We start from the raw sequence: 442,399 nt of genomic DNA, 5'->3' as shown, positions 1-442,399 counted from the left end.
GAGGTCGAGCGCATCCGGGACGGACGGAACTTCACGACACGTCGGGTGAAGGCGATCCAGCACGGGCGGGCGATTTTCGCCACAACCGTCTCCTACCAGGTGGCGGAGGAGGGCCTCGTGCATCAGCCGGCGATGCCCGCTGTGGCGGGCCCGGAGGGGCTTCTCGACGGCAAGGCCCTGGCGGCGGCCGGTGGCACCGGCATGCCGGAGGCCATCGCCGCCTATTTCGGCCGCGAACGGCCGATCGATCTGCGTCCGGTCGACCTGAACCGCTACATCCCCGCCGGGACGGGGGGGCGCCCGCCCGAGCCCGTCTTCAACGTCTGGCTGCGCGCGGCCTCCGCCCTGCCGGACGATCAGGCGCTCCACCGGGCCGTGCTGGCCTATGCCTCCGATATGACCCTGCTCGACGTATCGTTGATCCCGCACGGGCGCTCGGTGTTCGATCCCACCATCCAGGCGGCGAGCCTCGACCACGCGCTCTGGTTCCACCGCCCCGTCAAGATCGACGATTGGCTCCTCTACGCGCAGGATAGCCCCGCTGCCGGCGGTGCGCGTGGCTTCGCGCACGGCCAGATCTTTGATCGAGCCGGCAACCTCGTCGCCTCCGTTGCGCAGGAAGGGCTCATCCGCCGGATCAAGGATTAAATCATGTTGGCAGACCTATGTTGCCGATTTGCCACGGCATTGATTGCTTAATTTCGAGTCGATTGCCCATCCTCCGCGCAGAACATCCCGCAGATGTGCATGGCATCTGAGCGCGCGGGGCTAATCCGTGGGCAAAATGGCCTCCTGACAAAAAGTTCCCGGTCAAGCTTACCTGGCATAGTCCTTGAATGGTGACGCCCAACCGCGGGCCATCCCAAGCCTGCGGGCGACCCGGGCCGGGTCGTCCCGCAGGACGGGTGACGGCAACGGTTCCCAAGTATTTCGAAGGGGGCGTCGCCCATGAAAATCGTGATGGCCATCATCAAGCCATTCAAGCTCGAGGAGGTGCGCGACGCGCTCACCGGAATCGGCGTGCACGGCCTGACGGTGACGGAGGTGAAGGGTTACGGCCGGCAGAAGGGTCACACCGAGATCTACCGCGGCGCGGAATACGCGGTGAGCTTCCTGCCCAAGCTGAAGATCGAAGTCGCCGTCGCCTCCGACCTGACATCGAGCGTGATCGACGCCATCGCGGGGGCTGCCCGCACCGGACAGATCGGCGACGGCAAGATCTTCGTGATGCCGCTGGAGAAGGCGGTGCGCATCCGGACCGGCGAAACCGACGCCGACGCCCTCTGATCGGCGCTCGCTGATCCGCGGCTCGGCGCGCCCGGGTCCGCAGATCCCAGACTTCCTGAAGCAACACGGATGACGACCGGGAGCCACGTGCCCATGAAACTTCGCCATGCCCTCATGCTCGGCTTGGGAGGGGCGGCCATCGCCGCCCTCCTGATCGAGCCATCCCTCGCCCAGACGCCGACTCCGGAGGCTGCCGCCTCCCCGGCGCCGTCCCCGCTCCCCAACAAGGGTGACACGGCCTGGATGCTGGTCTCCTCGGCCCTCGTGCTGATGATGAGCGTCCCGGGCCTTGCCCTGTTCTACGGCGGCCTCGTGCGCACCAAGAACATGCTCTCGGTGCTGACCCAGGTCTTCGCGATCGTGGCAATCGTCGGCCTGCTCTGGGTCTTCTACGGCTACAGCCTCGCCTTCACCAACGGCGGCGGCCTCAACGACTTCGTCGGCGGCTTCTCGAAGGCCTTCCTGAAGGGCGTCGACGCGAACTCCACCGCCGCGACCTTCTCCAACGGCGTCGTGATCCCGGAATACGTGTACATCTGCTTCCAGATGACGTTTGCCATGATCACGCCCGCGCTGATCGTCGGCGCCTTCGCCGAGCGGATGAAGTTCTCGGCGCTCGTGGTGTTCATGATCCTCTGGGTCACGGTCATCTATTTCCCGATGGCCCATATGGTCTGGTACTGGGGCGGCCCGGACGTGGTCGGCAACGCCGCAAAGGCGCTGGCTGCCGCCACCGACGACGCCTCGAAGGCGACCGCACAGGCGGCCCTCGACGCCGTCAACAAGGATGCCGGCTTCCTCTTCCAGAAGGGCGCCCTCGACTTCGCGGGCGGTACCGTGGTCCACATCAACGCGGGCATCGCGGGCTTCGTCGGCTGCCTGATCATGGGCAAGCGCATCGGCTACGGCCGCGACCTGCTCGCCCCGCACTCGCTGACCATGACGATGATCGGCGCCTCGCTGCTGTGGGTCGGCTGGTTCGGCTTCAATGCCGGCTCGAACCTCGAGTCCAACGGCACCACCGCGCTCGCCATGCTCAACACCTTCGTGGCGACCTGCGGCGCCGCGGTGGCGTGGCTGTTCGCCGAGTGGGCGCTCAAGGGCAAGCCGTCGCTGCTCGGCATGGTCTCGGGCGCGATCGCCGGCCTCGTGGCGGTCACCCCGGCCTCGGGCTTCGCCGGCCCGATGGGCTCGATCGTGCTCGGCCTCGTGGCCGGCGTGGTCTGCTTCATCATGTGCTCCACCGTGAAGAACGCCATCGGCTACGACGACTCCCTCGACGTGTTCGGCGTGCACTGCGTCGGCGGCATCCTGGGCGCCCTCGCGACCGGCATCCTGGTCGACCCGAACCTCGGCGGCGTCGGCATCCCGGATTACACCTCGAAGCCGGGCGAGATGGTCGTGGGCGCCTACGACATGGTGAGCCAACTCACTGTACAGGCGGAGGCGGTCGGCCTGACCCTGCTGTGGTCGGGTATCGGCTCGGCAATTCTCTACAAGCTCGTCGACCTGACCATCGGCCTGCGCGTCACGCAGGAGGAGGAGCGCGAGGGCCTCGACATCGCCGATCACGGCGAGCGCGCCTACAACTACTGAGCGCAACCGGCGCGGCCCTGTGGGGCCGCGTCCACGGCACGAAAAACCCCGGCTCTGCGAGGGCCGGGGCTTTTTTGGATCTGGCTTCGCCGGGCTCGCAAAGACGATCAGGGTCGCGGCCGGCCCGGTTACATTCCAAACCGCTCCCCCCATCCTGAGGCGCTGCGTGGCGAGCCTCGAAGGAGAGCTCCAGGGCTCGCGACCCCGTCTGGAGGGGGCCTTCGAAGCTCGGTGCGCTCGCGCCTCAGGATGCGGGCGAGATCGGGAGATCCGTCGATCAGGCGATGTGGGCGCCGCTCACGCCGCCTTGGTCAGCGCCGCCTTTTCTTCCGCGAAGGCCCAGTCGAGCCAGGGCGTCAGCGCCTCCAGATCCGCGGTCTCCACGGTGGCGCCGCACCAGATGCGCAGGCCCGCCGGGGCGTCGCGATAGGCGCCGATGTCGAGGGCGACGCCCTCGCGCTCGAGGCGCTCGACGAGCCCGGCCGCGAAGGTCGCCACCGCCGCATCACCCCGGGCCAGCACGTCCGGGTCGGCTATCACCAGGCAGACGCCGGTGTTCGAGTAGGTGGCGGGATCAACCGCGAGCGGCGCGATCCAGGGCGTTCGGGCGACCCAGTTGTAGATCACCTTGGCGTTGGCGTCGGCCCGCGCGTGCAGCGCCGGCAGGCCGCCGATCCGCTCGGCCCAGCCCAGCGTGTCGAGGTAATCCTCCACGGCCAGCATCGAGGGCGTGTTGATCGTGTCGCCCTTGAAGATGCCCTCGATCAGCTTGCCGTCCTTGGTGAGGCGGAAGACCTTCGGCAACGGCCAGTCCGGCGTGTGGCTCTCGAGCCGTTCCACGGCGCGCGGCGAGAGGATCAGCATGCCGTGCGCCGCCTCGCCGCCCATCACCTTCTGCCAGGAGAAGGTGACGACATCGAGCTTGTCCCACGGCAGCGGCTGCGCGAAGGCCGCCGAAGTGGCGTCGCAGATCGTCAGTCCCTCCCGATCCGACGCGATCCAGTCGCCGTTCGGCACCTTCACCCCGGCTGCGGTGCCGTTCCAGGTGAAGACCACGTCGCTGCGCTTCGTGTCGATCGCCGCGAGATCCGGCAGGACGCCGTAGGGCGTCTGGTGGATGCGCGGGTCGATCTTGAGCTGCTTGAGCGCGTCCGTGACCCACTCCTTGCCGAAGGCCTCCCAGGCGGCGACCTCCACGGGCTTCGGCCCCAGCATCGTCCACATCGCCATCTCGACGGCGCCGGTGTCGGAGGCCGGCACGATCCCGATGCGGTAATCGGCGGGCACCTGCAGCACCGCGCGCGTCAGGTCGATGGCGCGGCCGAGCTTGGCCTTGCCGAGGGGAGAGCGATGCGACCGGCCGAGCGCGGCGTCGGCCAGGGCGGCCGGGGTCCAGCCGGGACGCTTGGCGCAGGGGCCGGACGAGAAATGGGGGACGCGCGGGCGCACCGTGGGGCGGCTGGTCATTCGAATCCATCCTTGCAGATGGGCGCCCCTCGGAGGGGAGGAGTTCCCGAACCCGCGCATGCGCCCAAACCGGGCGTCTGGCAAGCGCCTGTCGGGCAAGCAGTCTTCGCCGCATGCCCCCGCGCGGGACAGCCGGCAGGGAGGTGCGGAACAGTCGATTAATCCCGGACCGTTAGCCTTAATGCTGTGCCGCGTTGCGTTTGAGGTACGCTGATGTCTATCCACGGCGCCGCGATATTGGCGGTCTGGTCCGTGTTGCTTGTGGTTATTGGCGCATTAACGGCCCGCCTCCCGCTGGCGAGCCGGCTCCGGCGTCCAGTCCCGCAACGGCTCAGACTCGATCCGATGTACTACGATCTCGATGGCCCGGTGATCGACCTGGAGGCGGCCTGACCGGGCGCGCCGAGCAGATCCGGGCGCCGCTCGGCGGTGATGCGCTCGGCCTCCGCCCGGCGCCAGCGGGCGATGGCTGCGTGGTTGCCGCCGGAGAGCACGTCGGGGATCGCGCGTCCCTCCCAGTCGCGGGGCCGGGTATAGTGCGGGTATTCGAGGAGCCCGCCCTCGAAGCTCTCCTCGACGCCCGATTCCATCTTGCCCATCACGCCGGGCAGGAGTCGCACGCAGGCGTCGAGGACAACCAGCGCGGCGATCTCGCCGCCGGAGAGCACGTAGTCGCCGATCGACACCTCCTCCAGGCCGCGTCCGGCGATCACGCGTTCGTCCACGCCCTCGAAGCGGCCGCAGACGATCAGGACGCCCGGCCCAGCGGCGAGGTCGCGGACGCGCGCCTGCGTCAGCGGCCGACCCCGGGGCGACATCAGCAGGCGCGGGCGCGTGTCATCCGTTTCGGTCGCGGCGTCGATGGCGGCGGCGAGCACGTCGCAGCGCAGGACCATCCCGGCCCCACCGCCGGCCGGGGTGTCGTCAACCGAGCGGTGGCGGCCGAGACCGTGCTCGCGGATGTTGCGCGCCTCCAGGCTCCAGTCTCCCCGGGCGAGGGCGTCGCCCGAGAGCGAGACGCCGAGGGGGCCCGGGAACATCTCCGGGTACAAGGTGAGGATCGTGGCCCGCCAGGGCGTGTCCGCGCGCGTCATGGCGCTTGATGGCGCGCGGGGTGCGGCACGGTCAACGCCGCCGGCACCGCTGGGGCGCTTCGCGTGTTGTCGGCCATGATCCGCTCCCTGGCCGTCCTGTCTCTCGCCCTGTCCGGACCGGCCCTCGCGGCCGAGCCTCTGGCGCCGGCAGGCGCGCCCGCGAGCGCGTTCCCCAAACCGGACCGGCCCGTGGCCGAGATCGTCGCGCCGCGCTGGTCTTCGGAAGCCGAGCGGGACGAGGCTGGCGAGTTCGATCAGGTCGCCAGAGGAATGGGCATCGCGCCGGGCCAGACGGTGGCGGATATCGGCGCCGGCAGCGGCTATTACGTGGTCCGGCTGAGTCCGCGGGTCGGGCCAGGTGGCCGCGTGCTGGCCGAGGATGTGACCCCGGACTACCTGACGGCCCTGGAAAAGCGTGTGCGGGGCCTCGGCAACATCACCGTGGTTCAGGGCGAGCCGCACGATCCGCGCCTGCCCCCGGCCTCCGTGGACGTGGTGATCCTCGTGCACATGTATCACGAGATCACTCAGCCCTTCGGACTGCTCTACAATCTCGCCCCGGCGATGCGGCCAGGCGGGCGCGTCGGCATCGTCGACGCCGACGCCATCCCCTCCCGGCACGGCACTCCGCCGATGCTCCTGCGCTGCGAACTCTCCGCCGCCGGCTATCGGGAGACCGGGTTCTACACCCTGAAGAGAGGCGCCTACCTCGCCGTGTTCACGGCTCCCGCGCCGGATCAGCGCCCGAAACCGGAGGCGATCCGTCCCTGCCGGGATGCGGCGACCGCGCGGTAGCGCCGTTCCCGAGGACGGACCTCCGGGCCCGCACGCATCTGCGGTTCCTGAGCCCGGGATCGCGGCTCCGTACGTGGCGCTACGCCCGTCAGCTCCCCCGCGGAGGATCGATCTCGGCCAGACGCCAAACGCCGATGATCCGCTGCTGCGCGACCTTGTCGTCCTTGATGGCGCGGATCGGCTCGGGAAACCGGAACGGCGCCTTCTGGAGATTGAGGGGGCGATGATCGCCGCTGGTTATATCTGCGTTGAACCAGGTATTGTTATCGGAAGTTGCTATAAGATATCTGTAATTGTGGCGCTTCAGATTGCGTACGATATTCCAAACGTCTTTAAAGCACAGATGGAAGAGCACCTCGCGACAGAGCGCCGCATCGCCGCCCGGTATGTCGTCGACGGTGGCATCCGCCAGGATGAAGGCCCTGCTCTCTGAACGAAACATGTCATTCAGTCGCGACACGACGCCCTGAACGACATCGACCCCTGTATATTGAAAATCTCCCTGAACGTTTCGCATCCAGCCGAAGTCGCCGCAGCCGATATCGACCAAGTGTCTGACTTTCAGCTCTGCGAGGACAGAACCAAGATCCGCCACCAAATCCTGGGTCGCCCAGGCGTTTGATCCCGGTCCCGACAGTGATCCGCCTTCGCCAATGAAGGCCCAGACTTTTTGGTCGTAGATGGCCGAAAAGCGGTCCGCGTTCGTCCTGCCGACCAGATGGCTATGGGGGATTCCCTTGAGCCTCTTGAAGATCCGGATCAGCTTGTGGCCTCCGGTCTTGTATAATGTATGACGAACAATCTCTTTAGTCGACTGATAGGCTGCTTTCATGAAATGACGCCTCGTCGATTGTAATGAATGCGCCTTTCTGCGATTTTATAGCTGCCTTGAAGCCGGACCGGCAAGCGCTTCGCTCCTAAGGTTATGTGCGAACCCTTCGAAGGGGCTCTACGGTGTGGGCATCTTGGCCCCATCTCCATCATGCCAGGCTGGCAAGCGCCGCGGATCAGCGATCCGCACGTGAAGGGCCGTCGAACAGGATACGGAACAATCGAATCCGGCTTACCGAGAACGGAACGCGCCAGTGATCCTGATCCGATGAGCCAGGCGCTCGGAAGCGCGAGGTGCATCGATCTCGTCGGTGGGTAGGCTCAGCCTGGATCGTCGGCAGGCTTCTCGCCGGGCGGCGCGAACAGGTCCTCCGGCGCCACCACGATGACGCGGCGCTGGGCCAGATCGAGAACCGGGACGAAGGCCTTGGTGAAGGGCAGGAGCGCGGTGGCGCCGCCGCCTGGGGGGCGGATTTCGAGCAGATCGCCGCCGCCGTAATTCGGCACCGCGACGATCGTCCCGATGGTCGTCCCGGCCTCGTCGACCGCAGTCGTGCCGATCAGGTCGGCGGTGTAGACCTCGTCATCATCCTCGGGCGCGGCCAGACGGTCGCGAGGAATGAACAGGGCGACGCGATTGAGCGCCTCGGCGGCACTGCGGCTGGAGACGCCCTTCACCCGGGCGATCAGCATGTCGGGGGACGAGCCCGGTGCGGAGCGCACGTCGGCGAGGGTCAGCGTCCGGCCATCCGCCGTCGACAAGGCGCCGTAGGTGGTGATCGCCTGCGGATCGCCGGTGTAGGATTTGAGCCGGATCTCGCCGTTGAGCCCGTGCGCACGTCCGAACTCGCCCAGGAGGACTAGGTTCGGGTCGGGCGGCACGGGGGGCAGGGCCGGCTTAGGGGCCGGGGCCTTGGGCGAGGTCGCGGCATCGGGCGCGATCGCGCCGATGGCCGTGCTCTTGCGGCCACGGCGGCCGCCGTCGCGGGGGGAGGGACCTGCGGGGCGGCGCGCCATGATGGAAGCGCCTTACGCGGCGGCGTCCTCGGCGGGCGCCGCGGCCTTCTCGGCCCGCTTGGCGGCGCGCTCCCTGGCCTTCTCGCCGGGCTCGGCCTTCTGCGGATTGTTGCGGGCCGGGCGCTTAGCGAGGCCGGCCTGGTCGAGGAAGCGCAGGACGCGGTCGGTCGGCTGCGCGCCCTTGGCCAGCCAGCCCTGGATCTTCTCGTTGTCGAGCACGATGCGGGCCGGATCATCCTTGGCCTTCATCGGATCGTAGGCGCCGACCTTGTCGATGAAGCGGCCGTCGCGCGGTGCGCGGGCGTCGGCGACGACGATGCGGTAGTAGGGGCGCTTCTTGGCGCCACCGCGGGTGAGACGGATCTTCAGGGCCATAACTTACGACTTTCTCTCGATGTCGGTCGCCGACTCGTGCGTCGCCGCGATCGACTGGTGGTGCCGGATGACCTCCTTGACCACGAAGGCCAGGAACTTCTCGGCGAAATCGGGGTCGAGCTTGGCCTCGACCGCGAGCTTGCGGAGCCGGGCGACCTGACGGGCCTCCCGGTCCGGATCGGAAGGGGGAATCCCCTTTCGGGCCTTGAGCTCGCCGACCCGCTGCGTGCAGCGGAATCGTTCGGCGAGCAGATGGATCAGCGCCGCATCAAAATTGTCGATGCTGTCCCGCAGGCGCGCGAGTTCGGGATCGATACCTTGAGCCGCGAGCACGCTCATTTCTTCTTCCCCGGCATGAACCCACCGAGACCGGGCAGCTTCGGACCACCGAGGCCCGGCAGCCCCGGTAGCTTGGGCAGCCCGCCGCCGCCTAGGCCCGGCGGCATCGGCGGCAGCTTGCCGCCGAACTGCTTCTCGAGCTGCGCGATCTGCTCCGGCGTCGGCTCCGGCATGCCAGGCGGAAGGCCGGGCATGCCGCCGCCCATCCCACCACCGCCGAGGCCGAACATCGAGCCGAGGGCCTGCCCGATCCCGCGCTTGCCCTGGCCCATCGCCTTCATCATGTCGGCCATGGTCCGGTGCATCTTCAGGAGCTTGTTGATCTCCGAGACGTCGACCCCCGAGCCCGCCGCGATGCGCTTCTTGCGGCTGTTCTTGAGGAGGTCGGGGTTCTTCCGCTCCTGCGGGGTCATCGACGAGATGATCGCCCGCTGACGCTTGAACATCTTCTCGTCGAGGTTGGCGCCCTCGACCTGCTTCTTGATCGCGCCCATGCCGGGCAGCATGCCCATCAGCCCGCCGATACCGCCCATCTTCTCCATCTGGGCGAGTTGCATGGAGAGATCCTCCAGGTCGAACTTGCCCTTGCGCATCTTCTCCGCGGTGCGGAGCGCCTGCTCGTGGTCGATGGTCTCGGCAGCCTTCTCGACGAGCGAGACGATGTCGCCCATGCCGAGGATGCGGTTGGCGACGCGGGCCGGGTGGAACTCCTCCAGCGCGTCGACCTTCTCGCCGACGCCGACGAGCTTGATCGGCTTGCCGGTGACGGCACGCATCGAGAGCGCCGCGCCGCCGCGGGAATCGCCGTCCATCCGGGTCAGCACGATGCCGGTGACGCCGAGGCGCTGGTCGAAGGCGCGGGCGGTGTTGACCGCGTCCTGGCCGGTGAGCGCGTCGGCGACCAGCAGCACCTCGTGCGGCCGGGTCGCGGCCTTCACCTCGGCGGCCTCGGCCATCAGGCCCTCGTCCACCGTGGTGCGGCCGGCGGTGTCGAGCATCACCACGTCGAAGCCGCCGAGGCGGGCGGCGTCCATGGCGCGCTTGGCTATCTGCACCGCCGACTGGCCGGCGATGATCGGCAGGGATTCGACGCCCACCTGCTTCGCCAGAACCGCGAGCTGCTCCATGGCGGCCGGGCGGCGTGTGTCGAGGGAGGCGAGCAGGACCTTGCGCTTCTCGCGCTCGGCGAGGCGCCGGGCGATCTTGGCGGTGGTGGTGGTCTTGCCCGAGCCCTGGAGGCCGACCATCAGGATCGGCACCGGCGCGGGGGCGTTGAGATCGACGGTCTCGGCGTCGGTGCCGAGCATCGCCACGAGCTCGTCGTTGACGATCTTCACGACCATCTGGCCGGGCGTCACCGACTTGAGCACGACGGCGCCCACGGCCTTCTCGCGCACCCTGTCGGTGAAGCCGCGGACCACTTCCAGGGCGACGTCCGCCTCCAGCAGGGCGCGCCGTACCTCGCGCATGGCGGCGGTGACGTCGGCCTCGGTGAGCGCGCCGCGGCGCGTCAGCCCCGAGAGAATGCCGGAAAGGCGATCGGACAGGCCTTCGAACATGGTCTTGAAGCCCCGCCGCTACTGTTCGAGGCCGGCGCGCTCGACGCGGCGCGCCTGGAGGGCGGCCTCGAAGCTGCGCACGGCGCTCGCGAACTTGTCCCGGCAGTCCGGGTTGCAGAAGCCCACCACGGCGCCGTTGTAGAAGGTGAGCGAATCGGCCGAGATCGGCTTGCCCGACCAGGGGCAGGTCTCGTTGATCGCGTCCTCGATGTTCAACGCTTGCTGATCTCGCGTCATGCGGAAGCCTCGGTCGGCGGGTCCCGGCGCAGCGGATCGGCCCAACGACCATCGCGCCCGAGGGCGCGAACGCGCTGTCGGGCGTTGACCTCCGGCCTCACGGGACCGGTCGGCTTGGCTTCGGGCGATCTGCTTCGGATCGGGAGGGCGGGGCGTAGCCGCGATGGGGCGGAAAGTCAATTTTTTGCCAGAACCCGGCCCCGGCAGGCCGAAAATGGGGCGGTGCGAGCTCATTAACTTTTACCGATCGTTAAGCATGTTCGGATTGTCATCGGCAGGTATTCGCTCAGGACGCCCGCCGATGTCGGAACCCGCCCGCTCCACGCCGCCGCACGACGCCGGCGGTCGCCCCGCGCCCGGTCCGCTTCGGGACTGGCTCGCCGCGATGAAGTCCCACAATCCGGCCGAGCTGCGCGATGACGCGCCGCCGCATGACGCCCGGCCGGAGCCGAAGGCCGCCCGCTCCGGCGAGGCGGCCTGGTCGCCGCGGCTCGTGCCGCCGGCCGAGGCCCCGCGTGCCGTCGCCGAGGATACCGACGTGTCCGAGCTGATGGCCGAAAACCTGATGCTGAAGGCGAAGCTGCGCGTGGAGGCCGAGCGCCAGGACGAGCTGCAGGCGATCCTCGCGGAGGAGATCCGCGCCCTGCGCGAGCATATCCGGGAGGAGATCGGCTCTCTGGAGGATCTGCGTGCCGAGCAGGAGGAGATCCGGGTCGAGCGCGACGAATTCCGGAGCGAGCGGGAGCGGTTCCGGCTCGAGCGGGAGGAGCTGCGCGCGGAGCGCGATCGGGCGACCGCCGAGCGCGATGCACTGCGGGCCGAACGCCTCGCCCTGTCGGCCGAGCGTGATGCCCTGCGCGAGGAGCGGGACCTGTGGCGGGCACGGACCGAGGCGCTGGCCCAGCCGCTGTTCCAGACCCAGAAGCGCTGAGCACGCACGACTTGATTGCCGAAAAGCCGAAGGGCCACCCGAGGGGGTGGCCCTTCCATTGCCGAACCGTGATGTCCGGCGGAACTGTCCCGAGATCGGGTCTCTGACGCGTCTTAGAGCGACGCGCCGGAGGCGACGGTCCAGGTCCGATGAGCCGAGACACACGGCTGATGACAATGAGACACTGGATCACCTCCTTTCGTTGGTTGCGGGTGGAGCGAAGGTAGGGGGCCGCGCCGGGCTTGTGAACCCCCGCGCCTGCGCCCGTTTGTCCTCCCCGCGCCGGCGCTTTCCCACCCCGGCGGCCGGGCGTAAGACGGGCGCACCGCAGTCAGCCCGAACCGCCTTGAACGCGCCCTTCACGAATCCGCCGCGCTCCGCCGACGAGGCCGCGCTCGACCCCGACACGATGCGCCAGCCGCTCGGCAATGCGTGGTACTGCGTCGGGCAATCTCGGTGGCTCGGGAAGACGGGCCTGCGCGCGGTCGAACTGAACGGTGAGCAGATCGTGCTCGGCCGTGCCCCCGCCGGCAGCCCCTTCGCGCTGCGCGACCGCTGCCCGCATCGCGGCATGGCCCTGTCCAAGGGCCGTTTCGACGGCGACACGCTGATGTGCCCGTTCCACGGCTGGCGCTTCGGCACGGACGGGCGCTGCCGCGACGTCCCGACCCTCTCCGAGCACGACGCCGCCGATTTCTCCCGCATTCAGGTGCAGCGTTTCCCCGTCCGCGAGAGCGCCGGCTTCCTTTGGGTGAACCCGCATACCGGACCCGGCGCCGGAGACGTGCCGGCTGTGCCGGAGCTGGATTTCGAGCCGGCGGGCTTCCTCGTCGTCGCGCTTGTGGTCGAGGCCTCCTTCGACCTCACCACGCTGAGTCTCGTGGATCCGGGGCACGTCGCCTTCGTCCACGATTCCTGGTGGTTCCGGCCGTCGAAGCAGCTCCGCGAGAAGGTGAAGACCTTCCAACCGGTCCCCCACGGCTTCGTCATGACGAGCCACGCCACCACGACGAGTTCGCCCGTCTACCGCCTGCTCGGCGGCGTCCCGGAGGTCGAGATCGAGTTCCGGCTGCCCGGCGTCCGCCTGGAGCGGATCCGCGCGGGGACGAAGCGGGTGGCGAACTACACCTTCGCGACGCCGCTGACGCCGGACCGCACGCTGCTCACCAACGCCCTCTACTGGAGCATGCCGGCGCTGAACCTTCTTAAGCCCATCGCCCGGCCGCTGATGCGGCAGTTCCTCACCCAGGACCAGCAGGTGCTCCAGCACGCGCAGGACGGCCTCGATCGCAAGCCGACCATGGTGCTGTTCGGCCAGGGCGATCTGCCCTCGCAATGGTACTTCCGCCTCAAGCGCGAGGCGCTCGAATCCGCCCGCGACGGGCGATCATTCACGAACCCGCTCGAGCGGCGGGAGCTGCGCTGGCGGTCCTGACGGCAGGACATGGCTCACGACGGTGCCCCCTGCCGGGGCGCTCGGGTGGATTCCAACCATTCCCTCAAGCTGGGGTGTGGCGAAGCCGCCTCGAAGGAAGCCTCCAGAAAGCGTTGCGGTCTCTGGAGAGCTCCTTCGAGGCCTGCGCTGCGCTCCGGTACCTCAGGATGAGGATGTGGGTTGGACAGCCGTCGTCCGGCGCGGCAATGACGTCCTCAAGGGTCCATGGACCGGGAGGACAGCGAAACCGGTCGATCCCGAAATTTAAGGCCCTATTAACTATAACAAGAGCAATCATTCCGGCGCATTACCTCTCATTGAGACGCCTCGCGCCGATGCCCCGCTTCTTCATCGACCTTCATGACGGTGCGCAGCCGATCCGCGACGAGGTCGGCTTTGATCTGCCCGACCTGCCGGCAGCCCGCGCCAAGGTTACCCGGATCATGTCGGCCATCGCCCGCGACATGCTGCCGGATGTCGAGCGCCAGGATTACGTGGCCTGCGTGCGGGACGGCGTCGGCAAGGTGGTCTATCGGGCGCGCCTGTCGCTCGCCGCCGAGATGGTGGACTGAGCGACCCTGCGGCAAGCTCGCCCTGAGGCTCGCCGCCGCAAGGCCCGGGAACTTGACCGGAGCGCGCGACTGGCCATCTCCGCGCTATGAAACGGCGCAGCCTGCTTACGGTCGCGAGCGCGGCCACGGTGATGACGCTCGGCGGCGTCGGCTATGCCGCCCACCGGCGCGGCAGGAATCCCTATTATCGCGGGCCGACCTCCGATCATTTCGACGGGCTGCGATTCTTCTCGCCGGATCAGGGCACTGACAAGTCACTGCCCGACGTGCTGCGCTGGCAGGCCAAGCGGCAGCGCGAGACCTGGCCGAAGAGCTTTCCCAGTCCCTATCCGGCGGATCGCCCGCCCGAGCGTGTCAACGCCCTGCGGATCGTGCTGATCGGGCATGCGAGCTACCTGGTGCAGGTCGCCGGGCGCAACATCCTGATCGATCCGGTCTTCTCCAAGCGTGCGAGTCCGGTCCGCTTCGCCGGTCCGAAGCGCGTCAATCCGCCGGGTATCGCCTTCGCCGACCTGCCACCCATCGACGCGGTCCTGATCACGCATAACCACTACGATCATCTCGATGGTCCGAGCCTCGCCCGGATCTGGCAGGCGCACCAGCCGCTGATCGTGGCGCCGCTCGGCAATGACACGATCCTGCGCGGCTACGACGACACGATGCATGTCGAGACCCGCGATTGGGGCGGCACCGTCGATCTCGGCGACGGCCTGCAGGTCCATCTGACACCCGCGAACCATTGGTCGGCCCGGGGCGTCAATGACCGGCGCATGGCACTGTGGTGCGCCTTCGTGATCATCTCGGCCCGGGGCGTGCACTTCCACGTGGGCGACACGGGCTTCGGCGATGGCGCGCTCTTCCGCGAGGTCCGGAGCCGCTTCGGGCCGCCCCGGCTGGCAACGCTGCCGATCGGCGCCTACGAGCCCCGCTGGTTCATGCAGCCCCAGCACGTAAATCCCGCCGAGGCCGTCGAAGCTTTCGCCCTGCTCGGCGCCGAGCAGGCGCTCGGCCATCATTGGGGCACGTTCCAGCTCACCGACGAGGGCATCGAGCGGCCCGCCGAGGCGCTGAATGCGGCCCTCACAGCCGCCGAAATCCCCCACGAGCGGTTTCTCGCCCTCCGGCCCGGGCAGGTCTGGCAGGCCTGAAGGCTGGCTGCCGCCGAGCGCGGCGCCAATGGGCACGATGCGTGCATCACACCGTATGCAGCATGGGACGACGGCGCGCGGAGCGCCGCCGCGCGCCTGAACGGCAGGCGCCGCTCCGTGCGGCGCATCCGCCTTCAGCCGAGAGACACGATGGATCCGTTCAAGCCGACACGCCGCTCACTGATAGCCGGGGGCGCCGCCCTGGCCGCGTTCGGGGCGGCGGGCCGCGCCGGCGCGCAGGGCGCGGCTCACGGCAGCCTGACCTACGGCATCTCGATGACCGACCTGCCGCTCACCACGGGACAACCGGACCGGGGCGCCGGCGGCTATCAGTTCACCGGCCTGACCCTCTACGATCCCCTGGTGGCCTGGGACCTCGACGTCGCCAACCGGCCGGGCAAGATGGTCCCCGGGCTCGCCACTGCCTGGGATAGCGACCCGGCCGACCCCAAGGTCTGGACCTTCCATCTCCGCGAGGGCGTGAAGTTCCATGACGGCTCGGCGTTCGACGCCGACGCGGTGATCTGGAACTTCGACAAGGTCCTAAACAAGGAGGCGCCGCATTTCGATCAGCGCCAGGCCGCCCAGGTCCGCCCGCGCCTGCCCGGTGTGGCGAGCTACCGGAAACTCGACGCCAAGACCGTCCAAGTGACCACGAAGGCTCCCGACAGCCTGTTTCCCTACCAGATGCTGTGGTTCCTGATCTCCTCGCCGGCGCAGTACGAGAAGGTCGGGCGGGATTGGGCAAAATTCGCCTTCGAGCCCTCGGGGACCGGACCGTTCCGGATGGGGCAGCTCGTCCCACGGGTGCGCCTCGAGATGCTGCCGAACGTCGGCTACTGGGATCCGAAGCGCGTCCCGAAGCTCGCGAAGCTGACGCTCGCCTGCGTACCCGAGGATCTCGCCCGGGTGAACGCGCTCCTCTCCGGCAGCGTCGACCTGATCGAGGCCCCCGCGCCCGACGCGGTCCCGCGCCTGAAAGCGGCCGGCATGCGGGTCGTGGGCAACGACACGCCGCATGTCTGGAACTATCACCTTTCCATGCTGGAGGGCTCGCCCTGGAGGGACCTGCGCCTGCGCAAGGCCGCCAACCTCGCCATCGACCGGGCGGGCGTGGTCGAGCTGATGGGCGGGCTCGCTCAGCCGGCCGTGGGGCAGGTGCAGCAATCGAGCCCGTGGTTCGGTAAGCCGAGCTTCCAGATCAAGACCGACGTCGACCAAGCGCGCAAGCTCGTCGAGGCGGCCGGCTTCTCGGTTCAGAACCCTGTGAAGGCGACGATCCTCATTCCCACCGGCGGGACGGGGCAGATGCTGTCGCTGCCGATCAACGAGTTCGTCCAGCAGAGCTGGGCGGAAGTCGGGATCCAGGTGGAATTCAAGACAGTCGAGCTGGAGGTCGCCTACACGGCCTGGCGCCAGGGCGCGGCGGATCCGAGCCTCAAGGGTGTCAGCGCCGGCAACATCGCCTACGTCACTTCGGATCCGTTCTACGCGATCCTGCGCTTCTACGACTCGCGGCAGATCGCCCCCAACGGTGTGAACTGGAGCCACTACGGCAATCCGGAGGTCGATGCCCTCTGCGACAAGGTGAAGGCGAGCCCGGACACGGACGAGCAGAACCGGCTGCTCGCGCGCATTCACGAAATCGTCGTCGACGACGCCGTGCAAGTCTGGGTCGTGCACGACACCAATCCGCACGCGCTGTCACCGCGGGTGAAGGAGTATGTCCAGGCCCAGCACTGGTTCCAGGATCTGGCGACGCTCGCCTGATCCAGCTCGGCTCTGCGCCTGCAGTGCGGATGGCCTGAAGTGCCGTCGGGCGGGAGATAGTCGCCGGTCGTTTGCCGCGGCTGAAGGCATTGATTCGGTTCGTCGGCTTACAACCCGACGACTTGGCGCTCAAAGAGGGGTCGGTTGTCGCCGGCCCCTTTTCTCATGCTCTCTGCTGTCAGGGGCGCGTCGCCGGCCCGGAAACAACGCTTTCGCACTTGCAGCATGCCGCGTCGGGCACTAGGAAGGTCGAGCATCAAATTTCGGGAGCATCTGGCAATGACCCTTCGTTACATCAGTGGTTTCGCGGCTGTGGCCCTTGCGATGTCCGGTCTTTCGGTTCCGGCCGCGCTGGCGAAGCCGGTGAGCGGGGCGAGCGCCGTCAAGATGATCGACACCGACAACGACGGCACGGTCGACATGAAGGAAGTCGAGGCGGTGGCCTCGGCGACCTTCGACCGTCTGGAGAAGGATGCCGATGGCACCCTGGATGCCCGGGAGCTGAAGGGCCGCCTGAGCCAAGCCGGCGTGAAGCAGGCCGATCCGGACAGCGACGGCACTCTCGACAAGAAGGAGTACCTCGCGGCCGTGGGCGAGCGCTTCAAGCTGGCGGATCCGGACGGCGACGGCACCCTCGACGCCAAGGAGCTGAACTCGAAGGCCGGCAAGGCGCTCCTCGCCCTGATCAAGTAACCCCTTCGGACGCTTCGGATCAGACGCCGAAGATCGGGGCCCCTGCGGTGAGATCCCCGGGGGTCTCTCTGCTTTCGGATCTGCTCGGCGAAGAGCCGGGGCCGGTCCCTGCCGGGTGGATGGGCGAGCACGTGCTGCTGCGCCGGGCAACGGCCCTCGTCGGCCCGCCTAGGCAGTTGACCGTTCTCAACCTATGGGTGCACCTTGCCATCGGGTGAGGGACCGGAACGATGGGCAACGACCCGCCAGAGGACGGCCGGAACACGGAACCATGCGCGGACCTGTGGACCGTGGTGGAGTCGCCGGTGGAGGAACTCCCCGATCGGCAGACCGCACGCGAGGACCTCGCGGCCGGCCCGGAGGAGGCCGTCGCGATGCATTCGCAGATGCTGACGAACGGCGTGTCGGACCTGCTCGGCGAGATCAGCGACAACCTGCTGGTGGCCTACGGTCTGGCGCGGCAGGAAGGCGATCCGCTGATCGTGGCGCTCATCGGCAAGGCGCTGCTGCAGACCGGACGGAGACTGGCGCAGGGCATGTCGCCCTCCGAGGCCGGGATTGCCTGTCACTGAGCCGTCAGGCGTCCCTGCAGCGGTCGAGGAAGGCCCGCAGGTAGCTGCCTACGGCCGCTGCGCGCTCGACGGCGAGGAGGTGTGCGGCCCGCGGCAGGACCACGAGTTCAGCCTGGGCGATTTCACTGCAGATCTCCTCGGCCATTGACGGGGGCGTCGAAGGATCATCGCGTCCGGCGATCACCAGGGTCGGCGCGGTGATGGCGGAAAGGACCGGACGCAGGTCCATGCGTCCGATCGCGCCGCAGCAGACCGCATAGCCGGCCGGATCGCAGGCCAGGAAGCGTTCGCGGATCGCCCGGACCGCCTCGGGGGCGCGGCTGGGAAAATCGGGCGTGAACCAGCGTCCCAGCGTCGCCTCGACGAGTGCGCCGGTGCCGCGTGCCCGGACGGTCTCGGCGCGCTCGTTCCAGCTCTGCGCGCTGGGCAGGTGTGCCGCCGTCGCCATCAGGGTCACACTCAGCGGCCGTCCCGGATCGGCGCTCGCCAGGGCCTGCACGGTCATGCCGCCGAGCGACAGTCCGACCAGATGGGCGCGGTCGATGCCGAGGGCGTCGAGCAACCCTGCGAGATCGTTCGCCAGGTCCGCGACCTCGACGGGCTGGTCGCGGGTCTCGGAGCCGCCATGGCCGCGCGTGTCGTAGCGCAGGGTGCGGAAGCCACCGGCGAGCGACGGTAGCAGCGCGTCCCACATCTCCAGGGTGGCGCCCAGCGAGTTCGAGAAGGCGACCACCGGGGCGCCCTCCGGACCTTCGAGGACGTAGCGGAACGTCATCCCTCCGACGGCGATCTGCGGCATGCGATTTCCTCCGATCTCGATCTCCGGGGCGCGGCGCGTCACGCCGGCAGGAAACAGGTGCGGTCGAGGTAGGCCTTGCGCCAGCGCGTGATGGTCACCCGCTCGAACAGGCCCGCCTGGGCGAAGGGATCGGCGGCGATCAGCGCCTCGGCCGCGCCGCGATCCTCTGTGTCCACGATATAGAGGCCGCCGCCCCGATCGCTGCCGTCGTCGTTGAGCTTGGCGCCGCAGGCGAGCAGCCGCCCGGCATTCTCGGCAAGGAACGCGAGATGCTCGGCCCGGACGGCGCGCCGGAGGTCCTGGTGATCCGGCTTGTCGAAGGTCTCGATGATGTAGGGCATCGTGGTCTCCCGGATGACACGGTCCTTCAGGCGCGGCCGAACGATACCCAGCCCCAGCCGCGTTCGTGCAGGTAGTACAGCAGGGTCTTGGTCACGGTCTCGGTCGAGGCGATGGAGCCGGCAACCAGGACGCTGCCGGTGAACAGATAGGACAGGGCGAGGGTGTCGAGGCTCCCGACGATGCGCCAGCTCACCGCCTTGGCGATCGAGCGGACGCGGCTCTCCCCGGACGGTGCGCTCGACCGTGGTCCGCGAGTCGCGAGGGCTCGGTCATGAGCTGGCAAGTGATCGGTCGGCATAGCGTCTCCCCGCTCCCTGTCCGGGAGCAAACGCGCGAAGCCGGGGACCGTTAAGGGGCCGCGCGAGAAACTGCGCGTGGGAGGAGCGCGGCCCTCGATGACGATGCCGCGAGTCCCGCTGGGGATCTTCGGAATCGCGGCGTTGCCTTCAACATGAGTCAATGCGTGCGCCTGCGAAACGCTCGACAACCCTCGCCCGCAAGCAGGAGGGTACGAGCGATGCACGAGCTTTCGATTCGGGAGCCTGCGATCCGCCCGGCGGAGTTCTGGGACACAGTCGCCGGACTGGTGACCGCCAAGGTCGAGCCGGTGATCGGACGGGGCGAGAAGCAGCGCAGCCCGGTGATCGACTACCTGCGCGACCTGGAGGCCCTCGCGCGACGCCAATGCAGCAGCCGCGAGACGGTCCAGATCATCGCCTCGGGCCGCCGCCTTCTCGGCGACCGCAGCGAGATTGGACCGGCGGACGGCCCCTTCACGCGGATCTGAGCCCACAGCACCGGCGCGATCTCACGCGCGGCCGGCGATCCACCCGAATGTAAGCCTAGAACAGCCCGCGTTTCGTCGGCGCAGCCGTCGGGGCGCGGGTTTTTCGTGAGCGGATCAGGACGAGCGCGGCTGCCACGGCCCAGGCCGCGCAGGTCGGGGCTACCCATTGCTGGATGTTCGGCAGCGACCAGCCATACAGGAACTCGGCGCCGAGATGCGCCTGGACGGCGTCCCAGCCGGCGTGCTTGATGTCGTGCTCCCGCTGCCCGGCCTCGCGGCCGTAATAGTAGGTCGAGACCAGAAGCGCGGCGGTGCCTTCCGGGCGGGGGCTGCGCAGCAGGGTCAGGGCCGCCGCCATCCCGGCGGTCTCGAGAGCCGCCGTCATGGCGTGGCTCGTGGCCGGGTTCGCGACCATGAAGGCGACGAGCTTTCCGAACATGGACGGCGCTTACACGAATTCGCCCGGCCCGTCAGGGGCAGGCTGCATCCCGAGCCGGCCACGCACCGTTTGCGCTTCAGAGGTTGTGGCACTGGGGAGCGGGTGATGGAGGACGTGTACGATCTCGACCGCTTCGTCGAGGCGCAGGCGGGGGTCTACCCGCGGGTCCTCGCGGAGCTTCAGGCTGGGGAGAAGCGCAGCCACTGGATGTGGTTCATCTTCCCGCAGATCGCCGGCCTCGGTTCCAGCCCGATGGCGCAGCGCTACGCGATCGGATCCCTCGATGAGGCGCGGGCCTATCTCGGGCATCCCCTGCTCGGCGAGCGCCTGCGCGCTTGCACGAGGGCCGTCAACGCCGTTTCCGGGCGCTCGGCGCACGCGATCTTCGGATCGCCCGACGACATGAAGTTCCGCTCCAGCATGACGCTGTTCGCCCGAGCCGCGCCGGACGAGCCGCTCTTCGCCGAGGCGCTGGCGCGGTATTTCGGCGCCCAACCCGACCCGCGAACCCTGGCCAAGCTCGGCCAGGATTGAGGTCTTACCGGCCCCAGAGGCCGACCCGCTCCGCCCGCGCCTGCTCCTCGGCCCCGAGCAGGTCCGGCGGCGCATCCTCCGTGGCGCGGGCGCCCCCCGCCGCCAGGATCAGCCCGGCGAGATCGTCGCCCTCGATCCGGCACCGCGCCGTGGCCGCGTCCGAGACGTCGCTGCAGATCACCTCGCGGCGGCGCAGGTAGCTCGCGAGCTGGCGGGCGAGATGGCCGCGCTGGCCCTCGACCCCGAGCAGGTGCACGGTGCGCCCGCGCAGGTTCAGGGTCCCGGTGTCGATCACCTCCGGGACGCCCCGGATCTCGCCGCCGGGCGTCAGGTTCGGCGTGAGCGCTGGCGCTGTCCGGGCCGGCTCGGCCCGCTCCGCCGAAGGACGCGGCTTGCCCTTGGCGAGCTTCTCCGAGGCCCGCTGGACGAAGTCGTGGAAGATCCCGGCCGGCATCTCGCCGCCGAACATGCGGTTCATCGAGCTGTTGTCGTCGTTCCCGATCCAGACACCGACCACGAGGTCCGGAGTCATGCCGATGAACCAGGCGTCGCGGAAATCCTGGCTCGTGCCGGTCTTGCCGCCGATGATCTGGCCGGGCACCCGCGCCGCCCGGCCGGTGCCGGATTCCACCACCGCCTGGAGCGAGTCGAGCATCATCGTGCGCGGCTCCTGGGCCAGGGTCGCGGCGGGCGCCGGGTCGGCGTGAACGTAGAGCGGCTGCGGGGCCGCGCCGCGGATCGCATGGATGCCGAAGGCCTGGAGCGGGGCCCGGCCGGATAGAACCGAGCCGTAGGCGCGGGTCATCTCCAGGAGGCTGACGCCGCCCGAACCGAGGACGAGGCTCGGCACGTTGGGCAAGTCCGACTGGATCCCGAGCTTGCGCGCGGTGGCGATCACCGCCGGGATACCGACTTCCTGGCCGAGCTGTGCCGCCACCGTGTTGATCGAGAGCGCGAAGGCGGTCCGCAGCGGCACCGACCCGCGATAGCGCCCGTCATCGTTCTCCGGCTCCCAGTCGCCGATCTGGACCGGACGATCGACCAGCACGGATTCGGGCGTGTAGCCCTGCTCGTAGGCCGTGAGGTAGACGAGGAGCTTGAACAGAGAGCCCGGCTGGCGCTTGGCCTGGACGGCCCGGTTGAACTGGCTGTCCTCGTAGTCGCGGCCGCCCACCATGGCGAGGATCGCGCCCTCCTTCGACAGCACTACCATGGCCGCCTGCCCGACCTTGCGGCGTGCCCCGTCCTTGTCGAGGCGGCGGGCGACGACGCCCTCGGCCAGGCTCTGCAGGTCGAGGTTGAGGGTCGACCGCACCGTGACGTCGCCGTCGCTGCCGGCGAGGCGCTTCACGTCGCCCGCGATCATGTCGAGGAAGTAGTTGGTGCCGGGCGGCGCCTCGGGCGGCGACTTCAGGGTCACGCTCTGGCGGCGCGCCGCATCGGCCTCGGCCGGGGTGATCGCCCCGGTCTCGACCATGGCCTGGAGCACCACGTCGGCCCGTTCCTTGGCGCCGCCAAGATTGCGCGTCGGGGCGAGCTGCGAGGGCGCGCGCACCAGACCGGCGAGCATCGCCGACTCGGGCAGGTTGAGGGCCCTGGCGGGCTTGGCGAAGTAGCGGCGCGCCGCCGCATCCGCCCCGTAGGCGCCGGCGCCGAAATAGGCGGAGTCGAGATAGCCGAGCAGGATCTCGTCCTTGCTCATCATCGACTCGACCCGCAGCGCCAGGAACGCCTCCTGCACCTTGCGCCAGAGCGTCTTCTCCTGATTGAGGGAGGTCAGGCGCACATATTGCTGCGTGATCGTGGAGCCGCCCTCGCGCACGCCGCCGCCGGCGAGGTTGCGCCACGCCGCGCGGGCGAGCCCGCGCAGATCGATGCCCCAGTGGCTGTAGAAGCGCCGATCCTCGATCGCCACGATCGCCTGGGCGAGGTGCGGCGGCAGATCGGCGGCGGTCAGCTTCTGGCCGCGGAAGCTGCCCCGCGTGGCGAAGACCCGCCCGTCATCGGCCTCGACGGTGATCGCGCGCTGGCCGGTCTCGACGATGGCCCCGCCGAGCGGCGGCAGGGTCAGCAGGGCGGCGAGCAGGTAGATCCCGAGCGCCAGGACAGGCAGCAGGAGCGCAAGCCCGGCGACCGTCAGGGCCGGCCGGCGGCGCAGGCGGCCGAGGAACGCGGGATCGAGCCTCCGGCGCGGCCGATGTCCCGCAGCGAGGGCGGTCCGGTCGACCGATCCGGATTCCGTCCGTGTGCGGTCGCGCCGTCGTGCCAGACGAGCGGCGGCCCGCGCGGACGCGGTACGCCCGACGCGCGCGACACCGAGCCCGGCCGCGGCGATCAGGACCCATAGATGCCGGAAGAGGTCGTGAGCCGCGCGCCGTGCCTCGCGGGCCGCCAGGCGCGGGTCCGGGGCATCGGGACCCGGCCTCCGCCCGGCTGTCGGATCTGACGGTTTCGGCTCGCCGGCCGGGGCGCGCTCCGGCGCGTCGGGCGTCATCGCACTGTGGTTTCCGGGACCGGCCGTTCCGGTCGACGGCGTGTTCTAAGCCTCATCCGGCCCTGTGTCCCGCGGCCGGAGCAACGAAGTCGCCCGCGAGGGATGATCGCGCCGCAACCGTGTGGATCGGGTCACGCGACCCGATCCGGATGCCGTGCCGGGTCACCGCCCGGCGGGTGCGATGGGCTGTCCGGCCGCCCCGTGCTGGCTTCGCAACTGGAAGGCGAGGATCAGCAGAAGCACCCCGAAGGCGAGCGTGTAGCCGCCGATCCACCACGTCAGGACCAGAGCGGACATCCCCGGCTCGATGATCAGCACGATCCCGAACAGGATCGAGACGAGGCCCCCGAGCACCAGCCACCAGCGCCCGTAATGGAGGTGCAGGCGGAAGGCGGCCGCGATCATCAGGCCGCCGGTCACCAGCGCCCAGACTGCGAGGAGCAGGACGAACGCCCAGACGGCAGCCCCCGGGACCAGGACGGCGGCGACACTCACGACGATGTCGACGACCCCCTCCAGAAGCAGGAAGCCCCAGCGCTCGTGTCGCTGCGCCGCCCGGACCGCGCCCACAATGGCGAAGATGCCATCGGCGAACGTGTAGGCGGCGAAGAACAGCACCAGCGACAGCACGAAGGCGCCCGGCGCGACGAAGGCGATGGCGCCGAACAGGATCGCGATCACCCCGCGCAGGGCGACGAGCCACCAGTTGCGGGCGAGCGCCGCGCTCATGGCGTCGAGGCGCGCGGCACCGACGAGCGGAACGCCGGAGGGCGAGGTCCCGATCGGACCGGAGCCCGATCCAGATGGTGTCGGTGACGGGCTGCTGGTCATGGAGAAACTCCCGAACCCGATGGCCGTGGGCGGCAAAGGTTCCCGCCGCAGAACGCCGCACTGCGGCAAGCGTTCCTGGCTACGGTCGCGCTCGGCGGGGAACCTTGTGGCGGCGGTCGGCTTCTGTACGTCGAGGCGGGCGATGTGCAGAGCCCGGCCGCCGTGAGGTGGCCGGCCCATCGGGCGACGACTTCCCATGTTTGACGATCAGAGGCAGGCCTCCGAGGCCGAGGCGCGGCTGCGGCCGGCCGACGGCCGGGCCGGTGCGGTCGATCGCGATGTCCTGGATCTCGGTCAGGATGCCTCGGCTGGGGACCGCGAGACCGCCCGCAAGCCCGGCTGGGACGATGCGGATCAGGCCGAAGACCAGGACGCGCCGGGCGACGAGAACGGCGGCGATCCGGAGGACGAAGCGGGCGACGCGCGGCGCCCCAACATCCTGCGGCGGCACCCGTTCGCGTTCCTGCTCGGCGGCCTCGCGGTGGTCGCCCTGTGCGTCGGGGTGTTCTTCTACTGGCTGCTGTACATGCACCCGTACGAGAGCACCGACGACGCGTTCGTCGACGCGCGCAGCATCGCGATCCAGCCCAAGGTCGGCGGCTACTTGGTCGACGTGCCCGTCACAGACAACCAGCACGTCGAGGCCGGGCAGGTCCTGTTCCAGATCTACCAGCGCGACTACGAGATCGGCCTCGATCAGGCGAAGGCGCAGATCGAGGCCGATCAAGCTGCCATCAAGAACATCGACGCCCAGATCCAGGCCCAGTACGCCAACATCGACGTGTCCAAGGCACAGGTCGCCACCGCCGAGGCGGCGCTGAAATTCGCCCAGGAAGACGCGGCCCGCTACAAGGACCTCGCCGAGCGCGGCTCCGGCTCGATCCAGCAGTCGCAATCCGCGACCTCGACGCTGCAGCAGCGGCAGGCCTCCCTGCAGAGCGCCAATGCCAGCGTGGTCGCCGCGCAGAAGCAGATCGGCTCGCTTCAGGCCCAGAAGGCCTCGACGCAGGCGCAGCTCGCCCGCGACAAGGCGCAGGTCGAGCAGGCCGAGCTGAACCTCGGCTACACGACGGTGCGGTCCGTGCAGTCCGGTCGCGTCGTCCGGCTGACCGGCGGCATCGGCCAGCTCGCCCAGGCCGGCCAGAGCCTGTCGATGTTCGTGCCCGACGACATCTGGGTGACCGCCAACTTCAAGGAGACGCAGATCACCGACATGCGCCCGGGCCAGCCGGTCGACATCGAGATCGACGCCTATCCGGATCGCAGGATCCACGGCACGGTCGCGTCGGTGCAGCCGGGCTCCGGCACCGCCTTCAGCCTGCTCCCCGCCCAGAACGCCACCGGCAACTACGTGAAGGTGACGCAGCGCATCCCGGTGAAGATCGTGGTCAAGGACTGGCCAGCGGACGTGGCGATCGGCCCGGGCATGTCGGTCGTCCCGACCGTGACGGTGCGGTGAGCGCGATGGCCGGCAAGGCTGCTGCCGCCGCGCCCGGGCGCAAGCCGAACTCGGATAAGCCCCGGATGGGCCAAGCCTCATCCGGCATGGCGCCGGGCGGACACAATCCGTGGCTGATCGCTGGCGTCGTGGCGCTCGCGACCTTCATGGAGGTGCTCGACACCACCATCGCCAACGTGGCGCTGCGCTACATCTCGGGCGGGCTCGCAGTCGGCCCCGACGAGGCGGCCTGGGTGGTGACGAGCTACCTCGTGGCCAACGCCATCACGCTGACGGCGTCGAGCTTCCTGGCCAAGCGCTACGGCCGCAAGGCGTTTTTCATGTGGTCGGTGGCGCTGTTCACCATCTCGTCGATCCTGTGCGGCTTCGCCTGGAGCCTGGAATCCCTGCTCCTCTTCCGGGTGCTGCAGGGGCTGGGCGGCGGCGGCATGGCGCCGCTGGCCCAGTCGATCCTGGCAGATTCCTTCCCGCCGGCGAAGCGGGGCCAGGCCTTCGCGCTCTACGGCGTCGCCATCGTGGTGGCGCCGGTGATCGGGCCGACGCTCGGCGGATGGCTCTCGGACAACGCCTCCTGGCACTGGTGCTTCTTGATCAACGGCCCCGTGGGCGTGATCGCGCTGGGGCTGATGTACTGGCTCATCGAGGACAGCAAGGCCGCCAAGAAGGAGCGCCGCGCCCTGGTGCGCAAGGGCATCCGCTTCGACATCGTCGGCTTCGTTCTGGTCGCCCTGTTCCTCGGCTCCCTGGAGGTGATCCTCGACGAGGGTCAGCGGAAGGATTGGTTCGGCACCTCGACGCTGATGAACGTGTCCGGCGTGCTGATGGTGGTCTCGTTCGTGGCCATGATTCCGTGGCTCCTGAACAAGAAGAACCCGGCCGTTGATCTGAGTCTCATCGGCAACCGCCAGTTCGGCTCCTGCTTTCTGGTGATGATGTTCACCGGGGCGATCCTGATCGCCACCACGCAGTTCATCCCGCAGATCACACAGGAATATTACGGCTACACCGCCACCCTGTCGGGCCTCGTGCTCGGGCCCGGCGGCATCGTCACGGTGGTGATGATGTTCCTCACAGGCCGGATCTCGTCCTACGTGCAGCCGAAATGGCTGATCGCCACCGGCATGACGATCGTGGCGCTCGGGATGTACGACCTGACGCGGCTCAACGGCACCACGACCTTCGCGTTCTTCGCGTGGTCGCGCGTCTATATCGGTATCGGCCTGCCGATGGTGTTCCTGTCGATCACCTCGGCCTCCTACGAGGGGATCCGCAAGGACCAGACCGATCAGGCCTCCGCGCTGATCAACGTCGCCCGCAATGTCGGCGGCTCGATGGGCGTCTCGCTGGCGCAGAACATGCTGGCCTACCGGAGTCAGTTCCACCAGAGCCGGCTGGTCGAGAGCATCAACCCGGCCGAGCCCGCCTATCAGGAGACGATGCGGCAGGCGACTCAGTACTTCTCCGAGCACGGCTATGCCGGCGTCGAAGCGCAGAACCAGGCCACCGCCTGGCTCGGCAGCGTGCTGAGCACGCAGGTCGCCTACTGGGCCTATATCGACGTGTTCTGGGTCCTCGGCCTCGTCGCCGCCTGCGCGGTGCCGCTGGCGCTGAGCCTGAAGAGCGTCAAGCTCGGCGGCGGGGCGCCGGCAGGGGGGCATTGATGCGGGGCGGACAGATCCGTCCCGCGCCGAATGCGGCGTATCTCGCGGCTTCAGACGCCGTCCGGCGGCAGCGCCTCCGTCACCTCGATGCGGCGGCTGCCTGCATTCCTGCCGGTGTCACCGGAGGCAATCTCGGTCTGGGCGGGGGCCTTGTCGAGCGCCTCCGCCACCGCAGTGACGCCCTGGTAGCGGGTCAGGCGCCGGTCGATCATGTCGTCGATCCGTTCGTGAAGTTCGGCCACGGTCAGGCTGCGGCGCTTGCCGCCCGCCTTCTCGGTGAACAGGCTGCGATTGGCCCGCGCGGCGCTGCGGAACTCACGCCCCGCGACCTCATCGGGCTTCTCGGAGGAGAGCCACAGGAAGCGCCCGGCGCTGGCGGTGCCGAAGAAATGGGCGAGGTACAGTTCGGTCGTCGTGAGGGCCCGGCCGACCCGGGCCTCGATCCGCTCGCGATCGCGCTTGACCAACTCGGCCGCCATCAAGGCCGCCACGCGCGGATCGTTGCGCAGGCCGAGCACCCGGGCGCGCATGCCGTTGGTGACAGTAATTGCTGAGCCCCGGCCCTTCACGGCAGCGGCCTCCTCGGCCAGCCCGTAGCGGGCGCCGTAGTCGCGGATCATCTCCAGCCACGTGCGGGCCACGAACTGGAACAGGCCCTGTGCCGAGGAGGTCGCCGCCTTGGCATCCGTGTCGAAGCTCGATTCCTTGTCGGCGAGCGCCATCATGTAGACGGGATCGACGCCAGCCTCGTCGGAGGCCTTCACGATCGTGTCGACCACCTTGCGCGGCACGGTGCGCTCGCCGAACTTGACCGCGTCCTCGCCCTGCTCCTGCGTCACCTGCGGCAGGGCCGCGAGGTCCTCCTGGATCAGCGCCGTGGTGGCGGGCTCCTGCTCCGGAACGGGCAAGCCGTTCCAGGCGGACGCCGCCTCGGTCGGTGCCTCCGGCGACGGGTCTCCGTCGAGCGTCGATCGGAGGGACATATCCCGAGCGGACGTCCCGGCGGTGAGCGCCTGCGCGGCGCGCGGACTGGTATCGACCCGGTCGTGAGCCTGCGCGGGGGGCGCGAAATAGGCGGGCGCGAAGGCAGCCTGCGGCAGTCCGAATCCGGCGACGAGGCCCAGGGCCAGCGTCCCGGAGAGCCGGCGGATCCCGCTCCGGCGAGCCCCGTTCCGGCTTGTGCGGCGAAGTGACCGGCGCTCCGCTTCGCGGCCGGCCCGCGGCAGCCACGCCACGGCTTCATCCTTAAACTGGCTCGCGATCGGCGCGAGTCGGCTCACGTCGTCGGCGCAACGCGCCGGCTCCGGGAAAACCCCCATCACTGGTCCTCTTCAGATCGTTCCTTGTGTCGGCCCGGCGTCTGGCGGCCGGGTTCCTTGAAGCGGCGGCCGTATCGGCGCCGGCCGTGACCAGAATGGGACGGCCCCGTGATCCAAGCGTGGCACGGTCAAGGAAGGGTTAACCCTGCCTTTTAAGGGCGCGTTAACGCCCTGAACGGGCCGCGCTTCAGGGCGGCGCAGGCGCAAAGTTGTCGCATTCGGCTTGGAACGCCGCACCTTCGAGCCAGTTAGGTACGGCCCCAGGGGGGCGAACTTTCCGTCCCAAGACGCCACCCGCGTCCGCAAAAGGACATCAGTTTCCGATGAGCATGCAGTCCGGTCGCCGCGTCGGTGTCGCGTTCGTTGGTATGGGGGGCGCCGTCGCCACCACCGCCATCGCCGGCATTGAGATGATCAAATCCGGCTCGAACCGGCTCGACGGGCTGCCGCTCGCCGGCCTCTCCGTGGCGGGCATGGCCGACTACAAGGATCTCGTCTTCGGCGGCTGGGACCTCAACGGTGACGACCTCGCCGCGGCCGCGAGCGGCCACGGTGTTCTCTCGAAGGACGACATCGAGAACGGCGTCCAGGCCCTCAAGGGCATCACCCCCTGGCCGGCGGTGGGCAGCGCCAAGTTCTGCAAGAACATCGACGGCCAGAACCGGATCGTCGCCAAGGACCACCGCGAGGCGGTCTCGGTGATCGCCAACGATCTCCGCCGCTTCCAGAAGGAGAGCAACCTCGATGACGTCGTGGTGGTGAACCTCGCCTCGACCGAGCGCTGGCCCGACCTCGACGACCCGACCCTGAACTCCACCGCGGCCTTCGAGAAGGGGCTGGATTCGAGCGACGAGGCGATCTCGCCCGCGATGCTCTACGCCTACGCGGCGATCAAGAGCGGCATCCCCTACGCCAACTTCACGCCGAGCGTGGCCGCCGACGTGCCGGCGCTGCTCGAACTCGCCAAGGAGATGAACGTCCCTGTCGCCGGCAAGGACGGCAAGACCGGCCAGACCATGATGAAGACCGTCCTGGCCCCGGCGCTTAAGGCGCGCGCGCTGCATGTCGACGGCTGGTTCTCGACCAACATCCTCGGCAATCGCGACGGCCTCGCCCTCAATGACCCGAACTCGCTGCAGTCGAAGCTCAACACCAAGGGCACGGTACTCGACTCGATCCTCGGATACCCGGTTGAGGACCACCTCGTGCACATTCACTATTACCGCCCGCGCGGCGACGACAAGGAAGCCTGGGACAACATCGACGTCACCGGCTTCATGGGCCAGCGGATGCAGATCAAGGTCAACTTCCTCTGCAAGGATTCCATCCTGGCCGCACCGCTCGTCATCGAGATCGCCCGCGTGCTCGATCTCGCCCACACGCGCGGCGAGGGTGGGGTTCAGGAGCAGCTCTCGACCTTCTTCAAGGCCCCCATGGTGAAGAACGGCCACGGGCCGGAGCACGCCTTCGGCAAGCAGGAGCAAATGCTCCGCGACTGGCTGGGCGTACACTAGGCGTCGTCGCGATCGAGGGCGGCTTCCGGAAGGACACGATGCCAAGCGAGACCCAACCGCCCCTCTCCGGCGCCGCCGCGCCGGAGGCGCTGCGCGACCTCCTGGTCGAGATGAACGATCTCAAGCGCGTCCGCTCGGCGGGCCGCCAGGGATCGATCGCCGAGCGGCTGTTCGCGCAGGGGTGGGGCCTCCTCACCGGCGGGACCCCGCCCGATGAGGTCGCCCTCGACATCGCCGCGGTCACGCTCGCGGCGACGCGCCTTTGCGATCTCGACGCGGCTTTTCTGACCGCGGCGGGCCTCTCGGAGGAGGCGGCCTCGGCGGTGCTGGTCGCAGGCTTCGATGCGGTGACCGGAATGCTCGATCCGGATCTTCGGGCCCGCTTGCGCGCGCGGCTCGCGCCGCGTCCGGCGGGCCAGCCCGGATCGCTGCCGGGCTTCGTCGCAGCCCTGGCGCAGCAGCCGCGCGCTGGCGTGACCTGTCCCGGCCGTGCCCGGATCCTGCTGGAACCGCCGGAGAACCATGCCGAACATTGCCTGATGGTGGCGGTCTACGGCGTCTGTCTCAGCCCGTTCTACCGGGCGGACCCCGGGACCGTGTTCCTGGCCGCGATGGCGCATCACTTCCACAACGCCGCGATGCCCGATGCCGGCTTCACCGGCGAGATGCTGCTCGGCGGCCATCTCGGCCCGATCATGGCTACGACCACCGCCTGGGCGCTCGCCGAACTCGCCGAGCCGCTGCGGGGCCAGGTCGAGCGCGCCCGCGCGGTGCTGCCGGATGACGCCACCGCGGAGGGCCGTGCCTTCCACGCGGCGGACTGCATCGACCGGGTCCTTCAGATCGCCCAGCACCTGCGCGGGGCCTCGACCACGATGGGTATGGTGCTCGACGAGTGGGAATTGGTTCATGCCGGCCCGGTTAAGGGTTTCCACGATCGTGTCCTCGCCGACATGCGCATCCCTTGATCGCCGGACCCCGCCGCCCATCTGCCCGGGCGGTCCCGAGAGCCATGATCCCGTTCGAACTCATATCGCCGGACACCGGCAACCCGCTGAAGGCCGACGGCCCGCACGCCCTGCGCGATGCGGGGACCGGCGCGCGCTGGCCCGTGATCGACGGCATCCCGTACCTGCGGGTCGGCCGCGAGGCGCTGGTCGAGCGTGTGCTGGCCCATCTCGACGCGGGTGAGCCTGACGAGGCGCTGGCCGCGCTTCTGGTCGACCAAGACGATTGGTGGAACGGGCCGCCCGCCGATCCCGCGGGGATCATCCGCCTCATCAAGGACCGGCGCACGGCGACGCTTCGCGAAGCCGTCCAATGGCTGGGGTGGGGTCGCGTCGGCGACTACTTCCTGCATCGCTGGAGTGACCCGACCTTTCTGGCCGGCCTGTCGCTGCTGGAGGCGCACTGGAACGAGCCGGCTTGCGTCTTCGAGTTCGCCTGCGGCATCGGCCATTACCTGCGCGAGCTTCAGCGCCGCGGCTGCAAGGTTGCGGGTGCCGACGTGGTCTTCGCCAAGCTCTGGGTCGCCCGGCACTGGGTGGTGGGCGAGAAGGCGCAACTCGTCTGCTTCGATGCGGGCTCGCCGCACTGGCCGATCACGGGCGCGCCGGTCGACCTCGTCGCCTGCAACGACGCCTTCTACTTCCTCGACGACAAGGCGATCCTGCTCGACTGCCTCCGCCAGAACGCGGGCGACGATGGCTGGCTGGCGCTGAGCCACATCCACAACCGCGACTGCCCGGGCTTCTCGGCCGGGCGGGGGGTGACCGCCGAGGAGATCGCCGAGCTGTTTCCCGACGCCCTGGTCTACGACGACGCAGAACTGACGCGGGCGCTCGTCGCAGCACGGGCGCCGGGCCCGCAGGAACCGTTGGCTCTGCGGACATGCGAGGCGTTCTCGGTGGTGTGCGGTCCCGGTATGCGCCCGGCGCCCCGTGCGCTGGTCGACGGTCTGACTCTGCCGAAGCCCGGGACCGTGTTGCGGCTCAACCCGCTCTACGTGCCAGCCGCAGCGGACGCGACCCGCTCCCTCTCCCGTGCGGGAGAGGGTCTGGAAGGTTCAGGACCGAGCGCGCCATCGACGCGCGTTCAAGACGCTTCCTCCCCGGAAGCCGCCCACCCCTCACCCTGTCCCTCCCCCGCACGGGAGAGGGGACCCGCGTCACATCCGCAGGAGGGCCGTCAAGCATCCGACCAAGGCGGCTACGTCATCCGCTGGCCCTCGGAACGCTACGAGGCGGAATACGCCCCCCGCGCGACCTATCCGATGCGCTCGCCCGGACCCGAAGAGCTGACCTTCGATGGCGGCGTCGATGCGCCGGAGACGCAGCGTGTCCGCGTGCGCGAATTCGTCGACCTGCCGGAGCGGTGGTGATGGACGGGGTCGGCTGGGGCATCGTCGGCTACGGCTGGGTCGCCCGCGACTACATGGAGCCGGGCATCCGCGCCGCTGGGCACCGGCTGGTCGCAGTCTGCGATCCGGACCCGGACAGCCGCGCCGCGGCCGAGCGCGCCGGCGCACGCGGCCATGCCAACCTCGCCGGCCTCCTCACCGAGCCCGAGGTCGAGGCGGTCTACGTGGCGACGCCGAACCACCTCCACCGCGGCGCCGTTGAGGCTCTGGCCGCCGCCGGAAAGGCGATCCTGTGTGAGAAGCCCATGGCGGCGACGCTCGCCGACGCAGAGGCCATCGCTCACGCGGTCGAATCTCGAAGGATCTTCTACGGGACGGCCTTCGACCAGCGGCATCATCCGGCGCACCGGACGATCCGTGCCCAGGTCGAGGCCGGGCGGCTCGGCACCGTGACGGCCGTGCGGATCGTCTACGCCTGCTGGCTCGGCCGTGACTGGTCGGAGGCCGGCCAGCCCAACTGGCGGATCGATGTCGTCCAGGCCGGCGGCGGCGCGCTGATGGATCTCGCCCCGCACGGGCTTGACCTCGTGGATTTCCTGCTCGGCGAGCCGATCACCACCATCGCGGCCCTGACCCAGACCAGGGCCCAGGATTACGCAGTCGACGACGGCGCCCTGTTGATCGGGCGCACGGAGAGCGGTGCGCTGGCGAGCCTGCACGTCGCCTACAATTGTCCCGACGCGCTGCCCCGCCGACGTCTGGAGGTGGTCGGCACGAAGGGCCTGCTCGTCGCCGAGAATACGATGGGTCAGACGGCCGGCGGATCGCTCGTCTTCATCGACGGCGCGACCGGGCGCTCCGAACCGCTCGCCTTCGACGCCGACAGCTCGCCCTTCACTGAGCAGGTGCGCGCCTTCGGCTCGGCGCTGCGCCGGCCCGAGGAGCAGGCGGCGTACTCGGCGTCCCGCGACCTTCACACGATGCGGCTCGTCGCCCGCGCCTACAGGCAGGGGTAGCGGACAGGATACTCAATCACGCGACCAACCCATGCATCTCCCACCCGCCGCCTCAGGATGAGGGGATGGATGGGATGGGGCGCAGGCGACGGTTCGAGGCAGACGGGAACACGACTTGAGCAACGCAGACGCCTTCCACGAGCAGGATGACCGCGCCCGCCACGAGCGGATCAAGGCGCCGCGCCCCTACCGCTTCGGTGCCAAGCGGCCGATCGAGGGCCTGCCCGGGACCCTTCCCGATCCGGTCAAGGCCTATCTCGATGTCCTGCCGGAGGGGCGCGTCGTCGGCTTCCCCCTGGCGCCGCTCGACCGCACCGGCATCCCAGTCTGGTTCGTGGCTCTCTTCCTCGACGATCCGTTCTTCGTGGGCGCGATGCCGTCGGGCATCGGCTACGGCGCAACCGATGACGAAGCGCTGATCGGCGCCGTGGCGGAGATCGCCGAGAACCTGATGCCCTCGCTGGCGGTGCTGCCGCGGGCCAAGGAGCGGGCGAGCTACACCGATCTCGCGCGCGTTTACGGCGCCAAGTCCGTGGCCGACCCGCTCACCCTCTGCCTGCCGGCCGGCTCGCCGGTCGGGCGCGACACGGTGCTCGAATGGACGCCGACCGTCCGGCATGCCACGGGCGAGATCGTGCTGATGCCCCTGGACGTCGCCGCCACCGACTATTTCGAGCTGTCGGAGGGCTACAAGCCCTTCACCAACCTGATCACCAACGGTCTTGGCGCCGGGCCGGACGTGCCCTTCGCGCTGGGCCACGGGGTTCTGGAACTGCTGCAGCGGGACGGCAACGGCCTGCTGTTCCGGGCGCTCGATCAGGGCGTGATGCTCGATCTCGACGGGATCGGCCCGGAGAACGCCGCGATGCTGGCCCGGCTGAAGGAGCTGGGCATCCGCGCGCTGCCGAAATTCGCCACCGACCAGTTCGGCCTGACCAATCTTTATGTCGTCGGCTACGACGAGGATCCGGCGCGCACCCCGGCGCCGATCGCCCTCTCGGCCTGCGGCGAGGCCTGCGACCCGGACCGGGAGCGGGCGCTCCGCAAGGCACTGCTGGAATTTCAGGCGGCGCGGGTGCGCAAGACCTTCGGACACGGGCCGCTCGGCATGGCCGCCACGGTGACGCCGCCGGGCTATGTCGACGCGTTCATCCAGAAGGCCCTTCCGAGCCTCGATCTTGAGGAGAGCCGCGCCCTGCAGGCGATGCTCGAATGGATTCAGATGCCCGCCGCCGATCTGCGCGGCGTGCTCGCCGATACCGTCTATTCGGAGCGAGGCACCAAGCGCTTCGCGGAACTGCCCTCCACCCCGGCCGCCGACGGACATGCCCGCGGGAAGATCGCCTGCGACCGGCTGCTGGAGGCCGGGTTCGACGTGCTCTACGTCGACTGCACCCCCGCCGGCGGCGGGGTCGGCGTCGTGAAGGCGATCGTGCCGGGGCTCGAGGTCGAGACCATGAGCTACTACCGGATCGGCGAGCGCAACACGCGCAAGCTCCTCGACCGCGACCACCCGCTGATCCGCTTCGGAACCGAGAGCGACGCCTTACGCCCGGTGCGCCTCACCCCGGAGGCGCTGGAACGGTTCGGCGGCCAGCCGCTGTTCGACGTCGCTCTGGCCGAGCAGATCGTCGGGCGGCACTATCCGCTCTACCGCGAGCCGGAATCGCACCATGCGCCGTTCCGGCTCGTCCAGCGGCAGGGGAGGGCAGCATGACGCTTCGCTTCGCCTACAACACCAACGGCGCGGCCAACCACCGCCTCGACGACGCGATCCACCTGATCAAGGCGGCGGGCTACGACGGCGTGGCTCTGACGCTCGACATCCACCACCTCGATCCGTTCGCCGAAAACTGGGCCGCTGAGGCCGGACGGGTGGCGAGCCTGCTCGAGAAGCTGGAGCTGACCTGCGTCATCGAGACGGGGGCGCGCTTCCTGCTCGACCCCAACGCCAAGCACGAGCCGACGCTGGTGACGGCCGACGCCGCGGGTCGGGCCCGGCGGGTCGGCTTCCTCAAGCGGGCCATCGAGATCGGCGCCATGCTGAGCGCGGAGGCGGTCTCGTTCTGGGCGGGCGTGCCGAAGCCCGGCGTCGATCGCGGCGAAGCCCGCCACTGGCTGGTCGAGGGGCTGCATGAGGTCACGGCCTTCGCCACTGCGTCCGGGGTGGTGCCCTGCCTTGAGCCCGAGCCCGGCATGCTCATCGAGACGCTGGACGACTTCGCGGCCCTCGACGTGCCGGGGCTGAAGCTCGCCCTCGACACCGGCCATTGCCTCGTCACCGGCGAGCGCGAGCCGGCCGCAGCCGTGCGGGAATTTGCCGACCGGATCGGCACCGTGGCGGTCGAGGATATGAAGCGCGGCAGCCACATCCACCTGCCCTTCGGCGAGGGCGACATGGACGTGCCGGGCGTACTTGAGGCGCTGGAGGAGGTCGGCTTCGGCAAGCTGATCTGCGTCGAGCTCTCCCGCGAGAGCCACCGGGCGGACGTGATGATCCCGCGGGCGCTTGAATTCCTCCGCGGCTGCCGGCGCCCCGGCCCGGTCCTCGCCGGCGAGCAGGAGACCCGGCGGCAATGGCAGTGAGGGCCGGACCGCGCCGCATAGCGGATCGAGCGCGGGTCCCCTCTCCCTTGCGGGAGAGGGGGCTCTGGGGCGCTCCCCTCTGCCGGACTGCGGGCGCCGCCCAATGAGAATTCTCTTCCTCAGCCGCCGCTACTTTCCGGCGATATCCGGGATGAGCGTCTACGCGCAGAACCTGCTGCGCGAGCTGGTCGGCGCCGGCCACGACGTGACGATGGTCTCGCAGTACCGCGGCGACGCCTTCGGCACCCGGGTCTATGGCGGCGGGCCGCCGCCGCCGGTGCCGGGTGTCCGGGTGATCGGCCTCGAGCAGCTCGGCGAGCAGGCCGCTGGCGATTTCGAGCGCGACATCGCCACGATGGTCGAGGTGATCTGCCGGGAGCACGCTCAGAAGCCCTTCGACGTGCTGCACGCACAGTACGGCTATCCGACCGGCTGGGCGGTGCTGCTCGCCGCGCGGAAGCTCGGGGTGCCGAGCGTCGTCTCGATCCAGGGCGGCGACGGCCACTGGGTCGGGTCCTGCTGCGAGACCCACCGCGTCGCCATGTGCGAGGTTCTGGCCCACGCCAACGCGCTGCTGATCGGCGGCGCTTCTTTCGTGGACGAGGTCTGCGAGCGGCTCGGCTCCGACCCCGCCCGCTTCACGATCGTGCCCGGCGCGGTCGACACCGATCGCTTCGCGCAGGGCACGCCCGATGGCCTGCCGGCTCCCCATGCGGGCCCGGTGCGGCTGTTCTACCACGGCCGCGTCGACCGCCGGAAAGGCGTGCTCGATTTCATCAACGCCCTGGCGATCCTGCGCCAGCACGGCACGCTGTTCGCCGCCACGATCTCCGGCATCGGACCCGACGTGGAGCCCGCGCAGGCGCTGGCGGCTGAACTCGGCTTCTCGGAGCACGCGATCGCCTTCACGGGCTACGCCGAGTACGGCTCCGTCCCGGACCTCTACCGCCGCGCCGACGTGTTCGTCTCGCCGACCTACGCGGAGGGATTCTCGAACACGATCCTGGAGGCGCTCGCGGCCGGGCTCGCCACGGTCTCCTGCCATGCGGTCGGGGTCTCCGACTGCCTGCGCGACGGCGAGAATGGGCTGCTGGTCGATCCGGGCGACGTACCGGCGCTGGCCGCCGCGCTGACCCGGATCATCACCGATGAGGGCTTGCGCCGCCGCATCGCGACCGCCGGCCTGGAGGAGTGCCGGCGGGTCTATTCCTGGCACGCCGTCGGGCGGCAGATCATGGATGTCTACGCTCGCGTACTCCACGAGAGGCCGGCCACCGACTTCTCACCGGACCTCCCCTACGATCCGAGCTGCCGGTTCCGCGCGGAGCCACACCTGCTTTGAGGCTCCGCCGGATTCGGATTTCCCGTACGCCCGCGACGAACATCGTCCTGTGACCTGAAACATGCCCACGGCGCTCGCCCTGTCACCCCATCTCGACGACGCCGCCTTCTCCTGCGGCGGCCTGCTGGCAAGCCTGGCGCGGACCGGTTGGCGCGTGGTCATGGCGACCCTGTTCACCGGCAGCGTCGCCGACCCGAAGGGCTTCGCGCTCGCCTGCCAGCTCGACAAGGGGCTGCCGGCGGAGGTCGACTACATGGCTTTGCGCCGGGACGAGGATGCCCACGCCGCCGCCGCGCTCGGGATCGCGCCGCCCGTCCACCTGTCGTTCCGGGAGGCGCCGCACCGGGGCTACGGCTCAGCGCCGGAACTGTTTTCCGAGACCCGGGCCGACGACGGCATCGCGGCCGATCTCGCCCCGGCCCTCGCGGACCTGATCGCCGGGGAGGGGCCCGATCTCCTCCTCGCCCCCCAGGCGATCGGCGGCCATGTCGACCACGTGCAGGTGGTCCGCGCGCTTCGCGGCCTCGACGGGCTGCCGCCGATCCTGTGGTGGCGCGACTTCCCCTACACCGTGCGCGAGACCGTGCCGCGGGAGCCTCTCGCCGGGCTGTTCACGCGACTCGCCGAGCCGACGATGACGCTCGATACAGACGCGCAAGGCCGGAAGCGGGAGGCGTGCGCGGCCTATGCCAGCCAGATCGGCTTCCAGTTCGGCGGCGCGGCCGGCCTCGACGCGCGCCTCGCCCAGGAGAAGGGAACCGAGCGCTTCCGCCTCTCGGGCCGGCTCGGCACGGCGATCCCCGGACTCCATGCCGGCTGAGCCGCAGGCACCGAAATCGCTGGCCGACCCGGATGCGCTCGCGGCCCGGCGGGCCCTGATCGGGGCGCCCCATATCGCGCCGATCCGGGTGCTCGCGGATCGGATCTCGGCGGAACGCGGCGCGCCGGTCCCCGTGCCCGATCCGCTGGATGGTGGCGTCCACGCGCGGATGCTCCTCCTGTTGGAGACGCCGGGGCCGGCGGTGCTGCGCACGGGCTTCGTCACCCGCGACAGCGCGAACGGCACCGCCGCCAACCTCTTCCGCTTCCTCGCCGAGGCCCGCATCCGTCGGGCCGACACCCTCATCTGGAACGCCGTGCCCTGGCTGATCCACGCGGAGGGCGCCCTCAACCGGGCGCCGTACCGGGGGGAGGTCGCGGCCGCCGCACCTTATCTGGCGCCGCTCCTCGACCTGCTGCCCCGGCTCGCCGTGGCGGTGCTGGCCGGCCGTTTCGCCGCCGGGACCGCGCCGGCACTCGCGGTGCTCCGCCCCGATCTGCCGGTCATCGTGGTCCCGCATCCGAGCCCGACCTATGTCTGCACCTCGCCCGAGGTGCCCGCCCGGATCCGGCGCGGCCTCGCGGAGGCTGCACTGGTCCTGGAACGGGCGCCCAGCTGAGGATAGCAGGCCTGTCCCGCCCGCGCCTTCCCTGGCCTTGTGCGCCTGTTCGGCCTACATGCGGGGCAACGGGCCGCGGTCCGGGAGACTCCGGCACGGGCTGAAGGCCTTCGGCCGGACCGCGCAGCCGGAAGGGCGGACGCCGAACGGCATGAATTTTCAGGGACAGCACCGGAGGTCGGCCGAGCCGGTCGAGCCGGTCCAGCACGACGCCGCGGACGCATCGCGGAAGAGCCGGCGCAGCCGCTATGCCTGGATCGGCACGGCCGCCAGCATCGTGCTGTTCGCGGTCTCCCTCGGCGTCCTGTGGAAGCTTATCCAGAGCGTGAGCTGGGCGGAAGTGCGCACGGCGATCACGGCGGCGACCGCCGAGCAGCTCGGCCTCGCCTTCCTGTTCGTCGGGATCAGCTACCTGTTCCTCACCGGCTACGACGCGCTGGCCCTGCGCCAGCTCCGGATCAAGGTGCCGTACCGCGTCACCGCGCTCGCCTCGTTCACAAGCTACGCGGTGAGCTTCACCCTCGGCTTCCCGCTGCTGACCGCCGGCACGATCCGCTACTGGATCTACGCCCGGCAGGGCCTGTCGGCGGCCAAGATCGCGGCGCTCACCGTCATCGCGGGCTTCACCTTCTGGCTCGGCATGGGCGTGGTGCTGGGCCTGAGCCTGATCATCGAGGCGGGTCAGCTCGCCGGGCTCGCCTTCACGTCGATCCGGATCAACCAGGGTGTCGGCCTCGCGGCGCTCGGCCTCGTGCTCGGCTATCTCGCCTGGGTCTCCGCCAAGAAGCGCAGCATCACCGTCAAGCACTGGCGCTTGGAACTGCCCGGCGCCTCGGTCTCCATCGGCCAGATGATCGTGGGGATCGGCGACGTCTGCGCGGCGGCGGCCGTGCTCTACGTCCTGCTGCCGCAGGAGACGACGCTGGCCTTCACCACCTTCCTGGCGATCTACGTGCTCGCCGCCATGCTGGGCATCGCGTCGAATGCCCCCGGCGGGATCGGCGTGTTCGAGGCGACGGTGCTGCTCGCCCTGTCGAGCCTTCCGCGCAACGAGGTTCTGACCTCGCTGCTCCTGTTCCGGGGCTGCTACTACGTCGTGCCCTTCGTCACCGCCCTGGCGATGCTCGGTCTCTACGAGATCGTCAAGCGCGCGGGAGGTGCGCGCGATCCCGGGCCGCCGGAAGGGACCGCGGGCCCGTCCGGACGGGCGTGGCACGACGAGTCCGGCTCCCGGTAACTCTCCGGGCCACCTGTCATGCCGGTCCGCCCGCGCAGTTCCCAGGCCTGGACGGGCGCCGCGATCGCGGCCGGTCTCCTCGGGTTCGCCACCGCGCTCGCCGGCCATCTCGACCTTCCGTTGATCCTCGCGGGCCTCGGTGCGGTCTGCCTCGGCGGCTGGCTCGGGGGCCGGGGCCAGGACGCCCCGACGCCGCGGCCCGCCGCGACCGCGCAGCGCCACGCCGTCGCCGAAGCGCTGCTGGCCCATGTCCCCGATCCGGTCATCCTGGTGGACCGGCGCACTCTGGTGGTGGAGGCCAACCCGGCCGCCCGCGCCCTCCTGCCGGCCCTGCACCAAGCCCGACCCCTCTCGTTCGCCCTGCGCGACCCGGAGGTCCTCGACGGCGTCGAGGCGGTGCTGAGTTCCGGCCTGCCCCGCCGGGTGGCCCTCGCCACCCGGGTCCCGCTGGAACGGACCTTCGAGGTGCAGATCGGCGCCCTGCCGATGCCCGACGGGTCGGGCGTCAGCGCCCTGCTGTTCCTGCGCGATCTCACCTCCGCCCGGCGCCTGGAAGCGATGCGGGTCGATTTCGTCGCCAATGCCAGCCACGAGCTGCGCACGCCGCTCGCCACCCTGATCGGTTTCATCGAGACCCTCCAGGGGCCGGCCCGGGAAGATGAGCAGGCCCGCGAGCGCTTCCTGGAGATCATGCGCGTCCAGGCCCTGCGCATGACCCGGCTGATCGAGGATCTGCTGTCCCTGTCGCGGATCGAGCTGCGGGAGCACGTGGCGCCGACCACCGTGGTCGATCTCGGGGCGCTCACCCGACAGATGGTCGACGCGCAGGGGCCGCTTGCCGAGGCGAGGGGGGCCACGATCCGCTTCGAGGACGGGGCGGGCCCCTATACGGTCCAGGGCGACGCCGACGAACTCGCCCGCGTGATCGAGAACCTGATCGAGAACGCCGTGAAATACGGCGGCGGGCAGATCAGCGTCGGGCTGGCCCGGGAGGACGATTCCCGGCTCGGCCGCCGGATCGTCCTGTCGGTGGCCGATGACGGGCCGGGCATCGCGCCCGAGCACATCCCCCGCCTGACCGAGCGCTTCTACCGGGTCGACGTGACCTCAAGCCGTGCCCGTGGGGGCACGGGGCTCGGTCTCGCTATCGTCAAGCACAGTCTCAACCGGCACCGCGGCCGGCTGGCCATCGAGAGCACGCTCGGGCAAGGGACAACCGTGCGGGTCAGCCTCCCGGAATACGGAGCCGCCCAGCAGATCCCGCAGGCCGCCGATCAGGCGGGCGCTGGATAGGGTCCGATCCCGAGCCCGGTCTCGACGCGGGCAACCCAGCTGCGGATCGCCGGATAGGCGGCCAGATCGAAGCCGCCCTCATGCGCCATGCGGGTATAGGCGACCAGGGCCACGTCGGCCAGGCTCAGCGCGTCCCCGGCCAGGAAGGCGGCGCGTTCGAGAGTCGACTCCATCAGCCGCAGCGCGTCCGCGCCGCGCTCCGCGAGCTTGGGATCGAGCTCCTCCGGCGACCGCTTGAGGTAGTGGAGCTGGTAGCGGCGGACCGCGATGTAGGGCTCGTGGCTGTACTGCTCCCAGAACATCCATTGCAGCATGCGGGCACGGGCGAACGGTGCCTCCGGGATAAGCGCTGAGCCGTCCGCAAGATGGACGATGATCGCGTTCGATTCCGACAGCACCGCACCGTCGGGAAAGACGACGACCGGCACGCGGCCGGCCGGGTTCAGGGCCAGGAATTCGGGTGTGCGCGTTCCGCCGCCCGGAACATCCACGTCGCGCCAGATCGCCGGGATCCCGAGATGGGCCGCCACCCATTTGACCTTCAGGCAGTTTCCCGAACCCGGATCCCCGTAGATCGTCAGCGGTTCGACCATTCGAATCCTCGTCTGCCCCGTGCGCGAGCGAGCTTGGCGGGCCGCTTGCGATTCGACAACGGCTGGCGTCTCGGCCCCCTTGACCTTCCCATAATGGGAAGCCCCATCTGGGGTGCATGGATGCTTCGAACGGAACCGCTCCCATGCCGGAACCCGTCGCCTTGAGTTTTCCCGTCGAGGGAATGTCCTGTGCGAGCTGTGTCGGCCGGGTCGAGCACACCCTCAAGGGGCTGCCCGGTGCCCGCGACGTGGCGGTGAACCTCGCCACCAACCGCGCCAGCCTCGTCCTCGGAGGCGGCACAAGCCCCGCCGACGCCGCGTCGGCGCTGGCAGAGGCCGGCTATCCGGTCCCGGAGGCGGAGAGCCTGCTCGTGATCGAGGGGATGTCCTGCGCGAGCTGCGTCGGCCGCGTCGAACAAGCGTTGCAGGCGGTGCCGGGCGTGGGCGGCGCCACCGTCAATCTCGCCACCGGTCGCGCCGCGATCCGCCATCCCGAGGGACTGGTGGCGATCCCTGACCTCGTGGCGGCCGTGGAGGCGGCGGGCTACGAGGCCCGGCCGCTCGACGAGGCGCCGGCCATCGATCCCGCGGCCCGGCGGGAAGCGGAAGGCCGCGCCCTGCGCCGGGACCTGATCGCCGCCGCGCTGCTCTCCGCGCCCGTGGTCGTCTTCGACATGGGGGGGCATATCGTGCCTGGCCTGCATGGCGGCCCGATCACGGCCCTGGTCCAAGCGGTCCTGGCCACCCTGGTCCTGGCCTGGCCGGGCCGGCGCTTCTTCCTGCGGGGCGTGCCGGGCCTGGTGCGCGGCCACCCGGACATGAACGCCCTCGTCGCGCTCGGGGCGGGGGCGGCCTACCTCTACTCGCTGGTCTCGACCCTGGCGCCCGGGCTCCTGCCCGCGGGCGCGGCTCATCTCTACTTCGAGGCGAGCGTCCTGATCGTCACCCTGATCCTGCTCGGGCGGACCCTGGAGGCCCGGGCCAAGGGGCGGACGGGGGAGGCCATCGCGCGGCTGATGGATCTCACACCCAAGACCGCGCGCGTTGTCCGCGACGGCGCGGAGGCCGAGGTGCCGCTCGCCGCGCTCCGCGTCGGCGACGTGGTCCGGGTGCGCCCGGGCGAGCGCGTGGCCGCCGACGGCGTCGTGGTCTCCGGCACCAGCCATGTCGACGAGAGCATGGTGACCGGTGAGCCGGTGCCTGTGCGCAAGGCACCCGGCGACCGGATGGTCGGCGGTACCCTCAACGGCCGCGGCAGTCTCGACCTGGAGGTCGCCGCGGTGGGCGGTGCCACCGTGCTCGCCCAGATCACCGCCATGGTGGAGCGGGCGCAGGGCGGCAAGCTGCCGATCCAGGCGCTGGTCGACCGGGTCACCGGGCGCTTCGTGCCGGCGGTGATCGGGATCGCCGCGGTGACGTTCCTCGCCTGGGTGCTCCTCGCGCCGGCGCCGGCCCTCGGCACGGCGCTGGTCAACGCGGTGGCGGTTCTGATCATCGCCTGTCCCTGCGCGATGGGGCTCGCCACGCCGACCGCCATCATGGTCGGCACCGGGCGCGCGGCGGCGCGGGGTGTCCTGTTCCGCGACGGCGCGGCGCTGCAGAGCCTGCGGGACGTGCGGGTCGTGGCCCTCGACAAGACCGGTACGCTGACCGAGGGCCGCCCCCGGGTCACGGATTTCGTCGCCCGCAGCGGTGTCGCGGAGGACGAGGCGCTGGCGCTCGCTGCCGGCCTCGAGAGCCGATCCGAGCACCCGCTGGCCGGCGCCGTCGTGGCGGCGGCGCGGGACCGCGGCCTCGACCTGCCCGATCCGGAGAGCTTCGAGGCCGTGGAGGGGTTCGGCGTTTCCGGCCGGGTCGCGGGCCGGACCGTGGCGCTCGGCGCGCCGCGTTACCTGGACCGGCTCGGCATCGCCCGGGATCCGGATCTCGCCGCCCGCGCCGAGCGTCTGGCCGGGGCCGGCAGGAGCCCCGTCCACCTCGCTCTCGACGGCCGGCACGCCGCCGTGCTGGCGGTGGCCGATCCCGTGAAGGCCGGCGCCCGCGAGGCTGTGGCGGCCTTGAAGGCGAGCGGCCTCGTGGTGGCGATGGTCACCGGTGACGATCCTGGAACCGCCACGGGCGTCGCGAAGAGCCTCGGCATCGACCATGTGGCGGCCGGGATCCTGCCCGGCGGGAAGGTGGAGGCGGTGCAGCGGTTCCGTGCGGCGCACGGGCCCGTGGCCTTCGTGGGCGACGGCATCAACGATGCGCCGGCTCTGGCCGAAGCCGATGTCGGCCTCGCCATCGGCACCGGCACCGACATCGCCGTGGAGAGCGCCGACGTCGTGCTGATGTCGGGTGCGCTCGACGCCCTCGTCGAGGCGCTGACCCTCTCGCGGGCCGTGATGACGAACATCGGCCAGAACCTGTTCTGGGCCTTCGCCTACAACGCCGCGCTGATCCCGGTGGCCGCGGGCGTGCTGGTGCCGTTCGACGGACCGGCGCTGTCGCCGATCCTGGCGGCCGGCGCCATGGCCTTCTCCAGCGTGTTCGTCCTCGGCAACGCCCTGCGATTGCGCCGGGCGGGCGGCCGGCCCGCTCCCGTCGGCGGCACCGCACTCGCTCCGAGGTCGGCATGAGCGCGGCGCCCCTTACCATCGGCGAGGCGGCCCGGCGCACCGGCGTCTCGGCCAAGATGATCCGCTGGTATGAGGCGACGGGCCTGCTGCCGCCTGCCGCCCGGTCCGACGCCGGCTATCGCCACTACGGCGAGGCCGACCTGCACACCCTGCGCTTCATCCGCCGGGCGCGCGACCTCGGTTTCAGCATCGAGGCGATCGCGGACCTGCTGGCCCTCTGGCGCGACCGGGACCGACCGAGCGCCGGCGTGAAGGCGATCGCGCAGGAGCAGATTGCGGATCTGCGCCGCCGCATCGCCGAGCTGGAAGGCATGGCCCGGACCCTGGAGCGCCTCGCCGAGGCCTGCTGCGGGGACGGCCGGCCCGAGTGCCCGATCCTGGACGACCTCGCCGCCGCGGACCATCCGCCGGAGCCGCAGCGTCGCGCGCGCGGGCTGTCCGGGCGCCGATCCGCGCGGGCGGCACCTTGAGCGCGGCAGCCTCGTCAGCGGCTCGATCCTGACGCGCGCGCCCGTCAGCCGGATCGCAGCCTGCGGCCGGTCGGCAAGCGCGGCCGTTGACGGCGCCTCTGGCCCCGGCTTTGCTGGCCCGGCTACGACCTGCAGGCCACGAAAGCCCGAGACCGATGCCCGTGCTCGAACGGATCCGCGACTTCGCCGACACGATGACCGCGTGGCGGCACGATCTCCACGCCCATCCCGAACTCCTCTACGACGTCGAGCGGACGGCGGGTTTCGTGGCCGATCGGCTCCGGGCTTTCGGCTGCGACGAGGTGGTGACCGGCATCGGCCGCACCGGCGTCGTGGGCGTGATCCGGGGCCGGGGCCGGACCTCCAACCGCGCCATCGGCCTGCGCGCCGACATGGATGCCCTGCCGATCCAAGAGGTACGAGACCTGCCCCACCGCTCCACCGTGCCGGGAAAGATGCACGCCTGCGGCCATGACGGGCACACGACGATGCTACTCGGCGCCGCCAAGTACCTCGCCGAGACCCGCGATTTCGACGGCGCCGCCGTGCTGATCTTCCAGCCCGCCGAGGAGGGCGGCGGCGGCGGCGAGGCGATGGTCGAGGACGGCCTGATGGAGCGGTTCGGGGTCGAGTCGGTCTACGGGATGCACAACATTCCCGGCATGCCGGTCGGCACCTTCGCGATCCGGCCGGGGCCGATCATGGCCTCTACCGACCGCTTCACCATCACCATCGAGGGCCGGGGCGGCCACGCGGCGCTGCCGCAGAACGCGGTCGACAGTGTGCTGGTGGGAAGCCACGTGATCATCGCCCTGCAGAGCATCGTGGCGCGCAACCTCGATCCTCTGCAATCGGCGGTGGTCTCTGTCTGCGCGCTGGAGGCCGGCGAGGCCTTCAACGTGTTGCCGCAGACGGTGACCATGCGGGGCACCGTGCGCACGCTCTCCCAGGCGGTGCGCACGCAGATCCGGGCGCGGATCGAGACCCTCGCGGCAGAGATCGCGGGGGGCTTCGGGGCCAGTGGCGTGGTCGAGTTCGAGGGGAGCTATCCGGTCACCGAGAACCACCCGACCGAGACGGCGTTCATGGCCGACGTGGCCGCGTCCCTGGTGGGAGGGGAGAACGTCGACCGGGCGGTGGCGCCGATGATGACGGCCGAGGACTTCTCCTACATGCTCGACCGCCGCCCCGGCGCGTACATGCTCATCGGCAACGGCGACAGTGCCTCGCTCCACCACCCGCATTACGACTTCAATGATGCAGCCGCGCCCTATGGAGCCTCCCTGTGGGTGCGCCTGATCGAGACGGGGCTGCCGCTGACCGCCTGAGCACGACGCCCGCGCCGGTCGTGCTGCCGACGCTCACCCAGGCGCTCCCGGTCTGGCTGCGGATCTGCCGGTTTGGGAAGCCTTGATCCGGCCGCCCTGGTACTCACCCTGGCGGCGATCCTGGCGGTCTTGCGGTTCAGCCCCGGGATGCTGCCGACCCCGGCGCTCCGTGACCGGTCGGGATCGTGCTGCGGCAGGCGGGTCCAGCCCGACCCGGTAGGCTCAGGCCCCGTAGCGCCTCTTCAAGAGCGCGTAGGTCAGCCGCGCGGTCTGCACCTCGCCGCCCTCCGGCCGGCCGGGCTTTGTCGATGGGTTCCAGCCGTAGAGGTCGAAATGGCCGTGCGCCTTTGTCTTCGGAGCGAAGCGGCGCAGGAACAGGGCCGCGGTGATCGCCCCAGCGAACGGCCCGCCCGAGACGTTGTTGAGGTCGGCCACCTTGGAATCGAGCAGGCTGGCATAGGGCGCGTGTAGCGGCATCCGCCAGACGGGATCGATGGCCCGCTGCCCGGCCTCCGCCACGGCTCCCGCCAGGGCCTCGTCCTCGGTGAAGAAGGCCGGCAGGTCCGGCCCGAGCGCCACCCGTGCCGCGCCGGTGAGCGTCGAGAAATCGAGGATCAGCTCAGGAGCTTCCGCATCGGCGAGCGTCAGCGCGTCGGCGAGGATCAGCCGGCCTTCCGCATCGGTATTGCCGATCTCGACGCTGAGCCCGGCCCGGCTGGGCAGTACGTCGCCGGGGCGGAAGGCGTTGCCGGACACCGCGTTCTCTACGGCCGGGATCAGGACCCGCAGGCGCAGCTTCAGGTCCGCGCCCATGGCCATGTCGGCGGCCGCGAGGGCTGCGGCGGCGCCCCCCATGTCCTTCTTCATCAGCAGCATCGCGGCCGACGGCTTGATGTCGAGCCCGCCGGTGTCGAAGGCCACGCCCTTGCCCACCAGCGTCACCCGCGGGGCCTCGGCAGGCCCCCAGGTCAGGTCGATGAGCCGCGGCGCCCGCGGCGACCCGGCACCGACCGCGTGGATCAGCGGGAACTCCTTGGACAGGTCCTCGCCCTGCGTGACGTGCACCGCGGCCCCGTGCCGCTCGGCGAGGGCCCGGGCCGCGGCCTCGATCTCGGCGGGTCCGAGATCGTTGGCGGGCGTGTTGACCAAGTCGCGGCCCATCGCCACCGCGGCGGCGATCCGCTCCACCTCGGCGGCATCGATCCCTGCCGGAGCCGCGAGCCGCGCCTTCGTGCTGCCGCCGGACCGGTAACGGCCGAAGCGGTAGCTCCCCATCAGCCAGGCGAGGGCCGCTTCGGCGGGCTGTGGCGCGTTCTCGAGGCGGAATGTCCCCTCCGGCAGCAATCCCGGGAGCTTCCCGACGAGCAGCCGGTCATAGGCCGCCGCCTCGGGCTCGCCGAGGCCGAAGAGCACCCGCGCGAGGTCGCCGTCCGGGCCGGGCAGCAAGGCCAGGCTGCCCGCCTTCGGCTTGAAGCCGATGGCCTTCGCGAAGCTGCGCTGCCCCGGCTCGAGAGCGGCTTCCGCCTCCGCCCAGGATTCCGTCGTGACCAGGCTGACCGGAACGGCCTGCGTATCGCCGGGCAGGAGCGTGGGGTTCGTGGCTTGGGTTTCGGCCTGCGTCATGGGCCTCTCGTGCAGGGATCGGGCCACCGGCTTAACCGGCGGTTAGGGTTAACGCTCTATCACCGGCCGGCCGGGGGCGTGAAGCGCGAGCCAGAGCCACCCGGCCTTCCTGCCGGCGGAGCGTACCATGATGACGGCCCTGATCCGGGTTGTGAGGACCCAGGTTTCTGCCGGACGGCGCGCCGGCCTCGCCACAGCGCTCGTCGCCCTCGGGCTCGCCGGCTGCAACACCCGCTCTCCCGAAACCACCGGCTCCATCGGTTCCCTGAGCGCGCGCCCGGCGGCGCCGCGCCAGGATCTCGACGGGCTGGCCGAGCGCTTCAACGCCAATCCCGGAGACGGGCGCGCGGCGCTCGCCTACGCCCGTGCCCTCCGGTCGAACGATCAGATCAGCCAAGCCTCAGCGGTGCTGCAACAGGCGGCCTTGCGCAACCCGCGCGACACAATCCTCCTGGGCGCATACGGCAAGTCGCTGGTCGAGACCGGCCATTATCGGGAAGCGATCGACGTCCTCGCCAACGCTCACAGCCCGGCCAACCCCGACTGGCGCATCCTGTCGGCGCAGGGCTCGGCTTCGGCGCAACTCGGCGAACAGACCCGCGCGCAGGGCTTCTACGAGGCCGCCCTCAAGATCCGGCCGAACGAGCCCTCGCTCCTGTCGAACCTCGGCCTGTCCTACGCGCTCTCGCGCAACCTCGACCAAGCCGAGCAGACCCTGCGGCTCGCCGCAGACCAGCCCGGCGCCGACGCCCGGGTGCGGGCGAACCTCGCTATGGTGCTCGGCCTCAAGGGCCGCATCGCCGATGCCGAGGCGGTCCTGCGCCGCGACTTGAGCCCCGCGGAGGCCGCGGCCAACGTCGCCTCCCTGCGCAAGCTCGCCGCCCAGCCGAATCGGTTCAAGGCGCTATCCGGCGCGGGCGGGGGTGTGCCGGACCAGGGGTGACGAAAGTCCCGCGGGCGCGGCGGTTCGGAACCGCCGCGCCCGCTCCCTCTCCCCGTTGCGAGGGAGGGAAAGGCGCGGGATCCGCATCCTCGCGCCCCAGATCAAGGCCCGTCCCGGCATCCACGACACGCAACCGCGGCTGTCAGCGCGACCCGGTAGCGGCCAGATTCGAAAAGTTCTATATCCCCTCACGGCTGCGCCGCGCGGCTCCACGGGCGTCCAAATCGCCCCCGCGCATCGTCCTGCCCGGGCACTCCCGGGGCGGCGCGCGCCCGTCGGGCGCTACACAGGCCGAACACAGATCTCGTAGCGCAGGTCTTGCCTGCGCGTGTTCGACAACCCGCAGCGAGGATAGAACCAGCCGTGCCCTCACTCGACAGCTTCAAAGCCCGCCAGACGCTCGAAGCCGGCGGCAAAACCTACACCTACTATTCCATTCCCGCGGCCGAGAAGAACGGCCTCGCCTCGGCGGCCGCGCTGCCCTTCTCCATGAAGGTGATCCTGGAGAACCTGCTGCGCTACGAGGACGACCGCTCGGTCAAGAAGGCCGACATTGAGGCCGCCGTCGGCTGGCTCGACCAGAAGGGCAAGGCCGAGGTCGAGATCGCGTTCCGCCCGTCGCGCGTGCTGATGCAGGACTTCACCGGCGTGCCGGCGGTGGTCGACCTCGCCGCCATGCGCGACGCCATGGTGGCGCTCGGCGGCGACCCGCAGAAGATCAACCCGCTGGTGCCGGTCGATCTCGTCATCGACCACTCGGTGATCGTCGACGAGTTCGGCACCCCGAAGGCGCTGGCCGACAACGTCGCCCTGGAATACGAGCGCAACGGCGAGCGCTACACCTTCCTGAAGTGGGGCCAGTCGGCGTTCGACAACTTCTCCGTGGTGCCGCCTGGCACCGGCATCTGCCACCAGGTGAACTTGGAATATCTCGCCCAGACCGTCTGGACGAAGTCGGAGAACGGCTCCGACGTGGCCTATCCCGATTCGCTGGTCGGCACCGATTCGCACACCACCATGGTCAACGGCATGGCGGTTCTGGGCTGGGGCGTCGGCGGCATCGAGGCCGAGGCGGCCATGCTCGGCCAGCCGCTGTCGATGCTGATCCCCGAGGTCGTGGGCTTCAAGCTGTCGGGCAAGCTGCCCGAGGGCACCACCGCCACCGACCTCGTGCTCACCGTCACCCAGATGCTGCGCAAGAAGGGCGTGGTCGGCAAGTTCGTGGAGTTCTACGGCCCCGGCCTCGACGACATGGCGGTCGCCGACCGGGCCACGATCTCCAACATGGCCCCCGAATACGGCGCGACCTGCGGCTTCTTCCCGGTCGACCAGAAGACCATCGACTTCCTGAAGGTCACCGGCCGCTCCGACGACCGGATCGCCCTGGTCGAGGCCTACGCGAAGGCGCAGGGCATGTGGCGCGACGCCAATACCCCTGACCCGGTCTTCACCGACACGCTGGAACTCGACATGGGCGAGGTCCGGCCTTCGCTCGCCGGCCCGAAGCGCCCGCAGGACCGGGTGCTGCTCGACGGCGCCAAGGCGGGCTTCGCCGCCTCGATGGAGAGCGAGTTCAAGAAGGCCGCCGACCTCGCGCGCCGCTATCCCGTCGAGGGCACCAACTTCGACATCGGGCACGGTGACGTGGTGATCGCCGCGATCACGAGCTGCACCAACACGTCGAACCCCTCGGTGATGATCGGCGCTGGGCTTCTCGCCCGCAACGCCGTCGCCAAGGGCCTGCGCTCCAAGCCGTGGGTGAAGACCTCGTTGGCCCCGGGCTCGCAGGTGGTCGGCGAGTATCTGGAGAAGTCCGGCCTGCAGGAGCCGCTGGACGCGCTGGGCTTCAACCTGGTTGGCTTCGGCTGCACCACCTGCATCGGCAATTCCGGCCCGCTGCCGGAGGCGATCTCGAAGGCGATCAACGACAACGACGTGGTCGCCGCGGCGGTGCTCTCGGGCAACCGCAACTTCGAGGGCCGCGTGAACCCCGACGTGCGGGCGAACTACCTCGCCTCGCCGCCGCTCGTGGTCGCCTACGCGCTCGCCGGCTCGCTCCAGATCGACATCACCAAGGAGCCGCTGGGGCAGGGGGCGGACGGCAAGCCCGTCTATCTCAAGGACATCTGGCCGTCCTCGGCCGAGGTCCAGCAGTTCATCGAGCAGAACATCACCTCAGCGCTGTTCAAGTCCCGCTACGCGGACGTGTTCGGCGGCGACCAGAACTGGAAGGATGTCGAGGTCACCGAGGCCGAGACCTTCGCGTGGAACCCGGGCTCCACCTACGTGCAGAACCCGCCTTATTTCGTCGGCATGGAGAAGCAGCCGAAGCCCGTCGAGGACATCGAGGGTGCCCGCATCCTCGGCCTGTTCCTCGACTCGATCACCACCGACCACATCTCGCCCGCGGGCAACATCCGCGCGGCCTCGCCGGCCGGCGCGTACCTGCAGTCGCACCAGGTGCGAGTGCAAGACTTCAACCAGTACGGCACGCGGCGCGGCAACCATGAGGTGATGATGCGGGGCACCTTCGCCAACATCCGTATCAAGAACCAGATGGTGAAGGACGAGTCCGGCAACGTGGTCGAGGGCGGGTGGACGCACTTCCAGCCCTCGGGCGAGAAGATGTTCATCTACGACGCAGCGATGAAGTACGCCGAACAGAGCACCCCGCTCGTCATCTTCGCCGGCAAGGAGTACGGCACCGGCTCGTCGCGCGACTGGGCGGCCAAGGGCACGAAGCTGCTCGGCGTCCGCGCCGTGGTGGCTGAGAGCTTCGAGCGCATCCACCGCTCGAACCTCGTCGGCATGGGCGTGGTGCCGTTGGTCTTCCAGGGCGACACGAGCTGGCAGTCGCTGGGCCTGAAGGGTGACGAGACCGTCACCATCAAAGGGCTGGCCGGCGAGCTGAAGCCCCGCCAGACGCTCACCGCGGAGATCAAGTCCGCCGACGGCTCGGTGAAGCAGGTCCCGCTGACCTGCCGGATCGATACGCTCGACGAGCTGGAATACTTCCGCAACGGCGGCATCCTGCCTTACGTGCTGCGCTCGCTCGCGGCCTGAAGCACCACAGGGCGGCAGCTGTGCCGCCCGCCCACGGTTCAGGGGGCGGCGCCCGGCGGGCGCCGCCCCACTTCTATCTCAGATCAGCACATTTCGATTGTGCGCAATCTTGTTACGCGCGTGGCACGCCCCATAACCCGGCTCCCGAAGCCAGGATGGGACCCCGATGAAGCACCTCAGCAAGACCCTCTTCGCCGCCGGCCTGACAGCTCTGCTGTCGAGCGCGGCCTTTGCCGCCTAGGTCGAGCGCGTCCGCGGCACCATCGACAAGGCCCCCTCGGGCGGCGAGCGAACCCTGACGGTGAGCTATGGCAAGGACGGATCCAAAGAGATCGTGGTGCCGCCCTCGGCACCGATCGTTGCCTTCGAGCCGGCCGACAAGGCGATCCTGACGCCCGGGTCCAAGGTCTTCGCCGTGGTCGCCAAGGACAGCGCCAAGGCCGAGGGCAAGCTCGTGGCTGTCGGCAAGGATGGCCTCACCCCGCCGATGTAATGCCGACGGTCCGCCCGACGGGACCCGTCGGGCGGACCGGCATGGTCCACGACACTGGGTCTGTCACAGATCGATCGGGTGATCCCAGCCGCGCCCTCATCCTGAGGCGCCGGAGCGCAGCGGAGGCCTCGAAGGAGGCCTCCAGAAGGCGCCGTGATCCCTGGTGCCCTCCTTCGACGCTACTGCGCAGCACCTCAGGATGAGGGCGAGGATTGGAAGGCCTCAGATCACGATGCCCGGCGAACGGTCTCGCCGGGCATCAGATGTCAGCCCTTCAAGGCGACCGTGAAATCCGCTTCGGTCTTCTTGCGGATCTCGTCCTCGGTGACGCCGTCGGCGAGCTCAATGAGCTTCATGCCGCCGTCACCCTTCTTGTCGATCTCGAACACGCCGAGATCCGTGATCACGAGGTCGACCACCCGCGTGCCGGTGAGCGGCAGGTCGCAGGCCTTGAGCAGCTTCGGGCTCTCGGTGCCGTCCTTGTTCTTGGCGACGTGCTCCATCACCACGACGACGCGCTTCACGCCCGCCACGAGGTCCATGGCGCCGCCCATCCCCTTCACCATCTTGCCGGGGATCATCCAGTTGGCGAGGTCGCCGTTGCCGGCCACCTGCATGGCGCCGAGGATCGACAGGTTGATGTGCCCGCCGCGGATCATCCCGAAGGAATCGGCGGAGGAGAAGTAGCTCGTCGTCGGGAGCGCGGTGATCGTCTGCTTACCGGCGTTGATCAGGTCCGGATCTTCTTCGCCCTCGTAGGGGAACGGACCCATACCGAGCATGCCGTTCTCCGACTGGAGCTGCACCGACATGCCCTCCGGGATGTAGTTCGACACCAGCGTCGGGATACCGATGCCGAGGTTTACGTAGAAGCCGTCCTCCAGCTCCTTGGCGGCGCGCGCCGCCATCTGCTCGCGGGTCCAGGCCATCGTCTTCAGCTCCCTTCCCGTCCGATCAGTGCGTGCCGCCGCCGGCCGCGGCGGCCGGGGTGCTGTCGCCGCGCTTGCGCGTCGTGCGCTGCTCGATGCGCTTGTCACGCACGCCCACGTCGATGATCCGCTTCACGAAGATGCCGGGCGTGTGGATCGTGTCCGGGTCGATCTCGCCCGGCTGCACGAGGTGCTCCACCTGCGCCACCGTCACCTTGGCGGCAGTGGCCATCATCGGGTTGAAGTTCCGCGCGGTCATCCGGTAGCGCAGGTTGCCCTCCGTATCACCCGTGTGCGCGTGAACCAGGGCGAGGTCGGCGAACAGACCGCGCTCCATGACGTATTGCTCGCCGTCGAACTCGCGCACCTCCTTGCCCTCGGCGACCTTGGTGCCGACGCCGGTCTTGGTGAAGAAGGCCGGGATGCCGGCGCCGCCCGCGCGGATCCGCTCGGCGAGCGTGCCCTGCGGGTTGAACTCGATCTCCAGCTCGCCGCCGAGATACTGCCGGGCGAACTCCTTGTTCTCGCCGACATAGGACGAGATCATCTTCCGCACTTGGCGGGTATCCAGGAGCTTGCCGAGGCCGACGCCGTCGATGCCGGCATTGTTGGAGACGACGGTGAGGCCCTTGACCCCCGAGAGGCGCACCGCCTCGATCAGTTCGTCCGGGATGCCGCACAGGCCGAAGCCGCCGCACATCACCATCATGTCGTCGCGCAGGAGCCCGGCCAAAGCCGAGGCGGCGTCCTTGTAGACCTTCTTCATCAAACCGTCCTTTTCCCGCCGGATCCGACCGGCCGAAACTTCGGGAAGCGCGTTTCCTCGCGCCTGCTCTTCCTGATTCCGCGAGCGAAATCCAGTGCTGCGCCGCTCGAGCCCGTGCGGTCCGGCACGATCCGTAACCGGCACTGGCTGGGGAGGGCGCGGCCTTCCTCCGCCGGCCCCGCAGACAAGTCGGTCTGGGGGCGCTAAAAGGCCCTCTCGACGTGCAGACCCAGCCGGGCCGCGACGGCTTGAGGGGCCTGGCGCGAAACCGGCTTCCGGCCGCAGCCGCGGCCAGTCCGGAGTATGATGCCGCTGCGCCGCCCCATCCTCGCCCTCGCTATCGGAAGCCTGGTCGTCGCCGGTCTCGGCCTGCGCGACTGGTCGGTCGATGGCGACCGGGCGGCGGCCTTCGCGGGCCAGGCCTTCGGCGCTTACGGCCTGTCGCTGAGCGTGCAGGGTCCGGTGAGCCTGACGCTGCTGCCGCTGCCCCGTCTGACTCTCGGCCGCGTGCGCGTCACGTCCGGAGGCGCCGGGCCGGCGCTCGCCGAAGGCGGCCGACTCGTCATCGACCTCGATCCCGTCAGCCTCCTCGCCGGGCGCGCGGCGATCGGAGGCCTGCGCCTTGAGGGCGCGCGCCTGTCGGCGGACATGGCCGCCTGGAGCACACCCGTCGCGCGCGTCGCCGAAGAGATCCGGTCCGGGGTGACGGCCCGGCCGCGCCGGATTACCCTGACCGGGGGGCGCCTTGCCGAGGGCGGAGAGGCCGAGGATATTGCCCTGGACATCACCTGGCCGTTCTGGAGCGCGTTCGTCGAGGGGCACGCAAGCCTGAATTGGCGGGGCGTGCCGACGCGGATCGCGCTCACGCATCTGCGGCCGGCCGACATCGCCCAGGGACGGCGCAGCCCCTTCATCGCCGAGGTGACGTGGCCCGGCGGCAGCCTCGCGGCGGACGGCACGATGGAGCCGCGCGCGGACGGAGGCGCCATGCCCACCCTCGCCGGGCGCGCACGATTCGAGACACGCTCGCTTCGGGAGAGCCTGTCCTGGCTTCGGCGGGACGCGCCGCTCTCGCCGCTCGCCAGCTCCTTCTCGATCGACGGCCGGTTCGAGATGGCGGATCGATCCATATCCTGGCCCAGCTTGCGCATCGGTCTCGGCCAGAACGTGCTTGAGGGGGCAGGTGCCGTCGCCCTCGGGGCAGGCGACGCGCCGCGGCTCTCGGTTCAGGCGACTCTGGCAGCCGAGACGCTCGATCTCGCACCCGTGGCGGCCGACCTCGCGCAGTTCCTCGGGCGCGAACCCCTGCCACTGGCGCTGGCGCCGCTCACGCAGGGCGACCTCGACCTGCGCCTTTCAGCCGCCGAGGGCCGGATCGGGCCGGTTCAGGTTCAGGATCTGGCCGCGAGTGTCCTGGTGCGGGACGCTGCCATGGAAGTGGCGGTGAACCGGGCCCGGATCCAGGACGGCACGTTCAAGGCGCGCGTGATGCTCGCAAGCGGCGCGGACCCAGCCGAGACCGAGGTCCGGACGCAGGGAAGCCTCGACCGCGTCGATCCCGGCACCATCCTGGGCGAGATCGGTGCCGGGCACTGGCTGGTCGGACCCACGCAGGGGCATTTCGCCCTGGAGGGCAGCGGCCGCGACAGCGCGAGCCTCCTCAAGCATCTTGGCGGGCGCATGAGCCTCGCCATCGAGGGCGGCGCGATCATGGGGCTCGATCTCGCCGATGTCATCCATCGCAACGGCGCTGTCGCTCCCGGTGCGCTCGCGCGCCGGAATGGCCGGACGGCCTTCGAGCGGGCCACGGTCACGCTGCGCTTCATCGACGGCATCGGCGAGATCGCCGAGGCAGGTCTGCTCGGGCCCAACGTCAGGGCCACCCTGCACGGGCAGGTGTCCCTGCCGGCCCGCCGGCTCGACGCCAAGGGGGATCTTGCCTTGCGGCCCCCGGCCGAGCCCGCCCGCGGACTCCTGTTCGAGGTGTCCGGTCCCTGGAGCGCACTGACCGCGCAGACCATCCCGCCCGGCGAAGTCGCCGATCCGGCCGGCCGATCCGGCGAGGCGATGCTGCCCGATCCCCTGAAGCTGCCCGCGACGCTCGGCCTCTCGGGGAATGCCCGTGCCTACGCACCGTAGTGCCGCGATGGCGCTGCCCTCGGCCAAGCTCTAAGATCCGGCTCCAACCTCCACCGTGACCCCCATGCGCCGCCTGCTCATCGAGGAACCCGTCACCCGCGCGGGGCCGCTGGCCCGGCGGCTCGCGGTGTTCTCCATCGTCGCCACCGGGATCGCGCTGATCCTCGTCCGGGATCCACGTTCGGATACCGATGCCGCGCTCGCGGCCCTCGTGGCGGGGCTCGTCGTCGCGCTGGCGGCGGCGGTGGCGGCCGTCTTCGCCTTCGTGCGGGTCTGGCGGGAGGGCGCACGTGGCCTCGGAGCCGCTCTTGCCGGGCTTGTCCTGGCGCTCGTCGTCCTGGGCTACCCGGCCTATCTCGGCCTGCGCGGCCTGCGCCTGCCGGCCCTGTCGGACATCAGCACCGACATCGACAACCCGCCCGCCTTCTCGCGCTCCCGGGCGGCTTTCGCGGCCCGCGGCGGGCGCTACCCGCCGGATCCGGGGCCGGCCCTCCGCGAGCGCCAGCGCGGCGCCTATCCGCAGATCGCGCCTCTGACGCTCGACATCGGCGCTGACGAGGCTTTCGAACTGGCCCGCCAGGCCGCCCTCAAGCGTCACTGGCAGATCGTCGAGGCAATCAGGCCGGGCGGACGCACCGGCAACGGCCGGATCGAAGCGGTGGCGCGCGGCCTGATCCTGAACCTGCCCGACGACGTCACCGTGCGGATCCGCCCCCGGGCGGACGGAGCGCGGATCGACGTCCGCTCGGCCTCGCGGCTCGGCGGGCGCGACTTCGGCAGCAACGCCGACCGGATCCGCGCCTATCTCGACGACGTGGCCAACCTCGCCCTCGCGGTGAAGTGATCCGGCTCGGCTCAGGCGAGAGCGTAGCGCGCGTCGAGGCTCGGCGCCCCTTCGCAGGCCACGAGTCCGCGCCCCACCAGATCCTCCAGATGGGCGAGGACCGACAGCGCCGCCGCGCCCCGCAGCCGTGGGTCGAGCCCCTGATAGATAGCCGCCACGATCTCCGGGATGCGCGCATCCCCGGCGGCGATTCGACCGCGGATCGCCGCCTCGCGCTGGCGGCGATGACCGGCGAGGCCGCGCAGGAACCGGGCCGGCTCGTATACCGGACCGCCATGGCCCGGCCAGTAGACCGTCTCGGTACGCCCGCGCAATTTTTCGAGCGACGTCATATAGGCGCGCATTTCCCCGTCCGGCGGCGCCACGATTGTCGTCGACCATGCCATGACGTGGTCGCCCGAGAACAGGGCCTGCGCCTCCGGCAGCGCGAAGGCGAGATGGTTCATCGTATGGCCGGGGGTCTCCACCGCCACGAGGGTCCAGCCTGGTCCGGCGACGGTGTCGCCCTCTCTCATGATCCGGTCGGGGGCGTGCGCACGGTCGGCGCTGGCATCGAGCCGCGGCGCCTCCTCCGCCGTGAGCGGTCGGGTAGCCCGGTGCGGACCGCAGCCGACGATGGGCGCCCCGGTGTGGGCGGCCAGCAGCCGGGCTCCCGGCGAATGATCCCGATGGGTGTGGGTGACCACGATGGCCTCAACCCGCTCGACGGCAAGGTCCTGAAGCAGCCCTTCGATATGGGTGGCCTCGTCTGGGCCGGGATCGAGGATCGCGACGCGGCCATGGCCGACTACGTAGGTACAGGTCCCGCTCGCCGTGAAGGGGCCGGCATTCGGCGCGACCCTCCGGCGGATCAGCGGCGCCACGGCTTCCAGGCGTCCGGCCGGGGGCATGGAGGGGTCGAAGGTCAGGCTACACTCGTCCTCGTCCGCCATCGCGACCCCGTGCGGCACCCTCGGCGGTTCTAAAACTCGACCTGGGTCGGGGTAAAGCGCGGCTCGGGCGCCGCGATTGGATCGGTCAGCCGGGTTGGCCGGGACGGCGTGCGCGCACGCGGACCGGTACGGGAGCGGGCGCTGCGACCAAACCGAGAGCCGCAGCGCGCAGGGCGTCGCCCGCTCGGTCCGCGATCTCTGCGACACGGGCCGCCATCGCGGCGGCCTTCGATCGAACGGCTCTCTTAGCAGCTTGCACCATCACGGATCCCGGATTGAACCTGAAGACCTATCTTCGAACGCTATTGCCCCTGTCCCGTTCCGTCGCTCTACGCTGTGGCCGGACCCGCGCTCCGGATCCGCACACAGGACTGAGTGATGTCGGCGGAACCGGAGCGAAACCTTGGCGTTTCTGTGGTCAGAACGACGCGGCCCGCCCGCGTTGAGACTTTCGAAGGATACGAAACAATGCTCGGTTGGGCTGTAACTTTTCTCGTCGTCGCCCTGGTGGCCGCTCTGCTTGGTTTCGGCGGCATTGCCGGTACGGCTATGGAAGCTGCCAAGCTGGTGTTCTTCGTGGCGATCGTCCTGTTCGCGATCGCGGCCGTCGTCGGCCTGATGCGTGGCCGCTCGCCCACCCTCTAGGAAGTATTCGTAGCAGTCGGCGCTGGTGCCAAGCTGACGAATCCGGCCGAAAGCCGCCGCCGATTGCGGCGGCTTTCCCTGCTCTAGGGCTCGGTCGACGGAAGGTCGTTCGGTGCGCCGCGAAGCGGCATCTCAAGCTTTCTTGCTGTCGCCGCTGTCGAGTTTCGCGATGAGCTCGGCGAAGCGGTCCGGCACCGGCTGCTGCGCGATGGTGTCGTACATGGCGCGTAGCTGCGCGGCGATGCGATTGCGGGTGTGGTCACTCAGACTGCCGCGACTCGCCGCGCGGTCGACCCCTGAGGCGGCGGTGTAGCGGGTGGAGTCGTCGGCGTTGCTGTGCTGGGCGTCCGATAAGCGATCCGAAGCAGTTCCGGCGCGCGGATCTCGCGCGCCGAGACCCGCCTCCTTTCCCTGGTCCACCATCAATACGCCCCTTGTTGCCGAAGTCGGCTCGGCCGCATTGTGCTGCGGCTCGACATACGCCATGGCTGCGGCTGCAACGCCTGCCCGAAGGGATCGGTTCCGCCGGGGGGTGGAACGGAGTGCCGGCCTCCGCGTTGGGCGGTAGGCTGCGCAGGATACAAGCCGCCCCCGGCACACCTTCGGTCGAGGACCGAGGCGCTTGTGCCCGGGCAACACGGCGAGGCACAGGGGATCGAATGTCGACATCGCAACTCGTGGTACAGCACCTGCCGTACCTGCGCCGCTATGCGCGCGCGCTCACGGGGAGCCAAGTGGCCGGTGACGCCTACGTCGCCGCCACCCTGGAGACCCTCGTCAACGAGCCGGACACGCTCGGCCGGAGCACCAACATCAAGGCCGACCTGTTCCGGGTCTTCACCCGAATCTGGAACTCGCTCTCGGTGAACGGGCGCAGCGAGCAGGTCCAGCACGATCTGCCGGCCGAGGTCCGCCTCGGGCAGATCACCCCCCTGCCGCGGCAGGCCTTCCTGCTCTCCTGCCTCGAAGGCTTCTCCGAGGAGGACGCCGCCATCATCCTGGGGGTCGATGTCTCCGAGGTCCGCGATCTCGTGGATGAGGCCGGCCGGGAGCTCGCCGCCGACATGGCCACCGAGATCCTCATCATCGAGGACGAGCCGCTCATCGCCATGGATCTCGAGGCGCTGGTGGAGGGGCTCGGCCACAACGTCATCGGCGTGGCCCGCACCCGGACCGAGGCGATCAAGATCGCCGGCGAGGGCAAGCGCCCCGGTCTGATCCTGGCCGACATCCAGCTCGCCGACGGGTCCTCCGGTCTCGACGCAGTCAACGATCTCCTGAAGACCTTCGAGGTGCCGGTGATCTTCATCACCGCCTATCCGGAGCGCTTCCTCACCGGCGAGCGGCCTGAGCCGGCCTTCCTCATCGCCAAGCCGTTCCAGCCTGCCAACGTCTCGGCTGTGATCAGCCAGGCGCTGTTCTTCCAGCAGACGGCTCGTCGGCGGGAGGCCAAGACGGCCTAGCTGGCTTCACTCGGAAGGCCTGGGGCGGTTCGCCGCCACGGGCGCGGGATCAGGGACTGACAGACCCCGGCGCGAGCCGGGGTTTTTTGTTGCCGTTGCGTCGGACGCAAAAAAACGGGCCGGAGATGGCTCCAGCCCGTCGTCAAGGTTCCGGCCGATGCACAAGGGGAATGCGGGGAGGACCAGGTGGCCGGGTGCTGAGGAAACGGCCGCCGCCTCGTGAGGTTCCGGAGCGCGCGCTTTTTCGGCGAAAGTGACTTCAATATCACAGGGGACGGCTGTGGATGGAGCGCGTGCGCCGACGCACCAATGGCCGAGCTGTGATTGAATACTCAGAAGAGACAGAAGCGAGACAGTTCAGGAACTCGCGATTGCAGGACGCGTTATCAAAACATCCTGTCAAGCTCTCGGTGCGAGGTCGGGGCAATGCTGCGGTCTGGTTTCCTTCTCGGGTTGAGTGCTCCTGCCGCTCTTCTCACCCTGCTGGTCCAGCCGGTGGTCCGCGAGACGGCCGATCACTGGACATCGCCTGCAGTCACGGCGCCGGCTCAGCAAGCGGCGCTCCCGGGTATGCGCCCGGTTTCGCTGGCCATCAGCCCGACCCGCGTCGCGGGCCTGCAGCGGGCGGAGACCCGGCCTGCTCCAGTTGCAGGTGAAGCGCAGGAAATGGGCATCAAGCCGATTCTGAAGCAGCCGCCGCGCCGCCTTGTTCGCGAGGGATGCGAGACCGCACTGAGCTCCCTGGTCGGCCCCGAGGCACGGCGTATGACCCCGGGCCGCTGCATTTCCTGATCCCGGTTCGCGCTGGACCGCACAGCAAAAGGCCCCGCCATGACGGCGGGGCCTTTTGCTGTGCGAAGATTGCCTCGAACGAAGACGGCGCCGGTCCGGAGGACGCGGCGCCGCTACGTGGTCAGGTTACGGTGTCGCCTCACTCGGCGCGGCCGGTACCCGTGGACTGGCCACCCTTGCGCCCGGCGGACGAGGCGAGTTCGCGATCCTGAGAGAATGAGCGCTTCTCGGCGGGCACGCTGCGGCCGCCCTTGCTGGCAATCTCGCGCTGCCGCTCCAAGTCCATCGAGGCAAAGCCCCGCTTCGAGGTCGAATTTCCGGATGCCATCAGTTCCTCCTCAGGCTTCGCTTCACCCCGCAACAACCTTCAGCAATAACCAAGGTTCCTCTGTCGAGACCTAGCCAAGCTTCGCGCAACTAAGCTTGGCAGCAACCGCGGTCTAGTTTGTCGCGTTGGTCACGGATCGACCTGGGTAGACACCCGTATCGGCCCGGAACGGGGCGATGGAGGCTTTGCGAGCCGCCCCACCCGATCGAGGGGGCGTTCGGCGAGGCGGCACAGCAGGAGGCTTTTCCAGCATGACGAACCGCAACATGGTGAAGGATGCCGCTGGCGGCGGACCGGAAGTGCGGCCGAACACGCCGCCGCTGCCGCCGATGCCGGCTCCCGAAGATGCCGCCAGGCCGACGACCCGTGAGGAGCCGGTCGATTCCCCGCACCTGAATGCCAGCCTCAAGCGCGACGCTCCCGCGCCCGGCGAGCAGGGGCTGTCGACCGAGCGCTGACCCGGTTCAGCCCTGGCCCGCGCGCGTTCGCGTCAAGCGTGTCAGGCCGAAGATGAGCAGGCCGATCGCCAAGATCGTCACGATGCCGGCGATCGGTAGGATGCGCTGGATGAGAGGCGTGTAGATGCCGCGGGCCACATCGAAGCCGTAGCAGAGCAGGGCGAGGCGATCACCCAGCCCGCCGATGCGGCCTTCGCCGGCTTCGATGAGGGCCAAGCGCAGGTCCCGCCCGTTGAGCGTGAGCGGCGAGAGCACCCGGGCCACCCGGCCGTCGCCGGCCAGCAGCAGGGCGGCGGCCGGATGGGCGAAGCTGTCGGTGGCGACATCGTAGACCATCGTGTAGCCCAGGGCGGCGGTCAGACGGGCGAGGGCGGCGTCCGACGCGATCAGCGCCCGCGGCCGGACGGAGGCCGCGCGTTCGCCCAGCGTCTCCGTGAGCATGCGGCGCGCGGCCGCGGCATCGTCGCGCGGATCGATCCCGACGAGCACCAGCGCGTAGTCCCCGGCGGCGAGGCCGGTCGCCGCCAGGGCATCGGCCGACATCGAGACCATGGGATCGCAGACGTTGCCGCAGGTGTAATCCACCGGGAGCAGGAGGGCGGCCCGGCCCCCGAGTGCCTGCCCGAGGGTGGTGGCTTGCCCGGTGAGCGCGTCGGTGACCCCGAGATCGAGGGGCGCCCTGGCTCCGGGCGGAGGTGCCACCGCCACGCGGGCGAGGTCGGCCTGGGCCAGGCGGGCGCAAGCCGGCCCGGCCGCGAGAAGCGCGCCCAGAAGCAGGAGCGCACCGGGGCTTCGGCGCAGCACGGCGCGGGCTGCGACGGGCGCAGGGCTGGACAAGCGCCTGACGAACCGCATGGATGCACAGGCCCATCCGGACCCGCTGTCCCGGGCCCGAGACCCGTCGCGGAGCCACCCTATGACCCTCGACACCGAGGTTTCCTCCCTGAAGCAGGTGCCGCTGTTCCGCGAGGTGGAACCGGCGCGCCTGAAGCTCCTGGCCTTCACCAGCGAGCGGGTGCATTTCGAGCCCGGGCAGCGCTTCTTCGCCCGCGGCGACGTGGCGGATGCGGCCTACGTAATCCTAAAGGGCACCGCGGAGGTCAGCATCGATGGGCCCGCCGGCCCGGTGCGGCTCGCACTGCTCGGCCAGGACGCCCTCGTCGGCGAGATGGGCATCCTGGCCGAGCAGCCGAGGTCCGCCACCGTGACGGCGGAATCCGCGGTGACCGCCCTGCGCATTGACCGCGGCGTGTTCCTGGAATTGCTGGCACAGTTCCCCCAGATCAGCATCGCCCTCATGCGCGTGCTCGCGCTGCGCCTGGAGCAGACCAATCAGGCGCTCGCCGAAAGCCGCGGCTGAAGCGCGTCAATCCGCCGGATAGGTGATGAACTCCAGGAGCGAGCCGTCCGGATCCCGGAAATAGACGCTGATGCCGGCTCCCGCGGCGCCGTGCCGCTCCACCGGGCCGAGTTCCACCGGGACGCCCGCCGCTTCGAGATGCGCCATGGCGGCCTCGATCGGACCCGACCAGCGGAAGCAGAGATCGCTGTTGCCGGGCATGACGGGCTCCTTCGCCACCGGTTCCGCGTTCACTCCGGGACCATGGCAGTTGAGCTGCACGCCGCCGAACCGGTAGGCGAAGCCTGGGCCGCGCTCGATGATCTCGGCGCCGACCACATCGCGGTAGAAGGCGTTCGAGCGCGCCCAATCGCTGACGTGGATCACGCAATGATCGAGGTGGATGGCCGGGCTGAGCGGCGTCGCGGGCGCGACCGTCGCCTCGGCGGGAAGAGTCTCGGTCTCGGGCATGGCTCACCTCCGCGGTGACCTCGCCGAGGCCCCGCCGCGATTCTGAATTAGGGCGCAACCGTGACCGTGGGAGCGGGCCGCGCGCCGCTGGCTGCGGCGGAAAAGCTACATCGTCGTCGGCGGCGAGACGGTAGGCATGGCCCGAGGACCGTATCCCGAATGACAGATTGCATGACCGCGACGCCCCTCTCGACCTGGAGCCGAATTCGCCGGATCCTTCTCTCGCGAATCCTGCTGGCCGTGATGGCGATCGCGCCGCTGGCCGCCTGCCAAACCCGCCCGATGCAGGTCGCTCAGGACGACGATTCGGCCTGGTACATCGGCACGAAGCCCGACAAGCCCTACGACATTCCCCTCGTCGATACCCAGCGCCTCGACCCGAAGTACCGCCGCCAGCAGGTCAGCTACGACGGCCCGGAGAAGCCCGGCACGATCGTCGTCGACATCGACAAGCGCCAGCTTCTCCTCGTCCAGGCGGACGGCACCGCGATGCAGTATGGGGTCGGCGTCGGCAAGGCCGGCTTCTCCTGGAAAGGCGAGGCGCGGGTCGGCCGCAAGGGTGTCTGGCCGGACTGGAGCCCGACGACCACGATGGTCTCGCTCCACCCCGACCTGCCGCGGACCCGCAAGGGCGGTCTGGACAATCCCCTCGGTGCGCGCGCCCTGTATCTCTACCAGGGCAACCGCGACATCCTGTTCCGGATTCACGGCACCAACGAGCCCTGGAGCATCGGCGAGCAGATGTCGTCGGGCTGCGTCCGAATGCTCAACGAGGATATCGCCGACCTCTACGAGCGCGTGCCGGTCGGAACACGCGTGCTGGTCAAGCGCAACGGCAAGTACCGGGTCTGACGGAAGCCGGCCGCGATCAGCCCGCGGGTTTCGCGGCGCCGGGCGCGTCCGCAGCGGATAGCGCCCTCGTCAGCCGGCCGAGCGCTCCGCGGTCGAGGTCGCCCGGTCTGCCATCGGGCGCCATCCCGTCGCTCGCGAGAACTGCGGCGGCCGTGAGGCCCCGCGGTACGGTTCCCGCGATCGGCGGGCCGGATCCGATGACGTAGCCCGCCCAGATCAGCAGGCCGGCGCAGAGCGCGAGGGCGCCGAGCAGGGTCTTGACGAACCTCATGGACCTTCAACGAAGGCCCGGAAGCGTCGTTCCGCCGTCCGCGTCGGCAACGCTTCCGCAACCGGGCGGTGGCACGCTCCCCGTGCGGACCCGCTCCTCGCATGCTGCAGTGCCGAAAAATTCGCCACATTGGTCGGCGACCCTGCCTGCACCGAGACACCCGCAGCCGCCTATCTTGGACAGGTTCCCGATGCTGAGACCGATGCTCGCCCTGCTTCTCCTGAGCGGTCCCGCCGCCGCGGCCGGGACGATCAGCGGCCCGGCGACAGTGATCGACGGCGACACGATCGAGGTGCATGGCACGCGCATCCACCTCTATGGGATCGATGCCCCCGAGACGGGGCAGAGCTGCGAGACCGCGAAGGGCTTGGAATACCGTTGTGGCCGCGAAGCCGCGCAGGCCCTGCGCGCGCATATCGGCAGCGCCGTCGTCACCTGCGAGCGGCGCGAGGGCGCCGTCGGGGGGCGCATCACCGGGATCTGCCACGCGCACGGCGAGGACCTGTCCGCCTGGATGGCCGCGCAGGGCTACGCGCTGGCCAGCCGGCACCTGACGACGGCCTATGTCCACCAGGAGGGCCGAGCCTGGGCCACCCGCCGCGGCATCTGGGCCGGCACCTTCGAGAAGCCGGCCGATTGGCGCCAGGATCGGCGCCGGGTCGAGGCTTCGGCCGCAACGAGCGCGGCCGACTAGCTGCGACGGAGGCTCACGCCGTCTCGTCGTGCCCTTCGGTGAACTCCCGCCACAGCAGGACCAGGGCGGCCATCACCGCCGGTCCGACGAACAGGCCGAGCAACCCGAAGGTCTCGACGCCGCCGAGGATCCCCAGCAGCACCCACAGGAAGGGTAACTTCGTGGTGCCGCCGATCAGGGCCGGCCGGACGAAGTGGTCGGCCACGAAGGTCACGACGAGACCCGCCACCGCCACAACGATGGCCGCCGTCGCCGAGCCCGCCGCCACCAGGAGAAGCGTCGCGATCGCGATGGCGAGGGCGGCGCCGAACGGGATCATCGCCGCTACGGCCGTGAAGGCGCCGAGCAGCACCGGATGCGGGACGCCCGCGAAGTAGTAGACGACCCCCAGTACGAAGCCCTCACCGATACCGACCAGAACCAAGCCGTCGACTGTGCCGTGGACCGAGGCCACCATCTGGCGGGCGACGCGCTCGCCGCGCGGTCCGAACAGGCGGTGGCAAGCGGTCAGAGACTGGTCCCGCACCGTGCGCCAGTCGCGGAACAGGAAGAACAGCGCCACGAGGCTGAAGCCGAACAGGACGATCCGGTGCACCACCTCGCGCCCGAAATTCCGCGAGGCTCCGAGCACCGAGTGGTTCTCGAACCGGTGCAGCAGGTCCGAGCCCGCCTGGGCGTGACCGAGGTTGTCGTTCCACCACGCGGTTGCCTGCGCGGCGCCGTAGGGCAGGCGTTGGAGGAATTCGGGCGCCGGGATGCCGTTAGCCTCGGCATTGCGCACGAACTCGGCCACGTCGTGAGCCTCCCGGGCGGCCTGCACGCCCAGGATGGCCAGTGGCGCCAGGAAGACGAGCGCCACCGCCGTCGCCATCAGGGAGGGTAGAAGGATGTTGTGCTTGCCCGGCGGAAATCGATGTTCCAGGCGGGTGTAGAGGGGCCACAGGGCGATGGCGAGCACCAGCGCCCAGGCGAGCGCGGGCAGGAATCCGTGCAGGATCCACAGGCCGAGGGCGGAGAGCGCAAGGACCAGGAGGACCCGGGCCGCCCCCTGTGAGCGCGCCCGCTCGGGCTGCGCGGGCGGGGCCTCGATCCGCGCCGGCGGGGCGACGGGCTTGGTGATCGGTGGCATCCGTCTGATCTCCTGGGACGCACTGTCTCACCCGCCGGCTAGGGCCAGCGCGGCCGGAGCGTGCGCGCGTCTTCGCACGCGACATCGCGCGCTTGTGGACAAGCCCAGAAACGCCGAGGAACCGCTGCGGTTGCCGCCCCTGACACCCTCGTGTAGAGGTCGCCGCCATCCGACGGGGCCGCGTATGAGGGCCCGTATACGCGCAGGTTGGCCGTGCGGGGCGCGAGCGCCTGGCGGCGAGGAGGCTCCCGCACAACCGACCCGGAATTCGAACAGCCCGCGAGAAGACATGTCCGACGAGCCCGCCCACGGCAGCGCCACCTTCGAGCGTGTGGCCGATATCATAGCTGAGACTGCCGACATCCCGCGGGAGAAGATCACCCCCGAGAGTCACGCCATCGACGACCTCGGCATCGACAGCCTCGCCTTCCTCGACATCGCCTTTGCGGTCGACAAGGCCTTCGGGATCAAGCTGCCGCTGGAGCGTTGGACCCAGGAGGTCAACGAGGGCAAGGTCCCGGCGGAGGAGTACTTCGTCCTCAAGAACCTGTGCGCCCGCATCGACGGCCTCGTGGCCGAGAAGGCCGCCAAGGTCTGACGCCAGAAGCGCGGCCGGTCCCCTCATGCGCCTCGAATATTTCGAGATGATCGATTCCGTGCGGCTCCTCGACCGGGCCGCCGGCCGGATCGAGGCGCTCGCGCGGGTGCCGCTTGAAAGCCCTGTCTTCGAAGGGCACTTCCCGGGCCATCCCCTGGTGCCTGGGGTTCTCCTCACCGAGACCATGGCGCAGGCGTCGGGCTACCTCGTCCTGGCCCATCTCGACTTCGCCCGGATGCCGTTCCTCACCGGCGTCGACAAGGCCCGGTTCCGGTCCTTCGTCGGGCCTGGGGCGGACCTCATCGTCACGGCGGACCTGGAGCACGACGGCTCGGGCTACGCGGTGACCAAGGCGGCGATCAGCCACGCCGGCAAGGCACTCTGCGACGCGGAGCTGCGCTTCCGCACCATGCCGTTCCCGAACGGGCTCGACGCACCGATGCGGGAGCGGGCGCGGGCGATCGGCCTGTTCCCGGACCCGGTGCAACCATGAACCGCGCGGTCGTCGTCACCGGCCTCGGCCTCGTCTCCTGCGCGGGCGAGGGAATCGCCGCGCATCTGGCGGCTCTCGACGCCGAGGCGGCACCCCGCACCGATACCGAGACCTTCGCGCCTTATCCGGTTCATTCCGCACCCGCCATCGCCTGGGATGGACAGATCCCCAAGCGCAGCGACCAGCGCCAGATGGAGGCGTGGCAGCGGCTCGGCGTCTACGCGGCCGGGCTCGCCCTCGACGCTGCGGGGGTGAGGGAGGATGCCGCCTTCAAGCAGGCGCTCCACCTCGTCGTGGCGGCAGGCGGCGGCGAGCGCGACTATGCGGTCGACGGGGCGATCCTCACGGGCCTTCGCGACGCGGCCGATTTCGGTGCCTACCTGAACGAGCGGCTGCAGAACGACCTGCGCCCGACGCTGTTCCTGGCCCAGCTCTCGAATCTGCTCGCCGGCAACATCGCCATCGTGCACGGGGTAACGGGCGCGTCGCGGACCTTCATGGGTGAGGAATCCGCCGGTGTCGATGCCCTGCGGATCGCCCAGGCGCGGGTCGCCTCCGGCCAGATCGACGCGATCCTGGTCGGTGGTTCCTACAGCGCCGAGCGCCCCGACGTGCTGGTGATCCACGAAATGGGCGGCTTCCTCGCCCGCGGCGCCTATCGGCCGGTGTTCCAGCGCGGCGAGTCCGGCGGTTTCATTCTCGGCAGCTGCGCGGCCTTCCTGATGCTCGAAGCGGAAGCCCATGCGGCCGCCCGCGGCGCCCGCGCGCTGGCCCGACTGGACGCGGTGGCGAGCGACCGCACGCGGCGCACGCCCGGGAGCGTCGCCGCCAGCCTCGATGTCCTCTGGCGGCAGGCCGGGATCTCGGCTCCCAATCGCATCCTGTCCGGCGCGACCGGCGTCGCGCCGATCACCGGGGAGGAGCAGGATACCCTCGCGCGGCTCGCGCCCGGGGCCCAGATCCGCGCCCTCGGCGACGTGATCGGACACGGACTCGAAGTCGTGGCGCCCTTCGGAGCGGCCCTTGCGGCCGGTCTCGTGGCGGCGGGGACCGCCCGCGAGGTCGTGGTGACGACGATCGGCCATCGCCGCGGCGAGGGCGTGCTGCGGCTGGTTCCGGCCTGAGCGACCCCCGCCCGTCGCACGGCACTTCAACCGGAGGCAAAGTTTTCAAGCGTTTTCGATCGGATTGATCCCGCTATCCCTTTGTTAAAACGGTCGTTCCAGAGGCGATGATCGCGATTTTTGGTGCAGATATTCGCGTTCCTTCGGGCGTGCTGCGGGCCGAAATATTTCTTCGCGCTTGCCAACGAGCGGCACACCGTCTATTTCAACGGCATCGGCACGTGTCCGGATATCTTGGGCCGTTACGCCTTCGCAGGGCGGTTCTGACTTTCCTATCGCTATCGGTCGATGCCGGCCCCAGCTCACTCGAGCGGGTGCCATCTCTCACTACGCCTGCGAAGATCAAGGACTTCCATGAGCACCGGAACCGTCAAGTGGTTCAACGAGACCAAGGGCTACGGCTTCATCCAGCCTGACGACGGCAGCAAGGACGTGTTCGTCCACGTTTCGGCCGTTGAGCGCGCTGGCCTGCGCGGCCTGAACGAGGGTCAGAAGGTCTCTTACGAGCTGGAGACCGACCGCCGCAGCGGCAAGCAGTCCGCCGGCCAACTCCAGACGGCCTAATCACTGGTTTGAACGGCTAACGCGAAGCCGCTCCCGAGTGGAGCGGCTTCTTCATTTTCTGCACCCGCCATAGGGGCGACGGCGAGGCGCCGCGCCCGACACAGGAGTGTCTGTGAGCTTTCCGAACAAACAGGGCGTCGTCGACCGGCTGGAAACCGCTGCCAAGGCGCGGTCCGAGATGCTGGCCCGGTTCCGGGCACGCCCGCGTGCCGACGATCCGGCGGTTCTCGCCCGCCAATCCGCCCGCCGCGCCGTGATCGATGCCCGCGAGGCCCGGATGGCCGAACGCGCTGCCCAACGCCAGGCGGAGATCGAGCGCGCCGCTGCCCTCGCCGAAGCCGAGCGTCTGGCCGAGATTGAACGCAAGCTCGCCGAGCAAGCGGCCGCCCAGGAGCGCGCCAAGGCTCTCCAGGCCGAACAGAAGGCCCAGCGCGATGCCCGCTATCTCGCCCGCAAGGCGAAGGCTCAGAAGCGGCGCTGAGGCACTCCCCCATCGGCACAGGAGCCCAGCATGTCCCACAAGTTCAAGATCGGCCAGCGTGTCTGCCGGGTTCATCTCGGGCTTCCCGGCGACAAGGGCGCCGGCGAGGTGTTCGAGATCCTGCGGCTGATGCCGGAGGACCAGACCGGCGAGCCGTCCTACCGGGTCCGGACGGGCGCCGGGGAGCGGGCGGTTCGCGAGAGCGATCTGGTCGCGGCGCCGCGCCACTGATTCGCGTGCGTCTCAGAGCGTCCTGAACATCACCAGGGCGTCGACGTCCCCGAGTCTCGGGTGCCGGAAGGCGCCCGGGAGGCGCCCCACGACGCCGAAGCCGAAGCGCTGCCACAGCCGCACGGCCCGGACGTTCGTGCTGACCACGAAGTTGAACTGCATCGCCGCGAAGCCCCGCTCCCGCGCCCGGTCGAGGGCGTGCGCGCACAGGGCGCGGGCGATGCCGCGTCCCGCGGCGGCCTCGGCAGTCATGAAGCCGCAATTGGCGACATGGGCGCCGCCGCCCGCTTGGTTGGCGCGCAGGTAGTAGGTGCCGACCACCGCTCCGTCCTGCTCGGCCACGAAGGTCTCCCGGTCCGCGCCGGTCCAGTAGGCGAGAGCGTCGGCCTCGCTGAGGTCGCAGTCGAGCGCGTAGGTCTCCCCCGCTCGGATGGTCGGCACGATGATGCGCGTGATGGCCGCGTGGTCGGACTCGCGGACGAGTCTGATGCGCAGGCTCACCCGAACTGCTCCCGCAGGATGCGCTCGTCGAGGCTATGGCCGGGGTCGTGCAGCAGCACGAGTTCGGTGGCGCGGTCGAGGGAGGTCTCGACGGTGCAGACGCGCCGGAACTCCGTGTGGTCGGCCACTGCCGCCACAGGGCGATGGGGCGCGTCGAGCACGTCGATCCGGATCCGGGCATAATCCGGCAGGAGGGCGCCCCGCCAGCGCCGGGGCCGGAAGGCCGAGATCGGCGTGAGGGCCAGCAGCTTCGCGTCCAGCGGCAGGATCGGGCCACCCACCGAGAGGTTGTAGGCGGTGGAACCGGCCGCCGTGGCGACCAGCACGCCGTCGGCGATCAGCAGATCGAGCCGCACGTTCCCGTCCACCGCGATCTTCAGCTTGGCCGTCTGGTGCGTCTGGCGCAGCAGATAGACCTCATTGATCGCCCGCGCCCGGTGGGAGCGGCCCTCCGTGTCGAGCACATCCATCACCAGCGGGTGGATGACGCTGCGATGGGCGGTCTCCAGATGCTCCAAAAGGTCGTCGTCGCGGAACTCGTTCATCAGGAAGCCGACCGTGCCGCGGTTCATCCCGTAGATCGGCTTCGGATTGTCCATGAATCGGTGCAGGACCTGCAGCATCAGCCCGTCGCCCCCGAGGGCAACGACAACATCCGCCTCCTCAGGCGGGACGTGGTCGTAGCGTCGCATCAGGGCGGCGGCGGCCTCGCGGGCGTGGCCGGTGGGGCTCGCCACGAAGGCGATCTTCTTGAAACTCGGCATGGGTCAGGCGCTGCCGGGCGGGCGCATCGGGGTCGCGTCGGGCTTCACGTCACGGCTCCAGTCTGATGAGCGAACCGCCCGGTTGACGTCCATGTCCCGCCGCGTCTCACTTCACGGGCACATGCGCGACCGGAGGCATAGCATGGAGCGTCCGCTCCTCGTCTACACTACCTTTCCCGACGCCGCCTCGGCGCTCAACATCGGCGAGGCCTTGGTTCGCGAACGGCTCATCGCCTGCATCAACGTCCTGCCCGGCATGCTGTCGGTCTACAGCTGGAAGGGCGCGGTGGAGCGGGGCGAGGAGGTGGCTGCAATCCTCAAGAGCCGCGAGGGCCTGGCCGACGCCCTGTCGGCCGCGCTGAAGGCGCGCCATCCCTACGAGACACCGATCATCCTGCATCTGCCGGTTTCCGGCGCGGACGCCAATACCGCGGCCTGGATCCTGGCCGAGACGCAGGGCGACAGCAGCTAACCGTTCCGCCCGGCGCAGGTGAGGTCATCCGGAGGAGCCGGACGTGGCTGCATCGGTGCGCGGGAGCGGCTGATCCTGCCGACGCGGACCGTCGCCGGACAGCTGTGGACAGATCCGGTTCCGTGGGGACAGTTCCGGCGCCACTCAAATTTGTGGACGGGCGTCCTCCAATGGTCGCAGAGGCGAATTTTCTCTCAAATCCCGCATCCGTGATGTAATGCAGGTTTCATGTGCGGAATAATACAACAGATTTATCTATAAAGATACTTTCGCGATAATTGGACAGGGCCGAGGGACCTGGCTATGCGGCCTGCGGTGCTCATACCGGCACCGGAGTTCGGGGGATGTTGAGATCATGAGGCATTTCAACAATGGGAGCCGCATCGCGGTGGTCCTGCTGGCATCCTGCGTCGGTGCTGCGGGCGTCCAGGCGGCGGGCGACGCCAAGAGCGAGCCGTTGATGACCATCGAGCCGGCTCCCTCCGGCCCGGCCGGACTCGCTTCGGCCAATCCGCCCGCGCTGCGCTATGGTGTTCTCTACGCGGACGACAAAGGGCAGAGCCACGTCCAGTACTGCGACCTGAAAAACTTCATCTTCAAAAGTTACGCGCCGCCTGCGGCACCGCAATATGTCGGCTTCCCACCGGGTGAGGTCACGTCGATCAAATACGCGGTGCTGCCCGTCGGCTATGTCGGAACGTGGCACACGGCGCCCGGCCCGCAATGGGTGATCACCCTGTCGGGGCGCTGGTCAGTGGAAGCGACAGACGGCACCGTGCTGGAGCAAGGTCCGGGCGAGGTCGAGTTCAACGCCGACATGGGATCCACGCCGCAGGGACCCGAGAAGCATGTCGGGCACCTGACTCGGCAAGTGGGCGACGTGCCGAACGTGCAGCTCATCGTCTCCCTGAAGCCCCACAAGGAGAAGACCCCCTCCACCGACCCGTGCCAGCCCGCCCAGCACTGATCGACGGGCTGGCCTGACGGGAAGCGGGCGCGTGAAGCAAAGGTCGGCGGACAAGCTCCGCCGACACCCGCGCGGCTCAGGCCCCGCTCACGGGGTAGCTGCGGCCCTTCCAGGTGGCGGCCCCGGCCCGCTCGCGGCGCAGGAGCACGTTCCACTGGATCGCCAGCGCCACCAGCACGGTGGTGGGATGGAGCGGGATCGTGACCAGCGGCGCACGGGTCGCCAGGGTGATGGCCGCTCGGCTGGTGAGGGACAGCAGCCAGGCCGCCGCGGCCGGCAGAAGGGCTGCGGCGGGGATCAGGCCGACCAGGCCAGCCAGGACGAGGAGCGGCGGCAGGATCTGGCCGCAGCCGAGCAGCAGGGTCCAGATCGGCAGGGCGCGGGGCGTGGCCATGCCTTCATGGGCGTTCTTCGAGAAGCCCGCCCAGGCCTGCGCGAACCCGTCGTACATCCGGCAGGTCGCCAGGGAAGCGGCCGCCACGAGATCGGTCCGGTGACCGGCCGCGCGGAGCAGCCGGGGAAGACGGACGCCGTCGTGCAGGGAGGTTCGGATCGCAGCGTGGCCGCCGGTGGAGGCGTAGGCCGCGCGCGCGATCAGGACGAGTTGGCCGCAGGCGGCGCCGAGCGACGGGTCGGGCAGCCGGCGCATCAGCGGCACCGGCAGGTAGCCCAGGAGCAGGAAGTCGATCATCGGCACGGTCAGCATCTCACCGAGCGTTTCCGTGCGTTGGCGGGGCACCCCGCTCACCAGCGCCGCGCCGGAGCGGCGAGCCAGGGCAGACAGGGATGCGGCGGCCTCGGGCTCGAGGCGCACGTCGGCGTCGATGAACAGCAGGTGGCGGCCTTCGGCCAGCCCGGCCATGTGACTGCAGGCGTGGTTCTTGCCGGTCCAGCCCTCAGGCAGCAACGGCACGGCGACGAGACGCAGGCGCGGATCGTCGATGGCGCGCACGATCTCCGCGGTGGCGTCGGTGGAATGGTCGTCGCCGACGATCACCTCCACCGGCACCGCCGTGCTGGCGAGCGCCGCCCGGACGGTGGCCTCGATGTTTCCGGCCTCGTTGCGGGCCGGGATCAGGATCGAGACGAGACCGGGGTCCGCTTCCGGCGCCGGCCTGCGCAGAACCGCGAGGTTCACCGCCGCCAGCACAGCCGGCAGGAGGGCCGCGGTCAGGCAGAGCAGGGCCAGGGCCGTGAGGATCGTATCGGTCATGGTCCGCGCCGAAATGGGAGGCCGCCGTCACCTGGCATCGCATGCGGACCGGAACGGACGGAACGTGTCATGGGGCGCGCTTGTGCCCATCCGGCGCCCGGTGCGCCGGGTCGAAGCGGCGCCCGGAGATCTGAGCCGCCGCGCGCCGCCAGAGATCATAGACTCCGCCGACGCCCTTGCGACCCGACACGAAGGTGCGAAAGCGCTCCGGCTCGCGGCTGATCACATCGGCGCTCAGCCGGTCCAGGGTCGCAGTGAGGTCGGCCTCCAGGCGCGCGAGCCGTTCCGGCCGGGGCAGAGCGGCGAGGTCGGCCCCCGCGATCCCGGTCCCGAAGGCCGCGAAGGCCTCGGCGCCGCGCTCGTTCCAGAAGGTGTATTCGAGGGCGAGCGGCACGAACAGGGCGCCGGGTGCGATCTCGGCCAGCCGCGCCACGCCCGGGCGCAGGGCAAGCGGCCGGGCGCGCGCATCGGCGAAGCGGCCCTGCGCGGTAATCCAGAGCATGCCGTCGGGCGCGGCCAGGATCGCGCGGGCGGCGGCCAGGAACTGCGCGGCCCCGCGGGGCGTATCGAGGTCGACCCCGAAGGCGCCGATCCGCTCGAAGATCCGGTATCGGGCCAGCATCGCGGCATCGAAGGGCGCGCGGCTCGGCCGTTCCGGGTAGAGGCGGCCGGCCAGAACGATGATCACGGCCGCGTCCCACCACGCCGGGTGGTTGCAGTAGACCACGATCGGGCCGGCATGGTCCGCCGCCGGCGGCGTGCTCCAGAGCGGCAAGCGCAGGGCGTCGAGGTGGCGGTGCAGGTAGCGCTCGAACCACGCCACCATGAAGTTCCGAATCGGCAGGGAGACCCGAGGAAGGGGCGCGCCGCGGGCTCCTCCTCCTCGAACCGGGGACCAGACAGGCGGCGCGGGCCTCACGCCGAGGCGCGCAGGGCGCCGCGCGCATCCTGATCGTGCGCGTCGGCGGCGATCCAGCCCGACATCATCACCATCGGCATCCCGGGTCCGGGATGGGCGGCGCCGCCCGCGAGGTAGAGGCCGCGCACCTGCCGCGAGCGGTTGCCGGGCTTGAACGCCCCCATGACCCGCCCGTGCGAGGCGAGCCCGTAGATCGCACCGTTCAGCACCTTGTAGCGCTCGTGGATGTCCTGCGGCGTCAGGTGGCGCTCGACGACGATGCGCTCCTCCAGATCCGGCATGCCGCCGGTGCGCTTGAGCTTGTCGAGGATCGTCTGGCGGTAGTTCCGGAACAGCGGCCCGTCCGGGCGCCAGTCGTGGTGCGGCCGGAGATACGGCGTGTGCACGAGGACGTAGAGCGCCTCGCCGCCTGCCGGCGCCACGCTCGGATCGGTGGAGGAGGGGGCCGCCAGATAGGCGGTTGGGTCCGGGGCCGGCTCGCCCTTGTTGTAGATGTAGTCGAACTCCTCCTCGGGATCCCGGGAGAAGACGAAGTCGTGGTGGTTCAGGTGCTCGTAGCGCTTGTTCAGGCCGAGATAGAGCACCACGCCCGAGCAGGCCGGCTCGGGATTCTTCTTGGCGTAGGTCTTGGCCGCCTCACCGCCGACGAGTTCGCGGTAGGTGCGGATCGAATCCATGTTGGAGATCACCGCGTCGAACGGTGTCACGCCCGCGGCGGTGCGCACGCCCCGGACCGCGCCGTTCGCGGTCTCGATGCCGGTCACCTCGGTGTCGGTCTTGCAGATGGCGCCGAGCTCCTGCGCGAGCTTCGCCAGACCCTCCGCCACCGCTCGGGTCCCACCCATCGGGTACCAGACGCCGTCGGCGGTCTGCATATGCGCGATGGCGCAGAGCACGGCGGGCGCGCCGTAGGGCGAGGAGCCGACATATTGGACGAAGTGGTCGAGCATCTGCGCCAGCCGGGCGTCCTTCACCTTGCCGCGGATCGTCGAGGCGACGGAGGCGTGCATGCGCAGGGAAAGCACGTCGCGCAGCGTGCCCGGGTTCATGTTGGCGCGGATGTTGATCGTGTCGAACAGGTCCTCCACCGGCTTCCAGAAGAAAAATTTTTCTGAAACCCCGTGCAGGTGCTCGGAGATGGAGATGAATTTCTTGTAGCCCTCGCCGGTGCCGGGGGCAAAGCGCTCCATGTCGCCCGCCATCCGCTCGACATCCTGCATCAGGTCGATGTGGGTCCCGTCGTCGAAGAAGCAGCGCCATTGCGGGTCAAGACGGCGCAGGTCCATGTAGTCGTGGACCGAACGACCGGCCTCCGCGAAGATACGCTCCAGCACCCGCGGGACGGTCAGAATGGTCGGGCCCATGTCGAAGCGGAAGCCGCCCTCGTGGAGCACCGCCGCCTTACCGCCGAGCCAGCCGTTCTTGTCGTAGACCGTCACGCGGTGGCCCCGCGCCGCTGCCACACAGGCAGCCGCGAGTCCGCCGAGCCCGCTGCCGATGACGGCGACCGTGGAATCCTGGCTCATCTGGCTGGGTCGCTCCCCGGGCCGAAGAAGGCGTGGCCCGCTGGGGCGAAGCTAGACCTGGGGCCAGCCCGGTCAACGCGCCACCCGGTCGCGGCAGCAGCCCGTCAGACCTCACCTGTGGACAGGCGCGCCAGGAAGTTGCCGATCTCCCGGCGGCGCAGATCCGCCTCGAGCACCTCCGGGCCGATGCCGTGGCGCCAGGCCAAGCAACGCGCCGCTTCCGGGTCGCCCCCCTGCAGGGAAGCGATCTCATCAGCGTAGCCCGCCACGGCTCGCGGATCCTCGGCGAGGCCAGCCTCGACGATCGCCGATTCGCAGAGGCGCAGCATCGCGGCCAGCTCGTCGAGATCGAGTTCCGGATGGTACTGCGTGCCCCAGAACCAGCCGGCCCCGTGCCGGATCTCGATGGCCTGGATGCCCAGCATGCGGTTGCCCGCGAGCACGCGGGCGCCCGGCGGCGGTACCAGCACCGCGTCCGCATGGATGGCGGGGGCGTCCCAGGCCGCCGGGCGCCCAGCGAGGAGCGGATGGGTCCGGCCCTCCTCGGTCGGGGTGATCGCCCGGGCGAAGCCGTATTCCGGCCCGCGCGGGTTCTCGGCGGCCTTGCCGCCGGCCACTGTGGCGGCGACCTGCACGCCCCAGCAGGAGCCGAAGACCGGCAGACCTGCCTCCAGGGCCGCGCGCATCAGGTCGAGCTGCCGGGTCACTTCCGGAGTCCCCTCGGAGACCTTGAGGGTTGAGCCGGTGAAGATCAGCCCGTCAAAATCCGACAGGCCCTGCGGCAGGGTGGTGCCGGCATCGGCCGGATTGATGTGGCGGCAGGCAGCGTCCGGTGCGAGGTCGCGTACCACCGCGGCGTAGGACTCGGCGGAGGTTCGGCCTGTGGCCGCGACGTGCCGTTCGCGGGCCGCACGGTCGTTGCCGTCGGCGATGAGCAGGCGGAGCATGGGGGCTTTCTGTTGAGTGGAACCTCGGCAGATCGGTGCCCGTATGTCCGCGCGTGGCCGGTCGCAGGAACAGCGCGGATCGTCGCGGCGATGAGGTGGCGCGGCTCAGGCCGTCCGCCGCGCCGTCAGCGCGAGCGCGGATCCGAGCCCGCAGAGCGTCAGCGTGCCCAGCACCCCGAGAGCCGGGGCGGCGGCGGCAAAACCTTCGCCCAACGCACTCTGATAGGCCTCGATCGCCCAGGCGTTGGGGGTGAGCCAGCCGGCCTGCTGCAGCCAGGGAGGCATGAGGAAGCGGGGCACCATCGAGCCGCCCACGGCCGAGAGCAGCAGCACCCCGAAGGTCGAGGCGAGGTGTGCCTGCTGGCGCGAGGCGGCGAGCGCGCAGGCGGCGAGCGCCAGCCCCGCGGCCATGGCCGAGACCAGCAGGCAGGCGGCCAGGAAAGCCGGCCAGTGCGGCCCGATCTCGACCCCGTAGAGCAGAGCGGCGGCGAGGAAGATCAGGCCGGCCTGCACGAGTCCTTGGAGCGTCAGGAAACCGAACTTGCCGAGCACCACCACAGGTAGGCCGCCGGGGCCGGCCATCAGCCGCTCGGCGAGCCCAGTCTCGCGCTCCTCGACCAGCGACATCGCCCCCTGCATGGCGGCGAAAAGCAGGAAGACCGCGGTGATCGCCCCCGCATAGTAGCTGATGCGGGCATTGGCGGTGCCGACGGCCGTGCTGCGCCGCTCGACCAGGGACGCGAAGCTGAACGGTTCCTTCTTGGCCCGCTGCTCGGCGAAGGCATCCTCCAGGAAGCGCCGCTCGTCGGGGCCGATCTTGCCGGAGCGCTCCACGTCGGCGACGATCCGGGAGAGCACCACGTCGGGCAGGGCCTCGTTCAGCACCCGCTGGAGTTGGCCGAGGGCGATCGGCGTCGCCAGCGCCTTGGCGGGGTTCTCGACCAGCACAACGGGCTGGTCGGCGGCCGCGGGCGCCTCGGCGGCCGGAGTCGCGATCAGGTCGCCCCGCAGGACGAGCGCCACATCGACCTCGCCGGAGCGAACGGCCTTGGCCACGCCGGCGAGGTCGGTCGCAGGCAGGCGCGTGACCCGCAGGGACGGATCGGCGGTGAGCGCGTCGGTCAGACGGTGCGTGGCCGTCGTCTGTGCGAAGTCGGCCAGCCCGAGATGGATGCGGATCCGGTCGCCGGTCGCTCCCGAGAAGATCGCCGCGAAGATCGAGAAGATTACGGTCGGCAGCACGAAGGCCATCACCAGCGCGGCGCGGTCGCGCAGAAGGCTCAGGGCCATGACCCGGAATGCGGCGCTGATCATCGGGCCGCCCCGGACTGACGCCGGGCCGACGCCTCGCGGTCCGCGACATCGCGTGGCCGGAGCGCGTCGAGATAGAGGGTCTCGAGCCGCGGGGCGCGCACCCGCACCTCGGCGACCGGCACGCCCTGCGCCCGCAAGGCCCCGAGCAGGGCGGCGCCATCGAGGCCGGAGCGCTCCACCGAGCGCCAAGTCAGGCCATCCGCTTCGGCCAGAGCGAAGCCGGCCCGGCGCAGCACGGCCTCGGCGGGGCCGTCCGCCGGGACGGCGAGGCTCAGCTCCCGTTCGGGCGCGCCGGTGCGCAACTGCGCGAGCAGGTCGGCGAGCCGCCCGGCCCGCACGATCCGTCCCTGCGCCAGGAACGCGACTCGGGAAGCCAGGCGCTCCGCTTCGGCGAAATCGTGGGTGGCAATCAGGATCGCGGTGCCGGCTGCCTTGAGCCGGTCGAGCACCGCGTGGATCGCCGCCCGGGCGGCGAGGTCGACGCCGCTCGTCGGCTCGTCGAGGAGCACCAGCCGGGGTCGGTTCATCAGGCTCGCCGCGATGTTGACCCGGCGCCGGTAGCCGCCCGACAGGATTCCCGCCGGACGCCGTGCCACGTCGGCGAGGTCGGCCATCGCCAGCGCGGCTTCCACGGCCGCCTTCCGGTCGCGCCGGGGTACGCCCGCGAGCTGGCCGAAGACCCCGAGATTTTCCGATACGGTCAGCCGCGGGTAAAGGGCGATCTCTTGCGGCACCCAGCCGATGGCGCGGCGCGCGCGGCCTTCCCGGTACGGATCGGCCCCCGCGACGCGCACGGATCCGGCATCCGGACCGAGCCGACCGGCAACCAGGCGCATCAGGGAGGATTTGCCGGCGCCGTTCGGTCCGAGAAGCGCCAGGGTCTCGCCCGCATCGAGGTCGAGATCGATCCGCTCCAGCACGCGCCGTCCACGCAGGTGGAGGTCGACGCCCTCGATCCGGACGAGGGGGCCGTCCATCGTCTCACCGTCCCGGCAGGGCGCGGGCGAGGCGCACCCGCAGGGCGGCGCCCGGTTCCCGCAGAGTAAAGGCCGTCGCGGCGAAGTCCGGGCGCGCCCGGCGTCCCACCGCGCCGGAGAAGCCGTAGGGTTCCAGCGGCAGGCCGAGCGCGGTGCGATCCAGGCGGCTGTTGCCGTTGGAATCCTGGTAGGCCGCCACCGCGTAGGTTCCCGGGGGCACGTCGCGGAAGGTGAAGAGAGCCCGGCTCCCGTTGGCCGACGCATCGTCGCCCCGGGTGCAGAATGCCTCCGAGAGGCCGCCCTGACACAGAGCCACCCGCACCGGACCGCCGCCGGACTCGATCCCGTCGACCTCGACCTGCACGGTCGCGGCCGCCGCGGGCAGGGCAAGGCCCCAGAGACCGCACGCCAGTAAAGCCCGGGCGCGGAATGTCGGGACGCGTCCGAGCGCCCGGCTCGCCAGTCTCCTGATCACGAGGCCTCGCCGGAGGTCGCTAGGGGCGCGGTCTCGGGGATGCCTGCCGCAGCGGCTGCGCGGGCGCCGGCCAGTTCCTCGATCAGCAGCCGCGCCGAGATGCGGGCGCCCTCGTAGATCACCGGCAGGCCGGAGCCCGGATGGGTGCCGCCGCCGACGATGTAGAGCCCCGGCCCGAAGCGGTTGTGCGGCCGGAAGTACAGCATCTGCATGAGGTCGTGAGCGAGGTTGAAGGTGGCGCCCTCGTGGACGGCGAAATCCTCCTCCCACTGGGTCGGGTCGATGATCCGCTCATAGCGGATCCGGGACTCGATATCGCCGAGACCGAGGACCCTCAACCGCTCGAGGATCAGGGCACGGTAGGTCCCCCGCACGGAAGCCCAGTCGATCCCGGCCTTCCGGTTCGGCACCGGCACCAGCACGTAGAGAGCGGTGTGCCCGGGGGGCGCCATGCCGCCGTCGGTGTAGCCGGCATGCTGCACGTAGAGGGACGGCTGCATCGGCAGCGTGCCCTCGGTGATCTCACGGATGTTCTGCTCGTAACCTTCGGCCAGGAGGATCGTGTGGTGCCCGAGGCTGTCGGGCATTTTTCCTTCGATCCCGAGATAGAGCATGAAGGTCGAGCAGGAGAGCCGCGCCTTCCGGATCTTGGCGTCCCGCCAGCGCGGGCGATGACACTCCGGCACCAAAGCCCGCACCACCTTGGCGAAATCGCCGTTGATCAGAACCGCGTCGGCGTTGAAGGTCTCGCCGTTCGCCACAAGCCCGCTGGCGCGCTTGCCATCGAACAGCACCCGCTCGACGCTGGTGTTGAGCCGCAGGTCGACGCCCATCCGCGTGGCCAGGCCCGCCATCGCCTCGGAGACCGCGCCGCAGCCGCCCACTGGGTGGTAGACCCCGTGCTCGTATTCGAGGAACGACAGGATCGTGAACAGGCTCGGGCACCGGAATGGCGACATGCCGAGGTATTTGGTCTGGAACGAGAAGGCGAGGCGCACCCGCGGGTCGGCGAAGTGGCGCTTGAGGTCGCGGTCCACGCTGCGGCCGGGATGCAGATAGGGCAGGGCCGCCAGCATCGCCGGGCTCACCATGCTGCGCAGCGTGTGGAAGGCCTGCTCCAGCACCGGCTTGAAGTGGCGCAGCTTCGTTCGGTTCTCCTCGAAGAAGGCTTTGACGTTCTTCGCGTCGTCCGGGGCGAGGCCAGCGATCTCGTGTTTTAGGCGGTCGACGTCACCCGTGGCGCGGATCGTCCCCGAGATCCCGTCCTTGCCCTCGAAAACCAGATGATATTGCGGGTCGAGACGCTCGAGCTTGACGTGGTCCTCGAGCCGCTCGCCGCAGCTCGCGAAGATGTCGGCGAGGATCTGCGGATAGAGAAAGAAGGTGGGGCCGATATCGAACCGGTAGCCGCCGGGGGCTTCCACAGTCTTGGTGCGGCCGCCGACCTGGGCATCCTTCTCGAAAACGGTGACATGGATTCCGGCGCGAGCCAGGAGCAGTGCGGCGGCAAGCCCGCCCGGACCGGCACCGACCACGGCCACCCGTCGTCCCGTCAGCGCCCGCAACCCATCCCCAGACTGAAGCAACGCTGCCGACTCCTCACAGAATCCCCGCACCCTGCTGCCAAGCTAGCTTGGCATCCTCGCGCGGCAATTGCAGCCGTTTGTCGCGCGCAGAATCACGTCTGCGCGCGTAAGGTCCAAACACAATCGCAAGGATTGTGCGGGTGCACCGAATTCCCATCCGTGACAGGGCCGCGCCCCGTTGTGACTTGTCCGAAGCGAGGGGTGCCGCCCTGCAGCGAAACCCAGCATCTGTTCCACTGCTGAGGGACTGCGCCTAAATTGGGTCAGGTCCGAATCCGACCCAGCGCGATCTCTAGGCCGCAGACTGGGCAATTCAGTGGAGAGCCCGATCGATCCGGCAGGACGGAGGGGAAACACGATGCAGCGCAGTCATGATGATATGCGGTCGTTTGCTGCGGGCTGGATCGAGAACTGGAACCGCCGGGATATCGACGCGGTGTTGAGCCACTTTGCCGATGAAGCGGAGTTCATCAGTCCAATTGCCCGCGATACTGTCGGGGAAGCTGTTCTGAGGGGCAAGGAGAGGATCTCTGCCTATTGGCGGGCCGCGCTCGGCCGCATCGGGTCACTCCGCTTCGACCTCGACCACGTAATTTGGGACGCGCTCCGTCGCGAACTCACGGTCATCTATGTCGCTGATTTGGGCGGTCGCCGCCGTCGCGCTTGTGAGATCATGACCTTCGACACGGATGGACGACAAATCCGCGGAGAAGCGTTCTACGGCGCTGAAACATAGCGGCTGAGCGTCTGCGCTCCACCCGTTGCGGGCTGCACGCGCGGACCGTGTGACAGATCACGACGATACGGTTCGGAATTCATCGCCTCCGACCGACGCGTCCCTGGCTGCGGGCGATGGCGTGCAGGGCGATCCCCGCCGCGGTTGCGACGTTGAGAGAATCGAAGCCGGCGGCCATCGGGATCCGGACCGGGCGGGTCCGGGCGAGCGTCGCCGCGTCGAGCCCCGGCCCCTCCGTCCCCAAAATCAGGAGCGCCCGCGCCGGCGCGGCGAGGTCGTCCAGGGTCTCGGTCGCTCCCGGGCTGAGCGCCAGCGCCTGGAGCCCGAGCGTTCGGGCGACCTGCAGCCAGTCCTGCCCTGCGGGGATCCGTGCGAAGGGCTGGATCAGCGCTGCGCCGGCCGAGACCCGGATGCTCTTGCGGTAGAGCGGATCGCAGCTCCCCGCATCGAGCAGCACCAAGTCGGCCCCGAAGGCGGCAGCGTTGCGGAAGGCGGATCCGACATTGTCGTGGTTGGTCAGGCCTGAGAGGCCGAGCACCAGAGCCGGGGCCGCGGGCGGCGGCACGATCGCGGCCGCGTCGGGCTCCGGTCCGCGCAATCCGACCGCGAGCACCCCGCGATGGATCGGGAAGCCCGTGACGGCGCTCATCACGGCCTTTGCGGCGAGGTAGACCGGCGGCGGCTGTCGGCAGGCGGCCACGTCGCCGGCCAGCCCCGGCCAGCGCTCCGGCGCGAGCAGAACCGACTCGGCGCGGAAGCGGCTGCGGCGGCCCAGGAGCAGACGCAGGGTCACCTCGCCTTCGGCGATGAAGCGCCCGGCGCGGCCGACCAGGTCGCGCTCGCGCATCCTCGTGTAGGCTTCGAGGCGGGGATCGTCCGGATCGGTGATCGTCTCCGGGATCGGGCTCACCCCGTTCGACGCCACCTCAACCCTGCGAGCGCTCGGAGCGGCTCGCGAGGGGGTCGGCCTCAGCCTTGGTCGGCACTTTAACCAGTGCCTCGCCGTCGAGGACGGTCTCGCCCGCCACCGCGCAGCGGCAGGCGAGGCGCGCGCGCCGGCGCTCGGGCATCAGCTCGGCGACTGTGACGGTGACTTCGACGACATCGCCGATGCGCACCGGCGCGCGGAAATTCAGGGTCTGCGAGATGTAGACCGCCCCCGGTCCTGGCAGTCGCGTGCCGAGCACCGCCGAGATCAATCCGGCCGTGTACAGGCCGTGGGCGATGCGGGTGCCGAACGGCGTCCGGGCGGCGAAGTGCTCGGAGAGGTGGATCGGGTTGCGGTCGCCGGTGATCTCGGCAAATCCCACCACGTCCGAGGAGGCGATGGTCTTCGACAGGGTCTCCGACAGCCCGACCTCGAGATCCTCGAAATAGAGCACGCGCAATTCGGGCAGCATGACTCGGCAGACCTCCGGTTCCGGCCGGTCGCCCGTCTCGCGCGTCCGGCTCCGGACATCGCCTCGCACGATCGCGCCGCCGAATCCACCCGGACCAAGGCGCAAGATCGTCGAACTTTCTTGAGGCGCAGGCAGGGTTTTCTCAACGGCCGCTCGACAGGCGCCCCGCTCTCGGCGAAGAGGCGCCCCGTGAACGCCGATGACGCAACCCGGCCCGCGCCGGCCGCCCTCCGCCCGACCGTCGCCCGTGTCGCGGCGCTGAATCTCGCGTATTTCGGCATCGAGATTGCGGTGGCGCTCGCCATCGGGTCGGTCTCGCTCATCGCCGACAGCCTCGACTTCCTGGAAGACGCGGCGATCAACCTCCTGATCTTCGCGGGTCTCGGCTGGAGCGCGCGCAACCGGGCGCGGCTCGGAACCGCCATGGCGTTCATTCTGCTCCTGCCAGCCCTGGCGGGCGCCTATGCGGCCTACGAGAAGGTCTTCGCCTTCGTGGCTCCCGCCGCCCTGCCGCTAACCCTCGCCGGCCTCGGGGCGCTGGCCGTGAACCTCACCTGCGCGCTGATGCTGGCCCGGCACCGATCGGGTTCGGGCAGCCTCACCCAGGCGGCCTATCTCTCAGCCCGCAACGATGCTTTCGCCAATCTCGCGATCATCGCGGCCGGCTTGGTCACCGCCTACCGCCCGTCGCCCTGGCCGGATCTCGTCGCGGCGGCGGGTATCGCCATCCTCAACGCCGATTCAGCCGCCGACATCCTCCGGGCCGCCGCGGCCGAACGCCGGGCCGCCCATTAGGCACCCCCATGCGCATCTTTCCCGTTTCCGACCTGCACCTCGAGCGGCGGCGGCTCGATCTGATCGCGCCCGCCGCGGAACCGTTCGACCTGCTCGCCTGCCCGGGCGACCTCTACGAGGGACATCCCGAGCGCGGGCTCGCGGCCCTGCTGCACCTCGCGCAGTGCAGGCCGATCGTCCTGGTGCCGGGCAATCACGAGCGCTACGCCCCGACCGGCGACCCGCGTACCGCCCCGGAGCTGCTGGCGGATCTGGAGGCGGAGGTGGCCCGGGTGAACGGGCTCGGTGCCCGGATCCACCTGCTTCAGGAGGCGCAGAGTTGCGTCATCGACGGCGTGCGGTTCGTCGGCGCCACCCTCTGGAGCGACTGGGGGCTCGCAGGGCGCTGGCTCGCCATCGATACGCCCGACCGGCCCTACGATCCGGTGGCCTACGCGACCGCGCGGATGACCGACCCGGTCACCGGCTCACGCGAGTATCTCGGGTCGATCCGAAAGGCGGATGGCAGCCCGTGGCAGCCCGCGGACGCCATGGCAGCGCATCGGACCGAGCGGGCGGCGCTGCATGCGGCGCTCCGCACGCCGCATGACGGCCCGACCGTGGTGGTGACCCATCACCCGGCGAGCCCCCTGGCGGCGGATCGCTACCGCGATCAGCCCGGCGTCCCCTGGTGGGTCCCGGCCTTCTACGCCAGCACCGTCCTCGAAGACCTCGGGGATGCCGAGCGGCCGGAGCTGTGGATCTCGGGCCATTTCCATGCGGGCCACGATCTGGCGGTCGGGCGGTGCCGCTGGGTCTCGAACCCGGTGGAGGGGGTGACCTACCGGAGTGATTTCGTCGTGGAAGTCGAGAGCCGCTGATTTAGCCCCGATCCAAAAAACGCGATCCGTCGATCCCGAGCCTTCACACGACCTGACCGTAACGGCGGGATGCTTCGAACTGAACGCCCGTCCAACCCTGATCAGCCCCGTATCGCGGGGCTCCGGTTTGGAGTTCTCATGGCCATCGCGGTGGGTGGTCTCGTCGGAGGACGTGGCCGAGGTCGAGCCGGACCGCAATCTGGTGACGCGGCGGCAGGCCGAGTGGGCGGGCCGCGCGATGCGCCTCCTCTCCCCGAGCGGAAGAGGATTGGGGTGAGGGACGAGACGCTTCAGGACCAAGCGCGCCATGGACGCGCGTTCAGGTCCCGCCTCCTTCCGTGAGATCACACCCCTCACCCTGGCCCTCTCCCTCAGGAGAAGGAACCCGCGCTCGATCCTGGAGGGCGTCGGCACGCATCCGGCAATGTCTCCTCATCCGGAGCGAGATCGGTCACCCTCCCGGGGAGGAGGCCCGTGCCGTCCTGTGATCGTCCTGCCGGATCCGGTCTAAGGTCGAAGGATCCGGCAGCCGTCCTGAACAGGCGCGGCGCGCCTCAGCCGTGCACCAGCACGTTGCGGAACTGCCAGGGATCGCTGGTGTCGATGTCCTCCGGGAACAGGCCGGGGCGGTCGGTGAGCGGCGTCCAGTCCGTGTACACGCCCACGACCGGGCCGAGATACGGGGTCTGGACCTCCAGGCAGCGGCGGAAATCCATCTCGTCGGCTTCGACGATGCCGGCCTCCGGGTTCTCCAGCGCCCAGACCATGCCGGCAAGCACCGCCGAGGTCACCTGCAGACCGGTGGCGTTCTGGTAGGGCGCGATCCGGCGGGTCTCCTCGATGGAGAGCTGCGAGCCGTACCAGTAGGCGTTCTTCGTGTGGCCGTAGACCAGCACGCCGAGCTCGTCGATGCCGTCGACGATCTCGGTCTCGTCGAGGATGTGGTGCTGCGCCTGCACCGTGCCGGCCTTGCCGAACATCTCGTGGAGCGAGAGCACCGCGTCGTCAGCCGGGTGGTAGGCGTAGTGGCAGGTCGGCCGGAAGACCGGCGTCTGGCCCTCGCGCACCGTGTAGTAGTCGGCGATCGAGATCGCCTCGTTGTGGGTCACCAGGAAGCCGAACTGCGCGCCCGCGGTCGGCACCCAGGTGCGCACCCGCGTGTCGGCCCCCGGCTGCAGCAGGTAGATCGCGCAAGCCGAGCCGTTCTCCTGCGCGCGGGCATTGGCCGGCTTCCAGGTCTCGTGCGTGCCCCAGCCGAGCTCGGCCGGCTGGTTGCCCTCGGAGACGAAGCCCTCCACCGACCAGGTGTTGACGAAGACGCCGCGCGGCTTCGGCGTCTTGGCGCGCTGGGTGTCCCGCTCGGCGATGTGGACACCCTTGACGCCCAGATCCTTCATCAGGGCGGCCCACTCGGCCTTGGTCTTCGGCTCCGGCCGCTGCAGGCCGGTATCCTGGGCGATGTTCAGGAGCGCCTGCTTGACGAACCATGAGACCATGCCGGGATTGGCGCCGCAGCAGGAGACCGCGGTGGTGCCGCCGGGCTTCTGGGCGCGGGCATCGAGGATGTCCTGGCGGAGCGCGTAGTTGGTGCGCTCGCCCTGGCTCTTGGTCTTGTCGAAGTAGAAGCCCGGCCAGGGCTCGGCCACGGTGTCGATGTAGAGGGCGCCCAGCTCGCGGCACAGCTCCAGGATGGCGCGCGAGGAGGTGTCGACCGAGAGGTTGACGCAGAAGCCCTGGCCGCCGCCCTCGGTGAGGAGCGGGGTGAGCACGTCGCGGTAGTTCTCCGGCGTCAGCGCCACCTTCTCGAAGCGCAGGCCGTGCGTCTCGGCCAGCGCCCGGTGGGTGTCGACCGGGTCGATCACCGTGAAGCGGGCGCGGTCGTACGCGAAATGGCGCTCGATGAGCGGCAGGGTGCCCCGGCCGATCGAGCCGAAGCCGATCATCACGATGGGGCCGGTGATCCGGCCATGGATCGGGTGATGGGTCGGCTGGTCGGTCATGCGGGAGATCCTCGTCTGGCGGACGCTTCGCGCGTCCGCGGGTCCGGCTCGCGGGCGGGTTATGGCGCGCGTATGACAATGCGGCGACAGGCCTGCACTCGCGTGGGCCATGCCAGCACGGTCCACGGGCAGATCGCCGGAAGCGCGCTCAATGGCGACTCGTCCGCCGCCGGTCAACCGCGCTGCACTCTCAAGCTCTTAAGGCTGGATTGATGGATCGCTGCCGATGCCATGATCCTGTTGCATGCGGGTCGTGCGGAAGCGTTCGTGGCAGACCTTCGGTGCAGGGCGCATATTGCGGTGCAGCAAGGCCGTTGAGCGGCTGTGGGGAAGGGGATCGCGGTCACGACCGGGATCCCGCTATCGGAGGCTGTCGTGCTCGCGCTCATCACTTCTCGGATCCCTGGCCCGGTCGCGGAGACCGCGGATCGCGATCCCGGTATCCTGACCCTCATGTTCGCCGTCGCCCGTGCCGTCCGCACCGGGACCGAAACCGCCTTCGCGCGTCGTTGCGCCCTGGCCCACGCCGTGGGGGGCCCGAACCCGCTCTGACACGCCAGAAGGACTGACCCGGGGGCCCGAGGCGCCCCGGACGATTGCGTCCCCCGGGCTGGGGCATTAGGCGGCTGTGCCGTCCAATGGCCCGGGGGATCGTGATTCCATGCCGACGACTCGCGCGCTCGTGCGCTTCAGCCTGATCGCGACCCTGCTTGCCGTGCCGGCCGCGTCCCCGCGCGCCCAGGACGCCGATCCAGCGGCTGCGGCGCCCGTAGAGGGCCCCGCCAAGGCCAGGCCGAAGCCCCGGCCGAAACCGGCCGCCCCGAAGCCGGCGGCCAAGCCCGCTCCGGCGGAGGTGGCGCCCGCATCGGCGCCGTCTCCTGCCCATGCGGCCTGGCCCACCGGCGCCAGCATGGTCAGCGAGAGCTACGGCGACTGGACCATGACCTGCACGCGCCCGAACGAGAAGGTCACCTGCATCGTCGCCCAGGCGCAGGGCGATTCGCAGACCGGGCGGCGCAAATTCGGTTTCGAGTTGCAGACCCCCGCGAATGGCCGGTCCGAGGGCATTGTGCTGATGCCGTTCGGCCTCGCCATCGAACCGGGAGTGACCTTCAAGCTCGACGAGCAGGCTCTCGGCAAGGGGGCGCCCTACACGACCTGCAGCGCCGAGGGCTGCATCGTATCGATCAGCTTCCCGACGCTGGCCCTCGACGGCATGCGGGCCGCCAAGAAGCTCATCGTGACGGGCCAGAAGGCGGGCAGCAGCGATCCGGCAACCATCACGGTTCCGCTCGAAGGGTTCCCGCAGGCATTCGACCGGGCCGTTGCCCTGAGCGGCTGAGGACTTGCCGGTGCGGCGGATTCCCGCCTTACGGTTAAGCCAGCGTTAGTGGCGCTGCCGCAGGATCCCGCCGACATGTGGCGCCGGGCGCCGCGGCCCCGAAGGTGCCGCACGCCGGGGATCGGATCGGCGGGGCAATGGTATCGGTGGGCGGGCGACCCCGGATCGGGCGAGGGCTCGGCGCGCGGCTGCTGCGCGCGGCGCTGCCCGTGCTCGCTCTCTTGGGGGCGGCCGACCCTGCTCTGGCGGTACGGCTGATCGGGGCCAAGGGTAGCGAAACCGGCAGCGGTGCCGGTGGCTACGGCCGCATCGTGCTCACCTTCGACAAGCCGGTCTCGGTCAAGGCCAAGCTTGCCGGCGGCGTGCTGATCCTCGGCTACGGCGAGCAAATCACCCCCGGGCCCGAGCGTCTCGCCGAGGAGATGCCGGCCTTCGTCTCAAGTGTCCGCCGCGACCCCGACGGAACCGGCCTGCGGGTGGCCCTCCAGAGGCCCTACCGTGTCAATCTGCAATCGGCCGGCGAGCGCGTGTTCGTCGACCTGCTGCCGGAGGGCTGGTCCGGCCTTCCGCCGCCGCTTCCGCCGGAGGTCGTGGCCGAACTCGCCCGCCGGGCCAGGGCCGCCGAGGAGGCACTCAAGGCGCGCATGCCGGAGCCGGTGCGCAAGCCCCTGTCCCTGGAACTCGCCCGGCTGCCGACTCTGACCCGCCTCTCGCTGCGCCTTCCTGAGGAGGTCGTCACGGCCGTGACGGCCGAGGGTCCCACGACCCGCCTGCGCGTGGTCGGCCCATGGCTCATCGATCCGGGCGAGACCCGCGGCCGGCCGCGCCCCGGCATCGCCAAGCTCGCGACCGAGATCGACGCGACCTCGGCAAGCCTCCTCATCACCCCGGAGGAGGGGTTCACGATCGGTACCGAGCGGGAGGACGGAGCCTTCTTCCTCGACGTGGTCCGCCGGAAACCGCCCGAGCCGGCCAAGACCACCGTCGAGGTGCCGGGTCCCCCCGCCGCCGAACCGGCTGCCGCGAAGCCGCCCGCACCCGTACCCGCGCCTCCGCGTCGGGCCGAGGCGCCGGCCGAACCGGATCGTCCGGCCGAGGCCCCGCCGAGGCGATCGGCTGGGGCCGGCCTCGTCTTCCCGTTCCGGACCCTGCCGCCGGCCGTCCTGTTCGAGCGCGGCGGCATCGCCACCCTGGCCTTCGAGGCTGCCGAGCCCGTAACCGTGCCGCCGGCCAGCCAGGGCCTCACACCCTTGGGGGCGCCGGCGCGGACGGGACCGCTCACGGTCCTGCGCTTCTCGGTGCCGCAGGGCCGATTGGTCGATCTCAATGCGGTGTCCACCGGGAGCGGGGTGGGCTGGGAACTGTCGGCCGGTGAAGCCCTGAGCCCCAGCGACACGATCGATCCCGCCCGCAAACCTGATCCTTCGGGCCGCATCGCGGTGTCCCTCGCCCTGCCGCGGCCCGGCTCGACGACGTGGCTCGACCTCGATGGGGAGCGGATCGCGGTGGTCACCTCGTCGGCGCAGCGCCCGGTCGGCAACCCGAAGAATCGCCGCTTCGTCGATTTCGAGATCCTGCCGAGTCGGCACGGCATCGCGGTGCTCGCCGGCGCCGACGACTTGGCGGTGCGGCCCGACCTCGACGGCGTGACGATCGGCCGGGAGGGGGGGCTCGCCGCCTCCGTGGCCGCCCGGAAGGCCGAGGCCGCCCTCGCGGAGGCGGGGACGCTCGCCATCGCGCGGGCGCCCTGGGAAAAGGCGCGCGCCGGGATCGTGCGCGACACGCTGCGCGGTCTCGCCAACGCGGCCGCCGCCGCGACGCCGTCCGAGCGCGGACCGGCGCGCCTCGCGCTTGCCCGCGCGTATCTCGCCAACGGGCTCGACCCCGAGGGCCTCGCGGCCCTGGAGGCGGCCGCCGCCGACGATCCGCTCCTCGCCGCCCAGCGCGATACGGCCATTCTCCGGAGCCTCGCGCTCGTGCGGCTCGGCCGCAGCCCGGAGGCGCTGAAGGCCCTGTCCGTCCCGCAACTCGCCGGCGACCCGGAATCCGCCCTGTGGCGGGCCATGGCGGCGGCCGGCTCGGGCGACTGGAAGGCGGCCGAGACGGGTTTCCTCAAGGTGCTGCCGCTCGCCGGCAGTTACCCCGCGGATGTGGCGCAGCCGATCCGCGCAACGGCGGCGGAATCGGCGATCGAGAACGGCGATGCCGAGACTGCGGCCGCCCGGGCCGAGGACGCGCGCGACCTGCCGCCCTGGATCCGCGACCGGCTCACCCTGGTGCGTGCCCGCGTCTCCGAGGCGACCGGCCAGACCGAGGCGGCGCTGGACGCCTATGCCCGCCTGGAGAAGGCCGCCGTGCGCCCGGTCTCGGTCGAGGCGAGCGTACGGTCCACGCTGCTGGCCCGGGCCGCCGGCAAGCTCACGCCGGATGCCGCGATCGAGCGGCTGGAGCGGCTGGCGATGACATGGCACGGCGGCGCGATCGAGGACGCCATCACGGTCGGTCTCGCACGCCTCTATCTCGGCGCCGGCCGCTGGCGCGAGGCCTTCACGGCGGTGCGCCGCGCAAACGCCTTCGCGCCCAACGCCGCACCCACGCAGGCCCTGGTCCGCGAGGCGCAGGCGGCTTTCGAGAGCCTGTATCTCACCGACAAGGGCGACACACTGCCCGGGATCGAGGCCGTGGCGCTCTTCTTCGACTTCCGGGAGCTGAGCCCGATCGGGCGGCGCGGCGACGAGGTGGTCCGCAAACTCGCCGACCGACTCGTGGGCCTCGACCTGCTCGATTCTGCGGCAGACCTCCTCCAGTACCAGATCGACAACCGGCTCACCGGCCCGGCGCGCGCCGCTGTCGCGGCGCGGCTCGCCACCGTCCGGCTGATGGACGACAAGCCGATGCAGGCGCTGAAGGTCCTCGACGCCTCCGATTTGCCCGAGCTTCCGGGCGAGCTGAAGCGCGCCCGCGGCCTGATCCGTGCCCGGGCGCTTTCGGATCTCACCCGCACCGACCTCGCCCTGGAGACGATCGAGGGCGAGAGCGGTCCGGATATCGAGCGGCTGCGCGCCGACATCTACTGGGGCGCCCGCCGCTGGCGCGAGGCCGGCGAGGCGCACGAGGCCCTGCTCGGCGAGGGGTGGCAGTCCGGCCAGCCGCTGGACGAGCAGGCCCGGGCCGATGCCGTGCGCGCCGCGATCGCCTACGACCTCGCGGGCGAGGCGATCGGCCTGGAGCGGCTCAAGGCAAAGTTCTCGGAGGCGATGGCGGCGAGCCCGGATGCGCGCACCTTCGCGCTCCTCACGGGAGCCAACCCGACCCGCGCCCCGGGTTTCCGCGCCGTCGCGGCGCGCGCCAGCAAGGCCGAGACGCTGTCGGCCTTCCTGGCCGAGTACCGCAAGCGCTACCCGGACGCCGCGGCGCCGAATCGCGGCAGGCCGGATGCCGGGACGGGGGCCCGGGAACAGCCGGGCGCTGAGCAGCAGAGCAGCGCCGCAAACCCCGGCACGCCGCCGGGGTGAGCCCCGGGGGCGTCATCGACCCGGACATCTTCCGGGAGACCGGGGCCGGCTGCGTCCGGACGGCGGCGCGAACCGCCGAGCTGTGCCGTCGGGCCTCCGACCAGCCGAGCCGAACCCTGGCTGCCGGGTCGGTCGCACAGGTCGGCGTCTGCGGAGTGTGGGGGCAGGCAACTCGACCTGGATTGCCCGCCAGCGCGCCGGTCGTTCGAGCCGCCGACGCCCCCGGAAGGCTCCGCGGCAATGCGCGTCGTCGAGGCCCGATCGGCACGCGGCCTCACTGCGTCAGGTGCGCCACCTGGACGGCCTTATCGAACATGGCGTTGAGTGCGGCCGTGATATCGGCCGGGGTGTTGGCCGTGAAAAAGAAACCCGGCGAAGCGCAGCTCTGCAGGGGGGCGACAGGGTCGGACTGAACGCGTTGACCTTGTTGTTCTCGTTGGCGACCACGCCCGCCTTATCCGTGAACGAGATGATGTTGTACGGAATGTAGAGGACCGAGACCGTCGCTCCGGCGTTCTTCAGGGCCGTGCACAGCGACGGATTGATCTACGCGGGCGTCGAGCCGTCGAAGTTGCCGTTGGCGTAGCCTTAAAGCAAACTCTTAGACTCTGAAGATGTATTTAGAAGCCGTTATCCGCCGTAGCTCTGTACCAGCGACCCTGCCACCAGCGTCCATCCATCGACCAGCACGAAGAAGATCAGCTTGAGCGGCAGAGTGACTGTGGCCGGCGGCACCATCATCATGCCGACGGCCATCAGCACGGACGCGACCACGAGGTCGATAATCAGGAACGGGATGAACAGCAGGAACCCGATCTCGAAGGCGCGGCGCAGTTCCGAGATCATGAAGGCCGGGGTCACGATTTCGAGACCCACCTCGTCCGGGCCCTTCGGAACCGGCACCTTCGCGAGGTCGAGGAACAACTTCAGGTCCTTCTCGCGCACGTTCCGCAGCATGAAGGTCTTGAACGGCGCCGAGGCGCGCTCGAAGGCCTGGGCCTGTGTGATCCGTCCGGCGATCAGGGGTTCGATCCCGGCGCTGTAGGCCGTGCGACCCGTGGGCGCCATCACGAAGGCGGTCAGGAAAAGCGCGAGGCTCACGATCACGGCCGTCGGCGGTGCCGTCTGGGTGCCCAGCGCCGAGCGCAGGATCGAGAGCACGACGACGATCCGGGTGAAGGCCGTGGCCATCACCAGAACGGAGGGGGCGACCGCCAGGATGGTGATCAGCGCGACGAGCTGAAGGGCGCGCTCGGTGGTGCCGCCGGCGCCGAGGTCGACGGTGACACTCTGGGCCAGCGCCGGCCCAGCGGCCATCAGCGCGCCGGCCAGCCCGGCGAGGCCGAGAGACAGCGCGCGCCGGGTCGGGCGAACGCGCTTCGTACAAGGCGGCAGATCGGAGGTCGCGGTCACGGGCGGTCGCATGTCGGTGTGGCGGGGCGGACGCCGGCGCGGCGTGCCTCCAGATTCTGCCAGAGGAGGAGCGCGGGCAGACCGAGCACGACGTCGGGGACGCGGCGGGCGAGCGAGAGGGCAATCGCGGTTCCGGCATCGATGCCGAACAGGCCGCAGACCAGGACGAGGCCGCCTTCCTGCACGCCGAGCCCGCTCGGGACGAGGAAGGCGGCGGCCTTGATCGCCTGGCTCAGAGCCTCGATCACCAGGATCTCCGACACGCCGATATGGTCGACCCCGATGCAGGCGAGCACGACCGCCAGCTCGACCGCGCCGAGCAGCCACGCCAGCGCGTGAAGGCCGCAGGATTGGAGGAGATGGCCTCGCCGCTCCGCCGACCAAACCGCATCCAGGGCGCCCTGGATGCGCCGAGTCGGCTCCGGGCGGGCCTCGGTCTCGCGCACGAAGCGCCGGCCGAGGGCGCCAATGCGGTCCTCGAGCACCCGCACGATCCCGGTGCGCTGGAGCGCGAAGAAGGCTGCGACGGCAAGGCCGGCCACCGCGAGCGTCCGCAGCGTCCAGTTCGCGAGTTCGGTGGCCTCCGCCCCCTCCACCCGGCTCAGGAGGCCAGCCCCGAGACCGGCGAACAGGGCGAGGGTGCCGACCTGGAACAGCAGGTCGGCCAGGACCGAGGCGGCGGCCAGGGAGCCCGCCACGCCCCAGAAGGTCAGGAGGCGCGCGCCGAGGACATCGCCGCCCACCGACGCCACAGGCAGCAACACGTTGATGCCCTCGCGCACGAAGCGGAGGATCAGGCAGGCCGAAGCCGGCGCGGGCGACAGGCCGTCGAGGATGCGCGCCCAGGCGATGCCGCACACAACCAACACGAGTGCCCGCACCACAGCGACGCCGGCGAAGCCCGCCAATCCGATCCGGCCGAACGCCGCCGCCACCGCGGCGAGATCGTTGGTCGTCACGAGCCAGAGCGCCAGGCCGAGCCCGATGAAAGTGCCGAACAGGGGAAGGCGGCGCAGCAGCGCGTGGGCGACCCGGCGCTTCCGGGAGGGGCGGGAGCCGGTCACGATCGAGGCATGCGGGTTAGGCGCCGAGTGGCGGGCAAGAGCGGCTGCTCCGGGTTGGGGCGGTCAACGGACCGGCGTCGATTCGTCAGGCGGTACCGCCGCTAGAGCCGTATTGGGGCCGAATTCGGGGATGTCCCGGCGCGGCAGGACGGGATGGAGCACGGCGGAGAGCGCCTCCGCCGGCCCCGTCTTGGGGTCGAGCAGGACGACGCGGCCGGCCGCCAGGCTCGCCCCTGTGGCGACCGCCACCGCGTGTTTCGGGCAGGGGCCGAGGCAGCCCGACTCCACGATGCAGAGCTTTGTCCGGCCAGACGACGTTCCGTCCTTGCCGGCCCGCTTCGCGGCCTTCTTCAGACGCCCGCGCAGGTCGCGCGGGCGCAGACCCTGCCGCTTGGCGCATTTGGAGCACACCACCACGATTTCCGTGAGCTTGGTTTTGGCGGTGATCCTGGACGAACGGCCCGGGAGGCGGCCATCTGCACCGCCGGCTGCGCGTTGTTGTGTCATCATCCGGAGACTCTACGGCCTGATACCGGGACCGGGCTACGACGCCGTCGCCGCAGTGCGGCAGGCGGGGCGGGTGCCTTAAAAAGGGCCGAAAAGAGCGGGATTCCGGAACCGCGCACGGGCCGTCCTCCGGCCGGCGCCGCGGGAGCGGAACCGGCGCAGACCCAGGAACAAAGAGCGGATGAGCTTCGACGACGTCAAGGACGACACGCGCGAAGGCGAGATCGTGACGTTCGCCGCACCGACGATGAGCGAGCTGCGGCGGAGTGCGGAGACGATCCGGCCGGTTCCGGCGAAGCGCAACGCCCGGGCGCTGGTCGCCTCGGTTCGCGAGCGCCTGGACTGGACTCGGCTGCCGGGCCTGCGCCCGCGCGAAGAGGACACGTCGAGCTACGGCGCGCGGATCATCCGTCGCGTCGGTCTGTTCGTGCTGTTGCCGACCCTCGTGGTCGGGCTGTACCTGTTCGGCTTCGCCTCCAACCAGTACATCGCCGAGGCCCAGTTCGCGGTACGCGGCAACGTCGAGCCGATGGAGAACATCTCGCTCGGTCAATATACAAACTTGATCCAGAAGCATAACAGTCAGGACAGCTTCATCGTCCGTGACTACATCAGCAGCCAGACGATGGTCGAGGCGTTGGAGAAGAGCATCGGCATCTCCAAGATGTTCTCCCGGCCGGAAGCGGATTTCTGGGCGCGCTTCGATCCGAGTGACCCGATCGAGGACCTCACCAAGTACTGGCGCAAGCACGTCGAGGCGCATATCGACTCGATCTCGGGGGTAATCCGCCTGTCGGTGCGCGCTTTCACTCCGGAGGACGCCCTGACCATCGCCCGCGAGGTGGTGGCGCGCTCCGAGGCGCTGATCAATGACATATCCAAGCGTGCGCAGGCCGACATGGTCGCTCAGGCGCAGGCCGACGCGACGACCGCCCAGGAGCGCCTGCGCAAGGCCCATCTCGCTCTTCAGACGTTCCGCAACCAGTGGGGCGTGATCGACCCGATCAAGTCAGCCGAGGGGACGCTCACCACCCTCACGCTGTTGCGGAAGGAGAAGCTCAAGGCCGAGAACGACCTGCAGGTCCTGCGCAGCTCCAATCTCGACGAGCGCTCGCGCTCGATACAGACCCTGGTCGCGAACATCGCCGCGATCGACCAGCAGATGAAGGCGCTGCAGGACGAGATGACGAGCGCCGGCGCCGTCGCGGGCGGCCCGAACCTGACCGAGGCGCTGCTTCAATATGAGGGCCTGCTGGTCGAGCGGACCATCGCCGAGAAGCTCGAGGAATCGGCCCACATGCTGCTCGACCGCGCCCGCGTGTCGGCCAGCAAGCAGCACATCTTTCTGGCGACCTTCGTGCCGCCGGTCCTGCCGACCGACAGCCTCTATCCCGAGCGGGGCCATACCCTGCTCGTGGCGCTCTTCTGCTTCCTGGTGATCTGGAGCTCGTCCTCGCTTCTGATCGCGGGTATCCGCGACCAGAGGATGTAGCGACGGCCGTCGTGCCAGGCATCTGGATCCCACGCGCGGCGCTCTGTAGAGGGAGGTGGCCCGGGATCCGGGCGCCCCAATGGAAGAGCGAAGTCTAACGGTCCATGTCGGATTTCTCCGATCTCGTCGCGAAGGCGATCCAGCCCTCGATGACCCGGGAGGAGCGCGAGGCGGTCTACACCGTGGTGCGGCAGGCCGTGCTCCGGCTGCAGGAGCGGGAGGCGCTGCCTCCCGACGACCCGCGCGTGGCGCTCCAGCGCCATCTGGTCGAGGAGACGATTCGCGACGTGGAGGGCGACGTCGCCCGCTACGAGTCGATGCGCAAGCTCGAAGCGGCTTTCGCCGCCCAGACCGAGGCGAACAAGGCCGCCCAGAGCGGACGCCGATAGAGCCGGCCGCCCCGTTCGCGCCCGATCGCTGCACCGTCACGAAGCGGGGATCAGCCGCCCATCCCGGCCCGCGAGGAAATCTCGCTCCAAGCCGCCGATCGTCGGCTCGTGGAAGCCGAGCTTGTGCTGGAACGTGAAGGACCAGCGCGGGTCGGTGCCTGACTGCGCTACGCCGCTCAAGTTCTCCACGAAGGCGTTGAAGCGCTCTCGCTCGCGCTGGACCAGCCGAAGCGTTGTCGCGCGGACCGCCTCGGGCGGGACGGCACGCGCCTTGAGGGCGTCGACTGCCTGACGGATCTCACGCGGGTCATCCCGGGCTATGATCGTCGTGTCGGGATGAAAGAACAGGTCGCGACCGCCGCGGCTTGGTGTCGAGACGACCGGAAGGCCGGCCAACAGGTACTCCATGCTGGCATACATGGCGCCCTCGATCCGGGACAGGCACAGGCCGACATGCGCGCTCGCATAGGCGGCGTTCACGGCGGTATGGGGCAGCGGCACCAGTCGATCGCCCTCCGTCGGGTTGAGGACGCTATGCCCCGGCGGTAGGCGATCCAGGAAGGCGCGCGTGCGGATGCCACGCGTCCGCGCCGGATACTTGCCGGGGAAGAAGGTCACGTAGGCGCAGCGCGGGATGTCTCGTGCGAGGGCATGGCGTTTGTAGGGCGCTAATTGAGCATTGTAGATCGCGTCGAAAGTCCTGATCTGATCATGCAGCGGAAAGAACAGGTTCTCGTCGACGAAAATGTTGTGCGGCGCGAGTTGTACCTCGAGGCCCAGGCGCTGCAGCCGATCCTCTTCCGTTGGGGTATTCGCCAGAATGATCAGGCGGCATGCTGGATGGTCGCGACGGAAGCGGCGATATGCGACCGCGAGCGAGAGGGCCTCAAGCGGATCCTCGTGTGACCACCAGAGGGAGGCTAGCACGATGAACGGCACCGACGGAAAGCGGCGTGCGAAGTAGCGGGCCGGGCCGAACGGCGTGCCGACGATCGGGCAGGTGAAGATCGCCGGCTCGCGATGGAGAAAGGACCCGTTCGCCGCCGTATGCGGTGTCCAGCGCGTCGGCCGGATCGGCGGGAGAACTGAGGACAGCAAGCCGCCGAGACCCGCGAGCAGCGGCAGGTCGGCGTTCCGCGGCCAACGCAATGTATTCACGACATCGGACAGGCGTTGGGCCCAGCCCGCATCGCGCCATCCGATCGTAGGACCGACGGTGATCGATCGGTGCTGCGGGAACTCGGTAGTCGGCCGAGACTGTGGCTCGTTCGTGTGCAAGGAATTTAGAACTCAAATCGACGCCGAACGGCATCAATGGACAATTCGCCCCTAACAATCCGAGAGATACTCGCAATTAAATTGTTTTTCAGGTTTCGTTGGTGAAGTATTGTAGGTTTAATTCGAGTGCCGTGGAAATCGATCGGTGGCGCTTAGGTCGGGTCGACTATCGAAAACGTGATCGACGGCGCGGATCTCCTCTTTCCGCTATGCGCTGTCGGGAAGTCCTCCGAGTCATCCCTAACGCCCCAAGGCCGCCGGCGGATTGCCCCGCGGCGCCTGCCGCCTCCGTTTGGCTCGCTCGGTCGGTCCGGACCCTGCCGTCGCCGCGAGCCGCTCATCCGGAAACCGCTTCAGACCGGAGCCGATCGGCGGCTCGCGGCGCCGGTTGAAACCGGCAGGCCGCCCCGCCTGCTGTGCGTGGCGGGCGATCCACCGGCCCAAACATCTCGCCTCGCGGCAACCATGCCGGCGCGCACCTTCGAGGCGGCGTCCCCGCTCCGCGTCGACGGCCTCAGCTGCGCTTCGAGCGAGGACGCGCACGGCGCGCGTGAGCGAAGGATCGTCGTGGCCTCACGCGCGCCGTGCGGTCACCCGCTCCGGGCGCGGTCGGCAATCGGAGCTACGGCATCGCGGCGGTGTTCCCCGATCCGTACCGCGACGGGCCGGATCTCATCCGGTATCGCGACCCGGCCCAAACTCCGCTGTCGCTTACCCGCAGGCGACACTCGCGCGCACGCTGCCGGGCTCCGCCACTTCCAGGCCCGCCGAGACATACTCGTTGAGCTTGTTGCGCAGGGTCCGGATCGAGATGCCGAGGATCTTGGCCGCGTGGGTGCGGTTGCCGAGGCAATGGTCCAGGGTGTCGAGGATCAGGTCGCACTCCACCTGTGCCACGGTCCGGCCCACCAATCCGCGGGCGGCGGCCTCGGCGGCCTGTGCGGCGCGCGCCGCCGGCCCCTCCGCGGCCATCGCCTGACCGTCGGGCGAGAGGATCGCCTCCGGGCCGATTTCGTCGCCCGAGGCCAGCAGCACGGCCCGGTGCAGGGTGTTCTCCAACTCGCGCACGTTGCCGCGCCACGGGTTCTTCAGCACCAGGGCCCGCGCCTCGGCGGAGAGCGGGCGACCCGGCAGGCCGTTCACGGCGGCATATTTCTTGGCGAAATGGCCGGCGAGCTCGAGGATGTCGGCCGGGCGCTCGCGCAGGGGCGGCAGCCGCAGGGAGACGACATTGAGGCGGTAGAACAGGTCCTCGCGGAACGTGCCCTTGCGGACCTCCTCCACGAGGTTGCGGTTCGATGTGGCCAGCACGCGGATATCTACCCGCACCGGCGCCGTGCCGCCGACCCGGTCGATCACCCGCTCCTGAAGGGCGCGCAGCAGCTTCGACTGCAGGCGCACATCCATCTCGGAGATCTCGTCGAGCAGCAGCGTGCCGCCATTGGCCTCCTCGAACCGGCCGATGCGCCGGGCGACCGCGCCCGTGAAGGCGCCCTTCTCGTGACCGAACAGCTCGGATTCGAGCAGCGCCTCGGGGATCGCCGCGCAGTTCACCGAGACGAAGGGCTTTCCGGCCCGGCTGGACTTCTGGTGGACGTGGCGGGCCAGCACCTCCTTGCCTGTGCCGCTCTCGCCGGTGATCAGCACCGAGGCTTCCGAGCGTGCGACCTGCTCCGCGAGCTTGACCACACGCTCCATGGACGGGTCGCGCCAGACGAAGGCGTTTCGGTCTGAGGCGACGGCCTCCAGCACGGCGGCGATCATCTCGGGATCGGGCGGGAGCGGGATGTACTCCTTGGCGCCGGCGCGGATCGCCGCCACGGCGGCCTGCGCGTCCGCGGAGACGCCGCAGGCGACGACCGGCGTGCGGATGCGCTCCGCCTCCAGGGCGGAAACGAGGTCGCGGATCGGCAGCGAGACGTCGATCATGATCAGGTCGGCACCCCGTGCGCGCAGGACGTTGAGTCCCTGCGGAACGGCATCGGCCTGCGTCACGGACGCGCCGCGCTGCATGGCAATCTTCGAGGCGGTGATCAGCTCGCCGTTGAGCCGCCCGATCATCAGGAGCCGCATGGTTCGTCCCTCTTAAACGTCGTGGCGCAGATGCGCCGCTCAGGCGGGCGGCCGTCGCCGGCGCCCTGCCGGAAGGTCGCTCGCCCCGGTCACTCGCCCTTGACGATCTCGGTCATCGTCACCCCGAGCCGGTCCTCCACAAGGACGACCTCGCCGCGGGCGACGAGCCGGTTGTTGACGAACACGTCGATCGCCTCGCCGACCTTCCGATCGAGTTCGAGCACGGCACCGGGCGCCAGCCGGAGCAGGTCGCCGATCGGCATTCGGGCGGAGCCGAGCACCGCCGAGACCATCACGGGCACGTCGAAGAGCTGCTCCAGATCGGCCGCGGTCTTCGGGGTCGTGGGCGCATCGCGGATCGAGCCGGCCGCGTAGTCGCCGTCGTGCTCGCCGAGCTGAGGGAGGCTGAAATCGTCGGACATCAGAATTCCTTCATGGGCTCGGGGGCGAGGCCGAGGGCGTCCAGCACCGCTGCCTCGATGCGGGCGCGTTCCCGGACGACCCCACCGTCGGCCCACTCGATGCGGGCATCGCCCGCAGGCATGTCGGGATCGCCGATCACCACGAGGCGGCCCTCGTAGCCGCGCTCGCGCGCCAAGCGCTTCACCAGGGTCTCTGCCTCTTCGACGAGGCTGTCGTGGACGCGCACCACGAGGTGCGGCACGCCGCGCAGGTGCTGGAGCGCGGCACGGGCCGCCTCGCCGATGCCGGAGAGCGGGGCGGCATCCAGCGCATCGCCGGCAACCTTCCGGGCGATCAGGATCGCCACCTCGACCGCCTGCGCCTCGCGCTCGGCGTCGCGGGCATCGGCCTGGGCGATGAGGCTTGTCGCCGCGAGCGCGAGGCGGCTCATGGCATCGGCCATCCGGCCCTGGAGCTGCGCCTCGGCCTCGGCCCGCCCCTCCTGCAGGCCGCGGGCATGGGCCTCGGCCTCGGCGCGCGCGGCGGCCGCGGCGGCACGCTGCACCTCGGCGCTCGGGCGCCCGCTTCGGAAGTCAGTCTCGAACAGGAACGGCTTCGCGCTCCGGAAGGCTTGGGCGCTCAATAGACCAGCTCCTCCTCGGCGCTATTCTTGGCAATCATGATCTCGCCCTTCTCGGCGAGGTCCTTGGCGAGTTCGGTCATCTTGGCCTGGGCCTCGTCCACCTCCTTCAGGCGGACCGGCCCGAGCGAGGCCATCTCGTCCGTGAGGTTCTTGGCCGCGCGGGTCGACATCTGCTTCATGAAGAAGGCCCGGGTCGGCTCGTTGGCGCCCTTCAGGGCGCGGCACAGGGTGTCGCTGTCGATCTTGCGCATCAGGGTCTGGACGCTGCCCGGATCGAGCTTCAGCAGATCCTCGAAGGTGAACATCAGCTCACGGATACGCTTGGCCGAGCCGCGATTGGCCTGGTCGAGCGCGGCGAGGAAGCGGCCCTCCGTCTGCCGGTCGAAGGCGTTGAACACGTCGGCCATCATCTCGTGCGCGTCGCGGCGCTGGGTCTGGGCGATGGTGGAGACGAACTCGACCCGCAGGGTCTCCTCGATGTGGCGCAGGGCCTCCTTCTGGACCGTCTCCATGCGCAGCATGCGGTTCAGGACGTCGATGGCGAAGTCCTCCGGCAGGATGGTGAGCACCTTGGCGGCGTAGTCGGCCCGCACCCGCGAGAGCACCACCGCCACCGTCTGCGGGTACTCGTTGCGCAGGAACGAGGCGAGGATCTCAGGGTCGACCTGGGCGATCGAGGCCCAGACGCGCTTACCGGACGCGCCCTTGATCTCCGCCATGATCAGCGAGACCTGGTCGCTCGGGAAGATTTTGAGCAGCAGCGCCTCGGTCCGTTCGAAGTTCGACGAGATGCCGCCACTGTTGCCGAGCTTCGTCACGAACTCGATGATCAGCTTCTCGACGGTACTCGCCTCCAGCGTGCCAAGCTGGACCATCGCGTGACTGACCTTCTTGATCTCTTCCTCTTCCAGCATCTGCCAGATCGGCGCGCCTTCCTCCTCGCCGAGCATCAGGAGGAGCGCGGCGGCGCGCTGCGGGCCGGGCATTGCCGCGAAGGCATCGCCGCCCACCGTCGCGAGGCTGTTCGCCAGACCTGCTGCCGTACCTGCCGCCATCGTTCTGTCCTCGACGCCTTACGCTTCACTCTTCCTGGATCCAGGTGCGCAGCACCTCGACGGTCTCGGACGGGCTCGCCCGGACCATGTCGACCACGCGCTGGACCGTCTCGGCCTGGACTTGGCCGTTGATCTTGGCGAACTCCATCAGCCGGGCGGTCGGGTTGTCGCGGTCGATGACCGTGACCGTCGCGCCCGGGCCCGCGACCACGGACGCGTCGCCGGCGATTCCGATCCCGGGCGCGACGAGCGGCGGCGCTGCGGGCACGGGGGCGAGCACCTGGCGCACCAGCGGCCGCACGACCGTGAGGAGGACGATCAGGGTCAGCAGCGCCAGCACGGCGAGCTCGGCCATGCGCAGCACGTCCTCCTTGGTGGGCGCGAGCAGCGACTGGATCAGGCTGGGCTCGGTGAATTGCGGCACGCTCGGTGCTTCCGCGAAGCGCAGGTTCACCACCTCGATCTGGTCGCCGCGGGCCTTGTCGAAGCCCACCGCGCTGCGCACCAGCGCGGAGATCCGCTCGATCTCGGCCGGGGCCCGGGGGCTGTAGGTCTGCTTGCCGTCGGGCGCGGTCGCGTAGACCCCGTCGACCACCACGGCCACGGACAGGCGCTTGATCCGGCCGCCCTCGGCGACCTCGGTCTTGGTGACTCGGGAGATCTCGTAATTCGTGGTCTCCTCATTCTTGTTGGTCGCGTCCTTCGGGGCAGGCGCCTTCTCGGCGCCGTTGGCGCCCGGCAGCTCGTTGCCGACGCTGACTTGACCGTCGGCGTTGCTGGTGAGTGCCGATTCGGTGCGCGTCTGGGCAGAGCGCACGACACGGCTCTCGGGATCGAAGGTCTCGGAGCGGCTCTCGACCCGGTTGAGGTCGAGTTCGGCATTGACCTGGACCCGGGCCCGGCCCGGCCCGACGATGCCGGCGACCACATCCTCGACTTGGCCGCGCAGGCGCCGCTCCAGGGCGACCTGACGATCCTCGAAGCCGCTGGCGACGTCGGCGTCGGCATCCCGGGCGCCGTCGGCGAGGAGCCGTCCGCGCTCATCGACGATCGAGACCCGCTCGGGCTTCAGGCCCTCGACCGCCGACGCCGCGAGGTGGCGGATCGCCCGCACCTGGCCGGCGTCGAGATCGCCCATGAGCTTGAGCACGATCGCCGCGCTCGGGCTCTCCCGGTCGCGCTCGAACAGACGGCGCTCGGGCAGGACGAGGTGGACGCGCGCCGCCTGGACTCGGCCGATCGCCCGGATCGAGCGGGCCAGCTCACCCTCCAGCGCGCGCAGATGGTTCACGTTCTGCACGAAATTGGTGGACGAGAACGCGTCGCCCTTGTCGAAGATCTCGTAGCCGACGCCGCCCTGCACCGGCAGACCCTTGCCAGCGAGATCCATGCGCAGCCGGGCGAGATCGGCCCTGGGCGCCATGATGGTCTGGCCGGCATCTCCCTTCGCCTCGTAACGGATGCCGCGGCTGTCGAGCTCGCGGATCACGGCGGCCGAATCCTGCATCGAGAGATCGGAGAACAGCACGCCCATATCGGGACGCGAGACCCGCAGGATGATGAAGGCGAAGAAGCCGATGAGCGTCAGCGTCACCGCCGCCATGGCGGCGATTCGGGCCGGTCCGAGCTTCGTGACGAGATCGAGGACCGGCTTCACGGGTCGGTTCGCTGCACTCTGACGCTGGCGGACCCCGGTGGCCCGCTCGGCAGAAATTGCCCGGCTCGTGGTTAGCGGGGCGTTAATGCCCGGCGCCGCACGGTCACGAAGATGGGGCCGGAACGGCAAGAAGCCGCGCCCGGGCTCCGGACACGGCTTCGGCAGGCTTCTGGCTCGGGCGGCGGGGCAGGAAGCGCTCCGTCCCGGTCCCGTAGGGGTTCAGTGCCGGTAGTGCTGGATCCGGGTGGTGCGCAGGCCGGCCAGGCCGTGCTGGTCGATGGAGAACTGCCAGCTCAGGAATTCTTCGGTGGTCAGCGTGTAGCGCTTGCACGCCTCCTCGAGGCTGAGGAGGCCGCCGCGCACGGCCGCCACGACCTCGGCCTTACGCCGGATCACCCAGCGGCGGGTGCTCGGGGGCGGGAGATCCGCGATGGTCAGGGGGCTGCCGTCGGGCCCGATCACGTACTTCACTCTCGGGCGGCTCGGTTCGGTCATGATACGCTCTACACTCGACTGACCTGTCGAGCATTGAACGTACTTGCGCCCGCTTAAGAGATGTTGAAGCGAGTCACTCGGATGTGATTCGTTAAGTGCCACTTGTGGACAACCCGATGGTCTGCACGCTGGTGAGCGGCACTTTCTGGGAGCCGATCATCAGGACCGGCGTCGTTCCGCTGAGATCGACCTCGTCCACCGTGCCGGTCAGGCTGGTGTCCACCGCTACGCTGGCGCCCGTGGCGTCGGTGGCCGAGATCTTGATCGAGTAGTTGCCGTCCGCGGAGGTCATCCCCGCGGAGGTCTTGCCATTCCACGTGTAGGTCTGGCTTCCCGCGGTCAGCGACGTGGTCTGCGTGGCCACGACATTGTTCTTGGAGTCCAGAATGGTGATCACCGCCTTGGAGGCGGCCCGGGCCGGCGTCAGCGTCCAGGAAGCCGCGCCGTTGGAGAGCTGCGAGGTACTACCGTCCGCCGTGACGGTCTTGCCGATATAGCTGGTGGCCGAGGCCGAGCTCGCCGATTGCGACGCGCTCAGGATGCTGTCGAGGCGGTCGTTGGTCTTGAGCTGCTGCTCGACGCCGGCGAACTGGACCAGCTGCTGGGTGAACTGGTTGGTGTCCATCGGGTCGAGGGGATTCTGGTTCTTCAGCTGCGTGGTGAGCAGCGTCAGGAACTGCGTGAAGTTGCTCGCGATCTCGGTGGCGTTGCCGCTCGCGCTGCTGCTGGAAGCCGCGGACGTCGTGTTCGTCACGCTGGATATGCCGGATGTCATGCCGTTCTCTCCCGTGCCGCGCAGGGGCACAGCGCCTCGACGCGTGATGTCTCGCTATCGGTCCGCGATACGGGTTCTGCGCGCATCGCCTAGATTCGGATGTCGAGGCCGCCGTAGCCCCGCAGCACACGAGCCGGTGGGATGTCCTGCGGGGCTTCCGCCGAATCCCGGCTCCAACTGGCCGCGCCGCTCCGGGGGGCATCGCCCTGCTGCCCGCCTCCGCCGCCCTGAGCGCTCCCGTCGCCTCGCAGTGACAGGTTGAGGCCTCCGCCCGACGGATCGAGCCCGGCCTGGGACAGGGCTTGCTGAAGCTGGCTCGCGTCGCGCTGAAGCATGGCCAGGGTCTCGGGCCGGTCCACGACGAGGTGGGTCATGACCGTGCCGCGCGCCTTGTCGATCTCGAGCTTGACGTCGATCCGCCCCAACTCGGCCGGGTCGAGCCGGATCTGGAACTCGTTCGATCCGTTCAGCGAGCGCAGGCCGATGGCCATCGGCACCTGGCCAATGGGCACGGCCGGATCCGTCTGGATGGGCGCGGCGGTCTGCGAAGGCGCCGCAGCCGCGTGCGCGGTCGCCGTCGCGGGAGAAGACAGGGACGCGGGGGCCGTTGCGGACAGACCGCCCGGAACGGGCGTGGCCGTGCTTTGTAGCGGGCCTGCGGTCGTACCCTGACCGTTCCCCTGGCCCGCATCGGCCAGCGCGGCGAGGAAATCTTTGGTCGGCCCGCCCGAAGCCGTCGCGGCGGCGGGGTCGCCGGCGCCGGTCGGGGCAGCCTCGACGGAGGCGCCGTTCTTGCCGGCCTTATCGGGTGCCTTCGCGGCGGCGAGCGGCGTTGCACCGGCAGCCGTCCCGCCTAAGGCCGGGACTGGAGCGGCGGTCGCGGCAGAATTCTCTTGCGAGCCCGTGCCTGGCAGGCCGCGCGTCACAATCCCGGACGTGGCCGCGGTTGCTGCACCGGCCGTGGCCGAGCTCGCGGGGCCCGCGGCGGCATCCTCCTGTCCGAGGGTCGACATATCGGTCGCCGCATCGGTCGCGCGTGCCGGGCCGCCCTCGCTCAGCGCCACGAGGAGGCTGAGCAGCGCACCTGCCGGATCGGGGCTTGCGGGCTGCGTGGCGGCCTCGACCTGCTGCGGCTGCACCGCCGTCTCGGTTCGCGCCGGATCGCTGCTTGTCGTGGCCGTCGTGCCGGGCGCGGGATCCTGGGCGGCCTCTACGTCCGGAGTCTGACGGTCGGCGTGACCCGCCTTTCCGGTTTCGGTTTGGGCCTCGGATCGCGATGCCGTTTTGTGTGTCTCCGGATGGGTGGAGGGCGCGCTGGTCAGATGGGCGCCGGGGGCAGTGTGCGACCGGACCTGTGCAGGCGCGTCCGCCTGCTTGGCAACGCTTGATTGCCGGTCGTCGATCCGCGCTTGGGCCTGTACGGACGCGTCCCGCGCGCGCTCCGAGACCGCCCGTGTCGCGTCGGCCTGAACGCGCTGAACTTCCTGCCGGGCGCGCATCGCTGCGGTCTCGTCGCGCCGGCTGGCGGCGCGGGCGCGCGCCGCCGCCGCATCATCCTGGGCTCGGGCTGCGTTCAGGGCCGCACCGAAGCGATCCTGCGCCGAGTCGCCGGACCGCGCGGCGACGCCGGCCGCCTCCCAGCCTGAGCGCGTGGCCGATGAACGCCCCGCGGACGGAATCCACGTGGTGACATCCAACCGATCCGCCGCACCGCTCGCCATGCCGGACTCCTCTCTGCCGCGACCGGAGCAAGGCACGCGCCACTGAGTTGCCAGGATAAAGCTTTGACAAAAAACGAAGTTTTCTGACAACCCGATGGGCCGGCGCGGCGGAAGCTGCCTATACCCGGCAGGATCTGCCGGGCCGTCATGCACGCTCGGGATCGGCCACCCTGGAAAGGTGCCCGGACTCCCGCTATAGACAGCCCGTGCAGCCGGAAAGCTCCCGAGCAGGCGGCTGCGGACCCGTGCGATGAACGCCCTCGACCTTCCCAAGCCTCCTCACGAGACGCGTGTCGTCGTCGCCATGTCCGGCGGCGTCGATTCTTCCGTGGTCGCGGGTCTCCTGAAACGCGACGGCTTCGACGTGGTCGGCGTCACGCTCCAGCTCTACGATCACGGTGCGGCGAGCCATCGCAAGGGCGCCTGCTGCGCCGGCCAAGACATCCACGACGCCCGGGCGGCGGCCGAGCATCTCGGCATCCCGCACTACGTGCTCGACTACGAGGACCGGTTCCGCGACGAGGTCATCGAGAAGTTCGCCGAGAGCTACCTCGCCGGCGAGACGCCGATTCCCTGCGTCGAGTGCAACAGGACGGTGAAATTTCGCGATCTCCTGGGACTGGCCCGCGACCTGAATGCCGACGCGCTTGCCACCGGCCACTACGTGGCGAGCCGGGCGCTGCCGGGTGGCGGCCGGGCGCTCCATCGCGCCCTCGATCCGGCCCGGGACCAGAGCTACTTCCTCTACGCCACCACGGCGGAGCAGCTGGACTTTCTGCGCTTTCCCCTGGGCGAGATGACTAAGGCCGAGACCCGCGCGCTCGCGAAGGAACTCGGGCTGTCGCTCGCCGAGAAGCCCGACAGCCAGGACATCTGCTTCGTGCCGCAGGGCCGCTACAGCGACGTGATCGCTCGCCTGCGCCCGGACGCCGCCCGTCCGGGCGAGATCGTCGATCTTGCCGGGCACGTCCTCGGGCAGCACGACGGCATCGTGCATTACACGGTCGGCCAGCGCCGGGGCCTCGGCCTCTCGGGGCCGGAGCCGCTCTACGTGGTGCGCCTGGAGCCGGATCTGGCCCGGGTGGTGGTCGGCCCGCGCGCCGCGCTGGCGACGACCCGTATCCGCCTCTCGGACCTGAACTGGCTCGGAGAGGGACCGGCGGAAGCCGTGCGCGACCACTCCGTGGCGGTGCGCGTGCGCTCGACGCGGCCGCCGCGGCCCGCGACTCTCACCATCGGGCAGGATGGCGCGGCCGAGGTGGTGCTCGCCGAGCCTGAGGACGGCGTATCGCCGGGTCAGGCCTGCGCGATCTACGCGGATGACGGGCTCCGGGCCCGGGTGCTCGGCGGCGGCACCATACGACGCGTCGACGCGTTGTCGGCCCGGCCTCGAGAGGCCGCCTGATCTCAACTCTGGAAATGTCCGAACGATGCTGAGCGAGCCGCAGGTGGCCGGGCCGAGCACGGCCCTGATGCGCAAGGCCTATGCCCGCTGGGCGCCCGTCTATGACGTGGTCTACGACAAGCTCACCGAGCCCGCGGCCCGCGCCGCCGTGGAGGCGGCGGCCGAGCACGGCCCGCGGATCCTGGAGGCCGGCGTCGGCACCGGGCTCGCCCTCGGCTACTATCCGAAGAGCAGCTTCGTCTGTGGGGTCGATCTCTCCGAGGACATGCTGAAGCGCGCCCGCGCGAAGGTCCGGCGCCGGAACCTGTCCCATGTCCGGGGCCTCCAGGTGATGGACGTCTGCCACCTTGGGTATGCCGATTCGAGCTTCGACGCCGTGGTGGCGCAGTTCCTGATCACCCTGGTCCCCGATCCCGAGGCCGCACTGTCGGAATTCCTGCGGGTGGTCCGGCCGGGCGGCGGCATCGTGCTCGCCAACCATTTCGGCCAGAGCGACGGTCCCGTTGCCCGGGTGGAGGAGATCGTAGCGCCGCTCTGCACCAAGATCGGCTGGTCGTCGGACTTCAAGGCGACCCGGGTCGAGGCCTGGGCCCGGCGCAACGGCGTCGAAGTCATCGGGCTGAGGCCGACCTTCCCGGGCGGGTTCTTCAAGATCCTGCGGATGCGCAAGCCCGGGTGAGCGACGTCGGGCTCGCAACGGTCGCGGAGGGGCGCTGGCGACGGCTGCGGCGCTGGCTTCCGCTGGTGCTGCTGCTCGCCCTGTCGGCGATCGTGCTTGTCTCGGGCGCGGCGCAACTCCTCAGCCTGGACCGGCTGCTCGCCTCTCGGGCGTGGTTGCGCGGTTTCGTCGATGGCGGTTTCACCCGCGCCCTGGTGGTCGCCTACCTGGTCTATGTGGGGGCCGTGGTGGTGTCGGTGCCGGCCACGCTGATCCTGACCATGATCTGCGGCTTCCTGTTCGGGATCGTGCCGGGGGCGCTCACCGCCGTCAGTGCCGCCACCTCGGGAGCAGCCATCGTCTTCGCCATCGGCCGCGGCCCCGGCGCCGACCTGCTGAAGCGGATGGGCGGGACCCGTCTCGCCGCTCTGGCGGCGGGGTTCCGACGCGATGCCTTCGGGTACATCGCGGTCCTGCGCCTCCTGCCCCTGTTTCCGTTCTGGGTCACCAATCTCGCGCCCGCCGCGTTCGGCGTGAAGATGCGGGTCTTCGTCCTGGCGACCTTCCTGGGGCTCCTGCCCGGCGCCTTCGTGTATGCCACCACGGGGGCGGGGATCGAGGAGGTGGTCGCAGCCCACGAGACCGCCAAGGCGGCCTGTCTGGCAGCCGGCGGCCTCGCCTGCGACGATGCCCTGACGCTGCGCGCCCTGGTCACGCCGAAAATGATGGCGGGGTTCGCGATGCTGGCGGTCTTCGCACTGCTCAGCATAGTCCTGAGCCGGCGTGCCCGCCGCGGCTGAGATCCGTATCTTTCGGTGCCGCATGTCCTTGGGTGTCAAAGAACGCATGCAACCGCTTCTCGGCGGCTGCCGTATAGTGCTCACGATCGAGACCCTGTATTCCCGCCTCCGAATCTGTGGCTTCCAAACATGTTCACCGCGAAGGCCGCGAGCGGCTCGAGCAACCGAGACCCTCGCCCTGCCGGCCAAAATCCGCGATGCCGGCGCGGGGCGTGACCGGCATGGCCGTCGAATCCGAGACGGCTGCGGCGCCGGTCTCCCCGGTCTCCGCCTCCGGGCGTGACGGGCCCGATCGCCGCGCCGCGCGCCTCGGCCTGTCGGGCCGGCTGTTCCTCGTCACCGTCGCCTTCGTGGTGGTCGCCGAGGTGCTGACCTACGTGCCGGCGGTGGCCAATTACCGGATCGAGTGGATGTCCGATCGCCTCGCGGCCGCCCAGGTCGCGGCCCTCGTCCTCGACGGCAGGACCGGCGAGCCGGTCTCGGAGGCGCTGGAGAGCCGGTTGCTCGCGGGCGTCAACGCCCGCGCCATCGCGGTCCGCGGCGGCGGGGCGCAACGCCTGCTCGCCATCGAGCCGATGCCGGAACAGGTCGCCGGCACGGTCGACCTGCGCACGGTCACGGCCCTGTCGGCGATCTCGGGCGCCTGGCGCACCCTGGTGGCTCCGGTGCGCGAGCCGATCCGCGTGGTCGGGGAGGGGGGGATCGGCTTCGAGCGGGTCGAGATCCTGCTCGACGAAGCGCCCTTGCGCACCGCGATGATCGACTACGCCCTGCGGCTCCTGGTCTCCTCGCTGATCATCGCGGCCTCGGCGGCCGGTCTGGTCTTCGTGGTTCTGCAGGTGCTGATCGTGCGCCCGGTTCGGCGGCTCGCCACCAGCATCACGGCCTTCGCCGACAGCCCGGAGGATGCCGGCCGGATCATCGCGCCGTCGCAACGCAGCGATGAGATCGGCCAGGCCGAGCGGGCGCTCGGCCGGATGCAGCGCAGCCTCGCCGAGCAACTCCGCCAGAAGCGGCGGCTGGCCGAGTTGGGGCTCGCCGTGAGCAAGATCAGCCATGAACTGCGCAACCTGCTCACGGGTGCGCAACTGCTTGGCGACCGCCTGGAGAGCACTGCCGACCCGACGGTGCAACGGGTCGCCCCTCGGCTGGTGGGGACGCTCGCCCGGGCAATCCGGTTCTGCGAGGCGACCCTCGCCTACGGGCGCGTCTCAGAGCGGGCTCCGCGCCTGGCGAGCACGCCGCTGGCGCCGATTCTCTCCGAGCTTCCGGATCTCGCCGCCCTCGCGGCGCATCCCGTCTCCGTACAGGTCGCGGCGGGCGACCTCCGCGTGCAGGCGGACCCGGAGCAACTCGCGCGGGCCCTGGCCAACCTCGTGCGCAACGCCGTGCAGGCGCTCGACGGGGCCAAGGTCGAGGGGGCCGAGGTGCGGGTCGCGGCCAGCCGCGATGAGCCGGGCCGGGTGACGATCCTGGTCGCCGATAACGGGCCCGGTCTGCCGGCGCGCGCCCGGGAAAACCTGTTCGCCCCATTCCAGGGGTCCATGCGCTCCGGCGGCACTGGATTGGGCCTGCCCATCGCCGCCGAGCTGATCGGCATCAACGGCGGAACCCTGAGCCTCGATGAGGGGGAGAGTGGAGCGCGCTTCCGGATCGTGCTGCCGGAAGGCCAGCCCTAGTCCACGCGCGTCGCGCAAAGGCCGCCGGACACCGAGGCCCGGACGGCCTCTCCGGCCAAGAATCTCACTCGGCAGCCGCCCGCGGCTCTGCCTCCATGGGAACCCTGATGCCGAGATCGGCCAGCAGCACGGCGTCGTCGTCCTGCCCGTTATTGGCCGTCGTCAGCAGCCGCTCGCCGTAGAAGATCGAGTTGGCGCCGGCCAGGAAGCATAGCACCTGCGCCTCGCGGGTGAGGCCCTTGCGGCCCGCGCTCAATCGGACCCGGGCGCGCGGCATCACGATCCGCGCGGTGGCGCACATACGCACGAGGTCGAACGGATCGACGGCCGGCTGGTCTTCCAGCGGCGTTCCTGGCACGGCCACCAGCGCGTTGATCGGCACGCTCTCGGGATGCGGCGCATGGTTAGCCAGGACCTGGAGCATCGCGGCCCGGTCGGTGACACCCTCGCCCATGCCGACGATGCCGCCGCAGCACACGCCGATCCCGGCCGAGCGGACGTTCTCGAGGGTCCGGAGCCGCTCGTCGTAGGTCCGGGTGGAGATGATGTCGCCGTAGAAATCCGGGCCGGTATCCAGGTTGTGGTTGTAGGCGGTGAGCCCGGCCTCGGCGAGGCGCCCGGCCTGGGAGGGCGTGAGCATGCCGAGCGTGACGCAGGCCTCCATGCCGAGCCCGCGCACCCCGCGAACCATGGCGAGCACCGCGTCGAATTCCGGGCCGTCCTTGGGTTGGCGCCACGCCGCGCCCATACAGAAGCGCTGGGCACCGGCCGCCTTGGCGGCGGCGGCCTCGGCCAGGACCGTCTCCACCGCCATCAGCCGCTCGCGCGCGACGCCGGCACCCTTGTGATGGGCCGATTGGGGACAGTAGGCGCAATCCTCCGGACAGCCGCCGGTCTTGATCGACAAGAGCGAGGCGCGCTGGATATCGGCCGGATCGTTGTAGCGGCGGTGCACCTGCGCGGCCCGGAACACCAGGTCCATCAGCGGCAGGTCGTGGATCGCGCGGATCTCGTCCACGCTCCAGTCGTGGCGGATGTCTGTCGCGTGCGGGTCGGCAGCTTGGCTCATGGTGCCCTTGAGTGGCATCGGCGACGAAAAATCAAGCGTCCTGCGCGCCTCCGCCGGCCGACGGAGGCAGCGCGTCGGTTCAGTGCGTCGGCTCGCCGGCCGAGACCTTGGCGGTCCAGTCGTCGAAGGCGATCACCTTCTGGCGCTGCTCGCCCAGGCGGTCGATGCGCAGGACCATCTCGTCGCCGGGCTTCAGGTAGCGTGGCGGCTTCATGCCGAGGCCGACGCCGGGCGGGGTGCCGGTGGTGATCACGTCGCCGGGCTCCAGCAGCATGAAATGCGACGTGTAGGCGACAAGCTGGGGCACGTCGAAGATCATCGTTGCGGTCGTGCCGGTCTGGCGGCGCTCGCCGTTCACGTCGAGGCTCATGGCGAGATTCTTCAGGTCGGGGATCTCGTCGAGGGTCACCAGCCAGGGGCCGAGCGGCCCGAAGGTCGGCGCGCTCTTGCCCTTGGTCCAGGTCGGCCCCCGATTCATCTGCCACTCGCGCTCGGAGACGTCGTTGCAGATGCAGGCACCCGCCACGTAGTTCAGCGCCTCGTTGGCGTGGACGTAGCTCGCGCGGCTGCCGATCACCACGGCGAGTTCCACCTCCCAATCGGTGCTGGACGAGCTCTTGGGGATGATCACCGTGTCGTTCGGCCCGCACAGGCTGGACGGCGCCTTGTTGAAGATGATGGGCTCCGCGGGAATCGGCGATCCGGTCTCGGCGGCGTGGTCGGCAAAGTTGAGGCCGATCGCCACCACGTTGCGGGTGCCCCCGACGCAGGGCCCCAGCCGCACGTCCGGCGGCAGCTTCGGCAGCGTCTCGGGATCCAGGGCGCGCAGCCGCGCCAGGGACTCGGGCGAGAGCGCGGGCCCGGCGATGTCGCGCACGATGCCCGAAAGGTCGCGCAAGCCCCCGTTCGCATCCACGAGTCCGGGCTTCTCGTCGCCGCTCGGGCCGTGCCGGAAGAGCTTCATCGCCGCGCTCCTAATCCTTCCCTGAATCCGGTCTGCGCCGGATGCCGGGACCATGGCCGGGTGCCGACGCGGGCGCAAGCGCGCTTGCGTCGGCTTCGTGGTCCGCAGGTGTCGCAATCGAGCAACATGCCTGCGGGAAAGTGCATATTCCATTCGATCATGATTTATTATTCATAGAGTAGGGTTGCTGATCCAATGTAGAATTCATGCTGCCAATCCGTCTCTACGTGATGCAGAACCAGTAACATACGCGCAGAATTCAGAAAATCGATTGCTGCTATCCTTTGGGTCAGGGCCGTAGATCGATATTGCGCACGGGCCCGTCGAACCTGCACCATGCGCGCAACGGCGTCGTATCGGCTGACGGATAATTCGCGGCGCCGAAAGCGTGGGTTTGGGGGAAGCAGATGGGTGGGACGGTGCGCGCGGCGATGCTCGCGGCCACGGCGGCAATCCTCGGGGTCGGGGAAGCGCGGGCGGGCGCCTTCGGAATCCGGGAGCAGAGTACCGAGGCGCAAGGCCTCGCCTTCGCGGGTGCGGCGGCCGGCTCTGGCGGCGTCTCGTCGATGTTCTGGAACCCCGCGGTCATCACCATGAACCCGGGCTTCGTGGCGGAGCAGAACTTCACCTATATCGGCCTGTCCTCCGAGATCCGGCCGGATCTCGGCACCAATCCGGGCTTCGCGCGTCTGGGCGGCTCCGGTGATATCGGCCAGGGTGCCGTGGTGCCGGCGGGGGCCACTTCGTACCAGCTCAACGACCGGCTCTGGCTCGGCCTCTCCACGGGGGCTCCCTTCGGCCTCATAACCAAGCCGCATCAGGTCTGGGCCGGTGAAGTCTACGGGCGCTCGTCCCGCATCTTCTCCCTGGCGATCAACCCGGTCCTGGGATTCAAGGTCAACGAGTGGCTCTCGATCGCCGCCGGTCCCAACATCGAGTATTTCCGCCTGACCCTGCGTCAGGCCCTGCCGATCCCCGGGAGCCTGCCGACCTCCTATCCGAGCTCGTTCCTCAAAGGCGAATCGTGGGGGGCTGGCTTCACCGCGGGTGCGACGCTGACGCCCCGTGACGGGACCGTCCTGGGCATCGGCTACCGCTCCTCAGTGCATCACGAGATCGATGGGTCGATCGGGGTGCCGCTGCTCGCCCTGGCCCCGCTGGCCGGCCAAGTCCGCGCGAAGCTCAACACCCCGGACAAGCTGAGCGTGGGCCTGACCCAGGCGATCACGCCGGTGGCGCGGGTCAATCTCAGCTTCGAGTGGGACAACTGGTCGAGGCTCGGCACGATCGGCATCGTGTCGAAGACCCTCGGCGTGCCAGTGAACTCCCTGCCGCTGAACTACAAGGACGGGTTTCTCTACTCGATCGGTGCCGAGTACGACGCGAGTCCGAACCTAACGCTGCGGACCGGCTTCGGCTACGAGACCTCGCCCATCGACTTCCGGAACCGCTCGGTGCGGCTGCCGGACGGCGACCGCTACATCGCCTCGGTGGGCGCCAGCTACCGCTGGAACGAGCGCCTGACCCTGAACTTCGCCTATTCGCACTTGTTCCTCGACCGGTCGCGGATCCTCGCCGGGATCGGGCGCGACTACAACGTCGGCAACATCGCCTTCGCCGGCGTGGTCGATTCGAGCGCCGATATCGTCTCGGTGGGCTTCCGCTACGTGTTCGGTGCCCCGCCGGCCCCGGCTCCGGCGCCGCTGGTCCGGAAGTATTGAGGGCTGGCTCGAACCTGCCGTGCCGAGCGCGCGCCGTTCGGAAGCGACGGACCTCCGATCCACCCCCATCCTGAGGCGGGCGCCTCAGGATGGGGGTGGGACATCCCGCGTCAGACGGATTTAGAGACCGTTCCGAGCAGCGACCGGTTTCCGCGCCCGCCCCGGCGTGCGCGCCGCTTCTCTCAGCCGGACTCGCCCACGCCGATCTCGAAAGCGGAGGCGCGTCAGGCGCGCATCCGTACATATGTCCCGGGCGCGGGGCCGAGCGACGGGAGCGCATCGCCGCCGGGCTTCCGGGCCGGCACCCGGTCGGGCGCCTGCGCCTCGATCCACTGGAACCAGTAGGGCCACCACGATCCCTTGGTTTCGACGGCCGCCGCAATCCACGAGTCCAGCGTCCCCTTCACGGGGCCGCCAGTCCAGTAGCCGTATTTCGGCTTGGAGGGCGGGTTGATGACGCCGGCGATGTGCCCCGAACCCGCGAGCACGAAATCGACCTTGCCGCCGAAGGCCTTGGAACCCTCGAAGACCGAGAGCGCCGGCGCGATGTGATCCTCGCGGGTGGCGAGATTGAAGATCGGCACCTGCACCTTCTTGAGGTCGAGGCGGACGTTGCCGAGCACCATCCGGCCCTGCGCCAGCGTGTTGTTGAGGTAGCAATTGCGCAGGTAGAAGGAGTGATTGGCCGCCGGCATCCGGGTAGCGTCGGAATTCCAGTACAGCAGATCGAAAGCCGAGGGTGCCTTGCCCTTGATGTAGTTGTTCACGACATAGGGCCAGATCAGATCGTTCGGCCGCAGCATGTTGAAGGCGTTGGCCATCCTGGCGCCCTCGAGGTAGCCCTGCGTGGCCATGCGCGTCTCGATCTGGCGAATCTGCTCCTCGTCGGCGAAGACCTTCAGGTCGCCCGCATGGGTGAAGTCGACCTGGGTGGTCAGCAGCGTCGCGCTCTTGATCCTCCGGTTCCCGGTGGCCGCCTGCATGGCGAGCGTCACGGCGAGCAGCGTGCCGCCCACGCAATAGCCGGCCGCCGTCACCTCACTCTCGCCGGTGGCGACGCCGATCGCGTCGATGGCCGCCTCGATTCCCTCGCGCATGTAGGACTCGAAGTCCTTGTCGGCGTGCCGCGCGTCGGGATTCACCCAGGAAATGCAGAAAACCGTCAGTCCCTGATCGACCATCCACTTCAGGAAGCTTTTCTGGGGATTGAGGTCGAGGATGTAGAACTTGTTGATCCAGGGGGGCACCATCAGGAACGGGCGCTTGAGCACGCTCTCGGTGGTGGGCGCGTACTGGATCAGCTCGATCAGGTCGTTGCGGAACACCACCTCGCCGGGGGTGACCGCCATGTTGCGCCCGACCTCGAACCCGCTCGGATCCGTCTGGCGCACGCGCAACTGGCCGCCGCCGGCCTCCAGATCCTCCTCGTACATCTTCAGGCCGCGGACGAGGTTGGCGCCGCTCTCCTCCAGGGTGTGACGGATCAGCTCCGGGTTGGTCGGCAGGAAGTTTGAGGGCGAGAGCATGCTGGTGAGCTGGCGCAGGTAGAACTGCGCCTTGTGGCGCGTATGCGCGTCGAGCCCCTCGGCCTCGTCGACGAGGCTCTCGGCCCAGCGGGTGGCGAGCAGGTAGGCCTGCTTGATGAAGTCGAAATACGGGTTCGTCGACCACTCGGCATGAGCGAAGCGTGCGTCCCGGGCCTCGGGCAGCGCCACCGGATCGGCCGGCTGGCCCTGGAGGCGCAGGTAGGTGGACCCCCAGAGCGACAGGAAGGCCTGCGACAGGCGGGCCTGGGCCTCGGCGCTTCGCTTCGGGTCCGCGAGCCACGTCTCGGCCACCTGTCCGAGAACCTTCACCGCCTCGCTCACCTCATCGGAGGGCCCGGCGGCCGGGGCTTCGGGCTTGAGAAAGCGGGCGACGTTGCGGCCCAGCGCCTCCACGAACTGTCCGGCATTGCGCGACAGCGCCTCGACGTCCGGCAATGGCGGAGTCATGCCGTCCGGCATCGCGCCGTTGGGGACCGGCTTCGAAGGAGCGGTCTGGTCCGGCGCCTGCGGGCTCGTCACGCGTGCCTCCCTCCATTTTTGATCGATAGACCCGATCGTGCGGGCCTCGTTTCCGACAAAATAAGGAGCGAGCCAGAGTTTTCGCCAGCCCGGCCGCGAACCTCATCGAAACATCCGGCCGATCTTCTCATACCCCTGCTCCTGCCCATGTGCTCATGGATCGCGCGGTTTTGAACCCTGTCACGCGGTGGCGTCGCGCCGGACGGCCGCGCGGCCTCGACCGCGCGCTGGTCGTGGCGGTGCTTGCCGGGCCCCTCGCGGCCTGTTCGGGCGACGTCGTCCGCTCGCTGGCTTCCGACGCAGGCTACGGGCCTCGGGTCGTTGCGGCGCCGGATTTCGTCACCGAATCGCGCAGCAAGGAGAAGCCCGACTTCATGCCGGTGGGCGTCGATGCCCCGAAGCGGCCGGTCCGGGCGAAATCCGTCACGGGCCAGAAGGCGTTGGAGGCCGAGTTGGAGAGCGCCCGCGGGCGCAACGAGGCGCGTGGCCGCGCGGCCGCCAGCGCCGGCCAGGGCGCCGCTGCGACGATCAAGCCGGCCCCGCAGCCGCCCCAATAGCCACCGTTTTGTGGGTCGGCGGCGGCGCGCAACTCTGCTACAGCGGGTGGTTCGCGCGACCGGCACAGACGAAAGACGCCAGAATCGGGACGCGCCGATGGACACGCCCATGACCGACTTCCACCGCATCAAGCGACTGCCGCCCTACGTCTTCGAGCAGGTCAACCGGATCAAGGCCGCCGCCCGCGCCCAGGGCGCCGACATCATCGATCTCGGCATGGGCAATCCGGATCTCGACGCCCCGAAGCACGTCATCGCGAAGCTGTGCGAGACCGCCGGGCGCCCGCGCACGGACCGCTACTCGGCCTCCAAGGGGATTGCGGGTCTACGCAAGGCCCAGGCCGGCTACTACCAGCGCCGCTTCGGCGTCACCCTCAACCCCGACACGCAGGTCGTGGCGACTCTGGGCTCGAAGGAGGGCTTCGCCAACATGGCCCAGGCGATCACCGCGCCGGGCGATGTCGTGCTGGTGCCGAACCCGAGCTACCCGATCCACGCCTTCGGCTTCCTGATGGCCGGCGGGGTGATCCGCTCCGTCCCGGCCGAGCCGACCCCGGCGATGTTCCCGGCCCTCGAGCGGGCCATGCGCCACTCGATCCCGAAGCCGGTCGCCCTGGTGGTCTGCTACCCGTCGAACCCCACCGCCTACGTGGCGAGCCTCGACTTCTACCGGGACCTCGTGGCCTTCGCGAAGCAGCACGAGTTGATCCTGCTGTCGGACCTCGCCTACGCGGAGGTCTATTTCGACGGCAATCCGCCGCCGTCGGTCCTGCAGGTGCCGGGTGCCATCGACTGCACGGTGGAGTTCACCTCCCTGTCGAAGACCTACTCGATGGCCGGCTGGCGCATGGGCTTCGCGGTGGGCAACGAGCGTCTGCTCGCGGCGCTGACCCGGGTGAAGTCCTACCTCGATTACGGCGCCTTCACGCCGATCCAGGTCGCCGCCACCGCCGCCCTTAACGGGCCGGACGATTGCATCCACGAGATGCGCGCCATCTACAAGAAGCGGCGCGACGCGCTGGTTGAATCCTTCGGCAAGGCCGGCTGGACCATCCCGTCGCCCGCCTCCTCCATGTTCGCCTGGGTCCCGATCCCGGAACGCTACCGGGAGATGGGTAGCCTCGAATTCTCCAAGCTGCTGCTGGAGAAGTCCGACGTCGCGGTGGCGCCGGGCATCGGCTTCGGCGAGTTCGGCGACGAGTACGTGCGCATCGCGCTCGTCGAGAACGAGCAGCGCATCCGGCAGGCGGCGCGTAACATCCGCCGCTTCTTCGACGGCGCCGACAAGACCCTGCAAAACGTCGTGCCGATGGCGCGGGTCGGGTAGGGGGTAGCCGCCTCCTGATTGTTGCCGCGGGGCGACAGGTTCCGGCAAAGGCACGTTCGTCCCGCGCCGGAGCTTGTCAGGGCGGGTCGTGATGGCCAGGGTCAGGTGCGGGGGTCTTCCCGCGTTCCGAGTGTCGCATGCGCCGCCTGAACCTGATCGCCGCCCTGCTGCTCGCCGCCGCGGCCTCGGCCTGTGCGCCGAACCCGATCATCGCTCGTGATCCGGTGCCGGCGCCCGGTCCGACGGATGTCTATGCCTGCGATTCGAAGCCGTTGCCGGTCAACGCCTTCATGACGGATTGCCGCCCAGCGCCCGTGAGCCGGCAGGTGGTCGTACGCGCCCGCGGCTGATCCTGTCCTGCAGCGGTCGCTAACCGCGCGGGGCACAGGAGCCGGACAGGACGCCGACGATCAGCTAGAGTGTAGGCCAGTCGCCGGCCCGGCCGGTCCCCTGACGGAGCATCGCGTGAGCACAAAGACCTTGATCGCCGCCGGGCTGCTCGCCCTCGTGACGGGGCAGAGCGCTTCGGCGGCCGACTCGGCTTATCCGCCTGCGCCCTACGCGCCGCGCGCCTTCGTCTTCGTCGCGCCCAATGGTCCCACGGTGCTGCCCACCGAGGGGTGCTGCCAGCCGGTCGTGCCGCCGGGGCGCCCCGATCTCGCGGTCCCGCCGGTCCCGGTGGCCGAGGTGATGAACGGCGGCGGCTTCGGGTATACGGGGTTCGACTACTACAACGACCAGATCACGGAGAGCCGGTTCGGTGCGCGCAAGCGCCCGAAAGAATACGTGATCGCCCCATCCTACATCGTGCCGCCGCGGTACTGAGCCGTCTTCGCGGGCCTCAATCCTTATGCGGATCGTGGCCCCAGTTCATCAGCGACATCCGCCAGGGCGAGTCGGGATCCTTCCGGGCTTCGCCGCCCTGCTTCAGATGGCGGTGGACGTAGCCCACGATCTTGCGCATAGCGGCGTAATCGTCGTCGGTCAGGTCGGTCTTCTTCTTGTCCTTAATCGCCAGGATCCGCCGACCCATCGCGTGGCCGGTCGACTCGTCACCGTCCGTCTTCTGGCCGACCTCCTTGCTGGCCTCGCTGTCGAGGTGCTTCTTCAGCGCGGCCGGCGTCATGTTGACGGCCTCGTTGAACTCCTTCCACGTCGCCGCGTGATCGTCGTCCGCCATTCGCGGGCTCCCTTCGCTCCCCTGTCGCTCGTGCGCGACAACGCGCCTGAGGCGGGCCGGCTCCTGCCAGGCCTGCGGTCGGGCGCCGCATGGTCGCGCGCGATGCGGCCAAGCGGCGTTTACAGGCCGGCCCCCGGGCGGTATCACCCCGGGCCGACAAGCCCATATCCTTCCCGCACCTCATTCCCGAAAAACCAGATGCGCGCCGAGATCGAGCAAGCCTCGGATGCCGCCAAGCAGTCTATAGGGCTGCTGAGGAGGCATCTTTGACTGGGATACAGTCGATAAACGCCTCGCGGAGCTGAACGCGGCTTCCGAGGACCCCGGCCTCTGGAACGACGCCGAGGCCGCCCAGAAGGTCATGCGCGAGCGCCAGCAGCTCGACGAGGCCGTCACGGCGATCAAGAAGCTCGAGCGCGACCTCGAGGACGGCGCCACGCTGATCGAACTCGGCGAGATGGAGGGTGACGAATCCTCGATCCGCGAGGGCGAGGCGGCGATCCTGGCCGTCGAGAAGGAGGCCGCGAGCCGGCAGGTCGAGACCCTGCTGTCCGGCGAGGCCGACGCCTTCGACACTTATCTCGAGGTCCATGCCGGCGCCGGCGGCACCGAGAGCCAGGACTGGGCGAACATGCTCCAGCGCATGTATGCCCGCTGGGCCGAGCGCCGGAAATACAAGGTCGAGGTCGTCGAGATGACCGACGGCGAAGAGGCCGGGATCAAGGGCGCCACGCTCCTGATCAAGGGCCACAACGCCTATGGCTGGCTCAAGACCGAGTCCGGCGTGCACCGTCTGGTGCGGATCTCGCCCTATGATTCCAGCGCCCGGCGGCACACGAGCTTCGCCAGCGTCTGGGTCTATCCGGTGATCGACGACCGGATCGAGATCGAGATCAAGGAATCCGACTGCCGGATCGACACCTACCGCTCGTCCGGCGCCGGCGGCCAGCACGTCAACACCACCGACTCGGCGGTGCGCATCACCCACAACCCCACCGGGATCGTGGTGGCCTGCCAGCAGGAGCGCTCGCAGCACAAGAACCGGGCGACCGCCTGGAACATGCTGCGCGCCCGCCTGTACGAGCTGGAGCTGAAGAAGCGCGAGGAGAAGGCCAACGCCGAGGCCGCCGCCAAGACGGATATCGGCTGGGGCCACCAGATCCGATCCTATGTGCTGCAGCCGTATCAGCTGGTGAAGGACCTGCGCACCGGCACCCAGTCCACCGATCCGGACGAGGTGCTCGACGGCGACCTCGACCCGTTCATGGAGGCTTCGCTCGCCCAGCGGGTCTACGGCGGTGGCGAGGCGGTCGAGGACATCGACTGAGCCGGGCTGCCGGCTCGTCCAATCCAATCACCTCATCCTGAGGTGCCGGAGCGCAGCGGAGGCCTCGAAGGAGCCCTCCGGAGACCGCCGCGATCCCTGGAGGCCTCCTTCGAGGCCCGCTGACGCGGTCACCTCAGGATGAGGGGGATGGGTGGGCATACCCGCACATCCCCCCGCAAAGCCCCTCAATACCCCAGTGCCGATCCGTCCTTGCGCGGGTCCGAGCCGGCCGCCAGCGTGCCGGCCTTGCGGTCGATCCAGATGATCTGTCCGCCGCCGAGCGGCAGCGGCGCGCGGATCGCCGGGTGGCCGCGCTCCTTGAGCCCCGCCATCACCGCGTCGGAGACCCCGCCCTCGACCTCCAGGCTGCCGCCGTAGGCGAAGCTGCGCGGGGTATCGAGGGCCTCCTGCACGTCGAGGCCCCGGTCGAGCAGACCGGAGAGCAGCTCGACATGGCCCATGGCCTGGTAGTGGCCGCCCATGACGCCGAACGGCGCGACCGCCTGCCCGTCCTTCATCAGCATGCCGGGGATGATCGTGTGCATCGGCCGCTTGCCCGGACCGACGCTGTTCGGGTGGCCGCCCTCGGTCCGGAAGGACAGGCCGCGATTGTGCAGCAGCACGCCGCTCTCCGGCGCCAGGATGCCCGAACCGAAGCCCTGGAAGATAGAGTTGATCAGCGACAGCGCGTTGCCGTCCCGGTCGACCACGCAGAGATAGACGGTGTCCTTATGGGCGCGGCCCTCGGCGACCTCCCGGGCGATCTCTGGGTAGATCTCCGGCGCCTTCGCCCGGCCCATGTCGATCGCCCCGTGGGCGGCGGCCTTCCAGGCGTCGGAGAGCAGGTGCTCGATCGGCACATTAGCCAGGGCGGCCTCGCCGAACAGGACGTCGCGGTGGTGGTAGCCCTGCTTGCACACCTCGGCGAAGAGATGGAGCCGGTCGAGGTCCGAGAGGGCGCCGACATCGTAGTATGACAGCACGTTGAGCATCATCAGCGCGGCGAGACCCTGGCCGGCGGGCGGGCACTCGTAGACGTCGTAGCCGCGGTAGCGGGTCGAGACCGGTGTGACCACGTCGGGCCGGGCGGCAGCGAAATCCTCGAGGGTGTGCAGGCCGCCGAGTTCGTTGAGCCGGCTCACCATGTCGGCGGCGACGGGGCCCGTGTAGAAGGCGCGCGCACCCTCCGCGGCGATCTTCCGGAGCGTCGCCGCGAGCTTCGGCAGGCGGACGACGCTGCCGATCGCCGGTGACTTCCCACCGTGCAGGTAGGTCTCGGCGGCGTGGGGATCGGCGGCTACGCGCTCGGCGCCGCGCAGCCAGTCCCAGCCCACCCGCTGCTGAACGACGAACCCGTCCTCCGCGTAGCGGATCGCCGGCTGAAGCAGCTCGCCGAGGGATCGGGTGCCGTGCTCCCGCACCAGCAGGTCCCAGGCCGCGACCGCGCCCGGCACCGTCACGGCGTGCGGCGAGGTCGGGGTGATGGTGACGCCGTGCTCGGCGTACCAGTCGGGCGTCGCGGCGGCCGGGGCCCGGCCCGAACCGTCGAGGGCGATGGGCGTGGTGGCGCCCGCGGGGGCGTAGAGGGCGAAGCAGTCGCCGCCGATGCCGGTCATGAGCGGGTCGACCACGCACTGCACGGCCACCGCCGCGATGCCGGCATCGACTGCGTTGCCGCCGGTGCGCAGCACCTCGATGGCGGCGAGCGTCGAGAGCGGGTGCGAGGTCGCGACGGCGGCGCTGGCGGCGTAGACCGGGGAGCGGCCGGGGGCGGAGAAGTCTCTCACGGGATGTCCTGCTGTACGGATCGTCTCGACGAGACGACGCTGCGTGATCCAGAAAACGGCCTCATCCTGAGGTGCCGAAGCGAAGTGAAGGCCTCGAAGGAGGGCTCCAGGAGGCGCGCGGCTGGCTGGAGCCCTCCTTCGAGGCCCGCTGGCGCGGGCGCCTCAGGATGAGGTCGGGGATAGGAAAGGCTGAACGACGCCGTCACGCGGCCTTCCCCTCCGGCAGCGCCACCCAGTGCGCCGGTGCCACCTCGGTGAGCGGCCCGTCGGGCGGCTGGTCGTGACCGGCGAGGTCTCGCGCTGCGAGGCGGGCGCGCTCCTCGGCCGGGTGCGGCACCGGCACCGCCGCCAGCAGGCGGCGCGTGTAGGGATGGCGCGGGTCGTCGTAGAGGGCGTCGGCCTCGGCCAGCTCGACGATCCGCCCTCGCCAGAGCACCGCGACCCGGTGGCAGAGGTAGCGCACCATCCGCAGGTCGTGGGAGATGAACAGGTAGGAGAGGCCCATCTCGTCCTGCAGGTCCTGGAGCAGGTTCACCACCTGCGCCTGGATCGAGACGTCGAGCGCCGCGATCGGCTCGTCGGCGACGATGAAGCTGGGCTTCAGGGCGATCGCCCGGGCAATGCAGATGCGCTGCCGCTGGCCGCCCGAGAACTGGTGCGGATAGCGTCCCATGAAGCGCGGATCGAGCCCGACCCGCTCGAAAAGGCCGGCCACGGCCTCGCGCCGTTCGGACCTGCGCATCTCCCGCCGGTGCAGCTTGAACGCCTCGGCGACGTATTCGCCCGCGCTCATCCGCGGGTTGAGGGCCGCGTAGGGGTCCTGGAACACGGTCTGGATCCGGGCGCGCATCTTCCGCATGGCGCTCGCCGGCAGCTTGGCGAGGTCCGTGCCCTCGAACGCGACCGTGCCGGAGGTCGGCGGGTTGAGCATGGTCACGGCCCGGCCGATCGTCGACTTGCCGGAGCCCGACTCGCCGACGAGCCCCAGCGTCTCGCCGGGACGGATATCGAAGCTGACGTTCTCGACGGCGCGGAACACCGATCCCCTGCCGCCCCACCAGGAGCGCAGAGGATAGTGCTTGGACAGGTCGCGCACCGAGACGACCGGTTGGGGCTGTCCGCTCATCTCGCGGCCTCCGCCTCGAGGAGCTTCGGCAGGTCGTACCAGGCGGCGACGAGGTGGCCGGGCGCGGCGCCGGGCGCCTGCGCCAGGGGCGGCATCTCGGCCCGGCAGCGGGGCGTCGCGTAGGCATTGCGCGGCGCGAACGGATCGCCCGTCAGCGGGTGGCGCATGTCCGGGGGCGCGCCCTCGATCTGGTGCAGGCGGCGACCCGCCCGGCCGCCGCCGAGATCCGGCAGGGAGCGCAGCAGCCCGAGCGTGTAGGCGTTGCGGGGATCGGAGAAGATATCGTCCACGGGGCCGCGCTCCAGGATCCGGCCGGCATACATCACCTGCACGGTGTCGCTGATGCCGGCCACCACGCCGAGGTCGTGGGTGATCCAGACGATCGCCATGCCGAGCTCGCGCTTCAGATCCTGCACCAGGGCGACGATCTCGGCTTGGACGGTGACGTCGAGGGCGGTGGTCGCCTCGTCCGCGATCAGCAGCTTCGGCCGGCAGCTCAGGCCGATCGCGATCATCACCCGCTGGCGCTGGCCGCCGGAGAACTCGTGCGGGTACTGGTCGAGGCGCCCGGCGGCGTTCGGGATCCGGACGAGGTCCAGCAGCTCCTTCGCCCGGGCGCGGGCGGCGCGGGCGTCGAGGCCGAGATGGATGCGCAGGGGCTCGATGATCTGTGCCGCCACGGTCATGCCGGGGTTGAGCGAGCTCATCGGGTCCTGGAACACGAAGCCGATCGCGCCGCCGCGGATCTTGCGCAACTCCCGCTCCTTCAGCGTGAGGAGGTCGCGGCCCTCGAACCGCACCTGCCCGCCGGTGATGCGGCCGGGCGGTCGCGGGATCAGGCCCAGCATGGCGAGGACGTGCACGCTCTTGCCGGAGCCGGACTCGCCGACGATGCCCAGCGTCTCGCCCTCATGCAGGGTGTAGGAGACGCCGTTGACCGCGTGGACCGCGCCGCCGTCGGTGTCGAAGGCGACCGCGAGGTCGCGGACTTCGAGGAGGGGCTTCATCATGTGCGCTGCCTCGGGTCGAGGGCGTCCCGCAGGCCGTCGCCGAACAGGTTGAAGGCGAGCACGGCGAGGAAGATCGACAGGCCGGGCCAGATCGCCATCCAGGGCGCCTCGTCCATAAAGTTCTTGGCGGTGTTGAGCATCGCGCCCCAGGAGGGCTCGGGCGGCTGCTGGCCGAGGCCGAGGAACGACAGGCTCGCCTCCGCGATGATCGCGGCCGCGATGGTCAGCGTCGCCTGGACGAGGATCGCCGGGACGATGTTGGGCAGGATGTGGACCCGGGCGATCCGCCAGGGCGGGTTGCCCATGGCGCAGGCCGCCTCCACGAATTCCTCCGCCGCCACGGCGCGCACCTGCGCCCGGGTCAGCCGGATGAAGGTCGAGGTCGCCGAGAGGCCGATGGCAATCATCGCGTTGACGAGGCTCGGGCCCAGGAAGGCGGCGAGCGCGATCGCGAGGATCAGGAACGGGATCGCCAGCAGCGCGTCGGTGAGCCGGGAGATCACCCCGTCGATCCAGCCGCCCGCGTAGCCGGCGAGCAGTCCGAGCGGCAGGCCGAGGGAGACGGCGAGCGCCACCGACACGAGGCCGGCGCCGAGGGAGGCCCGGGCGCCGAAGATGATCCGCGAGAGCACGTCGCGCCCGACCTCGTCGCCGCCGAAGGGGTGGGCAAGGCTCGGCGCGCCGCGGACATTGGCCCAGTCGGTGGCGGTCGGGTCGTAGGGAGTGATCCAGGGGGCGAACACCGCCATCAGGATCAGCAAGCCGACGATGACGAGGCCCGCCACCGCGCTCCTGCGCGCGCGCAGGCGTCGCCAGAACGCCGCGAGGGTGCTGGGTTCCTGGATGAGGGCCGGGGCGGGAGAGCCGGCCGGTACGGCCTCCAAGCCGACGGCCTCGGCGCGGGCGATCTCGCTGCCGGTGCTCATGCCCGCCTCAGCTTCGGGTTCACGGCCGCCGAGAGCAGGTCGGCGGCGAGGTTCAGGGCGATGTAGGTGGCGGCGGTGCAGATCACGACGCCCTGCACGGTGGCGAAGTCCCGGTTGAACACGGCATCGACCATCAGCTTCCCGAACCCCGGCACGGAGAAGACCTGCTCGGTGAGCACCGCCCCCGACAGCAGCTGGCCGAATTCGAGCGCCCCCAGGGTGATAATCGGGATCGCGGCGTTCGGCAGCGCGTGCCGCAGGGTGACCCGCAGCGGCGAGACGCCCTTGGCGCGCGCGGTGCGGACGTAGTCGGAGCCGAGCACGCCCAGCATCGCCGCGCGGGTGTGGCGCATCATCACCGCCGCGATGGCGTTGCCGAGCACGAAGGCCGGCATCACCATGGCGGCGAGGTTCTCCGACAGGCTCTCGAAGGGCGAGACGTAGCCCGAGGCCGGAAGCCAGCCGAGTTCCACCGAGAACAGCAGGATCAGCAGGATCCCGAGCCAGAAATTCGGCACCGACAGGCCCCAGAGGGCGATGCCGTTGGCGACCGTGTCGGCGGCCTGACCGCGCTTGACCGCCGAGAGCACGCCCATCGGCACGCCGATGGCCAGCGCCACCAGCATGGCGAGGCAAGCGAGTTCGAGCGTCACCGGCAGCTTCTCGACGATCAGTTCGGAGACCGGTTTCTGCAGCCGGATCGACTCGCCGAGATCGCCCCGCAGCACGCCGCCGGCCCAGTAGGCGTAGCGCACCGGCAGGGGCTCATCGAGGTGGTATTTTCCCCGGATGAACGCGATCACCTGCGGATCGCGCTCCTCGCCGGTGAGCGCCGTCGCGACGTCGCCCGGCAGCAATTGCTGCAGGGCGAAGATGATCATCGAGGCGAGGATCAGCGTCGGGACCGCCAGGGCGAGGCGTCGGGCCAGGAACCGCAGCATCAGTTGAGCTTCAGCCCGGTGAAGCGCACGAGCCCATCCGGATAGGGCACGAAGCCCGTGAGCTTCTGGCTGTAAGCCCAGAGCAGCTTACGGTGCAGGATGTAGATCCCCGGCCGGTCCTTCAGGACCTGATCGGCCAGCGCCTTCCAGGCGGCCTTGCGCTTGACCGGGTCGACGGTGCCGCGCTCAGCTTGGAGGGCCGCGTCGGCCTCCGGGTTGCAGTACTTGGGATAGTTCAGCGCCGCCTTGCAGGCGAGGAAGCTGTAGGTGTTGCCGTCCGGGTCCGAGCGGCCGCTCCAGGAATAGAGCTGCGCCTCGTAATTGCCCTTGTCGGCGGCATCGAGCGCCGTGGTGAAGTCCACGGCCTGGATCTTCACGTCGAACCCGGCCTCCTTGGTCATCGCCTGGATCACCTGCCCGACCTGCGGCGCCTCGCTGTTGGCGTAGACGGTCAGCGTGATCTGCGGGTTGGGCTTGCCGGCCTCGGCGAGGAGCGCCTTGGCCTTTGCCACGTCCCGCTTCGGAATCGGATATTCGGCGACGTAGTTCGGGTTCTTCGGGTTGACCCACTGGTTCCCGGCCAGGAACTCGCCGTTGTAGACGACCTGATTGATGGCGTTCCGGTCGAGCGCGGCTTCGAAGGCGGCGCGCACCTTCGGGTCGGCCACCGGCGAGCCGGCCTTGTTGGGGTTGAACAGGATCTCCTGGAAGCCGAGCTCGTAGGTGGAGTCGAGCTTCAGCTTGGCGTCGCGCTTCACCTGAGGCACGTCGGTGGGGGCGAGCCGCTCCAAGAGGTCGAGCTGTCCGGCCCGCAGGTTCGTCAGGCGCACGGTGGCGTCGGGGATCGGCCGGAATTCGATCCGCTGGATGTGGATCGCGTCCTTGTTCCAGTAGTCGGGAAAGCGCTCGACCACGATCCGGTCCTGCGGCACCCGCTCGACGAACTTGTACGGTCCGGCGCAGACCGGGGCGGTGGCGAACTTATCGCCGAGCCGCTCGGCGGCCTTGGGCGAGACCATCATGCCGGCCCGGTCGGTGAACTGCGCCATGAGCGGCGCGAACGGCTGCTTCAGGTTGATGCGGAACGTGAGGTCATCGACCACATCCACCGAGTCGATCGGCGCGATCTCCGAGCGGCGCTGCGAGCCCGGCATCTTCATGTGGCGCTCGATGGAGTACTTGGCCGCGGCGGCATCGAGCTTCTCGCCGTCGTGAAACAGTACGCCCGGCCGCAGGTGCATGGTCAGCGCCTTCTCGTCGGGCGACAGCTCCCACGCGGTCGCGAGCTGCGGCACCGGCTTCAGGTCGGGGCCGATATCCACAAGCTTGTCGCAGAGGGCGGCGAAGACCATCCGGCTCGCGAAGGTGCGCGCCAGCGTCGGATCGAGCGCGTCGGGATCCTCCATCAGGCCGTAGCGCAAGGTCTGCGCGGCGGCGGGCCCGGCGAGGGCGATCCCGGCGAGGAGGCAGGCGGCAAGACGCAACATGAGACCGTCCGAATGCAGGCGCAGATGGCGGGATCGGACCGGCCGCAGCCGATCCGCGAGGCGGGTGACACTGTCGCGTACCGCCGTGGCATGCACAATCCCAGGCAGCATCCGTGCCACCCGGTGAACATGCATTTTGCATCCAATCGCCCGCGGCGGCTCAGTCTTGAGGCGCAGCCGGACCGGCCGAACCTCTCTCCATTGTCGCGAGGCCGCTAGCACGGGCTCGCCTGATGATTGTGTAAACAAGAGCTAGTGCGAATGTGATGCGGGATAAGATCAATTTTAAGCAGTTTTTGAATATCTCGGCAGGTTAATCCGTCCCACAACACGACCATGTACCGGGCGTGGCGATGAAAGGCATGAATGGCCAGCGGCATCACATCATCTTGCCTGCCTTGTGCTGGAGCCAGCGGCGCCGGGATTTCTACGCCATCACCACCGACGTCTCGGCGGAGGGCATCCGCTTCCGCTCCTCGTCCCAACTGGCTCCCGGCGAGGATCTGACCTGCAGCATCCGTCACATCGGCTTGCTGGAGGTGCGGATCGCCCGGGCAGCCGGCCAGGAATTCCTCGTGTCGGTCCGGGGTGGGCGCGCAACTCTTACAGGGCTGGCCCGCCAGTTCGTGACGCTGGCGCGCGCGCAGGACCTGCATCCGGAGCCGCTCCGTGTCCACCAGCGCATCGTGCCGAAACAGAAGATCGTCCAGGTCACGCTGGAATGCGGCCGCGCCCTGCCGGGTCACGTGCTCAACATCTCGGCCTCCGGCGTCGCGTTGCTGGTGGAGCAATCGCTGGAACTCGGCGCGACGATCCGGGTCGGGCGAAAGGCGGCCAAGGTGATCCGCCATTTCACGCACGGCGTCGGGGCCGCCTTCGTGGAACCGTTCGAGCCGAGCGCCGTCCACGAGACGATGACGCTGTAAGTGCCGCGGCAAGCCCTCGCAGAGCCGCGGGATGGGCGCTACATCTTGCCGGGACCAGCGAAGGATCTCCGATGAAGCGCCTGTTCTCCGCCTCCCTTGCCGCTCCTGTGGCCGCGCTCGCGCTGCTGCCGCAGGTGGCCCTCGCCCATTCCGGCCATGGGGCGGCGACGGGTGCGGAGGCGGGGTTCCTGCACCCGCTGATGGGCACCGATCACATCCTGGCCATGGTCGCCGTCGGCCTGCTGGCGGCGCTGCGCGGCGGGCGGGCGCTCTGGGCACTGCCCCTCTCGTTCCTGGCGCTGATGAGCGCGGGGGCGGCGCTCGGCATGGCGGGCGTTGCGCTGCCCTATGCTGAGACCGGGGTCGCGCTCTCCATCGTGGTCTTCGGCCTCGCCGCCATGATCGGGCTTCAAGCTCCGGTGGCCCTGCTCGCCACTCTTGTCGGCACCTTCGCGGTGTTCCACGGCTACGCCCACGGGGCCGAGATGCCGGAGACGGCCTCGGGCCTCTCCTTTGGGCTTGGCTTCCTTGCGGCCACCGCACTCCTCCACGTGGCCGGACTCGGTCTCGGGATCGGTCTCGCGCGGATCGGCGCGAGCCGTGCCGCGCCGGCCCTCGGCGCCGGTGTCACCGCGGCCGGCCTCGCACTCCTGGTGCTGCCGGCCTGAGCGGCGCAACCGATCCTTCGGCCAGACGCGCATCCGTTTCGGTGGAGCCGCCCCGCCTGAGCATCCGCATCGATCTTGGGCCAGATCACCGCCTCGGTCCCGGCAAGGTGCGGCTCTTGGAGTTGATCGCGGAACACGGCTCCATTTCCGGTGCCGGCCGTGCGCTGGGCATGTCATATCGGCGGGCTTGGCTCCTTGTGGAGGCGATGAACAGCGGTTTCGGCCGTCCCGTGGTCGAGGCGCAGACCGGCGGCCGGGCGGGCGGCGGAGCCCGGCTGTCCACCTTCGGGATCGAGGTGGTGGCGCAGTACCGAGCGATCGAGGCGGCCGCGGAGGTGGCGGCCGCCCCCTTCCTGGCGCGGCTCCGGCGCGCCGGCTGAGCGGGTGACCGCGTGTTGGCCGCGGTCGCTATGTCACAGGGCCGCCGGGGCTGACATCGCCGCCGCACGCCCCAGCTCTCGCCCGCCGCGACAGTCCCGCCGGTGAGAGGACCCGATCTCATGATGAACCTTCCGACACTCGCCCTGATGAGCCTTCTGGCCGGGGTCACGGGGGTGCAGGCGGCCCCGAAAATCGAGCGCCTGCGCGGCACAGTCGAGTCTGTCAGGGGCGACGGCTTCACGCTGAAGACCCGCGACGGCAAGACCGAACAGGTGCAGCTCGCGCCCGACGCGAAGGTCTCCTGGGTCGTCCCGGCGCGGCTCGACCAGATCCGGGACGGGGTCTTCATCGGCACCGCCACCAAGGGTGAGCCGCCGGTGGCGCTGGAGGTGGTTCTCTTCCCCGAGGCGATGCGTGGCACCGGCGAGGGCCATTACGACTGGGACATGATCCCGGACCGGACCGGCGGCGGCGCGCCGATGAAGAGTGCCATGACCAACGGCACCGTGAAGGCCGATGCGCTCGCGACTGCGCCGGACGCGCCGCTCGTGAAGAGCGCGATGACCAACGGCACCGTGAAGGCGAGCGGCGGTGGGGCCGAGCGCACGCTGACGGTGGATTACGGCCAGGGCCAGTCCATCCGGATCTTGGTGCCGCCGCAGGCCCCGGTCGTCACCTTCGAACCGGCCGATCCGGCGGCGCTCTCGGCCGGTGCCAAGGCATTCGTGATCGCCGCCCGCGGCGACGATGGCAAGGTCACGGCGCGCCGCGTGGCCGTCGGCAAGGACGGCCTGACGCCGCTCATGTAGGGCTGCACACGCGTAAGCGCCGACACATCAAGCAAGGATTCGGATCGCCCCGCACGAATCGCCCGGCCCTCTGGATTGAGGGCCGGGATGTTCCTGCCCGAAGACGCGGCACATCCGCCGCCATGAAAAGCATTCGGGCCCGTCCCGTAAGCCGTTGCCGGCTAATTCGCTCTGAAATTGTTGCCAGACCGCAACATCACACCGGAACTGCCAAGGCAGACGCGAATCCTCGTTGCCCGCTGCAACCCGTTCGCACATGGTGGCCGTGCACGGGGGCATCGCCAAGCGAGAGCCCGCAGGAGCCCGCCACTTAAGACGCGGGCCAAACCTACAGAACGTGCGGCTAGACCCGGAAAACCGGGCACGTCCGCATCATTGGGTCTCGAAGCTTTGGAGATGTCTATGAAGCTCTTGAAGAGCTCCCTGCTCGGGTCCGCTGCCGCCTTTGCGGCGGTGGGCGCCGCCCATGCCGCCGACCTGCCGGTCAAGAAGGCGGTTCCGATCGAGTACGTCCGCGTCTGCACCGCCTACGGCGCCGGCTTCTTCTACATCCCCGGCACCGACACCTGCCTGCGCATCTCGGGCCGCGCCCGGTTCGAGGGCGGCTACATGACCAGCTACTCGCGCCAGTTCGGCGCGAGCGGCGACACGTCGGGCTACTCGGGCCGGATGCGCATCAACCTCGATGCCCGCACCCAGACCGCCTACGGCACCCTGCGCGCCTTCGTGCGCCTCGATGCCGGCTCGCGCACCGGCTACTCCGGCATCGGCACCTCCGGCACCCAGCAGCGCATCGGCAATGCTTATGTTGGTACCGGTGTCGACAGCTACGGCCGTCTTCAGCAATACATGAACGTCGACAAGGCGTTCATCCAGTTCGCCGGCCTGACCGCCGGTCGCGCCTCCTCGTTCTTCGACTTCTACGCCCACGACTTCGAGATCATGGGCCAGAGCTTGGGCTCGGACGTGTTCTCGACCAACCTGCTCGCCTACACGGCGACCATGGGCAACGGCCTCTCGGCGACGGTCTCGATCGAAGACCCGGTCTTCCGCCGCAGCCCGATCTTCTCGCCGACCATCAACCCGACCGGCGCGGCGAACATCTCGTCGCTGGCGAACAGCGGCCTTCTGCTCGGCAACTCGCCGGTTCCGGTGTTCATCGGCTACACCGGCGCGGTCCCGACCCGCTACAGCTTCATCGACGCCATCGAGCGCACGCGGATGCCCGACTTCGTCGGCGTGCTGCGCCTCGACCAGGCCTGGGGTTCGGCCCAGCTCTCGGCTGCCGTGCACGAGCTGAACGTCGGCAACGTCCAGAACGGCGCCGGCACCGGCACCGGCTCGAACATCAGCATCCCGCACGCGAACAACACCTACGGCTGGGCAGTTCAGGGCGGCCTGAAGGTCAACATGCCGTTCATCGCGCCGGGTGACGCGCTGTACCTGCAGGGCGCCTACGGCAACGGCGCGGAGAGCTACACCGGCTACTGTGCGTTCTCCGGCTGCTACACGCAGAACACGGCCACCATCCAGGGCCAGAAGTTCCAGCAGTACTTCTCGGACGCGACGGTCAACCCGTACACCGGCCAGCTGCAGACCTCGACCAGCTTCACGGCGGTCGCCTCTTACCTGCACTACTGGACGCCGGAGTGGCGCTCGGCCATCTACGGATCCTATGGCGAGCAGAGCTTCTCCCAGAGCGCCCGCCTCGCTCAGGGTCAGATCTTCGGCCTGATCAACCCGGCTGGCACCAACGGTTTCGGCTCCAACGCCGTGGGCGTGCCGGGCACCCGGTTCTTCCAGCTCAGCCAGGCGCTGCGCGACACCTACCAGTTCGTAGGGGGTGCCAGCCTGATCTGGTCGCCGGTCAAGGACCTCGATATCGGTGTGGAAGGCTTATACACGGTGATCGGCCTGAAGAACGGCCGGGCGATCGATCTCGACAAGGACCCGACTGCCTACTCGGCTGCGCGGATCACCGCCATCAACGCCGGCGGTCCCGTCCGTACCGCGACGCAGGACTCCGTTGCGCAGGTCCGCTTCCGCGTCCAGCGCGACTTCTGATCCGACACGCCGGCACCGGGGCTTCGGCTCCGGCGCCGGCCCCCGTGCTGCACGGACCTCAAGGCTCGGCTTCGGCCGGGCCTTTTTCGTTGGAGGCGCCCTTCCCGAGCGGCGCGGCCGCCTCGCTGGCGCACACGACGCGCACTTCGAATACGATCTGCCCTCCGGGCCTCGGAATCCATCCGGGCTTCGGTAGGATTCGGGCGCCGGAAGCGGCCTCGGAACTCTGCCCGATGTTCGGTGCCGGATCGCGCCAGACCTCGCGCGCCGGAGGGCAGGACCGCTGGCGCTCCCTCCAAGACCCGGTTGCAACTGGCCTGTCGTCGCACCGCTCGGTTCCGGAAGCGGCTGAGGCACGCGGGCGCGCCGTGCCGGTGCCGCATCTCCCCTCCTACGGCGCGCTCGCGCCGAACCCACATCCAAAGCGTCGGCGGGAACTCTGACCACCCCGAAGGTCGAGGACGCATGTGCGGCTTCACGCTGGCCGCATGATGTGCGGCCGTGTCTGAAGCGCCCGGGAGGCGGCGCGCGGAGGTTGCCGGCGTCGTGAGGACGGGCCGCCCCGATGGCCGTCCTTCGGCGGGGTCGGGCCGTCGCAATCCCGTTGAAGCTGCTGACCTCAGCCGCCCGCACCAGGCGTGCGGCCGCCGCGTCCGGAGCAGCAGGTGCCTTGGCCGGCACGATTCCCCACCCGGCTCAGACGACGAATCGGCTGCCGTCGCAGCGCGCCGGAGAATGGGGGCGCGTCGCGCCGGGACCGGATTCGCGGCCCGGTTTGCCGGGGCGCCGCGGCCGCGCAATCGCCGGGCCGTCGGGTGCTCTAGTGGTCGACGCCGATCATGCGTTGAGCGGCCCTGAGGCAAGCACACGTGAAGATATAAAATCGATCACTTCCAGTTGTTGTAAGCATCAGAGAATATAACTCAAAATATTTGTTGCCATGTCGCAAAAGAAATCCAGAATTTTCGAGGTAAAATCGATTCACAGTTGTTCAGCGCGTCGAGATTTGAGCAGTCTGATGTCGTGAGTGCGCCCATTGTGCTCAGCGCACCCGGCCAAGCCAATAAATTATTGCGCTTAAAATCAATATAAGCGTCGAAATAGCGATTTAAAAATCGGATTACGGCGCAATCGGGTCTCGAAGCTTTGGAGATGTCTATGAAGCTCTTGAAGAGCTCCCTGCTCGGGTCCGCTGCCGCCTTTGCGGCGGTGGGCGCCGCCCATGCCGCCGACCTGCCGGTCAGGAAGGCGGTTCCGATCGAGTACGTCCGCGTCTGCACCGCCTACGGCGCCGGCTTCTTCTACATCCCCGGCACCGACACCTGCCTGCGCATCTCGGGCCGCGCCCGGTTCGAGGGCGGTTACAGGACCGCCTACACGCGTCAGGCCGGCACGAACGCCGGGGACAGTGCCGGCTACCAGGGGCGCCTCCGCATCAACCTCGATGCCCGCACCCAGACCGCCTACGGCACCCTGCGCGCCTTCGTGCGCCTCGATGCCGGATCGCGCACCGGCTATGACCGCTCGGGCACCCAGGCGCGCATCGGCCAGGCCTATGATGCCATCGGCGTCGACCAAGCCGGCCACGCGCAGCAATACATGAACGTCGACAAGGCGTTCATCCAGTTCGCCGGCCTGACCGCCGGTCGCGCCTCCTCGTTCTTCGACTTCTACGCCCACGACTTCGAGATCGCCGGCGCCACGATGGGCTCGGATGTCTCGTCGACCAACCTGCTCGCCTACACGGTGACGGCCGGTAATGGCCTCTCGGCGACGATCTCGATCGAAGACCCCGTCTTCCGCCGCAGCCCGATCTTCTCGCCGGCGGCCGGCGCCGCCCCGGTGAGCCCCGTCGTCGTGGGCTACGCCAATGGCGCTCCGTCCAGCTACAGCGCCATCGACAGCATCCAGCGCGAGCGCCTGCCCGACCTCGTCGGCGTGCTGCGCGTCGATCAGGCCTGGGGCTCGGCCCAGCTCTCGGCTGCCGTGCACGAGCTGAACACCGGCGACCTGACCACGGCGGCGCCGCTGCCGGCGGCGAACGGCGTGATCACCGGCATCGCCCATACCAGGAGTGTCGAAGGCTGGGCGGTTCAGGGTGGCCTGAAGATCAACACGCCGTTCATCGCGCCGGGCGACGCCCTGTATCTCCAGAGTGCCTATGCGGACGGCGCCCAGATGTACACCGGCTACTGCGCGTTCACTGGCTGCTATCTCCAGGTCAATTCCCTCATCCAGGGCCAGAAGATCGGGCAGACCTTCTCGGACGCGACCATCAACCCGTTCACCGGCCAGTTGCAGACCTCGACCAGCTTCTCGGCGGTCGCCTCCTACCTGCACTACTGGACGCCGGAATGGCGCTCGGCCGTCTTCGGCGGCTACGGCGAGCAGGATTTCGCCCGCAACGCTCGCCTGGCCCAAGGCGCGATCTTCAACTTCATGAATCCGAACGGCGCCAACAGCTTCGGCTCCAACGGCGTCGGCGTGCCGGGCACCCGTTTCTATCAGCTCAGCCAAGCGCTGCGCGACACCTACCAGTTCGTGGCGGGCGGCAGCATCATCTGGTCGCCCGTGCGCGATCTCGATATCGGCGTGGAGGCTCTGTACATGCAGGTCGGCGTGAAGAATGGCCGGGCGATCGACCTCGACAAGAGCCCGACCGCCTACGCCAACGTCGCCGGCATCAACAACGGCACCTTCGTGCTGCGCACCGTGACGCAGGACTCGGTTTCGCAGGTTCGCCTGCGCGTCCAGCGCGACTTCTGATCCGACACGCCGGCACCGGGGCTTCGGCTCCGGCGCCGGCCCCCGTGCAGGACAGCCTCAAGGCCCGGCCCCGCGCCGGGCTCTTTTCGTACGCGTCGTGCTGCGCCGCACGTGGTAACCCTGCGTGCCGGGCCATCATTGCCGCGAGGAGAGCCCGATCATCTGCGTTTCTCGACGCTCGGTGAGACCGCGCGGTGAACGCGTGATGGGACGCTCTTAATCCCCACCCGCGGTACAGGTCGCGCGCTTTGTTCCCTGCATTGCGTTGCCGGCCTTTATTTGCGCTGGTACGCCGAATGTCACTTTATCTCCGCCCTCTGTGCGGAACTCGACGGAATGCGGCTGGCTGCGTGGCCGCTCTGACAGGGCGGAGGCCGGATCGACCCGTCGGCGATAGGATATCCGGGGGACGCCGATGACCAGCACCGCCTCTCCGAGCCCGGTCCCATCACCGGCGGAGACCCGGATGGCCGCGGAACGGTCCGCCCGGTTCTGGCCGGAGGGCTGGTGGCGCCTCGTCGACCTCAAGATCGGCATCATACCGCTACCGGTGTACCTCGTGCTGGCGGTCCTGCTCGCGGTCCTCGTCCAGGAGGGCGAGATCAAGTCCGACGGGCCGACCATGATCGCCGTGCTTGTGATGGGCGGCTTCACCTGCGCGGAAATCGGCAAGCGACTGCCGGTGCTGAAGAACATCGGAGCCGGCGCGATCTTCGCGACCTTCATTCCCTCGGCCCTCGTCTACTACGCACTGATCCCGCCACAGATGGTGAAGGCGATCACCGACTTCACCAAGTTCACCAACTTCCTCTACATTTACATCGCCACCATCATCGTCGGCTCGATCCTGGGCATGGACCGTGAGGTCCTGATCAAGGGCTTCCTCAAGATCTTCGCGCCGCTCGCGACGGGGTCCGTGGCCGCGGCCCTCGTGGGCACGCTGGTCGGCACGTTACTGGGCCTCGGCCCCTACAAGACCTTCTTCTTCATCGTGGTGCCTATCATGGCCGGCGGCGTCGGCGAGGGCGCGATCCCGCTCTCCATCGGCTACGCGGCGATCCTCGGCCAGCAGCAGGGCGTGATCTTCGCCCAGGTCCTGCCGCCGGTGATGCTGGGCTCGCTCACGGCCATCATCTTCTCCGGCACCCTCAACTTCGTCGGCAAGCGCTATCCCCGTCTCACCGGCGAGGGGCGGCTCCAACCCGATTCGGAGGGCATTAAGTCGAGCGATGCGCAGGCCAAGGCCGAGGCGGCGCGCGGGCAGATCGATCCCGCCACGATCGGCGCCGCGGGGCTCACGGCGATAACCCTGTACCTGCTCGGCGTCATGGCCCATCACACGATCGGACTGCCGGCCCCGGTCGCGATGCTGTTCCTGGCCGTCTTCGCCAAGCTCGCCAGCGCCGTGTCGCCCCATCTCCAGGCCGGCGGCTTCGTGGTCTACAAGTTCGTGCAGGTCTCGATGACCTACCCGCTGCTCTTCGCCATCGGCGTGGCGATGACGCCCTGGCACGAGCTGATGGCCGCCTTCACCCTGGTGAACCTGATCACCATCGTGTCAACCGTGGCGACGCTGATGGTGACGGGCTTCTTCGTCGGGCGCTGGCTCGGGATGTACCCGATCGAGACCGCCATCGTGAACGCCTGTCACAGCGGCCAGGGCGGCACCGGCGACGTGGCGATCCTCACGGCGGCTAACCGCATGGCGCTGATGCCCTTCGCGCAGATCGCCACCCGGATCGGCGGCGCACTGACCGTGACGGGCACGATCGTCGCGATGAAGTGGATCGGTGCCTGACAGGCGCCCCGAGGAGCTTAACGTCATGGCCGGTGATCCGAGTGCCGTGGAGGCGAATCTCAGGTCCAGGATCGGAGCGATCCTCCGCTCGACGAGCGGCAACTTCCTAGAGATGTTCGATTTCTTCCTGTTCGGGTTTTACGCGACCTACATCGCGCGGGCGTTCTTCCCGTCGGGGAACGAGACGACCGAGCTGCTCCTGACCTTCGGCACGTTCTGGCTCGGGGCGCTGATGCGCCCCCTCGGGGCGATCGTGCTCGGCGCTTATATCGACCGGATCGGGCGCCGGAAGGGTCTCATCGTCACCCTGGCGATCATGGCAAGCGGCACGGTGCTCATCGCCTTCTGCCCGAGCTACGGGACGATCGGCATCGCGGCGCCGCTGATCGTGCTCGCAGGCCGCCTGCTGCAGGGTTTCTCGGCCGGCGTCGAGATCGGCGGCGTCTCGATCTACCTGTTTGAGATCGCCACGCCCCGGCGGCGCGGCTTCTACACGTCGTTCCAGTCGGCGAGCCAGCAGGTGGCGATCATGTTCGCCGCCCTCATTGGCTATGGGCTCAACGCCTTCCTGACCAAGCAGCAGATCGGCGATTTCGGCTGGCGCATCCCGTTCCTGATCGGCTGCCTGATCGTGCCGTTCATCTTCGTCATCCGGCGCTCGCTCCAGGAGACGCAGGACTTCGCCAAGCGGACCCGCCACCCGAGCACCCGCGAGATCCTGGCCACAGTCGCCGCCAACTGGCGGATCGTGCTGCTCGGCATGATGCTGACCACGATGACCACGGTGACCTTCTACATGATCACCGTCTACACTCCGACCTTCGGCAAGACCGTCCTCAAGCTCACCGAGGCCGACAGCCTGATCGTGACGCTCTGCGTGGCGATCACAAACTTCATCTGGCTGCCCGTCGGCGGCGCGATCTCGGATGCGATCGGCCGCAAGCCGGTGCTGCTCACGATCTCGACGCTGTCGCTGGTGACGACCTACCCGGCGCTGCACTGGCTCGTCGCCGATCCGACTTTCGCCAAGATGCTCGCCGTCGAGCTGTGGTTCTCGTTCTTCTTCGGCGTCTACAACGGCGCCATGGTGGTCTCGCTGTCCGAGGTGGTGCCGGCTCATGTCCGGGCGAGTGGCTTCTCGCTGGCCTACAGCCTCGCCACAGCGTTGTTCGGTACCGCCACCCCGATGGTCTCGACCTACCTGATCGACCTGACCGGCGATCGCGCATCGCCGAGTTACTGGCTCATGGCAGCGGCCGCCTGCGGCATCGTCGCGACGCTCGCTCTGTTCCGGGGCCGCCCGGGAGTGGAGCGCGTTCCCGCGCACGCCGGAAGGCGAGTCGTCAGGTCTCCTGCCAGATCCGGATCCGGGCTTTGAAGGCAGCCCGGATATGCGCCCGGGCGGCGGCCTCTGCGGCATCCCCATCGTGGGCCCGAATCGCTGCCACGATGGCGGCATGCTCGGCGAGGGCTTCCGCGGCGCGGTCCGGGGCGGCCAGGGTCGTGGCGCCCGGCAGCAGCACCAGGGACAGGCGCATCGTCTCCAGTGTGCTCTGCAGGAAGCGGTTGCGCGCCGCCGCGTGGATCTGGCGGTGGAACAGGCGATTGGTCCGCGCGAGCGCGGGCGCGTCGCCCAGCAGCGTCCGGTCCCGGGCGACCATCTCCTCGAGGATCTCGGTCTCGACCGCGCTGGCGTGGATTGCCGCGAGACGCGCTGCCGTCCCCTCCAGCACCTCGCGCAAGTCGTAGAGCTCGCTCACCTGCCCGTAATCGAGCTGCGCGACGCTGGCGCCCCGGTGCGGCTCGTGCGCGACCAGTCCCTGCGCTTCCAGCCGGCCCAGCGCCTCGCGCACCGGCGTACGGCTGATCTGGAAGCGTTCGGCGAGCTCGGCCTCGCGCAGCCGGCTGCCGGGCGCGAGCTCGCCCTCCTCGATCGCCCGCAGCAGCCGCTCGTAGGCGCCGGCCCCGCTGGAGCGTTCCGCTTCGCTGGCCTTCATCCCCGGCTCTCCTCGCCTTGGCCATAGCGTGAAACCGCACGGTCCGGAACGCTTGCGGCAGATTGCATGCAGACGTATACAATGCGGTAGATGGATTCGCGAGGGGAGGCAGGCATGCAGCGTCCGGGCGATGCGCAGTGGGATGTGGTGGTGGTCGGCTCCGGCAACGCCGCCATGAGTGCCGGCCTCGCGGCCCTCGAGCGCGGCGCCGCGGTGCTGATGATCGAGAAGGCCGAGCAGGATTTGGCCGGCGGCAACACCGCCTACACGGCGGGCGCCATGCGCTTCGTCTACGAGGGCAACGACGACCTGATCCCGCTGCTGGTCGACCCCGAGGATCCGCGCCTGCCCCGCACTGATTTCGGCGCCTACACGGCGCGGAAATTCGAGGAGGACCTGCTCGGCTTCAACGACGGTCGGCCGCTGTCGCGCGAGCAGCGGATCCTGATCGACGAGAGCGGCGCGGCCCTGCGCTGGCTCGCGACCCAGGGGGTGAAGTTCGAGCCGATCTACTCCCGTCAATCCTTCGAGAAGGACGGGCGCTTCGTGTTCTGGGGCGGCCTCACGCTCGCCACCCACGACGAGGGCTTCGGCCTGGCCCGGGCCGAGCTGGAGGCGTTCACCCGGGCCGGCGGAGAGATCCGCTACGGCTGCCCGGCGACCGAACTGATCGAGGAGGAGGGGCGCGTCGTCGGCGTGGAGACGCCGCAGGGCGCCTTCCGCGCCAAGTCCGTGGTGCTCGCCTGCGGCGGCTTCGAGTCGAACGCCGCCCTGCGCACGCGCTTCATCGGCGCGGGCTGGGACAAGGCCCGGGTCCGCGGCACGCCGCACAACCAGGGCGACGGGCTCCAGATGGCGCTGGCCCTAGGAGCGAAGGCGCACGGCTTCTACGGCGGCTGCCACGCGACGCCGATGGACCTGCATACCCCCGAATACGGCAACCTCGACCTGCCGCACGGCGAGCGGAAGCACTACCGGAAGATCTGCTACTTCCTGGGGCTGATGCTGAACGCGCACGGCGAGCGGTTCGTCGACGAGGGCAAGAACTTCCGCAACTATACCTACGCCCAGTTCGGCCGCTCGATCATGGAGCAGCCCGGGCACGTGGCGTGGCAGATCTTCGACGCCAAGGTCGATCACCTGCTCTACAGCGAGTACCGGTTCCACGAAGCCCACTTCGTCGAGGCCGACACCCTGGACGGGCTCCTCGACAAGCTGGAGGGCATCGACCGGGCGGCGGCGAAGCGGACCATCGCCGCGTTCAACGCCGCAGTGGACGAGTCCGTGCCGTTCGACCCGACCGTGAAGGACGGCCGCGGCACCAAGGGGCTCGCTCTGCCGAAATCGAACTGGGCGCAGAGGATCGAGACCGGTCCGTTCAAGGCCTACCCGGTCACGGGCGGCATCACCTTCACCTATGGCGGCGTCGAGGTCGGCGACGACGGCGCCGTGAAGCGCGAGGACGGCAGCGCGATCCCCGGCCTCTACGCCTGTGGCGAGATGGTGGGCGGCGTGTTCTTCAACGGCTACCCGGGCGGCTCGGGCCTGACCTCCGGCGTGGTGTTCGGCCGGCGTGCGGGCTACGGCGCCGCCGCGGGGGCGAAGGGCTGAGCCTTCCCGGCGGGAGGCGGATCATCGTGGCCTGAGATCCGCGACGCGCCCCCTCTCCCGCACGGGAGAGGGGGCGCGTGATCCATTCTGCATTCGTGCCGCCAAATCGGCATGGCGCGCGCCGAGCCAATCCGGTCCCTGGTCCTCGGTTTCCCCAGCGGCTCATCGCCCCCTGTCCGGGACCGGACCGTAGGCGTAGAAGCCTGACCATGCCCGCCCGACAGGCCGTCTTCACCATCTCCCGCGGCGTCCCATTCCTGCCGATGCTCGCCGAGGCGCTGCTCTCCGGCCGGCTCGTCGGGCCGGTGGCGGACGATCCGCTGGCGCTCGCCGCGGTCACCATCTACCTGCCGACCCGCCGGGCAGCCCGGGCGCTCGGTGCGATCCTGGCCGACCGCCTCGGCCGGGACGCGCCCGGTCGGGCCACCCTGCTGCCCCGGATGATCCCCCTCGGCGAAGCCGACGAGGCGGAGCTCGACCTCGCCGCCGAGCCGCTGCTGGAGGAGAACGCCGACCCGTTGAGCGTCCCGATGCCGCCGCTGGAGCGCCGGCTGATCCTCGCCCGCCTCGTCCAGGCCTGGGCGAAGACCGTCGACCGGACTCTGCTGCCGCTGGACGCCGAGGTGCCGTTCCTGGTGCCGTCCTCGCCGGCCGACGCGGTCGGCCTCGCCGGCGATCTCGAACGGCTGATGGACGCGCTCACCGTCGAGGGTCTGCCCTGGTCGGAGATCGGTGCTGCCGTGGAAGCCGAGTATTCCCGATACTTCGGCCTGACCCTCGACTTCGTGAAGATCGCCGCCGAGAACTGGCCGAAGCTGCTGGCCGAGCGGGGCCTTGCCGATCCCGTCGCCCGTGCCCGAGGCCTCGTGCTCGCCGAGGAGCGGCGCCTGTCGCGCAGCGCGACGCCGGACCCCGTGATCGTCGCCGGATCGCTGGGATCGGTTCCCGCCACGGCCCGCCTCATCGCCGCCGTGGCGAAGCTGCCCCGGGGCGCCGTGGTGCTGCCCGGGCTCGACCTCGACCTCGACACGGCCGGCTGGGACGGCATCGACACCGGCGAGGGGTTCTCGCGCGTCATCGCCCACGGCCACCCGCAGGCGGTGCTGCACCGCCTGCTCGGGCCGGAGAATCTCAACCTCAGCCGCGCGGAGGTCGTCGCCCTGGGCGAGCCCGGTGCCGGTCAGGCAGCAAGGGCTGCGCTCCTGTCGCAGGCTCTGCGCCCGGCCGATACCACCGACGCCTGGGCCGCCCTCGACCCAGCCGAGCGCGACAGCGTCGCCCGCCTCGGCCTCGACGGGCTGGCATTGGCCGAGGCCGCCGACGAGCGCGAGGAGGCGCTGGTCGCGGCGCTAGCGCTGCGCGAGACCCTCCAGACTCCCGGTGCCACCGCGGCCCTGGTCACGCCCGACCGCGGGCTCGCCGGCCGGGTCGCCGTCGAGCTGCTGCGCTGGGGCATCGTGGCCGAGGATTCCGCCGGACTGGCGCTGGCCGGAAGCCCGGCCGGGCGACTCGCCCGGCTCGCGGCGGAACTCGCCGCCGATCTCGCCCGCAGCCAGGCGGACGCGATCCCGGCCCGGCTGATCGCGCTGCTCTCGCACCCGATGGTCCGTCTCGGCTTGCCGCGCCCGGACGTGGTCCGGGGTGCCGCGGCCCTGGAGATCGGGCTGCTGCGCGGCCCGGTCCCGGCTCCTGGCTTCGACGGCCTGCGCAATGCCCTCGCGACCGAGCGCGCCGGACCGCCCGAGCACCGGCCCCGGGCCAAGCGCCGCCTCAAGGACATCGACTGGGCGCTGGCCGCGGACCTGCTCGACCGGCTGGATCTGGTGTTTCGGGATTTCCCGGGCCCGGACGGGGCGGGGGAATGCGATCTCGTCACCACGGCCACGAGCCACCGGCAGGCCTGCGACCGGCTGATCGCTGGCCCGGAGGACGCAGCCGAGGACGAAACGGACGGATCCCTGTCCTGCCTCGATGCCCTGTTCGACGATCTGGAGATGGCCGAGCCCGGCCTGATGCCGGGGCGGTTCGACGATTACGCCACCTTCTTCACCGCGCTCGCCCGGGAGCGCACCGTCGCCTGCTCGGGCGAGGCGCCGCATCCGCGGCTGCGCATCCTCGGCCTTCTGGAGGCGCGGCTGCTGTCGGTGGACCGGGTGGTGCTCGGCGGGCTGGACGAGGGCGTCTGGCCGGTACGCACGCTCACCGACTCGTTCCTCAATCGGCCGATGCGCGAGCGGGTCGGCCTCAACCCGCCCGAGCGCCGCATCGGACAGATGGCCCACGACTTCGTGCAGGCTCTGGGCTGCCGCGACGCGGTGATCACCCGCGCGTTGAAGCGCGAGGGCGCGCCCACCGTGCCGTCGCGGCTGATCCAGCGCCTGCGCGCGCTCTCGGGCGATGCGCGCTGGGAGTCCGTCTTGGAGGCGGGGCGCCGCTTCACCGGCCTCGCGGCCCGGCTTGATACCGCCCCGCCGGAGCCGCGGCTGAAGCGTCCGTCGCCCAAGCCGGACCCGGCCCTGTTCCCACGCTCGCTCAGCGTCACCGAGATCGAGACGCTGGTGCGCGATCCTTACAGCATCTTCGCCCGCCACGTGCTCGGGCTCGATCCCCTCGACCCGCTCGCGGCGGCGCCGAGCGTCGCGACCCGCGGATCCCTGGTCCATGACGTCTTCGCCGCCTTCGCGAGCCGCCATCCGCAGGATCTGCCCGAGGACTCGGCGGAGCGGCTGCTGAACCTCGCGGTGAACGCCTTCGCCGACATCGAGGCGGAGTACCCGAACCTCTACGCCGAGTGGTGGCCGCGCTACGAGCGCATGGCCTCGGCCTATCTCGACTGGGAGGCGCAGCGCCGCCCCAACCTGACCCGGGTCTACCCGGAAGTCTCCGGGCGCTGGGTGATCCCGATGGGACGCGAGACCTTCACGCTGCGCGCCCGGGCGGACCGGATCGAGCTGCGCCCCGATGGCACCGCCTGCATCGTCGACTACAAGACCGGCGCGCCGCCCTCCGCGAAGATGATCTTTTCCGGCTTCTCGCCGCAGCTCACCCTGGAGGCGGCGATGCTGATGCACGGCGCCTTCGAAAGCCTGCCGGCCGTGAAGGAGACGCCGGACCTGCTCCACGTCCACGCCTCGGGCGGCCGGAAGCCCTTCGTGCCGATTCCGGTAAAGACGCCGAGGGGTGAGGAGCGCAGCGTCGCAGCGATCGTCGCCGAGCACGCCGATCGGCTCCGGGGGCTGATCGCCCGGTTCATGTCCGGCGAGGCGGCCTACACGGCGCGGCCCTACCCGCAATTCGCCAGCAAGTACGGCGCTTACGACCACCTCGCCCGGGTGCTCGAGTGGTCGCTCGCCGGCGACGAGGGCGGGGAGTGATCCGCGCGGTCCGGCGCCGGCTCATTCCACCCTTGCCCTCGTCCTGAGGTGCCGGCGCGCGGTGGAGGGCTCGAGGGAGCCCTCCCGACGGCGCCGCGATCCCTGGAGCCCTCCTTCAAGGCTCGCTGCGCTCGCGCCTCGGGATGAGGGCGCGGATGGGATGATCGTCCGGCGGCGATCTCAGAAGAACGCCTGCAGCCCCGTCTGCGCCCGGCCCAGGATCAGCGCGTGGACGTCGTGGGTGCCCTCGTAGGTGTTCACCGTCTCGAGGTTCTGGGCGTGGCGCATCACGTGGTACTCGCCCATGATGCCGTTGCCGCCGTGCATGTCCCGGGCGGTGCGGGCGATGTCGAGCGCCTTGCCGCAATTGTTGCGCTTGACCAGCGAGATCATCTCGGGCGCCATCTTGCCCTCGTCCATCAGCCGCCCGACCCTGAGCGAGGCCTGGAGACCCAGCGCGATCTCGGTCTGCATGTCGGCGAGCTTCTTCTGGACGAGCTGCGTCTGCGCCAGCGGCCGGCCGAACTGCTTGCGCTCCAGCGTGTAGTTGCGGGCGCGGTGCCAGCAATCCTCGGCGGCACCCATCGCCCCCCAGGAGATCCCGTAGCGCGCCCGGTTGAGGCAGCCGAACGGCCCCTTCAGCCCGGAGACGTTGGGCAGCAGCGCGTCCTCTCCGACCTCGACGCCCTCCATGACGATCTCGCCGGTGGTGGAGGCGCGCAACGACAGCTTGCCCTTGATGGTCGGCGCGGACAGGCCCTTCATGCCCTTCTCAAGGACGAAGCCGCGGATCGCACCCTCGTGCGCCTCGGACTTCGCCCAGACCACGAACACGTCCGCGAAGGGCGCATTCGAGATCCACATCTTGGCGCCCGTGAGCCGGTAGCCGCCCTCGATCTTCTCGGCCTTGGTCTTCATGCCGGCCGGATCCGAGCCGGCATCGGGTTCGGTCAGGCCAAAGCAGCCGATCCACTCGCCCGAGGCGAGCTTCGGCAGGAACTTCTGCCGCTGCTCCTCCGAGCCGTAGGCATGGATCGGGTACATGACGAGGGACGACTGCACGCTCATCATCGAGCGGTAGCCGGAATCGACGGCCTCCACCGCCCGCGCCACGAGCCCGTAGGCCACGTAGGAAGCGCCGGCGCAGCCGTACTCCTCCGGCAGGGTGACGCCGAGGAGGCCAAGCTCGCCCATCTTCCGGAACAGGCTGGGATCGGTCTTCTCGGTGGCGTAGGCCTCGACGATGCCGGGGAGAAGCTGCTCCTGCGCGAAGCTCTGGGCGACGTCGCGGATCGCCCGCTCGTCCTCGGTGAGTTGGTCCTCCAGCAGGAACGGGTCCTCCCAGACGAAGCGGGGCGAGGCCGGGGCCGACGGAGAGGCACTGCCCGGAGGGCGCATCGGAGCGTTCATGAGGATTCCTCGCCTGCAGGGATGCGCCGGGCCTCGCGGGCCCGCGCTTGCGCCTACCCTAGACCCGGAGGACGCCCCGTCCAACGCGCCGGGTGACGCCGGGGCCGCGCCGTCACGCCCGGCCGAGGAGCATGAGCCACGCCACGGTGGTGAGCGGCGCCAGGAGGGTCGAGACCAGCACGGAGGCGGCCACCATCCCGGTCTCGGTCTTGTAGCGCGCCGCCAGCAGATAGGCGTTGATCCCAACCGGCATGGCGGCGAACAAGGTCGCGACGCCCGCGTAGGCGGCCGGCATCGCGAAGACGTGGAAGGCCAGGAGCCAGACCGCCAGTGGATGCAGCAGGTTCTTCAGGAGGGCGATCACCAGGGCGCCCTTGAGGTCGAACAGCACCCGGTAGCGCTTCAGGCCGGCACCGAGCGCAACCAGCGCGCAGGTCGAGGCGGTGCCCGCGAAGGCGTCGATCAGCGACTGGGCGATGCCGACCGGCGCGACGCCCAGACCCTTCATGGTCATGCCGATCAGGAGCGCCACGAAGATCGGATTGCGGAGCAGGACCAGCACGAGCCCCCGGACCCGCGCCAGAACCGGCAGGCCGGCATCGGATTCGATCAGGAAGGTGGCGCTGCCCATCATCAGCGGCAGGTGGACGGCGAGCAGCATGAACAGCGGGAAGGCGCCCTCCTCGCCGTAGGCCTGGAGGATCATCGGCACGCCGACGAACACGGTGTTCGACTGGCTCGCCGCGAAGCCGTGGATGATCGCGCCCCGCCGCTCGATCCCGGCGCGCCGTCGGGCGATCAGGGTGCCGACCATCCAGGAGATGCCGGCGCCCCCGAAATACGCGAGCCAGTAGGACCATGCCACCGTCCCGCTCATGCCGGGCTTGGTCAGCGTGGCGATGATCAGCGCCGGTACGGCGACCGCGAAGACGTATTCCGACAGCCCGTCGCTCACCTTGTCGGAGAGCAGCCCCGCGATGGCCGCCGCCCAGCCGATTAGAACGATCCCGAAGATCGGGGCGATGATGGCGAGGGCGTTCACGGATCCGGACGGCGTGCTGGGGGAGGGATCCCGGCCCATAGCACGCCGACGCCGTCACGCGTCCGCGCCCGGAGAATGGGAGGCCGGACCCCGCCGCGGCGGTGCCGGCCGCCGGCCTACTTGTTCTCCAGCACCTGGATCGGGTTCGTGCGCTGGCTCGCGGGCGGCTCCTTCGTGAGGTCGGCGCCGCTCTCCTGCTGCGCCTTCACGTCCCGCGGCGAGCCGGGACCGCCCACCGCACGGCCGCCCTCGTTGCTCTGCGTCGGCACCGTGCCGGAGGCCAGTTCCAGGCACGTCACCATCTCGACGTAGGACGGATAGCCGCCGGCTTTGAACTGGTCCTGGCACTGGCGCTTGGCGGCGGGGGTGTAGTTGTCCCACTGCCGCTCGGCCTCCTTCTTGGCCTCCCGCTCCGAGCGGAGGCAGCCGTCGTAATTGGCCTGATCGCTGATGGTCGTGTTGGTAACCTGCGCCGAATGGCAGGTCCGCTCGACGTCGAGGTTCGGGACCGCGTCGGCGCGGGCGGGGACCGGCGCGAGCGCCAGGGTGAGCAGCGCGAAGGTGCCGGGGACCATCACGCGGAAGCGGGTCGTCATGACGAAGGCTCACAATCTGTGGCGCGTCGCGCCGTCGGATCTGCCGGCACAACGCGCCACGACCGCCCTCGGTACCATGCCGAGGTGTGGATTAGCCTCCGTGCGCGCGGCGCAGCGCTTGGTCCAAGTCGTCGTACAAGTCGTCCGTGTCTTCGATGCCGGTGGACAGGCGCAGCAGGTCCGGCGGGCAGGGGCTGCCCGGTCCCTCCACCGAGGCCCGATGCTCAACGAGGCTCTCGACGCCGCCGAGAGAGGTCGCCCGCTTCCACAGCCGCACCCGCGCCGCCGTGGCGACGGCGGCGGTCTCGCCGCCTGCGATCCGGATCGACAGCATGAAGCCGAACCCGTCCCGCATCTGCCGGCGGGCGACCGTGTGCCCGGGATCGTCGGCCAGGCCCGGATAAAGGACCCGGGTCACGTGCGGGTGCCCGCACAGGCGCTCGGCGAGGCGCAGGGCGGCCGCCGATTGCGCCGCCGCTCGGAGGTGCAGGGTGCGAAGCGACCGCATCAACAGATAGGCCTCGAACGGGCCGAGGATGCCGCCGCTGCCGGCGCGGATGGCCCGGATCCGCTCCCAGAATGCATCAGCCTTGGCGCCCGCCAGTACGCCCGCCACCACGTCGGAATGGCCGTTGAGGATCTTGGTGGCCGAATGCATCACCACGTCGGCGCCGAGGTCGAGGGGGCGTGTGTGCACCGGTGAGGCGGCGGTGGAATCGACTGCGAGCCGGGCCCCGGCCGCGTGGGCGATCTCGGCGGCCGCCGCGATGTCGGTGACCGTCCAGAGCGGGTTGCCGGGGGTCTCGATCCAGACGAGCTTGGTCCGTTCCGGCTCGACGGCGGCGCGCAGCGCCTCGGCGTCGGTGGTGTCGACGAAGGTCAGGGTCAGACCGCGCCGGGGTGCCTCCTCGCGCAGCCAGCGCTTGAGTGCCCAGTACATGACCGTTCCGGCGACCACGTGGTCGCCGGGCTCCAGCGCGCCGAACACCGCGGTCGCCGCCGCCATCCCGGATCCGAACAGCAGGGCGCCGGCCTCAGCGCCCTCCAGCATCGCCAGCACGGATTCGGTCTCGCGCACCGTGGCGTTGTCGGGCCGCGCGTAGCTGTAGCCCGAGCTGTAGCCGTTGTCGGGATCGCGGATGAAGGTCGTCGAGACATGAAGCGGCATAACCACCGCCCGGGTCTCGGGCTCGATCCGGCCCATCGCCTGCGCGGCGAGGCTCCGGCGCGAGAATTCCGGCGCCGCGTCGCGATGGGTATCCGTCGGCCCTTGCGGCGCGTTAGGCTGTGACATCTGGCGAATCTCGGCGGGTGGAGACGGGCGCGTGCCACGGCGCGCGGGCCCCGGCAAGCCGCGCCTCGTGGAGACGAACGACCATGATTGCCGCGACACAAGTCCCCGAGGGATCAGCCCTGCCGCGCTGGCTTCGGCTGTCCGCGGCGATCCTGCCGGTGGCGGCCACCGCGGCCCTCGGCTCGGTGTCGACCCAGGCCGAAATCCCGGGCTGGTACGCGGGTTTGAACAAGCCGTCGTTCAACCCGCCGAACTGGGTGTTCCCGGTGGCCTGGACGATCCTCTACACGATGATCGCGATCTCGCTCTGGCGGCTACTCGGCGCCCTTCCGCGCACCGGGCCGGGCCGCGAGGGCTGGTGGCTCGCGCTCGCCGCCTTCCTGGTGCAGATCGCGCTCAACGCCGCCTGGACGCCGGTCTTCTTCAGCGCCCACGCCATCGGCGCCGGGCTGATCGTGGTGGCGATCCTGCTCGTGATGGTGCTGTGGACCATCCGGCTGACGTGGCGGTTCGACCGGCTCGCGGCCTGGCTCCTGGTGCCCTACGCGGCCTGGGTCGCCTTCGCGACGCTGCTCAACGCCGCGATCCTGCGGCTGAATTGAGCGGCCATCAGGGCCCGCTGCTCGCGGCTTCATCGCCCGCCGGCCTTCCGTCGTCGCGGGCGCGGTGCAGCAGGAAGATCGCGAAGACCATCGTGACGATCAGGCCCGCCAGCACGCCGAGCTCGATCATCGAGGCCTGGAACAGCGCCTGCTTCTCGGGCGACCAGTCCTTGGCGTGCGTGATCTCCGACGATTGTAGCGTGATCACCAAGACGCGCCGGATCGAGGCGATCAGCCCGACGATCAGGAAAGGCTCGCAGGTCAGCGTGCCCGACCGCATCGAGACCCGCACCGTGTGCAGGATCTCGATCAACATCAGAAGGAAGAGCAGCCGATCGATCACCTCCAGAATCTGCGCGGCGCCCCCGAGCGCCCGGAGGGCCTCCCAGGTCAGCCCTGCGGCGTCGATCAGCGCGACGAGGGCTGTCAGAGCCAGCAGGAGCCCGAGGGCCGCGTAAATCGCGTGCTCGGTGTGAAGGAAGATCGCGCTGGCGATCCGCGTCAGGCGCCCCTGGTCCTCAGACTGTTCCGGCATCATTCCCCCTGGAATAAGCCGACAAGATAAGCTTCCGGGGCGGGCGTCCAGTCCGGCGCCGCGCGGGTCCAGTCGATCGTGATCGCGGGTGGCGTTACGTCGCTGCCTCGGGCGGGCGGTCCTCAGTGGAAGAACGGCAGGGCGTGCGGTGCGAGGTAGCCGAAGCCGAGGAGCGCCGCGCCCGCGAGCCCCAGGAAGCCGCCGGCGAAGACCAGCAGGGTGATGCCGGTGATCACCTCGGCTGAGGCCAGCACGATGCCGATCTGGAAGGCTGCCGAGGCCAGCTCGTAATGGTGGTAGCGCAGCAGCGCGAGGTCCCGCCGCTCCTCGGAGGCCCGGGCCTTCGCGGTCAGCTCCTTGCGGCCCTCGCCGGTGGCGGGCTCGGATTCCCAGCGCGCCAGGGTCTTGGCCCATTCGGCTCGCTTGGCGGCGATCGCGTCCTGGTTCGGCCCGGGTGGGAGGAGCGCCAGCGCCTCGTCGGCGGTCTTGAGCACCGTCGAGCGGATCGTGCGCGCCTGGAAATAGGCCCACTGGTTCGCGGCCTCGACGTTCGACCCGATCGAGTCCGTCTGCGCCGCCTTGCCCAGCGTCTCGCTGAAGGCGAGGAACAAGGCCAGCACCGAGATCAGCAGCGCGACGCGCTTGTTCGAGCCCTCGATCGCCCCGTGACCACCCGACATCGTTTCCCGATTCTCCGTTGACTCGTCCGGGGCGACACACAGCGCATCGCGGCGCGGCACGCAATGCGCGTCGCCGACCCCCGCCTACTCCGCGGCGATGCGCGGCGGCATCGGCCGGCCGTCATTGGCCGGATGCCCCGGGGCGCCGTAATCGGGCGCGTCTGCTGGATCGTCGCGCTCGCCCACAAACCGGCCCAACAGCCGTTTGAGCAGGCGCGACAGGTCATCCATCAGCACGAAGATCGCCGGGACGAAGACCAGCGACAGCACCGTCGAGACGATCAGGCCGCCGATCACCGCCACCGCCATGGGCGCGCGGAACTCACCGCCGATCCCGTAGGCCATCGCGGACGGCACCATGCCGGCCGCCATCGCGATCGTGGTCATCACGATCGGCCGCGCCCGCTTGCGGCCGGCATCGACGATGGCGGTGTTGCGGTCGATTCCGGCGTGGATCTGCTCGACGGCGAAATCCACCAGCATGATGGCGTTCTTGGTCACGACGCCCATCAGCATCAGGATGCCGATCACCACCGGCATCGAGATCGGCATGTGGCAGATCAGCAGCGCCAGGATCGCGCCGCCGATGGAGAGCGGCAGCGAGAACAGGATGGTCAGCGGCTGCAGGAAGTTGCCGAACAGCAGGATCAGCACGCCGAACACCATCATCAGGCCGGCGCCCATGGCGAGCGCGAAGCCCTCGAAGACTTCGCCCATCACCTCGGCGTCGCCGGTCTGGCTGATCGTCACGCCGGGCGGTAGATTCTTGGCGGTGGGCAGGTTCATCACCTGGCTGATCAGCTCGGCCAGCGCATCAGTGCCCTGCATGTCGCCCTCCAGGGCGACGCGCACGGCGCGGTCGTAACGGTCGATGCCCGTGGGACCCTGCCCGAGGCTGATATCGGCGACGGTGGCCAGCGGCACCGCAGCCCCGCCCTTCACCGGCACCTTCAAGGTCTCGAGCTCGGAGAGCCGGCCGCGCAGGCTCTCGGGCAGCTGCACGCGGATCGGCACCTGCCGGTCGGTGGCGTTGAACTTGGCGAGGTTCATGCCGATGTCGCCGATCGTGCCGACCCGCACAGTCTCGGCGATCGTATCGGTGGTGACGCCGAGATCGGCCGCGACTCCGGGCTTAGGCCGGATCCGGACCTCGGTGCGGTCCAGCGGCGCCGTCGACATGACGTTGACGAGGTGCGGAATCTGCTGAGCCTCGCGCTGGAGCTTGGCGGCCACCTCCGCCACCACGGCCTTGTCGGGGCCGGCGATGATCAGCGCGAGGTCGCGCTGGCCGCCCTCGCGCAGGGCCCAGAAGCGCAGGTCCGGCTCCTCCCGCAGGATCGCCGCAACCTCAGCGTCGACCTGCTTCTGGGTCTTGTGGCGGGTGTTCTTCGGGGTGAGGTTGATGGTCAGGCTTGCGAGCCGCACCTCCTTCTTGGCCGGCAACTGGCGGCCGCCGTCCACGAACACGCTCTTCACCTCGGGCAGCGCGCGGATCTTGTCGACGATCCGGTCCGCGACCCGGACGGTGTCCGGCAGCCTGGCCCCCGGCGGCAGCTCGACCACGAACAGGGTACGGGCCTGGTCTTCCGCCGGCAGGAAGCCCGCGGGCAGCAGCCCCGTTGAGGCGATGGAGGCGGCGAAGCACGCGATGCCGAGGACCAGCGTGATGAACTTGTGCCGCACCGACCACGCCACGAGGCGGGTGTAGCCGCGCATCACGAACCCGTCCCGCGTGTGGTCCGGCCCATGGTCGCGCAGGAAGTAGGCGGCGAGCAGCGGCGTGATCAGCCGCGCGACGAGCAGCGACATGAACACGGCCGCGGCGATCGTCAGGCCAAATTGCTTGAAGTACTGGCCGGCGATGCCGCCCATGAAGGAGACCGGCGAGAAGATCGCGATGATCGTCGCCGTGATGGCGATGACCGCGAGCCCGATCTCGTCCGCGGCCTCCAGGGCGGCCCGGTAGGGTGATTTCCCCATCCGCATGTGGCGGACGATGTTCTCGATCTCCACGATCGCGTCGTCCACCAGAATGCCTGTCACGAGCGTGATCGCCAGCAGGCTCACGGCGTTGAGCGAGAAACCCAGCGCGCTCATCACCCAGAAGGTCGGCAGCACCGAGAGCGGCAGCGCCACCGCGGCGATCAGCGTCGCCCGCCAGTCGCGCAGGAACAGCAGCACCACCACGACCGCGAGCACCGCGCCCTCGATCAGGCCCATCATGGCCGAGTGATAGTTGCCGATCGTGTTGTCGACGCTGGTGTCGATCAGGTCGAAGTTGACATTCGGGTTCGCCGCGTGGAGCGCCGCGATCTTCTTGGCGACGCCCACCGACACGTCGGCGTCGCTGGCGCCGTTGGCGCGGGAGATCGCGAAGGCGACCACCGGCTCGCCGTTGAAGCGCGCGAAGGTGCGGGGCTCCTCGGCGGTGTCCGACAGGGTCGCGAGCTCGTCGAGGCGGACCTTGCGGTTGCCCGGCACCACGATGGAGGTCTTGGCCAGCGTGTCGAGGCTCGCCGAGGCGGCGAGCGCCCGGATCGACTGCTCCTGGCCGCCGACCTCGGCCCGGCCGCCGGCCATGTCGGCCGAGGTCAGGCGCAGCTGCCGGTTCACGTCCGCGGCGGTGATGCCGAGGGCGAGCAGGCGGTCGGGCTTCAGGGTGACGCGGATCTCGCGCGCGACGCCGCCGAGGCGCTCGACGCCGCCGACGCCTTTCACGCTCTGGAGCCCGCGGGCGACGACGTCGTCCACGAACCACGACAGGTCCTCGGGCGTCATCGCCGGCGCGGAGGCGCCGTAGACCATGATCGGCAGTCCGGCGATCTCGACCCGCGAGACGATCGGCTCGTCGATGGTGCGGGGCAGGTTCTGGCGGATCTTGGCGATGGCGTCCTTGACGTCGTTGGTCGCCCGATCCTGGTTCACCTCCAGGCGGAACTCGATCGTCGTCGTCGAGATGCCCTCGGTGATGGTCGAGAGGATGTGCTTGACGCCCTTCACGCCGGCGACCGAGTCCTCGACCCATTTGGTGACCTGGGTCTGCAACTCGGCGGGCGCGGCGCCGGACTGGGTGATCGTCACCGAGACGATCGGGATGTCGATGTTCGGGAACCGGGTGATCGGCAGGGAGCGGAAGCTCACCAGCCCGAGGATCATCAGGACCAGGAACAGCACCACCGAGGGCAGCGGCTTCCGGATCGCCCAGGCGGAGACGTTGAGGCGCATGGCGTCGTCCTACCGCGGGGCCGCGTCTGCGAACGGCTTAGTGGTGGTCGCCGGCACGGCGCGCACCCGGTCGCCGTCGCGCAGGAAGCTCCCGGCGCGGGCGACCACGTTCTCGCCGGCGGCCACGCCGGAGCGTATCTCCGTGAAGCCTTCGGCGGAGAGGCCCGTTGTCACGGCCCGCGCCTCGACGCGCCCGTCCTTGGCCACCAGCACGCTGGCGCGACCATCCGCGGCGTAGAGCAGGCTGGAGACCGGGACCGCGACACCCGTGCGGCGGGCCACTTCCACGTTGCCGCGGGCAAAGGCGCCGATGCGCAGGGCCGGATCTTCCCCGAGCCGGATGCGGACCTTGCCCAGCCGGGTGGCCCGATCGACTTCCGGATAGACGCGGCGCACCTTGCCGCGCAATTGACGGCCGTCGTCGAGGTCGAGGCTCGCCGGATTGCCAACCTGGATGCGCGCCAGCGAGGTCTCCGGCACCTCGCCCTCCAGCTCGATCTCGCCCCGGGCGATCAGCCGGAACAGCGGCTCCCCCGCTGCACTGGCAGTGGCGCCGATCCGGGCAGTGCGCCGGTTGACGATCCCCGCCTCGGGCGCCCGGATGTCGGTGCGGGCGCGCCGCAGGGCGATCTCGGCGCCGGCGGCGCGGGCGGTGGCGAGGTCGGCCTGGGCGGATTGCAGGCCGCCCTTGGCGGCGGCGAGCCGGCCCTCGGCGCCCTGCGCTGCCGAGACGCGCTGCTCCAGAACGGCTGCGGTGGCGTTGCCGGTCTTGGCGAGCGCCTGGGCCCGCTCGAGCGCCTGCCTGGCTTCCAGGTTGGCGGCCTCGGCCTGGACGATCTGGCTCCGGGCCTGGACGATGGCCGCCTCGGCCCGGGCGATCGCCGCCGCGTTCGAAGCCTCCTGGGTGGCGATCATCTCCAGCGACAGGCGCGCCAGCACTTGGCCCTTGGTGACGCGGTCCCCCTCCTCGACGAGCAGCTCGGTGATCCGCAGGCCCTCGACCTCGGGAGAGACGAGGATCTCGTCCCGGGGGACCAGCGTGCCGGTGACGACCGCACGCTCGACGATCTCGCGGTCCTCCGCCGGGACGACGGTGACCGCCGGCGCGATGGCGGCGGCATCGGGGACCGCAGCGGTCTCCACGGCGCGAGCGGGCGCCGCGGCGAGGATCGCGAGCCCGAACAGGAGACTGAGTCGGGACATGCGCCCGCGGACGGTCATCAAAACGGAAGTCTCGCTGGCAGCGCTGGACTGGAATCGTCCCTCTGTCGCGATGCAGGCCGGCGTTTTCATGGCGGGCTATCCTCGACTCCACCAAGAATAGCGCCTGCGGACAGCGCCGTCGCTGCGCCTCGCGCCGCAGGTGGATGGCGGATGCTGACCAGCAAATGTTTCGATTTTCCGAGCTGCAACCCGCCGTGAAGAGCAACGTTATCCGATCACAGGTCTTCGGGCGGCCTGATCGCGACCGGGGGAGGATGGGATGAGCATTTTTCAGATTCGACAGAAGAAGAGCGGCGCCGTGCTCTGGACCGGAGCGGCCGACGACGAGAAGACAGCGCTCGACGCCATGGCGCGCGAGGCCGGCTATCGGGACTTCTCGGCCCTGCCGGAGACGATCCGTGCCGACGGAATCGAGGCAGCCAAGCTCGATCTGATTTCCTGAAGCTCCGCGCGACGTCGCGCTGAGTTGCACAGGCGTCAGTCACCGTCGATGGACGCCTTTTTCATGCCCGGTCGAACCGCCGAGCGAGATCCTCAATCACCGCCGCGCAGTCGCGAACCGCGTCCGGCGCGTGCAGGCCGGCAATGATGGCGGGGTCGAGGGCCAGTCCGGCCTGGACGAGGCCGGGCCACGCGGAGGCATCGGGCCAGCCGGGATGCACGACGGCTGCGCCGAGCCGGGCCAGGGCGGCGGCCTTCTCGGTCTGCTCCCCGTAGGCTCGCTCCTCCGGCAGGCAGATGAAGCGCTTGCCCTGGGCTGTGGCGAGCGCCACGAGGCCATCGCCGCCGCCGCCGACCAGCAGGGCTGCTCGCGCCACCCGGGCCTCGACGTCGGTGACCCAGCCGTGCAGATGCAGGTTGTCCGGCCTCTGGCCCGAGCCCGATATCGGCCCCAGAACGTGCCAGGGCCGGTCGGGGACGGCGCGGGCCGCTGCGGCGAGCGCCGCGAAGTCGCCCCCCGCGCCGCCGCGGCCGAACACCACCACGATCTCCCGGCCCGCTTCGGCGACCGGTTGCGACGGCGCGCCGAGGAAGCCGGCGTAAAAGGTCTTGGCCCGGACCCAGTCGGGCACGGTCTCTCCGTCGAGCGCCTTGGGGAAGGGCGCGAGTAGCCGCGTCGCGCTGCGGAAGGCTTCAAGATGCGGCCGGTCGGTCCGGGTGCCGGCCAGCCGCACCACCAGCGTCGGGACCGACAGGAGGCGCGCGAGGATCGCGATCTCCACCGAGACGTCGACCACGATGAGGGCCGGCTCGGCGCGCGCCACCCACGCGGCGATGCGCGTCATCCGAGCCCGCACCCCGGGATGAGCCAGGGGGGCGTAGTGCAGCCCCTCCGGCCGCTCAGCCGCGCCGTCCCGTCCGTCGAATCCCGTCGTGCCGCCGAGCGGGCGGTCGTCGGGCAGGTCGAGGACGTCGAGCCCGCCGGTGTCGAACCCGGTGAGCGTCCCGATGATGGTGCAGGGGCGGGGCAGCGACGCCGCCACCGCGCGGGCACGCTGGAGATGGCCGGCGCCCTGGTGGTGGACGTACCAGCCGATTCCCCGGGTCACGCGGCGTCCCGCAGGGAGACGGCCAGGGCGTCGAGATCGGCGACCGCCCGGTCGAGGGGGCATTCCCGCGCCGGCGCAGAGCGCGTTTCGAGGATGCGGTCGGCCCGCTCCACGAAGGCGATGTCGTTGGCGCAATCGCCGATGGCGGCAAGATCGTGCGCGTCGAGCCCGAGCCGCGCGCAGGCCGCGGCGCGAGCCGCCGGCGCGAGATGGCAGGCCCGGCGCAGGGCGGCCCGGCGCAGGATCAGCGCCTGCCAATGCGCGGCCTCGGGCAGGAGGTAGGCCTCTCCGGCGAGCACGCGGGCGCGCCGCGCCATCTCGGTGGCCATGCCGCCCGAGACCCGGCCCTGATGGCGCGCCGAGACCATCACGCGCACCTCCGGGCAGTGACGCAGGCGGGCGCCGCGCTCGCGCAGCAGGTTCACCAGGGCATTGTCCTCGCCGCAGGGCAGGGGCGGCAGCCCGCCGACGGCGCGATAGAGGGCGACGGAGAAAGCGAGGCTCGCGCCGGTATGGTCGCCGTGGCGCGGAGCCGGGTCGTGCGGCGGCGGATCGAGGATGTCTTCCAGACGTCGGACGCCGGACCAGTACCGCTCGATGCGGGCGTGCAGATCCGCGAGTCCCGGATCGGTGGCCCCGTCATCGTCGATCACGAGCCGGCCGCCGACCACGTCCGCGTCTCGGAGCGCCCGCAGGTTCGCCGCGACCCAGCCGGCCGGCAGGCGCGCATCCGCGTCGGTGGTGAGGAGGATACCGTCCGGGCTTCCATCGGCGGTCAGCCAGTCGGCGCCGGCGTCGAGCGCCGCGCGCCGTGCCGTGCCGACATGAGCGTCCGCGCCGGTAAACCGTGCCTCGATCAGCCGAAGCGCGAGGGGCGCGAGGGTGCCCGAATCCTCCAGGGTACGGATGGCCGCGACGGTCCCGTCGGTGCAATTGTTGGCGAGCACCACGACCCGCAGCGGCGCCCGCGCCGAGACACCGTCCTGCGCGGCCAGGGAGGCGAGCAGCCGCGGCAGGCGCTCCTCCTCGTTCCGGGCGGGAATGCAGACGACGCAGGGCAGGGGGCCTGGGCGGACTGCGTCGGCGGTCATGTCAGGCTCGCCCCCCGGCGACGCGGAGCGCCGGCCGCGCCCGCTCGGCGCAGCGGGCTATCACGGACTCGTAGGCTTCCAGGTAGCGGTCGGTCATCGCGGCGGCATCGTAGAGCGCCTCGGCCCGCGCGCGGCAGGCGCGGCGCGACAGGCCTGCAGCCTCGCGGATCGCCACCGACAAATCCTGCGAATCGTCCGGACGCGCGAGGCGGCCGCATTGCGCGTCGAGGATATCGGGCATCGCGCCCCGGCGGAAGGCGGCCACCGGCGTGCCGCAGGCGAGCGCCTCGGCGACCACGAGACCGAAGGGCTCCTCCCAGCGCGGTGAGACGATCGCCACCCGGGCCCGGCCGAGATGATGGGCGAGATCGCGGTGGGAGAGATGCCCGAGATGCGTCAGGTCCGGCCCGAGCCGCGGGGCGATCTCGGTGGCCCAGTATCCGGGGTTGAGCTGCGGTCCCGCGAAGGTCAGCGGCAGCCCGGCGGCGCGGGCGGCGTCGATGGCGAGGTGCAGCCCCTTCTCGGGTACGATACGACCGGACCAGAAGGCGAAGGGCGGATCGTCGGCCTGCTCGGAGAACGCGAACGTCGAGAGATCGACGCCGTTATCGACCACCTGGGCGCTTGGTACGAGATGCGCCCATTCCTGCGCCAGGGACGGCGAGACCGCCAGGAACGCCATGTCGGGATCGGCCCGGACGACGCCGCTGACCAGGGAGTCGAACGGGGGCGTGTGCAGCACCGTCACCCAGGGAAGCCCGAGCCGGGCGCTCTCCCGGAGGGGCAAGGCATGCAGAGAATTATTGTGCACGAGATCGAAGCCGCCGGCCGCGACCATCTCCATCATCCGCCGGTAGGCGTCCTCCTCTGCCCGGTCGATCGCCTCCTCGCGTTCCGGATCCAGGAGGGCGTCCCCGGTCGGCTCGCAGAGCATCACCGGATCGAGCGCGGGATCCGACCCGCGGCTGGCGAATAGGGTCACATCGTGCCCGTGCCGCTTGAGCGCGACGGTGAGGAGATGCGTGTGCATCTCCAAGCCGCCGGCATAGGGCTGGCCGATCGGGTATTTCAGATGTGCGAGGACAGCGATCTTCACGCGCGCACCGAATCCGGTTGAATGGGGATTTCTGCCGCCCGCAGCGGCGCGAAAGGACTTCATTCCGCGGCGAGGGTGGCCGATATCATGCCGATTGTTTCTTCAACAAGCGTTTCACAGGCGACGCCGGAGCGACGACGAGCGCGACGCTGACCGCTTCCTAAGCTCAGCCGCCTGAACCGATGATGATCGAGCCGGTGGGGCACCCGTTCAGCCGCGGGCTCGTCCGAACCGGGCGAAACGTGGCTGTGGACCGCACCGGGCGGCGCCCGACGCGCTCGGCGGCGCGGTCGCGGGTCTCCGGGTCAGCTGATACGCTGCCGGTCAGGCCGCCCGCCGGTCTGCGTGCGCGGCGGAGGAGGGGGTGTCGATGGATCTTCCAGTCGGGCTGAGTGTGTTCGCGGTCGGCGTGGCGGCTCTCGCGGTCATCACTCTGGCGGCGGGGGTGAAGATCGTTCCGCAGGGCTACGTCTACACGGTGGAGCGCTTCGGCCGCTACGCCCGCAGCCTCGACGCCGGGCTCGGCCTGATCACCCCCTTCGTCGACCGCGTCGGCCGACGGGTCAACGTGATGGAGCAGGTCATCGACGTGCCGAGCCAGCAGGCCTTCACGCGCGACAATGCCGGCGTGACCATCGACGCGGTGGTGTTCTACCAAGTGCTCGATGCGGCGCGGGCCTCCTACGAGGTCTCGAATCTCGATCTCGCCGCTACGACCCTGACGATGACCAACATCCGCACGGTGGTCGGCTCCATGGACCTCGACCAGCTCCTCGCCCACCGCGACGAGATCAACGAGCGCCTGCTCCGGGTGATGGATGCGGCGGCCTCGCCCTGGGGCGTCAAGATCAACCGGATCGAGATCAAGGACATCGTGCTCCCGGCGGACCTCGCCGGGGCCATGGCTCGCCAGATGAAGGCCGAGCGCGAGAAGCGCGCGTCCATCCTGGAGGCGGAGGGGCAGCGCGCCGCCGAGATCCTGCGGGCGGAGGGGCGGAAGCAATCGGCGATCCTGGAGGCGGAAGGCCGGCGCGAGGCCGCCTTCCGCGACGCGGAGGCGCGCGAGCGCTCCGCCGAGGCCGAGGCGGCGGCGACCGGGATGGTCAGCCGGGCCATCGCCGAGGGCGACATCGCGGCCGCCAACTTCCTGGTGGCGGAGAAGTATGTCGATGCGGTCCGGGCGATCGCCACGGCGCCCAATCAGCGGGTCGTCGTGGTGCCGATCGAGGCGGCGGCCCTGGCCGGTACCCTCGGCGGAATCGGCGAGCTGACCCGCACCGTGTTCGGCGAGGCCGCGCCCCTGCGGCGCGCCGGAACGCCGCCCAACGTCACCCCGCCGCGGACCTGACGTCCGTGACGCTCGCCGCCATTCAGCAGGCCTTCGAGGCGCTTGGGGCCGCCTGGAGCTGGGTGATCGGCGGCCTCGTGCTGGCGGCCGCCGAGATCCTAGTGCCGGGCATCTTCCTGATCTGGCTCGGGCTGGCGGCGCTCGCCACCGGGCTCGTCACCGCCGCGTTCCCGTTGCCCTGGCAGGGGCAGACCCTGCTGTTCGCGGCGCTCGCGGTCATCCTGGCGGGGGTCGCCACCGCTCTTCAACGGCGCCGCGCCGCGCGGCAGGGATCCGGCCTCAACCGCGCCGACCGCGGCCTGATCGGGCGCGAGGCTGTCCTCGAAGCGCCGATCGTGGAGGGCACCGGCCGCGTCCGCTTCGACGATACCCTCTGGCGGGTCACCGGCCCCGACCTGCCGGCGGGCAGACGGGTGCGGGTCATCGGGATCAGCGGCACGGTGCTCCGGGTGGAGGCGGCCTGAGGCGTTCGCGCCGTGATGCGCGCTCGGGCATGGCCCACGGTTATTCGCCGGCCATCCCTCGGTCAGCCACCGGACTGCGAACCCGGGAGACGGATCCTTCTCGGCGCCCGACGGATTGCCTGCATCTGATCCACAGCGCAGTGCTCCATCACGCAGATGGCTACGGACTCGTGCGTAGCGCAGGCAAGCCGATGTCCGATCGCGAGCGCATCGCGGACATGCTGAGGCGGCAGCGGGTGCTGGCCGATTTCGGCGAGTTCGCGCTCCAGAGCCAGAGCCTCGACGAAGTGTGTGCCGAAGCCTGCCGCCTCGTGGGCGAGGCACTCGGCACGTACCGCTCGAAGGTTCTCGAGATCCAGGACGGCGGTCGGTGCCTGCTCGTGCGGGCCGGCGTGGGATGGGACCGCCCCGTCGTCGGCCTCCGCCTGCCGATGAGCGAGTGCTCCTCCGAGACGTATTCCATCAAGGCAGGCAGGCCCGTCATCACGCAGGATATCGGCAAGGAGACGCGCTTCGAGGCCCCCGCCTTCATGAAGGAAGCCGGCGTCGTCGCGCTCGCCAACGTGCCGATTTTTCTGCCCGGCAAGAAGCCTTACGGGCTTCTCCAGGTGGACGCCACGGAGCCGCGCGACTTCACCGAGGCGGATACCGAGTTCCTGCGCACCTACGCCATCGTCCTGGGCCCGGTGATCGACCGGCTCCACAAGGTGCATGACCTGCGCGCGAGCGAGGATCGCTTCCGCCTCGTCGTCGAGCGCGCGCTCGACTACGCCATCTACATCGCGGACCCGCAGGATCGCATCACCGACTGGCTGCCGGGCGCCGTTTCCGTGTTCGGCTGGCGGCCCGAGGAGATCGTCGGGCGCCCCGGCAGCTTTCTGTTCACGCCGGAGGATCGCGCGGCGGGTGAGGACAAGAAGGAGACCGACATCGCACGGCGTGAGGGCTCGGCTCCGAATGTGCGCTGGCACCTCCACAAGGATGGCTCGCGCATCTTCATTGAAGGTTCGACCACGGCTCTGCACGACGAGCGCGGCGCCGTGCAATGCTTCCTCAAGATCGGCCAGGACGTCACCCGGCGACGTGAGACAGAGGAGGCGCTCCGCGCGAGCGAGGCGCGCTTCCGGCAGTTCGCGGAAGCCGCCTCGGCCGCGGTTTGGATCCGGGACGCCGAGACCCTGCGCTTCGAGTATGTCGGGCCTGCCTTCGAGCGGGTCTACGGCGTTCCGCCCGGCTACGTGCAGGAAGGCGACGGTATGCGGGGCTGGATCAAGCTGGTCCTGCCCGAGGACCGCGACCGTGTGCTGGACGCGATCCGCTCCGTGCGGGCCGGCGAGCCGGTCACCTGCGCGTTCCGCATCCGGCGGCCCGTCGACGGGGAGGAGCGGTGGATCGAGAATACCAGTTTTCCGCTGTTCGACGCGGCGGGCCGCGTTCAGCGCATCGGCGGCATCGCGACGGATTTCACCGCGGTGAAGAGAGCGCAGCAGCGGCAGGACGTGCTGATCAACGAACTTCAGCATCGCTCGCGCAACCTGCTTGGGGTGATCACGGCGGTCGCCAATCGAACGCTGAGGCAGGGCGGCTCCGTCGCGGCGTTCGAGACGCGCCTGAAGGCCCTCAGCCGCGCCCAGGGGCTGCTCAGCCAGTTCGGCAGCGACACGGTCGAGGTCGGTGCATTGGTGCGTATGGAGCTGGCGGCGCACGGGGAGATCAAGCCGCCGAAGGTGGTCGTGACCGGCCCGAAGACGCACCTCACGGCGCGCCAGGTTCAGAACTTCGCGCTGGCGCTGCACGAACTGACGACCAACGCGGTGAAGTACGGCGCCCTGAAGGGCGGCGTGGGACGCCTTGCCGTGTCCTGGGTCACCGTGCGCGACGCGCGAAACCACGCGCGCCTGGTTCTCGACTGGGTCGAGAGCGGGGTCGATGTTCCACCCGATGCGACGAGGCGGCGCGGCTACGGGCGCGAGCTGATCGAGAACGCGCTGTCCTACGCGCTGCGGGCCAGGACTGCGTATGAGGTGAGCCAGGACGGCGTGCGCTGCCGGATCGAATTGCCGCTTACCTGACATGGATAAGCGCGGCGTGCCGGCCGATCTGCCAGAATAAATGGCTCGGCGGACGCATGAGAGGCTCCATGCCTGACGATGCAGGGCTGCTGGCGGGTCGTCGTGTGCTCGTGGTCGAGGACGAGTACATCATCGCCATGGAGCTGAATCGATGGCTGCAAGAGGCAGGCATCGAGGTGGTCGGACCGGTGCCGAGCGTGGAGCAGGCTCTCGACTTGATCGAGGACGAGAGCGCTCTCGATGCGGCGGTTCTGGATATCAACCTTGGCGCGGGCGAGACGGTCTACCCCGTCGCCGATCGGCTCGGCGCCTTGGGCGTGCCGTTCCTGTTCGCCACGGGCGAAGTCCGGGTCCGGAACGACCCGGGCTACGGCAATCGACCGCGCCTGGATAAGCCGATCATCGCCCCGGAACTGCTCCGCGCAATCGAGTCGCTCGTATCAGGCAGGCCCTGACGCGCCTGCCGGCCGGGGCCTCCGGACGCGCGGCCCGTCGTTCCTGCGAGCGCTGCGAAGCGGGTCAGCGGCGGCAGTTGCGACGATCCAGGGCCGCACCGCAGCGCGTCGCGGGGCTCGCGATGACCGACAGATCACGCTGACCGAGCCGTTCAAACGGGACCAGTCTCGCGCATGGTCCCGTTCTGCCTTCGCGGTCTCAGGGCAGGTCGGGGGCGGCGTCGCTCCTCAACCCGTGGCGCCCGTCAGCCGAACGCCCCGACCTCGTGCTGGATCATCCCGGAGATCTCGCGGGCTTGCTCGAACATCCGGCGGATCGGCTGGAACAGGTTGGCATGCTCGGCCTCGTAGGTGCCGACATCGCGCGGACCCGCCGGCTCGCCGAAATTGAGGCCCAGCGTCGGGTCGGGGGTGATCGGGAAGATCTCGTCCAGCAGCGTCAGGCAGCCGTCGATGTCGAGGCGCAGGAAACGCTCGAGGAGCTGCTCGCGGGAGATGCCGGCCTGCGGCCGGAAGCCCGGAATATGGACGGCCAGGAACCAGATCCGGTGGATCAGAGCGAGGCGCAGCGCGTGAAGCAGCGTCAGCCGCGCCGACATGCCCTGGAGGTCCGGGGCAGCTGCCGTCAGGGCGAGCCAGTCGCGGGTCAGCCGTCCGAACAGGCTCCGGAGCGACGGGGCGAGATCGAGGCGCTCGAGGGCGCCCGCGATCACGACGAGTTCGTCCCGGCGGAAGTCCTTCTGCGTCCGCCGCGCCCGTTCCAGCCACACGGCCGGATCGAGGGTATCGATATAGGCGCGCAGCACGTCGAGGTCCCCCACCGAGGCGGCGTGCTGCACCAGCCGGAAGGCGCGGGAGAACCGCACCGAATCGCGGCGCATGTCGCGGAACAGGTCGGGGCCGCGCTGGGCGGCGCGGCCGATCCCGTGCAGGGAATTCGCCAGGAAGCCGAGCTGGTGCAGGATGGCGTTGTTGGGTATCGCGCGCATCTGGCGCGGATGGGTGATGCGGGCCGGACCGCCATTGTCGGTCTGGCGCGCCACGGGACGCGAGCCGGTCCGGTCGATCAGGCTCGGTCCGAAGGTGCCCAGCAGCGCGGCGTAGCCCGGATCGTCCACCAGAGCCTCCATGTCCTGGCGGGCCGCGGTGAAGAACTCGAGGGCGAAGTCCGGCTCGGAGTAGATCGGGTCGTCCTGGGCGTCGGTACCCTTCTCGCTGTCATTGAGGGCATAGTCCGAGAACGTGTCGTCCTCCGCGACGTCGAGGGCGTAGACGTGCTCGGCGATGCGCGCGACGCTCGCCGCCGCCAGCGCCGCCGTGCCGTAGAGCAGGTAGCCGTCCGTGCCCTGGAAGCTCGATTCGAGACGGACCCGGATGCCGGCCTTACGGGCGCGGTCCCGGGCATCCTCGGGCGCCAGGTAGGCGAGGCGGTCGCGCAGCGACGTCGGATGGGCGCCGCGCCCGATCGATTCGCCGTGCGTGTCGAAGATCGCCAGCTCCACGTCCGACAGGCCGTTCTGGACCAGCATCTCGGTGATCCGCAGCCGCAGCCGCTCGATCCAGAAGGTCGCGGCGAGCTGCCCGACATAGCGGCCGGAATCCGAGTAGCCGAACTGCACGGTGAGCCGGCCGATGCGCTTGAGATACTGGCGCCAGTGCGGGTTGCGCAGGGCGTCGTCGAGCACGCGGATGCCCTGTTCCAGGGCGCTCGCCGTCTCGAACAGCGGCGTGATCTCCAGCTTGTCGGCGATGCCGTAATGGCGCGCCAGCCAGAGGGCGGCGAGGAGGGTGTAGCCGGTCTCGGTCTCGGCGATCAGGAAGCGCACCGGATGGGTGCCGTCGACGTGCTTGAGGATCTGGGCGATCGTCATCATCAGCCGGGCGGCCGAGGCCCGCTCGGCGGCCAGCGCCCCAAAATCCACCGCCACCGGGCGCACGTCGTTCAGGAGCGCGTGGACGCTGGCAAGATGCGAGCGGCGCCGTGCCGAATCCGTGGGCTCGCCCTCCAGGTCGACGACGCGGCGTACCGCGTTGTGGATCTGGCTTGCGTTCAGCCGGAAATGCGGGAGGGCGTTCGAGAGGCCGTGCGTCGCCACGCCCGCGCGCAGGATCGCGATGCGCCGCTTGTCGGCGTCGTTCCCAGCGGCCTCCAGCGCCGCGGTCAATCCGGCCAACAGGGCGCCGGCATCGGTCTGGGCGCGCTCGCGCTCGATGATGAGCGCCAGGGCGAACCGGTGTACCGATTCGAGGGACGGCTTGTCGCCGAGGCGGGGCGCGACGGCGAGCTGGCGGTTCACCGCAGCCAGCGCACCGTCCGCCAGGGCACGAACCTCGCGGCAGGCGGCGATGTCGGGCAGTTCGCGCATCACCCGGTCGAACTGCATGCGCTTGGAGATCAGCCGGTAGCGCAGGGTGTCCCACCAGCCGATATCGGTGCGCCCGTCGGTGTCGCAGCCGACCCAGCTGGCGATGGCGAAGGGGCGGGGCGTCAGCTCGGTCCAGCGGTCGGGCCAGCGGCCGCGGGCCGCATCGAGCAGCGCGCCGTTGAATGCGTCGAGGGCGAGCCGGCCGTTATTGGCCGCCACGCAGGCCTGCTCGAACTCGACATCCAGGGTGATCGGCACGTCCGGCCGGGTGGAGAGCGCGGCCGCGCGCTCGATCAGGCTGGCGCGGACCGCCTCGTCGGGCAGGCTCGCCGCCTCGGCGAGCAGGCTCGCCACCGCACGGGGCATGCCGAAGGTGGGATGAGCCGTGAATACCACCGCGAAGGCGGTCCGGTGGATGAACGCCGCGAAGGCCTCGAAGCTCTCCGGACGGTCGGGAACCGCCGCCACGAGGCGCGCCGGGATCGCCGCGTCGGGATGAGCCGGTCCGGCCTCGAGGCCGACATAGGCCCGCAGCCGCTCCGCCCGCGCCGCGAGGGCCGCCGCGCGCAGCCGCGCGAACAGGCCGTCGAGGTCGCCCGTGGAGATCTCGTTCCGGTCGAACCGGCGGGTGATCGCGAGGGTCACGGCCAGGACGGGATTCCGGAAGGGGTCCTCCCGGGCTTGGTCCCGCGCCGCCTCGATCAGGCCGAGGAGGTGCTCCTCCAATTCCTCGGGCTCGCGGCTCGGCTCATGCTGCATCGGTCGGTTCCGGCTCCGGTCTGCCCGCATCTACCCGGTCCCCAGGCCCACGCAAGGAGCGTTCCGCGCGGACTCGGTCCGCGAGCGTCGGTGGGCAGGCGCGGTCACGATCCCGAGCCCGCCGGATGCATCGGCCGGGGAGGCTCGCGCGGGGTCGCATGCTCGAGACAATAAACCCGGACATGCAGGCCTGCATCGATGCCCGCCTGTATCGCTGCCAGAGCTGCCTGCGGATGGCGCGAGCCTCCGCCCATTGTCCAGCCTGGGCTCGCCCGGCCCGTCCTCGATGCACTATCGATTCGGTCCAATCGCGCACAGAGGCAGCGTTCCGCGCGTGACGGGGTGACGACGCCCCTCGGCGCGGGTTAGAGCTTCAAGCCTGATGGAGCGCCTGCTGATCATCCTGGCTGTACTGGCTTTCGCCATAGCCGGCATTGCCGTCGCCGCGATGGCGGCCCGGGGTCGGCGCGAGCCCCTCCGCATGGGCTCCGAACTCGACGCGGAGGATGCGGAGATGTTGCTCGGCCCGATCGGCCCGCGCAAAAGCCCGATCGACCGGACGGCGCAGGTGCTCGACCCGCACGTACTCGACCTGGAAGCAACTGAATTGGAACCGATCAGAGCCCTCGACAGGACGGGGCGGATTGAGCCGCCGCATCGTGACCGGCCGGGGTCCGGACGATGAGGCTGTTCGCTCGGGGCGCGGCCGGCCTGCTTGCCGTGCCGGTCTGCCTCTCGGCCGGGCATGCGGCTCCGGCGGCCGCGCCCCAGCAGCCCCCGGTCCAGAGCGCGCCCGCCCCGGCGCTCGCGCAGGATTCGCTCACGCCGGCCGCCGGCCCCACCCTCGGGCAGCCCTGCGGCGCACGGGCCGCGCGCTTCGAAAGCGGCAAGGGGTTCAAGATGGTGATCACCCGGGCCGGGCAGGTGCGGACGACGAACCCGCTCAGGCCGCTGACGCCGGAGGTGAACGAGGTTCTTCAGGTCGTGATCGCCGGCAAGGTGGCCACCGCCTACGGGCCGGACTTCACCACCCTGCGGCGCGGCGGCGCCCCTGCCGGTGTCGAGGCGATGCTCGGCGGCCCGATTCGCTGGCAGCCGGCCCTGCCGACCTTTCCCGATCCGATCGCCATCGTCTCGGAGGAGGGCACGCCGATGGCGCAGCTCACATTCCGGGCCTGCGAGGAGCCGCCCGCCGTGAAGGCTCCGCCGAAGGTCGAGGCCCGGAAGAAATCCCCCGCCCGGCGCGCGGCGCCGAAGGCCGCGGCCGAGAAGGCCCCTCCGGGCTTCTCGATGCCCCAGGGCGCGATCGCCGAGTAGGAGCCTACTTCTGCTTGGCGATGACCTTGTCCTTGATGCCGTCGTAGACGTTTTTCGGGATGATCTTCTTGGAGACCAGATCGTCCTTGCCGCGATAGGGCCGGCCCTTGATGATCGCGGCGGCGCGGGCCGCGCCGATTCCGGGCAGCGCGTCGAGTTCCTCGGCGCTGGCGCTGTTGAGATCGATCAGAGCCCCCTTGGCAGCGTTCGGCGAACCCGCGACGGGGGCGCTCGGCGCCATGGGCTTGGCGGGCGCGGATGGTGCCGCGGTGCTGGGCGTCTGCGGCGCAGGCGCCTGGGCCAGGGCGGGAGCCGCGACGAGGCTCGATAGCAGGGCGAGGAGGGCGAGGGTCTTGGTGGAGGAAGCCATGGCGTTCTCCCGAGAGGCACGGCCCGCTTCGCGGCACCGTCGCCCTCTGCCTGACCTGCTGCGCTTGAACCCACGCTTAACGGTTGTGGTCCGGCGCCTCTAGCCATCGGCGGGGGGCGAGGCTATAAGCGCGCCCTCATCCGTATCCCGCGGTGTGCGAGGCGATCCTCGATCGAGGAGCCGCCCGCGCGCCGCTTTGTCCGCGGCGTCACGAAGGATCACAGCCATGGCCGTTCCGAAGCGAAAGACTTCCCCCTCCCGTCGCGGCATGCGCCGCTCGGCCGATGCCCTCAAGGCGCCGACCTATGTGGAGGACAAGGACTCGGGCGAGCTGCGCCGTCCGCACCATATCGACCTGAAGACCGGCATGTACCGCGGCCGTCAGGTTCTCAAGGTCAAGTCCGCCGAGGCCTGAGCCCGGTGACGGCGGCGCTGCGGCGCCGCCTCCCTTCACGATATCCGATATCGCTGGTGCCGCTCTGCGACGCGGTCGCGTCAGCCGAGGCGTCGCGCGCTCTCCGCGTAGGAGGCCGCGGCTATCCGCGTCCGTTCCAGGCGCGACGGAAGCAGCGTCAGATCGTGGGCCGTGAGCAGTTGCACGACGAAGCCGGCGCGGGGACGACCTGCGGCCGGCCTTTCCGGCGTGGCTTCATCGTCGCGGCGCGTGCCGGACAAGCCTCCCTCGATCACCGTCAGCGCGCGAGCCGGCGGTTTCCCGGATTCCGGAAGCGCGTGCTCGGCCGCATCCTGCGTAGGCCGGGCGGGCCTCACCTGTGCCGGGCCGAGACGGTCGCCTGTTCCGATTCGCACCATTGCAGCACCTGATGCACGTTTCCGTGCCGGTGTCGCAAAAGTGAGGCCGGCGTTTACTAATCGTCAACCGCCAATTCGGTCGCACCGGCCGATGATTATTTCTTTGCAAGCGCCTCCAGGCGCTGCTGCATCTCCAGCATCTGTCGCTTGAGGTCGTCCAGCTCGCCGCCGGCATAGGTCGTCGGCGTGGGCGCCGCCGGAGTCTGCGGCCCGGTGGCGGGCGGTGCGAATCCCGTGAACATTTTCATGGCGTCGCCGAAGAAGCTCATGTTCGTGCGCACCTGCTGCTCGATCGCGTTCTGGAACGCGGCCGGGCCGAAGCTCTGGGCGAACTTCTCGCGCAGGCCGTCCTGATCCTTGGCGAAATTCGCCATGGAGAATTCCAGGAAGCTCGGCACCATCGTGCGCATGCTGTCGCCGTAGAAGCGGATCAGCTGGCGCAGGAACGCCACCGGCAGCAGGTTCTCCGCGCCGGCCTTGTTCTCCTGCTCGAAGATGATCTGCGTGAGCACCGAGCGGGTGATGTCGTCGCCCGTGCGCGCGTCGTAGACGACGAAGTCCTCGCCGTTCTGGACCATCGTGGCGAGGTCTTCCAGCGTCACGTAGGTCGAGGTGCCAGTATGGTAGAGGCGCCGGTTGGCGTACTTCTTGATGACGGTCTGGGTGGCCTTGACGGTATCCGCCATCGGGAACGGCCTTTCTGGACTCGGGACCTAGGGGCGTTGCAGGCGCGCAGTGCAACCCGGCGGGGATCGTCTTCGCGCCCGCAACACGATCCTTAAAGCCTTCCAAGGGCGCAGAAAACAGCAAACTGCAGCTCTTCAACGCAGAATAATGCAGGCGATCGCCACGGGCGAAGCCATTTCAGTCTCGCGGGCGCGTCATCGGCGTGTTTTCGCACTTCGCTGCGCAACCTTGACTTCGCCGATCCGGCGCCCTTCATCCCAAGACCGACAGAGAGCGCGCCCGGGACGAGGAAGGCGCGCCGGCTCGCGAGAGGAGAACGTTCACATGGCAGGCAGCGAAGAGATCGTCATCGTCGGGGCCGCGCGCACGCCAGTCGGCTCGTTCGGCGGCGCCTTCGGGGCGGTGCCGGCCCACGAACTCGGCGCCACCGCGATCAAGGCCGCTCTGGAGCGCGCCAAGGTCTCGCCCGACGAGGTGGACGAGGTGATCTTCGGCCAAGTGCTTACCGCGGGCGCCGGCCAGAACCCCGCCCGGCAGGCCGCGATCAAGGCCGGCATCCCCGAGAAGGCTACCGCCTGGGGCCTCAACCAGGTCTGCGGCTCGGGCCTGCGCACCGTCGCCATCGGCATGCAGCAGATCGCCAACGGCGACGCCAAGATCATCGTGGCCGGTGGTCAGGAATCCATGTCGCTCTCGCCCCACGCGCAGTACCTGCGCGGCGGCCAGAAGATGGGCGACGTCAAGCTCGTCGATACCATGATCAAGGACGGGCTTTGGGACGCCTTCAACGGCTACCACATGGGCCAGACCGCCGAGAACGTGGCCCAGGCCTTCCAGCTCACCCGCGAGCAGCAGGACCAGTTCGCCACCCGCTCGCAGAACAAGGCCGAGGCCGCCCGCAAGGAGGGCCGTTTCAAGGACGAGATCGTCCCCGTCACGGTCCCGGGCCGGAAGGGCGACACGGTCGTCGACACCGACGAGTACATCCGCGACGGCGCCACCATGGAGGCGATGGCCAAGCTGAAGCCCGCCTTCACCAAGGACGGTACGGTCACGGCCGCCAACGCGTCGGGCCTCAACGACGGTGCCGCCGCCCTGGTGCTGATGTCGGCCTCGGAGGCCGAGCGCCGCGGCCTGACCCCGCTCGCCAAGATCAAGTCCTGGGCGACCGCGGGCGTCGACCCGAAGGTGATGGGCACCGGCCCGATCCCGGCCTCCCGCAAGGCGCTGGAGAAGGCCGGCTGGAAGCCCGCCGATCTCGACCTGATCGAGGCCAACGAGGCGTTCGCGGCCCAGGCGCTGGCGGTGAACAAGGACATGGGCTGGGACGACGCCAAGGTGAACGTCAATGGCGGCGCCATCGCCATCGGTCACCCGATCGGCGCCTCGGGAGCCCGCGTCCTCGTCACCCTGCTGCACGAGATGAAGCGGCGCGACGCCAAGAAGGGGCTCGCGACGCTCTGCATCGGCGGCGGCATGGGTGTCGCGATGTGTGTCGAGCGGACCTGATCGTTCTGTAACGTCAGTATCGGCTCACAACATAGACTTAAGGCCGAAGTCAGAAAAAATCGCGTGCGGACGCCATCCGCACGCGGCATCAAGTCGATGCGAACAGGAGGAAACTATGGCTCAAGGACGCGTCGCCCTCGTGACGGGCGGCACCCGCGGCATCGGCGCGGCGATCTCGAAGCGGCTCAAGGATAAGGGCTATCGGGTCGCCGCCAATTACGGCGGCAACGACGAGGCGGCCAACGCCTTCAAGGCCGAGACCGGCATCCCGGTCTTCAAGTTCGACGTGGGCGATCTCGCGAGCTGCGAGGCCGGAATCAAGGCCGTCGAGGCCGAGCTCGGGCCGATCGAGGTGCTGGTCAACAATGCCGGCATCACCCGCGACGGCGCCTTCCACAAGATGACCTTCGACAAGTGGCAGGCGGTCATCAAGACCAACCTCGATTCGATGTTCACCTGCACGCGTCCGCTGATCGAGGGCATGCGCTCGCGCGGCTTCGGGCGCATCATCATCATCTCGTCGATCAACGGCCAGAAGGGCCAGGCCGGTCAGACGAACTACTCGGCCGCCAAGGCCGGCGTGATCGGCTTCGCCAAGGCGCTGGCGCAGGAGAGCGCCTCGAAGGGCATCACGGTGAACGTGATCGCGCCGGGCTACATCGCCACCGAGATGGTGATGGCGGTGCCGGAGGAGATCCGCAACAAGATCATCGCCACGATCCCGACCGGCCGTCTCGGCGAGGCCAGCGAGATCGCGCACGCGGTCGAGTACCTCGCCAGCGACGAGGCCGGTTTCGTGAACGGCTCGACGCTGACCATCAACGGCGGCCAGCACTTCGTCTGATCGCCACCGGGCGCGCCGGGTTCAGGCCGGCGCGCCCGCGCGATGCCCTCAGGTGCGGCGTTCTTCCTGTCGCGATAACAGTATCGCCCACTATGCCGGGCGCCGCGGTGCGGCCCCGGGATGACGGAGGCCGACCTTGCGGCGGGGCTTTCCTCCGCGGTCGCTCTCCGCCGCACGGGTGCCGCGCGCCCGCGCCTCGCCCGCGCCTCGCCCGCTCGTCCAGACAACCATGACGAAATCCTCTCCGGGCGCGCACTCCTCAGTGCCGCGGGAAAACGGGCATTGCGGGCAGCGGTCGACGCAATCGCGCGCGTGCTCTGAAACACGAACAATTCGAGCGGCCTCGTATAGGTCTCGTTCTGTCGCGTTGCGGATGTTCGCGCGGACAGAACAAGGCCGCGCGCATCATGAGCAACGGGTTCTACGGTAAATTCTGCGTTCATCCTGTTATCGGTGCCGGGGTTCTTCTTCGCAGGACGTTGCGCGGCCGCGCCGGCTTCGGGCGCTCGCCAAGCTCGGCGTCGCGGCGGCCTGCGCCTTGGGGCTGGCGGCCTGCGTCACGCCGCAGGAGCGGCACGCGATGGATCAGAACCAGTGCTACGCCTTCGGGTTCGTGCCCGGCACCGACGGCTTTGCCGAGTGCATGATGGGGCTGCATCAGGAGCGCGCCGCCGCGCAGGCCAACCGCGACCTGGACTGGCAGGCCCAAGTCGCCGAGCAGAACCGCCGCCGCGAGGCGCGGCACGACCTCGACAAGATGATGAGCCTGCAGCGCAGCGGCGATCCGCGCTTCCCCGTCTGCGGGGCCTCGTCGGACGGCGGCATGGGTCGCCGGACCATGACTTGGTACGGCGCCAACTGCCGCGCCCGCTGACCCGGATCGAGGGAGATGCCCCATGTCTGACGTGACGACGCGCGGCCCGGACGATCCGAGCAAGATCATCTTCGTGACGACGGCCCTGTTCAGTGTCGCAGTCGGGTTCGGGACCGGCGACATCGCGTGGTTCATGCTGGCCGTCATCGCCAGCGCCACCCTGCTCTGCGCGAGCTACTGCCTGATCCGGCGCTGGCTCGACTGGAAGCCGCTGAACGTCGACTACTTGGCGGATCTCGTCCGGGTGATCAGCCCGCCCTGAGGCGACGCCTTGCACGGCCCGCGCGGTGGATCCGCGGGGCCGCCCCGGACGGCGCAGGTCCGCGAAGATCTGACCGCTCCACGATTCCGTCCCTGGCTTACTGCTCCGCCCCCGAGGCCACCATGACCCTCGCCCTGATCCTTACCGGCATCCTCATCGTCAACCTCGCGATCGCGGGCCTCTTCTCGCTGGTGGCTCTGTGGGCCGATTGAGCGTCGGACCTACGGCGCTCCAACGCAGTTCGCATAGAAGGTTGTCGTCGCCGGCCAGTCGGAGAAGACGCCCAGCACGCCGACCTGCCCGTGCAGCACGTCGAGCAGCCGCAGGATGTCGCCATCCCCGGTCACGACCGGCTTGATCGACTGATAGTAGTAGCCGCCGCCATCCTTCAGCGGCCCCGAGCGCTCCAGCGACCAGGCGATCAGGCCGAGCCCGGCCTTCTTCGCCTCCCGGGCGTAGGTCGAGGGCTCGATGGCGCCCTCCGGGCCCGGCCGGACCAGCATCCACAGGGGCGGCGCCAGGATCCGCACGCCTTTGCCGGCGAGTTCCGCCATCCCGGGGGTCCAGGTCGCCGGCTTCTCCGGGTCGAAGCCCGTGGTGGTCTCGTCGCGGTCGTCGAGGAAGATCGCCTGCCGGCCGAAATCCGGGTCCTTCTCCAGCCAGTACAGGATGTCCCGCAACTGGAAGCTCTGCGGGTAGACGTCCGAGGCCGGAATGCCCGCCTGCCTGTACTCGTCGATGAGCTGCTGGGCGTACATGTCCTGCGTGTAGGTCCCCTCGAACGGCATCGCGACCTGCGGGGCCTTCAACTCCGGGGTGAACTTGCGGCCCATCCCCTTCACCAGCGCGATGTAGTCCCTGTGGGACATCAGCGTGCCGGTGGTGGCGTAGAGGTCCGTGCGCCAGCGGGGCGTGGCATTCATGTAGGCGGCGACCGTGGTGGCGTCCGGGTCGGCCGCGTCCATCTTGCCCTGGAGCGACGTGAACTCGTCCAGCGTCAGGTCGCTGGTGCAGCACTTGGCCGAGGCCTTGCGCCCGGTGGCCGGGTCGGCCGGATGGAAGCCCTGGCTGCACTTGGCGGCGAGCTCCGGCCGGGCCAGGATGTCGGTGGTCGTGTGCAGGTCGCACTGGCTGTGGCGGCAGACGAGCTGGCGGTCCTTGGTGAAGGCCACGTCGCACTCGATGATCCCGGCACCCATGCGGCCGGCGGCGATCAGCCCCTCCCGAGTATGTTCAGGGAACATCAGGGGTGCCCCCCGGTGCGAGATCGAGAAGGTCCGCGGCGTGTAGGGGCGGTCGATCCCGCAGGCAGCGAGCCGCTCCTTCAGCGGCCCGGGCTTGAGCTGGTCGACGAGGTAGAACGGCCGCGGCCCGAGCTGCGCAAGATCGCCCGCCAGCGCCGGGGCGCCCGCCAGGATCAGCGCCAGCCCCGCCAGGATCGCACGCATCGCGGACCTCCTCGTCTCGGGCTGCCGGTAGGGGGCCACCGTGACAGGCACGTGAACGCACGTCTCGCCCAATCGGGAGCCGCGTGATAGCCGCGGGGCCATGAGCGAAGCCGCACCGTCCCTGACTCGCCGCACGCCACGCTCAGCCGCCACGTTCGCGGGCTTCGGCGCGATCCTGCTTTGGTCGTTGCTCGCCCTGTTCACCGCGGCCTCCGGCGCGGTGCCGCCGTTCCAGCTCGCCGCGATGACCTTCCTCGTCGGCGGCCTCTGCGGCTGCCTGTCCTGGATCGCCCGGCCGGCCCGCGCCCGCGCGCTCCGCCAGCCCTGGCAGGTCTGGCTGCTCGGGGTCGGCGGCCTGTTCGGCTATCACGCGCTCTACTTCAGCGCCCTGCGCCTCGCGCCGCCGGCCGAGGCCGGGCTGATCAACTACCTCTGGCCGCTGCTGATCGTCCTGTTCTCGGCACGCCTGCCCGGAGCGGGCGGCCTGCGCGCGGGGCATCTCGCCGGCGCGGCCCTCGGCCTCACGGGCGTCGCGGCGCTGTTCGCGGGCCGGGGTGAGCTCGGCTTCGCCGCGGGGGCGCTGCCGGGCTACGCGGCGTCCCTGGCGGCGGCCTTCGTCTGGGCGAGCTACTCCGTGCTCTCGGCCCGGGTCGGACAGGTGCCGACCGACGCCGTCGCGGGGTTCTGCCTTGTCACGGCCGCGCTCAGCCTCGCCTGCCACCTGGTGTTCGAGGCGACGATCTGGCCGGCCAGCGCGGTGCAGTGGGGCGCGGTGGCCCTGCTCGGCCTCGGACCGGTCGGAGCCGCCTTCTATCTCTGGGACATAGGCTGCAAGCGCGGCGATGTCCGGCTGCTCGGAGCCACCGCCTACGCGGCGCCGGTGCTCTCGACGCTGATCCTGGTGGCCGCGGGCTATGCCAACCCCGGCCCCGCCCTGGCGCTGGCCTGCCTGCTCATCGTGTCCGGGGCGCTCGCTGCGGTGCGGGCCTCGCGCGCCGCGCCGGGCGGGGTCTAGCCCCGGGGCGTCGGCCGCCAGTCGGGGGGCGCCATCTCGAAGCCCGCGAAGTCGAAGCCCGGCGAGACCGTGCAGCCCACGAGGGTCCAGGCGCCCAGGCTGGTGGCGGTCTGCCAATGGCCGGCCGGCACCACGCATTGCGGGCGCTGGCCGGCGGCGAGGTCCGGCCCGAGATGCCGGGCTTCGGCGTCGTGCCCGTTCGGGCTCGTGGTGATCACCAGCGGCGCGCCCGCATGCCAGTGCCAGATCTCGGTGGCGTCGACCCGGTGCCAGGCCGAGACCTCGCCGAGATCCAGCAGGAAGTAGATCGCGGTCCCGACCGAGCGGCCCTCGACGGTGCGCGGATCGCGGAACGTCTCGCGGTAATAGCCGCCCTCCGGATGCGGTTTCAGCCCCAGGGTCGCGATCACCTCGGCCGCTGTCATGTCCGCCTCTCCGTACCACGACTCAGCGCGAATTGCCCGCCGCTTGCCGGCACTTGGCACCGATGGTACCGGCCGAAAACCCTGAAGGTCCGAAAAACATGCCGAGCCCGACCGTACGCCTCCACCGCGGCGACCTGCCCGCCGATTACGATCCGGGCCGGGCCGTGGCCATCGACACCGAGACGCTCGGCCTCAACCCGCACCGGGACCGACTCTGCGTGGTGCAGATCTCCACGGGTGACGGCACCGCCGACGTGGTCCAGATCCCGCAAGGTGGCCCGGAGCCCGCCGTGCTCAAGCGCGTCCTCGGCGATCCGGGCGTGCTGAAGATCTTCCACTTCGCCCGGTTCGACGTGGCGGTCCTGTTCAAGGCCTTCGGGGTGATGCCGGCACCGGTCTACTGCACCAAGATCGCCTCCAAGCTCGCCCGCACCTACACCGACCGCCACGGGCTCAAGGACGTGGTGCGCGAGCTCGTGGGCGTCGACCTGTCCAAGCAGCAGCAATCCTCCGACTGGGGCGCCGAGAGTCTGTCGCAGGCGCAGCTCGACTACGCGGCCTCCGACGTGCTCCATCTTCACGCCGCCCGCGAGCGACTCGACGCGATGCTGGCGCGCGAGGGCCGCACCGATCTCGCGGCCGCCTGCTTCGCCTTCCTGCCGACCCGCGCTCGTCTCGATCTCGACGGCTGGCCCGAGACTGACATCTTCGCCCATACGTGAGCGTTTCACCGACGCCAGGGGCGCTTCTCGCGCGAGGTGAGCCTTTCCTGCCACCGCACCGCGAAACGCCGCTGCTAAGTTGGCCGCGTCGGGGCTTCCAAGTCCCGGCCTGACCCTCCTCGCCGGTCACTCACCCGATCAGGCCGGCGAGGAGGGTCCGTCGCCCGTTCAAGTCAGCGTCCGGGGGCCAAACGGCGTCGTGATCCGCGCGGTCCAGCGCGGACCAGCGCCGCGGACGCAGTGCGGCGGGTCGGTGAGGCCAAGCGCCGCGTGGAGTGCAGTCACGGCATCCGGATCCGGATGCGTCAGGACGATCCCCTCGAGATGCGCGCCGAGGTCCGGCATCGTCACGGCGGGGTTCCCGCGCGGTCCCCAATCCATCACGCAGGGCGCGGCGCCGTCCGCCGGCCAAGCTCCCTCCGGGCGCAGGGCGAAGCGCCACGATAGGTCGCCCCGGGTCATCGTGGCAGCCGCGCCGAGCAGCGCGCCACGGGCGGCGAGCACGGAGTCGAGGTCGCCGGTGCGGGCGACGAAGCCGCGCAGTCGCCGGCCCGCCTCCCAATCGGCCCGCACCTGCGCCGCGTCATCGAGGCCGAACCACCGGGCGCGAGAAGGGGGCGCCGCCTCCGGATCGACGGCGATCACCTCTAGGAAGAGGGACGCGCCGAGGCGGAGCAGATGATTGCGTGTGCCCATCTCGCGATGGCGCCCGCCCTCCGGCATGGTGAGACCCAGGCAGTCCCGGACATGGGCCACGCCCTCCGCGAGATCGGGCGCGACGATGACGAGGTGGTCGAGGGTGAGCATCCGGGCGGCCTTCAAGGGGCTGTTCGAGCTGGCGAACGCGGTGCGCCGAAGATCGAAGTGGTACGCATCTCCCACTCACTTCCTCATCCTGAGGTGCGGTGGAGCCGCCCCGAAGGAGCTCTCCAGAAATCGTGCTGACCCCTGGAGCCCTCCTTCGAGGCCTCCGCTCCGCTGCGGCGCCTCAGGATGAGGGTGAGACTGGGAGATCCGGCGTCAAACGGACTTGTCCGGGCGCCGCGCACAGGCCTTTCGATCACCGCCGCCTTCGCGAATGGCCAAGATTCGGCGCTGTCGGCAAAAAAATGGCCGGCGCCCCGTGAGAGGCCCCGGCCGACAAGAGCGTGGGGCCGGGCGTCGCGCCCGGCCCATTCACATCACAGCGAGTAGTAGTGCACGAACTCGATCGGGTGCGGGGTCATCTCGTAGCGCAGCACCTCGGTCATCTTCAGCTCGATGAACGAGTCGATCTGGTCGTCCGTGAACACGCCGCCTTCCTTGAGGAAGGCCCGGTCCTTGTCGAGGCTGGTGAGCGCCTCGCGCAAGCTGCCGCACACGGTCGGGATCTTCTTCAACTCCCGCGGGGGCAGCTCGTACAGGTCCTTGTCCATGGCCGGGCCCGGGTCGATCTTGTTGCGGATGCCGTCGAGGCCGGCCATCAGCAGCGCCGAGAACGCCAGGTAGGGGTTCGCCATCGGGTCGGGGAAGCGGACCTCGACGCGCTTGGCCTTCGGGCTCTTGGTCCACGGGATACGGCAGGAAGCCGAGCGGTTGCGCGCCGAGTAGGCGAGCAGCACCGGCGCCTCGTAGCCCGGCACCAGGCGCTTGTACGAGTTGGTCGACGGGTTGGTGAAGGCGTTGAGCGCCTTGGCGTGCTTGATGATGCCGCCGATGTACCAGAGGCACTCCTGCGAGAGGCCGGCATATTTGTCGCCGGCGAAGATCGGCTTGCCGTCCTTCCAGATCGACTGGTGGACGTGCATCCCCGAGCCGTTATCGCCGTAGACGGGCTTGGGCATGAAGGTCGCGGTCTTGCCGTAGCTCTGCGCGACGTTGTGGATGCAGTACTTGTAGATCTGCATATGGTCGGCGAGCAGGGTCAGCGTGTCGAACTTCATCCCGAGCTCGTGCTGGGCCGAGGCCACCTCGTGGTGGTGCTTCTCGACCTTCACGCCCATGGATTGCATGGCCGCGAGCATCTCGCCGCGCATGTCCTGGGCCGAGTCCTGCGGCGGAACGGGGAAGTAGCCGCCCTTGGTCTGCACGCGGTGGCCGAGATTGCCGCCCTCGTAATCGGTGAAGCCGTTGGTCGGCAGCTCGGTGGAGTCGAGCTCGAAGCCGGTGCGGTAGGGGTCGGCCGCGAACTTCACGTCGTCGAACACGAAGAATTCGGCCTCGGGGCCGACATAGATCGTGTCGCCGATCCCGGTCTGCTGCAGGTAGGCCTCGGCGCGCTTGGCGGTGCCGCGGGGATCGCGGCCGTAGGGCTCGCCGGTCGCCGGCTCCAGCACGTCGCAGACGATCGACATGGTCGCGGCGGAGAAGAACGGGTCCAGGGTGGCGGTTACCGGGTCCGGCATCAGCAGCATGTCGGACTCGTTGATCGCCTTCCAGCCGGCGATCGAGGAGCCGTCGAACATGGTGCCCTCGTCGAAGATCTCCTCGTCGATGAGCGACACGTCAAACGTCACGTGCTGCCACTTGCCGCGCGGGTCGGTGAACCGGAAGTCCACGTAGCGCACGTCGTTGTCCCGGATCGTCTTCAGCACCTCGGCCGCGGTGGTCATCGTGGGCATCCTCCAGGGATCTCTGAATCGTCTCTCGTGGCGTACCCGCACCCGAGCGCGTGCGCCGGCAAGCGGGGCTTGATATCCGTCACGGGCGTACCTTGCCACCCGCAGGGTCACGGAATCGGCTTTCGGTTGGAACGATCGATCTACGATCCCGCGCGATCTCGAAACCGTGATCGCGAAAAACCGCTTCTAGGGCACCGTTGTCCCGCGGCAATAGCCAATGTGGCACGCTCTGTGCGAAGGCGGCGACGGCCGTCGGCAAGGCGGCCAGCCGTTCGCGTCTTCCAGGGTTGCCCCGGTCGCGCATCGAAAACGGACGAGAGAACCGGAATGACCAAATATAAGCTCGAGTACATATGGCTCGACGGGTATACGCCGACCCCGAATCTCCGCGGTAAGACGCAGATCAAGGACTTCGACAGCTTCCCGGCCCTCGAGCAGCTCCCGATGTGGGGCTTCGACGGCTCGTCCACCAAGCAGGCCGAGGGTGGCAGCTCCGACTGCATGCTCAAGCCCGTGCGCCACTTCCCTGACCCGGCCCGCAAGAATGGCGTGCTGGTGCTCTGCGAAGTGATGATGCCGGACGGCATTACCCCGCATGAGTCGAACAAGCGCGCCACCATCCTGGACGATCCGGGCGCCTGGTTTGGCTTCGAGCAGGAGTACTTCCTCTACAAGGACGGCCGCCCGCTCGGCTTCCCGGCCACCGGCTACCCGGCCCCGCAGGGCCCGTACTATACCGGCGTCGGCTACTCGAACGTGGGCGATGTCGCCCGCAAGATCGTCGAGGAGCACCTCGACCTCTGCCTGGATGCCGGCATCAACCACGAGGGCATCAACGCCGAGGTGGCCAAGGGCCAGTGGGAATTCCAGATCTTCGGCAAGGGCTCTAAGAAGGCCGCCGACGAGATGTGGATGGCTCGCTACCTCCTCCAGCGCCTCTGCGAGCAGTACGGCATCGACGTCGAGTACCACTGCAAGCCGCTCGGCGACACCGACTGGAACGGGTCGGGCATGCACTGCAACTTCTCGACCGCTTTCATGCGCGAGCACGGCGGCAAGGCCTACTTCGAGAAGCTCATGGAGGCGTTCAAGAACGCCCGCGAGGAGCACATTGCCGTCTACGGCCCGGACAACCACATGCGGCTGACCGGCAAGCACGAGACCGCCTCGATCCACGAGTTCTCGTACGGCGTGGCCGACCGCGGCGCCTCGATCCGCGTGCCGCATTCCTTCGTCAACAACGGCTACAAGGGCTACCTTGAGGACCGCCGTCCGAACTCCCAGGGCGACCCCTACCAGATCGCCTCGCAGGTGCTGAAGACGATCGCTTCCGTGCCGACCGAGGCCGCTGCCGCCGCGTGAGACGCGATGGGGAGCACGACGCTCCCGGTGCCGAACCAGCGAAGCCGGGCCTGTGGGTCCGGCTTCGCCGTTTTCAGGGCAGGAGGGCCGGCTCGGAAACGGCTGCGTTCAGGTGCGGCGCGGCCGCTCGTCTTCGCGGATCGCGGCTTCGTGGTACCAGGCACCGCCGCCAAAGCTCGGCACGGTGGCCGGCTTCGTGGCCGACGCAGGCCGAGGCGCTGCGCGGGTGCGGCGGAATGCGGACAGATCGTAGATCTTGGCGCTCTCGCGCGGGTCCGTCTCGGCCATCGCACATCCTCCTGCATCAGGTTCAAGCGGCCGATCCGGTCGGCCGTTCCCGATGATGTGGGGTGCGGAAGGCGGCGCTCCATGGCGGAAAGCGCCGATGCCGGACATTCGTGCAGCGCGAATTCTTAGGCAGAACGGATCCGGCGGCATCAGGGCCGCTCGGAGGAGGGCCTCAGATGGCGTCCGTTCCGGTCTCGCCGGTGCGGATGCGGATCGCTTCCTCGATGCTCGACACGAAGATCTTGCCGTCACCGATGCGGCCCGTCTGGGCGGATTTGCGAATTGCCTCGACGGCGCCTTCGACCAGCGCGTCCGACAGCACGATCTCGAGCTTCACCTTGGGCAGGAAGTCGACCACGTATTCGGCGCCCCGGTAGAGCTCCGTGTGGCCCTTCTGCCGGCCGAACCCCTTCGCCTCGATGACGGTGATGCCCTGGAGGCCGACCTCCTGGAGCGCCTCCTTCACCTCGTCGAGCTTGAAAGGCTTGATGATCGCTTCGATCTTCTTCATGCCGCTCGGGCCTGCGCTACGGTGCCTGGCTTTTCTAACATCCCCGTGACGCTTTCGCCACGCCGTTTTCTCGGTGCAGCCGACCGGACTGCCTATTCTATGTGCTAAATCTGCACATCCTTCGGGCGTTTTGCGGATTTTTGGCGCGGTTTTGGTCAGGGCATGGTTGGCGCACGGGCAGAGGCGGAGGTGGACATGCGATTGCTGACGGTCGCGGCGATGAGGCAGGTCGACGCTGCGGCGATCGCCGGCGGGACCCCGGGCCTCACGCTCATGGAGGCGGCCGGCGCCGCGGTGGCCGCCCGCGGCCGGGTCCGTCTGCCGGAGGCGGGCCGGGTCGTGGTGTTGTGCGGACCCGGCAACAACGGCGGCGACGGCTTCGTGGCCGCGCGTCTGCTGGCGGAAGGCGGTTTTGCCGTTGACCTCTTCCTGCTCGGCGATCGCGAAGCCCTCAAGGGCGACGCCGCTCTCGCCGCCAAGGGCTGGACCGGTCCGGTGCGCGACGCCGCATCGGCAGCGCTCCCGGCCTGCGACCTCGTGGTCGATGCCCTGTTCGGGGCTGGATTGTCGCGCGACCTCGACGGCGCGGTGCGCGCCCTCGTGGAGGCGGTGAACGCCAGCGGGATCCCTGTGCTCGCCGTCGACGTGCCGAGTGGGCTCGACGGCGATACAGGTGCCGTGCGCGGTGTCGCGATCCGGGCGGTGGAGACTGTGACCTTCGTGGCGTTCAAGCCTGGGCACCTGCTCCAGCCCGGGCGGAGCCTGTGTGGCCAACTCAGCCTGGCGGATATCGGGACCGGACGGGCAGCCTTGGAAGCCGGTCTCGCCGCCTGCGGGGCGCCGCTTTACCGGAACGGTCCGGATCTCTGGGCGCGGCACTTCCCCCGGCTCACCGGGGAGAGTCACAAATACACGCGCGGTCACGCCCTCGTCCTGTCGGGTCCCGCTACCAAGACGGGTGCGGCCCGGCTGGCTGCGCGCGGTGCCCTGCGGGCGGGCGCGGGCCTCGTGACGGTCGCGTCACCGGCGGCCGCGCTTCCCGAGAACGCCGCCCATCTGACGGCGATCATGCTGCGGCCCTGCGAGAGCGCCGACGACCTCGACGACCTGCTCACCGACGAGCGCCTGAACGTCGTTCTGGCCGGACCTGGCCTCGGCACCGGCGAGCCCACCCGTGAGCGTGTCGCGGTCGCCGCCGCCGCCGGGCGCGGTCTCGTCCTCGATGCCGATGCGCTGACGAGCTTTGCCGGCCAAGCATCGGTCCTCGCCGCACACCTTGCGGACGGCGATGCGCGGGCGGTGCTCACGCCGCATGCCGGCGAGTTCGCGCGGCTTTTCAAAGGGACGGCTGCGGGCGCGGACGAGGCCGACAAGGTTGCCAGGACCCGCGCGGCGGCCCGGCTCGTTGGCGCCATCGTGGTGCTGAAGGGATCCGACACCGTGATCGCGAGCCCGGACGGGCGCGCGGCCATCAACGACCACGGGAGCCCCTATCTCGGTACCGCCGGCTCGGGGGACGTGCTGGGCGGCCTGATCGCCGGCCTCCTGGCGCAGGGCATGCCAGCGTTCGAGGCCGCTGCGGCCGGCGTCTGGCTCCACGGGGATGCGGGCCTGCGCCACGGCCCCGGCCTGATCGCCGAGGACATCCCGGAGCTGATGCCGGCGGTACTGCGGGATGTCGCGGCGGCCGACCTCAGGTGACCTCGAACAGAGTCCAGAGGCCGGCGTCGAATCGCTCCAGCACCGTGGCGCTGATCAGCCAGCGCCCCGGATTGTCCGCCAGGAAGCCGATCCGCGCGGTCCGGCCCTCGAGGAGCTGGAACGTATCGAGCCAGTAGGGCTCCCAGCCGTCGTCCAGGGGGTGGAGCAGGCGGAAGCAGTGGCCGTGCAGGTGCAGCGCCTGCGGGAAAGCGGTCTCGTTGCGCAGGGCCAGCACCACCACCTGCCCCCGCTTTACCGAGAAGATCGGCTGGAGGCCGGCGACGCCGCTCGCGCCGTTCACCGACCAGATCTTCTGCGGGTCGCCCGTGTAGACGGGATCGGGCGCCGTGCCCTCTTTACCCGCATCCTTTGCGTCCTTCGGCACGAAGGCGCCGCCGGTGATCACCACGTCGCGCCGCAGCGCGTTCTGGAGCTTGATCTCGGCCGGCAGGCGCTTGTTCTCGCCGATCGGGCCGATCGGCGCCCGCTTGTCGGCGACCTTGGCGCCCTTCGTGGTCACGCTCGCGAGCGTCAGCCCCTTGCCGATCAGGGCCTGGATCGCGCAGGTGGCGCCTTCTTCTTCCGGCAGGTCGACCAGCAGATCGTAGCGGGTGCCGGGTGGGAAGGGCAGGGTGGCCCGCAGCGGCTCGAACGTGTCGGTGGGCTGTCCGTCAACGGCCGCCACGTAGACCTTCACACCCTCGAACCGGATCCGCGTCGCGCGGGCATTGCAGGCATTGCCGAGGCGCAGGCGGACGCGGGCCCCCGGGCGCACCTCGAAGGCGCCCGGCACGGGCTTGCCGTTCACCGTGACGAGGTTGCCGAGCCGGCCGTGCGCGGCGGCCAGGGGCGTCTGCCCGAACGGCATCAGGCTGCCGTCCTCCTGGAGTCGCCAATCCTGCAGGACGACGCTGACATCCGCATCGACGGCCGGCGGACTGGTCTCCTCGACGACCAGCATGCCGGCAAGCCCACGACCCGACGGCTCGCTCGCCCCGCCGACAACCAGGGGCCGGATCAGGAAGGATCCGGCATCTGGCGGCGTGAACGCGTAGAGGAAGTCGCCGCCCGGTGCGATCGGCGCCTGGGTCACCCCGCCGACGCCGTCCATGGCATTGACGTTGCGCACCCCGTGCCAGTGCAGCGACAGGGGCTTGTCGGTCCGGTTCTCCACCTTCAGCCGCACCGACTGCCCGAGCTTGACCCGGATCACGGGCGGCAAGGCCTTGCCGTCGAAGCACCAGACCGGCGTCTCGGGTGCGGGGTCGGGCCGGAAGCGGGCCTTGCCCGGCGCCGCCGACAGCGTCGTGGCGTCCGGCTGTGCGGCGTCGGCCGACGGCGGAGATGCCGTCTCGGCTGCGTGCCCCGGACTCTGCTGGGCGCGGACCACCTCCGGCACCAACCCCAGCGCCGCCGCGGCGAGCAGGGTCCGGCGCGACGGCGCGCCGTTGCGCGATTCGGTCGGCGGCTCGGTGCGGGATGGCGGCATGGGATCTCGGCTGCGGCTCGCGACGGGCCCGCTCCATAGCGGCGCGCCGGCCCGCGCGCCACAGGGACAAGTTTTTTGCTGCGGGCCGGCGGACCCATGCTATAGGGCGCGCTTCCGGCGGCCGGCGATGCGCCGGATGTCGGCGCGCGCGGGCGTGGCGGAACTGGTAGACGCGCTGGATTTAGGTTCCAGTGTCGCAAGACGTGGGGGTTCGAGCCCCTCCGCCCGCACCAGGACGTCTGCTGAGGGCGCGGTCCCCCGCGGACCGCCCCGTCTCCGTATCCGACGTCTCGGCATCCCGGACCGCGCGAAAACGACGCCGGCCCGGCCGGCGACCACAGGTTTCTTTGAAGAGCGACGACGACGATGCAGGTGACCGAGATCAACGCCCAGGGGCTGAAGCGCGAGTTTCAGGTTCTGCTGGCCGCCCAGGAACTCGAGGAGCGCCTGACCAATGAGCTGTCCGGCATGAAGGACAAGGTGCAGCTGAAGGGCTTCCGCCCCGGCAAGGTGCCGGTCGCGCACCTGCGCAAGGTCTACGGCCGCTCCGTGATGGCCGAGGTGGTGCAGAACGCTGTCAATGAAGCCAACCGCAAGATCGTCACCGATAACGGCCTCAAGCTCGCCCTCGAGCCGCAGGTCGAGTTTCCGGCCGATCAGTCTGAGGTCGAGAAGGCGCTCGACGCAAAGGGCGACCTCGCCTTCAAGGTGGCCCTCGAGGTGATGCCGAGCTTCGAGCTCGCCGACCTCTCCGACGTCAGCCTCACGAAGCGGGTCGCCAAGCCGTCCGACGAGGAGGTGAACGAGGCCCTCGAGCGCATGGCCGGCCAGAGCCGTCCGTTCTCCGAGCGCGAGGAGGGGGCCGAGGCCCAGACGGGCGACCGGGTCACCATCGACTTCGTCGGCCACATCGACGGCGAGGAGTTCCAGGGCGGCAAGGGCGAGGGCATCGATCTGGAGCTCGGCTCCGGCTCGTTCATCCCGGGCTTCGAGGACCAGCTCGTCGGCGCCAAGACCGGCGAGAAGCGGCTCGTCAAGGTCACCTTCCCCGAGTCCTATGGGGCCGAGCACCTCGCCGGCAAAGATGCCGAGTTCGACGTGACGGTCACGAAGATCCAGGCGCCGGGCGAGGCCAAGTTGGACGACGAGTTCGCCAAGTCTATGGGCATGGAGTCGCTGGAGAAGCTCCGCGAGGCCGTGTCCGAGGCGATCGGCCGGGACTTCGAGGCCGCCTCGCGGCGCCTGCTCAAGAAGGACCTCCTCGACGCGCTCGATGGCAAGTACGCCTTCGAGCTGCCCCCGTCCCTGGTGGCGCAGGAATTCGCCGCCGTGTGGGCGCAGGTCGAGCAGGACCTCAAGAACCGCGGCAAGACCTTCGCGGACGAGGATACCACCGAGGAGAAGGCCCAGGCCGAGTACCGGAAGATCGCCGAACGGCGCGTCCGTCTCGGTCTCGTGCTTGCGCAGGTCGGCGAGAGCGCCGATATCAAGGTCTCGGACGAGGAGGTGAACCAGGCCCTCATCGCCCGGGTCCGGCAGTTCCCGGGCCAGGAGCAGCAGGTCTGGGACTTCTACCGGAAGAATGCGCAGGCGCTCGCGGAACTCCGCGCGCCCCTGTTCGAGGAGAAGGTGGTTGACCACGTCCTCGGGCAGGTGAAACTCGTTGAGGAACCCGTCTCGAAAGAGGCGCTTTTCGCAGACGATGACGACGACACGACCGGCGAGAAGCCGGCAGACAAGGCCGAGGCCAAAGCCGAGGCAAAGGCCGACTGAGGCCCGCTCTGTCCCAGGACGGCGGGCATGGGTTAGGCGATGGTTAAGCATCGCCGGTGTTCGCTGACATGCCCGGGGCTGCCCTGATTCGCGGCAGCCCCGGGCCTCACTCCGGGGCAGGACGAGATGAGAGATCCGATCGACGTCTACAACAACGCGCTCGTGCCGATGGTCGTCGAGCAGTCGAGCCGCGGCGAGCGCGCTTTCGACATCTACTCCCGCCTGCTGCGTGAGCGCATCATCTTCCTCACCGGCCCCGTGGAGGATTACGGCGCCTCGCTGATCGTGGCGCAGTTGCTGTTCCTCGAGGCGGAGAACCCGAAGAAGGAAATCTCCTTCTACATCAACTCCCCCGGCGGCGTGGTCACCTCCGGCCTGTCGATCTACGACACGATGCAGTTCATCCGCTGCCCGGTGACGACCCTCTGCGTCGGCCAGGCCGCCTCGATGGGCTCGCTCCTGCTCACCGCCGGCGAGCCCGGCCATCGCTTCGCCCTGCCGAACGCCCGGATCATGGTCCACCAGCCGTCGGGCGGCTTCCAGGGCCAGGCGACCGACATCCTGATTCATGCCCGAGAGATCGAGGCGCTGAAGCGGCGCCTGAACGAGATCTACGTGAAGCACACGGGCCGCGACTACGACACGATCCATACGGCGCTGGAGCGCGACAACTTCATGACCGCCGACGCGGCCAAGGAGTTCGGGCTCATCGACGAGGTGATCGAGAAGCGGCCCGAGCCGGCAGCCGCCTGACCACCCCGCGTCGCCTGACCGCCGCGGCGCGGCCTTGATCCCGCCGCGGCAGCGTGTTTGCATCCGAAATCCGGCCCTTCGGTCAAAGGCGCACAGCACACTGTTTCTTTAAACGGGCCCCCTTACATTGAAGCGATGCGCGTACGCCCCTAGCCGGCTGCGTACGCGACGAATCGGAGACCGATATGAGCAAGACTGGCGGCAACGACTCGAAGAGCACGCTGTATTGCTCGTTCTGCGGCAAGAGCCAGCACGAGGTCCGCAAGCTGATCGCCGGCCCGACCGTGTTCATCTGCGACGAGTGCGTCGAGCTGTGCATGGACATCATCCGCGAGGAGTCGAAATCCTCGCTGGTGAAGAGCCGCGACGGGGTGCCGACCCCGAAGGAGATCCGCCGCGTCCTCGACGACTACGTCATCGGCCAGGACTTCGCCAAGAAGGTCCTCTCGGTCGCTGTGCACAACCACTACAAGCGGCTCGCGCACGCGACGAAGCACAACGACGTCGAACTGGCCAAGTCCAACATCATGCTGATCGGGCCGACCGGCTCGGGCAAGACGCTGCTCGCGCAGACGCTCGCCCGCATCCTGGACGTGCCGTTCACCATGGCGGACGCAACGACGCTCACCGAGGCGGGCTATGTCGGCGAGGATGTCGAGAACATCATCCTCAAGCTGCTCCAGGCCTCGGACTACAACGTCGAGCGCGCCCAGCGCGGCATCGTCTACATCGACGAGATCGATAAGATCTCCCGCAAGTCCGACAACCCGTCGATCACCCGCGACGTGTCGGGCGAGGGCGTGCAGCAGGCGCTCCTGAAGATCATGGAGGGCACGGTGGCCTCCGTCCCGCCGCAGGGCGGCCGGAAGCACCCGCAGCAGGAATTCCTGCAGGTCGACACGACCAACATCCTGTTCATCTGCGGCGGCGCCTTCGCGGGACTGGAGCGGATCATCTCGCAGCGCGGCAAGGGGACCTCGATCGGCTTCGGCGCGACCGTGCAGGCCCCCGACGACCGCCGCACCGGCGAGATCTTCCGCTCGGTCGAGCCGGAGGACCTGCTGAAGTTCGGCCTCATCCCCGAGTTCGTCGGCCGCCTGCCGGTTCTGGCCACGCTCGAGGACCTCGACGAGGCCGCGCTGAAGAAGATCCTGCAGGAGCCCAAGAACGCGCTGGTCAAGCAGTACCAGCGGCTGTTCGAGATGGAGAACGTCGACCTGACATTCCAGGACGAGGCGCTCTCGCTCGTCGCCCGCAAGGCGATCGAGCGGAAGACCGGCGCCCGCGGCCTGCGCTCCATCCTGGAGACGATCCTGCTCGACACGATGTACGATCTGCCGGGCCTCGAGTCCGTCGAGCAGGTGGTGATCGGTCCGGAGGTGGTGGAGGGCAAGTCGCGCCCGCTCTACATCCACGGCGACCGCAACAAGGATGCGCCCGCCAGCGTCAGCGCGTAAGCGCTTGGTAGGGTTGCGTTAAGCGCCCGGCTCCGGCCGGGCGCGCTGCGGGGAACATCTTGAAAACGCTGCTCTCCGCAGCCACCTCAGGCTCAACGCGGTGGCCGCACGCTCCTTCGAGGTACGGTCCGCGTCACCAGCCGCAAAGTTTTCGAAAGCCCCGACCCTCGCGGCCCGGTCGGCCCCTGGCTGTAGGCGCGCTCCGTGCATGGAGGAGCCGAACCCGGGCGTCCCTGAGAGGAAGTCAGCATGTCACAGTCGAAATCGCGCCAGCCGGTGGTCCCGGGCACGACGGGCTCCTACGCCGTCCTCCCCCTGCGCGACATCGTCGTTTTCCCGCACATGATCGTGCCCCTGTTCGTGGGCCGCGAGAAGTCGATCCGCGCCCTCGAGGAGGCGGTGCGCACGGACCGCCATATCCTGCTCGCCACCCAGATCAACGCGGGCGACGACGATCCGGCCACTGACGCGATCTACAAGATCGGCACCCTTGCCTCGGTCCTTCAGCTCCTGAAGCTGCCCGACGGCACCGTGAAGGTGCTCGTCGAGGGCGTCGGCCGCGCGAAGGTCACGGGTTTCACCCGCTCGGACGAGTACTACGAGGCCACCGCCGAGGCGCTGCACGACGAGCTCGGCGACCGCGTCGAGGCCGAGGCGCTCGCGCGCTCGGTGCTCTCGGAGTTCGAGAATTACGTCAAGCTGAACAAGAAGATCTCCCCCGAGGTCGTCTCCGCCGTGACCCAGATCGACGAGCCCTCCAAGCTCGCCGACACGATCGGCTCGCACCTGCTCGTCAAGATCTCCGACAAGCAGGGCATCCTGGAGACCCCCACGGTGGCGCAGCGCCTCGAGCGCGTGCTGTCGCTGATGGAGAGCGAGATCTCTGTGCTCCAGGTAGAGAAGCGCATCCGGACCCGCGTCAAGCGGCAGATGGAGAAGACCCAGCGCGAGTACTACCTGAACGAGCAGATGAAGGCGATCCAGAAGGAGCTGGGCGACTCCGAGGATGGCCGCGACGAGCTGGCCGAGCTAGAAGAGAAGATCGAGAAGACCAAGCTCTCCAAGGAGGCTCGCGACAAGGCTACGGCCGAGCTGAAGAAGCTGCGCCAGATGTCGCCGATGTCGGCCGAGGCGACCGTCGTGCGCAACTACCTCGACTGGATGCTCGGCATCCCGTGGGGCAAGCGCTCGAAGATCAAGAAGGACCTGCTCGGCGCCCAGGCGCTGCTGGACGAGGACCATTTCGGCCTCGACAAGGTCAAGGAGCGGATCGTCGAGTACCTCGCCGTGCAGCAGCGCGCGAACAAGCTCACCGGCCCGATTCTGTGCCTCGTCGGTCCCCCCGGCGTCGGCAAGACCTCGCTCGGCAAGTCCATCGCCAAGGCGACGGGTCGCGAGTTCGTGCGCATGTCGCTCGGCGGCGTGCGTGACGAGGCCGAGATCCGCGGTCACCGCCGGACCTATATCGGCTCGATGCCCGGCAAGATCGTGCAGTCGATGCGCAAGGCCAAGACCTCGAACCCGCTCATCCTGCTCGACGAGATCGACAAGATGGGCATGGATTTCCGCGGCGATCCGTCGGCGGCGCTCCTTGAGGTGCTCGACCCTGAGCAGAACAGCACCTTCAACGACCACTACCTGGAGGTGGATTACGACCTCTCGAACGTGATGTTCGTGACCACGGCCAACACCCTCAACATCCCGGGCCCGCTCATGGACCGGATGGAGGTGATCCGCATCGCCGGCTACACCGAGGAGGAGAAGGTCGAGATCGCGCGCAAGCACCTGATCCCGAACGCCCTGAAGAAGCACGGCCTCGGGACGGACGAGTGGTCGATCGACGACGACGGTCTGCTGATGCTGGTCCGCCGCTACACGCGGGAGGCCGGTGTCCGTAACCTGGAGCGCGAGCTGTCCAACCTGATCCGCAAGGCGGTGAAGGAGATCCTGATCACCAAGACCAAGGCGGTCGCGGTGACCCCGGACACCCTTCCGGTCTTCCTCGGTCCGCCGAAGTTCCGCTACGGCGAGATCGACGCGGACGATCAGGTTGGCGTGGTGACGGGTCTGGCCTGGACCGAGGTCGGTGGCGAGCTGCTGACGATCGAGGGCGTCATGATGCCCGGCAAGGGCAAGATGACGGTCACCGGCAACCTGAAGGATGTGATGAAGGAGTCGATCTCGGCGGCGGCGAGTTACGTCCGCTCCCGGGCCCTTGACTTCGGCATCGAGCCGCCGCTCTTCGAGCGCCGCGACATCCACGTCCACGTTCCGGAGGGGGCGACCCCGAAGGACGGTCCGTCGGCCGGCATCGCCATGGCCACTGCGATCATCTCAACGCTGACCGGGATCCCGGTCCGACGCGACGTCGCGATGACCGGCGAGGTGACGCTCCGCGGCCGGGTGCTGCCGATCGGCGGCCTGAAGGAGAAGCTGCTCGCCGCGCTCCGCGGCGGCATCAAGACGGTGCTGATCCCCGAGGAGAACGCCAAGGACATCGCCGAGGTGCCCGATAGCGTGAAGAACGGGCTGGAGATCGTGCCCGTGTCGCGGATGGATCAGGTGCTGGAAAAGGCGCTGGTCCGCCAGCCCGAGGCGATCGAGTGGGAGGAGCCGCTGCCAGTGGCCAAGCCCGCCCGGACCGAGGAGGACGGGACCGCCTTCGTGGCGCACTGACCGCCCTCTGACGTGATCGAGTCGAGCCCCCGGAGTCCAACTCCGGGGGCTTTTTTGCGCGCGGCGCCTGCCAGATCCGCATCCTGCTGAGCGACCCGAACACCATCGCGGACGTGCTTTGCGGCGCGGCCCCTTGCACCGGACCGCTGCCATGCCGTAACGGTCGGCCGCCGGGCGGTTAGCTCAGTTGGTAGAGCGTCTCCTTTACACGGAGAGGGTCGGGGGTTCGAGTCCCTCACCGCCCACCAACCCACGGGCGTGTGCGAGCCCATTGGACGGTCGGGCCGCGGGCGGTTCGACGCTGCGACCCGGAAGCTTTCCGGAAAAGTGTGTTGCGGCTTCCGGTTCGGTCTGCCGCAAGGGTCATGGATGCGGCAGGGTCATGATCGGCCGCGCATGTGCACCCCTTGTCATGAGATGCGGCCAATGCCGCCGAGTCCGGATTTTCGACCTAGATATATGGCTTTTCATCAATAAAATGCTGCAGAATTTCCGCAGATATATTTTAGCGTTAAAATATAATCCGAAATAAATGCTGATTATTACTGTATCGGAGCATCACGCAGGACGGGCGCTCCCATGGGCAGCGCGGTTTGATTTCGGGCTCCGATTGAAAGACGACGTCCTCACTCGTGAGAGTGCCGATGCACCCGCACCCGACTGTCGCCAGTTGGAAGGGAGATAGGTGATGAGAAAAGGCGAAATTTCGTTACTATACCGAGGCCGGTATACCCAGAAATGAGTACTGTCGGCCCTGGATTAACCGTGAGAACACTGGCGCAACTCTTGAAAGCGAGGGTTCGATGCCAAGTCCGGTCAGTGGTCGCGCAGGGCAGGTAGAGGATCCTGCACACGCCAGTGTAACCGCGCTGCTGGCCCATACGCGATACCGGCTCGCCGGCTGGCTTGGTGCGTCGCGTGCCGCCGGGCGGGTCCCCACGCGGCTGCTGACCGAGGCGGAAATCGCCGCCTTTCGCCGCGACGGGTTCCTGGCCATTCCGGCCATCACGACCGCGGAGGAACTCGATACGCTGCGGGGCGCCTATGACCGCCTGTTCGACGAGGCGCGGGGTTGGAAGGACGGCAGCCTGTTCGATCTCGTCGACGTCGACCGGGGTGCCGGCCTCGCCCGGTCGCCGCAGCTGATCAACCCGTCGCGGTTCGAGCCGCTCCTGCGGGACATCCTGTTCCGGACGAACGCCCTGGCCATGTGCCGCCAGCTCCTGGGGCCGAAGGCGGCGCTGGTCTTCGAGCACGCGATCCGGAAGCCGCCGAAGGTCGGGGCCGCCACGGCCTGGCATCAGGACGAGGCGTTCTACGCCGCCTACACCAACTACCGGGCGATCACGGTCTGGATGCCGCTCCAGACCGTCACGCCCGAGAACGGCTGCATGCTCTACGTGCCCGGCAGTCACTTGGAGCCGCTCCTGACCCATCGCAGCATCGGCAACGATCCGCGCATCCATGGGCTGGAGGCGCTCGGGGTGCCGACCGAGCGGGCGGTTCCGTGTCCGCTCCCGGCCGGGGGCGCGACGTTCCACGATTGCCGGACCCTGCACTGCGCCGGGCCGAACCTCAGCGATGGGCCCCGGCGCGCCTACGCGCTGGGCTTCGGGGTCCGCGCCGCGGAGCACACGCTGCGCACGGAGCATCCCTGGAACGCCGAGAAGCGCACCCTGCGGCAGGAGCGTGAGCGGCAGGCCCGGGGGCCCATCGCCCGCATCGCGGTCAGGGCAAAGCAACAGATCAAGGCGCTCGTCCGCTGAGACTTCGCATCGTGGCGGAACGGGTCGATCTGTGCCGACCGCGTGTTCGTGCATGATGCGGAAACGTCCAATCCGGTTTTCTGAGACCATCGTGCGATGACGATGAGCTGAAGCGTGCGGCTGTTTCCTTGAAGGAGCAGCGCGCTCTACGAGACCGGCCGCAGCGACAGCGCCGCGCGCACGACCGCCTCGGCTTGGACGTGGTGCAGCATGTGCCGGCCTCCGGCAGGAGTTCGAACTTCGCCCCGGGGATCCTGCGGGCGGCGCGGTGCGCGTGCACGAACGTGTCGACCACGAGATCGGCGCTGCCGCCCAGGAGGCGCACGGGCACCCGCAGGGTCAGATAGGTCGTAGGCTCCGGGTGAGGCCCGGACCCGGTCACGGCATGGGCGATCGTCCGGCAGGTGCACGATCCGGCGCGTTACGATGCGGGGGCCCTGTACTCATCCTGCGTCGGCCGGTCCAGGCTGGGCAGGGCGGCTGCGGCAATGGTCAACTACAGGGGCCGCCGGCGGCCGGGCACGCTGCGGGCCACGGCCAGCGCCGTGGCGGCGCCCAGGCCAACGAGGCCGGCTGCCGCGGCGAGCGGGTGCAGGGTCGCCCGGGTGTAAGCGCTGGTCCGCATGACGGGGACAGGCGGGTCGCCGCGCATCGCGCCGGCCGCTACGGGAGCATGCAGGGCACCGTCCGGATTTCGGGGGGGGCTCGCACGCTTCTGCAGGGCGATGATCGCAGGGGTGAGGTAATCGTAGGCGCCGGGCGCGAATTCCTTGCCGGCCGTGAAGGCCTTCCCGGCGCCGCCCACGAAGATGTCGCGCTGTGGATGAACGGCCGCGTGCAGGATGGCGTTCGCCACCTCCTCGGGTGGATAGATCGGCGGCGGCAGGCTCGGCTCGCGATCCATATAGTTGCGCGCCCGGTTGGGGAGGGGCGTGTCGATCGAGGCCGGCTTGATGAGCGTCACAGAGACCGGTGCGCCCTCGTGCATCAGCTCCATGCGCAGGGCATCGGTGAAGCCCTTCACCGCGTGTTTCGAGGCCGCGTACATGCCCTGGTACGGGAAGGCGAGATCGGAGGCGATGCTGCCGACGTTGATGAGGGCGCCGCCGTGGTCGCGCAGGTGCTCGGCCGCTACGAGGGATCCGAACACCGTCCCCCAGAAATTGGTCTGGATCAGGCGCTCGTGGTCCGCGTCGCTGATCTCGCGGAGCCGCCCGTAGATCGAGAGGCCCGCCACGTTCACCCAGGTGTCGAATCCGCCGAACGTCGCGATCGCCCGGTCCGCGACGGCCTGCACGTCCGCGCGGCGGCCGACATCGGCGACGACATGGATCGCCTTGCCGCCGACGCCCTCGATCTCCGCCTGGATACGCGCCAGGGCGTCACCGCTGCGTGCCGCCATGACCACGCGGGCGCCGCGCTCAGCCGCCATCCGGGCGGTGGTGAGGCCGATCCCCGACGAGGCGCCGGTGATCACGATGACCTGTTCGCGGAGCGGCTTGTGCTTCATGCGTCATCCCCCGGTATCCAGAAGCGCGACCGTGGAGCACTGCCGCGGTCGCACGTCTGGGTATTCACCGGGAGGGCCGCATGGTTCCGGATACCGGGCGGGTGTTTGCGTCGCAGGGCCGGCGGTCTCGTTCAGCGTCCGTAGATATCCTCGACGCGGATGATGTCGTCCTCGCCGGTGTAGGAGCCGACCTGGACCTCGATCAGCTCCAGCGGGATCTTGCCGGGGTTGGAGAGGCGATGCATCGAGCCGATCGGCAGGTAGACCGCCTCGTTCTCGTGGACCAGCACCACGCGCTCGTCGATGGTCACCTCGGCCGTGCCGCGCACCACCACCCAGTGCTCGGCCCGGTGGTAGTGCTTCTGCAGCGACAGCCGCCCGCCCGGCACCACCTGGATCCGCTTCACCTGGAACCGCTCGCCCAGGTCGATCCGCTGGTACCAGCCCCACGGCCGGTACATCCGCAGATGCGCGTCCGCCTCCGGCGCGCCCGAGGCTCGCAGCGCATGGACCAGCTCCTTGACCTGCCCCGACTGCGCCTTGGACGCCACCAGCACCGCGTCGGGGGTGGAGACCACCACCACGTCCTCCAAGCCGACCACCGCGGTCAGGCCCTCGCCCTGGCTGTGCACCAGGCTGTTCTTCGTCCCGATCAGCGACACCCGGCCCCGCACCGCGTTGCCGGCCTCGTCGTGCTCCAGCACCTGCCAGACCGCGTCCCAGGTGCCGACATCCGACCAGGCAAACGCCACCGGCAGCACCCCGGCCTGCGCGGTGCGCTCCATCACCGCGTAGTCGATCGAGATCTTGGGCGCCTGCGCGAACGCCGCCGCGTCCAGCCGCACGAAGTCGAGATCGGTCACCGCCGCCTCCAGGGCCGCGCGCGCGGCGGACAGCACCTCCGGCACGAACGCCTCCAGCTCAGAGAGCATCAGGTCGGCGCGGAACAGGAAGTAGCCCGAGTTCCACAGCGCGCCCTCGGCGATCAGCGCCTCGGCGCCGGATCGGTCGGGCTTCTCGACGAAGCGGGCGACGCGGGCGGCGGCGGGCACCTGCGCGATCGGCTCGCCGCGGCGGATGTAGCCGTACTCGGTGGCCGGCCGGTCGGGCTCGATGCCCAGCGTCATGGTGTAGCCGGCCCGCGCCCCGGCGGCCGCGCGCTGGACCGCGTCCACGAAGGCGGCTGTGTCGGGCACGACGTGGTCGGCGGCCATGACCAGCACCACGGCCTGCGGATCGGTGCGCGCCGCGTGCAGCGCCGCCACCGCCACGGCCGCGGCCGAGTCGCGCCCCTGCGGCTCGAGCAGGATGTCGGCGGCAAGCCCGAGCTGGTCGCGCTGCTCGGCGACGATGAAGCGCGCCTCCGCCGAGGCGATCACGGTCGGGCGGGCGAACACGGCCGCGTCCGCCACCCGCTCCAGGCTGGCCTGGAAGGTCGAGACCCGCGCGTCCACCAGCCGGGCGAACTGCTTGGGCATGCTCTCCCGCGACGCCGGCCACAGCCGCGTCCCCGTCCCACCGCACAGGATCACGGGATGAATGGCAGCGGTGGATCCAGACATGGGCAACATCTCGCGCGGGTTGGGCGGCGGATCGGCGCGGCGCACGGCCGGGACCGGCACCTCGCGATGACAGCCCGGGACGAAGCGCGACGAGTGGCGGCCCCGCAAGGGCGACCTCTGCCGACATCCGCGGATTTCAGGCAGTCGGCTTAACGTCGGACGGGCCCCCGAACAATCCTGCGGGGATTGCCCACGCGCGGCTGGGCTGGCCGTCAGCGACAGGATCGTTATCTCTGGTCCCGCATGAGTTCCTCCGCCCAGACCCACCCGATCGCCGACGCCGCGGCTCAAGGCCCGCGCCGGATTCCCTCGGTGGAGCGTCTGGTCGGAGGCGCACCGGCCGAGCAGGTCGCCGCCCATGGGCGGACGGCTTTCACGGCCGCGATCCGGGACGTGCTCGCCGGGATCCGTTCCCAGGGTGGCCCCGTGCCGGACGAGGCGGCGATCCGGGCCGCAGCCGCCGCGCGGCTCGCTGCCGAGCGGCGCCCGTCCCTGCGGCCGGTCTTCAATCTGACCGGGACGGTTCTGCACACCAATCTGGGCCGGGCGCTGCTGCCGCGCTCGGCCGCCGAGGCGGTAGCCGCCGTGATGGTCCAGGCGAGCAACCTCGAATTCGATCTCGAGAGCGGCGCCCGCGGCGAGCGCGACGATCACGTCGAGGCCCTGATCTGCCGCCTCACCGGCGCCGAAGCCGCGGTGGTCGTCAACAACAATGCGGCGGCCGTCCTGCTGGTGCTCAACGCGCTGGCCATGCGCAAGGAAGTGGTGGTCTCGCGCGGCGAGCTGGTGGAGATCGGCGGCTCGTTCAGGGTGCCGGACGTGATGGTGCGCGCCGGCTGCCGCCTGCGCGAGGTCGGCACCACCAATCGCACGCATCTGCGCGACTACGCGGACGCGATCGGCCCGCGGACCGGGCTGGTGATGAAGGTGCATCCGAGCAATTACGCCATCGCGGGATTTACCGCCGCGGCCGATCCGGCGGCCCTCCACGAACTCTGCCGCGAGCGCGACGTGCCGCTCGCGGAGGATCTCGGAAGCGGCAGCCTCATCGACCTCACCACCTACGGTCTGCCCCCTGAGCCGACCGTCCGGGCGGCCCTGGAACGGGCTGACGTGGTGACCTTCAGCGGCGACAAGCTTCTCGGCGCGGTCCAGTGCGGCATCGTGGCGGGCCGGAAGGACCTGATCGCCCGGGTCCGCAAGAACCCGCTGAAGCGGGCCTTGCGCGTCGACAAAATGACTTACGCGGCGCTCGAAGCGGTTCTGCGGCTCTACCTCCACCCCGAGCGGCTTTCCGAGGAACTGCCGACGCTGCGGCTACTCACGCGCGACCGGGCGACGATCACCGCGCAGGCGGAGCGGCTCGCGCCCGCGGTGGCGGAGCGGTTCTCCGGATGGGCCACCGTCGCGGTCGCGGAGTGCATCAGCCAGATCGGCTCCGGCGCGCTGCCGGTGGAGACCCTGCCCAGCGCCGCCCTGGTCCTCACCCCCAGCCCTGCGGGCGAGGATGGACGGCGCGGTGCCGGAGGACGATGCAAGCGCCTGGCTGAGCGCCTGCGTAGCCTGCCGGTGCCGGTGATCGGCCGCATCAGCGGCGATGCCATCGTCCTCGATCTACGGACGCTCGAAGACGAGACCGGCTTCCTCGGCTCCCTGGCGGCGATCGCACCGCGTCAGGGCGGGGTCGTCTCGGAACGGGGTTGTTAAGAACTCGGAACGGGGTTGTTAAGAAATCGAATCGCCCGGTCGGAGCTTGTGCGCCGGCTTCGCGTGTTGTGGTATAATGACAAACCCGCGGTCGCGGTCGAGAGTGGCGGTACCTGGACCGCGATGGGCGAGCGATATGGCGTACATTGCCGATACGATGGAGGCGGAGCGAGAGGCGGATCCACTCCTCCTCGATAACCAGCTTTGCTACGCGCTCTATGCTGCCGCGCACCGGATGACCAAGTCGTACCGGCCGTTCTTGGAGCGGCTCGGGCTGACCTATCCGCAGTATCTCGTGCTTCTGGTCCTGTGGGAGCAGGACGGTGTCACGGTCTCCGAGATCGGCCGGCGCCTGCGCCTCGATTCCGGCACGCTGACGCCGGTGCTGAAGCGTCTGGAGAGCGCGGGCTTCCTGCTGCGAACCCGCCGTCAGTCCGACGAGCGCGAGGTCGAGATCGCGCTGACGCCGCAGGGCGCGGCGCTGCGCTCCGAGGCGGTCTCGGTCCGCGAGAGCGTGATGTGCCAGCTCGAACTCAGCGAGCCGGAGATCCGCGCCCTGCGCAAGGACCTCAGCCTCGTCATCGAGCGATTGAGCGTGAACGACTGAGGGCTTCCCTCACCTGCGCAGGCGATTGCCCAGGACGAATCCGTAGAGGCCCATCAGGATGATGCCGACCGCGCCCTCGATGCCGACCAGCAGGTTGGTGACGCGGCCGGTGGGCTTGAGACCGATCTCCGGCGGATTCGCGGTCATCATGTTGAGCGCGCTGTAGCTCAGCAGATCGAGGGGATTGTAGGTCGGCCCCGCCTCCGGTCCCTCCAGGATGAACAGGCCGCCGGTGAGCCCGAAGAGGCCCGCGAACACGACGATCAGCAACGCGAAGGCGCGGGCGATGCGCGACAGACTCTCGCCATAATCGCACAGCCATTCGACGAAGCGGTCGGCCGTCCAGCGATACCCGTGGCGCAGAACGCCGGCCCAGTCCCGCGTGCCCCATGCGGCGCGCGCCTGCCGCCCCGCGTGGAAGCGCCCCATCCGGCGGCCGCGCTTGTAGGCCCAGCTTGCCGCGTCGTGGCTGCCGATGCTCTTCCAGTTCTGCTCCAGGGCGAGGTAGCTCGCCTGCGCGGCCTCGTAGGCGCCCGCCACCTCCTCGCCCACGGCGCCGCCGAGCTGCTCGACGCTCATCCGCGTGCCGTTGAGCCACGCGCCGGAGAAGCGGGCATGCCGCAGCTGGCAGGTGGCGAGGTTCAGTCGCACGAGATCGGTGTCCGACAGGTCCGCGCCGGAGAGGTCGGCGCCGTCGAGCTTCGCCCCGGCGAAGTTCGCGCCGCGCAGCCGCGAGCCCGCCAGCGTCGCCTTAGTCAGGCTGGCGCCCGCGAAATCCGCGTGGGTGAGGTTGGCGTCGGCGAGTTTGGCCTCGTCGAGCCGCGCCTCGCGGAAGACAGTGTCATCCGCATCCGCGCCCGAAAAATCGGTGCCCCAGAGGTCGGCGCCCGCGAAATCCGCCCCGTCGAGGAGCGCCCCGGACAGGTCAGCGAAGCGCATCGCGGCCTGTCCGAACCGGGCATCCTCCAGCATGGCGCCTGCGAACCGCGCTTGGCCGGCGACGATGCCGGTGAAGTCCGCGCCCGAGAGGTCGGCCTCGGAGAGGTCGGCCTCCTCCAGGATCGCGCCGACAAATCGGGTCGAGCGACCGACCGCACCCGCGAGGTTGGCCCGGCGCAGATTCGCCCCGGAGAGATCGGCCTCCTCCATGCGGGCGCGCGACAGGTCGGCTTCCGTGAGGCGCAGGCCGCCGGACTCGGAATCCGCCGCGGCCGCGGAGATCATGCCTTCTGCGACCTCGCCGGTTAGAGTGCCCGGTGAGGCGTTCAGGTGCGAGAGGTCGAGACCCGGCTCCCGAAAGGGGACGCCGGCGGAGATCCGGTCCAGGAGGTCGCGCAGGCGCGGGTCTGCTGGCGCGTCCGGCCGCGCATCGGGAGGGGTCGCCTGATCCATGGCCGTTCCTTGCCGGAGACGGCGACCGCGCGCCAGACGCTTCGGCTCAGGCCGAGCGAGCCGACGCGGTCACCCGCACGGTGATCGCTTTGGCGGCGGGTGTCTTCGACTGCTCGTCATGGTGCCAGAGCGGCAACAGGACGTTCAGCTCCGGATAATAGCCGCCGCAATTGCCCTCCGGGATATCGTAGGCGACCACACGCAGGCCGGCGACGCGGCGCGGAACCTCATCGTCGGCTTCCGTTTCCACATCGACGCCACCGCCGTCGGTGAGTCCAAGCCGGGCGATGTCCCGCCGGTTCATGAACAGCACGTCGCGGGTGCCCTTCACCCCGCGGAAGCGGTCGTCGTAGCCGTAGACCGTGGTGTTGAACTGGTCGTTCGACCGGAGGGTGATCAGGTCGAGCACGTTCGGGCGGCGGGGCGGCAGGTCCGGATCCGCCTCGAGGCCCGCCGGCACCGCGAAATTCGCCTTGCCGGTCTCCGTCTCCCACTTCCGGTCGCGTGCGCCGAGCGGCTTGGTGATCCCGCCCGGCTTGAACATCCGTCCGTTCAGGTCGTGGAAGACGTTCGGGTAGGTCGCCTCGATCGCGTCGCGCACCCGTGCGTAATCGGCCACCCAGGAGTTCCAGTCGATGCGCGGGTTCGGCGGCAGGGTCGCCTTGGCGATCTCCGCGACGATCCAGGGCTCGGAGCGCAGATGCGGCCCCACCGGATCGGCCACGCCCCGGGAGCCGTGGAAGCGGGCGGTGGAATCCTCCATCGAGACGGCCTGCGGACCGCTCGCCTGCCGGTCGATCTCGATGCGTCCGAGGCAGGGGAGGATATAGGCGACGGCCCCGTTCACCAGATGCGAGCGGTTGAGCTTGGTCGAGATCTGGACGGTCAGGCGCTGGCGCCGCCAGGCCGGCTCCATCCGGCCGGTCTCGGGCACTGCCCGGAGGAAGTTGCCGCCCAGCCCGATGAAGCCCTTCACGCTGCCGTCGAGGATGCCCTCGCAGGTCTCGACGGTGTTGAGCCCCTTCTCCCGCGGCGGCTCGAACCCGTAGAGTTCCTTGAGCTTGTCGAGCGGTGCCAGTTCCGGCTTCTCGGTGATGCCGACCGTGCGCTGGCCCTGCACGTTCGAGTGGCCGCGCACCGGGCAGATGCCGGCGCCAAGCTTGCCGATATTACCCCGCAGGAGCAGGAGATTGACCAGCATCCGCACGGTCTCGGTGCCCTTGCGGTGCTGCGTCAGGCCCATCCCGTAGATGCCGATCACCGCTTTGGCGCGGGCATAGGCCGCGGCCGCGGCCTCCAGAGCCCGCCGGGTGAGCCCGGAGCGCCGCTCCAGCGCCGGCCAGTCCTGGCCGTCGCAGAAGCGGACGAAGTCCTCGACACCGTGGGTGTGCTCGGCGATGAAGGCGTGGTCAAGCACGGCGGGCCGGCCGGCTTCCGCGGCCTCCCGGTCCAGGGCGAGCAGCGCCTTGCACAGGCCGGTGATCGCCGCGAGGTCGCCACCTGCTTTCACCTGATGGTACTGCGTCGAGATCTTCGTCGCGGAGCGCGTCAGCATCTCCACGGGCGATTGCGGGTCGGTGAAGCGCTCCAGGCCGCGCTCGCGCAGCGGGTTGAAGGTTATGATTTGCGCCCCCCGGCGCCGGGCCTCCTGGAGGGGATGAAGCATCCGCGGCGCATTCGAGCCGACGTTCTGGCCGAAGAAGAAAATCAGGTCTGTGGTCTCGAAATCCTCCAGCAGGACCGTGCCCACCGGCGCGCCGATCGATTGCGGCAGCGCCACCGAGGTCGGCTCGTGGCACATGTTGGAGGAGTCCGGCAGGTTGTTGTTGCCGTAGAGCCGCGCGAGCAGCGCGTACATGTAGCTGGTCTCGAGCGAGGCCCGGCCCGAGGCGTAGAACACGACCGATTTCGGGTCGACTTCGCGGAGCGCCTTCAGCTCCCGGCCGATCTCGGCCATGGCCTCGCTCCAGGAGACGGGCCGGTAGCGATCCGTCGCCGCGTCGTACCGCATCGGATGCGTGAGGCGGCCCTGTTCCTCCAGGGCGTAGTCGCTCCAGCCGAGCAGCTCGGTCACCGTGTGGGCGGCGAAGAAATCAGGGGTCGCGCGGCGGCGCGTCTGCTCCCAGGCCGTGGCCTTGGCGCCGTTCTCGCAATATTCGAAGGCCAACGGCTTGGCGGGCTTCGCCCAGGCGCAGGACGTGCACATGTACCCGTCCGGCTTATTCTGCTTCAGCAGCATCGCCGAGCCGGTGACCGGAACGCCTTCCCGGGTCAGGATCTCGATCAGCGAACGGGCGGAGCCCCAGCCGCCGGCCGGCCCGTCATAAGGCTCAATCCGCACCTCACCGGTCACTTGCTCGGCCATGCCGTCCTCCCTTCCGGCGCCCCAGCGACCGGACGGGGAGAACGCGCGAGGAGAGGAATGGGATCACGGGCGCGTCACTGCGGCCCGGGCCGGCTTTCCTAATGGATACGGCAGATCTAACGTCGACCCGTAGACACAGAAGCGTGGAGGCGAACGTGGCCAGTGTCGACGTCGAGATGGTGAAGTGTGCCTGCCAGGATTGTGTCTGCGTGATCCCGGTCTCGAAGGCGGTGTCCCGGGACGGTAAGGCCTATTGCTGCGACGCGTGCGCCGACGGGCACAAGGACCACGCGGGCTGTGAGCACGCCGGCTGCACCTGCCACGGCTGAGACCGATTGACCGTCAGGCCCGCGCGGCGGGAGCGCCGCGCGACGCGTCAGGAGACGGCCGCCAGCTTGTCGGCCATGGACTGGTCTTTGTCCCGGCGCGTGGAGAAGATCAGCGTGAAGAAGGTCCGCTGGACACCGAGTTCGGCAAGCTTCGCCTCGCATCGCTCCGCCAGCGCGCAGATCTCCGAGAGCTCGCCCTCGATGTTGGTGCCGTTGGGATGCATCGTGGCGGTCAGGCCGCTGGCCTCGATAATCGCCTTGATCTCGCGGACATAGGGCGAGACCGACGGGCCGACGCCCATCGGCACGATGCAGAGGTCGGCCGATACCTTCATGATGCTCGCCTGATCCGGGAACGGTTCGCCCCGGCGCGGCTACCGCGACCGGCGGCGCGGGATGGAGCGGGTGAAGGGAATCGAACCCTCGTATTCAGCTTGGAAGGCTGCTGCTCTACCATTGAGCTACACCCGCGCGGGCGGATCGTTAGCACGCCGCCTCGCTCATGAGAAGGTGGGCTCAGGCGAGACCCAGCGCGGCACGCGCCTCGGCCGGCGTGGCCACCCGGCGGTTGTGGCGGCGAACCGCATCGGCAGCGAGACCGACCAGCTCGGCATTGCTGGCCGCCAGTCGATCCTTCGTCACCCGGATGTTGTCCTCGAGTCCGGTCCGCACCGCGTCCGCGCCGCGGGCCAGCGCCCACTCCATCACCACTGCCTGATTGCGTCCGATCCCGGCAGCGGTCCAAGTCGCCTCGGGCAGGATGCGCCGCGTCTCGGCGAGCAGGATGTCGAGCAGGTGCTCCTCGGCCGGCATCGCGTTCTGGACGCCCATCACGAACTGGACGTGCGGGCGCGCGTCGATAAGGCCCGCCTCCACGAGGCGCTTGGCGCCGTGCAGGTGCGAGAGGTCGAAGATCTCGATCTCGGGCCGGACGCCGTACTGCTTCATCTGGCTGGCGAGATCGGTCACGAGGCTCGCGGAATTCTCGTAGACGATCGTCGGGAAGTTCACCGAGCCGGTCGACAGCGAGGCCATGTCGGGCCGGTGCTTGAGCGAAAGGCCGCGGGCGGCCGGGTCGCGCCCGCGCCCGCCGGTGGAGAACTGGACGATAATCCCGGGGCAGTGCTTGCGCAGGCCCTCCTGCACGGCAGCGAACTTGTCCGGGTCGGAGGAGGGCGACTCGTCGTCGTTGCGCACGTGGATGTGGCAGAGCGTGGCGCCCGCCTCGAAGGCCTGATGCGTCGACTCGATCTGCTCAGGCACCGTGACCGGCACGGCCGGGTTGTCCTTCTTGCGCGGCACCGAGCCGGTGATCGCCACCGCGATGACCACGGGCGCCTCACTCCGGGATCCTGCCATTCGCCTGTCCTCCCTGCCTCATCCGGCTTCCGCAACCGGGATAGCGCCGCGGAACCCGGATCTGAACCGCCCGGCGCGGGCGACAGGTCCGTGTGCGGGACATCTCCGGCCGGATGACAGCCCGGACTTGTGTCTTGCTGGACTTGTGTCTCGCCGGCGCTTGCCGCACCTCTCGGCCCGCGAGGCACACGATGAACGACACCGTCCTAGTCCTGAACGGGCCGAACCTGAACCTGCTCGGCAAGCGCCAGCCGGAGATCTACGGCCGCGAGACGCTGGCCGACGTCGAGGCCCTGTGCCGCGAGACCGCCGCGGGCTTCGGCCTCGCGGTCGATTTCCGCCAGAGCAACGCCGAGCACGTGCTGATCGACGCGATCCACGCGTTCCGTGTCGGCTCCGCCGGCATCGTCATCAACGCGGGCGCCTACACCCACACCTCGGTGGCGCTCCTCGACGCGCTGAACACCTGCGAGGTGCCGGTGATCGAGTGCCACATCTCGAACGTCCACCGGCGCGAGGCCTTCCGCCACCATTCCTACATCTCCCTCGCGGCCACGGCTGTGCTGGCGGGGTTCGGCACCCAGGGCTACGCCCTGGCGATCCGGCACCTCGCGCATCTGCGGGCCGGCAAGCCCCCGCGGGCCGACAAGACCGCCTGAGGCGCGGATAGCGCCGCGATCAGGGTTGACGCTGGCGGAGACAGGGCGGAGGAGGGCGGTCAGGCCTCATTCCCACGCACGCTCCCCGGCCGGACCGGTCCTCACGGCCCCGGAGAGCGCCCCAAGCGGAGCGCGCACGCCGCATGACCAGTCCCTTCCTCCCCCTCGACCGGAAAGTGATCGCCCGCGAGGCGGCCAAGATGTTCCTCGAGATCGAGGCGGTGCTCTTCTACAAGGACGAGCCGTTCAAGTTCACCTCCGGCTGGGCGAGCCCGGTCTACACCGACAGCCGGAAGATCATCTCGTTCCCGCGCCTGCGCTCGACGCTGATGGATTTCGCCACCGCCACGATCGTGCGCGAGATCGGCTACGAGAAGCTGACCCACATCGCGGGCGGCGAGACCGCCGGCATCCCCTTCGCCGCGTGGATCGCCGACCGGATGATGCTGCCGATGCAGTACATCCGAAAGAAGCCCAAGGGCTTCGGCCGCAACGCGCAGATCGAAGGCGAGATCGTCGAGGGCGCCCGGACACTCCTCGTCGAGGACCTCGCCACCGACGGGCGCAGCAAGGTCAATTTCTGCAAGGCCCTGCGCGATTCGGGTGCCCAGGTCGATCACTGCTTCGTGCTGTTCTACTACGACATCTTCCCTGACAGCGCCGCGCTGATGGAGGAGATCGGCATCAAGCTCCACTATCTCACCACGTGGTGGGACGTGCTGGCGGTCGCCAAGGAGATGGGCACCTTCGACCCGAAGACCTTGGCGGAGGTCGAGCGCTTCCTCAACGCGCCGGCGGAGTGGTCGGCCGCCCACGGCGGCATCTCCGCCTTCGGCCAAGCCTAAGGAGGTTTTCGCGATGGGCGTCGCCGAGCTGTTCCCCGCCGAGCGCCAGGAGGCGAAGCCGGCCGACCGGATCACGATCCGCCGGCCGGACGACTGGCACATCCACCTGCGCGACGGCGCGATGCTGAAGGCGGTGCTGCCCTATACGGCGGCGCAGTTCGCCCGGGGCATCATCATGCCGAACCTCGTGCCGCCGGTGACCACGGTGGCCGCCGCGCAGGCCTACCGCGAGCGGATCCTTGCCGCGCTGCCCGCCGGCATGGATTTCACGCCGCTGATGACCTGCTACCTCCGGGACGACACCGACCCGAACGAGATCGAGCGGGGCTTCAAGGACAAGGTCTGGGTCGCCGCCAAGCTGTACCCGGCCGGCGCCACCACGAACTCGCATGCGGGCGTCACCGACCTGGTCGGCTTGAGTCCCGTGCTGGAGCGGATGGAGCGGATCGGGATGCCGCTCCTGATCCACGGCGAGGCCACCGACCCGGAGATCGACATCTTCGACCGCGAGGCCGCCTTCATGGAGGGCAGCCTGATCCCGCTGCTCGGCCGACATCAGGGGCTCAAGGTCACGGTGGAACACGCCACCACGGCGGAGATCCTCGACGTCGTGCGGGAGAACCGCACCCGCGTCGCGGCGACGATCACGCCGCACCACCTCGTGATCAACCGGACCCACATCTTCCAGGGGGGCTTGCGCCCGCACCTGTACTGCCTGCCGGTGGCCAAGCGCGAGCGACACAGGCTGGCTCTGCGCAAGGCCGCGACCTCCGGCGAAGCTTGCTTCTTTCTCGGCACCGACACGGCCCCGCATGTCCGCGGCGCCAAGGAGGCGTCCTGCGGCTGCGCCGGCGTGTTCTGCGGGCCTTCCGCCCTGCAGACCTACGTGCAGGTCTTCGACGAGGAGGGGGCGCTCGACCGGTTCGAGGCCTTCGCGTCGCTCAACGGCGCGCGCTTCCACGGCCTGGAGCCCAATGCCGGGACCGTGACTCTGGAGCGCCGGCCGGGCCGCGTTGCCGAGGCCGTCGCGGTCGACGACACCGCCGTCGTGGTGTTCCGGGGCGAGGAGACGCTGCCCTGGTCGGTGATCGCCTGAACATTGGGCAGCGAGCCGGATGTTCGGCACCGGTTTCGCTGCCATTGCGCTCGCGACGCCGCCTGACGCGGGCCGCGATCGCGCGAGATCGCGATCTGGAGACATGAGACGATGCAGGACGCGCAACAGGACGGCATCACGGCTATGGGCGCGGTGGATCTCGCCGCCGCCATTCACGGCCGAGTCCTCTCCTGCGCCGAAGTCATGCGCGCCTACCTGGAGCGGATCCACCGGCTCAACCCGCAGGTCAACGCGATCGTAGGCCTGCGGGACGACGCCACGCTCCTGCAGGAGGCAGAGGCGGCCGACGCCGCCATGTCGCGCGGCGAGGCGATCGGCCCACTGCACGGCTTCCCGCTGGCCGTGAAGGATCTCGACCCGGTGCGCGGCCTGCGATTCACGCAGGGCTCGCCGATCTTCGCCGACCGGATCGCCGATACGGACTCGATCATGGTGGCCCGTCTGCGCGCCGCCGGGGCGATCTTCATCGGCAAGACCAACATTCCCGAATTCGGCCTCGGCTCGCACAGCTTCAACCCGATCTACGGCACGACCGCGAACGCCTACGATCTCGACAGGACCGCGGGCGGGTCGAGCGGTGGCGCGGCGGTCGCGGTAGCCCTGCGAATGCAGCCGGTCGCCGACGGTAGCGACCATGCCGGGTCGCTGCGCAACCCGCCGGCCTTCAACAACTGCTACGGCCTGCGCCCGGCCTGGGGGCGGATTCCCGCCGAGGCCAAGGACGTGTTCAGCCCCGGTCTCGGCGTGCTCGGTGCGATCGGGCGCACGCCCGCCGATATCGGCCTGATGCTCGCCGTCCAGGCGGGCTACGACCCGCGCTGCCCCAACGCCATCCGCCAGGACCCCTCCGCCTTTGCGAGCCCGCTCGTCCGCGACTTCCGCGGCACCCGGATCGCGTGGCTCGGCGATTGCGGCGGACAGATCCCGTTCGATCCCGGCGTGCTCGAGCTTGGACGCTCCGCGCTCGCCACCTTCGTCGAGATCGGCTGCATCGTCGAGGAGGCGGTGCCCCGCTACGACATGGAGCAGCTCTGGCAGGATTGGCTGGTGCTGCGGGCGCTCACCGTCGCGGCGGCGCTCCGCCCGTTCTACGACGAACTCCGCCACCGGGTCCTGCTCAAGCCAGAGGCCGCCTGGGAGGTCGAGCGGGGGCTCGCCCTCGGCGCCGATCAGATCATCGCGGCCCTGGAGGGACGCACGCGCTGGTACGAGACCGTGCGCCGCTTCATGGAACGCTACGACTATCTCGTGATGCCGAGCGCCCAGGTCTTCCCGTTCGACAAGGATCTGCGCTGGCCCGAGACGGTAGGCGGGCGCCAGATGGACACGTATCACCGCTGGATGCAGACGGTGATCCCCGTGACCATGGCGGGCCTGCCGTCCCTCAACGTCCCGGCGGGCTTCGGGGAGGCCGGGCTGCCCACCGGCATCCAGATCGTCGGCCGAAACCACGGCGAGCTCGCCTGCCTGCAGCTCGGCGTGGCCTACGACGCGGCCAGCAACTGGGTCCGCCGCCAGCCTCCACCCTTGCACTGAGAGCGCCCGAGATCCGCGAGATCCGCGAGGTCTGCGTTGACCGGTGCTCCGGTCTCCGCTATGAGCCCCGACACTTCACGCGCGACTGGAGTGATCCGCTCCCGGATTTATCAGCCGCCGCGAGGCGAGGTCGGATATCCGATGACCACGGTCCTTATTGTAGCGGTAGCGTCACCGACGGGGCGGCCCTGAGCTAGGGCCGCGATCCGAGCGGTGACGCATGCAGGGTCCCTCGGGACCCTTTTTTGTTGCCCGCTCCAGGGCAGCATGGGATCGGCGCAGACGGGATACCGACGCGGAAGGCACGTTCGGGCGAGGCGGAGACCGCCTCGCGTGACGAGGGTGCGGTGAGAGAGGACGGGGCTTGGCGGCGGTCGCAGAGCGCGGCGGCCCCGGAGAGCGCGAGGAGACGAGCATGGGCGGCGAGGTCATGACCGGGGCCGAGATGGTCATCCGGGCATTCCAGGATCAGGGTGTCGACACGCTGTTCGGGTATCCGGGCGGCGCCGTACTTCCGATCTACGACGCGCTCTTCCACCAGAACGCCGTCAAGCACATCCTCGTCCGCCACGAGCAGGGCGCCGTCCACGCGGCGGAGGGCTACGCGCGCTCGTCCGGCAAGGTCGGCTGCGTCCTCGTCACCTCGGGCCCCGGCGCCACCAACATCGTCACGGGCCTCACCGACGCGATGCTGGATTCCATCCCGCTGGTCTGCATCACCGGCCAAGTCCCGACGCACCTGATCGGCACGGACGCCTTCCAGGAGTGCGACACGGTCGGCATCACCCGGCACTGCACGAAGCACAATTACCTGGTCAAATCGATCGACGACCTGCCGCGCATCCTGCACGAGGCGTTCTACGTCGCGGCGAACGGCCGGCCCGGCCCGGTCGTCGTCGACCTGCCCAAGGACATCCAGTTCGCCTCCGGGCTCTACGAGCGTCCCGAGATCGCCAGCCACAAGACCTACCGCCCTGCCGTCAAGGGCGACGCCGACCGGATCCGCGCGGCCGTCGAGCTGATGGCCACCGCGCGCCGCCCGGTCTTCTACACCGGCGGCGGCGTGATCAATTCCGGCCCGGAGGCCTCCCGCCTGCTGCGCGAGCTCGTCCGCGAGACCGGCTTCCCGATCACCTCGACGCTGATGGGGCTCGGCGCCTATCCGGGCACGGACGAGAAGTTCCTGGGCATGCTCGGCATGCACGGGACCTACGAGGCCAACCTCGCGATGCACGAGTGCGACGTGATGATCTGCGTCGGCGCCCGGTTCGACGACCGGATCACCGGCCGGCTCGATGCGTTCTCGCCCTTTTCCAAGAAGATCCACATCGACGTCGACGCCTCCTCGATCAACAAGGTGGTCAAGGTCGACGTCGGCATCGTCGGCGACTGCGGCTCGGTGCTGGCCGACATGCTGGAGGCGTGGCGCGCCCTGCCGTCGCGGCCCGAGAAGTCCAACCTCGATCCCTGGTTCCAGAAGATCGCCTCCTGGCGGGCACGCGACTGCCTCGCCTACTGGCCGTCGGGGACGATCATCAAGCCGCAATATGCCGTGCAACGCCTCTACGAGGCCTGCAAGGACCGCGAGACCTACATCACAACGGAGGTCGGCCAGCACCAGATGTGGGCGGCCCAGTACTTCAAGTACGACGAGCCGAACCGGTGGATGACCTCCGGCGGCCTCGGCACGATGGGCTACGGCCTGCCGGCCGCGATCGGCACGCAGCTCGCCCATCCGAACGGGCTGGTGATCGATATCGCCGGCGAGGCCTCGATCCTGATGAACATGCAGGAGATGTCGACGGCGGTTCAGTACAGGCTGCCGATCAAGGTGTTCATCCTGAACAACGAGTACATGGGCATGGTCCGGCAGTGGCAGGAGCTGCTGCACGGCTCGCGCTACTCGCAGAGCTACTCGGAGAGCCTGCCGGACTTCGTGAAGCTGGCCGAGGCCTACGGCGCCAAGGGGATGCGCTGCGAGAAGCCGGGCGACCTCGACGGTGCGATCGCGGAGATGATCGCCCATGACGGTCCGGTGATCTTCGACTGCATCGTCGACAAGACCGAGAACTGCTTCCCGATGATCCCGTCGGGCAAGGCGCACAACGAGATGCTCCTGTCCGACTACCTCGGTGAGACCGGCGTCGAGCTCGGCGACGTGATCTCCGAGGAAGGCAAGATGCTGGTGTAAGGGAGGGCGGCCCGGCTCACCGCCGGGCCGCGATCCGCCGCAGGCGCGGCGTTGGGTCGAACGACGAGGACTTGCCCCGCGATGAACGCGATGAACACCCACTATCCCGAGCCCGTCCGCGTCGAGCCGGTGAACCGGCACACCCTGGCGGTGATCGTCGACAACGAGCCCGGCGTGCTCGCCCGCATCTCCGGCCTGTTTTCCGGCCGCGGCTACAACATCGAGAGCCTGACCGTCTCCGAGACCGAGGAGGCGCGCCACATCTCGCGCATCACCATCGTGACCACCGGAACGAACGCCGTGATCGAGCAGATCAAGGCGCAGCTCGACCGGCTGGTGCCGGTCCACCGGGTCGTGGACCTGACGCTCCAGGGCAACGCCATCGAGCGCGAGATCTGCCTCGTGAAGGTGAAGGGCGAGGGCGAGCACCGCAGCGAGGCCCTGCGGCTCGCCGCCGCCTTCGGCGCCAAGACGCTCGACGCCACGCTCAATTCCTTCGTGTTCGAACTCACCGGCTCCACCGAGGAGATCGACCGGTTCGTGCGCCTGATGAGCGTGATCGGGCTGGTGGAGATCTGCCGCACCGGCATCAGCGCCATGGGGCGTGGGGCGGAGCCGCTCTGAGCTTCTGACGCGCGGCCGATCGGTGCTCGGGGGAGCCGAAGGTTACATACAGTAGGGCGGGCCGGCCGCGTCCGCCCAGTCAGCCGTGCGTGGCAGCTACGCCGCGCGCGACTTCGTCCATCAAGGACCTCGCATGACCGCCCGCACCCTCTACTACGCCCCCGGCGCCTGCTCGCTCGCCGCCCACATCATCCTGGAGGAGTCCGGGCTGCCCTATGAGGGCGTGAAGCTCAATCTTGCCGCGGGCGACCAGCGCCGGCCGGAATATCTCGCGATCAACGACCGCGGCCGCGTGCCGGCGCTGACCGAGGACGGCTGGGTGCTCACCGAATGCGCCGCGATCCTGCGCCACGTCGCCCGTCAGGTGCCGGAAAAGGGTCTCTGGCCCGATGGTCTGCGCGAGCAGGCCGCCGCCGACGAGTGGCTCGGCTGGCTCGCCTGCAACCACCACGTCACCTACGCCCATGTCCGACGTCCGGAGCGCTACACCGACGACGAGAGCGCCTTCACGGGCATCAAGGCGAAGGCGGCCGACACCTACGCAGACCTCGCCACCATGACCGAGGTGCGCCTCTCGCATGGCGGCTGGGCGGTGGGCGACCGCTTCAGCGTCGTCGACGCCTACCTGATGGTCTTCTGGTTCTGGGCCAACGGCCCGGTGCTCCGGTTCGACATGGCTGGCCGCTTCCCGGCCTGGACCGCCCATGCCCGCGGCGTCGCCGCGCGGCGCCCGGCCGTCCAGGCCGTCTTCGCCCGCGAGGGGCTGCCGCTCCCGCGCTGACACGGTTCGATCGCGGCACCCCCTTGCCGCGACCTAAGAATCGGCCTAGAGCGCGTACCGTACGGTACGGTACGCGCTTCAGATGATGCAGGCCAGCGCCACAACAGAGCGGGAAGCGCCGTCGGCACGCCAGCAGGCGGTGCTGGACGCCGTGCTCGGCCTTATGGTCGAGGACGGCGAGCAGCTCACCATGGACGCCGTCGCGCGCCGGGCGAGCTGCTCGAAGGAGACGCTCTACAAGTGGTTCGGCGACCGTGACGGGTTGCTGACCGCAACGGTGCGCTGGCAGGCATCCCGGGTCCATGCCGGGCACGACGCCGCGCAGGTGCTCGACGGGGCGACCCTGCGTGAGCGCCTGCAGGATTTCGCCGTCACGTGGCTGGAGGTCATCACCGGCCCGACCTCGGTGGCGCTGAACCGCATCGCCATCGCGCATGCGGGCTCGCGCAAGAGCAACCTCGGCGGCATCGTCCTGGCGAACGGGCGCTTCGCCATCGGCGAGCGGGTGAAACCCGTGCTGGAGGCGGGCCGCGCCGCCGGCCTGCTGACCTTCGCCGACAGCGAGACCGCGTTCCGGACCTTCTTCGGCCTCGTCGGCCGGGATATCCAGATCCGACTTCTGCTCGGCGAGACCCTCGACCTCGACGGGGCCGAGATCCGGCGCGATGCGGGCCGCGCCGTCGAGCAGTTCCTGGCCCTGTACGGCCAGGCCAAACCCGACCCGAAACACCAGGGCTAAGAGGAGACAGACATGCGGGTGTATTACGATCGCGACGCCGACCTGAACCTGATCAAGGGCAAGAAGGTCGCCATCGTCGGCTACGGCAGCCAGGGCCACGCCCACGCGCTGAACCTGCGCGATTCCGGCGTGAAGGACATCGTCATCGCCCTGCGCGAGGGCTCCGCCACCGCCAAGAAGGCCGAGGCCGAGGGCTTCAAGGTCCTCTCGGTGGCCGAGGCCGCCCGTCAAGCCGACGTGGTGATGATGCTTACCCCCGACGAGCTGCAGGGCGATATCTACCGCGAGTCCCTCGAGAAGAACATGAAGGAGGGCGCCGCGCTCCTGTTCGCCCACGGCCTCAACGTCCACTTCAACCTGATCGAGCCGCGCAAGGACCTCGACGTCCTGATGGTCGCCCCGAAGGGCCCCGGCCACACCGTGCGCTCCGAGTACCTCCGCGGCGGCGGCGTGCCGACCCTGATCGCCATCGCGCAGGACGCGAGCGGGAACGCCCACGACCTCGGCCTGTCCTATGCCTCGGCCAATGGTGGCGGCCGCGCCGGCATCATCGAGACGACCTTCAAGGAGGAGTGCGAGACTGACCTGTTCGGCGAGCAGGCCGTGCTCTGCGGCGGCCTCGTCGAGCTGATCAAGGCCGGCTTCGAGACCCTGGTCGAGGCGGGCTACGCCCCCGAGATGGCCTATTTCGAGTGCCTCCACGAGGTGAAGCTGATCGTCGACCTCATCTACGAGGGCGGCATCGCCAACATGAACTACTCGATCTCCAACACGGCCGAGTACGGCGAGTACGTCACCGGCCCGCGGATCGTCACGCCCGAGACCAAGGCCGAGATGAAGCGCGTGCTCAACGACATTCAGTCGGGCATCTTCACCCGCAACTGGATGCTGGAGAACAAGGTCAACCAGACCTCGTTCAAGGCGACCCGCGCCAAGCTCGCCGCGCACCCGATCGAGGAGGTCGGCGCCAAGCTTCGCGCCATGATGCCGTGGATCTCCGAGAAGGCGCTGGTCGACAAGACCCGCAACTGATCCGGGATGGTGCGGCCGGGCTTGGCTCGGCCGCACGCTGTCAGGGGCCGGTCACGCGAAGGCAAGGCCGGCCCTTCGCGTTTCGGGTTGCTGAAGCCGGAGCTTGCCGGCCATAAGCCCCGCAGCGGTCCCGCCTGCATGAGGACCGAGACACCGGAGAGGACACGCATGGCATCGCTCTATTCCGACGCGCACCGGGCGCTGCAGGAGGAGTTCGGCACGACCAAGCTCGCCGTGCGCCTCGACGAGGACTGGGTCCATGACAGCGTCCAGCCCGACGAGGCCGCCTTCATCGGCTCCCGGGACATGTTCTTCCTCTCGACCGTCGATCCCGACGGAATGCCGACCGTCTCCTACAAGGGCGGCCCCACGGGCTTCGTGAAGGTGATCGACGCCAACACGCTCGTCTTTCCGGGCTTCGACGGCAACGGCATGTTCTATTCGATGGGCAATATCGACGGGCAGGCCAAGGTCGGCCTGCTCTTCATCGACTTCGAGACGCCGCACCGCATCCGCGTGCAGGGCCACGCGACGCTCCTGCGCGACGACGCCCTCATGGCCGAGTACACCGAGGCCAAGTACTTGGTGAAGGTCGCGGTGACGAAGATCTGGATCAACTGCCCGCGCTACATTCACAAGTACAAGAAGCTCGAGCAGAACAAGTATGTCCCGGTCCCCGGGCGCGAGACGCCGCTCGCCGCCTGGAAGCGCCTCGATCTCGCGGGCGACGTGATCAGCGATGAAGACAAGGCGCGGGTCGCCAAGGAAGGCAAGCTCGACGTCGCCGAGTACGAGGCGCTGGTCGCTCGCGGCGAGGCATGAGCCGAAGCCGCCGGTCGTCCTGGCAACGCGGGATGGGCGGCGGATCCTGTATAGCATCTATGCCAATTTGTTATTCTTGAAACGATAGTTTTATTCGTCAGAATACGACTGTCGCGTGACAGTGAATATTACGAGCGACACGCGTGGAGTGATTCTACTTCGGGTTTGTTGACGAAATCGGATGCCTTTGTGATCCTGTTATAGGTGGCTGCACCTGTCTTAGGGTTGTATAGGCACGTATTACTCATGTTTTCACTTCCGCTTCGTGTGGCTATCGTCTGCGGCATCTTGATTGCTGCGGTATTTGCGGGCGGAACAACATTCCTTACCCGCCGGATCAGCGCCTCCTTCGAGGAGCGGGCAGCTAAGATTCAGTCGGAAACGCTCTCGAATGAGGCGCGCGAGGTCCACGCGCGTCTCGCCCTAGCGGCCAAGGTGGCCGAGAGCCTTGCGGTCGCCGCCTCGGCCATGCGTGCCGGCGGCATTCGCGATCGCGCCATCTACGACGTGACTCTGCGCGACCTGCTGCGCGCGAATCCCGACCTGATCGCGACCTGGACGGGCTGGGAGCCGAACGCCCTGGACGGACGCGACCGCGACTTCGCCGGCACGGCGTCCTCGGACGGGAGTGGCCGCTTCCTTCCCTACTGGAACCGCGGCAGCGGTGCGATGAGGCGAGAGGTTCTCACCGGTTACGACGCCGAGCCGGAGGGAGCCTATTATCTTCAGCCGAAGAAGCTCAACCGCTTGGTGGCGATCGAACCCTATATCTACCCTGTGGTCGGAAAGGACGTCATCATGATGTCCTTCGGCGCGCCGATCAGCGTGGATGGCACGTATCTCGGCACCGCCGGTGTCGATATTGACCTTGGCTCCCTGAATACGGCGCTCAACGCGGTCAAGATCCCATGAGGAGGTGGCGATCAGGCGGCGCTTCAGCAGGATGGACGGCCTGACGCTCTTCATGGAGGTGAACGTGAGCCTTTCTCCTGATGTTGGCGGTGCGCCCGAGCCTATCCGGGTCGATCTCGCGGCGATCTTCGTCTCGCTCGAACTCAGCCGCGCAACGTGGTTGGTGACGTCGCTCTCTCCTGGAGCCGGCCAGAAGATGTCCCGGCACGTGGTGCGCGGTGGTGATGCCGCGGGCCTGCTCAGCCGACTGGCTGACCTACGGGCGCGAGCTCGGGCGCGCACCGGCAAGCTGTTCCCCGTCGTGGTGATCCAGGAGGCCGGGCTCGACGGCTTCTGGCTGCACCGCGTGCTCGAGGGCAAGGGCATCGAGAGCCACGTTGTTGACGCCGCCTCCGTCGCCACCTCAAGGCGCAGGCGACGGGCCAAGACCGACCGGATCGATGGCGAAGCCCTGGTCCGTACGCTGCTGGCCTACAAGCGCGGAGAGCCGCGCGTGTGCGCGATGGTCCGGGCGCCCACGCCTGAGGAGGAGGATCGCCGCCGGCTGTGCCGCGAACTTCGAACGCTCATCAGCGAGCGTGTCCGGCACGTCAACCGGCTCCGAGGCGTGCTGTTTGCGCAGGGTATCACCGACTACGATCCCCGTCGGTCGGACAGGCGCGAACGGCTTGAGGCGTTGCGGACCGGCGATGGCCGGCCGCTCCCGCGGTACCTCAAGGCGATGATCGAACGCGAACTCGGTCTTATCGAGCTGCTGATCGAGCAGATCGATGACGTGCGCGCCGCGCGCGACGCACTCGTGGCGGCCGAGCGTGCGGCCACACCACAGCGTGCGGCAGCGGCCATGCTTCTCGACTTGAAAGGTGTCGGTCCCGGCTTTGCCGGTGTGCTCTGGTCTGAAGGGTTGTTCCGGCGCTTTGAGAATCGTCGCCAGCTTGCCGCCTACGCGGGCTTGGCGCCAACGCCTTGGCAGAGTGGCTCGATTGATCACGAGCAAGGCGTGTCGAAGGCCGGCAATCCACGCCTGCGCGCGACACTTGTCGAACTGGCCTGGCTCTGGCTCCGCCATCAGCCAGGTTCGGCCCTGTCGCGCTGGTACCACGACCGGGTCAAGCGCACCGGCGGGCGCATGAAAAAGATCGCCATCGTGGCTCTCGCCCGCAAGCTTCTCGTCGCGCTCTGGAAGTATGTGACGGCAGGTGTGGTCATCGAGGGCGCTGCGATGAAGAGCGTCTGACCGAGAGCGACTGCAATCCCTCTCAATCCACCGAGGCACGAGAAGCCTTGGCGGATCCAGGTGGACGAACCGACGAACGGTATGGCCTCAGCCGCCGCAGTTAAGAATGGTCTCGTCCTCCTGAGCTCGGCCCGCCGGATGCGGGATCATGGTGCAGCCGAGATCGATCGGCGACCGCATGTGAGCTTGAGCGCGTCCGCTGCGGCCGCTTCACCCATCGGGCTCGGACCTGCGATCTGGAACACGCCAGGAGATCACTCATGACCGGATGAGATCCCTTGCACATCGACTCCTCATGTGAGCCGTTCGGAAGTGGCTACCTGACCGTGGTTTCGGCGAGCGGGACAACCGTCGCCCATCCGACCGGCGAGGCGGCCGGGAAGCCGCTGGAGACATTCGATGTGTCCGCCGCCGCGGTGGCCAAGCAGGTGATCGCATCCGGCTCGAACATCGTGGTCGACGCGCCGGGCCCGGATGACGCCACGTGGCGTTACATGGCGCAGCCTATTCAGGCCGGTGGCACGTCCGACCGATGGGCCATCGTGGTCGCGGTACCGGTCGCAACGCTGACGGCAGCCGCTGACCGGGCGCGCATGATGCTGATCGGCATCTCGGTCCTCTGTGTGCTGATCGGATGCGCGGTCCTCTTCGGTGGTCTGCACCGCCTCGTCGGGGCGCCGATCCGGTCCCTCGGGTGGACCATCGGCGACATGGCCGCGGGCAATTACGGGGCGAGCGTGCCTGAAGCGCGCCGCCGGGACGAGGTCGGTCTGGTCGGCCAAGCCGTCCTGAAGTTGCGCGACGGCCTCCGCGCCCAGGCCGAAGCCGACGCGCAGAGCCGGGCGGCCGTCCAGGCCTCGGCCGACCGAGAGCGCAAGCAGGCGACGACGGCCCTGGCGGACGCGTTCGAGCACGCGGTGGGCGGCATCGTCGATACGGTCACGGCCGCGGCCACCGAGTTGCAGGCCACGGCCAAGAGCCTGGCCGCCACGGCTTCCGAGACCGCCGGCCAGTCCACGACCGTCGCGGCCGGGGCCGAGGAAGCCGCCTCCAACGTGCGTGCCGCCGCCGCGGCGGCCGAGGAACTCGGCAGCTCCGTGCAGGAGATCGGGCGGCAGGTTCAGGGATCCGCACAGCTCGCGCAGGCTGCGGCCGGGGAAGCCGCGCAGACGGGCAGGCTGGTGGAGGATCTGAGTGCGGCGGTGATGAAGATCGGGGACGTGGTGACGCTGATCTCGACGATTGCCGGTCAGACCAACCTGCTGGCGCTCAACGCGACGATCGAGGCGGCTCGCGCCGGGGAAGCCGGCCGCGGCTTCGCGGTGGTGGCCGCCGAGGTCAAGGAGCTGGCGAACCAGACTGCGCGCGCCACGGAGGAGATCTCCGGCCAGATCGCCCGCGTCCAGGCCTCGACCGGTCAGGCGGTATCGGCGATCGGAACCATCACGGTGCGCGTCGCGGAGATCAGCGGGGTGGCGACGACGATCGCCGCCGCGGTCCAGGAACAGGACGCTGCGACCCAGGAGATCGTGCGCAACGTGACCCAGGCCGCCGCCGGCACGGGCGAGGTCACGGCGAACATAGCCCGCGTGGCAGGGGCCGCCGACATGACCGGGGCGGCCGCCAATCACGTCCTGGATTCCTCCTCCAACCTGTCTCGGCAAGCCGCGCATCTCAGTGCCGAGGTGGATCGCTTCCTCGGCACGGTTCGCGCGGCCTGACGGCCCTCGGTCGTCGCAGTCGGTCGCTAAGCTGCCTTCCGCGCGACGATGAACACCCGCGGGAAGGCGAGGAGGCGCTTGCCATCGCGTCGCGGCGGGTAGCCGGCCTCGATCGCGCGCTCGTAGGCGGCCAGGAACCCTGTCCTCTCCTCGGGGCCCAGCGGATCGACGAAGGGCCTGAGCCCGGTGGCGCTGACCCACTCCACGATGGCAGCGGCGTCCGTCATCCGGTGATGATAGGTGGTGCGCCAGACATCGACCACGGCGGCGAGCGGCGCCAGCAGGTCGTAATAGCCGGCCGGTTCCAGCATCCGCCCAAGGCGCCCGGCCACCGCCGGGTCGCCGATCGCGCCGGCCCACGGGCCGGCAGCCGAGACCTCCCGCATCAACCGGTGCGAGGGCTCCGCGAGATTGTCGGGCATCTGCGCCGCGAGGACGCCGCCCGGTGCGAGGAGACCGAACAGCCGCGGCAGCAGGGTCGCGTGGTCCGGCAGCCATTGCAGGACGGCATTGGCGTAGATCAGGTCCGGCGCGCGCTCCGGCGTCCAGGTCGCGGCATCGACCTGCGCGAAGGTGAGACCGGGGAGCCGCGCCCGGGCACTCTCCAGCATCGCCGGGGAGGTGTCGAGGCCGATCACCTCCGCGTCGGGGAAGCGCGCGGCGATCAGCGCGGTGGAATTGCCGGGGCCGCAGCCGAGATCGTAGGCGAGGCGCGGCGCATCGAGGGGGACGCGGGCGAGTAACTCGGCCGCCGGGCGCGTCCGCTCGTCCTCGAAGCGGGTGTAGAGGGCGGGGTTCCAGTCGGTCATCGCATCCCCCGCTCGTTCGATCCTCAGCAGCCGAGCTGGCCGGCGAGATCCGCAAGATCCCGCGCCGCGTAGGTGACGGGAACCGTGGGCATGGTCTCGCCCCCGGCCGGCCCGTGCTCGTGAGGCCGCGCGATATGGGCGGTGGCGAGTCCGTGGCTCGCGGCCGCCGCGAGATCATTCGAGTGGGCGGCGACCATCATGGTCTCCTCCGGCGCGAAGCCAAAGGCCGCGACCGCGTCACGGTAGAGCGCCGGCTTCGGTTTGTAGTCGCGCGAGTAGCCGGCGCCGAGGATCGCGTCGAAGATCAGGCCGTTGCGGCGGGCGAGATCGGCCATCAGCCGAACATGACCGTTCGAATTCGGCGCCAGGAGGTGCCGCGCCCGCAGCCGGCTCAAGGCGTCCGGCACCTCGGGCCATGCGTCGAGCCGGTGCCAAGCCCGGACCAGCTCCCGCTGCACGTCCTCCGGGACGCCGGTGATACCGAACTGCGCCAGCACGCCGGGCAGGGACTCGGCCTGGAGCGTATCGAGGTCGACGAAGAACCGGGCGCCGGAACGTACCGGCTCCATCGACGGCTGGTAGCGGGCGCGCCACGCATCCGCGAAGGTGCCGGCATCGAGATTCGGCGCGAAGGGCGCCAGCAGCCGCGCGGCTTCCCGTGCGACCCCGGAGCGCCAGTCGACGAGCGTCCCGAAGACGTCGAAGACCAGTGCCCGGACGGTCATCGCACCGCCTGTAGGCTGGGGCCGCGGCGGACGAAGCCGACGATGTCCTTGACCGCATCGAGCGTCTGCGCCGCGATGGCCTCGGCCCGGGCGCCGCCATCGGCCAGCACGGCGTCGATATGGCCGGGATCGGCGGTGAGGCGGCGCATCTCCTCGGCGATCGGCGCGAGGCTCGTCACCGCGAGGTCGGCCAGCGCCGGCTTGAAGGTCGAGAACTGCGCCCCGCCGAAATCGCGCAGCACGTCCTCGCGGGTGATCCCGGCGAGCGCCGCGTAGATCCCCACGAGGTTGTCGGCCTCGGGCCGCTCCTTGAGACCCGCCACCTCGGAGGGGAGGGGCTCCGGATCGGTCTTCGCCCGGCGAATCTTCTGGGCGATGGCGTCCGCATCGTCCGTGAGGTTGATGCGGGCGTTGTCGGACGGGTCCGACTTCGACATCTTCTTGGTGCCGTCGCGCAACGACATGACCCGGGCGGCCGGGCCGCCGATCAGCGGCTCGGTCATCGGGAAGAAAGCGTCGCCGTGGCCGTGCGCCGTGATTGAGCCGGCAAAGTCGGTATTGAACTTCTGGGCGATGTCCCGGGTCAGCTCCAGGTGCTGCTTCTGATCCTCGCCGACGGGGACATGGGTCGCCCGGTAGGCCAGGATGTCGGCTGCCATCAGCACCGGGTAGTCGTAGAGGCCGATGGAGGCGTTCTCACGGTCCTTGCCGGCCTTCTCCTTGAACTGGGTCATGCGGTTCAGCCAGCCCAGGCGGGCGACGCAGTTGAACACCCAGGCGAGCTCGGCGTGTTGCGGTACCTGGCTCTGGTTGAACACGATCGAGCGCTTCGGATCGATGCCGGCGGCCAGGAAGGCGGCTGTGACCTCGCGGATCTGGCTGCGGAGAGCTTCGGGGTCCTGCCAGACGGTGATCGCGTGGAGGTCGACCACGCAGTAGAGGCACTGCGCGTCGCGGGCCTGCATCTCCACGAAGCGCTTCACGGCCCCGAGATAGTTGCCGAGGTGCAGGTTGCCCGTGGGCTGGACGCCCGAGAAGACCAATTCGGTGAACGCGGCCATCGGCGCCGATCCTGAGCAATGGTAGACCGGGGCTCCGCGCCGTCCGGGCGCGGGGTTACTCGCACCCGCGGCCCGGACCGGTCAAGGATGTGCTCACGGCTCCAGCGCCGCCGTCGTTGCGCTCGGGCAGAGGTCAACCAGGACGCAGCGCCCGCAGGCGGGCCGTCGATGGTGGCAGACCTGCTGGCCGTGCAGCATCAGGATCTCGTGATTGTCGTAGAGGTCCTGCGCGCTCCAGTGGTCCTGCGCGCTCCAGTCGGCGGGGAGCTGTGCCCGCAGGATCGCGTGCGCCGGGCCGACATCGACCCGCGGCCCGATCAGGCCGAGGCGCTGCGCCACCCGATGGTGGTGGCTGTCAACCGGCAAGGCCGGCATCCGCAAGGTGGAGAACGACAGCACGGCGGCGCTGGTCTTCGGCCCGATCCCCGGAATCGCCTGCAGCCACGCCCGCGCGGCTTCGACCTCCATGTCGGCGAGGAAGGCGAGATCGAGGGTGCCGCATCGTTCGCGAACGGCGCCGAGCACGTCGCGGATACGCGGGGCCTTCAGCTCCGGCCAGGTCACGCCCGCGATGGCCGCCTCGATCTCCGGAATTTCGGCCTCGATGACTGCCTCCCAGTTCGGGAAGCGGGCGCGCAGGGCCTTGAAGGCCTTGCCGGATTCGGCGTTACGGGTCCGGTGCGACAGGAGCGACGAGACGAGCTCGCTCACCGGGTCGAGGCTGTGGAAATACGGGATCGGGCAACCGTAGACGGGGCAGAGCCGCGCATGGACGGCGAGCGCCTTCTCGGAGGTGGCAGGATCGGAACGGGACGGAACCGCCTTGCGGCGCGCAGGTGGGGCGGCTTCGGTTCGGGGGGCTGCGACAGGCATGGCGGACGAATCCGCGAGCCGCCCCCGCTGTTCCAGGACGCGGGGAGCAGCGGCGATCTGTCCGCCTCAATGTCTCGGGGTGATCATTGAGAACGAACTGCCGTGCTGCAGTTCCGGGCGCCGCTGCGCGGCTTGGGAAGAACGGAAACTCCCGCCGCCGCGCCCCTTACTTGAGCAGCGCGTAGATGTTCACGTCGAGGTTGTCATCGGTGCCATCCTTCAGGTCGGTGGCGTATTCCTCGACGAACTTGTCCTGCACCACGATGTCCTTGGCATCGAGATACGCGGTCAGCGTCTCGTAGGTGCTGTCGATCGACTCATAGGAGCCATGGTGCGCGAAGCGCAGGGCCTTGCCCGAGGGCGTCGTGCCGAAATGCAGACCGTCGGCCTCCGCAGGCGGCGTGGTCGGGGCCGCCGCCACCGGGATCATCGCCTCGAACTCGAAACCGTCATCATCGGTGCGGGTGAAGACCGACAGAGGCCGGCCCGCCGGCGCGACGCCGATCTTGGCGAGCTCGGCCTCGATCCGCGCGAAGGCCTGTTTGAGGTTGGGCACGGCCTCCTCCCACTTGGTCTTGCCCGAGAGGATCGCGGCCGGCTTGGCGGGCAGCGTCACCTCGTCGACGTCGCCGGGCTCACCGGGCTTGTCGACGAGAGGCGGGCGGCCCGGTGTCCCCACGGCAGTCTGGCCGGCGGGCGGTGGCACCACCGCCTGCTCTGGTGCGGGGACCGGGCTCTTGCCCGGATCGGGGGTCGGGTTCGGCGCCGTGGTCGTCGGAAGCGGGCTCGACTGGGCGGGTGCCGGTGCCGTGGATGGTGGCGGAGCGGCCTGCTGGGCGGCGATCGGGCCGCCGGCGACGAGCACGAGGGCGGCCGAGAGGACGACGAGCGGACGAAGGCGGATCACAGGGGCGCTCCGATTGGGGCCAGGCGGATCGTCCACACGGGCTCCCGTCCATAAGGTAGCGGCGATCCGGCTCGCCCGCGAGACCGCTGCGGACGAGGGCCGCGGGTGCGGCGCATCTGCCACGCCGCCAGCACCCCTCGCGCCGATCGGATGGTTTTGCCATATAGCCCGCCCATCCCCTCAAGCCGCGGGACTGCATGAGCGCACTCGCCCACAGACGCTTCCTGAAGATGCACGGCGCCGGCAACGCGATCGTGGTGCTGGACCTGCGCGGCTCCGCCGTCACGGTGAAGCCCGAGGAGGCGCGGGCGATCGCGCAGGATCCCGCCTCCGCCTTCGACCAGCTCATGGTGCTGCACGATCCCGTGAGCCCGGGCACGGACGCGTATCTGCGGATCTACAACACCGACGGTTCGGAATCCGGCGCCTGCGGCAACGGCACGCGCTGCGTCGCCTATGCGATGTTCGACGATCCGGCCATGGCCCGTCCGGCCGAGGGCGGACGGCTGACGCTGGAGACCGCCGCCGGCCTCCTTGGCGTCCGCCGGGTCTCCGAACGAGCCTTCACGGTAGACATGGGCCGGCCCCGGCTCGCCTGGGGCGAGATTCCCCTGTCCGAGCCCTTCCCCGACACGCGGCGGATCGAGCTGCAGGTCGGCCCCATCGACGATCCGGTCCTTCACTCGCCGGGCGTCGTCAACATGGGCAACCCGCACGCGGTGTTCTTCGTCGAGAACGACCCGGATACCTACGATCTCGCCCGGATCGGTCCGATGCTGGAGAACCACCCGCTCTTCCCAGAGCGCGCCAACATCTCGGTGGCGCAGGTTCTGGGCCGCGAGGCGATCAAGCTCCGGGTCTGGGAGCGCGGCGCCGGGCTGACGCTGGCCTGCGGCACCGCTGCCTGTGCCACGGTGGTGGCGGCTTCGCGTCTGCGGATGATCGGCCGGCAGGCGAATGTCGCGTTGCCCGGCGGTGAGCTCTTCGTGGAATGGCGCGCCGACGACCATGTCCTGATGACCGGCCCGGTCGCGCTCGTGGCCGAGGGCACCCTGGCGCCGGAGCTGTTCTCCGGCAGCGCCTGATGGCAGTCGAGACCCTCACCTTCGGGTGCCGCCTCAACACGGTCGAATCCGAGGCGTTGCGGGTTCACGCCGCGGCCGACGGACGCGACCGGGTCGTGGTGAATACCTGCGCGGTCACCGCCGAGGCCGGGCGGCAGGCCCGCAAGGCGATCCGTCGGATCGCCCGCGAGCGGCCCGGGGCCGAGATCGTCGTCACGGGCTGCGGCGCCGAGGTCGAGACCGACGCCTACGCGGCGATGCCCGAGGTGTCGCGCCTCGTCGGCAACGGCGAGAAGCTCCGGCCTGAGGGCTGGTCGGCGGCCGGCGCCGGCCCGGGCGCCGTGATGAAGGTCCGCGCGGCCGAGCCGACGCGGATCGAGGCGATGGCCGGGCATACCCGCGCCTTCGTGCCCGTGCAGAACGGCTGCGATCACCGCTGCACCTTCTGCGTCATTCCCTTCGGACGCGGCCATTCGCGCTCGGTGCCGGCGGCCGACGTGATCGCGCAGGTCGAGACGATCGTGGCGCATGGCGGCCGCGAGGTGGTTCTCACCGGCGTCGATCTCACCGCCTACGGGCGCGACCTGCCCGGGCCGGTGCTCTCCCTCGGCGGCCTGGTTCGAGCGATCCTGCGCGCGGTGCCGGACCTTGCCCGCCTGCGCCTGTCTTCCATCGATTCCGTGGAGGCGGACGAGGCCCTGCTCACGGCCGTCGCCGAGGAGGAGCGGTTGATGCCGCACCTGCATCTGTCGCTGCAGGCGGGCGACGACCTGATCCTCAAGCGGATGAAGCGCCGGCACGCCCGCGCCGACGCGATCCGCTTCTGCGAGACGGTGCGGCGGCTGCGGCCTAGTATCGTGCTCGGCGCCGACCTGATCGCGGGCTTTCCCACCGAGACCGAGGCGCAGTTCGCCCGCTCCCTCGATCTCGTGGCGGAATGCGGCCTGACGCACCTCCACGTGTTTCCGTACTCGCCCCGGCCCGGGACGCCGGCGGCGCGCATGCCCCCCGTCGCGCCCGACATGATCCGGGAGCGCGCCGCCCGGCTGCGCGCGGTCGGTGCCGACGCCCTGCGGCGGCACCTCGACGGACAGGTCGGACGCCGGCTCACCGTCCTGGCGGAGCGCGGCGGCGTCGGACGCAGCGCGGATTTCACGCCGGTGCGCCTCGCGGCCGCACTGCCGCCGGGGACCCTCCACAGCGTCGCGATCGCGGCTCACGACGGCGCGCGGCTGATCGCGGCCTGAGGATCCATCGCCGTCACCGCCTCCGCGATGTGCGGCGGCGGGGGCGCCGTGACTGTGATAGCCTCGCGTTTCGGGTAGAGCGGGATCGACAGCGACCGCGCGTGCAGGTGCAGGGCACTCCCGCGCGGAGCGCTGCCGTAGACCGCATCGCCCCGGATCGACCAGCCGGAGGCGGCGCAATGGACGCGGAGCTGGTGGGTGCGGCCCGTGACCGGCTTCAGTTCCAGCCAGGTCCGGCCATCGGCCCGCCCGAGCACCCGCCAATGGGTTAGCGCCGGATCGCCCGCCGGATCGGCTTTCATCCACCAGGAGCGCGGATCGTCCGAGCGGCGGGCGAGCGGCAGGTCGATGGTGCCGCTCTCCTCGCAGGGACCACCCTCGACAATCGCCCAGTAGGTCTTGTCGACGGCGCTCCCGGCGAAGAGCTTGCCCAGCCGCGCCAGCGCCTTGGCGTGGCGTCCGAGCGCGAGGCAGCCCGACGTGTCCCGGTCGAGCCGGTGCGCCGCCTCGGGACGGCGGGGGAGGCCGAACCGAAGGGCGTCGAGATGATCGGTCAGCGTCTCGCCGCCGCGCGGACCCGGATGCACCGGCAGACCCGCCGGCTTGTCGATGACGAGCAGCAGGGCATCGCGGTAGAGGAGGCGCGCGCCTATGTCGAAGGCGTTGGGCATCCGGATCGGCTAGAGGGTCGGCGACGGGTGGGCAAGGTGGGTTGAGGACGCGATTTCATGGCGAGCGAGGACAAGCCCGGCTGGTTCGGGCGCCTGTTCGGGCGCAAGACCCCGAGCCCGGGCGACGAGAAGCCCGAGGCCGAGTTGCCCGCCGAGGCGGCCTCGCCTTCGGAGGGCCAGCCCGATTTCGCTACCGGGGCGGAGGACGTCGATCACGTCCCGCTGCCGCCGGAGGAGACCGGGGAACCTGTCGCCGACGTCGTCGAGGGGGCGGATCTGCTGCCCATACAGGGCGAGCCCGAGCGGCCCCCCGCCGGGACGGCCGGCGACGCACCCGAGCACGGGGCCGATCCGGTTGATACGAGCGACGCGGTCCGGGAACCGGTGGTGGAACCGGCGCCGGACATCCAGCCGCTGGATAGCGCGGCGGCGCTCGCCCACGATGCCGGGGCCGGTCCCGAGCGTGAGCCCGAGGCCAAGGGGTGGTGGACCCGTCTCACCTCCGGGATGAAGCGCACCTCCTCGGCGCTGTCCGAGCGGGTCACCGGCCTGTTCACCAAGCGCAAGCTCGACGCCACCACGCTCGAGGATCTGGAGGACGCCCTGATCCAGGCCGATTTCGGCCTGGAGACCGCGATGCGGGTCTCGGAAGCGGTCGGCAAGGGCCGCTACGAGAAGGGGATCTCCCCCGACGAGGTGCGGGTGATCCTGGCGAGCGAGGTCGAGCGGGCCCTCGATCCCGTGGCGGTGCCGCTGACCGTCGATGCCGCCAAGAAGCCGTTCGTCATCCTCACCGTCGGGGTGAACGGCGCGGGCAAGACCACGACATTGGGCAAGCTCGCCTCGAAGCTGCGGGCGGAGGGGCGCACCGTCATGCTGGCAGCCGGCGACACTTTCCGCGCGGCGGCCATCGACCAGCTCAAGGTCTGGGGTGCGCGCACCGGCACCCCGGTGGTGAGCGGCGCTCAGGGGGCGGACGCGGCGGGGCTCGCCTTCGACGCCCTGAAGCAGGCCTCCGCCGCCGGGACCGACGTGCTCCTGATCGACACGGCCGGCCGGCTCCAGAACAAGGCCGGGCTGATGGCGGAGCTGGAGAAGATCGTCCGCGTCCTGCGCAAGCAGGATCCGGACGCGCCACACGCCACGCTCCTCGTCCTCGACGCGACAGTCGGTCAGAACGCGCTCTCGCAGGTGGAGCTGTTCTCGCAGGCCGCACCGGTCTCCGGGTTGGTGATGACCAAGCTCGACGGCACGGCCCGGGGCGGCATTCTGGTGGCGCTTGCGGCCAAGTTCGGCCTGCCGGTCCACTTCATCGGCGTCGGCGAGGGCGTGGAGGATCTGGAGCCCTTCGCGGCGCGGGACTTCGCCCGGGCGATTGCCGGACTGGAGAAGGATTAGCGCGCGGGCGCCCGTCGATCTTTGGCGCTCGACGTCATGGACTTCGGGCGCCCCGCGTTACACACAGCCGCAACCGAGCAAGTCCGGCATCTCGGACATATCGAGAGCGCCGCATCCAAGCCAGCCAGAGCGCATGCAGATCGAATCCGTCCCCCCGCACCGTCACCTGCCTCCGCCCATCAAACTGGCGCTGGAACTCGGCCCTCTGGTGCTGTTTTTCCTGGGCAACGCCTATTCCGAGCGGTTCGGCGTGACGCCCGACCAGAAGCTGTTCGTGGCCACCGGCCTGTTCATCGCGGCCACCGTGGTGGCGCTCACGATCCACTACGTCATGGTCCGGCGTCTGCCGATCATGCCACTCGTCTCGGGCGTGGTCGTGGTGGTGTTCGGCGGCCTGACGCTGGCGCTGCAGGACAAGACCTTCATCATGGTCAAGCCGACCATCGTGAACGCGCTGTTCGGAACCGTGCTGCTCGGCGGCCTCGCCTTCGGGCGCTCTCTCCTGTCGGTGGTGCTCGACTCGATGTTCAGTCTCACCGAGGAGGGCTGGCGGAAGCTGACTCTCCGCTGGGGGTTGTTCTTCTTCGTCCTCGCCGGCCTCAACGAGGTGGTGTGGCGGACTCAGACTGAAGATTTCTGGGTGAACTTCAAGGTGTTCGGAATCATGCCGATCACCGTGCTCTTCGCCTTGGCGCAGACGCCCCTGCTCACCCGCTACGAGCGCAAGGAACCGCAGCCGGGCGCGTGATCGCTACCGCGCCTCCGCCACCTTCCCGGCGGCCCGGATACGGGCGAGCACGCTCGCGAAGTTCTCCGGCGTGAGGATCCCGACGAGCTTGTCGCGGATCACGCCGTCGGGCCCGATGATGAAGGTCTCGGGGACGCCGTAGACGCCGAAATCGATCGCCGCACGGCCGCTGGCATCGGCGCCCACGGCGCTGAACGGCACGCCGTGCTTGATCAGGAAGCGCTGCCCGGCCTCCGGGCTCGGCTCCTTGTAGTCGATGCCGACAAGCCGGATCCCGGGCTCCTTCGCCAGCCGCATCAGCATCGGGTGTTCCACCTGGCAGGGGGCGCACCACGAGGCGAAGACGTTGAGAACCGTGATCTGGCCCTTCAGGTCGGCGCTCGACAGCCCCGGCACCGGCGCGCCCGCAGCGGTGAGCCCCGGCACGGCGGGCAGATCGAAGCTCGGCACCGGCTTGCCGATCATCGCCGAGGGCAGGGCTGCCGGATCGGCCCCCGAGCGGAGGCGCAGGAACAGTGCGACCGCGAGCGCCGCGAAGGCGAGGGCCGGCACGATCAGCAGGAGCGAGCGGCGGACCGGCGGCGGACGCCCGGTCGCGTCGTCGAGGGGAGCCATCATCGCCGGTCCTCGCCGAAGCCTTTCAATGCGCGCAGCTGCGCCCGCCGGTCGCGGATCGCGTTGCCGACGAGGGCGGCCATCACCAGCACCGTGAAGGCATAGGCGGCCAGGATGAAGCCGCCGTGAGACCCGAGATCCATCGCGGCACTCCTAGACCGGCTGGCCGACCGGCAGTCCGGCCGGATTCGGGGTGAGGCGGGGCTGGGTTCGGTCGAGGCGCTCGGCCTCGCGGATCGTCAGCGTCCGCACCCGGCGGCGCATGATCTCGGTGCGCATCGCGTACAGGTGCAGCGTCGTCCCGCCGAGCGTCGCGGCGCCGATCATGACCAGCAGCGGATAGAGCATCGACGGATCGATGGTCGGACCGCCCATGCGCAGGATCGAGGCCGGCTGGTGCAGGGTCGACCACCAGTTCACCGAGAACTTGATGATCGGCAGGTTCACGGCGCCGACCAGGGTCAGGATTGCCACCGCGCGGGCTGCGCGGTTCGGATCCTCCAGGGTCCGCCATAGGGCGATGATGCCGCAATAGATCAGCAGCAGGACCAGCATCGACGTCAGCCGCGCATCCCAGACCCAGTAGGTTCCCCACATGGGCTTGCCCCAGAGGGAGCCGGTCACGAGGCAGATCAGCGTGAAGGCCGCGCCGATCGGCGCCGCGGCGCGTTGCGCCACGTCGGCCAGCGGATGGCGCCAGACCAGCGTGCCGATGGCCGACAGGCTCATGGCGCCGTAGAAGAACACGCCCAGCCACGCCGCCGGGACGTGGATGTACATGATCCGCACGGTCTCGCCCTGCTGGTAGTCCGGCGGCACCACGAAGAAGGTCAGGTACAGGCCAACGGCGAGGGCGGCCAACGACAGGGCGGTGAGCCACGGCACCAGCGCGCCCGACCAGCGCATGAAGTGGCCGGGATTGGACAGGCGGGTCCAGAGGGAGGGCGTCATCGCGGCTTCGGTCTCGGACATCGTTCCCGCGGTCTACCCTAGGACGCGGTGCAGCAACAATGCGGGGCTTTTCCGCGCCCGGTGATGGCGCCGTGAGCTCGCGCCGAAGAAGCCCCGGAGGACCGTCGCGTTCTGAACAGGCACGCGCAGGCTGCGCATTCGATGGACGAACCCTTGCGCAGGTCGGGAGGATTGCGCATATAGATGGGAACAAAAAGCGAACGAAAGAGCGTCGCCTTACAAAGCTGTGGACGACGCGGCCCGCTCCCGCCGGAACGAGACCCGCATGCGAACCGCTGACAAGCAGATCGCCGACATCCTCGTGCGCTACGGGGAGCCCTTCGGGGGCAACGTCTGGCGCGTCCAGGGGACGGCCGTGATCTACCACAAGACCCTGGAGCGCATCGCCGCGCAGGCCGGGATCGTGTTCGAGCCGCCCACCATCATCCGCGCCGAGCGCGATGAGGCTGTGATCCTGGTGACGGGGCGCCTGCCCGGCGCCAAGCCCGGTACCGACCGGGTGGAGTGGTCGCTGGGCGAGGCGCTGGTGAACGTGAACTACCGCGTCTCGGGCAAGCAGGCCGCGTACGTCTACGCCATGGCCGAGAAGCGGGGGAAGGACCGCGTCATCCTCAAGCTCATCGAGCTTCATGGCCTCGTCTATTCGGAGGAGGAGGCGGACGAATTTCGCGCCCAGCTGCCGGCCGTCCGGGCGGTGGACGGGGATTTCGAGGAGCCGCCCGCTTTCGACGAGGTCACAGAAGCGGAAGGTGACCTCAAGCGCCGCATCGACGAGGCCGAGACGATCAACGCGGTCACCGACCTGATGTTGGACGGCGCCACTCAGGCCGTCTTGGCGACGATGCCGTCCGGCACCCGCGACGAAGTGCGCGACTACGCCAAGGCGCGCCTCGTGGCGCTCGGCTGGCCCAAGCGCTCCGGTCGCCGCAGTGCCGCCTGACCATTCCGATCCATCCCCAACCGCAGGAGACCGCCATGCATCGCGCGACGAGCCGACGCACCATGAAGGCCCGCCGGGACGTCCACCGGGGCTGGAGCATCGAGACGCTGTCCTACAGCCCCACGCGGATCGTGCGGCTCGGGGCCGAGAAGGTCGCGATCCTGTTCCCGCCGGTGGAGCCGGGCGCCGCCTGGCAGCTCTACCCGCATCCCGACACGTTCCCCGGACTCAATTTCGAGGGGCTGCCCGAGCCGCTGCGCCCGGAATTTCTGTCCTTCTCGGATCTGTCGGAGGTCGAGCGCTTCCTGGGCATCCGCGACGAGGAGCCTGCCGCCCTGGCGGCGTGAGTGGCCCGATCACCCCGGTGGCCAGGGCGCGCCCCGGTGGAGCGCCTCGGCTTCCGGGGTGAAGCCGCCATCGGGATCGTGCAGAACCAGGGGCGGGAGCAGGCACGGCGCGGCGCGACTTCCCTTGGTCGCGCGGATCAGAATGCGGATCGCGGGCGTCTCGGCGCGGGCATGGACCGGCCGGATTGCCAAGCTGCCGTAGCGGCCCTTGAGCGCATCGAGGCAGGCGGTGAGCGCGTCCGCGCGGTGGATGAGCCCGAGCCGACCGCCCGGGCGAAGGATCGCCGTGCAGGCGCGGATCCAGGCATCCAAGCCGCCGTCCGTGAAGGTATGCGCCGCGGCCCGACCGGAATGGGGCGAGGCGCGATGGCTGCCCGCGGCGAAGAAGGGTGGATTTGTCAGGACCAGATCGAAACTGTCCGGCAGAAGACCCCTGGCGCGACGTTCCGCCGCGGGGGCGAGCACGTCGGCCTCGATCACCTGAGCCTCGATCCCGTTGAGGGTAGCGTTCGCTCGCGCCTGCCCGGCAAGGTCCCGGTCGCGCTCGACCAAAGTCAGTCGGAGACCGGGGGTCAGCGCCGCGCAGCCGAGCCCGACCGCCCCGGTTCCGGCGCCGATGTCGCAGAGCCGGTCGCCTGCCGTCGTCATGAGCAGCCGGGCGAGCAGCACCGCGTCGGTTCCGGCCCGATGCGCCCCCCGGGGCGGCTGATGCAGGCGCAGGGTTCCGCCCAGAAAGGCATCCGGCCCGTGCGTCACGGCTGGCGCAGCTCGTGGGCAAGCCCGGCATCGCCCAGCAGCCGCCTTGCCTGGGCTTCGTGGTCGCGCGGCACCAGGAGGCGCTGCCCGAACACGCCGATCGAGCCCTCCATCAGGCTCATGTGGCTATCCGCTACCAGGACCGGGATCTCGGCCGCTTCGAGGATCGAGCGGGCGAAACCGATCAGCACGACATCGTTGGCCCGGATCAGCTCGATCATCGTGTCCCTCCGCCCGCGAGCGGGCGGACCGGCGGTTTCGCCGCGCCCGTCCCGCACCCTCGGAACCCCATATCCGATCGGGGCCGATGTTGCGGCGCCGCGGGGCGCGTGCGAAGGGATCGCCCGCCCCGGAAGGGGAAACCGGTCTGGAGGTCACGGATCTTGGGTATGGCCCTATCCATCGAGAACCCGAAGCCCGAGGCGGAGGCGGGGCTGAACGACCTCGTCGTGCTGGTGGCGGACGGCATGGCGCGGGTCAACACCACGATCCTGTCGCGAACCGGATCCGAGGTGGCGATGATTCCCGAAGTCGCCAATCACCTGATCGCCAGCGGTGGCAAGCGCCTGCGCCCGATCCTGACGCTGGCCTGCGCCAAGCTCTGCGACTACGCGGGCGAGAGCGACGGGGACGTGAAGCTCGCCGCCAGCGTCGAGTTCATGCACACCGCCACGCTCCTGCACGACGACGTGGTCGATGAGAGCGACATGCGCCGTGGCCGCGTCGCAGCCCGGATCAAGTGGGGCAACGAGGCCTCGGTGCTGGTCGGCGACTTCCTGCTCGGCCAGGCCTTCCGGATGATGGTGGAGGTGGGCTCCTTGAGGGCGCTCGACATCCTCTCGGCGGCCGCCACGGTGATCGCCGAGGGCGAGGTGATGCAGCTCACCAACGCCAAGAACCTGGAGACCGACGAGGCTGCCTATCTGGCGGTCATCCGCGGCAAGACCGCCGAGCTGTTCGCCGCGGCCTGCGAGGTCGGCCCCGTTCTCGCCGGCCGGCCCGAGATGGAGCAGGCGGCCGCCCGCGCCTACGGGATGAATCTCGGCATCGCCTTCCAGCTGATCGACGACGTCCTCGATTACGGCGGCACCTCGGCGGAGCTCGGCAAGAACGTCGGCGACGATTTCCGCGAGGGCAAGATCACCCTGCCGATCGTGCTGGCCCACCGCCGGGGCAGCGAGGGCGAGCGGGGCTTCTGGCGGCGTACACTCCAGCAGGGCGAGATCCGCGACGGCGATCTGGAGACGGCCCTCGACCTGCTCCAGCGCCACGGTGCTCTCGAGGAGACGGTGGCGCGCGCCCATCATTACGGGGCCGAGGCCCGCACCGCCCTCGACATCTTCCCGGAGGGGCCAGTGAAGGCCGCGCTCAACGGCGCGGTGGAGTTCTGCGTCTCGCGAGCGCGCTGAGACGGGGCTCGTTCTCGCAGAGGCGGGCCTCGGCGCCGCACCTCCGGCTCGCCTGAGGCTGCCGTCTTCCCCCGGACCCTACTCGGCTTGTCGCTTCAGCGGGGCGGAGCGGAGGCTCAGGACTTCCGCGAGCGCCGGTGCAAGCCCGCGCAGCTCATCCAGATGGGCGGCCGTCAGCCCCTTCAGCAGCGCCTCCGCGTGAGGGGTCAGCGACAGCTCGCTCCGCCGCCGATCCTCGGAGGAGCGAGCCTTGGTCAGCAATCCGCCTTCCACCATCCGAGCGACCAGTTCGGCGGCGCTGTGAGGCGCGATCAGGAGCTGCTCGGCCAGCAGGCCCACCGTCGCGGGCTTGCGTCCGGCATGACCCGCCAAGGTCAACAGCGCCTGATGCTGCTGTGGGGGAAGCCCCGCCCGGGCCGCGGCAGCCTCGCTGAACGCGAGAAAGCGCCGGAGCCGGAAGCGGAAATCGGCGAGCGCCGCGTATTGCTCCGGCGAGAGCGCCTCGGTGTCCGGCGCTGCGGCATCCATGTTCGCCTCCCCTGCCTGTTTCGAGCTTCCGACATGCGTTCCCGGTGCCAGAAGGCGCCCGGAAGCGCCCCGCGGGCGTTTCCTCCCCAAGATCCGCCCCAGGATCCACGCGACCATCGAGTTGTGGAATATATCGTATTACGACATAAGCCGCAGGCTTGAGGAAAGGAGGCCTATATGCACGGCGGGACGGAGATCGAGCGCGGCGGCGACACGCCTAGGCGCCGGGTCCTCGGTGATTTCAGCGCAGATCGGCGTGTTCTGACGCTGGCCGGGATGGCCGTCGTCACCGGCACCGCTGCGAGCGCCACGGCCTGGGTCCTGCTCACCCTGATCGGCCTCGTGACCAACTTCGCGTGGTACGGCCGCTTCGACACGGCCCTGACCTCGCTCGCGGATGCGACGCCCGGCCCCTGGATGGTGGCGATCCCGGTGAGCGGCGCGCTGATCGTCGGCGCGATGGCGCGCTACGGTTCGGAGAAGATCCGCGGCCACGGCATCCCGGAGGCCATGGAGGCGATCCTGATCGGCGGCAGCCGGATGTCGCCCAAGGTGGCCGTCCTGAAGCCCCTCTCTTCGGCGGTGGTCATCGGCACCGGCGGGCCGTTCGGCGCCGAGGGACCGATCATCGTCACGGGCGGCGCGGTCGGCTCGCTGTTCGCGCAGCTCTTCCATCTCAGCGCGGCCGAGCGGAAGACGCTGCTGGTGGCGGGCGCCGCCGCCGGCATGACGGCGATCTTCGGGACCCCCGTCGCCGCCGTGCTGCTCGCCGTCGAGGTACTGCTGTTCGAGTGGCGCCCGCGCAGCCTCGTCCCGGTCACGGTCGGGGCGGTGACGGCGGCCTGCTGGCGACCGGCCCTGTTCGGGGCGGGTCCGCTCTTTCCTTTTGCCGACAATCCGGCCCTGCCCTGGTGGGGGCTGCCCGCCTGCGCGGCCCTGGGCATCGTCTGCGGGCTGTTCTCGGGAGCCCTGACCCGGATTCTGTATGCCCTGGAGGACGGTTTCGGGCGACTTCCCCTGCACTGGATGTGGTGGCCGGCTCTGGGGGCCGTCGTGGTCGGCCTCGGCGGCCTCGTGGAGCCTCGGGCCCTCGGCGTCGGCTACGACGTGATCCATGACCTGCTCTCCGGGCACATGCTGGTGGGCGCCGTCGTGACAATCCTGGCGGTGAAGGCGGTGATCTGGCTCGCCGCGCTGTCCTCGGGCACTTCCGGGGGCGTGCTCGCGCCGCTGCTCATCATCGGCGGCGCCGCAGGCTGGCTGATCGGCTTGGCCCTTCCCGGCGCGCACGGGTTCTGGGCGCTGATCGGCATGACCGCGATGCTCGGCGGTACGCTGCCGGCCCCGTTGACGGGCGTCGTCTTCGCCGTTGAGGTGACCGGAGACGTCGCCGCGCTGGCGCCGCTCCTGGCCGCCACCATGGCGGCCTACGGGGTCACCGTGCTGCTCCTCAAGCGCTCGATCCTGACGGAGAAGATCGCCCGACGCGGCCAGCACGTCACCCGGGAATACGGCATCGATCCCTACGATCTCGCCCGGGTCGAGGGGGTGATGACCCGGAAGGTCGAGACCTTGGCGGCGGATCTGCCGCTGGCCGAGGCGCTCACCGCCATCGAGACCGGCGCCCATCACGCCTATCCGGTCGTCGACGACGCGGGCCGTCCGGTGGGCCTCGTCTCGCGCAACGATGCCCTGCGCTGGACCCTGGAGGAAGGGGACGACGAAGCGGAGGAGGGCACCCTCGCCGAGCGCGTCTCGGACGCCGATCTCGCGGTGGTCCATCCGGGTGACGTGGTCTCGCACGCCATCGACGTGATGCTCGCGGCCGGGCAGGGCCGCCTGCCGGTCACGGATCCGCAGAGCGGCAGGCTGGTGGGGCTGCTCACCCGCAAGGACCTGCTGCAGGTCCGCGCCACGGTGGTCCGATCCGAAGCCGAGCGCCGCGCATTCTTCCGGGCGGGTCGAAGCGGGCGCCGCATGACCGTCGGAGGGTGACGATGGAGCCTCCGTCTCCAGGACGGTCGACCAGTTTCGACCGGCTCGGGCCGGGCTCCTGTTGTCTGGTCGGATGGGAAGACGACCCAGACCTCGCCCTCGTCGTCGCCTGGGAAGGCCGGCGCGGGGCGCTGCTGCTGAACCGGCGCGCCGAGGGCGGACATCTTCCCCTGATGCCCGGCCTCGATGCCGGGGCCGAGGCGATCGCGCTGCGGGATGCCTTCCTGGCGCCCAGCGGCCCGATCTCCGACCTCGCCTCCGGTCGGGCCGCGATGGCCCCGGCCGCCCTCCATGTCGGCCCGAGCGGCGCCTATCTGTGCGGCCGCGACAAGGGCGGGGATCTCACGATCTTCGATGTCGCGAGCGGGCTCGCCAGCGCCGTCGATCCCGCCGACCTGCCGCAGACCAGGCGTTGGCGCGTGATGGTCCCGCACGGGGGTGGCCTCGTGACCCTCTACGAGGCCGAGCCGGCCTGAGATCGATGGAAGGGACGCGTCAGCGCAGGTAAGTCGGCGCCACCCACCAAGCCGGTCGGGCCGCACGCAGCGCTGAGGCCGCCCGCACGGCGCCGCGCCGATCGGCGAACAGCGCGAAGACTGTGGCCCCCGAACCCGACATCCGCGCGAGCCGGCAACCGCATGCGCGCAGGGCGGCCAGCACGTCGCCGATTACCGGAGCCACCGTGAGAGCGGGTGCTTCCAGGTCGTTGCGGGCCGGGCCCAGCGTCGCGAGAAGGGCGTCGGCGTCAAGGTTGCGGGCGATCTCGGGATGCGACGCCCCAGCCAGATCCTGGCCGACCGCGAGGCCGAGCGCCTTGAAGACCGGTGCCGTGGGCACCGGTACGCCGGGATTGACCAGTACGGCAGGGAGAGGGGCGAGGCCGAGCGCCGGACCGATCTCCTCGCCCGCGCCCCGCATCATCCGGGCCCGCGGGTCGAGGCAGACCGGCACGTCGGCCCCCGTCTCCCGCGCAGCGGCGACGACGGCCGCGTGATCGAGCGGCAGCCCGTTGAGGCGCGCGAGCAGGCGCAGGGCGGCGGCGGCGTCGGACGAGCCGCCGCCGATCCCGGCGGCGACCGGCAGGCGCTTGATCAGGTCGAAGGCCCCGGTCCGCAGATCCGGCACCCGCGCGGCGAGCCCCCGGGCGGCGCGCAGGACGAGATTGTCGTCGGTCGGGCCGGCCGGGCCTGCGGTGGGACCGCTGACGGTGAGGCCGAGCGGCGCATCCGGGTTCAGGGTCAACCGGTCAGCCGTGCCCGCGAAGGCCACCAGACTCTCGAGGGCGTGATAGCCGTCGCCGGCCCGCCGCCCGAGAACGTGAAGGGTCAGGTTGACCTTGGCGGGGGCACGGTCTGCGAGCAGGGTCACGGGGTCTCGGACGGCTGGTTGCGGGTGATTCCGAGGCTCTACAGGCTCGAAGGCCCGAACAACAGCTCAGCCACGATCCCCGTGCGGATGGTACGGCAGAGCATCGACGATCCGGATTGCGGCGAGATCCTCGGCAAGCTCCACCAGCCCGTCGCTCGCCGAGAACCCCGAGAGAGCACCTTCCGGTGCCGGGACGGCCTCGGCCGCGCCGTCGGTACCCGATCGAAGACACACGCGCAGGTACTCGCGCCGGCCCGGATCGCCACGCTGCCGCGGGCGACATCCTCGCCGGTCCGGCGGCGATTGGCGCCCGGCGCTAGGCCGGTCGGCAAGAGTACGACCGCCCCTTCGGCCCGGACATCCTCCTGCATCGCCACCGTGTCGGTGCCGGGAGGCATGGGCGCCCCGGTGAAGATCCGCACCGCGGCCCCCGGGGCAGTATCGCACGGCACGTGGCCGGCCGGCACCCGGCCGCCCGGGGGCAGGCGTGTTTCGCCCGCGGCGGCGAGGTCGGCGGCCCGCAGGGCGTAGCCGTCCACGGCGGCGTTGTCGAAGGGCGGCAGGTGGATCGGTGCGATCAGGTCTTCCGCCAGGACGCGGCCAGCTGCGCGCGCGAGGGGCACCCTCTCGATCCCAGAGAGAACCGGCAGGCGCGCCCGGATCAGGGCCACCGCGTCGGCGACCCGCATGGGAGCGGGCGCGGCATCGGACCAATCGATGTTCAAGCGGCCCATGGCGGCGCGGGGTCGGAGGGGGCGGGCGGGTCGGCACGGGCGGCCTCGCGCGCGGTGGTGCGCCGGCTTGCGGCATCGGGGCCGCGCGATCAAGCCCCGAGCCATGGTCCGGGCGGATTCGATCCTCTACGCTCTCCGCGCCATGCCGACCGCCGACGAACTCCCGTGCCAACGTCACCTGTTCGAGGTGCCGGCGGAGATCAGCTATCTCGACGCGGCGGCGTGGTCGCCCCTGCCGCGGGCTGTCCGCGCCGCCGGCGAGGACGGAATCCGCGCCAAGAGCCGTCCTTGGGATCATTCGCGCGCGGTGATTCCCGCCTGGGCCGAGCGGGCCCGCGCGGCGGCGGCCGGGCTGATCGGGGCCGGCCCGGAAGATGTCGCGATCGTCGGCGCGGTGAGCCAAGCGATGGCCGTAGCGGCGCGCAACCTCGACCCCGCGCCGGGCGGCCGCCTGCTGCGGGTCGCCGACGAGTTCCCCTCCCTGTGCTTCGCCTTCGACCGGCTCGCGGCCACGCACGCGCTCGTCGTGGAGGAGGTTGCCCGTCCCCGCGACGGCGACTGGACCGCCGCGCTTCTGGCTGCGATCGAACGTCCGGGGGCGAGACCCCTCTCCATCGCGACCATGACCCCGCTGCACTGGAGCGATGGCGGCCTGATCGATCTCGACCGTCTTGCGCCCGCGGTCCACCGGGCCGGGGCCGCCCTGGTGATCGACGCGACCCAGGCTGTTGGGGCCGTCCCGGTGGACGTGGACCGGTGGCGGCCCGATTTCCTGGCCTTCCCGACGTATAAATGGGCGCTCGGCCCCTACGGCCTCGCCTTCCTGTACGCTGCGCCCCACAGGCAGAACGGCGTACCCATCGAGGAGCATGTCGGAAACCGTTCGCCCGCACCCGGCGCTCGGCGCTACGATCGGGGCGAGCTCAACGATCCCGTAGCCCTACCCATGGCGGCGACCGGGCTTGAACTGATTGCCGGTTGGGGCGTGCCGGCGGTGGCGGCACGTCTGCGCCGGCTCACAGACCGGCTCGCTGAAGGAATCACCCTGTTGGGTCTCCCGATCGGCCCGCGGCATCTGCGCGCGCCCCATATCCTCGGGGTGCGTCCACCGGGAGGGTTACCGCTCGATCTGGCGGACCGCTTGCGTCAGGCGAGCGTGTTCGCGAGCGAGCGCTCGGGTGCACTGCGCCTCAGTCCCCACGTCTGGGTGCAGGACGACGATCTTGTGCGCTGCATCGCCGCACTTCGGGGCACTTTCGACCGGCACACGAGAGACTGTGCGGAAATGCACCGTCACTAATTCGGACGGGGCCGGAAGAATGCGGATGCCGCATCGCGGATCGTGCCTAGATCACGACACGGCGATGCCGCGGCCGCATCCAGCCGAACGTCCCCAGCAGCAGTAGCCGAGACCGATGCCGCGACCCGGTGAGACCCTCCGCGCACCGGATACCGGCCGCGCCCTGCAACTCCCCGGTTCGATCCGTGCCGCCCTCTCGGGCCGGTTCGCCGTGATCCTGTCCGGTGAGCTGATCCAGAGCCTGTTCCACTTCGTTCTCAACATCCTGCTGGTGCGCGAGCTCGGCGCACACGATTACGGCCTCTTCGCCATCGTGTTTACGGTCGGAGCCGTCGGGATCACGTACATCCGCGCGCTGCTGGCGGTCCCGGCGACGATCCACCTCGCCCGCAGCCTGGGACGACCGGCGGCCCTGGGCTACGATGTGATGTTCGGTTCCGGCGCGATCCTGGTTTCCGGGGCGATGGGCCTCGGCGTCGGCGCGGCGCTGGTGCCTGTGATCGGCTTCGGCGCCTTGGCGGCCGGTGCCTTCGTGGGTCTCTACGCCTTCCGCAGCTACCTGCGGATCGTGCTCCTCGCCCGCGGCCGGCCGCGGATCGCCGGGTTGAGCGACGTGGTCTACGCCGTCTGCGGCGGCGTGTTCGTCGCTTGGGGATTGCGCGGAGCGGGCACCGCGCTCCTCGACCGGGCCTTCGCGGCGATCGCCCTCGCGCATGCCATCGCCATCGCAGCGGCCTTCGGCGCGGCACGCGAGCGGCTGCGGATCTCGCTCCATGCGCGGGCGCGGGCGCGCTACCGGGCAATCTGGCGGACGCTGGCATGGTCGCTGGCCGGCATCACCAGCATCACCGTGCAGGGGCAGGGCCTGACCCTGCTGTTCGCCCTCCTGGCCGGACCAGCTGCCTATGCGCCGATCGCCGCCACGCTCGTACTCTACGCCCCTCTGCGGATCCCGACGAACGCCTTGATGAACATGGTTCTGCCGGAGATCACCAGGCTGCTCGCCGCCGGGCAGATCCACGCGTCCCGGCGCCTCGTCGTGCGCCACGCGGCCCTGCTCGGCTGCGCCTGCCTGGCCTACGGCGCGCTGATGGCCGCCGTGCTGCCGCTCGTCGAGGACGTTCTCTTCAAGGGGCGGTTCGCCGGCGAGCCGATGGGCTGGATCGGGCTCGGCGTCTGGGCGGTTGTGACCCTCTCGCTCCTCTACGCGATCCCGCGCGCCTATCTGGAGGCGTCGGCGGCGTTCCGAACCATCACCGCGGGGGCGGTGGCGAGCGCGGCGCTCGGCTTCGCCATCATGGTACCCGCCCTGCTGCTGCTGCCAGCCGCGACCGCGCTCCTCGGCCTCCTCGCCTCCGAACTCGCCACGCTGGCATGGTCGGTCCGTGCGTTCCGGAGCCGCACGCGGAGCCGCCCCCTCGGGCGAGCCGCGCCTGAGGCGCCCTGAGGAGGCCGCACCGGAACCTCAGGCTGCCGCCTCCGCGGCCGGCGCCTCACCCGCGCGGGCCGCCGTCTTGCCGAAGCGCTGACGCAACGCGTGCCCCGTGCGATCCACGAGCTGCGCGGCGGCACCCTGGGGCGTGCGTGCGCCCATCATCGAGGTCAGGGTTAGGTTCTGCGTTCCGAAGCGGCTCTTGAAGCCCTCGTCGCCGCACAGGAAATCCACCGTGTGCAGCCCGCGGTCGATGGACCATATGATGTAGTCCATCATCAGCACCATCCCGGGCGAGCCGCGCTCGTAGGCCGGATCGTAGGTGGTCACGAAGGCCATCATCGTGCCGGCCTGGACGAAGTTGATCGAGACCGCCACGACGTCCTCACCGCATTCAAGCACGAAGGCGTGCAGCAGCCCTGCCTCGGCCAGCACCTGCACCATCGCTGGCAGCGCCCGGGAGCCCTCGTCGTAGAATGCCGTCGAGGCGAGGCCGTGGGTCGCGAGCCAGGCCCGCTTGAAGGTGGTCAGCCGGTCGAGCACCGGCCCGAGCGGCTCCTCGGGACCGAGAAGGCGGAAGGTGAGCGGTCCGCGTTCGCTCATGAACTTCTGGCCGCGGCGGTAGTTCTGCCGGGTCTTCTTCGACTGCCCGTCGAACCAGGCCTGCCCGGTCGGCCAGGGGCCGCGCACCCGCCAGTTCGCCTCGTCGCGATGATTCAGGCGCAGCCGGGCCCCCCCGCCCGCGGCCTCGAGCAGCACCCGCGCGGCGGCGTCCGGAAGGAGCCGGTTCAGGTAGGCGAGATCGAAGCCGCCGGCCCGGCAGGCCTGGCGCCACATCCGGCGCACGAGGTCCCGCTCCGAGCCGGGTGCGAGGAGCGCATCCCCGAAATCCGAGCAGTCCTTGGCGGCCCATTCGAGGACCCGGAAGCCCTTCCGCCGCACGGTGGCGAGGGGCAGGACGCCGACGAGGTCGTCGCCTCGCCACGCTATCACGATCGCCAGCGCCCGGCGGTCCCGATCCGGGGCGCTCGCCCACCAGGCGGAGACCCAGGCGTGGCTTTGGAACACGAGAGCGCCGCTCTGCGTCCACAGGTCGATCCAGGCCGGACCGACCTGCGCCAGCCGCTCGGCCGTGCGAACGATCTCGAAGCGCTCGGGAGGCATGGTCATGCGCCCGACCTCGTCTGCGCCAGCGAGCCGCGCATGCGGCGCACCTGCCGCGCGATCCGCCGGCCCATCTTCTTCAACGGCAGCAGGTAGAGACCCGACAGGGACTGGTAGTCGGCCACGTCCCGATCCACGAGCCCGAACTTGAAGTCCTCGTTCGGAACCGGGACGCACAGGGTGCCGAACAGGAGGTCCCAGAACGAGAACAGCAGGCCGAAATTCTTGTCGTAGTGCTGCGGCGCCGTGGAGTGGTGGAGCTGATGCCAGTGCGGGCAGAGGATCACGCTGTTGAGCGGCCCGAACGAGATCTTGAAATGGGTGTGGCGCACGAAATCCATCATCAGAATGTTGCGCATGATGTAGACGTTGATGCCGAACACCGTCAGCTCGACAGGGTTGAGGGCCAGCAGGCTCCAGACCCCGAAGCAGATCCCGGGGATCACCCCGTCCCAGGCGCGGTTCATCAGCTCGTCGAGGGGATGAACCCGGTCCTTGGTAATCCCCACCATCACCTCGGCCGAGTGATGGACCTTGTGAAGCTCCCACAGGAACGGGTAGCGGTGCTGGGCCGTGTGATAGAGGTAATAGGACAGGTCGTAGGCCAGCAGCATGGTGGCGGTGAACACCACCACGGTCACGGGCCCGGGCGCGCCGAAGATCGGCTGGTGGACGCCGAGCAGCGTCCCCAGCAGCCGGTTGGTGGCGTAGCCGACCGCGACCACGAAGGTCACGCCCGCCGGGATCAGCAGGAACGGCATGATCGCCTTGCGGGTGACGTAGAAGAGCAGGTCCGCCCGAGCGGAGGGATGCGTGATCACCTCCCGGGGCAGTGCGAACTCGAAGAACTCCGCGAACGAGTAGCGCTCCGCCGTGCGCAGGTAGGCGATCAGCGCGCAGCCGAGTGCGGTCGCGGACAACATGCCGGCGGCGAGCAGGTTCTCGGCGGAGACCCTCTCGACGATCTGCTGAATGAAGTGGGCGACATCCATGAAGATGCGTTTCCCTCCGCTGCGCTAGGCTCGAGCCTCGTCCGCGCGGCGCTTGCGGCACGGGGCCGCCCGCGCCGCCGTGACATGCACCGCCCGATCGAGCGGTGCACACGATCCCAGATCAGTGTTTATGGGAGTTTGGGTCCACGACGATTGTCCACCGCAAAGTGAGAATGGCCTAAATCCGGTCATCATGCCGCCGGTCGAGCCGGCGCATCCGTGCCGCGCGCAGCTTTTCCGCTCCCGGAATCACACAGGGTTGCCCGCACTATGGCGTCGATCCCCTCCGCCGCCGAAGCCTCCGAGAACAGGCTCTCGTAGCGCTCCCGCGCCGCCCGGCCGAACCCCTTCCAGCTCGCCGGATCCGTGGCGATGCGCGCGAGCGCATCCGCGATGGGCTCCGGACCTCCGGGCGGCACGATCCAGCCGGTCCGGCCGTTCTCCACGATTTCGGGGAGTCCGCCGATGTCGGTCACCAGCGGGGGGACACCGTAGGACATGGCCTCGATCGCGACCCGTCCGAGGGATTCCGGCCGCTGCGAGGGCATCGTCACCACGTCGGCCCACCGGTAGAGTGCGGCCGGATCGGCTACGAAGGGCTGCAGGCTGACCCGCTCCGAGAGCCCGGCCTCGGCGATCCGCGCCACCAGGGCACGCTCGCGCGCCTCGTCCTCGAAGGCGCTGCCGACGATGCGCAGCTCGATCCGCCGCCGCACGGCATCCGGTAGCGCGGCCAGCGCCTCGACCAGCACGTCCTGGCCCTTGATCCGGCTGATCCGGCCGAGCATCAGCACGCGCAAGGGGCGGCTGCCGTCGTACTGCCCCCGGTTCGGTTCGGCCGGACCGGCGATGCCGTTGTAGACCACCCGGGCCATCGCGCCGGCCGGCAGTCCGTAGGCCCGCTCCGTGGCGCGCGAGTTGAAGACCACGTTGGCGCCGCTCCAGCGGATCAGTCCGCGCAGAACCTTCAGCACGGCGCCTTCCGGGATCTCGTGGACATGCACGATGCTCCGGCCCGGCAGCATGCGGGACGACAGCAGATAGTCGGCCACCACGGTGGTGTTGATATAGACGAGGTCGCTCGCGCGGATGCGCCGGAGCGCGCGGAGCACCGCAGCGGGCAGGGTCAGCAGATCCAGGGTGACGAGCCGGGCGAGATTCTTGCGCCGCAGAATCCAGAGCGGCTCGACGACGACCGTGCTGGCGAACGGTTCCAGCGCCGCTACGATCGGTCCGCGCCGGGGCAGGAGCACGTCGATTTGCGCCGCGGGATGGGCCGCTCGGATGGAGCGCACCGTCTCGATGAAGCAGCGGTCGGATCCGTAGAGCTCGAAACCCTGATGCACGCAGGTGATGCGTGGCGAGTGGACGCTCCCGCCTGCCGGGCCGAGGACGCGGCCGATCGGCCTGGAGGAAGTCATATCCAATATCGGCTTGTCCACCATGCGATGTACGTCAAAAATTAACCAACAACCTAGGGTTGCAAGACCGAGTTCACTACTTGGTATTGGCAAAGCTTTACAATATGAGCTGCCCTTAGGGAAGGAAGGATCATGCCCGACCGTGCGCCCGCACTCCTAATTCTTGGAACGCGCGGGATTCCGGCCGCCCATGGCGGCTTCGAGACTTTTGCGGAACGATTTGCGCTGCATCTGGTCAGCCGCGGCTGGCGCGTCGGCGTGTACTGCCAGCAGGACGTCGAGCGGGTTAGCGAGCGGGTCTCAACGCGCCGCTGGAACGGCATCGACCTCATCACCGTGCAGGTGGGCCTGGGCGGCCCGGCCGCCACGCTGGCCTTCGACGCCTTCTGCGCCCGCGATGCGGCGGCGCGCGGCGGTGTCTGCCTCGTGCTCGGCTACAACGGTGCGGTGTTCCTGCCCTACCTGCGCGCGCGCCGCGGCCGGATCCTGATCAATATGGACGGGATCGAGTGGCGACGCCCGAAATGGTCGCTGCCCGTCCGGGCGTTCTTCTACCTCAGCGAGTGGATCGCGGCTTGGTCGTCCCAGCGGCTCGTCGCCGACCATCCGGCCATCGCCGATCACCTCGCCCGCCGCCGGCCCCGAAGCGCCATCGCGACGATTCCGTATGGCGGCGACCCTCCGCCGGCGGATGTGGGACCGCCACCGCTGGGGCTCGAGCCTGACCGCTACCTGGTCTCGATCGCCCGCATCGAGCCGGACAACAACATCCTGACGATCGTCGAGGCGTTCTCGCGCCGGCCCCGGGGCATGCGCCTCGTGGTGTTGGGTACGTTGAAGGTCGGCAACCGGTATCACCGCGCGGTGGAGGACGCGGCCTCGCCCGAGGTCTTGTTCCCGGGCGCCATCTACGAGGCCGACCAAGTGCAGGCGCTGCGGGTGCACGCACGCGCCTACCTGCACGGGCATACGGTGGGCGGCACCAACCCGTCCCTGGTCGAGGCCCTGTGGGCCGGCAATGCCGTCATCGCCCACGATAACCCGTTCAATCGTGGCACGGCCGGTGACGGTCAGTTCTATTTCGAGGACGTTGATTCCTGCGCGGACGCGATCGACCGTGTTCTCGTCGACGAGGCCGCGCTCGCCGCGGCGCGGAGGGCCGCAAGGGCCCGAGCCGAACGTTTCCGGTGGGACGACGTGCTGGCGGCCTACGAGACCGAGGCGCGGCGGGTCGGCGGTTATCCACCGGTGGCTCGGGCGGCCCGGCCCGGCACCGCGCTCGCCGAGGCCGTCTGCGGGACGGGACGGTGAGGGCGACCCGGCGGACGCTGCTGGTGGGCGGCCTCGCCATAGCGGGGGCGAAGGTGCTGCCGGCCCGGGCCGCACCCGAACCGTTGGCCTTGCGCAGAGGCATCGCCCTCTGGCCCTGGTTCTCGCTCACCACCGAATTTCCGGCCCCGCGGACCGACTACGCGTGGCCGCCGTTCCAGGCCGACCGTCCGGTGCCGTCCCCCACGGATCTGCGCAATCTCGCCCAGCTCGGCTTCGACTTCGTTCGGCTGCCCTTCGATCCCGGCCCCTTCGTGGCTTTCACGGGCAAGCGGCGCGACGCACTGTTCGCCAGTCTGTCGGCCGCCATCGAAGAGGTTCTGGCCGTCGGAATGCGGGTCCTCGTCAACGTCCAGGCTAATGCCGCGACCCACCACTACACGCCGGACGCCTTCTACGGCTCTGACGGGGCGCCGCTCTTCCCGGCCTATCGGGATCTCATCGTCGATCTCGCCCGCCTGTGCGCGCAAAAGGGCGTCGACCGGGTGGCGCTGGAGCCGGTCAACGAGCCGCCGCAGGCCTGCGGCGCGCAAGCCTGGGACGGAGTCCAGAGCGGCCTCCTGACCGCGGCTCGGGCGGCCGCGCCATCGCTCACCCTGGTGGCGACCGGCGCCTGCGGCAGCCTCGTGGCCGGATTGACGGCCCTCGACCCGGCGCCGCTCGCGCGGTTCGCGCCGCTCCTCTACACCTTCCACTTCTACGAGCCATACCTGTTCTCCCACCAGGGTGCGACGTGGCTCACCGAGGAGCCGTTCTACCGCTGGCTCAATGCCGTGCCCTGGCCCGGCGCGCGGGGCGCCCTGGCGGAGACGCTCGCCGCCGTGCGGGCCCGCATGGAGGCCGACCATTCCGTCCCGCAGGTGGAGAAGGCCCGTGACATGAAGGTCATCGAGGCCAAGCTGCGCGAATATTTCGAGGCCGCGCCCGGACCGGCCTATCTGGCCGAGGCGATGGCCCCGGTCTCGACCTGGGCCGACCTCTACGGCATCCCGCCGCATCACGTGTTGATGGGCGAGTTCGGGGCCCTGCGCACCGACGCCCGCTACACGGCCGCCCGGGCGCCCGACCGCGCCGCCTATATCCGCGATGTGCGCGTGGCCGCAGAGACGGCGGGCTTCGCGTGGTCGTTCTGGAACCTGTTCGACGGGCTCGGCCTGATGGACGATGCCCACAGGGCCGATCCCGCCCTGGTGGCCGCGCTGGGGCTCGGCACGCGGCCGTGAGGCGCGTTCAGGCTCGCGCGCGGCCTGGACTCAGCGGAAACAGCACGATCAGCATCAGCGCGAACTTGGCGAGCATCGTGGTCTTCCCGGCCAGCCCCTCGAAGGTGTTGACCAGGATCACGAAGGTCAGGATCGGCAGCCAGACGCCGCGCCGGCAGGAGCGCGCGATCTCCGCCAGATAGAGCCCGACCGCCACCACCAGCAGCGCCGTCACCAAGACGCCGTGGTAGAGCACATCCGAGATGATCGAGTTCTCGATGCCCCATTCCAGGCCGTAGATCCGCCGCAGGGTGCTCACCTGCAGGAGGTCCGGCCCAAGCAGCAACTGCCGGAACGGGATCGCGTCGAAGATCGCTAGCATGTCGACCCGCGCCTGGGCGCTGCCGCCGTCGGAGACGAAGCGGCTCAGCAGGCTGTCGAAGAAGCCTGCCGCGGCCAGCACGGCCACGGCCACCGGCAGCATCGTCAGGGCAAAGCAGGCGCAGGCCGCCGCGGCCAGGGGAATCCGGCCGCTGCGCAGCACGCGGCCGAGGGCGAAGAGTCCCACAAGGCTGCCGAGGGCGAGCGTCGTCACGGTGGCCGAGCGGCCGCCGAACGTGACCAGGGCGACGAGCTGCAGGGCGATCATCGCGGCCCGATAGACGGGCGCGAGGCGGCCGCCGTCTTTGGCGAGCGCCAGGATGTAGCAGGCGGTCAGGGTCGCGTTGGCGAGGGGATGGCCCTGGAGCGCGGCGGAGCGTGTATCGGTCTCGAAGGCCATGCCGTCGAAGCGGAACGGGAAGAAGCGCTGGCCGCTCGCGAACTCGAACAGCCCGAGCAGGGCGTTGGCCAGCATGACCAGGTGGAACACGGTCTCCAGCCGCCTCAGCGTCGCGGCATCGCGGTCCATGAGCAGGATCGGCACGAGTCCGGCCAGCACGAAGGTGTCGATGGATCCGGCCAGCCCGGTTCCGCCACGGGCGGCGATGAGCACGAGAAGCAGCACCCCGCAGAAGGCCAGCAGCATGCAGGCCGGCCGGCGGCTCAGGGCCTGCGCCACCGGGATCACGGGATTGCCGGCGCGCAGCAGCGTCCAGCCGGTCAGGGCGACCGCCAGATAGGTCGCCGGATGGATCTTCGACGCGGCCGCGCCGCTGATGCCGTCGTAGTTGAGTCCGAGCGCCCAGAGCAGTCCGCCCGAGACGCCGACGAGGATTAGGGCCCAGACCACGAAGGCGGCGGTTTCCGCCCGCGCGAGCCCGCGCAGCACCGCGCCCGTCCGCGCCGGTGCACTGTACCGCCGCGGCAGCACCGTCTGGCGGGCGGCCCTCACGCGCTGCGCCTGTCCAGCAGCAGGGAGCCGGAGATCGGGCGGCCCAGCGCCTCTGACGTGTCGACGAGGTCGATCAGGTCGCGCTGGCGGGTCGCGCCGTTGCAGGCCACCAGCAGGAGCCGGTCCGACGCGGCTGCCAAGGGGCCGAGCCGCAGGTTCTCGGTGAGTACGCCGCCGTCCACGATCACCAGTTCGAACCGGCCCTTCACCCCGGCGATGAAGCGCTCGATGTTGGACGGTTGGAGGGCGTCCCGGATCGGCTTCTGAGTGTCGCCCAGCCCGACCCGGCGCGCACCCGATTTCGGATCGGTCTGTGTGACCGCGTTCAGGCTCTGCTCGCCGCGCAGCACGTCGAGGAGGCCGCCGGTGCCCGAGCCGTCGGCGCGCAGGTCCGCATCCACCAGGAGCACCCGGTCGCCGCGGGCCACAGCCACCGAGGCGAGGAGCGCGATGACGGCCCGGCGCTCGGCCTCGTCCGACTCGCCGGAGGTCACCAGTAGCGCCAGCGAGCGCCCGCGGACGCCCGAAGTTGCGGCGAGGTGGTCGAGGGTGAAGCTCGCGGCCGCCGCGCTGGAGCCGCCCGGCCTCAGGCCCGGAAGAACCGCGACGACCGGCGCATTCGAGAGACGCTCCAGCTGGCGCGGCGACAGGACCGTGGGCGCGAGATACTCCCGCGTCAGCGCGAGGCCCGCGCCGAGGCCGAGGCCGCCCGCGAGGGCGGCGGCGACCAGGATCAGCCGCGGCGGCCAGCTCGGATCCTGCGGCGGCCGGGCCGCCGTGATGATCCGGGCATTCGAGCTGTCGATGCTGGTCTGCTCCTTGATCTCGCGGGCGCGGACCAGGAAGGCATTGTAGACCGAACGGGCTGCCTCGACCTCACGCTCCAGCTCGCGCTGCTGCACCGAGGACTGAGCGTTGACCGCCGATTGCTTCTGCAGCCGCTCTAGCTCGGCCGAGAGGGTGCGTTCGTTGGCTTGGGCCCGCTGGTACTCGGTCTCGGCGGCGCCCGCGATGCGGCTGAGCTCGGCGTCGATCAGGCGGCGGACATCCTGCATCTGCGTGCGCACGGCCGCGATGAAGGGGTGGCGCTCGCCGAGATTGGTGCGCAGGTCCGCTTCCTTGGCGGCGAGGTCGGAATACTGGCCGCGCAGCCGGTCGATCACCGAGGACTGCACCGCCTCCGGCATCGCCCCGGAGCCGATCGGGTGGCCGCGGACATCCCGGATCCCCTGCAGGCGGGCCTTGGCCTCGGCCGTGCGGGCCCGGGCCGCCACCAGCCGGGTGTTCAGATCCGTGAGCTGCTGCTCGTTCACCAGCCGGCCGCTCGCGGCGATCAGGCCGTTGCGCGCCTTGTAGTCCTCCAGCTTCTTGTCGGCGACGTTGACGGCCTTGCGAAGCTCGTCGAGCCGGCCGCGCAGGTCGCCCGCGGCGCGTTTGGCCGCGTCGGAGCGGGCCTCGGTCTGGTCCGCCAGGTAGGCATTCGCGATGGCGTTGACGATGCGGGCCGACAGGTCGGGGTCGGTGGTGGTGACGACAACGTCGATCACGAAGACCTTGTCGGCGCGCTTGACCGCGAGCTTGCGCCGCAACTGGTCGAGCGCCCGGCCCCGGGGATCGACGTGCCGCTCGGTCTTCGGCCCGGACACCATCTCGCGCAGCGACGACAGGGTGCGGGTGATCAGGCCGTTCCGAGGCGCGCCGAAGCCCGGCTCGGTCTCAAGTCCGGCCTGGGCCACCGCGCGGCCCAGGACCGCGTCCGACTCGATGACCTTCACCTGGCTCTCGACCTGCGCGATGCCCCCGTCCGGGGACAGCGCGCCGGGATTGACGTCGTTGGAAATCACCTGCCGGTCGCGTGGGTCGACCAGGATCTGCGCGGTCGCCGTGTAGAGGGACGGGGTGATGAGCGCGTAGGTCAGGACCGCAAGCCCGAGCAGCAGGGCGGTTCCGAACACGGTCCGCTTGCGCCGCCACAGGATGCGCCACAGGTCGCCGATCTCGGCGGTCGTGTCGGGCCGGCCCGGCCCGGGCCGCTCGGGATGGCTCGGATGGACGGGCGCGAGCCAGGTCGCGACAGCGATGTTATGGTCGATCTGTGCCACGATCGGTCACCGTCGTCTCAATCTAGGTCAATCCCTCGCGGGCGCCAGTCCCTACTGCAAGAGTCGCGCTGGCTCCTGAAAAACCATCAACACTGAGCAGGTCGGCGGGAAAAAGTGTCGATTACTGCACTTCTGGTAAACGCCGGGCATCGAGTGCGGTGACCATGTGCGAAATTATCATTCCCGTTACCCCTGCGCGCGTAAATGGGCTTCGCGTTCGCCAACCCGGCGGACGACCGCGCCGAGCGGAGACCGCGCCTCGATGCATGTGAGAGTTCGCCTCGACGGCGCGAGACCGCGGCGCTGGCATGTCGCGCTGATGCGACGGATCTTGGACACGCCCGGGATCTGCGCCGTGAGTTTCGACGATGCGCCCGGGGCGGATGCGTGGCCGAAGACGGCCGACCTGCTGTTCCGGCTCGAGGCGCTGGTCCATGGCCTTCGGCCTCTCGGCTCGGAAGCGGTTCCGCCCGCCGCGCTGGAGCCCTGGCGGCGTTCCGACGGAAAGCCCGATCTCGTGCTCGACCTGTGCGGCGACGTGCCGGCCGGGCCCGCCACCTGGCAGCTGGCCTATGATGGACAGGCCGGCGAGGGCGGCCTGCTCGCGAGCCTGCTGGCGGAGGCGGTGCCGCACCTCACCTTGGTGGAGGAGGGGCGGATCATCGCCCAGGGCCGGCTCGGCAGCGACCGGCCCGGCATCGCCCTCGCGAGGTTTGACGATGCGCTCGCCCGCTCGGTGACGCTGGTCGCGGCGGCCCTGCGCGACCGGATCGCCGGCCGCGCAGGGGCGCTGACCATCGCCGCGGCCGGACCGGCCGCGCCCGGCGCGGGGCTGAAGATGCCGGCGCTGGGCTCCCGAGCCGGACGGATGCTCGCCGGCGCGGTCGTCCATCGCCTTTATCGGCTCTGCTACCACGCTCCACACTGGCGCTGCGGCTGGCGCCGCCTCGACGGGCCGGATCTGATCGAGCTGGGGCGCCATCCCGAGGCGGGCTGGACCGTCCTGCCGGACGACGGCCGGCGCTTCTATGCCGACCCGTTCCCCATCGCCTTCGGGGGCGCCGTGCATCTCTTCGTCGAGGATTACCCCCACGCGACCGGCAAGGCGATCATCTCGGCGGTCCGATTCGGGCCGGACGGGCCCGAGGGGACGCCGGTCCCGGTTCTCGAAGAGCCGCATCATCTCTCCTACCCGTTCGTCTTCGAGCGCGAGGGCTGCGTGTGGATGGTGCCGGAGAGTTCGGCGGCGGGGACGGTCGACCTCTATCGCGCGACGCGCTTTCCCGGAGGCTGGGTCAAGGAGGCGACGCTGCTCTCCGGCGTCGTGGCGAGCGACGCGACCCTTCTGGAACATGCGGGACGCTGGTGGATCTTCGCCACCGTGCGCGATGGTGAGACCGGCGCACCGTTCGGGGCCGGCTCCTTCCACGACGCGCTCCACCTCTGGTCCGCACCTGATTTCCGGGGACCGTTCACGCCGCACCCGGCCAATCCCGTTCTGGTCGATCCCTCGACGGCGCGGCCGGCCGGGCGGATCGTGGAACGCGGCGGAAGCCTGATCCGCCCGGTCCAGGATTGCGCCGAGGGCTATGGCCGCGCCCTGGGTTTGGCGCGAATCGACCGGCTCGACCCGGACGGCTTCGCGCAGACCATGATCGCGCGGATCGGGAGTGGTCCGGCCTGGCCCGGCAGCCGCCTCCATACCCTCAACGCCGGCGGAGGGATCGAGTGCATCGACGGTTCGGCCCGGGCGCCCCGCATCCGGATCCGGTCCCGCTCCTGAGGGGGCCGGGTCGACGTCCCGCTGACGACAGGCGCTCGATCCGGTGGACGGGACGTCCGCCCCGCGCCATTGTGTTCGGATACATTGTATTCAGGGCAGAGTTTCGTAATTGTCGAGACGGGGTGCAGCTCTTCCGCTGAATTGGGAGCCATTCCATGAATGCCATGACGGCTGAGGGCTCCACAGACCGGCAGCCCGCGCGCAAGACCAGATTGCGGCGGATCGCTGCCGCTGCCGGTGTGCCGCTCGACACGTTTTTCGGAGCGCCGGAGCCGCGGTCCTTCACGGACCTCGGCGAGCTGATCCGGTTGTGGGACACGGTCGCCGACGAAGCCGGGCGCGCCGAGATCCTCGCCTGCGCCCGCTCCGTAGCGGGCAGATCGAAGGATGGGACGCCCCCGCCGGCCTCATGACGCGCCGGCCGGTTTTTTGGTTCGAACAGCCCTGGCGGGAACGCGCCCGGACCGCTACATGTCGATGGCGGGGCTGCAGAGTTCGTCAGGAGCACTATCCCCGGGGCCTTATCGACTCCCTCGGGAGCTGTCCCTGGCCTCGTCCCTGGACTTGGCCAACACGGCGCCCACCTACGCTGTAGGTTTCCCGGGATCGATCCTCCAACGGCTCACGTGGCTCCGCACCCGCACCTTCCAGACTCCGCAGCCGCCGCGTCGAACGCGGCACGCAAGACCGACCTCCGCCGCGCGGCGCTCGCCGCCCGGGACGCCCTTGATCCCGACGCCCGGCAGGCCGCTTCCGCGGCGATCGGGCGGGCCCTTCTCGCCTTGCCGGAACTCGCCGAGGCGCGACTGGTGGGAGCCTTCTGGCCCATCCGCAGCGAGGTCGACCCCCGTCCGGCCGCCGAAGGGCTGCTCGCCCGCGGCCAGGCCGTGGCCCTGCCGCAGGTCACCCCGGACGGCCTCGTGTTCCGGGAATGGCGCGCCGGGGATGCGCTGGTTGCCGGACGATTCGGCCTCAGCGAACCGGACCCGTCCCTGCCGCCTGTCGAGCCCGACGCCCTGATCGTGCCCCTCGCCGCTTTCGACCGCACCGGCCAGCGCATCGGCTATGGCCGCGGCTATTATGACGGCGCGATCGCGCGCCTGTCCCGCACCGGCCCCGTCCTCACTGTCGGCATCGGCTTCGCCGCGCAGGAGGTCGAGAGCGTGCCCGCCGAGCCGCATGACCGGCCCCTCCAGTTCGTGATCACCGAGGCGGGTCCGATCCGTTTCGACAGGACGTCCTGACCCATGCGGCTACTCTTCCTCGGCGACGTCGTCGGACGCTCGGGCCGCTCTGTGGTCTGCGAGCACCTGCCCCGATTGCGGGAGCGGTGGAAGCTCGACTGCGTGGTGGTCAACGGCGAGAACGCGGCTGGCGGCTTCGGCATCTCGGAGACGATCTGCGACGAGCTGATCCAGGCGGGCGCCGACGCGGTGACGCTCGGCAACCACAGTTTCGACCAGCGCGAGGCGCTGGTCTTCATCGCCCGCCAGCCCCGTCTCGTGCGGCCGGCGAACTATCCGCCCGGAACGCCCGGCCGCGGTGCCACGGTGATCGAGACGCAGGGCGGCGCCCGCGTCCTCGTGGTGAACGTCATGGGCCGGGTCTTCCTCGACGCCATGGACGATCCCTTCGCGGCGGTGGAGCGCGAGATCTCGGCCTGCCCCCTCGGGGCGGCGGCCGATGCCGTGGTGGTCGACGTGCACGCGGAGGCCACCAGCGAGAAGCAGGCCTTCGGCCATTATCTCGACGGTCGCGCGACGCTCGTCGTCGGCACCCACACCCACACGCCCACCGCCGACCACCGGATCCTGCCCGGGGGCACCGCCTTCATGTCGGATGCCGGCATGTGCGGCGATTACGACTCGGTCATCGGCATGCAGAAGGACGAGCCGATCCGCCGGATGATCCAGAAGACGCCGGGGTCCCGTTGGGAGGTCGCAGGCGGCGAGGGCACGCTGTGCGGCATCGCCGTCGAGACCGATGGCCGCGGCCTCGCCACGAAGGTCGCGGCGCTCCGCCTCGGACCGAATCTGGAGGAGAGCCGGCCGCATTTCTGGGATTGACGTGTCCTTTGCGTGACTTGATCGCGTGCGGGCCTACCCCCACAGTGGCCGCGACGGACGCTCCTGGCGGCCGCATCTCGAGATCAGGCTAGAGCGACCGATGGCCGCCCGCGATACCGGCGAAGTCAAGAGAGAGCCGCTTGCGCGGCCCGGGATCTATCTCGGGCGCATGCTGATCTTTTTGATCCTGGTGGGCTTCCTGGCCTTCATTCTGTTCAAGCAGATCACGCCGGCCTTCCTGGCCAATCCCGGGCTCAACGGGCTGATCCTCGGCGTGCTGCTGATCGCGGTCCTGATCGCTTTCGGGCAGGTGATCCGGCTGTTCCGGGAGGTCGGCTACGTCAATGCCGTAGCGAGCGGCGCCCAGGCCAAGCGGCCGCCCGGCCTGCTGGCGCCGATGGCACCGATGATCGCCGCCCGCACCGCCGGAACGACCCTGCCGGGTACCGCCGGCTATCTCGATACGATCGCGGCGCGCCTCGACGAGGACCGCGAGATCCTGCGCTACATCGCCGGCATCCTGATCCTGCTCGGCCTGCTCGGCACCTTTTGGGGCCTGATCGACACCCTCTCGGCGGTGGGCGGCGTGATCAAGGGAATGCGCGGCGGCGGCGATGCCGGCGTGATGTTCGATGAGTTGAAATCCGGCCTGGCGGTGCCGCTCTCCGGAATCGGTCTCGCCTTCTCGGCCTCGCTGTTCGGCCTCGCCTCCTCGCTGATCACCGGCTTCCTGGAGCTGCAGGCGAGCCAAGCCCATGCCCGTTTCCACAACGAATTGCAGGACTGGCTGATGTCCGGCGCGACCGCGGTCGAGACGGCGGGCATTGCGGTCCGGCCGGGTGCCGGCACGCAGGAGTTGAAGGAAGCGGTCGATCGCCTGACGGCTCTGGTAGCCGAGGGCGGCGGCAGCCGCGCCGCGACGCTCGCCATGACCAACCTCGCCGAGGGCATCCAGGGCCTCGTCCAGCACATGCGCGCCGAGCAGCAGATGATTCGCGACTGGGTCGAGGCGCAGGCGAGCCGCGAGCGCGAGCTGAAGCAGGTGCTCGACCGGCTCGGACGGGAGCGGGTCTAGTGGCCTCGACGGCGGGACGCTCCCGGCGCGCGCTCAATGTCTGGCCCGGCTACGTCGACGCGCTGGCGACGCTGCTCCTGTCGGTGGTGTTTCTGCTCACGGTCTTCGTGGTCGGGCAGTTCTTCCTGTCGCAGGAGTTGACGGGGCGCGACGAGACGCTGGCGAAGCTCAACCGCCAGATCGCCGACCTCACCGATCTGCTGGCGCTGGAGCGCTCGAGCCGCCGCAACCAGGAAGAGGAGGTCCGTAACCTCCGCACGACGCTGGCCGCTGTCGAGCTCGAGCGCGATCAGGCGAAGTCCCAGGCCGAGGCCGCGACCGTCAGCCAGGGCGCGGCGGGGACCCTCGACAAGCAGCTGGAGGCGGAGCGCGGCGTCACCAAGCGGGCCCTGTCGCAGATCGATCTGCTGAACGAGCAGATCAGCGCCATGCGCCGCCAACTCGCCGCCCTGGAGGATGCTCTGGCGGCCTCCGAGAGCCGCGATCGCGAATCGCAGGCGCGCATCGCGGAGCTCGGCAGCCGGCTGAACGTGGCGCTGGCGCAGAAGGTCCAGGAGCTCGCCCGGTACCGGTCTGACTTTTTCGGTCGCCTGCGGCAGATCCTCGGCAACCGTCCCGACATCCGCGTGGTCGGCGACCGCTTCGTGCTGCAATCCGAGGTGCTGTTTCCGGCGGGCTCCGCGGCCCTGAAGCCAGAGGCCGGACCGGAGCTTGACCGAATCGCCGGCGCCGTCGCCGACCTCGCCAAGCAGATCCCGGCCGATCTGCCCTGGGTGCTGCGGGTGGACGGCCACACCGACGCGCGGCCGATCAGCACGTCGCAATTCCCGTCGAACTGGGCGCTCTCCGCTGCCCGCGCTATTGCGGTGGTCCAGTACCTGGCCGGAAAGGGCATCCCGCCTCAGCATCTCTTGGCCGGCGCCTTCGGCGAGTTCCAGCCCCTGGATCCCGGGACAACCGAGGAGGCCTATGCCCGGAACCGCCGGATCGAGATGAAGCTCACGGAGCGCTAGCCCCGAGTCGGGGCGCTCGCTGCGCTGTGTCCGATGGCATGGGTTACGCCCGATGTGCGTGGTGACATTGTAAATTCTGAATGTTTTGGATTTTCGGCTCTAGATTTGCGACAGAGATTTCGATATTTAATGTATTAGCAAGTATTTGCGCGGATCGTGGCCGCGTGTGCTCGATCGTATCTTAACGTTCTGTTAGCCATAACGCTGCATCGTGGCCCTGAGGTGGGGGTTCGTCGATGCCGAAGTTCAACACGTCCGTTCGCATCCACCGGTTCGCGGCGCTCGGTCTGGTCTGGGGGCCGCTCGTTGCCGCTGCCGGCTGGCGGCTGCTGAGCGCGGCAACCCATACGCCCTCCGAGCCGACGGTCGCAGGCGGTCTCACCGTGCTGACGGTGACCGCGAGTGGTGCCGGGCTGCTGCTGACGCGACGCCGCGGCGCCGAGCCGCCGATCGCAGCACCGCGTGAAGCTGGCTGGCGCGGTCTGCCGTGCGACGAGGCCGGCGCGATCGAGGCTGCGGTCCAGGTGTTCGAGGCGGGGCTGGTCCGCCTATGGGCCGCCGATGCGGCGACGGGCTGCGGGCCGGGTCCAAGCGCTCCACCGACCGACGACGTGACCGGTCTGCTGGCCGCGATCGCGGGGCAGACCAGCCTGATGGCGCTCAGAGCCTCGATCGCGGCGGCCCGTGGCGGTGAGGCGGGGTGCGGCTTCGCGGCGGCCGCCGCGGAGGTCAAGGATCTGGCGGGACAGATGGCGCGGGCCACGGACAGAATCGTATCCCAGGTCGGCCTGATCCAAGCGGCGGCCGAGCGGGCGCAGGAGGCGGCATGCGCGGGAACTCCGTCCCCCGGAGCGGAACCCGCGGCCTGAGAGGCCGGCGCCGTCAGCCCGCGAGCGCGTCCTTGTAGGCGAATATCCCGGGCGTCCCGCCGGTCATCAGGAACAGTACCGACGAGCCCGCCGGGTAGAGCCCGGCGCGGACGTCGTGGAGCAGGCCCGCGAAGGCCTTGCCGCTGTAGACCGGGTCGAGCAGCCGACCTTCGTGACGCGCCATCAGCTGGAGCGCTTCCAGCATGCCCTCCGTGGGGATGCCGTAGCCCGAGCCGCGATGGCTGCCATCGAGGTTGATCTCCTCAGGCAAGATGCGGCGCTCTGCGCCGATCAGCGCCAGCGTCGCGTTCGCCTTTTCCAGCACCTCCGCCCGAGCTCGGCCCTCCTCGGCGAGAACCGCGAAGGATTTCGCGAGCCGCGGCTCGAGATCCATGGCGGCGAGGCCCGCCACGAGGCCGGCATGGGTGCCGGCGCTGCCGTTGGCGGTGACGATCTGCGCGAAGCCGAGGCCCATGGATTCCGCCTGGGCCAGGATCTCGGCGGCGCAGTTCGCGTAGCCGAGGCAGCCGGTCGGGCTCGATCCGCCGGAGGGGAAGGTATAGACCCCGCGGCCCTGAGCGCGGAGTTCGGTCGCCCGCGCCTCGGCGGCCTCCAGAGAATCGGCGTCGCCCGGGAGTTCGCGGACCGCGGCTCCGAACACGTCGTCGAGGAGGCGGTTTCCGTTGCCGGTGTAGTCCGGATCCTGCCGCGGCACGCTGCGGGTCAGGAACAGCTCGCAGGCGAGGCCGGCCCGGGCCGCGGCGGCGGCCGTGAGCCGGGCGTGGTTCGACTGGATGGCACCGACGGTGATCACCGTGTCGGCACCCTCGGCGCGGGCGGCGCCGAGGAGGTATTCGAGCTTGCGCAGCTTGTTGCCGCCCAGGCCGATCCCGGCCACGTCGTCGCGCTTCACGAAGATCTGCACGCCGTTGAGCGCCGGGCCGAGATGGCGCGCGAGCCCGTCCAGCGGCTCGATGGGGGTCGGCTGCGTCAGGAGCGGCAGACGCGGGAAGCGGGCGAGGTCGAGCGTAGGCATCCGGGCGCTTCTAGCACCGCGAGACGCCCCGTGTCCCCGGAAGCGGCGAAGTCCCGGAGCCTCACTCCGCCAGCGGCAGCCGCTCGCCCCGAGCCCGGGGCTCCTTGCCGCGAGCGGTCTCGTCCAGCGCGTCGGTGAACTGCAGGTTCGCGAGCTGCGCGTAGAGGGCGCCCTGGGCCAGCAGGCTCTCGTGGGTTCCGGTCTCGACGATGCGCCCGTCGTCGAGGACCAGGATCCGGTTCGCCGCGCGGATCGTGGCGAGCCGGTGGGCGATCACCAGGGTGGTGCGGCCCTGCATCAGGGTGTCGAGGGCGGCCTGCACGGCGCGCTCCGATTCCGCGTCCAGCGCCGATGTCGCCTCGTCGAGCAGCAGGATCGGCGCGTCCTTCAGGATCGCCCGGGCGATGGCGATGCGCTGCCGCTGACCGCCGGACAGCGTGACGCCGCGCTCGCCCACCTGGGTCTCGTAACCCTGCGGCAGGGCCGCGATGAAGCCGTGCGCGTTGGCGAGTTCGGCCGCGCGCCGGACCTCCGCCTCGCCGGCCTCGGGACACCCGTAGCGGATGTTCTCGGTGACGCTCCCGGAGAACACCACCGGGTCCTGAGGGACCAGGGCGATGCGGGCGCGGAGCGCCTCGGGATCGACCTGCGCGATGTCGGTGCCGTCCACCAGGATCCGGCCGGCCTGCGGATCGTAGAACCGCAGCAGCAGCTGGAAGACCGTCGATTTACCGGCACCGGACGGCCCCACGAGGGCGATGCGTTCGCCCGGGGCAGCCGCGAAGCTCAGCCCGTCGAGGGCGGCGTGGCCGGGCCGCGTCGGGTAGGTGAAGCGCACGGCTCCGAAGTCCACCGCGCCGCGGGCCGGCAGGGGCAGGGGCAGCGCCGGAATCGGCGCGGAGATCGCCGGCTCGGCGGCGAGGATCTCGGTGAGTCGCTCGGCTGCGCCGGCCGACATGGCGAGGTCGCCGTAGACCTCGGAGAGCTGTCCCAGCGCGCCGGCACCGAACACCGCGTAGAGCACGAATTGCGAGAGTTCGCCGCCGGTCATCGTATGGTTGAGGACGCCCTGCGCGCCGTACCACATCACCCCGACGACCGAGGCCGAGATCAGGAAGATCGCCACGCCGGTGAGGAGCGCCCGCGCCCGGACCGAATCGCGCGCGGCGGCATAGGCATCCTCGGAGGCTGTCCGGAATCGGGCTGCCGTCGTGGCCGAGCGCCCGAAGGCCTGCATGATCCGCACCGCCCCGACCGCCTCGGCGGCGTAGGCGGACGCGTCGGCCAGACGATCCTGCGCGGCGCGGGAGCGGCGGCGCACGCCGCGGCCCGACACGATCAGCGGGAAGACGATGACGGGGATCGCGGCCAGCACCATCACGGAAAGGCGGGGGCTCGTGACCACCATCATGGCGGTCGCACCGACGAACAGGAACAGGTTCCGCAGGAGGATCGAGACTGAGACACCGAAGGCTGATTTGATCTGCGTCGCGTCCGCGGTGAGCCGGGAGACGATCTCGCCGGACTGCGCGCGGTCGAAGAAGGCTGGATCGAGGATCGTGAGCCGGGCGAAGACGGCGCTGCGCAGATCCGCCACCACGCGCTCGCCCAGCATCACCACCGTGTAGACCCGGGCCGCGCTCGACAGCGCGAAGGCCGCGACGACACCGAGCAGGGCCAGGAAATAGGCGTCGATCACGCCCGAGCCGTCGGCCGTGAAACCGTGGTCGATCACCCGGCGCATGGCAATCGGGACGACGAGGGTCGAGGCCGAGGCGCACATGAGGGCAATGAGCCCGGCAACGATGCGCCCCCGGTAGCGCAACGCGAAGGGCATCAGCGGCCGGAGCGCGCTCAGCGGGGCTTTGGGTCGGCCTTCCGCGGCCGCCTTGGTCTTACGGGCCATCACGCCTCACGTGTCATCGATCTCCCGGTCCGCGGCGCTTGTGACCGGGGAGAGGCTGCGGTATACGCCGCCGCTCATCCGATTGCGTGTGTTCAATGGCCGCGGGCCGCCACCACGGTCGGCTTGGACGTGCCGTTGCCACGAACCCACGGTTCGGTGCAACCGGTGATATCTTCCGCATTCCGGGCCGGGCGGCGCCTCCTGCGCTTCCCGCCGGCGTGCCAGATCAGGGACCACAGGTCATGGCGAAGGACGCGGCCGCAAAGGCCAAGGGGACCGAGCACCCCGACTACCACTTCATCAAGGTCGTGATGACGGACGGTACCGAGTACCAGACCCGTTCGACCTACGGGAAGGAGGGCGACACCCTCAATCTCGACATCGATCCGCTCACCCACCCGGCCTGGACCGGCGGCGAGCAGAAGATGCTCGACCGCGGCGGCCGTGTCTCGCGCTTCAACTCGCGGTTCGGCAACCTCGGCAAGCGCTGAGTTCACGACCTTTCGCCGCCTCGCTCTCGCGATGCGCGGCAACCAAGGCGGGCGGTCTCGTTTCGGGACCGCCCGTTTTCGTGCGCGCAGCCCTTGCGTGCCCGGAGGCACTGCCTTTGGCCTGTACGGGGTGTCGGTCTTCTTACAGAAGTTTTGTCTTGCCGGATACTCGCGGTAAAGTTGTTCCGCTTGCTAGATATTTGAATTAACGACTTACACACCGCGGAATAATAGTGTTGGCCTGCGCGCATGAATTGGCGTGGCTCGCGGCTGCCGCAGCGGGTCGGATCGGCGCAACGAGGGACGGATTCGGCGATGAACGGGGGTCCGTCGACCGGATTTGTCGACGCCGCCGGCGTCGAACTCCGTGTCCCCATCACGCGGCCGGATCCGAAGGCGCCCCGATACGGCTACGCGGTGGGTGTTGCCGCAGTCCTTGCCGCTCTGGCGGCGCGCGCGATCCTGCCGGGCGGTCTCCCGTTCATCACGTTCTACCCGGCTGTGATCCTGACGGCCTATTTCTGCGGTCCCGGCCCCGCCGTCGCTTCCGCAATCCTCTCGGGCTTGGTCGCCTGGTATTTCGTGTTGCCGTCGAACCTTCCTGTGACGGGTGCATCATCGAACGCTGCGGCTCTGGGCCTGTACGCCGCCGTGGTGAGCATCAATCTCATCCTGATCCACAGGATGCAGCGGTCGACGGACGCCAACGCCGCGCTGGCGGAATCCCAGCAGAGGCTGCTCGCCGAACTCCGGCGCGAGACCGCGTTGCGCGTCGCCAATGAGCGGCTCGCCGAGAAGACGCTGCTTCTCGATCTCGCCCTTCAGGCTGCCGATGCCGGTACATGGCGCTACTGCGTGGCCACGGGGCGGGCTCAATTGTCCGCGCGCATGGCGCGGCACCATGGATTCGGGGAGCAGCCGGTCGAGATCGATGTTGAGCGGGACTGGAAGCCACGCGTCCACCCCGCCGATGCCGAGCGGACGCTGCGCGATCTTCGGGCCGCCGTCGCGGCGCGCACGAAGTTTGCCACGGATTTCCGCGTCCTGCTGCCCGACGGTGCGGTGCGGTGGATCACCGGTCTGGGCCGTGTGGAGGTCGATGCGGACGGGGCCGTGACGGAGGTCGTGGGGCTCAGCCTGGATATAACGGCGCGCAAGGAGGCTGAAGCCAAGATCGCCCACTTGGCCTGCCACGATCCCCTGACCGGGCTCGCAAACCGGACGCTGTTCCACACGCGTCTCGAAGAGGAGATCGCCCGGGTGCACCGGCGCCAAGCTTCCTTCGCGCTGTTCTGTCTCGATCTCGACCGGTTCAAGGCCGTGAATGACACGCACGGCCACCTCGTCGGCGACGCGCTGCTCCGGGTTGTTGCCGCCCGCATCCGCGCGGAGGTCCGCAAGGAGGATACGGTGGCGCGGATCGGCGGCGACGAGTTCGTGATCATCCAGACCGAGGCGATTCAGCCGGAGAGCGCGGCCGCATTGGCCGAACGCCTGATCGCCGTCGTCCGGCAGCCGATCGAGCTCGACGGCCGCCTTGTGTCGGTGGGGCTCAGCGTCGGGATCGCCCTGGCGCCCGCCTGCGGCGACGAGCCTCTGGCCCTCTACAACAGCGCGGATGGTGCCCTTTATCGTGCGAAGGCCGAAGGCCGGAACACGTTCCGGTTGGCCGGCTGAATTACCGGGGCTCAGCCCTCGCTCAACCGGAAGGCCATCCGCAGCAAGCCCTGCTGTGCGGCCACCGGACTCTCCACCGGGGCAGGCGTCGGCCGATCCTCGGCGATCAGCGAGTCGAGGTGCAGGATGCGGGTGTGCAGGCGCCGCGCGCGCACGATCAGCTGCTGAAGGCGCACCGGCAGCAGGTTGAAATCCTGCGGCTTCGGCGGCTCGGCCGTGCCGAGCTTGACCCGGTGCTTCTCCAGAAGGGCCTCGGCCGGCGTCATCTCGCCCTCGGCGACCGCGCGCTGCACCAGCAGCCAGGAGGCGATCTGCATCAGGAGCGTGGTCAGACGCATGCTTTCGGCGGCGTAGCTCAGCGTGGCATCCCGGGAGATGAGGCGCGACTCGTCGCGGCCTTCGCCGTCGAGATAGGCCGCCGTCTCTTCCACGAGGGTCATGCCATCGCGGAATAGCGTCTTGAAGGCTTCCGAATTGACGTAGGACTTGCCGAAATCGACCCAGTCCTGATCGTCCCGGAACGTGACATCGAAGCCGTTCATCTGCCTCTCCTGTGCCGTCCGACGGCCCCGTTCGTCCCGAACCGGGACGCTCCGTCCGTGGCTTTCGCACGACGCAGCAATCTTAGCGCCGATCGGCGGCAACATCAGGGTTCATCCTTTTTTAACCTTAATGTGGCGCCTCCGGCTCCGGGCATGGCCGCTGCGGCCGGATACCAGCACTTAGAAGGAGGCTCGGACACCGCCGAATACGCTGCGCCCCGTTCCGGGATAGAACGCGGCCAGCGCGGCGGCTCCACCGGCCGTCGCGGCCGCATTGGCCACCACGGAAATATCCGACACGTAGCGGGCGTCCGTGAGATTGCGGGCATCGACGAACAGCGAGACGCCGTTGGCGAAGTCGATGCCGGCCTCGATGCCGATGAGCGCGTAGCCCGGCACCCGCAGGGTGTTGGCATGGTCGGCGAAGGCGCCTTGCGGCACCCAGTCGAGGGCCGGTGCGATGTGGAAGCCGCTCGGGTGGCGATAGTTCACGACGGTGCGCAGCACGTCCGCCGGGATGCCGGCGATGCGGTTGTTGCCGAAGACCGGGTCGCGGACGAACCGGAAATCGTTGTGGGTCCAGATCTGGGTCAGGCTCAGCCCATCCCCGGCGGCGGCGAGGTCGCGCGCGAGGTCGAGGGTGATGGCCGCCTCGACGCCCTGGTGGACCGAGCGGGGCGTGTTGAACGTCGCGGCCGGAATGTTGAGGCCGGGATTGGTCGAGAAGTTGATCAGCTCGTCGCGCAGATCCGACCGGTAGAGGGTCACGTCGAGGGCCAAGCGGTCGATGCGACCGCGGATGCCCGCCTCGTAGGTCCAGGCGCGCTGCGCCCGGAGGGGCACGAAGGTGGTGCTGAGGAGGTTCTGCTGAACGAGGTCGGAGAAGTCCGGCACGTCGCGGGACCGGGTCACGTCGCCGAAGACCTGCAGGTCGGGCAGCGGCTGCCAGAGCAGGCCGACTTTCGGGTTGATGCCCGCGTAGGTCACGTCGGCGAAGCGCGGATACAGGTTCCCCGGCAGCCCGCCCTTGTCGCTGAACGTGCGATTCGACGAGAACGCCTTCGCCCCGGTCATCAGCGCCACGTCCGGCAGGAACCAGAGACGGTTCTCGCCGTAGGCTTCGTAGCTCGACGCGCTCTGGAGCGAATTCAGCGTCGGTGCGCCGCGCTGGCCGCGGATGTTGACGAATTGCAGCGCCGAGTTCTGGCCCGCGAAGGCGCGCAGGCCCAGGACCACATCGTCGCGGAAGCCGCCGAGGTCGAAGGTGCCGGCCCAGTGCGGGCTGATCCCGTAGGTCCAGCCGTCCTGGTCGATGGCCTGGAAGATCGGGTGGTAGAGGCTCTTGTGGATCGCCCAGCTGTCCACGTCGAGCCTGCCGACGTCGAGCAGGAACGTGGTGCGATTGGCGATCCGCTCCGTCTCGACCTTGCGAGACTGGTTGCCCGTGATCGCGGTCGGGTTGGCGAGCGTCGGGGTGGTGAGGCTCTGACCGAGGGTGAGGGTGCCCGGCAGCTTCTGGTCGGTGAGATAGGTGCCGAGATAGAAGCGGGTCTCGATATCGGGTGCGATCCGGTAGCCGATGTTGGCGTTGAAGTTTTTGGTCGCCTGCGCCTCGTGGGCGCGGAAGCCGTCTGCATTCGTCAGCGTGGCGTTGACCAGCACGTCCAGCGGCCCGTCGATGCGGGACATCTGCGCCTGCTCGCGGATCGTGCCGAAGCTGCCGCCGTCGATGCGCAGGATATTGGGCGCCAGAGCCGTGTAGGCGGTCGGCGTGACGAAATTGACGGCGCCGCCCAGCGTCGTCGCCCCGAAGGTCAAGGCGTTCCCGCCCTTGTAGACCTCGACCGCCCGCAGGGCGAGCGGGTCGACCTGATAGAAGTCGCCGCTGCCATCCGCGAGGTTGAGCGGGATGCCGTCCTGCAGCAGCTCGATCCCGCGCAGGTGAAAGGCTCGGGCGATCCCCGACCCGCGCACGGACAGGCGCAGCTCCTGTCCGTAGCGCTCTTGCACGTAGACGCCGGGCACATCCTTCAGCACGTCGCGGATCGTGTTGGCGTAGCGATCCTGGATCGTGGCGGCGTCCACGAAGGCCACCGATCCGACGGTCCCGTACAGCGCCGCGCGCTCGGCATCGACGCTGGGGACCGAGAGGGAGCCGCGGGATTCCCCTGGCAGCGGCCCAGTGGGCGTGGCGCCGCTGCCGACCACACTGAGTTCGGGCAGGGTGACCGTTGCGCCGGATGGCGTCTGGGCCTGCGCTGCAGCGGGCATCGCGCAGGCGAGAAGAGACAGGCTGGCGCGGCGGCCGGCCCGGAAATGGCGGGGCATGGGTCGGATCCGTGTCTGGCGATCGGGAAAAGGAGGTGATCGATCAGACGCGCGGCGGGGCTCGTGCTCCTGGGCCTCTTCCGGGAGGTGCCCGCGGGAGGGCGATGCGCTTCGGCCGCTTTCGAGGGGTTGCGACCGGGTAGGCGGTCGGCGCGGATGCGGCCGCGGGGGGGTCGGGGAGGACAATGGGGCTGACGCGATGGCAGGCGGTGCAGCAGGCCGCGTGCTCCTGATGCGGCAGGTGTCCGGCGTCCGATGCCGACCCGTCCGGGTTGGTGCCTCCGAGGCATAGGACGTGTTCCGGCGCCGCCGCGGCGGCCAGCGCCATGCCGCCGAGGATGCTCTGGAGTGCGAGGGCGTACAGGGCGAGGATCGCCACGAGGCGACGGCCGACGGGGTAGCGGACGGGCCGGAACCGCGGCAGCACGCCGGGCGCCCGCTCCCGGAGGGGAGGGGACGTCCGGCGCGCAGGCCGGCCGTTCCGATCGATCGCGGCGCCCATGGCCGCCCGTCCGCCGAGCCGCCTCTTGGCGCTAGTGCTGGTGCTGCCCGCCGGGCGCTGCCGCGCCGATCGGCGCCACCGAGAAGGTCACCGGCACGGTGCCGGCACGCTGGAAGGTCAGTGTGCCCGACACGGTCTCGCCAGCCTTCGGCGCACCGGTGAGGCCCTCGAACATCAGGTGATACCCGCCGGGCTTCAGCTCGACGGTCTCGCCGGGCTTGATCGTCAGGCCGCCGGACACCGGCGCCATCTTCATGATGCCGCCTTCCATCGACATGGAATGGATGTCGCCCGACTTGGCGAAGGGCACCGCGGCACCGGTGAGCGTGTCGGGCGCGCTGCCGGAATTGGTGATCCGCACATAGCCGCCCGCGACCTTGGCGCCGTTCGGCGTGGCACGCAGCCAGGGGGTCTCGATGGTGAGGTCGCCGGCCTTGACGGGTGCCGCCGTGGCGGCCGTCGGCCCGCCGGCCTGTGCCACTTGGACGATGCGGAACGAGGGAGCGGCCGCCTTCAGGTCATGGATGTCCTGGCCGGGCTTCGGGATCTCGGTCCAGGCGTGGCTGCCCTCGGCGCAATCCTGCTGCACGGGAACGTAGACCGTCGTCCCGGGCTCGAACGTGTCGGCCACCTGCGCCAGGAAGGTGAACTCGTCGACTTCGTCATCCGGCAGGGAGCCACCGCTCCAGGTGATCGCCGTGACACCCTCCGAGGTGGTACCGTGATGCGTCGTGTAGGTCTTGGCATAGGCGCCGCGGGTGGTCGCCAGCGTCCAGCCGGGCTTCGGCATAGGCTTGGCGCCGATCAACCCCTCGGGGATGGTGACGCTCACCCGGGTGGTCGGCTTGCCGCTGCAGCCGTGCATGATCTGCACGACGCCGCGATAGCTCGAGCCGGGGCTCCCCTGCTTGCGCTCCAGCACCGCGTGGGCCTGCGCCGTGGATGCGACCAGGCCGAGGCCGATCACGGCCGAGACAAATATCTTCATGAGAATGCATCCGTCCTGAGGGATCCGTCGGGGAACGATCGCTCAGGCGGAAGGCGGACCTCGCGGTGACGCGCTGCGGTCGGGTGGCGCGCGGGGACAATGCTGGTCGATGCTCCGATACGCGGGGCTGTCGCCCTGTTCGGTCGTCCACGCGACCGGCGTATGGACCGTGCGGGCCGGCAGCGCGGAGCCGGCAGCCTGGGCCGTCGTGCAGCAATCGCCGTGGTGATGCGGGTGGGGCTTGCCCGGTGCCGCATCGGTCACCGTGTGTTGCGCGCAGAGGCCGTCGGCCGCGGCCGGGATCGGCATCAGCCCACCCAGGAAGGCTCGGAGCACGAAGGCGTAGAGCGCCAGCACGGCGATTACCGCGCGCAGCGGCGGCGTGGGACGGCCGTCCCTTGGTCGCCTCGAAGTGGCCGGAGCCGAATCCATGCTGCTCCCGTTCGCCGCCCGGTCCAGACCGCTATGGCATCCTTGCCACACCGGAACGCCCATGGCTGTTGCCAGTGTGCCGCACCCGGACGCGGCGTGCGCTGGCGCACGGTCGTGCCACATTCCGGCCCCTTCGATAGGGAGTCTTAACGCCATCCCGACACCGTGGCGCCCGAGACAATCCGCTCCCGTCACGCCCTGACGAATTCCGGACCAGAGCCAGCGACCGATGCGCATGAAGGCACAAAACCGGTTCACCGCAATCCTGAGTGTCGCCGCCCTTGGCGCGTTGGGCATCGGCGCCGCCGAAGCCCGCGACCAAGGCAATTATGCCCAGGCCGAGTGGGCGCAGGACTATGCCTCGCCCGCCGGCATGCAGGTGCAGCGCGAGACGGTGCCGATCCTCTCGCCGCAGACCGTTGCGGCGACCGAGCAGATGGTCGAGCGCTACAAGGACATCGTCGCCCGCGGCGGCTGGAAGCAAGTCTCCGGCGCCGACCACCTGCGGATCGGCTCGCGCGGACCGGCCGTGGCGGCCGTCCGTCAGCGCCTGATCGTCACCGGCGACCTCGATCCGGCCGCGGGCAGCTCGGGCGTGTACGATTCCTACGTCGCCGCCGGCGTGAAGCGGTTCCAGGCCCGCCACGGCCTCAGCCAGACCGGCACGATGAGCCTCGCCACCCAGCAGGCCATGAACGTGCCCGCCGACGTGCGCCTGCGGCAGCTCGAGACCAACGTCGTGCGCCTGCGCTCCTACTCGGGTGACCTGGGCCGGCGATTCGTGATCACCAACATCCCGGCCGCGCTCGTCGAGACGGTCGAGAACGGCCAGGTCGTCACGCTGCACGCCGCGGGCGTCGGCAAGATCGACCGCCAGTCGCCGATCATGAACACCAAGGCGACGCAGATCAATTTTAACCCGACCTGGACGGTCCCGGCTTCCATCGTGAAGAAGGACCTGATCCCGAAGATGCAGAAGGATCCGAACTACCTCACGGACAACCGGATCCGCATCCTGTCGAACGGCCAGGAGATCTCGCCGAAGTCGGTGAACTGGTTCTCGGACGAGGGCACCCGCTACACCTACCGGCAGGACTCGGGCGCCGACTTCAATTCGATGGGCATCGTGCGCATCAACATTCCGAACCCGTACGGCGTGTTCATGCACGACACGAACACCAAGGGCGTGTTCGGCGATGACTTCCGCTTCATCTCCTCGGGCTGCGTCCGCGTGCAGAACGTGCGCGAGTACATCACGTGGCTGCTGAAGGACACGCCCGGCTGGGGCCGCCAGCAGGTCGAGGAGGCGATCGAGAGCGGCAAGCGCATCGACGCCAACATCGCCCAGCCGGTGCCGGTCTACTGGACCTACATCACCGCCTGGTCGACCCCGGACGGTATCGTGCAGTTCCGGGATGACATCTACAAGCGCGACGGCGTGAACGTGCCCTCGACCATCGGAGCGCCGACCCCGGTGGCCAGCGCCGAGCCGATGCCGCAGACCTTCGAGCCCGGCGACGAAGAGTAAGCGCCCCGCCGGCCGATCGGTCCGGGACGACGCATCCGAAGCCCGCACCTCACCGGAGGTGCGGGCTTCGTGCGTTCGGGGCCGCTTCTGTCATCTGGCGGTCAAACGCGTCTGCTTGGACGCCGGGGTCATCGCGCCGGCGCTGGTCCCCGGATCGTCAGCCGGCCTCGATCCGCGGCTGTGCCGTGCTGGCGGTCGCCGGCGGGCGCGGGCGCGGGTAGGCGCCCGCACGCGACCTCTCAGGCCGCGAGCTGCCGCGTTCCGTGGCCGCCTTCCTGGATCTCCTCGATGACCTTGGCGCAGAAGGCGTCGAGATCGCCGGGATTGCGGCTTGTGACGATGCCGTGATCGGTCACCACCTCCTTGTCATGCCAGCGGCCGCCGGCGTTGATCACGTCGGTGCGGATCGAGCTGAACGAGGTCAGGTCGCGGCCCTTGGCCGCGCCGGTCTCGATGAGCAGCCAGGGTGCGTGGCAGATCGCGGCGACCACCTTCCCGGACGTCAGGAAGCTCTTGATCACCGCGAGGGCTTTCGGCTCGAGCCGCAGCTTGTCCGGGTTGATCTGGCCGCCGGGCAGGACCAGGGCGTCGAAGGCGGCGGGATCGACCTGCTCGAGGTCGGTGTCGACCGCGACCTCCTTGCCCCAGTCGGTCTTGTCCCAACCGCGGATCGATCCCTTGCTCTGGCGGGATTTCGGCGCGGCCACCGTGACCTTGGCGCCGGCCTGGGACAGCTTGGACTGCGGCACGGTCAACTCGGTCTCCTCGAACCCGTCTGTGGCGAGGATCAGGATCTTGGCTTGGCGGATGTCGGGCATGGTGGGCCTCCTTGGCTTTGAGAGTCTGGCCACCTAACCGAGGGCCGATCACCCTGTTCCGAGCCCTCACGAAGTCGGGAGAGGTCCGGATTTGCTATCGGAACCCTCGCTAGTGCGGTCCGTTGGTCCCCATCCCGAACCCATCAGGAGCCGCGTCATGGCCAATCCCGGCCTACCCGAGCCCACGCCCGGCGATCTGCCCCCGCCGCCCACGCCCGACGAGGAGCCGGACATCGGACCGACCGGGCCGCGCACGCCCTATCCGGTCAACGATCCCGGCATCGGCGAGCCGGGCGGTCCGGGCTCTGAGCCGGACATCTTCCCCGGCACGCCGACCGATCCCGGCACGCGGATGTGAGCCGCGCGGATTCCGCTCGGCTCAGTGACCACCATGCGAAGTGCGCACGTCGCGCGGCGCGTTGAGGATCTCGGAGAGGCTCGTCACCACGTGGCGGGCCTCTTCGTCCGTCAGGCGCAGCTGGAACGGCGGCAGTGCCCCCGCCTGAAGGGCGACGACGGCCTGCCCCTCGTCGTCCGTGCCGATTTCGATCGCGGAGGATGTCACGTCGAGCATGGCGACGTCCTCGTCGCCCATCTCTTCGGCCACGTCCGGCTCGTCCGTGTCGTCGATGGCGGTAAGCAATTGCCCGACGGCACGCACCAGGGCGCGGGCGGCCCGGGCATCCATCACCACCGCCGTCGCCTGATCGTCCTTCTGGAAAGAGAGCTGGATGTTCGCACCGTCCAGCGAGACCGAGATGCCTGCCATGTATCGTCCGGAGCCACGCGCCTTAACTGCTTGAGTGCATTCCGTATATGCATCGGGAATGCCGGGAATCACAGGGGGCGGCACGCCTCGGCTGAGTCCCGATCCCGGCCGCCGGCGCAGATCGTACGCCCGAAACGCCTTGTTGCCGCCGCAGCCAGTCCCTAAATACGTCCCTGGGGGGCTTTCCCACCGAGACTGACGCTCTTCAAGGTTCAGCGTCTCGCGCCCCGCCGCACTGGCCAAACCCAGCAAGACCGTGGTGCATCACGCGGCCCTCTCGCCGCGCGCATGGCCTATGGACGAACGAGGTACACTACGTGAATACCGGCACTGTGAAGTGGTTCAACGAGACCAAGGGCTACGGTTTCATCCAGCCTGACGATGGCGGAAAGGACGTGTTCGTGCACATCTCCGCTGTCGAGCGCGCCGGGATGCGTAACCTGATCGAGGGCCAGCGGATCGCTTACGAGATCCTCACGGACAAGCGCAGCGGCAAGGACGCCGCCGGCAACCTGCAGGCGGCCTGACCGTCGCTCGGGACTGAACCGGCCGCTTGAAGCGGTTCCCCCTTCCGACGCTTCCGTCCCGGGCGAGATCGTCCGGGACAGGTCGCGCCGGAGGCAATATTCCAGAAACGACGCCGGACAGCGAAAGCGTTCGGTCCAGAAAAGAAAAGACCAACATGTTATTCGAGTTCACACGGCGCCGCGGCGTCCGTTCGCCCGTCACCGATGCCCCGACCTTCCGGGTCGGGCGGCTTGCCCGGGCCAGGACCGCGGAACAGGCCGGGGCCGACATCAGCGACCTGATCGACCGATCCTACAACTACCATTCCCCCCGCGAATTGCACTGGCATCTGGCCGAGCGCCTCGGACTGGCTCCGGCGGCGGTCAAGCTCCGCGAAACCGCGGCGGCCTGAGCGCCCACCCTCGCCGAGACGTCGCGATCCTTCAGCGGTCCCAAGCCGCCAGAACGGGATCGCGCAGAGCCACCGGTGCGGCGAGCAGTTCGCCGTGCACCGGATCGGCGCGGTTGTAGGCCGTTGCCTCACCGCTGAAGTCGCACACGACGCCGCCTGCCTCCCGCAAGACGAGATCCGCGGCTGCGAGATCCCAGTCACGGGCATTGCTCGAAATCATCCCGACATCGACGGAGCCTTCGGCCACACGGGCGAGTCGCAGGGCGAGTGACGGGATGCGCTGGATCAGCTCGAAATCCGGGTTGGCGCCGGAGCCTCGGGCGAGGCGGTCGAGCATCGGCTTCGGGCCGGTGATGCGCGCGCCCGCGAGGCTCTGACGGGCATCAACCCGGATCGGCTCGCCGTTCCGGGTCGCACCGCGCCCGCGCACGGCCTCGTAATCCGCATTGCCAGCCGGCGCATGCACGAACCCGATCAGCGGCTGGCCACGGGCCAGCAGCGCGACCGCGATCGACCAGTCCGGATGGCCGGACAGGAAGGCGCGGGTGCCATCGATCGGATCGACGATCCAGACGAGATCGTGGCCGATGCGGGCCGGATCGTCCGCGGTCTCCTCTGACAGCCACGCCGCCTTCGGTACGAGGGCGCTCAGGCGCACCTTCAGAAACGCGTCCACCGCGACATCAGCCTCGGTCACCGGCGAGCCGCCAGCCTTCGACCAGATGCGGGCGGAGGTCTGGCCGCCGAGCCTGAAGAACGGCCGCGCGATGTCGGCGGCCTCGCGCATGACGGCGCGCAGCTCCGGCATCAAATCGGACACGGCTTCGTCGGTGAGCGGCTCGGACATCGTGCTCCGCGTGGGTTCGGTCAGGCCCACGAGAGGCCTCGTTGGCCGTCCGTCCGGCTGGTCGGACGTCCGGGCCCGCCTGGGCTGAGAGACCCGCGCGCGGAAGACCCGCGCCCGGTCGTTCCCGTTGTACGGCCCCTGCCGCACCGCCACAAGGACGCCGGTTGACCGATCGATAATGATCGATCTGAGCAAGGAAATGTTGAGCATTCAAGGAAGCATTGAGCATTCCGCAAATGACAGCGCTGTCCAGATTCGCTTAACGACGGCTCTTAAGCGGTGCGGAGGAGTTCGGGTGCGATTTTGCTTGGCATAACGGACGGCCCGACAGGGGTCGCCACTTGCTCCAGGGACTCGGACAGATGAACACTTCCCCGTTCACGGACGAACGCCGCGCAGGACATCCGATGCATGGTGCCGAAGCTGCTCCCCATTTCGAGGCCTCGGCGCTTCCGGTGATCGGCCGGACGTCCGGCGCCCGTCGGGCCGCCGGCATCGCGCTCGCCTACGCCTCCGAGGACGCGGAGATCACCGGAACCGACCGGTTCAGCCTGATCCTGGTCGATGCCGCGGGCGAGGAGCTTCATCGCTTGGGCAGCTTCGATGAGGACGACGTGGTCGCCGTGTGGCGCGACATCGCAGGCCGCGCCGGTCTGGTGCGGATGATCGTGCGGGAAGACGGCGTCCTCGTCCCGGTCTCCCAGCAGATCGGCCGGTTGATCCTCGGTCAGGTGCGTATCCGCCGCCGTCATGCCGGGCTCGGCGGGCGCCGCCCGCGCTTCCTGGCCCGCCGCAAGACCGGCCGACTTCCGGCCCGCCCGCAGATCTTCCGCGGCGAGAGCGAGATCATCGCCCGCAGCTGAAGGCGCCAGCGGATCTCAGGTGAGGCCGCGCAGAAGCGCGTCCGCGGCGAGGCCGACGAACAGGATCAGACCGGCATCCCGGTTGGACCGGAACAATGTCAGCGCCCCACGTCCGTCGCGCTCCCGAAGTGACAGGACTTGCCAGGCCAGATGCGCGGCGAAGGCCGCGACACCCAGAAGACCGACAAATCCCGCGCCGGCTCCTCGGGCCGCCAGCATCACTAAAATTGCCGCCAGGGCGTAGCACAGGCCGACGGCGAACCGCACGTGCGCGCCGAACAGGCGGGCGGAAGAGCGGATCCCGGCGATCTCGTCGTCCTCGATGTCCTGGACCGCGTAGATCGTGTCGTAGCCGATCACCCAGCACAGCGCTCCGGCGTAGAGCAGCAGCGCCGGCGGATCGAGGCGGGCGAACACCGCCGCCCACCCCATCAGCGCACCCCAGGAAAAAGCCAGCCCCAGGATCGCCTGCGGCATCGGCATGACCCGCTTCATGAACGGATAGATCGCCACCGGCACCAGCGAGCACAGCCCGAGGAGGATTGCGTCCTCATTGAACTGCAGCAGCACGGCAAGCCCGATCAGGGCCTGCACGACCAGGAACAGGGCCGCGTGGCGCGGGCGCACCTGGCCCGAGGGGAGAGGGCGCAGGCGCGTGCGCTCCACCTGCGCGTCGAGGTCGCGGTCGGCGATATCGTTGTAGGTCGAGCCCGCCCCGCGCATCGCCACCGCCCCGATCAGGAACAGGAGGCAGTGCCAGGGATCGGGGAACGCCTGGTCCGCCGCGATCGCCGCCAGGGCGGCCGACCACCAGCAGGGCAGGAGCAGGAGCCACCAGCCGATCGGCCGGTCGATGCGCGCGAGGCGCAGATAGGGGCGCCAGGGTCGCGGTGCGAATCGGTCGACCCAGTGCCCGGCGACGGCGTCCGCCGGCCGTCCGTCGTCAATCGCCGTCCCGCTCATCGGTCGGATCTCCGGTCGTCGCACATGAGGCCCCCTCCGCTGCAGAGGGGATCCGCGCCGGATCCGTGATCCTCTCAGACGATCTTACAGAGCGCCCTGCGGCAGCTTGAAGCTGCCGGTCAAGCCCGGACCGCCGAGAAGGCCGCCGCCCCCGCCATTGGCCTGAGCCTGAGCGCGGGCCTGCGCCTCCATCTTGGTCGCCTGGGCGGCGACGCTGCAGATCTTGGTGCGGATGCCGCTGACCTTCAGGTGATCGGCCTTGAAGCCCTCCGCGAAGGAATCGGGGATCGAGCACCATTCCTTGTTGGCGGAGATCCACTTCAGGCCCTCGGCGCCGTTGGCCTGGAGCTTCCCGAACAGGGCGCAGGCCTCCTGCGGGGTCATCTTCTTCTTGGATTGCGAGGCCGCATTGGCGCGGCCGACCAGCGCCTTGCGCTCGGCCAGGGTCTTCTGGATAGCGCCGCATTCCGGTGCCGCGCTCTGCGCGAAGGCCGCGGTGCCGAACAGGACGGTGCCGACCAGCACCGCCGCCCCCAAACTCAAGCTCCCCTTCGCCATCCCGCGACTCCCTCGACGCCCTCGCCGGAACCCGCGCGCCGCCGGTCCCTCTCCATCCCATCGGGTTCGCCACAGGATTGTGGCGTCAATCGAGCGGCAAACGGGCCGCGCGATGCTGCGGTGGATGGAGGGCGGAAAAGCGATTCCCGTAACCATTCCGCAACAGTTTCGGCCGCCCACACCGCGTTGACAGCTCTGCCCAGCCGCGCGACCACGCGCCCATGCCGGCCTACGACTTCATCGCCCCGCGCCTTCACGTCGCAGCTGATCTGGCTGCGGGCGTGATTCTGCCGCTCGACCGGGCGCAGGCGAACTACCTCGTCAACGTGCTGCGGCGGGGACCGGATGATCCCATTCTGGTCTTCAACGGTCGCGACGGCGAGTGGCGCGCGCATCTGGTTCAGACCGGGCGGAAGGGTGCCGACCTGCACGTCGCGGCGCGCACGCGTCCGCAGACCCCGCCCGCCGACCTGCATTACCTGTTCGCGCCCTTGAAGAGCGCGCGCCTGGACTACCTCGCGCAGAAGGCGGTGGAGATGGGAGCTGGCACGATCCGACCGGTCATCACCCGTTTCACGCAGGGGGAGCGCGTCAACATGGACCGCCTGCGCGCCAACGCCGTGGAGGCGGCCGAGCAATGCGGAATCCTGGCGATTCCCGATTGCCCGGAGCCGGAGCGCCTTCCGAAGGTTCTGGCCGGCCTCGCCCCCGAGCGCCTGCTGGTGTTCTGCGACGAGGACGCGCCGGTCGGCGATCCCGTGGCGGCGCTGCGCGCGGCGGGCGACCCGCAGGCGCCGCCGCCGCTCGCCGTGCTGGTCGGGCCGGAGGGCGGCTTCTCGGAGGAGGAGCAGGACTTGATCCGCGCCCGACCCAACACCGTCGCGCTGTCGCTCGGTCCGCGAATCCTGCGGGCCGACACCGCCGCCGTTGCCGTGCTGACCCTGGTTCAAGCGGTGCTGGGCGATGCCCGCTGAAGTCCATGCCCACCGCCTTCATGTGTGCTCGCGCACATGAGAGCGTTGCCGCGGGCGATTGTTTCCCCGGATCGGACGTGAAGCGCCGCGCCGGTCGACGGCGCCGCGTTGTGGGTTCCCGGCGGCTCGATTATGTCCCTCACCGGACGCCGGCTGCGCCGCGGGCTCATCGGGGTCGGGGGCGGGTGTCCGTCCGGAGCCCGCTCGCAAGAGGGGGCTGAACCGGGCGGATCCGCCGGAGCTTTCCGGCGCACTTGCATCCCAGGCACAGGTCAGACGCACGGGCAGGCAGCGCATGGCGCGCGACAGCAACGACACCACGCCGCTCACCACGCGCGCCGAACTGATCGAATGGTTCGCCGCAGGCGAGAAGCCGCGCGCGCACTTCGCGATCGGCACCGAGCACGAGAAGATACCGTTCTACCGGGCCGACAGGACGCCGGTCCCCTACGACGGGGACCGCGGCATCCGGGCCCTGCTGGAAGGGCTCGCCCGCGAGACCGGTTGGGAGCCGATCCTCGACCTCGGCAACATCATCGGTCTGTCGGCGGCGGAGGGCGGCGCGATCTCGATCGAGCCGGGCGGCCAGTTCGAGCTCTCGGGCGCGGCGCTCCCCGACGTACATGCGACCGTGGCCGAACTCGCCACCCATCTCGCGGCGACAAAACGGGCCGCCGATCCCCTGGGCATCGGCTTCCTGACGCTCGGCATGAGCCCGAAATGGCGTCGGGACGAGACGCCGGTCATGCCCAAGAGCCGCTACCGGATCATGGCGGGCTACATGCCCAAGGTCGGTTCGCTGGGTCTCGACATGATGCTGCGCACCGCCACCGTGCAGGTGAATCTCGATTTCGCCTCCGAGGCCGACATGGTGCGCAAGATGCGCGCCTCCCTGGCCCTCCAGCCCGTGGCGACCGCGCTCTTCGCCAATTCCCCCTTCACCGACGGCCGGCCCAACGGGTTCCTGTCGCGCCGCTCCGAGATCTGGCGCGACACGGACGCGGATCGCACCGGCATGCTGCCCTTCGCCTTCGAGGCGGGGTTCGGCTACGAGGCCTATGTCGACTGGTTGCTCGACATGCCGATGTACTTCGTCAAGCGCGGCGATACCTACCACGACGTCTCAGGCGCCTCGTTCCGCGACCTGATGGCCGGCAACCTGCCGCAGCTGCCGGGCGAGTACGCGACGGTCTCGGACTGGGCCAACCACGCCTCGACCGCCTTCCCGGAAGTCCGGCTCAAGCGCTTCCTCGAGATGCGGGGCTCGGATGTCGGCGACCCCGGGATGATCGCCGCCCAGGCCGCCTTCTGGGCTGGCCTGCTCTACGACGAATCCGCTCTCGATGCCGCCCTCGACCTCGTGAAGGGCTGGAGCCCGGCGAACCGCGAGGCCGCCCGGGCCACGGCCCCGCGGCTGGGGCTTGCGACGCCGGTGGCCAACACGACGCTCGGTGTGGTTGCCGCCGAGGCCCTGGCCATCGCCCGGTCCGGCCTACGTGCGCGGGGCCGCCGCGACGTCGAGGGGCGCGACGAGACGATCTACCTCCAGCCGCTCGAAGCGATCGTCGCGGCGGGCCGCACCCGGGCCGAAGACCTGCTGGCCGACTACGAGGGACGCTGGGGCTCCTGCGTGCGCGCGGTTTTCTCGGAATGCGTCTTCTGAGCGGGTCCTGAAGCGCCTTTCTGCACAGGCGCGAATCTCTGCGCAGATGTGCTATTAGAACGTTCCGAACGCGGCCGCGCCCGCCTGAGGAGAGCGTTCCATGACCCGCTTCACCGCCGCCATCCTGGCCGGCTTGGCATCTCTGCCCCTCGTCAGCGGCGCCTGCCGCGCCGCCGATCCGGCGGCGGTTGGCGCCGCGCCCGGCCGCTGGCACTATGCCCCCGGCGGGCGGATTGCCGGAACCGTCGCGCCGCGGGGGCGGCCGGAATACAGCTACTATGGCGAGTACGGCTATCCGGCACCGTTCGGCTACGGCTATGCCTACGCGCCGGCGCGCAGCCATGGGTTCGACTACGGCTACTACGGTCCGCGCTACGCTTGGTCCGCGCCGGACTGGTATTACGGCCCGGCCTTCGGCTACTACGAATGGTGAGCGCGCGGCCGCCGGCGCCCCGATCCGCGGATGCCAGCGACGCTCTCGGAGCCGGCCCGTGACCTGGCCGGGAGCCCTCGGTTTGCGGAACGACGATCCGGACTGCATCGACCTCGATCTGAGCGGGCTGAAGTGCCCGCTCCCGGTTCTGCGCACCCGCAAGGCCCTGCGCGGCCTGGGCATCGGTCAGACCCTGGTCGTCACCTGCACCGACCCGCTGGCGATGATCGACATCCCGAACCTCGTGCGCGAGGAGGGCGCCCGGCTCGGCGCGGCGGAGCGGCTGGGCGATCGCCTGCGCTTCCGGATCACCGTCTCCGTGAAGCCGCCGCATTCCTGAACGATCCGTCCGGATCTCTTGGGTAAGGCGGAAACGGCATGGCACCACGGATCGGGGGCGTGCGCCTCGTACACGACGGTTGGGCGCGCTACCTTGTGGCCGAGGTGCTGCAGGATGACGGGAGCCGCATCACGCGGGAAATGGAGGATCACGGCCGGGCGGTCGCCGTGCTTCCCTACGATCCGGACCGGCGGGTCGCGACACTGGTCTCGCAGTTCCGGGCGCCGGTCCTCTATTCCGGCGGTCCCCCGAGCCATGTCGAGGTTCCGGCCGGGCTTCTCGATGAGGGGGCCGCGGAGGACGAGGCGCGGCGGGAGGCGGCCGAGGAGACCGGGCTGCGCCTGAGCGGACTCGAGCTCGTCGCCAGCGCCTGGTCGATGCCGGGCATCTCCACGGAGCGCATGGACCTGTTCCTGGCCGCCTACGGCGCGGCCGACCGGACCGGGACCGGCGGTGGCTTGGCGTCTGAGAGCGAAGCGGTCGCCGTGCACGAGATCCCGCTGGCGGAACTGGCGGCGATGAGCCGGCGCGGAGCGCTCACCGACATGAAGTCTCTGGTGCTGCTGTTCGCCCTGCAATTGCGGCGGCCGGAACTTTTCACAGCCGGGGGCTGAGATCAACCTGCGCGGCGCGGCAAGCGATCCCGAGCGGCGAGGCCGATGAAGCGCCACGACTTGATGAAGTAGCGGCGGAACAGCCGCCGCGGCGCCTGTGCGAACCGGAAGACCCATTCGAGGCCGAGGCGCTGCATCAGGTCTGGCGCGCGCGCGAGGCGGCCCGCCGCCACGACGAGCGCGTCACCCACGCAGAACACCACGGGATTGCCGAGTGCGGCCCCCTGCCGGTCGACCCAGACCTCTGATTTTGGCGCGCCAACCCCCATTACCAGCAATGTCGTACCGTGGGCGCGGATCCGCTGCGCCAGGGCGCGGCCGTAATGCGGATCGGCCTCGAAGCCGAAGGGCGGGACTGCGCTCGCCACCGCGCCGGCCGGGAGCCCCGCCGCCAGAAGTCGGGCGGCCAGCGCGTCCGCCACATCCTGTCGGGAAGCGACGAAGAAGATCCGTCGGGCGAAGCGAGGCGGATCGGCCAGGATGCAGTTCAGGAGGTCGTGGCCGGTGGTCCGGTGCACCGGCTGGCGGCAGGCCATCCGCGCCAGCCAGACCAGCGGCATCCCATCCAGAGTCCGGGCCGCAGCGCGGCAATAGGCGAACCGGAAGGCGGCGTTCTCGCTGAGCTGGACCACGTGGTCGACATTGGCCGTTACGACCATCCGCGGACCGGAGGATCTCTGTGCGGCCACCGCGGCGATGATGCTGGCGGCGGTGCCGATGTGGAAGCGCAGGCCGAACAACTCGACGGTGGACGCCGCCGACGTCGATCCCGAAGCCGACATGAGGGACGCTCGCGTGATGCTCCCGTCCCCACGGAGTGAGGCCGGCCGGGCCAGGTCGAGGTCCAAATCCATCACATCAGGCATCGGCGGCCCGGAAGCTCGCGGCGGGCCGAACCGCGGCGCGCTGGGTGCGGCGGCGGTCGCTATCGGCACCGAGGGTCAGGGCGATGCCGCCACCGAGCAGCAGTCCGAGCACCAGGGCCACAGGCAGGACGATCTTGGGCGAGGGGGGGAAGGTCCGCTGGCGGGCAGGCGTCGCCGCCGAGATGACCCGAACGTTGGTGGTGTTGAGCCGCTCCTGCTCGCTCGCCTCCCGAGCGCGCTTCAGGTAGGCCTCGTAGACGCCCCGCCGGGCATCGAGCGTCCGCTCCAACTCGCGCAGGCCGACATAGGCCCGGTCGCTGCTCGCCGTCTCGTTCTTGACCCGGTCGAGATTGGCCCGGATCGCGGCTTCACTGGCGGCGGCGCGGTCGTAATCCTTCTGGGTGGTCTCGATGATCCGCTCCTTCTCGCGCTGGATCAGGCGCTGAAGGTCGCGCTGCTGGGCGTATTGCTCGGCCATCGCCGGATGGCGCTCGCCCAGCCGGGTGGCGAGTTCGGCGGTGTTGCGCGAGAGCGTGGCGTATTGCTGACGCAGCGCCTGCATCTCCAGGGATTGCAGCATCTCCGGCAGGGCGGTGCTGGGATCCGACGAGCGCATCCGGCGGGCCTGCTCGAGGCGCGACTTCGCTTCGGCTGTCTTGATGGAGGCCGTGACGAGCTGCTGGTTGAGGTCCCCGAGTTGCTGGTCCGTGAGCAGGCGACCGCTGGAGGCGACGAGCCTGTGGTCCTCGCGGTAGCGCACCACGGCGCCCTCAGCCTCCTCGACGTCGCGCTTCAGGCTGGCGAGCCGCCCGGCCAGGGCGTCCGAGGCGCGCCGCGCGGTGTCGGTGCGGGCTGCAGCCTCCTCGGCGAAATAGGCGTCGCCGACGGCGTTGGCGATCCGCGCCGCCTTCTCGGGGTCGCGGGACTGTACCGAAACGTCGATCACGAAGGTCCGCTCGGCCCGGCGGACGCTGAGCCGGGTCTGGAGCGTGTCGAGGGCGATGTTGACGGGGTCCCGGCTCGCGGGCGGCGGCAGCATGCCCAGCGCGCCCTTGACCCAATTCACCATCGGATTGTTGCCGTCCGGCAGCACGAACTCATCGTCTCGGTCGAGGTGCAGCTTCGCGATCACCCGGCGCAGGACGTTGTCGGACTGGATCACCCGCACCTGGCTCTCGGCGATGGAGACGCCGCTATCCGCCTGCGGCTGGCGGGCGTTCACGTCGTTCTCGACGACGCGCAGATCGCTGGGATCCACCAGCACCTGGATGCTGGACGTGTAGCGCGGCGGGATCAGCCCGAGCACCGCCACCGCCGCCGCGACCATGAACAGGGCCCCCAGAACGACGAACCCTCTGCCCCGCCACAGGCGCCGCAGGATCACCCGGGCCTCGGTCCGCGGCGCGACCTGCGGCAGCACCATGCGGACGGGCTGCTCGTCGCTTATTCGTGTCGAGAAGTCGAACATACGCCTCGCTCCCTGACCTGCCGGGGCGGATAACACCACCCGCCACCGACATCGCCGCCGGTCCGTTCCCATTCTGATCAGCTCCGTGCCGATCCGGGACAGGTTCGCGACCGAGGCAGTGTCTTCGGCGACAATCCAGCAAGCGGCGTACCGGACCAGTAATCTCGCCGTGATCCGGGCTCCTCCGGCAGGAATCCCACAGATATCGTCTACAGAGACGATCCTAACTGTCACGACTTAATGGCACCGACAGCACGGTCTTTGTTGGGGACTACGTATCCCGTCTCACGCACGCAGTGCGGATGCGACAATTGACTCCACCGAGTCGTAGGCGCTCGTATCGCCTGCCAGGAAGCGCGCGAAGCGCTGCCTGTCCTGAAAGGCCGCCGCGTTCCAGCGGGCCACGTTGCCCCGGCTGGTCTCGGCTGCACGGGCCAAGCCGCCCCGGGCGATCCACGCGATGAGGGCGCCGGCCGCGTCCTCCGGATCCTCCGGTCGAATCAGCAGGCCGGAGGCGCCCAGCACCTCGCGGGAGACCGGATCGTCCGGCGCCGCCACCGGTATGCCGCCGTGCTGCACCTCCAGGAGCGGCAGGCCGAGCCCCTCCGCCTTCGAGGTGGAGAGCAGAAGGTGGCACGAAGCCACGAGGTTCCGCAGCTCGGCGTCGGGCAGGTAGCCGTGCCGGTGCAGGAACGGCGGCGGGTCCTCAAGGAAGGCGTGGCGGCCCCAGCCGACCCGGCCCACCAAGTGGAGTTCCGCCGGCACACCGGCACGCACGAGGGCCGCCGTCAGGGCGAGGGCGGCCGGGTAGTTCTTGCGCGGCTCGATTGTCCCGATGGCGAGCAGCCGCAGCTTTGTGCCGGGCGTGTAGGCCGCCGCTCCCGGAAGATCCCCTAGGCCGAATGCGTCGCGCACGGTCGGCCGCAGAAGGGCGATGCGGGCCCGGTCCGCGCAGACGGCGCGCACGGCCTCGCCGGTGGTGCGGCTGTTGACGAACAGGTTCGGGCACCAGCGCAGGGCCAGGGCGAAGCTCGGGCTCATGTAGAGGCGGCTGCGCAGGCTCAGGTCCTCGGGCCGGGTCAGCAGGAAGGTGTCGTGGACGTAAACCAGGCAGCGCGACGCCGCGAGCGCGCAGAGCGGTCCCGGCGGGAAGCCGGGAAACAGGAACAGCGCCTCGCGATCCCGGAGCGCCTGCAGGGGCAGTCCGAGCTGCTGCCCGGCGATCATGCCCGGCAGCGATCCGCTGGCCACCGGACGGACCTCGTGCGGCGCGAGCGTGCCGGGGGCGAACAGGTCCAGGGTGACCCGCTCGATCCCGGTGACGTGAGATCGCAGATGCGTCTGGTCGAGGTAGATCCGCCGTCGCAGGCCGCGTTGCGGCCTCATGGAGCGCTCCGCCTCAGGGTTCCGGCGAGGTACAGGCAGCGACGCACCAAGAGGGGCATCCGGCGCCCGAGCACCATCTGCTTGGCCCGCCGAAGGCGGCGCACGAAGGGCCGGGAGGAGGCCGGAACCGTGCCGGCTGCCCCTCTCTGCCGCTCGGCCGCGAAGGGGAAATGTCCGAGCATCGCCGGCGCGAAGCTCGGACGCGCCGTCTCATCCCGCAATCCACGCTGCCGGAAGACGTGTTCGAGTGACAGGGCGGCGGCGGCCGGACTGTAGCGGCTCTCCAGAGCGATCCGCGCGAAGGCGCCGAGCCGCGCGCGGGCCTCGGCGTCCTCAACCAGCGCGGCCAGCGCCTCCGCCAGGGCGCCTGGGCGCACCGCCACGAGGTGGCCGGAGACGCCGTCGATCACCGAGGAGGTCAGGCCGGAGGTGCGGTAGGCGAGCGTCGGCACGCCGCACAGGCCGGCCTCGATCGGGGTCTGTCCCAGGGTCTCGTGGCGGCTTGCCGTGACGTGGAGGTCGCAGGCGCCGTACCACGCGGCCAGGGTCTCCTCGTCGGCGATCAGCCCAGGCGCGAACAGGTTCGGGACGCCGAGCCGGGCCGGATTGTCGAGCCGGCCGATCGCCGCGACGCCCACACCCGGACGCGCCACGGCCTGGAGCGCCGCCCGCAGGTCCGGGAAGCCTTTGTCGGGCCCGTCCACGATCACCGCGGAGACAAGGATTAACACGTCTTCGGGCGGCAATCCCAACCGGCGGCGCAGGGCGGCGCGATCCCCCGGCCGGAACACTGCGGTGGGGAAGGCCAGACGGATCTGCTCCGCCACCGTGCCCGGCGGCGCGCAGTCCCGGGCCCGCGCCAACGTCCACTCGGAATTGGCGAGCAGCCATGGGGCGGCGGGTCCGGCCAGCACCGCGCGCTTGCGGGCATGCATGCCGGCGATCCGGGCGGGGGCGAGCTGCGGGTACTCGTCCGGGCCGGGGCAGGTGGCGTCACAGCCGATGGCGGCACGGCCGCAATCGCGGGGATGGCAGCATCGGCCGGTGAGCGGAAACAGGTCGTGCAGGACGAGAGCCGCCGGCCAGCGCCGGGAGAGGCGGCCGACGACGTCCAGGCTTCGGGTCGCCCCGTGCAGGTTGCCGGCCAGGACCAGATCGGGAGCGGCCGCCTCGATCGCCGCCTCGGCTTGGGGGAAGGCGTCGGTCCACTCGGCGGCCTCAGGGCGGATACTCAAGGCGACATCTGCGACGCGGTGGCCCGCCAGTGCCAGGGCGTCCGCGAGCCGCCGCTGTGCCACGCCCGCACCGCCCTGCGTACCGGTGCCGGTGAGCGAGACGATCGAGAGGCCGCGCGCCGGCGGGGCCAGGGTCTCGCTCAGCCGCTGGAGCAGCACCGGCCGGCCGATGCGTCGCCGCGCAGTGCCCGGGAGGGCCGACCATGCCCGGGCGGCGTCCAGCAGGCCGTCCGCGTCGACGAGCCGGGCCTGTGCGTCCAGCGACCCGCGCGCCCAGAGGATCTCGCCGCCCGTGAACGCGATCCCGCCCGGCGCTTCCGCATCCGCCGGCATGTCGAGGCCTCGGACGGCTTCGTCGAACAGGACACGCAGGCCAGCCACCGCGGCAGCTCCGGTCAGCCCCGCTTCGAGCGCCAGGGCACTCAGCGCGCCGGGGGCGAGCAGATCGCCCGCGCGCAGCCAGAGGAGGTAGTCGGAATCGGTCTCCGCCAGCATCCGCTCCACGGCGGCGGCACCGGAGCCGGCTGCCACGAGGTCGTGTCGGAGTTCCTGGTAACCTTGGCGCAGGACGGAGGCTATGGTGTCGTCGGGCACCGCCCCGTCCCGCGCGACGGTGACGATACGGACCCGCGGCCAGGGCCGCCCGTCGGGCAGGGATGCGGGACGGGCGGGTGCGGGCGCGGCCGGCCCGAACGGCCAGCCGGCGACGCCATGGGCGGGCGGGGGCATGTGTACGGCGTCTGTCACAACGTCTCTGGCGCGATCGGGGGCGACAGACTGTGCGCGAAAGCTGAAGATTGCCTCTCGGTGGCTCGGGAAGCCGTCAGCCGTCCACACGGATCCGGGCCGGGCCGGTCTCCATTCGGCCGATCCGGGCGGCTGCCGGATAGTCTGCTTCCTGGATGCGACCGAGGATCGCCTCCGCCTGGTCGGCCGCGCAGGTCACCAGCAGGCCGCCGGACGTCTGCGGATCGGTGAGGAGATGGCGCCGCCAGTCGGGGAAGCCGGCGGGCAGGTCGACGTCGCTGCCGAACGCCGCCCAGTTGCGGTGCGAGGCACCGGTGACGAACCCCGCGCGCGCCAGCGTCTCCGCCTGCGGCAGCAGCGGCAGGGCGTCGGCATCGAGCGCGAGGGTGAGGCCGGCGCCCCGGGCGATTTCGAGGCCGTGGCCCAGGATGCCGAAGCCGGTCACGTCGGTGAGCGCGTGCACGGCGGGCTCGGCGGCAAGATCCTGGCCGATCCGGTTGAGCAGCGTGGTTGTCGCGACGAAGTCGCGATAGCCGGCCGCGTCCAGCGTCTCGCGCTTGATCGCCGCCGAGTAGACGCCGACCCCCACGGCTTTGGTCAGGATGACCGCATCGCCCGCCATCGCGTCGGCATTGCGCCGCACCGCCTCCCGGCGGCAGGTGCCGATCACCGCGAGCCCGTAGATCGGCTCCGGCGTGTCGATGGAATGGCCGCCCGCGACCGGGATGCCGGCCTCGCCGCATTTCTCGGCACCGCCCCGCAGGATCTTGGCCACCACCTCGGGGGCGATCTTGCCCACCGGCATGCCGAGGATCGCCAGGGCGAAGAGCGGACGCCCGCCCATGGCGTAGACATCCGAGATGGCGTTCGTCGCGGCGATCCGGCCGAAATCGGTCGGATCGTCCACCATTGGGGTGAAGAAATCCGTTGTGGCGACGATGCAGGTGCCGTCCTCAAGCTCCCAAACCGCCGCGTCGTCAGCGGTCTCGTTCCCGACGAGCAGACGCTCGAACGGGCCGGCGGCCGGCTGCTCGGCGAGCAACTGGCGCAGTACCGCCGGATCGAGCTTGCAGCCGCAGCCCCCGCCATGAGCGAGGCTGGTCAGACGGGGCGCATCGGTCATCGCTGGTCTCCGTTCCGGCCGTGGTGGGGGCCGCCCGCCCGGGTGTCAGTAGCGCGTCGTCACCGCGTTGAGCCAGTCCGGGGAGGCCGAGACGGCGGCCGCCTCCACGCGCTTGTCGAGCCCGGTGAGCACCAGAAGGCCGAGTACCACCATCACGGTCCCCAGAACCGCCTTCGCGGCCCGACCGGCCGCCGCGAGCCCGCCGCGCCAGCGCATCAGCGCCTCGCGCGAAGCGAGGCCGAGCAGCATCAGCGGCGCGGCGGCGCCGAGTCCGAAGACCAGCATGGTCACGGCCACGCTCCAGAGGTCCTCGCCCCGTGCCGCCATCAGCGAGGCGGCGCCCAGCGTCGGGCCGACACAGGGGCTCCAGGCGGCCCCGAGCAGCAATCCCACGGCGAACTGGCCGGACAGGCCGCCGGCCCCGAAACCGCCGAAGTGCTCCTCGGCCCAGGCGCCCACCGGCCCGGCCGCAGTCACGACCTGCGTCTGAAGCCGGGGCAGGATCAGGACCAGACCCAGCATCACCAGCAGGACGGCGCCGACGCGGCGGAACACGTCGCCGTCGAGCCCGATGGCGAACCCGATGGTCGCCACGAACAGGCCGATCGCCGTGAACGCGATCGCGAGCCCGGCTGCCAGCGCCACAGGGCCGAGCCGATGCTCCGCGGTCGCGGTTCCGAGCACGATCGGTACCAGCGGCAGGACGCAGGGCGAGAGCACCGAGAGGAGCCCTGCCAGGAACGCGAAACCTACGGTTCCCACCATGCCCCAGCCCCTCCCGGCAGTCGTCGTACAGGAGGCTTCGCGCTTGCCACCCCGGGCGTCAACGCGACCGGCCATCACGGTCCCGATGGAACCCGGCGGCCCGCTACGCACTTCGGCGGCAGCCCGGGCAGTTCTTGGCGGGCCTTGGCGGAGCGGGCGGGTGACCATCTTCTTCACGGGCGACACGCATTTCGGCGACCCGCGGGCCCTGAGGTTCGACCACAGGCCCTATCCGGACCTTCCCGCTCACGATGCCGGGCTGATCGCGGCCTGGAACGGTGCGGTGGCGCCCGGAGACACGGTCTGGCACCTGGGCGACTTCGCCCTCGGCCCGAGCGGCCCGCGGATCCGCGAGATCCTGGACAGCCTCAACGGCGAGAAACACCTGATTGTCGGCAACAACGACGGGCCGGAGACCCTGGCGGAACCCGGTTGGGCCTCGGTGCACCACTACATGGAACTCGACGTCGAAGGGCGGATGGTGGTGCTCTGCCACTACGCGTTCCGTACTTGGAACGGGATGAGCCGCGGCGCCGTCAATCTGCACGGACACAGCCACGGCAAGCTTAAGCCGATGCCGAAGCAATACGATGTCGGCGTCGACCCGATGGGCCCGGCTCCGGTGACACTCCCCGCAATCCTCACCTCCCGGCTGCGCCGGAAGAGCTGATTCGGGCCGGAACCTTCACGTCAGCTTCACCGTTTCAGCGCACAGAAAGGGGTGGACGCGAGCCGCCCCGAGAAACCCGGCAGCGCCCTCCTTGGAGCTGTCATCACAACGAGTGTGTGAGTGTTCCCGTGAGTGCCAGTTCGGCAGCTCTGACCCGCGGTCTCGCCAGTCTTCTGGCCGGCCTCGCCCTGACCTCCTCGGCGCTGGCCCTGCCGGCGTGCCTGGAGGCGCAGCGCAAGGTCGATGAGGCGAATGCCCTGCGTTTCCAGGCGCGTCAGGAGGCGCGGCTGGGCGACCATGACCGTGTCTGCGACACGCTCGACGAGGTCGGCGACCGCTACGACGATGCCCGCGACGCATTCGAGCGATGCGGCGAGGGCGTTGTGGCGATCGACCTCCGGAGCGAGCTGCGGCGCTTGCGGATCGCCAAGAAAATCAACCGCTGCGATTGATCGGGTGCGCGCCCGCACCTCGGGCCGCCCGTCCCCACAGCATCATCTCAACACGTGCGACGCGCGTCGCCTACAAGGTTTTGCGCCGATGACCCCCGCTACGCTTTCGAATGAGATCGAGCCCTCGACCGCTGTCCGCACGGGCCCGTCCTTCGCGGCCGCTCTGTGCGGTTTCCTCAGCACCACCGTCGCCACGACAATGCTCCTCGTACTGATCGGCACGCTCTGATCAGGGTGAGACCGACCAGAACCGCTGGCGGTTGAACAGCATGTCCTGCGTGCCGACCTTCGGGGCCGGCTCCGCACGATGGCTGCAATCCGGCTCCGGCTGTTTCGTGATCGCGGCCGGTGCCGTCGGGATCGGCGCGGGCGTCAGGCCTAAGCGCGTCTGAACTTCGGGCTGGCGCGCCGCCGTGATGGTCAGCACGCAGGCGATCAGGCCGCCGGCAACAGTTCCGAGAAAGAAATTCAACATCGGTGACGTGATCCGGAGGCCGATTCCTTGGGGCCGCAACGCGTGGTCGGTGTCCAACCGGGCGGCATCATGGCGGACCTGACGCTCACGCGGCCTTAACTCCTGTTCTGCGACAGCTACGCGCAATCCTGCCATTCGGGCAGGTCCAACGACGGGGCTGGACCGCCGATGAACTACGCCGCCAACGCCTACGCCAAAACCTCGCGCAACGCGCCGATGACGCCGCGTGAAGCGGAAGCCGCGGTCCTCATCAAAGCGGCCCAGCAGCTGATCGGTGCCAGCCAAGGTCTGGCCACAGGCGACACCGGCCGGCTCAACGAGGCTTTGTCGTTCAACCAGAGGGTCTGGACGTTGCTGACGTCGGAAGCGACGGCCGATGAGAACCCGCTCCCCGTCGACGTCAAGCAGGGTGTGGGTCGCCTGGGCGTCTTCGTCCTGCGCAGCTGCCTCGACACGATGATCGCGCCGACGCCGGAGAAGATCGCGACGCTCGTCTCGATCAACAACGAGATCGCCGCCGGGCTGCAGGGGAACCCGGGCTGACCCCGGACTAGCCTCTGGAGGGTGCGCTCGCGGCCGGATGTTCGTCCTGCCGCGCCGGAGCCGCATTCTCCCACTCGACGAGCTTCCGGCTCAGCTTGAGCGCCCGGTAATACTCGCCCGCCTCGACCGCCTCCGCGATGCCCGCGACCTGCGGTGCGGCGGCCGGGGCGAGCCGCATCAGATCGGTGGCCTGTCGGAAGAACAGGTCGATCCCCGCCGCCGGATCGTCGGCAAGGTAGATGACCGTCAGCGTCAGGTGGATCTGCTTGCAGGCCGTATCGGCCTCGCTCTCCGTAATGATCTCGCTCTCGCGCAGAAACTTGCACTGCGTCTCGATCAGGAAGGTCGAGCGCCGGTCGCCGTTGCGGAGCAGGGCGCCGTTGATGATCAGGCGTTCGAACGGCTTGAGTTCCAGGCGCAGAGGCATCGCGTTTTCCGTTCTAGAAGACGCGCCGATGTCATTCGTAAACGGTTAACGTTCGAAGAATCCGCGCGGTCGCCGGACGGCTGCGTTGCGGATCGCCGCGCCGCTGCTAAAACTCGGACAAATCGCGACCGAGAACCTGCCGATGCCCGCAAGCCGCGCGACTTATCCGAGCCTCCGCGGCAAGCGCGTGCTGGTGACCGGCGGTGCCTCGGGGATCGGCGAGGGTCTGGTCGAGGCGTTCGTGGGGCAGGAGGCGCGAACGCTGTTCTGCGCTATCGCGGATCGCGCGGCCGAGGCACTGGTGGCGCGCCTCACGCCCGGCGCGGCGCACGCACCCCTCTACCGGCGTTGCGACCTGACCGACGTCGAAGCGGTCAGCGCGCTGGTGGCCGACACCGAGACGGCGCTCGGCGGCCTCGACGTGCTCGTGAACAACGCTGGCAACGATGATCGCCACAGGCTCGAGGATGTGACGCCCGCCTATTGGGACGATCGGATGGCGGTGAACCTGCGCCACCTGTTCTTCGCCGCCCAGTCGGCGGTGCCGGCGATGCGGCGGGCAGGCGGCGGCGTGATCCTCAACTTCGGATCGATCAGCTGGCATCTCGGGCTGAAGGAGATGCCGCTCTACCAGACCGCCAAGGCGGCGATCGAGGGGATGACCCGGGCGCTCGCCCGCGATCTCGGGCGGGACGGCATCCGGGTGGCCACGATCGTGCCCGGCAACGTCCAGACGCCGCGCCAAGAGCGGTGGTACACCCCGGAGGGCGAGGCGGAGATCGTGGCGTCGCAATGTCTCGACGGGCGGATCCAGCCCGCGGATGTCGCCGCGATGGTCCTGTTCCTGGCCTCGGACGATGCGCGGATGTGCACCGGCCACGGCTACTTCGTGGATGCAGGCTGGCGCTGAGCGCGCGGCAGCCGTGTAACCCGACGACGACTCGGATCCGCCTCTTACAGCGCCACGGTCCTGAAGCCCGCGATCACGTCCCGCCGCTCGGCCCCGAAGAAGTTCCGGGAGGTGCCGAAGGCGAGCCGTGACCGGGTTGCCCAGGCTCCGCCGCGCAGCGCCTTGCGCGTGCCGAAGGCCGGCTCGGAATATTCCTGGTAGGCGTCCGGCGCGAAGCCCGGGTCAGGGCGAAAGGTGCTAGCCGACCCCCGCTATGTCTGGCTCGGCGACAGGCCGCCGGCCCTGGTGCGCCGTCTGATGGCCCGGGCGCGGCTGATGGTTCTCAGCTCACATATGGAGGGGGCGCCAACGTGATCTCCGAGGCGCTGGTCTCCGGGCTGCCGGTCATCGCCGCGCGGATCATCGGCACGGTCGGGCTGCTCGGGCCCGACTATCCGGGCTATTGTCCGGCCAGCGACACCGAGGCGCTCGGCGCGCTTCTGTGGCGTGCCGAGCAGGATCCGGACTTCCTCGCGCGCCTCCGGCAGGTCTGTGCCGTTCGGGCGGACCTGTTCCGGCCTGAGCGCGAGAAGGCGAGCCTGGACCGGCTGATCCGGGATCTCACCGAAAAGCCGCGCGCCGGCGTTGCAGCGCCCGAAGCCGATCCGACACAGCCGGCGCCGTAGGGACGGATCGGCATAAGACGCTGGCGGGACCGGGGCGCCGGGCGGACAGCCCGCACCGGCGCCGGGGATCGTGCGTCAGTCGCACGTTTCCTTCTTCACGGTCTTGGAATCGCCCATGTCGTTTTCCTTCCGCACCGTCTTGGTGACGCAGCCGTCGCCGTGATCGCGAACCGTCACGGACTTCGACTCGGAAGCCGGATGCTCGACGACAACGGCGGGGCGGTCGCGCTCGATGACGGTGGTCTGCGCCTGCGCGGCGGCGCAGAGGCTCAACAGGGCAGCGGTGGTAAGCAGGGTCTTGCGCATTCTGGGACTCCGGTACCTGCGATGGTACCGATTAACTGCGGCCCCAGCTTGAGCGTTCCGCGGATGGACACGTCTTGAAGGCGGGCCGAACCCGTAAAGGAACTTGGCTCGGCCCGCGCGCCGTTCGGCATGAGGAACAGCCGGAGCGACGCCGCCAATGACCCCGGATCAGGGGACGTTTCAAGCCCGGTGAACTACGTGCGCAGACCCCGAACAGGCTCAGCCGCCCGTCATCGGCGGGAAGAAGGCGACCTCGCGGGCGCCTGCGATCCGGGCGTCCGGCTTGGCATGGGCCCGGTCGATGGCCGCGCGCACCACGCCCGGATCGTCGAACGCGTAGGCGTATTCCTCGCCCCGGCCGCGCAGCCACGCGACGAGGTCGGCGACCGTGACGACCTCCGGCGGCGGCGACAGCTCCTCCTCGGGGCGGCCGATCCGCTCGCGGACCCAGGCGAAATAGACGAGCTTCATCGCATCACCGTCCCGGAATGAAGGCAGAGACCGGCCGCCCTGCGCGCCGAACCTCAGCGCGGATCGTCGATGACGTGCTTGATCCCGGCGCGCATGTAGTCCCAGCCGGTCCAGAGCGTCAGCGCGGCGGCGAGCCACAGCAGCGCGAGGCCGATCGGCTCCGTGCCCGGCAGTACCGTCTCGCCCGCGGGCCCCGCCACCAGGAAGCCCAGCGCCAGGAGTTGAACCGTCGTCTTCCACTTGGCGATCTTGCTGACCGGCAAGCCGACCTTGAGCTCGGCGAGGTACTCGCGCAGGCCCGAGACCAGGACTTCGCGGCACAGGATCACGATCGCCGCCCAGATGCTGGAGCCGACGATCGTGTGGTCGGCCGTCAGCATCAGAAGACAGGCCGAGACCAGCAGCTTGTCGGCGATCGGGTCGAGCATCCGGCCGAGCGCGGAACTCTGATGGTAGGTACGCGCGACATACCCGTCCAGATAGTCGGTGATCGCGGCTGCCACGAACACCCCCAGCGCTGTCCAGCGGGCAGTGTGCGAGTCGGGCCAGAACAGTAGCGCGACCATCACCGGTACCGCGACGAGGCGCCCGTAGGTCAGGCAGTTCGCGAGCGTCCAGGCCGGCGACCGTCGTCGGGGAAGGACGGCGTTCATCGCCGGGGTGAAATCAGAGCGCGGCCCGGGCGTCAACGCCTCAGCCTCGGGCTTTGCCATGACGATGGGATCCTCAGGCGCCGGCATGGAAGAAGTCGTACACCGCCCGCGCGGTCGCGGCGTTGACGCCCGGTGTCTTGGCCAGATCCTCGAATGCGGCGCGCTGGATCGCCTTGACGGTTCCGAAATGGTGCAGCAGCGCGCGTTTGCGGCTGGGCCCGATGCCGGCGATCTCGTCCAAGGGATTCTTCACCATCTCGCGCTTGCGCTTGGCCCGGTGGCTGCCGATGGCGAAGCGGTGAGCCTCGTCGCGGAGCCGCTGCACGAAATAGAGCGTCGGGTCGCGCGGCGGTAGTTTGAATGGCGGCCGGCCCGGCACGAAAAACGTCTCGCGCCCGGCATCGCGGTCGCGTCCCTTGGCGACGCCCACCAGCGGCACGCCCGCGACCCCGACCTCGTCGAGGGCCGCCCGGGCCGCGTCGAGCTGGCCCTTGCCGCCATCGATGAGCACGAGATCGGGCCAGGCGGGGAAAGCCTCCCCATCCTCTGGCGCGGCCGGGACGGGCTCTTGCGCGCCGCCCTCGGCAGCCGCTGCGGCGGCTTCGGGCTCGGTGCGCGGCGCCTCCTTCACGAGCCGCTTGAAGCGCCGCTGCAGCACCTCGCGCATCATGCCGTAATCGTCGCCCGGCGAAAGGTCCTCGGACTTGATGTTGAACGTGCGGTAATGCGCCTTCATGAAACCGGTCGGTCCCGCGACGATCATACCGCCGACGGCATTCGTGCCCATGATGTGCGAGTTGTCGTAGACCTCGATCCGGCGCGGGGTATGGTCCAGGCCGAAGGCCTGCCCCAGGGCCGCGAGCAGCTTGCCTTGTGAAGCGGTATCGGCGAGGCGCCGGGCCAGGGCCTCCTTGGCGTTGCGCTGGGCGTAGTCGACGAGGTTCTTCCGCTCGCCGCGGCTCGGCCGATGGATCTCGACCCGGTGATCGACACGGCTCGACAGAGCGGCCGCCACCAGCTCCGCGTCCTCGATCGGGTGGCTGGTGAGCACCGTTCGGGGGGCGGGCTTGTCGTCGTAGAACTGGCCGATGAACGAGCCCAGCACCTCCTCGGGCGTCATCGTCCGGTCGGCCTTCGGGAAATAGGCGCGGTTGCCCCAGTTCTGGAAGTTCCGGAAGAAGAACACCTCGATGCAGAATTGGCCGGCCTGCTCGTCGAGGGCGAAGACGTCGGCCTCCTCGACGCCCTGCGTGTTGACGCCCTGCACGCCTTGGATCGCCGAGAGCGCGGCGATCCGGTCGCGGAAACGGGCGGCGCGCTCGAACTCCATGGCGTCGGAGGCCGCCTGCATCTCGGCACGCATCTGGTCCTTCACGGCATTGGACTTGCCCGCGAGAAACGCGCGGGCCGAATCCGCCATGGCGGCATAATCTTCGAGCGCGATCTCGCCCGTGCACGGGCCGGAGCAGCGCTTGATCTGGTAGAGCAGGCAGGGGCGGGTGCGGTTCTCGTAATAGCTGTCCGTGCAGGTGCGCAGCAGGAAGGCGCGCTGCAGGGCATTCACCGTCCGGTTGACCGCCCAGACGCTGGCGAAGGGGCCGTAATAGTTGCCCTTCCGGCGCCGGGCGCCGCGGTGCTTGACGATCTGCGGGGCCGGGCCGTCGTCGGTGACCAAGATGTAGGGGAACGACTTGTCGTCCCGCATCAGCACGTTGAAGCGGGGCTTCAGCTGCTTGATCAGGTTGGCTTCGAGAAGCAGCGCCTCGGTCTCGGTGGCGGTGGTGACGAACTCCATCGCCGCGGTCTGGGAAATCATCCGGGCGATGCGGTTCGAATGCGCCTGGCCCCGGGCGTAGGAGCCCACCCGGGCCTTCAGGTTCTTGGCCTTGCCGACGTAGAGGACGTCGCCGCGATGGTCGAACATCCGGTATACGCCGGGCGAGGACGGCAGCGTCGACCAGAAGCGGCGGATCACCTCCGTGCCGGCCTGGACGGCTCCGGGCTCGAAGTCGAAATCGATCTCCGGCGAGGCGTCGTCAGGCAGCGTGGCCTCGGGCTCGTCGGCGCTCTCGTCCCGCTCGGCGTCGCGGCCGTCGTCGAAGGTGTCGGGTGGCAGGTCTGTGAGGGCTCTGCGGCTCATACCGCAGATCTAAGCGTTCCTGTCCCCGAGGGGGACGGGGCGGCGGACAAAAATCGCGCGCCGCCTGCCTGCGGGCGCATCAGTCGAACAGGGAGTCGATGTCGCTCTGGTCGACGTGCCCGGGATCGTGGTCGAGCTTCGGCCCATTGAGCAGCGAACTCTCGTCGTCCAGCGAGGTCGGCACCGGCATGACGGTGATGAGCTCCTTGAAGCTGTCGAGCTCCGACCATGTTGCGATCAGCCGGTCGAGGTGCTCCTCGATGAACTTCATCACGCCGACGATCTTGGTGATCCGCTGGCCGGTCAGGTCCTGGAAGTTGCAGGCCTCGTAGGCCGTGATGACCCGTTCGAGGATGGCATCGACATGCTGCTTCATGCCGGGCGGCAGCGTCGCGGCATTCAGCATGCCCGCATGGCTCTCGATCTCCTCGACTGCGCCCAGGAGCTGTGTCGTCGCCCGCTCGGTCGAGTCCACCACAGCGTCGAGTTCGTCCGCCGCCCGGCGCATGCCCTTGCCGGTATTCTCCGTGCGGTGCAGCGTCGCCAGCTCCGCCTTGGTCCGCGTGATCGCTTCCTTCATCAGGTCGAGTTCGGAGCGCATCGCCAGCGCTTCATGAAGCTCACGGCGGCAGGATTCGATCGTCTCGCTGGCGCTCATCTGCGTCACGCGGCGCAGATCCTGGATGGCGCTGAAGATCTCGTCGAGGCGCTCGCTCGAGGCGGAGTTGCCCGGCGCCGGTGTTGCCGCGACCCCCGGAAGCCCGAGGGCGTCTTCGATGCGATAGCGCTTCTGGGTCATCGTCCGGGCGTGAGCGTTCGGGTTCCGTCGCCGCAACTCTCTAACACATCGGTTAGCGGACTATGACTGCCTGGCTTTCGCGCAGGCGGCCGCTGCTGAATTTATCTCTGGGTGTCGGCAAGGGCGCTTTACCGCTGATTCACGCTGAGGCTGGCGGTCCGGGGAGAGGGCGCCGGCCGCCAGCGATTCACCACGTTCATTCACCTGATTCGCGGGAATCCGGCGGGATCGTGCGCGACACGGGGCGGGTGCTCCGGTTCTGGAGCGTGCGACGATGCGGGGTTCGGTCCGTCTGGGTCTCTGGGCAGCCTTGGCCGCGGCGGCTTGGTGTGCGCCCGCGCAGGCGCAGCAGGCACGCTACGCCGAGTCCGGCTATGGCGGTGGCCTCATCGAGTACCTCGTCACCGGCAGTGTCGGAGGCGGCCGTGGGTGGCCGCAGCGCTACGCGGCTCCGCAGCGGGTCGCGGCCTATTCCGGTGAGCTGTTGCCGGCCGAGCCGGAGCCGCTGCAGGCCTACGCAGCGCCGCGGGCTTACGGGTCTCCGCCGCAAGTCGTCTACGGCGCGGATCCCAGCCGCATCGCCCGCGAGGTCTCTCCGGAGTACCGGCGCCAGGAGGTCACGTTCCCGGGGCCCCAGAAGCCCGGGACGATCGTGATCGATACCGCGGGCAAACACCTCTATCTCGTCCAGCCCGAGCACCGGGCGCTGCGTTACGGCATCGGCGTCGGACGCCCCGGCTTCGCCTGGAGCGGCCTGAAGACCGTGAGCCGCAAGGCCGAGTGGCCGGACTGGACGCCGCCTTCTGAGATGCTCGCCCGACGCCCCGACCTGCCGCGCCACATGGCAGGCGGGCCGGAGAACCCTCTCGGCGCCCGCGCTCTCTATCTCGGCTCGTCGCTCTACCGCATCCACGGCACCAACGAGCCGCACACGATCGGCCAATCGGTCTCGTCCGGCTGCATCCGGATGATGAACGACGATGTCATCGACCTCTATGACCGCGTGCCCGTCGGTACGCGCGTCGAGGTGCTCTGAGCATCGTCCCGCTCCCGACAGGTGCCGAAAACACGTGAGGCCCGGCCGCGCTCAGGTGCGGCCGGGCCTCTCGCATGGGCAGGCGCGACGTTCAGGTCCAGTCGCTGTCGTCGCCGCCGCCGAGATCGCCGCCGAAATCGCCGCCCGGATCGCTGTAGCCGGCGTCCTGGAAGTCTGCGCCGCTGTTGTCGAGGGCTGCGCCGAGATCCTGGTTGCCGTCGTCACCGTAGTAGTTGTTGATGATCGTCTCGCCCGTGCCGCCGCCGAGACCTGCTGCCGCGGCGCTGCCGAGACTCGAATGGCCGCCCGCGAAGGCGTTCGAGAGGGCGCTTCCCAACAGCATGCCGCCGGCCGCGCCGGCCGCCATCGGGAGGGCGGTGGCGAGGAAGCCGCCTCCACGGGCCGGGGCCTGCGGCTGACCACCCCAGGGCCCGCCCTGCTGCGGGTAGCCTTGCTGGGGGTATCCCTGTTGCGGATAGCCCTGCGGCGGACCACCGGCATTGCCCCAAGGCTGGCCGGCCGGCCGCTGCTGCCCGTAACCGGGCTGAGGCTCCTGGCGCTGGCCGCCACCGCCGAAGATGCTCGACAGGAAGCCACCGCCGCCTGAGGATTGGGCCGGAGCCGCTTGGCGGCGTGCCTCCTCAAGCTGCTGGTTGAGGCTCTTGATCGCCTCTTCCTGCACGTAGATCAGCTGCGCCATGGCATAGGGCGCGTAGGGCTGCGCGCGGATCTTGTCGGCGATGAAGCGCTCGGCCTCAGCATCGCGGGGCTGGCTCTGCGCCTGCTCCAGACGCTGGAAGATGCCCGAGATGACGTCGCGTTCTTCGCTGTTCATGGAGTCGTCCTCCTCGAAACCTACCCGCGGGCTCGAACGCGCCGCATGGCAGGTACGACATGGGTGCGCGGCGACGCTTTGTCAGGGGAGATTGCAAAAACTTCATGCGGGAACCTGTGGCGGCCGAATACGTGACCTCCGCAAGCCTGCTCGGCTCAGGCTCCGCGCGTACACGAGATGAAAAAGCCCGGCCGTTCGGCCGGGCTGCAAGCACCCTACCGAGCCGCTGATTGGCCCGGCCGGGAGTCGTCGGCGGACCGTCTTAGAAAGTGCCGAACTTGTAGTTCAGGCCGGCGCGGACGACAGCGAATTCGTTGTTGTTGCGCAATGGCACGTTGTTGAAGACCGGCACCAGCCCGGCGGGCGTGACGAGGCCGCCGACAAGCGGAAGACCCGAGTTGCGGCCCTGGTCGAGGTTCACGTACAGGCCTTCGACCTTCACCGTCACGGCCGACGAGCGGAAGAAGTTGAGCCAGCTGTCGGTGGGCAGGGCGTACTCGACACCGCCGCCGACCGTCCAGCCGGTGACGAAGCTGCTGCGGCTGCCGGCGAAGTTCTGGAACGCGACGCGCGCGCCCTGATCGCCCGTGGCGTAGGCGAAGCCGCCCGTGGCGTACACGAGGGTACGGTCGAAGGCGTAGCCGAGACGGCCGCGCACCGTGCCGAAGAAGTCGAGCGTGCTCAGCAGGCCGTTGGTGGGCACGAAGGCGCCGAAGGCCGGGCCGGGCGCGCCGGTCAGCAGAAAGCTCTGACGACGGCGGCCGAAATCGAGGTACTGGGCGTCGGCCTCGAAGCCGATCACGGCGCCCGAGCCCGGGGTCAGCTGCCAGTTGTAGCCGATCTGGCCGCCGCCAGAGAACCCTTCGTTGCTGTTGCGGCTGTACAGGATCGAGGAGCCCGGCGTCAGGACGGCGGGGACGAAGGCGCCCGCGGGAGTGATGGCGATGGGGCTGCCGGCCGTCTGCACGAAGCCGTTGGCCCGGTTCGAGCTGGCGTCGAAGCCGTAGCCCGCGTTGAAACCGGCGTAGAAGCCGGTCCAGGTGAACACCGGAACAGGCGTGAACACCGGCGGCGGAGCAGCGCGACGCGGCAGGTCGGCCGCGAAAGCGGAGCCGGCGAGGGCGATGCCCGCAAGAGCGGTGGTGGCGCGGAGCAGGGATTTCATGGGCTGGTCCTCACTGATGGTCCGCACCGCCGACCCGGGAGGACGTCAGCGGAACGCGGATCTGGTTCTTCAGCGGTTCCAGGGCTGCTTTACGCTCCGCGGTGTCGCCGACCGCTGATCGCGGCCCCTTCAAGCAACCCGCCGTTTTTCCCCGGACCTTGACCCCCCAACGCGCTCGAATGGCCAAGGTTCGGCCACGGCCACGCTTTTTCGCGCTCAGCCCGTTGACAAATTGTCGCACCCCCCTTGTGGCTGGGGCCGCTGAGATGCCGGCTCAGGGCGTGAGCGCGATGGCGGAGATTAGGCGCCCGTAATCGGGCTCGCCGCGATGCGTGGTTCGACGGTAGCTGTAGAAGCGCTCGGGGTCGGCATAGGTGCACAAGTCGAGCATTGCGGCCTCACCGACTTCCGCCTCGGTCAGCCGCGACAGAATGAAGCCCGGAAGGTCAAACTGCGCGTGACCGGGCCGTGTGCCCTCAGCCAGGAACCGTTCCATGCCGGGCGCATCCGAGCGGAAGCGCGCGACGAAATCCGGCCCGACCTCATAGGAGGTTTGGCTGATCGTCGGGCCGAGGACCGCCACGATCTGGTGCCGCCGCGCGCCGAGCGCCTCCATGGCCGCCACCGTCGCTCCGATCACCCCGGTGAGCGCGCCTTTCCAGCCGGCATGCGCGGCTCCGACCACTCCGTTCTCAGGATCCGCGAACAGGATCGGCCCGCAATCCGCCGTGGCGATGCCGAGCGCCAGGCCGGGAACCCGCGTCACCATGGCGTCGGCCTTGGGACGCTGCGCTGCCGAGAAAGGAGCCTCAACGGTAACCACGTCGGCGGAGTGGATCTGGTACAGGCTCACGAGGCGGTCTGGCGGCAGCCCGAGCTGGGCGCACATCCGGGCCCGGTTCTCGGCGACGCGCCCCGGCACGTCCTGCGAGCCGAGCCCGCCGTTGAGCGAGGCATAGATCCCCTCCGAGACGCCCCCGCAGCGGGTGAAGAAGGCGTGGCGCACGCCCGAATGCGAGGAGAGTTCCGGCGCCTCGATCAACAGGCCTGCGGTCACGGTCGGCTCCATGGCGGTTTCCCTCTCGCGCCCCGATACCGGAAGCGTGGCCTCTTGACGATGTCGTTCAGGCGTCAGATTCTTGTTGCATTGCAGTATGGAGCCGGGTCCGGCTTCAATCCGAGAAGGATCGCGATGTCAGGACGGATCGAGACTGAAGCCCCGATCGAAACGACGACACCCGAGGCGCAGGAGCCCCGGCTCCCGACCGCACCTGCCCATCCGGTGACGGGCGAGCTCGCCGCCTTCGACCCGACCGACCCGAACCCCCCCGCGCCGCCGATCCCGCGGCCGGCGAGCCAGACGGATTCCGGTTTCGGTTCCTTCGGCTGAGCAGACCTGAAACGACGCGTCAGGCGTCCAAAAATCCCGGGAGCGGCCCAAGACCCCGGCCGCTCACCGCCAAGGCCTTGAACAGGCTGCCCATTCCGCGTTGGCTCGGATCCGTGAGCCGCGCCACTGCCCGGTCGATCTCGACAGCCTGTGCCGCGGTGGCGCGGGCCTTGAGGCGCTCGGCTCGGGCGCGCAGGCCGAGGGCGGACAGGAAGTCGCCCTGGTCCACGGGACCGTGGATCTCGGCGCCCTCGGCGCTTGCAGCCCGGGCAAGCGCGCTGAAGTCGACGTGATGGGTCAGATCCGCCTCGCCGGGTGCGGCGAGCGGATCGGCGAAGTTGTGCCCTGACAGCGCCTGAAGAGTATCGCCGAAACCGGGGCGGCTATGCCCGTAGTCGATGGCCAGCAGGACACCTCCCGCCGCGCAGAGACGCCGCGACAGCGTACGCATCAGCGCCAGACCTACCCCGGGCACGCTCAGCAGGGCGCCGTCCGGCCCTTCCACATCGAGTCCGGGGCTCGGATCCGGCGAAAGGCCGAAGGCGAAACCACCCTGCGGCCCAAGGCCGACCTGCCGCTCGTGCCAGCCGGTCGGCCGGCGCTCGAACTGGCGCACGGGCAGGCAGTCGAAGAACTCGTTGGCCAGAATGACCGCCGGACCCTCCGGCAGCGTCTCGATTCCTTCGTGCCAGACCGTCCCCGTCCCGGCGAGTGCACGTTCCTGTGCGGCCCGCAGCACCGGGCTTGTCTCGACGAGATGCGGCGCCACGCGCACAGCCGGGGCCGCAGCACGCAGCGCCCGCAGGGCATCCGCCATCAGCGTGCCGCGTCCGGGACCGAGTTCCACCAGGATCAGAGGATCCGGCTGCCCCATCAGCCCGCAGACATAGGCGGTCCAGGCGCCGATCAACTCGCCGAACATCTGGCTGATCTCGGGCGCGGTGGTGAAGTCACCCTGCCAGCCCAGCGGATCGCGGGTGCGGTAGTAGCCGTGGACCGGATGACCGAGACACAGCGCCATGTAGCGGTCGATGCCGATCGGGCCGTTCTGGCGGATCAGCGCGGCGATCTCGGCTCCGAGCGGCGTCACGCCTGCACGGGCGCCTTGGCCGCCTCCTCGGGGCTGGTCGGATCCTCGACCGGATGCCGCGGGCGCGTCCGGCCGGTTGCCGCCAGCACGATATAGGTCAGGCCGACGATCATCATGGGTATGCACAGGAGCATGCCCATGGTGACCCCGCCACCCATTGGCCCGAGATTGTCGCCGAACAGGAAGCCGAGCTGGCGGTCGGGCTCGCGGAAGAACTCGCAGAAGGTCCGCGCCAGGGCGTAGCCGAGGACGAAGATGCCGCCGAGCAGCCCGGGCTTACGGAATCCGAACCGGCGGACGCTCACGGCCATCACGATGAACAGCAGCAGCCCTTCTGTTGCCGCCTCATAGAGCTGGCTCGGATGGCGCGGCAGCGGCCCGCCGCTCGGGAACACGATGGCGTAGGGGAAGTCCGGCGCCACGCGACCCCAGAGCTCGCCGTTCACGAAATTGGCAATGCGCCCGAAGAACAGGCCGATCGGCACGACGACGGCGCCGATATCGAGAAGCGTGTAGCCGTTGAGCTTCTTGGCCCGGGCGAACAGCAGGAAGGCCAGGATCGCCCCCAGGAAACCGCCGTGGAACGACATGCCGCCGTTGCGGATCGCGAGGATCTCGATCGGGTCGGCGAGGTACATTGGGAGGTTGTAGAACAGCACGTAGCCGATCCGGCCGCCCAGCACGACGCCCAGCGCCACCCAGACGACGAGGTCGTCGATGTCGACGACCTGCGGGCGCTTCACCACACCCCACAGACTGTCGGCCATCACGAGGCGGCGCGCGTAGAACCACCCGCCGATCAGGCCGGCGATGTAGGCGAGCGCGTACCATTTGATCGTGATCGGCCCGATCGCGAGAGCCACCGGGTCGATGGCCGGAAAGGGCAGGGCGAGGAGCGGCATCGATCTCACCTCCGGGGCGGCCGGATTGGACGCCGGAGGGGCGGCGCGTCAAGCCCGCGCGGAACACCTCTGGAGTGCAGCCCTCATGCCCGCACGAACAGGAAGCCGTGTCCGTTCGGCCCTGCACAATAGACGGCCGTGCCGTCGGCGGAGGCCTGCGGAGCCAGTCCGGCATCGCGAAGGCGTCGCGACAAGCCGTGCGGATCGGCCACGGAGAAGACGTAGCGGGTCGTGGCTCGGTCACCCGGGCTGAAAGACGGCGGGTGCCGAGCGGCCGACTTCCGATAGTGCAGCAGCTCCACGTGCGGCGCCGGGTCCGGAGGCTCCAGCGCGATGACGTCGACCTGCGGATCGTCAACACCGTCGAGGCGCGCCTGCTCTGGACCCTGGTTCAGGCCGCGCTCCGCCACGGTGAGGCCGAGCGGTCCGGTCAGGAAGGCCAGGGCGGCGTCGAGATCGGCGACGGTGATCGCCGAGTGGTCGATGCCCAGGAACAGGCCCGGCGCCGCGCGCCAGCGGGCGGCTGCCGCGCCGTCTGGGAAGAAAATCAGTTCCAGCGGATGCCCGTCGGGGTCGCGAAACTTGTAGGCGGTCACGCCTCCGGAGGAGGCCGGCAGGCGCTGAGCACCGCCGCGGCTGATGGGCTTCGGGTCGAGCCGCGCCAGCTGCGCCATCGCGGCCCCCATGTCGCGAACCGGGATCGCGAGGTGCTGGAAGAACGGGTCCGTCGCCGCCGGATTGGCCGGGTAGGGCGCGCCGGGCGGATCCAAAGCCAGGAAGGTCACGGTCTGCGCCCCGAGCCGCAAACGCAGCTGTATCGCGCGTCGACCCGCGAGCCCCATCGCCTCCACCTGCGCGACCGGCACCGGTTCCGGCGGAGCGATGCGCTCGAAGCCGAGCCCGTCCTGGTAGAAGGCCTCCGTGACAGCGAGGTCCGCCACCGTGCGGCCGAAGCCGGCGATCGCCCGCACGCCGCTCACAGGAGCGGTGCTCCCCGGACGTTCACGTAGATCGCGTAGAGCGTGTGCGAGGCGCACAGGAACAGGCGGCTGTTGTTGCGGCCGCCGAAGGCGAGGTTGGCGACGGTCGAGGGCACCAGGATCTTGCCGACCAGCTCGCCGCCGAGATCGATGCAGTGGACCCCGTCACCGGCGCTCGACCAGAGATTGCCGTGCTCGTCGCAGCGGATCCCGTCGGCGTTGCCCGGCGAAACTCTGCAGAACACGCTTCCCCCGGACAGGCTGCCGTCGTCGGCCACGTCGAACACCCGCACGTGCTGGAGCGGATCGGTGTCGAACTGCAGGCCGGTCTCGACGATGTAGAGCTTGCGCTCGTCGGGCGAGAAGCACAGCCCGTTCGGCCCCTGGAAATCGTCGGCCACCACCCGCAGCGAGCCGTCGCGCGGGTCGAAGCGGTAGACCGCGGCCGCCAGCTCCGACTCCTGCTTGCCGCCCTCGTAATCCGTCTGGATGCCGTAGGGCGGGTCGGAGAACCAGATCGTCCCGTCCGACTTGCAGACGATGTCGTTGGGCGAGTTCAGCCGCCGGCCCTCATAGCGTTCGACCAGGCTGGTGATGCTGCCGTCGAGCTCGGTCCGGTGGATGCGCCGGCCGCGGTGCGAGCAGGACAGCATCCGTCCCTGCCGATCGCGAGCGTGCCCGTTCTCGAAGTCGCTCGCCTCCCGGTAGACGCTCAAGCCCGCGTATTCCGCCCAACGCATCACCCGGTTGTTGGGCAGATCCGAGAACAGCAGCTCGTCGCGGTCGCCGAACCAGACCGGGCCTTCCGTCCAGCGGAAGCCCTCGGCAAGCTTCTGGAGCGGCGCGTTCGGCAGAACGCAGGCCTTGAACCGCGGCTGCGTGAGTTCGAAGCCGTCCATGGGCCGGCCCCTACTTGAAGCGGCCGGGCTGGTTCACGGTCGGCTCGACCTGAAGGCCGGTCACGATCATCGTGCAGGGCTCGTCGCCGACCGTGCCGGACAGATGGCCCTTCTTGCCGTCGCGTTCCTTCGTGTTCTGGTCCTCGCCCATCATCAGCTCGCCCGGGCCCATCTCGACCCGGCGGCCGTCCATGGTCTCCACGAACCAGCGGCCCGAGAGGATCGCGATCCATTGTGGTCGCGGGTTCTCGTGCCACTCGCCGACCCAGCCCACCGGCAGGACCGTGAAGGTCACGACCGACGGCGCGGGATCCATCTTGTCGTTCCACTGGGGCGCGGTCTCGGGGTTGATCCCCTCGAACTTGAACCGCTCGAGGTGGAACAGCTCCTGGCGGCTCACACCCTCCGCATCGGTGTAGACGTGCCAGTACGGCATCTTCGGAGGGGTCGGCTCGCTCATCGTCGCTCCTGCCGCAGCGGGACAATCGTCCTCCCACAACGGCCGGATCCGACGATAGTTCGCGGCGGTGCAGGCGGCCCGCGATGGGGATGATCACATCTGCTCGGGGATCCGATCGGTCTGCGCGAGGTTCGAGAACCGCGTGATGTTGGCGTCGAATTGCAGCTCCACCGTGCCGGTGGGGCCGTGACGCTGCTTGCCGATGATCACCTCGGCCTTGCCGTGGACGCGCTGCATCTCGGCTTCCCAGGCGAAGAACTCCTCCGTGCCCTCGCGGGGCTTCTTGTTGCCCACGTAGTACTCCTCGCGGAACACGAACATGACCACGTCGGCGTCCTGCTCGATCGAACCGGATTCACGGAGATCGGCGAGCTGCGGGCGCTTGTCGTCGCGATTCTCCACCTGACGGGAGAGCTGCGAGAGGGCGATGATCGGACACGCCAGCTCCTTGGCCAGCGCCTTCATGCCGGTGGTGATCTCGGTCATCTCCTGCACGCGGTTGTCGCTGCGCTTGGACGAGCCCGAGAGAAGCTGGAGATAGTCGACAATCAGCAGGTCGAGGCCCTTCTGGCGCTTCAGGCGCCGGGCGCGGGCGGCGAGCTGCGCGATCGAGATGCCGCCGGTCTGGTCGATGTAGAACGGGATCGTCTGCATGTCCCGGGCGGCGTCGGTGATCTTGTAGAAATCCTCCGGCCGGATGTCGCCGCGGCGGATCTTGTAGGACGGCACGCCCGACTGCTCGGCGATGATACGGGTGGCGAGCTGCTCGGCCGACATTTCCAGCGAGAAGAACCCCACGATGCCGCCGTTGACTGTCTTGGTGATGCCGTCCGGCCCCTTCTCGCCGCGATAGGCCTTGGCGATGTTGAAGGCGATGTTGGTCACCAGCGAGGTCTTGCCCATGGCGGGGCGGCCCGCGAGGATGATTAGGTCTGAGGGCTGCAGGCCGCCCATCTTGGCGTCGAGGTCGGACAGGCCCGTGGCGATGCCCGAGAGCTTGCCATCGCGCTGGTAGGCCTTGGCGGCCATGTCGACCGCGGCGGTGAGCGCATCCGAGAATTTCTGGAAGCCGCCGTCGTACCGCCCGGCCTCGGCGAGCTCGTAGAGCCGCCGCTCGGTATGCTCGATCTGGTCCCGGGGCGATTCCTCGACCGGCGCCTCGTAGGCGCCGTTCACCAGATCCTCGCCGATCGTGATCAGCCGGCGGCGGATGGCGAGATCGTAGATCGTGCGTCCGTACTCGCCGGCGTTGATCACGGTGGTCGCGTCGGCGGCGAGCCGGGCGAGGTACTGCATCACCGTCTGGCCACCGAAATCGGCATCGCCCAGATAAGTCTTCATGGTGATGGGCGTGGCGAGCTTGCCGGCCTTGATCAGCGACGCCGCCACCGTGAAGATCTGCTGGTGGGCATCCTCCATGAAGTGCTCGGGCAGCAGGAAGTCCGACACCCGGTAATAGGCATCGTTGTTCACCAGGATCGCGCCCAGCAGCGCCTGCTCCGCATCGATGTTGTGCGGGGCGACGCGGTACTCGGCCTGCACGGTTTCGAGCTTGGCCGTGAGCGCATTGGGCAGGGCCATCGGCGGACGACTCCGAATCAGGCGCCGCGGTGGGCGCGCCAGGATCACACCGCGCGACCTTGGCCCCGGTATGGTTACCGAAGCTTAGCCGACGGCCGGTTCTCCCGGGCCGAAGCGCGGAAAAGCGGACGCCCGCCGACTCTCGTGAGGGGCGGGCGTCCATGCTGGAACAAAACTGGAACGTGTCAAGTCTCGGGGCCAATCATCCCCAATGTTCACCGGTATACAGGGATCGGGCCGGCGCTTCTTCGTGCGCCGGCGACACCCATCCAGCCGCATCCTCGCACGCCCGACCGGCCCCGTGCCGGTTGGGCCGTCGGGAGTGAATCAGCCGCGGTCGTCGGCACCTTCGCCGGCATCGGCCAGCGCCATACCGACCTCGAGACCCAGGTCGTCGAGGTTGAACGCCTCGCGCTCGGTCACCGACTCGCCACGGGCCTGACGCTCGGCTTCCTCGGGGCTGCGGGCGACGTTGACGGTGATCTCGACCTCGACCTCGGGGTGCAGCACCACCGGGACGGTGTGCAGGCCGAGCGTCTTGATCGGCTGGTTCAGGGTGAACTGGCCGCGCTCCACCGAGAAGCCCTCCTTCGAGACGACCTCGGCGAGGTCCCGGGTCGAGACGGAGCCGTAGAGCACGCCGGTCTCGCCCGACTGGCGGATCAGGATGAAGCTCTGGCCGTTCAGCTTCTCGGCGACGGCCTCGGCGTCCTTCTTGCGCTCGAGGTTACGGGCCTCGAGCTGGGCGCGCTGGCCCTCGAAGTGCTTCTTGTTGGCTTCCGTCGCGCGCAGGGCCTTGCCGCGGGCGAGCAGGAAGTTGCGGGCAAAGCCCGGGCGGACATTCACGGTCTCGCCCATCTGGCCGAGCTTGGCCACGCGCTCGAGCAGGATCACTTCCATGGTCTTTCTCCTTCAGATGGTCGGCCGCTCGGGCCGGGGTCTCACGGCGCCGGGCTGTCCTTGGGACGCCGGCGGTCGAGGGCGGTGTCGGCCAGGCCGAACAGGGTGAGTGCCACCAGGGCGATGCCCTGGGTCACGAACAGGATCAGGTACATGCCGAACAGCATCAGCCCGCGCCCCGGCCGGCCGCGCGAGCGGTCGTGGAAGGCCGCGAGTCCCTGAAGCGCGAAGGCCGCGCTGAACGAGCCGACCAGGGCGACGCCGAACACGCCGACATAGCCGGAGGCGAAGCACATCACGACCGCGGCCGCGAGCGCCGCCAAAGTCGTCCGCGGCATGGCGGTCGATGGGATGTCGGGCCAGGGTCTCGGCAGGCGACCGGAGATCTTCACGATCCGGGCGGAGGCCCAGAGATAGAAGGTCAGCAGCAGCGCGAGCCCGTTGGCCGCGAAGGCCGGCACCACACGGGCGAGGGCATCGGCCACCTCGGCGCGCGTGACATCGGCCTGGTCGGCGCCGGCCTGCGGCGCCGGGGCCGGCTCCGCCGCCGCATCCTGGCCCGGCTCCTCGGCGCCGGCCGGAGGCGCGCCGGCCCGGCGGGCGTCGCCGGTCGTCCGGTCGGCAGGGAGCCGCGCCTGCACCAGCGTCTGGGCAAGCCCGCGCAGCTGCGCGTCGAACGCCGCATGGTTCGGCGAGGATAAGACCGCGATGGAAATGAAGGCGAGGGCGGCCGTGGCGGCGATCCAGCCGAGCAGGCGGCCGGTCGGATACCATTCGAGGCCGTTCGGCGTCTCGCGGCCCAGCAGGGCCAGATAGGCGAGCCACCACGCCGGCAGGGCGATGTAGGCGCCGAAGGCGAGCCCCATGAAGGGCGCGATCACCAGGACGAGTGCGAGGCTGCCGGTCGCGACTGCCACGAGGGCTGCCTTGTGACTCCAGCCGAGACCGACGATCAGGATCGGCAGCGGCGCCACGAGGTAGAGGAAGATCGCCAGCGGGGTCGCCTTCAGCAGCACCCCGAACAGGAGTGCGGAGACGAGGCCCGCGCCGATACCGATGCCGATGTGCTGTGCCATGGGTTCCGCTGTCCCGCTGCCGCCGCGGCAGGGTTAGGGGCGGCGATGCACCCCAACGATCGGGCGACCAGGATCGCCCTCTGCGAGGACCGGCCCGGGCTGATGCCGGGCCGGCCGGTTTCGATGGCCTACTTGATCACGTAGGGCAGCAGGCCGAGGAAGCGGGCGCGCTTGATCGCCTGGGCGAGCTCGCGCTGCTTCTTGGCCGAGACCGCGGTGATCCGCGACGGCACGATCTTGCCGCGCTCGGACACGTAGCGGGACAGGAGCTTGACGTCCTTGTAGTCGATCTTCGGCGCGTTCGCGCCGGAGAACGGGCAGGTCTTGCGACGACGGAAGAAGGGACGGCGTCCGCCGCCCGCACCAGCACCGAAAGCCATGGGTTAGCCCTCCCCGCCGAAGCTGCGCTCGCCGCGATCGCCGCGGTCACCACGGTCGCCGCCGAAGCCGCCGCCGAAGCCCTCATCGTCGCGACGACGGCCGCGCTCGCGGTCCTTGCGGTCGTCGCGGTCGCGCTTCTGCATCATGGCGGACGGCTCGGGATCGAGCTCGTCGACCCGGACGGTCATGAAGCGCAGAACGTCCTCGGAGATCTGCATCTGGCGCTCCATCTCGGCGATGGCGGCCGGCGGGGCGTCGATGTTGAGGAGCGCGAAATGCGCCTTGCGGTTCTTCTTGATCCGGTAGGCGAGGGACTTCACGCCCCACATCTCGATCTTCTCGAGACGGCCGCCGTTCTGCTCGATCACACCCTTGTAGGTGTCGATCATCGTCTCGACCTGCTGGGACGTCACGTCCTGGCGGGCCAAGAGCACATGCTCGTAGAGAGGCATTGTCGGGCCTTTCAGTGTCAAAAGGAGCCCGGCCGCCGGGAGGCGGCTGATCCGGGCCGGTTCATCTCGCGAGACGCTCGGCGCCAAGCCCTTCGAGCCGTTTTTGCAGGCCCGAGCGGTTGATCGAAGGCGGAGACACGGGACGACGGGATCTGCGAAGAGCCCTGTGCCGCGAGCGGCACCGTCCGTTCAGCCCCCGGCCGGAGCGAACGCGAGGGGCGGCGCATAGTCGGTTTTTCGGGAGCTGGCAAGTCTGAGGAGCGGGCCGCCGAAGGCGCCGTGTGCGGACCGGCCGTCTTGTCGGAGGGACCAAACGCCAGCATATCGCAGCCACGGAGCGCCGGCGTGACGCGCTCCGGACCCTACCCGCAGTCTTGTCGGATCGCGCCGACACGGGGACGAACGAGCGGATGACCTCCGAAAAGCTGCGCCTCGGCGTCAACATCGACCATGTGGCCACCGTCCGCAATGCGCGGGGGGGACCCTACCCGGATCCGGTGCGGGCAGCGCTGCTCGCCGTGCAGGCCGGCGCGGACGGCATCACCGCCCATCTGCGCGAGGATCGGCGCCATATCCGGGACGCCGATATGGCGGCGCTGAAGCGTGCGCTCACCGTGCCGCTCAATTTCGAGATGGCGGCTACCGACGAGATGGTGGCGATCGCCCTCGCCACGCGGCCCCATGCTGCCTGCCTAGTGCCGGAGAAGCGCGAGGAGCGTACGACGGAAGGCGGGCTCGACATCGTCGGAGGCCGCGATCACCTCGCACCGCGCATCCGCGCCCTCGCGGAAGCCAACATCCGCGTCTCGCTGTTCGTGGAGCCGGAGCCGGCCGTCATGGAGGCCGCGTGCGCCCTCGGTGCTCCCGTGATCGAACTGCACACCGGCAGCTATTGTGAGGCCGTTCTCGCGGGCGATGCCGCGCGCGCCGCCCGCGAGATGGCGCGCATCGAGCGCGCCGCCGCACACGGGGCGGGGCTGGGCCTGGAGATCCACGCGGGGCACGGCCTGACGGTGGACAGCGTCGGGCCGGTGGCGGCGCTGCCGCAGATCCGCGAACTCAATATCGGCCACGCGCTGATCGCCGAGGCGATCTTCGTCGGGCTCCCCCAGGCGGTTCGGGACATGCGCGCGGCGATGGACCGCGCGCGACGCGCATGATCATCGGCATCGGATCGGACCTCTGTGACATTCGCCGGATCGCCCGGACGCTGGAGCGCCACGGCGATCGCTTCACCCACCGAGTGTTCACGGACGGAGAGCGGGCGCGCTGCGACCGGCGTGCCGCCCGTGCGGAGGGCTACGCCCGGCGCTTCGCCGCCAAGGAGGCCTGCGCGAAGGCGCTGGGCACCGGCTTCAGCGGCGGCGTGTTCTGGCGCGACATGGAGGTGGTGAACCTGCCCTCCGGCCAGCCGACCCTGCGCCTCGGCGGCGGCGCGGCCGAGCGGCTCGCCGCGATGCTGCCCCCGGGGCACGAGGCGCACCTCCATGTGAGCCTCACCGACGATCCGCCGATGGCCCAGGCCTTCGTGGTCATCGAGGCGCGGCCTTCCGCGGGCGCAGGACGCGATGGATCTGAGGCGGCGGATTAGCCGGCCGGTGTCGCGCGTTGCGGGGGGCTCGCGCTTGGTCTAGACCCGCCGCTCACAGCGGACACGATTGCGGCGCATTCCTCGGGACAACCGCATATCACGCCGCGCCCCGCTGGCGGCAGGCGACGCAACCCCAACCGAAGACGGAACGCGCGCGTGGATTACGACGGCAAGCCGCTCAGGAAACCCGCCGAGACCGGCACCTGGGCCAGCATCCGCGAGACCCTGAAAGTCGGCATCCAGGCGCTCCTCATCGCTCTGGTGGTGCGGACGCTGCTGTTCCAGCCGTTCAACATCCCCTCGGGCTCGCTGGTGCCGACCCTGCTGATCGGCGACTACCTGTTCGTATCGAAGTACTCTTACGGCTACTCGAAATACTCGCTGCCGCTCTCGGAATATATTCCGATCCAGGCGGATGGGCGAGTGTGGGGAGCCGAGCCGAAGCGCGGCGACATCGCGGTGTTCAAGCTGCCCAAGGACAACTCGACCGACTACATTAAGCGCGTGATCGGCCTGCCGGGCGACAAGATCCAGATGATCGACGGCGTGCTGAACATCAACGGCAAGCCGGTCAAGCGCGAGCGCATCGCCGATTACGAGACCACCGATCCCTACGGCCAGGCCACCAAGGTACCTCAGTACCTTGAGACGCTGCCCAACGGCGTGGTCCATCGGGTGGTCGAGCGCGACGGCGACAACGGCTTCTGGGACAAGACCGAGCTGTACACGGTCCCGCCCGGTCACTTCTTCATGATGGGCGACAACCGCGACAACTCCACGGATTCGCGCGACCTCGCCAACGTCGGCTACGTGCCCTTCGCCAACCTCGTCGGGCGCGCCGAGATGATCTTCTTCTCCATCGATGAGGGCACCCCGGCGTGGCAGGTGTGGAACTGGCCGGCCCATGTTCGCTGGTCGCGCCTGTTCTCGACGATCCATTGACCGGGTCGGACTTGGACGAGGCCCCGCAACCCCGCTCCTCCGCGCGGGCTCGGCGCGCCCACAAACCGCGCCCGCCGCTCGGTGCGCTGGAGGAACGGATCGGCCACCGCTTCACCGACCAGGACCTGCTGACCCGGGCCCTGACCCATACCAGCAAGGCCAGCGGCCGGGGCGGCAGCTACCAGCGCCTGGAATTCCTCGGCGACCGCGTGCTCGGGCTCGCGGTGGCGGACCGGCTCTATGCCACCTTTCCCGACGCGGACGAGGGTGACCTCTCGCGCCGGCTCGCCGCGCTCGTCCGGCGTGAGACCTGCGCGACGGTGGCCGCCTCCTGGGAGGTCGGTCCGCACCTGATCCTCGGCCAGGGCGAGGTCATGGGCGGCGGGCGGCGCAACCAGACGATCCTCGCCGATGTCTGCGAGGCGATCCTGGGCGCGATCTACCTCGATGCCGGATTCGACGCCGCGCGAGCGGTGGTCGAGACGCATTTCCGGCCCACCGAGCCGACGGCGGCCGCGCGGGGCCGCGATGCCAAATCAGCCTTGCAGGAATGGGCGATGGGGCGGAGTCTGCCGATCCCCACCTACGCGGTGGTGGAGCGCACCGGCCCCGATCACGCGCCACGCTTCCGCATCGCCGTGCGGGTCGAGGGTCTTGAGCCCGGCCTCGGCGAAGGCACGTCGAAGCGGGTCGCCGAGCAGGCGGCGGCGCAGGCGCTCTTGGAGCGGGAGGGGATCGGGGGCCTGCCGGAAGCGGGGTCGACGGAGAAAGCATGAACGCGAACGATCAGGACGACTCCCCGATTCCGGGGCCTGGGGACGAGGTTTCCGCCCTCCCGGGCACGCCCGCAGATGCCCGGGCGGGCTTCGTCGCGCTGATCGGCGTGCCCAATGCGGGCAAGTCGACCCTCCTGAACAGCTTGGTCGGGACCAAGGTCTCCATCGTCTCCCGCAAAGTGCAGACGACCCGGGCGCTGGTCCGCGGGATCTTCATCGAGGGCTCGGCGCAGGTCATTCTGGTCGACACGCCCGGCATCTTCGCGCCCAAGCGCCGCCTCGACCGGGCGATGGTGCATTCGGCCTGGAGCGGGGCCGCGGATGCCGACGCCGTCTGCCTGCTGGTCGACGCGCGCAAGGGGGTCGACGCGGAAGTGGAGGCGGTGCTCGGGCGGCTCGGCGAGGTGAAGCGCGAGAAGCTGCTGATCCTCAACAAGATCGACCTCATCCCGCGCGAGCGTCTGCTCGACCTCGCCGCGAAGCTCAATGCCGCCGCGCCCTTCGCCGAAACCTTCATGATCTCGGCGCTCAACGGCGACGGCGTGGACGACCTGCGGCGGGCGCTCGCCGCCCGGATGCCCGCCGGTCCGTGGCTCTATCCGGAGGATCAGGTCTCGGACGCGCCGCTGCGCCTCCTCGCGGCCGAGATCACCCGGGAGAAGATCTACGACCGGCTCCACGAGGAACTGCCCTACCGCTCCACCGTGGAGACCGACCAGTGGCAGGTCCGCTCCGACGGTTCGGTGCGGATCGAGCAGACCATCTTCGTCGAGCGGGAGAGCCAGCGCTCCATCGTCCTCGGCAAGGGCGGCCAGACCATCAAGGCGATCGGTCAGGCGGCCCGGGTGGAGATCGCCGAGGCGGCAGACGCCAAGGTCCACCTGTTCCTGCACGTGAAGGTGCGGGAGAACTGGGCCGACGACCCGGCCCGCTATCGCGAGATGGGTCTCGAATTCCCGCGGGGCTGACCAAGCGAGCTGCGCCCGGCGGGCTGGGCATCTGGAGCCATTCCGGTATAACGCGCGGCGTTCCCTCCGGATGATCCGAGTCGGGCGCGGCTCTCCCCGCTCCGCAGCGGATTCGCGTTCCGGAGCCGGCTCTCCAGATCCCGAACCGTTCATGCGCCACGCCGTTTACGGCTTGCCGCCGGGCGACCTTGCCGAGGTTCCCGTCGATGCCGTCCAGGTTTCCCCTCTCATCCCCGGTGCCGTCCGGCTGGAGGACCTGTCCGAGGGCAGCCTCGACGCTGCCACCGTGTACGCGCCGGCCGGGACGCTTGAGCGGCGCTACGTGCTCGCCCAGATGCTCCGAGCGCTGGGGACCGGCGGCCGGATGATCGCGCTGGCCCCCAAGGATCGGGGCGGTACGCGGCTGGCAAAGGAATTGATCACCTTTGGCTGTGCTGCCGCTGACCGGCCGCGTCGCCATCATCGGATCTGCACGGCCGAGCGCCCTCCGGAACCCTCTGGCATCGCCGAGGCGATCGATGAGGGCGGCCCCCGTCATGTCGACAACCTCGCCCTGTGCACGCAGCCCGGCATCTTCTCCTGGGACCGGCTCGATCCCGGCACGGCGCTGCTCCTGGCGAACCTGCCGGTGCTGAAGGGGTGTGGCGCCGATTTCGGCTGCGGCCTCGGGATCCTGTCCCGCGCGGTCCTGGCCTCGGAATCCGTGGCCGCGATGACGCTGATCGAGATCGATCGCCGCGCCGTCGAGATGGCGCGCCGCAACGTCGCCGATCCGCGGGCGACGGTACTCTGGGCCGATGTGCGGACGCCCGGCGTGGTCCCGAGCCAGCTCGATTTCGTCGTCACCAACCCGCCCTTCCACGAGGGTGGCGCGGAGGACCAGTCGCTCGGCCGGACCTTCATCGCGCGGGCGGCCGAGGTGCTGCGGCCCGGCGGCGTGCTGTGGCTCGTCGCCAACGCGCACCTGCCCTATGAGGGTCCGTTGCGCGTGGCGTTCCGGACCGTCGCGGTGACGGTGCAGGCGAACGGTTTTCGGGTGTACGAGGCCCGCCGATGAGCCTGGGGGCGAGACTCGCATGAGTGCGACGAAGTCGGTTCGCCTGGATAAGCTCCTGGCCAATCTCGGCTACGGCTCACGCCGCGAGATCCAGGGCCTCGCCCGCGCCGGGGCGATCCGCCTCGACGGTGCGGAACTGGACGATGCCGGCGACCGGATCGCCCTCGTTCCCGATCTTCCCGACCGGCTGACCATCGACGGGGAGGCCCTCGATCCGCTGCCGGGCCTGTGCCTGATGCTCCACAAGCCGCTGGGGGTCACGTGCTCCCACAAGGAAGCAGGTCCGCTGGTCTACGGGCTGCTGCCCGAGCGCTGGCGCCGGCGCGAGCCGCCCCTCTCCACCGTAGGCCGCCTCGACAAGGAAACCTCAGGGCTGCTGCTGCTCACCGATGACGGCGCGCTCCTGCACCGGATCATCGCGCCGAAGGCCCAAGTCGCGAAGCGCTACCGGGTCACCCTCGACCGGCCGCTGACCGGCCGGGAGGCGGAGATCTTCGCGTCAGGGACACTGATGCTGGAGGGCGAGGACCGTCCTCTCCTGCCGGTGCAACTCGACGTGGCCGACGCGACGCATTGCGCGGTGACGCTCACGGAAGGGCGCTACCATCAGGTCCGCCGCATGTTCGCGGCGGTGGGCAATCACGTCACCGCTCTACACCGGGACCGAGTCGGCGGCCTCGACCTGCCGGAGAGTCTGGCGGCGGGCGCCTACCGGCTCATGACGGGCTCGGACGTGGCGGCTGTCTTCGCGGGCGGCTGAGCCTGGCCGATCGCGGCGCTCCCGAGGTTCCTTGCCTCGGGCCCAACACTCTGCTAAGCGCCCGCCCATCCCACACGCGGAGCCGGCCTCATGCCTGAATGAGGCGTTTCCGGTGGTCGTCCGAACTCTCGGTCGGCCGCATCCCTCCGCGGCGGATATAACCGGAGAGCACACAGACATGGCCGTCGATTTCTCTATGCGTCAGCTCCTCGAGGCCGGCGCGCATTTCGGTCACCAGGCGCATCGCTGGAACCCGAAGATGCAGCCGTACATCTTCGGCACGCGCAACAACATCCACATCATCGACCTCGCCCAGACCGTGCCGGCGATGCACCAGGCGCTGCAGGCGGTGAGCGACACCGTCGCCAAGGGCGGCCGCGTGCTGTTCGTCGGCACCAAGCGCCAGGCGGCCGACACGATCGCCGAGGCGGCCAAGCGCTCGGCCCAGTACTACGTCAATTCCCGCTGGCTGGGCGGCATGCTCACCAACTGGAAGACCATCTCGGGCTCGATCGCGCGCCTGCGGAAGGTCACCGAGACGCTGGAGACCGGCGGCCCGGGCTTGACCAAGAAGGAGCGCCTGATGCTCTCCCGTGAGAAGGAGAAGCTCGAGAAGGCGCTCGGCGGCATCAAGGACATGGGCGGTGTCCCCGACCTGCTGTTCGTGATCGACACCAACAAGGAGCAGCTGGCGATCAAGGAGGCGAACCGCCTCGGCATCCCGGTGGCTGCCATCGTCGACACCAACTGCAACCCGGACGGCATCAGCTACATCGTCCCGGCCAACGACGACGCCGGCCGCGCCATCGCGCTCTACTGCGACCTGATCGCCAAGGCCGCCATCGACGGCATCTCGCGCGCCCAGGGCGCGTCGGGCCTGGATCTCGGCGCCTCCGAGGAGCCGATGGCCGAGGAGCTGCCGGCCAACGACGATGCGGCCGTCTCGGTCGAGTCCGACGCCCTCGACCCGGCCGACGTGGCGATGCTCGCCGAGTCGACCGAGCATTTCGAGCTGCTCGCCGCCCCGCGCGGCGCGCCGGACGACCTGACCAAGCTCAACGGCGCCGGCCCGCAGATCGTGCAGAAGCTCAACGACGCCGGCATCTACCATTACTGGCAGATCGCCGCGATGACGCCCGAGGACGTCGCCAAGGTCGATGCCGACCTGAAGCTCAACGGCCGTATCGACCGCGACTCGTGGGTCTCGCAGGCCCGCGGCTTCGTCGAGGCCGCCGCGGCGGTGTAAGTTACCGGGACGTCGCGGCGCCACCGTCATCGGGGCGTCGCGGTTCCAGGCATACCGGGCCCGGCCGCTCACCCGCGTGCCGGGCCTCTCTCATCCAGACCACACGAAAGGGACCGCCATGGCCAACATCACCGCCGCGATGGTGAAGGAGCTCCGGGAGAAGACCGGCGCCGGCATGATGGATTGCAAGGGCGCGCTCAACGAGACCCAGGGCGACATCGAGGCTGCCGTCGACTGGCTGCGCAAGAAGGGTCTCGCCAAGGCCGCCAAGAAGGCCGGCCGCGTCGCCGCCGAGGGCCTCGTCGCCGTGGAATCGGCTGGCCATCACGCCGCGATCGTCGAGGTGAACTCCGAGACCGACTTCGTCGCCCGCAACGACGCCTTCCAGGCCTTCGCCCGCGAGGCCGCCAAGATCGCGCTGAACACCGACGGCACTCTGGAGGGCCTCCAGGCCGCCCATTTCCCGGGCGCCACCGAGACCGTGTCCGATAAGCTGCAGAACCTGATCGCCACCATCGGCGAGAACATGAACCTGCGGCGCGTCGCGAAGCTCGAGGTCAAGAAGGGCGTGATCGCCTCCTACGTGCACAACCAGATCTCCGAGGGCCTCGGCAAGATCGGCGTGCTCGTGGCCCTCGAGTCCGAGGGTGACGTCGAGGCGCTCTCGGCCCTCGGCCGCCAGATCGCCATGCACGTCGCCGCGACGAACCCGGTGGCGCTCGACGCCTCGGGCGTCGACGCCGCCACCGTGGAGCGCGAGTCGAACATCCTGCGCGAGAAGAACGCCGGCAAGCCCGACCACGTGCTCGCGAAGATCATCGAGAGCGGCCTGAAGAGCTACTACAAGGAGGTCACCCTCCTGGAGCAGCCTTTCGTGCACGACGGCTCGAAGACGGTCGGCCAGGTCCTCAAGGAGGCCTCCTCCAAGGTCGGCGGTCCCGTGACCCTCACGGGCTTCATCCGCTACGCCCTCGGCGAGGGCATCGAGAAGGAAGAGGGGCCGGACTTCGCCACCGAGGTCGCCCAGCAGGCCGGCCGCGCCTGAACCCGATGAAAACCGGCTCGTTCCTGCGGGCCGGGCATGACGAGCCCCGTTCGGCGCGAGCCGGGCGGGGCTTCTTGTTTTCCGTGCCGGACGACCGATCGAGCTTGGTTCGTGTTGCGGCGCACACCGCGTCTCACAGGGGTGCTCTACCTTCCCGCCATGGCTTTGAAACCCTTCTCCTACCTGATGATCGGCGTCTTCGCGTCCGGTCTCGTCATGACCGTCCGCGGCGCCGTTGGCGTCTTGGCGGGAAGCTGAAGCCCGGCCCCGGCACGACCGCGGATCGTGCCGGGGCCGCATCGATCCGGACGCGCCCGCCTTGAAGCCGGCCGCACGCCACTTGCCCGGTGGTTGTGATTCGACCGATGCTTCCCGCCGGATCGGCTCGAACCCCTCGACGGAGCTCCCGCGCCTGACGTAGAAGCCTCCCGGTTGGTGCGACGCGGGATGGAGCCGGGGATCGAGATGCCGGAAACGACGCCGTTTCGCCGGATATTGCTCAAGTTGTCGGGTGAGGCTCTGGCCGCACCGGACGGCTATTGGCTGCATCCCCCGACCCTGGCCGGGCTCGCCGAGGATATCGCGCGCACGATCGAGGCGGGCGCGGAGATCGCCATCGTGGTGGGCGGCGGCAACATGATCCGCGGGGCGCGGATCTCGGCAGCGGGCTGGATCGACCGTGCCACCGGGGATTCGCTCGGCATGATGGCCACGGTGATGAACTCCCTGGCCATCGAGACCGCCCTCAATGCGGCCGGGGTCCAGGCCCGCACCATGTCGGCGGTGTCGATGCCGACCATCTGCGAGACCTACGCCCGCCAGCCGGCCCTCCACCACCTGAACAAGGGACAGGTCGTCGTCCTCGCCGGGGGCACCGGCAACCCGTTCTTCACCACCGACACGGCCGCCGTCCTGCGCGCCGCCGAGTTGCGCTGCGATGCGGTCCTCAAGGCGACCCAGGTCGACGGCGTCTACTCCGCCGACCCCAAGAAGGACCCGGGGGCCACGCGCTACGATCGCATCACCCACGACGAGGCCATCGCCCGCGATCTCAAGGTGATGGATACGGCCGCTTTCGCACTGGCCCGCGAGAGCCGTCTGTCGATCGTGGTCGGCTCACTCCACCCGCCGAGCTCGATCGCCGCGATCCTGTCGGGCGAGGCGCCCTCGACCCTCGTGGCGCCCTGACGGAGGCTCCGGCCTGGGCCGCGACGGCATCGTGACGGTTTGCGGCCCTGAAAAAATTCGTCCATTGAGGCCGCGACTGCCCGCGCCGGGCTCAAGACAACGTCAGACGTGTCGGGACGACCATCATGGCCACACCGGAATTCGACCTCAACGACATCAAGCGCCGGATGCAGGGCGCCGTCGCCTCGCTCTCGAAGGACCTCGGGTCGCTGCGTACGGGGCGCGCTACGCCGTCGCTGCTCGACCCGATCCAGGTCGATGCCTACGGCTCGATGATGCCCATGGCCCAGGTCGCCACCGTCAGCGTGCCGGAGCCGCGGCTGCTGTCGATCTCGGTCTGGGACCGCAGCATGGTCACGGCCGTCGAGAAGGCGATCCGTGAATCCGATCTCGGCCTCAACCCGCAGACTGAGGGGCAGACCATCCGGCTCCGCATCCCCGAGATGAACGAGCAGCGTCGCAAGGAGATGGTCAAGGTCGCCCACAAGTACACGGAGGAGGCCCGCGTCGCGGTGCGCCATGTCCGCCGGGACGGCCTCGATCACCTCAAGAAGCTCCTGAAGGACAGCGCCATCTCCGAGGATGACGAGAAGCGCCAGGCCGCCGACGTGCAGAAAGCGACCGACCAGGCCATCGCCGAGATCGACGGCGTGCTGGCCTCCAAGGAGAAGGAGATCATGCAGGTCTGAGGCTGACGGCTGAGACGCGCGTGACTTCCGCCGCCGCACCGGCCGCGCGTCCCTCAGGGCGGCGCGAGCTGTGGCTTCGCGTCGCCTCGGGCCTCGTGCTCGGGGGTGGCGTGCTGGCCGCGCTCGTCTATGGCGGCTGGCCCTTCGCGGGGATCTGGCTGGCTGCCGGCATTATCGGATTCGCCGAATGGATGGTGATGAGCCGCACCGAGCCGCGTGAGGTGCTGATCGCGCTCGGCGCGGCGACCCTCGGCGCCCTTCTGCTCTGCCAACGCGGCGGCGCCCCGGCGCCGGCCTGTATCGCGGTTCTGCTGCTGGGTGCCGCGGCCTGCGCGACGGTGGCACGGACCGGTCGCGGTCGGCTCCGTGCCTTCGTCGGCGTCCTCGGCGCGGCGGCGATCACTGCGGTGCCGGTGGCCCTGCGCGACGATCCCGCTATCGGCCTCGTCGGCCCGGCCTGGATGTTCGCGGTGGTCTGGTCCACCGACATCGCAGCGTATTTCGCAGGCCGGAAGATCGGGGGCCCGAAGCTGATGCCCCGGGTCTCGCCCAACAAGACTTGGTCCGGCGCGCTCGGCGGCCTGATCGGTGCGGTCGCAGCCGGGACCCTGGTCCCGGTCGTGGCCGATCTCGCCGGTATGACCCTGCCGAGCGCCGCATCCCTGCCGGTCGTGGCAGGCGTGAGCGCCCTGGCCTCCGTCCTGAGCCAGGCGGGCGACCTGATCGAGTCCGGTCTCAAGCGCCGCTACGGCGTGAAGGATTCGGGCAAGGTCATCCCGGGCCATGGCGGTGTCATGGACCGGCTCGACGGATTTTTTGCGGTCGCCGTGTTGGCGGCGCTCTATCTCGCCCTGCGCGGCAGCGCTCTGATCACGTGACGATGAGGGAGTTGAACCCGTGACCCAGATCGTCACCGTCTTTGGCGCCACCGGCTCGATCGGCCGTTCCACTGCTGATCTGCTTGCCCAGCATTCCGACCGCTTCCGCGTCGGCGCTCTGGTGGGCGGCAAGGATCCCGTTGCCCTCGCGAAGGTTGCACGCGCGCTGAACGCTTCCTTCGCGGCATTGGCCGACGAATCCGCCGGTCCGGCACTGTCCGAGGCCCTGTCGGGCTCGGGCATCCCCAATGGGGCCGGGGAGGGGGCCGTCATGGAGGCCGCCGCGCGGGATGCCGACATCGTTGTCGCGGCGGTGAGCGGTGCGGCCGGGCTGAAATCGACCCATGCCGCGCTCCGCCTCGGGCGCAAGGTCGCGCTCGCCAACAAGGAGAGCCTTGTCTGTGCCGGCGACGCCTTCATGCGCGACGCTGCGCGCTACGGCGCCACGATCCTGCCGATGGATTCCGAGCACGACGCGCTCAGCCAGGCGCTCGCCGGTCGGCCGCTCGCCGACGTCCGCACCATGATGATCACGGCCTCGGGCGGTCCGTTCCGTACCTGGGCCCGCGAGCGGATCGCCGCCGCCTCCGCCGCCGAGGCGGCGGCCCACCCGACCTGGTCGATGGGCATGAAGATCAACATCGATTCGGCCAGCCTGATGAACAAGGGCCTCGAACTGATCGAGGCGCACCACTTGTTCGGCATCGAGCCGGAGCGCCTGGATGTCGTCGTGCATCCGCAATCGGTGATACACGGCATGGTCTACTGGCTCGACGGGGCCGTGACGGCCGAGCTGGCGCTGCCCGACATGCGCGTGCCAATCTCGCATTGTCTCGGCCTTGGCGACCGGCTCACCATCGAGCGGGGTCGGCCCCTCGATCTCGTGAAGCTCGGCGGCCTGACCTTCGAGGCCGCGGACGAGGAACGCTTTCCGTGTCTGCGGATCGCCCGGGCGGCGCTTGCTGCGGGCGGCGCGGCGCCGACCGTGATGAACGCGGCCAACGAGATCGCGGTCGCGGCCTTCATCGCCGGCCGGATCGGCTTCTACGGGATCAGCGATCTGGTCGAGCGCGCCTGCACGCACTTCGCCGCCGAGTACCGGATCGCACCGGCCGACGTCGATGAGGCGCTTGCCATCGACGCCCATGTCCGGGTCTGGAGCGCCGAGGCTCTGCCGGAGCTGCGCGCCGCCGGCTGACTGTCTGCTGCAACCGTGTCGGCGACCCTTTGTCATGGCCAGCGGAGCGAAGCAGGCCAGGGCAACGCGTCAACGGTGAGCGTGGCGCTGCCGGGGTGTTTGGCTCCGCGCGCAAAGACGGGGAGAGCGTTGCGCCGCCCTGTTGAAGCCGCCCTTCAGCGCTCCGGGCCGTAGCCGGCGAGGAACACCCGCACCGCCTCATCGACCTGATGGCGCATCCCGGTCTCGCTGGCGATGCCACCGGCCCCGAACAGCAGGCGGGTGAGCAGGCCGGCTTGGCAGAGATGCAGGAAGTGCCGGGCGGCGAGTTCGGTATCGGCGATCCGCAGCCGGCCGGCTTCGACCTGCGCATCGAGATAGCCGGACAGGCGCTCAACGCCGCAGGCCGGCCCGGCCTCGTAAAAGGCCTGCCCGAACCGCGGGAACTTCTCGCAGGCGCCAATCACCATCCGGACCACCGATACGTGCTCCGGCCGGCACATCTCGGTGAGGAAGCTCGTGCCCAATCGCATCAGCACGCCCGGAACGTTCGGATCCTCGGCGTCGAGGGTGAAGAGCGCCTCGGCGAGGCTCGACTTCTCCTGGATGATCAGCGCCTCGAACAGATCCTCTTTGTTCTCGAAATAGACATAAAGCGTCCCTTTGGAGACCCCCGCCGCGCGGGCGATCTCACCCATGCTCGCCCCATCGAAGCCGGCCGACAGGAAGACGGTCCGTGCCCCGTCGAGGATCTGGCGCCGCTTGTCGCCGTCGTGCTGGGCTTGGCCCCGCTCCAGCACCGCACCCTGTGCCATAGTCCCGCTCCGCGTCCCTGACGCCGCCACGCTTGACCGAACCGTTCGGTCAACATAACCTGAGGCCTAGTCGCGGACGCGTCAAGGCAGGCCGCGATTTTGACCGAACGGTTCGGTCATTCGAAGTTTGAGGCGCTGAGATGTCCCTTCGCGAGGACGCCGATCGGCCGAATCCGGTGCTTGAGCCGTCCGACGAAGAGCGGGCCGAGAGCACGACGCCGCGTGCACCCGCCGCGACGCCTGCACCGTCGGCGAGCACAGCGCCGGAAGCAGGGGCCGCTCCGGCCCGCAAGCGGCCGGTCAGGCGGGCTGTGCTGCTCATCTTCTTGGCGGCGGCGCTCGGCGGCGGCGCCTACGAGGGCTGGCAGTGGTGGACTGTCGGGCGCTTCTTCGTATCGACAGACGATGCCTACGTGCAGGCCGACATTTCGGTCCTTGCCGCCAAGGTGTCCGGCTATCTCGACTCGGTGCCCGTGGTGAACGGCCTCTCGGTGAAGAAGGGCGACGTGATCGCGAAGCTCGACGACGGCGATTACCGGCTCGCCCTGCAGGCCGCGCAGGATAAGCTCGCCACTCAGGAGAGCACCATCGCGCGGATCGGCCGTCAGACAGAGGCGGCGCAGGCCCAGGTCGCCCAGGCTGCCGCGCAGCTCGATGCGAGCCGTGCGGATGCCGTGCGCGCTCAGGCGGATTTCAACCGGTCGATGCAGATGCAGGCGGATTACGTCGCCAAGTCGCGTATCGATCAGACCCGCGCCGACCGGGACCGGACCGAGGCTTCCGTCAAGGCCATGGAGGCCGGCCTTATCGCGGCCCGGGCCAATGTCGACGTCCTCCAGGCGCAGAAGCGCGAGGCCGAGAGCCTGGCGGCGGAGCTCCGCACCGCCGTCGACCGGGCCCGCCGCGACCTCGATTTCACGGTGATCCGCGCCCCGTTCGACGGTGTCGTGGGCAACAAGGCCGTCGAGGCCGGTGCCTATGTCTCTCCCGGGACCCGTGTGGCCGCCCTCGTGCCGCTGCAGAGCGTGCGGATCGACGCGAACTTCAAGGAGACGCAAGTCCAGCGCATGCGCCCCGGCCAGCCGGTGACCGTGACGGTCGATGCCTATCCGGACCGCGAGATCCACGCCGTCGTGGAATCGTTCTCCCCGGCCTCCGGCTCGGTGTTCAGCCTGCTGCCCCCCGACAACGCGACGGGCAACTTCACCAAGATCGTCCAGCGGCTGCCGGTGCGGGTGCGCGTGCCCGAGGATGTCGCCCGCGAGGGTCTGCTGCGGCCGGGCCTGTCGGCGGTGGTGCGAGTCGATACCCGCACCGGCACGGACCGGTCCGTCCTCGACCACGCCGCCGGCGCGCGGCCGGTCGCGACCGCGAGCCGCTGAGACCGGCCATGGCCGCCACCGCCGCCCTGTCCGCGGCCGCACCGACCCGCGCCGCCGAGCCGCCGCTCGACCGCCGCCGCATGGTGGCGTTCATCTGCATGGTCTTTGGGATGTTCATGGCGATCCTGGACATCCAGATCGTCTCGGCCTCCCTGAACGAGATCCAGGCCGGCCTCTCGGCCTCGGGCGACGAGATCCCCTGGGTCCAGACCAGCTATCTCATCGCCGAGGTCATCTCGATTCCGCTCTCCGGCACCCTGTCCCGGGTGCTCTCGACGCGCTGGATGTTCGCGATCTCGGCCGGCGGCTTCACCGCCATGAGCCTGATGTGTGCGACCTGCTCGTCGATCGGCGAGATGATCGTCTGGCGGGCGCTCCAGGGCTTCATCGGCGGCGGCATGATCCCGACCGTGTTCGCGGCGGCCTTCACGATCTTCCCGCCCTCGAAGCGGACCATCGTCTCGCCGATGATCGGCCTGGTGGCGACGCTCGCGCCGACCATCGGCCCCACGGTCGGTGGCTATCTCACCGACCTGATGTCCTGGCACTGGCTGTTCCTGATCAACGTCGTGCCGGGCATCTTCGTGACGGTCTCGACCTGGATGCTGGTCGATTTCGACAAGCCGAACTACGGCCTCCTGCAATCCTTCGACTGGGCGGGCCTCGTCTTCATGGCGGGCTTCCTCGGCTGCCTCGAATACGTGCTGGAGGAGGGGCCGAACCACGATTGGCTGCAGGACGAGGCGGTCTTCGCCTGCGCGATGATCTGCGGGATCTCGGCGCTGCTGTTCTTCTGGCGGGTCTTCACGGCCAAGCAGCCGATCGTCGACCTGCGCGCCTTCTCGGACCGCAACTTCGCCAGCGGCTGCGTCGCGAGCTTCGTGCTGGGGATCGGCCTCTACGGGTTGACCTACATCTACCCCGTCTATCTCGCCCGGGTGCGCGGCTACTCGGCGCTGATGATCGGCGAGACGATGTTCGTCTCCGGTCTGTGCATGTTCGTCACGGCCCCGATCGCCGGCCGGTTCTCCGGCAAGGTCGACCCGCGCATCATGATGGGGATCGGTTTCACGGGCTTCGCCTGCGGCACCTGGATCGTGACCGGTCTCACCAAGGATTGGGACTTCTGGGAGCTGCTGCTGCCCCAGGTGCTGCGCGGCTGTTCGCTGATGCTGTGCATGATCCCGATCAACAACATCGCCCTCGGCACGCTGCCGCCGGCTCGAATGAAGAATGCCTCCGGCCTCTACAATCTCACCCGCAACCTCGGCGGCGCGGTCGGCCTGGCGCTGATCAACACGCTGCTGAACGACCGGTGGGACCTCCACCTCGCCCGGCTGCACGAGCGCTTCACATGGGCTAGTACGGCCGCCCTGGAGCGTCTCGACACCATGCAGCGCGGCTTCGGCGCCTACGGCAGCGCCGCGCCCGGCATGGCGCTCAAGGCCATGACCAACACGGTGCGGATCCAGGGTCTGGTGATGGCCTTCGAGGACGTATTCCTCGCCCTCACCGTGCTGTTCCTGGCGATGGCCTGCGCGGTGCCCCTCGTCCGGCGCCCGCGCGGGGCAGCCGGCGGCGACGCGCACTGACAGCGCCGGTCTCCGCCTGCGGCCATCCGCAAGACCGCGCAGGATTGCGTTGGCGGTCGGCCGCACCGATCTGCTAGACTGATTTGATGGCTGGCCCGAGATGCCGGCGCGAGACGGCCAGGGATCGGCTTATGGACTTCCTCAACGCGATGGGCGGCACCGCCGGCGGTTTCTTCGGCGCCGTGATCCCGTTCCTGTTCGTGCTCACCGTCGTGGTTTTCGTGCATGAAATGGGCCACTTCCTGGTCGGGCGCTGGTGCGGCGTCGGCGTGCACGCCTTCTCGCTCGGCTTCGGACCGGAACTGTTCGGCTTCAACGATCGCCGCGGCACCCGCTGGAAGCTCTGCGCCATCCCGCTCGGCGGCTACGTGAAGTTCCACGGCGACGCCAACGGCGCCAGCATGCCGGATCCCGAGACGATCGCCCGGATGAGCCCGCACGAGCGGGCGATCAGCTTCCCAACCCAGCCTGTCGGCAAGCGCGCCGCCATCGTCGCGGCCGGGCCGGTGGCGAATTTCATCCTGGCGATCCTGCTGTTCGCGGGCGCGATCTGGCTCGGCGGCCGCTACGAACTGCCCGCCCGGGTCTCCTCGGTGGAGCCCGGGAGCGTCGCCGCGCAGGCCGGGTTCCAGCCGGGCGACGTCATCACCGCCATCGATGGCGAGAAGATCGGCGACTTCAACGCCATGTACCGCACGGTGACGGGCAGCGCCGGGACGCCGCTGACCTTCACGGTTGAGCGCGACGACCACCCGATCACCATCAAGGCGACGCCGGCGATCTTCGAGGAGAAGACGCCCTTCGGCCGCCACCGGATCGGCCGCCTCGGCATCCGCTCCCCCGCGGGCTCGGAGGCCAAGCTCGTGCGCTACGGCGCGCTCGACTCCCTGAATCTCGGGGTGCACGAGACCTACTTCGTCGTCGAGCGGACCTTCTCGTATCTCGGCAAGCTCGTCACCGGCCGCGAATCCGCCGACCAGCTCTCGGGCCCGATCGGCATCGCACGGGTCTCGGGCGAAGTGGCCAAGACCGGCGGCGTCGGCGGCCTCGTCGGTCTGATCGCGCTGCTCTCGGTGTCGATCGGCCTTCTGAACCTCTTCCCCGTGCCGCTGCTCGATGGCGGCCACCTGCTCTTCTACGCCTTCGAGGTGGTGCGTGGCCGCCCGCTCAGCGAGCGCGCCCAGGAGATCGGCTTCCGGATCGGCCTCGCCCTGGTCCTCATGCTGATGCTGTTCGCCGCCTGGAACGACATCCTCAACCTCGGCGCGTCCTGGCGGAACACCTGATCCGGTGGGGTTGCGGAGCGCGGATCGGCCGCTCCCACTGTCTGCCGGGCATCCTGTCCGGTCTCCACCGGAAAGGATGCCTCATTCCTGCCGCGATCCCGCCCGCCGGACGCCAATTCCGCGCTCGGAAACGCGGCTAAGAATGCCTTAACGGGATCGGTCGCGGTCTAGAAAAAGGCCGCCCGAACAGGCCTTTACGCCTCATTCACCACGATCTGTGGTTTGCCCGCAGGCTGAGCGCACCGTTAAGTGGCGCGAAGGCCACGACCCCCCAAAATCCCCTGACGATGGCCTCCCGCGCGTTTGCTTGGCAGGGGAATCCCGCTAAGAGCTACGCTTGGACCGAAGCCACGCTTGGACCAGGTGACGGGACGACCGATCAACGGTCGCCTGTGACGGGCTAACCCCCGCGACCAGAACAGAAACGGGCGATTGCATGATGTCGTTGACGGGGAAGCCCCGACGTAAGTCGGTGCGGAAAACCATCGTCCTAGTCACTGCGGGTCTTGGCGTTGTCCTGAGCGGAGCCGCTCAGGCGCAGCAGATCGTCGTCCAGGGCAACCAGCGCGTCGATGCCGACACCATCCGGTCCTACGTGACCGGCACGGCGTCCGGCTCCGCCGAGGAGGCTCGCCGAAACCTGCTCGCCAGCGGCATGTTCTCGGACGTGCGGGTCGCTCAGTCCGGCGGCCGCACGGTGGTGACCGTGCGCGAGAACAACCTGATCAACCGCGTGGTCTTCGAGGGCAACAAGAAGATCGAGAAGGCCACCCTTGAGAGCGTGGTCGAGGCCAAGGCCCGGGGTCCCTACAGCGAGGCGGTCATCAACGCCGATCTCGCGCGCATTCGCGACGTCTACAAGCGCTTTGGCCGCGGCACCGCCAAGGTGACCTACCGCACGGTCGACCTGCCCAACGGCCGCGTCGACGTGATCTACCAGATCGACGAGGGCGATAAGACCGGCATCATCTCGATCAACTTCGTCGGCAACAACGCCTACTCGGACCGCACCCTGAAGGGGCTGATGAGCTCCTCGGAGATGAACTTCCTGTCGTTCATCAAGACCTCGGACGTCTACGATCCCGATCGCATCACCAACGACCTTGACCAAGTGCGCCGCTACTACCTGAAGAACGGCTACGCCGACTTCCAGGTGGTCAGCGCCGATGCGCGCTACGTCGAGGGCGAGACCTCGGGCTACGTCATCACCATCACGGTGAACGAGGGCGAGCAGTACAAGGTCGGTGCGGTTTCGGTGGACTCGCGTCTGCCTGGCCTTGATACCGCCAAGCTCGATGGGGACATCGCCGCCTCCGTGGGCGACGTCTACAATGCCGATGATGTCGAGAGGACGCTCAACAACGTCACCCGGGAAGTGAACCGCGCCGGTTATCCCTTTGCGCAGGTTCGCCCGACCGGTCAGCGCGACCCGGCGAGCCATCAGGTGTCTCTCGGCTTCGTGGTCGAGGACGGCCCCCACGTCTACGTCGAGCGGATCAACATCCGCGGCAACACCCGTACCCGCGACTACGTCATCCGCCGCGAGCTCGATATCGCCGAGGGCGACGCCTACAACCGCGTGCTGACCGACCGCGCCGAGCGGCGCCTGAACGGCCTCGGCTTCTTCAAGAAGGTCCGGTTCTCCAACGAGCCGGGCTCTGCGCCCGACCGCGTGGTCATCAACATCGACGTCGAGGATCAGCCCACGGGTTCGTTCTCGGTGGCGGGCGGCTACTCCACCCAGGACGGCATCATCGGCGAGGTCTCGGTCTCCGAGTCGAACTTCCTCGGTCGCGGCCAGTATGTCCGCCTCGCCGGTACGGGCGGCCAGTACTCGCGCGGTGTCGATTTCTCGTTCACCGAGCCGTACTTCCTCGGCTACCGCCTCGCGGCGGGCTTCGACGCCTTCTACAAGTACTCCGACCTGACCCGGTACTCGCGCTACGAGACCACGGTCTACGGCGGCCAGCTTCGCCTGGGTCTGCCGATCACCGAGGAGTTCGGCATCACCCTGCGCTACTCGCTGTACAACACCGAGCTGAAGGTGCCGAACACCCTCAAGCGGCCGTACAACGACTGTTCGGTGCCGATCCCCGGCTACACCGCCCGCTATGCGGCGGGCACGATCGACCCGAACACGGGCCGCGATATCGGCGGCCAGGCGCTCTATCCGAACTGCGCCTATGACGGCGAGGCTTCGATCGCCATCAAGGGTTCGCAGGGCAACACGCTCACGTCGCTGGCGGGCCTGACGCTCGCCTACTCGACCCTCGACGTGATCGGCGCCCCGCGGAACGGCCTCTACGCCGAGCTCAAGCCCGACGTCGCCGGCCTGGGCGGCGACTCCAAGTTCTTCCGCGTCACCGCCGATGCGCGGTATTACAAGGAGATCTTCGAGGACGTCGTCGGCTTCGTCCGGTTCCAGGGCGGCCACATCGAGCCGATCGATGGGAAGCCCCTGCGCGTGACGGACGAGTTCTTCCTCGGTCCGTCGCTGGTCCGCGGCTTCGCGCCGAACGGCATCGGCCCGCGCGACGTCGGCATCGCCGACGCCCGCTCGAACGCGATCGGCGGCTCGACCTATATCGGCGGCACCCTGGAAGTGCAGTTCCCGCTGCCCGGCGTGCCGCGTGATCTGGGTCTGAAGGGCGCGCTGTTCGCCGATGCCGGTACGCTGTTCGGCTACCACAGCCGGCGTGCCTTCGACGTGAATGGCGACAGCTTCATCAACGGCACATCGCCGGTGACCGGACGCTGCAACTTCAACGCGTTCACGATCGGCGTCGAGCCGGAATGCGTGAACGTGCGCGACACTGCCACGATCCGGTCGTCGGTCGGCGCCTCCATCCTGTGGAACTCGCCGCTCGGACCGATCCGGTTCGACTACGCCTACGCGCTGACGAAGGACGAAGGTATCCCGGTCTACGTCCCGCTGCTCGGCAAGGTCGGCCACGTCGGCAAGGATCAGACCCAGGCGTTCCGCTTCTCCGGCGGCTCGCGCTTCTGATAAAATTCTCGCGCGCCGGCCGGATTGTCCCGGTCGGCGCGTTGTCGCGCATGTCAGATCCCGTTTTCTTCACCGCCGCTACCGCCGGGCTCACCCTGGCCGAGATCGCGGCGGCCGCCGGCGCGACCCTCCCGGAGGGCGTGGATCCGGATTGTCGGCTCACAGGAGCCGCTTCTCTCGAGAGCGCCGGCCCGGAGCACCTCGCCTACATGGACAATGCCCGGTACGGCGACGCACTCGCCGTGACGCGGGCGGGTGCCTGCCTGGTCTCACCGCGCTTCGCAGCGCGCTGTCCCGCCGAAACCGTGTGCCTCGTCAGCCGCGATCCGTACCGCGCTTATGCGACGCTGCTCGGGCGCCTGCATCCCGATGCCCTGCGTCCGGGATCGCAATTCGCGGCGCGCGGGATTGCGCCGGGGGGCCATGTCCATCCGGAAGCCCGGCTGGAGGAGGGGGTCACGGTCGATCCCGGCGCGGTGATCGGCCCCGGCGCGGAGATCGGCGCCGGAACCGTCATCGGTCCCAATGCTGTGATCGGGCCGGGTGTGCGGATCGGCCGTGACTGCGCGATCGGGGCAGGCACGACGCTCAGCCACGCGCTTCTGGGTAACCGCGTGATCCTCCACCCGGGTGCCCGGCTCGGGCAGGACGGTTTCGGCTTCGCGATGGGCGCCACCCACCTCAAGGTGCCGCAGATCGGCCGGGTGATCGTCCAGGACGATGTCGAGATCGGCGCCAACACCACGATCGACCGAGGCGCCTCGCGCGACACGGTCATCGGTGAGGGCACCAAGATCGATAACCTCGTGCAGATCGCCCACAACGTGGTGATCGGGCGTCACTGCGTGATCGTGTCGGGCGTCGGCATCTCGGGGTCGACCACCTTGGAGGACTACGTGGTCCTCGGCGGCCAGGTCGGCGTGGTCGGTCACCTGCGGATCGGCCGTGGCTCGCAGATCGCTGGCTCATCCAACGTCAATCGCGACGTGCCGCCGGGCAGCCGCTGGGGCGGGACGCCTGCCAAACCCGTGCGTGCGTGGTTTCGTGAGCTGACGACGCTGGCACGCCTGGCCGAGCGCTCGGGCAAGGGCGACGGCGGCGACGACACCTGAGCAGCCAGCCAGGCGATCCGGCTCGTGCCGGCGGGCGCCAGCGGCTGCACGTCGGCAAGGCCTTGCGCTTGCCCCGATTTCTTCCGAAGAGGGCGATCTGTCCGCCGTCGGCGGTCGGAAGCCAAGCCGCCGCGGGCGGCAAGTCGAGGTGCGGGATCTGATGAGTGAGGCGGCGCGCGAGACCGGCGGCGAGCTGGGCACAGCCGATATCCAGACGCTGCTGGAGTTGCTGCCGCACCGCTACCCGTTCCTGATGGTGGACCGCATCATCGAGATCGACGGCGACGAATCCTGTATCGGTATCAAGAACGTCACGGCCAACGAGCCGCAATTCATGGGGCACTTTCCGGGCCTGCCGGTCTTCCCCGGCGTGCTCCTGATCGAGGGCATGGCGCAGACAGCCGGCGCGATCTGCTGCCGTCACATCAGGACGGACGAGCTGCGCACCAAGCAGGTGTTCTTCATGACCATCGACAAGTGCAAGTTCCGCAAGCCCGTCACCCCCGGGGACCAGGTGCGCTTCCACATGAAGAAGATGAACCAGCGCCGCACCATGTGGTGGTTCCGCGGAGAGGCCCGGGTCGACGGGACGCTGGTCGCCGAGGCCGAGATCGGCGCGATGCTGGTGACGGAGTGAGCGGCCCTCTCATCCATCCGAGCGCGGTGATCGAGCCAGGCGCCGAGATCGGCGACGGGGTGCGGATCGGTCCGTTCTGCCATATCGGTCCCGAAGTGGTGCTGGACCGGGAATGCGAGCTCATCAGCCACGTCGTGCTGGCGGGGCGCACCACGATCGGCCCCCGCACGCGGATCTTCCCGTTCGCGTCGATCGGGCACCAGCCGCAGGACCTGAAATACCGCGGCGAAGCCTCGACCCTCACGATCGGCGCCGATTGCCTGATCCGCGAGGGCGTCACCATGAATCCTGGGACCAGCGGTGGCGGTCTCGAGACCGTGGTGGGCGACCACTGCACCTTCCTGGCCAACTCCCACGTCGGCCATGATTGCCGGGTCGGCGCGCACGTGATCTTCTCGAACAACGTGATGCTGGCCGGGCATTGTTCGGTGGGCGACTACGCGATCCTCGGCGGCGGCGCCGCAGTGATCCAGTTCGCCCGGGTCGGGGCACACGCTTTCGTGGGCGGCCTGTCGGGCCTGGAGAACGACTGCATCCCCTACGGCATGGTGCTGGGCAACCGCGCCACCCTCTCGGGTCTCAACATTATCGGCCTGCAGCGCCGCGGCTTCGCCCGCGAGGACATCCACGCCCTGCGGCGGGCCTACCGCCTGCTCTTCGCTCCCGAAGGGACGCTGATGGAGCGGGTGGAGGATGTGGCCGCGACCTTCGAGTCCCACGCGGCCGTGCGGGAGATCCTCGAGTTCATCCGCGTCGGCGGCAAGCGCTCGATCTGCACGCCGCGCGAGGTTCCGACCCCGATCAGTGCCGCCTGATCGTTTCAGGCGATGGCCGAGGCCGATCCGACGCCCGAGGGGGCTCTCGTTCTGATCGCCGGCGCCGGGCGCCTGCCCGAACTCGTCGCCGAATCCCTGCGCCGGGCACGCCGGCCATTCCGGCTGATCGCGCTGCGCGGCTTCACGGGGCGGGCCCTGCGCGCCAGCGCCGACGCCACCGTCGACCTGCTCGACCTCGCCGCCACCCTCAAACTGCTGCGCCGCTGGGGGCCGGCCGTGGTGGTGCCGGCCGGCGGGGTGGCCCGGCCCAGCCCGGCCGCGATTCTCAATGCCGGCGCCGCCCTGCGCAACCGCGAAGCCCTGCGCATCATAGCGGGCGGAGGCGACGACCGCCTCCTGCGCGCCGCTCTGGCGCTCGTCGAGGAGGAGGGGCACCGGATCCTCGGCGTCCACGAGGCCGCGCCGGACCTGCTCTGCCCGGAAGGCCCCCTCGGGAGCCGGGTGCCGGATGCGGAGGCCGCCGCGTCGATCCGGACAGGGCGCGGAGTCCTGGCCGCACTGTCGCCCTATGATCTCGGCCAGGCGGTGGCAGTCTCGGGCGACCGGGTGCTCGCCGTCGAGGGACCGGAGGGGACCGACCGGATGCTGTCCCGGGCACGCGCCCTCGGGCGCAGGCCGTTCGGTTGGGGCAGGGCGCTGCCTGCAACCGTGCTGGTGAAGGCGCCCAAGGTCGGCCAGGACCGGCGCATTGACATGCCGGCGGTTGGCCCGCGGACAGTCCAGGCCGCGGCACGGGCCGGCTGCGCGGGCCTCGCGCTGGAGGCTGGCGGGACCCTGGTCATCGACCGCGCCGCCACAGCCGCCGAAGCCGATCGGCTCGGCCTGTTCGTGGTCGGTTACGGGCGCGCGCCATGACCACCGGGCCACGCGGGCCGAGGCGATGACGCGACCCCGATCCATCTGGCTCGTGGCCGGCGAGGATTCCGGCGACCAGCTCGGCGCCAAGCTGATGCGTGCGCTCCGGCCGGACGCACCGGACGCGACCTTCGGCGGCGTCGGCGGCGAGGCCATGGCGGAGGAGGGGCTCACCTCCCTGTTCCCCCTCGATGACGTGGCGGTGATGGGCTACCTGCCGGTGCTCGCCCGGGCCCGGACGCTCCTGCGGCGTATCCGCGAGACGGTCGAGGCGGTGGTGCGCGCCCGGCCGGACGTGCTGGTGATCATCGACAGTCCCGGCTTCACGCACGCGGTGGCGCGCCGCGTGCGGAAGGCGGCACCGGGCATCCCCATCATCGACTATGTCTCGCCGAGCGTGTGGGCGTGGCGCCCCTGGCGTGCCAAGGGCATGCGTCCCTTCATCGACCATGTGCTGGCGCTCCTGCCTTTCGAGCCCGACGCCCATCGCCGGCTCGGGGGGCCGCCCTGCACCTATGTCGGGCATCCGCTGATCGAGCGGCTCGCGGAGCTGCGCCCGGCTGCTCCGGAACTCCGGCGCCGGAACGCAAGCCCGTACAATCTCGTGGTCCTGCCCGGGTCCCGCCGCTCCGAGATCGAGCGGCTGATGCCCGTCTTCGGACAGGCGCTGGAACGCGTGGGCCGCACGCTGCCGGTCGAGGTGGTGCTGCCGGCGGTCACCCGCCACCGGGCCCTGATCGAGCACCTGGCGCTGGATTGGTCCGTCCCGGTGCGGATCGTCACCGGCGAGGCGCCGAAATACGCGGCCTTCCGCAACGCCCGCGCGGCGCTCGCGGCTTCCGGCACGGTAACGTTGGAACTGGCACTCGCCGGCGTGCCGATGGCCGTCGCCTACAAGGTCTCGCGCGCGGAGGAGTTCATCGCCCGCCGGCTCATCCAGGTCCCGAGCATCGTGCTGCCGAACCTGATCCTCGGGCAGAACGCGATGCCGGAACTCGTCCAGGCCGATTGTACGCCCGAGCGTCTCTCGGGGATCCTGCTGCCCCTGCTGGCGGGGGGGGCGGAGCGCGACGCGCAGCTTGCCGCGCTCGGCGCGATCGACGGCCTCATGCGGCTCACGGGCGACGATACGCCGAGTCGGGCCGCGGCGCGGGTCGTGCTGCAGGCGGCCTCGAGCCGGAGCGCTGCTTCGCAGGGATGATCGCGCGGTTCAGCCGGCGTGCCGGCTGCAGCGCAGGTAGGTCGCGCTGCCGCGGTTGCTCGACCACGTGAGATGGTCCCCCTCCACGGTCAGGCGGACCTGCGAGGACCAGCGCCGGCCGCGGTCGGTGCACTCGGCCGATGTGACCCAGGTGTTGCCGACGCGGTGTGTGTCGTGAAAGGTGCAGATTGTGCGGCCGGCGCGCGCGCGATCCGCGGTGATGATGGCAGGGATGTAGCCGCGGCGGCGCGACGGTGCCCCGCATGCAGCGGGAGTCGGTCCCCACACACCGACATACTCGGTGTTGACCAAGCTCGGCGAGGCTGGCGGCCGGGCGATCGCGGCGGCCGTCGCGGCCGGTGCGTCTGCGTCCTGATGATCGTCGGGGGCCGATTCGGCGGGCAGATCGAGTGTCACGACTCGGCGCGCGGTGGCCCGAGGGCCGGACGATCCTTCGGAGGATATCCCTGTTTCGGGTGCCTGCGGGCGGAACGGCATGTCCTCGGTCAAATAGGCTGCGCTGTAGGCGAACAGGCCGATCCAACCGACGATGAGGAGCAGGGGCACGGCAAAGCGGCGCTTGGCACTCGCCCGCGCTCCGTCTCCCGGATCGGCCAGCACCAACGCCCCCATACTCCTCCCCCCGTCATCCCGATCAGCGTCCGAAGATCCCCTTCAGGAACTGTGCCGTCCGGTTCCGCTTGCGCTTGCGCTCCAGTTCTGCCGCATCCTTAAGCCAGGCGACTTGGACGACGCGCCGTTCGCCTTCGAACGGTTCGTGACCATGCCACGAATTGTCGGCGCGTAGGAAGGCGAACATCGTGCCCATGGTCGGCGGCACTTCGACCGCGAAGGGCTCGTAGTTGCGGCCATCGTAGAGGACGCGCAGGCGGCCGGCGGCCGGGGCGTCCCAGGCGTCGTTCATGTAGATCAGAAGCGTCAGCACCTTCGACGGCCCGTCGGTGTGGATCGAGCCGTATTTCAGCTGGCTCTGCCGCATGATGGTGGTGAGGCGCGGGCAGGAGACGAGGTCGATCCCGAACTTCTCGCCGAGGATCTCCGAGAACGCATCGCTCTCCAGCTCGTCGATCAGCACCTTGAATCGGCCCTTGAGGGCGACCTCGTCCACGGTGAGGTAGCCGGGCTTGGCGATGTCGGGGAAGTCGCGGCGGATCGCGTCAATCGCGTCGGCATTCAGGACGTTGGTGCCCAGGGTATAGGGGTAGGGCTCGCGGGATACGGGCGCGGCGCGCACCGCGGCAACATCGAGGATCGAGAGGGCGGACATCATTGGGTCCCTTGGCTCCGGCGCGGGGCAGCCGGCACGCCGGGCGCCGGAGGCGCGTGCCGGAGAGCCGGCGGGACGCTGGGCCGGGCTCGCTCGCGCGGGCTTCTCGGCCGCGGATCTCAGCATCTGCCGGCGGTCCGGGAATCTCATAATCCGCCGATTGCGGCGGTCCGACGGCGAAAGCGGTGCGGTGGCACATTCCGGTGACAGTCTCGGGCCACCCGGCCGTGCAGGATGGTGCAATGCCCGCGGGCTTTCTTCCCGGGCGCGTGTGGAACCCGTTCCTGATGAGGCCGTTGGCCCTCGCCTTGTTGTGCTCACACCTGGTCGCCGTTGCGACCGGGGCGGAAGCGTTCGCCCAATCGCGCCCGCCGCGCGGTTCGGCGACCATGCGGATGAGCTGCTCGGAAGCGATGGCCCTGGTGAAGAGCGAGGGCGACGTAGTGATCGCCGCCGGGGCCGCGCCGGAGCGCTTCGTCAGCGGGCCGGGCCAGTGCAGCGCGTCGGAGATCGCCGAACTGCGCTTCGTCCCCACCCGCGACAACCCGCAATGTCCGATCGGCTATCACTGCCGCGAGCCGGGCTTCGAGGAATGGAACTGGTGATCGCGCCGCCGGCCTAAATCGCCGCAGCGCGTGTACGTGACGAAAGTTTCACGCGACAGCGCCGGGCAAGTGCCACTATCTCGCCATCAGCCGGGCCCAAGGCCGCCGGGCTGCGCCCCCTGCCGGGCGCGTACGGGACGAGGAGATACGCGTGGCTGCACTCAGGACCGGGCTCGGGATCCAGGCCGTGCTGACGGCCGTGGCCGCGCTGATCCTGCTGGCACTCCCGGGTGTTCCCAGCCCGCCGCTCTATGTGTCGCTTGCCGGCTTCGTCATGGCGGGCATCCTGGTCGCCTCCAACGGCATCTCGGCCTACCTGAAGGTCTTCGTCTCGGTCTACGGCGTCGGCTACCTGCTACTCGCCGGTTCGAAGACGATCGCCGCCATGGGCCTGCTTCCGCCGGTGATCGCGGCCCTGCTGCCGCCGGCCTTTGCCGCCACCGGCGCGGTGGTGTTCGCCGCCATCGTGCTGGGGATCTCGTATCTCGAGCCGATCCGGGCGATCACCAACATCGCCGACCCGTATTTCGCCAACCGCGACAAGCCCACCCGGGAGATCGGCCTGTTCCGCTGGTTCGGCACCACCGAGGGCCGGATCGGACGCAACCTCGTCGCCCTATCGATCTTCGTGAACTTCGCCGACGTCGCCCTGACGCTGCGGTTCAACTTCTTCTACCGCGACATCTACAACGCACTGCAGGAATACGACGCAGCCGGGTTCTGGTACCAGCTGCTCTGGGTGTTCGTGCCGCTGGCCACGCTGAACATCGCGATCGGCATGTTCGACCTGTTCGTGGATTCCTCGCTGCTCATCCGTTGGCGGACGTGGCTGACCCATAGCCTGTACGAGCGCTGGCTCGGCAACGGCACGCACTACCGGATCCCCTTCACCGACGAGGAGGCGGACAACCCGGATCAGCGTATCCAGGCCGACATCAACAGCTTCATCGTCCAGACCACGACCCTGTCGATCCGGCTGCTCAGCCAAGCGGCGCAGCTCGTGTCGTTCATCGTGATCCTCTGGACCCTGTCGCGCGACTTCGTGTTGCCATTCACTGATACCGTGGTGCCGGGTTTCCTGGTCTGGCTGGTGATCGCCTACGCGGTGGTTGGCACGTGGCTCACCCACCTGATCGGCCGCCCGCTGATCGGGCTCGATTTCCGGCAGGAGCAGGTGGAGGCGGATTTCCGTTTCGCACTCGCCCGCAACCGCATCTACTCGGAGCAGATCGCGCTGCTGCGCGGCGAGCGCGCCGAGGCCTCGCGTCTGGCAACGCTGTTCCACCGCGTGATCGAGAACTACGTCGGGATCATCTTCCGTCGCATCAAGCTGATCGCCTTCACGTTCAGCTATCGTCAGGCGAGCGTGATCTTCCCGATGGTGATCGCGGCACCCTCGTTCTTCGCCAAGAAGATCACGCTGGGCGCGCTACAGCAGACGTCGCAGGCCTTCGGGCAGGTGCAGAGCTCGCTGTCCTTCTTCGTCGATTCCTACACGACGCTGGCCGCCTACAAGGCCAACACCAACCGTCTCGGCTCCTTCCGGCGCGCCATGACTAAGGCCGAGGCGCTGGAGGCGGCGGGCTACGGGTTGGTCCAGGGCAACGAGAGCACGGGCGACGTTACCGCCCGGGGGCTGGCCCTGGCCCTGCCGGACGGGCGCCCGATCGTCACGGCCGACGCGCTGACGCTGCCGCGCGGCGGGGCGACGCTGGTCACGGGTCCCTCTGGCTCGGGCAAATCGACCCTGTTCCGCGCGATCGCCGGCATCTGGCCGTTCGGCACGGGCCGGATCGACGTGCCCGCCGGGCAGTCGGCGCTGCTGCTGCCGCAGCGGCCTTACATCCCGCTCGGCACGCTGCGCGGTGCGGTGGTCTATCCGAACACCACCGACCAGTTCTCGGACGCGGCGATCAAGGACGCCCTGGCGGCGGCCCAGCTGCCCCATCTCGTGGATCGTCTCGACGAGACCGATGCCTGGGAGCGGCGTCTGTCGGGGGGCGAGCAGCAGCGGCTGGCCATCGCGCGTGCCCTGCTGGCCAAGCCGGAATGGCTGTTCCTCGACGAGTCGACGGCCTCGCTGGACGAGCCGTCCGAGGCGGCGCTCTACCGGATGCTGCGCGAGCGGCTGCCCGGGACGACCATCGTGTCGATCGGCCACCGCTCGACGCTGGACGCGTTCCACGACCGGCGCATCGCGCTGGAGCCGGAGGGTGGGGTGTTCACCCCGCGGGAACAGAGGCAGCCGCTGCCGGCGGAGTAGCGAGCGGCCGCAGGGGGGGTGAGGATCAGCCTGCGCTCGGTTGTAGGGACCTCCCACCCACACCCTCATCCTGAGATGCCCGCCTAAGCGGGCCTCGGAGGAACCCTCCGGCTGGCTCCGCGATCCCTGGAGGCTCCTTCGCGGCTGCTGCTCAGCACCTCACGATGAGGGCGTGGGTGGGGATTCCGACGCTCTACAGGTCTCGCCGAATGCGGCTCCTGACGGCGCTTACGCCGCCTTCCGCAGCCCCGCAGCCGTCCGGGCCGCCTGCTCGATCGCCGCCGGATCGGGCGTGCCGGGCTTCACGACCCAGCTGCCGCCGACGCAGAGCACCGACGGGATCGCCAGCCAGTCCGGGGCGGTTGCATCGGTGATCCCGCCCGTCGGGCAGAACCGCACCTGCCCGAAGACGGCGGCGTGTGCCTTCAGCGCCTTGATCCCACCCGCAGCCTCGGCCGGGAAGAACTTAAACCGGTCCAGCCCGTGGTCCAGCCCCCGCATGATGTCGGCGGCCGTAGCGACGCCCGGCAGGTAGGGAACGCCGTTGGCCTTGGCGGCGTCGGTCAGCGGATCCGTAAGACCCGGCGAGACGATGAACTCGGCCCCCGCCGCCAGGGCATTGTCGAGATCGCGGGGATTGAGCACCGTGCCGGCCCCGACCACCGCGCCCTCGACCCGGGTCATCTCCCGGATGACATCGAGGGCGGCCGGCGTGCGCAGGGTGACCTCGAGGGCGGTCAGCCCGCCCCTCACGAGAGCCTCGGCGATGGGCCGCGCCTGGGCCACGTCGTCGATCACCAGGACCGGAATGACGGGCACGGAGCGCATCAGCGCGTCGATGCTGGTCAGATCGTTCATGATCGGCAACTCCTGTACGGCGTCAGAGGCCGGCGGCGGCGAGCATCGCCGAAGCGCCCCGCTCCGCCGTGTCGGCCCCCTGGCGCATGAACGCGAACAGCTCCCGTCCGGTGCCCTGTGCCGGCACGGGCGCCTCGGCCTCCGGACGGGCGGCGAACTCATCGTCGGCGACCAGCACCTGCAGCAGGCCGTCGGCGGCGCTGAGCCGGACGATGTCGCCGTCGCGGATGCGCCCGATCGGGCCACCGCCGAGCGCCTCGGGGCTCAGGTGGATGGCGGCCGGGACTTTTCCGGACGCCCCCGACATGCGCCCGTCCGTCACCAGCGCGACCTTGTGGCCGCGGTCCTGGAGCACGCCGAGGGGCGGGGTGAGCTTGTGCAGCTCCGGCATGCCGTTGGCCTTCGGGCCCTGGAACCGGACCACCACCACGACGTCGCGCTCCAGTTCGCCGGCCTTGAAGGCCTTGAGCACCTCGTCCTGGTCGGAGAAGACACGGGCCGGGGCCTCGATGGTCCGGCGGTGCTCCTCCACGGCGCTGGTCTTGAAGGTCGCCCGGCCGAGATTGCCCTTCACCAGCCGCATGCCGCCGTCGGGCTGGAACGGCTTGTCGGGCCGGCGGATCATCGTGTCGTCGAGGCTCTCCGGGACGGCGTCCTCGAAGACCAGATCCTCGCCCGCGAGCTTCGGGTCGCGGGCGTGGTCGCGGAGCGACTGGCCCGCCACGGTCAGGATGTCGTCGTGCAGGAGGCCCGCGTCGAGCAGGGCCGCCATCACGAAGCTCATGCCACCGGCGGCGTGGAAGTGGTTTACGTCGCCGGCGCCGTTCGGGTAGACGCGGGCGATCAGCGGCACGGCGCTGGAGAGGCGGTCGATATCCTCCCAGTCGATGACGATGCCGGCCGCGCGCGCGATGGCCGGCAGGTGGATCGCGTGGTTGGTCGAGCCGCCCGTGGCGAGCAGGCCCACGGCCGCATTCACGATCGCCTTCTCGTCGACGCACAGGCCGAGCGGCCGGTAGTCGTTGCCCGCGGCGCCGATCTCGGTGAGCCGGTGGATCGCCGCCCGGGTCACGGCCTGCCGCAGCTTGGTGCCGGGATTGATGAAGGACGCGCCCGGCATGTGCAGGCCCATCATGTCCATCATCATCTGATTCGAGTTGGCGGTGCCGTAGAACGTGCAGGTTCCGGCCGCGTGGTAGGAGGCGGACTCGGATTCGAGGAGCTCCGCGCGGCCGACCTTGCCCTCGGCGTAGAGCTGACGGATCCGCTGCTTCTCCTTGTTGGCGAGCCCGGAGGGCATCGGCCCGGCCGGGATCAGGATCGTCGGCAGGTGGCCGAAGCGGAGCGCCCCGATCAGCAAGCCCGGTACGATCTTGTCGCAGATGCCGAGCAGGGCGGCGCCGTCGAACATGCCGTGGCTTAAGCCCACCGCGGTCGAGAGGGCGATCGTGTCCCGGGAGAACAGCGACAGCTCCATGCCGGTCTGCCCCTGCGTGACCCCGTCGCACATGGCCGGCGTGCCGCCCGCTACCTGAGCGGTGGCGCCGCGCTCCCGGGCGAACAGCTTGATCTGGTCCGGATAGCGCCCGTAGGGCTGGTGCGCAGAGAGCATGTCGTTGTAGGCGGTGACGATGCCGATATTCATCACCGTCCGCTCGTCGCGGATCGCCGCCTTGTCCTCGCCGGCGGCCGCGAAGCCGTGGGCGAGGTTGCCGCAGGCGAGCTTGCCGCGCCGCACCCCCGCCTCGCGCTCGCGGGCGATCAGGTCGAGATAGGCGCGCCGGGTCTCGCGGGAGCGCGCCACGACGCGCTCGGTGACCGCGGCGACTTCGGGATGAAGCTCGGTCATGCTCGTTCCTCCAGGCTCGGTGCCGACGGGCGCAAGGCTGGTGCCGCGATCCGGGCTCGGCCTCCGCGGCCGCGTCGGTGGCCGGTATCTAAGGGGTGCGCCGCGGGATGTAACCCGGCCGACGCGCGGGACCGCCCGGCAGATCCGAGAACGGCTGTCCCGTCCTCCGAGCTCATCCAGAGGCACCGGAGCGCAGCGGATGCCTCGAAGGAGGGCTCCAGGGTGCGCAGCCAGCTGGAGGGCTCCTTCGAGGCTGCGACGCAGCACCTCAGGATGAGGGGGATGGAAGGGATCGGCCGGGGCACCGGGCCAAAGCGTGATCGCCCTCAGTACTCCCAGAAGATCCGCTGCAGCTCCTTGGTGTCGTTCGTCTTGGTGAGCGCCACGGCCGCCAGGATCTTGGCTTTGGCCGGGTTGAGATCATGGGCGACGACCCAATCGTACTTGTCGTCGGGCTGCTCGGCGTTGCGCAGGACGAAGCCGTCCGGCACCCGCGACGAGCGGATGACGATCGTGCCCTTGGAACGGATGTCCTTGAGCTTGTCCACGAGGTAGCCGGGCACCGAGCCGTTGCCGGTGCCGGCATTCACGATCGCTTTGGCGCCGGCCTGGACCTCCGCGTCGTAGACGCCGGGGATCATGTTGCCCGAACCGTAGACGATGCCCACGAGCGGCAGACTGTCGATCTGGTCGATGTCGAACTCGGAATTCGTGTTGTGGCGCTTCGACAGGGAGCGGAAGAAGTAGGTCTTGCCCTCGACGACCATGCCGAGCGGGCCCCACTGGCTGTAGAAGGCGCTGGGCACGACGTTCGTCCGCTTGTTCACGTCGCGGCCGGACTGGATGTAGTCGTTCATCGTCACGGTGACTCCCTGACCCACCGCCTCCTTGCTGGCCGCGACCGTCACGGCGTCGAGGAGGTTGAGGGCACCGTCAGCCGAGATTGCCGTCGAGGGCCGCATCGAGCCCACCACCACGATCGGCTTGTCGCTCTTGATCACGAGGTCGAGGAAGAAGGCGGTCTCCTCCAGGGTATCGGTACCGTGCGTGATGACCACGCCGTCGACATCGTCCTGCTTCAGGAGCTGGGAGACGCGCTTGCCGAGCTGAACGAGCTGCGCGTCCGTGAAGCTCTCCGAGGCGATCTGAAAGACCTGCTCGCCGCGCACGTTCGCAACGTTGCTCATCTGCGGGACCGCCGCGATCAGCTTGTCCACCGGCACCTTGGCGGCCGTGTAGGTGGCGCTGTTGGCGGCGTCGGCCCCGGCGCCCGCGATCGTGCCGCCGGTGGCGAGGATCACGACGTTCGGCTTCTTCGCCTCCGCTGCGGTGCCGGCCTCCGGCATCTCGCGGGCGAGGAGCGGGTTCGCCCCGAGGGAGCTGGCGAGGGCCAGCGCGAAGGCCGCCCCGCGCAGGGGAAGGGCCGCGCCGCTTCGGCAGGAGAACATCGGTGATCCTCGAAGGTTGAAGAGGTGACGAGTGCGACTCGACGCGGCGATGGTAGCCGCGTGCCCGCCTCAGGCAAGGATCGTGCGGACCCGCTCGACCACAGCCGGGCCGGATCTTCAGCCAAGCTGGGGCGTTGTCAGGGGTTGCTGCCCGTCCGGAGGTAAGCCCCCATGCTGCATCTCGCCGGCCTGCTCGAGGAACTCGAGCGGAGCGAGCCCGCGCGGGCCGCGATGTCGATCCTTGAGAAGTCCCTCGCCCGACGCTCGGTCGAGGAGCAGAGCGCGTTCTGGCGCGCCGTCGACCTCTACTACGTCTCGCGCAAGGCCCCGCCCGAGCCGACGACCGCGGCGACACTCGTCCCCGCGCTCGCGGCGGAGCCGGGGCTCGCCGCCGCGACCTGAGCCGGGTCGCCGCCTTCAGGCGCGCGCGGGAACCGCGGGGCTTAGGCGGCCGCCACCCTCCGGCTTGCTCCCGGCTGCGACGGCGCCCCGGGTCTCCGGCATCAGCATGAGATAGAGCACGAAGCCCAGCGCCGCGATGGCCGCGAGCGCCAGGAAGGCGGTGGCGTAGCCGGTAGAGACGATGATCACGCCGGCGAGCGTCGCGCTCAATGAGGCGCCGATCCCCTGAGCGGTGGCGACCGCGCCCTGGGCCGCGTTGAAGCGGCCGCCTCCGCGGGTCAGGTCCGCCACGACGATGGGGAACAGCGCACCGTAGACACCCGCGCCGACCCCGTCGAGGAGTTGGACGCCGACCAACCAGAACGGGTTGTCCGAGAGCGTGTAGAGCACGCCCCGAACGGCCAGGACCCCGAAGGCCGCCAGGAAGATCGGCTTGCGGCCGATGACGTCGGCCTTGGCGCCGACGAAGATCGCCACCGGCACCATCACGCATTGCGCCGCCACGATGCAGACCGCGATCAAGGAGGTCGCGTGGTCCTTGCCGGACAGATGCGTGAGGAGCTGGCCCACCGAGGTCAGCATCGCGGCATTGGCGAGGTGGAAGATCGCGCAGAGCACGGCGAAGAGCAGCAGCGCCCGGTTCTGCAACAGGGTGGCGAGGCCCGAGGGCTTCTCGTGGCCCTGCGATTCAGCCTCGGCCATGCCGCGGGCGAGGTCGTTGTCGATGGCATCGGCCGGAACCATCAGCATGGCGCCGATCGACAGGGCCGCCAGGATGCCCATGAGCCAGAACACCACCACCGGCCCGAAGAAGTAGGCGAGCCCGCCCGCCACCGCGGCCGAGACCGCGTTGCCCGCGTGGTTGAAGCCCTCGTTGCGGCCGATCCGCTTGGCGAACAGCTTCGGCCCAACGAGTCCCAGCGTGATCGCGGCCAGCGCCGGCGGGAAGATGGTGCCGGCCACGTGGGCGATCGATTGCGTCACGGTCACCAGATAGAAGTTCGCGATGAACGGCAGGACCAGGCAGCTCGCCGTGACCGCGACGGCGCCGCCGATCACCACGGCCCGCTTGTGGTTGGTGGCGTCGATGAGGGCGCCCGCCGGCGTCTGGGCCACGAGGCCGAGGATCCCCGCGATGGTCATCACGAGGCCGGTTGTCGCCTCATTCCAGCCCTGGTCCGGGCCGCGCACCGCGATGAGATAGATCGCAAGGTACGGGCCGAGCCCGTCGCGCACGTCGGCCAGGAAGAAGTTCAGCGCGTCGAGGCCGCCCAGCGCCTTGGCCGAAGGCGTCCGCGTGCCCGCGCTCCGCGCCGATCCGGCGGTCTCGATTCCCTGCATTGTATGTCAGTCCCCCGACGGATGGCGCCGCCAGCCCGAAACCCGGCCGGCGCGGCACACGCGGTGCTTGACGCCCGCGCATCGGATCGGTTCCCGCGTCTCGCTTCCCGAACCCGGGCTGCTCGCGATTCCGTGCTTTGTGAGGGGCTTAGCCCCGGTCCCAGCCCTCGGAAGCGTCAGGATTCCCGACATCGACCGTCGTGTCTCCCGACAGGTCGGTCCCAGACGCGCCGAGGCCGTAGCGCTCGATCTTTGCATAGAGGAGCTGCCTCTGGATGCCGAGGCGGCGCGCCGCCCGGGCCCGATTTCCATCCGCCTCACGCAGCGCCGCGCGTATCATCGTCCGCTCCAGGCGTGCGACCGCTCCGGGCAGGTCGCCCGACAGCCAGTCCGTGCAAGATCCGTCCTCTATCCGCGGTGCCGGCCGGTCCACCGGCAGGTCGATATCCCCGGGGGCGATCACCCCACCCCGCACCAGCACCGCCGCCCGCTCCACGACGTTGCGCAGCTCGCGCACGTTGCCGGGCCAGTCGTGGACCAGCAGGCGGGACGCCGCGCCCCCGCTCAGGCGCTTGCCCGACGGGGCGAGGAAACATTCGGCCAGCGGCACGATGTCGGCCAGGCGCTCGCGCAGCGGCGGCAGGTCGATGGGGACGACGTTGAGGCGATAATACAGGTCGGCGCGGAACAGGCCCTCGGCCACCAGCGCGGGCAGGTCGCGATGCGTGGCGGCGACCAAGCGGACATCGACCCGCGCGGACCGGCCGCCCAGCGGTGTCACCACGCAGTCCTGGATGACGCGCAGGATCTTGGCCTGCATGGCCGTCGGCATGTCGCCGATCTCGTCGAGGAACAGGGTGCCGCCCTCGGCCTGATGGAAGGCGCCCGCACGGTCCGCAGCCACGCCGGCGAACGCCCCTCGGACATGCCCGAACAGCTCGCTCTCCAGCTGATCGCCCGGGATGGCCGCGCAATTCACCGGGATGAACGGCCGCGCCCGCCGCCGGGAGAAGGCGTGCAGAGCCCGCGCCACCTCCTCCTTGCCGGTACCGGTCTCGCCGCGGATCAGCACGGTCGAGTTGGTGTCGGCGACGAGCCCGATGGTCTTCTGGACCCGCCGCATGCTCGCGCTGGACCCGACGAGGCCCGGATGTCCGGCCTGCACCGGCCGGCCGCCTGGATCCGACCGTGCGGTGCGCAGCATCGCGTCGAGGGCGCCGGCGAGGTCGGCGCGGCCGATCGGCTTGGTGAGGTGATCGTGGGCTCCGAGGCGCATCGCCTCGATGGTGTTGGCCGGGCTCGCGAAGGCGGTCAGCACGGTCACGGGCGGATGGTCCGGCAGTGCGCAGATCCGCTCCAGTGTCGCCATCCCGTCGAGGTCGCCCGGCATGCGCAGGTCGAGCAGCACCGCCGCCACCGGGCCCTCGCGCAGCCGCGCCAGCGCCTCCGCGCCGGAGGCGGCCGGAAGGGGCGTGTGGCCGAGGTCGGCCACGGTCTCGGCGAGCCCTTCGCGCAGGGCCCGGTCGTCGTCGACGATCAGGATGGTTGCCATGGCAGGTCCAGGAGAAAGGTGGTCTCGGGCTCGTCCTCGACCAGCCTGACCTCGCCGCGATGGGCCCGGGCGATCTCGCGCACGATCGCGAGCCCGAGGCCCGTCCCGTCGGCCCGGCCCGTGACGAAGGGCTCGAAGATCGTCGCGCGGATCGCCGGATCGATGCCCGGCCCGGTATCGCTCACATACAGGTACAGGCGCACGGCGCCGTCGATCGTGACCCGCGCGGCACCGAGCCGGATCCGGCCGCCCGGCGGCGTGTGCTGGAGCGCGTTCAGCAGCAGGTTGTCCAGAGCGCCGGCGATCTGGCCGCGGTCGATATGCGGGTGATCCCTCCCGGGCAGCCCCCCGGTCTCGGTCTCGATCCGGAGCGCGCGGTCACTCGCGAGATCCTCGTGCAGGCGGGCACAATCCGCCAGGAGCGGCGCCACAGCGGTGGGCGTGCGGTTGAGCGAGCGCGCCTGCGTCAGGTTGAGGAGATCGCGCAGCAATGTGTCGACCCGAGCGATCTGACCCAGCACCGTCTCCAGTGCGATGGCGGCGCGGTTCGGGTCGCCGCTGACCAGGGCGTTCTCGGCCTTGAGCCGCATCGCGGCGATCGGATTGCGAATCTCGTGGGCGACGCTGGCCGCAAGTCGCCCGAAGGCGGCCAGGCGCTCGGCGGCTACGGCCCGGGCGCGAGCCTCCCGCAGCCGCCCACCCGCGGCGTTGAGCGCGTCGACCAAGCGGTCGAATTCGCGTTCCCCAGTCCGGCCGAGGCGCGGCAAATCCTCGCCGTCCGAGCGCGGCGCCGCGAGCGCGGCTTCGAGCCGTGCGACCCGGCCGGAGAACCCGTAGAGGAACCAGCCGAGGAAGGCGGCGGAGCCGAGCACCGTGACGGCCAGGAAACCGAGACCCGCCAGGAAGCGCGTGTAGGTGGGCCCGTCGTTGACGTGCGCGCGCCCCATGGTCCAGGCGGTCAGCCCCGGCTCCGGGCCGTGCAGGGGGCATCCCTGGAGCAGGAGCACCTGCGTGCGGCTCGGGCGGCGGACGGAGACGGTGTGGTCGACGCGCAGGACCTGTGCATTCAACGCCGCGATCGTATCGTGCTCCGCGGCCGGGAGGTCTGTCTTCGGGCCGGTCCCCTCGTAAGTGGGATAGGCGTAGGCGACGGAGCCGTCCGCCGCGCTCCAGATCCCGCCCTCGATCCCTGCGAACCCGCCGAGCGCCGCCCCGAGCACACCGCCGAACTCACCCTCGGCGATGCCGCGCCCGCCGGTGCGCACCAGAGCGGCGTACCGGTCGAGGATCTCGCGGCAGGCCCGCCCGACGGCGATCTCGGTCTGGGCGACCTGGACACCCGTCGACTGGCTGTAGACGCCGAACATCAGGTACGCGGTGGCGACCGCGGACGCGAGCAGCAGGACCCACAAGGCGAGCAGCCGGGCGCGCAGGCTGTAGGCCGTCACGGCGGATTCCGGTGGGGCACGGCGCGGGCAGTTCCTCCGGCGGCGTCCCGGCCGCCCGGAATCAATCCCTAAGCATTATGCGCCGCGCTGGCCACCCGGCGGGAAGTCCGGGCGGAGTACAATCAATAACTTCATTGAAGCCGCATATGCAATTTTGCCGTGTGTCTGCATGTGGGACAAGGATGGTCTTTCCGATCTCTGCCCAGATCGCCGCGCAATGCCGGGAAAGGGATTGCGCTTTGTTGAAAACCTGACACAAACCGGCTTCATCGAGGCCATGCGCCCCATGCTGCGGGACATCGCCGCCGTGGCGCGCTTCTCTCGGAAGGCCTGGCGGGTCCACGGTTGGAGACGAACGGTGTCACACGCGCTCGTGGACCAAGAAGCGCTCGATGAACTCAGTGCCGTGATCGGCACGGAGAAGCTCGTCCGCATCCTCGACCGCTTCGTCCTGAGCCTCGCCACCGCCTTCGAAGGTCCGGATCGCGATGATGCCGATTATGGGCGCGAGGCGCATACGCTGGTGTCGATGTCGGGCATGCTCGGCTGCGCGGCCCTCTCCCTGGCCTGCCGCGACCTTGAGCAATCCGCCAAGGCCGGTGGCGACCTGTCGGGGCCACTCGTCGACCTCCGGTCCCTGCGCGACCGGACGCTCGCGGCCTTGCGGGATATGCGGGCGGAGGTCGAAACCGACGCGTGACGCCTGCGGCGCCACGGGCCGATCAGGCCGCCGTGACGGCGTCGAGGGGCGCCTCGAAGGTCAGCACTGCACCCTCCGGCGGATAGCTGAGCCGCGCCGTCCCGCCGAAGCTGTGGGCCAGGCTACGGGCGATCAGGCGCGTGCCGAAGCCCGTGCGGGTCGGCGGAGTCACCGGAGGACCGCCGGTCTCCTGCCAGCGGAACCGGAGCATCGGGCCGTTCGCCTCGTCGGCCACGTCCCAGCTGATACCGACATGTCCGGCCGCGACGGAGAGCGCGCCGTACTTGGCGGCATTGGTCCCGAGTTCGTGCAGCATGAGGGCCAGCATCATGCCGTGGCGAGGGCCCAGCGTGAGGTCGGGGCCTGCGACCCGGAACCGGTCCGCGACGCCGTCGCCGTGCAGGGAGACCGCCCCATCGACCAGACCGGCGAGGGAAGCCCGTGCAAAGGAACCCTGGAGCAGGACGTCGTGGGCCTGTGCGAGAGCCAGCAGCCGCGCGGCCAGGGCCTCGCCGGCGGCTTCCAGCGAGACCGCGTTGCGCATGGTCTGTGCCGCCACCGCCTGGACCATGGCCATGGTGTTCTTCATCCGATGGGCGAGTTCCTGCATCAGCAGGGTCTGGCGCGCCTCGGTGAGCTTCAAGTCGGAGATGTCGCGTGACACGGCCAGGATGCGCTCGGGGCGGCCGGGCGTCGCGCCGACCGGCGTGACGGCCACATCCCACCACCGGACCGAGCGGCCGCTCTCAAGCTGCCCCTGGAAGCGGCTCGGCTTCCCCATCCGCGCCTTGTCCAGGGCCGCAGCCGCCGCCTCGCGATCCTCGAGGCGCGTCCAGACATCGATCCAGGGACGGCCGATGACCTCCGCCTCGTCCTGCGCACCGCGGAGCGCAGGGCCGTTCTCGCTGGCTGTAATCAGGGTTCCGTCGCGGTCGATCACCTCCAGGTAATCGGCGGCCGCTTGCGAAAACCCGAATGGCCGCGGCCAGCGGGCGCAGGGTGGCCTCGCGTCCGGGGCGCTCACCGTGCCGTGCAGCGGCGACGCGGGGAACCGCCCCTGTTCGGCGAGACGCTCCGCTTCTACGCGGCCCGCCGCCTCGCCGATGCGGCCGAGCCGGCGGCCGCGCTGGCGCTCCGTCTCCACGCGTGAGGTTGCCTGTTCGAGCAGGGCGCGCAGGCGGATGTTTTCCGCAACGAGCGCGTCCAGATGCTGCTCCGCTCCGGCCGCCCGCGGCAACACGATGCCCGCATCCATCGCCCGCCCCCTTTCATCCCGGCGGGCCGCCCGTAGGCGGCGCGTCAGCGGAGATCCGTCGACGACAGGGCGCGGCGACGCGATGTCGGAAGCTGGGGCGCATCGGCGGTTCGGACCGCTTCTGATGCCGCGCCCCCGCCTGCGGCCTGGCGAATCGTTGGATCCCTCTTGCTAACATGCCGCCGGCGATTAGCAAACGAACTGTGTATTCGCCGGCGGGCGAAAACGTTCAGCTTCGCCAGATTCCGTGGCGAGAACAGTCACTTGTTCCGCATCAGCAGCACGAGCCAGCCGATACCGAGCACGAAAATAATCAATCCAATTGAAACGAAGACCGGCGTGCCGAGGTCGATCAGCCTGGGCGCCAGCTGGGTGGCGAAGGCCGCCACCACCAGGGCGACCGCGACCCGGGCCGCGGCGCGCTCGATGCCGCGGGTGACCTTGTCGAGCCCCTTCACCTCGATCTCGACGGTGACGCGGCCCTGCTTCAGCCGCACCAGCATCAGGTGGATGAGGGTCGGCAGTTCCGAGGCCGCGCCGTAAAGCCCGACGCCGAGCGCCTCGGCCTTCTGCTTGAGGGCGGAGAGCGAGAACTGCGTCTGCATACTCGCCCGGACCGTCGGGCCGGCCGCCGCGAACAGGTCGAAATTCGGGTCGAGGTGGCGCATCACGCCGTCGGCGGTCACCAGTCCCTTGAACAGGATGGCGAGGTCGGTGGGCATCGCGAGGTCGTTCTCGCGGGCCATGTTCATGAAGTCGGTGAGTACCAGCCCGAGATTCAGGGGGATCGAGGAGTGGCTCTCCACGAAGGACTGTGCCGAGACCTGGAGCTTGGTCAGATCCGGGTTGCTGGCGCCGGTCCAGTCGAGCAGCACGGCCATGAGGCCGTCCGCGTCCTGCTTGAGCATCGCGCCGATCAGCACGAGGAGCTGCGAGCGTCGCCGCTGCGACAGCCGGCCGATGATCCCGAAATCGATGAAGCCGATGCGGTTGCCCGGCAGGGCCAGCATGTTGCCCGGATGCGGATCGGCGTGGAACAGGCCCTCGATCAGCGCCATCCGCAGGAACGCGTCCGTGCCTTTCTGGGCGAGGAGCTTCTTGTCGATCCCGGCCGCCTTCAGGGCCGCCTCGTCGTTGGGGGGGATGCCGTGGATGAAGTCCTGCACCAGCACCCGCTCGGAGCAGTACTCCCAATGGATTTTCGGGAAGACGATGTCGTCCCGCCCCTCGAAGATCTGGGCGAGCAGCTCGCAGTTGCGCGCCTCGTTAAGCAGGTCGAGCTCGCCGTTCAGGCCCTCCGCGAGGTGGCGCATCTGCTCCCGCGGCTGATAGCGGGCCATGTCGGGCCACTCGTTCTCGACGATGCGCGCCCCGTGCGCCATCAGGCGCAGATCCGCCTCGATGATCTTGCGCAGGTTCGGCCGCAGGACCTTGACGATCACGTCCTCGCCCGAGTGCAGGCGCGCCCGGTAGACTTGAGCGATCGACGCGGAGGCGATGGGGTTCGTGTCGAAATCGGCGAACACCTCCAGGGGCGAGCCGCCGAGATCCTGCTCGAGCTGCGGCCCGATCTGCTCCCACGGCACCGGCACGACCTGGCTGTGGAGCTTCTGCAGCTCCTCCGTCCAGGCCGGCGAGAGGAGGTCGGGCCGGCTCGCGAGAACCTGCCCGAACTTGATGAAGGTCGGGCCCAGCGCCTCGATCGCCCGCCGCAGGCGCTCGGGCTCGGACAGGCGGGTGACATCGACCCGGGGCTGGCGACGCGGAAGCAGCGGCAGATGGCGCAGGCCGAGGCGGTCGACGACCCGCGTGACGCCGAAGCCGATCAGGATCGTCGCGATCTCGGACAGCCGCTGGCGGTCGCGGGCGGCAACGAAGGCTGTCTTCAGCATGGAGGGCGCGATCCGGTCGGACGGGATTGGGCGTCCGGACAGCACGAGCATAAGGACTTTTTTGCGGTCGCGAACCCGGGATGGCGAGCCCTGGGGCGACTTCAGCGTCGCGGGTGGGGATCTGGGGCGATCCCCACCCGGATCGCGTCAGGTCCGCGGCGCCACCGCCGGGCCGGGGGCTGCCGCGGGCCGGCGAGCGTCGCCGAAGCGAGCGTTGACCACCAGCAGCGTCACGACCACCGCCGAGAAGGCCAGGGCCGCCAGGAAATACAGCCCGGCCTCGAAGCTGCCGCTGGTCTCGCGGATCCAGCCGACGATGGACGGCGCGACGAAGCCGCCGAGATTGCCCACGCAGTTGATGAGCGCGATGCCGCCGGCCGCCGCGCTGCCGGAGAGGAATACCGACGGCAGGGCCCAGAACGGCGCCTTGCCGCCGTAGAGGCCGGCCGCCGCCACCGCCATGAAGGCCACGGCCCAGAGCGAGCCGGTGGCGAGGCCGGCGAGCGCCAGGCCTGCCGCTGTGAGCATCAGCGCGCTCGCCAGCGTCACGCGGCGATCGTTGGTGCGGTCGGAGATCCAGCCGATCGTCAGACCGCCGATCACCCCGAACACGTAAGGAACCGCGGTCATCAGGCCGGTCTGCATGTCCGACAGGCCGGTGCTCTTGAGGATCTGCGGCAGGAAGAACGCTAGGCCGAGATTGGCGCCGGTATTGGCGAAGTAGATGAACGACAGGGCCATCAGCCGCGGGTCGGCGAAGGCCTTCCGCAGGCTGGTCCCGTGAGTGGCCGCCACCGCCCGCTGCTCCGCGTCGATCACCGCCTGCAGGGCCGTGCGGTCCGCGGGCGCAAGCCAGGTCGCATCCTTCGGCCGGTCGGGGATCAGAGCCAGGAAGACGAAGCCGAACAGGGTGGTGGGCAGGCCCTCCAGCAGGAATAGCCATTGCCAGCCCTTGAGGCCGAGCAGCCCGTCGAGCTGCATGATCGCGGTGGAGAGCGGCGCGCCGATCGCCAGCGAGACCGGGATCCCCACCGCGAAGGCGCCGAAGATCCGCGCGCGGTACGCCTTGGGGAACCAGTAGGTGAGGTAGAGGATCACGCCCGGGTAGAACCCGGCTTCGGCCGCGCCGAGCAGGAAGCGCAGGACGAGGAAGCTCGTCGCGCCCTGCACGAACATCATCGCCGCCGAGAGTAGGCCCCAGGTGATCATGATCCGGGCGATCCAGCGCCGCGCCCCGACCTTCTCCAAGATCAGGTTGCTCGGCACCTCGAAGAGGAAGTAGCCGATGAAGAAGATCCCGGCGCCGAGGCCGAATACGGCCGGGCCGATGCCGAGGTCGGCGTTCATCCGCAGGGCCGCGAAGCCGACATTGATCCGGTCGACATAGGCCATGACGTAGCCGATGAAGAGCAGCGGCATCAGCCTGAAGAAGACTTGTCGGACGATCCGGTCCTGTTCGTTCGGGGCCATCGTTTCCTCTCGGTACAGTGTTCTGCTTTTGATCCGGTTGACCGGGGTTTGAATGACCGGCTTCTCCAGCGCGGACTCCTCATCCTGAGGTGGGCACCTCAGGATGAGGTCGGGATCGTGACCGCCGTGCCGGTCAGAAGGCCGGTTCGAGGCCGCTGGTCCGGTAGGCCGCGGCGGCCTGCGGCGTCGTCAGGCCGGCGAGGAAGCGCGCCGCGCCCGCCCGGTCGGTGGCTCCGCGCATGATCGCGGCCGAGAAGGTCGTCATCTCCTGCACCGGGTCGGGGAGGGGGCCGACGACCTCGATGCCCGGCACCACCATCAGCTCGCTGATCTGCTGGACGGCGATATCGGCCTCGCCGGAGACCAGCTTCTCGGCGGTGAAACCCTGCGGGATGATGGTCGCCCGGGCGTTGACCGCCTCGGCGAGCCCGAGTCGCGGCAGGAGCCCGGCGAAGTAGATCCCGCTGGCGCCGGTGCGCGAGTAGGCCACGGATCGCGCCTCGACCAGCGTGCGCTTGAGCGCCTCCACGGTGCCGATATCCGGGTGCTTCGCGCCGGCTTTCACGGCGATGCCGTAGCGGGAGCGCACCGCGTCGACGCGGCTCTCCGCCTCGACCCGGCCCTCCGCGATCAGACGGTCCATGGCGTCAGAGAGGACGAGGACAGCGTCGGCTGTCTCGCCGGCTTCGATCTCCTTCATGATGACTGCGGTCGGCGCCCAGTGGATCGCCGCCCGTCCGCCCGCCGCCTCGAAGGCGGGGACGACATGCGCGTCGAAGGCGCCCCGCACCACCAGGGCGCATTTCAGTCGCGTCGCGGTCTGCTCGTCTGCCATATCGTGTCCCATCGTTTCGCCTGAGAGCCGGCCGACCCGACGATCCGTCAGGTCGCACGCGCATGTTTTGGACCTCCCGACCTCCGACCTCATCCTGAGTCGCCGGAGCGTAGCGGAGGCCTCGCAGGAGCCCTCCGGCTGGCCGCCCACCCCTGGAATCCTCCTTCGAGGCCGCTGCGCGGCACCTCAGGATGAGGGGGCGGGTTGGGAATCGCAGTTCCGATGAGCCGAGGCCTCACCGCGGAGGCTCGGCGCGGGAATAGTCGAGAGCGGTGAAGCCGCCGCCCTGGTAGCGCTCGGCCACCGGATTGCCGCTGGTCTTTTTCTCCAGCGCCGCCGCGTAGGCATCGGCGCTGTCCTGCGGTGCCCAGTCGATGATCTCGCGGCCGTCGCGGCGCCACCAGGTCATGCGGCTGTTCCTGGACGCGCCCCAGACCACGACCGTCTTGGTGGGGCCGAGGGTTGGAGCCAGGGTGGCGCGCATGACGAGCCGGGTCATGTCGCCGTAGGAGAGCCACGTGGCGAGCATCCGCGCATCGGTGGGTTCGGGGAAGCAGGAGCCGATGCGCAGGAAGACGCTTTCGACACCGTGCTTGTGGCCATACAGGCCGCCCATCAGCTCGCCGTAGGCCTTGGACAGGCCGTAATAGCCGTCCGGCGCCAGGGCGCAGTCGTCGTCCAGCACCTCGGTGCGCTCGTGGAACCCGATGGCGTGGTTCGAGGAGGCGAAGATCATCCGGGCGCCCTCGCGGCGGGCCGCCTCGTAGGCGTGGTAGAGGCCGCGGATGTTGGGGCCGATCACCGTCTCGAACGGGTGCTCCACGGAGATCCCGCCGAAATGGAGGATCGTGCCGCAGCCCCCGGCGAGCCGCAGGATCGCCGGCCCGTCCTCCAGGTCGGCCAGCTGAAACCGCGCCCCCGCGGGCAGCGGGTCCGGGAAGGGGACGCGGTCGGTGAGGCGGAGCGTCCAGCCCTGTTCCCCGAGCGCCCGCGTCAGCACGCGCCCGAGCGCGCCCGAAGCTCCGGTCAGGAGGACGGGTTTCTGCGGGACGGTATCGGCATGCGCGCTCATGGGGTCCGCTCCAGGATCAGGCGGCCTTGGCCGCGTTCAGGGGATGGGCCGCCTCCGGAACGCGGGGGCGGCGCACGAAGATCGCCATCGCGATCACGCCCGCTGCGGCGATCAGGGCGGCGATGACGAAGGCGCTGGCGTAGCCGCCGAGATACTGCACGGCGAGCCCGGTCGCGGTCGGCCCGACGATGCCGGAGATGTTGCTGAGCAGGTGGACGAAGCCGCTGACTCCGCCGACCCGCGCCTCAGGCACCAGCTCGTGGATCGTCGCCCAGCAGGATTGCACCGAACTTGTCAGCATAAGCACCGCCAGCGCGATCAGCGCGACCGCCAGGGCGGCATTCGGCGCGGCATTGACCGCGATGAGCGCGACGCCCGCAATGGCGAGCGGCACGATCGTGGTGAGCTTCCGGGCGGCCAGCTTGTCGCCCATGCGCTTGTAGAGGTGGTCGGCGACGATGCCCCCGCCGACATAGCCGACGAACCCGCAGGCCCACGGAATCGAGGCGACGAGCGCCATCTGCTGCACCGGCATGTGCAGGGCGTCGGTGAGGTAGCTCGGGAGCCACGAGAGGAAGATGTAGAGCGTGTAGTTCACCGCGAACATGCCGAGACCCAGCGACAGCGTGCTCGGCAGGAACAGGTACTCCCGCAGGGAGCGCGCGTGGTCGGAGGGCGCGAGGTGCGTCACGGCCCGGCTGCGCTCGACGAGGGCGATCTCCTCGGCCCCGACCCGCGGATTGTCCTGCGGCCTGTCGGTCATCAGGAGGCGCCACGCCACCACCCAGATCAGCCCGACGGCGCCGATGGCGACGAAGGCCACCCGCCAGCCGTACTGGATCGCCAGCAGACCGACGACGGGAGCCGCGATGGCGCTGCCCACGGTCTGGCCCGAGAAGGTGAAGCCGATCGTCCGGGCGGTCTCCTCGCGGGGGAACCACGTGGTGATGGTGCGGTTCGTGGTGGAGTTCATCGGCCCCTCGGCGAAGCCGAACAGGGCGCGGACCACGAACATCTGGGCAAAGCCGGTGACTGCACCGGTGAGCATGCACAGGATCGACCAGGAGGCGGCGGCCCAGCTGTAGACGCTGCGCGGACCGTAGCGGTCGGCGAGCTGGCCACCCACGAAGGCGAACAGCGCGTAGCCAAAAAAGAACGTGCTGAAGATCACCCCCAGCTCGGAGGGTGACAGGTTAAGGTCTTGCTTGACGAACGGCGCCGCGACGCCGAGCGCCGCGCGGTCCATGTAGTTGATGATTCCCGCGACGAAGAGAAGAGACGCGATCAGGAACCTGTATCGTTTGGCGAGCATGGGGTTTCCTCTAGGATTTTTATATTTTTGTTTCTCGTTTTCATCGATCTTGGTTGTTCCAAGACCCGACCTTTTCCTCAGATGCCCGCGTCAGCGGGCCTCGAAGGAGCCCCCCAGAGGGCGCCGGGATTCCCGGGATCCGCCTTCGAAGCCTCCGCTTCGCTGCGGCATCTCAGGATGAGGGGCGGATGGGATGGGCGGCGGTTTCGACTTTGGTTCTCCTGAAATCGTGAGTCCGATCGGACGCTTGGCTGCCCTACAGGAAGGCGATCGCGCAGGGGCTGAGGCTCGGGCGCGAGCCCGTCCGGCTGAGGTCGCCGGTGTCGGGATCGATCGCGAACTCGACGAGGCTGTCGCCCTGCTCGTTGGCGACGAGCAGGTGCTTGCCGTCGGGTGCCAGCGTCATGAAGCGCGGGTCGCGGCCGCCTGACGGCGTCCAGCTGATCGGATCGAGCCGCTCGGCGGCCTCCTCCACGCGGAAACGGGCGATGCCGTCCTGACCGCGATTCGAGGCGTAGACGAAGCGCCCGCAGGGCGTGACCACGATCGCCGCCGCCGTGCTCGCGCCGAAGAAGTCCGGCGGCAGGGTCGGAACGAGGTGCAGGGGGGTGAGCGCGCCGATGGCCTCGTCCCACCGGCAGGTCGCGATGCTCGACTCCAGCTCGTTTACCAGGAAGGCGAGGGGGCGGCTCGGATGGAACGCGATGTGGCGCGGCCCCGCCCCGGGTCGCATCGCCGTCTCCGATACGATCGCGAGCCGATCGCCGTCAGGCCGCAGGATGAACACGCGGTCGAGGCCTTTGTCGGGGACGAGCACGTGACCCCGGCTCGGCGAGAGGACCACGTGGTGCGGGTGGGCGCAGGCCTGCTCGGTCTTGTGCGGGCCGGGCTCGCCCGGGAGCGGCAGGACGTGGCTTGCCGGTTCCAATCCGCCGTCGGTGCGTACCGGGAGCAGGGCCACCGAACCGCTGGCATAGTTGGCGACGATCAGGAAGCGCCCGCTCGGGTCGAGGGCTTGATGCACGCTGTTGGTGCCGCCGGTGGCGGCGCTACCGAGGGCGCGCAGGGCTCCGTCCGCCGCGGCCGCGAAGGCGCTCGCCGCCTCGCCGTCACCCTGCACCGTGTAGAGAATCGAGCGTTCCGGGTCGGCGACCAGGAAGGACGGATTCGTCAGCCCCTCGACCCGGCCGAGATGGGTCCAGCCCGCGAGGCCAGCGCCGGTGCGGTACACGTCGATGCCCTGGCCGCGCGCCCGGCGCCGCTCGGTTGTGAAGCAGCCGACGAAGGCGAGGCCGAGTTGGGTGGGGCGGGACGCGGCGTCGGGCATCGTGATCTCCGGATCAGGCCCGTCGCGGGACGCAGCGCAGGAAATCGGGATTGAGCTCGGAGAGGCGGTTCACCCCGATCAGCGCCATGTCGCGGTTGAGCTCCTCCTTGAGGATCCGCATCGCGTGCTCGACGCCGGCCGCCCCGCCCAGCGCGGCGGCGAACATGAAGGGCCGGCCGAGCAGGACGAAGTCGGCACCGAGCGCCAGCGCCTTCATCACGTCGGTCCCCCGGCGGATGCCGCTGTCGACGATGATCTTCAGGTCGCCCTTCCGGGCGGCGATCTCCGGCAGCACGTCGAGGGGCGCGATCGCGTAGTCAAGCTGGCGGCCGCCATGGGTCGAGAGGATCACGCCGTCGGCGCCGCATCCGCGGGCGATCTCGACGTCCTCCGGGGCGAGCAGCCCCTTCACCAGCAGGTTGCCGGACCAGCGTTTGCGGATCGCCTCCAGGTTCTTCCAGGAGAGCTGGTCGCGGGCGATGGTGTTACGCACCGCCCCTTGCGACATCATCGGTGGGCCGCGCTCGGCCTCGGTGTTCTCGAAATGCGGCGCCCCGTGCTTCAGGAAGGTCCGGGCGACGGTGCCGAAGAGCCAGCGCGGATGCGTCGCGCTCTGCCACGCGACCTTCGGGGTTACCTTGATCGGCATGGAGAAGCCGCTGCGGGTGTTGTGCTCGCGGTTGCCGAGCGTCGGCGTGTCGGCGGTCACCACGAAGGTCCGGTAGCCGGCGGCCTCGACCCGATCGAGCAGGCGGTCGATCCGGTGCTGGTCGCCCGGCAGGTAGCCTTGGAACCACGCCTGCGGATTCTGGGCGTGGACGTCCTCCAGCTTGATCAGCGAGGAGGCGCTCAAGCACATCGGCAGGTTCATCCGCCGCGCTGCCTCGGCCAGCACGAGGTCGCCCCGGTAGGCAATGAAGGCGGCGCCGCCCAGCGGGCCGATCCCGAAGGGCGCCGCGTAGGTGTGGCCGAACAGCTCGGTGGCGGTGTCGCGCGCGGAGGTATCGCGCATGAGCCGGGGTACGAGGGCGTAATCGGCATAGGCGCCACGGCTCTGCGCCAGGGCGGATCCGGTCTCGACCCCGCCGGCCACGTACTGGAAGATCATCGGCGGCAGGAGCCGTCGGGCGTGGCGCTCGAAATCGTCGAGCGCCAGCAGGTCGCGGAACCGGTAAGGCGTGACCGCGTCGCTGCGCTTCAAGCTGGTGACGATGGCCTGCGGGGCGGCAATGCCCGCTGCCGTGGCATCTGCCCCACCTACCGTCGGCGCCTCGCGTTCCGGTGCCCCCAGGCCGGAGGCCGGCCGGTCGAGCGTCGCCATCGGCTCCTCCCTGTGCGCCGCCGCAAGGGCGGGTTTTTGGAAGCGCTTTCAGATAGTCAGCGCCCCGGAGCGGTGTCAATATACCGCCGGTCCGACTCGGCGCGTGCGGCCAAGATGCGTGCCAGGGCCGCCGAAATCTGTGCCGCGGCCATCGCGAGGCGGGCGGAGAGCCGGTTGGGAGAGGGAGACCGATTTCAGTGCTGGACCTTCCGGGAGAGATCCTCGAACCGCCGGTGCGCAGCCCGGTCGCGCGGGACGTGGCCCGCCGTGCCGGCGTCTCGACCGCCACAGTCTCTCGGGTGCTCAACGGCTCCGCCGGAGTTCGGGCTGACAAGCGCGAGGCCGTGATGCGCGCCGCTCAGGATCTCGGCTTCGTCGCCAACGGGGCGGCCCGGGCGCTCTCGACGCGCCGGTTCATGGCGGTGGGCGCGGTGGTCCCCAACATCGAGAACGAGGCCTTCGTCCGCGTTCTGTCGAGCTTTCAGGAGCGGCTGCGGCAGGCGGGCTACACTCTGGTCGCCGCCAATGCCGGCTATGACCTGGAGGACGAGCTGCGCGAGGCGACCTTCCTGCTGGAGCGGGGCGTCGACGGGCTGATGCTGGTCGGCGACATCCACCATCCGGATCTCTACGCCCGGATCGCCAGCACCGGGATCCCGATGGTGCAGACCTTCAGCCTTTCGCGGGAGCGCCCCTGCGTCGGATTCGACAACGCCGCGTCGGCAGCCCGGGCGGCGAACTACCTGATGGATCTGGGCCACCGTCGGATCGGGGTGATCTCCGGCCTGCGCAAGGACAACGACCGCGGCGGCGCCCGGGTGAACGGCATCGCGCAGGCGCTGGCGGCCCGCGGCCTGCGGCTCGCGCCGGAGCACGACATCGAGATCTCCTACGGCATCGGCGGCGGCCGCGACGGCTTCCGTCAGATGCTGGCCGGGGGTGAGCCGCCCACCGCGATCATCTGCGGCACCGATCAGATCGCCTTCGGAGCGATGATCGAGGCCAGGGCCCGGGGCCTCGCCGTCCCCGGCGACCTGTCGGTGATCGGCCACAACGATTCCGACTTCGCGCCCTTCCTGGATCCGCCGCTGACGACGATCCGCATTCACTCCGCCGAGATCGGCCATGCCGCCGGCGATCACCTGATCGCGCGGATCCAGGGGCGCCCGGTGGTGCGCCTCACCGAGATCGACGCCGAACTGATTCTGCGCGCCAGCACGGCGCCGCCCCCGCGCTAGGCCGAGGGGCGCGCGTTGCGCTAGCTTGCCCCTCGTTTGAAATCGCTTACAAGATAATCGACGGCGGCCGGGCTGGTGGTCGGCGCGCCCAACCCGAGACGCAGCATGGCTCCCCGCATCGTCCTCCTGCACGCGACGCCGGTCGCCATGGCGCCGATCCAGGCCGCCTTCGCAGAACACTGGCCCGAGGCCGAGACGGTCAATCTCCTCGACGACGGCCTGTCTCTCGACAGGGCCAAGGAGCCGGGTGAGATCTCGGCGGGCATGATCGAGCGCTTCGTGCGGTTCGGGCGCTACGGCCACGACATGGGCGCGGACGGTATCCTGATCACCTGCTCGGCCTTCGGGCCTGCCATCGACCGGCTGATCGAGACCGTGCCGATTCCCGTGCTCAAGCCCAATGAGGCGATGTTCCGCGCCGCGATCGCGCAGGGCCAGCGCATCGGCATGCTGGCCACCTTCGGCCCCTCGGTCGGCACGATGACGGACGAGTTCGAGGAGTTCGTCGGCCAGGCCGACCGGCCGGCCACGTTGCGCACGGTGCTGGTGGACGACGCGATGGCGCGCTTGCGGGCCGGCGATGCCGAGACACACAACCGGCTGGTCGCCGACCGGGCACCGGAGCTGGCCGAATGCGACGCAATCATGTTGGCGCATTTCTCCACCTCCCGGGCGGCCGAGGCGGTGCGCAAGGCGGTCAATGTCCCGGTCCTGACCGCGCCCCATGCGGCGGTGGACCGGATGCGCGCGATGATCGAGACCGGCAGGAGCGCCTGACCCATGAAGCTCGGTGCCTTCAAGGACCGCCTCAGCGGCCATTGCGGCTTCCTGTTCACGGAGCTGCCGCTCGCCGAGCGCTTCGCGGCCGCCGCGCGGCTAGGATTCCGCGCCGTCGAGCACCCGAACCTCTTCGCGACGCCGGCCCGGGAGGTGGCGGGCTGGCTTGAGCGGGCGGGCGTGCCGCTGGTCCAGACCGGCTTTCCCGCCGGCGACGCGAGCAAGGGCGAGAAAGGGTTCGCGGCGCTGCCCGACAAGGTGGACTATTACCGCTCCACCATCGAGCCGACCTTGGACTACGTGGCGCAACTCGGCTGCCGCATGGTCCATCCGATGGCGGGCGTCCGTCCTGCCGGGGTCGAGCAGGCGCGTCTCTGGGACACCTATCTCGACAACCTCGCCTTCGCGGCCGATGCCGCCAAGGCACGCGGGATGACGGTAATCGTCGAGCCGATCGGCCCCGGTTCGATCGCCAACTACGTGATTGACGACCCGCTGGTGGCCGTCGAGGCGATCCGGGCGATCGGCCGCGACAACGTCAAGCTGCTGTTCGACGCGTACCATTGCGTCTGCCTGGGCCACGATCCGGCGGCGCTGATCCGCGCGCACGCGCCGCTCATCGCCCATGTCCAGATCGCCGACGATCCCGGCCGACACGAGCCGGGGACCGGCACGATCGCGTTCGACCCGATCTTCGCGGCGCTTGAGGAGGTTGGCTATGCCGGCTTCGTTGGCTGCGAGTACCACCCCGCGGCCGGAACCGAGGCGGGGCTCGGCTGGATGCGGGCGGCCTAGCAGCCGGCCGTTTGAATCGCGGATTCCAAGTCCCCACCCTCATCCTGAGGCGCCCGCGCCAGCGGGCCTCGAAGGAGGTCTCCAGAAGGCTCTGCGATCTCTGGAGGTCTCCTTCGAGGCTGCTGCGCAGCACCTCAGGATGAGGAGATCTGGTTGGATTGTCGGGGACTGGTCAGGTCGGCGGTGACCGCCGCGCGAGCCTCAGCCCAACAGCCGCGACCGGCGCTCCAGCACGGCGGGCCAGACCTCCGGGTTCACAAGGCGCGGCGGCGTCTCACCCTTCAGAAGGCCGATGATCTGCTCGGCGCCCCAGGCGGCCACGTTGCGGCGCGCCTCATGGGTGACGCCGGCGGTGTGGTAGGTCGCCACGACAGTGTCGAGCTGGAGCAGGGCCGAAGCGAGGGGCGGCGGCTCCGGCGCCCAGACATCGAGGCCCGCCCCCGCGAGGTGCCCAGAGGTCAGCGCCTCGGCGAGCGCGGCCTCGTCGTGGACGCCGCCGCGGGCGGTCGTGATGAACAGCGCCCCCGGCTTCATCGCCGCGAAAGCCTCGGCGTCGAAACTGCCGCGGGTCGTGTCGTCCAGCGGGCAATGCAGGGACACGATGTCGGACTCGGCCAAGAGCCGCGCCCGGTCGACCGGCTCCGCGCCGCGGGCCCGGATCTCCTCGGCCGACAGCAGCGGGTCGTAGGCGAGGACCCGCATGTCGAAGCCTTGGGCGAGCTTGGCCACCGCTCGGCCGGTATGCCCGATCCCGACGAGCCCCAGGGTCGAGCCGCCGATCTCGTGGCCCATCAGCGATTCCCGCGAGAAACCGCGCGCCGTCCGGAGCAGCCGGTCCGAGACGCAGATCTTGCGAGAGACGGCGAGCATCAGGCCGATCGCCAGCTCCGCCACCGAACGGGCGTTGCCGCCGACCTGATTGACCACCGCGACGCCGGCCCGGGTGCAGGCGGCGGCATCGACCGTGTCGAAGCCCGCGCCGCCCGATGAGACGGCGAGCAGGTTCGGGCAGGACGCGAGCAGATCGTCCGTCACGTGCCAGCGGCGCGGCAGCTCGTCGCGCGCCGGCGAGACGTGGAAGACGTGGGCCTGCTCGAGCAGCGCCTGGAGCGCGCTCTCCGGACCCTGCAGGTCACCGACCTGCAGGTCGATGTCGGGTTCGGCCCTCAGCCGCGCGTCGAAGACCGGGTTGATCCAGACGTTGAACCGACAGACGCGCTTGAGAGCCGCCACGGCGTCAGCCCTTCACCACGGCATCGATCGCGTCGATGACGTGATCGATGTTGTGGGTGTTGACCGCCGCCACGCAGATCCGGCCGGTCTCGAGCGCGTAAACCTCATGCTCCTCGCGCAGGCGGGTGGCCTCCTCGGGGCTGAGACCCGTGTAGGAGAACATGCCCTTCTGAGCCTTGATGGCGTCGAACCCGCGCTCGGGGTGGCGCTGCTGCAGGCTGTCGGCCATCCGCTCGCGCATGGCGCGGATCCGATCGCGCATCTCGGCGAGCTCCCGCTCCCAGTCGGCGCGCAGCTCCGGATCGGTGAGCACGATCTCGACGATCGCCGCGCCGTGGGTGTGGGGGTTCGAGTAGCTCGCCCGGACGAGCCGCTTGGCGAAGGCCTCGACCTTCGCCTTCATGACCGGATTCTCGGCTACGATGGTCAGCGCACCGACGCGCTCCCCGTAGAGCGAGAACGACTTCGAGAACGAGGAGGCCACGAAGAATTCCTGGCCCGACTCTGCGAACAGGCGCACCGGCTCCGCGTCGGCGTCGAGGCCGTTGCCGAAGCCCTGGTAGGCGATGTCGAGGAACGGGATCAGGCCGCGCTCGGCCATCAGGGGAACGAGATCGCGCCACTCGTCGAGGCTGAGATCGGCGCCGGTCGGGTTGTGGCAGCAGGCGTGCAGAACCACGATCGAGCCCTTCGGCAGGTCCTGGAGGTAGGCCCGCATGGCCGGGTAGTCGGCGCCGCCGGTCTCGGCCGAGAAGTAGGGATAATCCACGACGGTGAAGCCGGCCTGGCTGAACAGGGCCTTGTGGTTCTCCCAGCTCGGGTTGCTCACCGCCACGGTGGCGCCCGGATAGAGCTTCGCCAGCACGTCGGCGCCGGTCTTCAGCGCACCGGTGCCGCCGATGCTCTGGAGCGTCGCGACCCGGTTCTGGGACAGGATCGGGGCGCCCTTCCCGAACAGCAATTCCTGGACCGCGTCGCGGAACGGCTTGGTGCCCTCGATCGGCCGGTAGGTCTTCGGGAGACCCTTCTCGATCCAGCGCTTCTCGGCAATCTGAACGGCGCGCAGGCGCGGCACCTTGCCGTCCGCGTCCGTGTACACGCCGACCACGAGGTTGAGCTTCTTCGGGCTCGGATCGGCGTTGAAAGCCTCGAACAGCCGCATGATCGGGTCGAGCGGCGCGTCCTGGATGCCGGCGAACAGCGAGGTCATGATTGTCTATCGTCCCAGAGGGTCTTCGGTGCGGCGCGACGGCCGCTTCGATGCACCTGTCGGTGGATCGGGCCGACGGCCTTATTCCGCACATCGCGCGCGCGCGCCAGCGCTTCCGTGCGCATCTGCATCCCGATCCGCTCAGGAATTCCGGGATCGGGAGCCGATCGGAGCACGGTGCCCCTGAACGCTGCCTCTTCCGGAGACGGCAGGCAGCACCGTAAACTGCCGTCATGTTGTGTCGCTTCGCGCTTGTCCTTGCAGGCCTTCTCGCCGCCGGTCCCGTGGCCGCCCAGGGGCCGGTACGGATCGGTCTGTCGGCGCCGCTCTCCGGGCCGGATGCCGCCTTCGGGCAAGGTCTCCGGCAGGGCGCCGAGCAGGCGGTGGCCGACCTGAACCGGACGGCCGGGGCGCGGACGAAGTTCGTCTTGGTCCCGGCGGACGATACCGGCGATGCCAGGATTGCCACCGTGGTCGCCCGGAAATTCGTGGCGGACGGCGTACGCCTCGTGATCGGGCCCTTCGAGTCCAGCGCGGTCGCCGCCGCTTCCCCGCTCTACGAGGAGGCGGGCGCGGTGGTCGTGACGCCCGGCGCGACCTACACGCCCCTCACCGGCCGCGGCCTCTGGAACCTGTTCCGGCTCGGCGCGAGCGACGCGCAACAGGGCCGGGCGGCCGGCGCGTATCTGGTCAGGGCCTTCGCGGGCCGGCGCATCGGCATCGTGCATGATCGCTCGACCTTCGGCCGCGGCCTCGCCGACGCGGTGGCCGCCCGATTGAAGGAAGCCGACGCGCCGGAGGTCTTCTTCGACGGCTTCCCCAGGGGGACCCGTGACCTCAGCGAATTCGTGGCCCGGCTGAAGGCGACCCAGGTCGAGGCGGTGTACTTCGGCGGTCTCGCACCCGAAGCGGCGGCCCTGGCGCGCGCCATGCAGGAGGCTGGCCTCGGTGCGCGGCTCATCGCCAGCGACGGCATCCTCGATCCCGGTTTCGCCGCTGCCGGTACGGCCGGGGAGGGCACCGTGATGACCCTCCAGCCCGATCCGCCGCACCTGCCCGACCCGCGGAGCGGAAAGCCCGGGCCACGCAGTCCCGAGGCCGAGAGCGTCGCGGCCTCCGCCTACGCGGCCGTCGAGCTCCTGGCCCAGGCTGTGGATCGGGCGCATGCGGCGGATTCGAGGACCGGGCGGATCGCCGACGGCCGCAGAGTAGCCGAGGCCTTGCGCGGCCAGCCGTTGCGCACCGTGCTCGGCCCGGTCGGCTTCGACGCCCGCGGGGACCGTTCGGGTGGTGCGGTTATCCTGCGGATCTGGCGCCGGACGCCGGATGGGCGGCTCGACTATGCCGGCAACGAAGCCGGGCCGTGAAAGCGGGCAATTTATGTCGATGAACGGCGTACTGTCTCCTCCGTGACTTGCGGCGCGTTCCTGCGGCGACTACATGCGTGCGGTGCTGCTGAGCTGGCGCGGACGGTCTGTCGGATCGGATCCGCGCCCTGCGGCGTTTCCCGAGCTCGATGACAACCGAAGACGAATTGCCGGAACGCCTGCTGCCGGACGGTCCGACTGGAGAAGGTGCATGGCGAAAGAAGAATTGATGCAGTTCGACGGTCTCGTGATCGAGATCCTGCCGGATGCGCGCTACCGCGTGCAGCTCGACCAGGGCCACGAGATCGTGGCCTACACGGCCGGCAAGATGAAGAAGAACCGCATCAAGACCCTGGCCGGTGACCGGGTCACGGTGGAGATGTCGCCCTACGATCTCGAGAAGGGCCGTCTCGTATTCCGCCACAAGGACGAGCGCTCCTCGGGTCCGCGTCCCCCCGTGCGTGGCGGGCAGTTCCGCCGCCGTTGAGGATCGCGCGCGCGGCCCGTTCTCCGTCGGCCGCGCCTGCCTACTGTCTGCTCTCCATCACCGCTCTGCTCTGGGCCGGGAACGCGGTCACCAGCCGCTGGGCTCCCGGTCACGTCTCCCCGCAGGTGATCACGACACTGCGCTGGGCTGTCGCATGCCTGGTGCTGACGCCCTTCGCCGCTCGCAGGCTGGCCGCGGAGTGGCCGCTGCTGCGCCCCCACTGGCTGCGCATCCTGCTGATGGGCGGGTTGGGCTACACAGCCTTCAACTGTCTGTTCTACGCGGCCGGCGTCCACACGAGTGCGGTCAACCTGGCTCTGTTCCAGGGGGGCGATTCCGGTCCTGGTGATCGTGCTCAATCGCGTGGCCCATGGCGTGGCGGTCTCGCACGGGCAGGTGGCCGGCGTGGTGCTGACCCTCCTGGGGGCCAGCGTGGCCGCGACCCATGGTGACTGGACTGTCCTCACGCGGCTCGCCTTCAACCGCGGCGATATCCTCGTTTTCGGGGCCTGCCTCCTCTATGCAGGCTACACGATCTTCCTGCCGAGCCGGCCGAAAGTGTCGGCCCTGGCCTTCTTCGCCGCGATGGCCATCGCCGCCTTCCTGACGTCGCTGCCGCCCCTCGTCGTCGAGTGGACGACGGGGCACGCGGTCTGGCCCAGCCGGGAAGGTTGGGCGATGGTGGCGTTCGTCGGCCTCGGGCCGTCACTGCTGGCGCAGCTGTTCTTCATGCGCGGCGTCGAGATGATCGGCCCGAACCGTGCCGGCCTGTTCGTAAACCTTGTGCCGATCTTCGGCGCGATCCTCGCCGTCCTTCTGGTCGGCGAGTCGTTCGGGGCGACGGAGACGGCCGCCCTGGCCCTCGTGCTCGGCGGGATCGCCTGCGCCGAGCGCCTGAAACCGGCGCTCGCCGTCGCGGCGACCCCGGAGCCCGCTTACTCGCAGACGCGGACGCGGCGGATGTAGACGTCGCCGTAGGGATCGACGGTCCGCCGGCGCTCGAAATGGCAGACCGGGCCGTAATCTTCCTCGACGTAGACCGGCGGCGGGGCGCGGTAGACCGGGCGGCCCGGGTAATAGCCGTTGTTGGCCGACGCGATGGCGCCGCCGACTGCGAGGCCGCCGAGGACGCCGAGCGCGGCCGCGCCGCCGGCGCCGATTCCGTCGCGGGCCTGCGCGGCCGGCGCGAGGGTGGCGAGACTCCCGACGAGAAGGCTCGTCGCGAGAAGGTACTTCATGGGATCCCCCTGATCCGTGAGATTCGCGCCGACGATCGGCACAGTCCAGCTAGCACACTTCAGCTTTGGGGCGTTTGTTCGGCCGCACATGACGGCTTGACGTGGAGTGTTCCGCGGCACCAAACCCATCGGACAGCAGAGAGCGGGGGCCGGCATGGTGACACGGGGCTTCGTCGGGCGCAGGCAGCCGCCCGAGACCGGGGCGCGCCTGCCGCCGGGCCAGTACCGCACCGACGATTTCCCGATCCTGCAGATCGGCCCGAACCCGACGATTGATCTGGCCACCTGGCGATTCACGCTCCGGGACGGTGCGCGGCCGATCAAGTCGTGGAGCTGGGACGAGTTCGAGGCGCTGCCCCGGACCACGTGGCACGGGGACATTCACTGCGTGACAAAGTGGTCGAAGTTCGACACGGCCTGGGAAGGCGTGAGCTTCGACGACCTGCTGGCGGATGCCGGGATCGCGGCGCCGACCCCTTTCCTGCTGGCGGAATCCTACGACGACTACACCACGAACGTGCCGGTGGCCGACCTCGTGGGCGGCCGCGCCCTGGTGGCGACGCGCTATGCGGGCCAGCCGATCCATCCGGATCACGGCGGCCCGGCGCGGCTGTTCGTGCCACATCTCTACTTCTGGAAGAGCGCCAAGTGGGTGAAGGGCCTCCGCTTCACCCAGACCGACACAGCCGGTTTCTGGGAGCTGCGCGGCTATCACATGTACGGGGATCCCTGGCGTGAGCAGCGCTACATCGGTGACTGAACCGGTCGTCTTCCGCTGGCACGCGGCCGAGATCACCGCGATCGAGGCGGTGACTCCCCAGGTCAAGAGCTTCCGGCTGCGCTGCGGTCTCGCGGACAGCTACCGGGCCGGTCAGCACGTCGACGTCCGCCTCACCGCGGAAGACGGCTATCAGGCCCAGCGGAGCTACTCGATCGCGTCGGCGCAGGACGGCAGCGGCACCTTCGAGCTGATGATCGAGGCTCTGCCGGATGGAGAGGTCTCGGGCTGGTTCTCGCACTGCGCCGAGGTCGGCGACCGGGTGGAACTGCGCGGGCCGATCGGCGGCTCGTTCTCGTGGGACGGGCCGGATGGCGGGCCGCTGCTCCTGGCGGGCGGCGGCTCCGGGGTCGTGCCGCTGCTGGCAATGCTGCGGCGGCGGGCCCAGCTCTGGCGCGAGATCCCGGCGGCGCTGATCTACTCGGCGCGCACCCGGGAGGAGGCCATCGCGCTTCCCGAACTGGAACGGCGTGACCGGGAGGATCCCGGCTTCTCGCTGCATCTCGCCACGACGCGAGTGCCCGGCGGCAAGAGGATCGACGCGGCCCTCGTCGCGGATGCACTGGCGCGGGTCGGCCGGCCCGGAAAAGTGTTCGTTTGCGGCTCGAACCGCTTCGTCGCCGCGGCCTCCGACCTGATCGTGGCGGCCGGCGTCGCACCTGGCCTGATCCGCACCGAGCGCTTCGGCGCCTGATCCCGCCCGCCGGTCAGGGGCTGAAGATCAGCACGAGGTAGACGAAGAACAGAACGAGGTGGACCGCGCCCTCCAGCACCGTGGTGCGGGAGCCCGAAAAGGTCTGTGCGCTGAGGATCAGCGTCACGGCGAGCAGCGTCATCTCGGTGGGCTTGAGGCCGAGCACCACAGTCTGGCCGGTGAGCAGCCCGATGGTGAGCACCGCCGGCACGGTGAGGCCGACCGTGGAGGTGGCGCCCCCCAGACACAGGTTGATCGCCCGCTGGAGTTCGTTGCGGGCCACCGCCCGCAGCGCCGAGATCCCCTCCGGGGTGAACACGATGGCGGCGATCAGGACGCCGCCCAAAGCGGAGGGCGCACCCAGCGCCGCGATGCCGTGGTCGAGGATCACCGCGAGGCTCTTGGCCAGCAGCACGATCGGGACGACGTTGGCGAGGAGCAGAACGAGGTGCTTGGCGATGCCGCCCTCTGCGGAAGACGCCGCCTCGGACGCGTGCTCCCCCGCGTCCCGCGCCTCCGCGTCGCGGAAGAACTCGCTGTGGCGGCCGGTCTGGATCAGCAGGAAGACGCCGTAGAGCGCCAGCGTGAACACCGAGAACGTCACCGCCTGAAGCGTCGTCAGCGTGCCGTCTTGGGTCGAACTCGTGAAGTTCGGGATGATCAGCGCGATGGTGGTGAGGGGGATGATCACCGACAGGAAGGCCGAGGCCCCCTGCAGGTTGTAGCGCTGCTGGTGGTGCCGCAGGCCGCCGACCAGGAGCCCGAGGCCGACCACGCCGTTCAACACGATCATCAGGACCGCGAACATCGTATCGCGGCCCAGCGTCGGCGCGTCCTTGGCCGAGAGCATCACGGCCGAGATCAGCGCCACCTCGATGATGACGATCGAGAGCGTGAGCACCAGGGTCCCGAGCGGCTCGCCGAGCCTATGGGCCAGCTCTTCGGCCTCGTGCACCACGCCGAAGGCGGCCCAGACGATCACTGCGAGCAGCCAGGCGAACAGGCCGCTCGCCGCGAGCGGGTGCGACAGGTCGGTGAGCCACCCCTTGCCGAACCACGCGAAGACGAGAACCGTCGCCCAGGCTACCGCCACCCGCAGGGCTGCCATCATGTCCGTCATGTTCTCCGACTGGCTCGTCTGACGCGTGGTGTATGGAACTCGACTGTTTCATAGGTCGCGCGTGCGATGGCGCCAGGGCTACGGCAGCCCCGGACTGGACGCACGCAACCGCCCCATGCTGCGGCGGGAGTGGTCAGTCGTGCCGCTTGGCGCTACGATGACAGGACCCGAATAAAGTCCGGCGCCTGATTCCTCCGCCGCGCGATGGCGCGCTGCCGGGGCGGCACGGCCGTTGAGAGTTCCCGAAGCTTGCCTTTCCCGACCCTGCCCGCCCCCCTCGCGCGGGCCCTAGCCGACCGCGGCTACGCCGATCCTACCCCGGTCCAGGCCGCGGTGCTGGAGGCGGCCGCCGGTGCCCGCGACCTCCTCGTCTCCGCCCAGACCGGCTCCGGCAAGACCGTAGCCTACGGGCTCGCCATGGCCGGCATGCTCATCGGCCAGGGCGACGGCGGGGACATGCTTCCACCCGCCGGCGCGCCGCTCGCGCTGGTGATCGCCCCGACCCGGGAACTCGCCCTGCAGGTCCAGCGCGAGCTGTCCTGGCTCTACGGCGCGGCCGGCGGCCGCGTCACCGCCTGCGTCGGCGGCATGGATCCGCGCCGCGAGGGCCGGATGCTGGCGGAGGGCACGCATATCGTGGTGGGGACGCCGGGCCGCCTGCGTGATCATCTCGAGCGGCGCAACCTCGATCCGACCGCCCTGCGGGCCGTGGTGCTCGACGAGGCCGACGAGATGCTCGATCTCGGCTTCCGCGAGGATATCGAGTTCATCCTCTCGGCCACGCCGCCGGATCGGGCGACGTACCTCTTCTCGGCGACGCTGCCCAAGGGGATCGAGGCGCTGGCCGAGCGCTACCAGCGCGACGCGCTCCGGCTCGCGGTCAAGAGCGAGACGCGGGGACATGCCGACATCGCCTACCGGGCCGTGCGGATCATGCCGCGGGAAACCGAGCACGTGGTGCTCAATCTCCTGCGCGAGGCGGATGCCAAGACCGCGATTGTCTTCTGCAACACGCGCAACGCCGTCCGGCACCTCCAGGCGAGCCTGACCGAGCGGGGCTTCTCTGTCGTGGCGCTCTCGGGCGAACTCGGCCAGGGCGACCGCAATGCCGCCCTGCAGGCTTTGCGCGACGGCCGTGCCCGGGTCTGCGTCGCCACCGACGTGGCGGCCCGCGGCATCGATCTGCCGTCCCTGAGTCTCGTCATCCACGCGGATCTCCCGCACGACGCCGAGGTGATGCAGCACCGCAGCGGCCGCACCGGCCGCGCCGGCCGCAAGGGCACCTCCGTCCTCTTGATCCCGAACTCGCGCCGGCGCCGCGCCGAGCAGATGTTCGCCATCGCCAAGGTGAGCCCCGAATGGTCGGGCCCTCCGTCAGCCGACGAGATCCGCAGGCTGGACGGCGAGCGCATGCTCTCCGATCCGCTCTTCGCCGAACCGCCGGCGGAGGAGGATGTCGCGCTCGCCGAGACGCTGCTGGCCAGCAAGAGCCCGGAGGAGTTGGCCGCGCTTCTGGCCCGCGTCTACCGCACCCGCCTGCCGGCTCCCGAGGAGGTCAGCGATCCGGGCGAGGGCCGTGCTCCGCGCGGTGAGCGGCCGCCCTACGATCCGATGGATCCGGAGCGGATCGCCGCCATGGGACCGGCCGTCTGGTTCCGGCTCAACCTCGGCCGTCGCGACAACGCCGATCCGCGCCGCCTGCTGCCGATGCTCACCCGTCGGGGCGGTGTCGGCCGGCAGGAGATCGGCGCGATCCGCATCTTCGACCGGGAGACCAAGTTCGAGGTGCGGGGCAACGCCGCGGCGCGCTTCGCCGAGTCCTTCGCCCGCAACGGCTCACCGGAGATTCAGGTCGAGCCGCTCGCCGGCGATGCCGCTCCGACCGAGCGCAAGGGCCGCCCCGGTGGCCCGAAGGGCTTCGCGAGCCTGCGCGCCGGCAAGCATCAGCGCAAGGTCGAGCGGTCCGGTCCCCGGGCCGACAGCAAGCCCGGCCGCAACTCGGGCCGAGGCTGAGCGCCGGGCGGCCACGGTCGCCCGCTCTCACCCTGCTGCAGGGGGAAAGGAATGCCCATTTTCAGTCGCCCCGATTCGCGGGCGCGGTGATCAGAAGACGTTCTTCACCGCATCGCCGAGCGCGTCGACGCTCTCCTTCAGCTTCCGTCCGGCGGGGGCCAGGGACGGCAGCTTGATACCGAGAACCTCGGTTTCCTCGGGCTCCGCCGGCTCCGCCTGCGCGACGGAGGTGGGTGCGGCGCCCTTCGTCTTCTCGGCGGCCTTCACGGGGACAGGGGCCTTGTGGGCGGCCACAGCCTTCCGCGCCGGCTTCTCGGACTTTTCGGGGGCGGCGGTGCTGGCGGCCGGCGTCGCGGTGGCGACCGGCTTCGGCGCGGACGGAGCGGCTGGCTCGGCCAGCTCGCGGGCTCGAACCGTCTCGGAGGCGCGCGGAGTCAGGAGCGCGGCCGTGCGGGCGGGCGGAAGCGGCACGACATGCCGGGAGGCGACGACCGGCACGACCGGGGTCGGTTGGGGAATGCGCTGCGTCGGTGTCTCGGGGGCGGCGGCCTGTGCCGGCGGCGTCGGCGCCGCCGCGCTCTTCACCGGAGCGGCGGCGGGGGTGAACGAGCCGGGCGGCGCCGCCATGCGAAGGGCCGGCGCGGCAGGCTCCGACGGCTTCGGTGCCGCGGTCGTGGCCTGGCCCGTGCCGGCCACGGCGGGGAGGCCGTCCTTCAACTCCGGCCAGTCCGCGGCCCGGCCGGACGAGACGAACTTCACCGGTGCGGGCGCCGCGAGTCCGGCCATCAGCGTCGAGGCCGCGACGCCGAAGCCCCCGAGTGCGCCGGCTCCGACCAGTCCGAACAGAACGAGGCGCAGGTGAGATGACCGCTCAGGCCGTGCCACCGGCGTCCGAGTCGCTCGGGTCTCGGAGGGGTCCAGGGCGAGATCGTTCATGATCGGGGTCTCTGACACGATGCACGACGCGCGCGACCGGGCTCCCCCACGACCGGCCGCCTCCCTCCGACGAGCCGGAGGTGGTTCGACACTGCCGACGATAAAGAAACCGCAATACGGCGCAAAGATGTCGGTCCGAATTGCGCGCGCGCCCAGTCCTGGCGCGGCTATCCACAAGATAAGAGGGCGCCGCTTAAGAATCCGTAGTCGGCTCGACCAGAACGGTGCGCGCGCTCTGCCGAAGTCACAGCCTGTCCGGCCCGGGAGCGTGCGTCAGCACAGGAACGGCGATCCGTCCGGGTCCGCCAACAGGCCGTTTCGGCCGCGAGCGACGGCATGGACTTCGCCGGCACAGCCGCTATGCGTCACGCGGTGGACACCGCGTCAGCCCGACTGCCGAATCCCGAAGCTGCGCCGGCGCCGCTCGGCCCCCGCGCGAGGCAATGGCCGTGGGCGGACTGGTCGACGCGCGCACGGCTGGTCGCCGTGGTGCTGCTCATCGACGCGCTGGCGGCCCTGGTCTCCTGCGGGGTCATCGTGCTGAACGCCCGTACGGCGGTGCGGGTCGAGACCCGCGCGTCCCTGGCCACCGTCGAATCCCTGGTCGCCGACACGATACGCCTGTCTGACACGGCCTCGCCCGATACGCTGCTCCAGACCCTGGACCTGCGCTTCAAGGTGCTCCGGCATGTCCGCGTCGCAGTTCTCGATGCGGACGGCGATCGGGTCGGAAGTCCGGCGCCGCCGCACCGGTCCGAGCGCGAGGCACCACACTGGTTCGCCGAGCTGATCATGCCGCCGATCGAGCGGCACACCCTGCCGATCTCGGTCAACGGGCAGCGACTCGGAACCGCGCAGATCACCACCCAGCCGATGGACGAGATCGACGAGATCTGGGGCTACGCCCGGGCGCTCTCCCTGACCACCCTGGCTATCAACGCCGCGATGCTGATCGCCCTCTACGTCGCTCTGGGCCGTATCCTCGCGCCGCTGCGGCGACTCGGCGCCGGCCTGACGCAGTTGGAGCACCACGACTACACCGCGCGCCTGGAGCCGCCCGGCGCCCGCGAACTGGCGGTGATCGCCGAGCGCTTCAACAAGGTGGCCGAGGCCCTGGGCGAGGTGCGGGCCGCCAACGGGCGCCTGAACCGCCAGCTCCTGACCGCGCAGGACGACGAGCGCCGCCGCACCGCCCTCGAACTGCACGACGAGTTCGGTCCCTGCCTGTTCGCCCTGGAGGCCAACGCCGCCTCGATCGCCCGGATCGCGTCCGGACCCGCCGAACCCAGCCGCGAGAAGCTCGCCGCCCGGGCGGCCGAGATCAGCGCCATCGTGGGCCAGGTCCAGACCGTCAATCGGGAACTCCTCAACCGCCTGCGGCCGCACGGGCTCGGACAGGCGCCGCTCGCCACCTGCCTCGACCTGCTGCTGCGCGGGTTCAGCCAGCGGCACCCCGGCATCACCTTCACGGGCCGGTTCGACGGCCTGGCGCGCGGTTACGGCGACCTCGTGGACCTCACGGTCTTCCGGTGCGTGCAGGAAAGCGCCACCAACGCCGTGCGCCACGGTGCAGCGACCCGGGTGAAGGCGGAAGCCGCCGAGACCGACGGGCGACTGCAGGTCGCAATCCGCGACAACGGCAGCGGGATTCCGGCGGAGCACGGGACCGGACTCGGGCTGTCGGGGATGCGCGAGCGTGTCGAGGCGCTCGGTGGCACCTTCGCCCTTGACAATGCCGGTCCCGGAGCAATCGTTCGGATCATGATCCCCGTTCCGCCGGAGCGGGGCGACGAGAACGACGCGCCGAGCGCATGAACGCCATCGCTTCCCAGATCGACGCCGCCGCGACGCGTCTGCCCGTCCTCGTGATCGACGACCATCCGATCGTCCTCCAAGGCTGCCGACGGGTGCTGGAGGATGCCGGCGTCGAGACCATCGCGGAGGCGACCACCGTCGTCGGCGGCTACCGCATCTTCCACCGGCTCCGGCCGCCGGTGGTGATCTGCGACCTGACCTTCCAGGGGAGCGGGATGGCCGGGCTCGGGCTGATCCGCCGGATCCGTGCCGTGGCGCCGGAGACGCGGATCCTCGTGTTCAGCATGCACAACGATCCGGTGATCGTCGCCCGCGCGCTGGAGGCCGGAGCGCTCGGCTACGTCCTCAAGGACCACGCCTCGGCCGAGCTGTTCGACGCCTTCGCGAAGGTGCGTGTCGGCGAGGTCTACCTCGACCGGCGGCTGGCCACCGAGGTGGCGATGCTGCGGGCGGACGCCCGCCGCACGCCGGAATCGCAGCTGACGCCGCGCGAGCAGCAGATCCTGGCGCGGCTCGCCCAGGGGCGTTCCTACGGCGCCATCGCGGCCGACCTGTCGGTGAGCTACAAGACCGTCACCAACGCCTGTTCGCAGATGCGCCAGAAGCTCGGCGTGCGGACGCTGGCCGAGCTGATCCACGTCGCCGTCACCCACGCCCAGCGCCAGGGCTAGGCGTGGCCGACCCTGCCATGACGGGCGACGGCGGCCCGGGCTCCTTCTCCCGGGAGGCCTGGACGCGCAACGCCGCCGCCTACGAGACCATCCGGTCGATGCCGTTCAACACGGAACTCGCCGCCGGCACGCTGCCGCAGGACCGGTTCCGGCACTACATCGTGCAGGACGCGCACTACCTGATCGGCTTCGGACGGGCGCTCAGCCTCGCCGCCGCGAAGGCGCCGGAGCCGGACGGGATCGTGCAGTTCTCCCGCGCCGCGCAGGACGCGATCGTGGTGGAGCGCGCTCTCCATGGCGGCTTCTTCCGCGACTACGGGATCGGGTCGGAGACCTTCGCGGCCACGCCGCTGACGCCGGCGTGTGACCATTACGTCTGCTACCTGCTGGCGACGGCCTATGCCGAGCCTTTCCCGGTGCTCTGTGCCGCCCTGCTGCCCTGCTTCTGGATCTACAAGGCGGTGGGCGACGATATCTTCGCGCGTGCGGCCCCCGACAATCCCTACAGGGCCTGGATCGACACCTACGCGGGCGAGGAGTTCGCCGAGGCGGTGGCGGCCATGATCGTCGCGACCGACCGAGCGGGGCAGGCGGTGTCCTCAGGCACGCGCGCGCGGATGCACCGGGCCTTCACGCAGGCCACCCGCCTGGAATGGATATTCTGGGACAGCGCCTACCGCGACGCGGCCTGGCCCTTGTGACGCGTCCGGCCCGTCCGTGACCGCGCCAACCTTGAGCCGCCGGGATCTCATGACCGCCGCGGCTGCCGCCGCCGCGCTCTGGCCGGCCGGGACCGAAGCCGCCGGCGCTCCGGCCCCGATCCCGCCGGATCGCCCGGTCCGGATCGCCATGGTGCTCTTTCCGGGCATGACCGCCCTCGACCTCGTGGGACCGCAGGCGCTGCTGGCCGGCCTGGCGCAGGACAGCCTGTACCTTGTCGCCGAGGTGGCCGGTCCGGTGGCGAGCGATACCGGCCTTGCCCTACTGGCGACCGTCGATTTCGCGAGCTGCCCGCAGGAGCTCGATGTCCTGTTCGTGCCGGGCGGTGACGGCACCCCCGCCCAGATGCGGAACTCGGCACTTCTCGGCTTCCTGCGCACGCGCGCCGCGCGGGCGGCGTGGGTGACGAGCGTCTGCACCGGCTCGCTGATCCTCGGAGCCGCCGGACTCTTGCGTGGCTACCGGGCGACGTCGCATTGGTCGGTACGCGACGCGGTGCTGCCGATGCTCGGTGCCGAGCCCGTGGCGGAACGCGTGGTGTTCGACCGCAACCGCGTCACCGCGTCCGGCATTTCGGCCGGGCTGGACTTCGCGCTGGCCCTCGCCGCCCGCCTGCGCGGCGCGGATTACGCCCGAACCGCCCAGCTCGTGGCGGAGTACACGCCCGCGCCGCCCTTCCAGGCCGGCACACCCGCGGAGGCGGGACCGGCCATCGTCCAGGCGGCGGATGCCATCCTGGGACCGCTCGTGGCCGGCTCCGCGGAGGCCGCCCGCCGCTGAACGCCCCGCGAGCGATGCAGCGCTGCCACGCTGCGCGCCGACTTGCGGCCATGTCCTTGACTGCGGGGCACCCCCGGCCGAACTGTGCCCTGCCAGATCCGCCGGAGCCGCCATGTCCCTGATCGCACGCCTGCGCGCCTATGCGGCCGAGGCTCTCGGCGTCGGCAGCCACGAGGCGGTGGACGATACGCATCTCGCGGCCACCGCGCTCCTCGTCCACGTGGCGCGGGTCGACGGCATCCTCGCCCCATCCGAGAATGAGCGCCTGTCCCGCCTCGTGCAGGGGCACTACGCCGACGGGCCTGACGCGGCGCGGGCGCTGATCGAGCGTGCCGCCGCGATGGCTTCCGAGGTCCGCGATGTGGCGAGCCTCGTCGAGATGATCCCCCACGAGGCCGACAGGGCCGAGCGGCAGGAACTCCTGGCCATGGCGTGGTCGGTGGCCGCGGCGGACGGGCACGTCGACGAGTTCGAAGAGGCGCTGGTGGAGCGGCTCGGCCGGCTGCTTGGGTTCGACGATGTCGCCATCACGGCTGCCCGGCAGAGCGGGCAGCAGGGTGTTGGGGCGGCATAGCGGCCGGGGCGCGGGTCATGATCGCGAGCCTCGCGCTGGTCCTCCTCGCTCAACTCGTCGGCGAGATCCTCGCCCGCGGCTTGGGCGTGCCCGTCCCGGGACCGGTGATCGGCATGGGGCTGATGTTCGCCTTCCTGCTCCTGCGCGATAACGCCCGGATCGGCCTGTCCCGCTTTCTGCCGAAACCGCTCACCGACGGCACCCTCGAATCGACGGCGCGGGGGCTCCTGATGAACCTGTCCCTGATGTTCGTGCCGGCAGGCGTCGGGGTTGTCGGCCGCCTGGATCTGCTGCGGGCGCAGGGGCTCAAGCTCGCCATCGTGCTGGTCGTCTCGACGGCGTTGTCGCTGCTCGTGACCGTTCTGGTGTTTCGCGCCGTCGCCGCCCGCGTGGAGCGGCGCGGGTCCGACGGGGGGCCTGACGCGTGAGCGGCGATTTCTCGCTGTGGGTCTACCTCGCCAAGACGCCGCTGCTCTGGCTGACCGTGACGCTGACGGCCTATGTCCTGGCCGATCGGGTCGCCGCGGCCACCGGCCGGCACCCGATCGCCAATCCCGTGCTCATTACGGTGGCGCTCGTCGGTGGGGTGCTGGCCGCGACCGGAACGCCCTATCCGACCTATTTCGAGGGCGCGCAATTCGTGCACTTCCTGCTCGGGCCCGCAACGGTCGTGCTGGCCATGCCGCTCTACGAGCGACGGGCCACGGTGATGCGGGCGCTGATCCCGATGCTCGCCGCGCTCGCTGCGGGCTCGGCCACGACGCTCGCCGTTGTGATCGCGCTGGCGCGGATCCTCGATATGCCGCAGCCGGTCCTCATCTCGCTGGCCCCGAAATCCGTCACCTCGGGCGTCGCGATGGGCATCGCGGAGGCGCTCGGCGGCGATCCGACCCTGACGGCGATCCTGGTGATCCTCACCGGCATCATCGGGGCGATCCTGGTCACGCCGATGATGGATCTCCTGCGTATCCGCGATATGCGCGCCCGGGGCTTCGCGGCAGGGCTCGCGGCCCACGGCATCGGCACGGCCCGCGCCTTCCAGGTCAGCGAGGTGGCGGGCACCTTCGCGGGCATCGCCATGGGCCTCAACGCCTTCGTGACGGCTATCCTCGCGCCCCTGGCGCTCCACCTCCTGTTCTGAACCCTCACCCGTCCAGCCGGTCTGCCACCGCCTCAGCGAGCGACAGGCTGGAGGTCAGCCCCGGGCTCTCGATCCCGAACAGATGGACGATTCGCGGCAGCCCGTGCTCGGCCGGCCCGTCGATCCGGAAATCCGCCGCGGGTTCGCCCGGGCCAGTGAGCTTCGGGCGCAGGCCGGCATAATCCGGATAGAGGGCTCCGTCCGGAAGGCCGGGCCAGTAGCGCCGGATCGCCCCGTAGAAGGCGTCGGCGCGTCGCGGATCGACCTGGTAGTCGAAGGCATCGACCCATTCCACGTCCGGGCCGAAGCGGGTGCGTCCCGCGAGATCGAGAGTCAGGTGGATGCCGAGCCCGCCGTCGATGCGGGGTGCCGGATAGATCAGCCGGGAGAAGGCGGGCTTGCCGGTGCAACCGAAATAGTTGCCGCGGGCGAGCCGCAGGGTCGGGACGCGCTCGGCGGGGTAGCCCTCCGTTCTGGCGGCGAGCGCGGGAGCGCCGAAGCTCGCGGCATTAACCACCGCGTCGAAGGCCATCGTGCCCGGTTCAGGGCCGCCGAAGGTGGCGTGCCACTGCCCCATTCGGCGCGACAGGCTCTCGACCGGCGTTCGCAGGGCGAGGGCGCCGCCGTGATCCTCGATTTCGCCGAGCAGGGCGAGCATCAGCGCGTGGCTATCGACGATGCCGGTACGGGGCGAGTGCAGCGCTACCGTGCAGACGAGGTTGGGCTCCAGATGCCGGGCCACCGCCCCGTCGAGCAGCTCCAGGCCAGGGACGCCGTTCGCCTCGCCCTGTCGACGGATCGCCGCGATCTTCTCGGCCTCCCCGTCGTCAGCCGCCACGATCAGCTTGCCGCAGGCCCGGTGCGGGACCCCGTGCGTCTCGCAGAAGTTGTACAACCTGCGGGACCCGTCCACGCAGTGGCGGGCACGCTCCGAATCCGTCGGATAATACATGCCTGCATGGATCACTTCCGAGCTTCGGGCCGAGACGCCGGTGCCGAACGCCTCCTCCGCCTCCGCGACGATCACCGCGTGTCCGCGAAGGGCGAGTGACCGCCCGATTGCGAGCCCGACGACGCCGGCTCCGACGACCAGGGCCTCCATCCGTATCCTTCTCCGCACGCGTGCCAGGGACGGCGCGGGTGCTCAATACCGCATCTTGGCCGAGACGACGACGGTCGTGACGATCCGGCATTGACCCAAGTTATCAATTGTAAGTAGAAATATCTCCGCAGAAGGTACGCGTTCCGGTTGTGGTTCGGGCGCCCGGACTCAAGACGGACGCCAGAGCCGCCGTCGACGGCTTCCATAGGAATGCGGGCCTCAACGATGGGCCGCCGGCAGCGAGGCGCACTGGAATACAGACAAACGCTCGACCCAGATCAAATATGGAGGAGACGACCATGCCGACCACCTCGCCGAGCGTCGAACTCGCGACACGGATCCTGAGCGCGTATGTCACGCGCAACAACGTCCCCGCGGGAAGCCTGCCGGACTTGCTCCATGAGGTGCATCGCTCGCTCATGACCCTGAACCGGCCGCCAGAGCAGCGGGTCAAGCGGCCTACCGAGGCGCAGATCCGCGCCTCGATCCGGCCCGACACGCTCATCAGCTTCGAGGACGGGAAGCCCTACAAGGCCCTGCGCCGCCACCTGACCATGCGCGGCCTCACCCCGGAGGCCTACAAGGCCAAGTGGGGATTGCCCGTGGATTATCCGCTGGTCTCTGCGGCTTACAGCGCCCGCCGCTCGAAGATCTCGCGTCAGATCGGGCTCAGCCAGCGGCAGCCGGAGGCCGCGGCGTAGAAGGATCTCCGGGGCTGACGGCCGGGCTGCCTGCGTCACGGCCGGCCCGGCGTCCCTACGGTCGCCGCCGACACCTCCTGGATGAGCAGCGCCACGAGGCCGGACCAGCCGGTCTGGTGAGAGGCACCGACGCCCCGGCCAGTGTCGCCGTGATAATATTCATAGAAGAGGATGAGGTCGCGGAAATGCGGATCGTCCTGCTCGATCCGACTGTCTCCGTAGACCGGCCTGCGCCCATCCGGACCGCGGGTGGAGAGGCCGATCAGGCGCCGCGAGAGGTGCTGAGCGATCTCGCGCAGGGAGTAGGTCCGGCCCGAGCCGGTCGGCGCCTCCACGCGAAAATCCGGGCCGTAATAATCGTGGAAGCGGTGCAGCCCGGCGATAAGTAGGTAGTTTACGGGCATCCAGATCGGACCGCGCCAGTTCGAATTGCCGCCGAACAGGCGTGAGCGCGACTCGGCGGGCTCGTAGGCGAGACCCAGGTCCCGCCCGTCCCAGACGAAGCAGAAGGGTGCGTCCGCATACGCCCGGGAGACGGCGCGCAGGCCGTGGTCGGAGAGGAACTCGCCCGGATCGAGAGCCCGGTGCAGGAGTGTCTTCAGCCTGTGCCCGCGCAGCAGCGAGAGGAGCGTGGTCTGTCCCTGCCCGGGCTCGTTCCAGCGCGAGACCAGGGTCGCCAGATCCGGGCGGTTCCTCAGGAAGAACTGCATCCGGTCGCATAAGGACGGCAGCTTCTCCAGGTCGCACGCGTTGATCGTCGCCACCGCGAAGATCGGGATCAGGCCGACCATGGTCCGCGCGCGGATAGGGAGGCGCTGACCGTCGCGGGTCTCGATCACGTCGTAGAAGAAGCCGTCCGCCTCGTCCCATACGCCGGCGCCGGTGGCCCCGGCGATGAGGAGGAAGTGCTCGAAGAACTTCTCCGCCATGTCCTCGTAGGTCGGGTCCTGGAGCGCCAGCTCGATGGCGATGCGCATCAGGTTGAGCGCGTAGGTCGCCATCCAAGCGGTCGCGTCGGACTGGGTGAGGGTGGCACCGTCGCCCACCGGCTTCGACCGGTCGAAGATGCCGATATTGTCGAGTCCCAGGAAGCCGCCCTGGAACAGGTTGCGGTCGTCCGCATCCTTGCGGTTGACCCACCACGTGAAGTTCAGGGTCAGCTTGTTGAAGATGCGCTTGAGGAAATCGTGATCCGGCCTGCCGGTGAGCGCTTGGTCCAGCTCGAACACCCGCCAGGCGGCGAGCGCGTGGATCGGCGGGTTGGCGTCCCCGAATCCCCACTCGTAGGCCGGCAGCGCAGCGTTGGGATGGGCGTAGGCCTCGTCGACGAGGAGCAGGAGCTGGTTCTTGGCGAAATCGGGATCGATCAGCGCGAAGACGATCGCCTGAAGGGCGAGATCCCAGGAGGCGAACCAGGGGTATTCCCAGGCGTCCGGCATCGAGATGATGTCGTTGGCGCGCAGGTGCGCCCAATCGCCGTTGCGTCCGTGCCGGCGCTCGGGGGACGGCGCGGGCTGGGCGGGATCGCCGGCAAGCCACTCGCGCACGTCGTAATGGTAGAGCTGCTTCGACCAGAGCATGCCGGCGAGCGCCTGCCGCTGGACGAGGCGCATCTCCGGGTCGGCGATGGGCGCCTGGAGCGCCGCGTAGAAGGTGTCGGTCTCGTCCTCGCGCGCGGCGAACACGGCGTCGAAATCCGCGAACGGCTCTCCTGAAGCGGTCTCGGCGCGCAGGCGCAGCCGCAGGGTCTGCGTCTCGCCCGGGCCGAGGCGCAGGTCGTAGCGGGCGGCGCACTTTGTCCCGGACAACCTGTTCGCCGCATGCTCGTCGCCGCCGGCCACGCAGCGGTCGATCCCGTCCTTGTAGAAGCCCTCGGCCGGGCCGCTGCCGAACAGCCGGTGCGTGTTGGTCTCGTTCTCGGTGAACAGCAGCTCGGCCGCGCCCTCGACGAAGAAGCGCATCGGCGACATGGCGGGATGGCGCACCCAGACCGAGCCGTCGGATCCGGCCGTCAGCTCCGGCTTGGCGATGCCCGCCTTCCAGGACCAGACGTTGCGCGCCCAGAGCTGCGGCAGCAGGGTCAGATCGGCGGCCTCTGGCCCCCGGTTGGTGGCGGTGACGCGCATCAAAACGTCGTCGGGAGCCGCCTTGGCGTAGGCGATCTCGACGTCGAAGTAGCGCCCCTCGTCGAACAGGCCTGTGTCGAGAAGCTCGAATTCCGGGTCATCGAGACCGCGCCGCCGGTTCTCCTCGACGAGGCGTTCGTACGGGAATGCGGCATGCGGATACTTGTACAGCATCCGCATGAAGGCGTGGGTCGGGATGCCGTCGAGGTAATAGTAGAGTTCCTTGACGTCCTCGCCGTGGTTGCCTTCCTCATTGGTCAGGCCGAAGAGGCGCTCCTTCAGGATCGGGTCGCGCCCGTTCCAGAGGGCGAGGGACAGGCACCAGTTCAGGTGCCTGTCGCCGAATCCTCCGATGCCGTCCTCGCCCCAGCGATAGGCCCGGGAACGGGCATGGTCGTGGGGCAGGTAGTCCCAGGCGTCGCCGCCCGGGCTGTAATCCTCCCGGACGGTGCCCCACTGCCGGTCGCTGAGATAGGACCCCCACTGGCGCCACGCCGGATCGGTGCGCGCCTCCATGAGCCGCCGCCCCTCGGCGGTCTCGAACAGGTCGCGCGGCACGCCGTCGGGCTTGGTCATCGGGTCGCTGTTCTTGGGCCCCGTATAGGCAGCCGGATAAAGCCGCGCCGCGTCGGGAAAGGTCAATGCCCGGGCGAGGCGCCGATGACCGGCCTGGACCGGATCACACGATCCGGATCGACAGGTCAGCAACCTGCCCCACCGCCTCGTTGACCGTGCGCTGGATCTGCCCCTGGGACGCCGGTTGCGATCGCGCGCGGACGCTCATCCACTGCCGCGATACGAATACCCGCCGGGTCGACATCGATGCGCAGCCGCCGGTAATCCGGGATCGCGGCATGGTCCGTTCTCACCGGCTCGTGGTGTGTGGCGGTGACGACGATCACCGACGCGCCCGCCGCCGCGGCGGCTTGGATGCCGGCCGGAGCGTCCTCGAACACGAGGCAGTCGCCCGCCGCGACGCCCAGCCGCTCCGCCGCCAGCCGGAAGCAGTCCGGGGCGGGCTTGCCCCGGACCACATCCTCGGCCGTCACCATCGTGAATGGCGCCGGCATGCCGGCCGCTTCGAGGCGGCGCGCCGCGAGCGCCCGGGGCGCCGAGGTGACGATCGCCCAGCGATCCGGCGGAAGCGCCTCCAGGAAGGTCTGCGCCCCCGGGATCTGGGTGATGTCGCCCACATCCTCCATCTCGCCACGGGTGATCGCCGCGGCCTCGGCCTCGGGATCCATGCCGGGCAAGTCGAGGCGCCGGATCGTCTCCACCGAGCGCACCCCGTGGATGGTCGGCAGGAACGCGGCCACGTCGAGGCCGTGCGCCTCGGCCCAGCGCGACCAGACGCGCTCCGCCGAGGCGATCGAACTGACGAGCGTACCGTCCATGTCGAACAGGAGCGCGGCGAAGCGGCGCGTTGGGAAGGAATTCTCTGACATGCGGCGTGGCTAAGTGGCTGTTGACCGATCGGCAACCGGGCCGCCCGCATGGCCGCGTTACGTTTGGCGGCGGGCCGCTTCCCCGCGGCCGTAAACGGCTTGCCGGGGCTCCCGCTTCACGGGCCGGCGCCTTTGGTGTAGCGCGGGTGCAACCCCGGGTCCCAAGCGGCCCTGCCACCGCGAACTTTGTCCGAACCATGCCGAGCCGCATCGACGCCACCTTCGCCCGCGCCCGCGCGGAGAACCGCGCCGTCCTCGTCACCTACGTGATGTCGGGCGACCCCGATCCCGAGACCTCCCTGGAGGTCCTGAAGGCGCTGCCCGGCGCGGGCGCGGACATCCTGGAATTCGGCCTACCCTTCACCGACCCGATGGCGGACGGCCCGGCGATCCAGGCGGCGGGCCTGCGGGCCCTGAAGGCCAAGCAGACCGTGCCCGGCACGCTCGACCTCGTGCGCCGCTTCCGCGCCGAGAACGACACGACGCCGGTCGTCCTGATGGGCTACTACAACCCGATCCATACCTACGGCGTCGACCGGTTCCTGGACGATGCGGTGGCGGCGGGGGTCGACGGGCTGATCGTGGTCGACTTGCCGCCGGAGGAGGATGCCGAGCTGTGCCTGCCGGCCCTCGCCAAGGGGCTGGCCTTCATCCGGCTCGCCACGCCTACCACCGACGAGCGACGTCTGCCGGCGGTGCTCGCGAACACGGCGGGCTTCGTCTACTACGTGTCGATCACCGGGGTGACGGGCACCGCGACGCCCGATTTCGGCAAGGTCTCGGAGGCGGTCGCGCGCATCCGGAAGCACACCGAGCTTCCCGTGGTGGTCGGCTTCGGCGTGAAGACCGGCGCGCACGCGGCGGCGATCGCCAAGGGGGCCGACGGGGTCGTAGTCGGCTCGGCGCTGGTGGACACCCTCGTGCGCTCCCTCGACGGTGACGGCCGGCCGCAGTCCGGAAGCGTGCCGGCGGTGGTCGAACTGGTGCGGGAGCTGGCCGAGGGCGTGCGCGCGGCCGGCGTCGGCCGGGCCGCCTGAGCGGGGCCACCGGCGGACCCTGGCGATGGAGCGCGCTCCATCTGATATCAGCGCGGGCTTGAAGCGGACGGACGCAAGTCGATGGTCGAACCGATGAACTGGATCTCGGAGGTGGTGCGCCCCCGGATCAAGACCCTGTTCAAGCGCGAGACGCCCGAGAACCTCTGGGTCAAGTGCCCGGACACGGGGCAGATGGTCTTCCACAAGGAGGTGGAGGCCAACCAGTGGGTCATTCCCGGATCCGAGCATCACCTGAAGATGAGCGCCCAGGCGCGTCTGAAGATGATGTTCGACGAGGGGACCTGGATCGACGTGGCGCTGCCCGAGGTCGCCGTCGACCCGCTGAAGTTCCGCGACGAGAAGCGCTACGTCGACCGGCTCAAGGAGGCGCGCTCCAAGACGGGCCTGCAGGACGCGTTCAAGATCGGCTTCGGCCGGGTGGGTGGCCTGCCGATGGTGCTGGCCGCGCAGGAATTCGGCTTCATGGCCGGCTCCCTCGGGATGGCGGCGGGCGAAGCCTTCGTGCGCGGCGCCGAGACGGCCCTGGAGAAGCGCACGCCCTACGTGCTGTTCGCGGCCTCGGGTGGCGCGCGCATGCAGGAGGGTATCCTGTCGCTGATGCAGATGCCCCGGACCACCGTGGCGGTGCGGCGCCTCAACGCGGCGCGCCTGCCCTACATCGTGGTGCTGACGAACCCGACCACCGGCGGCGTGACGGCCTCCTACGCCATGCTGGGGGACGTGCATCTCGCCGAGCCGGGCGCCCTGATCTGCTTCGCCGGCCCGCGCGTGATCGAGCAGACCATCCGGGAGAAGTTGCCGGACGGCTTCCAACGGGCGGAATACCTGCGCGAGCACGGCATGGTCGACCAAGTGGTCCACCGCCATCAGCTCAAGGAGACGATCACGCGCCTGTGCTGTCTCCTGACCAACGCCCCCGCGACGGAGATTCCGGTCTCCGCCCCCGAGGCAGCCTAGTTCCGCGCGATGGCCTCCTCCGACGCACTGATGGCGCGTTTCCTGGCGCTGCACCCCCGCACCATCGACCTGTCGCTCGGCCGGATCGAGCGGCTGCTCGCACGGCTCAATCACCCCGAGCGGCGCCTGCCGCCGGTGATCCACGTGGCCGGGACCAACGGCAAGGGATCGACCATCGCGTTCATGCGGGCGATTCTCGAAGCCGGCGGTCTTGCGGCCCATGTCTACACCTCGCCGCATCTCGTGCGCTTCCATGAGCGGATCCGGATCGGCGGCATCGGCGGCGGACAGTTCGTCGACGAGGAGAGGCTGGCCGACGCGTTCGCGCGCTGCGAGAGCGCCAATGCCGGCGAGCCCATCACCATGTTCGAGATCACCACGGCGGCGGCCCTGCTGCTGTTCTCGGAGAGCCCGGCCGACGTGCTGCTGCTCGAGGTCGGCCTCGGCGGCCGGCTCGACGCCACCAACGTCATCGACCGGCCCGCCTGCGCGGTGGTCACGCCCATCGGGCGCGATCATGCTGAGTATCTCGGCGACACGGTGGAATCGGTGGCGACCGAGAAGGCCGGGATCTTCAAGCGCGGCTGCCCGGCGGTGATCGCCGCCCAGGATTATGCCGAGGCGGATGCCGTGCTGTGTCGGCACGCCGAGGCGGTGGGAGCCGGCCCGACCTTGGTGGGCAACCAGGACTTCTCCGTGCACGAAGAGCGCGGCCGGCTCGTCTATCAGGACGAGATCGACCTGTTCGACCTGCCGCGGCCACGGCTCGCCGGGCGACACCAGCTGGTCAATGCCGGCACGGCCATCGCGGCGCTCCGCGCGGCCGGCTTCGGCGACATCGGGACGGCGGCCCTGGAGAAGGGCCTCACCGAGGTCGAGTGGCCGGGGCGGCTCCAGCGCCTGGGTCGCGGGCGCCTCGCCGCGCAGCTCGATCCCGGCACCGAGCTGTGGCTCGACGGCGGCCACAACATCGACGGCGGCCGCATCCTGGCCGCCGCCATGGCGGATCTCGGCGAGCGGAGCGACGTGCCGCTGGTGCTGATCGTCGGCCTTCTCGGAACGAAGGATGCCGACGGCTTCCTGCGCAACTTCGTCGGGCTGGCGCGCGCCCTCGTCGCGGTTCCGATCACCGGCACGATGGCGGCCCGTCCCGCCGAGGAGGTGGCGCAGATCGGCGAGAGCGTCGGCCTCTCGACCTATGCGGCGCCCAGCATCGAGGCGGCGCTCGCCCTGGTGAAGGACATCGCCTTCGAGCGGCCCCCGAGAATCCTGATCTGCGGCTCGCTCTACTTGGCCGGCCTGGTGCTGGCGGCCAACGATACGCCGCCGGTCTGAGGCATATCCAGTTCGACTCAATCTGTCGCGGCCGCCGTAGCCTCCGAATCGAGCGCTGAACACACCGCGAAGTTTGGTTTCGGAATTTCAAACGTCGTCGATTCGACACATTCGGCCGGACGGAAACCGCCCAACGGCCACGCTTTTCCCAGGCTGTGGCAGCCAAGCTACATCCTCGGAGGGCTCGATCGCCTAATTTCACCGTCGATCGGGCTTATGCTGGGGATCACAGTAATGAAGAAGCTTCTCACCTCTCTCGCGGCGTTCACGGCGCTCACCGCCGCCGCTTCCGCGGCCGACCTGCCGCGCCGCGCCGCTCCGCCGCCGGTGTTCACCCCCGTTCCGGTGTTCACCTGGACCGGCCTCTACTTCGGTTTCAACGCCGGCTACGGCTTCGACGCCAGCAGCAACCCCACCCGCGGCTTCGTCCAGACCGCCGGCAACCCCGTCGCCCTGACGCCCGGCGGCCTCGTGCCCTACACCGCGCTGCTGCCCTTCGGCTCGTCGCTGCTCTACAGCAACGACAGCCGCGAAGGCTTCTCCGGCGGTGGCCAGATCGGCTACAACTGGCAGCTGAGCCCGGGCAACGGTGTCGTGATCGGCTTCGAGGCTGACGCTCAGTACCTCGACTTCGGCCGTCGCGCCCGCTTCGCCACCAACGCCGCCGCGATCAACCCGGGCTTCGTGCCGCTCAACGGCGCGCTCAACACCCTCGACTTCTTCGGCACGGTGCGCGGCCGCCTCGGCTACGCCTTCGACCGTACCCTCGTGTACGCCACCGGCGGCTTCGCCTATGCCACGGGCGATCAGGGCGCGCGCGTGCCCTTCCAGAACTTTGCCGGCCGTCGCAACGACTTCCTCACCGGCTGGACCGTCGGCGGCGGTGTCGAGTACGCCCTGCCCACCGACAGCTGGCTCAACTTCTTCCGCTCCTCGGCCGTCACGGTGAAGGTCGAAGGCCTGTACGTGAACCTCGACAACAACAACGGCCGCGCTACCCCGCCGCTGGTCGGCGCCGCGATCTCCCCGGTCGGCGTCCTCCCGGTCTTCTCGCTGACCAACGCCCGCCGCGACGAGAACGCCTTCGCGGTCGTCCGCGCCGGCGTGAACTACAAGTTCGGCTCGTACTGAGACCGGACGGAGATCCCGGGCTTCGGCCCGGGATCACATCAAGCTTGGGTCCCGAAACCGAGAAAGCCCGGCCTCACGGCCGGGCTTTCCTTTTACCGTCCTGCCGGTTCACTCAGGCGGTCTGCGCGCCGATCCAGCGGGAGAGGTCGCCCTTCGGGGCGGCGCCGACCTTCTGGTCCACGCGCTCGCCGTTCTTGAACAGCAGCAGCGTCGGGATCGAGCGGATGCCGTACTGGGCGGCGATCTGCGGGTTCTCGTCGACGTTGACCTTGGCGATCTTCACCTTGCCCTGGAGGTCGGTGGCGATCTCCTCCAGTGCCGGGCCGATCTGACGGCAGGGGCCGCACCACTCCGCCCAGAAATCCACCACGACGGGCTCGGCGGACTTGAGAACGTCCTGCTCGAAGCTCGCGTCGGTCACTTTCACCGTCGCCATAACGTCACCTTTCGGAAGTCGCCGCCCGTTGGGCGGAGTCGGACGGGCAGGGGCCCGTGCGGTCCGGTCAGAATTGGCGACGGGTCGACGCCCGGTCAAGAAGTCCAGCCGTTCCGGCGCCGCCGTCCACGGCGACGCGCGTCGCCATGTGCGCTGGCGCATGCAGCACCCGGGGCCGGAGAGGGTGTCCGTCAGGCAGCCCGCCTCATGCCTCGATCCCGACCCGGTCCAGCGCGGCCGCGATATCCTCGGGGCCGAGCGCCCGGATGACGGGTCCCGAGGTCCAGATCAGCATCGGGCAGATCGTCCGTCCGGGATAGATCTGGGCCAGGAGCTGCGCGTAGAGGGCGATCTGACCGGCCTCGGCGGCCGGCAGCGGCGCGTCCGCGTCCGGCGGGCGTCCGGTCTTGAAGTCAGCGATCCGCACCGTGTCGACCGTCACGGCGAGCCGGTCGACCCGGCCCTGGATCATCCGCTCGGTGCCGCCCGCCCGCACGCGCCCTGACAGACTCACTTCCGCGCGAGCGTCGGGCGCGAAGAGCGGCGCGAGATCCGGGTCGTCGATGATCCGCAGCACCGAGCGCACGATTCCGTAGGGTGCCGGACGTGGCAATCCGGGGGCCCGCGCCCGCACGAAGGCGAGGCCGGCCGCCTCCCGGCGCGCGGGCTCGACCCGGGGCAGGTGCTGGAGCAGGGCATGAATGAGGATGCCGCGCCGGCGCGCCTGGGCATCGGCGAGCCGCGGCGGCGGGACTCGCGCCCCGTCCGCCGCCTCGAGCGCGCCGGATGGGCTGAGTGTGCGGATCTCGGGTTCCGGTGGCACGGGGCTGCGCAGCCAGTCCGGTTCCGATTGGGGAGACGCCGTGAGGCGCGGCGATTCGGCCGGCCCCGTCGGCTCGGCGCGGTCCTGCCAGAGGATTGCGGGCCCGTAGGACAGCTCGACCGTCCGGCCCGTGCCGAGGGCTGCTTCCAAACCGACCTGGACCATCCGGCACCATGCCGACTCGGTTTCGCGCTCATGCCCGCGGAAGGGCGCGACGATCAGCCGGTCGGCCGCCCGGGTCATGGCCACGTAGAGCAGGCGGTTGTGCTCCTGCCGCGCCCGGGTGAGCAGCGCCGAGCGGGCCTCGCCGGTCGCGGCGCAATCCTGCGTCCTGCCGCTCGACCAGACCGGCGGCAGAGCCGCCTCCGTCCCGGCCAGGGGCAGAAGCGGCGGGTCGTTGCGTCCGAGGGGCTCGCAGCCATCCATGATGACGACCACGGGTGCCTCCAGGCCCTTGGCGCCGTGCACCGTCATGACCCGGACCTCGTCCCGGCCCGATTCCAGGTCGCGCTTGACCGTATGACCAGCCTCCGTGCCGACGTATCGCGCTAGGAAGCCGCCGAGGGAGGGCGCATCCTCTCCGGATTCGGCCTGGGCGGCAGCGGCCAGGAACACGTCGATGGCGTCGCCCGCCTCACCCCCGAGTCGGGCGACCAGTCTCGCCCGGCCGCCCTGCGGACCGAGGAGCCGCGCGTAGAAGCCGAACGGGCCGTGGAGTCCCGCCAGCGCGATCCATTCGGACAGAGCCGCGAGCCCGCGCGCCGCCGCGGGATCGCCCGCCGCAGCATGGCGGTGTAGGGCGTCCTCCAGGGTCTCGGACAGGTCCCGGCGGGCCGCGATCCGCACCAGATCCTCGTCTGTGAGCCCGACGAGGGGCGTCTTCAGCGCAGTGGCGAGCGTCAGATCGTCGGCCGGCAGGAGCCCGGCCCGCCCGGCGGCCACGAGATCCGCCACCGCGATATGGGCCGAGACTTCCAGCCGGTCTTGACCCGCCACCGGTACGCCGAGACCTTTGAGCGCGCGGATCACTTCCTCGAAGGCAGGTCCGCGCTTGCGCACCAGAATCAGCACGTCGCCGGGACGCCAGACCCGGCCCGTGGCATCGCCCCGTGTGGTCCAGGTGCGCACCGCCTGCGCGACCCGTCGGGCCGTGACGATCGCCGGCGCGCTCGTCTCGGGCGCGTCGACCGGGGCCGTCCAGGCGTCGGGTTCGGCCGCCGGCTCGGGCTCGGCGATGGGCCACAGCTCCACGGCCCCGGGGGCGTCCGGGCGCGCGCTGGCGTGAACGGTCTTGCGGACCGTGTCCTCGAAGGACAGGCCCTCGTTGTGCGCGTCGAGGGAGAACACCGCGTCGACCGCGCGCAGGACAAGGCTTGTCGAGCGGAATGACAGGGTGAGCGGGACATCCTCGAAGGTCAGCCCGGCCGAGCGCGATTCGGCGATCCAGGCCGCCCGGGTCAGGGCAAATTCCCGCGGCTCGGCGCCCTGGAAGCCGTAGATCGACTGTTTCGGATCGCCCACCGCGAAGCGCGTGCGGCTGCCGGTCCGCGCGCCTTCGCCGGCGGCGAATTCCTGCGTGATCGCCCGCAGGATCGCCCATTGCTCCGGGTTGGTGTCCTGCGCCTCGTCCACGAGGACGTGGTCGATGCCGCGGTCGAGCTTGTACAGGACCCAGCCGGCTCCGACCCGGCCGAGCAGGTCGAGCGCCTTGTGGATCAGGTCGTCGAAATCTAGGGCGCCCAGCCGGGCCTTCTGGGCTTCGACCCGGCGGTGGATCTCGGCGGCGAGCTGGAACAGCGCCTGCGTGCGGGCATGGGCCCGGGCGGCGCGGAGGCGGTCGAACAGCGCCTCCAGGCGGTCGCGCTCGGCAATCAGCGTCTCCTTCGCGGCGGCCGGCACGCTCTTCGTCCCGAGGCTGCTGTCGGCCTTGGGTTCCTCCTTCTGCGTGAAGAACACCGCGCGGTAGAGGGACAGCGCCTCGGACCGGTCGGGCATTCCGTCGGAACGCACCCGCTCGGCCTCCGCCGCAGCGAGCGCTTCGGCGAGCTTCTCGTCATTGGTTTTGCCGGTGCGGAGCGCCGCGATGAGAGCGGCCCGGTCCTTCGGGCGGCATCCGGGGCCACCCTCCAGGATCGTCGCCTCGATCGCTTCGGCCGACTCCTCGGCAGCAAGACCCAGCGCGCCGTGGAGGCGCGCGAAGGCGTCCTCCAGGCCCGCAGTGTCGCCGATGAAGCTGCGCGCCCGCATCGCCGCGCGGATCGCGCCGCGCAGCGTGTCGCCCGTCGCTTCCGGTGTCACGCGGGCGAGGGCCTCGCTCAAGGGCGTGTCACCGTTGGAGACCGCATCGGCCAGAACGTTGGCCATCTCGATGTCGAAGATCTCCCGCGCCTTGGTCTCGTCCAGCACCACGAACCGGGCCGGCACGTTCGCCTCGAAAGGGAACATATGCAGCAGCCGCTCGCACAAGGCGTGCAGCGTCTCGATCTTGAGGCCGCCCGGCGTCTCGACTGCCCGGGCGAACAGGCGCCTTGCCATGCGCAGGCGCTCCGGCCCGGCCCGCTCGCCGGTGAGGTCGGCGAGTTCGGCGGAGAGCGCCTCGTCGTCCAGCGTCACCCAGCGCCCGAGCAGCCGGAAGACGCGGATCGCCATGTTGGCAGCGGCCGCCTTGGTGAAGGTCAGGCAGAGGATCCGGCCGGGGGGCGCCCCGTCGAGCAGGAGCCGCACCACCCGGTCCGTGAGCACCTTGGTCTTGCCCGCCCCGGCATTGGCCGAGACCCAGGCGGAGGCCCGCGGGTCGGCCGCCCGGCGCTGGTTCGCCCGGGTCAGGTCGTCGACGACGAAGGGTTTGATCGCGTGCGTGCTGGCGCTGCTCAAAGGTCTGATCCGAGCCGGGTGCGGCCTCTCTCTACAACAGAAACGCGCCCGAGAGCCGCGCAAGGCGTCACACCGGGCGTTGCGGGATTGCCCCAAGCGCGCCGCCGCCGCATGGATGCAGGCGACCCGTTCCGCGACACCGAATACGCCCGTGACCCAGCCGACATCCGAGCCGGCGCGCCCGCCGATCCGCTTCCGCGGCCGCTCCTTCATGGCCACCGTCCTGGCACCCGTGCCTCCCGTGGCCGATTGGCTCGGCGATCTCGACGCCCTAAACCGGCGCGCGCCCAATTTCTTCGCGGGCCGGCCCGTCATCCTCGATCTCGCGGGCCTGCGGCTCGGACGGGAGGATCTCGACGGGCTGCTGGCGGAACTCGCCGCGCGCAACATCGCCATCCTCGGCATCGAGGGCGCGCCGCCGTCGATCCTCGGAGCCGGCCTGCCGCCAGCCCTGTCAGGGGGGCGTCCGGCCGGTGAGGTCGCCACGCCCGGCGAGGCCGCGCCGGCCGAGCCTCCGGCCAAGGAGATGGCCCGCTCGCTGATCCTCGACACGCCGGTGCGCTCGGGTCAGACCGTGCTGCATCTCGAAGGTGACGTGACGGTGCTCGGCGCCGTGGCTTCGGGCGCCGAGGTGATCGCCGGCGGCTCGATCCACGTCTACGGCGCACTTCGCGGCCGGGCGATCGCGGGTGCTGCGGGAAACCCGGCGGCGCGGATCTGGTGCCGCCGCTTCGAGCCGGAGCTGGTGGCGATCGACGGCCTCTATCGCGCCGCCGACGACCTCGACCCGGCCTTCCGTGGGCAGGCCGTGGAGGTCCGGCTGCTGGAGGATGCGATCAAGCTCAACCTGTTCGAGCGGGGTTGAGCACTTCGATACCAGGATCCCGGCAGAATTTGCCGACTGGATCCAAAACTTAACCCTTCGGTAACCATACCCGCCGTCAATGGTCCGGTAAGGACTCTTAACGGGCGGACATGAGCGAGACCCTCCCCGAGCCGATCGATCCGGAGATCGCCCCCGCGGCGGCTCCTTCCGCGCCCCGGCCGCTCAGCCTGCGCGGACGGGCCTTCAAGGCCCTGGCCCTCTCCCCCGAGCCGCCACTTCCCGAGTGGCTCGCGGGCCTCGACGCGGCGCTCAAGCGCTCGCCGACCCTGCTGAACGGCCGGGCCGTCATCCTGGATTGCGCCCAGCTCAAGCCTGAGCCGGACGCCCTCGAAACGCTCATGCGTGAGCTCAAGGCCCGCGGCATCACGGTCCTCGGGATCGAGGGCACCGATAAGGCCGTCGAAGGCTTGCCGCCGCTCCTCGTTCAGGGACACCCGTCCGAGAAGGTCGAGATCCCGAGCGTCCCGGCCGAGCCGGAGCCGCAGGTGGTCACCTCGATCACCGTCGAGGGCTCGGTCCGCTCCGGTCAGAGCGTCATCAACCCGACCGGCGACGTGACCGTGATGGGCTCGGTCTCCTCGGGGGCCGAGATCCTGGCCGGGGGCTCCATCCACGTCTACGGCGCCCTGCGCGGACGCGCGATCGCCGGGGCCGCGCGCAACCCGCGCGCACGAATCTACTGCCGCAAATTCGAACCCGAGTTGCTGGGGATCGACCGCCTCGTGCGGACGGCGGAGGACATGGGTACGGCCCTGCGCGGCAAGGCCGCCCAGGTCTGGCTCGATGGCGGCAACATCCGAATGGCAAGCCTGGATTAAGGGAGATCGACGCGTGGCAAAGGTTCTCGTCGTCACATCGGGCAAGGGCGGCGTCGGCAAGACGACGACGACCGCAGCCCTCGGAGCGGCCCTGGCCCAGGGCGGGCAGAGCGTGTGCGTCGTCGACTTCGACGTCGGCCTGCGCAACCTCGACCTCGTCATGGGTGCCGAGCGCCGGGTCGTCTACGACCTCATCAACGTGGTCAACGGCGACGCCAAGCTCCCGCAGGCGCTCATCAAGGACAAGCGGCTCGAGACCCTGCACCTGCTGCCGGCCTCGCAGACCCGCGACAAGGACGCGCTCACCGACGCGGGCGTCGCCCGGGTGATGGAAGAGCTGCGCGAGAAGTTTGACTGGGTGATCTGCGACTCGCCCGCCGGCATCGAGCGGGGCGCCCAGCTCGCCATGCACCACGCGGACGTGGCGGTGGTCGTCACCAACCCCGAGGTCTCCTCGGTGCGCGACTCCGACCGGATCATCGGCCTCCTCGACTCGAAAACCGCCAAGGCCGAGAAGGGCGAGGACATCGAGAAGCACCTGATCCTCACCCGCTACGACCCAATGCGGGCCGACCGCGGCGACATGCTCAAGACCGAGGACGTGCTCGACATCCTGTCGATCCCGCTGCTCGCGATCATCCCGGAGAGCCAGGAGGTGCTGCGCGCCTCGAACCTCGGCTGCCCGGTGACCCTGAACAACCCGCTCTGCGCCCCGGCGCGGGCCTACGCGGACGCGGCCCGCCGGCTGAAGGGCGAGAACGTGCCCATGAGCCTTCCGGTCGAGCGCAAGTCCTTCCTCGACAAGCTGTTCATGCGGAGGGCGGCATGAGCATCCTCGGCATCTTCCAGAAGCGCACCTCCGGCGCGGTCGCCCGCGACCGCCTGCAGCTGATCCTCGCCCACGAGCGGGCCGAGTCGGGTCGCCCCGACCTCGTACTCCAGCTCCGCGAGGAGATCCTGGCGGTGATCTCCAACCACGTCGCGGTTGAGCCCGACAAGGTGAAGGTCACCCTGGAGCGCGGCGAGGGCGTCTCGACGCTCGGCCTCGACATCGAGCTGCCGCTCGGCGCCTCGGCCAAGCTCGACGCGAAGCTGGCGGCCAAGCTGGCCGAGGTCGCGGCCAACAAGGGGAGCGCCAAGCCGGCCTCGTCCAAGAAGGCCGCTTGAGCCCGGCCGGGACTGAACCCGCCGCTATAGGAAACCGCGAGCCGCGCCCGGTCCGCCGGGTGCGGCTTCGCCATGTCGGCCCGCCGAATTCGCCCTCGACCGGGCGTGCCGGCGCCCCATGTTCGGGCTCTCGGGGGAGATCGCAGACGGGATCACCATGCCGAGCGCCATGACGGATGACGGAATCCGGCTCCACTACGAGGAGAGCGGGCGCGGGACGCCGCTGATCTTCGTGCACGAATTCGCAGGCGACCACCGAAGCTACGAGGCGCAGCTCCGCCATTTCGGCCGGCGCTACCACGCCATCGCGTTCAATGCCCGGGGTTATCCGCCCTCCGACGTGCCGGAAGCCGAGTCGGCCTACTCGCAGGCCCGCGCCGCCGACGACATCTTGGCGATCCTCGACCATATCGGTGCGCCCCGCGCCCACGTGGCCGGGATCTCGATGGGCGCCTTCGCCACCCTGCATTTCGGGCTGCGCCACCACGACCGGGCCCTGTCGCTCTGCCTGGGCGGCTGCGGCTACGGCGCGGAACCGGAGCGGCAGGCGCTGTTCCGCGCCGAGGCCGATGCCACCGCGGAGATCCTGCGCCGGGACGGGATGGCCGCCTTCGCGGAGCGTTATGCCTACGGGCCGACGCGGGTCCAGTTCGAGAACAAGGACCCGCGAGGGCATGCCGAATTCAAGCGGATGCTCGCCGAGCACTCGGCGGTCGGGTCGGCGAACACGCAGGCCGGCGTGCAGAAGGGGCGTCCCTCGCTCTACGACCTCACCGATGCCTTGGCCCGGATCACGGCGCCGACCCTGATCGTCGCCGGCGACGAGGACTGGCCCTGCCTCACCCCGAGTCTGATGCTGAAGCGGGTGATCCCGTCGGCCGGCCTGGCGGTCTTGCCGAATACCGGTCACGCGCTCTCCGTCGAGGAGCCGGATGCCTACAACCGGCTGCTCGACGATTTCCTCGCGCAGGCCGAGAGCGGCCGCTGGCCGATGCGCGATCCGCGGGCCACCTCGGCGACGATCACCGGGATCAAGGGCTGACCGGATCCCGCGGGATCAGCCGGAATCGGGACGGCCGGTCCGGCTGGGTGGTGACCACCGCGTGCGGCAGGATCGGCTCGCGCTCATCCAGTACCAGTCGGAACCGCGCCACCAGCCGTGCCAGGGTCAGAACGGCCTCGCTCAGCGCGAACTGCGCGCCGATGCAGACCCGCGGGCCAGCCCCGAAGGGCAGGTAGGCGAAGCGCGGCGGTGGCGGCGCCCCCGGCAGGAAACGGCCGGGATCGAAGGCCTCGGGATCCGTCCAGAGGCCTCGGTGCCGGTGCAGAACCCACGGGCTCACCATCACGATGTCGCTCTTCTTCACCGCGTAGCCTGCGACCACGTCCGGGCCGAGCGCCCGGCGGACCACCACGAAGGCGGCCGGGTAGAGGCGCAGCGTCTCGTCGATCACCGCCCGGGTCAGGGGCAGGCGCCCGTCGCTCTGGCATCCGGTGGGGTCGGTGAGGTCGGCGCCCCGCGCCTCGGCGGCGACGCGCTCCTGCACCTCCGGGGCGAGCGCCAGCAGGTAGGCCGCCCAGAACAGCGTCCCGGCGGTCGTCTCGTGGCCGGCGAGGATCATGGTCGCGACCTGGTCGCGCAGCTCGTCGGGGGTGAAGGCGGCGCCCGTGTCCGGGTTGCGCGCCGCCGTCAGCAGGTCGAGCAGGTCGCCCGAACGGGCCTCGCCGGGCTCCGAGGCCCGGCGTGCCGCGATGATCCGGTCGAGGAAGGGGATCCAGCGGCGCCGGAACCGCGCCCGCGGCCAGTCGAGCGGCACCGGCCAGCCCGGCGGGATCACGATGTCGAGGAGGTGGGGCCGGCCGATCCGCTCGGCATATTCGGCGATGAACCGGCGCAGCTCCGGCCCGTGCTCGTCCATGCCCACCGAAAACATGGCGCGCCCGGCGATCTCGAGGGCGAGCCGATAGAAGGACGTGAACAGGTCGACCGGGCCCGAAGCGGCCTCGGCGGCGATCCGGTCCATCCCTTCGCCGACGGCGGCGGCGATGTGGGGCACCAGCCCGTCGATCGCTCGGGGTGTGAAGGCCGGTGCCAGGGTGCGGCGCTGGTGGCGCCACGCCGAACCCTCGCTGATCAGGAGCCCGTCACCCAGGATCGGCCGCAGGATGCGCAGCGTCCCGGTTGTGCGGGCGTAATTCGACTGGTTCTCCACCAGAACGTGACGGATCGCGTCGGGGTCATTGAGGATGAAGCTGGAGCGGCCGAGCAGTCCGCGGCGGGTCACCGGCTCCTCGAAGGCCCGCCTGGGAAAGCCCTCCAGCCCGTTGTCGCGGATCGTGCGCAGATAGGCCGGCAGCGGCAACTCGCGCTCCGGCGGCGCGCGGTGCGGTGGCACCACGCGGGGCAGCCCGGCGAGGCTCGCCTTCGTCCGGTCCGGGATCGCGGGCACGTCCGATAGCATGGGCATGTGGTCCCTCCTGTGCCGGAGACGGCCATCCCTGTAAACTGCCGCGCCGGGCCGCACGCGCCCCCTGCAGCGGTCACGCTTGCGTCATTCGGCGGCGGTGCGCAGGCGCGTCTCGGCAGACCGAACCTGCAGCCGCGCCGGGAACCGGGCGAGATCCGCCTCCGCCGAGAGACTCGCCACCAAGCTTGCGCGGGGCAGGACCGAGCCCGTTACGTCGAGCAGCGTCTCCACACCGCGCTCAAGATGCTCGTCCACCCGGTCGACCACCAGGATCTCCGGATCCCGCAGCATGGCCCGGGCGAGGCCGATCCGCACCCGGACACGCTCCGCCAGGAGCTGCCCGCGATTGCCGACCTCCTTCTCCAGACCGCGCCGCTGGATTGGCCGCTCCAGGTCGAACTCCCGGAACACCGCACGCGCCTCCCGCTGGATCAGCGCTTCGCCGTGCATCCGCGCGGTGTCGATACGGCCGAACAGCAGATTGTCGAGCACGGTGCTGCGCGGGTTGATCCGGTTGGGATCGTAGGATTCGACGTCACAGCCGTCTTCGCCGTGCATGAAACCCTGCACGACGCCCCGGGCGCCGACGATCCGACTGGTGAGCGGCTGATCCAGCAGGCCGAAGCGCATCCGCGGCTCCACATAGGCCAGCGCGAGCGCCAGGAAGGCCACGCTGTCCGCCTCGCTCAGGCGCCCTTCGGCGGGCACGCGCGCGAGCCGGCGCAGGTAGTCCGGCAGGGCATCCGGCGTGATCAGCGAGAAGCGCCGGAACAGCGGATGGCCGGGCGGAACGTCGCTGAAAATGTCCTTCAGGTTGCGGGCGATGGCGACGCCCATGCGGTCGAGTTCATCGAGCAGTTTCACCTTCTCCAGAGCCGCCCGGAACAGAGGGACTCCGGCGAGCCGCTGCGGCTCCTTCAGGGTCGGGTCGCGCGGCACCCCGAACAGCAGGTTCTCCGCCACGGTCGCCTGCTCGTTGTATCGGCCGCGGGCGAACGGGATCACCAAGTCGGCGAGGCCGCTGCGAGCGAAATGCTCGCGCAGGTGCTCGCGCGCCGCGATCATGCGCTGGCCCACCGGCGTGTCGTGGGCCACGGAGCTGAGGGCGCCGAGGCCGAACCGGTAAAGGTCGTCCCCGAGATCGAGGCGCCCGAGAAGATCGAGGAGGCGCTCGTCGAGTTCCCCGGCGTCGCGGACACTGAGGCGCTGATAGTCAATCCAGGGGTCGTCGATGCTGTCGCAGGGGTTGCCGGTCTTCACCGCTTCGTTGATCCGCGTCTTGCTGAGATCGAGGCCGTTCGTCCGCAGCGGATGAAGGCGCAAACCGTAGAGGATGTTGTCGCGGACCGTCCCGGGGAAGAGGACCGGCTCGCTCCCCGCGAAGGCGATGCGGCGGGCGCGGATCGGCCGCGGGAGCGTCGACAGGTCGTGCGTGCCGATCCGGATCGTACCGGCGGGCGGCGGCTGCAATCCGGCCAGGACGCGTGCGAATTCCTGCGCTACCGGGCCGGGCGGAGCCAGGGCCAGGCGTCCCGGCAGGCGCACCTCGGCATCGCCGACCTCCACCGGAGCGCCTCCCTGCGGGTCGCGCAGAGCCAGGCCTTCCACCCGGAGCGGGCTGCCCAGGCGGGGCGGCGGGCCCTCCAGCTCCTGCTCCGCCGGCCGCAGTCGCTGCGGCCCGAAATGCGCCGCCACGGTCTCGTACTTCACCTCGACATCGAGGCGCTGCTGATCCCAGTCGATCAGCTCCTTGAGCGGCGGCGGCAGGTCGCGATAGGCGGCGAGCACGGCCACGAGCTGACCGATATCGAGCTCGCCCTTGAGGGCGAAATAGCCGCCGATCGCGTAGAACAGGAACGGCGTCACCTGCGCGAGCAGGTTGTTAAGGTATTTGACAGCAAATTTCCGCCGGTAGATCCGCAGACGCAGGTCGTAGAGGCCGTAGAGCCGGCCGCCGATCTCCGCCCGCTCCCAGCGGCCGGTGTCGTTGAGCAGCACCGCCGGCAACCCGTCGAGCACCTCCGCGACCCGGCCGGCGAGGTTGCGCGATGCGATCTGGCGCCGGCGGCTGAGGCGGATGATCTCGCGCCGCAGCCGCGGGATCACCGTCATCTGCACGCCCACCATGCCGCCGGCCGCGAGACCCAGCCACACGTTCTGCATCATGATGAAGGCGAGGGCGGTGGCAGCCTGGGTGCCCTGGAAAACCGGCACCACGATCGCGTCGCCGATGAAGGCGCCGATCGGCTCGACCTCGTCACGGATGATCGTCGCCGTTTCGGAGGACTTCACCTCCCGCTGCACCTCCGGGGAGAAGCGCAGCATCAGCGAGAAGAGCTGGAAGCGCAGGCGCCGCAGCATCCGCTCGCCCAGGACGCCCTTCTGCAGGTTGATCCAGAACTTAAAGGCGCCGTTGATCAGGACGAGGGACAGGAACAGGGTCGAGAGCCCGAGCAACAGCTCGAACCGGTCGAGTTGAAAGCCCTCGAACAGCCGGCTCGTCCCGCCGCCGAGCGCCGCCGGCCACTGCACGGTGAGTTCCAGGAACGGGGCGGTCGGCTCGCCATGGGAGAAGGCCTTGCCGGTGATCGCGTCGTTGACGATGCGCTTGGGCAGGTCGAGCGAGGCGAAGTAGAACGGCAGCGAGGCCAGGACCACGGCGCAGATCTTGAGCTGATCGCCCTTGGAATAGCGCCAAATGTACGGGAAGAGCCGCGGCTCAAGCTCGCGCATCGTGTCGGTCCAGCGAAGGCCTGCCAAGGCTGAATGGGTGCCGAATCACCGCACCCACGCGCGGGCCTGCGGCCGATACGGTACCCGAGCAGTCTGAATTCATCCAATTCAACCCGATGCGGCCGCAGCCGGCGCCGCGGACCGAGCCCCGGTGTCATCGAACGGTCATATAGGGCGTTGGAGGCGCCGTTGGGCGCCGCCGCAATGCGGCCGTGCACACTTCGCCACGAATCTTCCGGATGTCAGCCGGCCGAACCCGTTCGGATCGCGCAGGCTCGAGAGCGTGGCCGCAGGCGCTCCGCGAACCGACACCCCCCAGCAATCCGGACCAGGCGACCCCGCCATGTCCTCAGCGGCCTTGCCGGCGAGCCCGTGTCCTTATATTGCGACGCAACCACCACGACTCCGTACCTGAACCGGCGCGGACGGCCGCGCCGCGCGGCCGCCAGAGAGCCGGCACAACCCGTTTCGGGCCGCCATGAAGCTGCGCAACATCGCCATCATCGCTCACGTCGACCACGGCAAGACGACGCTCGTCGACAAGCTGCTGGCCCAGTCCGGGACCTTCCGCGAGAATCAGCGGGTCGAGGAACGGGCGATGGATTCGAACGACCTCGAGAAGGAGCGCGGCATCACCATCCTGGCCAAGGCGACCTCGGTTGTCTGGAAGGATACCCGCATCAACATCGTGGATACGCCCGGCCACGCCGATTTCGGCGGTGAGGTCGAGCGCATCCTGTCGATGGTCGACGGCGTGATCGTGCTGGTCGATGCGGCCGAGGGGCCGATGCCGCAAACCAAGTTCGTGGTCGGCAAGGCTCTCAAGATCGGCCTGCGCCCGATCGTCGCCATCAACAAGGTCGACCGGCCGGATGCGCGCATCAACGAGGTGGTGAACGAGGTCTTCGATCTCTTCGCCGCCCTCGACGCCACGGACGAGCAGCTCGACTTCCCGATCCTCTACGGGTCGGGCCGCAGCGGCTGGATGTCGACCTCGCCGGACGGCGATCAGTCCGAAGGCCTCGCCCCGCTCTTCGATCTCGTCCTGGAGCATGTGCCCCAGGCCAGGACCGAGGAAGGCCCGTTCCGCATGCTCGGCACGCTGCTGGAGGCCAACCCGTTCCTCGGCCGCATCATCACCGGCCGCATCGCCGCCGGCACCGTGAAGCCGAACCAGTCGATCAAGGTGCTTTCGCGCGACGGCAAGGTCGTGGAGACCGGCCGCGTCTCGAAGATCCTGGCCTTCCGCGGCCTGGAGCGCGCGCCGATCGAGGTTGGCGAGGCGGGCGACATCGTCTCCATCGCCGGCCTCGTGAAGGGCACGGTGGCCGACACCTTCTGCGATCCGCAGGTCGAGACCCCGATCCAGGCCCAGCCGATCGACCCGCCGACCGTGACGATGTCGTTCATCGTCAACGACAGCCCGCTCGCCGGCACCGAGGGCGACAAGGTCACGAGCCGCATGATCCGCGACCGCCTGTTCAAGGAGGCGGAAGGCAACGTCACCCTCAAGATCGAGGAGGCGGCCGACAAGGACAGCTTCTACGTCTCGGGCCGCGGCGAGCTGCAGCTCTCGATCCTGATCGAGACCATGCGCCGCGAGGGCTTCGAGATCGCCGTCTCGCGTCCGCGGGTGGTGTTCGACCGGGACGAGTCCGGCACCCTGCTGGAGCCGGTCGAGGAGGTCGTGATCGACGTCGATGAGGAGCATTCCGGCGTCGTCGTCCAGAAGATGTCCGAGCGGAAGGCCGAGATGCTGGAGATGCGTCCCTCGGGCGGCAATCGCCTGCGGCTCGTCTTCCACGCCCCGACGCGCGGCCTGATCGGCTACCAGGGCGAGCTCCTCACCGACACCCGTGGCACTGCCATCATGAACCGGCTGTTCAAGGCCTATGAGCCCTACAAGGGTGAGATGCCGGGCCGGCGCAACGGCGTCCTGATCTCCAACGACCAGGGCGAGGCGGTGGCCTACGCCATGTGGAACCTAGAGGATCGCGGCCCGATGATGATCGAGCCCGGTTGGAAGGTCTACCAGGGCATGATCGTCGGCGAGCACAACCGCGAAAACGACCTCGAGGTGAACGTCCTCAAGGGCAAGAAGCTCACGAACATCCGCACCACCTCGAAGGACGAGGCCGTGCGCCTCACGCCGCCGATCCGGATGACCCTGGAGCGCTCGCTCGCCTGGATCCAGGACGACGAACTTGTCGAGGTGACGCCGAAATCGATCCGGCTGCGCAAGGCGATCCTCGACCCGAACGACCGAAAGCGCGCCGAGCGCGCCAAGGAAACCGCGGCCTGAGCTGAGCGGCCACCGCACGTGAACGGCCGGCAACCGGGCGCTCAGGCCCGGTTGCTGATGCGGTCCTTATGCCGATCCCATTCCAGGCCCATCGACCCCTCACGCCGGGTGGCTTAGCTCGGCAGCGCGATTCCGAGAGGGCCGCGTGAACCCCGTGTCTCCGATGTCCGTCGCGTTGAACTTGTCCCGTCAGTCTCGCTCATCCGTTGACGCAGGGGCATCGACCTACTTCCTCGTCGGCCAGGATGGCGAGGGGCACTGGGTGGCGGTCGAGACCGGCGGCCGGGCCGGTGGCATCTTCCGGACGCAGCAGGACGCGATCCGCTACGCCTGCAGCGAAGCCGGCTGCCGTCCCGACGAGGTGCGATTGGCGCGGGAGCCGATCTCCTTCCGAATCTCCTGAGAGATCGCGAGCGTTTCGATGGCTCGTCGTTCGATGGGCCATCCGACGAGCGCGGTGTCCTGTGCCGCGGGTCCCGATCCTAAAAGGCCCATAGCTTCCGAGCCGGACCGATCCCGGCAAGCCGCGGCCAAGATCGTCTCGTCGGCGTCTCAGCTGCTACCGGGATCGGTCTCATCCTGCTGCGTCCCGCCTGCCGGCGGACCCATGCCGGGCCTGCCCTCGGTTTTCTCGGTCGGATCTTTGACCGCGTCGGGAGCGACGTTCTTCGGCTTGTCCGGCTTCGAGCCGGTCTCCTTGCCCTCGCTCATTCCTAATTCTCCCGCTCGGCGCGGTAGCGGCCGCCCGCGACCTTCTCGTCCGCGGCCGGACCTCGCGACGCCTTCTGATCGGAGTGACCGCCCGACGATCCGCCGACCGCCGGCGGCGACCGCCCCGGCTCGCCCGCGCCGCCCCATCCCTCCTTCGGCTCCGGTTGGGCTGATCCGCCCGGCCCCATGTCGGTGATGGCGGCCTGATCGGGGGTTTGGTGGCCTCCGCCGGCGGGCGGCGTGCCGCGCGAGCCGACCTTATCGTCGGGCTTGCGGGTCACGGTGCCGGAATCGCTCGTCGGCCTGACCATCAGCGCTTCCCGTCGTCCTGCCCGACCGCCGCGGTGGCGCGGTCGATCGCTTCGCTGAGGTTGGAGCCGGATCCACCCTTACCTCGCAACGTATCCAGGTTCTTCCGCGGCGTCTCCGCCTCGGTCGCTTCGGTGGCATCGGAACCGGGCGTGCCCGAGGCGACCCGCGCGGCTTGGGCATCTCCAGCCGGGTCGCGCTTGAGGTCGGCCTGCGTGTTGGCGGCCAGTCCGACGTCGAGGGGCGAGTCCTGTCCGAGATCCTGCCCGTTGCGGTCGGCGTCGGCGCCGAAATCCTTCAGCGACGGTCGTCCGGTCTGCTCTGTCATGGCTCCTGCCTCAGCGCCTAGGGTGTCGCGGGACAACGGAGGCGGGAGAGGAGGGTTGCGTCGGCACCGCCGATCGCGTGGCGACGCCCTCCGGAGACGATCCGTGCTGGCTGAGCGTTGCAGGCCGAACGAAGGCGGGTCTGGGTTGGAGGTGCGGACACTCGCCCGCGGCCGCCGGGTTCCAACGGCTGACCGTCGATGGGGACGAGGCGCCGGTTCCGATCGGAACCGGCGCGGCGGGGGAGTGGCTCAGCCAATCCCCTCGAAGAGCGCCGAGGAGATGTAGCGCTCGGCGAAGGAGCAGGCGACCGTGACGATGCGCTTACCCTGGAACTCCGGCCGCTTGGCCAGATCCAGCGCCGCGGCGACGTTGCCGCCGGTCGAGATGCCGCCCGGGATGCCTTCCAGTCGGGCGAGCGCCCGAGCAGTCTCGAAGGCGGTCTGGTTGGAGACCTTCAGCACGCCGTCGAGGATGTCCGTGTGGAGGTTGTCGGGGATGAAGCCCGCGCCGATACCCTGGATCTTGTGCGGGCCGGGCTGGCCGCCCGAGATCACCGCCGAATCCTCCGGCTCGACGGCGAAGACCTTCAGGTTCGGAAGGCGCGGCTTCAGCACCTCGCCGACGCCGGTGATGGTGCCGCCGGTGCCCACGCCCGCCACGAAAGCGTCGAGCTTGCCACCGGTGTCGCTCCAGATCTCCTCGGCGGTGGTCTTCCGGTGGATCTCGGGGTTGGCAGGGTTCGAGAATTGCTGCGGCATTACGGAGCCGGGGATCTCCTTCAGGAGCTCCTCGGCCTTTGCGATCGCGCCCTTCATGCCCTGAGCGCCGGGGGTGAGCGCCAGTTCCGCCCCCAGGAAGGCGAGCATCTTGCGCCGCTCCAGCGACATGGTCTCCGGCATGACCAAGATCAGGCGATAGCCTCGTGCCGCGGCCGTGAAAGCGAGCGCGATGCCGGTATTCCCGGAGGTCGGCTCCACCAGCGTGCCGCCGGGCTGGAGCTTGCCCGAAGCCTCCAGCGCGTCGATCATGTTGACGCCGATACGGTCCTTGACGCTGGCGATCGGGTTGAAGAATTCGAGCTTCAGCAGGATCTCGGCATCGACCCCGTGTTCCTTCGGCAGACGGTTGAGGCGCACCAGCGGGGTGTTGCCGATGGTCTCGGTAATCGAACCATAGACACGGCCATGGCCGACCTTTGCCGGCGCATTGAGGGAATCGGCCATCGCAGAACTCCTGCTCTCAGGGGGTCGGGTCAATGTCGGGTCCGGTTGGGCTGGGCCAAGGGGAGCGGCTGATGGCCCGCGGACAGGAGGCTGCGATATCGCGTCACCGCGACCGGAGCAATCGGCCTAAGTGCCCTTTGCGAAAGTTCTTTTCGCCCTTGCGCGGGATTGCCGCCAGTTATGGAACGACATCTCTGACGGGCGCCGGCTTGAGAGAATATTGTTCTCCGGGGCGGCCCGCCGTCGCGGTTTCGAGGGAGGTGGTACGCGTGTTCTCTGTTCGAAAATGCAACGCCGGCCGCGGGTGGCCGACTCGGCGGGGGATGGTCCTGGCGGGTCTCGGGCTCGTTCTGGCCCGACCGGTCTGGTCCGCCGAGGCAACGCGCGTCGTGCTGGCGACCGCGACGCCGGGGGGTGGCTTCCCGGCCTTCGGCGAGGCCTTTGCCTCGGCGATTCTCGCAGCGGATCCGACGATCGCCATCGAGACGCGGCCCAGCGGCGGCTCAGCCGAGAATATCGGCCTCCTACGCGAGTCTCGGGTCGATCTGGCCTTGGTCCAGGGGGAATACGCCTACCCGGCTCTCTCCGAGCCCGGCGGCCTGACCATCTTGGCGCCGATGTATCCGACACCGGGCCTGTTCGCCGTGCCGGCGGAGAGTCCCATCCGATCCGTTGGGGATCTGCGCGGGCGCAGGGTGGTGCTCGGCACCCACAAATCTGGCCTCACCGTCATGGGGCGCAGCGTCCTCGCGGCTTCGGGGCTCGATCCCGAGCGGGACATCCGGCCGATCCTGCTGGATCGGGCCGGCGAGGGGCCGGCCCTGGTGCACGACGGGCGCGCCGACGCGCTCTGGGGCGGCGGGCTCGACTGGCCCGGATTCCGGGCTCTGGTGCGGGAGCCAGGTGGCGCCCGCTTCTTCGGGCCGCCGGAGGCCGGTATCGCGCAGCTGGCGCAACCCGGAGCGGCAATGAGGCGTTTGACCGTGCCGGCCGGCAGCTTCCCGGGACAGGACAGTCCGATCGAGACCGTGGGCTCCTGGAGCTTCGTGCTCGCGCGGCCCGGTCTCGCGAGCGAGACCGCCTACCGGCTCGTCCGCGCACTCACACGGACCGATCTGGGCGCGGCCCAGCCGAAGAACCTCGTCGAAATCGTCCCGGCGGCCTGGATCAACTCCGCCACTGCACGCGTCCTCAACGAGGCCGGGATGCTCCTGCGCTGATACCCTGGATCCTCAGCGGAACGAGGCGACGCGGCGATCCCGCTTCCGCTCCGTGGCGGGCTGGTAGGCGATCTCGGCGTGGTGGGTGCAGTAAGGCAGGCCGGTGATCGAGCGGGCGCCGCAGAACCGGAATTCCGGCGTCGTCGGGTCGCCGAGCGGCCAGCGGCACATGGATTCCCGCAGGTCCATGATCGTGACGCGCTGGGAGATCGGCAGGGCCACCGGTTCGGGAGCCGGCGTAGGGGCCGGGAACTCGGGAGCCGGACGGTGCGAGAGGATCGCCACCGGTTCGGGGGCCTGGGTCTCGACCACCGCGATGGCGGTCTCGATCTCGACGACCTTCGACGGCTGCGCCGGAGCCGGGGCTTCCTCGCCGCCCCTGGCACGGCCGGCGAGGCCGAGACGGTGGACCTTGCCGATCACGGCGTTGCGGGTGACGCCGCCGAGCTGCGCTGCGATCTTGCTCGCACTCTGCCCGTCTTCCCACAGCCGGCGCAGAAGCGCCACGCGATCATCCGTCCAGCCCAGGCCCGCTTCCATTATCCCCTCCGCCCCCTGCGGCCCGCGTGATCCAGCCCGGTCGACGATCCGCATCCCGGAACGGCGAACCCATTCCATGGCACATCGTGCAGACCACGCCCCAGCTCGGCTGCCGCGTCGCTGCGACACCCTGTCCCGTCAGGCCACGCCGGGACCCTAGCGCGGCGTTTGCGAGCGTTGCAAGGCCGCCCGGCCGGCCGGGTCCCCCGGCTGCGGACCCTTTCCACCGGCAATGGTCGCCCCGTGTCGGCCCGGCGATCCAGCCGGCCTCGCTTGCGCCGCGATCCGGTGGGATCGTGACCCCTGAGCAACAGCGCGCCTCATTCGCGCCTGTTGTCCGGCTAAGTGGGAACGGCGCATACGGCCAAGCTCGTTCCGTGTGGCACAGTGTTCGCGTTTCTCGGAGTCGGGTGAGGTCGATGGGTGTCCGTCAGGTGAGCCTGCGCGCGCTGGTGGCGCTCGGGCTGGCAGGCCAGGTGGCGGGCTGCGGCAGCATTCCACGCGCGCCCTACACCGCCGAGCAGGCGGCCCTCGCGAGCGTGCCCGGCATCCCCGGGGCGCGGGTCTTCGCCGATGCCTCGGTGGAGACGATCGCGGAACTCGCCGCCAACCCGCAGCGCCGGGCCAAGGGCTTCACTTATCTCGCCCTCTCGGGCGGAGGCGGAGACGGAGCCTACGGGGCCGGCGTGCTCAACGGCTGGACGGCGTCCGGCACGCGCCCGGAATTCACTCTGGTGTCGGGCGTCTCCACGGGCGCTCTCATCGCGCCGTTCGCGTTCCTGGGCTCGGCCTACGACCCCTATCTGACCGAGTTCTACACCAGCGGGGTCGCCGGTGAGCTGGTGGCCTCGCCCAACCTTGCAAACGTGCTGTTCGGCTCAGGCCTGTTCGGCGACGGACGGCTGCGCAATCTGATCGACCGCTACGTGACGCCGGACCTGCTCCGGGCGGTGGCCGAGGAGCACGCCAAGGGGCGCCGCCTTCTCGTCGTAACGACCAACCTCGACTCCCAGCGGGCGGTGATCTGGAACATGGGCGCCATCGCGGCGAGCGGTGCGCCGAATGCGCGGGAGCTGTTCCGCGACGTGCTCGCAGCCTCGGCCAGCATCCCGGCGGTCTTCCCGCCGCAATTCATCGACGTCTCGGCCGGTGACGCGCGCTTCCAGGAGATGCATGTCGACGGCTCGGTGGTTACGCCGGTCTTCACCCTGCCGCAGACGCTGCTGCTGCGCGACGGCCGGATCCGAACCGGCGGCAGGGCCGAAATCTACGTGGTGATCAACGGCCGCCTGGAGCCCGATTTCGAGGTCACGAAGGACAACACGCTCGCCATCGTCGAGCGTTCCTTCACCACGGCGAGCCGGGCCCGCTCGCGCGCCACCCTGACGGCGACCTACGCCTTGGCGCGCAACAACGGCATCGGGTTCAACCTGACCTACATAGACGAGAACGGCCCGAAGGTGCCGGCCGCCAAGGGCTTCGACACCGCCTACATGCGCGCCCTCTACGAGGAGGGTCTGGCGAAGGGCCGCACCGGCACCTTCTGGCAGCACACGGTGCCGGCCGCTCCGACGTTGAAGGAGACCGCGAGCGCGGTCGCCAACTGATCCTTCCGGACCGGCGCCGCGCACCCGGCGGGACGCGCGGCGGTCGGGACGGTTACTTGCCTAGGATCTTCGTGACGAGGCGACCGATCGGCGTCGCGGTGCTGGCGTTCCGGTCGTCGCGGTCGACGGGGCGGTTCTCGTTGCCGAGAATCTTCGTGACGATGCGTCCGATCAGGTTCATGGCTCGGTCCTCGGTTGTTGCGCCAGAACGGCGCAGCTTTCGATTCAACGGGCAAGGTGCAGACCGCGTTCCAACGCGGCCGCGGGCCGTCCGCCTCAGATCTGCATCAGGCGAATATTGTTGGTGTTGCCCACGGTGTGGAAGGGGATGCCGGCGGTCACCACGATGATGTCGTTCGGCTTGGCGAATCCCTCGTCCTGCGCGTGGTGACAGGCCTTCGCGGTCATCTCCTCGTAGGAGTCGACGTCGTCGGTGAGGACGCTGTGTGCCCCCCACAGCAGGCTCAGGCGGCGCGAGGTCGCGAGGTTCGGGGTCAGGGCCAGGATCGAGGCGGCGGGACGCTTGCGTGCCACCCGGGCGGCCGTCGTCCCGCTCGCCGTGTAGGCGACGATGGCAGCGGCACGCACCGCCTCGGCGAGGTCGGCAGTCGCGGTCGCCACGGCGTGCGGCGGCGTCTCCTCCTCGCCAGGCTCCGAGGCCGCCACGATCGAGTGGTAGAGCTTGTGCCCCTCCACGCTCCGGATGATCCGGTCCATCATCGACACCGTCTCCACGGGATAGCGGCCGGTGGCCGATTCCGCCGACAGCATCACGGCATCGGCGCCGTCGTAGATGGCTGTGGCGACGTCCGAGGCCTCGGCGCGGGTCGGCGCCGGCGCGGAAACCATGGAGTCGAGCATCTGGGTCGCCACCACCACCGGCTTCACGGCGAGCCGGCAGGCGCGGATCAGCTCCTTCTGCCGCCCCGGCACGTCCTCGTTGGGGATCTCGACGCCTAGATCGCCGCGGGCGACCATGACCGCGTCGGAGAGCCGGATGATGTCGTCGATCCGCTCCAGCGCCTGCGGCTTCTCGATCTTCGACATGATGCCGGCGCGGTCGCCGATGATCCCCCGGGCCTCGATCACGTCCGAGGGCTTCTGCACGAAGGACAGGGCCACCCAGTCGACGCCGAGATCCAGGCCGAAGGCGAGGTCCGCCCGGTCCTTCTCGGTGAGCGGCGACAGGTCCAGCAGCGTGCCCGGCAGGTTGACGCCCTTGCGGTTCGAGATCGGGCCGCCGGTGACGACCTCGGCGGTCATCTCGGTCCGCTCCGGCCCGACCACCCGCACCCGGACCCGGCCGTCGTCGATGAGGAGCTCCTGGCCCGGTACCACGGCGTCGAAGATCTCCGGATGGTGGAGCGGGATCGCCTGCTTGTCGCCCTCGGAGCCTTCCAGCACAAAGCGGACGGTCTCGCCGGGCTGGAGATCCAGGCGTCCGCCCTGCAGCGTGCCGATCCGGATCTTCGGGCCCTGCAGATCCTGCAGGATCCCGATCGGCCGGCCGACCTCGCGTTCGAGGTCCCGGATCGCCGCGTGGACCTTGGCATGGTCCTCTTGCAGGCCGTGGCTGAAATTGAGCCGGAAGGTGTCGACCCCGGCGAGGAACAGGGCGTGCAGCCGGTCGGGTGCCGAGCTGGCGGGACCCACGGTGGCGACGATCTTGGCGTGGCGGTGACGGCGCATGCGGGTCTCGGCCTCCTGAGGCTGCCTCGGGGTTCGGGCCGGGCGATCGGTCGCGCCGACGCCGGTCACATCGGTACTGGGCCGGGCCAGGGCGAGGGTTCTGGAGGTCGGCCCGGTGCCATTTCGGTGCGTGACCGCGATTCGGCGAGCCCCTATCGGGACACCTCGCGGGCGATCCCGGCAAGCCCGGCATCGTAAACTTCCTTGATGTCGGCAACGGCGTCGGCGTCGCTCACGCCGTCGGCGTCGAACGTCGCGCTCCAGATCACCGTGGATCCGGTGCCGTTCGGAAGGACGGTGAGCGTCGCATTGTAGGCGCGCACCGGCAGGGGACCCTGGATGAAGCTGTAGCTGTAGCTCATCCCGGCCTCGTCGCGGGCGGTCTCCACCTCGACGATCGTCCCCTGGCCGCCCTTCACCACCAAGCCCCGGATCTGCGCCCGGATGCCGTCATCCTCGTCGACGCCTGACAGGATGCAGCGCCCCACCTGCGGGTGCCAGAGCTCGATTGCGCAGAAGCCGCCAATCAGAGCCCAGACGGCCTCCGGAGGCGCCGGGATGTCGCGGCTGCGGGAGACTTCCAGGGCGCAGGCCGGTCCGGCGGCGAGCATCGCCGCGCCGATTGCTGCGAGGGCGGCACGTGGCACGGCGACCTCCGTCGGGCGTCTCCCGAGGGATCTAGGGCGCCCATGGCGGCGCGTCGCGGGCATCAGCCCTGCCTGGAACTCGCCCGGCGCAGCCGGTTATGCAGACGGATGGAAAGGAAAGGATCGCCGGGGATGCGCATGGACGACGGTGAGGCGCGGGAGTGGTCCGCGAAGGGAGGCGGAACGGCGCGCAGGACTATGAAACTCCGCCTGGCCGTCTCTGCCTGCGCGCTCGCGCCGTCGCTCGCCGTCGCGGCGGAGGCGTCCGCGCCCGCAGCACCGCAATCCTTCGAGAGTTGCCGCACCGATCTGATCGCCTGGGCCACGGCGCGGGCAGTGCCGCAGAGCGTCGCGGACGCGCAGCTCGCCGGTCTCACGCCGGATCCCGATGTGCTCGCCGCGACGGGGAGCCAGGGCGAGTTCGTCAGACCGATCTGGGACTACATCGAGGCGAGCGTCACTCCATCCCGGATCGAAGCGGGCCAGCGCAAGCTCGCCGAGCACGCCGACACCCTTGCCGCCATCGAGTCGAAGTATGGTGTCGATCGCCACATCCTCGCGGCGTTCTGGGGCGTCGAGTCCGGTTACGGCGCCGTGCTCGACGATGCGGCCGTGGTGAAGCCGGTTGTGCGCTCCCTCGCGACGCTCAGCTGCGGCGACCCCGCCCGCGCCGGCTACTGGCGCGACGAGCTGACGGCCGCCCTCCAGATCCTGGCCTGGAACGAGGCGCCCGTCGACCGGATGCCCGGCGGCCTGACCGGATCCTGGGCGGGAGCCATGGGCCATACCCAGTTCATGCCCACGGTCTATCACCGCGACGCCGTCGATTTCGACGGTGACGGACGGCGCGACATCTGGACCTCTGTGCCGGACGCGCTCGCCTCCACGGCGAATTACCTGCGCGCCCATGGCTGGAAACCCGGCGAGGGCTGGGGCTACGAGGCGGCGCTGCCGGACGATTTCGACGCCGCCCTCGCCGACGAGACCACTTCGCGCAGCCTCGCCGCGTGGCGGGCGCTGGGCGTGAAGCCAGCCCGGGATCGCCCGGTGCCGGACGAATCCGCCGAGGCGACTCTGATCCTGCCCGCCGGGATCCGCGGTCCCGCTTTCCTGCTCCGGCCGAATTTCGCGGTGATCCTGCGCTACAACACCGCGCTCGCCTACGCGCTGACGGTGGCTCTGCTCTCGGACCGTCTGCACGGCGACCCGGGCCTGATGCACGATTGGCCGCGGGGCGACCGGCCGCTCACCGCCGACGAGCGCCGCGACCTGCAGAACCGGCTGACCGAGCGCGGCTTCGCCACCGGCGGGATCGACGGGAAGATCGGCCCCAAGACCCGGGCGGCATTGCGCGCCTTCCAGGGCTCGCTCGGCCTGCCGCAGGACGGCTACCCGGATGCGGCGCTGCTGGAACGGATCCGGACGGCGCCGTGAGACCGGTTTACGCCAGGAAGGCGGGCTCGTCCCGGGCGAGCACGCGCTTGACGCTCTCCAGGTGCAGCCGCGCGCTCTCGGCGCGACCCGCCGCCTCCTGCGCCGCTACGTGTTTCACGATCGCCTCCGGCACGACCTTGAGGGTGCGCCCTGTGCTCATGGCCAGCACCTGCGCCTGCGCGGCCCGCTCCAGGTAGTACAGGTCGTCCCAGGCCTCCGCGATCGTCTCCCCCATCACCATCACGCCGTGGTTCTTCAGGAACACCACGTCAGCCTCGCCGGCGCTCATGGCGATCCGCTGGCCCTCGCGCGCGTCGAGGGCCAAGCCGTTGTAATCCTCGTCCACAGCGATGCGTCCGTAGAAGCGCAGGGCCGTCTGACCGGCCCAGAGCAGCGGCTCGCCCTCCAGCATGGCGAGTGCGGTGGCGTAGGGCATGTGGGTGTGGAAGGCGGCCCGCGCGTGGGGCTTCAGCCGATGCAGCTCGGCATGGATGTGGAAGGCGGTCGCCTCGGGCTGGCCGTCGCCCTCGATGACGTTGCCGTGGAAATCGCACAGCAGCAGGCTCGAAGCCGTCACCTCCGCGAAGGCGAGACCGTAGGGATTGACCAGGAACAGGTCGGGCCGCTCGGGCAGCACCGCCGAGAAGTGGTTGCAGATGCCTTCCTCGAGGCCGTTGCGCGCGGCCCAGCGCAGGCAGGCGGCGAGGTCGATGCGGGCCCGGCGCACGCTGTCGGCGTTCAAGGGCTCGTTGCTGCGCGCGGGTGGGGTGCCCGGGGCTGTGACGGCGTGCGCCATGCGTGAAGGCCTTCCTGCTCTCTCGGATCGCCGGCCGGGAACTCGGCCAGCGCGGTACTTTAAGGGATCGGGCGCGAACGCGGATCGTCCTTCGTGCAGGCCCTCGGGCGTTCAGGCGCGGCCGTCGGTGACGCCGCCGACGAGGTTGAGCCCGAGCAGGAAGTCGGAGGCGAAATCGGTCCGCACCACCGGCTCGCGCGGCACCGGCTCACGCAGGAACTCGCGCTCCGCCCGCCGGGCGGCGACCGCCTCGGCCACCGATACGCGCCGGAAGGACAGCCTCGTCCCGCCCCGCACCTGCGCAAGCCGCCCGAGATCGGGGCCGATCACCGTGGCGATCTTCGGGTAGCCGCCGGTCGATTGCCGGTCGGCCATCAGGACGATCGGCAGGCCGTTGCCCGGCACCTGGATCGCACCCATGGCGACGCCGTCGGAGACGATGTCGTGCCCCTTGGCATGTGTCAGGGGCGTTCCGTCGAGAAAGCAGGCCATCCGGTCGCCGCGCGGCGAGACGGTCCAGGGGCCGGCGAGGAACGCCGCGACTTGGTCGGCCGCGAAATAATCGTCCTGGGGCCCGAGCACGACCCGAATCTCCCGCGGATCCCGGTCGAGCCAGGGTGAGAGGAGCCGGTGAGGCGAGACCTCGCCCGGCTTGGCATCGGCGAGCGGGAGGTGGTCGCCGGCGGCGAGCCCGCGACCGCCCAGGCCCCCGAGGCCCGAGCGCGTGTGGGTCGCGACCGAGCCGAGGATCGGCGCGAGGTCGAAGCGGCCGCTCACCGCCAGGTAGCCCCATACCCCCGACTCACCCGCCCGCACGGCGAGCGTCTGGCCGGGCTGCAGGGTCAGCGCGACCGTGTCGGGCAGCGCAGCACCGTCCAGCGCGACCCGGAAACCCGGCGCGACCAGAGCCAAGCCGAACGGCCCGCCGTCCGCCGAGGCCGCGATCCCGCCGGTGGAGATCTCAATCGCCGCGGCCTCCAGGGGATTGCCCGCCGCACGGTTCGCGGTGGCGTGCATCAGCGGATCCATCGGTCCCGCGGCCGTGATGCCGTAGCGCAGGTAGCCGTGCCGGCCGCCGTCCTGCAGCGTGACGCCGGGGCCGGCGCCCTCAATGACGAGCGCGCCCATCAGCCGGCCTCCCCGCGCCGGGCCACCGGCTCGCCCGCGGCCTCGCGTGCTGTCAGGGCGTCGAAGGTCGCGGCATCTACCACCTCAAAGCGGATCAGATCCCCCGCGCCGACGAAGAAGCTCGGATCGCGTTCCGGTGCGTAGAGCCGGGCCGGGGTGGCGCCGATGACATACCAGCCGGTGGGCATCGGCACCGTCGCCACCGCGGCCAGACCGCCGCCGATGAGGATGGCGTTGCGCGGGTGCGGGGGGCGGGGGCTCGCCCGCCGGGGCACCGCCAGCGCCTTCGGCAGGCCGCCGAGATACGCGAAGCCCGGCGCAAAGCCGTACATGTAGACCCGGTAGGTCGCTCCGGCATGGGTCGAGACCAGCGCGTCCGGCGAGAGGCCGGTGCGCTCGGCCACCTGCGCGATGTCCTCCCCATGCGGGGCTTCGTAGCAGCAGGGCAGGATCCACGTTGTCGGGGTGGCTGCGCGCGCGGTTGCCTCCGCCACGAGGCTCCGCACCCGGCCGGCGAGCGTGTCGCGATCGAGCAGCAGCGGATCGTAGTGGAGCATCAGGGAGCGGTAGGTCGGGACGCGCTCGCGCAAGCCTTCGGGCGGATCCGCGCCGAGGGCATCGTCCAGTGCCAGCACCCGGTCGCTGATGGCGGGATCGACGGTGGAGCCGAACTCCACCACCAGTGCCGCCTCGCCCGCGTCAAGGAGCCGGGGCTCGTCCGGAACGCCGCTCACGGCCGGAACGGCGCCAGGGTCACCCCCGCCCCCTCCAGCCGCGCCCGCACGGCGCGGGCAGTGGCGACGGCATGGGCCGAATCTCCGTGGACGCAGATCGAGCGGATCGGCGTCGGCAGCGAAGTGCCCGCCGCCGTCACGATCGCGCCCGTCTCGACCATGCGCAGGACCCGGTCCGCGGCGGCCGCGGCCTCCGTGATGAGCGCGCCGGGCTGGCCGCGCGGGATCAGCAGGCCCTCTTCCGTGTAGCCCCGGTCGGCGAAGATCTCCTGGAACACGTCGAGGCCGCAGGCTTCGCCGGCCGGCACCTGGGCGGTGAGCGCGATGGCGAGCAGCGCGAGGTCGCGATCCACCGCCCGGACCGCGCGGGCTATGGCGTCCGCCACCGCGCGCTCCTCGGCGGCGACATTGGCCAGCGCCCCGTGCGCCTTCACGTAGGTGATGCGGTGGCCGGAATTGGCCGCGAGGGCCTGCGCGGCCCCGATCTGATAGGCCACCAGCCGCTCGATCTCGGCTGGGCTGTACGGCATCCGGCGCCGGCCGAACCCCCATAGGTCGGGGAAGCCCGGATGGGCGCCGACCACCACGCGGCGCTCCTTGGCCAGCGCGAAGGTTCGGGCCATGATCTCGGGGTCGCCCGCGTGCAGGCCGCAGGCGACGTTGGCGGAGGTCACGATCCCGAGGATCGCCGCGTCGTCGCCGCAGGCGTAGGCGCCATAGCCCTCACCGAGATCGGAGTTCAGGTCCACGCTCGTCAACGGACTCGCTCCCTTGCAGTGCGTCCCGGATGGACCGCGCCACGCCGCGGCGTCTGGGACACGTCCCGCAATCCGATCTGCGCTCCTTCGCCGCCGCCGTCCAGCGGAAGTCGAGCGCACATCGCCGGTTGCAAGGTCGATGCCCGCCCGATCGAGCCCCCGCGCTACAGATCGGGGACCACGGCCACCGCCGCAGGCCGGCGGACGCGCCGCAGGCGGGACAGGAGCAGGCGCGCCTCGTCGATCAACGGGTGGCGCAGGTACCGAAGGCCGCAGGCCCAGCCGGCGATCCCCAGGGCGATGGCGACGGCGAGGCTCGGCAGCGGCGTCGTGTCGGACCAGCCCCAGGCCGCCATGACCAGGACGGAGGGGAGGATGGCGACGGCCGTCACACCGGCGGCATGCAGGTAGATCGGCACGTAGTCGCGCCCGAACGTGTCGGTCATCCGCTGGAGATGCGGCCAATACAGCCCGACCGCGAGGAGGGCGTCGGCGATCCGCGCCAGACCGGCGCCCCCGAGACCGAAGATGCAGCCGGCCGCGAAGGTGAGGAGGCCGGCGCCGTTGCGGACGATCTCGAGCCGGGCCTGGAGCGCAGTCTGGTCCCGGATGAGGAAGACCTCCCAGGTCATGGTGAGCGAACTCAGGACGAGTGCTGCTATCGACAGGAGGCTGAAAGGCAGGGCGGCGCCGGCCCAGCCGGGCCCGAGCAGGAGCCGGATGATCGGCCCGGCCAGAACGGCCGCGCCCGCGAAGGCCGGCCAGAGCAGCACGGTGATCATGCGCAGCGTCGCGAGATAGCTCGCCCTCAGCGACCGGCCCTGCCGCTGCTGGTTCGCCAGATCCACGAACACGATCCGGGTGATCACGGCGTGGAGGTGGTCCCACATCAGCGTGTTCAGGCTTGCGGCGCGCGAGAACAGGCCGAGGGCGCTGAGCCCGAGCATGCGCCCGAGGATCAGGTCGCTGAGTCGTCCGGCGATCCCGGCGACACCCGCGATGGCGAAGAGCCGGCTGCCGTAGGTCAGGATCTGCTGCCAGCCTGTGAGCCCGACGCGCAGGGAGACGTGCCGGAACCCGAGGCCGTTGGCCGCCAGTGCCGCCGCAATCGCACCGGCGGCCTGCCCGTAGGCCTGACTCATGTAGCTGAAGCCGAGGATCGCCAGGATCAGCATGGCGGCGCTGGCGACGAGCCCGCGCAGCATGTTCACGAGGGCGACCGCCCGGAAATTGCCCTGCCGCTCGATCATCGCGGCAGGCCGGAATTCCAGGGCACTCAACAGGGGCACGACAGTCAGGACCGCCAGCGCGCGCTGAACCTCGGGCTCCCCAAGCAGCAGGCTTCCGAACACGCTGAGCCCGAGGATCAGCACCGCAGTGACCCCTGACAGGATCAGGTTCACGGTGAAGACGCTCGCCAGCAGCGTCGCGTCCACTCGCTCGGCCCGGACGATGTAGCTCGACAGTCCGCAGGAGCGCAGGGTGGACAGCAGCCCCGCCACGGCTGCGGCGAGACTGAAGATGCCCATCTCGTAGGGGCTCAGCAGGCGCGCCAGGGCCAGCGAGGTCCCGAACTGCACCAGGAACAGGCCACCCTGGCACAGGCCCATCCAGGCCAAGCTCCGGCGTTTCGAGAACATGGGGGATGCCGCCCCCTCCGGTCCGTCGCGGAGATCTGCCATGCGAGCCTTCGGGTGAGTGAGCGAGCGCGGAGAGACCGGCTGCGAGAGCGCTCGGACGGTCAGGATGCCTTCCGGGTGTTGTCCCCGGCCGGCCAGCTATCCAATGTGAGCACTTGTCGGCCCGAGACACGCCGCGCCTGCGGGCCAGATCGCGTAGATGAAGTCGTCCGGCCGCCGTCGCATTCAGCGCGATGTCGGCTGGTGCGGCTGGGCGATCAGGGGACGGCCAAGGATGAGGAGTGTCGCGCGCCGCCCGAGCTTCATCACGGGATAGAGGAGGCGCGCGCGGGCGGGACTGCGCAGCACACGCGACAGAACGCGGCCGATGAGGCCGCCGACCTCACTCAGGCTCGACAGCAGCACCAGCGCGTCGGCGCCGTAATAGAACGTGCGGCCGTAGCGGACGACCATCCCGTTGTTCAGGTCGAAGCCCCGACGCGTGATCTCGTCGACTATGGGCCCGCCACGACGGGCGTCCACCAGGGCGACATGGCCCACGGACCGGCGCAGGGCCATCAGGCGCACGTAGTTCGAGCAGAACGGGCATTCGCCGTCGTAGACGACGGTCAGCGCGGCTTCTGTCATGGGGTCAGGTCGATCCTGTGCTCGGCTTCGGAGGCAACCCGGCGGACCGGAACGCCGTCCTGCACGCTGAGGCAGACGGATTCGCGCCGGTAGACGTACGCGACGATGTCGCGCATCGCCAAGCCCTCGAAGTCGGCTGCCAACCGGAGCGGGACGAAGAAATGATGGGGGTAGAGCGCGTAGGGGAAGCGGCCGATCCGGTCGCCGATCGCGCTCACCAGGGCATGATAGCCCCGGACGTAGGCGTCGATCGCGGGTCCGTTGATCTCGGTTTTCGAGAGGTCCTGGCCGTAAATGTCCCGCGTCGTCAGGACCGGAACGTCGCAGGTGAGCGACGCGGTGACCTTGCGGTAGACTTGCGTCCCGCCATTCGGGTTGTCGAGCGCGAAGGCATTCGCCGCGTCCGGCGCCCCGTAAGCCATGTGGGCGAAGGGATAAGAATAGAAGGTGAAGAAGTTCGTCGGGACGTAGTGTCTCCTGCCATCCTTGTCGATAGCCTCGAAGTACATCTTGTTGTTCGCGGCCGTATCGTACCAGCCGAGCCGCGCCTGGGTCATGAAGCTGTTCCCCGACAGGATGAACAGGACCGAGAAGATCCCGACCAGCAGCGGCGGCCGTTCGTAGTGCCGGCTGACGACCACGGCTGCGATGGCCAGGTTCAGCAGGATCCAGGGCGCGAAATTGGCGCCCATGACGACGAGAATGGACAGGTGCATCACGTCGAAGCCGAGGAGCAGGATGAGGAGCCAGCGGCGCGGCATGAGGATGCCGAGCAGGGCCGCACCCTGTCCGAGCAGGATGAAGGCGTTCGTCAGCGGCCCAGCATGGCTGAGGGTTGCCCGCATGCCGTCCACCAGCCAGGGCCAGGACGCGTAGAGGACATGATTGTTGTCCATGCCGACGAGGAACAGCTTGCCGGGATCGTTGTCGAGCAGCCAGGACATCGGCCCGCCATCGAGCGTCACCTTGGCGAGGAAGGAGGAATAGTAGTTGCCGAGGTGAATGCTGATCGCTGCGGCGATCAGCACCTTGGAGAACAGGGCGCCGGCCGAAGCGGCGTCGGCCCGCGCGACGGTGTGCCGGCCGCTGATGCGCCCGGTCAACCTGGCCATCGCGAGCCCGGCCACGAGACAGAAGCTCACCTCCGCCAGCGGCAGCACGTCGATGGTGTGCCCGTGCCAGAGGCCGGTCACCCGGTAGACCGCGTTCTTGCTCCAGACGAGGTAGGTGGCGCTCACAAGGGCGAGCGACGGCCAGCGCAGGCACAGGATTCCGGCCGCGACAGCGGCGATCCAGAGAACCGCGATGGCGGTGACCGCCGCGGTCGCCTTGAACCCCTGCAGGACGACCGGGAAGAGCGGATAGTGCACGAGCGCGTACGCGCCCGTGATCACGCCGACGAGCTGGAGCAGGCGCACGGCGGCGGCGTCCGAGGCCGCATAGCGCGCGCGCGCCATCGCGACGGCGAGCGCCATGGGAAGGACGACGCCATAATAGTTGTTGATCTCGTCGATCGTACGGGAAAGTTTGAGGATGACAAGCAATCCGCCGATCTGTGCCAGCAAGATCAGGTAGGTTCGCGCACGATCCGGAGTGGAGGCCTGCGTCAGTCCGTCAGCCCCGAGCCTGAAGAACTTGTCTCCGCTCGCGCTCAAGGCTGATCTGCTCATCGTCTATCTACTCCGACGGGCTTTTGATGCGGCCGCTACGGCGAAGCGACGACCGGATGAGACCGTGACATCAGGTAGCCAGGACCGCGCACGAGTCGCGAGTCGGAGGCCGGTGCGAGATCTTCGTTCGGCGCGACCGGGGCCTCTGCTCCGCGTTCCGCTCGGCTATGAGGCGGCTTTGCTGCCGTGCCGTTCGAGTGCCTCCTGTTTGATGGATCGAAGCTTGGCATGCCGCCGAAGTCGACAAAGCCGCAAAGTGGGGCAGAGGGGCTACATCTTTCGGCGATACCCGATGCAGTTTTCGCGGCGGAGCCGGATCGTGACCAGCGGCGCGGCTGCGGGTTGGACCAACGAGGCGCGCCGCGCCGCGCAATCGGGAGCCCACCATGACCGAACACAACCCGTCCGGCACGTTCGAGATCGGCGGTGACTTGGCCGTCCATCGGCTCGGCTTCGGGGCCATGCGGATCACGGGCCCGGGGATCTGGGGCCCTCCGGCCGACCGCGGAGCCGCGAAGACAACTCTCGCCCGGGTTCCCGAACTCGGCGTCGACCTCATCGACACCGCCGACAGCTACGGGCCCTTCGTCAGCGAGGATCTGATCCGCGAGGTCCTCCATCCCTATGCGGGGCTCGTCATCGCCACCAAAGGCGGCCTGACACGACATGGTCCCGACATCTGGCGGCCTGTCGGCAATCCGGACTACCTGCGCCAGTGCGTCCTGATGAGCATGCGACGCCTGGGCGTCGATCGGATCGACCTGTGGCAGCTGCACCGGATCGGACCGGACTGCCCGCGCGAAGTCCAGTTCGAGGCCATCGCCAAGCTGCGCGAGGAGGGGCTGATCCGTCATGTCGGCCTCAGCGAGGTCTCTGTCGACGACATCGCGTCGGCGCAGCGGTTCTTCCCCGTGGCGACCGTGCAGAATCAGTACAACCTCGTGGACCGGACCAGCGAGGCGGTGCTCAATTACTGCGAGCAGAACGGCATAGGCTTCATCCCGTGGGCGCCGCTCGCCCGTGGCATCCTGGCTCGCGAGGGCTCTGCCCTGGCGGACATTGCCGCGGAGCATGGTGTGGGTGAGGGCGCGATCGCGCTGGCTTGGCTTCTGAAGCGATCGCCGGTGATGCTGCCCATCCCGGGCACCGGCGATCCGGCGCATCTCGACGATAACATGAAGGGTGCGCGCGTCACGCTCGATGCCGAGGCGTTCGAGCGCCTGGACCGGCAGGGGCGCGAGGCCTGGAAGCAGGCCTCGGCATCGTAGGGGCGGCGCCGTCGGACCGGGCGGAACCGGGCCCTACGCCGGAAGGATGACGGGCCGCCGCACCCCGTCCGCGGCGGTAGCCGGCCTACTCCGGTGCCGCCGCCGCGACTGGCCGAATGGATGACGGTCGGACGGTCGCGGAAAGCCGCCAGAGTGGCGCTCTCGCTGGAAATCGGCCCGAACAGATCGCCGAGCGATCGGCTTGCGTTGCGCACCATCGGGAAAATGAAGGCTGTCTCGAACGGAGGGGCGTCGGGGATGCTAATCATCAAGCAAAGCGCCGGGCGGCTTCTGTCGCACTATCCGGCCCTGCGTTCGTCCATCAAGGAAGCCGTCGAACTCGCCTTCTGGCGGAAGACGCTCTGGAAGGCGAAGGGGCGCTTCTACAACGCGCACCTGATTCCCTTCTACACGACCTTCTTCGGGCTCGATGAGGACTTCTACGCCGGCAAGCGCGTCCTCGACGTGGGCTGCGGTCCCGTGGGCAGCCTGGAATGGGCGACCGGCGCGCTGGAGCGTGTCGGGCTCGACCCGTTGGCCGACTCCTATGTCAAGCTCAACCGCGGCCTCCATAAGATGTCCTACGTCGCGGCGCCGAGCGAGAACATCCCGTTTCCGGACGGCCGTTTCGACATCGTGACCATGTTCAACGCACTCGATCACGTCGAGGACGTCGATCAGACGATCCGTGAACTCGCGCGTGTCTGCGCACCGGGCGGCACGATCCTCCTCATCGTGGAAATCAACCACCCGCCGACCGTGACCGAGCCGCACTGGATCGACATGGACGTGGTCGACAAGTTCCATGGCTTCACGATCGCCCGGCGCGAGGTGTTCGGGATCCGGGACGATCACAATGTCTATGCGAGCTTGGCGGAGCGCCATCCGTTCCCCGGGGCAGACAGGCCGGGGATCCTGTGCGTCCGCCTCACGAAGAAGCTCAGTTGAGACAGCGATCCGGCCGCAGCGGTGCCGCACGTCGAGGCTGAACCTGCCGTCGCGCTGGAGTGTGCTGCCTCATCACAATAACAGCAGGATGCTCCAGGTTTTTGTTGTCGCAGGATGATTTCGGAAATCATGCTCTGAGGCGGCCTGCCGTTCGCGTCGGCGAGATCCCGCCGACGAAGGTCGTGTTGGCGGCCTTACGTTCCGTCAGGATGCGGCGCCGGGCGGCGAACTGGGGCTTCAACAGGGGGCTGCTGTTCATCAGGGCCCCGATCTTCGAGCCTGATGCGAACACCGTCGACTCGAAGGGCTTCAGCATCACAGGATTGGGGGACAGATCTGTCTTCCGCTGATCGCGCCGATCTCGAAGAAATAGGCCCCGTTGTCCGCAGTCGCGGCGACCGGCCGATTGGCCCGGAGAGTTCTTTCCGCGGCCCGCAAGCGCCGGCCGCGACGGCGTCGACCGCGCTGAAGGCCGCGCTGTGCTCCGGCCAATTGTAGAGCAGCGCGACGTCTCCCGGGTGCGGGGCTGCTTCGGCCCGCGCCAAGATGACGTGGATGTAGGAGGGCGTGGATGTCCGTCGGCAGACCGACATCGTCCTCAACGATGTGCGCCTATGGCAGGCCGCGCGCCGGCAGGGCCTCGTAGGCCACCAGATGCGACAGGGCGCAGCCGACTTGCCCCGCGCCCAGCCCGGTCTCCGTCGCGTCGATGGTATCGGCCCCGTCGAAGCCGACGATCTCGAACTCCGCTCGCCAGACCGCAGCCAAATGTTGGCTGATGTAGGCGTATCGTTCGCGGAACAGGAGCAGCGAGATTCCCAAACGCTGCATCAACGGTCTCCAAGCGACGAGGAGGCGCAGAGCTTGCCGGGGCATCGAATCGAGGACAGTCCCGATTTCTGAGGCCCCTACCTCGAATGCGGGAGTTCGGGCTTCCGCAGGCCACCCGGCCGGGCTCAAACCTGCCAAGCAACTCGGGTCGATGGAACGCGGCGCTCAACCGGGTCCGGTCTCCGGATCACCGGCAGGATCGCCGCGAGCAGGAACTGGTGGAGGCCGTGGTTCACGAAGAGCGGACACTCGAAGCAGATGAGGATGCAGAGCTGGGCGAGGAACAGGATCGGCCAGGCCTCCACGTAACCGGAGGAGCGCGCGAAATGGCCGATCACCCGGCGCGCCGTATCGAGGAGCGCGATCACGAAGACCACTAGGCCGACGACCCCGAACGCGACCGCCACGTCGATGAAGTTATTGTGAAAGAACCAGACCTTCTGCTTGGTGGTGAAGTGCAGGTAGGCCGCCGTCGTCAGCGGGCTCTCCCAATAGGCTTTGTATCCAATCCCCACGAATGGCTCGCGCCAGAACTGGTCGATGCCGAACTGCCAGAGCACCGTCCGGCCGGTCAGTGTCGTATCCTTCCCGAGGTCGGAGAGCAGGCTCGCGGACAGATCCGCGCCGTGCAGCGCCGCCACCGTGATCCCGACGCCCACCATCGCGATGGCGATGCCGAGGCAGAAGCCCGTGAGATGCTTCCCCTGCCGCCACGCGAAGATCGCGACCAGCGGTGCCAGTCCCACGGCGCCTGCCACGAGGGCCGTGGCGGAATGGGCCGCAGCGAGGAGCGCCAGGGCCAGGAAAAAGGCCGACGCCGTCAGCAGGCGGTGCCAGCCTTGCAGGAACAGGCAGGCGGCGCAGAGGAGCTGTAGGCTCATCAGCCCGCCGAGGACGTTTTTGTGCGCGTAGATCCCGGCCCAGTCTCCGTTCATGCCGCGGGTCAGGCCCGGCGCGGCGAACGTGAGCACCACCGACAGGATCTGCCCGCACAGGAGAGCCAGAAAGGTGATCCTGACGATGCGGGACAGGCCCATCGTGGTGCGCAGGGCGATGCCGGCCACGATCGTCGCGAGCAGCTGGAACCCGTGATAGGCCGAGATGCCGGGGGTCAGAGACCAAGCCGCCGAGGCCACCGCGAGTGCGGGCCATGCGAGCAGCAGGGGCCGGCTCCCGAAGAGGGTGCTGGCGAGATCGCGTCGGACGACCAGGAAGCAGAACGCCGCAAGATCGCTGCCGATCCATGCGAGCTTGTCGATCCCGGGCAGCTTAATCTGCTCACCCACAACGGGGGCGAGCAGGACCAGGAGGACCCAGGGGAGGGCGGCGCGCCCGAGCTTCGGCATCGCTCCGGCACCGCTCCGGCTGCTGGTTGCGTAGACCGCGCCCCTGGCATGGCTCGCGCTGTACGGCCCGAAACGGGACCAAGCGATCTCCGTCGTGGCCCCGTGGCCGAAGCCCGCTGAATCTCGAGGAAACGCCATCGCGCAGCTCCAGACGTCCTCAAACCGGTGCGACCCTTCTCGACCGCGCAGCCCCTCACGGCGGGACAACGCCGTCTCACACCGCTGTCGTCCGGGACCCTAGGCTGAGCCGTCGGGCATCCGAACTCCGTCAAACGAGGTAGCGACGGCCGCGGGCGCGGGTCAGGGCGGCTCACGCCTGAGCGCAGCCTCGCGGCGCGCAGCCCGGTCTGGTTTCCAGGCTCAAGATTTTGCCAGCTCGGCGGAAACTGCCGGCGCGCCTTCTGAATACGCGATCCAGGGCGAGCGAATTCCGAGCCCTCATTGTCCGTTTCGGAACCGTCGGGCGGAATTGGCAATTAGCCCGACGATAACTCTGGAGGAGCGTTCGATGAAGGTTTCACGTCTGGCAAGCGCGGTTGCGCTTCTGGCTCTTGTCGCTGGTCCCGCTCTCGCGGCGCCGTGCAGCACCGGGACAACCAAGCCCAAATCGCCGGATCAGCAGGCATCCAATCAGAAGAGCTCCGACGTCGACAAGTCGAGCAAGAACCTCGCCGGTGGGCAGCAGCCCGCTTCACCCGGGACGGTGGGCGCCATGAACAATGCCGGCGCCACGCAGACCACGGGCCAGCAGGCGCAGGCGAACACCGGATCCAAGGCGAACAGCACAGATCCGGCTGCGGCAAACCTTGCTGGCGGTCAGCAGCCGGCCTCTCCTGGCACCGTCGGGGCGATGAACAAGGCTGCCGCCGACAGACAGACAGCGCCGGTGAACGACGACGGCTGCTGATCGGCGGCCGTCCCGCACAACAAGGCCTGGGAGCCCGCCTCGTACCGGTCGAGGCGGGCTTCCGCGTTCATTGGATGCGAGATGGCATGGTGGGCGACTCGCGAGCGCTGCACAGGGCAGGAGCGCCCAGACGGGTTCGTGATCCGGCGCGATGGCTCGACCCGGCCTCGCGCCAGGGGACGTCCGAGGGGTGCGCGTTTTTGATCGCACTGCGGCGAAGATCGCATTTTTTGATGCAACGGTTTGTGCGGGTCCGCCGTTTCTCGCTCCAAGCCTGCTGAAATTCCATTTCGAGCAGCGCTGCAGAGCTGTGCCCATTGGCACGATCCCGCCGGTCCGATCGTAGGCGTGCGGCGCGCGATCGAGCGGCGGGCAAGTCTTTTCCGAATCCGGTGGCCACATCGGAAAGCGTAAGAGGCCTCGGGAACGCGACCCGCGTGGTGTTCACGTGAGGTTGCCTCTTTGTGCCAGCTAACATTGTCGCCGAATGCATTTTTGTACAATATCAACCTCTATTAGATCGATAAACGTCGCAAAGCCCAGCTTGCCATGCCAATCCCGCCGCGCTATAGGCGCTGCAACAACTAATTCTTAACCCTCGCCATTGGCCTCACCAGAGGAGCTGAGACCATGCCGGGTCATGCCAACCTTCACAGCGCGAACCCTGCCTTTGCACCGCACCATTGTGGTGAGGGATCGGAGCCTGTGACGGGTGCCCTTGCGGGATCTGTCGAGGCGGCGGAGGCGGTTCTGCCGCCGGCGCCGTTCGTGGCCCGGGGCCTGCGGCTGGACTGGGCGGCCAAGCGCGGGCTCGACATTGCGGTGGCGGCCACGGCGCTGCTCTTGCTGTTGCCGCTGCTGCTGCTGATCGCCGCGCTGGTTTATGCCGGCGACCGCAAGGCGCCGATCTTCCGGCACATGCGGCTGGGCCGGGACGGGCGGCGCTTCGGCTGCCTGAAGTTCCGCTCCATGGTTGTGGACGGCGAGGCGGTGCTGGCCGCCTATCTGCGCGCCAACCCGCAGGCCCGGGCCGAGTGGGAGGCCAGCCACAAGCTCAGCGACGACCCGCGGGTGACGGCCATCGGGCAGGTGCTGCGCAAGACCTCGCTCGATGAGCTGCCGCAGCTGTGGAACGTGCTGCGTGGCGAGATGAGCCTGGTCGGCCCGCGCCCGATCGTGCCCGCCGAGGTGGCCCGCTACGGGCGGGCCTTTGCCACCTGCTTTGCGGTGCCGCCCGGCGTGACGGGCCTGTGGCAGGTCTCGGGCCGCTCCGACACCAGCTATGCCGAGCGCGTGGCGCTGGATCTGGATTATGCCAGCCGCTGGAGCCTGCGCCGGGATCTGGCGATCCTGCTGCGCACCGTCCCGGCCGTCCTCGCCCAGCGCGGAAGCCGCTAGCAAACCCCGCCCCCACCGGACCGCCACGATGGCGCGCGGGGCGGGATCGGTCTACCACCCGGACCTGACCCAGGCGGGTGTGGGGGCGGGCTGCGATGAAGGGGCTGCTGCTGAACGCGCTGCTCGGGCTGGGACTAGGGCGCTTCGGCTCGGTCTGGTGGCTTCTGCTGTTCCTGCCGCTCGTGGCCGCCGAACTGGCCTACGGCGTCTATGTCCACCATCTCGGCCTGAGCGCCGGCTTCGTCCGGCGCGGCGCCGCCCTCCTGGTCTGCGGCCAGCTCGGCTTCCTCCTCGGCGCCCTCATGCGCCCCATGCGCGGCGAAACCTAGGACTGACCCCGCGCCAGAAACCCATCGCATATCTCGAAGCGGCTCGGCTGTCGCAACGGCAGCGGGCGGGACGGCGATGCATCCGCTACGCGACGCCGCGCCGTTCATTCCGCCACGGCGCGGGTGGCGGGACAGACATGGCGCGCGACATCAGCCACGCTGACGCAGGCGCCGGTTCAACGACGATACCTCAAGTCTGGGACGAGCGCGTCAGAGGAGCAGCATGAGCACAGCCCAGTTCGAGAAGGGAGAGCGAACATCATCACGACGGCGGCACGGTTTCGGCCAGAGGCTCTGGGGGCAGTATGGCGCGACCGCGATCCTGATCGTGGTGCTTCTCGTGGTCGTCAGCTGGATCGGCGTGCTGGGCTGGGGCCTCATGTGGCTGCTCGGTGAGGTCAATCTCTAGCGGGTCGAGCCCGTCCACTGCATCGGCGCTGAGCGGTGCCAAACGACAGAGGCGCCAGAACTCGACGAGTCCGGCAATGTAGACAGCGAGTATCACGGCAGCCCAATGCATGGACGTGTACTCTCAGAACTGCCGGCGCATTTACATGCGCGCGAAAGCTTGGCTTTTCTGTTCAGGTCATCTTGCGACCCGATGTGAGTAATATAGATGCGCGCGAGCGTGATGGCAGGGTTGAGGATGCGCTAATTTTGCGCAGATGCCCGCGCATCCGGAGCACGCTCCCCCCGTGACGGGATTGTGACGACCGCCGACGTGCTCGACGGCCAAGATCCACCACATTGTGCGCTTCCAGGCCCATCGGTCGCAGGCTCCGGTTTGCGCCCGCCCGATGCCGGTGTATTCGGCGTCGCGATCGGGTAGATTCGGCAATCGTCGCCGGTGGGAGGAAATGACGTGGGTCGGCGGCGTGTGCTCCTGCTCATCGGGGGACTATTGCTGCTGGCCGTCGGCGGGTTTGCCGCGTCCGAGCCGGGAGAACCTGTGCGCGCCCGCGCACTTCCCCTGCTGGTCGACCTGCGTGCGCGCCTCGAACCGCTTCTTCCAGACCTGCGCGGCAGCCCCGCCACGCCCGTGAGCCTTCCGGTGCCGCGCACGGCTGTCGAGGATGGACGCACCATCGTGCGCCTGTCCGACCGCGAGCGCGACCGGATCGGCCTCGTCACGGAGATTCGGCCGGCGACGCCGCACCGGCAGGAGCTGGCCGCCTACGGCAGCGTGCTTGATCCCGCCCGGATCACCGAACTCGCCAATACCTATGCGGGCGCCGTGGCGGCCCTCCAGACGGCGCAGGCGCGGGTTGAGGTCTCGGCCAGCGCCGCCCGGCGCGCCCGGAACCTCGGCGCCGGGGTCGTGGCCGTCGCCCAGATCGAGACCGCCGAAGGCACCCTTCTGACCGACCGCGCGGCCGTGACGGCGGCCGAATCGCAGGTGCGCACCCTCGCCGCCACGGCGCGGCAGGAATGGGGATCGGTGCTCGGCAAGGCGATCATCGAGCGCGCCACCCTCGTCACGCGGCTCATCGAGCGGGCCGATCTTCTCGTCCAGGTTACCCTGCCGCCCGGAGAGAACCTCCCGGAGCCGCCCCAGGCCGCCTTCGCCGAGGTGCCGCCGCAGAGCGAGCGCGTGGCCTTGCGGCTGATCTCGCCTGCGACCCGCACGGATCCCCGCATCCAGGGGCAGAGCTTCTTCTATTTCGTCTCCGGCGAGAGCGGCCTCCTGCCCGGCACGAGCACGATGGCGTTCCTGCCCGCGGCACAGGCGGTACGGGGTGTCCTCGTGCCCGAGGTTGCCGTCGTACACGGGGAGGGGGGAACCTGGGTGTATCGCGGCACGGGCGACGGCGCCTACGTGCGGCACCCGATCCGGTCGGATGCCCCGATGTCGGCCGATGCCTTCGTGGTCGAGGATCTGCCAGACCGGAGCGAGATCGTGCTCAAGGGCGGGCAAGCCCTGCTCTCCGAGGAGATGAAGAGCCGCATCCGCGTGGTGGGCGACGACGATGACTGAGCCGCTCGGCACCGGCGGTCGCGGCGGCCCTCAGGCAGCGCTCGTCGGGTTCGCGGTCCGGTTGCCGCGGGTGGTGCTGGCGCTGGCCTGCGCCGTCCTGGTTTTCGGTCTCTACGCGCTCGCGGGCGCCCGCTACGACGTGTTCCCGGAATTCGCGCCCCCGACGGTGACGATCCAGACCGAAGCGCCCGGCCTGGATTCGGAGCAGGTCGAGGTGCTGGTCACACAGCCGGTGGAGGTGGCGGTCGGCGGCCTCCCGGGTCTGGAGACCCTGCGCTCCACCTCGATCCAGGGCCTGTCGGTGATCACCGCCGCTTTCAAGCCCGGCAGCGACGTCGACCGGGTGCGTCAGCGGGTCAACGAGCGTCTTGCGGCACTGTCCGGCCGCATGCCCGACGGGGTTGCAGCGCCGGCCATGACGCCGCTCACCTCCTCGACCCTTACGGTGCTCCTCGTCGGGCTCACTTCCGAGACCCGCGACGCCATGGATCTGCGCCGGGTGGCGGAGTGGACCGTGCGGCGGCGCCTGCAGGCGGTGCCGGGCATCGCACAGGTGTCGATCTACGGGGGCGCGGTGCAGGCGCTGCAGGTTCAGGTCCGTCCCGATGATCTGATCCGCTTCCAGATCGGCCTTAACGACGTGCTGGCGGCGGCCCGGAAGGCCACCGGCGTGCGGGGTGCCGGCTTCGTCGACACACCGAACCAGCGCGTGCTTCTGCGGACCGAGGGGCAGTCGCTCACGCCCGAGGCGCTGGGACGGACGGTCCTCCACAACGATGGCGGGGCCAGCGTGGTGCTCTCGGACGTGGCGACGGTCACGGCCGCCCCCGAGCCCGCGATCAGCGCAGCCCTGGTGGACGGAAAGCCCGGCGTGCTGCTGATGGTCGGCGCCCAGGTCGGGGTCGACACCCGTGCGGTGACGGCGCGCCTGGAGGCCGCCCTGAACGAGCTGCGCCCGGTCCTGGAGCGCGAGCGCGTGAGCCTGCGCACCGACCTGTTCCGGCCGGCGAACTTCGTAGATGTCGCCACCGGCAACGTCATCCAGGCTCTGGCCCTGGGCGGGGTGCTGGTGGTGGTGGTGCTCCTCGTCTTCCTGGCGGATTGGCGGGCCGCGCTGATCAGCGCCACGGCGATCCCGCTCTCGCTGATCGCCGCGGCTCTCGCCCTGCAGGCCTGGGGCGAGAGCCTCAACACGATGACGCTGGGCGGCCTGGCGCTCGCCATCGGCGAGGTGGTCGATGACGCGGTGATCGGCGTCGAGAACGTCTCCCGCCGTCTGCGGGAGGCGCGGGGCGGGAAAAGCGCTGCCGCCAGGGTGGTGCTCGCTGCGATGCTCGAGGTGCGCACCTCCGTCGCCTATGCGACGCTGGCCGTGCTCCTGATGTTCCTGCCGGTCCTCGCTTTGACGGGGGTGGCCGGACGCCTGTTCGGGCCCCTGGCGCTCGCCTACATCGCCGCCGTGGTCGCCTCGCTCCTCGTGGCACTGACCGTCACGCCGGCACTGGCGCTGCTGCTGCTCGGCGGCCGGACGGCGCCGGCGGATGCCGCGCCCGTCCGTGATCCCCCTGTCGTGCGCTGGAGCCGCGCGGCTTATCTCGGGCTGCTCGCAGGAATCGGCCGGGTGCCGCGGGTCGCCATGGCCGGGAGCCTGCTGGTGACGCTCGCCGGGGCCGCGATCCTCCCGACCCTGGGCGCAGTCTTCCTCCCCGACCTCAAGGAGGGCCACATGATCCTCCACATGGTGGCGGTCCCCGGCACCTCCCTGCAGGAATCCCAGCGGCTCGGCGGATTGATCACCGGCGACCTGAAGGGCATCCCGGGGGTGCGGGCGGTGGCCTCGCAGATCGGCCGGGCCGAGGCCGCGGAAGATACGGCGGGCCCGCATTACAGCGAGATCCATATCGATCTGGAGCCCGGTCTCGACGGGGCCGCCCAGCGCTCCGTGGAGACGGCGATCCGGGAGCTGATCGCCGGCTTTCCCGGCGCGGCCTTCTCGCTCAAGACCTTCCTCACCGAACGGATCGAGGAGACGGTATCGGGATTCACCGCGCCCGTGGTGGTCAACGTGGTCGGCAGCGACCTCGACCGGATCGAGGCCGCAGCCCGCTCGGTCGCCCAGGAACTCTCGGAGGTGAAGGGTGCCCGGGACATCCAGCAGGCGTCGCCGGCCGGGCTGCCGCAGGTCACCGTCGCCTTGCGCCCAGTGGACCTGCGGCATTGGGGACTCGATCCCGTGGAGGTGCTGGAGGCGGTACGCACCGCCTACCAGGGCGACGTGGTCGGCCAGACCTACCGCGGCAATACGATGTTCAACGTCCTGGTCATCCTGGACGAGCGGGTGCGGAATCGCCTCAGCGCCGTGGGCGACCTACCCCTGCGGACACCCGGCGGGCGATACGTGCGCCTGTCGCAGGTCGCCGAAGTTTACGAGAGCGCTGGTCGCTATCAGGTGCAGCACCTGGGCGCCCAACGGGTACAGGCCGTGACCGCCAATGTCGTCGGGCGCGATGTGGCGAGCTTCGTGGCCGCGGCCAAGCGCAAGGTCGCCCGCGAGGTGCGGCTGCCGGAGGGTGTCTACGTCACCTTCTCAGGGGCCGCGGAGGCGCAGGCGGCGGCCCGGCGCGACCTCCTGGTCCATGCAGGCCTCGCCGGCTTCGGTATCGTGGTGCTGCTCGCCATCGTCACCGGTTCCGCGGCGAACTTGCTGCTGGTTCTGGTCAACCTGCCCTTCGCCTTCGTGGGCGGCGTGTCAGCGGCGGCTCTCACCGGGGGGGTGCTGTCGCTCGGCTCGATCGTGGGCTTCGTGACGCTGTCGGGCATCTCGCTTCGCAACAGCGTGATGATGATCGCCCATTACGAGCAGATGGTGACGCGGGACGGGCGCCCCTGGGATGCAGCCACCGCCGCCGAGGGCGCAGCCGACCGGATGGTGCCGATCCTGATGACCTCTCTGGTCACCGGTCTCGGCCTTCTGCCGCTGGCGCTCGGCGCCGGGGAACCCGGGCGCGAGATCGAGGGCCCGATGGCGCTCGTCATCCTCGGGGGCCTCGTCACCTCGACGGTGCTCAACCTGCTGATCCTGCCGGTTCTGGCCTTGCGCTACGCGCGATTCCGCCAGCAGGAGCCGGAGGACCGGACGCTGACGCCGGTCCGGTCCTGAGAACTATGGGGCCGGAGCTTCGCCGATGCGCGGGCTCCCGGCCTACCACCAGCTTGCACGGGCCTCGGGAGCGGGGCGCCGACCGGGCGCGCCGGGCCGCAGGGACCGGTCGAGGGTGGCCAGCACCCGGCGCACCGCCTCCTCGTAATTCGCCGTGACGGGATCGCGCGGCCGAGCGAGCCCAATCTCGACGGTCTCGTCGAGGCGCCCGGGCCGGGGGCGCATCACCACCACCCGGTCGGCGAGGGCCACGGCCTCGCCGACATCGTGCGTGACGATCAGGATCGTCGGCCTCCACTCGTCCCAGAGGTCCAGGAGCTGGTCGTGAAGCCCCTTCCGGGTGAAGGCGTCGAGGGCCGAGAAGGGCTCGTCCAGCAGCAGCACCCGAGGCTGTGCCACGAAGGCTCGGGCGATCGCGACCCGCTGCTGCTGGCCGCCGGACAGCTCCCGCGGCCAGCGGGCGCCATGCTCCGCGAGGCCGATCCGCTCGAGGGCGCGGGTGATTCGTGCCCGGCGCTCGGCGCGGGAAAGGCCCGCGAGACCGAATCCGACATTGCTCGCCACGTCGAGCCAGGGCAGGAGACGCGGCTCCTGAAAGACGACACCGACGCTGGGATGCGGCTCGCGTATCGTCTCGCCGTCGACCTGGACGGCCCCGCAACTGGCATGGTCGAGCCCCGCGATCAGCCGGAGCAGCGTCGTCTTCCCGCAGCCCGACCCGCCGATCAGCGCGACGATCTCGCCCGGCTTCACCGAGAGGCCGATACCCGACAGTGCCTGCGTGCCGTCCGCATAGGTCTTCGAAAGGTCGTCGACGATCAGCACGGAGGTCTCTTGCAGAAGCGGCGCGTGAGGTTCAACGGGCGGAGCCGTCCCGGACGCCGCATCGCGCGCGAGGGTCGGTCCGGCGATCATAGGTGTTCCCGCACGGTATCCTGCCACCGGGTCAAGGGCAGCGTCAGCATGACGAGCGCCATGTCGGCCAGCTTGCCCACGAGCGCGAAGGCGATGATCGCCGCCACGATCTGGTCGGGCTTGCTGAACTGCTGCCCGTCGACCAGCAGGTAGCCGAGGCCTTCCGAGGCGCCCATCAGCTCTGCCGCGACGACGAACAGGAAGCCGAGGCCGAGCCCGGTCCGCAGTCCCACGAGGGTCGCCGGGAGCACCGCGGGAAGCAGGATGCGGCGGGCGAGGGCGAGGCGCGACAGCCTGAAGATCCGCCCGACCTCGACGAGCTTCCGGTCCACCGAGGCAATCGCACCGGACACCCCGACATAGACTGGAAAGAAGACGCCCACGGCGATCAGCAGAACCTTCGGCGTCTCCAGAATGCCAAACCACAGGATGAAGAGCGGTACCCAGGCCAGCGACGGGACGGCGCGCAGTGCCTGCAGGCTCGGATCGACGAGCCATCGCAGCACCGGGACCGTGGCGACGAGGGCGCCCGCCACGATTCCCGCGGCGGCGCCGCACAGGAAGCCGAGCCCGACGCGGACGAGCGTCGCCTCCACGTGCATCCAGAGGTCCCCCGAGGCGGCCAGCTCCCACAGGGTCGCGCCAATCCGACCCGGCGGCGGCAGCAGGCGTCCAGAGGCCCCGCCCGTATCGACCGCGATCTCCCAGGCGATGGCCAGGAGGAGCGGCAACAGGAGCCCGAGGCCGGCGCGGCCGCCCCGCCTCAACAACGGCACCCGGGACATCACCGCGTGGCGATGGGATTGAAGCTCGCGTCGAGCAACCCGTCGACCGCCGCCGGCAGGTCGGTCCCGGTCGGGATCACGCCGGCCTGCTGCAGGGCGATGCCGGCCGCCTTGATGGACTCGGCCTGTGCGGGCCCGATCACCGGCTGGGAAAGATCGGTCCGCTCGATCTGGCGGGCAATCACCGGCTCAGGCAGCCTCGTGGCTGCGGCCAGCGCTGCCGAGAGGGTCTGCGGGTTGGCCAGCGCGAAGATGCGCGCCCGCTCGTAGGCGGCGATCACCGTCTGGACGAGGTCCGGATGCGCCTTGGCGAACCCCTCCCGCACGTCGAGCAGACCCCAGGTGTTCGCGGCGGCGTCGCGGTAGAACAGCACGTCGCCGTTCTCGATCTCGGCCGCCGCCATCATCGGATCGAGCCCGGCCCAGGCATCGACGTCGCCGCGGTCGAGAGCGGTCCGCCCATCCGGATGCTGAAGCAGGACGAGCTTGGCGTCCCGCTCGGTCAGGCCAGCGCTCTGGAGAGCCCGGATCAGGAAGATGTGCGGATCCGTCCCGCGGGTGACCGCGACGCGCTTACCCCTGAGGTCGGCCGGCCTGGCGATGCCGCTGTCCTTGCGGGTGACAAGGGCTGTCCATTCGGGACGCGAATAGGCGTAGATGGCCTTGAGCGGATTGCCGTTGATACGCGCCACCAGGGCTGCCGCCCCCGCCGCCGAACCGAAATCGATGGCGCCGGCATTGAGGAACTCGAGCGCCTTGTTGGAGCCGAGCGACTGGACCCAGCGGACCTTGATGCCGCGCGGGGCCAGAGCCTCCTCGAGGAAACCCTTCTCCTTCAGGAGCAGGCTCACCGGGTTATAAGTCGCCCAGTCCAGGCGGACCTCCTTCGGGTCCTCGGCGTGCGCTCCGCGCCCGAGGGGACCGCCCAGGGCGGCCAGGGTGAGACCTGCGGCCAGGAGCGATCGGCGGGTCGAGTTCATGGGCGGAGCCTTGTCGGTTGTGGGCGGCAGCGTGCGGAATGCGAAGCGCGCGAGCCGGGGTCGAAGCCCGCATCGCGGCGTGCGATCCGGCTTCGCCCGGCCCGATTGTCGGCGGTTAGGGGATTATCGGAGCGGTCGCGGCGCCAAGCGACAGGATGCGCGACAGGCCGTCAGCGCCCCCGGATTCACGCTGGACCGCACGCGTCCGATGGGGCAGGGGCGTGCCGTCCGACGGCTAGGCCGTTCGGGGCCGGCGCGCCAAGTCGCCCCGGAACCACGACCGGACGGCTCTTGCGTCTTCATCTTCGGCGAGCGACCCCCAGCGCGGATTGTGAATACACGATCCTGTTTGGGGAGCGGCACGTCAACGAAAGCCTATTCTCTACTTTCGGCCGCGTGTGCAAGAATGTTCGCCGCTGGACGGCGCGGCAGGGAAAAATCTGTGCCCCGTTCCTGGGTGCCCCAGCTGCTGTCTTTCCAAGCCCTTCGCGATGCAGGCCCGACATCGGGCTCTTCCGATGTGACAGGGGGATGCTGGGCTGATCTCGAGGGGCCTCGCTACGGCAGCCGCGCACCGAGAATGCGCCGTACAGAACCGTGATCGGGCCGCCCGTCAGCGGATTGAGGAGCCGAATAGATTCGAGTGCGGCGGACTTCGGAATCAGTATCCGAGGAGGAAACGATCGAAATCGTTGTGGTGGCGCCGAATCGCGTGCAGGGTTCAAATAAATCTCGGCCCTTGGAACCGCGCTATGGCGAAACAGATCGTTGTGGTGGGCGGCGGCTTCGCTGGACTCTGGGCAGCCGCCGCCGCCGCGCGCTTGCGCGACGAACTCGGCCTCTCCGACGATCTCGCGATCACTCTGGTCGCTCCGAGCCCGTTTCACGTCATTCGCGTGCGCTGTTATGAGGCCGATCTGACACCCCTGCGTGTGCCGCTCGATGACGTTCTCGCCCCGATCGGGGTGTGTCGCCGGCAGGGCTGTGTGACCGACATCAGGGCCGATCGGCGCACCGTCGCATTTCGATCCTCATCGCCGGACGAGGCGATGGATGAGCTGACCTACGACCGGCTGATCCTGGCTGCCGGAAGTGCCCTGCGACGGCCGGCGGTACCGGGTATCGAGAGCGCCTTCGACGTTGACACGTACGAGGGTGCGCAGGCCCTGGCGGCCCATCTCGATCGGCTCGGCACCCTGGCGCCAGGGCAGCACCAGCCGGGCCATTGGACCGCAATCGTCATCGGCGGCGGCCTCGTGGGACTCGAACTCGCCTGCGAACTGCCCGCCCGGCTCGCGGCGGCGCGGGACAGGGCGGGCAGCTCGGCCCCGGTCAGGACGCTCGTGATCGACCGGGCCTCGGACATCGGGCGTTCGATGGGGCGGGCTGCGATGCCGGCGATCCGGCAGGGACTGGCCGCCGCGGGGGTCGCGTGCCTCGGCGGCGCCCAGATCAGCGCCGTCGACCCGGCCGGGGTCACGCTTCAAGACGGGACACGCATCCCGGCGCTGACGGTGGTGTGCGCCACCGGTATGAAGGCCAGCCCGCTCGCGGCACGGCTCGGTCTTCCCTGCGATCCGCTCGGGCGCGTGCCGGTCGATCGCTACCTGCGCGTTCCGGGGCTGCAGGGCATCTTTGCGGCCGGCGACGTCGCCTCGGCTGCCGCTGATCGGGAAGGCCATCGGACGGTCATGTCGTGCCAGCATGCGCGGCCCATGGGCCGCTTCGCGGGACACAACGCGGTCTGCGATCTCGCCGGACGCCCGGATCGCCTGCTGCCCTTCTCGGTACCTGATTATGTGACGGTGCTCGATCTGGGCGATTGGGGAGCCGTCTACACGGCGGGCTGGGACCGGGAGGCGCTCGTGTCCTCCGGCGCGGCCGCCAAGGCCACGAAGCGGATCATCAACGCGCAGCGCATCTATCCGCCCCGGGACGGAGACCGGGCGGCTATCCTGGCCGCGGCCGCCCCCGTCATCCAGGCACCGCCGGCGACGCGGAGCCGGTAAGGCACCCTTCGAAGCGTCCGCTGCATCGCACCGGTCCCGCCGCGGCCGGCGATCCGCAACCGTGACCGAAATGCCGGCATCTTCCGCAACTTCTGTCGAGAGCAATGAAGCAGTCATTGCACAAGCATGACTACAGTTCCGCTTCTGGCCAGACGAGGCGGGTGTTGGTCGCCTTCCATCCATCGCGGCGGCGCGTTGAATATCTCGGATCAAGCCATCGAGCTTCCGGAGGGCCGCGGAGCGACCAAGGCGCGAGCCGTTTCGGCTAAGAAACCCGGATGACGGTCGGACGCGCAGGATCTTCTGCCGCGCTCTCGTGCAGATCGACGTGCCATACCTCAGTGAGCTCTGCCAATCTCACCCGAAACGCACCCTCGGTCCGAAGCGGAACTGCTGCCGCATTCGGCCTGCCCATATTACGGGTGCGTGCGCCGTGCCGACAACTGTCGAGCGTTGCGTCGAAGTGGCCGATAACTAGTCCTGTTTAGGGAGAGCTTAAAAATAGCTAGCAAATGGCGGACCGATTAACGACCCGTTAACCATGTTTATGACTTCCTGCCGTCATGTTCCCCCCTTGGCAGGGCAGAAATCAGCATGGTCGCGGCCCCTACAGCCTCGTGGTCTCATATCCTGACGCAGGTCGCGGAAAGTCTTGACAGGATCGTTGAGAAGCCGTCCGCAGAGATCCTGAGGCTCAAGCCTTCCGTCACGACATCGGAAACGTTGTCTCTGCGGCTGGGGATGGACCTCGATGCCGGCTATGCTGCACCTGTCCTGCCGGAGGAACCCGTCAACGACGTCAAATCGGTATCGGCCAGCTCCGAGCCGGAGGCCGACGACGTGTCGGACTGGATGAGCACCCTCGACATCATCAACGGCATGGTGGGTCTCGCCGACGAGCAGAAGAAGCGGCTCCGAGAGCAGAGCGTGTCGCACGAGGCCGCGTTCGAGGCCCTGCAGCGGGAGTTGAAGGAGACCCAGCAGCGGCTCCAGCTTTCCGAGATGCGCGCCCACGAGGTCCAGACGCGCGCCGACATTCGCCTGCAGAAGGTTCAGGCGGATGCCGACGCCCAGGTGCAGGAGATCCGCGCCGAGGCGGAGGCCCGGGTGCGGACCATCCGAGCCGAGTCCGAGGCGTGGGTACGGGCGGCCGAGGAGCAGGTGCGGGTCGCCGATCTCCGCGCGGATACGGCGGAGCGCTGGCTCCATCGGATCGACGCGGCCGCCAAGACTCTCCTGCTCGGCGGCCACATGAGCCCGGCCCCGGCGCAAGCCTGACGCGTCACAGGCCGCACGCTCAACGCTCACGCTTCCGAGGCGCGTTCTCAGGATCGATGATGGAACAGTCAGGACGGATCTCGTCGGATCAGACAGCCGAGGGCGTGTCGACGGCCGCACCGGATCGAGAGGGAGCCGCAGCGGCTTCGCCTCCCAAGGTCGTCATCCTGTCCGCAGTCGCAGCCGGTCAGCCGGCCGGGCGTCCCCCGGCCGCCGAGGGAACCCCCGCCAAGTGGACGGGCGTGCTGGAACGGGTGCGCGGGGCCGCCCACTATATCCGCGCGGTCGAGGATCGCGCGCAGGAATACGAGCTGCGCGTCCAGGACGTGCTGGAGCAGGTGCGGGCCGACATGCGCGAGGCCGACGCCAAGGTTCGCGCCGCGGAGATGCGCGTCCGCGAGGTTGAAACGCAGGCCGGCGCCCAGGTTCAGGCCGCGGAGGTGCGCGCGCGGGCTGCCGAGGAGCGTGCCGCGACCGCCGAGGAATGGCTGCGGCGGATCTCCGAGGCGATCGAGTCCGAATTCGTGGTGGAGCCTGCAGCTCCGCAGAGGACCGGCACGCGCGGCGCCTAGCACCGCCGTCACGGTTACGGTCGGTTCAGGACAGGGCTTGGGGAGAGGGGCTCAAGATGGCGACGATGGACGAGGCTTTCTGGGCCCACCTCGATGCGCAGATCGTCGCGAACCGTTCGGACGGCCAGGGACGCGCCCCGGGCGCGGCGATCCCGGTCGGGGCCGCAGTGATCGTCGCGGCGGCCTTCAGCCCGCCCGCCGCCCTGCCCACCCGAGTGGCATCGGACTGGACGGGCGTGCTCGACACGCTCGCCGCAGCCAAATGCGCCACTCAACAGCAGGAAGCGCGTCTGCGCGAGCAGGCCGCGGAGCAGGATGCGTTGCTCCAGGAGCTCAGGCGGACGCAGCAGGAGGTTCGCGCCTTCGAGGTTCTGCTCCGCGAGGTCCAGGCGCAGGCGGACACGAAGATCGGCGAATTCCAGCTCCGGGCCGAGGCGCGCATCCGGGATCTCCAGGCCGAGGCGGCGGTGCAGCTGCAGGCCGTGGAGGAGCGCGCGCGGATCGCCGAGGCGCGCGCCGAAGCCGCCGAGGAGTGGCTGAAGCGGATTGAACAGGCGAGCCGGGCGCTGCTTCCGGCCGACCAGCGGGCCGCGGCCTGAATGCGGCGCAGCCGTCCTGATCGGCGACGTTCGTGAACGCCCTCGGCGTCCTCACCCGGTTCCTGCGGGTGCCTTTGGTGGCGGGTCCGCTGGCGCTGCCGCTCGGCGGTTGCCTCTCCGCGCAGGACGGGCCCCTCGATCAAACATCCGTCGAGCAGATCCCCCGGGCCGAGCAGGCGGCGTCGCGCGGCGACCCGGCCGACAGCGCTGACCTCGAAGCGTGGCGGTTGCGGCTGACGTGTTTGTGAGGCTCCGATCTCAGCCGGAGCGAAGCAGCGCCTGGATTCCGTCGGCCGCGACGGTTCGCGGCCGGAGCATCGTCCGCTAGACCTGCCGCTCCTGAGGCGGCCCGGAGCGGGCGCCCTTCAACGCCAGTCGGATCGATGAGACAGGACAGCCTGCGCCTCGGCGCGTTCTTTTACGCGACTGGCCACCATGTGGCCGGCTGGCGCCACCCCTCCAGTGAGGCCGATGGCGGCCTTGTGCTCGAGCGCTATGTCGGCTGGGCGAAGCGCGCAGAAGCCGCGAAATTCGACCTGATCTTCCTGGAGGACGGTACGGGCATCCGCGACCTGGACCTGCGGTCGAGCGAGCGCACGGCGCGCTCGACGCATTTCGAGCCGGTGACGCTGCTATCGGCGCTGGCCGCTGTGACGAGCCGGATCGGGCTCGTCGCCACCACCTCCACCAGCTTCAACGAGCCCTACAACGTCGCGCGGCGGTTCGCTTCCCTCGATCATCTCAGCGGCGGGCGCGCCGGCTGGAACCTCGTGACCTCCGCCACCGACGCGGAGGCAGCGAATTTCGGTGGGGACAGGATCACCCGTCATGCCGACCGTTACGAGCGCGCGGAGGAGTTCGTGGACGTCGTCCTCGGCCTCTGGAACACCTGGGACGACGGTGCCGTGATCATCGACCGCGCGAGCGGGCAATTCTCGAAGCCCGACGGTTTCCGGCCGCTGAACCACCGCGGCAAGCATTTCGAGGTTCGGGGCCCACTCAACATCTCGCGCACGCCGCAAGGCCAGCCCGTACTGGTCCAGGCGGGCTCCTCAGGCCCCGGCAAGCATCTCGCGGCCAGGACCGCGGAAATCGTCTTCACCGCCAATCAGACGCTGGAGGAGGCGGTGACGTTCTACGGAGACCTGAAGGAGCGCAGGGCTCATTTCGGCCGCTCACCGGACGATCTGAAGATCATGCCGGGCCTCTTCCCCGTTGTCGGCCGCACTGAGGCGGACGCGCGCGCCAAGTTCGAGGCGCTCCAAGACCTGATCGATCCCGTGGTGGGGCTCGCGCTGCTCGGGCGTATGATCGGCGGCTTCGACTTGTCAGGCTACGATCCCGACGGACCGGTGCCTGAGTTGCGCGAGACCGACGGCGGCAAGTCGCGCCAGCAGCTGATGTTCGATCTCGCCCGTCGCGAGGGGCTGACCCTGCGCCAGCTCTATCTGCGCATCGCAGGCGCGCGGTCATTCGCAGATCGTCGGCACGCCGGCACAGATCGTCGACGAGATGGAGGAGCGGTTCCGGGCCGCCGGTGCGGATGGGTTCAACATCATGCCCGCAACGCTGCCCGGCGGCCTCGACGACTTCATCGAGCTGGTGCTCCCGGAGCTGCGCCGGCGCGGCCTGTTCCGCACCGAATACGAGAGCAAGACCCTGCGGGGACATCTCGGCTCGCGCCCGCCCGCAGGCTTCGGAGCCAGATACGCCGAATTGTCGTAGAGGATCGGCCGGCGCGGACACGGAATGCTCCGCGCCGCGGGCCCTCCATCACGGCGAGCCGGATCCTCGCCGCTCCCTCGGAACTTGGTGCGTGGCGCCCGCTGCGGTAATGTGGGGGTGCAACCCCAGGATCCATGGGGTGGCCATATCGCCATGCCGAAGTGCTCCCCAGCCTCTCGTCCTGACGACCGTAAGGCTCGGATCAGGAATAGGCTCAGTGATGACCGATAGTAGGCCTATTGCCATCCTCATTGCAGAGAATGACCGCCTTGTCCGTATGGTTACGGCCGACATGCTGGCGGATGCGGGCTTTCAGACCATAGAGGTCCGCACGGCCGCCGAGGCGTTGGCGGTCCTCGAAGGGGCCGCCCCGGTGCGCATGCTGATCACGGGACGGAGCATCGTGGGCGACGGGATTGCCCTCGCCCACCTCGTGCATCACCGCTGGCCGGCTGTCGGCGTCATCGTCACCTCGGGCGGGGGAGCGGACCTTCAGCGCGATCTACCGCCCGGTACGCGCCTGCTCCGGAAGCCGTACGACTTTGCGGATCTCATCCGTGAGGTGGAGGCCGGCCTCGGGCCGATGAAGGAGGAGCCCTCAGCCGCTCCCCTCCTGCCGAGCGGCGTGCCGCCTCACACGGGCGTGGACCTTAGCAACGGGGTTGGAGCCGTTGCCGCTCCCACGACCGAGCCAGACAAGACCTGATCACCGTTTCGGCGACGGTCGAATGTTGGACCGCGGCGAGGGCATGTCTCCCTTTCGCACAGACAGAGGCGATTGGATCGTCCGTGATGGTGCGGGCGATCGGATCGAGCCGACGACATGCAGCTTGGGAGACTAAGATAGGTCGTCATTAGCGAGATGTTTCCCGCTGGCCGATTTGCGCTCCGTATCCTGCTGGTCGTCGGCAGCAGCTTGGATTGACCCGGCATCATCTCGGACGCGGACGCTGCCGCAGCAGTGGTCCTGGACCTGAATGGCGCCATCAGAGAACCGTCCAGGCCCGCGGCGGGGAGAGCTGGTTTGCTCCTCGAACCGGCATCTCCAAGGGGACTACCGAATGCTGTCTTGAGGGACGCGGCCTCGATGACCGATGACCTGCCTCAACACCCGCGAGAGCTCGTCGGCCGCATAGGGCTTGTGCAGCAACTCGAAGCCATGGCTGCCCTCCTGGGCGAGCACGTGGCTGTAGCCCGAGGTCAGCACCACCGGCAGATCGGGTAGCCGCCGTCGCAGCTCATCGGCCCAACGGGCGGGGAAACTGCACGTCGTCAGGTGTGCACCTGCGGTGCCGTCGAGCCGGTGGCGATGCTCACTACCGAAATGGCCGAGCGGTGCAACCGAGCTTGACCTTGCACGTTGGATAAGCATAGCCGTTCGGCATCCCAACAAGGTCCTCACATGCTGCTGCTCTCGTCCGTCGTGGCGGGCACGTTCGTGCTTGCCGGATCGTTCTCGCTCATGGCCGCGCTGACAGACTAACCCTGGCTGGCGCGGGGGGATCAGCTCATGGGCCGATCCCCCGCGCCGTCAGCACGGTACGGAGAGCCTCGGCCAGCGCCTCGGGCGCGAAAGGCTTGCGCAGGAAGCGCGCGCCGGCGGGCATCTGCCCCTCGGCCGGCCAGTCGAGCCCCGACACGATCAGGATCGCGATCTCGGGCCAGCGTGCCGCGACAGCCTTCGCCAGAGTGAAGCCGGTCAGTGGCCCGCCGGCCAAGTCCACGTCCGCGACCATCGCCACGAGTTCCGGCCGGGCCGCCAGATGGGCTTGAGCCGCCTCCACGGTCGAGGCCTCGGCTACTTCATAGCCAGCATCCCGCAAGGCCGCAGCCGCTCCCATGAGTTGCAAGGGGTTGTCTTCGACAAGCAGCACGGCGTGCCGCGGTGCGTAGGCATCAGCCATCCAGGCCAAGACCGTGGATCAGGATGCGGATCGGATCGGATTGATCCGCGGCCTTCGGAGCCGGTGCGGGCGCCGGTGCCTGCTCGCCCACACCAGAAGCTGCCGGTACCCGGTGTGTCAGAGAGGCTCGGAACAGGCGCGTCCGGCGCTGGGCCAACCTGTGCCGCCGCATCACCTCGGTCCCGTCCAGTCGCCCTGCAGATTGATCCCTGTGCGCTTTCGCGCGGGATTGCGCGGCCTTCCTCACCATGGCCCTCGGCTGCAGCGCCGGCGTTGCCCGAGGCCCGTGGTCCACGATCTCGGGCTTTGCCACTTCGGCCGCCTGAGCAGTTGAGACGACGGCATCTGACAGAACGCTGACCGCCGCCACATGGGCTGGAGGATCAACCCACACCATCGCCTTAACAGCCGACGTCGCGTTTACGACGGATGCCTGCAGGTGCTGCGGCATCGCTTCCATGTTGCCGGACACCCCGACATGCGCGGCTGTCACGAGCCCGAACGCGGCAAGCATAGCCGCCGCCATGATGGACTTGCGGTGTCTCATCACTGCTGAACAGGTGGCCAAGTTTGTGGTTCCGCTGAGCGAAGGCCGGCAATCTGGATCGCGTCGGCCCCGGCTTCGCGCGTCCGCTTTGGTGGGCTCTTGGCATTGCTGCAGCCGGGCATCGCCCGGTGTTCATCGATGGCACGCCGTACAAGACGCTCAAGCGGCACCTGAACAGGCACGGCATGACGACCGAGGAATACCGGGTGCGCTATGGCCTGCCGCGGGACTATCCCCCGACGGCCGCCAGCTATTCGGAGCAGCGCTCTGCGCCCGCCAAAAGCCTCGGCCTCGAAAATCGGCGCCGGAAGGCGGCTGCGAAGACGGCGAACACGCCCGAGACTGTCGCCGGGGCTCCGGAAAAGCGCAGGCGCACGAAGGCCGCTTAGAGCGCTCGCCGCCGAAGTGGACGCCGATCCGGCGCAGGCGAGCGCGTCAGATCAGAAACTTAGAGCCGCTTCCGATTGCAACGCGATCGGAAGCGGCTCCAGTAAGTCTGCTCAGCGCCGCAGCGTGCTGGTCCAGAGCCGGCACGTCAGCCGGCACGGCCTTCAAAGCCGCGACCGGCTTGGCGGGCCTACTGCTGGCCTTGCTGCGGCTGCTGACCTTGGCCGCCGTTGCCACCACCTTGGCCGCCCTTGCTGGCCTTGTGGTGCCCGACAGCGCATCCAGCTGCGGCACCGGCCTTGCCATGCCCGGCCATGTGCCCCGCTACGCCGCCGACGGCCGCACCCTTGAGGCATCCCTTGGCCTGCGCCGGGGCGCCGCTCACGAGGGCGCCCAGGGCCAGAGCCGAGGCTGCGATGACAATCCGCTTCATGGGGGTCTCCTGTTTCATCAGGAGGCCAACACCCGGTCGAACGACGCCGTTCCTGATGGGCGGCTCCCA

The 442,399-nt window shown here is 69.7% G+C and carries 426 protein-coding genes, 3 tRNA genes, 1 other RNA gene and 5 pseudogenes (1 of these 435 cut by a window edge); 232 read left to right on the top strand and 203 right to left on the bottom strand.

Going from position 1 to position 442,399, the window contains the following annotated elements:
• The 3 genes from tesB to ACYCO6_RS27820 all read left to right on the top strand — a co-directional run.
• Positions 1-648, top strand: partial view of an acyl-CoA thioesterase II gene (gene tesB / locus ACYCO6_RS27830; RefSeq protein WP_459765358.1) — the 3' portion only. The gene continues 252 nt to the left of window position 1, outside the view; the window shows 648 of its 900 coding nt (coding positions 253-900); the start codon falls outside the window, past its left edge; the stop codon is at positions 646-648.
• 300 nt (positions 649-948) lie between these two features.
• Positions 949-1,287 carry a P-II family nitrogen regulator gene (locus ACYCO6_RS27825; protein WP_010683623.1) on the top strand — a complete coding sequence of 113 codons (339 nt, stop codon included), beginning with the start codon at positions 949-951 and terminating at the stop codon, positions 1,285-1,287.
• A gap of 93 nt (positions 1,288-1,380) precedes the next feature.
• Positions 1,381-2,883: an ammonium transporter gene (locus ACYCO6_RS27820; protein ID WP_459765357.1), complete on the top strand. Its 1,503-nt coding sequence runs from the start codon at positions 1,381-1,383 to the stop codon at positions 2,881-2,883.
• 297 nt (positions 2,884-3,180) lie between these two features.
• On the opposite strand, the gene ACYCO6_RS27815 is transcribed toward ACYCO6_RS27820, so the two are convergent.
• Positions 3,181-4,350: a phosphoserine transaminase gene (locus ACYCO6_RS27815; RefSeq protein ID WP_459765356.1), complete on the bottom strand. Its 1,170-nt coding sequence runs from the start codon at positions 4,348-4,350 to the stop codon at positions 3,181-3,183.
• Positions 4,351-4,700: 350 nt separating this feature from the next.
• Positions 4,701-5,444 (bottom strand): tRNA (guanosine(37)-N1)-methyltransferase TrmD, encoded by a 744-nt coding sequence (trmD, locus tag ACYCO6_RS27810; protein WP_459765355.1) that lies wholly within the window; start codon positions 5,442-5,444, stop codon positions 4,701-4,703.
• Between the two features lie 75 nt (positions 5,445-5,519).
• Between trmD and ACYCO6_RS27805 the strand changes: the two genes are divergently transcribed.
• On the top strand, positions 5,520-6,239 hold the full coding sequence (locus ACYCO6_RS27805) for a class I SAM-dependent methyltransferase (protein WP_459765354.1): 720 nt from the start codon (positions 5,520-5,522) through the stop codon (positions 6,237-6,239).
• An 88-nt stretch (positions 6,240-6,327) separates the two neighbouring features.
• Here the strand turns inward: ACYCO6_RS27805 and ACYCO6_RS27800 are convergent, their stop codons facing one another.
• From ACYCO6_RS27800 to ACYCO6_RS27775, 6 genes are all read right to left on the bottom strand, one after another.
• On the bottom strand, positions 6,328-7,071 hold the full coding sequence (locus ACYCO6_RS27800) for a hypothetical protein (protein WP_459765353.1): 744 nt from the start codon (positions 7,069-7,071) through the stop codon (positions 6,328-6,330).
• Between the two features lie 320 nt (positions 7,072-7,391).
• Entirely contained in the window at positions 7,392-8,087 is a 696-nt protein-coding gene (gene rimM, locus ACYCO6_RS27795; protein ID WP_459765352.1) for a ribosome maturation factor RimM, read from the bottom strand.
• 12 nt (positions 8,088-8,099) lie between these two features.
• Positions 8,100-8,462 (bottom strand): 30S ribosomal protein S16, encoded by a 363-nt coding sequence (rpsP, locus tag ACYCO6_RS27790; protein ID WP_459765351.1) that lies wholly within the window; start codon positions 8,460-8,462, stop codon positions 8,100-8,102.
• 3 nt (positions 8,463-8,465) lie between these two features.
• Positions 8,466-8,801, bottom strand: coding sequence for a chorismate mutase (locus ACYCO6_RS27785; protein WP_459765350.1), 336 nt, complete (start codon positions 8,799-8,801; stop codon positions 8,466-8,468).
• Complete coding sequence (gene ffh, locus ACYCO6_RS27780; RefSeq protein WP_459765349.1) at positions 8,798-10,360, bottom strand: signal recognition particle protein; 1,563 nt, start codon at positions 10,358-10,360, stop codon at positions 8,798-8,800. Before ffh ends, ACYCO6_RS27785 begins: the two co-directional genes overlap by 4 nt.
• Positions 10,361-10,378: 18 nt before the next feature.
• Positions 10,379-10,597: a glutathione S-transferase gene (locus tag ACYCO6_RS27775; protein ID WP_459765348.1), complete on the bottom strand. Its 219-nt coding sequence runs from the start codon at positions 10,595-10,597 to the stop codon at positions 10,379-10,381.
• Between the two features lie 301 nt (positions 10,598-10,898).
• Here ACYCO6_RS27775 and ACYCO6_RS27770 point away from each other — a divergent pair, with 301 nt between their 5' ends.
• The 7 genes from ACYCO6_RS27770 (at position 10,899) to ACYCO6_RS27740 (ending at position 17,718) form a co-directional block, all read left to right on the top strand.
• Positions 10,899-11,528 (top strand): ATPase, encoded by a 630-nt coding sequence (locus ACYCO6_RS27770; RefSeq protein ID WP_459765347.1) that lies wholly within the window; start codon positions 10,899-10,901, stop codon positions 11,526-11,528.
• Between the two features lie 409 nt (positions 11,529-11,937).
• On the top strand, positions 11,938-12,963 hold the full coding sequence (locus ACYCO6_RS27765; protein ID WP_459773763.1) for a Rieske 2Fe-2S domain-containing protein: 1,026 nt from the start codon (positions 11,938-11,940) through the stop codon (positions 12,961-12,963).
• Positions 12,964-13,298: 335 nt separating this feature from the next.
• Positions 13,299-13,535 carry a DUF6894 family protein gene (locus ACYCO6_RS27760; RefSeq protein ID WP_459765345.1) on the top strand — a complete coding sequence of 79 codons (237 nt, stop codon included), beginning with the start codon at positions 13,299-13,301 and terminating at the stop codon, positions 13,533-13,535.
• A gap of 86 nt (positions 13,536-13,621) precedes the next feature.
• Positions 13,622-14,683, top strand: coding sequence for an MBL fold metallo-hydrolase (locus ACYCO6_RS27755; RefSeq protein WP_459765343.1), 1,062 nt, complete (start codon positions 13,622-13,624; stop codon positions 14,681-14,683).
• 150 nt (positions 14,684-14,833) lie between these two features.
• A complete protein-coding gene (locus ACYCO6_RS27750; RefSeq protein ID WP_459765341.1) occupies positions 14,834-16,453 on the top strand; it encodes an ABC transporter substrate-binding protein in 1,620 nt (539 codons plus the stop codon).
• Between the two features lie 279 nt (positions 16,454-16,732).
• Complete coding sequence (locus tag ACYCO6_RS27745; protein WP_459765339.1) at positions 16,733-17,146, top strand: EF-hand domain-containing protein; 414 nt, start codon at positions 16,733-16,735, stop codon at positions 17,144-17,146.
• A 230-nt stretch (positions 17,147-17,376) separates the two neighbouring features.
• Positions 17,377-17,718 carry a hypothetical protein gene (locus ACYCO6_RS27740; RefSeq protein WP_459765337.1) on the top strand — a complete coding sequence of 114 codons (342 nt, stop codon included), beginning with the start codon at positions 17,377-17,379 and terminating at the stop codon, positions 17,716-17,718.
• 4 nt (positions 17,719-17,722) lie between these two features.
• Here ACYCO6_RS27740 and pcaD read toward each other — a convergent pair whose 3' ends face one another.
• From pcaD to ACYCO6_RS27725, 3 genes are read right to left on the bottom strand one after another with little or no spacing between them, the layout of a single operon-like run.
• Complete coding sequence (gene pcaD, locus ACYCO6_RS27735; RefSeq protein WP_459765335.1) at positions 17,723-18,517, bottom strand: 3-oxoadipate enol-lactonase; 795 nt, start codon at positions 18,515-18,517, stop codon at positions 17,723-17,725.
• 38 nt (positions 18,518-18,555) lie between these two features.
• On the bottom strand, positions 18,556-18,858 hold the full coding sequence (locus ACYCO6_RS27730) for a YciI family protein (protein WP_459765333.1): 303 nt from the start codon (positions 18,856-18,858) through the stop codon (positions 18,556-18,558).
• A 26-nt stretch (positions 18,859-18,884) separates the two neighbouring features.
• Entirely contained in the window at positions 18,885-19,157 is a 273-nt protein-coding gene (locus ACYCO6_RS27725) for a DUF2061 domain-containing protein (RefSeq protein ID WP_459765331.1), read from the bottom strand.
• A 219-nt stretch (positions 19,158-19,376) separates the two neighbouring features.
• On the opposite strand from ACYCO6_RS27725, the gene ACYCO6_RS27720 reads away from it, so the two are divergent.
• Positions 19,377-19,646: a hypothetical protein gene (locus ACYCO6_RS27720; RefSeq protein ID WP_459765329.1), complete on the top strand. Its 270-nt coding sequence runs from the start codon at positions 19,377-19,379 to the stop codon at positions 19,644-19,646.
• Positions 19,647-19,701: 55 nt separating this feature from the next.
• On the opposite strand, the gene ACYCO6_RS27715 is transcribed toward ACYCO6_RS27720, so the two are convergent.
• A complete protein-coding gene (locus tag ACYCO6_RS27715; protein ID WP_459765327.1) occupies positions 19,702-20,085 on the bottom strand; it encodes a hypothetical protein in 384 nt (127 codons plus the stop codon).
• A gap of 105 nt (positions 20,086-20,190) precedes the next feature.
• Here ACYCO6_RS27715 and ACYCO6_RS27710 point away from each other — a divergent pair, with 105 nt between their 5' ends.
• Positions 20,191-20,619 carry a DUF1810 domain-containing protein gene (locus tag ACYCO6_RS27710; protein ID WP_459765325.1) on the top strand — a complete coding sequence of 143 codons (429 nt, stop codon included), beginning with the start codon at positions 20,191-20,193 and terminating at the stop codon, positions 20,617-20,619.
• 4 nt (positions 20,620-20,623) lie between these two features.
• Here ACYCO6_RS27710 and ACYCO6_RS27705 read toward each other — a convergent pair whose 3' ends face one another.
• Positions 20,624-23,113 carry a PBP1A family penicillin-binding protein gene (locus tag ACYCO6_RS27705; RefSeq protein ID WP_459765323.1) on the bottom strand — a complete coding sequence of 830 codons (2,490 nt, stop codon included), beginning with the start codon at positions 23,111-23,113 and terminating at the stop codon, positions 20,624-20,626.
• 162 nt (positions 23,114-23,275) lie between these two features.
• Positions 23,276-23,944, bottom strand: coding sequence for an HdeD family acid-resistance protein (locus ACYCO6_RS27700; protein WP_459765321.1), 669 nt, complete (start codon positions 23,942-23,944; stop codon positions 23,276-23,278).
• Positions 23,945-24,140: 196 nt separating this feature from the next.
• Here ACYCO6_RS27700 and ACYCO6_RS27695 point away from each other — a divergent pair, with 196 nt between their 5' ends.
• Both ACYCO6_RS27695 and ACYCO6_RS27690 read left to right on the top strand, forming a co-directional pair.
• A complete protein-coding gene (locus ACYCO6_RS27695; RefSeq protein ID WP_459765319.1) occupies positions 24,141-25,403 on the top strand; it encodes an HlyD family secretion protein in 1,263 nt (420 codons plus the stop codon).
• A gap of 65 nt (positions 25,404-25,468) precedes the next feature.
• Positions 25,469-27,064, top strand: coding sequence for a DHA2 family efflux MFS transporter permease subunit (locus ACYCO6_RS27690; protein ID WP_459773761.1), 1,596 nt, complete (start codon positions 25,469-25,471; stop codon positions 27,062-27,064).
• Positions 27,065-27,114: 50 nt separating this feature from the next.
• On the opposite strand, the gene ACYCO6_RS27685 is transcribed toward ACYCO6_RS27690, so the two are convergent.
• On the bottom strand, positions 27,115-28,383 hold the full coding sequence (locus tag ACYCO6_RS27685; RefSeq protein ID WP_459765317.1) for a transglycosylase SLT domain-containing protein: 1,269 nt from the start codon (positions 28,381-28,383) through the stop codon (positions 27,115-27,117).
• Positions 28,384-28,706: 323 nt separating this feature from the next.
• Here ACYCO6_RS27685 and ACYCO6_RS27680 point away from each other — a divergent pair, with 323 nt between their 5' ends.
• From ACYCO6_RS27680 to ACYCO6_RS27630, 11 genes are all read left to right on the top strand, one after another.
• The gene (locus ACYCO6_RS27680) at positions 28,707-29,897 is read left to right on the top strand and encodes an inositol-3-phosphate synthase (RefSeq protein ID WP_459765315.1); all 1,191 of its coding nucleotides are present in this window, start codon (positions 28,707-28,709) and stop codon (positions 29,895-29,897) included.
• A gap of 38 nt (positions 29,898-29,935) precedes the next feature.
• On the top strand, positions 29,936-30,865 hold the full coding sequence (locus ACYCO6_RS27675) for a hypothetical protein (protein ID WP_459765313.1): 930 nt from the start codon (positions 29,936-29,938) through the stop codon (positions 30,863-30,865).
• Positions 30,866-30,909: 44 nt separating this feature from the next.
• On the top strand, positions 30,910-32,277 hold the full coding sequence (locus tag ACYCO6_RS27670; RefSeq protein ID WP_459765311.1) for a class I SAM-dependent methyltransferase: 1,368 nt from the start codon (positions 30,910-30,912) through the stop codon (positions 32,275-32,277).
• Positions 32,277-33,272, top strand: coding sequence for a Gfo/Idh/MocA family protein (locus ACYCO6_RS27665; RefSeq protein WP_459765309.1), 996 nt, complete (start codon positions 32,277-32,279; stop codon positions 33,270-33,272). Before ACYCO6_RS27670 ends, ACYCO6_RS27665 begins: the two co-directional genes overlap by 1 nt.
• Before the next feature lie 115 nt (positions 33,273-33,387).
• Positions 33,388-34,989 (top strand): YcaO-like family protein, encoded by a 1,602-nt coding sequence (locus ACYCO6_RS27660; RefSeq protein WP_459765307.1) that lies wholly within the window; start codon positions 33,388-33,390, stop codon positions 34,987-34,989.
• The gene (locus ACYCO6_RS27655; RefSeq protein ID WP_459765305.1) at positions 34,986-35,858 is read left to right on the top strand and encodes a sugar phosphate isomerase/epimerase family protein; all 873 of its coding nucleotides are present in this window, start codon (positions 34,986-34,988) and stop codon (positions 35,856-35,858) included. The genes ACYCO6_RS27660 and ACYCO6_RS27655 overlap by 4 nt, the downstream gene beginning before the upstream one ends.
• 103 nt (positions 35,859-35,961) lie before the next feature.
• Positions 35,962-37,200: a glycosyltransferase family 4 protein gene (locus tag ACYCO6_RS27650; protein ID WP_459765303.1), complete on the top strand. Its 1,239-nt coding sequence runs from the start codon at positions 35,962-35,964 to the stop codon at positions 37,198-37,200.
• A gap of 61 nt (positions 37,201-37,261) precedes the next feature.
• Positions 37,262-38,020: a PIG-L deacetylase family protein gene (locus ACYCO6_RS27645; RefSeq protein WP_459765301.1), complete on the top strand. Its 759-nt coding sequence runs from the start codon at positions 37,262-37,264 to the stop codon at positions 38,018-38,020.
• The gene (locus ACYCO6_RS27640) at positions 38,010-38,639 is read left to right on the top strand and encodes a uracil-DNA glycosylase (protein WP_459765299.1); all 630 of its coding nucleotides are present in this window, start codon (positions 38,010-38,012) and stop codon (positions 38,637-38,639) included. Before ACYCO6_RS27645 ends, ACYCO6_RS27640 begins: the two co-directional genes overlap by 11 nt.
• A 151-nt stretch (positions 38,640-38,790) precedes the next feature.
• Positions 38,791-39,876, top strand: a complete 1,086-nt coding sequence (locus ACYCO6_RS27635) for a lysylphosphatidylglycerol synthase domain-containing protein (protein ID WP_459765297.1) — start codon at positions 38,791-38,793, stop codon at positions 39,874-39,876.
• A gap of 18 nt (positions 39,877-39,894) precedes the next feature.
• A complete protein-coding gene (locus tag ACYCO6_RS27630) occupies positions 39,895-41,169 on the top strand; it encodes an ATP-binding protein (RefSeq protein ID WP_459765295.1) in 1,275 nt (424 codons plus the stop codon).
• Here ACYCO6_RS27630 and ACYCO6_RS27625 read toward each other — a convergent pair.
• The gene (locus tag ACYCO6_RS27625; protein WP_459765293.1) at positions 41,151-41,762 is read right to left on the bottom strand and encodes a glutathione S-transferase family protein; all 612 of its coding nucleotides are present in this window, start codon (positions 41,760-41,762) and stop codon (positions 41,151-41,153) included. The two genes, ACYCO6_RS27630 and ACYCO6_RS27625, sit on opposite strands and share 19 nt — an antisense overlap.
• A 143-nt stretch (positions 41,763-41,905) precedes the next feature.
• Here ACYCO6_RS27625 and ACYCO6_RS27620 point away from each other — a divergent pair, with 143 nt between their 5' ends.
• From ACYCO6_RS27620 to ACYCO6_RS27610, 3 genes are all read left to right on the top strand, one after another.
• Positions 41,906-44,380: a heavy metal translocating P-type ATPase gene (locus tag ACYCO6_RS27620; protein ID WP_459765291.1), complete on the top strand. Its 2,475-nt coding sequence runs from the start codon at positions 41,906-41,908 to the stop codon at positions 44,378-44,380.
• The gene (cueR, locus tag ACYCO6_RS27615) at positions 44,377-44,850 is read left to right on the top strand and encodes a Cu(I)-responsive transcriptional regulator (protein ID WP_459765289.1); all 474 of its coding nucleotides are present in this window, start codon (positions 44,377-44,379) and stop codon (positions 44,848-44,850) included. Before ACYCO6_RS27620 ends, cueR begins: the two co-directional genes overlap by 4 nt.
• 155 nt (positions 44,851-45,005) lie before the next feature.
• Positions 45,006-46,178: a M20 aminoacylase family protein gene (locus tag ACYCO6_RS27610; protein ID WP_459765287.1), complete on the top strand. Its 1,173-nt coding sequence runs from the start codon at positions 45,006-45,008 to the stop codon at positions 46,176-46,178.
• 222 nt (positions 46,179-46,400) lie between these two features.
• On the opposite strand, the gene ACYCO6_RS27605 is transcribed toward ACYCO6_RS27610, so the two are convergent.
• A complete protein-coding gene (locus ACYCO6_RS27605; RefSeq protein WP_459765285.1) occupies positions 46,401-47,801 on the bottom strand; it encodes a leucyl aminopeptidase family protein in 1,401 nt (466 codons plus the stop codon).
• Between the two features lie 127 nt (positions 47,802-47,928).
• Between ACYCO6_RS27605 and ACYCO6_RS27600 the strand changes: the two genes are divergently transcribed.
• From ACYCO6_RS27600 to ACYCO6_RS27590, 3 genes and pseudogenes are all read left to right on the top strand, one after another.
• Positions 47,929-48,744 (top strand): CDC27 family protein, encoded by an 816-nt coding sequence (locus ACYCO6_RS27600; RefSeq protein WP_459765283.1) that lies wholly within the window; start codon positions 47,929-47,931, stop codon positions 48,742-48,744.
• A 363-nt stretch (positions 48,745-49,107) separates the two neighbouring features.
• Positions 49,108-51,807, top strand: a complete 2,700-nt coding sequence (acnA, locus tag ACYCO6_RS27595) for an aconitate hydratase AcnA (RefSeq protein ID WP_459765281.1) — start codon at positions 49,108-49,110, stop codon at positions 51,805-51,807.
• A 271-nt stretch (positions 51,808-52,078) separates the two neighbouring features.
• A pseudogene (locus tag ACYCO6_RS27590) lies at positions 52,079-52,300 on the top strand (metal ABC transporter permease); the annotation flags it as partial.
• Between the two features lie 266 nt (positions 52,301-52,566).
• Here ACYCO6_RS27590 and ACYCO6_RS27585 read toward each other — a convergent pair.
• Both ACYCO6_RS27585 and ACYCO6_RS27580 read right to left on the bottom strand, forming a co-directional pair.
• A complete protein-coding gene (locus ACYCO6_RS27585) occupies positions 52,567-53,229 on the bottom strand; it encodes a 3-oxoacid CoA-transferase subunit B (protein ID WP_459765279.1) in 663 nt (220 codons plus the stop codon).
• 25 nt (positions 53,230-53,254) lie between these two features.
• A complete protein-coding gene (locus ACYCO6_RS27580) occupies positions 53,255-53,995 on the bottom strand; it encodes a CoA transferase subunit A (RefSeq protein ID WP_459765277.1) in 741 nt (246 codons plus the stop codon).
• Between the two features lie 306 nt (positions 53,996-54,301).
• Between ACYCO6_RS27580 and ACYCO6_RS27575 the strand changes: the two genes are divergently transcribed.
• Positions 54,302-56,134 carry an AsmA family protein gene (locus ACYCO6_RS27575; RefSeq protein ID WP_459765275.1) on the top strand — a complete coding sequence of 611 codons (1,833 nt, stop codon included), beginning with the start codon at positions 54,302-54,304 and terminating at the stop codon, positions 56,132-56,134.
• A 64-nt stretch (positions 56,135-56,198) separates the two neighbouring features.
• Positions 56,199-56,978: a DUF1499 domain-containing protein gene (locus ACYCO6_RS27570; RefSeq protein WP_459765273.1), complete on the top strand. Its 780-nt coding sequence runs from the start codon at positions 56,199-56,201 to the stop codon at positions 56,976-56,978.
• Between the two features lie 11 nt (positions 56,979-56,989).
• On the opposite strand, the gene ACYCO6_RS27565 is transcribed toward ACYCO6_RS27570, so the two are convergent.
• The gene (locus tag ACYCO6_RS27565; protein WP_459773760.1) at positions 56,990-57,910 is read right to left on the bottom strand and encodes an MBL fold metallo-hydrolase; all 921 of its coding nucleotides are present in this window, start codon (positions 57,908-57,910) and stop codon (positions 56,990-56,992) included.
• Between the two features lie 468 nt (positions 57,911-58,378).
• Here ACYCO6_RS27565 and ACYCO6_RS27560 point away from each other — a divergent pair, with 468 nt between their 5' ends.
• Positions 58,379-58,555 carry a DUF1328 domain-containing protein gene (locus tag ACYCO6_RS27560; RefSeq protein WP_459773758.1) on the top strand — a complete coding sequence of 59 codons (177 nt, stop codon included), beginning with the start codon at positions 58,379-58,381 and terminating at the stop codon, positions 58,553-58,555.
• Positions 58,556-58,687: 132 nt separating this feature from the next.
• Here ACYCO6_RS27560 and ACYCO6_RS27555 read toward each other — a convergent pair whose 3' ends face one another.
• Positions 58,688-59,041: a NepR family anti-sigma factor gene (locus ACYCO6_RS27555; protein WP_459765271.1), complete on the bottom strand. Its 354-nt coding sequence runs from the start codon at positions 59,039-59,041 to the stop codon at positions 58,688-58,690.
• Positions 59,042-59,214: 173 nt separating this feature from the next.
• On the opposite strand from ACYCO6_RS27555, the gene ACYCO6_RS27550 reads away from it, so the two are divergent.
• Both ACYCO6_RS27550 and ACYCO6_RS27545 read left to right on the top strand, forming a co-directional pair.
• A complete protein-coding gene (locus ACYCO6_RS27550; protein ID WP_043349459.1) occupies positions 59,215-60,018 on the top strand; it encodes a response regulator in 804 nt (267 codons plus the stop codon).
• Between the two features lie 426 nt (positions 60,019-60,444).
• Entirely contained in the window at positions 60,445-60,810 is a 366-nt protein-coding gene (locus ACYCO6_RS27545; protein ID WP_459765269.1) for a hypothetical protein, read from the top strand.
• A gap of 139 nt (positions 60,811-60,949) precedes the next feature.
• Here ACYCO6_RS27545 and ACYCO6_RS27540 read toward each other — a convergent pair whose 3' ends face one another.
• Complete coding sequence (locus tag ACYCO6_RS27540) at positions 60,950-61,138, bottom strand: con-10 family general stress protein (protein WP_010683678.1); 189 nt, start codon at positions 61,136-61,138, stop codon at positions 60,950-60,952.
• Between the two features lie 251 nt (positions 61,139-61,389).
• Here ACYCO6_RS27540 and ACYCO6_RS27535 point away from each other — a divergent pair, with 251 nt between their 5' ends.
• Positions 61,390-61,596 carry a hypothetical protein gene (locus ACYCO6_RS27535; protein ID WP_459765266.1) on the top strand — a complete coding sequence of 69 codons (207 nt, stop codon included), beginning with the start codon at positions 61,390-61,392 and terminating at the stop codon, positions 61,594-61,596.
• A gap of 6 nt (positions 61,597-61,602) precedes the next feature.
• Here ACYCO6_RS27535 and ACYCO6_RS27530 read toward each other — a convergent pair whose 3' ends face one another.
• Positions 61,603-62,433, bottom strand: a complete 831-nt coding sequence (locus tag ACYCO6_RS27530) for an electron transporter (RefSeq protein WP_459765264.1) — start codon at positions 62,431-62,433, stop codon at positions 61,603-61,605.
• 79 nt (positions 62,434-62,512) lie between these two features.
• Between ACYCO6_RS27530 and ACYCO6_RS27525 the strand changes: the two genes are divergently transcribed.
• The gene (locus tag ACYCO6_RS27525) at positions 62,513-62,956 is read left to right on the top strand and encodes a cyclic nucleotide-binding domain-containing protein (protein WP_192706379.1); all 444 of its coding nucleotides are present in this window, start codon (positions 62,513-62,515) and stop codon (positions 62,954-62,956) included.
• Positions 62,957-62,962: 6 nt separating this feature from the next.
• Here the strand turns inward: ACYCO6_RS27525 and ACYCO6_RS27520 are convergent, their stop codons facing one another.
• Entirely contained in the window at positions 62,963-63,406 is a 444-nt protein-coding gene (locus ACYCO6_RS27520) for a VOC family protein (protein WP_459765262.1), read from the bottom strand.
• Positions 63,407-63,577: 171 nt separating this feature from the next.
• On the opposite strand from ACYCO6_RS27520, the gene ACYCO6_RS27515 reads away from it, so the two are divergent.
• Positions 63,578-64,258, top strand: coding sequence for a L,D-transpeptidase (locus tag ACYCO6_RS27515; RefSeq protein WP_459765260.1), 681 nt, complete (start codon positions 63,578-63,580; stop codon positions 64,256-64,258).
• Positions 64,259-64,274: 16 nt separating this feature from the next.
• Here the strand turns inward: ACYCO6_RS27515 and ACYCO6_RS27510 are convergent, their stop codons facing one another.
• Positions 64,275-64,529 (bottom strand): hypothetical protein, encoded by a 255-nt coding sequence (locus tag ACYCO6_RS27510; protein WP_459765258.1) that lies wholly within the window; start codon positions 64,527-64,529, stop codon positions 64,275-64,277.
• A 190-nt stretch (positions 64,530-64,719) separates the two neighbouring features.
• Between ACYCO6_RS27510 and ACYCO6_RS27505 the strand changes: the two genes are divergently transcribed.
• Positions 64,720-65,223, top strand: a complete 504-nt coding sequence (locus ACYCO6_RS27505; protein ID WP_459765256.1) for a thermonuclease family protein — start codon at positions 64,720-64,722, stop codon at positions 65,221-65,223.
• 13 nt (positions 65,224-65,236) lie between these two features.
• Here the strand turns inward: ACYCO6_RS27505 and ACYCO6_RS27500 are convergent, their stop codons facing one another.
• The gene (locus ACYCO6_RS27500) at positions 65,237-66,352 is read right to left on the bottom strand and encodes an AI-2E family transporter (RefSeq protein ID WP_459765254.1); all 1,116 of its coding nucleotides are present in this window, start codon (positions 66,350-66,352) and stop codon (positions 65,237-65,239) included.
• Positions 66,353-66,641: 289 nt separating this feature from the next.
• Between ACYCO6_RS27500 and ACYCO6_RS27495 the strand changes: the two genes are divergently transcribed.
• From ACYCO6_RS27495 to ACYCO6_RS27470, 6 genes are all read left to right on the top strand, one after another.
• Positions 66,642-66,950, top strand: a complete 309-nt coding sequence (locus ACYCO6_RS27495; RefSeq protein WP_459765252.1) for an acyl carrier protein — start codon at positions 66,642-66,644, stop codon at positions 66,948-66,950.
• Positions 66,951-66,975: 25 nt separating this feature from the next.
• Positions 66,976-67,443 carry a 3-hydroxyacyl-ACP dehydratase FabZ family protein gene (locus tag ACYCO6_RS27490; RefSeq protein ID WP_459765250.1) on the top strand — a complete coding sequence of 156 codons (468 nt, stop codon included), beginning with the start codon at positions 66,976-66,978 and terminating at the stop codon, positions 67,441-67,443.
• Positions 67,440-68,567: a beta-ketoacyl-ACP synthase gene (locus tag ACYCO6_RS27485; protein WP_459765248.1), complete on the top strand. Its 1,128-nt coding sequence runs from the start codon at positions 67,440-67,442 to the stop codon at positions 68,565-68,567. Before ACYCO6_RS27490 ends, ACYCO6_RS27485 begins: the two co-directional genes overlap by 4 nt.
• Before the next feature lie 354 nt (positions 68,568-68,921).
• On the top strand, positions 68,922-69,131 hold the full coding sequence (locus tag ACYCO6_RS27480) for a cold-shock protein (RefSeq protein ID WP_459765246.1): 210 nt from the start codon (positions 68,922-68,924) through the stop codon (positions 69,129-69,131).
• Positions 69,132-69,243: 112 nt separating this feature from the next.
• A complete protein-coding gene (locus ACYCO6_RS27475; protein WP_459765244.1) occupies positions 69,244-69,612 on the top strand; it encodes a DUF6481 family protein in 369 nt (122 codons plus the stop codon).
• Positions 69,613-69,642: 30 nt separating this feature from the next.
• Positions 69,643-69,843 carry a hypothetical protein gene (locus ACYCO6_RS27470; protein WP_459765242.1) on the top strand — a complete coding sequence of 67 codons (201 nt, stop codon included), beginning with the start codon at positions 69,643-69,645 and terminating at the stop codon, positions 69,841-69,843.
• Positions 69,844-69,855: 12 nt separating this feature from the next.
• Here the strand turns inward: ACYCO6_RS27470 and ACYCO6_RS27465 are convergent, their stop codons facing one another.
• Positions 69,856-70,344, bottom strand: coding sequence for an N-acetyltransferase family protein (locus ACYCO6_RS27465; RefSeq protein ID WP_459765240.1), 489 nt, complete (start codon positions 70,342-70,344; stop codon positions 69,856-69,858).
• Positions 70,341-71,108, bottom strand: coding sequence for an NAD kinase (locus ACYCO6_RS27460; protein ID WP_459765238.1), 768 nt, complete (start codon positions 71,106-71,108; stop codon positions 70,341-70,343). Before ACYCO6_RS27460 ends, ACYCO6_RS27465 begins: the two co-directional genes overlap by 4 nt.
• Before the next feature lie 142 nt (positions 71,109-71,250).
• Between ACYCO6_RS27460 and cutA the strand changes: the two genes are divergently transcribed.
• A complete protein-coding gene (gene cutA, locus ACYCO6_RS27455) occupies positions 71,251-71,580 on the top strand; it encodes a divalent-cation tolerance protein CutA (protein WP_459765236.1) in 330 nt (109 codons plus the stop codon).
• A 355-nt stretch (positions 71,581-71,935) separates the two neighbouring features.
• Positions 71,936-72,547, top strand: coding sequence for a hypothetical protein (locus tag ACYCO6_RS27450; protein WP_459765234.1), 612 nt, complete (start codon positions 71,936-71,938; stop codon positions 72,545-72,547).
• 76 nt (positions 72,548-72,623) lie between these two features.
• On the opposite strand, the gene ACYCO6_RS27445 is transcribed toward ACYCO6_RS27450, so the two are convergent.
• From ACYCO6_RS27445 to ACYCO6_RS27410, 8 genes are all read right to left on the bottom strand, one after another.
• On the bottom strand, positions 72,624-73,760 hold the full coding sequence (locus ACYCO6_RS27445; protein WP_459765232.1) for a glycosyltransferase family 2 protein: 1,137 nt from the start codon (positions 73,758-73,760) through the stop codon (positions 72,624-72,626).
• Between the two features lie 67 nt (positions 73,761-73,827).
• Entirely contained in the window at positions 73,828-74,586 is a 759-nt protein-coding gene (locus ACYCO6_RS27440) for a lysophospholipid acyltransferase family protein (RefSeq protein WP_459765230.1), read from the bottom strand.
• An 89-nt stretch (positions 74,587-74,675) separates the two neighbouring features.
• On the bottom strand, positions 74,676-76,205 hold the full coding sequence (locus tag ACYCO6_RS27435) for a phytoene desaturase family protein (RefSeq protein ID WP_459765228.1): 1,530 nt from the start codon (positions 76,203-76,205) through the stop codon (positions 74,676-74,678).
• Positions 76,206-76,309: 104 nt separating this feature from the next.
• Positions 76,310-77,152 (bottom strand): type 1 glutamine amidotransferase, encoded by an 843-nt coding sequence (locus tag ACYCO6_RS27430; protein WP_459765226.1) that lies wholly within the window; start codon positions 77,150-77,152, stop codon positions 76,310-76,312.
• A 105-nt stretch (positions 77,153-77,257) separates the two neighbouring features.
• Positions 77,258-78,466, bottom strand: a complete 1,209-nt coding sequence (locus tag ACYCO6_RS27425; protein ID WP_459765224.1) for an ABC transporter permease — start codon at positions 78,464-78,466, stop codon at positions 77,258-77,260.
• Positions 78,463-79,443 carry an ABC transporter ATP-binding protein gene (locus tag ACYCO6_RS27420; RefSeq protein ID WP_459765222.1) on the bottom strand — a complete coding sequence of 327 codons (981 nt, stop codon included), beginning with the start codon at positions 79,441-79,443 and terminating at the stop codon, positions 78,463-78,465. Before ACYCO6_RS27420 ends, ACYCO6_RS27425 begins: the two co-directional genes overlap by 4 nt.
• A gap of 4 nt (positions 79,444-79,447) precedes the next feature.
• Positions 79,448-79,828 (bottom strand): DUF2141 domain-containing protein, encoded by a 381-nt coding sequence (locus tag ACYCO6_RS27415; protein WP_459773756.1) that lies wholly within the window; start codon positions 79,826-79,828, stop codon positions 79,448-79,450.
• Between the two features lie 86 nt (positions 79,829-79,914).
• Positions 79,915-81,504, bottom strand: coding sequence for a phytoene desaturase family protein (locus tag ACYCO6_RS27410; protein ID WP_459765220.1), 1,590 nt, complete (start codon positions 81,502-81,504; stop codon positions 79,915-79,917).
• Between the two features lie 358 nt (positions 81,505-81,862).
• Here ACYCO6_RS27410 and ACYCO6_RS27405 point away from each other — a divergent pair, with 358 nt between their 5' ends.
• Positions 81,863-82,240 (top strand): nuclear transport factor 2 family protein, encoded by a 378-nt coding sequence (locus ACYCO6_RS27405; RefSeq protein WP_459765218.1) that lies wholly within the window; start codon positions 81,863-81,865, stop codon positions 82,238-82,240.
• A 79-nt stretch (positions 82,241-82,319) separates the two neighbouring features.
• Here ACYCO6_RS27405 and ACYCO6_RS27400 read toward each other — a convergent pair whose 3' ends face one another.
• Positions 82,320-83,150, bottom strand: a complete 831-nt coding sequence (locus tag ACYCO6_RS27400) for a TrmH family RNA methyltransferase (protein ID WP_459765216.1) — start codon at positions 83,148-83,150, stop codon at positions 82,320-82,322.
• 16 nt (positions 83,151-83,166) lie between these two features.
• Positions 83,167-83,640, bottom strand: coding sequence for a 3-hydroxybutyryl-CoA dehydratase (croR, locus tag ACYCO6_RS27395; RefSeq protein WP_459765214.1), 474 nt, complete (start codon positions 83,638-83,640; stop codon positions 83,167-83,169).
• A gap of 189 nt (positions 83,641-83,829) precedes the next feature.
• On the opposite strand from croR, the gene ACYCO6_RS27390 reads away from it, so the two are divergent.
• A complete protein-coding gene (locus ACYCO6_RS27390) occupies positions 83,830-84,435 on the top strand; it encodes a cation transporter (RefSeq protein ID WP_459765212.1) in 606 nt (201 codons plus the stop codon).
• A gap of 8 nt (positions 84,436-84,443) precedes the next feature.
• Positions 84,444-85,295, top strand: coding sequence for a metallophosphoesterase (locus tag ACYCO6_RS27385; protein WP_459765210.1), 852 nt, complete (start codon positions 84,444-84,446; stop codon positions 85,293-85,295).
• A gap of 554 nt (positions 85,296-85,849) precedes the next feature.
• Here the strand turns inward: ACYCO6_RS27385 and ACYCO6_RS27380 are convergent.
• Positions 85,850-87,295 (bottom strand): homospermidine synthase, encoded by a 1,446-nt coding sequence (locus ACYCO6_RS27380; RefSeq protein WP_459765208.1) that lies wholly within the window; start codon positions 87,293-87,295, stop codon positions 85,850-85,852.
• A gap of 375 nt (positions 87,296-87,670) precedes the next feature.
• Here ACYCO6_RS27380 and ACYCO6_RS27375 point away from each other — a divergent pair, with 375 nt between their 5' ends.
• The 3 genes from ACYCO6_RS27375 (at position 87,671) to ACYCO6_RS27365 (ending at position 92,152) form a co-directional block, all read left to right on the top strand.
• Positions 87,671-87,847, top strand: a complete 177-nt coding sequence (locus ACYCO6_RS27375) for a hypothetical protein (protein ID WP_459765206.1) — start codon at positions 87,671-87,673, stop codon at positions 87,845-87,847.
• A 109-nt stretch (positions 87,848-87,956) separates the two neighbouring features.
• Complete coding sequence (locus tag ACYCO6_RS27370) at positions 87,957-88,637, top strand: invasion associated locus B family protein (protein ID WP_459765204.1); 681 nt, start codon at positions 87,957-87,959, stop codon at positions 88,635-88,637.
• A gap of 137 nt (positions 88,638-88,774) precedes the next feature.
• The gene (locus tag ACYCO6_RS27365) at positions 88,775-92,152 is read left to right on the top strand and encodes a hypothetical protein (RefSeq protein WP_459773755.1); all 3,378 of its coding nucleotides are present in this window, start codon (positions 88,775-88,777) and stop codon (positions 92,150-92,152) included.
• A gap of 630 nt (positions 92,153-92,782) precedes the next feature.
• Here ACYCO6_RS27365 and fliP read toward each other — a convergent pair.
• The 3 genes from fliP to ACYCO6_RS27350 form a co-directional block, all read right to left on the bottom strand.
• Positions 92,783-93,505, bottom strand: a complete 723-nt coding sequence (fliP, locus tag ACYCO6_RS27360; protein WP_459773753.1) for a flagellar type III secretion system pore protein FliP — start codon at positions 93,503-93,505, stop codon at positions 92,783-92,785.
• A gap of 56 nt (positions 93,506-93,561) precedes the next feature.
• The gene (locus tag ACYCO6_RS27355) at positions 93,562-94,629 is read right to left on the bottom strand and encodes a lysylphosphatidylglycerol synthase domain-containing protein (protein WP_459765202.1); all 1,068 of its coding nucleotides are present in this window, start codon (positions 94,627-94,629) and stop codon (positions 93,562-93,564) included.
• A 63-nt stretch (positions 94,630-94,692) separates the two neighbouring features.
• Complete coding sequence (locus ACYCO6_RS27350; RefSeq protein ID WP_459765200.1) at positions 94,693-95,139, bottom strand: hypothetical protein; 447 nt, start codon at positions 95,137-95,139, stop codon at positions 94,693-94,695.
• 178 nt (positions 95,140-95,317) lie between these two features.
• Here ACYCO6_RS27350 and ACYCO6_RS27345 point away from each other — a divergent pair, with 178 nt between their 5' ends.
• Both ACYCO6_RS27345 and ACYCO6_RS27340 read left to right on the top strand, forming a co-directional pair.
• Complete coding sequence (locus tag ACYCO6_RS27345) at positions 95,318-96,628, top strand: capsule biosynthesis protein (RefSeq protein ID WP_459765198.1); 1,311 nt, start codon at positions 95,318-95,320, stop codon at positions 96,626-96,628.
• A 104-nt stretch (positions 96,629-96,732) separates the two neighbouring features.
• Positions 96,733-97,017: a hypothetical protein gene (locus tag ACYCO6_RS27340; RefSeq protein WP_459765196.1), complete on the top strand. Its 285-nt coding sequence runs from the start codon at positions 96,733-96,735 to the stop codon at positions 97,015-97,017.
• A 36-nt stretch (positions 97,018-97,053) separates the two neighbouring features.
• Here ACYCO6_RS27340 and ACYCO6_RS27335 read toward each other — a convergent pair whose 3' ends face one another.
• From ACYCO6_RS27335 to ACYCO6_RS27295, 9 genes are all read right to left on the bottom strand, one after another.
• On the bottom strand, positions 97,054-98,175 hold the full coding sequence (locus tag ACYCO6_RS27335; RefSeq protein ID WP_459765194.1) for a glycosyltransferase: 1,122 nt from the start codon (positions 98,173-98,175) through the stop codon (positions 97,054-97,056).
• Between the two features lie 831 nt (positions 98,176-99,006).
• Entirely contained in the window at positions 99,007-100,368 is a 1,362-nt protein-coding gene (flbD, locus tag ACYCO6_RS27330) for a sigma-54-dependent transcriptional regulator FlbD (protein ID WP_459765192.1), read from the bottom strand.
• 89 nt (positions 100,369-100,457) lie between these two features.
• Positions 100,458-100,790, bottom strand: a complete 333-nt coding sequence (gene fliN, locus ACYCO6_RS27325) for a flagellar motor switch protein FliN (RefSeq protein WP_459765190.1) — start codon at positions 100,788-100,790, stop codon at positions 100,458-100,460.
• Entirely contained in the window at positions 100,790-101,413 is a 624-nt protein-coding gene (locus ACYCO6_RS27320; RefSeq protein WP_459765188.1) for a FliH/SctL family protein, read from the bottom strand. Before ACYCO6_RS27320 ends, fliN begins: the two co-directional genes overlap by 1 nt.
• Complete coding sequence (locus ACYCO6_RS27315; protein ID WP_459765186.1) at positions 101,410-102,468, bottom strand: flagellar motor switch protein FliG; 1,059 nt, start codon at positions 102,466-102,468, stop codon at positions 101,410-101,412. Before ACYCO6_RS27315 ends, ACYCO6_RS27320 begins: the two co-directional genes overlap by 4 nt.
• A gap of 25 nt (positions 102,469-102,493) precedes the next feature.
• Entirely contained in the window at positions 102,494-104,125 is a 1,632-nt protein-coding gene (fliF, locus tag ACYCO6_RS27310) for a flagellar basal-body MS-ring/collar protein FliF (RefSeq protein ID WP_459765184.1), read from the bottom strand.
• 219 nt (positions 104,126-104,344) lie between these two features.
• The gene (gene sciP / locus ACYCO6_RS27305) at positions 104,345-104,620 is read right to left on the bottom strand and encodes a CtrA inhibitor SciP (RefSeq protein ID WP_007569077.1); all 276 of its coding nucleotides are present in this window, start codon (positions 104,618-104,620) and stop codon (positions 104,345-104,347) included.
• A 91-nt stretch (positions 104,621-104,711) separates the two neighbouring features.
• The gene (locus ACYCO6_RS27300) at positions 104,712-105,395 is read right to left on the bottom strand and encodes a flagellar hook assembly protein FlgD (protein WP_459765181.1); all 684 of its coding nucleotides are present in this window, start codon (positions 105,393-105,395) and stop codon (positions 104,712-104,714) included.
• 89 nt (positions 105,396-105,484) lie between these two features.
• Positions 105,485-107,269 (bottom strand): flagellar hook-length control protein FliK, encoded by a 1,785-nt coding sequence (locus ACYCO6_RS27295; RefSeq protein WP_459765179.1) that lies wholly within the window; start codon positions 107,267-107,269, stop codon positions 105,485-105,487.
• A 97-nt stretch (positions 107,270-107,366) separates the two neighbouring features.
• Between ACYCO6_RS27295 and mnmA the strand changes: the two genes are divergently transcribed.
• From mnmA to ACYCO6_RS27275, 4 genes are all read left to right on the top strand, one after another.
• A complete protein-coding gene (gene mnmA / locus ACYCO6_RS27290; protein ID WP_459765177.1) occupies positions 107,367-108,521 on the top strand; it encodes a tRNA 2-thiouridine(34) synthase MnmA in 1,155 nt (384 codons plus the stop codon).
• 25 nt (positions 108,522-108,546) lie between these two features.
• Entirely contained in the window at positions 108,547-109,200 is a 654-nt protein-coding gene (locus tag ACYCO6_RS27285; protein WP_459765175.1) for a class I SAM-dependent methyltransferase, read from the top strand.
• Positions 109,197-109,979: a TVP38/TMEM64 family protein gene (locus ACYCO6_RS27280; RefSeq protein ID WP_459765173.1), complete on the top strand. Its 783-nt coding sequence runs from the start codon at positions 109,197-109,199 to the stop codon at positions 109,977-109,979. The genes ACYCO6_RS27285 and ACYCO6_RS27280 overlap by 4 nt, the downstream gene beginning before the upstream one ends.
• Positions 109,980-110,176: 197 nt before the next feature.
• The gene (locus tag ACYCO6_RS27275; protein WP_459765171.1) at positions 110,177-111,658 is read left to right on the top strand and encodes a sensor histidine kinase; all 1,482 of its coding nucleotides are present in this window, start codon (positions 110,177-110,179) and stop codon (positions 111,656-111,658) included.
• Positions 111,659-111,722: 64 nt separating this feature from the next.
• Here ACYCO6_RS27275 and bioB read toward each other — a convergent pair whose 3' ends face one another.
• Positions 111,723-112,727 carry a biotin synthase BioB gene (gene bioB / locus ACYCO6_RS27270; RefSeq protein ID WP_459765169.1) on the bottom strand — a complete coding sequence of 335 codons (1,005 nt, stop codon included), beginning with the start codon at positions 112,725-112,727 and terminating at the stop codon, positions 111,723-111,725.
• Between the two features lie 79 nt (positions 112,728-112,806).
• The gene (locus ACYCO6_RS27265; protein ID WP_459765167.1) at positions 112,807-113,691 is read right to left on the bottom strand and encodes a fumarylacetoacetate hydrolase family protein; all 885 of its coding nucleotides are present in this window, start codon (positions 113,689-113,691) and stop codon (positions 112,807-112,809) included.
• Between the two features lie 407 nt (positions 113,692-114,098).
• Here ACYCO6_RS27265 and ACYCO6_RS27260 point away from each other — a divergent pair, with 407 nt between their 5' ends.
• Positions 114,099-115,412: an OmpP1/FadL family transporter gene (locus ACYCO6_RS27260; RefSeq protein ID WP_459765165.1), complete on the top strand. Its 1,314-nt coding sequence runs from the start codon at positions 114,099-114,101 to the stop codon at positions 115,410-115,412.
• 224 nt (positions 115,413-115,636) lie between these two features.
• Here the strand turns inward: ACYCO6_RS27260 and phaC are convergent, their stop codons facing one another.
• The gene (phaC, locus tag ACYCO6_RS27255) at positions 115,637-117,478 is read right to left on the bottom strand and encodes a class I poly(R)-hydroxyalkanoic acid synthase (RefSeq protein ID WP_459765163.1); all 1,842 of its coding nucleotides are present in this window, start codon (positions 117,476-117,478) and stop codon (positions 115,637-115,639) included.
• Between the two features lie 170 nt (positions 117,479-117,648).
• Here phaC and ACYCO6_RS27250 point away from each other — a divergent pair, with 170 nt between their 5' ends.
• From ACYCO6_RS27250 to ACYCO6_RS27235, 4 genes are all read left to right on the top strand, one after another.
• Complete coding sequence (locus tag ACYCO6_RS27250; protein WP_459765161.1) at positions 117,649-118,035, top strand: hypothetical protein; 387 nt, start codon at positions 117,649-117,651, stop codon at positions 118,033-118,035.
• Positions 118,036-118,144: 109 nt separating this feature from the next.
• Positions 118,145-119,362 carry an LL-diaminopimelate aminotransferase gene (locus ACYCO6_RS27245; protein WP_459765159.1) on the top strand — a complete coding sequence of 406 codons (1,218 nt, stop codon included), beginning with the start codon at positions 118,145-118,147 and terminating at the stop codon, positions 119,360-119,362.
• Positions 119,363-119,499: 137 nt separating this feature from the next.
• Positions 119,500-119,712, top strand: a complete 213-nt coding sequence (locus tag ACYCO6_RS27240) for a hypothetical protein (protein WP_459765157.1) — start codon at positions 119,500-119,502, stop codon at positions 119,710-119,712.
• A gap of 115 nt (positions 119,713-119,827) precedes the next feature.
• Positions 119,828-120,187 carry a hypothetical protein gene (locus ACYCO6_RS27235; RefSeq protein ID WP_459765155.1) on the top strand — a complete coding sequence of 120 codons (360 nt, stop codon included), beginning with the start codon at positions 119,828-119,830 and terminating at the stop codon, positions 120,185-120,187.
• Between the two features lie 16 nt (positions 120,188-120,203).
• On the opposite strand, the gene ACYCO6_RS27230 is transcribed toward ACYCO6_RS27235, so the two are convergent.
• Positions 120,204-120,542, bottom strand: coding sequence for a DUF3140 domain-containing protein (locus ACYCO6_RS27230; protein WP_459765153.1), 339 nt, complete (start codon positions 120,540-120,542; stop codon positions 120,204-120,206).
• A gap of 198 nt (positions 120,543-120,740) precedes the next feature.
• Here ACYCO6_RS27230 and prfB point away from each other — a divergent pair.
• Positions 120,741-121,869 (top strand): peptide chain release factor 2 gene (gene prfB, locus ACYCO6_RS27225; RefSeq protein ID WP_459765151.1). Its coding sequence is split into 2 segments (ribosomal slippage): positions 120,741-120,809 and positions 120,811-121,869, totalling 1,128 coding nucleotides; the frame shifts between segments, so codons are not numbered across the junction.
• A 185-nt stretch (positions 121,870-122,054) separates the two neighbouring features.
• On the opposite strand, the gene ACYCO6_RS27220 is transcribed toward prfB, so the two are convergent.
• From ACYCO6_RS27220 to ACYCO6_RS27195, 6 genes are all read right to left on the bottom strand, one after another.
• Complete coding sequence (locus ACYCO6_RS27220; protein ID WP_459765149.1) at positions 122,055-123,656, bottom strand: gamma-glutamyltransferase family protein; 1,602 nt, start codon at positions 123,654-123,656, stop codon at positions 122,055-122,057.
• 202 nt (positions 123,657-123,858) lie between these two features.
• Positions 123,859-124,782 carry an ABC transporter ATP-binding protein gene (locus ACYCO6_RS27215; protein ID WP_459765147.1) on the bottom strand — a complete coding sequence of 308 codons (924 nt, stop codon included), beginning with the start codon at positions 124,780-124,782 and terminating at the stop codon, positions 123,859-123,861.
• Positions 124,779-125,792: an ABC transporter ATP-binding protein gene (locus ACYCO6_RS27210; RefSeq protein ID WP_459765145.1), complete on the bottom strand. Its 1,014-nt coding sequence runs from the start codon at positions 125,790-125,792 to the stop codon at positions 124,779-124,781. Before ACYCO6_RS27210 ends, ACYCO6_RS27215 begins: the two co-directional genes overlap by 4 nt.
• On the bottom strand, positions 125,789-126,718 hold the full coding sequence (locus ACYCO6_RS27205) for an ABC transporter permease (RefSeq protein ID WP_459765143.1): 930 nt from the start codon (positions 126,716-126,718) through the stop codon (positions 125,789-125,791). Before ACYCO6_RS27205 ends, ACYCO6_RS27210 begins: the two co-directional genes overlap by 4 nt.
• The gene (locus ACYCO6_RS27200) at positions 126,715-127,659 is read right to left on the bottom strand and encodes an ABC transporter permease (protein ID WP_459765141.1); all 945 of its coding nucleotides are present in this window, start codon (positions 127,657-127,659) and stop codon (positions 126,715-126,717) included. The genes ACYCO6_RS27205 and ACYCO6_RS27200 overlap by 4 nt, the downstream gene beginning before the upstream one ends.
• Positions 127,659-129,146 carry an ABC transporter substrate-binding protein gene (locus ACYCO6_RS27195; RefSeq protein WP_459765139.1) on the bottom strand — a complete coding sequence of 496 codons (1,488 nt, stop codon included), beginning with the start codon at positions 129,144-129,146 and terminating at the stop codon, positions 127,659-127,661. The genes ACYCO6_RS27200 and ACYCO6_RS27195 overlap by 1 nt, the downstream gene beginning before the upstream one ends.
• A gap of 362 nt (positions 129,147-129,508) precedes the next feature.
• On the opposite strand from ACYCO6_RS27195, the gene ACYCO6_RS27190 reads away from it, so the two are divergent.
• From ACYCO6_RS27190 to tcuC, 8 genes are all read left to right on the top strand, one after another.
• On the top strand, positions 129,509-130,072 hold the full coding sequence (locus ACYCO6_RS27190; protein ID WP_459765137.1) for a pilus assembly protein PilZ: 564 nt from the start codon (positions 129,509-129,511) through the stop codon (positions 130,070-130,072).
• A gap of 71 nt (positions 130,073-130,143) precedes the next feature.
• Positions 130,144-130,740, top strand: coding sequence for a HupE/UreJ family protein (locus ACYCO6_RS27185; protein ID WP_459765135.1), 597 nt, complete (start codon positions 130,144-130,146; stop codon positions 130,738-130,740).
• Between the two features lie 41 nt (positions 130,741-130,781).
• Entirely contained in the window at positions 130,782-131,120 is a 339-nt protein-coding gene (locus ACYCO6_RS27180) for a winged helix-turn-helix domain-containing protein (protein WP_459765133.1), read from the top strand.
• 120 nt (positions 131,121-131,240) lie between these two features.
• Positions 131,241-131,930, top strand: a complete 690-nt coding sequence (locus tag ACYCO6_RS27175; RefSeq protein WP_459765131.1) for a metal ABC transporter permease — start codon at positions 131,241-131,243, stop codon at positions 131,928-131,930.
• A 402-nt stretch (positions 131,931-132,332) separates the two neighbouring features.
• The gene (locus ACYCO6_RS27170) at positions 132,333-133,994 is read left to right on the top strand and encodes a porin (RefSeq protein WP_459765129.1); all 1,662 of its coding nucleotides are present in this window, start codon (positions 132,333-132,335) and stop codon (positions 133,992-133,994) included.
• Positions 133,995-135,152: 1,158 nt separating this feature from the next.
• On the top strand, positions 135,153-136,760 hold the full coding sequence (locus ACYCO6_RS27165) for a porin (protein WP_459765127.1): 1,608 nt from the start codon (positions 135,153-135,155) through the stop codon (positions 136,758-136,760).
• A 415-nt stretch (positions 136,761-137,175) separates the two neighbouring features.
• On the top strand, positions 137,176-138,558 hold the full coding sequence (locus tag ACYCO6_RS27160; protein WP_459765125.1) for a 2-hydroxycarboxylate transporter family protein: 1,383 nt from the start codon (positions 137,176-137,178) through the stop codon (positions 138,556-138,558).
• Between the two features lie 25 nt (positions 138,559-138,583).
• Complete coding sequence (gene tcuC / locus ACYCO6_RS27155) at positions 138,584-139,936, top strand: tricarballylate/proton symporter TcuC (protein ID WP_459765123.1); 1,353 nt, start codon at positions 138,584-138,586, stop codon at positions 139,934-139,936.
• Here the strand turns inward: tcuC and ACYCO6_RS27150 are convergent.
• Positions 139,902-140,555 (bottom strand): GntR family transcriptional regulator, encoded by a 654-nt coding sequence (locus ACYCO6_RS27150; protein ID WP_459765121.1) that lies wholly within the window; start codon positions 140,553-140,555, stop codon positions 139,902-139,904. The genes tcuC and ACYCO6_RS27150 overlap by 35 nt on opposite strands.
• 114 nt (positions 140,556-140,669) lie before the next feature.
• Between ACYCO6_RS27150 and tcuA the strand changes: the two genes are divergently transcribed.
• Together tcuA and addB are read left to right on the top strand one after the other, a co-directional pair.
• A complete protein-coding gene (tcuA, locus tag ACYCO6_RS27145; RefSeq protein WP_459765119.1) occupies positions 140,670-142,166 on the top strand; it encodes an FAD-dependent tricarballylate dehydrogenase TcuA in 1,497 nt (498 codons plus the stop codon).
• A gap of 209 nt (positions 142,167-142,375) precedes the next feature.
• Positions 142,376-145,540: a double-strand break repair protein AddB gene (addB, locus tag ACYCO6_RS27140; protein ID WP_459765117.1), complete on the top strand. Its 3,165-nt coding sequence runs from the start codon at positions 142,376-142,378 to the stop codon at positions 145,538-145,540.
• A 180-nt stretch (positions 145,541-145,720) separates the two neighbouring features.
• On the opposite strand, the gene ACYCO6_RS27135 is transcribed toward addB, so the two are convergent.
• The 4 genes from ACYCO6_RS27135 to ACYCO6_RS27120 form a co-directional block, all read right to left on the bottom strand.
• A complete protein-coding gene (locus ACYCO6_RS27135) occupies positions 145,721-146,950 on the bottom strand; it encodes an acyl-CoA dehydrogenase (RefSeq protein ID WP_459765115.1) in 1,230 nt (409 codons plus the stop codon).
• Between the two features lie 112 nt (positions 146,951-147,062).
• Positions 147,063-147,992, bottom strand: a complete 930-nt coding sequence (locus ACYCO6_RS27130) for an AEC family transporter (RefSeq protein WP_459765113.1) — start codon at positions 147,990-147,992, stop codon at positions 147,063-147,065.
• A gap of 116 nt (positions 147,993-148,108) precedes the next feature.
• Positions 148,109-148,588, bottom strand: coding sequence for a hypothetical protein (locus ACYCO6_RS27125; protein WP_459765111.1), 480 nt, complete (start codon positions 148,586-148,588; stop codon positions 148,109-148,111).
• A gap of 91 nt (positions 148,589-148,679) precedes the next feature.
• Entirely contained in the window at positions 148,680-149,882 is a 1,203-nt protein-coding gene (locus ACYCO6_RS27120) for a trans-sulfuration enzyme family protein (protein WP_459765109.1), read from the bottom strand.
• 83 nt (positions 149,883-149,965) lie between these two features.
• On the opposite strand from ACYCO6_RS27120, the gene ACYCO6_RS27115 reads away from it, so the two are divergent.
• Positions 149,966-150,484, top strand: a complete 519-nt coding sequence (locus tag ACYCO6_RS27115) for a TspO/MBR family protein (RefSeq protein WP_459765107.1) — start codon at positions 149,966-149,968, stop codon at positions 150,482-150,484.
• A 7-nt stretch (positions 150,485-150,491) separates the two neighbouring features.
• Here the strand turns inward: ACYCO6_RS27115 and ACYCO6_RS27110 are convergent, their stop codons facing one another.
• The 4 genes from ACYCO6_RS27110 to ACYCO6_RS27095 form a co-directional block, all read right to left on the bottom strand.
• Complete coding sequence (locus ACYCO6_RS27110; protein WP_459765105.1) at positions 150,492-151,019, bottom strand: phosphate-starvation-inducible PsiE family protein; 528 nt, start codon at positions 151,017-151,019, stop codon at positions 150,492-150,494.
• A 122-nt stretch (positions 151,020-151,141) separates the two neighbouring features.
• A complete protein-coding gene (locus tag ACYCO6_RS27105; RefSeq protein ID WP_459765103.1) occupies positions 151,142-151,699 on the bottom strand; it encodes a DUF4337 domain-containing protein in 558 nt (185 codons plus the stop codon).
• A gap of 84 nt (positions 151,700-151,783) precedes the next feature.
• Entirely contained in the window at positions 151,784-154,924 is a 3,141-nt protein-coding gene (locus tag ACYCO6_RS27100; protein WP_459765101.1) for an efflux RND transporter permease subunit, read from the bottom strand.
• A 9-nt stretch (positions 154,925-154,933) separates the two neighbouring features.
• Complete coding sequence (locus tag ACYCO6_RS27095) at positions 154,934-156,127, bottom strand: efflux RND transporter periplasmic adaptor subunit (protein ID WP_459765099.1); 1,194 nt, start codon at positions 156,125-156,127, stop codon at positions 154,934-154,936.
• Positions 156,128-156,407: 280 nt separating this feature from the next.
• Here ACYCO6_RS27095 and ACYCO6_RS27090 point away from each other — a divergent pair, with 280 nt between their 5' ends.
• The gene (locus tag ACYCO6_RS27090; protein WP_459765097.1) at positions 156,408-156,590 is read left to right on the top strand and encodes a hypothetical protein; all 183 of its coding nucleotides are present in this window, start codon (positions 156,408-156,410) and stop codon (positions 156,588-156,590) included.
• Between the two features lie 61 nt (positions 156,591-156,651).
• On the opposite strand, the gene ACYCO6_RS27085 is transcribed toward ACYCO6_RS27090, so the two are convergent.
• From ACYCO6_RS27085 to ACYCO6_RS27075, 3 genes are read right to left on the bottom strand one after another with little or no spacing between them, the layout of a single operon-like run.
• Positions 156,652-157,698 carry a glycosyltransferase gene (locus ACYCO6_RS27085; protein WP_459765095.1) on the bottom strand — a complete coding sequence of 349 codons (1,047 nt, stop codon included), beginning with the start codon at positions 157,696-157,698 and terminating at the stop codon, positions 156,652-156,654.
• Positions 157,695-158,789 carry a glycosyltransferase family 2 protein gene (locus tag ACYCO6_RS27080; RefSeq protein WP_459765093.1) on the bottom strand — a complete coding sequence of 365 codons (1,095 nt, stop codon included), beginning with the start codon at positions 158,787-158,789 and terminating at the stop codon, positions 157,695-157,697. Before ACYCO6_RS27080 ends, ACYCO6_RS27085 begins: the two co-directional genes overlap by 4 nt.
• A gap of 1 nt (position 158,790) precedes the next feature.
• On the bottom strand, positions 158,791-159,885 hold the full coding sequence (locus ACYCO6_RS27075; protein ID WP_459765091.1) for a glycosyltransferase: 1,095 nt from the start codon (positions 159,883-159,885) through the stop codon (positions 158,791-158,793).
• A gap of 370 nt (positions 159,886-160,255) precedes the next feature.
• Between ACYCO6_RS27075 and ACYCO6_RS27070 the strand changes: the two genes are divergently transcribed.
• From ACYCO6_RS27070 to ACYCO6_RS27055, 4 genes are all read left to right on the top strand, one after another.
• Complete coding sequence (locus ACYCO6_RS27070) at positions 160,256-161,233, top strand: SPFH domain-containing protein (RefSeq protein ID WP_459765089.1); 978 nt, start codon at positions 160,256-160,258, stop codon at positions 161,231-161,233.
• A 5-nt stretch (positions 161,234-161,238) separates the two neighbouring features.
• A complete protein-coding gene (locus ACYCO6_RS27065) occupies positions 161,239-161,697 on the top strand; it encodes an NfeD family protein (protein ID WP_459765087.1) in 459 nt (152 codons plus the stop codon).
• A 191-nt stretch (positions 161,698-161,888) separates the two neighbouring features.
• Entirely contained in the window at positions 161,889-163,769 is a 1,881-nt protein-coding gene (locus ACYCO6_RS27060; RefSeq protein ID WP_459765085.1) for a PAS domain S-box protein, read from the top strand.
• A gap of 68 nt (positions 163,770-163,837) precedes the next feature.
• Positions 163,838-164,224 carry a response regulator gene (locus ACYCO6_RS27055; protein WP_459765083.1) on the top strand — a complete coding sequence of 129 codons (387 nt, stop codon included), beginning with the start codon at positions 163,838-163,840 and terminating at the stop codon, positions 164,222-164,224.
• A gap of 245 nt (positions 164,225-164,469) precedes the next feature.
• On the opposite strand, the gene ACYCO6_RS27050 is transcribed toward ACYCO6_RS27055, so the two are convergent.
• Positions 164,470-167,349 carry a phosphoenolpyruvate carboxylase gene (locus tag ACYCO6_RS27050; RefSeq protein WP_459765081.1) on the bottom strand — a complete coding sequence of 960 codons (2,880 nt, stop codon included), beginning with the start codon at positions 167,347-167,349 and terminating at the stop codon, positions 164,470-164,472.
• Positions 167,350-167,731: 382 nt separating this feature from the next.
• On the opposite strand from ACYCO6_RS27050, the gene ACYCO6_RS27045 reads away from it, so the two are divergent.
• Both ACYCO6_RS27045 and ACYCO6_RS27040 read left to right on the top strand, forming a co-directional pair.
• Positions 167,732-168,034 (top strand): hypothetical protein, encoded by a 303-nt coding sequence (locus ACYCO6_RS27045; RefSeq protein WP_459765079.1) that lies wholly within the window; start codon positions 167,732-167,734, stop codon positions 168,032-168,034.
• Entirely contained in the window at positions 168,031-168,666 is a 636-nt protein-coding gene (locus tag ACYCO6_RS27040) for a hypothetical protein (protein WP_459765077.1), read from the top strand. Before ACYCO6_RS27045 ends, ACYCO6_RS27040 begins: the two co-directional genes overlap by 4 nt.
• A 4-nt stretch (positions 168,667-168,670) precedes the next feature.
• On the opposite strand, the gene ACYCO6_RS27035 is transcribed toward ACYCO6_RS27040, so the two are convergent.
• Entirely contained in the window at positions 168,671-169,036 is a 366-nt protein-coding gene (locus ACYCO6_RS27035; RefSeq protein ID WP_459765075.1) for a helix-hairpin-helix domain-containing protein, read from the bottom strand.
• 226 nt (positions 169,037-169,262) lie between these two features.
• On the opposite strand from ACYCO6_RS27035, the gene rpmF reads away from it, so the two are divergent.
• A complete protein-coding gene (gene rpmF / locus ACYCO6_RS27030; protein ID WP_003601373.1) occupies positions 169,263-169,451 on the top strand; it encodes a 50S ribosomal protein L32 in 189 nt (62 codons plus the stop codon).
• Positions 169,452-169,531: 80 nt separating this feature from the next.
• Here the strand turns inward: rpmF and ACYCO6_RS27025 are convergent, their stop codons facing one another.
• Together ACYCO6_RS27025 and phaR are read right to left on the bottom strand one after the other, a co-directional pair.
• Positions 169,532-169,711, bottom strand: a complete 180-nt coding sequence (locus ACYCO6_RS27025) for a hypothetical protein (RefSeq protein WP_459765071.1) — start codon at positions 169,709-169,711, stop codon at positions 169,532-169,534.
• A 233-nt stretch (positions 169,712-169,944) separates the two neighbouring features.
• Complete coding sequence (gene phaR, locus ACYCO6_RS27020) at positions 169,945-170,535, bottom strand: polyhydroxyalkanoate synthesis repressor PhaR (RefSeq protein ID WP_459765069.1); 591 nt, start codon at positions 170,533-170,535, stop codon at positions 169,945-169,947.
• A 325-nt stretch (positions 170,536-170,860) separates the two neighbouring features.
• On the opposite strand from phaR, the gene ACYCO6_RS27015 reads away from it, so the two are divergent.
• The 4 genes from ACYCO6_RS27015 (at position 170,861) to ACYCO6_RS27000 (ending at position 174,025) form a co-directional block, all read left to right on the top strand.
• Entirely contained in the window at positions 170,861-172,045 is a 1,185-nt protein-coding gene (locus ACYCO6_RS27015; protein ID WP_459765067.1) for an acetyl-CoA C-acetyltransferase, read from the top strand.
• 115 nt (positions 172,046-172,160) lie between these two features.
• Positions 172,161-172,889, top strand: a complete 729-nt coding sequence (phbB, locus tag ACYCO6_RS27010) for an acetoacetyl-CoA reductase (protein WP_459765065.1) — start codon at positions 172,161-172,163, stop codon at positions 172,887-172,889.
• Between the two features lie 580 nt (positions 172,890-173,469).
• Positions 173,470-173,763 (top strand): hypothetical protein, encoded by a 294-nt coding sequence (locus tag ACYCO6_RS27005; protein WP_459765063.1) that lies wholly within the window; start codon positions 173,470-173,472, stop codon positions 173,761-173,763.
• 22 nt (positions 173,764-173,785) lie between these two features.
• Positions 173,786-174,025, top strand: a complete 240-nt coding sequence (locus ACYCO6_RS27000) for a hypothetical protein (protein ID WP_459765061.1) — start codon at positions 173,786-173,788, stop codon at positions 174,023-174,025.
• A gap of 221 nt (positions 174,026-174,246) precedes the next feature.
• Here the strand turns inward: ACYCO6_RS27000 and ACYCO6_RS26995 are convergent, their stop codons facing one another.
• A complete protein-coding gene (locus tag ACYCO6_RS26995; RefSeq protein ID WP_459765059.1) occupies positions 174,247-175,473 on the bottom strand; it encodes a glycerophosphodiester phosphodiesterase family protein in 1,227 nt (408 codons plus the stop codon).
• A 100-nt stretch (positions 175,474-175,573) separates the two neighbouring features.
• On the opposite strand from ACYCO6_RS26995, the gene yddG reads away from it, so the two are divergent.
• Positions 175,574-176,488 (top strand): aromatic amino acid exporter YddG, encoded by a 915-nt coding sequence (yddG, locus tag ACYCO6_RS26990; RefSeq protein ID WP_459765057.1) that lies wholly within the window; start codon positions 175,574-175,576, stop codon positions 176,486-176,488.
• Here the strand turns inward: yddG and ACYCO6_RS26985 are convergent.
• A complete protein-coding gene (locus ACYCO6_RS26985) occupies positions 176,485-176,913 on the bottom strand; it encodes a cupin domain-containing protein (protein WP_459765055.1) in 429 nt (142 codons plus the stop codon). The genes yddG and ACYCO6_RS26985 overlap by 4 nt on opposite strands.
• 98 nt (positions 176,914-177,011) lie before the next feature.
• Here ACYCO6_RS26985 and ACYCO6_RS26980 point away from each other — a divergent pair, with 98 nt between their 5' ends.
• Positions 177,012-177,635 carry a ribonuclease D gene (locus tag ACYCO6_RS26980; protein ID WP_459765053.1) on the top strand — a complete coding sequence of 208 codons (624 nt, stop codon included), beginning with the start codon at positions 177,012-177,014 and terminating at the stop codon, positions 177,633-177,635.
• Between the two features lie 168 nt (positions 177,636-177,803).
• Here ACYCO6_RS26980 and ACYCO6_RS26975 read toward each other — a convergent pair whose 3' ends face one another.
• A complete protein-coding gene (locus tag ACYCO6_RS26975) occupies positions 177,804-178,442 on the bottom strand; it encodes a VOC family protein (protein ID WP_459773752.1) in 639 nt (212 codons plus the stop codon).
• 374 nt (positions 178,443-178,816) lie between these two features.
• A complete protein-coding gene (glnA, locus tag ACYCO6_RS26970; protein ID WP_459765051.1) occupies positions 178,817-180,226 on the bottom strand; it encodes a type I glutamate--ammonia ligase in 1,410 nt (469 codons plus the stop codon).
• 336 nt (positions 180,227-180,562) lie between these two features.
• Between glnA and ACYCO6_RS26965 the strand changes: the two genes are divergently transcribed.
• Complete coding sequence (locus ACYCO6_RS26965; protein WP_459765049.1) at positions 180,563-181,597, top strand: glutamine synthetase beta-grasp domain-containing protein; 1,035 nt, start codon at positions 180,563-180,565, stop codon at positions 181,595-181,597.
• Positions 181,598-181,705: 108 nt separating this feature from the next.
• Here ACYCO6_RS26965 and ACYCO6_RS26960 read toward each other — a convergent pair whose 3' ends face one another.
• Together ACYCO6_RS26960 and ACYCO6_RS26955 are read right to left on the bottom strand one after the other, a co-directional pair.
• Complete coding sequence (locus ACYCO6_RS26960; RefSeq protein WP_459765047.1) at positions 181,706-181,885, bottom strand: DUF2735 domain-containing protein; 180 nt, start codon at positions 181,883-181,885, stop codon at positions 181,706-181,708.
• A 172-nt stretch (positions 181,886-182,057) separates the two neighbouring features.
• Positions 182,058-182,396 carry a P-II family nitrogen regulator gene (locus tag ACYCO6_RS26955; RefSeq protein ID WP_056097227.1) on the bottom strand — a complete coding sequence of 113 codons (339 nt, stop codon included), beginning with the start codon at positions 182,394-182,396 and terminating at the stop codon, positions 182,058-182,060.
• A gap of 195 nt (positions 182,397-182,591) precedes the next feature.
• On the opposite strand from ACYCO6_RS26955, the gene ACYCO6_RS26950 reads away from it, so the two are divergent.
• Positions 182,592-184,097: an NAD(P)H-hydrate dehydratase gene (locus ACYCO6_RS26950; RefSeq protein ID WP_459765044.1), complete on the top strand. Its 1,506-nt coding sequence runs from the start codon at positions 182,592-182,594 to the stop codon at positions 184,095-184,097.
• Here the strand turns inward: ACYCO6_RS26950 and ACYCO6_RS26945 are convergent.
• A complete protein-coding gene (locus ACYCO6_RS26945; protein ID WP_459765042.1) occupies positions 184,090-185,586 on the bottom strand; it encodes a multicopper oxidase family protein in 1,497 nt (498 codons plus the stop codon). The two genes, ACYCO6_RS26950 and ACYCO6_RS26945, sit on opposite strands and share 8 nt — an antisense overlap.
• Positions 185,587-185,734: 148 nt before the next feature.
• On the opposite strand from ACYCO6_RS26945, the gene ACYCO6_RS26940 reads away from it, so the two are divergent.
• The 7 genes from ACYCO6_RS26940 to ACYCO6_RS26910 all read left to right on the top strand — a co-directional run bounded on the left by ACYCO6_RS26940 (position 185,735) and on the right by ACYCO6_RS26910 (position 194,011).
• A tRNA-Leu gene (locus ACYCO6_RS26940) sits at positions 185,735-185,819 on the top strand.
• A gap of 133 nt (positions 185,820-185,952) precedes the next feature.
• A complete protein-coding gene (tig, locus tag ACYCO6_RS26935; RefSeq protein WP_459765040.1) occupies positions 185,953-187,359 on the top strand; it encodes a trigger factor in 1,407 nt (468 codons plus the stop codon).
• A gap of 126 nt (positions 187,360-187,485) precedes the next feature.
• Positions 187,486-188,112, top strand: coding sequence for an ATP-dependent Clp protease proteolytic subunit (locus ACYCO6_RS26930; protein WP_012322036.1), 627 nt, complete (start codon positions 187,486-187,488; stop codon positions 188,110-188,112).
• A gap of 185 nt (positions 188,113-188,297) precedes the next feature.
• Positions 188,298-189,569 carry an ATP-dependent Clp protease ATP-binding subunit ClpX gene (gene clpX / locus ACYCO6_RS26925; RefSeq protein ID WP_010684321.1) on the top strand — a complete coding sequence of 424 codons (1,272 nt, stop codon included), beginning with the start codon at positions 188,298-188,300 and terminating at the stop codon, positions 189,567-189,569.
• A 249-nt stretch (positions 189,570-189,818) separates the two neighbouring features.
• The gene (gene lon / locus ACYCO6_RS26920) at positions 189,819-192,245 is read left to right on the top strand and encodes an endopeptidase La (RefSeq protein WP_459765036.1); all 2,427 of its coding nucleotides are present in this window, start codon (positions 189,819-189,821) and stop codon (positions 192,243-192,245) included.
• Between the two features lie 172 nt (positions 192,246-192,417).
• Positions 192,418-192,493 (top strand) — tRNA-Val (locus ACYCO6_RS26915).
• A gap of 555 nt (positions 192,494-193,048) precedes the next feature.
• Positions 193,049-194,011 carry a phytanoyl-CoA dioxygenase family protein gene (locus ACYCO6_RS26910; RefSeq protein ID WP_459765034.1) on the top strand — a complete coding sequence of 321 codons (963 nt, stop codon included), beginning with the start codon at positions 193,049-193,051 and terminating at the stop codon, positions 194,009-194,011.
• 496 nt (positions 194,012-194,507) lie between these two features.
• On the opposite strand, the gene ACYCO6_RS26905 is transcribed toward ACYCO6_RS26910, so the two are convergent.
• A complete protein-coding gene (locus ACYCO6_RS26905) occupies positions 194,508-195,521 on the bottom strand; it encodes an SDR family oxidoreductase (RefSeq protein ID WP_459765032.1) in 1,014 nt (337 codons plus the stop codon).
• A gap of 131 nt (positions 195,522-195,652) precedes the next feature.
• Positions 195,653-197,083 carry a mannose-1-phosphate guanylyltransferase/mannose-6-phosphate isomerase gene (locus ACYCO6_RS26900; RefSeq protein ID WP_459765030.1) on the bottom strand — a complete coding sequence of 477 codons (1,431 nt, stop codon included), beginning with the start codon at positions 197,081-197,083 and terminating at the stop codon, positions 195,653-195,655.
• Between the two features lie 243 nt (positions 197,084-197,326).
• On the opposite strand from ACYCO6_RS26900, the gene selA reads away from it, so the two are divergent.
• Both selA and ACYCO6_RS26890 read left to right on the top strand, forming a co-directional pair.
• A complete protein-coding gene (gene selA / locus ACYCO6_RS26895; RefSeq protein ID WP_459765028.1) occupies positions 197,327-198,790 on the top strand; it encodes an L-seryl-tRNA(Sec) selenium transferase in 1,464 nt (487 codons plus the stop codon).
• Positions 198,791-198,926: 136 nt separating this feature from the next.
• On the top strand, positions 198,927-199,397 hold the full coding sequence (locus ACYCO6_RS26890) for a MarR family winged helix-turn-helix transcriptional regulator (protein WP_459765026.1): 471 nt from the start codon (positions 198,927-198,929) through the stop codon (positions 199,395-199,397).
• Between the two features lie 9 nt (positions 199,398-199,406).
• On the opposite strand, the gene ACYCO6_RS26885 is transcribed toward ACYCO6_RS26890, so the two are convergent.
• Together ACYCO6_RS26885 and ACYCO6_RS26880 are read right to left on the bottom strand one after the other, a co-directional pair.
• Positions 199,407-200,789 (bottom strand): pentapeptide repeat-containing protein, encoded by a 1,383-nt coding sequence (locus ACYCO6_RS26885; RefSeq protein ID WP_459765024.1) that lies wholly within the window; start codon positions 200,787-200,789, stop codon positions 199,407-199,409.
• Positions 200,790-200,835: 46 nt separating this feature from the next.
• A complete protein-coding gene (locus ACYCO6_RS26880; protein ID WP_459765022.1) occupies positions 200,836-203,154 on the bottom strand; it encodes an FdhF/YdeP family oxidoreductase in 2,319 nt (772 codons plus the stop codon).
• Positions 203,155-203,309: 155 nt separating this feature from the next.
• Here ACYCO6_RS26880 and ACYCO6_RS26875 point away from each other — a divergent pair, with 155 nt between their 5' ends.
• Positions 203,310-203,483: a metallothionein gene (locus ACYCO6_RS26875; protein ID WP_459765020.1), complete on the top strand. Its 174-nt coding sequence runs from the start codon at positions 203,310-203,312 to the stop codon at positions 203,481-203,483.
• Positions 203,484-203,530: 47 nt separating this feature from the next.
• On the opposite strand, the gene ACYCO6_RS26870 is transcribed toward ACYCO6_RS26875, so the two are convergent.
• The 3 genes from ACYCO6_RS26870 to ACYCO6_RS26860 form a co-directional block, all read right to left on the bottom strand.
• The gene (locus tag ACYCO6_RS26870) at positions 203,531-203,818 is read right to left on the bottom strand and encodes an MTH1187 family thiamine-binding protein (protein WP_459765018.1); all 288 of its coding nucleotides are present in this window, start codon (positions 203,816-203,818) and stop codon (positions 203,531-203,533) included.
• Between the two features lie 62 nt (positions 203,819-203,880).
• A tRNA-Gly gene (locus ACYCO6_RS26865) sits at positions 203,881-203,954 on the bottom strand.
• Positions 203,955-203,999: 45 nt separating this feature from the next.
• Entirely contained in the window at positions 204,000-204,842 is an 843-nt protein-coding gene (locus tag ACYCO6_RS26860) for a beta-keto acid cleavage family enzyme (RefSeq protein ID WP_459765016.1), read from the bottom strand.
• A gap of 191 nt (positions 204,843-205,033) precedes the next feature.
• On the opposite strand from ACYCO6_RS26860, the gene aroQ reads away from it, so the two are divergent.
• The 13 genes from aroQ to ACYCO6_RS26795 all read left to right on the top strand — a co-directional run bounded on the left by aroQ (position 205,034) and on the right by ACYCO6_RS26795 (position 219,058).
• Positions 205,034-205,501 carry a type II 3-dehydroquinate dehydratase gene (gene aroQ / locus ACYCO6_RS26855; RefSeq protein WP_459765014.1) on the top strand — a complete coding sequence of 156 codons (468 nt, stop codon included), beginning with the start codon at positions 205,034-205,036 and terminating at the stop codon, positions 205,499-205,501.
• 143 nt (positions 205,502-205,644) lie between these two features.
• Entirely contained in the window at positions 205,645-206,346 is a 702-nt protein-coding gene (locus ACYCO6_RS26850; RefSeq protein ID WP_056531596.1) for an orotate phosphoribosyltransferase, read from the top strand.
• A 13-nt stretch (positions 206,347-206,359) separates the two neighbouring features.
• The gene (pyrC, locus tag ACYCO6_RS26845) at positions 206,360-207,442 is read left to right on the top strand and encodes a dihydroorotase (protein WP_459765011.1); all 1,083 of its coding nucleotides are present in this window, start codon (positions 206,360-206,362) and stop codon (positions 207,440-207,442) included.
• A 111-nt stretch (positions 207,443-207,553) separates the two neighbouring features.
• A complete protein-coding gene (locus ACYCO6_RS26840; RefSeq protein ID WP_459765009.1) occupies positions 207,554-208,999 on the top strand; it encodes an amidase in 1,446 nt (481 codons plus the stop codon).
• A 415-nt stretch (positions 209,000-209,414) separates the two neighbouring features.
• A complete protein-coding gene (locus ACYCO6_RS26835) occupies positions 209,415-211,190 on the top strand; it encodes an acetolactate synthase 3 large subunit (RefSeq protein WP_459773750.1) in 1,776 nt (591 codons plus the stop codon).
• An 81-nt stretch (positions 211,191-211,271) separates the two neighbouring features.
• The gene (gene ilvN / locus ACYCO6_RS26830) at positions 211,272-211,814 is read left to right on the top strand and encodes an acetolactate synthase small subunit (RefSeq protein WP_459765007.1); all 543 of its coding nucleotides are present in this window, start codon (positions 211,272-211,274) and stop codon (positions 211,812-211,814) included.
• 133 nt (positions 211,815-211,947) lie between these two features.
• Entirely contained in the window at positions 211,948-212,595 is a 648-nt protein-coding gene (locus ACYCO6_RS26825; RefSeq protein WP_459765005.1) for a glutathione S-transferase family protein, read from the top strand.
• An 82-nt stretch (positions 212,596-212,677) separates the two neighbouring features.
• A complete protein-coding gene (locus tag ACYCO6_RS26820; RefSeq protein ID WP_459765003.1) occupies positions 212,678-213,334 on the top strand; it encodes a TetR/AcrR family transcriptional regulator C-terminal domain-containing protein in 657 nt (218 codons plus the stop codon).
• 12 nt (positions 213,335-213,346) lie between these two features.
• Positions 213,347-214,366 (top strand): ketol-acid reductoisomerase, encoded by a 1,020-nt coding sequence (gene ilvC / locus ACYCO6_RS26815; protein ID WP_459765001.1) that lies wholly within the window; start codon positions 213,347-213,349, stop codon positions 214,364-214,366.
• A 168-nt stretch (positions 214,367-214,534) separates the two neighbouring features.
• The gene (locus tag ACYCO6_RS26810) at positions 214,535-215,188 is read left to right on the top strand and encodes a pyridoxamine 5'-phosphate oxidase family protein (RefSeq protein ID WP_459764999.1); all 654 of its coding nucleotides are present in this window, start codon (positions 214,535-214,537) and stop codon (positions 215,186-215,188) included.
• Between the two features lie 204 nt (positions 215,189-215,392).
• Entirely contained in the window at positions 215,393-216,100 is a 708-nt protein-coding gene (locus tag ACYCO6_RS26805) for a cache domain-containing protein (RefSeq protein ID WP_459764997.1), read from the top strand.
• A gap of 52 nt (positions 216,101-216,152) precedes the next feature.
• The gene (locus ACYCO6_RS26800; protein ID WP_459773400.1) at positions 216,153-217,337 is read left to right on the top strand and encodes an IS110 family RNA-guided transposase; all 1,185 of its coding nucleotides are present in this window, start codon (positions 216,153-216,155) and stop codon (positions 217,335-217,337) included.
• 278 nt (positions 217,338-217,615) lie between these two features.
• Complete coding sequence (locus ACYCO6_RS26795) at positions 217,616-219,058, top strand: methyl-accepting chemotaxis protein (RefSeq protein ID WP_459764995.1); 1,443 nt, start codon at positions 217,616-217,618, stop codon at positions 219,056-219,058.
• A 26-nt stretch (positions 219,059-219,084) separates the two neighbouring features.
• On the opposite strand, the gene tam is transcribed toward ACYCO6_RS26795, so the two are convergent.
• From tam to ACYCO6_RS26770, 5 genes are all read right to left on the bottom strand, one after another.
• Positions 219,085-219,867, bottom strand: coding sequence for a trans-aconitate 2-methyltransferase (gene tam, locus ACYCO6_RS26790; RefSeq protein ID WP_459764993.1), 783 nt, complete (start codon positions 219,865-219,867; stop codon positions 219,085-219,087).
• A gap of 23 nt (positions 219,868-219,890) precedes the next feature.
• Complete coding sequence (locus ACYCO6_RS26785) at positions 219,891-220,592, bottom strand: haloacid dehalogenase type II (RefSeq protein WP_459764990.1); 702 nt, start codon at positions 220,590-220,592, stop codon at positions 219,891-219,893.
• On the bottom strand, positions 220,589-221,653 hold the full coding sequence (gene trpS, locus ACYCO6_RS26780) for a tryptophan--tRNA ligase (protein WP_459764988.1): 1,065 nt from the start codon (positions 221,651-221,653) through the stop codon (positions 220,589-220,591). The genes ACYCO6_RS26785 and trpS overlap by 4 nt, the downstream gene beginning before the upstream one ends.
• 93 nt (positions 221,654-221,746) lie before the next feature.
• Positions 221,747-222,526 carry an endonuclease III domain-containing protein gene (locus tag ACYCO6_RS26775; RefSeq protein WP_459764986.1) on the bottom strand — a complete coding sequence of 260 codons (780 nt, stop codon included), beginning with the start codon at positions 222,524-222,526 and terminating at the stop codon, positions 221,747-221,749.
• A gap of 166 nt (positions 222,527-222,692) precedes the next feature.
• The gene (locus ACYCO6_RS26770; RefSeq protein WP_459764984.1) at positions 222,693-223,433 is read right to left on the bottom strand and encodes a GyrI-like domain-containing protein; all 741 of its coding nucleotides are present in this window, start codon (positions 223,431-223,433) and stop codon (positions 222,693-222,695) included.
• A 197-nt stretch (positions 223,434-223,630) separates the two neighbouring features.
• Here ACYCO6_RS26770 and dapF point away from each other — a divergent pair, with 197 nt between their 5' ends.
• Both dapF and mtaB read left to right on the top strand, forming a co-directional pair.
• Positions 223,631-224,518 carry a diaminopimelate epimerase gene (gene dapF / locus ACYCO6_RS26765; protein ID WP_459764982.1) on the top strand — a complete coding sequence of 296 codons (888 nt, stop codon included), beginning with the start codon at positions 223,631-223,633 and terminating at the stop codon, positions 224,516-224,518.
• Positions 224,518-225,744 (top strand): tRNA (N(6)-L-threonylcarbamoyladenosine(37)-C(2))-methylthiotransferase MtaB, encoded by a 1,227-nt coding sequence (mtaB, locus tag ACYCO6_RS26760; RefSeq protein WP_459764980.1) that lies wholly within the window; start codon positions 224,518-224,520, stop codon positions 225,742-225,744. Before dapF ends, mtaB begins: the two co-directional genes overlap by 1 nt.
• Here the strand turns inward: mtaB and ACYCO6_RS26755 are convergent.
• Positions 225,714-226,415 carry an RluA family pseudouridine synthase gene (locus tag ACYCO6_RS26755; protein ID WP_459764978.1) on the bottom strand — a complete coding sequence of 234 codons (702 nt, stop codon included), beginning with the start codon at positions 226,413-226,415 and terminating at the stop codon, positions 225,714-225,716. The genes mtaB and ACYCO6_RS26755 overlap by 31 nt on opposite strands.
• A gap of 57 nt (positions 226,416-226,472) precedes the next feature.
• Between ACYCO6_RS26755 and ftsY the strand changes: the two genes are divergently transcribed.
• Positions 226,473-227,813 carry a signal recognition particle-docking protein FtsY gene (ftsY, locus tag ACYCO6_RS26750; RefSeq protein WP_459764972.1) on the top strand — a complete coding sequence of 447 codons (1,341 nt, stop codon included), beginning with the start codon at positions 226,473-226,475 and terminating at the stop codon, positions 227,811-227,813.
• 133 nt (positions 227,814-227,946) lie between these two features.
• A complete protein-coding gene (locus ACYCO6_RS26745) occupies positions 227,947-228,561 on the top strand; it encodes a septation protein A (RefSeq protein ID WP_459764970.1) in 615 nt (204 codons plus the stop codon).
• A 3-nt stretch (positions 228,562-228,564) separates the two neighbouring features.
• On the opposite strand, the gene ACYCO6_RS26740 is transcribed toward ACYCO6_RS26745, so the two are convergent.
• The 3 genes from ACYCO6_RS26740 to ACYCO6_RS26730 are packed head-to-tail and all read right to left on the bottom strand — an operon-like array spanning position 228,565 to position 230,127.
• Positions 228,565-229,179: a DsbE family thiol:disulfide interchange protein gene (locus ACYCO6_RS26740; RefSeq protein ID WP_459764968.1), complete on the bottom strand. Its 615-nt coding sequence runs from the start codon at positions 229,177-229,179 to the stop codon at positions 228,565-228,567.
• Entirely contained in the window at positions 229,176-229,319 is a 144-nt protein-coding gene (gene ccmD / locus ACYCO6_RS26735) for a heme exporter protein CcmD (protein ID WP_459764966.1), read from the bottom strand. Before ccmD ends, ACYCO6_RS26740 begins: the two co-directional genes overlap by 4 nt.
• A 10-nt stretch (positions 229,320-229,329) precedes the next feature.
• Positions 229,330-230,127: a heme ABC transporter permease gene (locus ACYCO6_RS26730; RefSeq protein ID WP_459773748.1), complete on the bottom strand. Its 798-nt coding sequence runs from the start codon at positions 230,125-230,127 to the stop codon at positions 229,330-229,332.
• A gap of 286 nt (positions 230,128-230,413) precedes the next feature.
• Here ACYCO6_RS26730 and ACYCO6_RS26725 point away from each other — a divergent pair, with 286 nt between their 5' ends.
• Entirely contained in the window at positions 230,414-231,088 is a 675-nt protein-coding gene (locus tag ACYCO6_RS26725) for a trna delta -isopentenylpyrophosphate transferase (RefSeq protein WP_459764964.1), read from the top strand.
• A gap of 35 nt (positions 231,089-231,123) precedes the next feature.
• On the top strand, positions 231,124-231,435 hold the full coding sequence (locus ACYCO6_RS26720) for a hypothetical protein (protein WP_459764962.1): 312 nt from the start codon (positions 231,124-231,126) through the stop codon (positions 231,433-231,435).
• Between the two features lie 9 nt (positions 231,436-231,444).
• On the opposite strand, the gene ACYCO6_RS26715 is transcribed toward ACYCO6_RS26720, so the two are convergent.
• Together ACYCO6_RS26715 and ACYCO6_RS26710 are read right to left on the bottom strand one after the other, a co-directional pair.
• Positions 231,445-232,191, bottom strand: coding sequence for a tRNA1(Val) (adenine(37)-N6)-methyltransferase (locus tag ACYCO6_RS26715; RefSeq protein ID WP_459764960.1), 747 nt, complete (start codon positions 232,189-232,191; stop codon positions 231,445-231,447).
• Positions 232,188-232,412, bottom strand: coding sequence for a putative signal transducing protein (locus tag ACYCO6_RS26710; RefSeq protein WP_459764958.1), 225 nt, complete (start codon positions 232,410-232,412; stop codon positions 232,188-232,190). Before ACYCO6_RS26710 ends, ACYCO6_RS26715 begins: the two co-directional genes overlap by 4 nt.
• A gap of 168 nt (positions 232,413-232,580) precedes the next feature.
• Between ACYCO6_RS26710 and ACYCO6_RS26705 the strand changes: the two genes are divergently transcribed.
• Entirely contained in the window at positions 232,581-233,600 is a 1,020-nt protein-coding gene (locus tag ACYCO6_RS26705) for a polyprenyl synthetase family protein (protein WP_459764956.1), read from the top strand.
• A 78-nt stretch (positions 233,601-233,678) separates the two neighbouring features.
• On the opposite strand, the gene ACYCO6_RS26700 is transcribed toward ACYCO6_RS26705, so the two are convergent.
• Positions 233,679-234,128, bottom strand: coding sequence for a MarR family winged helix-turn-helix transcriptional regulator (locus ACYCO6_RS26700; protein ID WP_459764953.1), 450 nt, complete (start codon positions 234,126-234,128; stop codon positions 233,679-233,681).
• A 177-nt stretch (positions 234,129-234,305) separates the two neighbouring features.
• Between ACYCO6_RS26700 and ACYCO6_RS26695 the strand changes: the two genes are divergently transcribed.
• Both ACYCO6_RS26695 and ACYCO6_RS26690 read left to right on the top strand, forming a co-directional pair.
• On the top strand, positions 234,306-236,123 hold the full coding sequence (locus tag ACYCO6_RS26695) for a chloride channel protein (RefSeq protein ID WP_459764951.1): 1,818 nt from the start codon (positions 234,306-234,308) through the stop codon (positions 236,121-236,123).
• A gap of 2 nt (positions 236,124-236,125) precedes the next feature.
• Entirely contained in the window at positions 236,126-236,599 is a 474-nt protein-coding gene (locus ACYCO6_RS26690; RefSeq protein WP_459764949.1) for a hypothetical protein, read from the top strand.
• 19 nt (positions 236,600-236,618) lie between these two features.
• Here the strand turns inward: ACYCO6_RS26690 and ACYCO6_RS26685 are convergent, their stop codons facing one another.
• Both ACYCO6_RS26685 and ACYCO6_RS26680 read right to left on the bottom strand, forming a co-directional pair.
• Positions 236,619-237,491: a 4-(cytidine 5'-diphospho)-2-C-methyl-D-erythritol kinase gene (locus ACYCO6_RS26685; RefSeq protein WP_459764947.1), complete on the bottom strand. Its 873-nt coding sequence runs from the start codon at positions 237,489-237,491 to the stop codon at positions 236,619-236,621.
• A 38-nt stretch (positions 237,492-237,529) separates the two neighbouring features.
• On the bottom strand, positions 237,530-238,225 hold the full coding sequence (locus ACYCO6_RS26680) for a MoeA family protein (RefSeq protein ID WP_459764945.1): 696 nt from the start codon (positions 238,223-238,225) through the stop codon (positions 237,530-237,532).
• 103 nt (positions 238,226-238,328) lie between these two features.
• Between ACYCO6_RS26680 and ACYCO6_RS26675 the strand changes: the two genes are divergently transcribed.
• Together ACYCO6_RS26675 and ACYCO6_RS26670 are read left to right on the top strand one after the other, a co-directional pair.
• Positions 238,329-239,525, top strand: coding sequence for an aminotransferase class V-fold PLP-dependent enzyme (locus ACYCO6_RS26675; RefSeq protein WP_459764943.1), 1,197 nt, complete (start codon positions 238,329-238,331; stop codon positions 239,523-239,525).
• A gap of 115 nt (positions 239,526-239,640) precedes the next feature.
• Complete coding sequence (locus tag ACYCO6_RS26670; RefSeq protein ID WP_459764941.1) at positions 239,641-240,972, top strand: lipopolysaccharide biosynthesis protein; 1,332 nt, start codon at positions 239,641-239,643, stop codon at positions 240,970-240,972.
• 18 nt (positions 240,973-240,990) lie between these two features.
• Here the strand turns inward: ACYCO6_RS26670 and ACYCO6_RS26665 are convergent, their stop codons facing one another.
• The 3 genes from ACYCO6_RS26665 to ACYCO6_RS26655 form a co-directional block, all read right to left on the bottom strand.
• On the bottom strand, positions 240,991-242,121 hold the full coding sequence (locus ACYCO6_RS26665) for a GNAT family N-acetyltransferase (RefSeq protein ID WP_459773747.1): 1,131 nt from the start codon (positions 242,119-242,121) through the stop codon (positions 240,991-240,993).
• Positions 242,122-242,123: 2 nt separating this feature from the next.
• Positions 242,124-243,113 carry a sterol desaturase family protein gene (locus ACYCO6_RS26660; RefSeq protein ID WP_459764939.1) on the bottom strand — a complete coding sequence of 330 codons (990 nt, stop codon included), beginning with the start codon at positions 243,111-243,113 and terminating at the stop codon, positions 242,124-242,126.
• Between the two features lie 191 nt (positions 243,114-243,304).
• On the bottom strand, positions 243,305-244,534 hold the full coding sequence (locus ACYCO6_RS26655) for a glycosyltransferase family 4 protein (protein ID WP_459764937.1): 1,230 nt from the start codon (positions 244,532-244,534) through the stop codon (positions 243,305-243,307).
• Positions 244,535-244,666: 132 nt separating this feature from the next.
• Here ACYCO6_RS26655 and ACYCO6_RS26650 point away from each other — a divergent pair, with 132 nt between their 5' ends.
• A complete protein-coding gene (locus ACYCO6_RS26650; RefSeq protein ID WP_459764935.1) occupies positions 244,667-245,845 on the top strand; it encodes a DUF1972 domain-containing protein in 1,179 nt (392 codons plus the stop codon).
• A complete protein-coding gene (locus ACYCO6_RS26645) occupies positions 245,842-247,086 on the top strand; it encodes a glycoside hydrolase family 5 protein (protein WP_459764933.1) in 1,245 nt (414 codons plus the stop codon). The genes ACYCO6_RS26650 and ACYCO6_RS26645 overlap by 4 nt, the downstream gene beginning before the upstream one ends.
• A 7-nt stretch (positions 247,087-247,093) precedes the next feature.
• On the opposite strand, the gene ACYCO6_RS26640 is transcribed toward ACYCO6_RS26645, so the two are convergent.
• Together ACYCO6_RS26640 and ACYCO6_RS26635 are read right to left on the bottom strand one after the other, a co-directional pair.
• Positions 247,094-248,398, bottom strand: coding sequence for a VpsF family polysaccharide biosynthesis protein (locus tag ACYCO6_RS26640; RefSeq protein WP_459764931.1), 1,305 nt, complete (start codon positions 248,396-248,398; stop codon positions 247,094-247,096).
• Entirely contained in the window at positions 248,395-250,500 is a 2,106-nt protein-coding gene (locus ACYCO6_RS26635; protein WP_459764929.1) for a GumC family protein, read from the bottom strand. The genes ACYCO6_RS26640 and ACYCO6_RS26635 overlap by 4 nt, the downstream gene beginning before the upstream one ends.
• Before the next feature lie 262 nt (positions 250,501-250,762).
• On the opposite strand from ACYCO6_RS26635, the gene ACYCO6_RS26630 reads away from it, so the two are divergent.
• The 8 genes from ACYCO6_RS26630 (at position 250,763) to ACYCO6_RS26595 (ending at position 257,306) form a co-directional block, all read left to right on the top strand.
• Entirely contained in the window at positions 250,763-252,283 is a 1,521-nt protein-coding gene (locus ACYCO6_RS26630) for a glucosamine inositolphosphorylceramide transferase family protein (protein ID WP_459764927.1), read from the top strand.
• A 155-nt stretch (positions 252,284-252,438) separates the two neighbouring features.
• Positions 252,439-252,696, top strand: coding sequence for a hypothetical protein (locus ACYCO6_RS26625; RefSeq protein ID WP_459764925.1), 258 nt, complete (start codon positions 252,439-252,441; stop codon positions 252,694-252,696).
• A 67-nt stretch (positions 252,697-252,763) separates the two neighbouring features.
• A non-coding RNA gene (gene ssrS, locus ACYCO6_RS26620) (6S RNA) lies at positions 252,764-252,920 on the top strand.
• Positions 252,910-253,527, top strand: coding sequence for a 5-formyltetrahydrofolate cyclo-ligase (locus ACYCO6_RS26615; protein ID WP_459764923.1), 618 nt, complete (start codon positions 252,910-252,912; stop codon positions 253,525-253,527). Before ssrS ends, ACYCO6_RS26615 begins: the two co-directional genes overlap by 11 nt.
• A 3-nt stretch (positions 253,528-253,530) precedes the next feature.
• Positions 253,531-254,349 carry a TIGR00282 family metallophosphoesterase gene (locus tag ACYCO6_RS26610; protein WP_459764921.1) on the top strand — a complete coding sequence of 273 codons (819 nt, stop codon included), beginning with the start codon at positions 253,531-253,533 and terminating at the stop codon, positions 254,347-254,349.
• Positions 254,350-254,449: 100 nt separating this feature from the next.
• Entirely contained in the window at positions 254,450-255,424 is a 975-nt protein-coding gene (locus ACYCO6_RS26605) for a flagellar motor protein MotA (RefSeq protein ID WP_459764919.1), read from the top strand.
• Complete coding sequence (locus ACYCO6_RS26600) at positions 255,424-256,437, top strand: peptidoglycan -binding protein (RefSeq protein ID WP_459764917.1); 1,014 nt, start codon at positions 255,424-255,426, stop codon at positions 256,435-256,437. Before ACYCO6_RS26605 ends, ACYCO6_RS26600 begins: the two co-directional genes overlap by 1 nt.
• Before the next feature lie 236 nt (positions 256,438-256,673).
• Entirely contained in the window at positions 256,674-257,306 is a 633-nt protein-coding gene (locus ACYCO6_RS26595) for a methyl-accepting chemotaxis protein (protein WP_459764915.1), read from the top strand.
• A gap of 13 nt (positions 257,307-257,319) precedes the next feature.
• Here the strand turns inward: ACYCO6_RS26595 and ACYCO6_RS26590 are convergent, their stop codons facing one another.
• Positions 257,320-258,342 (bottom strand): D-cysteine desulfhydrase family protein, encoded by a 1,023-nt coding sequence (locus tag ACYCO6_RS26590; protein WP_459764913.1) that lies wholly within the window; start codon positions 258,340-258,342, stop codon positions 257,320-257,322.
• Positions 258,343-258,403: 61 nt separating this feature from the next.
• The gene (locus tag ACYCO6_RS26585; RefSeq protein WP_459764911.1) at positions 258,404-260,248 is read right to left on the bottom strand and encodes an ABC transporter transmembrane domain-containing protein; all 1,845 of its coding nucleotides are present in this window, start codon (positions 260,246-260,248) and stop codon (positions 258,404-258,406) included.
• Between the two features lie 242 nt (positions 260,249-260,490).
• On the opposite strand from ACYCO6_RS26585, the gene rpmE reads away from it, so the two are divergent.
• A complete protein-coding gene (gene rpmE, locus ACYCO6_RS26580; RefSeq protein ID WP_012322259.1) occupies positions 260,491-260,739 on the top strand; it encodes a 50S ribosomal protein L31 in 249 nt (82 codons plus the stop codon).
• Positions 260,740-261,054: 315 nt separating this feature from the next.
• Positions 261,055-262,416: a diguanylate cyclase domain-containing protein gene (locus ACYCO6_RS26575; protein WP_459764908.1), complete on the top strand. Its 1,362-nt coding sequence runs from the start codon at positions 261,055-261,057 to the stop codon at positions 262,414-262,416.
• An 11-nt stretch (positions 262,417-262,427) separates the two neighbouring features.
• On the opposite strand, the gene rcdA is transcribed toward ACYCO6_RS26575, so the two are convergent.
• The 5 genes from rcdA to ACYCO6_RS26550 all read right to left on the bottom strand — a co-directional run bounded on the left by rcdA (position 262,428) and on the right by ACYCO6_RS26550 (position 267,208).
• Entirely contained in the window at positions 262,428-262,958 is a 531-nt protein-coding gene (gene rcdA / locus ACYCO6_RS26570; RefSeq protein WP_459764906.1) for a protease adaptor protein RcdA, read from the bottom strand.
• Positions 262,959-263,138: 180 nt separating this feature from the next.
• Positions 263,139-265,286, bottom strand: coding sequence for a TonB-dependent receptor family protein (locus tag ACYCO6_RS26565; RefSeq protein ID WP_459764904.1), 2,148 nt, complete (start codon positions 265,284-265,286; stop codon positions 263,139-263,141).
• Between the two features lie 43 nt (positions 265,287-265,329).
• Entirely contained in the window at positions 265,330-265,788 is a 459-nt protein-coding gene (locus tag ACYCO6_RS26560) for a hypothetical protein (protein ID WP_459764902.1), read from the bottom strand.
• A gap of 31 nt (positions 265,789-265,819) precedes the next feature.
• A complete protein-coding gene (locus ACYCO6_RS26555) occupies positions 265,820-266,776 on the bottom strand; it encodes a DUF1775 domain-containing protein (RefSeq protein ID WP_459764900.1) in 957 nt (318 codons plus the stop codon).
• A 42-nt stretch (positions 266,777-266,818) separates the two neighbouring features.
• Positions 266,819-267,208 carry a hypothetical protein gene (locus tag ACYCO6_RS26550; RefSeq protein ID WP_459764898.1) on the bottom strand — a complete coding sequence of 130 codons (390 nt, stop codon included), beginning with the start codon at positions 267,206-267,208 and terminating at the stop codon, positions 266,819-266,821.
• Positions 267,209-267,437: 229 nt separating this feature from the next.
• Between ACYCO6_RS26550 and ACYCO6_RS26545 the strand changes: the two genes are divergently transcribed.
• Positions 267,438-268,736: a L,D-transpeptidase family protein gene (locus ACYCO6_RS26545; RefSeq protein ID WP_459764896.1), complete on the top strand. Its 1,299-nt coding sequence runs from the start codon at positions 267,438-267,440 to the stop codon at positions 268,734-268,736.
• A 239-nt stretch (positions 268,737-268,975) separates the two neighbouring features.
• Here ACYCO6_RS26545 and ACYCO6_RS26540 read toward each other — a convergent pair whose 3' ends face one another.
• On the bottom strand, positions 268,976-269,554 hold the full coding sequence (locus ACYCO6_RS26540; RefSeq protein WP_459764894.1) for a type 1 glutamine amidotransferase domain-containing protein: 579 nt from the start codon (positions 269,552-269,554) through the stop codon (positions 268,976-268,978).
• Positions 269,555-269,711: 157 nt separating this feature from the next.
• Between ACYCO6_RS26540 and ACYCO6_RS26535 the strand changes: the two genes are divergently transcribed.
• The gene (locus tag ACYCO6_RS26535; protein WP_459764892.1) at positions 269,712-269,912 is read left to right on the top strand and encodes a hypothetical protein; all 201 of its coding nucleotides are present in this window, start codon (positions 269,712-269,714) and stop codon (positions 269,910-269,912) included.
• A 21-nt stretch (positions 269,913-269,933) separates the two neighbouring features.
• Here ACYCO6_RS26535 and ACYCO6_RS26530 read toward each other — a convergent pair whose 3' ends face one another.
• Positions 269,934-270,323 carry a hypothetical protein gene (locus ACYCO6_RS26530; protein WP_459764890.1) on the bottom strand — a complete coding sequence of 130 codons (390 nt, stop codon included), beginning with the start codon at positions 270,321-270,323 and terminating at the stop codon, positions 269,934-269,936.
• A 317-nt stretch (positions 270,324-270,640) separates the two neighbouring features.
• Between ACYCO6_RS26530 and ACYCO6_RS26525 the strand changes: the two genes are divergently transcribed.
• Both ACYCO6_RS26525 and ACYCO6_RS26520 read left to right on the top strand, forming a co-directional pair.
• Entirely contained in the window at positions 270,641-270,850 is a 210-nt protein-coding gene (locus ACYCO6_RS26525) for a cold-shock protein (RefSeq protein WP_012322269.1), read from the top strand.
• Positions 270,851-271,005: 155 nt separating this feature from the next.
• Positions 271,006-271,242, top strand: a complete 237-nt coding sequence (locus ACYCO6_RS26520; RefSeq protein ID WP_459764887.1) for an AsnC family transcriptional regulator — start codon at positions 271,006-271,008, stop codon at positions 271,240-271,242.
• Between the two features lie 31 nt (positions 271,243-271,273).
• On the opposite strand, the gene ACYCO6_RS26515 is transcribed toward ACYCO6_RS26520, so the two are convergent.
• Positions 271,274-272,089, bottom strand: coding sequence for an inositol monophosphatase family protein (locus ACYCO6_RS26515; protein WP_459764885.1), 816 nt, complete (start codon positions 272,087-272,089; stop codon positions 271,274-271,276).
• A gap of 407 nt (positions 272,090-272,496) precedes the next feature.
• Between ACYCO6_RS26515 and ACYCO6_RS26510 the strand changes: the two genes are divergently transcribed.
• Positions 272,497-272,952 (top strand): DUF6101 family protein, encoded by a 456-nt coding sequence (locus tag ACYCO6_RS26510; protein WP_459764883.1) that lies wholly within the window; start codon positions 272,497-272,499, stop codon positions 272,950-272,952.
• Between the two features lie 15 nt (positions 272,953-272,967).
• Here ACYCO6_RS26510 and ubiA read toward each other — a convergent pair whose 3' ends face one another.
• Entirely contained in the window at positions 272,968-273,915 is a 948-nt protein-coding gene (gene ubiA / locus ACYCO6_RS26505; protein ID WP_459764881.1) for a 4-hydroxybenzoate octaprenyltransferase, read from the bottom strand.
• Positions 273,916-273,999: 84 nt separating this feature from the next.
• Positions 274,000-274,473, bottom strand: a complete 474-nt coding sequence (locus tag ACYCO6_RS26500) for a hypothetical protein (RefSeq protein ID WP_459764879.1) — start codon at positions 274,471-274,473, stop codon at positions 274,000-274,002.
• A 221-nt stretch (positions 274,474-274,694) separates the two neighbouring features.
• On the opposite strand from ACYCO6_RS26500, the gene ACYCO6_RS26495 reads away from it, so the two are divergent.
• The 5 genes from ACYCO6_RS26495 (at position 274,695) to ACYCO6_RS26475 (ending at position 278,497) form a co-directional block, all read left to right on the top strand.
• The gene (locus tag ACYCO6_RS26495) at positions 274,695-275,447 is read left to right on the top strand and encodes a 16S rRNA (uracil(1498)-N(3))-methyltransferase (protein WP_459764877.1); all 753 of its coding nucleotides are present in this window, start codon (positions 274,695-274,697) and stop codon (positions 275,445-275,447) included.
• A 295-nt stretch (positions 275,448-275,742) separates the two neighbouring features.
• Complete coding sequence (locus ACYCO6_RS26490) at positions 275,743-277,110, top strand: glutamate--cysteine ligase (protein ID WP_459764875.1); 1,368 nt, start codon at positions 275,743-275,745, stop codon at positions 277,108-277,110.
• Between the two features lie 100 nt (positions 277,111-277,210).
• Positions 277,211-277,543, top strand: coding sequence for a hypothetical protein (locus ACYCO6_RS26485; RefSeq protein ID WP_459764873.1), 333 nt, complete (start codon positions 277,211-277,213; stop codon positions 277,541-277,543).
• 82 nt (positions 277,544-277,625) lie between these two features.
• Complete coding sequence (locus ACYCO6_RS26480; RefSeq protein ID WP_459773745.1) at positions 277,626-277,883, top strand: sulfurtransferase TusA family protein; 258 nt, start codon at positions 277,626-277,628, stop codon at positions 277,881-277,883.
• A gap of 38 nt (positions 277,884-277,921) precedes the next feature.
• Positions 277,922-278,497 (top strand): NUDIX domain-containing protein, encoded by a 576-nt coding sequence (locus ACYCO6_RS26475; protein WP_459764871.1) that lies wholly within the window; start codon positions 277,922-277,924, stop codon positions 278,495-278,497.
• Positions 278,498-278,499: 2 nt separating this feature from the next.
• Here ACYCO6_RS26475 and ACYCO6_RS26470 read toward each other — a convergent pair whose 3' ends face one another.
• From ACYCO6_RS26470 to ACYCO6_RS26445, 6 genes are all read right to left on the bottom strand, one after another.
• Positions 278,500-279,279 (bottom strand): WecB/TagA/CpsF family glycosyltransferase, encoded by a 780-nt coding sequence (locus ACYCO6_RS26470; protein WP_459764869.1) that lies wholly within the window; start codon positions 279,277-279,279, stop codon positions 278,500-278,502.
• Between the two features lie 76 nt (positions 279,280-279,355).
• Entirely contained in the window at positions 279,356-280,831 is a 1,476-nt protein-coding gene (locus ACYCO6_RS26465; RefSeq protein WP_459764867.1) for a GumC family protein, read from the bottom strand.
• A 285-nt stretch (positions 280,832-281,116) separates the two neighbouring features.
• Positions 281,117-282,217, bottom strand: coding sequence for a glycosyltransferase (locus ACYCO6_RS26460; protein WP_459764865.1), 1,101 nt, complete (start codon positions 282,215-282,217; stop codon positions 281,117-281,119).
• Positions 282,214-284,199, bottom strand: coding sequence for a glycosyltransferase (locus ACYCO6_RS26455; RefSeq protein WP_459764863.1), 1,986 nt, complete (start codon positions 284,197-284,199; stop codon positions 282,214-282,216). The genes ACYCO6_RS26460 and ACYCO6_RS26455 overlap by 4 nt, the downstream gene beginning before the upstream one ends.
• Positions 284,200-284,275: 76 nt before the next feature.
• A complete protein-coding gene (gene selD, locus ACYCO6_RS26450; RefSeq protein ID WP_459764860.1) occupies positions 284,276-285,322 on the bottom strand; it encodes a selenide, water dikinase SelD in 1,047 nt (348 codons plus the stop codon).
• Between the two features lie 45 nt (positions 285,323-285,367).
• On the bottom strand, positions 285,368-286,087 hold the full coding sequence (locus tag ACYCO6_RS26445) for a cytochrome c biogenesis CcdA family protein (protein WP_459764858.1): 720 nt from the start codon (positions 286,085-286,087) through the stop codon (positions 285,368-285,370).
• A gap of 160 nt (positions 286,088-286,247) precedes the next feature.
• On the opposite strand from ACYCO6_RS26445, the gene ACYCO6_RS26440 reads away from it, so the two are divergent.
• The 3 genes from ACYCO6_RS26440 to ACYCO6_RS26430 all read left to right on the top strand — a co-directional run bounded on the left by ACYCO6_RS26440 (position 286,248) and on the right by ACYCO6_RS26430 (position 287,438).
• Complete coding sequence (locus ACYCO6_RS26440; RefSeq protein WP_459764856.1) at positions 286,248-286,757, top strand: metallophosphoesterase family protein; 510 nt, start codon at positions 286,248-286,250, stop codon at positions 286,755-286,757.
• Positions 286,758-286,885: 128 nt separating this feature from the next.
• Complete coding sequence (locus ACYCO6_RS26435) at positions 286,886-287,209, top strand: hypothetical protein (protein WP_459764854.1); 324 nt, start codon at positions 286,886-286,888, stop codon at positions 287,207-287,209.
• Positions 287,210-287,297: 88 nt separating this feature from the next.
• Positions 287,298-287,438 carry a hypothetical protein gene (locus ACYCO6_RS26430; protein WP_459764852.1) on the top strand — a complete coding sequence of 47 codons (141 nt, stop codon included), beginning with the start codon at positions 287,298-287,300 and terminating at the stop codon, positions 287,436-287,438.
• Here the strand turns inward: ACYCO6_RS26430 and ACYCO6_RS26425 are convergent, their stop codons facing one another.
• Complete coding sequence (locus ACYCO6_RS26425) at positions 287,439-287,684, bottom strand: hypothetical protein (protein WP_459764850.1); 246 nt, start codon at positions 287,682-287,684, stop codon at positions 287,439-287,441.
• 168 nt (positions 287,685-287,852) lie between these two features.
• On the opposite strand from ACYCO6_RS26425, the gene flaF reads away from it, so the two are divergent.
• The gene (gene flaF, locus ACYCO6_RS26420) at positions 287,853-288,227 is read left to right on the top strand and encodes a flagellar biosynthesis regulator FlaF (RefSeq protein ID WP_459764848.1); all 375 of its coding nucleotides are present in this window, start codon (positions 287,853-287,855) and stop codon (positions 288,225-288,227) included.
• 7 nt (positions 288,228-288,234) lie between these two features.
• Here the strand turns inward: flaF and ACYCO6_RS26415 are convergent, their stop codons facing one another.
• Positions 288,235-288,654 (bottom strand): flagellar biosynthesis repressor FlbT, encoded by a 420-nt coding sequence (locus tag ACYCO6_RS26415; protein ID WP_459764846.1) that lies wholly within the window; start codon positions 288,652-288,654, stop codon positions 288,235-288,237.
• 142 nt (positions 288,655-288,796) lie between these two features.
• On the opposite strand from ACYCO6_RS26415, the gene ACYCO6_RS26410 reads away from it, so the two are divergent.
• Positions 288,797-289,564 (top strand): SDR family NAD(P)-dependent oxidoreductase, encoded by a 768-nt coding sequence (locus ACYCO6_RS26410; protein ID WP_459764844.1) that lies wholly within the window; start codon positions 288,797-288,799, stop codon positions 289,562-289,564.
• Positions 289,565-289,608: 44 nt separating this feature from the next.
• Here ACYCO6_RS26410 and ACYCO6_RS26405 read toward each other — a convergent pair.
• Positions 289,609-289,752 (bottom strand): annotated as a pseudogene (locus tag ACYCO6_RS26405) (formylglycine-generating enzyme family protein); the annotation flags it as partial.
• Positions 289,753-289,914: 162 nt separating this feature from the next.
• Here ACYCO6_RS26405 and ACYCO6_RS26400 point away from each other — a divergent pair.
• Positions 289,915-290,229: a glycosyltransferase gene (locus ACYCO6_RS26400; RefSeq protein ID WP_459764841.1), complete on the top strand. Its 315-nt coding sequence runs from the start codon at positions 289,915-289,917 to the stop codon at positions 290,227-290,229.
• Between the two features lie 75 nt (positions 290,230-290,304).
• On the opposite strand, the gene ACYCO6_RS26395 is transcribed toward ACYCO6_RS26400, so the two are convergent.
• From ACYCO6_RS26395 to ACYCO6_RS26375, 5 genes are all read right to left on the bottom strand, one after another.
• Positions 290,305-290,535 carry a hypothetical protein gene (locus tag ACYCO6_RS26395; RefSeq protein ID WP_459764839.1) on the bottom strand — a complete coding sequence of 77 codons (231 nt, stop codon included), beginning with the start codon at positions 290,533-290,535 and terminating at the stop codon, positions 290,305-290,307.
• A 219-nt stretch (positions 290,536-290,754) separates the two neighbouring features.
• Entirely contained in the window at positions 290,755-291,006 is a 252-nt protein-coding gene (moaD, locus tag ACYCO6_RS26390; protein ID WP_459764837.1) for a molybdopterin converting factor subunit 1, read from the bottom strand.
• 53 nt (positions 291,007-291,059) lie between these two features.
• The gene (gene pgsA, locus ACYCO6_RS26385) at positions 291,060-291,659 is read right to left on the bottom strand and encodes a CDP-diacylglycerol--glycerol-3-phosphate 3-phosphatidyltransferase (protein ID WP_459773743.1); all 600 of its coding nucleotides are present in this window, start codon (positions 291,657-291,659) and stop codon (positions 291,060-291,062) included.
• A gap of 73 nt (positions 291,660-291,732) precedes the next feature.
• A complete protein-coding gene (gene uvrC, locus ACYCO6_RS26380; protein ID WP_459764835.1) occupies positions 291,733-293,799 on the bottom strand; it encodes an excinuclease ABC subunit UvrC in 2,067 nt (688 codons plus the stop codon).
• A 79-nt stretch (positions 293,800-293,878) separates the two neighbouring features.
• On the bottom strand, positions 293,879-294,598 hold the full coding sequence (locus tag ACYCO6_RS26375; RefSeq protein WP_459764833.1) for a protein phosphatase CheZ: 720 nt from the start codon (positions 294,596-294,598) through the stop codon (positions 293,879-293,881).
• Between the two features lie 274 nt (positions 294,599-294,872).
• Between ACYCO6_RS26375 and ACYCO6_RS26370 the strand changes: the two genes are divergently transcribed.
• Entirely contained in the window at positions 294,873-295,634 is a 762-nt protein-coding gene (locus tag ACYCO6_RS26370; protein WP_459764831.1) for a L,D-transpeptidase, read from the top strand.
• A 91-nt stretch (positions 295,635-295,725) separates the two neighbouring features.
• Here the strand turns inward: ACYCO6_RS26370 and ACYCO6_RS26365 are convergent, their stop codons facing one another.
• The 3 genes from ACYCO6_RS26365 to pgeF form a co-directional block, all read right to left on the bottom strand.
• A complete protein-coding gene (locus ACYCO6_RS26365) occupies positions 295,726-296,469 on the bottom strand; it encodes a DUF2076 domain-containing protein (RefSeq protein ID WP_459764829.1) in 744 nt (247 codons plus the stop codon).
• A 262-nt stretch (positions 296,470-296,731) separates the two neighbouring features.
• A complete protein-coding gene (locus ACYCO6_RS26360) occupies positions 296,732-297,634 on the bottom strand; it encodes an outer membrane protein (RefSeq protein WP_459764827.1) in 903 nt (300 codons plus the stop codon).
• A 274-nt stretch (positions 297,635-297,908) separates the two neighbouring features.
• Complete coding sequence (gene pgeF, locus ACYCO6_RS26355) at positions 297,909-298,679, bottom strand: peptidoglycan editing factor PgeF (protein ID WP_459773741.1); 771 nt, start codon at positions 298,677-298,679, stop codon at positions 297,909-297,911.
• Positions 298,680-298,826: 147 nt separating this feature from the next.
• Between pgeF and ACYCO6_RS26350 the strand changes: the two genes are divergently transcribed.
• Positions 298,827-299,024, top strand: coding sequence for a fibronectin-attachment protein (FAP) (locus ACYCO6_RS26350; RefSeq protein ID WP_459764825.1), 198 nt, complete (start codon positions 298,827-298,829; stop codon positions 299,022-299,024).
• Between the two features lie 19 nt (positions 299,025-299,043).
• Here ACYCO6_RS26350 and ACYCO6_RS26345 read toward each other — a convergent pair whose 3' ends face one another.
• The 10 genes from ACYCO6_RS26345 to rpsF form a co-directional block, all read right to left on the bottom strand.
• A complete protein-coding gene (locus tag ACYCO6_RS26345; protein WP_459764823.1) occupies positions 299,044-300,114 on the bottom strand; it encodes a class I SAM-dependent methyltransferase in 1,071 nt (356 codons plus the stop codon).
• Entirely contained in the window at positions 300,111-301,016 is a 906-nt protein-coding gene (gene lgt / locus ACYCO6_RS26340) for a prolipoprotein diacylglyceryl transferase (RefSeq protein WP_459764820.1), read from the bottom strand. The genes ACYCO6_RS26345 and lgt overlap by 4 nt, the downstream gene beginning before the upstream one ends.
• 83 nt (positions 301,017-301,099) lie before the next feature.
• A complete protein-coding gene (locus ACYCO6_RS26335) occupies positions 301,100-301,996 on the bottom strand; it encodes a VOC family protein (RefSeq protein WP_459764818.1) in 897 nt (298 codons plus the stop codon).
• The gene (locus tag ACYCO6_RS26330) at positions 301,993-302,895 is read right to left on the bottom strand and encodes an SMP-30/gluconolactonase/LRE family protein (protein WP_459764816.1); all 903 of its coding nucleotides are present in this window, start codon (positions 302,893-302,895) and stop codon (positions 301,993-301,995) included. The genes ACYCO6_RS26335 and ACYCO6_RS26330 overlap by 4 nt, the downstream gene beginning before the upstream one ends.
• A gap of 10 nt (positions 302,896-302,905) precedes the next feature.
• Positions 302,906-303,355: a cupin domain-containing protein gene (locus tag ACYCO6_RS26325; RefSeq protein WP_459764814.1), complete on the bottom strand. Its 450-nt coding sequence runs from the start codon at positions 303,353-303,355 to the stop codon at positions 302,906-302,908.
• A 93-nt stretch (positions 303,356-303,448) separates the two neighbouring features.
• Positions 303,449-304,936, bottom strand: a complete 1,488-nt coding sequence (locus tag ACYCO6_RS26320) for a replicative DNA helicase (RefSeq protein WP_459764812.1) — start codon at positions 304,934-304,936, stop codon at positions 303,449-303,451.
• 327 nt (positions 304,937-305,263) lie between these two features.
• Positions 305,264-305,836, bottom strand: coding sequence for a 50S ribosomal protein L9 (gene rplI / locus ACYCO6_RS26315; RefSeq protein ID WP_459764810.1), 573 nt, complete (start codon positions 305,834-305,836; stop codon positions 305,264-305,266).
• A 41-nt stretch (positions 305,837-305,877) separates the two neighbouring features.
• Positions 305,878-306,912, bottom strand: coding sequence for a hypothetical protein (locus tag ACYCO6_RS26310; protein WP_459764808.1), 1,035 nt, complete (start codon positions 306,910-306,912; stop codon positions 305,878-305,880).
• Between the two features lie 128 nt (positions 306,913-307,040).
• Positions 307,041-307,292: a 30S ribosomal protein S18 gene (gene rpsR, locus ACYCO6_RS26305; RefSeq protein ID WP_007561044.1), complete on the bottom strand. Its 252-nt coding sequence runs from the start codon at positions 307,290-307,292 to the stop codon at positions 307,041-307,043.
• A 3-nt stretch (positions 307,293-307,295) separates the two neighbouring features.
• Complete coding sequence (rpsF, locus tag ACYCO6_RS26300; protein ID WP_459764805.1) at positions 307,296-307,745, bottom strand: 30S ribosomal protein S6; 450 nt, start codon at positions 307,743-307,745, stop codon at positions 307,296-307,298.
• A gap of 410 nt (positions 307,746-308,155) precedes the next feature.
• Here rpsF and ACYCO6_RS26295 point away from each other — a divergent pair, with 410 nt between their 5' ends.
• The 14 genes from ACYCO6_RS26295 (at position 308,156) to dxr (ending at position 320,083) form a co-directional block, all read left to right on the top strand.
• Positions 308,156-308,905, top strand: coding sequence for a pyridoxine 5'-phosphate synthase (locus ACYCO6_RS26295; protein WP_459764803.1), 750 nt, complete (start codon positions 308,156-308,158; stop codon positions 308,903-308,905).
• Positions 308,902-309,336, top strand: coding sequence for a holo-ACP synthase (gene acpS / locus ACYCO6_RS26290; RefSeq protein ID WP_459764801.1), 435 nt, complete (start codon positions 308,902-308,904; stop codon positions 309,334-309,336). The genes ACYCO6_RS26295 and acpS overlap by 4 nt, the downstream gene beginning before the upstream one ends.
• A gap of 156 nt (positions 309,337-309,492) precedes the next feature.
• Complete coding sequence (gene lepB, locus ACYCO6_RS26285; protein WP_459764799.1) at positions 309,493-310,278, top strand: signal peptidase I; 786 nt, start codon at positions 309,493-309,495, stop codon at positions 310,276-310,278.
• Positions 310,275-311,054, top strand: a complete 780-nt coding sequence (gene rnc, locus ACYCO6_RS26280; RefSeq protein ID WP_459764797.1) for a ribonuclease III — start codon at positions 310,275-310,277, stop codon at positions 311,052-311,054. The genes lepB and rnc overlap by 4 nt, the downstream gene beginning before the upstream one ends.
• Positions 311,051-312,022 carry a GTPase Era gene (gene era / locus ACYCO6_RS26275; protein WP_459764795.1) on the top strand — a complete coding sequence of 324 codons (972 nt, stop codon included), beginning with the start codon at positions 311,051-311,053 and terminating at the stop codon, positions 312,020-312,022. The genes rnc and era overlap by 4 nt, the downstream gene beginning before the upstream one ends.
• A 151-nt stretch (positions 312,023-312,173) precedes the next feature.
• Complete coding sequence (locus ACYCO6_RS26270) at positions 312,174-313,079, top strand: class I SAM-dependent methyltransferase (protein ID WP_459764793.1); 906 nt, start codon at positions 312,174-312,176, stop codon at positions 313,077-313,079.
• 19 nt (positions 313,080-313,098) lie between these two features.
• Positions 313,099-313,839, top strand: coding sequence for a pseudouridine synthase (locus tag ACYCO6_RS26265; RefSeq protein WP_459764791.1), 741 nt, complete (start codon positions 313,099-313,101; stop codon positions 313,837-313,839).
• A 178-nt stretch (positions 313,840-314,017) separates the two neighbouring features.
• Positions 314,018-315,085 (top strand): 30S ribosomal protein S2, encoded by a 1,068-nt coding sequence (locus ACYCO6_RS26260; protein ID WP_459764789.1) that lies wholly within the window; start codon positions 314,018-314,020, stop codon positions 315,083-315,085.
• 118 nt (positions 315,086-315,203) lie between these two features.
• Positions 315,204-316,130, top strand: coding sequence for a translation elongation factor Ts (gene tsf, locus ACYCO6_RS26255; protein ID WP_459764787.1), 927 nt, complete (start codon positions 315,204-315,206; stop codon positions 316,128-316,130).
• Positions 316,131-316,241: 111 nt separating this feature from the next.
• Entirely contained in the window at positions 316,242-316,388 is a 147-nt protein-coding gene (locus ACYCO6_RS26250) for a hypothetical protein (protein WP_459764785.1), read from the top strand.
• A gap of 207 nt (positions 316,389-316,595) precedes the next feature.
• Positions 316,596-317,318, top strand: coding sequence for a UMP kinase (pyrH, locus tag ACYCO6_RS26245; RefSeq protein ID WP_459764783.1), 723 nt, complete (start codon positions 316,596-316,598; stop codon positions 317,316-317,318).
• A gap of 125 nt (positions 317,319-317,443) precedes the next feature.
• Complete coding sequence (frr, locus tag ACYCO6_RS26240; protein ID WP_459764781.1) at positions 317,444-318,007, top strand: ribosome recycling factor; 564 nt, start codon at positions 317,444-317,446, stop codon at positions 318,005-318,007.
• A 20-nt stretch (positions 318,008-318,027) separates the two neighbouring features.
• Positions 318,028-318,885, top strand: a complete 858-nt coding sequence (locus ACYCO6_RS26235; protein WP_459764779.1) for a phosphatidate cytidylyltransferase — start codon at positions 318,028-318,030, stop codon at positions 318,883-318,885.
• A gap of 19 nt (positions 318,886-318,904) precedes the next feature.
• Entirely contained in the window at positions 318,905-320,083 is a 1,179-nt protein-coding gene (gene dxr, locus ACYCO6_RS26230; RefSeq protein ID WP_459764777.1) for a 1-deoxy-D-xylulose-5-phosphate reductoisomerase, read from the top strand.
• Positions 320,084-320,238: 155 nt separating this feature from the next.
• Here dxr and ACYCO6_RS26225 read toward each other — a convergent pair whose 3' ends face one another.
• Positions 320,239-320,877, bottom strand: a complete 639-nt coding sequence (locus ACYCO6_RS26225; RefSeq protein ID WP_459764775.1) for a TetR/AcrR family transcriptional regulator — start codon at positions 320,875-320,877, stop codon at positions 320,239-320,241.
• A 140-nt stretch (positions 320,878-321,017) separates the two neighbouring features.
• On the opposite strand from ACYCO6_RS26225, the gene ACYCO6_RS26220 reads away from it, so the two are divergent.
• The 9 genes from ACYCO6_RS26220 (at position 321,018) to lpxB (ending at position 332,785) form a co-directional block, all read left to right on the top strand.
• Complete coding sequence (locus ACYCO6_RS26220) at positions 321,018-322,259, top strand: HlyD family secretion protein (protein ID WP_459764773.1); 1,242 nt, start codon at positions 321,018-321,020, stop codon at positions 322,257-322,259.
• An 8-nt stretch (positions 322,260-322,267) separates the two neighbouring features.
• Positions 322,268-323,851 carry a DHA2 family efflux MFS transporter permease subunit gene (locus ACYCO6_RS26215; protein WP_459764771.1) on the top strand — a complete coding sequence of 528 codons (1,584 nt, stop codon included), beginning with the start codon at positions 322,268-322,270 and terminating at the stop codon, positions 323,849-323,851.
• Positions 323,852-323,982: 131 nt separating this feature from the next.
• The gene (locus tag ACYCO6_RS26210) at positions 323,983-325,137 is read left to right on the top strand and encodes a M50 family metallopeptidase (protein WP_459764769.1); all 1,155 of its coding nucleotides are present in this window, start codon (positions 323,983-323,985) and stop codon (positions 325,135-325,137) included.
• A gap of 436 nt (positions 325,138-325,573) precedes the next feature.
• Positions 325,574-328,144 carry an outer membrane protein assembly factor BamA gene (gene bamA / locus ACYCO6_RS26205; RefSeq protein ID WP_459764767.1) on the top strand — a complete coding sequence of 857 codons (2,571 nt, stop codon included), beginning with the start codon at positions 325,574-325,576 and terminating at the stop codon, positions 328,142-328,144.
• 50 nt (positions 328,145-328,194) lie between these two features.
• Positions 328,195-329,256 (top strand): UDP-3-O-(3-hydroxymyristoyl)glucosamine N-acyltransferase, encoded by a 1,062-nt coding sequence (lpxD, locus tag ACYCO6_RS26200; RefSeq protein ID WP_459764765.1) that lies wholly within the window; start codon positions 328,195-328,197, stop codon positions 329,254-329,256.
• Positions 329,257-329,416: 160 nt separating this feature from the next.
• The gene (gene fabZ, locus ACYCO6_RS26195) at positions 329,417-329,893 is read left to right on the top strand and encodes a 3-hydroxyacyl-ACP dehydratase FabZ (RefSeq protein ID WP_459764763.1); all 477 of its coding nucleotides are present in this window, start codon (positions 329,417-329,419) and stop codon (positions 329,891-329,893) included.
• Entirely contained in the window at positions 329,890-330,708 is an 819-nt protein-coding gene (lpxA, locus tag ACYCO6_RS26190; protein WP_459764761.1) for an acyl-ACP--UDP-N-acetylglucosamine O-acyltransferase, read from the top strand. The genes fabZ and lpxA overlap by 4 nt, the downstream gene beginning before the upstream one ends.
• A gap of 12 nt (positions 330,709-330,720) precedes the next feature.
• On the top strand, positions 330,721-331,584 hold the full coding sequence (locus ACYCO6_RS26185) for an LpxI family protein (protein WP_459764759.1): 864 nt from the start codon (positions 330,721-330,723) through the stop codon (positions 331,582-331,584).
• A gap of 25 nt (positions 331,585-331,609) precedes the next feature.
• Positions 331,610-332,785 carry a lipid-A-disaccharide synthase gene (gene lpxB, locus ACYCO6_RS26180; RefSeq protein WP_459764757.1) on the top strand — a complete coding sequence of 392 codons (1,176 nt, stop codon included), beginning with the start codon at positions 331,610-331,612 and terminating at the stop codon, positions 332,783-332,785.
• 9 nt (positions 332,786-332,794) lie between these two features.
• On the opposite strand, the gene ACYCO6_RS26175 is transcribed toward lpxB, so the two are convergent.
• A complete protein-coding gene (locus ACYCO6_RS26175) occupies positions 332,795-333,418 on the bottom strand; it encodes a peptidase inhibitor family I36 protein (protein ID WP_459764755.1) in 624 nt (207 codons plus the stop codon).
• A gap of 22 nt (positions 333,419-333,440) precedes the next feature.
• The gene (locus ACYCO6_RS26170) at positions 333,441-334,073 is read right to left on the bottom strand and encodes a 2OG-Fe(II) oxygenase (protein ID WP_459773739.1); all 633 of its coding nucleotides are present in this window, start codon (positions 334,071-334,073) and stop codon (positions 333,441-333,443) included.
• Positions 334,074-334,360: 287 nt separating this feature from the next.
• On the opposite strand from ACYCO6_RS26170, the gene ACYCO6_RS26165 reads away from it, so the two are divergent.
• Both ACYCO6_RS26165 and ACYCO6_RS26160 read left to right on the top strand, forming a co-directional pair.
• Entirely contained in the window at positions 334,361-334,678 is a 318-nt protein-coding gene (locus ACYCO6_RS26165) for a hypothetical protein (protein ID WP_459773737.1), read from the top strand.
• 151 nt (positions 334,679-334,829) lie between these two features.
• Positions 334,830-336,941: an ABC transporter ATP-binding protein/permease gene (locus tag ACYCO6_RS26160; RefSeq protein ID WP_459764753.1), complete on the top strand. Its 2,112-nt coding sequence runs from the start codon at positions 334,830-334,832 to the stop codon at positions 336,939-336,941.
• Positions 336,942-337,169: 228 nt separating this feature from the next.
• Here the strand turns inward: ACYCO6_RS26160 and eda are convergent, their stop codons facing one another.
• The 3 genes from eda to ACYCO6_RS26145 form a co-directional block, all read right to left on the bottom strand.
• Positions 337,170-337,799, bottom strand: a complete 630-nt coding sequence (eda, locus tag ACYCO6_RS26155) for a bifunctional 4-hydroxy-2-oxoglutarate aldolase/2-dehydro-3-deoxy-phosphogluconate aldolase (RefSeq protein ID WP_459764751.1) — start codon at positions 337,797-337,799, stop codon at positions 337,170-337,172.
• Positions 337,800-337,821: 22 nt separating this feature from the next.
• A complete protein-coding gene (gene edd, locus ACYCO6_RS26150) occupies positions 337,822-339,648 on the bottom strand; it encodes a phosphogluconate dehydratase (RefSeq protein ID WP_459764749.1) in 1,827 nt (608 codons plus the stop codon).
• A 326-nt stretch (positions 339,649-339,974) separates the two neighbouring features.
• Positions 339,975-341,096 carry an asparaginase gene (locus ACYCO6_RS26145; protein ID WP_459764747.1) on the bottom strand — a complete coding sequence of 374 codons (1,122 nt, stop codon included), beginning with the start codon at positions 341,094-341,096 and terminating at the stop codon, positions 339,975-339,977.
• A gap of 171 nt (positions 341,097-341,267) precedes the next feature.
• On the opposite strand from ACYCO6_RS26145, the gene ACYCO6_RS26140 reads away from it, so the two are divergent.
• On the top strand, positions 341,268-341,498 hold the full coding sequence (locus tag ACYCO6_RS26140) for a hypothetical protein (RefSeq protein ID WP_459764745.1): 231 nt from the start codon (positions 341,268-341,270) through the stop codon (positions 341,496-341,498).
• Positions 341,499-341,513: 15 nt separating this feature from the next.
• Here ACYCO6_RS26140 and ACYCO6_RS26135 read toward each other — a convergent pair whose 3' ends face one another.
• From ACYCO6_RS26135 to ACYCO6_RS26125, 3 genes are all read right to left on the bottom strand, one after another.
• Entirely contained in the window at positions 341,514-342,839 is a 1,326-nt protein-coding gene (locus ACYCO6_RS26135; RefSeq protein ID WP_459764743.1) for an MFS transporter, read from the bottom strand.
• A gap of 148 nt (positions 342,840-342,987) precedes the next feature.
• Positions 342,988-344,391, bottom strand: coding sequence for a sigma-54-dependent transcriptional regulator (locus tag ACYCO6_RS26130; RefSeq protein ID WP_459764741.1), 1,404 nt, complete (start codon positions 344,389-344,391; stop codon positions 342,988-342,990).
• A complete protein-coding gene (locus ACYCO6_RS26125) occupies positions 344,376-345,839 on the bottom strand; it encodes a sensor histidine kinase (RefSeq protein WP_459764739.1) in 1,464 nt (487 codons plus the stop codon). The genes ACYCO6_RS26130 and ACYCO6_RS26125 overlap by 16 nt, the downstream gene beginning before the upstream one ends.
• A gap of 358 nt (positions 345,840-346,197) precedes the next feature.
• Here ACYCO6_RS26125 and ACYCO6_RS26120 point away from each other — a divergent pair, with 358 nt between their 5' ends.
• The gene (locus ACYCO6_RS26120) at positions 346,198-346,539 is read left to right on the top strand and encodes an Hpt domain-containing protein (protein ID WP_459764737.1); all 342 of its coding nucleotides are present in this window, start codon (positions 346,198-346,200) and stop codon (positions 346,537-346,539) included.
• 22 nt (positions 346,540-346,561) lie between these two features.
• Here ACYCO6_RS26120 and ACYCO6_RS26115 read toward each other — a convergent pair whose 3' ends face one another.
• From ACYCO6_RS26115 to ACYCO6_RS26080, 8 genes are all read right to left on the bottom strand, one after another.
• Positions 346,562-347,794: a sensor histidine kinase gene (locus ACYCO6_RS26115; protein ID WP_459764735.1), complete on the bottom strand. Its 1,233-nt coding sequence runs from the start codon at positions 347,792-347,794 to the stop codon at positions 346,562-346,564.
• A 260-nt stretch (positions 347,795-348,054) separates the two neighbouring features.
• Positions 348,055-349,686 (bottom strand): ABC1 kinase family protein, encoded by a 1,632-nt coding sequence (locus tag ACYCO6_RS26110; RefSeq protein ID WP_459764733.1) that lies wholly within the window; start codon positions 349,684-349,686, stop codon positions 348,055-348,057.
• 147 nt (positions 349,687-349,833) lie between these two features.
• Entirely contained in the window at positions 349,834-351,156 is a 1,323-nt protein-coding gene (locus tag ACYCO6_RS26105; protein ID WP_459764731.1) for an MFS transporter, read from the bottom strand.
• A gap of 133 nt (positions 351,157-351,289) precedes the next feature.
• Entirely contained in the window at positions 351,290-351,991 is a 702-nt protein-coding gene (locus ACYCO6_RS26100; RefSeq protein WP_459764729.1) for a substrate-binding domain-containing protein, read from the bottom strand.
• A 235-nt stretch (positions 351,992-352,226) separates the two neighbouring features.
• Positions 352,227-353,063: an NAD-dependent epimerase/dehydratase family protein gene (locus ACYCO6_RS26095; RefSeq protein ID WP_459764726.1), complete on the bottom strand. Its 837-nt coding sequence runs from the start codon at positions 353,061-353,063 to the stop codon at positions 352,227-352,229.
• Between the two features lie 16 nt (positions 353,064-353,079).
• Positions 353,080-354,375, bottom strand: coding sequence for an MFS transporter (locus ACYCO6_RS26090; protein ID WP_459764724.1), 1,296 nt, complete (start codon positions 354,373-354,375; stop codon positions 353,080-353,082).
• A 256-nt stretch (positions 354,376-354,631) separates the two neighbouring features.
• The gene (locus tag ACYCO6_RS26085; protein ID WP_459764722.1) at positions 354,632-355,702 is read right to left on the bottom strand and encodes a lactonase family protein; all 1,071 of its coding nucleotides are present in this window, start codon (positions 355,700-355,702) and stop codon (positions 354,632-354,634) included.
• Positions 355,703-355,715: 13 nt separating this feature from the next.
• On the bottom strand, positions 355,716-357,023 hold the full coding sequence (locus ACYCO6_RS26080) for an alpha-hydroxy acid oxidase (RefSeq protein ID WP_459764720.1): 1,308 nt from the start codon (positions 357,021-357,023) through the stop codon (positions 355,716-355,718).
• A 197-nt stretch (positions 357,024-357,220) separates the two neighbouring features.
• On the opposite strand from ACYCO6_RS26080, the gene ACYCO6_RS26075 reads away from it, so the two are divergent.
• The 3 genes from ACYCO6_RS26075 to ACYCO6_RS26065 all read left to right on the top strand — a co-directional run bounded on the left by ACYCO6_RS26075 (position 357,221) and on the right by ACYCO6_RS26065 (position 359,833).
• Positions 357,221-358,261, top strand: coding sequence for a LacI family DNA-binding transcriptional regulator (locus ACYCO6_RS26075; RefSeq protein ID WP_459764718.1), 1,041 nt, complete (start codon positions 357,221-357,223; stop codon positions 358,259-358,261).
• A gap of 105 nt (positions 358,262-358,366) precedes the next feature.
• Positions 358,367-359,038 (top strand): aspartate/glutamate racemase family protein, encoded by a 672-nt coding sequence (locus tag ACYCO6_RS26070; RefSeq protein ID WP_459764716.1) that lies wholly within the window; start codon positions 358,367-358,369, stop codon positions 359,036-359,038.
• 3 nt (positions 359,039-359,041) lie between these two features.
• Positions 359,042-359,833 carry a hydroxypyruvate isomerase family protein gene (locus tag ACYCO6_RS26065; protein ID WP_459764714.1) on the top strand — a complete coding sequence of 264 codons (792 nt, stop codon included), beginning with the start codon at positions 359,042-359,044 and terminating at the stop codon, positions 359,831-359,833.
• Between the two features lie 201 nt (positions 359,834-360,034).
• Here the strand turns inward: ACYCO6_RS26065 and ACYCO6_RS26060 are convergent, their stop codons facing one another.
• Both ACYCO6_RS26060 and ACYCO6_RS26055 read right to left on the bottom strand, forming a co-directional pair.
• Positions 360,035-361,066, bottom strand: a complete 1,032-nt coding sequence (locus ACYCO6_RS26060) for a hydroxyacid dehydrogenase (protein ID WP_459764712.1) — start codon at positions 361,064-361,066, stop codon at positions 360,035-360,037.
• Positions 361,067-361,070: 4 nt separating this feature from the next.
• Positions 361,071-362,276, bottom strand: a complete 1,206-nt coding sequence (locus ACYCO6_RS26055) for an amino acid aminotransferase (RefSeq protein WP_459764710.1) — start codon at positions 362,274-362,276, stop codon at positions 361,071-361,073.
• A gap of 233 nt (positions 362,277-362,509) precedes the next feature.
• Here ACYCO6_RS26055 and ACYCO6_RS26050 point away from each other — a divergent pair, with 233 nt between their 5' ends.
• The 3 genes and pseudogenes from ACYCO6_RS26050 (at position 362,510) to ACYCO6_RS26040 (ending at position 365,096) form a co-directional block, all read left to right on the top strand.
• The gene (locus ACYCO6_RS26050; protein ID WP_459764708.1) at positions 362,510-363,643 is read left to right on the top strand and encodes a branched-chain amino acid ABC transporter substrate-binding protein; all 1,134 of its coding nucleotides are present in this window, start codon (positions 362,510-362,512) and stop codon (positions 363,641-363,643) included.
• 211 nt (positions 363,644-363,854) lie between these two features.
• Complete coding sequence (gene infA, locus ACYCO6_RS26045) at positions 363,855-364,130, top strand: translation initiation factor IF-1 (RefSeq protein WP_012320343.1); 276 nt, start codon at positions 363,855-363,857, stop codon at positions 364,128-364,130.
• Positions 364,127-365,096 (top strand): annotated as a pseudogene (locus ACYCO6_RS26040) (DMT family transporter). The gene infA and the pseudogene ACYCO6_RS26040 overlap by 4 nt, the downstream one beginning before the upstream one ends.
• Here the strand turns inward: ACYCO6_RS26040 and ACYCO6_RS26035 are convergent.
• Complete coding sequence (locus tag ACYCO6_RS26035; protein ID WP_459764705.1) at positions 365,066-365,368, bottom strand: hypothetical protein; 303 nt, start codon at positions 365,366-365,368, stop codon at positions 365,066-365,068. The pseudogene ACYCO6_RS26040 and the gene ACYCO6_RS26035 sit on opposite strands and share 31 nt — an antisense overlap.
• Before the next feature lie 154 nt (positions 365,369-365,522).
• Between ACYCO6_RS26035 and ACYCO6_RS26030 the strand changes: the two genes are divergently transcribed.
• Complete coding sequence (locus tag ACYCO6_RS26030; protein WP_459764703.1) at positions 365,523-366,128, top strand: sulfite oxidase-like oxidoreductase; 606 nt, start codon at positions 365,523-365,525, stop codon at positions 366,126-366,128.
• A complete protein-coding gene (locus tag ACYCO6_RS26025) occupies positions 366,103-366,840 on the top strand; it encodes an FAD-binding oxidoreductase (RefSeq protein WP_459764701.1) in 738 nt (245 codons plus the stop codon). Before ACYCO6_RS26030 ends, ACYCO6_RS26025 begins: the two co-directional genes overlap by 26 nt.
• A gap of 13 nt (positions 366,841-366,853) precedes the next feature.
• Here ACYCO6_RS26025 and ACYCO6_RS26020 read toward each other — a convergent pair whose 3' ends face one another.
• Entirely contained in the window at positions 366,854-367,951 is a 1,098-nt protein-coding gene (locus ACYCO6_RS26020) for a calcium:cation antiporter (protein WP_459773735.1), read from the bottom strand.
• Positions 367,952-368,209: 258 nt separating this feature from the next.
• On the opposite strand from ACYCO6_RS26020, the gene ACYCO6_RS26015 reads away from it, so the two are divergent.
• Positions 368,210-369,973: a DEAD/DEAH box helicase gene (locus tag ACYCO6_RS26015; RefSeq protein ID WP_459764699.1), complete on the top strand. Its 1,764-nt coding sequence runs from the start codon at positions 368,210-368,212 to the stop codon at positions 369,971-369,973.
• A 90-nt stretch (positions 369,974-370,063) separates the two neighbouring features.
• Here ACYCO6_RS26015 and ACYCO6_RS26010 read toward each other — a convergent pair whose 3' ends face one another.
• Positions 370,064-370,909, bottom strand: coding sequence for a hypothetical protein (locus ACYCO6_RS26010; protein WP_459764697.1), 846 nt, complete (start codon positions 370,907-370,909; stop codon positions 370,064-370,066).
• 336 nt (positions 370,910-371,245) lie between these two features.
• Here ACYCO6_RS26010 and ACYCO6_RS26005 point away from each other — a divergent pair, with 336 nt between their 5' ends.
• The 7 genes from ACYCO6_RS26005 (at position 371,246) to ACYCO6_RS25975 (ending at position 376,610) form a co-directional block, all read left to right on the top strand.
• Positions 371,246-372,724 (top strand): ATP-binding protein, encoded by a 1,479-nt coding sequence (locus ACYCO6_RS26005; RefSeq protein ID WP_459764695.1) that lies wholly within the window; start codon positions 371,246-371,248, stop codon positions 372,722-372,724.
• Positions 372,721-373,395, top strand: a complete 675-nt coding sequence (locus ACYCO6_RS26000; protein ID WP_459764693.1) for a response regulator — start codon at positions 372,721-372,723, stop codon at positions 373,393-373,395. The genes ACYCO6_RS26005 and ACYCO6_RS26000 overlap by 4 nt, the downstream gene beginning before the upstream one ends.
• 17 nt (positions 373,396-373,412) lie before the next feature.
• Positions 373,413-374,096 carry a TenA family protein gene (locus tag ACYCO6_RS25995; RefSeq protein WP_459764691.1) on the top strand — a complete coding sequence of 228 codons (684 nt, stop codon included), beginning with the start codon at positions 373,413-373,415 and terminating at the stop codon, positions 374,094-374,096.
• A gap of 49 nt (positions 374,097-374,145) precedes the next feature.
• On the top strand, positions 374,146-374,895 hold the full coding sequence (locus tag ACYCO6_RS25990; RefSeq protein WP_459764689.1) for a DJ-1/PfpI family protein: 750 nt from the start codon (positions 374,146-374,148) through the stop codon (positions 374,893-374,895).
• Between the two features lie 112 nt (positions 374,896-375,007).
• Positions 375,008-375,469, top strand: coding sequence for a tellurite resistance TerB family protein (locus ACYCO6_RS25985; RefSeq protein ID WP_459764687.1), 462 nt, complete (start codon positions 375,008-375,010; stop codon positions 375,467-375,469).
• A gap of 17 nt (positions 375,470-375,486) precedes the next feature.
• Positions 375,487-375,897 carry a CidA/LrgA family protein gene (locus ACYCO6_RS25980; RefSeq protein ID WP_459764685.1) on the top strand — a complete coding sequence of 137 codons (411 nt, stop codon included), beginning with the start codon at positions 375,487-375,489 and terminating at the stop codon, positions 375,895-375,897.
• Positions 375,894-376,610, top strand: coding sequence for an LrgB family protein (locus tag ACYCO6_RS25975; protein WP_459764683.1), 717 nt, complete (start codon positions 375,894-375,896; stop codon positions 376,608-376,610). Before ACYCO6_RS25980 ends, ACYCO6_RS25975 begins: the two co-directional genes overlap by 4 nt.
• A 4-nt stretch (positions 376,611-376,614) precedes the next feature.
• Here ACYCO6_RS25975 and ACYCO6_RS25970 read toward each other — a convergent pair whose 3' ends face one another.
• Positions 376,615-377,712, bottom strand: coding sequence for an NAD(P)/FAD-dependent oxidoreductase (locus ACYCO6_RS25970; RefSeq protein ID WP_459764681.1), 1,098 nt, complete (start codon positions 377,710-377,712; stop codon positions 376,615-376,617).
• Between the two features lie 299 nt (positions 377,713-378,011).
• Between ACYCO6_RS25970 and ACYCO6_RS25965 the strand changes: the two genes are divergently transcribed.
• Positions 378,012-378,413 (top strand): Ros/MucR family transcriptional regulator, encoded by a 402-nt coding sequence (locus tag ACYCO6_RS25965; protein ID WP_459764679.1) that lies wholly within the window; start codon positions 378,012-378,014, stop codon positions 378,411-378,413.
• 35 nt (positions 378,414-378,448) lie between these two features.
• Here the strand turns inward: ACYCO6_RS25965 and ACYCO6_RS25960 are convergent, their stop codons facing one another.
• Together ACYCO6_RS25960 and ACYCO6_RS25955 are read right to left on the bottom strand one after the other, a co-directional pair.
• A complete protein-coding gene (locus ACYCO6_RS25960) occupies positions 378,449-381,115 on the bottom strand; it encodes an MGH1-like glycoside hydrolase domain-containing protein (RefSeq protein ID WP_459764677.1) in 2,667 nt (888 codons plus the stop codon).
• Between the two features lie 125 nt (positions 381,116-381,240).
• Positions 381,241-381,984, bottom strand: coding sequence for an HAD-IA family hydrolase (locus ACYCO6_RS25955; protein WP_459764674.1), 744 nt, complete (start codon positions 381,982-381,984; stop codon positions 381,241-381,243).
• Between the two features lie 197 nt (positions 381,985-382,181).
• Between ACYCO6_RS25955 and trpA the strand changes: the two genes are divergently transcribed.
• From trpA to ACYCO6_RS25935, 4 genes are all read left to right on the top strand, one after another.
• Entirely contained in the window at positions 382,182-383,021 is an 840-nt protein-coding gene (gene trpA / locus ACYCO6_RS25950) for a tryptophan synthase subunit alpha (RefSeq protein WP_459764672.1), read from the top strand.
• Between the two features lie 81 nt (positions 383,022-383,102).
• Positions 383,103-383,999, top strand: a complete 897-nt coding sequence (accD, locus tag ACYCO6_RS25945) for an acetyl-CoA carboxylase, carboxyltransferase subunit beta (RefSeq protein ID WP_459764670.1) — start codon at positions 383,103-383,105, stop codon at positions 383,997-383,999.
• Between the two features lie 9 nt (positions 384,000-384,008).
• Positions 384,009-385,334: a bifunctional folylpolyglutamate synthase/dihydrofolate synthase gene (locus tag ACYCO6_RS25940; protein WP_459764668.1), complete on the top strand. Its 1,326-nt coding sequence runs from the start codon at positions 384,009-384,011 to the stop codon at positions 385,332-385,334.
• Between the two features lie 234 nt (positions 385,335-385,568).
• Positions 385,569-386,465: an outer membrane protein gene (locus tag ACYCO6_RS25935; RefSeq protein WP_459764666.1), complete on the top strand. Its 897-nt coding sequence runs from the start codon at positions 385,569-385,571 to the stop codon at positions 386,463-386,465.
• Positions 386,466-386,577: 112 nt separating this feature from the next.
• On the opposite strand, the gene trxA is transcribed toward ACYCO6_RS25935, so the two are convergent.
• Both trxA and addA read right to left on the bottom strand, forming a co-directional pair.
• A complete protein-coding gene (gene trxA, locus ACYCO6_RS25930; protein ID WP_010682902.1) occupies positions 386,578-386,901 on the bottom strand; it encodes a thioredoxin in 324 nt (107 codons plus the stop codon).
• Between the two features lie 205 nt (positions 386,902-387,106).
• Entirely contained in the window at positions 387,107-390,598 is a 3,492-nt protein-coding gene (addA, locus tag ACYCO6_RS25925) for a double-strand break repair helicase AddA (RefSeq protein ID WP_459764662.1), read from the bottom strand.
• Positions 390,599-390,809: 211 nt separating this feature from the next.
• Here addA and minC (ACYCO6_RS25920) point away from each other — a divergent pair, with 211 nt between their 5' ends.
• From minC (ACYCO6_RS25920) to ACYCO6_RS25900, 5 genes are all read left to right on the top strand, one after another.
• Positions 390,810-391,463, top strand: a complete 654-nt coding sequence (gene minC, locus ACYCO6_RS25920; RefSeq protein ID WP_459773733.1) for a septum site-determining protein MinC — start codon at positions 390,810-390,812, stop codon at positions 391,461-391,463.
• A 110-nt stretch (positions 391,464-391,573) separates the two neighbouring features.
• Complete coding sequence (gene minC, locus ACYCO6_RS25915; RefSeq protein WP_459764660.1) at positions 391,574-392,302, top strand: septum site-determining protein MinC; 729 nt, start codon at positions 391,574-391,576, stop codon at positions 392,300-392,302.
• A 13-nt stretch (positions 392,303-392,315) separates the two neighbouring features.
• A complete protein-coding gene (gene minD / locus ACYCO6_RS25910) occupies positions 392,316-393,131 on the top strand; it encodes a septum site-determining protein MinD (RefSeq protein ID WP_459764658.1) in 816 nt (271 codons plus the stop codon).
• A complete protein-coding gene (gene minE / locus ACYCO6_RS25905; RefSeq protein WP_459764656.1) occupies positions 393,128-393,469 on the top strand; it encodes a cell division topological specificity factor MinE in 342 nt (113 codons plus the stop codon). Before minD ends, minE begins: the two co-directional genes overlap by 4 nt.
• 157 nt (positions 393,470-393,626) lie before the next feature.
• Positions 393,627-394,511, top strand: coding sequence for an alpha/beta fold hydrolase (locus tag ACYCO6_RS25900; protein ID WP_459773731.1), 885 nt, complete (start codon positions 393,627-393,629; stop codon positions 394,509-394,511).
• Here the strand turns inward: ACYCO6_RS25900 and ACYCO6_RS25895 are convergent.
• Positions 394,501-395,937, bottom strand: coding sequence for a cytochrome P450 (locus ACYCO6_RS25895; protein WP_459764654.1), 1,437 nt, complete (start codon positions 395,935-395,937; stop codon positions 394,501-394,503). The genes ACYCO6_RS25900 and ACYCO6_RS25895 overlap by 11 nt on opposite strands.
• A gap of 84 nt (positions 395,938-396,021) precedes the next feature.
• Positions 396,022-398,670, bottom strand: a complete 2,649-nt coding sequence (locus tag ACYCO6_RS25890) for an ABC transporter transmembrane domain-containing protein (RefSeq protein WP_459764652.1) — start codon at positions 398,668-398,670, stop codon at positions 396,022-396,024.
• A 478-nt stretch (positions 398,671-399,148) separates the two neighbouring features.
• Between ACYCO6_RS25890 and typA the strand changes: the two genes are divergently transcribed.
• On the top strand, positions 399,149-400,972 hold the full coding sequence (gene typA, locus ACYCO6_RS25885; RefSeq protein WP_459764650.1) for a translational GTPase TypA: 1,824 nt from the start codon (positions 399,149-399,151) through the stop codon (positions 400,970-400,972).
• 145 nt (positions 400,973-401,117) lie between these two features.
• A complete protein-coding gene (locus tag ACYCO6_RS25880) occupies positions 401,118-401,375 on the top strand; it encodes an RAG2 PHD domain containing protein (RefSeq protein WP_459764648.1) in 258 nt (85 codons plus the stop codon).
• 149 nt (positions 401,376-401,524) lie between these two features.
• Here ACYCO6_RS25880 and ACYCO6_RS25875 read toward each other — a convergent pair whose 3' ends face one another.
• The 4 genes from ACYCO6_RS25875 to cysK all read right to left on the bottom strand — a co-directional run bounded on the left by ACYCO6_RS25875 (position 401,525) and on the right by cysK (position 403,544).
• On the bottom strand, positions 401,525-401,683 hold the full coding sequence (locus ACYCO6_RS25875; protein WP_459764646.1) for a hypothetical protein: 159 nt from the start codon (positions 401,681-401,683) through the stop codon (positions 401,525-401,527).
• 2 nt (positions 401,684-401,685) lie between these two features.
• Positions 401,686-401,994 (bottom strand): hypothetical protein, encoded by a 309-nt coding sequence (locus ACYCO6_RS25870; protein ID WP_459764644.1) that lies wholly within the window; start codon positions 401,992-401,994, stop codon positions 401,686-401,688.
• Complete coding sequence (locus tag ACYCO6_RS25865) at positions 401,994-402,320, bottom strand: hypothetical protein (protein ID WP_459764642.1); 327 nt, start codon at positions 402,318-402,320, stop codon at positions 401,994-401,996. Before ACYCO6_RS25865 ends, ACYCO6_RS25870 begins: the two co-directional genes overlap by 1 nt.
• A 249-nt stretch (positions 402,321-402,569) precedes the next feature.
• The gene (gene cysK / locus ACYCO6_RS25860) at positions 402,570-403,544 is read right to left on the bottom strand and encodes a cysteine synthase A (RefSeq protein ID WP_459764640.1); all 975 of its coding nucleotides are present in this window, start codon (positions 403,542-403,544) and stop codon (positions 402,570-402,572) included.
• Between the two features lie 323 nt (positions 403,545-403,867).
• Between cysK and ACYCO6_RS25855 the strand changes: the two genes are divergently transcribed.
• A complete protein-coding gene (locus tag ACYCO6_RS25855; protein WP_459764638.1) occupies positions 403,868-404,764 on the top strand; it encodes a TAXI family TRAP transporter solute-binding subunit in 897 nt (298 codons plus the stop codon).
• Positions 404,765-404,776: 12 nt separating this feature from the next.
• Here the strand turns inward: ACYCO6_RS25855 and ACYCO6_RS25850 are convergent, their stop codons facing one another.
• A complete protein-coding gene (locus ACYCO6_RS25850; protein WP_459764636.1) occupies positions 404,777-405,304 on the bottom strand; it encodes a GcrA family cell cycle regulator in 528 nt (175 codons plus the stop codon).
• 419 nt (positions 405,305-405,723) lie between these two features.
• Between ACYCO6_RS25850 and ACYCO6_RS25845 the strand changes: the two genes are divergently transcribed.
• Entirely contained in the window at positions 405,724-406,911 is a 1,188-nt protein-coding gene (locus ACYCO6_RS25845; protein ID WP_459764634.1) for a patatin-like phospholipase family protein, read from the top strand.
• 52 nt (positions 406,912-406,963) lie between these two features.
• On the opposite strand, the gene ACYCO6_RS25840 is transcribed toward ACYCO6_RS25845, so the two are convergent.
• The 3 genes from ACYCO6_RS25840 to ACYCO6_RS25830 form a co-directional block, all read right to left on the bottom strand.
• Positions 406,964-407,092: a TFIIS helical bundle-like domain containing protein gene (locus ACYCO6_RS25840; RefSeq protein WP_459764632.1), complete on the bottom strand. Its 129-nt coding sequence runs from the start codon at positions 407,090-407,092 to the stop codon at positions 406,964-406,966.
• Positions 407,093-407,187: 95 nt separating this feature from the next.
• Positions 407,188-408,600, bottom strand: a complete 1,413-nt coding sequence (gene pyk, locus ACYCO6_RS25835; protein ID WP_459764630.1) for a pyruvate kinase — start codon at positions 408,598-408,600, stop codon at positions 407,188-407,190.
• Positions 408,601-408,752: 152 nt separating this feature from the next.
• Positions 408,753-409,247 (bottom strand): SRPBCC family protein, encoded by a 495-nt coding sequence (locus ACYCO6_RS25830; RefSeq protein ID WP_459764628.1) that lies wholly within the window; start codon positions 409,245-409,247, stop codon positions 408,753-408,755.
• A gap of 138 nt (positions 409,248-409,385) precedes the next feature.
• On the opposite strand from ACYCO6_RS25830, the gene ACYCO6_RS25825 reads away from it, so the two are divergent.
• Complete coding sequence (locus ACYCO6_RS25825; protein ID WP_459773730.1) at positions 409,386-410,681, top strand: lytic murein transglycosylase; 1,296 nt, start codon at positions 409,386-409,388, stop codon at positions 410,679-410,681.
• A gap of 7 nt (positions 410,682-410,688) precedes the next feature.
• Here the strand turns inward: ACYCO6_RS25825 and ACYCO6_RS25820 are convergent, their stop codons facing one another.
• The 7 genes from ACYCO6_RS25820 to ACYCO6_RS25790 all read right to left on the bottom strand — a co-directional run bounded on the left by ACYCO6_RS25820 (position 410,689) and on the right by ACYCO6_RS25790 (position 418,034).
• Positions 410,689-411,477 (bottom strand): aldolase, encoded by a 789-nt coding sequence (locus ACYCO6_RS25820; RefSeq protein WP_459764626.1) that lies wholly within the window; start codon positions 411,475-411,477, stop codon positions 410,689-410,691.
• Between the two features lie 111 nt (positions 411,478-411,588).
• Complete coding sequence (locus tag ACYCO6_RS25815; protein ID WP_459764624.1) at positions 411,589-412,605, bottom strand: 5-oxoprolinase subunit C family protein; 1,017 nt, start codon at positions 412,603-412,605, stop codon at positions 411,589-411,591.
• The gene (locus ACYCO6_RS25810) at positions 412,605-413,339 is read right to left on the bottom strand and encodes a 5-oxoprolinase subunit B family protein (protein WP_459764622.1); all 735 of its coding nucleotides are present in this window, start codon (positions 413,337-413,339) and stop codon (positions 412,605-412,607) included. Before ACYCO6_RS25810 ends, ACYCO6_RS25815 begins: the two co-directional genes overlap by 1 nt.
• Positions 413,336-414,097, bottom strand: a complete 762-nt coding sequence (locus ACYCO6_RS25805; RefSeq protein WP_459764620.1) for a LamB/YcsF family protein — start codon at positions 414,095-414,097, stop codon at positions 413,336-413,338. The genes ACYCO6_RS25810 and ACYCO6_RS25805 overlap by 4 nt, the downstream gene beginning before the upstream one ends.
• A 164-nt stretch (positions 414,098-414,261) precedes the next feature.
• Positions 414,262-415,779: an oligosaccharide flippase family protein gene (locus ACYCO6_RS25800; RefSeq protein WP_459764618.1), complete on the bottom strand. Its 1,518-nt coding sequence runs from the start codon at positions 415,777-415,779 to the stop codon at positions 414,262-414,264.
• A 183-nt stretch (positions 415,780-415,962) separates the two neighbouring features.
• Positions 415,963-416,364 carry a DCC1-like thiol-disulfide oxidoreductase family protein gene (locus ACYCO6_RS25795; protein WP_459764616.1) on the bottom strand — a complete coding sequence of 134 codons (402 nt, stop codon included), beginning with the start codon at positions 416,362-416,364 and terminating at the stop codon, positions 415,963-415,965.
• Positions 416,361-418,034, bottom strand: a complete 1,674-nt coding sequence (locus tag ACYCO6_RS25790) for a hypothetical protein (RefSeq protein ID WP_459764614.1) — start codon at positions 418,032-418,034, stop codon at positions 416,361-416,363. The genes ACYCO6_RS25795 and ACYCO6_RS25790 overlap by 4 nt, the downstream gene beginning before the upstream one ends.
• Positions 418,035-418,420: 386 nt before the next feature.
• Here ACYCO6_RS25790 and ACYCO6_RS25785 point away from each other — a divergent pair, with 386 nt between their 5' ends.
• Together ACYCO6_RS25785 and ACYCO6_RS25780 are read left to right on the top strand one after the other, a co-directional pair.
• Positions 418,421-419,302: an aldo/keto reductase gene (locus tag ACYCO6_RS25785; RefSeq protein WP_459764612.1), complete on the top strand. Its 882-nt coding sequence runs from the start codon at positions 418,421-418,423 to the stop codon at positions 419,300-419,302.
• A 258-nt stretch (positions 419,303-419,560) separates the two neighbouring features.
• Positions 419,561-420,250 carry a class I SAM-dependent methyltransferase gene (locus ACYCO6_RS25780; protein ID WP_459764610.1) on the top strand — a complete coding sequence of 230 codons (690 nt, stop codon included), beginning with the start codon at positions 419,561-419,563 and terminating at the stop codon, positions 420,248-420,250.
• A 127-nt stretch (positions 420,251-420,377) separates the two neighbouring features.
• Here the strand turns inward: ACYCO6_RS25780 and ACYCO6_RS25775 are convergent, their stop codons facing one another.
• The 3 genes from ACYCO6_RS25775 to ACYCO6_RS25765 all read right to left on the bottom strand — a co-directional run bounded on the left by ACYCO6_RS25775 (position 420,378) and on the right by ACYCO6_RS25765 (position 422,565).
• The gene (locus ACYCO6_RS25775; RefSeq protein WP_459764608.1) at positions 420,378-420,566 is read right to left on the bottom strand and encodes a hypothetical protein; all 189 of its coding nucleotides are present in this window, start codon (positions 420,564-420,566) and stop codon (positions 420,378-420,380) included.
• 296 nt (positions 420,567-420,862) lie between these two features.
• Entirely contained in the window at positions 420,863-421,081 is a 219-nt protein-coding gene (locus ACYCO6_RS25770; protein ID WP_459764606.1) for a hypothetical protein, read from the bottom strand.
• A 125-nt stretch (positions 421,082-421,206) separates the two neighbouring features.
• The gene (locus tag ACYCO6_RS25765; protein ID WP_459764604.1) at positions 421,207-422,565 is read right to left on the bottom strand and encodes an O-antigen ligase family protein; all 1,359 of its coding nucleotides are present in this window, start codon (positions 422,563-422,565) and stop codon (positions 421,207-421,209) included.
• 370 nt (positions 422,566-422,935) lie between these two features.
• Between ACYCO6_RS25765 and ACYCO6_RS25760 the strand changes: the two genes are divergently transcribed.
• The 6 genes from ACYCO6_RS25760 to ACYCO6_RS25735 all read left to right on the top strand — a co-directional run bounded on the left by ACYCO6_RS25760 (position 422,936) and on the right by ACYCO6_RS25735 (position 430,196).
• Complete coding sequence (locus tag ACYCO6_RS25760) at positions 422,936-423,334, top strand: exopolysaccharide production protein YjbE (protein WP_459764602.1); 399 nt, start codon at positions 422,936-422,938, stop codon at positions 423,332-423,334.
• Positions 423,335-424,039: 705 nt separating this feature from the next.
• A complete protein-coding gene (locus ACYCO6_RS25755; RefSeq protein ID WP_459764600.1) occupies positions 424,040-424,732 on the top strand; it encodes a sugar transferase in 693 nt (230 codons plus the stop codon).
• A gap of 95 nt (positions 424,733-424,827) precedes the next feature.
• Positions 424,828-425,061, top strand: a complete 234-nt coding sequence (locus ACYCO6_RS25750) for a hypothetical protein (RefSeq protein WP_459764598.1) — start codon at positions 424,828-424,830, stop codon at positions 425,059-425,061.
• A gap of 223 nt (positions 425,062-425,284) precedes the next feature.
• A complete protein-coding gene (locus ACYCO6_RS25745; RefSeq protein WP_459764596.1) occupies positions 425,285-425,470 on the top strand; it encodes a hypothetical protein in 186 nt (61 codons plus the stop codon).
• Positions 425,471-425,923: 453 nt separating this feature from the next.
• Positions 425,924-427,036: an efflux RND transporter periplasmic adaptor subunit gene (locus ACYCO6_RS25740; RefSeq protein ID WP_459764594.1), complete on the top strand. Its 1,113-nt coding sequence runs from the start codon at positions 425,924-425,926 to the stop codon at positions 427,034-427,036.
• Positions 427,029-430,196 carry an efflux RND transporter permease subunit gene (locus ACYCO6_RS25735; RefSeq protein WP_459764592.1) on the top strand — a complete coding sequence of 1,056 codons (3,168 nt, stop codon included), beginning with the start codon at positions 427,029-427,031 and terminating at the stop codon, positions 430,194-430,196. The genes ACYCO6_RS25740 and ACYCO6_RS25735 overlap by 8 nt, the downstream gene beginning before the upstream one ends.
• Before the next feature lie 42 nt (positions 430,197-430,238).
• Here ACYCO6_RS25735 and ACYCO6_RS25730 read toward each other — a convergent pair whose 3' ends face one another.
• The 3 genes from ACYCO6_RS25730 to ACYCO6_RS25720 all read right to left on the bottom strand — a co-directional run bounded on the left by ACYCO6_RS25730 (position 430,239) and on the right by ACYCO6_RS25720 (position 432,876).
• Positions 430,239-431,021 carry an ABC transporter ATP-binding protein gene (locus tag ACYCO6_RS25730; RefSeq protein WP_459764589.1) on the bottom strand — a complete coding sequence of 261 codons (783 nt, stop codon included), beginning with the start codon at positions 431,019-431,021 and terminating at the stop codon, positions 430,239-430,241.
• Between the two features lie 86 nt (positions 431,022-431,107).
• Positions 431,108-431,896 (bottom strand): ABC transporter permease, encoded by a 789-nt coding sequence (locus tag ACYCO6_RS25725; protein ID WP_459764587.1) that lies wholly within the window; start codon positions 431,894-431,896, stop codon positions 431,108-431,110.
• Positions 431,896-432,876 carry an aliphatic sulfonate ABC transporter substrate-binding protein gene (locus tag ACYCO6_RS25720; protein ID WP_459764585.1) on the bottom strand — a complete coding sequence of 327 codons (981 nt, stop codon included), beginning with the start codon at positions 432,874-432,876 and terminating at the stop codon, positions 431,896-431,898. Before ACYCO6_RS25720 ends, ACYCO6_RS25725 begins: the two co-directional genes overlap by 1 nt.
• Before the next feature lie 752 nt (positions 432,877-433,628).
• Between ACYCO6_RS25720 and ACYCO6_RS25715 the strand changes: the two genes are divergently transcribed.
• From ACYCO6_RS25715 to ACYCO6_RS25685, 7 genes and pseudogenes are all read left to right on the top strand, one after another.
• Positions 433,629-434,885 (top strand): NAD(P)/FAD-dependent oxidoreductase, encoded by a 1,257-nt coding sequence (locus ACYCO6_RS25715; protein WP_459764583.1) that lies wholly within the window; start codon positions 433,629-433,631, stop codon positions 434,883-434,885.
• 723 nt (positions 434,886-435,608) lie between these two features.
• Positions 435,609-436,163: a cell division protein DivIVA gene (locus ACYCO6_RS25710; protein WP_459764581.1), complete on the top strand. Its 555-nt coding sequence runs from the start codon at positions 435,609-435,611 to the stop codon at positions 436,161-436,163.
• A 59-nt stretch (positions 436,164-436,222) separates the two neighbouring features.
• The gene (locus ACYCO6_RS25705) at positions 436,223-436,735 is read left to right on the top strand and encodes a hypothetical protein (protein ID WP_459764579.1); all 513 of its coding nucleotides are present in this window, start codon (positions 436,223-436,225) and stop codon (positions 436,733-436,735) included.
• Between the two features lie 56 nt (positions 436,736-436,791).
• Entirely contained in the window at positions 436,792-437,334 is a 543-nt protein-coding gene (locus ACYCO6_RS25700; protein WP_459764577.1) for a hypothetical protein, read from the top strand.
• A gap of 32 nt (positions 437,335-437,366) precedes the next feature.
• Positions 437,367-437,582 carry a hypothetical protein gene (locus tag ACYCO6_RS25695; protein ID WP_459764575.1) on the top strand — a complete coding sequence of 72 codons (216 nt, stop codon included), beginning with the start codon at positions 437,367-437,369 and terminating at the stop codon, positions 437,580-437,582.
• A 135-nt stretch (positions 437,583-437,717) separates the two neighbouring features.
• A pseudogene (locus ACYCO6_RS25690) lies at positions 437,718-439,059 on the top strand (LLM class flavin-dependent oxidoreductase).
• 277 nt (positions 439,060-439,336) lie between these two features.
• Positions 439,337-439,765 carry a response regulator gene (locus ACYCO6_RS25685; RefSeq protein WP_459764573.1) on the top strand — a complete coding sequence of 143 codons (429 nt, stop codon included), beginning with the start codon at positions 439,337-439,339 and terminating at the stop codon, positions 439,763-439,765.
• A gap of 348 nt (positions 439,766-440,113) precedes the next feature.
• Here the strand turns inward: ACYCO6_RS25685 and ACYCO6_RS25680 are convergent.
• The 3 genes and pseudogenes from ACYCO6_RS25680 to ACYCO6_RS25670 form a co-directional block, all read right to left on the bottom strand.
• Positions 440,114-440,296 (bottom strand): annotated as a pseudogene (locus ACYCO6_RS25680) (hypothetical protein); the annotation flags it as partial.
• A gap of 271 nt (positions 440,297-440,567) precedes the next feature.
• Positions 440,568-440,963, bottom strand: a complete 396-nt coding sequence (locus tag ACYCO6_RS25675) for a response regulator (RefSeq protein WP_459764571.1) — start codon at positions 440,961-440,963, stop codon at positions 440,568-440,570.
• Entirely contained in the window at positions 440,956-441,510 is a 555-nt protein-coding gene (locus ACYCO6_RS25670; protein ID WP_459764569.1) for a hypothetical protein, read from the bottom strand. Before ACYCO6_RS25670 ends, ACYCO6_RS25675 begins: the two co-directional genes overlap by 8 nt.
• Positions 441,511-441,638: 128 nt before the next feature.
• On the opposite strand from ACYCO6_RS25670, the gene ACYCO6_RS25665 reads away from it, so the two are divergent.
• Positions 441,639-441,899: a MucR family transcriptional regulator gene (locus ACYCO6_RS25665; RefSeq protein WP_459764566.1), complete on the top strand. Its 261-nt coding sequence runs from the start codon at positions 441,639-441,641 to the stop codon at positions 441,897-441,899.
• 188 nt (positions 441,900-442,087) lie between these two features.
• Here ACYCO6_RS25665 and ACYCO6_RS25660 read toward each other — a convergent pair whose 3' ends face one another.
• A complete protein-coding gene (locus tag ACYCO6_RS25660) occupies positions 442,088-442,330 on the bottom strand; it encodes a hypothetical protein (RefSeq protein ID WP_459764564.1) in 243 nt (80 codons plus the stop codon).
• Between the last annotated feature and the right edge of the window lie 69 nt (positions 442,331-442,399).

Source organism: Methylobacterium sp. CM6257, from assembly GCF_054611515.1.
This window is presented reverse-complemented; position numbering and strand designations above follow the sequence as displayed.

What these genes read in the sequence shown, in the direction of transcription:
- ACYCO6_RS27710 (WP_459765325.1), top strand. Translation starts at nt 20,191, where the DNA reads ATGGAGGACGTGTACGATCTCGACCGCTTCGTCGAGGCGCAGGCGGGG.
- ACYCO6_RS26085 (WP_459764722.1), bottom strand. Translation starts at nt 355,702, where the DNA reads ATGCCCGACGCCGCGTCCCGCCCCACCCAACTCGGCCTCGCCTTCGTC.
- ACYCO6_RS27435 (WP_459765228.1), bottom strand. Translation starts at nt 76,205, where the DNA reads ATGAGCCAGGATTCCACGGTCGCCGTCATCGGCAGCGGGCTCGGCGGA.
- ACYCO6_RS26995 (WP_459765059.1), bottom strand. Translation starts at nt 175,473, where the DNA reads ATGCGTGCGATCCTGGCGGGGCTGGCGCTGATCCTGGCGGGCGCCCCG.
- aroQ (WP_459765014.1), top strand. Translation starts at nt 205,034, where the DNA reads ATGAACGACACCGTCCTAGTCCTGAACGGGCCGAACCTGAACCTGCTC.
- ACYCO6_RS27095 (WP_459765099.1), bottom strand. Translation starts at nt 156,127, where the DNA reads ATGTCCCGACTCAGTCTCCTGTTCGGGCTCGCGATCCTCGCCGCGGCG.
- yddG (WP_459765057.1), top strand. Translation starts at nt 175,574, where the DNA reads ATGAGCGAAGCCGCACCGTCCCTGACTCGCCGCACGCCACGCTCAGCC.
- ACYCO6_RS26135 (WP_459764743.1), bottom strand. Translation starts at nt 342,839, where the DNA reads ATGCAGGGAATCGAGACCGCCGGATCGGCGCGGAGCGCGGGCACGCGG.
- rcdA (WP_459764906.1), bottom strand. Translation starts at nt 262,958, where the DNA reads ATGAACGGCTTCGATGTCACGTTCCGGGACGATCAGGACTGGGTCGAT.
- ACYCO6_RS26175 (WP_459764755.1), bottom strand. Translation starts at nt 333,418, where the DNA reads ATGGGGGCGTTGGTGCTGGCCGATCCGGGAGACGGAGCGCGGGCGAGT.
- ACYCO6_RS26065 (WP_459764714.1), top strand. Translation starts at nt 359,042, where the DNA reads ATGAAGCTCGGTGCCTTCAAGGACCGCCTCAGCGGCCATTGCGGCTTC.
- sciP (WP_007569077.1), bottom strand. Translation starts at nt 104,620, where the DNA reads ATGACCGAACCGAGCCGCCCGAGAGTGAAGTACGTGATCGGGCCCGAC.
- ACYCO6_RS26665 (WP_459773747.1), bottom strand. Translation starts at nt 242,121, where the DNA reads ATGCCTCCCGAGCGCTTCGAGATCGTTCGCACGGCCGAGCGGCTGGCG.
- ACYCO6_RS25970 (WP_459764681.1), bottom strand. Translation starts at nt 377,712, where the DNA reads ATGGAGGCCCTGGTCGTCGGAGCCGGCGTCGTCGGGCTCGCAATCGGG.
- ACYCO6_RS26610 (WP_459764921.1), top strand. Translation starts at nt 253,531, where the DNA reads ATGCGGCTACTCTTCCTCGGCGACGTCGTCGGACGCTCGGGCCGCTCT.
- ACYCO6_RS27170 (WP_459765129.1), top strand. Translation starts at nt 132,333, where the DNA reads ATGAAGCTCTTGAAGAGCTCCCTGCTCGGGTCCGCTGCCGCCTTTGCG.
- ACYCO6_RS26975 (WP_459773752.1), bottom strand. Translation starts at nt 178,442, where the DNA reads ATGCTCACCCTCGACCACCTCGTCATCGTCGCGCCCGATCTCGCGGAG.
- ACYCO6_RS26660 (WP_459764939.1), bottom strand. Translation starts at nt 243,113, where the DNA reads ATGGATGTCGCCCACTTCATTCAGCAGATCGTCGAGAGGGTCTCCGCC.
- cysK (WP_459764640.1), bottom strand. Translation starts at nt 403,544, where the DNA reads ATGGCCGATTCCCTCAATGCGCCGGCAAAGGTCGGCCATGGCCGTGTC.
- fabZ (WP_459764763.1), top strand. Translation starts at nt 329,417, where the DNA reads ATGAGTGAGGCGGCGCGCGAGACCGGCGGCGAGCTGGGCACAGCCGAT.
- ACYCO6_RS27260 (WP_459765165.1), top strand. Translation starts at nt 114,099, where the DNA reads ATGGGTGGGACGGTGCGCGCGGCGATGCTCGCGGCCACGGCGGCAATC.
- ACYCO6_RS26535 (WP_459764892.1), top strand. Translation starts at nt 269,712, where the DNA reads ATGGCCAATCCCGGCCTACCCGAGCCCACGCCCGGCGATCTGCCCCCG.
- ACYCO6_RS26410 (WP_459764844.1), top strand. Translation starts at nt 288,797, where the DNA reads ATGCCCGCAAGCCGCGCGACTTATCCGAGCCTCCGCGGCAAGCGCGTG.
- ACYCO6_RS25735 (WP_459764592.1), top strand. Translation starts at nt 427,029, where the DNA reads ATGACTGAGCCGCTCGGCACCGGCGGTCGCGGCGGCCCTCAGGCAGCG.
- ACYCO6_RS25955 (WP_459764674.1), bottom strand. Translation starts at nt 381,984, where the DNA reads ATGTCAGAGAATTCCTTCCCAACGCGCCGCTTCGCCGCGCTCCTGTTC.
- ACYCO6_RS26530 (WP_459764890.1), bottom strand. Translation starts at nt 270,323, where the DNA reads ATGGCAGGCATCTCGGTCTCGCTGGACGGTGCGAACATCCAGCTCTCT.
- ACYCO6_RS27370 (WP_459765204.1), top strand. Translation starts at nt 87,957, where the DNA reads ATGCCGACGACTCGCGCGCTCGTGCGCTTCAGCCTGATCGCGACCCTG.
- ACYCO6_RS26000 (WP_459764693.1), top strand. Translation starts at nt 372,721, where the DNA reads ATGAACGCCATCGCTTCCCAGATCGACGCCGCCGCGACGCGTCTGCCC.
- lpxB (WP_459764757.1), top strand. Translation starts at nt 331,610, where the DNA reads ATGACGCGACCCCGATCCATCTGGCTCGTGGCCGGCGAGGATTCCGGC.
- phbB (WP_459765065.1), top strand. Translation starts at nt 172,161, where the DNA reads ATGGCTCAAGGACGCGTCGCCCTCGTGACGGGCGGCACCCGCGGCATC.
- ACYCO6_RS27725 (WP_459765331.1), bottom strand. Translation starts at nt 19,157, where the DNA reads ATGCCGACCGATCACTTGCCAGCTCATGACCGAGCCCTCGCGACTCGC.
- ACYCO6_RS25895 (WP_459764654.1), bottom strand. Translation starts at nt 395,937, where the DNA reads ATGCCCATGCTATCGGACGTGCCCGCGATCCCGGACCGGACGAAGGCG.
- ACYCO6_RS25840 (WP_459764632.1), bottom strand. Translation starts at nt 407,092, where the DNA reads ATGAACCTGATCGGACGCATCGTCACGAAGATTCTCGGCAACGAGAAC.
- ACYCO6_RS25770 (WP_459764606.1), bottom strand. Translation starts at nt 421,081, where the DNA reads ATGCAGCGTTTGGGAATCTCGCTGCTCCTGTTCCGCGAACGATACGCC.
- ACYCO6_RS27610 (WP_459765287.1), top strand. Translation starts at nt 45,006, where the DNA reads ATGCCCGTGCTCGAACGGATCCGCGACTTCGCCGACACGATGACCGCG.
- ACYCO6_RS25960 (WP_459764677.1), bottom strand. Translation starts at nt 381,115, where the DNA reads ATGACCAAGCCCGACGGCGTGCCGCGCGACCTGTTCGAGACCGCCGAG.
- ACYCO6_RS26425 (WP_459764850.1), bottom strand. Translation starts at nt 287,684, where the DNA reads ATGTTGAATTTCTTTCTCGGAACTGTTGCCGGCGGCCTGATCGCCTGC.
- ACYCO6_RS26225 (WP_459764775.1), bottom strand. Translation starts at nt 320,877, where the DNA reads ATGGCACAGGGTGCGGTGCTGGAGCGGGGCCAAGCCCAGCACGACGGC.
- ACYCO6_RS27160 (WP_459765125.1), top strand. Translation starts at nt 137,176, where the DNA reads ATGACCAGCACCGCCTCTCCGAGCCCGGTCCCATCACCGGCGGAGACC.
- ACYCO6_RS27340 (WP_459765196.1), top strand. Translation starts at nt 96,733, where the DNA reads ATGTCGGATTTCTCCGATCTCGTCGCGAAGGCGATCCAGCCCTCGATG.
- ACYCO6_RS26475 (WP_459764871.1), top strand. Translation starts at nt 277,922, where the DNA reads ATGGCACCACGGATCGGGGGCGTGCGCCTCGTACACGACGGTTGGGCG.
- ACYCO6_RS27300 (WP_459765181.1), bottom strand. Translation starts at nt 105,395, where the DNA reads ATGACATCCGGCATATCCAGCGTGACGAACACGACGTCCGCGGCTTCC.
- ACYCO6_RS26320 (WP_459764812.1), bottom strand. Translation starts at nt 304,936, where the DNA reads ATGGCCCTGCCCAATGCGCTCACGGCCAAGCTCGAAACCGTGCAGGCC.
- ACYCO6_RS27525 (WP_192706379.1), top strand. Translation starts at nt 62,513, where the DNA reads ATGACCCTCGACACCGAGGTTTCCTCCCTGAAGCAGGTGCCGCTGTTC.
- ACYCO6_RS26485 (WP_459764873.1), top strand. Translation starts at nt 277,211, where the DNA reads ATGACCCGCTTCACCGCCGCCATCCTGGCCGGCTTGGCATCTCTGCCC.
- ACYCO6_RS25850 (WP_459764636.1), bottom strand. Translation starts at nt 405,304, where the DNA reads ATGGAAGCGGGCCTGGGCTGGACGGATGATCGCGTGGCGCTTCTGCGC.
- ACYCO6_RS26005 (WP_459764695.1), top strand. Translation starts at nt 371,246, where the DNA reads ATGGACTTCGCCGGCACAGCCGCTATGCGTCACGCGGTGGACACCGCG.
- flaF (WP_459764848.1), top strand. Translation starts at nt 287,853, where the DNA reads ATGAACTACGCCGCCAACGCCTACGCCAAAACCTCGCGCAACGCGCCG.
- ACYCO6_RS25765 (WP_459764604.1), bottom strand. Translation starts at nt 422,565, where the DNA reads ATGGCGTTTCCTCGAGATTCAGCGGGCTTCGGCCACGGGGCCACGACG.
- ACYCO6_RS27505 (WP_459765256.1), top strand. Translation starts at nt 64,720, where the DNA reads ATGCTGAGACCGATGCTCGCCCTGCTTCTCCTGAGCGGTCCCGCCGCC.
- ACYCO6_RS25865 (WP_459764642.1), bottom strand. Translation starts at nt 402,320, where the DNA reads ATGACAGAGCAGACCGGACGACCGTCGCTGAAGGATTTCGGCGCCGAC.
- tcuC (WP_459765123.1), top strand. Translation starts at nt 138,584, where the DNA reads ATGGCCGGTGATCCGAGTGCCGTGGAGGCGAATCTCAGGTCCAGGATC.
- ACYCO6_RS26705 (WP_459764956.1), top strand. Translation starts at nt 232,581, where the DNA reads ATGGCCCTATCCATCGAGAACCCGAAGCCCGAGGCGGAGGCGGGGCTG.
- ACYCO6_RS27450 (WP_459765234.1), top strand. Translation starts at nt 71,936, where the DNA reads ATGAGGCATTTCAACAATGGGAGCCGCATCGCGGTGGTCCTGCTGGCA.
- ACYCO6_RS26980 (WP_459765053.1), top strand. Translation starts at nt 177,012, where the DNA reads ATGCCGAGCCCGACCGTACGCCTCCACCGCGGCGACCTGCCCGCCGAT.
- trpA (WP_459764672.1), top strand. Translation starts at nt 382,182, where the DNA reads ATGCCGAGCCGCATCGACGCCACCTTCGCCCGCGCCCGCGCGGAGAAC.
- ACYCO6_RS27120 (WP_459765109.1), bottom strand. Translation starts at nt 149,882, where the DNA reads ATGTCACAGCCTAACGCGCCGCAAGGGCCGACGGATACCCATCGCGAC.
- ACYCO6_RS27000 (WP_459765061.1), top strand. Translation starts at nt 173,786, where the DNA reads ATGTCTGACGTGACGACGCGCGGCCCGGACGATCCGAGCAAGATCATC.
- ACYCO6_RS26775 (WP_459764986.1), bottom strand. Translation starts at nt 222,526, where the DNA reads ATGCCTGTCGCAGCCCCCCGAACCGAAGCCGCCCCACCTGCGCGCCGC.
- ACYCO6_RS26465 (WP_459764867.1), bottom strand. Translation starts at nt 280,831, where the DNA reads ATGTTCGACTTCTCGACACGAATAAGCGACGAGCAGCCCGTCCGCATG.
- ACYCO6_RS27690 (WP_459773761.1), top strand. Translation starts at nt 25,469, where the DNA reads ATGGGCCAAGCCTCATCCGGCATGGCGCCGGGCGGACACAATCCGTGG.
- selD (WP_459764860.1), bottom strand. Translation starts at nt 285,322, where the DNA reads ATGACCGATGCGCCCCGTCTGACCAGCCTCGCTCATGGCGGGGGCTGC.
- ACYCO6_RS26260 (WP_459764789.1), top strand. Translation starts at nt 314,018, where the DNA reads ATGGCCGTCGATTTCTCTATGCGTCAGCTCCTCGAGGCCGGCGCGCAT.
- ftsY (WP_459764972.1), top strand. Translation starts at nt 226,473, where the DNA reads ATGGCGAGCGAGGACAAGCCCGGCTGGTTCGGGCGCCTGTTCGGGCGC.
- ACYCO6_RS27730 (WP_459765333.1), bottom strand. Translation starts at nt 18,858, where the DNA reads ATGCCCTACATCATCGAGACCTTCGACAAGCCGGATCACCAGGACCTC.
- dapF (WP_459764982.1), top strand. Translation starts at nt 223,631, where the DNA reads ATGAGCGCACTCGCCCACAGACGCTTCCTGAAGATGCACGGCGCCGGC.
- ACYCO6_RS27125 (WP_459765111.1), bottom strand. Translation starts at nt 148,588, where the DNA reads ATGACGACCCGCTTCCGCGTGATGGTCCCCGGCACCTTCGCGCTGCTC.
- ACYCO6_RS26655 (WP_459764937.1), bottom strand. Translation starts at nt 244,534, where the DNA reads ATGACTTCCTCCAGGCCGATCGGCCGCGTCCTCGGCCCGGCAGGCGGG.
- ACYCO6_RS27490 (WP_459765250.1), top strand. Translation starts at nt 66,976, where the DNA reads ATGCGCCTCGAATATTTCGAGATGATCGATTCCGTGCGGCTCCTCGAC.
- ACYCO6_RS26030 (WP_459764703.1), top strand. Translation starts at nt 365,523, where the DNA reads ATGGTGACACGGGGCTTCGTCGGGCGCAGGCAGCCGCCCGAGACCGGG.
- ACYCO6_RS27080 (WP_459765093.1), bottom strand. Translation starts at nt 158,789, where the DNA reads ATGACCGCCGACGCAGTCCGCCCAGGCCCCCTGCCCTGCGTCGTCTGC.
- ACYCO6_RS27680 (WP_459765315.1), top strand. Translation starts at nt 28,707, where the DNA reads ATGAGCATGCAGTCCGGTCGCCGCGTCGGTGTCGCGTTCGTTGGTATG.
- ACYCO6_RS27430 (WP_459765226.1), bottom strand. Translation starts at nt 77,152, where the DNA reads ATGCTCCGCCTGCTCATCGCCGACGGCAACGACCGTGCGGCCCGCGAA.
- ACYCO6_RS26950 (WP_459765044.1), top strand. Translation starts at nt 182,592, where the DNA reads ATGCGATTGCTGACGGTCGCGGCGATGAGGCAGGTCGACGCTGCGGCG.
- ACYCO6_RS25820 (WP_459764626.1), bottom strand. Translation starts at nt 411,477, where the DNA reads ATGGCGCACGCCGTCACAGCCCCGGGCACCCCACCCGCGCGCAGCAAC.
- ACYCO6_RS27555 (WP_459765271.1), bottom strand. Translation starts at nt 59,041, where the DNA reads ATGGCGTATGTCGAGCCGCAGCACAATGCGGCCGAGCCGACTTCGGCA.
- ACYCO6_RS25990 (WP_459764689.1), top strand. Translation starts at nt 374,146, where the DNA reads ATGACCGCCGCGGCTGCCGCCGCCGCGCTCTGGCCGGCCGGGACCGAA.
- ACYCO6_RS27440 (WP_459765230.1), bottom strand. Translation starts at nt 74,586, where the DNA reads ATGGTGGCGTGGTTCGAGCGCTACCTGCACCGCCACCTCGACGCCCTG.
- ACYCO6_RS26885 (WP_459765024.1), bottom strand. Translation starts at nt 200,789, where the DNA reads ATGGATCAGGCGACCCCTCCCGATGCGCGGCCGGACGCGCCAGCAGAC.
- ACYCO6_RS26625 (WP_459764925.1), top strand. Translation starts at nt 252,439, where the DNA reads ATGAATGCCATGACGGCTGAGGGCTCCACAGACCGGCAGCCCGCGCGC.
- typA (WP_459764650.1), top strand. Translation starts at nt 399,149, where the DNA reads ATGAAGCTGCGCAACATCGCCATCATCGCTCACGTCGACCACGGCAAG.
- lgt (WP_459764820.1), bottom strand. Translation starts at nt 301,016, where the DNA reads ATGCCGCTCCTCGCCCTGCCCTTTCCGGCCATCGACCCGGTGGCTCTC.
- ACYCO6_RS27630 (WP_459765295.1), top strand. Translation starts at nt 39,895, where the DNA reads ATGCCGGTCCGCCCGCGCAGTTCCCAGGCCTGGACGGGCGCCGCGATC.
- ACYCO6_RS26605 (WP_459764919.1), top strand. Translation starts at nt 254,450, where the DNA reads ATGGCCGCCCGCGATACCGGCGAAGTCAAGAGAGAGCCGCTTGCGCGG.
- ACYCO6_RS27045 (WP_459765079.1), top strand. Translation starts at nt 167,732, where the DNA reads ATGGAGCGCCTGCTGATCATCCTGGCTGTACTGGCTTTCGCCATAGCC.
- ACYCO6_RS27605 (WP_459765285.1), bottom strand. Translation starts at nt 47,801, where the DNA reads ATGACGCAGGCCGAAACCCAAGCCACGAACCCCACGCTCCTGCCCGGC.
- selA (WP_459765028.1), top strand. Translation starts at nt 197,327, where the DNA reads ATGAGTTCCTCCGCCCAGACCCACCCGATCGCCGACGCCGCGGCTCAA.
- clpX (WP_010684321.1), top strand. Translation starts at nt 188,298, where the DNA reads ATGAGCAAGACTGGCGGCAACGACTCGAAGAGCACGCTGTATTGCTCG.
- ACYCO6_RS25825 (WP_459773730.1), top strand. Translation starts at nt 409,386, where the DNA reads ATGGACGACGGTGAGGCGCGGGAGTGGTCCGCGAAGGGAGGCGGAACG.
- ACYCO6_RS26720 (WP_459764962.1), top strand. Translation starts at nt 231,124, where the DNA reads ATGCATCGCGCGACGAGCCGACGCACCATGAAGGCCCGCCGGGACGTC.
- ACYCO6_RS27765 (WP_459773763.1), top strand. Translation starts at nt 11,938, where the DNA reads ATGCGCCAGCCGCTCGGCAATGCGTGGTACTGCGTCGGGCAATCTCGG.
- ACYCO6_RS26740 (WP_459764968.1), bottom strand. Translation starts at nt 229,179, where the DNA reads ATGATGGCTCCCCTCGACGACGCGACCGGGCGTCCGCCGCCGGTCCGC.
- ilvC (WP_459765001.1), top strand. Translation starts at nt 213,347, where the DNA reads ATGCGGGTGTATTACGATCGCGACGCCGACCTGAACCTGATCAAGGGC.
- ACYCO6_RS27695 (WP_459765319.1), top strand. Translation starts at nt 24,141, where the DNA reads ATGTTTGACGATCAGAGGCAGGCCTCCGAGGCCGAGGCGCGGCTGCGG.
- ACYCO6_RS26090 (WP_459764724.1), bottom strand. Translation starts at nt 354,375, where the DNA reads ATGCTCGCCAAACGATACAGGTTCCTGATCGCGTCTCTTCTCTTCGTC.
- uvrC (WP_459764835.1), bottom strand. Translation starts at nt 293,799, where the DNA reads ATGAGCCGCAGAGCCCTCACAGACCTGCCACCCGACACCTTCGACGAC.
- ACYCO6_RS26745 (WP_459764970.1), top strand. Translation starts at nt 227,947, where the DNA reads ATGCAGATCGAATCCGTCCCCCCGCACCGTCACCTGCCTCCGCCCATC.
- ACYCO6_RS27640 (WP_459765299.1), top strand. Translation starts at nt 38,010, where the DNA reads ATGCCGGCTGAGCCGCAGGCACCGAAATCGCTGGCCGACCCGGATGCG.
- ACYCO6_RS25980 (WP_459764685.1), top strand. Translation starts at nt 375,487, where the DNA reads ATGATCGCGAGCCTCGCGCTGGTCCTCCTCGCTCAACTCGTCGGCGAG.
- ACYCO6_RS26595 (WP_459764915.1), top strand. Translation starts at nt 256,674, where the DNA reads ATGCCGAAGTTCAACACGTCCGTTCGCATCCACCGGTTCGCGGCGCTC.
- trxA (WP_010682902.1), bottom strand. Translation starts at nt 386,901, where the DNA reads ATGGCGACGGTGAAAGTGACCGACGCGAGCTTCGAGCAGGACGTTCTC.
- ACYCO6_RS26365 (WP_459764829.1), bottom strand. Translation starts at nt 296,469, where the DNA reads ATGAACAGCGAAGAACGCGACGTCATCTCGGGCATCTTCCAGCGTCTG.
- flbD (WP_459765192.1), bottom strand. Translation starts at nt 100,368, where the DNA reads ATGCGGCTCCTGATGATCGGGCGGCTCAACGGCGAGCTGATCACCGCC.
- rimM (WP_459765352.1), bottom strand. Translation starts at nt 8,087, where the DNA reads ATGGCGCGCCGCCCCGCAGGTCCCTCCCCCCGCGACGGCGGCCGCCGT.
- ACYCO6_RS27585 (WP_459765279.1), bottom strand. Translation starts at nt 53,229, where the DNA reads ATGGCCTGGACCCGCGAGCAGATGGCGGCGCGCGCCGCCAAGGAGCTG.
- ACYCO6_RS25700 (WP_459764577.1), top strand. Translation starts at nt 436,792, where the DNA reads ATGGCGACGATGGACGAGGCTTTCTGGGCCCACCTCGATGCGCAGATC.
- ACYCO6_RS26965 (WP_459765049.1), top strand. Translation starts at nt 180,563, where the DNA reads ATGACCAAATATAAGCTCGAGTACATATGGCTCGACGGGTATACGCCG.
- ACYCO6_RS26730 (WP_459773748.1), bottom strand. Translation starts at nt 230,127, where the DNA reads ATGACGCCCTCCCTCTGGACCCGCCTGTCCAATCCCGGCCACTTCATG.
- ACYCO6_RS27570 (WP_459765273.1), top strand. Translation starts at nt 56,199, where the DNA reads ATGCGCCGCCTGCTCATCGAGGAACCCGTCACCCGCGCGGGGCCGCTG.
- ACYCO6_RS25750 (WP_459764598.1), top strand. Translation starts at nt 424,828, where the DNA reads ATGAAGGGGCTGCTGCTGAACGCGCTGCTCGGGCTGGGACTAGGGCGC.
- ACYCO6_RS26630 (WP_459764927.1), top strand. Translation starts at nt 250,763, where the DNA reads ATGCATGTGAGAGTTCGCCTCGACGGCGCGAGACCGCGGCGCTGGCAT.
- ACYCO6_RS26375 (WP_459764833.1), bottom strand. Translation starts at nt 294,598, where the DNA reads ATGACCCAGAAGCGCTATCGCATCGAAGACGCCCTCGGGCTTCCGGGG.
- ACYCO6_RS26140 (WP_459764745.1), top strand. Translation starts at nt 341,268, where the DNA reads ATGCTGCATCTCGCCGGCCTGCTCGAGGAACTCGAGCGGAGCGAGCCC.
- ACYCO6_RS26835 (WP_459773750.1), top strand. Translation starts at nt 209,415, where the DNA reads ATGGGCGGCGAGGTCATGACCGGGGCCGAGATGGTCATCCGGGCATTC.
- ACYCO6_RS25855 (WP_459764638.1), top strand. Translation starts at nt 403,868, where the DNA reads ATGGTCCTGGCGGGTCTCGGGCTCGTTCTGGCCCGACCGGTCTGGTCC.
- rpmE (WP_012322259.1), top strand. Translation starts at nt 260,491, where the DNA reads ATGGCGAAGGACGCGGCCGCAAAGGCCAAGGGGACCGAGCACCCCGAC.
- ACYCO6_RS27620 (WP_459765291.1), top strand. Translation starts at nt 41,906, where the DNA reads ATGCCGGAACCCGTCGCCTTGAGTTTTCCCGTCGAGGGAATGTCCTGT.
- ACYCO6_RS25745 (WP_459764596.1), top strand. Translation starts at nt 425,285, where the DNA reads ATGAGCACAGCCCAGTTCGAGAAGGGAGAGCGAACATCATCACGACGG.
- ACYCO6_RS27470 (WP_459765242.1), top strand. Translation starts at nt 69,643, where the DNA reads ATGTCCCACAAGTTCAAGATCGGCCAGCGTGTCTGCCGGGTTCATCTC.
- ffh (WP_459765349.1), bottom strand. Translation starts at nt 10,360, where the DNA reads ATGTTCGAAGGCCTGTCCGATCGCCTTTCCGGCATTCTCTCGGGGCTG.
- ACYCO6_RS27545 (WP_459765269.1), top strand. Translation starts at nt 60,445, where the DNA reads ATGCTGCGGTCTGGTTTCCTTCTCGGGTTGAGTGCTCCTGCCGCTCTT.
- ACYCO6_RS26930 (WP_012322036.1), top strand. Translation starts at nt 187,486, where the DNA reads ATGAGAGATCCGATCGACGTCTACAACAACGCGCTCGTGCCGATGGTC.
- mnmA (WP_459765177.1), top strand. Translation starts at nt 107,367, where the DNA reads ATGAACGCCCTCGACCTTCCCAAGCCTCCTCACGAGACGCGTGTCGTC.
- infA (WP_012320343.1), top strand. Translation starts at nt 363,855, where the DNA reads ATGGCGAAAGAAGAATTGATGCAGTTCGACGGTCTCGTGATCGAGATC.
- ACYCO6_RS27480 (WP_459765246.1), top strand. Translation starts at nt 68,922, where the DNA reads ATGAGCACCGGAACCGTCAAGTGGTTCAACGAGACCAAGGGCTACGGC.
- ACYCO6_RS27060 (WP_459765085.1), top strand. Translation starts at nt 161,889, where the DNA reads ATGTCCGATCGCGAGCGCATCGCGGACATGCTGAGGCGGCAGCGGGTG.
- ACYCO6_RS27135 (WP_459765115.1), bottom strand. Translation starts at nt 146,950, where the DNA reads ATGAACGCTCCGATGCGCCCTCCGGGCAGTGCCTCTCCGTCGGCCCCG.
- ACYCO6_RS27230 (WP_459765153.1), bottom strand. Translation starts at nt 120,542, where the DNA reads ATGGCGGACGACGATCACGCGGCGACGTGGAAGGAGTTCAACGAGGCC.
- ACYCO6_RS26105 (WP_459764731.1), bottom strand. Translation starts at nt 351,156, where the DNA reads ATGGCCCCGAACGAACAGGACCGGATCGTCCGACAAGTCTTCTTCAGG.
- ACYCO6_RS27775 (WP_459765348.1), bottom strand. Translation starts at nt 10,597, where the DNA reads ATGACGCGAGATCAGCAAGCGTTGAACATCGAGGACGCGATCAACGAG.
- moaD (WP_459764837.1), bottom strand. Translation starts at nt 291,006, where the DNA reads ATGAAGCTCGTCTATTTCGCCTGGGTCCGCGAGCGGATCGGCCGCCCC.
- ACYCO6_RS25760 (WP_459764602.1), top strand. Translation starts at nt 422,936, where the DNA reads ATGAAGGTTTCACGTCTGGCAAGCGCGGTTGCGCTTCTGGCTCTTGTC.
- ACYCO6_RS26325 (WP_459764814.1), bottom strand. Translation starts at nt 303,355, where the DNA reads ATGAGCGAGCCGACCCCTCCGAAGATGCCGTACTGGCACGTCTACACC.
- ACYCO6_RS26650 (WP_459764935.1), top strand. Translation starts at nt 244,667, where the DNA reads ATGCCCGACCGTGCGCCCGCACTCCTAATTCTTGGAACGCGCGGGATT.
- ACYCO6_RS26890 (WP_459765026.1), top strand. Translation starts at nt 198,927, where the DNA reads ATGGCGTACATTGCCGATACGATGGAGGCGGAGCGAGAGGCGGATCCA.
- minC (WP_459764660.1), top strand. Translation starts at nt 391,574, where the DNA reads ATGAGCGAGACCCTCCCCGAGCCGATCGATCCGGAGATCGCCCCCGCG.
- ilvN (WP_459765007.1), top strand. Translation starts at nt 211,272, where the DNA reads ATGAACGCGATGAACACCCACTATCCCGAGCCCGTCCGCGTCGAGCCG.
- ACYCO6_RS25795 (WP_459764616.1), bottom strand. Translation starts at nt 416,364, where the DNA reads ATGACAGAAGCCGCGCTGACCGTCGTCTACGACGGCGAATGCCCGTTC.
- ACYCO6_RS27750 (WP_459765341.1), top strand. Translation starts at nt 14,834, where the DNA reads ATGGATCCGTTCAAGCCGACACGCCGCTCACTGATAGCCGGGGGCGCC.
- ACYCO6_RS25870 (WP_459764644.1), bottom strand. Translation starts at nt 401,994, where the DNA reads ATGGTCAGGCCGACGAGCGATTCCGGCACCGTGACCCGCAAGCCCGAC.
- ACYCO6_RS25875 (WP_459764646.1), bottom strand. Translation starts at nt 401,683, where the DNA reads ATGAGCGAGGGCAAGGAGACCGGCTCGAAGCCGGACAAGCCGAAGAAC.
- ACYCO6_RS27635 (WP_459765297.1), top strand. Translation starts at nt 38,791, where the DNA reads ATGAATTTTCAGGGACAGCACCGGAGGTCGGCCGAGCCGGTCGAGCCG.
- ACYCO6_RS27110 (WP_459765105.1), bottom strand. Translation starts at nt 151,019, where the DNA reads ATGCCGGAACAGTCTGAGGACCAGGGGCGCCTGACGCGGATCGCCAGC.
- ACYCO6_RS25940 (WP_459764668.1), top strand. Translation starts at nt 384,009, where the DNA reads ATGGCCTCCTCCGACGCACTGATGGCGCGTTTCCTGGCGCTGCACCCC.
- mtaB (WP_459764980.1), top strand. Translation starts at nt 224,518, where the DNA reads ATGGCAGTCGAGACCCTCACCTTCGGGTGCCGCCTCAACACGGTCGAA.
- bamA (WP_459764767.1), top strand. Translation starts at nt 325,574, where the DNA reads ATGATGTCGTTGACGGGGAAGCCCCGACGTAAGTCGGTGCGGAAAACC.
- ACYCO6_RS27495 (WP_459765252.1), top strand. Translation starts at nt 66,642, where the DNA reads ATGTCCGACGAGCCCGCCCACGGCAGCGCCACCTTCGAGCGTGTGGCC.
- ACYCO6_RS27150 (WP_459765121.1), bottom strand. Translation starts at nt 140,555, where the DNA reads ATGAAGGCCAGCGAAGCGGAACGCTCCAGCGGGGCCGGCGCCTACGAG.
- ACYCO6_RS27755 (WP_459765343.1), top strand. Translation starts at nt 13,622, where the DNA reads ATGAAACGGCGCAGCCTGCTTACGGTCGCGAGCGCGGCCACGGTGATG.
- ACYCO6_RS26700 (WP_459764953.1), bottom strand. Translation starts at nt 234,128, where the DNA reads ATGGATGCCGCAGCGCCGGACACCGAGGCGCTCTCGCCGGAGCAATAC.
- ACYCO6_RS26945 (WP_459765042.1), bottom strand. Translation starts at nt 185,586, where the DNA reads ATGCCGCCATCCCGCACCGAGCCGCCGACCGAATCGCGCAACGGCGCG.
- ACYCO6_RS27315 (WP_459765186.1), bottom strand. Translation starts at nt 102,468, where the DNA reads ATGGCGGCAGGTACGGCAGCAGGTCTGGCGAACAGCCTCGCGACGGTG.
- ACYCO6_RS26985 (WP_459765055.1), bottom strand. Translation starts at nt 176,913, where the DNA reads ATGACAGCGGCCGAGGTGATCGCGACCCTGGGGCTGAAACCGCATCCG.
- eda (WP_459764751.1), bottom strand. Translation starts at nt 337,799, where the DNA reads ATGAACGATCTGACCAGCATCGACGCGCTGATGCGCTCCGTGCCCGTC.
- ACYCO6_RS25720 (WP_459764585.1), bottom strand. Translation starts at nt 432,876, where the DNA reads ATGAACTCGACCCGCCGATCGCTCCTGGCCGCAGGTCTCACCCTGGCC.
- ACYCO6_RS26520 (WP_459764887.1), top strand. Translation starts at nt 271,006, where the DNA reads ATGTTATTCGAGTTCACACGGCGCCGCGGCGTCCGTTCGCCCGTCACC.
- ACYCO6_RS27100 (WP_459765101.1), bottom strand. Translation starts at nt 154,924, where the DNA reads ATGCGCCTCAACGTCTCCGCCTGGGCGATCCGGAAGCCGCTGCCCTCG.
- ACYCO6_RS27670 (WP_459765311.1), top strand. Translation starts at nt 30,910, where the DNA reads ATGATCCCGTTCGAACTCATATCGCCGGACACCGGCAACCCGCTGAAG.
- ACYCO6_RS27055 (WP_459765083.1), top strand. Translation starts at nt 163,838, where the DNA reads ATGCCTGACGATGCAGGGCTGCTGGCGGGTCGTCGTGTGCTCGTGGTC.
- ACYCO6_RS25660 (WP_459764564.1), bottom strand. Translation starts at nt 442,330, where the DNA reads ATGAAGCGGATTGTCATCGCAGCCTCGGCTCTGGCCCTGGGCGCCCTC.
- pyrH (WP_459764783.1), top strand. Translation starts at nt 316,596, where the DNA reads ATGCCGGAAACGACGCCGTTTCGCCGGATATTGCTCAAGTTGTCGGGT.
- ACYCO6_RS26110 (WP_459764733.1), bottom strand. Translation starts at nt 349,686, where the DNA reads ATGCTGAAGACAGCCTTCGTTGCCGCCCGCGACCGCCAGCGGCTGTCC.
- ACYCO6_RS26555 (WP_459764900.1), bottom strand. Translation starts at nt 266,776, where the DNA reads ATGAAGATATTTGTCTCGGCCGTGATCGGCCTCGGCCTGGTCGCATCC.
- ACYCO6_RS27715 (WP_459765327.1), bottom strand. Translation starts at nt 20,085, where the DNA reads ATGTTCGGAAAGCTCGTCGCCTTCATGGTCGCGAACCCGGCCACGAGC.
- ACYCO6_RS27105 (WP_459765103.1), bottom strand. Translation starts at nt 151,699, where the DNA reads ATGTCGGGTGGTCACGGGGCGATCGAGGGCTCGAACAAGCGCGTCGCG.
- ACYCO6_RS25890 (WP_459764652.1), bottom strand. Translation starts at nt 398,670, where the DNA reads ATGCGCGAGCTTGAGCCGCGGCTCTTCCCGTACATTTGGCGCTATTCC.
- ACYCO6_RS27445 (WP_459765232.1), bottom strand. Translation starts at nt 73,760, where the DNA reads ATGACCGATACGATCCTCACGGCCCTGGCCCTGCTCTGCCTGACCGCG.
- ACYCO6_RS25685 (WP_459764573.1), top strand. Translation starts at nt 439,337, where the DNA reads ATGGTTACGGCCGACATGCTGGCGGATGCGGGCTTTCAGACCATAGAG.
- ACYCO6_RS26910 (WP_459765034.1), top strand. Translation starts at nt 193,049, where the DNA reads ATGCCAAGTCCGGTCAGTGGTCGCGCAGGGCAGGTAGAGGATCCTGCA.
- ACYCO6_RS26585 (WP_459764911.1), bottom strand. Translation starts at nt 260,248, where the DNA reads ATGGCCCGTAAGACCAAGGCGGCCGCGGAAGGCCGACCCAAAGCCCCG.
- ACYCO6_RS27565 (WP_459773760.1), bottom strand. Translation starts at nt 57,910, where the DNA reads ATGGCGGACGAGGACGAGTGTAGCCTGACCTTCGACCCCTCCATGCCC.
- ACYCO6_RS27705 (WP_459765323.1), bottom strand. Translation starts at nt 23,113, where the DNA reads ATGACGCCCGACGCGCCGGAGCGCGCCCCGGCCGGCGAGCCGAAACCG.
- ACYCO6_RS26100 (WP_459764729.1), bottom strand. Translation starts at nt 351,991, where the DNA reads ATGGCAGACGAGCAGACCGCGACGCGACTGAAATGCGCCCTGGTGGTG.
- ACYCO6_RS26960 (WP_459765047.1), bottom strand. Translation starts at nt 181,885, where the DNA reads ATGGCCGAGACGGACCCGCGCGAGAGCGCCAAGATCTACGATCTGTCC.
- ACYCO6_RS27500 (WP_459765254.1), bottom strand. Translation starts at nt 66,352, where the DNA reads ATGCCACCGATCACCAAGCCCGTCGCCCCGCCGGCGCGGATCGAGGCC.
- ACYCO6_RS26350 (WP_459764825.1), top strand. Translation starts at nt 298,827, where the DNA reads ATGTCAGGACGGATCGAGACTGAAGCCCCGATCGAAACGACGACACCC.
- ACYCO6_RS26905 (WP_459765032.1), bottom strand. Translation starts at nt 195,521, where the DNA reads ATGAAGCACAAGCCGCTCCGCGAACAGGTCATCGTGATCACCGGCGCC.
- ACYCO6_RS27805 (WP_459765354.1), top strand. Translation starts at nt 5,520, where the DNA reads ATGATCCGCTCCCTGGCCGTCCTGTCTCTCGCCCTGTCCGGACCGGCC.
- ACYCO6_RS26955 (WP_056097227.1), bottom strand. Translation starts at nt 182,396, where the DNA reads ATGAAGAAGATCGAAGCGATCATCAAGCCTTTCAAGCTCGACGAGGTG.
- ACYCO6_RS26680 (WP_459764945.1), bottom strand. Translation starts at nt 238,225, where the DNA reads ATGGGCCGCTTGAACATCGATTGGTCCGATGCCGCGCCCGCTCCCATG.
- ACYCO6_RS27645 (WP_459765301.1), top strand. Translation starts at nt 37,262, where the DNA reads ATGCCCACGGCGCTCGCCCTGTCACCCCATCTCGACGACGCCGCCTTC.
- ACYCO6_RS27380 (WP_459765208.1), bottom strand. Translation starts at nt 87,295, where the DNA reads ATGACCGACCAGCCGACCCATCACCCGATCCATGGCCGGATCACCGGC.
- ACYCO6_RS27050 (WP_459765081.1), bottom strand. Translation starts at nt 167,349, where the DNA reads ATGCAGCATGAGCCGAGCCGCGAGCCCGAGGAATTGGAGGAGCACCTC.
- ACYCO6_RS27760 (WP_459765345.1), top strand. Translation starts at nt 13,299, where the DNA reads ATGCCCCGCTTCTTCATCGACCTTCATGACGGTGCGCAGCCGATCCGC.
- ACYCO6_RS26185 (WP_459764759.1), top strand. Translation starts at nt 330,721, where the DNA reads ATGGCCGAGGCCGATCCGACGCCCGAGGGGGCTCTCGTTCTGATCGCC.
- ACYCO6_RS26470 (WP_459764869.1), bottom strand. Translation starts at nt 279,279, where the DNA reads ATGTCGGCTTCGGGATCGACGTCGGCGGCGTCCACCGTCGAGTTGTTC.
- ACYCO6_RS26860 (WP_459765016.1), bottom strand. Translation starts at nt 204,842, where the DNA reads ATGGCAGGATCCCGGAGTGAGGCGCCCGTGGTCATCGCGGTGGCGATC.
- ACYCO6_RS26460 (WP_459764865.1), bottom strand. Translation starts at nt 282,217, where the DNA reads ATGAGGCCGCAACGCGGCCTGCGACGGCGGATCTACCTCGACCAGACG.
- ACYCO6_RS26515 (WP_459764885.1), bottom strand. Translation starts at nt 272,089, where the DNA reads ATGTCCGAGCCGCTCACCGACGAAGCCGTGTCCGATTTGATGCCGGAG.
- ACYCO6_RS26545 (WP_459764896.1), top strand. Translation starts at nt 267,438, where the DNA reads ATGCGCATGAAGGCACAAAACCGGTTCACCGCAATCCTGAGTGTCGCC.
- pyk (WP_459764630.1), bottom strand. Translation starts at nt 408,600, where the DNA reads ATGCGCCGTCACCGCCACGCCAAGATCGTCGCCACCGTGGGTCCCGCC.
- ACYCO6_RS26170 (WP_459773739.1), bottom strand. Translation starts at nt 334,073, where the DNA reads ATGTCCGCCCTCTCGATCCTCGATGTTGCCGCGGTGCGCGCCGCGCCC.
- fliN (WP_459765190.1), bottom strand. Translation starts at nt 100,790, where the DNA reads ATGTCCGACGATTTCAGCCTCCCTCAGCTCGGCGAGCACGACGGCGAC.
- ACYCO6_RS27240 (WP_459765157.1), top strand. Translation starts at nt 119,500, where the DNA reads ATGCGCCGCCTGAACCTGATCGCCGCCCTGCTGCTCGCCGCCGCGGCC.
- ACYCO6_RS26550 (WP_459764898.1), bottom strand. Translation starts at nt 267,208, where the DNA reads ATGGATTCGGCTCCGGCCACTTCGAGGCGACCAAGGGACGGCCGTCCC.
- rpsR (WP_007561044.1), bottom strand. Translation starts at nt 307,292, where the DNA reads ATGGCTTTCGGTGCTGGTGCGGGCGGCGGACGCCGTCCCTTCTTCCGT.
- pyrC (WP_459765011.1), top strand. Translation starts at nt 206,360, where the DNA reads ATGGGCGTCGCCGAGCTGTTCCCCGCCGAGCGCCAGGAGGCGAAGCCG.
- frr (WP_459764781.1), top strand. Translation starts at nt 317,444, where the DNA reads ATGGCCACACCGGAATTCGACCTCAACGACATCAAGCGCCGGATGCAG.
- ACYCO6_RS26710 (WP_459764958.1), bottom strand. Translation starts at nt 232,412, where the DNA reads ATGATCGAGCTGATCCGGGCCAACGATGTCGTGCTGATCGGTTTCGCC.
- ACYCO6_RS26590 (WP_459764913.1), bottom strand. Translation starts at nt 258,342, where the DNA reads ATGCCTACGCTCGACCTCGCCCGCTTCCCGCGTCTGCCGCTCCTGACG.
- ACYCO6_RS27015 (WP_459765067.1), top strand. Translation starts at nt 170,861, where the DNA reads ATGGCAGGCAGCGAAGAGATCGTCATCGTCGGGGCCGCGCGCACGCCA.
- ACYCO6_RS26495 (WP_459764877.1), top strand. Translation starts at nt 274,695, where the DNA reads ATGCCGGCCTACGACTTCATCGCCCCGCGCCTTCACGTCGCAGCTGAT.
- ACYCO6_RS26445 (WP_459764858.1), bottom strand. Translation starts at nt 286,087, where the DNA reads ATGGTGGGAACCGTAGGTTTCGCGTTCCTGGCAGGGCTCCTCTCGGTG.
- ACYCO6_RS27720 (WP_459765329.1), top strand. Translation starts at nt 19,377, where the DNA reads ATGCACGAGCTTTCGATTCGGGAGCCTGCGATCCGCCCGGCGGAGTTC.
- ACYCO6_RS25900 (WP_459773731.1), top strand. Translation starts at nt 393,627, where the DNA reads ATGCCGAGCGCCATGACGGATGACGGAATCCGGCTCCACTACGAGGAG.
- rplI (WP_459764810.1), bottom strand. Translation starts at nt 305,836, where the DNA reads ATGGAAGTGATCCTGCTCGAGCGCGTGGCCAAGCTCGGCCAGATGGGC.
- ACYCO6_RS26370 (WP_459764831.1), top strand. Translation starts at nt 294,873, where the DNA reads ATGCGGGGTTCGGTCCGTCTGGGTCTCTGGGCAGCCTTGGCCGCGGCG.
- ACYCO6_RS26115 (WP_459764735.1), bottom strand. Translation starts at nt 347,794, where the DNA reads ATGGATGCGGGCATCGTGTTGCCGCGGGCGGCCGGAGCGGAGCAGCAT.
- ACYCO6_RS26560 (WP_459764902.1), bottom strand. Translation starts at nt 265,788, where the DNA reads ATGGGCGCCGCGATCGATCGGAACGGCCGGCCTGCGCGCCGGACGTCC.
- ACYCO6_RS27350 (WP_459765200.1), bottom strand. Translation starts at nt 95,139, where the DNA reads ATGATGACACAACAACGCGCAGCCGGCGGTGCAGATGGCCGCCTCCCG.
- ACYCO6_RS27200 (WP_459765141.1), bottom strand. Translation starts at nt 127,659, where the DNA reads ATGCTGCGGTTCCTGGCCCGACGCCTCGCCCTGGCGGTCCCGACGCTG.
- ACYCO6_RS25785 (WP_459764612.1), top strand. Translation starts at nt 418,421, where the DNA reads ATGACCGAACACAACCCGTCCGGCACGTTCGAGATCGGCGGTGACTTG.
- ACYCO6_RS26820 (WP_459765003.1), top strand. Translation starts at nt 212,678, where the DNA reads ATGATGCAGGCCAGCGCCACAACAGAGCGGGAAGCGCCGTCGGCACGC.
- ACYCO6_RS27575 (WP_459765275.1), top strand. Translation starts at nt 54,302, where the DNA reads ATGCCGCTGCGCCGCCCCATCCTCGCCCTCGCTATCGGAAGCCTGGTC.
- ACYCO6_RS27265 (WP_459765167.1), bottom strand. Translation starts at nt 113,691, where the DNA reads ATGAAGCTCTTCCGGCACGGCCCGAGCGGCGACGAGAAGCCCGGACTC.
- ACYCO6_RS25985 (WP_459764687.1), top strand. Translation starts at nt 375,008, where the DNA reads ATGTCCCTGATCGCACGCCTGCGCGCCTATGCGGCCGAGGCTCTCGGC.
- ACYCO6_RS25780 (WP_459764610.1), top strand. Translation starts at nt 419,561, where the DNA reads ATGCTAATCATCAAGCAAAGCGCCGGGCGGCTTCTGTCGCACTATCCG.
- ACYCO6_RS25705 (WP_459764579.1), top strand. Translation starts at nt 436,223, where the DNA reads ATGGAACAGTCAGGACGGATCTCGTCGGATCAGACAGCCGAGGGCGTG.
- ACYCO6_RS26900 (WP_459765030.1), bottom strand. Translation starts at nt 197,083, where the DNA reads ATGTCTGGATCCACCGCTGCCATTCATCCCGTGATCCTGTGCGGTGGG.
- ACYCO6_RS25775 (WP_459764608.1), bottom strand. Translation starts at nt 420,566, where the DNA reads ATGCTGAAGCCCTTCGAGTCGACGGTGTTCGCATCAGGCTCGAAGATC.
- tig (WP_459765040.1), top strand. Translation starts at nt 185,953, where the DNA reads ATGCAGGTGACCGAGATCAACGCCCAGGGGCTGAAGCGCGAGTTTCAG.
- minE (WP_459764656.1), top strand. Translation starts at nt 393,128, where the DNA reads ATGAGCATCCTCGGCATCTTCCAGAAGCGCACCTCCGGCGCGGTCGCC.
- ACYCO6_RS27740 (WP_459765337.1), top strand. Translation starts at nt 17,377, where the DNA reads ATGGGCAACGACCCGCCAGAGGACGGCCGGAACACGGAACCATGCGCG.
- ACYCO6_RS26880 (WP_459765022.1), bottom strand. Translation starts at nt 203,154, where the DNA reads ATGGCCGAGCAAGTGACCGGTGAGGTGCGGATTGAGCCTTATGACGGG.
- ACYCO6_RS25845 (WP_459764634.1), top strand. Translation starts at nt 405,724, where the DNA reads ATGGGTGTCCGTCAGGTGAGCCTGCGCGCGCTGGTGGCGCTCGGGCTG.
- ACYCO6_RS26360 (WP_459764827.1), bottom strand. Translation starts at nt 297,634, where the DNA reads ATGAAATCCCTGCTCCGCGCCACCACCGCTCTTGCGGGCATCGCCCTC.
- minC (WP_459773733.1), top strand. Translation starts at nt 390,810, where the DNA reads ATGGCCACCGTCCTGGCACCCGTGCCTCCCGTGGCCGATTGGCTCGGC.
- ACYCO6_RS26800 (WP_459773400.1), top strand. Translation starts at nt 216,153, where the DNA reads ATGGAGGTGAACGTGAGCCTTTCTCCTGATGTTGGCGGTGCGCCCGAG.
- tcuA (WP_459765119.1), top strand. Translation starts at nt 140,670, where the DNA reads ATGCAGCGTCCGGGCGATGCGCAGTGGGATGTGGTGGTGGTCGGCTCC.
- ACYCO6_RS26220 (WP_459764773.1), top strand. Translation starts at nt 321,018, where the DNA reads ATGTCCCTTCGCGAGGACGCCGATCGGCCGAATCCGGTGCTTGAGCCG.
- ACYCO6_RS27650 (WP_459765303.1), top strand. Translation starts at nt 35,962, where the DNA reads ATGAGAATTCTCTTCCTCAGCCGCCGCTACTTTCCGGCGATATCCGGG.
- cueR (WP_459765289.1), top strand. Translation starts at nt 44,377, where the DNA reads ATGAGCGCGGCGCCCCTTACCATCGGCGAGGCGGCCCGGCGCACCGGC.
- acpS (WP_459764801.1), top strand. Translation starts at nt 308,902, where the DNA reads ATGATCATCGGCATCGGATCGGACCTCTGTGACATTCGCCGGATCGCC.
- ACYCO6_RS27285 (WP_459765175.1), top strand. Translation starts at nt 108,547, where the DNA reads ATGCTGAGCGAGCCGCAGGTGGCCGGGCCGAGCACGGCCCTGATGCGC.
- ACYCO6_RS26310 (WP_459764808.1), bottom strand. Translation starts at nt 306,912, where the DNA reads ATGGCACAGCACATCGGCATCGGTATCGGCGCGGGCCTCGTCTCCGCA.
- ACYCO6_RS26070 (WP_459764716.1), top strand. Translation starts at nt 358,367, where the DNA reads ATGGCTCCCCGCATCGTCCTCCTGCACGCGACGCCGGTCGCCATGGCG.
- ACYCO6_RS27540 (WP_010683678.1), bottom strand. Translation starts at nt 61,138, where the DNA reads ATGGCATCCGGAAATTCGACCTCGAAGCGGGGCTTTGCCTCGATGGAC.
- ACYCO6_RS25935 (WP_459764666.1), top strand. Translation starts at nt 385,569, where the DNA reads ATGAAGAAGCTTCTCACCTCTCTCGCGGCGTTCACGGCGCTCACCGCC.
- croR (WP_459765214.1), bottom strand. Translation starts at nt 83,640, where the DNA reads ATGCTGCCCGAATTGCGCGTGCTCTATTTCGAGGATCTCGAGGTCGGG.
- ACYCO6_RS26500 (WP_459764879.1), bottom strand. Translation starts at nt 274,473, where the DNA reads ATGGCGAAGGGGAGCTTGAGTTTGGGGGCGGCGGTGCTGGTCGGCACC.
- ACYCO6_RS27165 (WP_459765127.1), top strand. Translation starts at nt 135,153, where the DNA reads ATGAAGCTCTTGAAGAGCTCCCTGCTCGGGTCCGCTGCCGCCTTTGCG.
- ACYCO6_RS26035 (WP_459764705.1), bottom strand. Translation starts at nt 365,368, where the DNA reads ATGAAGTACCTTCTCGCGACGAGCCTTCTCGTCGGGAGTCTCGCCACC.
- ACYCO6_RS26490 (WP_459764875.1), top strand. Translation starts at nt 275,743, where the DNA reads ATGGCGCGCGACAGCAACGACACCACGCCGCTCACCACGCGCGCCGAA.
- ACYCO6_RS27550 (WP_043349459.1), top strand. Translation starts at nt 59,215, where the DNA reads ATGTCGACATCGCAACTCGTGGTACAGCACCTGCCGTACCTGCGCCGC.
- ACYCO6_RS27675 (WP_459765313.1), top strand. Translation starts at nt 29,936, where the DNA reads ATGCCAAGCGAGACCCAACCGCCCCTCTCCGGCGCCGCCGCGCCGGAG.
- accD (WP_459764670.1), top strand. Translation starts at nt 383,103, where the DNA reads ATGGTCGAACCGATGAACTGGATCTCGGAGGTGGTGCGCCCCCGGATC.
- ACYCO6_RS26690 (WP_459764949.1), top strand. Translation starts at nt 236,126, where the DNA reads ATGGAGCCTCCGTCTCCAGGACGGTCGACCAGTTTCGACCGGCTCGGG.
- ACYCO6_RS27040 (WP_459765077.1), top strand. Translation starts at nt 168,031, where the DNA reads ATGAGGCTGTTCGCTCGGGGCGCGGCCGGCCTGCTTGCCGTGCCGGTC.
- ACYCO6_RS27665 (WP_459765309.1), top strand. Translation starts at nt 32,277, where the DNA reads ATGGACGGGGTCGGCTGGGGCATCGTCGGCTACGGCTGGGTCGCCCGC.
- ACYCO6_RS26870 (WP_459765018.1), bottom strand. Translation starts at nt 203,818, where the DNA reads ATGAAGGTATCGGCCGACCTCTGCATCGTGCCGATGGGCGTCGGCCCG.
- ACYCO6_RS27700 (WP_459765321.1), bottom strand. Translation starts at nt 23,944, where the DNA reads ATGACCAGCAGCCCGTCACCGACACCATCTGGATCGGGCTCCGGTCCG.
- ACYCO6_RS27090 (WP_459765097.1), top strand. Translation starts at nt 156,408, where the DNA reads ATGAGCATTTTTCAGATTCGACAGAAGAAGAGCGGCGCCGTGCTCTGG.
- pgsA (WP_459773743.1), bottom strand. Translation starts at nt 291,659, where the DNA reads ATGAACGCCGTCCTTCCCCGACGACGGTCGCCGGCCTGGACGCTCGCG.
- ACYCO6_RS27405 (WP_459765218.1), top strand. Translation starts at nt 81,863, where the DNA reads ATGCAGCGCAGTCATGATGATATGCGGTCGTTTGCTGCGGGCTGGATC.
- ACYCO6_RS27275 (WP_459765171.1), top strand. Translation starts at nt 110,177, where the DNA reads ATGCCGGCGCGGGGCGTGACCGGCATGGCCGTCGAATCCGAGACGGCT.
- ACYCO6_RS25790 (WP_459764614.1), bottom strand. Translation starts at nt 418,034, where the DNA reads ATGAGCAGATCAGCCTTGAGCGCGAGCGGAGACAAGTTCTTCAGGCTC.
- ACYCO6_RS25675 (WP_459764571.1), bottom strand. Translation starts at nt 440,963, where the DNA reads ATGGCTGATGCCTACGCACCGCGGCACGCCGTGCTGCTTGTCGAAGAC.
- ACYCO6_RS25725 (WP_459764587.1), bottom strand. Translation starts at nt 431,896, where the DNA reads ATGTCCCGGGTGCCGTTGTTGAGGCGGGGCGGCCGCGCCGGCCTCGGG.
- ACYCO6_RS25995 (WP_459764691.1), top strand. Translation starts at nt 373,413, where the DNA reads ATGACGGGCGACGGCGGCCCGGGCTCCTTCTCCCGGGAGGCCTGGACG.
- ACYCO6_RS27485 (WP_459765248.1), top strand. Translation starts at nt 67,440, where the DNA reads ATGAACCGCGCGGTCGTCGTCACCGGCCTCGGCCTCGTCTCCTGCGCG.
- rpsF (WP_459764805.1), bottom strand. Translation starts at nt 307,745, where the DNA reads ATGCCTCTCTACGAGCATGTGCTCTTGGCCCGCCAGGACGTGACGTCC.
- ACYCO6_RS27245 (WP_459765159.1), top strand. Translation starts at nt 118,145, where the DNA reads ATGACCGACTTCCACCGCATCAAGCGACTGCCGCCCTACGTCTTCGAG.
- ACYCO6_RS26575 (WP_459764908.1), top strand. Translation starts at nt 261,055, where the DNA reads ATGAACGGGGGTCCGTCGACCGGATTTGTCGACGCCGCCGGCGTCGAA.
- ACYCO6_RS26050 (WP_459764708.1), top strand. Translation starts at nt 362,510, where the DNA reads ATGTTGTGTCGCTTCGCGCTTGTCCTTGCAGGCCTTCTCGCCGCCGGT.
- ACYCO6_RS27460 (WP_459765238.1), bottom strand. Translation starts at nt 71,108, where the DNA reads ATGCCGAGTTTCAAGAAGATCGCCTTCGTGGCGAGCCCCACCGGCCAC.
- ACYCO6_RS27385 (WP_459765210.1), top strand. Translation starts at nt 84,444, where the DNA reads ATGCGCATCTTTCCCGTTTCCGACCTGCACCTCGAGCGGCGGCGGCTC.
- ACYCO6_RS27520 (WP_459765262.1), bottom strand. Translation starts at nt 63,406, where the DNA reads ATGCCCGAGACCGAGACTCTTCCCGCCGAGGCGACGGTCGCGCCCGCG.
- ACYCO6_RS27825 (WP_010683623.1), top strand. Translation starts at nt 949, where the DNA reads ATGAAAATCGTGATGGCCATCATCAAGCCATTCAAGCTCGAGGAGGTG.
- era (WP_459764795.1), top strand. Translation starts at nt 311,051, where the DNA reads ATGAACGCGAACGATCAGGACGACTCCCCGATTCCGGGGCCTGGGGAC.
- ACYCO6_RS27625 (WP_459765293.1), bottom strand. Translation starts at nt 41,762, where the DNA reads ATGGTCGAACCGCTGACGATCTACGGGGATCCGGGTTCGGGAAACTGC.
- ACYCO6_RS26270 (WP_459764793.1), top strand. Translation starts at nt 312,174, where the DNA reads ATGCGCCACGCCGTTTACGGCTTGCCGCCGGGCGACCTTGCCGAGGTT.
- ACYCO6_RS27655 (WP_459765305.1), top strand. Translation starts at nt 34,986, where the DNA reads ATGACGCTTCGCTTCGCCTACAACACCAACGGCGCGGCCAACCACCGC.
- phaR (WP_459765069.1), bottom strand. Translation starts at nt 170,535, where the DNA reads ATGGCGGATACCGTCAAGGCCACCCAGACCGTCATCAAGAAGTACGCC.
- ACYCO6_RS26145 (WP_459764747.1), bottom strand. Translation starts at nt 341,096, where the DNA reads ATGTTCTCCTGCCGAAGCGGCGCGGCCCTTCCCCTGCGCGGGGCGGCC.
- ACYCO6_RS27035 (WP_459765075.1), bottom strand. Translation starts at nt 169,036, where the DNA reads ATGGCTTCCTCCACCAAGACCCTCGCCCTCCTCGCCCTGCTATCGAGC.
- ACYCO6_RS26840 (WP_459765009.1), top strand. Translation starts at nt 207,554, where the DNA reads ATGCAGGACGCGCAACAGGACGGCATCACGGCTATGGGCGCGGTGGAT.
- rpmF (WP_003601373.1), top strand. Translation starts at nt 169,263, where the DNA reads ATGGCCGTTCCGAAGCGAAAGACTTCCCCCTCCCGTCGCGGCATGCGC.
- ACYCO6_RS27770 (WP_459765347.1), top strand. Translation starts at nt 10,899, where the DNA reads ATGTCGGAACCCGCCCGCTCCACGCCGCCGCACGACGCCGGCGGTCGC.
- ACYCO6_RS27215 (WP_459765147.1), bottom strand. Translation starts at nt 124,782, where the DNA reads ATGAGCGGACAGCCCCAACCGGTCGTCTCGGTGCGCGACCTGTCCAAG.
- ACYCO6_RS26215 (WP_459764771.1), top strand. Translation starts at nt 322,268, where the DNA reads ATGGCCGCCACCGCCGCCCTGTCCGCGGCCGCACCGACCCGCGCCGCC.
- ACYCO6_RS25715 (WP_459764583.1), top strand. Translation starts at nt 433,629, where the DNA reads ATGGCGAAACAGATCGTTGTGGTGGGCGGCGGCTTCGCTGGACTCTGG.
- ACYCO6_RS27425 (WP_459765224.1), bottom strand. Translation starts at nt 78,466, where the DNA reads ATGATCAGCGCCGCATTCCGGGTCATGGCCCTGAGCCTTCTGCGCGAC.
- tam (WP_459764993.1), bottom strand. Translation starts at nt 219,867, where the DNA reads ATGACCGACTGGAACCCCGCCCTCTACACCCGCTTCGAGGACGAGCGG.
- ACYCO6_RS27190 (WP_459765137.1), top strand. Translation starts at nt 129,509, where the DNA reads ATGAATGGCCAGCGGCATCACATCATCTTGCCTGCCTTGTGCTGGAGC.
- ACYCO6_RS26675 (WP_459764943.1), top strand. Translation starts at nt 238,329, where the DNA reads ATGGTCCGGGCGGATTCGATCCTCTACGCTCTCCGCGCCATGCCGACC.
- addB (WP_459765117.1), top strand. Translation starts at nt 142,376, where the DNA reads ATGCCCGCCCGACAGGCCGTCTTCACCATCTCCCGCGGCGTCCCATTC.
- ACYCO6_RS26785 (WP_459764990.1), bottom strand. Translation starts at nt 220,592, where the DNA reads ATGACCGTCCGGGCACTGGTCTTCGACGTCTTCGGGACGCTCGTCGAC.
- ubiA (WP_459764881.1), bottom strand. Translation starts at nt 273,915, where the DNA reads ATGAGCGGGACGGCGATTGACGACGGACGGCCGGCGGACGCCGTCGCC.
- ACYCO6_RS27365 (WP_459773755.1), top strand. Translation starts at nt 88,775, where the DNA reads ATGGTATCGGTGGGCGGGCGACCCCGGATCGGGCGAGGGCTCGGCGCG.
- ACYCO6_RS25815 (WP_459764624.1), bottom strand. Translation starts at nt 412,605, where the DNA reads ATGGGCGCGCTCGTCATTGAGGGCGCCGGCCCCGGCGTCACGCTGCAG.
- ACYCO6_RS26020 (WP_459773735.1), bottom strand. Translation starts at nt 367,951, where the DNA reads ATGATGGCAGCCCTGCGGGTGGCGGTAGCCTGGGCGACGGTTCTCGTC.
- pcaD (WP_459765335.1), bottom strand. Translation starts at nt 18,517, where the DNA reads ATGCCGCAGATCGCCGTCGGAGGGATGACGTTCCGCTACGTCCTCGAA.
- ACYCO6_RS26165 (WP_459773737.1), top strand. Translation starts at nt 334,361, where the DNA reads ATGAGGCCGTTGGCCCTCGCCTTGTTGTGCTCACACCTGGTCGCCGTT.
- ACYCO6_RS26095 (WP_459764726.1), bottom strand. Translation starts at nt 353,063, where the DNA reads ATGAGCGCGCATGCCGATACCGTCCCGCAGAAACCCGTCCTCCTGACC.
- ACYCO6_RS27185 (WP_459765135.1), top strand. Translation starts at nt 130,144, where the DNA reads ATGAAGCGCCTGTTCTCCGCCTCCCTTGCCGCTCCTGTGGCCGCGCTC.
- ACYCO6_RS26395 (WP_459764839.1), bottom strand. Translation starts at nt 290,535, where the DNA reads ATGCGCAAGACCCTGCTTACCACCGCTGCCCTGTTGAGCCTCTGCGCC.
- ACYCO6_RS26080 (WP_459764720.1), bottom strand. Translation starts at nt 357,023, where the DNA reads ATGGCGACGCTCGACCGGCCGGCCTCCGGCCTGGGGGCACCGGAACGC.
- ACYCO6_RS27745 (WP_459765339.1), top strand. Translation starts at nt 16,733, where the DNA reads ATGACCCTTCGTTACATCAGTGGTTTCGCGGCTGTGGCCCTTGCGATG.
- ACYCO6_RS27175 (WP_459765131.1), top strand. Translation starts at nt 131,241, where the DNA reads ATGATGAACCTTCCGACACTCGCCCTGATGAGCCTTCTGGCCGGGGTC.
- ACYCO6_RS26565 (WP_459764904.1), bottom strand. Translation starts at nt 265,286, where the DNA reads ATGCCCCGCCATTTCCGGGCCGGCCGCCGCGCCAGCCTGTCTCTTCTC.
- ACYCO6_RS27600 (WP_459765283.1), top strand. Translation starts at nt 47,929, where the DNA reads ATGATGACGGCCCTGATCCGGGTTGTGAGGACCCAGGTTTCTGCCGGA.
- ACYCO6_RS26010 (WP_459764697.1), bottom strand. Translation starts at nt 370,909, where the DNA reads ATGAACGATCTCGCCCTGGACCCCTCCGAGACCCGAGCGACTCGGACG.
- ACYCO6_RS26755 (WP_459764978.1), bottom strand. Translation starts at nt 226,415, where the DNA reads ATGCCCAACGCCTTCGACATAGGCGCGCGCCTCCTCTACCGCGATGCC.
- cutA (WP_459765236.1), top strand. Translation starts at nt 71,251, where the DNA reads ATGGAGCGTCCGCTCCTCGTCTACACTACCTTTCCCGACGCCGCCTCG.
- ACYCO6_RS26850 (WP_056531596.1), top strand. Translation starts at nt 205,645, where the DNA reads ATGACCAGTCCCTTCCTCCCCCTCGACCGGAAAGTGATCGCCCGCGAG.
- edd (WP_459764749.1), bottom strand. Translation starts at nt 339,648, where the DNA reads ATGACCGAGCTTCATCCCGAAGTCGCCGCGGTCACCGAGCGCGTCGTG.
- rpsP (WP_459765351.1), bottom strand. Translation starts at nt 8,462, where the DNA reads ATGGCCCTGAAGATCCGTCTCACCCGCGGTGGCGCCAAGAAGCGCCCC.
- ACYCO6_RS26430 (WP_459764852.1), top strand. Translation starts at nt 287,298, where the DNA reads ATGACCCCCGCTACGCTTTCGAATGAGATCGAGCCCTCGACCGCTGTC.
- ACYCO6_RS26670 (WP_459764941.1), top strand. Translation starts at nt 239,641, where the DNA reads ATGCCGCGACCCGGTGAGACCCTCCGCGCACCGGATACCGGCCGCGCC.
- ACYCO6_RS27070 (WP_459765089.1), top strand. Translation starts at nt 160,256, where the DNA reads ATGGATCTTCCAGTCGGGCTGAGTGTGTTCGCGGTCGGCGTGGCGGCT.
- ACYCO6_RS26510 (WP_459764883.1), top strand. Translation starts at nt 272,497, where the DNA reads ATGCATGGTGCCGAAGCTGCTCCCCATTTCGAGGCCTCGGCGCTTCCG.
- ACYCO6_RS26295 (WP_459764803.1), top strand. Translation starts at nt 308,156, where the DNA reads ATGACCTCCGAAAAGCTGCGCCTCGGCGTCAACATCGACCATGTGGCC.
- ccmD (WP_459764966.1), bottom strand. Translation starts at nt 229,319, where the DNA reads ATGGATCTCGGGTCTCACGGCGGCTTCATCCTGGCCGCCTATGCCTTC.
- ACYCO6_RS27515 (WP_459765260.1), top strand. Translation starts at nt 63,578, where the DNA reads ATGACCGCGACGCCCCTCTCGACCTGGAGCCGAATTCGCCGGATCCTT.
- ACYCO6_RS27005 (WP_459765063.1), top strand. Translation starts at nt 173,470, where the DNA reads ATGGATCAGAACCAGTGCTACGCCTTCGGGTTCGTGCCCGGCACCGAC.
- ACYCO6_RS26725 (WP_459764964.1), top strand. Translation starts at nt 230,414, where the DNA reads ATGCGAACCGCTGACAAGCAGATCGCCGACATCCTCGTGCGCTACGGG.
- ACYCO6_RS25965 (WP_459764679.1), top strand. Translation starts at nt 378,012, where the DNA reads ATGCCGACCACCTCGCCGAGCGTCGAACTCGCGACACGGATCCTGAGC.
- ACYCO6_RS26055 (WP_459764710.1), bottom strand. Translation starts at nt 362,276, where the DNA reads ATGACCTCGCTGTTCGCCGGCATCCAGGACGCGCCGCTCGACCCGATC.
- ACYCO6_RS27560 (WP_459773758.1), top strand. Translation starts at nt 58,379, where the DNA reads ATGCTCGGTTGGGCTGTAACTTTTCTCGTCGTCGCCCTGGTGGCCGCT.
- trpS (WP_459764988.1), bottom strand. Translation starts at nt 221,653, where the DNA reads ATGGCCGCGTTCACCGAATTGGTCTTCTCGGGCGTCCAGCCCACGGGC.
- ACYCO6_RS25800 (WP_459764618.1), bottom strand. Translation starts at nt 415,779, where the DNA reads ATGGCAGATCTCCGCGACGGACCGGAGGGGGCGGCATCCCCCATGTTC.
- ACYCO6_RS27820 (WP_459765357.1), top strand. Translation starts at nt 1,381, where the DNA reads ATGAAACTTCGCCATGCCCTCATGCTCGGCTTGGGAGGGGCGGCCATC.
- ACYCO6_RS27800 (WP_459765353.1), bottom strand. Translation starts at nt 7,071, where the DNA reads ATGAAAGCAGCCTATCAGTCGACTAAAGAGATTGTTCGTCATACATTA.
- ACYCO6_RS27205 (WP_459765143.1), bottom strand. Translation starts at nt 126,718, where the DNA reads ATGAGCACCGGCAGCGAGATCGCCCGCGCCGAGGCCGTCGGCTTGGAG.
- ACYCO6_RS26540 (WP_459764894.1), bottom strand. Translation starts at nt 269,554, where the DNA reads ATGCCCGACATCCGCCAAGCCAAGATCCTGATCCTCGCCACAGACGGG.
- ACYCO6_RS26695 (WP_459764951.1), top strand. Translation starts at nt 234,306, where the DNA reads ATGCACGGCGGGACGGAGATCGAGCGCGGCGGCGACACGCCTAGGCGC.
- ACYCO6_RS27785 (WP_459765350.1), bottom strand. Translation starts at nt 8,801, where the DNA reads ATGAGCGTGCTCGCGGCTCAAGGTATCGATCCCGAACTCGCGCGCCTG.
- ACYCO6_RS25670 (WP_459764569.1), bottom strand. Translation starts at nt 441,510, where the DNA reads ATGAGACACCGCAAGTCCATCATGGCGGCGGCTATGCTTGCCGCGTTC.
- ACYCO6_RS27345 (WP_459765198.1), top strand. Translation starts at nt 95,318, where the DNA reads ATGAGCTTCGACGACGTCAAGGACGACACGCGCGAAGGCGAGATCGTG.
- ACYCO6_RS27420 (WP_459765222.1), bottom strand. Translation starts at nt 79,443, where the DNA reads ATGGACGGCCCCCTCGTCCGGATCGAGGGCGTCGACCTCCACCTGCGT.
- glnA (WP_459765051.1), bottom strand. Translation starts at nt 180,226, where the DNA reads ATGACCACCGCGGCCGAGGTGCTGAAGACGATCCGGGACAACGACGTG.
- trmD (WP_459765355.1), bottom strand. Translation starts at nt 5,444, where the DNA reads ATGACGCGCGCGGACACGCCCTGGCGGGCCACGATCCTCACCTTGTAC.
- ACYCO6_RS27210 (WP_459765145.1), bottom strand. Translation starts at nt 125,792, where the DNA reads ATGATGAAGCCCCTCCTCGAAGTCCGCGACCTCGCGGTCGCCTTCGAC.
- ACYCO6_RS26130 (WP_459764741.1), bottom strand. Translation starts at nt 344,391, where the DNA reads ATGGCAACCATCCTGATCGTCGACGACGACCGGGCCCTGCGCGAAGGG.
- ACYCO6_RS26330 (WP_459764816.1), bottom strand. Translation starts at nt 302,895, where the DNA reads ATGGACGGCTTCGAACTCACGCAGCCGCGGTTCAAGGCCTGCGTTCTG.
- lpxD (WP_459764765.1), top strand. Translation starts at nt 328,195, where the DNA reads ATGTCAGATCCCGTTTTCTTCACCGCCGCTACCGCCGGGCTCACCCTG.
- ACYCO6_RS26810 (WP_459764999.1), top strand. Translation starts at nt 214,535, where the DNA reads ATGGCATCGCTCTATTCCGACGCGCACCGGGCGCTGCAGGAGGAGTTC.
- ACYCO6_RS26825 (WP_459765005.1), top strand. Translation starts at nt 211,948, where the DNA reads ATGACCGCCCGCACCCTCTACTACGCCCCCGGCGCCTGCTCGCTCGCC.
- lon (WP_459765036.1), top strand. Translation starts at nt 189,819, where the DNA reads ATGTCACAGTCGAAATCGCGCCAGCCGGTGGTCCCGGGCACGACGGGC.
- ACYCO6_RS27510 (WP_459765258.1), bottom strand. Translation starts at nt 64,529, where the DNA reads ATGAGGTTCGTCAAGACCCTGCTCGGCGCCCTCGCGCTCTGCGCCGGC.
- ACYCO6_RS27195 (WP_459765139.1), bottom strand. Translation starts at nt 129,146, where the DNA reads ATGTTGCGTCTTGCCGCCTGCCTCCTCGCCGGGATCGCCCTCGCCGGG.
- tsf (WP_459764787.1), top strand. Translation starts at nt 315,204, where the DNA reads ATGGCCAACATCACCGCCGCGATGGTGAAGGAGCTCCGGGAGAAGACC.
- ACYCO6_RS26415 (WP_459764846.1), bottom strand. Translation starts at nt 288,654, where the DNA reads ATGCCTCTGCGCCTGGAACTCAAGCCGTTCGAACGCCTGATCATCAAC.
- ACYCO6_RS27580 (WP_459765277.1), bottom strand. Translation starts at nt 53,995, where the DNA reads ATGAAGAAGGTCTACAAGGACGCCGCCTCGGCTTTGGCCGGGCTCCTG.
- ACYCO6_RS27815 (WP_459765356.1), bottom strand. Translation starts at nt 4,350, where the DNA reads ATGACCAGCCGCCCCACGGTGCGCCCGCGCGTCCCCCATTTCTCGTCC.
- ACYCO6_RS27535 (WP_459765266.1), top strand. Translation starts at nt 61,390, where the DNA reads ATGACGAACCGCAACATGGTGAAGGATGCCGCTGGCGGCGGACCGGAA.
- ACYCO6_RS27685 (WP_459765317.1), bottom strand. Translation starts at nt 28,383, where the DNA reads ATGGGGGTTTTCCCGGAGCCGGCGCGTTGCGCCGACGACGTGAGCCGA.
- bioB (WP_459765169.1), bottom strand. Translation starts at nt 112,727, where the DNA reads ATGAGCCAAGCTGCCGACCCGCACGCGACAGACATCCGCCACGACTGG.
- ACYCO6_RS27115 (WP_459765107.1), top strand. Translation starts at nt 149,966, where the DNA reads ATGATTGCCGCGACACAAGTCCCCGAGGGATCAGCCCTGCCGCGCTGG.
- ACYCO6_RS26265 (WP_459764791.1), top strand. Translation starts at nt 313,099, where the DNA reads ATGAGTGCGACGAAGTCGGTTCGCCTGGATAAGCTCCTGGCCAATCTC.
- ACYCO6_RS26210 (WP_459764769.1), top strand. Translation starts at nt 323,983, where the DNA reads ATGGACTTCCTCAACGCGATGGGCGGCACCGCCGGCGGTTTCTTCGGC.